A 442,978-nucleotide genomic window follows, 5' to 3' on the forward strand; every position below is an offset into this window, starting at 1 on the left:
GCGATGGCGCTGTCCAGCACCTTGCCAACCGGCACGCTCGCGGCCTGCGGGGCGAAACGCAGGACCGCCTGAGCCTCCGTGGCATCCATGCCACGGATGAGGTCCACCACGCGGCGGGCCTTCATGGGCGTGACGCGGATGTACCGCGCCTGGGCCCTGGCTTCCATGGTTGTCCCTTCGGTGTAAGTCATAGTCGTTTCCACCCCGCGCTTAGCGGCGCTTCGACTTCCGGTCGTCCTTGACGTGGCCGCGGAAGGTGCGAGTCGGCGAGAACTCGCCGAGCTTGTGGCCGACCATCGACTCGGTGACGAACACCGGGACGTGGATCTTGCCGTTGTGCACCGCGATGGTGTGACCCAGCATGGCCGGGACGATCATCGAGCGACGGGACCAGGTCTTGATGACGTTCTTGGTGCCTGCCTCGTTCTGTACGTCCACCTTCTTGATGAGGTGGCCGTCGACGAAGGGCCCCTTCTTGAGACTGCGCGGCATCTAAACCCGCTCCTAGCGCTTCTTGTTCGTCTTGCGGCGGCGGACGATGTACTTGTTGCTCGCCTTCTTGGGAGAACGAGTACGACCCTCCTTCTGACCCCACGGCGAGACCGGGTGACGACCACCGGAGGTCTTGCCTTCACCACCACCGTGCGGGTGGTCAACCGGGTTCATCGCGACACCGCGGACGGTCGGGCGGACGCCCTTCCAGCGCATGCGGCCGGCCTTGCCCCAGTTGATGTTCGACTGCTCGGCGTTGCCGACCTCACCGATCGTCGCGCGGCAGCGCGCGTCGACCAGGCGGATCTCACCCGACGGCATACGAAGGTGGGCCATGGTGCCCTCCTTCGCCAGCAGCTGCACGGAGGCACCCGCGGAACGGGCGAACTTCGCGCCGCCGCCGGGCCGCAGCTCGATGGCGTGGATGGTCGTACCGACCGGGATGTTGCGCAGCGCCAGGTTGTTGCCCGGCTTGATGTCGGCGCCCGGACCGTTCTCGACACGGTCACCCTGCGACAGGCCACGGGGAGCGACGATGTAACGCTTCTCGCCGTCCGCGTAGTGCAGCAGCGCGATGCGCGCGGTGCGGTTGGGGTCGTACTCGATGTGCGCGACCTTGGCCGGCACGCCGTCCTTGTCGTGACGACGGAAGTCGATCACGCGGTAGGCGCGCTTGTGGCCACCACCCTGGTGGCGAACGGTCACACGACCGGCGTTGTTACGGCCGCCCTTGCTGTGCAGGGGGCGGACCAGCGACTTCTCCGGCGTGGACCGCGTGATCTCGACAAAGTCGGCGACGCTGGAGCCACGACGGCCCGGGGTCGTCGGCTTGTACTTGCGGATACCCATTTCTCAGTCCTCGTCCGATTCCGGACGACTCGGCCTCCGTTAGGAGGTCGGGCCGCCGAAGATGTCGATACGGTCGCCCTCGGCGAGGGTCACGATGGCGCGCTTCGTGTCGGCGCGCTTGCCGAAACCGGTCTTGGTGCGCTTGCGCTTACCCTGCCGGTTGATCGTGTTGACCCCGGTGACCTTGACCGAGAAGACCGCTTCCACGGCCTGCTTGATCTGGGTCTTGTTGGAGCCGGGCGCGACGATGAACGTGTACTTGTTCTCGTCGAGCAGCGCGTAGCTCTTCTCGGAGACCACGGGCTTGACGAGAACGTCACGCGGGTCCGAGTACGTCTTGCTGGTAACGGTCGCCTCGCTCATCAGGCGTCGCTCCCTTCGGTCTCAGCGGTCTGGGGGCCAGACACGAAGGACTCGAAAGCGGCCTGGGTGAAGACCACGTCGTCAGAGACGATCACGTCGTACGTGTTGAGCTGGCCCGGCTCCAGGATGTGCACCTGGGGCAGGTTGCGCGCGGACAGCCACGCGGCCTCGTCGGCGCGGTCGACGACCAGGAGCAGGTTCTGGCGCTCCGAGATCTTGCCGAACAGCGTCTTGGCGGCCTTCGTGGAGGCGGCACCCTCGACCACGCCGGTGACGACGTGGATACGGGAGTGACGGGCCCGGTCCGAGAGGGCACCGCGCAGGGCGGCGGCCTTCATCTTCTTCGGGGTCCGCTGCGCGTAGTCACGCGGCTGCGGGCCGTGGACGACGCCACCACCGGCGAACTGCGGGGCGCGGGTCGAACCCTGACGGGCGCGGCCGGTGCCCTTCTGGCGGTAAGGCTTCTTGCCACCACCGCGGACTTCGCCGCGGCGCTTGGTCTTGTGCGTGCCCTGACGGGCAGCCGCCAGCTGAGCGACAACGACCTGGTGGATCAGCGGAACGCTGGTCTTGGCGTCGAAGATCTCCGCGGGGAGGTCGACGGTACCGGCCTTGTCGCCTGCCGGCGAAAGGATGTCAATGGTGCTCATTACCTCAAGCCCCCTTGGCCGCGGTACGGACCAGGACGAGGCCGCCGTTCGGACCGGGGACCGCGCCCTTGATGAGGAGCAGACCCTTCTCCGCGTCAACCGCGTGGATGGTCAGGTTCTGGGTGGTGACGCGCTCGTTACCCATACGGCCCGCCATGCGCATGCCCTTGAAGACACGCCCAGGGGTGGCGCAGCCACCGATGGAACCGGGGGAACGGTGCTTGCGCTGGGTGCCGTGCCCGGCGCCGAGGCCCTTGAAGTTGTGACGCTTCATGACACCGGCGAAGCCCTTGCCCTTGCTCTTGCCCGTGACGTCGACCTTGACGCCGGACTCGAACACCTCGGCAGTGACCTCCTGGCCCAGCGTGTACTCGCTGGCGTCAGGGGTGCGGAGCTCCACCAGGTGGCGGCGCGGGGTGACGTCGGCCTTGGCGAAGTGACCCTTGAGGGGCTTGTTCACCTTGCGCGGGTCGATCTCGCCGAAGGCGATCTGGACCGCTTCGTAGCCGTCGCTGTCGTTGGTGCGAACCTGCGTCACGACGCACGGCCCGGCCTTGACGACGGTCACCGGGACGACCCGGTTGTTCTCGTCCCAGACCTGGGTCATGCCGAGCTTCTCGCCCAGGACGCCCTTGATGTTCTTGCTCATCTCGGCCCGTCCCCTCAGAGCTTGATCTCGATGTCGACGCCCGCCGGGAGGTCGAGGCGCATCAGCGAGTCAACCGTCTTCGGCGTGGGGTCGAGGATGTCGATGAGGCGCTTGTGCGTGCGCATCTCGAAGTGCTCGCGAGAGTCCTTGTACTTGTGCGGCGACTTGATGACGCAGTACACGTTCTTCTCAGTGGGCAGCGGCACCGGGCCCGCGACCGACGCACCAGTGCGGGTCACCGTCTCGACGATCTTCTTCGCCGAGGAGTCGATGACCTCGTGGTCGTAGGCCTTGAGCCGGATGCGGATCTTCTGTCCCGCCATGGCTACTAGTAGTCCTGTCTCTCTGTTTAACGCTCTGGAACCCGGGGGTTCTCTGGACTCCTCCTCCGACCCACGCGGTCGGGCGTGTCGCATCCCCTCTACGAAAATCTCCCGAAGGAGATCCCAACCAAGGGGGTGCGGGCCCTGGGACCGCGGAACCGGGGGCGGAACACCCACCGGGTGCCTGGCCGGCGCCCTGCATTGCTTCCCGGAAGATTCCCGTACGTCCGGCCCAACAGGGCCGACGAGTACTGTGGGACTCGCTTCCGGTCCTCCCGGCGGGAGGCGCGCAGCATTGACACTCAACCGAGCAACCTGGTCAGTGTGCCATACGGGGCGCGGGCCTGGCCAATCGAGTCGGGAATCCTACCCCGCGCGAGCGAGTGCTCAAACGCAGGCGCGCATCCGGCGGAGCCGGGCCCGGTGGCAGAATCCGGCCATGCCGACGAACACCTTGCCGCACTGGACCCTGCGCCCCGCCCTCCCCGAGGACGTCGAGGCCGTCGCCGAGCTGCGGGCGGTCGTCATGCGCCCCGACCTGGAGCGGCTGGGGCGGTACGACGAGCACCGGGTACGGCAGCGGCTGCGGGACGCGTACGTGCCCGCGTACACCTCGGTCCTGGAGACCCCCGACGGCTTCGCGGGGTGCGTCACGCTGCGGCCGGCCGCGGACTGCTGGTGGCTGGAGAACTTCCTCCTCTCCCCCGGGCTCCAGGGCCACGGCATCGGTTCGGCCGTGCTGCGCGGGCTCCTGGACCGTGCGGACGCCGAGCGGATGCCCGTACGGCTGAACGTCCTCCAGGGGAGCGCCGCCCGGCGGCTGTACGAGCGGCACGGGTTCGCGCTGGAGCGGGAGGACCCGGTCGACGTGTTCCTGGTGCGCAAGCCCACACCCTGACCGGGCAACCTCGGTGCCGCGATCCCCGTCTATCCCCCCGCAGGCGCGGCCGACCAGCCGCTGACCTGCGCAGAGAGCCAGGGAGTGCGCAGGACAGGGCGGCCGTTCGCCCGCTGCGGGGGAAGCGGGAGCGGACGGGGTGCGTGGCGTGGTGGATCGATCTGTCCTGTCCCGAATACGGGTGCCCCGGCGCACGCTCCTCCTGACGGCCACCGCGACCGCCGCGCTCGCCGGATGCGCCGTACCGGCTCCGCGGCGCCGGGGTCCGGTGCCGGACCCGGCACCGGGGCTGGCCATAGCGTCCACCCGGCGGGCGCTGATCATGCAGCTGCTGGCCCACCCGGACGACGACCTGTACTTCATGAACCCGGACACCCGGCAGGCCCTGGACGCCGAGACCCCGCTGGTCTGCGTGTACCTGACCGCGGGCGAGGCGGACGGCGTCAACAAGATCCCCGGCGCGCCCCGCCCGGCGCCCGACCGGGCCGCGTACTCCTCCTCCCGCCACCAGGGCCTGCGCCAGGCGTACGCCGAGCTCCTCGGGCTCGACCGCTTCACGCCCTGGGAGAAGTCGGTGCTCCCGCTGCACGGCGGGCACCGGGCCGAGGTGAACGTGCTGGCCGACGGGGCGCGCCGGGTCGAGCTGGTCTTCCTCAACACCGCGATGCACACCGGCCGGGGGCGGCTCGGGCTCCCCAGCCTCTGGCAGGACCGGCGCCTGGTGCTGCGTACCGTCGTGGCCGACAACTCCCCCTTGGACAGGGCCGGTTCATATACGTACGACGGTCTCGTCGACGTCCTCACCGGGCTGCTGGAGCAGTACCGGCCCACCCTCGTGCACACCCTGGACCCCGACCCGGACCTCCAGTTCAGCAGCGAGGGGCAGCGGCGGCGGGACAGTGAGCAGCGCGGGTACTCCGACCACGCCGACCACACCGCGGCCGGCTGCTTCGCCTGGGCTGCGCTGATCCACTGGGTGGCGCGGGCGACGGCGGCCGGGGAGCCCGTGCCCGGGTTCACGGTCTCCTCGTTCCGGGGCTACTACAACCGGCACTGGCCCAAGAACCTGCCGCCCAAGGTGCTGGAGCGGAAGGCCGCCCACCTCGTCCCGTACGGCGGCTCGCCCGACTGGGAGTGCGGCAACCCGTCCGGCTGCGGCGACTACAACGTGGGCGGCGACCGCCCCCTGACCAACCGGAAAGGCTGGGTCCGCTCCACCCACCACCGCTACCCGGGTCCCCGCCCGGCCCTCGCCTCCGGGGCGGACGGCCGGCTCACCGCGTACGGGGTGCTGGGGCTGCGTGCCGTGCGGTGGCGCGAGAGCGCGCCCGGCAGCGGGGTCTGGGACGCGCCGGACGACCTCGGCGGCGGGCCGCTCGCGCCGGTGCTGGGCTCGGCGGTGACGGCGGACGGGCTCCAGCTGCTGTTCGGGCTGCGGTTCGCGGCGCTCGGCGGGCACGGCTCGGACAACGAGCGCGAGATCGTGGTGCTGGAGCAGCGCTCGCCGGACGGCCCCTTCCGCGCGTGGCGGGGGCTCGGCAACCCCGCCACGGGCCCCGACCACGGGCGTCGCATCGGTGTGCCGGTCGCCGTGACCGCGCCGGACGGCCGCGTCCACCTCTTCGTACGGAACGCGGAGAAGGGGCTGAGCACCCGGGTGCGCGACGCGGGGTCCGGGCGCTGGAGCGGGTGGCGTGACCTGGGAGGCGGCGAGGTGCAGGACGGGCTGACCGCGGTGGTGGACGCGGCGGGATGCGTGCACGTGTACGCGGCCGGGCACCATGCCGTGCACCACTGGACCCAGGACGCCCCGGGCCAGGACGTCACCGCCCGTACCCAGCTCACCGAGGCCCCGGTCCCCTCCCACGCGCCGGCCGCCGTCGCCGCGCCGGACGGGTCCCTCGCGCTCTACTACCGGGCCGCGGCCGCCGCCGCGCTCACCGCCGTGACCGGCGCGGACTCCCCCGCCCCCCGCTTCGACGGCTACGGTCCGGTGGCCGCGGCACCTACCCGCCGGGGCCCGGTCCTGCTCGGCCGCGACGCGGAGGGCGCACTCCGCCTCCGTACCGCCGGATCCACCGCCGTACGCTCACGGGGGCCGGTGGCCCTGGACGGCGCCGCGCTCCACCTCGGGGCGGACGGGGCGCCCACCGTCGTGGGGTTCGGGCCGGACGCGGCGCCGTGGATCTGGCGTCCCGGGAGCGCCGACTAGGCGGAGCGGGAACGGCCCCGTGGCGCTACCTAGCGTTCGCCGGGCCATAACGCGGCGTTATGGGAAAGCGTTAGTACCCGGCCGAATGGTTCTTCGACACTCTAGGGCCGTCAACCCCCACAAACACGCCCCTCAGCGTGCTCCCCGAAATGAGGAACCATGCGAATAGCAAGGCTAGTTCCCGCTGCCCTCGCCGCCGCGGCCACCGTCCTCGCTCTTCTCAGCCCCGCCGCCACCGCCGCCCCGCAGCCCCCGCTCCAGGACGCCCCGCCCCCGACCACTCAGATCATCGGCGGCGGCCAGGCGTCCAACGCCCCCTGGGCCGCGCGGCTCTTCTCGCAGGGCAGAGAGACCTGTTCGGCGACGATCATCGCGCCGACCTGGATCCTCACCGCCCGGCACTGTGTCACGGGCGGCGGCCTGTCGTTCCGCATCGGCAGCCTCGACCAGCACAGCGGCGGCGTGGTGGCCAACGGCGTCCAGACGTACAACCACAGCGCGGACATCTCCCTGGTCCGCCTGGACCGCTCCGTGCAGACGACCTACTCCCGCCTCGGCAACCCCGGCTCGGTGAGCGTCGGGCAGAGCGTCCAGGTCTGGGGCTGGGGCGCCACCTCGCAGTGCGGCTCGGAGGCCAACTGCCAGTCCCGCTACCTGAAGGTCGCCAACGTGACGGTGACCGGCGGCTGCGGTGACGCGTACGGCGGCTCGGCGATCTGCGCCCGCCGCGGCAACGGCATCACCGCCGGCGGCGACTCCGGCGGCCCGATGACGGCCAACGGCATCCAGGTCGGCGTGGCCTCCACCAGCGACCGGCAGACCACGACGGCGTACACGAACGTCACCGCGTACCGCTCCTGGATCCAGTCCATCGCGGGCGTCTGACCTGCGCTCACCCCTGGGGGCGGCGGGCACCTGACCGACCCGCCGTCCCTCTCTCAACGTAGGGCCCCCGTACCTCTCCGCCCTGAGGTACCGGGGCCCTACATCCATGTGGGGGGCGTACCCCTGAGTGCTCCGGGCACAGCGAAGGGCCCCGCACCTCGTACGAGGTGCGGGGCCCTTCTTGCGACTCAGTGAGCCACCAGGTCCAAGGACCAAGCAGAAACTACTTGATGATCTTGGTGACCTGGCCGGCGCCCACGGTCCGGCCACCCTCACGGATGGCGAACTTCAGGCCCTCTTCCATGGCGACCGGCTGGATCAGCGCGACGTCCATGAGGGTGTTGTCACCCGGCATGACCATCTCGGTGCCCTCGGGAAGGGTCACAACGCCCGTCACGTCCGTGGTACGGAAGTAGAACTGCGGGCGGTAGTTGTTGAAGAACGGGGTGTGACGGCCACCCTCGTCCTTCGACAGGATGTAGGACTGCGCCTGGAACTCGGTGTGCGGCGTGACCGAACCCGGCTTGATGATGACCTGGCCGCGCTCGACGTCCTCGCGCTTGATGCCACGGAGGAGCAGACCGACGTTCTCACCGGCCTGGCCCTCGTCGAGCAGCTTGCGGAACATCTCGATGCCGGTGACCGTGGTGGTGGTCTTCTCGGTCTTGATACCGACGATGTCGACGGTCTCGTTGACCTTGAGGACACCACGCTCGATGCGGCCGGTGACGACCGTACCGCGACCGGTGATCGTGAAGACGTCCTCGATCGGCATGAGGAACGGCTTCTCGACGTCACGCTCGGGCTGCGGGATGGACTCGTCCACGGCGGCCATCAGGTTCAGGACCGACTGGCCCCACTCCTTGTCGCCCTCGAGAGCCTTGAGCGCCGAGACCTTGACGACGGGAACGTCGTCGCCCGGGAACTCGTACTCGGAGAGGAGCTCACGGACCTCGAGCTCGACGAGCTCCAGGATCTCCTCGTCGTCCACCATGTCGGCCTTGTTCAGGGCGACGACGATGTACGGAACGCCGACCTGGCGGGCCAGGAGCACGTGCTCCTTGGTCTGCGGCATCGGGCCGTCGGTGGCGGCGACGACGAGGATGGCGCCGTCCATCTGCGCCGCACCCGTGATCATGTTCTTGATGTAGTCCGCGTGACCGGGGCAGTCGACGTGCGCGTAGTGACGCGACTCCGTCTGGTACTCGACGTGCGCGATGGAGATGGTGATACCGCGCTGGCGCTCTTCGGGAGCCTTGTCGATCTGGTCGAAGGCCGAGGCCTCGTTCAGGTCCGGGTACGCGTCGTGCAGCACCTTGGTAATGGCGGCCGTGAGGGTCGTCTTACCGTGGTCGATGTGACCGATGGTGCCGATGTTGACGTGGGGCTTAGTCCGCTCGAACTTTGCCTTCGCCACTGGGGTCCTCCTGAGTGGTTCTGTACGCCTTGCTTCATCGGCGCCAGGTGATCTTTGCTGGGGTGCCGGCGCCGGGGGCATACGGCACAGTGCTCGCGCGCTGTGCCGCATGCCCACCAGGCTCCGGTGACAAGCCTAAAGCGTGAGCTCGGGAGAGTTACTCGCCCTTGGCCTTCGCGATGATCTCCTCGGCGACGTTCCGCGGAACCTCGGCGTAGGAGTCGAACTGCATCGAGTAGCTTGCGCGACCCGAGGTCTTGCTGCGGAGGTCTCCGACGTAGCCGAACATCTCCGAGAGGGGCACGAGGCCCTTCACGACGCGAGCGCCGCTGCGCTCCTCCATGGCCTGGATCTGGCCACGGCGGGAGTTGAGGTCGCCGATGACATCGCCCATGTAGTCCTCGGGCGTGGTGACCTCGACGGCCATCATCGGCTCCAGGAGAACGGGAGAGGCCTTGCGGGCACCCTCCTTGAACGCCTGCGAACCGGCGATCTTGAAGGCGAGCTCCGAGGAGTCGACCTCGTGGTAACCACCGTCGAGAAGGGTGACGCGGACGCCGACCATCTCGTAACCGGCCAGGATGCCGAACTGCATGGCTTCCTGGGCACCCGCGTCCACCGAGGGAATGTACTCACGGGGGATGCGGCCACCGGTGACCTTGTTGACGAACTCGTAGGAGGCGTCGCCACCCTCGATGGGCTCGAGGGCGATCTGCACCTTCGCGAACTGGCCGGTACCACCAGTCTGCTTCTTGTGCGTGTAGTCGATGCGCTCGACGGCCTTGCGGATCGTCTCGCGGTACGCGACCTGGGGCTTGCCGACGTTCGCCTCGACGCGGAACTCGCGCTTCATGCGGTCGACGAGCACCTCGAGGTGAAGCTCGCCCATACCACCGATGATGGTCTGGCCGGTCTCCTCGTCGGAGTGCACCTGGAAGGAGGGATCCTCCTCCGAGAGGCGCTGGATGGCGACACCCAGCTTCTCCTGGTCACCCTTGGACTTGGGCTCGATGGCGACCTGGATGACCGGCGCCGGGAAGTCCATGGACTCCAGGATGACCGGGTTCTTGTCGTCACACAGCGTCTCACCGGTGGTGGTCTGCTTCAGGCCCATGACGGCGATGATGTCGCCCGCGCCCACCGACTGGATCTCCTCACGCTTGTTCGCGTGCATGCGGTAGATCTTGCCGATGCGCTCCTTCTTGCCCTTGACGGAGTTCAGCACCGCGGTGCCGGCCTCCAGGCGACCGGAGTAGATCCGGACGAAGGTGAGCTTGCCGAGGTGCGGGTCGCTCGCGATCTTGAACGCCAGGCCGGAGAACGGCTCGTCGTCCGAGGGCTTGCGCTTCACGACGGTCTCGGGGTCCTTGACGTCGTGGCCCTCGATGGCCTCGACGTCCAGGGGGGAAGGCAGGTAGCGGACGACCGCGTCGAGCAGGGGCTGGACGCCCTTGTTCTTGAACGCGGTGCCACAGAACACCGGGGTGACGGTGACGGAGTCGGCGCCACCCTTCGAGGCCAGGGTGATACGGCGGATCGCCTCGTGCAGCTGCTCCTGGGTGGGCTCGTTGCCCTCCAGGTACAGCTCCATCATGGCGTCGTCGTTCTCGGCGACGGCTTCGAGGAGCTTGCCGCGCCACTCGACGGCCGACTCCTGGAGGTTCTCCGGGATGTCGACGATGTTGTACATCTCGCCCTTGGCGGCCTCTTCGGGGTACACGAAGGCCTTCATCGACACGAGGTCGACGACGCCCGTGAAGTCCGCTTCGGCGCCGATGGGGAGCTGCATGACGATCGGGGTCGCGCCGAGGCGGTCCACGATCATCTCGACGCAACGGAAGAAGTCGGCACCGGTGCGGTCGAGCTTGTTGACGAAGCAGATACGCGGAACGCCGTAGCGGTCCGCCTGACGCCAGACGGTCTCGGACTGCGGCTCGACGCCGGCCACACCGTCGAACACGGTGACGGCGCCGTCGAGGACGCGGAGCGAACGCTCCACCTCGACGGTGAAGTCGACGTGACCCGGGGTGTCGATGATGTTGATGGTGTGGTCAACATCGTTGAGCGGCCAGTGACAGGTCGTCGCGGCGGACGTGATCGTGATGCCGCGCTCCTGCTCCTGCTCCATCCAGTCCATCGTGGCAGCGCCGTCGTGGACTTCACCGATCTTGTAGCTCACACCGGTGTAGAAGAGGATCCGCTCAGTGGTGGTCGTCTTCCCCGCGTCGATGTGGGCCATGATCCCAATGTTGCGGACCTTGGCCAGGTCAAGCGAAGTGGTGGCCATAAGGCTCAATCTTCTCTCGGTCTCGATGGGGGTAGCGACTACCAGCGGTAGTGCGCGAAGGCCTTGTTGGACTCGGCCATCTTGTGGGTGTCCTCACGCTTCTTGACCGAAGCGCCGAGGCCGTTGGAGGCGTCGAGCAGTTCGTTCATGAGGCGCTCGGTCATGGTCTTCTCGCGGCGGGCGCGGGAGTAACCGACGAGCCAGCGCAGAGCGAGGGTGGAGGCGCGACCGGGCTTGACCTCGATCGGCACCTGGTAGGTGGCGCCACCGACACGGCGGGACTTGACCTCGAGCGAGGGCTTGACGTTCTCAAGCGCGCGCTTCAGCGTGATGACCGGGTCGTTGCCGGTCTTCTCGCGGAGGCCTTCCATGGCGCCGTAGACGATCCGCTCGGCGGTGGAACGCTTGCCGTCGAGCAGGATCTTGTTGATCAGCGACGTGACAAGAGGAGAGCTGTAGACCGGGTCGATGATGACCGGGCGCTTCGGGGCGGGGCCCTTACGAGGCATTCTTACTTCTCCTTCTTGGCGCCGTAGCGGCTGCGGGCCTGCTTGCGGTTCTTGACACCCTGGGTGTCAAGGGAGCCGCGGATGATCTTGTAACGAACACCCGGCAGGTCCTTCACACGGCCACCACGCACGAGCACGATGGAGTGCTCCTGCAGGTTGTGTCCCTCACCCGGGATGTAGGCCGTGACCTCGATGCCGGAGGTCAGACGCACACGCGCGACCTTACGGAGCGCCGAGTTCGGCTTCTTCGGGGTGGTCGTGAACACACGCGTGCAGACACCGCGACGCTGGGGCGAACCCTCGAGCGCGGGCGTCTTGTTCTTCTCGACCTTGTCCTGCCGGCCCTTCCGGACCAGCTGCTGGATCGTAGGCACTACTTCTCCGGTTTCTGTGTGCCGTTCGTGAAACTAACCTGGAACATCGCCGACCCACGCGGTCGGGTGTGTCGAATACTGCAGGCTCCTGCCCTGGGGGCAGAAGGGGCGCAGATTGCGGTGGCTACGGACGAGCTCGCGATGCGGTTGAGGACACGCACCGGAGCCCAGGCACACCCCAGGCACAAGGCTTGAGCGTACCTACCTCACGCAGCTGGGTCAAAACAAATGCTGTCCACGCCCGCGGGGCGGGCTCCGGACCTCCGGCCACCGATGGCGACGACCACCCGCGTAGTCCTTTCCCGCGCAGCTCAGCGCCCCGGCGGCCCACCGTCCGCCGCCCGGCCGTCAGCAGGGCTTCCAGACCCCGGGAAGGCCGTCCCCGCACACGCCGGAGGGCGGTCACCCCGTACGTATCGGGGTGACCGCCCTCCGGTCGTTCAAGCGACTCGCTTACTGGTTGTACGGACCGTAGTCGTAGTCCTCCAGCGGGACGGCCTGGCCGGAGCCGGTGCCGAACGGCGAGTAGTCGATGTCGTCGTAGCCGACGGCCGAGTACATCGCGGCCTTGGCCTCCTCGGTCGGCTCGACCCGGATGTTGCGGTAGCGGGACAGGCCCGTACCGGCCGGGATGAGCTTACCGATGATGACGTTCTCCTTGAGGCCGATCAGGGAGTCCGACTTGGCGTTGATCGCCGCGTCGGTCAGAACCCTGGTCGTCTCCTGGAAGGACGCCGCCGACAGCCACGACTCGGTGGCGAGCGAGGCCTTGGTGATACCCATCAGCTGCGGACGGCCGGAGGCGGGGTGACCGCCCTCGGTGACCACACGACGGTTCTCGGTCTCGAACTTCGACCGCTCGACCAGCTCGCCCGGAAGCAGCTCCGCGTCGCCGGACTCGATGATCGTCACGCGGCGGAGCATCTGCCGGATGATGATCTCGATGTGCTTGTCGTGGATCGACACGCCCTGCGAGTTGTAGACCTTCTGGACTTCGCCGACCAGGTGGACCTGGACCGCACGCTGGCCGAGGATGCGCAGCACGTCGTGCGGGTTGGTCGCACCCACGGTGAGCTTCTGGCCCACCTCGACCGGGTCGCCCTCGCCCACGAGCAGACGGGCACGCTTCGAGATCGGGAACGCCGTCTCGTCGCTGCCGTCGTCCGGGGTGACGACGAGCTTCTTGGTCTTCTCGGTCTCCTCGATCCGCACGCGGCCCTTGGCCTCGGAGATCGGGGCGACACCCTTCGGCGTACGGGCTTCGAAGAGCTCGACGACTCGGGGCAGACCCTGGGTGATGTCGTCACCGGCCACACCACCGGTGTGGAAGGTACGCATCGTCAGCTGGGTGCCGGGCTCACCGATGGACTGGGCGGCGATGATGCCGACCGCCTCACCGATGTCGACCAGCTTGCCGGTGGCGAGCGAACGTCCGTAGCAGAAGGCACAGGTGCCGACCGCGGACTCACAGGTCAGGACCGAGCGGGTCTTGACCTCCTCGACGCCGGCGCCCACCAGGGCGTCGATCAGGACGTCACCGAGGTCGACGTTGGCAGGCGCGATGACCTTGCCGTCCACCACGACGTCCTCGGCCAGCATGCGGGCGTAGACCGAGGTCTCGACGTCGTCCGTCTTGCGGAGCACGCCGTCGGCGCCCTTGACGGCGATCTTCAGCTTCAGACCGCGCTCGGTGCCGCAGTCCTCCTCGCGGATGATCACGTCCTGCGAGACGTCCACCAGACGACGGGTCAGGTAACCCGAGTCGGCGGTACGCAGGGCGGTGTCCGCCAGACCCTTACGGGCACCGTGCGTGGAGATGAAGTACTCCAGAACGGTGAGGCCCTCACGGAAGGACGCCTTGATCGGACGCGGGATGGTCTCGTTCTTCGCGTTCGACACCAGACCACGCATACCGGCGATCTGCCGCATCTGCATCATGTTTCCTCGGGCACCCGAGTCAACCATCATGAAGATGGGGTTGGTCTTGGGGAAGTTCGCGTTCATCGCCTCGGCGACCTCGTTGGTCGCCTTGGTCCAGATCGCGATGAGCTCCTGCGTGCGCTCGTCCTTGGTGATCAGACCGCGCTCGTACTGCTTCTGGACCTTCTCGTCCTGCTCCTCGTACCCCTTGACGATGGCCTTCTTGGCCTCGGGGACGACGATGTCCGCCACGGAGACGGTCACGCCGGAACGGGTGGCCCAGTGGAAGCCCGCCGCCTTCAGGTTGTCGAGCGTCGCCGCCACGATGACCTTGGGGTAGCGCTCGGCCAGGTCGTTGACGATCTCGGAGAGCTGCTTCTTGCCCACCGAGTAGTCGACGAACGGGTAGTCCTCAGGCAGCAGCTCGTTGAAGAGCGCGCGGCCCAGGCTCGTCCGCAGCCGGAAGGTGTCGCCCGGCTGGTACTCCGGCTCGCCCTCCTCGGCGACCGGCGGCACCCAGCCACGCGGCGGCATGGTGCCGACCGGGAAGCGGATGTCGACGGACGACTGGAGCGCCAGCTCGCCGGCGTCGAACGCCATGATCGCCTCGGCCGTGGAGCCGAACGCGCGGCCCTCGCCCTTGGTGTCACGGAGCTCACCGTCGGTGGTGAGGAAGAACAGCCCCAGCACCATGTCCTGGGTCGGCATGGTGACGGGACGACCGTCGGCCGGCTTCAGGATGTTGTTCGAGGACAGCATCAGGATGCGGGCCTCGGCCTGCGCCTCCGCGGAGAGCGGCAGGTGCACGGCCATCTGGTCACCGTCGAAGTCCGCGTTGAACGCGGTGCAGACGAGCGGGTGGATCTGGATGGCCTTGCCCTCGACCAGCTGCGGCTCGAAGGCCTGGATGCCGAGGCGGTGCAGGGTGGGCGCACGGTTCAGCAGCACCGGGTGCTCGGCGATGACCTCTTCGAGGACGTCGTACACGACGGTGCGGCCACGCTCGACCATGCGCTTGGCCGACTTGATGTTCTGCGCGTGGTTCAGGTCCACCAGGCGCTTCATCACGAACGGCTTGAAGAGCTCCAGCGCCATGGCCTTCGGCAGACCGCACTGGTGCAGCTTGAGCTGCGGACCGACGACGATCACGGAACGCGCGGAGTAGTCCACACGCTTGCCGAGGAGGTTCTGACGGAAGCGTCCCTGCTTGCCCTTGAGCATGTCGGACAGCGACTTCAGCGGACGGTTGCCGGGGCCCGTGACCGGGCGGCCGCGACGGCCGTTGTCGAAGAGCGCGTCGACGGCCTCCTGGAGCATGCGCTTCTCGTTGTTCACGATGATCTCGGGCGCACCGAGGTCGAGAAGGCGCTTCAGGCGGTTGTTGCGGTTGATCACCCGGCGGTACAGGTCGTTCAGGTCGGAGGTCGCGAAGCGGCCACCGTCCAGCTGCACCATCGGACGCAGGTCCGGCGGGATGACCGGCACGCAGTCGAGCACCATGCCCTTGGGCTTGTTGCTGGTCTGCAGGAACGCGGAGACGACCTTGAGGCGCTTGAGCGCACGGGTCTTCTTCTGGCCCTTGCCGGTACGGATGATCTCGCGGAGGCGCTCGGCCTCCTCGTCGAGGTCGAAGGACTCCAGGCGCTTCTGCAGCGCGGCGGCGCCCATGCAGCCGTCGAAGTACGTGCCGAAGCGGTCACGCAGCTCGCGGTAGAGCAGCTCGTCGCCCTCCAGGTCCTGGACCTTGAGGTTCTTGAAGCGGCTCCACACCTCGTCGAGGCGGTCGATCTCGCGCTGCGCACGGTCGCGCAGCTGCTTCATCTCGCGCTCGGCACCTTCGCGCACCTTGCGGCGTACGTCGGCCTTGGCGCCCTCGGCCTCCAGCTCGGCCAGGTCGGTCTCGAGCTTCTTGGCGCGGGCCTCCAGGTCGGAGTCGCGGCGGTTCTCGGTCTGCTGACGCTCGACGGAGACGTGCGCCTCCAGGGACGGCAGGTCGCGGGTACGACGCTCCTCGTCCACGAACGTGATCATGTACGCGGCGAAGTAGATGACCTTTTCCAGGTCCTTCGGCGCGAGGTCCAGCAGGTAGCCGAGGCGCGACGGGACGCCCTTGAAGTACCAGATGTGGGTGACAGGAGCGGCCAGCTCGATGTGGCCCATCCGCTCACGACGCACCTTGGCGCGAGTGACCTCGACGCCGCAGCGCTCACAGATGATGCCCTTGAAGCGGACACGCTTGTACTTGCCGCAGTAGCACTCCCAGTCCCGTGTCGGACCGAAGATCTTCTCGCAGAAGAGTCCGTCCTTTTCGGGCTTGAGCGTGCGGTAGTTGATGGTCTCCGGCTTCTTCACTTCGCCGTGGGACCAGGTCCGGATGTCGTCCGCGGTGGCAAGGCCGATCCGCAGCTCGTCGAAGAAGTTGACGTCGAGCACTTGTCGTCAATCCCTCTTTCGGGGGTTCGAGCCCCCTCGCTCGGAAGCGAGAAAACGGGGCACTTCAGCAATGGTCTGAACGGGTCCGGGGAGAGCCGGCCGGATCACGGGGATCCGGCCGGCGAACCCGTCAGACCTCTTCGACGCTGCTCGGCTCTCGCCGGGACAGGTCGATACCGAGCTCCTCCGCTGCGCGGAAGACGTCCTCGTCCGTGTCGCGCATCTCGATGGACATGCCGTCCGAGGACAGCACCTCCACGTTGAGGCAGAGCGACTGCATTTCCTTGATGAGCACCTTGAAGGACTCGGGGATGCCCGGCTCGGGGATGTTCTCGCCCTTGACGATGGCCTCGTAGACCTTCACGCGGCCGGTCACGTCGTCGGACTTGATCGTCAGCAGCTCCTGGAGGGCGTACGCGGCGCCGTATGCCTCCAGCGCCCACACCTCCATCTCACCGAAGCGCTGTCCACCGAACTGGGCCTTACCACCCAGCGGCTGCTGGGTGATCATGGAGTACGGACCGGTCGAACGCGCGTGCAGCTTGTCGTCGACCAGGTGGTGGAGCTTGAGGATGTACATGAACCCGACCGAGACCGGGTCCGGGAACGGCTCGCCGGAGCGGCCGTCGAACAGCTTGGCCTTGCCGGAGGGCTGGACCAGGCGGTCGCCGTCGCGGTTGGGGATCGTGGCCTCGAAGAGACCGGAGATCTCGTCCTCGCGCGCACCGTCGAAGACGGGCGTGGCGACGTTGGTGCCGGGGGCGACCTGGTCGGCGCCGATGGACTGCAGGCGCTTGGCCCACTCGTCACCGAGGCCGGAGACGTCCCAGCCGCGGCTGGCGAGCCAGCCGAGGTGGATCTCCAGGACCTGTCCCGGGTTCATTCGGGACGGGACACCCAGCGGGTTGAGGATGATGTCGACCGGGGTGCCGTCCTCCAGGAACGGCATGTCCTCGATCGGCAGGATCTTCGAGATGACGCCCTTGTTGCCGTGACGGCCGGCGAGCTTGTCACCATCGGTGATCTTGCGCTTCTGCGCGACGTAGACGCGGACCAGCTGGTTCACGCCCGGCGGCAGCTCGTCGCCCTCTTCGCGGTCGAAGACGCGGACGCCGATGACCTTGCCGATCTCACCGTGCGGCACCTTCAGCGAGGTGTCGCGCACCTCGCGCGCCTTCTCACCGAAGATCGCGCGGAGCAGGCGCTCCTCGGGGGTCAGCTCGGTCTCACCCTTGGGCGTGACCTTGCCGACGAGGATGTCGCCGGCGACGACCTCGGCACCGATACGGATGATGCCGCGCTCGTCGAGGTCGGCGAGGACCTCTTCGGAGACGTTCGGGATGTCCCGGGTGATCTCCTCGGGGCCGAGCTTGGTGTCACGGGCGTCGACCTCGTGCTCCTCGATGTGGATCGAGGAGAGGACGTCGTCCTGGACGAGGCGCTGCGACAGGATGATCGCGTCCTCGTAGTTGTGACCCTCCCACGGCATGAACGCCACGAGCAGGTTCTTGCCGAGGGCCATCTCACCGTTCTCGGTGGCCGGGCCGTCGGCCAGCACCTGGTCGGCGATGATCCGGTCGCCCTCGGAGACGACGACCTTCTGGTTGACCGAGGTGCCCTGGTTGGAGCGCATGAACTTGGCGATGCGGTACGTGGTGTACGTGCCGTCGTCGTTCGTGACGGTGATGTAGTCCGCGGAGACCTCCTGGACCACACCGTCCTTCTCGGCCTTGAGGACGTCACCGGCGTCGGTGGCGCAGCGGTACTCCATGCCGGTGCCCACGAGCGGGGCCTCGGACTTGATGAGCGGCACCGCCTGACGCATCATGTTCGCGCCCATGAGGGCACGGTTGGCGTCGTCGTGCTCCAGGAACGGGATCATCGCGGTGGCGACGGACACCATCTGGCGCGGCGAGACGTCCATGTAGTCGACGTCCCCACCGGGCACGTAGTCGACCTCTCCGCCACGGCGGCGGACCAGGACGCGCGGCTCGGTGAAGCGCAGCTCGTCGTTGAGGATCGCGTTCGCCTGGGCGATGACGAAGCGGTCCTCCTCGTCGGCGGTGATGTAGTCGACGTCGTCGGTGACCTGGCCGTCGACGACCTTGCGGTACGGCGTCTCGATGAAGCCGAACGCGTTGACGCGGCCGTACGAGGCGAGCGAACCGATCAGGCCGATGTTCGGGCCTTCAGGGGTCTCGATCGGACACATGCGCCCGTAGTGGGACGGGTGCACGTCACGGACCTCGAAGCCGGCCCGCTCACGGGAGAGACCACCGGGACCAAGAGCCGACAGACGGCGCTTGTGGGTGAGACCCGACAGCGGGTTGTTCTGGTCCATGAACTGCGACAGCTGGCTGGTGCCGAAGAACTCCTTGATGGAGGCGACGACCGGCCGGATGTTGATCAGGGTCTGCGGCGTGATCGCCTCGACGTCTTGGGTCGTCATGCGCTCACGCACGACGCGCTCCATCCGCGCCAGGCCCGTACGGACCTGGTTCTGGATGAGCTCGCCGACGTTGCGGAGGCGACGGTTGCCGAAGTGGTCGATGTCGTCGGTCTCGACGACGATCTCCCGGCCCGACTCACCGATCGTCTCGGTCTCACCGGCGTGCAGCTTGACCAGGTACTTGATGGTCGCGATGACGTCGTCGGTGGTGAGCACCCCGGCGTCCAGCGGCTCATCGGCGCCGAGCTTCTTGTTCACCTTGTAGCGGCCGACCTTCGCGAGGTCGTAGCGCTTCGGGTTGAAGTAGAGGTTCTCGAGCAGCGTCTGAGCGGCCTCGCGGGTGGGCGGCTCGCCCGGACGCAGCTTGCGGTAGATGTCGAGCAGCGCGTCGTCCTGGCCCTGGGTGTGGTCCTTCTCCAGGGTGGCGCGCATCGACTCGTACTCGCCGAACTCCTCCAGGATCTGCTCGGTGCTCCAGCCGAGAGCCTTGAGGAGGACGGTGACGGACTGCTTGCGCTTGCGGTCGATGCGGACACCGACCATGTCGCGCTTGTCGATCTCCATCTCCAGCCAGGCACCCCGGGACGGGATGATCTTGGCGGAGAAGATGTCCTTGTCGGACGTCTTGTCGATGGAGGAGTCGAAGTAGACACCCGGCGAGCGGACCAGCTGCGACACGACGACACGCTCGGTGCCGTTGATGACGAAGGTGCCCTTGTTGGTCATGAGCGGGAAGTCGCCCATGAAGACCGTCTGGGACTTGATCTCGCCGGTCTCGTTGTTGGTGAACTCGGCCGTGACGAAGAGCGGCGCGGCGAACGTGAAGTCGCGCTCCTTGCACTCGTCGATCGAGTTCTTCGGGGGCTCGAAGCGGTGGTCGCGGAACGTGAGCGACATCGACCCGGAGAAGTCCTCGATCGGTGAGATCTCCTCGAAGATCTCCTCCAGGCCGGACTTGGTGGGGACGTCTTGTCCACTGTCCAGAGCAGCCTCGACGCGAGCCTTCCAGGCGGCGTTGCCGAGGAGCCAGTCAAAGCTCTCGGTCTGCAGCGCGAGGAGGTTCGGAACCTCGAGGGGCTCCTTGATCTTTGCAAAAGAGATGCGCAGCGGGGCGGTGCTGGCACCGTTGTTCGTATTCGCGGTCGAGGCGTTGCGCGAGGCGGCCAAGAGGGGGTCCTTCCGAGGGCTCGGACTCACTACGCGCGTACCGGTCCCGCATTGGACACCCAGACACACCGTCCCGAACGGGCCGAAAGGGCCAGCTCAGCGAGGGTCGGTCATCGATGCTCAAGTGCGGGCATGCCCCTGGTGACGGGCAGGAGGCAGCTAACAGGCAGCGCAAAGGGTCAGTGTAGCCAAGCGGCACACTGATGTCCAGTCGGGGTTCTCAGAGACCCACGTCGCTCTCAACAGCTGTTCTCAACTACCTATGTGTTCAGGCCCTCGCGCGGGGTGCGCGCTTCTTTACTTCCCTCTTCACTCCCGATCCATGCCTCGGATCCGGATCGAAGTGATGACGCGTCCTGAGAATTGCGCGCCTCGTGCCGTTCGTCAAGGCCCACCGGTCCGAACGGGCCTCCAGGGGCTCGCTCCGGCCGCCCCCGGGAAGCCCTCAGGAGGCCCCTGGGCGCCCTGCGGGAGGCGCACGGCGAAGATCACCCTACTCGTCACCGGCGGAAGTTCAAGGCAGCCGCCACGGGTACGCCGAAGGGCGACCACCCGGTTGGGTGATCGCCCTTCGGTGCGGGCGCGTGACGCGCCCGCGGGGAGTCCGCGGACTCCCGGGGTGTTACTTGACCTCGACGGAAGCGCCGGCGGCCTTGAGGGACTCGGCAGCCTTCTCGGCGGCCTCCTTGGCGACCTTCTCGAGGACCGGCTTCGGGGTGCCGTCGACGAGGTCCTTGGCCTCCTTGAGACCCAGCGAGGTCAGCTCACGCACGACCTTGATGACCTGGATCTTCTTCTCGCCGGCACCGGTGAGGATGACGTCGAACTCGTCCTGCTCCTCAGCGGCCTCGGCAACGGCGCCCGGGCCGGCCGGACCGGCGACGGCGACGGCCGCGGCGGCGGTGACGTCGAACTTCTCCTCGAAGGCCTTCACGAACTCGGAGAGCTCGATGAGGGTCATCTCTTCGAACTGCGCGAGCAGGTCGTCCTGGGACAGCTTCGCCATGATAGGCGTCCTTCCACTATTCGGCAGGTGCCGGATGTATATGTCGGCGGGCGTACGTGGAGCCCGCTGGACCGCTGAGCGAAATTACTCGGCGGCCTCGGCGGGAGCCGGAGTACCGGCACCGCCCTGCTCTTCCTTCTTGGCACGAAGAGCTTCCGCGGTGCGGACGAACTTGGAGGGCAGGGCCTGGAAGACCTGCGCCGCCTGCGTCTGCTTGCCCTTGAAAGCACCGGCCAGCTTGGAGAGCAGAACCTCGCGGGACTCGAGGTCCGCGAGCTTCTTGATCTCATCGGCGGACAGCGCCTTACCGTCAAGGACACCGCCCTTGATGATGAGGTTGGGGTTGTCCTTGGCGAAGTCACGAAGACCCTTCGCCGACTCCACCGGGTCACCGGTGACGAAGGCAACCGCCGTCGGACCCGAGAACAGGTCGTCCAGCGTGTCGATCCCGGCCTCGTTGGCCGCAATCTTGGTCAGCGTGTTCTTCACCACGGCGTACTGGGCGTTCTCACCGAGCGAACGACGCAGCGTCTTGAGCTGCGCCACGGTGAGACCCCGGTACTCGGTCAGCACGGCGGCGTTCGAGCTGCGGAACTGGTCCGCGAGCTCGGCTACCGCGGCAGCCTTGTCGGGCCTTGCCATGAGCGTCGGCCTCCTTCCGGGTGATGAGGACCGCTCAGAAGGGGCCGGGAAAGACGAAACGCCCCAGCACAAGTGCCAGGGCGCGGCTCGACCGGACAGAGTCCGGGAGCGGTTCCACAGTCACCTGCGCAGGTCGTCCGATCTAGCGGAACCTTCGGTCACTGTCCCTCTGACGAGAGCGCAGCGACGACCAGCGGTCTTTGGCTTCTTGTGGAGAGTACGCGACCGGGGGCGCGCCGGGCAAATCCGGCGCTGCACACCCCGGTGCGGGAGGTTTAGGCAGAGGTCAGGAGGGCCCTGCCGCCCGCTGCCTCAGGATCTCCTTGAAGTCGACCGTGTCGGCGGCCGGCGGCTTCCGTACGGAGACCTCGGTGCCGTAGTCGCTGTAGAAGACCGTCGAGCTGAACGCCCCGGCCGCCGTCTCACCGCGCTCGGTCTTCTTCAGCGGCAGATCGTCCTCGCCGACCCAGATGTCGACGGTCTGCGTGGTGACGCCGGCCGCGGAGAGCCGCTCCTTGAGGGCGGCGAGCTGCCCGGCGTCCAGAGCGCTGTTCCGCCCGGTCAGCTCCGCCACCTCGACCGTGCCGGAGTAGCGGGTGGCGGGGACGCCCCGTACGTCCTCCTGGCCGGCCTTCCTGACGTCCCCCGCGGCCAGGAGAGCCTTCAGGCCCTGCTCGGGCGTGCTGTTCTGCACCTGCTCCTCCAGGACGTCGCCCGCGGGCCCGCCGAGCTCCGCGAGGTCCTGGTAGGCGTACCGGACCCAGCGCTTGCCCCCGATGGTCGCCGCGAAGGCCTCGCCCATGTCGGCGTAGTACTCGTCCTGGAGATAGCGGGCCCGCACCGATCCGTCGCCGCCGCCCTGCTTCAGGGCCTCGGCCATGGTGCCGCCGGTGTACGTGAGGGTGAGCGAGCCCGTCAGGCCGTCGGCCCAGCCGATGGTCCCCGTCTGCTTCATGGAGACGGTGTCGCCCATCTCGGTGGTGCCCTCGATCCGGGCCGACCGCACGGTGCCGGTCTTCTTCCGGATCTGCTGGAGCGCCGTCACCGAGCCGGCGTCGGCCTCGCCTGCGCCCGTCGGCTTCCCCGCCGTACCGGAGCCACCGCCTCCGCCGCTGCAGGCCGCCACCGACAGCAGGGCCGCCAGGGCGGCTCCCGTACCCACGCGCCGTAACGTGCTCGTCCTCATCCGGCCCGCCCACCCCTCGTCGTGATCCCCGTGAAGTATCTCCTCCGGATACGGGGACGGGCCCCGCACCTCGAAAGGTTGCGGGGCCCGTTCACACAGTGCACGCGTACGACGCGGCTACCGGGTGAGCACGGTGGCTCAGACGGCGGCCGGGTCCTCCTCGACGAGGAGGTTGCGGGTGCGGTTGGCGTCCAGCGGGATGCCGGGGCCCATCGTGGTGGCCAGCGCGGCCTTCTTGATGTAGCGGCCCTTGGCGGCGGACGGCTTCAGACGGAGGACCTCGTCCAGCGCCGCTGCGTAGTTCTCCACCAGCTTGGTCTCGTCGAAGGAGACCTTGCCGATGATGAAGTGCAGGTTGGAGTGCTTGTCGACGCGGAACTCGATCTTTCCGCCCTTGATGTCGGTGACAGCCTTGGCGACATCGGGGGTGACGGTGCCGGTCTTCGGGTTCGGCATCAGACCACGCGGACCGAGCACGCGGCCCAGGCGGCCGACCTTGCCCATGAGGTCCGGGGTGGCGACGACGGCGTCGAAGTCCAGACGGCCCTTCGCCACCTCGTCGATGAGCTCGTCGGCGCCGACGATGTCGGCTCCGGCGGCTTCCGCGGCCGCAGCACGGTCACCGGTCGCGAAGACCAGGACCCGGGCGGTCTTGCCGGTGCCGTGCGGGAGGTTCACGGTGCCGCGGACCATCTGGTCGGCCTTGCGCGGGTCGACACCCAGGCGGAAGGCGACCTCGACGGTGCCGTCGAACTTCGTGGAGGCGGTGTCCTTGGCGAGACGGACGGCCTCGAGCGGGGCGTACAGGCGCTCCCGGTCGATCTTGGCGTCCGCAGCGCGGAGGTTCTTGCTGCGCTTCACTTCTACTCCTGTGGTTTCAGGGTGTGGAGTCGTGGTGCGGACCAGCGCTTGGTCCTACCACTGAGGGCTACGGGGCTGAATCAGCCTTCGACCGTGATGCCCATGGAACGGGCGGTGCCGGCAATGATCTTCGACGCGGCGTCGAGGTCATTGGCGTTCAGGTCGGGGAGCTTCGTCGTGGCGATCTCGCGGACCTGGGCGGCCGTCAGCTTGGCGACCTTGGTCTTGTGCGGCTCGCCGGAGCCCTTGTCCACACCCGCGGCCTTGAGGATCAGCTTGGCGGCCGGCGGAGTCTTGGTGATGAAGGTGAAGGAGCGGTCCTCGTAGACCGTGATCTCCACCGGCACGACCATGCCACGCTGCGACTCGGTCGCGGCGTTGTAGGCCTTGCAGAACTCCATGATGTTGACGCCGTGCTGACCGAGCGCGGGGCCGACCGGCGGGGCCGGGTTCGCCGCACCGGCGTTGATCTGGAGCTTGATAAGCCCCGTGACCTTCTTCTTCTTGGGAGGCATTGCTCTCTCCGGGTCCTATGAGAGTGTTTCGCCGCCGATTCCGGTCATCCGGATGGAGGCATACCGCACAACGATAACGGGTATAGCTGTGCGACCAAAAACCCAGCAGGTCAGAGCGGCCGCGAAGCCCCTCTGACCTGCTGGGTAGGCATGTGTCCAGAAACCGGCGGGAAGCGCTAGTTCTTCTGGATCTGGTCGAAGCTGAGCTCGACCGGGGTCTCGCGGCCGAAGATCTCGACGAGGCCCTTGACCTTCTTCGAGTCGGCGTTGATCTCGTTGATCGTGGCCTGCAGCGTGGCGAACGGGCCGTCGGTGACGGTGACCGAGTCGCCCACCTCGAAGTCCAGCACCTGGACCTCGACCTTGCGGGACGGAGCCGGCTTGCCCTCGGCCTCGGCGGCCTCGCGGGCGGCCTTCTCCTCGGCCTCCGGGGCGAGCATCTTGACGATCTCGTCCAGGGTCAGCGGATACGGGTCGTAGGCGTTGCCCACGAAGCCGGTGACGCCCGGCGTGTTCCGCACGACGCCCCAGGACTCGTTCGTCAGGTCCATGCGCACCAGCACGTAGCCGGGGAGCTTGTTCTGCCGGACGTTCTTGCGCTCGCCGTTCTTGATCTGGACGATTTCCTCTTCAGGCACCTCGGCCTGATAGATGAACTCCTCCACGTTGAGCGAGACGGCGCGCTGCTCCAGGTTGGCCTTCACGCGCTTCTCGTAACCGGCGTACGTGTGGATGACGTACCACTCGCCGGGGAGGGTGCGCAGCTCGTCGCGCAGGGCGGTGACGGGGTCGACGGGGGCGGCCGGCTCGGCCTCTTCCTCGTCTGCCTCGTCGGCGCTCTCGCCGTCGGCCTCGGCCTCGACGGCCTCTTCGGCGACCTCGGCGTCGTCGTCGGCCTCGATCGTCTCGTCGGCGACGGCGTCCGCGGCGGTCTCGGTGGCCTCGGCCTGATCGGCCTTCTCGGAATCAGCAGCCTCAACGATGCCGAGCTCGTCCTTGGCGGACTCGAAGGCGCCAGCCTCGGGCTCGACGGCGTCGTTCAGGTTCGGGTCAGACACGATGGCTGCTTCTTCCTGGATACAAAGGGGTGGAACATGCGGTGGGGGCGCCGGTCGGACGCCTTCCGCCGGCTCAGCCGAAGACGTACTTGATGACCCGCGCGAACCCCATGTCAAGAACGGTAACAAGACCAATCATGACAACGACGAACACAATCACCACAGTGGTGTATGTCGTCAGCTGGCTGCGAGTCGGCCAGACAACCTTACGGAGTTCGGCGACGATCTGGCGGTAGAACAGCGCGAGACGGCCCAGAGGACCCTTCTTGCCGCGCTTGCCGCCCTTCCGAGTCTTCTTACTGGACTCGGGGGATTCATCCTCAGCATCAGGCATGTCGATGGAGCCCACGGCGTCCGTCACGCTTCTCACCTGATTCCGGGTCGTGGCCGTGCCGCGCCCGGTGGAGCCGCACGGCTGTGCAATGAAGTACGTACATGCGCACACATCCTGGCGAAGGAGTGTGTAGCAGGGCCGGAGGGACTTGAACCCCCAACCGCTGGTTTTGGAGACCAGTGCTCTACCAATTGAGCTACGACCCTTGGTGGTTTCCACCAACCTACCGCATCTTTCCCGGTGCCCGGGTGCGGAAACGGTGTGGCTGGTGAAGGCCAACGACAGGTGAGTGTACGTGCTCAGGGCCGCTGCGTCGAACAGACAACTACCGACCGGTCCTGTCCGGTTCCCGTCCGAGTCCTGTCCGGTCCCTGAAACCCGTGTGCCGGCGGGTTTTCCGGTCTGGGAGCATGGGGCCCATGAGCGCTGCAACTTCTCCGTCCGAGCGCCGGGTTTCCGCCCGCATCGGTGCGATCTCCGAGTCCGCGACCCTCGCCGTCGACGCCAAGGCCAAGGCCCTCAAGGCCGCCGGCCGCCCGGTGATCGGCTTCGGTGCCGGCGAGCCCGACTTCCCGACCCCCGGCTACATCGTCGACGCCGCGGTCGAGGCCTGCCGCAACCCGAAGTACCACCGCTACACCCCGGCCGGCGGGCTCCCCGAGCTCAAGGCCGCCATCGCAGAGAAGACGCTGCGGGACTCCGGCTACGAGGTCGACGCCAGCCAGATCCTGGTGACCAACGGCGGCAAGCAGGCCATCTACGAGGCCTTCGCGGCGATCCTCGACCCGGGCGACGAGGTCATCGTCCCCGCCCCGTACTGGACGACCTACCCCGAGTCGATCCGGCTCGCCGGCGGTGTCCCGGTCGAGGTCGTCGCCGACGAGACCACCGGCTACCGGGTCTCGGTCGAGCAGCTGGAGGCCGCGCGCACGGAGAGGACCAAGGTCGTCCTCTTCGTCTCGCCGTCCAACCCGACCGGCGCCGTCTACAGCGAGGCCGACGCCGAGGCGATCGGCCGCTGGGCCGTCGAGCACGGCCTGTGGGTCATGACCGACGAGATCTACGAGCACCTCGTCTACGGCGACGCGACGTTCACCTCGCTCCCGGCGATCGTGCCCGAGCTGCGCGACAAGTGCATCGTCGTCAACGGCGTCGCCAAGACGTACGCGATGACCGGCTGGCGCGTGGGCTGGATCATCGGCCCCAAGGACGTCGTCAAGGCCGCGACCAACCTCCAGTCGCACGCCACCTCCAACGTCTCCAACGTGGCCCAGGTCGCCGCGCTGGCCGCGGTCTCCGGCCCGCTGGACGCCGTCGCGGAGATGCGCACGGCCTTCGACCGCCGCCGCAACCTCATCGTGCGGATGCTCAACGAGATCGACGGCGTGCTCTGCCCGGAGCCCGAGGGCGCGTTCTACGCCTACCCGTCGGTGAAGGGGCTGCTCGGCAAGGAGATCCGCGGCAAGCGCCCGGCCGACTCGGTCGAGCTCGCCGCCCTCATCCTGGACGAGGCCGAGGTCGCCGTCGTCCCGGGCGAGGCCTTCGGCACCCCCGGCTACCTCCGCCTCTCCTACGCGCTGGGCGACGACGACCTCATCGAGGGCGTCTCCCGGCTCCAGAAGCTGCTGGGCGAGGCCAAGGCCTGAGAAGCCCGCGAATTGTGCCCCCGGCCGCCTCGGCCGGGGGCGCTTTTCGTTTCAGGCCCACTCCAAAGAGGAAAGCGGCTTCCGCTCCGGCCCGCCCGTGCGGCAGGATCTTCAAATGGAGCGTGATGTACGTCTGTTGCCCAAGGCCCACCTGCACCTGCACTTCACCGGGTCGATGCGGCCCACCACCCTGCTCGAACTCGCCGACAAGTACGGGGTCCACCTCCCCGACGCACTGACCGGCGGCGAGCCGCCGAAGCTGCGGGCGACCGACGAGCGCGGCTGGTTCCGCTTCCAGCGGCTCTACGACATCGCCCGGTCCTGCCTCCGGTCCCCCGAGGACATCCACCGCCTGGTCCGCGAGAGCGCCCAGGAGGACGTCGCGGACGGCTCGGGCTGGCTGGAGATCCAGGTCGACCCCACCTCGTACGCCCCGCTGCTCGGCGGACTGATCCCGGCCATCGAGATCATCCTTGACGCGGTGGACAGCGCCGCCCGGGACACCGGTCTGGGGATGCGCGTGGTGATCGCCGCGAACCGGATGAAGCACCCGCTGGACGCCCGGACCCTGGCGCGGCTGGCCGTGCGGTACGCGGACCGGGGCGTCGTCGGCTTCGGGCTCTCCAACGACGAGCGGCGCGGGATGGCCCGTGACTTCGACCGGGCCTTCGCCATCGCCCGGGAGGGCGGCCTGCTGGCGGCCCCGCACGGCGGGGAGCTCGCGGGCGCGTCCAGCGTGCGCGACTGCCTGGACGACCTGGACGCCTCACGCATCGGCCACGGGGTCCGGGCGGCCGAGGATCCCCGGCTGCTGGAGCGGCTGGCCGAGCGCCAGGTGACCTGTGAGGTCTGCCCGTCCTCCAATGTGGCGCTCGGCGTCTACGAGAAGGCCGCCGATGTCCCCTTGCGCACTCTGTTCGACGCGGGGGTGCCGATGGCGCTGGGCGCGGACGATCCGCTGCTGTTCGGATCCCGGCTGGCCGCGCAGTACGAGCTGGTCCGCCGCGACCACGGGTTCACCGACGCGGAGCTGGCCGAGCTGGCCCGCCAGTCGGTGCGCGGGTCGGCGGCGCCCGTGGACGTACGGGACAAGCTGCTGTCCGGGATCGACGACTGGCTGGCTAGCTGATTCCGGCCAGCAGGGTGCGGGCGAGCGAGGCGGCGAACGCGTCCAGCGGCTGCGGGGGCGTCCCGCCGGGGAGCGCGTCGTAGGCGAAGGCCCGCTGGGCGCAGGCGCCGAGCAGGAGTGAGGCGGCCGCGTAGGTGTCGGCGTCCGCCCGGACCCGGCCCGCGCGCTGTTCGGCGCGGAGGTACGCGTCGAGCCCCTGGATGGGCAGGTGGGGGCCGGCCCCGAGCTCCCGCAGCCCTTGTTCGTGGCGGCGCTTGAGCTGCGGTTCGGCGTACAGGGAAGCAGCCATGGGGAACGTCTGCTCGTAGAAGAGCGCGGCCTGCCGGGCGACCTCGGTGAGGTTGGCCTCGACGCCGCCCTCCCCCGGGACCAGGCCGTCGAGCAGACCCCCGAGCTTCGGCAGCCGCTCCTTGAGGACGGTCACGAAGAGCTCCTCCTTGCTGGGGAAGTACTTGTAGAGCGCCGCCTCCGAGCAGCCGGCCGCCCGCGCGATCTCCTTGGTGGTGGTCCGGGCGAGGCCGATGGAGCCCATCAGCTCGTGGGCGGCGTCGACGATGCGGACGCGGGCCGGCTTCGGCTCCATGGGGGTTCTCCTGCGGCTTGACGGGTGGATGATCAGTCACTCACCCTAGAGGTGAGTGAACACTCACCCACCTGAGGAGAGCGCATGCGGCTGACGGTGTTCGGAGCGACCGGGGGCGTCGGCCAGGAGGTCGTGGGCCAGGCGCTCGCGGCGGGCCACGAGGTGACGGTCGTGGTCCGCGACCCGGCGAGGCTCCCGAAGACGTTCGACGCCCGGGCGCTGGGCGGGGCCGTACCGCTCGACGACCCGGCGGCCGTGCGTGCGGCGGTGGCGGGGCGGGACGCGGTGCTCTCGGGGCTCGGCTCGCGGAGCCGGAAGGCGCACGGGGTCGCCGAGCGGCTGACCGGGCGGATCACCGACGCGATGGAGGCCGAGGGGGTGCGCCGGCTGGTGGTGGTGAGCGCGGTCCCGGTCGGGCCGGTACCCGCCGGAGAGCCCTTGGTGGACCGGCTGGCACGCAAGGCGATCGGCGCGGTTCTGGCGGACCTGTACGCGGACCTCGCACGGATGGAGGCGGCCCTGGAGCGCAGCGCCACGGACTGGACCTCCGTACGGCCTCCGAAGCTGACGGACGGGCCGTGCACGGGCGTCTACCGCACGGTGGTGGGCGGCGCGCCCGTCAGCAGCCGGTCCATCTCCCGGGCGGATGTGGCGCACGCGATGCTCGGGCTGATCGACGACCCGGCGGCGGTGCGGCAGGGCGTGGGCGTCGCCTACTGAGCCGCCTCATGTCGCCTGCTGAGCTGCCTCATAGGGTCACGCGCACGCTTTACAGGCACGCGCACGCTTTACAGGGCGACGCCGACCGTCACCGGCTCGTTGACCAGGGTGACGCCGAAGGCCGCGTGGACCCCGGCGACGACCTCACGGGCCAGCGCGAGGAGGTCCTCGGTGGTGGCCTCGCCGCGGTTGGTGAGGGCGAGGGTGTGCTTGGTGGAGATCCGGGCCGGGCCGCTGCCATACCCCTTGGTGAAGCCGGCCCGGTCGATCAGCCAGGCCGCCGAGGTCTTGGTGCGGCCGTCCCCGGCGGGAAACGCCGGGGGCGTCACGTCGGGGCCGAGGCGCTCGTGGACCCGCGCCAGGAAGTCCTGGAACGCGGCCTCGTCGAGGATCGGGTTGGTGAAGAAGGAGCCCGCGGACCAGGTGTCGTGGTCGTCCGGGTCCAGCACCATGCCCTTGCCGGCGCGCAGCTTCAGCACGGTCTCCCGGGCGGCGGACGCGGCGACGCGCTCGCCCTGCTCGACGCCCATGGCCCGGGCCGTCTCCGGGTACGCGAGGGGCGCGGAGAGGCCGCCCGCCTCCTCCAGCGCGAAGCGGACCCGGAGCACCACGAAGCGGTCGGGCTCCGCCTTGAAGCGGCTGTGCCGGTACGAGAAGGAGCACCCCGCGTTCGGAAGGGTCACCGTCTCCCGGGTGTGCCGGTCGTAGGCGACGACCTCCGTGATAGTGGAGGACACCTCCTGCCCGTACGCCCCGACGTTCTGGATGGGCGTCGCGCCGGCCGAGCCGGGGATGCCGGCCAGGCACTCGATGCCCGCGAGGCCCGCCTCCACGGTCCGGGCGACGGCATCGGTCCAGACTTCCCCGGCCGCGAGCTCCAGCGACGTACCGGAGAGCGTGAACCCCTTGGTGGCGATCCGCAGCGCCGTGCCGTCGAAGCCCTTGTCGCCGATGACCAGGTTGGAGCCGCCGCCGATGACCAGCAGCGGGGTGCCGCTCGCGTCGGCCTCGGCCACGGCGGCGACCACCTCGGCGTCGGTGGTGGCCGTCAGGAGCCGGGTGGCGGGGCCGCCGAGCCGGAAGGTGGTCAGGGGGGCGAGGGGGGCATCGTGGAGTTCCTGCACGGGGACAAGAGTACGGTCCGTGGCTCCGCCGCTCGGGCGGGGCCACGGACCGTACAGGTATCGCGTGGGGCGTCAGGCGAGCCGTACAGCCGGTGCGTGACCCTCAGGCGAGCCGGACGACGGCGCGGGACATGCCCAGCACCTTCTTGCCGTCGCACACGGCCACCAGGTCCACCCGGACCAGGTTGTCCTCCAGCTTGGCCGCGACCTTGCCGCTGACCTCGATCAGCGCGCCCTTGTCGTCGTTGGGCACGACGACCGGCTTGGTGAACCGCACCCCGTAGTCGACGACCGCGCCCGGGTCACCGGCCCAGTCGGTGACCACGCGGATCGCCTCGGCCATGGTGAACATGCCGTGGGCGATCACATCCGGCAGCCCGACCTCGACCGCGAACTTCTCGTTCCAGTGGATCGGGTTGAAGTCGCCCGACGCACCGGCGTACCGCACGAGCGTCGCCCGCGTCACCGGGAACGACTGCGCGGGCAGCTCCGTACCGACCTCGACCGACCCGTAGGAGACCTTCGCCGTCATCACGCCTCCTCGGCGGCGCGTGCCACCAGCTTCGTGAGCGCCGTGACGACCAGCTCGCCGGCCTCGTCGTGCACATCGCCGCGGATGTCGACGATGTCGTTGCCCGCCATGGACTTGATGGTCTCGATCGTGGAGGTGACCGTCAGCCGGTCCCCCGCCCGCACCGGACGCACGTAGGAGAACTTCTGGTCGCCGTGGACGACCCGGCTGTAGTCCAGGCCCAGCTGCGGGTCCTGGACGACCTCGCCGGCCGCCCGGTAGGTGATGGAGAAGACGAACGTGGGGGGCGCGATCACGTCGGGGTGGCCGAGCGCGCGCGCCGCCTCCACATCGACGTACGCCGGATGGGTGTCACCCACCGCCTCGGCGAACTCGCGGATCTTCTCCCGGCCTACCTCGTACGCCGGGGTGGGCGGATACGTCCGGCCCACGAAGGACTGGTCGAGCGCCATGAGCTCGCTACCTCCTGCTGGAAATGACGAATAAGGGCACGCCCCTGCGCGGGGGGACCACCCCGGACAACGACACGAGGCCGCCCCCAGAGGGGACGGCCTCGTGTACGAGCCTGATTCAGCGCGTTTCGCGGTGCGCGGTGTGCGAGTTGCAGCGCGGGCAGTGCTTCTTCATCTCAAGACGGTCCGGGTTGTTACGCCGGTTCTTCTTGGTGATGTAGTTCCGCTCCTTGCACTCCACGCAGGCCAGCGTGATCTTCGGGCGGACGTCGGTGGCAGCCACGTGAGTGCTCCTTGGACGGACGTTGGACGGATGAACGCATAAAAGGGTAGCCGATCGAAGGACCGACCCAACAATCGGCTACCGTTAGTAGCGGTGACCGGACTTGAACCGGTGACACAGCGATTATGAGCCGCTTGCTCTACCGACTGAGCTACACCGCTTTGATGATGAGTCCCCCCGCCGAAGCGGGGTTTCCCGATCACCAGAGCCCCAATGCGGAATCGAACCGCAGACCTTCTCCTTACCATGGAGACGCTCTACCGACTGAGCTATTGGGGCGAGCGAGGAAGACATTACACGCTCTCCAGCCGATCGCCCAAATCCGTTTCGGCCCCACGCTCCGGCCGCCGGTCGGGGCTCGCCCACACCTCCTGATCAGGCCTTGATCCAGCCCGCGTCCACTTCCGCACGGGCCCCTTCCCCGCGTCGGCGCGGGGGTACCGGTACGACTAATGGGCTCTTCCCGGAAGCCGCCGTGCCACCCGTCGCGGACCCGGTCATGATCGACGGGACCACCTCCAGGCTCGACCGCTCCGCGCGGCCGTGCACCCCTCCCAGGAGCGCGATGCCCGACAGCCGGCCGCGGCGGCCCGACGACAGCGCACCCGACAGCGCCGAAGCGGCCACCACCGACCCCGCCCCCGCCCTCGTCCTGAGCGGCGCCCGCCTGACCGACGGCCGCGCCGTCGACGTACGCCTGAGCGGCAGCCGTATCGAGGCCGTCGGCACCGCGGGCAGCCTCACCGCCCGGGGCCCCCGCATCGACCTGCGCGGCTACCTCCTGCTCCCCGCCCCGGCCGAGCCCCACGCCCACGGCGACACCGCCCTCACCGCCGACGGCGCCGGGCCCGCCTCCGACCACCCCGAGGACATCCAGCGCCGCGCCACCGAGGCCGCCCTCCTCCAGCTCGGCCACGGCGCCACCGCCCTGCGCGCCCACGTCCGCATCGGCGACGTCCAGGGCCTCGCAGCCCTGGAGGCCGTCCTGCAGGCCCGACGGGCCCTGCGCGGCCTGGCCGACCTGACCGCGGTCGCCGTCCCCCGCCTGCTCACCGGCATCGCCGGGGCCGACGGCCTTGCCATGCTCCGCGACGCCGTGAAGATGGGCGCCGCGGTCGTCGGCGGCTGCCCCGACCTGGACCCCGACCCCACCGGCTACACCGCGGCCGTCCTGGATGTCGCCGCCGAACACGGCCGCCCCGTCGACCTGCACACCGACGGCGACGACCCGGCCCGCCTCGCCCGCCTGGCCGCCATGGCCGGGGGCCTGCGCCCCGGGGTCGCCCTCGGCCCCTGCGCCGGCCTCGCCCACCTCCCCCTGGAGACCGCGGGCCGGGCCGCCGACCAGCTGGCCGCCGCCGGGATCACCGTCGTCTGCCTCCCCCAGGGGGGCTGTACGGGCTCAGAACGCCGCACGACCGCCCCCGTACGGCTCCTGCGCTCCGCGGGCGTACGCGTGGCGGCGGGCAGCGGCGCGCTCCGCGACACGGCCAACGCCGTGGGCCGCGGCGACCCGCTGGAGGCGGCGTACCTCCTCGCCTCGCAGCACGGCCTGCGCGCCGAACACGCCTACGCCGCGGTCTCCACCACCGCCCGCGCCGCCCTCGGCCTGCCCGACGTCCGCGTGGAGGCGGGCTTTCCGGCCGAACTCCTCGCCGTACGCGGTGAACAGCTCTCCGCCACGCTCTCCCTCGCCTACAGCCGGATCGTCATCCACCGCGGCCGGATCGTCGCGCGCACCAGCGCCGTACGCGAGTACTGCGACTCCGATCCCGATCCGACCGCCGGCCCCGATCTCCCCCGCCAGGGGCGACCCGACTCCGGTGGCGGGCCGGGGAGCTGAGCACACGGCGGCCGCCGGGCGTACGGTCGGAGGTATGCGCATTGTCATCGCAGGTGGACACGGACAGATCGCACTGCGGCTGGAGCGGCTGCTCGCCGCACGCGGGGATGAAGCCGTCGGGATCATCCGCAACCCCCAACAGAGTCAGGACCTCACCGATATCGGCGCCGAACCCGCCGTGCTGGACCTCGAATCGGCCTCCGTGGAGGAGACCGCGGAGGTGCTGCGCGGGGCCGACGCGGCCGTCTTCGCGGCGGGCGCCGGACCGAACAGCGGCACCGCCCGCAAGGACACCGTCGACCGGGGCGCCGCCGTCCTCTTCGCCGACGCGGCCCAAGCCGCGGGCGTACGCCGGTACATCGTCGTCTCCTCCATGGGCGCCGACCCCGACCACCCCGGCGACGAGGTGTTCGACGTCTACCTGAGGGCGAAGGGCGCGGCGGACGCCGACGTACGCTCCCGCTCCGCGCTCGACTGGACGATCCTGCGCCCCGGGATGCTCACCAACGACGCGGGCAACGGACAGATCCAGCTCGCCGCGAAGACCGGGCGCGGCCCGATCCCGCGCGACGACGTCGCGGCGACGATCCTGGAGCTGCTGGACACCCCGGCGACGGCGGGCCTGACCCTTGAGGTCATCTCGGGGAACGTGCCGGTCACCGTGTCCGTGAAGGACGTCGCGGGCAACTGACGGAGCGGCTGGGCGCGGGCGAAAGCTGCCGGGAACTGCCGGGAACGAGGAAGCCCCCGACCAGAAGGACTGGTCGGGGGCTTCGTTCGCGTGGCGGCGCCAGGGTTCGAACCTGGGTAGGCTGAGCCGGCAGATTTACAGTCTGCTCCCTTTGGCCACTCGGGCACACCGCCTCGAACGACGCGTCGGATCTCCGCTGGTGAGCTCCTTGGCGACGACGTAAACAATACCTGATGGCCAGGGGTGCTCCGCCACCTCATTGATCAGCAGCCGGAGGGTGCGGCGGTGGCTAGGCTTTGCGCTGTATCCCACGCACATTCGACGCAAGGAGCCACACGTCATGGCCGACTCCAGTTTCGACATCGTCTCGAAGGTCGAGCGGCAGGAGGTCGACAACGCCCTCAACCAGGCCGCCAAGGAGATCTCCCAGCGCTACGACTTCAAGGGCACGGGCGCCTCGATCTCGTGGTCCGGCGAGAAGATCCTGATGGAGGCGAACGGCGAGGAGCGGGTCAAGGCGATCCTCGACATCTTCCAGTCCAAGCTGGTCAAGCGGGGCATCTCGCTGAAGTCGCTGGACGCCGGCGAGCCGCAGCTCTCCGGCAAGGAGTACAAGATCTTCGCCACCATCGAGGAGGGCATCTCCCAGGAGAACGCCAAGAAGGTGGCGAAGATCATCCGCGACGAGGGTCCCAAGGGCGTCAAGGCCCAGGTCCAGGGTGACGAGCTGCGCGTCAGCTCGAAGAGCCGGGACGACCTTCAGGCCGTGCAGGCGCTGCTGAAGGAAAAGGACCTCGACTTCGCCATCCAGTACGTGAACTACCGGTAGCCAGTAGGACGACTCGTGAGCGAGAAGGGGCACGCTGTCGGGGGCGATCTCGGCGGGGTGCCTCTCCGCGTTCACGGGGGTGCGCCTGGCTCCCGTGGGCCTCGCTCCTGTGGGCCTTGCTCCTGTGGGCTTGGCTCCGGTGGTCCTGGCTTCGTGTCCGAAAACCGCCGGTGCTGAGAGCGGGGTGCGGAGCAGACTGGCCGGTGCGGGTCCGGGGTCGCCAGGTCCGCGGTCCGTGTCTGTAAGGGAAGTGAGCGGTCGTGACGACGGTGTACACGCGGGTGGCCAGTCCGCTGGGCGAGTTGCTGCTGGTGGGCGAGTCGGACGGGACGGCCGAGGGGCTGCGGCTGGCGTCGCTGTCCGTGCCCGGGCAGAAGGGCGGCGCCGTCGTCCAGGACGGCTGGCTCCGGGCGCCCGAGCTGTTCGCGGGGGTCGTCGCGCAGTTGGAGGCGTACTTCGCGGGGCGGTCGACGCGGTTCGACGTGCCGGTCGCGGAGGGCGTGGGTACGGAGTTCCAGCGGCGCGTCTGGGAGGTGGTCGAGTCCATCCCGTACGGGCGGACCCTGTCGTACGGGGAGGTCGCCGGGCGGGTCGGGGCCTCGGGTGCGGGGGTGCGGGCGGTGGGGACGGCGATCGGACGCAACCCGCTGCTGGTCGTGCGGCCGTGCCACCGGGTGATCGGCGCGGACGGGGCGTTGCGGGGGTACGCGGGTGGCCTGGAGCGCAAGCAGTTGTTGCTGGGGCTGGAGGGGGCCGCGTGCGCTTCGGGTGTGCGGGCCGGCGGCTGAAGGCGGTGTGACGGGTGGTCTCGCGTGGGGTTCCGGCGGCGGGCGGGCTGTTCCCCCGGCCCCGGCAGGTTGTCGCGCCGGGTGCCGTGCACGTACCGGACTGGCTTCCGGTGGAGCGGCGGCGGGAGTTGGTGGCGGCGTGCCGGGAGTGGGCGCGGGGGCCGGTTCCGTTGCGGCGCACGGTGTTGCCGGGCGGTGGCGTGATGTCGGTGCGGACGGTGTGCCTGGGCTGGCACTGGCAGCCGTACCGCTACACCCGTACCGCCGACGATGTGAACGGCGCCCCGGTGGCCCCGCTGCCGCGGTGGCTGGTCGCGCTGGGGCGTGCGGCGGTGGCGGAGGCGTACGAGGACGAGGGCGCGGCGGAGGCGTTCACTCCGGACACCGCGCTGATCAACTTCTACGACGACGCGGCGCGGATGGGCATGCACCAGGACAAGGAGGAGCGCTCGGGCGCTCCTGTCGTGTCGTTGAGCATCGGGGCGACGTGCGTGTTCCGCTTCGGGAACCCTGAGAGTCGCGGGCAGCCCTACACGGACGTGGAGTTGGTCTCCGGGGATCTCTTCGTCTTCGGCGGCCCGTCGCGCTTCGCGTTCCACGGGGTGCCGAAGGTGTACGCCGGATCGGCCGACCCGGATGCGGGGATGCGGGCCGGCCGGCTGAATGTGACGTTGCGGGAGACGGGGCTGAGCTGAAACCGCTGAAACCCGGGAGCGGTCAGCCCTCTGCTTGGTCTTGGAACACAAGACGCAGCGAGCAGGTGTTCGGTTGCTGAGCGGCTGCTGACCAGCTGCTTCCCGGCTCCTAGCGGGCGGCGAACGGCTGGTCCGTGCGGACGATCTCCTTGCCGAAAGGCAGGAGCGAGACCGGGATCAGCTTGAAGTTGGCGATGCCCAGGGGGATGCCGATGATCGTGATGCAGAGGGCGATGCCGGTGGTGATGTGGCCGAGGGCGAGCCACCATCCGGCGAGGACCAGCCAGAGGACGTTGCCGACGCAGGAGGGCGATCCGGCGTCCCGGCGGTCGACGACGGTGTAGCCGAAGGGCCAGAGCGCGTACACCCCGATCCTGAAGGCGGCGAGGCCGAACGGGATGCCGATGATGGTGATGCAGAGCAGAACGCCTGCGAGGAGATAGCCGAGGAACATCCAGAGGCCGCACAGGACGAGCCAGATGATGTTCAGGATGGTGTTCATGGGCGGCGACCTGCCATCTGTTCCAGTCGGGAGATGCGCTCCGCCATCGGCGGATGGGTGGAGAACATCTTGGCCATCCCCTGTCCGGGACGGAAGGGGTTCGCGATCATCATGTGGCTCGCGGTCTCGATCTTGGGCTCCGGGGGCAACGGTAGCTGTTTCGTTCCTGCGTCGAGTTTGCGCAGGGCGCTGGCGAGGGCGAGCGGGTCCCCGGTGAGCTGGGCTCCGGAGGCGTCGGCCTCGTACTCCCGGGAGCGGCTGACGGCGAGCTGGATGACGGAGGCGGCGAGCGGGCCCAGGATCATGATCAGGAGCATGCCCAGCAGACCGGGGCCTTCATCGTCGTTGGAGCGGCCGATGGGGATGAGCCAGGCGAAGTTGACCAGGAACATGACGACGGAGGCGAGGGCTCCGGCGACGGAGGAGATGAGGATGTCCCGGTTGTAGACGTGGCTGAGCTCGTGGCCCAGGACCCCGCGCAGCTCCCGCTCGTCGAGGATCTGGAGGATGCCCTCGGTGCAGCAGACGGCCGCGTTGCGCGGATTACGGCCGGTGGCGAAGGCGTTGGGCGCCTGGGTCGGGGAGATGTACAGGCGGGGCATCGGCTGGCGGGCCGCGGTGGAGAGCTCGCGGACGATCCGGTAGAGCTGTGGCGCCTCGAATTCACTGACGGGGCGGGCCCGCATGGCGCGCAGGGCCAGCTTGTCGCTGTTCCAGTAGGCGTAGGCGTTGGTGCCCACGGCCACGACGAGGGCGATGACGAGGCCCGTACGTCCGAAGAAGCTGCCGATGATGATGATGAGTGCGGACAGGCCCCCGAGGAGTACGGCGGTTTTCAGCCCGTTGTGCCGGCGGTGCACGGTACGCCCTCCAAGTGGTGCAGCAGGGGAACCCTTTGCATGGTGGTGCTCCACTCCCCCAGTGGAGCCTCCCGTACTGGTCAACGCCAGGCGAGGGGAGCTAGTTCCCTTGTGCGTGCGGCCGGAGGGCGGGGCCGTCCCGGCGTGATCCGGCCGGTTCCGGCTCCTGGCCCGTACGGCATGGCACTGGGCCGTACGGGTGGCGGGGCGTGCGTGCGTCAGCGCTCGACGGGCAGGGGGCCAGCGCTATACGGGTAGGAGGCTCAGCGCTGGATGAACAGGGGCTCAGCGCTGGACGGGCAGCTTGGCGAGGGAGACGGCCTCGGGGTCCGGCTCGACCTCGCTGGTGCAGTGCGCGCAGCGGGAGGCGACGGCGGGGATCGCGCTGAAGCAGCGCGGGCAGTCGCGGAGGGCGGCCTTGATGTCGACCTCCTCCTCCTTGGTGAAGCGGTTCTGCACCTTGGCCATGGGGACGACGACGCAGAAGTAGAGGACCGCGGCGGTGATCATGAAGGCGATCGCGGCCGCGAGGAACTTCCCGTACGGGAAGATCGCGCCCCGGACGGCGAACTCCGCCGTGCTGAAGTCTCCGACCGAGCCGGTGGCGAGGCCGATCAGCGGGGTGATGAAGGCGGTGCTGAAGCCGGTGACGACGGCGGTGAAGGCTGCTCCGACGGCGAGGCCGATCGCCATCGAGATGACGTTTCCGCGCAGGATGAAGTCCTTGAACCCGTTCAGCACTGCTCTCTCTCCTCTATGGATTTCGTACGTCTTCGCCGTGTACGTGACGTATGCAGCCACGACCTTGCCCTGTGGCGGCCGCCCTGGGCAAACCGATCTTCCGCCTCCGAAGGGCGTCAGAAGAGGTTGACGGCGGCGAACCTCAGGACCAGTTGCGGGACCCCGGAGAGGAGGATGCCGACGGCCGTGGTGAGGACGATCGCCGTGGTGAGCGGGGCGGGGGCCCGGAATCGGTGCGGTGTTCCGGAGGCAGGTGTTCCGGTGGTCGCGGTCGCGGATTCCGGGCTCCTGAAGAGGATCGCGGTCCACTGGAGGTAGTAGTAGAGGGCGATCACCACGTTGACGGCCATGACGACGGCGAGCCAGCCGAGCCCCGCGTCGACGGCCGCCGAGAAGACGGTGACCTTGGCGAAGAGCCCGATGATGCCGGGCGGCAGTCCGGCCAGGCAGAGCAGGAAGAAGCCGAGCGCGAGGGCGGCGAGGGGGCGGGTGGCGTACAGGGCCCGGTAGTCGGTGATGCGGTTGCCGGGTTCGGTACGGGCGACGAGGGCCGCGACGGCGAAGGCGCCGAGGTTCACGACGGCGTACATGAGGGCGTACGCGACGGTGGAGCCGATCTGTTCGTCGCTGGAGTACGCGGCGGCGGCGATCGGGACGAGCAGATAGCCGGCCTGGGCGACGGAGGACCAGGCGAGGAGCCGGACGGCGCTGCGGGCGCGGTCGGCCTTCTGGCGGAGGGCCGCCACGTTGCCGACGGTCATGGTGAGCGCGGCCAGGACGGCGACGGCGGGCCCCCAGACGTCGGCATAAGAAGGGAACGCGATGACTGTGACGAGGATGAGGCCCGAGAAGCCGACGGTCTTCCCGACGACGGAGAGATAGGCGGCGATCGGGAGGGGGGCGCCCACATAGGTGTCGGGGACCCAGAAGTGGAAGGGGGCCGCGGCGGTCTTGAAGGCGAAGCCGACCAAGGTGAGGACGACACCGGTCTTGGCGAGGGTGTCGAGCACCGGGGGTACGTCGTCCAGGTGGGCGGCGATCTCGGTGAGGTGGAGGGTGCCCGTGGTCGCGTACACGAAGCTGACGCCGAGGAGCATGACGGCGGTGGCGACGACGGAGGAGAGGAAGAACTTGAGCGCGGCCTCGGAGGAGCGCCGGTCACCGCGCTTGATGCCCACCAGGGCGAAGGCGGGCAGCGAGGCGACTTCCAGGGCGACGACGAGGGTGGCGAGGTCGCGGGAGGCGGGCAAAAGGGCCGCGCCCGCCGCGGAGGCGAGGAGCAGGAACCAGTACTCGCCCGCCGGGAGCTTCCGCGTGTCGTCGAGGGAGAGCAGCGCGGTGAGGAACGCCCCTCCCAGAACGAGGGCCTGGATCACCAGGGTGAAGTGGTCGGCGGTGTAGCTGCACGCCTGGGCGCCGGTGGTGACGCAGAAGGTGGAGCGGTCGCCGGCGCGCAGCGGGATGAGGAGGGCGAGGGCGGCGGCGAGCGCGGTGAGGGTTCCGTAGCCGAGGAGCTTCTTGCGGTGCTCGGGGAGGAAGAGGTCGGTGACGAGCACGAGCAGGGCGGCCAGCGCGGTGAGGGTGGGGGGCGCGATGGCGAGCCAGTCGACGGTCTGGACGACGCTGGGGGCGGTGTCGGCCGCCGCGGTGAGGGCGCCCGGGGCGGTGCTGAGGTCCGCGGTCACGACTTGCCTCCTGCGAGGAGCTTCTGCACGGCCGGATCGGTGAGGCCGAGGAGGATCGCGGGCCAGAGTCCGGCGAGGACGGTGAGGGCGGCGAGCGGGGTCCAGGCGGCGGCTTCGTACGTCTGGATGTCGGCGAGCTGCGAGGGGCTTCCGGCAGCCGTGGGCCGCCCGGGGGCGTCCGCCGGGCGCGGGGTCCGGTCGTCGGGCGAGAGCGGGGAGTGGGGCGTGTGCTCGCCCATGCAGACTCGGCGGACCACGATGAGCATGTACGCGGCGGTGAGCAGGGTGCCGAACGCGCCGATGGCCATGAAGGTGCGGAACGCCGGGCGGCTGAGGCCCTCGGCGGGGCTGTAGGCGCCGAACAGGGTGAGCATCTCGCCCCAGAATCCGGCGAGTCCGGGCAGGCCGAGCGAGGCGACCGCGGCGAAGGCCAGCAGGGCGCCGAGGCGGGGGGCCCGGCCGTAGAGGGCGGCTCCGGTGGCGCCGGCGAGGGTGTCGAGGTCGGCGGTGCCGTAGCGGTCCTTGATGGCGCCGACCAGGAAGAACAGCAGGCCGGTGATGAGGCCGTGGGCGATGTTGGCGAAGAGCGCCCCGTTGACCCCGGTGGGGGTCATGGTGGCGATGCCGAGGAGCACGAAGCCCATGTGGCCGACGGAGGAGTACGCGATGAGCCGCTTGAGGTCGCCCTTGGCGCCGTTGCGGGCGAGGGCCAGGCAGGCGAGCGACCCGTAGACGATGCCGACGACGGCGAACGCGGCGAGGTAGGGCGCGAAGGTGCGCATGCCGTCGGGCGCGATGGGGAGCAGGATCCGGACGAATCCGTACGTTCCCATCTTCAGCAGGACGCCCGCGAGGAGGACCGAACCGACGGTGGGCGCGGCGGTGTGGGCGTCGGGGAGCCAGCTGTGCAGCGGCCACATCGGGGTCTTCACGGCGAGCCCGACGCCGATCGCGAGAACGGCGATGACCTGCACGGATGCGGTGAGGCCACGGCCGTTGTCAGTGGCGAGTGCCACCATGTCGAAGGTGCCGCTCTTCAGCCCGATGAGGAGCAGGCCCAGCAGCATGACGACCGAGCCCAGCAGCGTGTAGAGGATGAACTTCCAGGCGGCGGCGCGCCGTTGGTCACCGCCCCAGCGGGCGATGAGGAAGTACATCGGGATGAGGACCATCTCGAAGGCGAGGAAGAAGAGCAGCAGGTCGAGGACGGCGAAGGTGGCGAGGGTGCCGGATTCCAGGACGAGGACGAGGGCGATGAAGGCCTTCGGTGAGGGGCCCGCGGGCAGCTTGAAGTAGCTGTACAGCGCGCAGAGGAAGGTCAGCAGCGCGGTCAGCAGGAGGAGGGGGAGCGAGATGCCGTCGATGCCGAGGTGGATGCGGACGCCGAGCGCCGGGATCCAGCTGATGTCGGTGGTCGCCTGCATCGTGGCGGGCTGGTCGTGGTCGAAGCCGGCGGCCAGGACGATCGCGGCGATGAGCACGGCACCGGTCACGGTCACGCCGTGGCGGAGCACGGCCTGGTCGGGGTTCTTGCCCCTGAGCCCGGGCGGGGCGGGAAGCAGCGCCGCGACGGCGCCGAGGAGCGGGGCGACGACGATGAACGCGAGAAGGAACTGCATCACGGACGGGCTGATATCGATCACGGTCACGACCCCGCGTTGACGTTGGCGAAGACGACGGCGGCGATCGCCAGGACGAGGGAACCGGCGAGCAGGACGCTGAGGTAGGTCTGCACGTTTCCGGTCTGGGCGCGGCGTACGGCGGTGCCGAGGAGGCGCGTGGCGGCGCCCGATCCGTCGACGTAGGTGTCGACGACCGTGCGGTCCAGGAAGCGCACGAGGCGGGCTGCCTGCTGGACGGGCCGGACGAACAGCGCCGTGTACAGGGCGTCGAGGTGGAAGCCGGTGACCGCGTGGCGGTGGAGCGGGCCCAGGAGGAGGCGTCCGGGGTCCGCCGGGTCGGCGGCGTCCGCGATGGTGCCGTAGGCGGCGGTGTGGGACGTCATGGCCTCGGCTTCGACGAGGGCGGGTTCGGCGCCGGGGTGGGCGGCCACGGCACCGATGGGGGTACGGGCGGCGAGCGCCGTGGTGTGGCGCCAGGCGCCGTAGGTGACGAGGCCGCCGACGAGGCCGACGCCGGTGGAGAGGACGGCCGTGGTGAGGGACGGGGTGAGGGCGTGTCCGTCGAACCAGTCGCCGATCACGCCCGCGGTGAGTCCGAACGCGATGGTGGGGACGGCCAGGACCCACAGGACGGAGGTCATGGCGAGCGGCTGGCGGCCGTGGTCGGGGACTTCGGCGCCGCGCCCCTTGAAGGCGAGGAGCCAGAGGCGGGTGGCGTAGGCGGCGGTGAGGACGGCGGCGAGCAGCCCGGCGACGAGGATCGTCCAGCCCGCGGCGGCGGGGGCGACGGTCCGGTCCCCCATGGCGGTGTGCTCGGCGGCGACGAGGACGGCTTCCTTGGAGAAGAAGCCGGCGAACGGCGGGATGGCGGCGAGCGCGAGGAGGGCGACGGTCATCGTCCAGTAGGCGTCGGGGATCCGGCGCGCGAGGCCGCCCATGCGGGACATGGCGGCGAGTGAGTTGGTGCCGGCGGCGTGGATGACGACGCCGGCCGCGAGGAAGAGGACCGCTTTGAACGCACCGTGCGAGATCAGGTGGAAGACGGCCGCGCCACGGTCGCCGACGGCCAGGGCGCCGGACATGTAGCCGAGCTGACCGATCGTCGAGTAGGCGAGGACGCGCTTGATGTCGTCCTGGGCGAGGGCGGCGAGTCCGGAGCCGATCATCGTCACGGCCGCCATCACGGCGAGGACGACCAGGGCCGCGCCGGAGGCGGCGAAGACGGGCAGCAGCCGGGCCACGAAGTAGATCCCGGCGGCGACCATCGTCGCGGCGTGGATGAGCGCGGAGACGGGGGTGGGGCCGGCCATCGCGTCGGGCAGCCAGGTGTGCAGGGGGAACTGGGCGGACTTCCCGGCGACGCCCGCGAGGAGCAGGAGGGCGATGAGGGTGGGGTGGTCCAGGCCGCCGTTGGTGACGGCCGCGAGGATCTTGGTGATCCGGAAGCTGCCGGTGTCAGCGGCCAGGGCGAACAGGCCGATCAGGAAGGGGACGTCACCGAGCTTGGTGACGAGGAACGCCTTCAGGGAGGCGGCGCGGGCTTCGGGCGTCTCCCAGTAGTGGCCGACGAGGAAGTACGAGCAGATGCCCATGATCTCCCAGCCGACCAGGAGCACCATGAGGTCGCCGGAGTAGACGACGAGCAGCATCGCGGAGGTGAAGAGGGAGACCAGCGCCGCGTAGGAGGGGTAGCGGGCGTCGTCGCGGAGGTAGGCCGTGGAGTAGAGCTGTACGCAGGTGGCGACGACGGTGACGAGGACGGCGACCAGTACGGCGAAGCCGTCCAGGTGCAGCGCCAGGTCGATGGGGACGGACCCGGTGGGGGTGAGCTGGGTCGCGGCGTCGATGGCGCGGCCGCCGCCCTGGCGGACGGCGACGAGCACGGCGAGGACGGCCGCTGTGAGCGTCGGCAGGATCGCCAGGGGGCGGACGAAGCCGGGGGCGGGGCGGCCGAGGGCGAGGCCGGCGACGGCTCCGAGGAAGGGGAGGAGCGGGACGAGGGCGGCGAGGGTCGTCGTGGTCACGAGGTGGCCTCTGCGTTCGTGGTGCTCCGTGCTGTTTCGGCGTCGTCGGTCTCGGCGGTGTCGCGGAGCCGGTCGATGTCGGAGGAGCCGCGGTTGCGGTAGACGGCGAGGACGATCGCCAGGCCGATGCCGATCTCGGCGGCGGCGATGGCGATGGTGAAGAGGGTGAGGGCCTGGCCGGAGTGGAGGGTGTCGCGGAGCCAGACGTCGAAGGCGACGAGGTTGAGGTTGACCGCGTTGAGCATCAGCTCGACGGACATCAGCACCAGGATCGCGTTGCGGCGGGCGAGGACGCCGTAGAGGCCGGTGCAGAAGAGGAGGGCGGCGAGTACGGCGGGATAGGCGAGGTGCATCAGCGCTGTCCCTCCTTGCCCTTGCCGCTGTCCTGCTGCCGTCGGGCGGCGGCGCCCAGGGCGGACCGGACCGCCGTGTCCGTGTCGTGCTTGCGGGACAGGACGATGGCGCCGACGAGGGCGGCGAGCAGCAGGACGGAGAGCGCCTCGAAGGGGAGGACCCAGTTCCGGAAGAGGAAGGCTCCGGTGACGGCGGTGGAGCCCTGGGCCGGTCCTTCGAGGTCGATCCAGGTCGTACGGAAGGCGTCCACGACGACCCAGACGAGCGCGGCCGCCGAGGCGAGGGCCACGCCCAGGGCGACCCATCGGTTGCCGGAGTCGGCGTCCGGGGAGCGGCCGATGGGGGCCCGGGTGAGCATCAGGCCGAAGAGAAGGAGGACGACGATGGAACCGACGTAGATCAGTACCTGCACCCAGGCGATGAACTCGGCCGTGAGCAGGAGGTACTCGACGGCCAGTCCGCCGAGCGCCACGACGAGCCAGAGGGCGGCGTGCACCAGCTGCCTGGTCGTGACGGTGATGACGGCGGCGCCGAGGGTGGCGAGGCCGACCAGGACGAACGCGATCTCGACACCGGTCGGGGAGAGGAAGCCGGGGTGGTCGGCGACGGCAGCGGCCAGGGGCGATGCGATGGGATGCGTCACGGGGTTCCTCCCTCCTCGCTCTGCTGGGCTTGCGGGGCCTGTTGGGCCTGCTGGGCTTCCTGGGCCTGCTGGGCCTGCTGGGCCTGCTGGGTGGCGAGTTTGTCGGCCGTCTTCCGGGCGGCGGCGATCTCCTTCGGCTCCTCCGCCCCGGGGTCGAGCGCGGGCGGCTCCGGCACGGTCCACATCCACTCGCGGAGCTTGTCCCGCTCATGGGTGAGCTCGTGGATATCGGTCTCCGCGTACTCGAATTCGGGCGACCAGAAGAGGGCGTCGAAGGGGCAGACCTCGATGCAGATACCGCAGTACATGCAGAGGGAGAAGTCGATGGCGAAGCGGTCGAGGACGTTGCGGCTGCGCTCGCGTCCGCCGGGGGCGGCGGGCGGCACCGTCTCCTTGTGGGAGTCGATGTAGATGCACCAGTCCGGGCACTCACGGGCGCAGAGCATGCAGACCGTGCAGTTCTCCTCGAACAGCCCGATGACGCCCCGGGAGCGGGGCGGGAGTTCGGGCTGGGTGTCGGGGTACTGCGCGGTGACGGTCTTCTTCGTCATCGTGCGCAGGGTGACGGCGAGGCCCTTGGCGAGGCCTGATCCGGGGATCGGGGGCATCAGTTGATCGCCACCTTCACGATGCCGGTGAGCGCGATCTGCGCGAGGGCGAGGGGGACGAGGGTGGTCCAGGCGAGCTTCTGCAACTGGTCCTCACGCAGACGCGGGTAGCTGACGCGCAGCCAGATGACGACGAACGCGAGGAGGGCGGTCTTGAGCAGGGTCCAGAGCCAGCCGAGTCCGTCAGCTCCGAAGGGGCCGTGCCAGCCGCCGAGGAAGAGGACGGTGGTCAGGGCGCAGAGGATGACGATGCCCGCGTACTCGGCGAGGAGGAACAGGGCGAAGCGCAGCCCGGTGTACTCGGTGTACGCGCCGAAGATGATCTCGGAGTCGGCGACCGGCATGTCGAAGGGCGGGCGCTGGAGTTCGGCGAGGCCGGCGACGAAGAAGACCAGGGCTCCGATGATCTGCCACGGCAGCCACCACCACTCGAAGGCGTCCAGGATGCCGGTGAGCGAGACCGTACCGGCCGCCATGGCGACGGAGGCGGCGGCGAGGAGCATCGGCAGCTCGTAGGAGAGGAGCTGCGCGGCGGTGCGGAGGCCGCCGAGGAGCGAGAACTTGTTGGCCGAGGCCCAGCCGGCCATGAGCGAGCCGAGGACGCCGATGCCCATGACGGCCAGGACGAAGAAGATGCCCGCGTCGATGACCTGGCCGACCGCGCCGTCGCCGGGGCCGACGGGGATGGCCACAAGGACGAGGAGGTACGGGAGGAGGGCAACGGCGGGGGCGAGCTGGAAGACGCGGCGGTCGGCGGCGGCCGGGACCACGTCCTCCTTCTGCGCGAACTTCACGCCGTCCGCGACGAGCTGGGCCCAGCCGTGGAAGCCGCCCGCGTACATGGGGCCGAGGCGGCCCTGCATGTGGGCCATCACCTTGTGTTCGGTCTGGCCCACGAGGAGGGGGGCGACCAGGAAGACGACGAAGACGATGGCCAGGCGGAGGGCGACGTCGAGTACGTCGTTCACTCGGGATCGCCTCCGGCGGGGTGGTCGGGGTCGGGGTGGTCGGGGTCGGGCTTGGGCTGGGGCTGGGACTCAGGTTCGGGCTTGGTGGGGTCGGGCGTGGGGCCGCTGCGCGGGGCTTCTCCCCTACCCGCCCCTTCCCGAACCGGGGGCTCCGCCCCCGGACCCTCGCTCCTCAAACGCCGGAGGGGCTCGGAAGGAGTGTCACCGCTCTCCGAAGGCTTCGGGGGATGGGAGGGAGCGTCGCCGCCCTCCACCTCGGGGCCACCCGGTGGGACGCCCGGGTCGTCGAACGCCGGTTGGGCGTCGTGCCAGGGGGCGTCCGTCGCGCGGGCGCGCTGGCTCGCCGAGCCCTGGGACGCCGAGCGGGAGCGGCGCGGCGGGCGCGGTGCGGCAGCCTCCGGGGGCTGCTGCTGGCTCGCCGAGCCGTCGGATGCGGAGCGGGTGCGGCGCGGACGTGCGGCCGGCGGGTGTACGGCCTCCGGCGAGGCCGCGGCCGACGGTCCGGGCGCGGCGCCCCCGGACGCGGAAGTACCGGGCGCCGGGGTGCCGGGCCCCGGCGCCTCCGGCGCGGGAGCCCTGGACTCCGGAGCCCCTGACTCCGGAGCCCCGGATTCCGGAGCCCCCGGACCTGAGGCCTCGGGCGGTCCCGTCTGCGGGCGTTGCGCGGCTGAGCCCTCGGTCGCCGAGCGGGTGCGGCGGGGTGGGCGGTCGGTGGCCGTCGCTGCCGGGCGGGCTGTGCGGCCCGGGCGGGCCGTGGCAGGGGGGAGCTGGCCCTTGAGGGGGCCCCATTCGTTCGGGTCGGGGACGCCGGGCGGAAGCATCGTGCGGCGCTTGGGGCCGCCGTGTTCGGACTCGCCGGGCTCCTTCGCTCCGGGCCAGGCCTTGGCGACCCTCGCGGCCAGGACGAAGTCCTTGCGGAGCGGGTGGCCCTCGAAGCCCTCCGGCAGCAGGAGCGGGGCGAGGCCGGGGTGGTCCTCGAAGGCGACGCCGAACATCTCGTGCGTCTCGCGTTCGTGCCAGGCCGCGCCCGCGTAGACGTCGATGGCGCTGGGCAGGACGGCCGCGTCGTGCGGGACGGTCGTGCGCAGCATCAGCCGGCGGACCGTACCGTCGCCGAGCGCCGCTACGTGCGCGCAGACGCGGAAGCCGGTGCCCGGCTCGTCCACGGCGCTGAGCCAGTCGAAGTAGCTGCAGCCGAGTTCGTCGCGGGCGGTCCGCAGCGCGGCGATCCACTCCGTGGCGGGGACGTCGACGGTGAGCAGGTCGTAGGCCGACTCCGCCGTCGCACCCTCGCCGAACAGCTCCGTGACGGCGTCCGGGAGCCGGTCGTACGGGTGGTGGGCCTGGTGCTGACGCTCACTCACCGCTGCTCCTCCCCCGGTTCCGTTCCCGGAGCCTTCGCCGCCGGTGCCGGTGCGGTGACCAGGCCGCTGCGCAGCGCCGCCGTGGAGGGGACGCCGCCGGAGGGGCCGGGGCCGTCTCCGTACCGCTCCGCCAGGGACTCGCGCGCGATCTTCTCCTGGAGCTTGAGAATGCCCTGGAGCAGCGCCTCGGGCCGGGGCGGGCAGCCGGGTACGTACACATCGACGGGGATGATCTGGTCGACGCCCTTGGTGACGGAGTACGAGTCCCAGTAGGGGCCGCCGCAGTTGGAGCAGGCGCCGAAGGAGATGACGTACTTCGGTTCGGGCATCTGCTCGTAGAGGCGCTTCACCGCCGGGGCCATCTTGTCCGTCACCGTGCCGGAGACGATCATCAGGTCCGCCTGGCGGGGGCCGGGGGCGAAGGGGATCACGCCGAGCCGGATGAAGTCGTGGCGCGCCATGGAGGCGGCAATGAACTCGATGGCGCAGCAGGCCAGTCCGAAGTTGAAGACCCAGAGGCTGTAGCGGCGGCCCCAGTTGAGGACGACCTTCATCGGTTCGGGCGCGAGCCGGGAGAGGACGCCGAGACGCTTCGGTTCCGGGAGGAGCGCCGGTTCGGGGAGGAGCACCGGTTCCGGCCCGGTTGCCGCCTGCGGGCCGGCGGAGGGTTCCGGCTGCTGCCCTGCGGGGGTCGGCCGGCTCGTCAGGCCCATGCGAGGACGCCCTTCTTCCATGCGTAGAGCAGTCCCACGGCGAGGAAGCCGAGGAAGATGAACATTTCCACCAGCGTGGTCGCGCCGTATCCGGGTGCCGCGAAGACCGTGGCCCACGGGAAGAGGAAGATGGAGTCGACGGCGAAGATGACATAGAGGAACGCGTAGACGTAGTAGCGGACCTGGGTGTGGGCCCAGCCCTCCCCGACCGGGTCGACGCCGCACTCGTACGTCAGGAGCTTCTCCGGCGTCGGGACCACCGGCCGCAGAAGCCGTCCCGCCCCGAAGGCGACGGCGACGAACAGGACGCCGACCAGGGCGAGCAGGCCGACCACCGAGTAGCTCTGGAAGTACTCGGAGGCGAGGATGGTCTGTTGGTGGACCGGCACGTACGCCACGTGCGGCACTTCCGGCACGTACGCCACGTCCCTCACGTCCACCCCTTGTTCCTCGTCATCCGGTTGTCGCCCCGAACGTATCCGAGGCCCCTCTGTACGCACGGGAGTCTAGGCCCTGATAAACGCACAGTAAGCAGCCGCGTCGCACACAGGTGGGGTTATCCCTACTTCACGCCACCTACGAGCCCCATGGCGTGCGCGGACACCGCCCGGCAGGCTGGTGCCATGACCATGAGCCCTTCCGTGCCGGCCCCCGACCGGCTGCCGCCCGCCCGCCTCGCCCTCGACCGGTGGACCTGGCGGGAGATCGCGCACCTGCTGGCCGATCTGCCGATGGCCATCGCCGGTTTCGTCTACGCGCTCCTCGTGATCACCGTCGGTGTGGGCCTCTCCGTCACCGTGATCGGACTGCCGGTGCTCGTCAGCGGGTTGCGGGGCGCGCGGTGGCTGGGCCGGGTGGAGCGGGGCCGGGCGCGGTCGTTGCTCGGGGTGCGGATCGAGGAGCCGAGCCCGTTGCCGCGCGGCCGCGGGGACGAGGGGGTCTTCACCTGGCTCTGGTCGGGGCTGAAGGACCCGGTGGGGTGGCGTTCCCTGCTCTACGCGTTCATCCGGCTGCCGTGGGGGGTCCTGACGTTCGCGGTGACGCTGGTGAGCCTGTTCGTGCTGTGGCCGGTCCTCCCGTTCATCGCCCGCGGGCTGACGACGGCCGACCGGGCGATGGTGCGGGGGCTGTTGTCGCCCTCGGACGAGCTGGAGCGGCGGATCGCGGAGCTGGAGTCGGACCGGGGCGTGGTGGTGGACACCGCCGCCGCCGACCTGCGCCGGATCGAGCGGGACCTTCACGACGGCGCGCAGGCCCGGCTTGTCGCCCTCGCGATGGGGTTGGGGCTGGCGAAGGAGAAGCTGACGCACGATCCGGAAGGGGCCGCGCGGATGGTGGAGGAGGCCCATGGCGAGGTGAAGGTCGCCCTTCAGGAGTTGCGTGACCTCGCCCGGGGTATTCATCCCGCTGTCCTCACCGATCGCGGTCTCGACGCCGCCCTCTCCGCCATCGCCTCCCGCTGCACCGTCCCCGTCACGGTGTCGGTGGATCTGCCGCGGCGTCCGGCGGAGGCGATCGAGGGCATCGCCTACTTCACCGTGTCGGAGCTCCTTCAGAACGTCAGCAAGCACAGCGGTGCCCGCTCAGCCTCCGTCACGGTGTGGCGTGCGGCGGACCGGTTGCTGATCCAGGTCACGGACGACGGTTCGGGCGGGGCGCGCATGGACGGCGGTACGGGGATGGCGGGGCTGGCCGAGCGGCTGGGGGCGGTGGACGGGCTGTTCGTCCTGGACTCTCCTGTGGGCGGGCCGACGTCCGTCACCGCCGAGCTGCCCTGGCGCGACCGGGTCCCGGCGGAGAGCCGGGCCTCCTGAGCGCTCCGCCGACGTACGGGGGTGGGGAAAACCCCCGTACGGATACGGAGACCGGCCACATGGTGTCGGAGAGGGCGGCCCAGCACCCTTGAAGGAGCACAGCTCGAAGGACCACGGTCCGCGGCGGACGAACACGGGCGCGGAGCAGGGACGCGGAACACCCCGCCGATCGACAGAAGAAACGGAACGGACGGCACTCATGGCCACGGCATACGGACCGGACACCCGGGACCACAAGGGATCGGGCACACGCGGCCACACAGGTCAGGGCGCCGGGCCCCAGGGGCAGGCCCCGGTGAAGCACTTCCTCCCGGCGGCGCTGCGGGCGCCTCTGGAGGCGCGCAGCTGGCGCGAGCTGCTCTATGTCCTGCTGAGCCTGCCGCTGAGCACGGCGATGTTCGTCTTCGCGATCACCATGACCTCGGTCAGCGCCGGCCTGCTCATCACCTTCATCGGGATCCCGCTGCTGGCCGTCGGCCTGGCCGCCTGCCGGGGGTTCGGGGTGATGGAGCGGGCCCGGGCGCGCGGGCTGCTGAAGATGGACGTGGCGGAGCCCGTGCGGGTGCGGGGGAAGAGCGGCGGCCCGATGTCGTGGATCGGTGCCGTCCTCAAGAGCGGGGTCTCCTGGCGTCACCTTCTTTACGCGCTGCTGCACTTCCCCTGGGCCGTGTTCACGTTCTGCGTGTCGGTGACGTTCTGGACGTACGGCCTGGCGGCGCTGACGTATCCGCTGTGGAAGTGGGTGTTCCCGGTCTTCGTGGGGGCCGACGGCCTCCAGCTGTACGGGGACCGTACCCACGCGGAGTATCTGGATTCGCCCGTCGAGCTGGCGGCGACGAGCGCGGTGGGCCTGGTGCTGGTGCTGGTGTCGCCGTGGATCGTGCGGGGGCTGCTCTCGGTGGACCGGCTGATGGTGTCCGGTCTGCTGGGCCCGTCCGCGCTCTCCGCCCGGGTCACCGAGCTGGAGTCGGACCGGGGCGTGGTGGTGGACACCGCCGCCGCCGACCTGCGCCGGATAGAACGGGACCTCCACGACGGCGCGCAGGCCCGGCTCGTCGCCCTCGCGATGGACCTGGGTCTGGCGAAGGAGAAGTTCACCGACGACCCCGAGGCGGCCGCGCGGATGGTGGACGAGGCCCATGGCGAGGTCAAGGTGGCCCTTCAGGAGCTGCGCGACCTCGCCCGGGGTATCCACCCCGCCGTCCTCACCGACCGCGGTCTCGACGCCGCCCTCTCCGCCATCGCCTCCCGCTGCACCGTCCCCGTCACGGTCGAGGTGGACCTGGACGCCCGGCCCGCGCAGGCCATCGAGGGCATCGCGTACTTCACCGTGTCGGAGCTCTTGCAGAACGTCAGCAAGCACGCGCGGGCGACCCGGGCCACGGTCGATGTGTGGCGGACGTCCGACCGGCTGATGCTCCAGGTCACGGACAACGGGCAGGGCGGGGCTTCCGCCTCGGCCGGCAGCGGTCTGGCCGGGCTGACGGAGCGGCTGGACGCGGTGGACGGGGTTCTGGTGGTGCATTCCCCGGCCGGCGGCCCGACGACGGTCACCGCGGAGCTGCCCTGGCGCGGCTGACCAGCCGCGCAACCGCCCGCGTGACCGCCCACGCAGCCGTGGGCGGCACCGTCGGCGCCCCCTCCCCGGCCCCGCCGCCAGCCCCGTCGTCGGCTCCGCGCCGGGGCGGGGGTTCCGGCTGGGTGGCCGGATCGGGCACGTTATCCACAGGGCCCCCATCCCTGCCCCGGGCCTGGGATGCTGGGGGTGTCGGGCGCGGTGCGCACAGAAGCACGGCGCCTCAGAGACTCAGGACAGCGGGGGACGCAGCGTCGTGCAGCACGTGGAGAACAGAGTGCGGGTAGTCATCGCCGAGGATTCGGTCCTGTTGCGGGAAGGGCTCACCCGCCTGCTCACCGACCTCGGGCACGACGTGGTCGCGGGGGTGGGCGATGCCGAGGCCCTGCTGAAGACCGTGGCCGACCTCGGGGCGGAGCAGGCGCTGCCCGATGTGGTGGTGGCGGATGTGCGGATGCCGCCGACCCACACCGACGAGGGCGTACGGGCGGCGGTGCGGCTGCGGAAGGAGTATCCGGGGATAGGGGTGCTGGTCCTCTCGCAGTATGTGGAGGAGCAGTACGCCACCGAGCTGCTGGCGGGCAGCAGCCGGGGCGTGGGGTACCTCCTCAAGGACCGGGTGGCCGAGGTCCGCGAGTTCGTGGACGCGGTCGTACGGGTGGCGCACGGGGGGACGGCGCTGGACCCGGAGGTGGTGGCGCAGCTGCTGGGCCGCAGCCGCAAGCAGGACGTGCTGACGGGCCTGACGCCGCGCGAGCGGGAGGTCCTGGGTCTGATGGCCGAGGGCCGGACGAACTCGGCGATCGCCCGGCAGCTCGTGGTGAGCGACGGGGCGGTGGAGAAGCACGTCAGCAATATCTTCCAGAAGCTCGGGCTCTCGCCCAGCGACGGCGATCACCGGCGCGTCCTCGCCGTGCTGACCTACCTGAACTCCTAGCAATCTGACACTCTGTCAGCCATCACCAGACCCGCCGGTGAGCGCCGGGTGAGCACCCGGCGTGCACCCTATGGATCTCCCCCGAGGGTGTCCGGCGAACCTCCACCGGGCAGTCCTGGGCGGGAGGACCTAGCACCAAAGACCTACGAGCAGAGCACTTCCATCAGTGATCGGGGGGCTTGAGAAAGATGACAAAACGGGCTAAAAAAGCGTCTCAAAACAGCGTCCACCATATGATCGGCCCCTGGAGGGCGAACCGCACGGACGTAGGGTTGCCTCTGGAGCCGCCGGCTGGCCGGACGGTTCCGAACCGCCGCCCCAAGGGAGGTCCAGTTCAGTGACGAGCCAGGTCAGTAGCGCGGAGAAGGCCGATGAGGCCAACGACGCCGTCCTCGGGGGGCAGCGCGCCCCCCTGTCAGGAACGACGGGAACCACCGAAGGCGACGGGAAAGAGGTCCGCCGCCTGGACCGGGTGATCATCCGTTTCGCGGGTGACTCGGGTGACGGGATGCAGCTCACGGGTGACCGGTTCACCTCTGAGACGGCATCGTTCGGGAACGATCTCTCCACCCTGCCGAACTTCCCCGCCGAGATCCGGGCCCCCGCAGGCACCCTGCCAGGGGTTTCTTCCTTCCAGCTCCACTTTGCCGATCATGACATCCTCACCCCCGGCGACGCACCCAACGTCCTGGTCGCGATGAACCCCGCCGCCCTGAAGGCGAACATCGACGACGTGCCGCGCGGCGCGGAGATCATTGTCAACACCGACGAGTTCACCAAGCGCCCGATGGCGAAGGTGGGGTATGCGACCAATCCGCTGGAGGACGGGTCGCTGGAGGCGTACAACGTCCACCCGGTGCCGCTGACGACGCTGACGATCGAGGCGCTGAAGGAGTTCGGGCTCTCCCGCAAGGAGGCCGAGCGGTCGAAGAACATGTTCGCGCTCGGGCTGCTGTCCTGGATGTACCACCGGCCGACCGAGGGGACGGAGACGTTCCTGCGGCAGAAGTTCGCGAAGAAGCCGCAGATCGCCGAGGCGAACGTGGCCGCCTTCCGGGCCGGGTGGAATTTCGGCGAGACGACCGAGGACTTCGCCGTCAGTTACGAGGTCGCTCCGGCCTCGCAGGCCTTCCCCACCGGCACCTACCGCAACATCTCGGGGAACCTCGCCCTCTCCTACGGCCTGATCGCCGCCGGGCAGCTGGCGGACCTGCCGCTCTACCTGGGCTCGTACCCGATCACCCCGGCCTCGGACATCCTGCACGAGCTGTCCCGCCACAAGAACTTCGGCGTGCGCACCTTCCAGGCGGAGGACGAGATCGCCGGGATCGGGGCGGCGCTGGGCGCGGCGTTCGGCGGTGCGCTGGGCGTGACCACGACCTCGGGGCCGGGTGTGGCGCTGAAGTCGGAGACGATCGGGCTCGCGGTCTCCCTGGAGCTGCCGCTGCTGATCATCGACATCCAGCGCGGCGGGCCCTCCACCGGCCTGCCGACCAAGACCGAGCAGGCCGACCTGCTCCAGGCGATGTACGGCAGGAACGGCGAGGCCCCGGTGCCGATCGTGGCCCCGCAGACCCCGGCCGACTGCTTCGACGCCGCGATCGACGCGGCCCGCATCGCCCTGACGTACCGCACCCCTGTCTTCCTGCTCTCCGACGGCTACCTGGCCAACGGCTCCGAGCCGTGGCGCATCCCGGAGACCGACAGCCTGCCCGACCTCACCACTCCTTTCGCCACCGGCCCGAACCACACCCTGGCCGACGGCACCGAGGTCTTCTGGCCCTACAAGCGCGACCCGCAGACCCTGGCCCGCCCCTGGGCCATCCCCGGCACCCCCGGCCTCGAACACCGCATCGGCGGGATCGAGAAGCAGGACGGCACCGGCAACATCTCCTACGACCCCGCCAACCACGACCTGATGGTCCGCACCCGCCAGGCCAAGGTCGACAACATCGAGGTCCCCGACCTCGTCGTCGACGACCCCGCCGGAGCGGCGACGCTGGTGCTCGGCTGGGGTTCGACGTACGGGCCGATCACCGCCGCCGTCCGCCGGCTCCGCGCCGCCGGACAGCCCATCGCCCAGGCCCACCTCAGACACCTCAACCCCTTCCCGAGGAACCTCGGCGAGGTGCTGAAGAGCTACGACAAGGTCGTCGTCCCGGAGATGAACCTCGGACAGCTCGCGATGCTGCTGCGGGCGAAGTATCTGGTGGACGCCCACAGCTTCAACCAGGTCAACGGAATGCCCTTCAAGGCCGAGCAGCTCGCCACAGCTCTCAAGGAGGCCATCGATGCCTGACACCCAGGAACTGGGGCACAACGAGCTGCTGCAGCTGGTGCCCAAGGCCGAGGCGAAACAGTCCATGAAGGACTTCAAGTCCGACCAGGAGGTGCGCTGGTGCCCCGGCTGCGGTGACTACGCCGTCCTCGCCGCGGTGCAGGGCTTCATGCCGGAGCTGGGGCTGGCCAAGGAGAACATCACCTTCGTCTCCGGCATCGGCTGCTCCTCCCGTTTCCCGTACTACATGAACACCTACGGGATGCACTCCATCCACGGCCGCGCCCCCTCCATCGCCACCGGGCTCGCCACCTCCCGCCGCGACCTGTCGGTCTGGGTCGTCACCGGTGACGGCGACGCGCTCTCCATCGGCGGCAACCACCTCATCCACGCCCTGCGCCGCAACGTCAACCTCAAGATCCTGCTCTTCAACAACCGGATCTACGGGCTGACCAAGGGCCAGTACAGCCCCACCTCCGAGGTCGGCAAGATCACCAAGTCGACGCCGATGGGTTCGCTCGACGCGCCCTTCAACCCGGTGTCCCTCGCCATCGGCGCGGAGGCCTCGTTCGTGGCACGCACGGTCGACTCCGACCGCAAGCACCTCACCAGCGTGCTCCGCGCGGCGGCCGAGCACCCGGGCACGGCACTGGTGGAGATCTACCAGAACTGCAACATCTTCAACGACGGCGCCTTCGAGGTCCTCAAGGACAAGGAGCAGGCCGCCGAGGCCGTCATCCGCCTCGAACACGGGCAGCCGATCCTCTTCGGCGCCGAGGGCACCAAGGGCGTGATCCGCAACCAGGCCACCGGTGACCTGGAGGTCGTCGCCGTCACCGACGAGAACCGTTCCCAGGTCCTCGTCCACGACGCCCACGCCGACTCCCCCACCACGGCGTTCGCGCTGTCCCGCCTCGCCGACGCGGACACCCTGCACCACACCCCCATCGGGGTGCTGCGCAGCGTCCAGCGGCCCGTCTACGACACCCTGATGTCCGACCAGGTCGACGCCGCCGTGGAGCGCGACGGCAAGGGCGACCTCGGCGCACTCCTCACCGGGGCCGACACCTGGACCGTCATCGGCTGACCCGCCGCGGAGTCACGGCCAAGGCCCGGACCCGATCCCCCGACCAGAACGACCGGAACGACCGGAACGACCGGAAATACCGGAACCACCGGAACGACCAGGGGGATCAGGCCCGGGCCTTGTCGTACGCCTCGCGCGCCGCCTGCACCGTGTCCACCTGGCGCTCGGTCCAGCGGGCGAGCGCCCACACCTGTTCGGCGGCCTCGGTGCCGAGCGGGGTGAGCGAGTAGTCCACCCGGGGCGGGATCACCGGCTTCGCGTCCCGGTGGACGAAGCCGTCGCGCTCCAAGGTCTGGAGGGTCTGGGCGAGCATCTTCTCGCTGACCCCGCCGATCGTGCGGCGCAGCTCGCTGAAGCGGTACGAGCGCTCCAGCAGGGCTGCCAGGACGAGGACACCCCAGCGGCTCGTCACATGCTCCAGCACCCCGCGCGACGGGCACATCGGCTGGTTGACGTCCTGGACGGGCTTCGGCAGGCCTTCCAGGCCGACCGGACCGACCGGACCGACCGGTCCCGCAGAGGTCGCTCCCGCATCACACTCACTCACTCCCATGCCAGTACCTTACTTCAAAGTGGGTACTTTCCATTAGTTAGCGCCCGTCCTACGCTCGATCGGGAAAGCACGAAAGCAATCACCGACAGCAGGAGCCCCCCATGAGCATCGTCGTCACCGGAGCCACCGGAGAACTCGGCCGCCTCGTCATCGACGAACTGCTGGCCACGGTCCCGGCCGGCGAGACCGGCGAGATCGTCGCCGTCGTCCGCAACAAGGAGAAGGCCGCCGCACTCGCGGCCCGGGGCGTCGAGCTCCGTATCGCCGACTACGACCGCCCCGAGACCCTCGCCGAGGCATTCCGGGCCGGTGACCGGGTGCTGCTGATCTCCGGCAGCGAGGTGGGCAAGCGGGTCGCGCAGCACTCCGCGATCGTCGAGGCGGCGAAGGCGGCGGGCGTGGCGCAGCTCGCGTACACCGGCATTCTCGGCGGACCCGACGCGGACTTCCTGCTGGCCGACGAGCACAAGGCCACCGAACAGCTGATCCTGGACTCCGGGCTGCCGTACACCTTCCTCCGCAACGGCTGGTACACGGAGAACTACACCGCCAACCTCGCCCCCGTCCTGGAGCACGGCGCGGTCGTCGCCAACGCGGGCGAGGGCAGGATCGCCTCCGCCTCCCGGGCCGACTACGCCGCCGCGGCGGCGGCCGCGGTGACCGGCGAGGGCCACCTCGGCAAGGCCTACGAGCTGAGCGGCGACACCGCCTGGTCGCTCGCGGAGTACGCGGCCCTGCTGTCCGAGGTGACCGGCAAGGAGATCGCGTACAAGGAGGTCCCGGCCGCCGTGCACCAGGAGATCCTGGTCGGCGCGGGCCTGCCCGAGGGGTTCGCCGCGATCCTCACCGACGTGGACGAGGCCATCGCGCGCGGGCGGCTGGCGGGAACGAGCGGCGACCTGGCCCGGCTGACCGGCCGCCCGACGACCCCGCTGGCCACCACCGCACGAGCGGCGCTGGCCGCCGCCTGACCTCCTGCCCACAGGACCCTCACCAGCCCCTCCCCCCACCCATGTCGCACCTGTCATGAGTGTTTACCTGAAACGGCTATGACACGAGGCCCTTCCGGCGTTACCGTCATCCCGTCGGGCAGACGCGCCGGCGCAGGCAGTCCGGGAGGGGCCCGTGAAGGGGAAGAACGAACAGCGGGCAGGCCTGCTGTACGGAGTCGGCGCGTACGGGATGTGGGGCATCGTCCCCCTCTTCTGGCCGCTCCTGAAGCCGTCCGGGGCGATCGAGATCCTCGCCCACCGGATGGTCTGGTCGCTGGCCGTCGTCGGGATCGCGCTGCTCGTCATCCGGCGCTGGGCCTGGATCGGCGAGCTGGCCCGCGACCCGCGCAAGCTGGGCCTCATATCGGTGGCGGCGGCGACCATCACCCTCAACTGGGGCCTCTACATCTGGGCCGTCAACCACGGCCAGGTCGTCGAGGCCTCGCTCGGCTACTTCATCAACCCGCTGGTCACCATCGCCATGGGCGTCCTGCTGCTCGGCGAGCGGCTGCGGCCGGCGCAGTGGATCGCGGTCGCCACCGGCCTGGCCGCCGTACTCGTGCTGGCGATCGGGTACGGGCGGCCGCCGTGGATCTCGCTGGTCCTGGCGTTCTCCTTCGCCACGTACGGCCTGATCAAGAAGAAGGTCAACATGGGCGGCCTGGAGTCGCTGGCCGCCGAGACCGCCGTCCTGTTCCTGCCCGCGCTCGGCTTCCTGCTCTGGCTGACGGCCACCGGCGCGTCGACGTTCACCGCCGGAAACGCGGGGCTGGGCCACGGGGCGCTGCTCGCCGCGACGGGCATCGTCACGGCGGTTCCGCTGATCTGCTTCGGCGCGGCGGCGATCCGGGTGCCGCTCTCGACGCTGGGGCTGCTCCAGTATCTGGCGCCGGTCTTCCAGTTCGTCCTCGGCATCGTCTACTTCCACGAGGAGATGCCGCCCGAGCGGTGGGCCGGGTTCGCGCTGGTCTGGCTGGCCCTGTCCCTGCTGACCTGGGACGCGCTGCGCAACGCCCGCCGCAACCGGGTCCTGGCGGCGAACCTGCTGGCGACCGCGGCGGCGGCCCCGGCACCGGCGACCCCGGAGACCGTGACGCCGGAGACCGTGACGCCGGAGACCGGAGCGCCGGAGACCGCAACCCAACAAAAGATTACCTAGTTGCTTTTATTACTCGGTTGCGATTTTCTTGCCTCTTCGAAATCGTGACCGAGGAGCAGCCATGACCGACGACGTACTCATCGTGGGCGCGGGCCCCACCGGCCTGACCCTGGCCCTCGACCTGGCCCGGCGGGGCGCCGCCGTACGCATCGTGGACAAGTCCCCCGCCCACCCCCGCACCTCGCGCGCCAAGGGCCCCAACCCCCGGTCGCTGGAGATCCTGGCGGACCTGGGGGTGGTGGACGAGGTGCTGGCCGCCGGTTCGGTGCCGCTGCCCATGCGCGTGTACCGCGACCACCGCCCGGTCGCCGAGACCGACCCCTGGGCGGACGCGGCCCCGACACCGGCCACGCGGTTCGACCGGCCGTGGCTGATCGCCCAATGGCGGCTGGAGGAGATCCTGCGCGTCCGGCTGGCGGGTCACGACGTCCACGTCGAGCTGGGCCGCGAGGTCGTGGGCCTGGCGGAGGGGGACGGCGGGCAGTACGTGGACGTGACGTTCGCGGAGGGCCGGGTGGAACGCGCGCGGTATGTCGTCGGGTGCGACGGCGCCCACAGCCCCGTACGCAAACTGCTCGGGATCACCTTCGACGGGACGACCGCCGAGGACCAGGTGATGGTCAGCGGCGATGTGGAGCTGGACCACGAGGACCTGGGGCGGGACCGGTGGCACCAGTGGTTCGACGAGGACGGGGCGGTCATGCTCTGCCCGATTCCCGGTACGCGGACGGGGTGGTGGTTCCAGGCCGGGCCCGAGCGGGACGCGGACGGCCGGCCGCTCGCGCCCACCCTCGACGGCTTCCGGCGGCTCTTCACCCGGCACACCGGCCTGCCGGGCCGCCATCTGACCCGGGCCGAGCTGCTGTCGACGTACCGGGTGAACGTCCGTATGGCCGACCGCTTCCGGGTGGGCCGGGTCCTCCTCGCCGGGGACGCGGCCCATGTGCACGCCATCGCGGGCGGGCTCGGGATGAACACGGGGATCCAGGACGCCTTCAACCTGGGCTGGAAGCTGGGCCAAGTGCTCGCCGGGCAGGCGGACGCGGGGCTGCTGGACACGTACGAGGAGGAGCGGCTGCCCGTCGCCGCCTGGACCCTCGACCTGACCTTCGACCGGCTGCGGGCGACCCTGGAGGCGATCCGCGAACCGGGCGGGCACCTGGGTACCGCGATGACCCCGGAGACGGCGGGACTCGGCATCGGCTACCGGTGGAGCAGCCTGGCGGGAAAGGAAGCGGACACGGAAGCCACCAGCGCGTCCAGCGCCCCGCACCCCGGCGACCGCGCCCCCGACGCCCCCTGCCGGGACGCCGCGACCGGGGAGCACACGCACCTGTACGGCACCTTCGCCGGCCCGCACACCACCGTCCTCGGCTTCGGCCCCGCGAGCGCGGCGGTGCTGCGGGAGGTGGCGGCCACGTACGGAGAGGGGCCCGGGGTCCGCGCCTGCCGCGTGTACGCCGCCCACGAGGACCCCGGCACGGCGGAGCCCGGATCGCTGATCGACGACCAGGGGCATGCGGCAGCCGCGTACGGCATCGGCGCAGGTGGAAGCGGTCTTGTCGCCATCCGGCCCGACCACCATGTGGGGATCGCGGCCCCGGCTGGCGACCCCGGTTCCGTACGGGAGTACCTGCGGCAGCTGCACGGGGCACCCGGCATGGTGGACGCGGTGCGATAAGGCTGATTGAGTGCCCGGATGGGGACTGTCCTGGGCGAGATGAGGAACGTGCGGTGGCACGAGCTGCAGCACGCGTACGGCTCCGCGTCCCAGGTTCCCGGCATGCTGTCGCGGATCGCCTGGGGTGACGGCCCGACCGCCGAGGACGCCCTGAGGGACCTGGACCAGTGGATCGGTGCCCCGGCCGTGTTCGACGCGACGGTGGCCGCGGTGCCGTTCCTGTGGGAGCTGGCGGCGACGGAGACGGTCAAGGACCGGGCGGGCGTGCTGGACCTGCTCGCCACGATCCTCGCCGCCGGCCACGCCCAGCACCCCGAGTGGACGCGCGCGGCACACGAGGCGGTGGCGGAGGGCCGCCCGACGGCTGCCCGGCTGGCCGCGGGCGCCTCGTCGGCCCAGCCCCCGGCCGTACGGGAGGCCGCCGCGCGGCTGCTGGCGGCGACGGACGAGCACGTCTGCGCGGCCTGCCTCCCCCGTACGGACTGAAGTCGGGCTGCGATCACCGGCGGACCACCGGGCGGCCCCAAGTGGCTTACAGCCAAGGAGAGTTCAAGAGTTCGCCAAGACTTGGCCGACGCGAAAGACCGGTAACGACAACGGAGTTACCGTCCGTGCGTGAAAACGACCCCACATGATCAAACCCGGGTGGCCACCAGCCGCCGCGCCCTGCTCCGCGCCTCCGTGGCCACCGCCGCGGTGGCCGCCGGAACCGGCCTCGTCACCGGCGCCTCCCCGGCCGGAGCCACCGCCCTCAGACGTCCTTCCCCCAGACCCGACACCCCCGCCGCCGCGCTGGCGGAGCTCTCGACGGGCAACCGGCGGTGGCGCACCCTGCACCAGCGGCACCCGCACGAGGCGCGCCCGCTGCGCCAGTCGCTGGTCTCCGGCCAGCACCCGTTCGCCCTCATCCTCGGCTGCATCGATTCCCGCGTACCGCCGGAGCTGGTCTTCGACCAGGGGCTCGGCGACCTCATGACCGTGCGCTCGGCCGGCGAGGTCCTCGACGAGGCCGTTCTCGGAAGCATCGCCTACGGCGTCCTGGAGCTCGGCATCCCCCTGGTCGTGGTCCTGGGCCACCAGGCGTGCGGGGCGGTCGCCGCCGCCGTGGAGGCGGAGGAGACGGGGGCGGAGTTGCCCGCCCACATCCAGTACATAGCCGACCAGATCAAGCCCGCGATCGACCACACCCACCACGGCGCCGCACGGGTGGACGCGACGATCGACGCGCAGGTGCGGCTGGTCCGCTCGCGGCTGTCGCGGGAGGCCGATCTCGCCGCCAAGGTGAACGCGGGAAAGCTGGCGATCGTCGGCGCCCGCTACGAACTGAGCACGCAGTTGGTGCACCGGGTGAGGTGACCGGGCGCACCAAGCCCCTCGGGGCAGCTCAGCTCAGTTCGGCCACCACCCGGTCCATGACGCCCTTCCAGTACGTACGCCGCTCCTCCCGCTCCTCCGCGCTCGCCAGCCGCTCCTGGTGGAAGCGGAGCACGGCCCGGCCCTCGCTGCTGCCGGGTGACACGGCGACCTGAACCGTGGACGTGCCGTGGGTGAGGCGGACGCGGTCGCCCGGGCGGTAGCTGCGGATCTCGCCCTCGACCCCGTCCGCCGTACGGTACGGAGCGCCCTTCTCCGTCGGGAGCGGCCCCTCGGCGCGGAGCCAGAGCGCGACGCCCTCCGGTCCGGTGATGAACTCCCATACGGCCTGCGGCGGTTGCTGGATCGTGCGGGAGACACCGATCTCCCAGCCCGCGTCCTGAGTGAGTCCGGTAGGCATGGCACACCCCTTCAGTCAGTGGTCAGCTTCGGTCAGCCAGTCGTCAGCTTCCGTCAGTGGTCAGCCGGGCGCGGTGAGCACGGACCTTGTGGCGGTTTCCGCACCGCTCCATCGAGCACCACCGCCGCCTGCCGGGCCGCGAGGTGTCGACGAACAGCAGGCGGCAGTCGTCGGCGCCGCACGTACGGACCCGGTGGGCGTACGCCCCCGTGAACAGGTCGACGGCGTCCCGCGCGACGGTGGAGAGCAGCGCGGTCCCGGTCGCCCCCGCCGCCCACTCCCGCGCCCCCTCGGCGGTCAGCCGGGCGGTCAGGGGCGGGTGCGCCGCCGCGTCGTTCACGGTGGCGAGGTCGTCCGGCGCGGCCGACAGCCCGGCCACCCGGGCCTCCGCCAGCCGCCAGAGCGCATCGCGCAGGAGGCGCGAGGCCGCCACCTCGGCCGGGCTCACGGCAAGGTCCAGCCCGCCGGGCAGCCGGCTCTCCCCCGCCCAGCGCACCACGTCATCGGGGCCGTGCAGCACCTCGAAGTACGCGAGGGGCCCGGGTCCACCGGTCGGCAGGAGCTCCAGACACAGGGCACCCGGGTCGAACCGGAACGAGCTGCCGTCCGGATGCACCAACAACATCCCGGCCGGCCCCGGCCGTCCCGGCGTGTCCATTGCGCTCGTACTCATGTAACCACTATAAACGGTTTCCATGACACGCACACTGTCCTGGAAGCTCGTCATCGACAGCGCCGACCCGCACGCCCAGGCCGGATTCTGGGCCGAGGCCCTCGGCTACCTGATCGAGGACAACAGCGCCCTGGTCGAGCAGCTGCTCGCCGCCGGAGCCATCCCCGGGCCCATCACCACCCACGCCCACGGCCGCCGCGCCTGGCGCGACCTCGCGGCAGCCCGGCACCCGGACGACCCGTACGACGAGACGAGCGGTACGGGGCTGGGGCGGCGGCTGCTGTTCCAGCGCGTCCCGGAACCGAAGACGGTCAAGAACCGCCTCCACATCGACGTACACACGGCCCCCGGCGAGCGCGACGCGCAGGCGGAACGGCTGGTGGCGCTGGGCGCGCGCATCCTGCGCGCGGTAGACGAGCCGGGCGGGAGCTGGCTCGTACTCGCAGATCCTGAGGGCAACGAGTTCTGCGTGAACTAATAGAGGTCACGCGTGACCTATTAAGACCCCCCTTAAGCCCCTTCCCGACTGCGACCGACCAGGAGAGCACTCTCATGAAGATCCACCTGACCAGCGTCTTCGTCGACGACCAGGAAAAGGCGCTGCGCTTCTACACGGGCGTTCTGGGGTTCGTGACGAAGCACGACGTGCCGATGGGCGGCCCGGACCGCTGGCTGACCGTCGTCTCGCCGGAGGACCCCGACGGCACCGAACTCCTGCTGGAGCCGGACCGCCACCGCGCGGTCGGCCCGTACAAGACGGCCCTCGTCGAGGACGGCATCCCGGCCGCCGCCTTCGCCGTGGACGACGTACGGGCGGAGTTCGACCGGCTGCGGGGGCTCGGGGTGCGGTTCACGCAGGAGCCGCTGGAGATGGGCCCGGTGACGACGGCGATCCTGGACGACACGTGCGGCAACCTGATCCAGATCGCGCAGGCCGGCTAACCGGAAGGCGTCACGCCCGCGCCGCCCTCATCAGCTTCCCCCTCCCTCCCACCCTCGCCGGCACCTTTGCCCCCTCCACCCCCGCCGCCCCGCTCCCGCTCCACCTCCTCCCGCATCCGCTCCGCCATCAGGTCCGCGAGGGGATCGGTCACGTCCCAGGAGTGCGGGGCGGTGTGGCGGTCGAACAGGACGCACACCTCCCGCTCATCGGTGGCCAGCGTGCGCATGACGGCGGGGCACGGGGGCAGTTCGGCGAACCGGAAGCTGCGGCGCATCCCGGTGTCGGTGTCCGTGTCGGTCCAGAACATCCACAGGTCCCGCGAGGCGGCCATCTCGCCCGCCCAGAGCTGTGCGGCGTGCTCGGTCTTCTCGTCGTGCTCGCCCAGTTCGCACAGCAGCATGTCTTCCAGCTCGGGCAGTTCCGGTACTCCGGGCACGGCCGGGGACGGAGTCGGCCCCGGTTCGGCGTTCATGGCGGTGAGCACGACGAGCGTGCCCATCTCGGGGACTTCGGCGAAGGCGGTGCACTGCAACACGGCGATGATCCTTGGTGGTTGAGGAGGGGGAAGGGTTCTCCAGCTACGGGCTACCGGCCACCGGCCACCGGACGGACGACGAGCCCGTACCAGGCCAGGGCGTCGCGGGCGACGAACTCGTACGGCAGCCCGTCCGCGAGCCGCAGCAGCGCGTAGTCGTGCTCGCGCCAGCTGCCCGCCCAGGCGCGGAGTTCGGCCGGTGCGTCGTGCGGAGCGCGGGCGACCGGGTGCAGGGCGCCCGCCGGCACCCAGGGGGCGTACGGGTCGGGGTCCAGCGCGTCCGCGAACCGCCGCGCCTGCCGCCGCAGCCACCGGAGCGCGAGCCGCCGGGTCGGAGCGGTGACCCCGCCGAGCCGTACGGACCTGGCGGCGTCGCCCGCACGGCTCTCGGCGACGTACCAACGGGCGGGCGCCTGGGCGGGGTTCACAGCACTTCTCCCCGGCTGCGGGCGTTGAGGCGAGCGGTACGGGCGCGGAGCTGTTCCATGAGGAGCGCGGGGCGTACGTAGCGGGGCTCCACCTCCCACTCGATGCCGCCGCCCACAGGGCGAAGCGACCAGTAGAAGCCGGCGACCCCCCGGAACTCCCCCACGCGGTCCCCACGGGTGGTGTCCACCAGGAGAGTTCCAGGGTCAGGGACGCGCGGGCACCGCTCGTGATTCGGGCATACGTTCTCGCCGTACACCTATAGCTCCTCTCTGTAGCCATACGACTACCGGGGAGGCTCAGCGTGACCTACCGTCGAAGTGTCTTCAACATGGCGGTTCGGGAGGGCACGTTCGTGTATCGCAAGGAACTGAATGCCGAGGCCAGCCCGCAGGCGGCGTACGGTGCGCGTCTGCGCAAGTTACGGGACGCCCGGGGCTGGACGCAGGACGAGCTGGGCGACAAGTCCGGTTGCAGCGGCAGGCATATCTCGGCGATGGAAACTGGCCGCAAATCCGCAACCCTGCCCTTCTCCCGGAGAGCCGATCAGATCTTCGGCCTGGTCGGCAGCCCCGAGTCCTTCGAGCGCGAATGGCGGGAGATCAAGCACGGCAGTCTGCTGGCGGGATTCCCTGAATTCCTCGGCCTGGAGCGCCGGGCGGCGGAGATCAGGCTGTACGAGGTCGGTGTCATGCCGGGCCTGCTCCAGACCCCGGAGTACGCGACGGTCCTCGCGGAGAGCGCAGTCCGGCGCGGAACCATCACGCCCGAGCAAGCCCAGGAGCGGGTCGCGGTCACCGCACAACGACAGGCGGCCGTCCTCGCTGGCCGGGAGACGATGGTTTTCGCGATGCTGGACGAGAGCTGTCTGCGTCGCCCCATCGGAGGACCGGAGGTCATGAAGTCGCAGTTCGACCGCCTCATCGACTTCGCCGAACTGCCCAACACGATCCTGCAGGTGGTCCCGTTCGACCTGGGAGAACTCCGCCCGTTCGACCTGCCGGTCTACATCCTGACGATGGTGGACCGCTCGATCATGTCGTACGCCGAATCCGCACAACAGGGCTATGTGGAACGGGAAACGACCGGTGTACTGCCCCTGCTCTCGGACTACCATCGGATGCAGGCGGTAGCTCCCTCGCAGGCGGCCTCCGTTGACATCGTCAAGCAGTTGCGAAAGGGCACCCCGTGACAACCGAGACCCCCCGCTGGTTCACGTCCTCGTACAGCAACAACGGCGGCGCGTGCATCGAGGTCGCCACCAACCTGGCCGCCCCGCACGGGATCGTCCCCGTCCGCGACTCCAAGAACGACACCACCACCGGCCCGGTCCTCACCGTCCCCGCCACCGCGTTCACCACGTTCGTCGCGGGCGTCCGCGCCGGGGAGTTCGGCGCGGTCTGAAAAGCCGCCCGGCCGCGCGCAGGCGGCCTGGGCAGGGAAGCCCCACCGCAGGTGTGCGGTGGGGCTTCTTCATGGATACCCTCGCCGCCTGCGTCGAGAAGGCCGTGGACCTCGACGGGGTGCTGGTGATCGCGCACTCCGAGAAGGGAGACGCCGCACCCACGTAGAAGCGGACCTACGGCCACCACCCCGCACCGGTGAGCCATTTGCGGTCCTCCTTCGACCGGGCGACGCGGGATCGACCATCGCATCCGACCCCATCACCGCCACCGGGCCGGCCCTGGCCCCGTTACCGAAGGAGTACCGGCGCGGGCGTCGGACCCTGATTCGCACCGACCCCACCGGCGGCACCCACACCTTCCTCGCCTGGCTCGCACAGCGCGGGAGGCGTAGGTCCCACACCGCGTCGTCGCCGAAGGTGCGGGGTTGACCGAGCGTGATGTTCTCGCGGGCAGCCCCTTTTCTAGGGCCACCACTTCCAGCGCCTTGCCGTTCGCCAAGACAGTGCACCGAACTGCACGACGCCTTCATTTGCCTCGCCAGCAGCCTCTCCTCCTGGAGCCGGCTCAAGAAGGGTCCAACCATGATCGGATTGCGAGCTCCCACAGAGGGCCTGAATCCCGGAAGTGGAGTGGATGACACCATTTACGAACGAGGATTCGGCCAAAATAAACGCAAGGGGCAGATGGTCGATCACTCGCTTGCGCAATGGGAAGACTATGCGAAGTTCGGCGACGAAAATCCTTGCAGGGGCAGGAAGTTGCTACGATCCTTGTGCGTCGTGCTGTCTGAAACTGAGCGTTGTCGAAATGCTCCGCAACGTGATGCCATCCGATCTTGCAAGCACCTGGGGGGGGGGAAATTTCTGCCGGTACGGACGAGGCGTTCGTGCTTGCGCAACGCGGCTTGCCTGACGGCGTGATCCCGAGGTGCCTGTGTACGCGCAATGTCGGGATTCACGAGAAGGAGAGCACGTGAGAATCAAGAAGGCTATCGCTTCCGTCATGCTCGTCGGCTCCGCCCTGATGGTCACCCCCGTGGCCAACGCGGCGATAAGCGACTGCAACAACAACAACATGTGCATGTGGGGCAACAACGACTACCAGTGGATGATCGGCGAGCGAGCCCACGGCAGCGCCACGCTCGTCAATCTGAGCGGCGACAACGACAATGCGATGGACTCCTGGTCCAACGAGTCGGGCACCCACTCGGGCTGTATGTACGGCGCCTTCAACGGCACCGGCGACAGGCAGGGCATGGCCCCGGAAGCCAATGACAACAACGTTTCGCCGCTGAACAGCGACGAGGTCAGCTCGTGGCGAACCAGGTACGGCTGCTAAACCGCTCAGAGAGAGCAGAAGGGCTGACGAAATGACCGGAGCACCGCTCATCCAAACGCGCGACTTGTGTAAAGCCTACCGATCGGCAGTGGAAACGGTGTGGGCTGCACAGGAGGTGAACTTCGCCGCAGGCGCGGGCGAGTTCGTCTGCGTATACGGGGCGAGCGGCTCCGGGAAGTCGACCCTGCTGAACCTGCTGGCCGGCCTGGATGTCGCCGACACCGGTGACATCCAGGTCGCCGGTGTCAACGTCAGTGCGGCGGATGAGGCCCAGCGCGCGCGGCTGCGGTTGGATGCCGTCGGAGTGGTCTTCCAGCACCACCAGTTGGTGGAGGAGTTCACCGCCGCCGAGAACGTTGCGTTGCCGCTGGAGGCGCGCGGGGAAACGTCCTCTGCTGCCCGTGCGGAGGCTGTCGCCCAATTGGCCCGCGTGGGCCTGGCCGGGCTGGAGGACCGACTTCCAGGTCAGCTGTCCGGCGGCCAGCGGCAGCGGGTGGGTATTGCCCGCGCGCTGGCCGGTGACCGCGCCGTGCTCCTGGCGGACGAGCCGACAGGAGCGCTGGATTCGGCCGCCACGAGGGAAATGTTCACGCTGCTGCGGAAGTTGTGCGACGAGGGGGTGCTGGCAGTGGTGTGCTCCCATGACCCCCGCTGCCGGGAGTTCGCCGACTCGGTTTATGAGGTCGTCGACGGCCGCCTGGAACAGCGCTGATGGCGCGGCAGCCGAAGCAGGCTGACAAGGGCAATTCGGTCCTGCCGCAGCCACGGCTCGCGGTACGACTGGCATGGCGGCTGGGCCGGCGCCAGGGCCAATGGATCGGTGCCTCTTCAACGGTGTTCGTGGCGGGTCTGTTCACGATGGCCATGTTCATCGCGTTGTCGACTCTGTCACTCTCAGGTGCTCAGGAGGCCGATCGCGACCTGGGCCGTTTCGGCGCTCTCGCAAGCGCCGAGATGACGATTCCCCCCGGCAGCGAGACGCCGGCCCCGGCCATGGCCCGGGCGGCGCAGCAGGCCGGTGCGAACGAGTCCGCCGCCTTCCTCACCGCGCTCGACGTGCAACTCGCCGTTACTCCGGCACGGAACGTGACGCTGCTGGAGGGGCAGTGGAAGCCCAACCCGTACCCGGACGTGTACGAGTTGACGGCCGGGCGCTGGCCGCAACAGCCGGGCGAGGTCGTTGTGACCGACCCAGCGGATGTCAAAGCCGCAGCGGGCCAGACGCTCACCGTGCTGGGTGACGTTCGGCTCCGCGTGGTGGGCGTCGCGGACAACCACTACGCGAAAACCTCGGCCCTGCTCGCCGCGCCGGGCACATGGAGCAGCCTGGACCGGAAAGTAGCTGAGGGCTATCCCTCCCTGGCCGCGCAGCCGTACCTGCTGTGGACCGGGGGTCCGGAACAAGCCGTCATGGACGCGGTGACAAAGGCGCTCACGTCGTACAGCGATGGCTCCAGCTCGCAGGAGGCCAAGGGCGGACCGGAGCTTCTGCCCGTCCCGCCGACCCTTCGGGCACAGCTGGAGACCAGAGCAGCCGATTACTGGATCGAGAAGTCTCCCGCCGGATACGCCATCCCCGCCGTTCTGGTCCCCATCGGCGCCGTGCTGCTGATGTTCGGGCTCGTCGACCGACGCCTGCGGCGCACCACGGAGACCATGGTGTCCTTGGGGCTGCGACCCGCCACCACGGTAGCGGCCGTGAGCCTGGCCTGCGTGGCATGGTGCCTGGCGGCAGCTACCGCCGGTGCCGCTGCCGGAGCCGCCACCGGCTGGGCCCTACGACCTCTCCTCGCGTACCTGCAAGACCGGCCGGTGGGGGATGTCGAAGGAGTGACAGACGCTGCTGCGCAGCTCCTCGCCCTGGTCGCGGCAACCGGAGTGCTGACCGGCGCGGGGCTGCTTCTGGCCCGCCGGACCCGCAGTGAGCAGCCTCTCCCCACCACCACCTCACCGGCACACCAGCCGCGCGCGAAGAATCCCGGCAAGAAGAGTGTTGCGACGGTTGTCCGCGATGTTCGCCAGCTGGCCGCGCTGGGCGTCTGGTGCGTCTGCGTGGTCTACACGGCGACACGCCTCGACACCCCGTCCGAGGGCATGTTCCTGACCGCCCTGATCACGGCCGCGGTGGTGCTGACGTTGCCGGAGTTCTTCGGATTCGCGACCCGCCTGCTCACGGAGCATGACGCCCGCCGCAGGCTGGCCCGCCGTCAACTGCAGGCCGACCGAAGGCGGGCACAGGCCGCCCTCGCCGTCCTTACTGTGATCATCGGCGCCAGCCTGGGCATGCTCGCCCTTCTCGACACCCTGATCCGCAGCAGTGAGAACACCGTGCAACCGGAGGTTCTGCCCGGCCAGGTACTCCTGGCGCACCGGGCCAGCAGCGCCTTCGCACCACCCGAGCGGATGCTCGCCGTGCTCAAGGAGAGCAAAGTTCTCGAAGGCCTTCCTCAGGTGGAACTCCACCGCCTCTCGAAGGAGACCGTGGACGAGACCGGCCCCGTCCCCAGCACAACTCGCCAAGGCAACGAAGGCGGCATCCTGGCCGTCGACTCACCCGACGACGTTCTCGTTCTGACCGGCCGCCCCCTCACCGCCGACCAGCGGGCGCTGCTCGACCGCGGCGGCCTCCTCGTCTGGGCGGACCGCGACAACGCCCCGCCCCCCGAAGGACAGCCGACCCGACTTGTGGTGGCCGAGGACGACCGCATCCTCACCGAAACCCCTCCCATGCCCGCCAAGCCACTGGAACTGGCACGCACGGGCTGGCGCGCCGGCACGGACGGAATCCTTCTCGTCGACACCGCCCGCCGCCTTGGCCTCCCCATCGCCGCGCGGGGCCCGATCATGGTCGCCGACGCCGACGACGGCCAGGACGCGCGCGTGCAACAGATTCTCCAGGACCACGCGATCGACGCACGCGCCGCCTACATCTATGTCGAGCCAGAACCACCGGTCCCGGATACAGCGCTGTACGTCTCCGCTGCGGCCTTGGCCCTGCTTGCGCTCTTCACCGTCCTCACTGCGCTCCGCGGCCAGACCCGGGCACTGAAGACCTACGTCGACAGCCTCATCGCGCTGGGCATCCCGCCATCCTGGGGCCGCCACATCATCCTCTGGCAGTACGCCCTCCTTCTCGGAACCGCCACTCTCCTCGGGCTCTTCATCGCCATCGTCCCGACCGTGGCTCTGGCCACCCAGATCCCCGACTTCGAGCTCAGCATTCCCTGGGGACAGATGAGCCTGCTCCTCGCCACTCTCGCCCTGGCCTCCGCACTCGCCGCAACCCGATCGACGCTCGCCCTACGCCGGTAGGGGGTAGCAAGTGCCGGGAGCCGCAGCTCCCACGGACACAACCGACCAGCGACGAAAGGGCACGCCGTGACGAAGCCGAACGAGACCGAACCCGAGGCCGAGACCCCCCGCTGGTTCACGTCCTCGTACAGCGAAAACGGCGGCCAGTGCGTCGAGGTCGCCACCAACCTGGCCGCCCCGCACGGGATCGTCCCCGTCCGCGACTCCAAGAACGACACCACCACCGGCCCGGTCCTCACCGTCCCCGCCACCGCCTTCACCACGTTCGTCGCGGGCGTCCGCGCCGGGGAGTTCGGCGGCGCGTGAGCGACGGAGCCCCGGTGCACGGCGACCCACCGCCCCACCTGGACGAACACGCCACCGTCATCGCCGCCGAGGCCGACGACGTCTGGCGCGGGCTGTGCGGCGAGCTGGAGCGGTCCTTCTCTCGGGTGCCCGCCGCCGTCTACGCGCGGCTGGTCGGGGCCGACGACGCCCGGTCGGCAGGGCCGCGTCCGCTCGCCGCGGGGTCGGCGTTCCCCGGGTTCCGGGTGCTCGTCGCCTCGCCGGGGGAGCAGTTGACCCTCCAGGGGCGTCATCGGTTCTCGTCCTACCTGCTGATCTTCCGGCTCGAACCCGACGGGCCGGGCCGCACCCGCCTGCGGGCCGAGAGCCGGGCCGCGTTTCCCGGGCGGGCGGGGCGTGCCTACCGGCTGCTCGTCTTCGGGTCGGGCGGGCACGCGGTTGGTGTGCGGCGGCTGCTGGCGGCGGTTCGGCGTGCGAGCGAGCGCCCGGGCTGAGCCGTTCCCGGCGGCTCTCCCCCGTACGCGTACCGCCTGCCGTCCACGGCCTGCCGGGCCCGCACGCGTACCGCCTACCCGATCCTCCCCTCCCGCGCAAGCGGCCGTCCGGGCCCTTCTAGGCTGTGGCCCATGCCCACGCCACCCGCATATGCCCTCGTCGCCACCGACCTGGACGGCACCCTGCTGCGCCCGGACGACACCGTCAGCGCCCGCTCCCGCGCCGCGCTCGCCCTCGCCGGCTCCGCCGGGGCCCGGCACCTCATCGTCACCGGGCGACCCGTCCCCGGGATACGGGCGCTCCTCGCCGACCTGGCGTACACCGGGCTCGTCGTGTGCGGCCAGGGCACGCAGCTGTACGACGCCGACAGCGCGCGGCTCCTGCGCTCGGTCACCCTGGACCGGGAGGCCGCCGACACCGCGCTCGGCAAGCTGGAGGCGGAGGTCGGGGCGGTGTTCGCGGCCGTGGACCAGGACGGGGTCGACGGCGTCACCCTGATCGAGAACGGCTACCGGATGCCGAATCCGACGCTCCCCGCCCTCCGCGTGGACTCCCGGGACGCGCTGTGGGAGCGGCCGGTCATCAAGGTGCTGGTCCGCCACCCGGAGCTCGGCGACGACGCGCTGGCGGCCGCCGCGCGCGGGGCGGTGGGCGACCTGGCGAGCGTCAGCATGGCGGGGCCCGGCACGGTCGAGCTGGCTCCGTACGGGGTGGACAAGGGCACCGGGATCGCGGCGGCGGCCGAGCTGCTGGGGATCGGGGCGGAGGGGACGGTCGCGTTCGGGGACATGCCCAACGACCTGCCGATGTTCCGCCGTTCCGGCCACCGCGTGGCCATGGGCAACGCGCATCCGGAACTGCGGGCGGCGGCGGACGAAGTGACGTCGACGAACGCGGAGGACGGGGTGGCGGAGGTGCTGGAGCGGCTGTTCGGCTGAGCGGCCGGGCCGGCAGTCGGCCGGGCGGGCGCCCCCCCTCAGCCGCCTAGGGCGCGCCCGGCCTCCACATGGGCCGCTATCCGCGCGATGGTCCGGGCGTTGTCCTCGTACAGGTGCGCCTGCATGCCCAGCGCCCTGGCCGCCTCGACATTGATCACGACGTCGTCCACGAAGAGGCAGTCCTCGGGGCGTACGCCCAAGGCCGCGCAGGCTGCCTCGAAGGCGCGCGGGTCGGGTTTGCTGATGCCGATCTCGTGCGAGTAGACGATCTCGTCCACCAGTTCGTCGAAGCGGTACAGCGCCGTCTCCCGCTCCCGCGCGCCGACGAAGCTGTTGCTCAGGATGCCCAGCCGGCAGCGTCGTCGTATCCCCCGCAGGTAGGCCATGAGCTCCTCGTTCGGGGTACCCAGGTACTCAGCCCACAGGTCCCCCATGAACGCTTCGAGCCGTACCGCGTCGAGCGCCAGGCGTGCCGCCACCTGCTCCCGCACCTCTGGTTCGCCGATGCTGCCGACGCTCCCGGCCTCCCACACGTCACGCAGGCGCTCGTCCACGGTGCCGGGCGCCAAATCCCGCTGTTTTTCCCACCGTTGAACCCAGCCGGTGTCCGGCGTGAGCTCCAGTACGCCCCCGATGTCGAGGATGACGCAGGCTGCCGTCATACGAATCCCCCTCCGCCGCCAGCGTACGGCGCAGTTCCCTCCGATCAGCCCGTCAGTGCGCTCCGCCACCCGGAAGGTCCTGTTCCGTCCACAGCACCTTGCCGTCCGGGCCGTGCCGGGCTCCCCAGTGGGCGGCGAGGCGGGAGACGATGAACAGGCCCCGGCCGCCCTCGTCGACCGTGCGGGCGTGGCGCAGGTGCGGGGAGGCCGTCGAGCCGTCGTGGACCTCGCAGGTGAGGCTGGTGTCCAGCAGGAGGCGCAGGCGCAGCGGCGGGGTTCCGTAGCGGACGGCGTTGGTGACCAGTTCGCTGACGATCAGTTCGGTCGCGTCGACGGTGTCCTCGTCGAGCCCCCAGCCCTGGAGCCGGTCGCGGACGAGCAGGCGCGCGGTGGCGGGGGTGGTGCGTTCCTGGGCAAGGTCCCAGGTGGCGACCCGGTGGTCGGAGACCGTACCCGTACGGGCCAGGAGCAGCGCCGCCCCGGCGGAGCGGGTGTCGTCGGGGAGGGCGTACACGATGTCGTCGCCGAGTTGCTGGAGGCTGCGGCCGGGGCGGGCCAGGGTCCGGGTGATGCGTTCCTCGGCGTGCTCGTCGGCGAGCAGTTCGGCCGTGCAGAACGCGAGGAGGCTGCCCTCCTCCAGGGTGACGGTGGTGGGGGCGAAGAGGGCGCTGTCGTCGGCGAAGAGGCCGGGGCCCTCGGGAGCGTCGACGGTGATCCGCTGTCCGTCGGGGCCGACGATCAGGGGCGCGGGGTGCCCGGCCCGGGCGACCGTGCAGGTCCGGGTGAACGGGTCGTAGACCCCGTACACGCATCCCGCCCGCAGCTCCTCGCCGTGGAGGGAGTCGCTCGGGGGCAGGGCCGCGCGTTCGTGGGCGAGGCGGTCGGCGGTCTCCTTGAGGCGGGCCAGTACCTCCTCCGGCTCCAGGTCGAGGCCGGCGAGTGCCTGGACGACGGTACGGAGCTGGCCCATGGCGATCGCCGACTGGAGCCCCTCCCCCGCGACCCCGCCGACGACGAGTGCCGTACGGGCCCCGGAGAGCGCGATCGTGTCGAACCAGCAGCCGCTGTCCCGGCCGGGGAGGAGCACGTGGGCGGTCTCCACGGCGGCCTGGTGGCGTTCGGCCTGCGGGAGGAGGCGGCGCTGGACGGTGGAGGCGATGACATGCTCGCGCTCGTACCGGCGGGCGTTGTCGATGGCGAGGGCCGCGCGGGTGGCCGCCGTACCGGCCAGGGAGACGTCCTCCTCGTCGAACGGCTCGGCGGCCCCGCAGCGATAGAGGCTGACCAGCCCGAGGACCGCTCCCCGCAAGGTGAGGGGCACGACGATGAGCGAGTGCGCGCCGGTCTCCGCGAGGGCGTGGATGCTTTCCGGGTCGGGGTCGAGCCACGGGGTGTCGGCGGTGAGCGGGACGAGCCGGGGGCGCAGGTCCGTGACGGCGCGTGCGTACGGCGTACGAGGAGGGAGGCGGCGGGTTCCGCCGACCGGGCGGGTCCGGCCCGGCTCGTCGCCCCGGACGGTGTCGCAGCGGCCACTCCCCGCGCAGCGCAGCGAAGTCTCGGGCGGCAGGGGGCCCACGGGCGGGTCGGCCCCGCGCAGGACCTCGTCCACCACCTCGATGACGGCGAGGTCGGCGAAGCCCGGCACCAGCGCGTCGATGAAGGCCCGGCAGGTGGTGGCCACGTCCAGCGACCCGCCGACCGCGTCGCGCACGGCGGCCAGCGCAGTCTCCCGGGCCCGGGCCCGCTCCCGCTCGGTGACGTCGACGACCGCGCTCAGCAGCCCGAGCGCGGGGCCGTCGGGGCCGTCCGGGCCGTCGAGGCGGTAGGCGGAGACCAGGAAGGTCCGGTCGCCGGGGATGCGGCGGAGCCGGCCGCGTACGAGATGCTCGCGTACGGGCCCCTCACCTGCGAGGACACGTTCGAGGAGCTGTTCGGACCCCTGCGGATCGTCGAGCCGGAAGGCCTCGGTGAAGGGGAGCCCGATGTACTCCTCGGTCCCGACGCCCTCGACGAGGGAGTTGGCGCGGACGAGCCTGAGCTGCGGGTCGAGCACGAGGAGGCCTACGGCGGACTGGGCGAAGAGGCTCTTCAGCAGGGCCTCGTCCAGGCCGCCCGGAGGGGTTCCGGACCCGGCCGGGGTCTCGGCGTACGACACGGCTCCACCTGCCCCTCAGGCTCCGGCACACCGCTGCCCCGGAGCACCGGCACGTGCCGGACCAGCATCACCCGGCCCGGCTGGAGCGGCCACCGGGGGAGCGGCGGGGGTGTGACGGGGGCCGTCCACGTCGAGGAACAGCAGCGGCAGGCTCACCGCCTCCCTCCCCGGCCCTCTGCCTCCACTATGACCAGCGTGCCGCTGCTGCCGGGGCGTACCGCGTGGGCGGTGTCCGCCGCCACCACGTACATCTCGCCCGGGCCCACCGTCACCGCCTCGCCGTTCACAGCCAGTTCGAGCGTCCCGTCGAGCACCAGCAGCGCCTCGGGCTCCGCGTGCCATTCCTCCTCCACCGGCAGTTCGTCCATGCGCAGGACCTTCACCGCGGCCGTCCCCACCCGGCCGAGCACCCGCGAACTCCACGCCCGGGGCAGGGCCGTCGCCGCTTCCGACACCTTGACCACGCTCATCGCACACACCTCCCGGCGGACCTCCTCGCAGCTCACGAAAGGGTCCGCGCATCTGGATCAACGGATGCCAGGACGCTATCCGGGGCGGGGCAGTGGGTGGTCGACCGTTCGGCAAAGACTCGCGCCTGGCCCGGGCCTGCCGCTGCGCCATACTGAACCGCCGGAGCACGAGGGGGGCTTACAGCGCATGGAGTCGGAGTACGGGGCGGACGGCCGCAGGCTGCCGGAACGTATCGGCGGGTACGCCGTGGAACGGGAGTTGGGCGCCGGCGGCATGGGCACCGTGTATCTGGCGCGTTCGCGCGGCGGGCGGGCGGTGGCCGTGAAGGTGGCGCGCCCGGAGCTCGCGAGCGACCCGCACTTCCGTGAGCGGTTCCGCGCCGAGGTCGCGGCGGCGCGCAGCGTGGGCGGCTTCCACACCGCCCCCGTGGTGGACGCGGACCCGGCGGCTCCGGCGCCCTGGCTGGCCACGGCGTACGTTCCCGGGCCCACGCTCGCCGCGCTGCTGGAGGCCGAGGGGCCGATGGACGAGGCGCGGCTGCGGCAGCTGGGGGCGGCGCTCGCCGAGGCGCTGGCGGCGATTCACGGCTGCGGGCTGGTCCACCGCGATCTGAAGCCCGGCAACATCATCATGGCCCCGGACGGGCCTCGGGTCCTGGACTTCGGGATCGCGCGGGCCCTGGAATCGACCCGCCTCACGGCCACCGGCACGGCCTTCGGGACGCCGGGGTTCCTGGCGCCCGAGCAGGCGCAGGGCCTGGAGGTCGGGGGCGCGGCCGACGTGTTCGCGCTGGGCGCGGTGCTCGTCGCGGCGGCGGGCGGCAGTGCGTTCGGGGCGGGGACGCCGATGGGCCTGATGTACCGGTCGGTGCACGAGCCGCCGGACCTCGCCGCGGTGCCGGAGGGCCTGCGGCCGGTCCTGACGGCGTGCCTGGCGAAGGAGCCGGACCGGCGGCCCACACCGGCTGAGCTGTTGGACCTGTTCGCACCGGACACCGTCCCGTACCCGGTGCCGTACCCGCCCACCGTGGTGCATTCCCCCGTGGCGCCCCCCTTGGTGGCGGCACCCCAGCCTCCGCCTCCGCCGCCTTCGTACGCGCCGTCCAACGCCCTCCTGCCGCACCAGGCCCCGACGGAGACCGCGTTGACGGTCGACGCACGGGGCCAGGGGCCGGGCCATGGACCGGGCGAGGGACCGGGCGACGCCGACCTGACGTTCGTGGCGGTCGGCCCGGGGAGTTCCCTCCTCGTCGACTCGGGGGGCGTCACCCTCGGCCCGGCGGGCGCGGAGGAGCAGTACACCTGGGCCGAGATCCGCACCGTCTGGTACGCGGCCGAGGGCCCCAAGCACCTCAGGGTCGTCGTCCATCCGCACCACGGCGCGCCCTATCCCTGCCTGCTCGCGGCCCGCAAGCGGGCCCGTCTCCAGGAGTGGCTGGAGGATCTGCCGCTGATCCTGGAGTGCTTCACGTAGACCGAGCGCCCCCCTGGAAGCTGTCAGCCGGCGGTCTCGCGTACGGCGTCCTCGATCAGATCGACCACGGCTTGCGGCTGGGAGGCCAGGGAGGCGTGGCTCGCGTCGAGCTCGACGGTCCGGCGGGGGTTCATCCGCTGGGCCATGCGGCGTTCGTTGTCGGGGTGGATCATGCGGTCCTGGGTGGAGACCTGGTACCAGGTGGGCTTGTTCCGCCAGGCCGGGGCGGTGACGTTGTCGCCGAAGGTGGAGCCGAGCGGCGCCTTCTGGGTGACGGCCATGACCAGGGCCTCGTCGGCGGACAGGTCCTGGCAGAAGCTCTCGCGGAACTTGTCCTGCGCGATCCAGAGGTAGCCGTCGGAGTCGGGGGCGATGTTGTCGAAGGCGGCGGGCGGGTTCTCCTGGCTGATCTGCCCCGGGCTCTCGCCGGCGTCGGGGGCGAAGGCGGCGATGTAGACGAGGGCGGTGACGTCGGGCAGGTCGCCGGCCTCGGTGATGACGGCGCCGCCGTAGGAGTGGCCGACCAGGACGACGGGACCGTCGACCTGCTTGACCATCTTGCGGGTGCGCTCGGCGTCGTCGGCGAGCGAGGTGAGGGGGTTCTCGACGGCTCGGATCCGGTCGTACCCGCGCTTGTTCAGTTCGGTGATGACGTTCGCCCAGTGGGCGGCGCCACCCCAGAAACCATGGACGAGGACGATGGTGGGCTTGTCGGACATGATGCTCTTCCTCCCGGGGATGGTCACTGGGAGGAAGTCTTGTGCGCTGCGGCCGGGGCGGCACGGCACGGAGGCCGAAAGAGTGCCGTGCCGTCACGGTCGGTGACTCGGTCAGATGCCGAGGGTGGTGAAGAGGCGGCACCGGAAGGGCTTGGACCCTTCGGGGTCGAGACGGTTCAGGACGAGTTGGGCGACGTTCGGGTCGATCGCCAGGCCGAGATGGCCGGCGAAGTCCAGCCCGCACTTGTCCTGGAGCACGATGTTCGTCACGTTGGGCGCGGGGGCGAGCAGTCCGCTGGTGTACGGGGTGACCACCGTGTCGTAGCGGGTGACGATGGTGGTGTACGTCGGCCCGGGTACGGCGACGGGACCGTCGTTGAGCTTGGCGAGGAAGGCCGAGCCCGGCAGATAGTCCGTGCAGGCCCCGCAGCCCACACCGGTCAGCAGGCCCTGGAGCTTCAGCGCCTCGGCGAGAGTCGCGAGGCCGTTGAGGGTGGTGCCCTTGAAGTTGGAGCCGAAGCCGACGAAGTCGTCGACCTTCGCGGCGCCGCCGAGGTGCTTCATGTAGTAGGCGGGGACGGTGGTGCCCTCGGAGTGGCCGACGATGTCGACCTTCGAAGCTCCTGTCGCGGCGCGCACGCGGTCGACGAACGCGCTCAGTTCGGCGGCGCTGTCGGCCATCGGCGCGAGCCCGCCGGCGAGGCCGCCGAGCAGGGTCTTGCCGTACGTCTGCGAGTAGACGCAGTAGCCGTTCGCGCGGAGCGTCGGCGCCAGCGTCAGGAAGTTGTCCCAGTGGTTGGCGCCCATGCCGTGGACGAGCACCACGGGCTCGGGGTGTGCGGCGCTGGGGCGGCAGGACCAGTTGTTCCATCCCGAGGACGGGGCTGTGCCGGCCGGAGCTGTTCCGGCCGAGGCCGGCTCGGCCGAGGCCGTCGTCGTGAGGGTGGTCGAGGCGAGGACGGACAGCAGAAGGACCGTCAGGAACGTGCGGAGCTTTGCCATGCGGGCGACTCCCTGTTCGCGGTGGGGTTACCCGGAAGTAGAGCACGGGGCATTGTTAGGAACAAGGCATCGTTTCCAAAAAAGATGCGCGGTTCCGGACCCGGTGCCGGGAGGGCACGCCGGGGGCCTGGGAACAGGTGTGGCGGGGGCCTGGGAAAGGTGTGGCGGGGGCCTGGGCGCAGGTGTGGCGGGCCGTCAGGAAGTGGCGAGTCCCGCGCTGATGACGGTGTAGAAGCGGTCGAGTCCGGCCTGCAGGGCCGCGCGGTCGTCGGGTCGCGCGGTGTCACCGTCCAGGAGCCAGTCGGCGATGATGTCGAAGAGACCGCCGATCAGCCCCATGGCCACCACATGCGCGTGCGGGGCGACCGGGAGGCCGAGGCGCTGCCAGACGGTCTCGACGAAGGACGCCGCCCACCGGCGGTTGGTGCGGCGGTGCACCTCCGCCAGCGGGGTGACGGCACGGCCCTCGCCGAACGTCACCCGCGCCACACGTACGTCGTCCACGAAGGCGTCCGCGAAGTGTCGGATCAGCCGCCGCGCCGCCTCGGTCGCGTCCTCGTCGTCGCCCAGCGCGTCCAGCGCGGCGGTCAGCCGGCCGGTCACGTCCACGACGATCCGGTCCAGCAGCGCCAGGTACAGGTTCTCCTTGCCGGTGAACACTTCGTAGAAGCTCTTCGTCCCGACGTAGGCCCGCTTGCAGATCTGCTCGATCGAGGTGTCCTGGTACCCCTGCGCGGAGAACAGCTCCAGCGCCGCGTCCAGCAGGTCCTCACGGCGCCTCGCGCGCCGCTCCTCGGCGTCCAGACCTCGGATCCGCCGGCCTCCCGGGCCCTTGCCGTTCACCTCTGCGCCGACCACCAGCCCAACATACAGGGGGCCTCCGACAGGACAGCTCCTAGTACCCCGGCGCCCCCAGCGCGCGCAGCACATGGGCCACGAGGGCGGCGATCGTCTCCTCGTCGTGGACCGGTTTACGCAGGAGGTGGCGGTAGTAGAGGGGGCCGTACAGCATCTCCACGGCCAGCGGGAGGTTCGCGCCGGGCGGGATCTGGCCCTGGTCCTGGGCGCTGCGCAGCCGGGCCACCGCCTGCTCCACGCGCGGGTCGACCAGCTGGTCCTTCAACGCCTGCGCGAGGACGTCGTCGCGGTGGAGCTCGGAGAGGATGCCCGCGTAGGCCGGGCCGAAGGGCGGCACGGTGAGCAGCTTCACCGCGCCCGCCAGGTGGGCGCGCAGATCCGCGCCGATGTCACCGGTGTCCACGAACGGCGTGGCATCCACCAGCGCGTCCGTGAACGCCTCCAGCAGCACCGCCCCTTTTGAAGGCCACCAGCGGTAGATCGTCTTCTTGCTGACACCGGCGCGGGCCGCGATGGCCTCCACCGTGACGTGCCCGTACCCCTTCTCCGTGCAGAGGTCGAGCGCGGCCTGCAGCGTCGCGCGGCGTGATCTCTCGCTGCGGCGCAGGCTACTGGGCGGTGTGATCATTCGGTGAGCATAGGGGGGTTTCAGCCATTCCTTATTGACAGGTAGTCGTCATAGGCCGAACAATACCCAAGCGGAAACGGAACGTACCGTGTCGTGTCGTTCCCACCCTCCGCACCGTTCGTGCCGTTCGTGCCGCGACGAGCCGATCGGGGGACGGCTCGCCCGGCCGACGGCATGGACGACCGTCCACCGATCCGATCCGGCCACCGGACGACCGCTCCCGGTCCCGCCATCGGACCACCGCCCTGCCCGGCTCAGGCCGTGATGTCCTTCGCCGTGAAGCGGGCCCAGGCCGCCGAGCCGAACACCGCCGCGTACAGGCCTTGGAGTTGGAAGTTCTTGGTGAGCTCCTCCCAGTGGACCGGCTCGCGCAGGACGTCCGCGAACGACATCCAGTAGTGCGGGAACAGGTAGGGGTGGATGCCGCTCAGCTGCGGGATGCTGTCCAGGATCTGCACCGTGATCAGCAGCCCGACCGTCGCCGCCATCGCCCCGATCCCGCTGTCCGTCAGCGTCGAGACGAACAGGCCGAGCGCGGCGAACCCGACCAGGGAGGCCGCGACGACCGCCGCCGTCAGCCCGGCCCGCACCAGGCCCTCGCCGAAGCTGATCCGGGTGCCGGAGATCGTCGTGACCTCCCCCACGGGAAAGAGCAGCGCCCCGACCGCCAGCGCCGAGGCCGCCACCACGAAGGTCGCGACCAGGCAGAAGGTGAGGACCGAGGCGTATTTGGCCAGAAGTAGCCGGGTCCGGCCGGCCGGTGCGACCAACAGATAGCGCAGCGTCCCCCCGCTCGCCTCGCCCGCGATCGCGTCGCCCGCGACCACGCCGACGGCCATCGGGAGGAAGACCGGGAGCGTGGCCGCGAGGGCGGCGAAGACCAGGAAGAGCCCGTTGTTGGTGACCTGCGTCAGGAACGCCGGGCCTCCCCCGTCCGGCCCGCCCCCGGACCCCGATCCGCCCCCGCCCGTCTCGATGCGGACCGCGATCCCGATGAGTACGGGGACGGCGGCGAGCACCGCGAGGAGCGCGTAGGTGCGGTGGCGGCGGAGGGTGGTGGTGACCTCGGAGCGGAGGATTCCGAGGGTCCAGAGGGGGTTACGGGGGCTGCCAGGGTTACGGGGGCGGGGCCCGGTGTTCTCCGGAGCCGTGGGGGCCTCAGCCTGCGACATCGAATCCCTCTCCCGTGAGTGCCACGAACGCGTCCTCCAGCGACCCGCCCTCGATCCCGAACGACCGCACCCGCACCCCGCCGCCCACCAGCGCCGCGTTGAGATCCGCGAGGTCCACCGTGGCGGGCGGGGCGTCGGCGGTCAGCCGGTCGCCGTCCACGCTCAGGCCTCCGAGGCCGTGCTCCTTGAGGATGCGGGCGGCGTCGGCGGGGTCGGGGGTGGTGACCGCGAGCCTGCCGCGGGCGCTCGCGGCGAGTTCGGCGACCGGGCCCTGGGCCAGCAGCCGGCCACGGGCCATCACCGCCGCGTGCGTGCAGACCTGTTCGATCTCGTCCAGCAGGTGCGAGGAGAGGAACACCGTGGTCCCCTCGGCCGCCAGCTCCCGGACCAGGGAGCGGATCTCGCGCATGCCCTGCGGGTCGAGGCCGTTGGTCGGCTCGTCCAGGACGAGCAGGCGGCGGGGCCGGAGCAGGGCGGCGGCGAGCCCGAGGCGCTGTTTCATGCCGAGGGAGTACACCTTCGCCTTCTTGGCCGAGGCGGCGGCGAGGCCGACCCGGTCCAGGGCGTGGTCGATACGGGCCCGGCGGGTGCGCGGGTCGGCGGTGGGGTCGGCCCGGTCATACCGCAGGAGGTTGTCGCGGCCGCTCAGGTAGCCGTACAGCGCGGGCCCCTCGATCAGCGCGCCGACCTCCGGGAGGACCGTACGGGCGGCCCGGGGCATGGGGCGGCCGAGGACCGTGGCCGTGCCGGAGGTGGGGTCGATGAGGCCCATGAGCATCCGGATGGTGGTGGTCTTGCCGGAGCCGTTGGGGCCGAGGAAGCCGAAGACGCTGCCGCCGGGGACGGTGAGGCCGAGGCCGTCGACGGCGAGCCGGCCGCCCCGGAAGCGCTTGGTGAGGCCGCGGGTCTCGATGACGGGGGCGGTGGTGGACCGGGCCGCGTCCGTCGGGGCTGTCGCCGTGTCCGCGCCCTCAGCCGCCGCTGTCTCCGTCATGCCGGTCGCACCTCTCAGCACATGCGGGGGCCGGACCGCCCCGCCGCGCGGGTGCGCGACGGGGCGGAACGACCGGGTTGGTTCCCGTGAGCCCTACTTGGCGCCCAGGTGTCCCGTAGGCCCTACTTGGCGCCGTCGGCCGCCCGTACCAGCGCGTCCTTCGTCACCGCTCCGACATATACCTTGCCGTCGTCCGTCAGCAGCGCGTTGACGAGGCGGGTCTTGAAGACCGTGCCCGAGCCGAACTTCCCGGTGACCTTGTCGCCGAGCGCGTCCAGGAAGCCCTGGGCCTCGGCCGGGACATCGCCCGAGCCCGCCGTGGGCAGGCCCTTGCCGCCGGGGATCTCGATGGCGGCGATCGACGTCCAGCCCTTGCCGAGGACGTTGACGCCCTCGGCGCTCTCCAGCCCCTCCAGGCCGGGGATCTGGCCGGAGAGCTGGTCCGGGAGCGCCTTCTGCGCCTTGCCGTGCTCGTCCTTGCCGGTCTCCAGCTCGTCGGCCTCCGTCACCTTGGCGCCCTTGGGCGGGGTGAAGTCGAACGACGAGGCGGCGGGCTTCGCGAAGTCCACCTTGGTGAAGCCCGCGTCGACCACGGCCTTGCCGCCGGCCGCCGCCGCCAGCGTGAACTTCAGCGGTACGCCGTTCTCCGCGTCCACCGCGATCCGGATCGAACCGACCGTCGAGCCTTCCTGCTTCGGCTTGATGACCAGCTGGTACGCGTCGCGGCCCGCGACCTGCGCGGTGCCGTCCACGGTGACCGACGTGGTGTCGCCGACCGCCGCGAGCGCCTGCTCGGCGAAGTCCTTCGGGGTGGCGGGGACGCCCTTGGGAGCCTTCGGGGCCTCCTTCTCGGCGCCCGAGGCGCCCGCGCCCTCGGGTGCCTCGGCGTGGTAGACCTCGTCGGACTCCGAGTCGTACGCCCAGACCTCGCCCCTGTTGTGGACGACGCTGTACTCGGAGGCCTTGCCGAGGATGGAGAGCCGCTGCTTCTCCGGGCCGTCGACGGCCACCCGGAGCGTGTGCGTGCCGGACGTCAGCTCCATGAGCTTGTCCTCCGGCGCGGCGGCGCCGCCGTCCTTGCCCTCGCCGTCCGCGCCCGGCAGGAACGATCCCGCGAGGCCGTCGAGGGGCAGACCGAGGTCCGTGCTGATCTTGAACGTGCCGGAGAGCTGCTCCTCGTCGGAAGCGGCGATCTTCTCGATGAGTTCCTGTGCGCTGATCTTCGGCAGGTCCGGGTCGCCGGCGTTCGCGAGTGCCGGGACGAGCCCGATGGTCGCGGCCGCCACCCCCGCGACCGCGACGGGGACGATGTAGCGCGCCGCCTTCCGGCGGCCCACGACAGTGCCCGTGGCCTCGCCGATGGTCTCCGCGCTGTCGTTCGGTGCCATGTGTGCCCTACCTCCGTGGTCGGCGGCTTCCGTCCGGTTGCTCGTCCACTCCCTGCCGCCATTCTCACCCGATGTGGTCAGGAGTGGTTGGTATCCATCTGACCAAATCGGGCGGTCTGAAGCGTCAGCCCCCGGGATCAACCTGACTACTGCTCCGGTATGACAACCGGACGGGGCGCATCAGCCATCCCGTAGGGGTAGGGCCCCGGGAGGCCTACTGGGTGACGCGTCGTCAACCAGGGGAACGCGCCGCGCGTGAACCAGGGGAAGGCACCGTACGTACGCTCAGCCCGCGCGGTGCACCACGGCGTCGCACAGCTCTTCCAGCGCGGACTTCGCGTACCCCTCGGGCAGCGGCGCCAGCGTGGCGCGCGCCTCCTGGGCGTAGCGGACGGTGTCCTGGCGGGCCTGCTCCAGCGCCGGGTGGGCGCGCAGTCGGCGCAGCGCCTCGGCGAGGGTGTCGTCGTCGCCGAGGTCGCCGTCGATCAGCTCGACGAGCTCCAGGTCGTCGGGCTTGCCGTCCTCCGCGGCCTGGGCGCGCAGCCGCAGCACCGGCAGGGTGGGGATGCCTTCGCGCAGGTCGGTGCCGGGGGTCTTGCCGGACTCGTGGGAGTCCGAGGCGATGTCGAGGACGTCGTCGGCGAGCTGAAAGGCGATGCCGAGCCGCTCCCCGTACTGCGTGAGGATGTCCACGGTCCGCTCGTCGGCGCCGGCCATCAGCGCGCCGAACCGGCCGGAGACGGCGACCAGCGAGCCGGTCTTGCCGCTGAGCACGTCCAGGTAGTGGTCGACCGGGTCGCGGCCGTCGCGCGGACCCGCGGTCTCCAGGATCTGGCCGGTGACCAGCCGCTCGAACGCCTCGGCCTGGATGCGTACAGCCTCGGGGCCGAGGTCGGCAAGGATGTGGGAGGCGCGGGCGAAGAGGAAGTCGCCGGTGAGGACGGCCACCGAGTTGCCCCAGCGGGTGTTGGCGCTCTCCACCCCGCGGCGTACGTCGGCCTCGTCCATCACGTCGTCGTGGTACAGCGTGGCCAGGTGGGTCAGCTCGACGACGACGGCCGCGGGGACGACACCCGGCGCGTCGGGGTCACCGAACTGTGACGCGAGCATGACCAGCAAGGGGCGGAACCGCTTGCCCCCGGCCCGCACCAGGTGCTGGGCGGCCTCCGTGATGAAGGGCACATCGCTCTTGGTGGCTTCGAGCAGCCCCGCTTCGACAGCGGCCAGGCCCGTCTGGACGTCGGCCTCAAGAGCCTGGTCCCGCACGTGCAGTCCGAACGGCCCGACGACGGTCACGAGGGCATCTCCTGTCTGCTGACGATCACACTCATTGTCGATGTGTCGCTGGATCCCAAATCGACTTCAGCGTATCCGGTCTCCTGTGGATCACCGTGGGCGGCTTCCCACCACCGCCGGTATGTTCGGGATCAGCTCATACGATCAGGAGTCTCCGCTTTGTCCCACACCGCTGCCGACACCGAGCCGGACCGGCCCCCGCCCGAGGACGACCGCGCCTTCTTCGGCCAGCCACGGGGTCTGATGACCCTGTCGGGCCTGGAGGTCTGGGAGCGGTTCTCGTTCCTCGGCATGCAGGCGATCCTGGTGCTGTTCTTCGCCGACACCGTCGCCGGCGGCGGCATGGGCATGGACCCCGGAACCGCCGCGTCCGTGTCCGCCGCGTACGGAACCCTCGTCTACCTGGTCTCCGTGGCCGGCGGCTGGCTGGCCGACCGGATCCTCGGCTCGTACCGGGCCGTGCTGTACGGCGGCATCCTCATCGCCTGCGGCCACTACGCCATGGCCGTGCCCACCGACGCGATGACCTGGGTCGGGCTCGGGCTGATCAGCGCCGGGACGGGGCTCCTCAAGCCGAACGTGGCCTCGATGGTCGGCAAGCTCTACCGCACCGACGACGAGCGCCGTGACGCCGGCTTCGCGCTCTACTACATGGGCATCAACATCGGCGCCTTCGCCGGACCGCTGATCACCGGCTGGCTCGGCGACCACGCGAGCTGGCACTGGGGCTTCTCGGCCGCCGCGATCGGCATGACCCTCGGCCTGATCCAGTACGTGGCGGGCCGCCGTCACCTGGTCGGACGCAAGGAGGGCGCCGAATTCGCGCTCGCCCCGGCGGCCATGCGCCGCGCGGTGCGGCTGATCATCGGCGGGGCCGTCGTGGTCGCCGTCCTCGCGACCGCCCTGGCGCTGGCGGGGTGGCTCACCATCGACCGGTTCGTGGACGTGCTCACGGTCATCTCGGTCATCGCGCCGATCACGTACTTCGTGGTGATGTTCCGCAGCCCGCGGGTCACCGCCGAGGAGCGCGGCAGGCTGCGGCCGTACGTCGTGCTCTTCCTGGGGTCCGTCGTCTTCAACTTCATCCTCTTCCAGGCGTACTCCACGATGATCCTGCTGGCCTCGACCAACGCCCGCACGGAGATCCTCGGCTTCACCTTCCCGGCCAGCTGGTACGCCTCCGCGCTCGGCGCCTTCGAGGTCGCGCTCGCGCCCGTCGTGGCCGCCACCTGGGTCCGGATGGGCCGCCGCCAGCCGCACGCCTCCAACAAGATCGCCTTCGGTGTGATCCTCGGCGGGCTGTCGTTCCTGCTGATGGTCCTGCCCACCTCCGGGCACGCCGACGACACCTTCCGGATGGCCGCCTGGTGGATCGTCGGCTCCTATCTGCTGCTCGGGCTCGGTGACGTGCTGCTGGAGACCTCCGGCCTCTCGGCCAGCAGCAAGCTCGCCCCGAAGGCGTTCGCCAGCCAGACGATGGCCCTGTGGTTCCTGTCCCTCGCCGTCGCCAACGGCATCCAGGCGCAGGTCGTGAAGTTGTACGGCGAGGTCTCCACCCCCGCCTACTTCGGGGTCAACGGCGCGATCGCCGTGGCGGCGGGCGTCGCGATGATCGCCGCCGCGCCCTGGCTGAAGCGCACGATGCATCCCGTCCACTGAGCCGTATGCCCCCGAGCACCCCGTCCACCAGCCCCCAGCAGCCCCGCAGAGGCGTCCCCCGTCCCCCACCGAGGTGACCCATGAACATCACGACCGAGTTCCCGTACGAGACGACCCGCGAGGACGTCTACATCCCGCTGCCCGGCGGGACCCGGCTCTACGCCCGGATCTGGCGGCCCCTGACCGACGAACCGGTCCCCGCGCTGCTGGAGTACCTGCCCTACCGGCTCGGCGACTGGACCGCCCCGCGCGACTGGCAGCGCCACCCCTGGTACGCGGGCCACGGCTACGCCTCCGTACGGGTCGACGTCCGGGGCCACGGCAACAGCGAGGGGCTGCCGGGCGACGAGTACGACGCGCAGGAGCTCACCGACGGGGTCGCCGTCATCCACTGGCTGGCCCAGCAGGAGTGGTGCTCGGGCCGGGTCGGGATGTTCGGCATCTCCTGGGGCGGCTTCAACTCGCTCCAGATCGCCGCGCTCGCCCCCGAGCCGCTGAAGGCGATCGTCACCGTCTGCTCGGCCGACGACCGCTACGACAACGACGTCCACTACATGGGCGGCTCCGTCCTCGCCGTCGACATGCACGCCTGGGCCGCCACCATGCTCGCCTTCGTCTCCCGCCCGCCGGACCCGGCGCAGATCGGCGACGACTGGAAGGAGATGTGGCTGAAGCGGCTGGAGGCCGTCGAGCCGCCCATCCACACCTGGCTGGCCCACCAGAGCCGCGACGCCTACTGGAAGCACGGCAGCGTCTGCGAGGACTACGGGGCGATCAAGGCGAACGTCCTCGCGGTCGGCGGCTGGCACGACCCGTACCGGGACACCGTCCTGCGCCTGGTCGAGCACCTCGACCCCGGGCAGGTGCGCGGGATCATCGGCCCGTGGTCGCACCAGTACCCGGACCGGGGGCTGCCGCCCGGGCCCGCGATCGGCTTCCTCCAGGAGACGCTGCGCTGGTGGGACCAGCACCTGAAGGGCAAGGAGACGGGCGTGATGCGGGAGCCGCTGCTGCGGTCCTGGATCAGCGGCTCGCACCCGCCGGCCACGGTGTACGAGACGCTGCCCGGGCGCTGGGTCGGGGACGCCTCCTGGCCCTCGGAGAACATCTCCCCGGTGGCGTACGCGCTCCAGGGCGGTGAGCGGATCGTCGCCTCGCCGCAGCAGACCGGCCTGGACGCGGGGCGCTTCTTCCCGTTCGGCAACGAGGCGGACCTGCCGCCGGACCAGCGCGACGAGGACGCGAAGTCGGTGTCGTTCGAGTTCCCGGTGGAGGAGGCGCCGATCGAGATCCTCGGCCGGCCCCGGGTGAAGCTCCGCCTCCGGATGGACGTCCCGCGCGGCCAGGCCATCGCCCGGCTCTGCGACGTGGCGCCCGACGGCTCCTCCACCCTGGTCACCCGGGGCGTCCTCAACCTCGCCGCCCGGCACGGCCGCGACCGCACCGACGACTGGACGCCCGGCGATACCGAGGACGTGGTCTTCGACCTCAACGGCATCGGCCACACCTTCCCGCCCGGCCACCGCATCCGGCTCGCGGTCTCCTCCTCGTACTGGCCCTGGATCTGGCCGCAGGCCGGCTCGGCCGGGTTCACGCTCGACGCGGACGGCAGCTTCGTCGAACTGCCGGTGCGCCGCCACACCGAGGACCCGGCGATCACCTTCGGCGAACCGGAACAGGCCGAACCGCTCGGCGTGGTCTACCCGGTCACCCTGGAGGAGCCGCGCCCGGAACGGCTCGTCGTCCGTGACGTCGCCAAGGGCGAGTGGCGGCTGGAGGTCGACCCGCGCTACGGCGGTACGCGGGTCTACCCCGACGGCCTGGAATTCACCGAGGACGCCCTGGAGACGTACACGATCCAGCAGGACGACCCGCTCTCCGCGCGCACCCGCTCCGACTGGCGGATCCGGCTGCACCGGCCGGAGATGTCCTGGGACGTGGAGGTCGAGACGCGCTCGGAGATCGCCGCCGACGACAACGACTTCATCACCTCGAACGAGGTGATCTGCAAGGACGGCGGCGAGGTCGTCTTCCACCGCACCTGGGAGAAGCGCATTCCGCGCACGGCGGGCTGAGAGCGGGCGGTGTGTTACGTGGTCGGGTCCCCCGGATTTCCGGGGGACCCTTCGAACTTTCCGGGCAATACGCACAGTTGGTGATAGTCGGGGATAGTCGGGGCACTGCCGTGGGGTAGAACCTCCGACGTAACGTGTCCTCCACACGACCTGGAAAGCGAGGCAGCAACACATGCCCGAGCAGAGCAGCCCGCTCGACCTGCCCGAGGGCGACCCCTTCGGCCCGCACAACCTCCCCTACGGTGTGTTCTCCACCCCCGACCACCCCGAGGACCGCCGGGTCGGCGTCCGCATCGGCAACCACGTGCTGGACGCCGGCGCCGCCGCCCACGCGCTCGGCTCCCCGTACGCCGGGCTGCTGGCCCAGCCGAGCCTGACGCCGCTGCTCGCGGCGGGCCGCACCGCCTGGCGGGACGTGCGCCGCGCGCTCACCGCCTGGCTGACGGTCCCGGGCCACCGCGCGGACATCGAGCCGCTGCTGCACCCGGTCGACGCGGTCACCCTGCACCTGCCGTACGAGGTCGCGGACTACGTCGACTTCTACGCCAGCGAGCACCACGCCACCAACGTCGGGCAGATCTTCCGGCCGGACGGCGACGCGCTCACCCCCAACTGGAAGCACCTGCCGATCGGTTACCACGGGCGCTCCGGCACCGTCGTGGTCTCCGGCACGGACGTGGTGCGGCCCAGCGGGCAGCGCAAGGCGCCCACCGACCCGGCGCCGGTCTTCGGGCCCTCGGTGAAGCTGGACATCGAGGCCGAGGTCGGCTTCGTCGTCGGCGTCCCCTCCGCCCACGGCACCCCGGTCCCGCTCGCCGACTTCCGCGAGCACGTCTTCGGGCTCTCGCTGCTCAACGACTGGTCGGCGCGCGACCTCCAGGCCTGGGAGTACGTGCCGCTGGGCCCGTTCCTCGGCAAGTCCTTCGCCACCTCCGTAGCGGCGTGGGTCACCCCGCTGGAGGCCCTGGACGCGGCCCGCACCGCCCCGCCGACCCGGGACGTTCCGCTCCTCCCCTACCTCGACGACGCGAACGAGGAGGAGCACGGAGGCTTCGACATCCGGATCACGGTCGAGATCAACGGCCAGGTCGTCGCCGAGCCGCCGTTCGCCTCGATGTACTGGACGGCCGCCCAGCAGCTCGCCCACATGACGGTCAACGGCGCGTCGCTGCGGACCGGGGACCTGTACGGCTCCGGCACGGTCAGCGGCCCCGAGACCACCCAGCGCGGCTCCCTCCTGGAGCTCACCTGGAACGGCCGCGACGCGCTGGAAGTCCCCGAGGGCAAGCGGACGTTCCTGGAGGACGGCGACACGGTCACGCTGACCGCCTGGGCCCCCGGCCCGCACGGCACCCGCGTGGGCCTCGGCGATGTGACCGGCAGGATCGTCACGGCACCATGAACGCTTCCGCCCCCGCACTGACGCTCCCCGAGGAGCTGATCCTGCTCACCCTGAACCCGGGGAGCGGCAAGCCGTTGTGCACGGCCGCCTCCCTGGCGTACGGAACGGCCGGCGCCGCCCTCGCGGAGCTGGAGCTCCAGGGGCGCATACGCGAGGAGCGCGGACGGGTCCAGGTGGTGAACCCGCTGGACCCGGCCGACCCGCTCCTCGCCGCCCTGCTGCGGACCCTGCCCCAGGCCAAGGGCCGCCGCTCAGGCATGCGCGCCCGGCACTGGGTGGACAACTTCGACAAGCACGTACGGGACGCCTGCCTGGACTCCCTGGTCGAACGCTCCGTGCTCTCCCGGGAGACCCGCCGCTTCCTCGGCCTGTTCCCGTCCCACCGCCACTTCCCCGTCCTGCCGGACCTCGTACCGGGCGTCCGCAGGCGGTTCACCCTGGCCGAGACGGCGGGCTACCCGGACCACCGCGACCGCCTCCTGGCCGCCCTGGTCTCCGCGATCGGCCTGGCCGGCGAACTGACCCGCAACGGCCGCCCCGGCCGCACGGCGATGAAGGTCCTGCGCCGCTCCGAGTGGACGGCGTCGGCCGTCCACCACAACGTCAAGCGGAACCAGTCCGACGGGGGCGACGGCGATTGGGTCGACGGCGGGGACGGGGGTGGCTGCGGCGGGGGCGGTGACTGAGGGGGCGGCGGGGTCGGTCAGCGGTGCGTGATGCGGTCACACGTTCGGGGGAGCCTTATCCGGTTTCCGGCGGATACGCTGGTCAGGCCCGCGAGACTCCTCCCCATGGGAGCAATGATGAGCATCGAACCCGAGGCCTCCGAGCCGCGGTGGGCGGTCCCGCCCGAGGGCGGCTGGACCGCCGATGACCTGGACACACTCCCGAATCTGCCTCCGCACACGGAGCTGATCGACGGGAGCCTCGTTTTCGTGAGTCCGCAGACCCTGTTCCATTCACGGGCGGTCGACTTCTTCAACTGGCAGCTGCAGTCGCTGGCCCCGCCTGAGCTGGAGGTCGTGCGCGAGTTCACCATCGACATCGACCGCTACAACCGTCCCGAACCGGACGTGATCGTCATCGACGGTGACGTCATCCGGGATGCGAACCAGACCCGGTTCCCCGCCGAGTCGGTGCGCCTCGCCATCGAGGTCGTCTCCCCCGAGTCCCGGTCCCGCGACCGGGAGACCAAGCCCGTGAAGTACGCCCGCGCGACGATCCCCCACTACTGGCGGGTGGAGAACCACGACGGGCGGGCCGTCGTGTACGTCTTCGAGCGGGAGCCGGCCACCGGGGCGTACACCTCGACGGGGATCTTCCATGACCGGATGAAGGTGTCGGTGCCGTTCCCCGTCGACCTGGACCTCACGGCGATCACGGCCCGACGCCGGGCGGCGGGCCCGGAGTAGGTCCCGCCGCCGCCCTGGCCGCGTCTCACTCGTACTCGGGCGGCTCCTCGTCCCAGGCGAACTCGGGGTCGCTGTGCTGCGGGGCTGCGGGGGCTGCGGGGGCCTTCGTGCGGGCCGGGGCCGGGGCCGTCGCGCGGGGTGTGGGGGTCGTCGGGGCGGGAGCCTCCGGAGCGGCCGCCGCCCCGGGGGACGTCTCCGCCAGGACCTCCAGGACGCCCTCCCCGTACGTCGCGAGCTTCTTCTCGCCCAGGCCGCTGATCCCGCCCAGCTCCGCGAGCGAGGACGGGTGCAGGGTCGCGATCTCCCGCAGCGTCGCGTCGTGGAAGATCACGTACGCCGGGACGCCCTGCTCCTTGGCCGTCGCGCCGCGCCAGGCGCGCAGCGCCTCGAAGACCGGGACCGCGGAGGCGGGGAGGTCGGCCGCGGCCGCCTTGCCCTTGGCGGACCTGGAGCCGCCGGCCGAGGACGACGAGCGGGTCGTGGGCTTCTTCGGCTCCTTGCGGAGCAGCACCTCCCGCTCCCGGCCGAGCACCGTGGCGCTGTCGTCGGTGAGGACCAGCGTGCCGTACTCCCCCTCGACCGCGAGCAGGCCCTGCGCCAGCAGCTGGCGGACCACGCCGCGCCACTCCGCCTCGGCCAGCTCCTCGCCGATGCCGAAGACGGAGAGCTGGTCGTGGTCGAACTGGATGACCTTGGCGGTCTTGCGGCCGAGCAGGATGTCGATGATCTGGCCCGCGCCGAACTTCTGGTTCCGCTCGCGCTTGAGGCGGACCACCGTGGAGAGCAGCTTCTGCGAGACGACCGTGCCGTCCCAGGTCTCCGGCGGGGTCAGGCAGGTGTCGCAGTTGCCGCAGTTGGCGGCCGTGGGCTCCTGGCCGAAGTAGGTCAGCAGCTGGGACCGGCGGCACTGGACCGTCTCGCAGAGCGCCAGCATCGAGTCCAGGTGGGCGGCGGCCCGGCGGCGGTGGGCCTCGTCGCCCTCGCCGCCCTGGATGAGCTTGCGCTGCTGGACGACGTCCTGGAGTCCGTACGCCATCCAGGCCGTCGACGGCTCCCCGTCCCGGCCCGCGCGGCCGGTCTCCTGGTAGTACCCCTCGACGGACTTCGGGAGGTCCAGGTGGGCGACGAAGCGGACGTCCGGCTTGTCGATGCCCATGCCGAAGGCGATGGTCGCGACGACGACGAGGCCCTCCTCGCGGAGGAAGCGCGCCTGGTGGGTGGCGCGGGTCGAGGCGTCCAGGCCCGCGTGGTACGGCACGGCGTTGATGCCGTTGCGGGTCAGATACTCCGCGATCTTCTCCGTGGAGGCGCGCGAGAGGCAGTAGACGATGCCCGCGTCCCCCTCGTGCTCCTCCTTGAGGAAGGTGAGCAGCTGCTTCTTCGGGTCGGACTTCGGAACGATCCGGTACTGGATGTTGGGCCGGTCGAAGCTGGCGACGAAGTGCTTCGCCTCCGGCATGCCCAGCCGGCGGGTGATCTCCTGGTGCGTGGCGTCGGTGGCGGTCGCCGTCAGGGCGATGCGCGGGACGTCGGGCCAGCGCTCACCGAGCACGGACAGGGCAAGGTAGTCCGGGCGGAAGTCGTGGCCCCACTGGGCGACGCAGTGCGCCTCGTCGATCGCGAAGACGGAGATCTCGCCCCGGGCCAGCAGCGAGAGCGTGGAGTCCAGCCGCAGCCGCTCCGGCGCCAGGTAGAGCAGGTCCAGCTCGCCCGCGAGGAACTGCGCCTCCATCGAGCGGCGCTCGTCGAAGTCCTGCGTGGAGTTCATGAAGCCGGCCCGCACACCGAGCGCGCGCAGGGCGTCGACCTGGTCCTGCATGAGAGCGATCAGCGGGGAGACCACGACCCCGGTACCGCGCCTGACCAGGGACGGGATCTGGTAGCAGAGGGACTTTCCGCCACCGGTCGGCATGAGCACGACGGCGTCCCCGCCGGACACCACATGCTCGATGACCGCGCCCTGCTCGCCGCGGAACGCGTCGTATCCGAAGACTCGGTGCAGCGTCCGCTGCGCCTCGGTCTCGGAGAGGTCCGCGGTGTCGGTCCCGTTGCCGGTCACCGTCCCGGTCACATCCATGGTCACGCTTCCCAATGCTCTGTACCCCGTCTGCTCTCCGTCCCCGACCACGATAGGCGGCTCCTACGACAACGCCGGACGGTCTGTGGATAAAGACCGTCCGGCGCTGTTCGCTGTGCGTTCCGCCTACCGCACGAAGACCCCCGCCTGGCCCGCGAGGTCCAGGAAGAACTGCGGGGCCAGGCCCAGCACCAGCGTGACCGCCACACCCACCGCGATCGTCGTCATCGTCAGCGGGGACGGGACGGCGACCGTGGGGCCGTCCGCCTTCGGCTCGCTGAAGAACATCAGGACGATCACGCGGATGTAGAAGAAGGCCGCGATCGCCGACGAGATCACACCGACCACGACCAGCGCGCCCGCGCCGCTCTCCGCCGCCGCCTTGAAGACGGCGAACTTGCCGGAGAAGCCCGAGGTGAGCGGGATCCCGGCGAAGGCCAGCAGGAACACCGCGAAGACCGCCGCGGTCAGCGGTGAGCGGCGGCCGAGCCCGGCCCACTTCGACAGGTGCGTGGCCTCGCCGCCCGCGTCCCGTACCAGCGTGACCACGGCGAACGCGCCGACCGTCACGAAGGAGTACGCGCCCAGGTAGAAGAGGACCGAGGAGACCCCCTCCGGGCTGGTCGCGATGACACCGGCCAGGATGAAGCCCGCGTGCGCGATCGAGGAGTAGGCCAGCAGCCGCTTGATGTCGGTCTGGGTGATCGCGACGATCGCCCCGCCCAGCATCGTGATGATGGCCACCGCCCACAGCACCGGCCGCAGGTCCCAGGTGAGCCCGGGGAGGACCACGTACAGCAGGCGCAGCAGCGCGCCGAACGCGGCGACCTTGGTGGCGGCCGCCATGAAGCCGGTGACCGGGGTCGGGGCGCCCTGGTAGACATCCGGGGTCCACATGTGGAACGGGACGGCGCCGACCTTGAAGAGCAGGCCGACCAGGATCAGCGCGCCGCCGATGAGCAGCAGCGCGTCGTTGCCCATGGTGCCGGCGAGGGCGGGGTCGATCTCCAGGACCGAGCCGTCGACGACGTTGGCGATGGTGGCGTACGAGAGGGAGCCCGCGTAGCCGTAGAGGAGGGCGATCCCGAAGAGCAGGAACGCCGAGGAGAACGCGCCGAGCAGGAAGTACTTCACGGCCGCCTCCTGCGACATCAGCCGCTTGCGGCGGGCGACGGCGCAGAGGAGGTAGAGCGGGAGCGAGAAGACTTCCAGCGCGATGAAGAGGGTCAGCAGGTCGTTGGCGGCGGGGAAGACGAGCATGCCCGCCACCGAGAACAGGACCAGCGGGAAGACCTCGGTGGTGGTGAAGCCCGCGCGGACGGCGGCCTTCTCGGCGTCGCTGCCGGGGACCGTACCGGCCTGGGCGGCGAAGGAGTCGACCCGGTTGCCGTGGGCCGTGGGGTCGAGCCGCCGTTCGGCGAAGGTGAAGACGGCCACCACGGAGACCAGGAGAATGGTCCCCTGGAGGAACAGGGTGGGGCCGTCGATCGCGATGGCGCCCATGGCCGCGATCTGGGCCTTCGTGGTGGCGTACCCGCCGGCCGCGAGTGAGACCACGGCGGCGAACGCGGCGGCCAGCGCCACCACGGTCAGCAGGAGCTGGGCGTGGTAGCGGGCCTTACGCGGGACGAAGGCCTCGACCAGGATGCCCAGGACGGCGCCGATCACGATGATCAGGACCGGCGCGAGCTGGGCGTACTCGATCGTGGGCGCCGTGAAGCGGTCCCCCGGGGCTGCGGATGTCACCCCGCTCGCCGTCGTCCACAGGCTGTGGACAGCTGTTGCGCTCACTTGGCGGCCTCCACCTCGGGCTGGGGGTCCTTCTTCTGTACGTCGGACATGGTGTGCTGGACCGCCGGGTTGACGACCTCGGTGAGCGGCTTCGGGAAGACGCCCAGGAGGAGCAGGAGCGCGATCAGCGGTACGGCGACCACCAGCTCACGCGCCTTGAGGTCGGGCATGGTGCGGACCGACTCGGCGACCGGGCCGGTCATCGTCCGCTGGTAGAGGACGAGGACGTAGATCGCGGCGAGCACGATGCCGGAGGTGGCGATGATCCCGGCCACCGGGTAGGCGCTGAACGTCCCGACGAGGACCAGGAACTCGCTGACGAACGGGGCGAGCCCCGGCAGCGACAGCGTCGCCAGACCGCCGATGAGGAAGGTGCCCGCCAGCACGGGGGCGACCTTCTGCACCCCGCCGTAGTCCGCGATGAGCCGCGAGCCGCGCCGGGTGATGAGGAATCCGGCGACCAGCAGCAGCGCGGCGGTGGAGATGCCGTGGTTGACCATGTAGAGCGTGGCGCCCGACTGGCCTTGGCTGGTCATCGCGAAGATGCCGAGGATGATGAAGCCGAAGTGCGAGATCGAGGCGTAGGCGATGAGCCGCTTGATGTCGCGCTGGCCGACCGCGAGCAGCGCTCCGTAGACGATGGAGACGAGCGCCAGGGCGATGACGACCGGGGTCGCCCACTTGCTGGCCTCCGGGAAGAGCCCGAGGCAGAAGCGGAGCATCGCGAAGGTGCCGACCTTGTCGACGATCGCGGTGATGAGGACGGCGACCGGTGCGGTCGCCTCGCCCATCGCGTTGGGCAGCCAGGTGTGCAGCGGCCAGAGCGGGGCCTTGATCGCGAAGGCGAGGAAGAACCCGAGGAAGAGCCACCGCTCGGTGGAGGTCGCCATCTCCAGGGTGCCGTCGGCCCGGGCCGCCGCGATCTCGGAGAGCGAGAAGCTGCCCGCGACCACGTACAGCCCGATGACGGCGGCCAGCATGATCAGGCCGCCGGCCAGGTTGTAGAGGAGGAACTTGACCGCCGCGTACGAGCGTTGCTTCGCGGCGTTCTCGTCGCTGCCCGTGTGGGCCCGGTCCCCGAAGCCGCCGATGAGGAAGTACATCGGGATGAGCATGGCTTCGAACAGGATGTAGAAGAGGAAGACGTCGGTCGCGAGGAACGACAGGATCACCATGGCCTCGACCATGAGGATCAGCGCGAAGAAGCCCTGGGTGGGGCGCCAGCGCGAGGACTTCGTCTCCAGAGGATCGGCGTCGTGCCAGCCGGCCACGATGACGAACGGGATCAGCAGCGCGGTGAGCCCGAGGAGGGCCACCCCGATGCCGTCCACGCCCAGTTCGTACCGGACGCCGAAGTCGGCGATCCAGGCCTTGGACTCGGTGAGTTGGTAGCGGTCGCCGCCCGGCTCGAAGCGGGCGAAGACGATGCCCGCCAGGACGAGCGTGCCCAGCGAGAAGAACAGCGCGACCCACTTGGCCACGGTGCGCTGTGCGGCGGGGACGGCGGCGGTGGCGATGGCTCCGATGGCCGGGAGCGCCGCCGTCGCGGTCAGGAGGGGAAAGGACATGTGATCAGACCGCCCTCATCAGCAGGGTCGCGGCGATGACGACCGCCGCACCGCCGAACATCGAGACCGCGTAGGAGCGGGCGTAGCCGTTCTGCAGCTTGCGCAGCCGGCCGGAGAGCCCGCCGACCGAGGCGGCAGTGCCGTTGACGACGCCGTCGACCAGGGAGTGGTCGACGTAGACGAGCGAGCGGGTGAGGTGCTCGCCGCCGCGGACCAGGACCACGTGGTTGAAGTCGTCCTGGAGCAGGTCGCGGCGGGCCGCCCGGGTGAGCAGCGAGCCGCGCGGGGCCACGGCCGGCACCGGCTTGCGCCCGTACATCCCCCAGGCGATCGCGACGCCGATGACCAGGGCCACCACGGTGGCTCCGGTGACGGTGGCCACGCTCAGCGGGGAGTGCCCGTGGTCGTAACCGGTGACCGGCTCCAGCCAGTTGACGAAGCGGTCACCGATGGCGAAGAAGCCACCGGCGAAGACCGATCCGACGGCCAGCACGATCATCGGGATCGTCATGGACTTCGGGGACTCGTGCGGGTGCGGCTCACGGCCCTCCGCGTCGGGCTGCCAGCGCTTCTCGCCGAAGAAGGTCATCAGCATCACGCGCGTCATGTAGAACGCGGTGATCGCGGCGCCCAGCAGGGCGACGGAGCCGAGGATCCAGCCCTCGGTGCCGCCCTTGGCGAAGGCCGCCTCGATGATCTTGTCCTTGGAGAAGAAGCCGGACAGGCCCGGGAAGCCGATGATGGCGAGATAGCCGAGGCCGAAGGTGATGAAGGTGACTGGCATGTACTTCCGCAGGCCGCCGTACTTGCGCATGTCGACCTCGTCGTTCATGCCGTGCATCACCGAACCGGCCCCGAGGAAGAGCCCGGCCTTGAAGAAGCCGTGCGTCACCAGGTGCATGATCGCGAAGATGTAGCCGATCGGGCCGAGGCCCGCGGCGAGGATCATGTAGCCGATCTGCGACATCGTGGAGCCCGCGAGCGCCTTCTTGATGTCGTCCTTGGCGCAACCGACGATGGCACCGAAGATCAGCGTCACCGCGCCGACGATGGCGACGACCAGCTGGGCGTCCGGAGCACCGTTGAAGATGGCGCCGGAGCGGACGATCAGATAGACACCGGCGGTGACCATGGTCGCGGCGTGGATGAGGGCGGAGACCGGGGTCGGGCCCTCCATCGCGTCACCGAGCCAGGACTGGAGCGGCACCTGGGCCGACTTGCCGCACGCGGCGAGCAGCAGCATCAGGCCGATCGCCGTCAGCTTGCCCTCGCTCGTCTCACCGGTCGCCTCCAGCACCGGCCCGAAGGCGAAGGAGCCGAAGGTGGTGAACATCAGCATGATGGCGATCGAAAGACCCACGTCACCGACGCGGTTGACCAGGAACGCCTTCTTCGCGGCGGTGGCCGCGCTGGGCTTGTGCTGCCAGAAGCCGATGAGCAGGTACGACGCCAGACCGACGCCCTCCCACCCGACGTACAGCAGCAGGTAGTTGTCGGCGATGACCAGGATCAGCATCGCCGCGAGGAACAGGTTGAGATAGCCGAAGAAGCGGCGCCTGCGCTCGTCGTGCTCCATGTAGCCGATGGAGTAGATGTGGATCAGCGTGCCCACACCGGTGATGAGCAGGACGAACGTCATCGACAGCTGGTCGAGCTGGAAGGCGATGTCGGCCTGGAAGCCTTCCACCGGAATCCAGCTGAACAGGTGCTGGTGCAGGGCCCGGTCCTCGGCGCCCTTCCCCAGCATGTCGGCGAAGAGGACGACGCCGATGACGAACGAGGCGGCGGCGAGGACGGTGCCGAGCCAGTGCCCGGCCTTGTCCAGCCGTCGGCCGCCGCAGAGCAGGACCGCCGCTCCGAGCAGGGGCGCCGCGACGAGCAGCGCGATCAGGTTCTCCACGATTCCGGTCCCCTTACAGCTTCATCAGGCTGGCGTCGTCGACCGAGGCCGAGTGGCGGGAGCGGAACAACGACACGATGATCGCGAGCCCGACGACGACTTCCGCGGCGGCGACGACCATCACGAAGAACGCGACGATCTGTCCGTCGAGGTTTCCGTGCATCCGGGAGAACGTGACGAGCGCCAGGTTGCACGCGTTGAGCATCAGCTCGACGCACATGAACAGCACGATCACGTTCCGCCGGATCAGCACCCCGGAGGCGCCGATCGCGAACAGCAGGGCCGCGAGGTAGAGATAGTTGACCGGGTTCACTTGGCGGCCTCCGAATTCTCCGCCGCGGATGCGGGGTTGGCCCCGCGCGCCACGGCGTCCGCGTCCTCACGTCCGAGCCGCTCGCCGGAGCGCTGCTCCAGCGCCTTGAGATCGGCGAGGGCCTCCTGGGAGACATCGCGGATCTGGCCCCGGTCGCGCAGCGTCTTCATGACGGTCAGGTCGGACGGGGTGCCGTCCGGCAGCAGACCGGCGATGTCCACCGCGTTGTGCCGGGCGTAGACACCGGGGGCGGGCAGCGGCGGGAGGTGCTTGCCCTCGCGGACCCGCTGCTCGGACATCTCCCGCTGGGTCTTGGCCCGTTCGGTGCGCTCGCGGTGCGTGAGCACCATCGCCCCGACGGTCGCGGTGATCAGCAGGGCGCCGGTGATCTCGAAGGCGAAGACGTACTTCGTGAAGATGAGGTTGGCCAGGCCCTCGACGTTGCCGCCGTGCAGGGCGTTGGCGGCGCCGAGCCCGTTGAAGGAGGACAGCGACGCGTTGCCGATGCCCCCGATCAGCAGGATGCCGAAGCCCAGCCCGCAGCCGACGGCCAGCCAGCGCTGCCCCTTGAGGGTCTCCTTGAGGGAGTCCGCCGCGGTGACGCCGACGAGCATCACGACGAAGAGGAACAGCATCATGATCGCGCCGGTGTAGACGATGATCTGGACGATGCCGAGGAAATAGGCGCCGTTGGCGAGGTAGAAGACGGCCAGGACGACCATGGTCCCGGCCAGCGCCAGGGCACTGTGCACCGACTTCTTCAGCAGGATCGTGGAGAAGGCGCCGATCACGGCGACGGTCCCCAGGATCCAGAACTGGACGGCCTCACCGGTCGAGGTGGTGGCGGCCGCGGCGATCGCGTTCATGCGCCCGCCCCCCCGCCCTGCTGTGCGCCGGCGGATTCCGCGGACTCGTCGGGCTTCGGCTCGCCCTTGGAGAGCGCCGGCTGCGGCACCGTACCCGGAGCGGCCTCGGTGACCAGGCCCCGGTAGTAGTCCTGTTCGTCCATGCCCGGGAAGATCGCGTGCGGGCTGTCGACCATGCCTTCCTCCAGCCCCGCGAGCAGCTCGTCCTTGGTGTAGATGAGGCTCTCGCGGGTGGTGTTGGCGAGCTCGAACTCGTTCGTCATCGTCAGCGCCCGGGTGGGGCAGGCCTCGATGCAGAGTCCGCAGAGGATGCAGCGCGCGTAGTTGATCTGGTAGACGCGGCCGTAGCGCTCGCCCGGGGAGTAGCGCTCCTCCTCGGTGTTGTCCGCGCCCTCCACGTAGATGGCGTCCGCCGGACACGCCCAGGCGCACAGCTCGCAGCCGACGCACTTCTCCAGGCCGTCCGGGTGGCGGTTGAGCTGGTGGCGGCCGTGGAAGCGGGGCGCCGTCACCTTCGGCGTCTCCGGATACTGCTCGGTGAGCCGCTTCTTGAACATGGCCTTGAAGGTCACGCCGAAGCCGGCCACGGGGTTCTGGAACTTCTCCGCCGCCGCTCCCGATTCGCCCGAGGACCCAGCGGATCCCGATGAGCCCGTGAGCTCTGGTTTCTCAGACACCGCCGGCCTCCTTTCCGTCACTCGCGTTTCCGTCACTCTGAGTATCGGGCCCACCACTGACAACGAGCTCCCGCTCGCGCCTCGGTACGCGCCTGGGCACCGGCGGCAGGCTCTGTCCGGGCAGCGGTGGCACCGGGAATCCGCCCGCCATCGGGTCGAACGCGGGCTCCGGTCCGGCCTCCGCCTCCTGGGCCCTGACCCTGCGGTCGCGGAACATGTCCACGACCAGGGAGATCAGCAGGATGGCGAGTACCGCCCCGCCGACGTACAGCACGATCCGGGAGAAGTCGTAGCCCTCGTTCCGCAGCGCGCGGACGGTGGCGACGAGCATCAGCCAGCCCACCGAGACCGGGATCAGGACCTTCCAGCCGAGCTTCATCAGCTGGTCGTAGCGAACGCGTGGCAGCGTGCCGCGCAGCCAGATGAAGAAGAAGATCAGCGCCTGGAGCTTCAGGAAGAACCAGAGCATCGGCCACCAGCCGTGGTTCGCCCCCTCCCAGAACGCGGAGATCGGGTACGGGGCCCGCCAGCCGCCGAGGAACAGCGTCACCGCGATCATCGACACGGTCACCATGTGGATGTACTCGGCGAGCATGAACATCGCGAACTTGATGGAGCTGTACTCGGTGTTGAAGCCGCCGACCAGGTCGCCCTCGGACTCCGGCATGTCGAACGGGGCCCGGCTGGCCTCCCCGACCATCGTCACCATGTAGATGAGGAAGGACATCGGCAGCAGGATGATGTACCACCGGTCGCCCTGTGCCTCCACGATGGTGGAGGTGGACATCGAGCCGGAGTAGAGGAAGACCGAGGCGAACGCGGCACCCATGGCGATCTCGTAACTGATCATCTGGGCGCACGAGCGGATCCCGCCGAGCAGCGGGTACGTGGAGCCCGAGGACCAGCCGCCGAGCACGAACCCGTACACCCCGACCGCGCCGACGGCGAGGATGTAGAGCGCGGCGATCGGCAGGTCGGTGAGCTGCATCGTCGTACGGGTGCCGAAGATCGAGACCTCGTTGCCCGCGGGTCCGAAGGGGATGACCGCGACCGCCATGAAGGCGGGGATCGCCGCGAGGATCGGCGCGAGGACATAGACCGCCTTGTCCGCGCGCTTGACGATGACGTCTTCCTTCAGCATCAGTTTGACGCCGTCGGCGAGCGATTGGAGCAGTCCCCAGGGGCCGTGCCGGTTGGGGCCGATGCGCAGCTGCATCCAGGCGACGACCTTGCGCTCCCACACGATGGAGAAGAGCACGATCAGCATCAGGAACGCGAAGCAGAAGACCGCCTTGACCAGCACCAGCCACCAGGGGTCGGTGCCGAACATCGAGAGATCCTCGGCGGCGATGACGGCACCCTGGGGTGCCGTGGTGAGTGCGGTGAGGCCCATCACGCTCGTACCTCCGACGGTTCTACGGGGGCGCCCGGTGCGGCGGCGGGGCCGATCCGGACCAGGCCACCGGGGTTGGCGCCGGTGTCGGCGGGGATGCCGCGTCCCACCGAGTTCAGCGGCACCCAGACCACGCGGTCCGGCATGGCGGTGACCTGGAGGGGCAGTTCGACGGTGCCGACGGGGCCGGTGACGGCGAGCAGGTCGCCGTCCTTGACGCCGGTCTCGGCCGCCGTGGTGGCGGAGAGCCGGGCGAGCGCGGCGTGCCGGGTTCCGGCGAGCGCGGTGTCGCCCTCCTGGAGCCGGCCGAGGTCGAGCAGCATCCGGTGGCCCGCGAGGACCGCCTCGCCGTCGCCGGGCCGGGGCAGCGGCTGCGCCGGCTCGCGCGGGTCGTCCGCGTGGCCGCCCTCCCAGCCGCCGAGCCGGTCCAGCTCGCGGCGGGCGGCGGTCAGGTCCGGCAGCGCGAAGTGCACGTCCATGGCGTCGGCCAGCATGTGCAGGACACGGGAGTCGACCGGCGAGAGCGTACGGGGCATCTGCTCCGGCTTCAGCGCGGCCTGGAACATCCGGGCCCGGCCCTCCCAGTTGAGGAAGGTGCCGGACTTCTCCGCGACGGCGGCGACCGGGAAGACCACGTCAGCCCGGGCGGTGACCTCACTCGGCCGCAGCTCCAGCGAGACCAGGAACCCGACCTCGTCCAGCGCCTTCAGCGCCCGCGCCGGGTCCGGCAGGTCCTCCACACCGACCCCGGCGACGAGCAGCGCGCCCAGTTCACCGGTGGCCGCGGCCTCGATGATCTGGCCGGTGTCGCGGCCGTGGCGGGAGGGCAGTTCGGCGACGCGCCAGACGGCGGCCACCTCGTCCCGGGCCCGCGGGTCGGTGGCCGGGCGGCCGCCGGGCAGCAGGGTGGGGAGCGCGCCCGTCTCGACCGCGCCCCGGTCGCCCGCCCGGCGCGGAATCCACACCAGGCGTGCGCCGGTCGCGGCAGCCGTACGAATCGCGGCGGAGAGTGCGCCGGGCACCCCCGCGAGCCGCTCCCCGACGATGATCAGGGAGTGCTCACCGCGCAACGCCTCGGCGGCGGCGGCCCCTTCGGCCTCCAGGCCGACCCCGCCCGCGAGCGCGTCCAGCCACTCGGTCTCGGTGCCGGGGGCGGCGGGCAGCAGCGTGCCGCCCGCCTTCACCAGGCCGCGCGTGGCGTGCGAGGCGAGGGCGAAGGTCTTCTGGCCGCTCTTGCGATGGGCCTTGCGGAGCCGGAGGAAGACGCCCGGGGCCTCCTCCTCGGACTCGAACCCGACGAGCAGGACCGCGGGGGCCTTCTCCAGCGCGGTGTACGTGACCCCTTCGCCGTCCAGGTCCCGGCCGCGTCCGGCGACGCGGGCGGCCAGGAAGTCGGCCTCCTCGGCGCTGTGGACCCGGGAGCGGAAGTCGATGTCGTTGGTGTCGAGGGCGACCCGGGCGAACTTGCTGTACGCGTAGGAGTCCTCGACGGTCAGCCGGCCGCCGGTCAGGACGCCCGCGCGCCCCCGGGCGGCGAGGAGACCGGCCGCCGCGGCTTCCAGCGCCTCGGGCCAGCTCGCCGGCTCCAGGACACCATCGGCGTTGCGGACCAGCGGGGTGGTGAGCCGGTCGCGCTGCTGGGCGTAGCGGAAGCCGAACCTCCCCTTGTCGCAGATCCACTCCTCGTTGACCTCGGGCTCGTTGGCCGCGAGGCGCCGCATGACCTTGCCGCGCCGGTGGTCGGTGCGCATCCCGCAGCCGCCGGAACACTGCTCGCACACCGAGGGGGTGGAGACCAGGTCGAAGGGGCGGGAGCGGAAGCGGTACGCCGCCGAGGTCAGCGCGCCGACCGGGCAGATCTGGATGGTGTTGCCGGAGAAGTACGACTCGAAGGGGTCGCCCTCACCGGTGCCGACCTGCTGGAGGGCGCCGCGCTCGATCAGCTCGATCATCGGGTCGCCCGCCACCTGGTTGGAGAACCGGGTGCAGCGCGCGCAGAGCACGCACCGCTCACGGTCCAGCAGCACCTGGGTGGAGATCGGGACGGGCTTCTCGAAGGTCCGCTTCTTGCCGTCGAAGCGGGAGTCGGCGCCGCCGTGCGACATCGCCTGGTTCTGCAGCGGGCACTCGCCGCCCTTGTCGCAGACCGGGCAGTCCAGCGGGTGGTTGATCAGCAGCAGCTCCATCACGCCCTTCTGCGCCTTCTCGGCGACAGGAGAGGTGATCTGCGACTTGACGACCATGCCGTCGGTGCAGGTGATGGTGCAGGAGGCCATCGGCTTGCGCTGGCCCTCGACCTCGACGATGCACTGGCGGCAGGCGCCGGCCGGGTCGAGGAGCGGGTGGTCGCAGAAGCGCGGGATCTCGATGCCGAGGAGTTCGGCGGCCCGGATGACCAGGGTCCCCTTGGGGACGCTGATCTCGATGCCGTCGATGGTCAGCGTGACCAGGTCCTCGGGCGGGATGGCCGCCTCGCCGCCCCCGGAGGGCGCACTCGTGGTGACTGTCATGCGTTCACCCCCCGGTGAGCGTTCTTGCCGTCAGCGTTCTTGTCGTCGGCCCAGGCCGTGGATTTCGCGGGATCGAAGGGGCAGCCCTTGCCCGTGATGTGCTGTTCGTACTCCTCGCGGAAGTACTTGAGCGAGGAGAAGATCGGTGAGGCGGCGCCGTCGCCGAGCGCGCAGAACGACTTGCCGTTGATGTTGTCGGCGATGTCGTTCAGCTTGTCCAGGTCGGCCATCTCGCCCTTGCCCGCCTCGATGTCACGGAGCAACTGGACCAGCCAGTACGTCCCTTCGCGGCAGGGCGTGCACTTGCCGCAGGACTCGTGGGCGTAGAACTCGGTCCAGCGGGTGACCGCCCGCACCACGCAGGTCGTCTCGTCGAAGCACTGGAGCGCCTTGGTGCCGAGCATGGACCCGGCGGCGCCGACGCCCTCGTAGTCGAGGGGGACGTCGAGGTGCTCGTCGGTGAACATCGGGGTGGAGGAGCCGCCCGGGGTCCAGAACTTGAGCCGGTGACCGGCCCGCATCCCGCCGCTCATGTCGAGGAGCTGACGGAGCGTGATGCCGAGCGGGGCCTCGTACTGGCCGGGGCTGGTGACATGGCCGCTGAGCGAGTAGAGCGTGAAGCCCGGGGACTTCTCGCTGCCCATCGACTTGAACCAGTCCTTGCCCTTGTTCAGGATCGCGGGAACCGAGGCGATGGACTCGACGTTGTTCACCACAGTGGGGCAGGCGTACAGACCGGCGACCGCGGGGAAAGGGGGTCGCAGCCGGGGCTGGCCACGCCGTCCTTCGAGAGAGTCGAGCAGCGCGGTTTCCTCACCACAGATGTACGCGCCGGCACCTGCGTGCACCGTGAGTTCCAGATCGAGTCCTGAACCCAGGATGTTCGTCCCCAGATAACCCGCCTCGTACGCCTCTCGTACGGCCTCGTGCAGTCGTCGCAGCACGGGGACGACCTCACCGCGCAGATAGATGAACGCGTGCGACGAACGGATCGCGTAACAGGCGATCACGATGCCCTCGATGAGGCTATGCGGGTTCGCGAAGAGGAGCGGGATGTCCTTGCAGGTCCCCGGCTCCGATTCGTCGGCGTTGACAACTAGATAGTGCGGTTTTCCATCGCCCTGCGGGATGAACTGCCACTTCATCCCGGTGGGGAAGCCGGCGCCACCGCGTCCGCGCAGACCGGAGTCCTTGACGTACGCGATGAGGTCGTCGGGCGACATGGCGAGCGCCTTGCGCAGCCCCTCGTACCCGTCGTGGCGGCGGTAGGTCTCCAGGGTCCAGGACTCGGGCTGGTCCCAGAAGGAGGAGAGGACGGGGGCGAGCAGCTTCTCGGGGCTCGTCCCGTTGTGGTCGATCTCGGCGGCCAAGGTCATCACTCCCCCTCCTCGGCGGTGGGCCCGGCCGGGTGCTCCGGGTCGGAGGCCGAGGTCTGCTGCGGTGCGTCGTGCGAGCTGAGGCGCTCGGTCGGCGACGGATCGTGGACCTGTGCGTCGTGCGGCTGCGCGTCGTGCGACGGCGCGTCCTCGCGCTGCCCGCCCCCCGGCTGTCCGTCGCGCGGGGCGACGACCCGGGCCTTCGGCAGGGCCTCGCCCTTGGCGAGCTTGAGCCCGATCAGGGAGGCGGGGCCCGCGCCGCCGGTGGCCTCGACGGCGCCGGGGCGCTCGTCGGGGAAGCCGGCCAGGATGCGGGCGGTCTCCTTGTAGGAGCAGAGCGGGGCGCCCCGGGTGGGCTCGACGGTCCGCCCGGCGATCAGGTCGTCGACGAGCTGCGTGGCGCTCTCGGGCGTCTGGTTGTCGAAGAACTCCCAGTTCACCATCACCACGGGCGCGAAGTCGCAGGCGGCGTTGCACTCGATGTGTTCGAGGGTGACCTTGCCGTCGTCGGTCGTCTCGTTGTTGCCGACGCCGAGGTGCTCCTTGAGCGTGTCGAAGATGGCGTCGCCGCCCATGACCGCGCACAGGGTGTTGGTGCAGACCCCTACCTGGTAATCACCACTGGGCTTGCGGCGGTACATGGAGTAGAAGGTGGCGACGGCCGTGACCTCGGCGGTGGTGAGGTCGAGGGTCTCGGCGCAGAAGGCCATCCCCGTACGGGAGACGTACCCCTCCTCGGACTGGACGAGGTGGAGCAGCGGCAGCAGGGCGGAGCGGCTTCCCGGGTAGCGGGCGATCACCTCCTTCGCGTCCGCGTCGAGCCGGGCGCGCACGTCGGCCGGGTAGGCGGGGGCGGGGAGCTGCGGCATCCCCAGACTGACCTCTTGGTTTGCGGTCACCGGTCGACGCCTCCCATCACGGGGTCGATGGACGCGACGGCGACGATCACGTCGGCGACCTGGCCGCCCTCGCACATCGCCGCCATGGCTTGCAGATTGGTGAAGGACGGGTCGCGGAAGTGGACCCGGTAGGGGCGGGTGCCGCCGTCGGAGACGACGTGGACGCCGAGTTCGCCCTTGGGGGACTCGACGGCGGTGTACGTCTGCCCGGCGGGGACCCGGAAGCCTTCGGTCACCAGCTTGAAGTGGTGGATCAGGGCTTCCATGGAGGTGCCCATGATGTTCCTGATGTGGTCGAGCGAGTTGCCGAGTCCGTCCGCGCCGAGGGCGAGCTGGGCGGGCCAGGCGATCTTCTTGTCCGCGACCATGACCGGGCCCGGCTCCAGGCGCTCCAGGCACTGTTCGATGATCCGGAGCGACTCGCGCATCTCGTCCATGCGGATCAGGAAGCGCCCGTAGGAGTCGCAGGTGTCGGTGGTCGGCACCTCGAAGTCGTAGGTCTCGTAGCCGCAGTAGGGGTCGCTCTTGCGCAGGTCGTGCGGGAGCCCGGCGGAGCGCAGGACCGGGCCGGTGGCGCCGAGCGCCATGCAGCCGGTGAGGTCGAGGTAGCCGACGTCCTTCATGCGGGCCTTGAAGATGGGGTTGCCGGTGGCGAGCTTGTCGTACTCCGGCAGGTTCTTCTTCATGGTCTTGATGAACTCGCGCAGCGCGTCGACCGCGCCCGGGGGCAGGTCCTGGGCGAGGCCGCCGGGGCGGACGAACGCGTGGTTCATCCTCAGGCCGGTGATCAGCTCGAAGAGGTCGAGGACCAGTTCACGGTCGCGGAAGCCGTAGATCATGATCGTGGTCGCGCCCAGCTCCATACCGCCGGTGGCGATGCAGACCAGGTGCGAGGAGATCCGGTTGAGCTCCATCAGGAGCACGCGCAGGACCGTGGCCCGGTCGGGGATCTGGTCCTCGATGCCGAGGAGCTTCTCGACCCCCAGGCAGTACGCCGTCTCGTTGAAGAACGGCGTCAGGTAGTCCATGCGCGTGACGAAGGTGGTGCCCTGGGTCCAGTTGCGGAATTCGAGGTTCTTCTCGATCCCGGTGTGGAGGTAGCCGATGCCGCAGCGGGCCTCGGTGACGGTCTCGCCGTCGATCTCCAGGATCAGCCGCAGCACGCCGTGCGTGGACGGGTGCTGGGGACCCATGTTGACGATGATGCGTTCGTCGTCGGACTTGGCGGCGGATTCGACGACCTCGTCCCAGTCGCCGCCGGTGACTGTATATACAGTCCCCTCGGTCGTGGCACGGGCATCCGAGAGGGGCGTCCCGGAGGGACTCGATGAGGGGCGGTGGCCGGGAGACGGGTGGGCGTGGGGAGTGGTCATCAGGAGTACGACCTCCGCTGGTCCGGAGCCGGGATCTGGGCGCCCTTGTACTCGACGGCGATGCCGCCGAGCGGGTAGTCCTTGCGCTGCGGGAAGCCCTGCCAGTCGTCCGGCATCATGATCCGGGTCAGGGCCGGGTGCCCGTCGAAGATGAGCCCGAAGAAGTCGTACGCCTCGCGCTCGTGCCAGTCGTTGGTCGGATAGACCTCGACGAGGGACGGGATGTGCGGGTCGCTGTCCGGGGCGGAGACCTCCAGCCGGATGATCCGGCCGTGGGTGAGGGACCGCAGGTGGTAGACGGCGTGCAGCTCGCGTCCCTTGTCCCCGAGGAAGTGGACGCCACTGACGCCCGTACAGAGCTCGAAGCGCAGGGCGGGGTCGTCGCGCAGGGTGCGGGCGACCTGGACCAGGTGCTCGCGGGCGATGTGGAAGGTGAGCTCGTCGCGGTCGACGACGGTGCGCTCGATGGCGTTCTCGGGGAGCAGGTCCTGCTCCTCCAGGGCCCCTTCGAGCTCGTCGGCCACCTCGTCGAACCACCCGCCGTACGGCCGGGAGGAGGCCCCCGGCAGGGTGATGGTGCGGATGAGGCCGCCGTAGCCGGAGGTGTCGCCGCCGTTGTTGGCACCGAACATCCCCTTGCGTACGCGGATGACCTCGCCGCCGGTGTCGCGCGGGGCGGGTACGGAGTTGCCGTTCTGCCCCTCGCCGTGGGTGTGGTCGCTCACCGCAGGAGCCCCTTCATCTCGATCAGGGGCAGCGCCTTGAGGGCCGCTTCCTCCGCCTCGCGGGCGGCTTCCTCCGCGTTGACCCCGAGCTTGCCGTCCTGGATCTTCTGGTGGAGCTTCAGGATGGCGTCCAGCAGCATCTCGGGACGCGGTGGGCATCCCGGCAAATAGATATCGACCGGGACAATGTGATCAACACCCTGCACAATGGCGTAATTGTTGAACATTCCGCCCGATGATGCGCAAACCCCCATGGAGATGACCCACTTGGGGTTCGGCATCTGGTCGTAGACCTGCCGCAGGACGGGCGCCATCTTCTGGCTCACCCGTCCCGCGACGATCATCAGGTCCGCCTGGCGCGGCGATCCGCGGAAGACCTCCATCCCGAACCGGGCCAGGTCGTAGCGGCCCGCACCGGTCGTCATCATCTCGATGGCGCAGCAGGCGAGGCCGAACGTGGCCGGGAAGACGGAGGACTTCCGCACCCAGCCGGCGGCCTGTTCGACCGTGGTCAGCACAAAGCCGCTAGGCAGCTTCTCTTCGAGTCCCATGTGTGCCCCTCAGCCCCTCAGTCCCATTCCAGGCCGCCGCGACGCCAGACATACGCATAGGCGACGAAGACGGTGAGCACGAAGAGCAGCATCTCCACGAGCCCGAAGATCCCCAGGGCGTCGAAGGAGACCGCCCAGGGATAGAGGAAGACGATCTCGATGTCGAAGACGATGAAAAGCATCGCCGTCAGGTAGTACTTGATGGGAAAGCGGCCGCCTCCGGCCGGTGTCGGCGTGGGTTCGATACCGCACTCGTACGCTTCGAGCTTTGCCCGGTTGTACCGCCTGGGGCCGATAAGCGTGGCCATGACCACGGAGAAGATCGCAAACCCTGCCCCCAGGGCGCCGAGCACGAGGATGGGCGCGTAGGCATTCACGCTCCTCGCTCCTTCCAGTCGTCCTTGACCGTTGGACCGCATCGGGCGACCGGCTCGCCACCTCACCAAGATCGTGCACATGTGAGGCAGTTCACAAGCCCGACTGCCCCGCATCCTATGCCCGTCGCCCTGTGATCTGCGACACGGGGTACGTCACCGTCTTTGTGATCTCCACCACCTGACGAAGGATCATGAAGTCGTATGAGCGGTGATCTTCGTACGCGAAGCGGCGAAGTGATCACGAGACGTGACATTCAGCGGTGTTACCGCTGGTCAAAGACGTGTGGCGCTATCAATGGACAGCCACTACAAGCAAATTGGCGATGGACGGCCACCGGGTGATAAGGGCGACGCCCGCCCCTCACCCGCACGAGGGCCGGCGTGGACCGAAGAGGGTGCGTGCACGCGTTCACGAACTTCCCGGGACCGCACGCGGGCGACCGCCCGGCCGCCTCCGGCCACCTCCGGCCGTCGGAGCGGAGCGGACCTCGGTCGCGTGCGCGAGGGTTGCCTGTCACCGGAACCCCACACTGTGACCTGCGCCACTCGGCCCGCCGTGCGGGAAAACCGGGCTTGGCCATCGGTGTGAACGGATGGTAAGCGGCGGGCAATTCGGGCGTATTACCGAAAGGCAGTGATCACGGCCCTGATCACGCATGCCCGTTTTGCCCGTTACGGCGTCAATAAAGGCGCACGGAAAGCGGATTCACAGATTCCGAACGTAACTGTGTCGCAACACACGTTTCTTGATGGGACCCCTACAGCCCTGATAGCGCTAGTACCCATGTCCCACACCGCTCACATACCCAGCCACCGGAAGCCCCGCCAGCGCGCCTCGAAGTCGGCGCTGCGAGCTGGAGTTGCCGGTGGCGTCCTCAGCACCATCGCGGTCGCGGGTGCCGCGGGTCCGGCCCAGGCCGAACCGGTGACCCAGACGATCGAGATGCCCACCATCACCTCCGGGCTCTCCACCGCCGTCGCCGCCTCGGCACAGGCCACGCAGCAGGTCGCCCTGGACCTGGAGACGCAGGCCCGCGAGGACGCCGCGGCCGAGAGCGCCGCGAAGAAGGCCAAGAAGGCCAAGGCCGAGGCCGTCCGCAAGGCCGAGGCCGAGAAGAAGGCCGAAGCCGCCGCCAAGGCCCGGGCCGAGGCGGAGGCCGAGGAGCGTGCCGAGCGCGCCTCCCGTACCGCCGAGCGCACGACGCTCAGCGCCCCCTCCAGCTCCTCCTCGGACAACTCGGCCTCCGCGTCCGCCTCCTCGTCCGCCCCGTCCTCCTCGTCGAACGCCACGGGCTCCGCCGCGGCCATCGTCGCGTTCGCCAAGGCCCAGGTCGGCGACGCGTACATCTCCGGCGGCACCGGCCCCAACGCGTGGGACTGCTCGGGCCTGGTGCAGGCCGCGTACCGCACGGTGGGCATCGACCTCCCGCGCGTCTCGCAGTCGCAGTCGACCGCCGGCACCCAGGTCTCCCTGGACAACCTCCAGCCCGGCGACATCCTGTACTGGGGCGGCGCGGGCAGCGCGTACCACGTCGCGATCTACGTGGGCGACGGCCAGTTCGTCGGCGCGCAGAACTCCAGCACCGGCACGGTGCAGCGCTCCATGGACTACGACCGGCCCTCCGGCGCGGTCCGCGTTCTCTGATTCACAAGCGGTCCGGGGACACCGGACCGCGCACGGCTGAGGGCCGCCGCTCCCCCGCTCGGGAGTGGCGGCCCTCAGCCGTGGTTGCACCACGTGGGTGTCATTCCGTCACCCGCACGCCGGACACCGCGACGGCCGCCCGCCGCGCCCCCGTGACGACCAGGGCCAGCCCCATCAGCGCCGCGCTCACCCAGACCGGCGCCCGGTGGCCGAGCCCCGCGTCGAGGGCCAGGCCGCCCGCCCACGGGCCCACCGCCGCCCCCAGGTTGAACGCGGCCGTGGCGGAGGCCCCGGCGAGCGTCGGGGCTCCGGCGGCCTGCCCGAGGAGCCGGGTGATCAGGGCCGTGCCCGTACCGAAGGCGAGCAGGCCCAGCAGCGGGATCAGGACGAGCACGGCGACCGGGCGGCCCGCCGTCAGGGCCAGGGCGCTCCAGCCGAGGGCCAGGGCGACCATGCCGTACGCGACGAGGGCCGTGGCCCGGCGGTCCGCGTACCGCCCCGCCACGGTGACGCCGAGGAACGCCCCCGCCCCGAAGAGCGCGAGCGCGGCGGGCACCCAAGCCGAGGAGAGACCCGACTCGCGGGTGAGGAGCGGTTCCAGGTAGGAGAACGCGCAGAAGGTGGCGCCCTGGACCAGGGCCATCGTGAGCAGGGTGGGGCGGAGGCGCGGGCCGGTGAGGACGCGGAGTTCGTCCCGTACGCGGAGTTCATTCCGTACGGGGGCGGCTTCCCCGTCACCCCGTACGCCGCCCGGAAGGGACCGCAGGATCGCGGCGAACGCCGGCAGCGAGACCAGCGCGACCGCCCAGAAGCCCGCGTTGGCGAGGGCCCCGACGAAGCGGGTGGCGAGGAGGACCCCGTAACTCGGGGTCAGCGCACCCGCGATGTGGACGGCGACGAACACCGCGAGGAAGAACAGCAGGGCCCGCCGCCGGGGCCAGGTGCGGCCGGCCAGCGCCATGAGGGGCGCGCCGAGGACCATGCCCACGGCGAAGGCGGAGGTGAGGAGGCCGGCGGCGGCGAGGGAGACGCCGAGGTCGGCGGCGATGGACGAGACGAGCCCGGAGAGCATGAACTCGGAGGTGCCCTGGGCGAAGACCGCGAGCCCGAGGACGTAGACAGCGAATGGCATGGGTGCAGACCCCTTGGACGGAACCGTCGGTGGACAGACGAACCGAGGTGCGGGGGATGCGGGCCGCGCGGGGCCGCCGGAGGGCCGGCGGGGTGACGCGGGGGAGTGCCCGGACCGGTCTCTCTCCGGCCTGGGGCACGAACCCGGCGTACGGCGGTGCTTCAGCGCGTACGCGGGGTGGGAACGGCCCGTCCCCGCGGTGATCCGGCGGGGGCGGTGCCGTGGCGAGGGCGGCCGGTGACCCGTGGGGTCATCCGGCGACGCTCAGCGGCAGTTCGCCCACCGGCGCACCGGTGGGCGGAGTCTGTCGGACTCGGGGCTCTGCATGGGGCGAGGCTACCGGACCGTCAACGGTCAGCGGCGGCGCTGGCGGCGGTTGGCCCGCTCCGGCTCCCGCGCGGAGGTGGTGGGCGCGGGCAGCGCGTCGTACGCGGCGTCCAGCTCCTCGTCGTCCTCGTCGGGGGAGGTCAGGCCCGCGGCGAAGTGGGGCTCCAGGAAGAGGCCGTGGTGCTGGGGCGGGGTGATGGCCTTGGCGCCCGGTTCCGGGCGTGCGGACTTCCGGGGCAGGTAGGCGGTCGTCATGGCTGTCTGTCCTTGGGTCGAGCAGCGCTGTATCGGCTTGTCCCCCGTACCCCGTTGATCTGCGTTCGATGTGTGCGTGGGGCGGGGAAGAGCGTCGTACGCGCCGCGTGCCGCCGCTCGGGGCGAGGGCGGGCACCAGCCGGTCCGGGGCTGCCGGTTACCGGGGGTGGCGCGCAAATCATCGCACACGATCATGCGGAGGGCCGGGGATTAAGTCCCGGCGCGGGCCGGGCCGGGGCTCAGAGCACCACGCGGAAGTGCGTCGTCAGGCGCCGGTCCTCGCCCAGGACGTGGAACGCGATCCCCGGGGGCTGGTCGCGGTCGGCCGGCCGGTCCCCCTCCCAGGGCATGCGCAGGGTCCACGTCACGGCGGGCCCGACGATGAGCGGGCGGCCGGCGAAGGTGGAGGCAGCGGCCGTGTGGGCGTGGCCGGTGAGGACAGCGACGACCCGCGGGTGGGCGTCCAGGAGGGCGGCGAGGCGCTCCGGCTCCTCCAGCCGCCCGGCGTCGGGCAGCGGGTGGTGGAGCTCGACGGGCGGCTGGTGGAAGGCGATCAGCGCGGGGACGCCGTCCGGGAGAGCGCCGAGGGTGGAGTCGATCCAGGCGAGGGTCTCGGCGTCGAGGCGGCCCTCGTCGCGGCCGGGGATGGTGGAGTCGCACATGAGGATCGCGGTTCCGGCGATGTGGTGGACCCGGTTGACGGGCGTGGCGGCCGGGGGCTCGCCGAGGAACGCCTTGCGGTAGGCGGGGCGGGCGTCGTGGTTGCCGGGGCAGGCCAGGACGGGGAAGGGGGCGGTCAGGATGCGGGCCGCCTCCTCGTACTCCGCCTCCGTCGCGTGGTCGGCGATGTCCCCGGTGACCAGCAGGGCGTCGACCGGGCGGGGCAGGGCCCGCAGGTACTCCATGACGCGGGTCGCCCTGCGCGTCGCGCGTTCACTGCCGTCCAGGTGCAGATCGCTGATCTGAGCGAGCAACATGTCGGACCACCCCCCGTGCCTAATGTCATCCATGAACTTTGCCGTTAGGACTCTAAAGTGGGAAGCGGACAGAGTTCAAGGGGCCGTCGACGACCGGTCGGGGGCGGCGAAGGGGGGCGAGGCGGTGGCACAGCGGCCCGTCATGGAGCTGGCGAGCACCATCCACCACGACGGGGACGGTGGCGTCGCCGACGACCTGGAGACGGTCCGGGGGACGACGCGGTGGATCCAGCAGCAGACCGGGCTGCCGGGCGCCGGGGGGATCGTCGCCGACGAGGAGCTCCGGGACCGGATCGTCGGCGTACGAAGGTCCGTGCGGGCCTTGTTCGCGCGGGTGGTCAGCCCGGCCCCGCCCAGCCCGGCGGACGCCCACCGTCTGATGCCGGCCGACGAGGCCCTGGCCCGCCTCAACGCGGCCGCCGCCCGGGAGCTCGTCGCCCCGCAGCTGGAGTGGCCCGCCGAAGGGGCCCCCGCGGCGCGGCTGTTGTCGGCCGAGGACGATCCGCGCGTACGGCTGGTCGCGGCGCTGGCGCGCGATGCCGTGGACTTCCTGAGCGGGCCGGAGCGCGAGCAGCTGCGGGCCTGCCACGCGCCGCGCTGCGTCCGGTACTTCATCAAGAGCCACGGCCGCCAGGAGTGGTGCAGGCCGTCCTGCGGCAACCGGGCCCGGGTGGCCCGCCACTACGAGCGCACGCGGGGCACGGCGACGGGCGAGGGGCCCGCGCCTCGGTGACGTACGCCGTCACTCGCCACGGCGGTCTGCGTGGCGGCCTTCCTGCGGGGGTGCCGGTGGCCAGGATGCCGGGGCCGCTGGTGCTGACGACCCTGATCGTCACCTGGGGGCCGCCGGGGTGGCTGGTGCTCGGGGCGCCGTTCCTCGGCGCGGGGGCCGCCATGGGACCGGCGGTGCGGTGGGCGGAACGCAGCCGCCCGACCGACCGCACCGGCCATGGCGTCCGTCAGGCCTTCGGGGCCACCTTCGACAGCCCGTTGATGATGCGGTCCATCGCGTCGCCGCCCTGCGGGTCGGTCAGGTTGGCCAGCATCTTGAGGGTGAACTTCATCAGCAGCGGGTGGGTCAGGCCGCGCTGGGTGGCGACCTTCATGACCTTCGGGTTGCCGATCAGCTTCACGAAGGCCCGGCCCATCGTGTAGTAGCCGCCGTAGGTCTCCTTGAGCACCTTCGGGTAGTTGTTCAGGGCCAGTTCGCGCTGGGCGGGGGTGGCGCGGGCGTGGGCCTGGACGATGACGTCGGCGGCGATCTGGCCCGACTCCATGGCGTACGCGATGCCTTCGCCGTTGAACGGGTTGACCATGCCGCCCGCGTCGCCGACGAGCAGGAGGCCCTTGGTGTAGTGCGGCTGGCGGTTGAAGGCCATGGGGAGGGCGGCGCCCCGGATGGGGATCGTCATGTTCTCCGGGGTGTAGCCCCACTCCTCGGGCATGGAGGCGCACCAGGCCTTGAGCACCTCGCGCCAGTCCAGCTCCTTGAAGGCGGAGGAGGAGTTGAGGATGCCGAGGCCCACGTTGGAGGTGCCGTCGCCCATGCCGAAGATCCAGCCGTACCCGGGCAGCAGCCGGTCCTCGGCGCCCCGGCGGTCCCACAGCTCCAGCCAGGACTCCAGGTAGTCGTCGTCGTGGCGGGGCGAGGTGAAGTACGTACGCACGGCGACGCCCATCGGGCGGTCCTCGCGGCGGTGCAGCCCCATCGCGAGGGAGAGCCGGGTGGAGTTGCCGTCGGCGGCGACGACGAGCGGGGCGTGGAAGGTGATCGGGGTCTTCTCCTCGCCGACCCTCGCCTCGACGCCGGTGATGCGGCCGGTGCGCTCGTCGCGGATCGGGGCGCCGACGTTGCAGCGCTCGTAGAGGCGGGCGCCCGCCTTCTGCGCCTGGCGGGCCAGCTGTTCGTCGAAGTCGTCGCGTTTACGGACCAGTCCGTAGTCCGGGTAGGAGGCGAGATCCGGCCAGTCCAGCTGGAGCCGGACGCCGCCGCCGATGATGCGCAGGCCCTTGTTGCGGAGCCAGCCTGCCTCCTCGGAGATGTCGATCCCCATGGAGACGAGCTGTTTCGTGGCGCGCGGCGTGAGGCCGTCGCCGCAGACCTTCTCGCGGGGGAACGCCGTCTTTTCCAGCAGCAGGACGTCGAGTCCGGCCTTGGCGAGGTAGTACGCGGTCGTGGAGCCGGCTGGGCCCGCTCCGACGACGATGACGTCCGCGCTGTGCTCGGAGAGGGGCTCGGTCACGGTCGGATCTCCCGAAGACTCGAATTCGCGTGCCGCGCGGCACATGTCCCGTGCAGTCTATGGGGGCCTGCAGAACAACCCTCCGAAGGGCTCCCTCATGTCGATAGCACCTGTTCCGCCGCCCACCGCTCCGGCGCCCGCCGTACGCCTGCGCGTACCGACCGACGAGGACGCGCTGTTCTGGCACCGGATCTTCGACGACCCCGAGGTCATGGAGTTCTTCGGCGGCCGGAGAGCGGACTTCTCCGTGTACGAGGAACTCACCGCCCGTCAGCGCCGCCATGACGCGGAGCTCGGCTACTGCCTGTGGACCGTCACCGACGAGGACGGCACCGTGCTCGGCTTCACCGGGGCGCAGCCGTGGCCGCACAGCCACTACGGGCCGGTCGGCGCCATCGAGATCGGCTGGCGGCTGGGGCGCTCCGCCTGGGGGCACGGGTACGCCACCGCCGCCGCCCGCACCACGCTGGAGCGGCTGCGGGCGGCCGGGGTGCCGGACGTCGTCGCGATGATCGACTCCCGTAACGGCCGGTCCATCGCGGTGGCGGAACGGCTCGGGATGCGGCTCGCGGAGACCTTCACCACCCCGCGCCCCGGACAGGAGGCGCGCTGCTACCGGCTGGAGCTGTAGCGGTCCGGATGGATCAGGCGCGGGTGGCCCGGTGCAGGGCCACCACGCCGCCGGTGAGGTTGCGCCACGCCACCTTCGACCAGCCCGCCTTCTGAAGGAGTGCGGCGAGGCCGGGCTGGTCGGGCCAGGCGCGGATGGACTCGGCGAGATAGACGTACGCGTCCGGGTTGGAGGAGACGGCCCGCGCGGTGGGCGGCAGCGCGCGCATCAGGTACTCGGTGTACACCGTGCGGAACGGGGCCCAGGTCGGCTGCGAGAACTCGCAGATCACGACCTTGCCGCCCGGCTTCGTCACCCGGTACAGCTCGCGCAGCGCGGTCTCGGTGTCCTGGATGTTGCGCAGCCCGAAGGAGATCGTGACGGCGTCGAAGACCTCGTCCTTGAACGGCAGCTTCATCCCGTCGCCCGCCGTGAACGGCATCCACGGGTGGCGCCGCTTGCCGACCTCCAGCATGCCCAGCGAGAAGTCGCACGGCACGACGTCGGCACCGGCCTGGGCGAAGGGCTGCGAGGAGGTCGCGGTGCCCGCCGCCAGGTCGAGGATCTTCTGCGCGGGGCGGGCGTCGACCGCCGCCGCGACCGCCTTGCGCCACTGCCGGGCCTGGCCCAGCGAGATCACGTCGTTGGTCAGGTCGTAGTTGGCCGCCACACCGTCGAACATCGAGGCGACTTCGTGCGGCTGCTTGTCCAGGGAGGCTCGGGTCACCCTTCCATTCAAGCAGCCCGCCCGTACGGATCAGTGGGGGCGGTCCCCCGCGATCGCGACCCGCTCGGCGACCCGGCGGTGCGGGGCGTAGTCGTTGACCGCGTAGTGCTGGGTGGCCCGGTTGTCCCAGAACGCGACATCGCCCGCCCGCCAGCTGTACCGCACCTGGAACTCCGGCGCGTGCGCCTGCTGGAACAGCAGGCGCAGGAGGCGGTCGCTCTCCTCCTGCGCGAAGCCCACGATCCGGGTGGTGAAGGAAGCGTTCACGAAGATCGTCCGGCGGCCGGTGACCGGGTGGCGCCGCACCACCGGGTGCTCGACCGGCGGGAACCGGTCCTGGTGCGGAGCCAGCCGCTCCGGCGGGTAGAAGCGCGAGAACCCGGGGATGAAGTCGTGCACCGCCCGCGCCCCCTCGATGCGCTCCTTCACCTCCTCGGGCAGGTTGTCGTACGCCGCCGCCATGTCCGCCCACATCGTGTCCCCGCCCACCGGCGGTACCTCGCGCAGCTGGAGGACCGCGCCGAGCGCCGGGCGCTCGCGGAAGGTGACGTCGGCGTGCCAGACGTTCTCGAAGGTGGGGACGGCCGAGCGGTCCAGGCGGGCCACCTCCGGGTCGTCGCCCGTCGCGAGCAGCGGGTTGGTCTCCAGCTCGCCCCAGTGCCCGGCGAAGGCACGCTGCTGGAGTGAGGTGAGGTGCTGCTCCCGGAAGAACAGCACCTTCCACTCCAGCAGCGCCCGGTCCAGCTCTCCCCTCAGCTCAGGGCCGAGCGGGCGGGACAGGTCGACGCCGTGGATCTCGGCGCCGATCACCCGGCCGCGCGGCACCAGCTCGAAGAGCTCGTACGGCCGGTCCGTCCACCCCTCCGGGACCCGGCGCAGCACGCGCGGGCCCTCGTACAGCCCGTCGGCGGGGATGCGGTGGTCGCGCAGGGCAGGGGCGGTCGTGGTGGTGGTCATGGTTCTCCTCCTCCGGAAGGGGCGTGACGTCAGCGGGCCGCGTCGCGTACCGCCGTACCGATCTCGGCGCGCAGCGCGGCGTACTCCGGCAGCCCGCGCAGCTCGTCGGGGCCGGTGCCGGTGCGCGGCAGGCCGATCGGGATGTCCAGGGCGACCCGGCCCGGCCGGGCGCTGAGCACGACCGTGCGGGTGCCGAGGAAGACCGCCTCGTCCACGCTGTGGGTGACGAAGACCGACGTGGTCCCCGTCTCGGCGGAGACCGTGCGCAGGTCCTCCTGGAGCCGCTCCCGGGTCAGCGCGTCGAGCGCGGCGAACGGTTCGTCGAGCAGCAGCAGCCGCTTGCCGCCCGCCAGGGCGCGGGCGATGGCCACCCGCTGCTGCTGGCCGCCGGAGATCTGCCAGATGCGGCGGCCCGCGGTGTCCGCGAGGCCGACGCGCTCGAGCAACTCGGCGGTCCGCTCGGCCCGTTCGGGCCGGGGCACGCCCGCGTACTTCAGCGCCAGGCCGACGTTGTCGCCGACCGTGCGCCACGGGAAGAGGCGGGGCTGCTGGAAGACGATGCCCGCCTGGTTGCCGGGCTCGGGGCGCTCGCCGAACACCTCGACCTCGCCGGACGAGGCCCGCTCGAAGCCCGCGATAAGGCGGAGCAGGGTGCTCTTGCCGCAGCCGGAGGGGCCGACGAGGACCAGGAACTCCCCGGCCGGGATCTCCAGGGAGACCGGCCCGAGAGCCGTCACGCTGTCCGTGCCCCGGCCTCGCCCTCCGTAGGTGTGCTCGACGTCGCGTACGGAGACGACGGGGCCGGAGTCGCGCTGCTGAGGAACCTTCGCGGTGTCCGTGTCAGGGAGAGACGGCATCGGTGAGCCCCTCCACGTAGATGGACTTCCGCAGCTTGTCGAGGTCGGGCGCGGAGTCGATCTGCTTCTGGTCGACGAGGAACTGCGCCGCGCTGTGCAGGTTGTCCGCGAGACCGCCGACCTTGCCGGGGGTCCCGAGCCACTTGGCGTCGGCCTGTTCGGCCGGCTTGAGGAAGATGCCCTGCTTGATCTGGGCGCCGGCCTCGGCCGGGCTGATCCCGAGCTGCTTGCCGACGGCTGCGGAGGCCGCGTCGGGGTCGTCGTGGATCAGGTCGAGCGCCTGGGCCTGCGCCTTGCGCCAGGCGGGCAGCACGTCGGGGTGGGCCTTGAGGAAGCTGGTGGAGGCGACCCCGAGGTCGAGGGTGGGCTTGCCCGCGGCGGCGAGTTCGCGGCTGGAGACGAGGACCTTGCCGGTCTTCTTCAGCTCCTCCAGGGTCGGCAGCCAGACGTACGTGGCGTCGATGTCGCCGCGAGTCCAGGCGGCCAAAATGTCCTGCGGCTCCAGGTCGAGGAGCTGCACCTTCGAGGCGTCCACCCCGGCCTGGTCGAGGGCGGCGAGCAGGCTGTAGTGCGAGGTGGAGCTGAACGGGGTGGCGACCTTCTTGCCCTCCAGGTCCTTCACGGAGGAGACCTTGGAGCCGTTACGGGCGACCAGCGCCTCGTTCTCCCCGGCCACGTCCAGCACCCAGGTGACCTGGTACGGGATGTTCAGCGGCTCGGAGAGACCCCGGGCGACCGGGCTGGAGCCGATGGCCGCGAGGTCCACGGAACCGGCCACGAAAGCGGTGTTGATGCTGGCGCCCGAGTCGAACTTGGTCCACTTGACCTTGTATCCGGGGAGCGCCTTCTCCAGCCAGCCCTTCTCCTTGACGATCAGGTCGCCGCTGGGAAAGGCCTGGTAGGCGATGCGTATCGTCTTGTCGCCGTCCTTGCCCCCGTCGCCGGAACCGCCCTCACCGCAGGCCGTCACCACCAGCAGGGCTCCGAGAGCGGCGGCGATCGAGGAGAGGCGGAGCCAACCGCGTGTTCCGGCCATGTGTGTTTCCTTCGTACGGAGGTGGATGCGAACAGGGAGTGGTGGAGGGGCGGTCTACGCGTGGCGTCGCCACGGGGCGAGCCGGTCCGACAGGACCCGCAGCCCGGCGTCGATGAGCAGGCCGGAGATGCCGATGGCGAAGAGGCCGAGGACGACGGTGTCCGACTGGTTGTAGCGCTGGGCGTCCCGGATCAGGCCGCCGATGCCCGGCAGCCCGTTGACCGTCTCGGCGGCGACCACCGAGGAGTACGCGATGCCGAAGGCGAGGCGGACGCCGACGAGGATCTCCGGCAGCGCGGACGGCAGGACCACCGAGGTCACGACCTGCCCGCGCTTGGCCCCGATCGCCCGGGCCGCCTCGACCAGGGCGGTCGGCGCGGACGCCACGGCGGAGGCGGTGGCCACGGCGACCGGCGGCATGGCGGCGATGGCGAGCAGCCAGAGCTTGGGCGCCTCGTCGATGCCGAACCAGATGATCAGCAGGCTGAAGTAGGCGAGTGGCGGGAGGGTGCGCAGGAAGGCCACGGCGGGCTCCAGCACCACCCGTACCCACGGCAGCGTCCCCATGAGGACGCCGACGACGAGTCCCGCGACGACGCCCGCACCGGCCCCGATGAAGATGCGGCGCAGGCTGATGCCGAGGTGCTCGATCAGGGTGTGGCCCTGGTAGCCGCGCACCCCGTCGTGCGTGCCGGAGGTCTCCAGCAGCGCACGCCATACGGCGGCGGGCGAGGGGACCAGCACCGGTGACCAGAGCTGGAGCACGATCACCAGCTGCCAGAGCGCGAGGAGGGCGGCGAGCGCGACGAGGCGGAGCCCGACGCGGCGCCAGCGCGCACCGCGCTCCGGCCGGCGGCCCGTAGGCCCGGGGGCAGGGGCGGCGGCGTCGGCGGCCCGTTTCCGTACGGAAGTGGGCGTGGTCATGGAGGGCTCCGGGGACAAGGGCAGGGCAGGCCACCGGGCTTGATGACAAGCCGGGAGCGGACGACCGCCGGGAGGCAAGGAGGGTGGGCCCGCCGAAAGCCGTCCGGCGGGTGTGCACACGGAAAGAGCGGGCGCGAAGACGTCAGCGCGTCAACGTGTCAGGGCATCACTGAGGATGCCGCGGCAGGGCTTCAACAACAGGAAGCGCTGGACACGCGGCAGAGATCGATGTGGAGGCACTCCACCAGAAAACGATCGACTGTCACGGCAGTTGTTCTAGCACAGGCGCTCCACGGGACACCAGATTCGTACCGAGGAATGAGACGTTCCGTCCCGCCGTCCGGTCTCCGCAACTGATCACCTTCCGCCTTCAACCTTTTCGGCACCCGCGAACTCTGTAAGGGGTGGAACGAGGAGAGGGAGAGCGGATGCCGGCAGGGGCGGAGCCCGAGGGGGCGGCGGACGGCGGGAGCGTCGCCGCGTTCGAGGCGTACGCGCGGGACGGCCAGCGGCGGCTGTACCGGACGGCCTACCTGCTCTGCGGGAACGTGGAGGGGGCCAAGGACCTGACGCAGACGACCCTGGCCAAGCTGTTCCAGCACTGGCGCCGGGCGAGCCGGGCGGACAACCTCGACGCCTACGCCAAGACCGTCCTGGTCCGTACGTATGTGGCGGAACGGCGGCGTTCCGTACGGGACTTGCTCGCCCACCGGTCCAACCCTCCGCGCCCGCAGGCCGATCCGGCCTCGGGTGTCGATCTCCGCGTCACACTGCTCGCCCTGCTCGACGAACTCCCGCCCCGGGCACGGGCGATGGTGGTCCTGCGGTACTGGGACGATCTGAGCGTGGAGTCGGTGGCCTCGTTGCTGCGGTGCAGCGAGTCCACGGTGAAGAGCCAGTGTTCGCGTTCACTCGTCCGGCTGCGCGCCCGCATGGGCGATGCCCGGCTCTACTCCACCGGAAGCTGAGGGCCGGTCATGACTTCTGAATCCCGCGCCGGTTCACCCGAGGAAGAGATCTTCCGGGACGCGCTCCACCGGACCGCCGACGCCCTGCCCCCGCTGCCCGACCTGGTGCCCGACGCCGTACGGGAAGGGGAGCGGCGACGGGTCCGGAGCCGGGGGCTCGCGGTGGCGGGGACCTTCGTCGCGGTGACCGCGGTGACGCTGGGCCTCGCCCTGCTGGGACCCTTGCTGCGGCAGACACCCGGCACCGAACCCGCCGCCCCTGCCCCGGGCCCTTCCATCACCCGGCCCACACCCGCCCTCTCCCCCGACCCGACGGAGCCCGTAACCGGCATGCCGATACCCGCACCCTCGTCGCCGCCCACGGCCACGCCTCCCCCTTCCCCCTCGTCCTCGTCCTCCCCCTCCCCCTCGTCCTCGTCCTCGTTCCCGCTCTGGTCGCCGCCGCCGTCGCCTCCCTCCACCACGCCCCCGGCCGCGCACACCGCCACGCCGTATCCCGGGGCGACCTCATGACGGGCCGTCGCGGCTCGGGCACGCTGCCGCGCGACGAACCGGCCCGCGACGCCGAGACGTTCCGGCTGCGCGCCCTCCCCGGGGACCGTGCGGGGACCGGAGGCCCGGGACGCGCGGGGGCGGAGGGCCGGTCGGGGAGCCGGTCCCCGTCCCGGTCCGGGAACCGGTCGCAGTCCCGATCCGGGAACCGGTCGCAGTCCCGATCGCAGTCCCGCTCCCGTGAGCGGCGAAGACGCCGGAACCGGCGCCGGACGGCGGGCCTGGCCGTGCTCGCCCTGGCGGCCGTGGCCCTGGTGGCCCTCCTCGTCGACCGGCCCTGGCAGAACGGGGACCCGTCCGTCACCGCCGACGCGGGGCCCACGACCGGGACCGGTGACGACAACGCCGAGACCCCCGTCGCCCCGGCCCCGCCACCCCCGACGCCCTCCGCCGCACCGCCCTCGCCCGCCCCCTCCCCCTCTCCCCCGGCCGACGACGACCGCCCGCCCAAGGCCTCCGACGTGCCCGCCTCCGGCCCCGGCACGTTCACCGTCGCCCGCGCGGGCGTCACGAAGTCCGGCAAGGGCGAGCCCTACCGGGTCGAGGTGGAGGACGGCATCGGCGTCGACCCCGACCGGGCCGCCGAAGAGATCGCCACGATCCTGGCCCACCCGCGCGGCTGGAGCCACGGCGGCGAGCGCTCGTTCCGCCAAGTCACCGACAAGTCGGCCGGGTTGGTGGTGAAGATTGGCACCGCGGCGACCACCGACCGGCTCTGCGGTGCCTACGGGCTGAAGACCCGCGGCGAGGTCAACTGCCGTGGCGGCGAACAGGTGATGGTCAACCTGAAGCGCTGGCAGCTGGGTTCACCGCAGTTCGACGGGCCCGTCGCCGAGTACCGGGCCCTGATCATCAACCACGAGGTCGGCCACTGGCTGGGGCGCGGCCACGAGACCTGCCCGGGGAAGGGACGCCCCGCGCCCGCGATGATGCAGCAGATCGACGGGCTGAAGGGGTGCGTCGCCAACGCCTGGCCGTACGACGCCAAGGGACACTATCTGGGCGGCCCGAAGGTGCCCTAGGGCCTGTCGTCAAACTGCCGCCTGGGGTGGGGCTCAGCGGGCGCGGTGCACGAGCCGACCCGCGAGCACCGTCGCCACGCAGTGGACCGTCCCGCCCGCGCGCAGCGCCGCCTCGTCGGCCACGTCGAAGACGGCGAGGTCCGCGCGGCCGCCCACGGTCAGCGGGCCGTGGGCGGTGGCGGCCAGGTCGCCGCCCGAAACCGCGAAAGGATCCAGGTCCGGCGGGCCGTCTCCCGGTCGCCCTGGGACCTGGACCAGCCCCGACCGGGCGACCGCCGTCCGCAGCGCCGGCTCGTCCGCCCCGAACGGGCCCACCACATGCGTGGTCCCGTGCCGCAGCATCCGCTGGAGCCCGCGCCGTACGCTGCCGGCCCGCCGGGCCGTGTCCATCGTCGCCGCGACCCGCTCGAACTCCTCGCCCCACAGCGGCAGTTCACCCAGCTCGTCGGCCTCGCCCGGGTCCGGGTGGTAGCAGCGGGTGAGCAGCTCCCGGGCCCGGTCCTGACGGAGTCCGGGCGTGAGGAGTCCGGGCCAGCGGCGGACCCGGGCCGTCGGATGGGCGGCCACGACCTCCTCGTACGGCCCGATGGCGGCGATCCGGTCGCCGTCCACGGCCACCGCACCACCACCGGAACCCCCGGCAACGGCCGCCGCGCCGACCGGAAGGACCAGCGGCGCGGCGTGAATCGTCAGCACAGGAGAGGGCCTCTCGTTTGGATCAGGCCGGATCAGGGAGCGGGGTCCGGCGCGTGCAGCTGCAAGGCGGAGGATTGAGGCATGGCGGAGCCATGGTGATTGACGACAACGCCGCAGATGCGCGTGCCGGGGCACGCGAGCCCGGCCTGATCCAAACGAGAGGCCCTCAGTTGGCGTTGAGGAGCTTGAGCTCCGGGTGGGCCGTGCCGCCCGCGATCGCGGTGGAGGAGATGTGCGAGACCACACGCTCGTCGACCGGGTCGTTCGCCGGGTCGTCGTGCACGACGAGGTGCTCGTACGTGGTGGCGCGCTGTGCCGGGACCCGGTCCGCCTTGCGGATCAGGTCGATGATCTCCAGCCGGTTGGACCGGTGCTTGGCTCCGGCCGAGGAGACGACGTTCTCCTCCAGCATGATCGAGCCGAGGTCGTCGGCGCCGTAGTGCAGCGAGAGCTGGCCGACCTCCTTGCCCGTGGTCAGCCAGGAGCCCTGGATGTGGGCGACGTTGTCGAGGAAGAGCCGGGCGATGGAGATCATCCGGAGGTACTCGAAGAGCGTGGCCTGCGTGCGGCCCTTCAGCTTGTTGTTCTCCGGCTGGTAGGTGTACGGGATGAAGGCGCGGAAGCCGCCCGAACGGTCCTGGACGTCCCGGATCATCCGCAGGTGCTCGATCCGCTCGGCGTTGGTCTCGCCGGTGCCCATGAGCATGGTGGAGGTGGACTCGACACCGAGGCCGTGCGCGATCTCCATGATCTCCAGCCACCGCTCACCCGACTCCTTGAGCGGGGCGATGGCGGTGCGCGGCCGGGCGGGCAGCAGCTCGGCGCCCGCGCCCGCGAAGGAGTCGAGACCGGCGGCGTGGATGCGGCTGATGGCCTCCTCGGCGGAGACCTTCGAGATCCGGGCCATGTGCTCGATCTCGGAGGCGCCGAGGGAGTGGATGACCAGCTGCGGGTACGCCTTCTTGATCGCGGAGAAGTGCTCCTCGTAGTACTCCACGCCGAAGTCCGGGTGGTGGCCGCCCTGGAACATGATCTGGGTGCCGCCGAGCTCGACGGTCTCCGCGCAGCGGCGCAGGATGTCCTCGATGTCCCGGGTCCAGCCCTTGGCCTTGTCCTTGGGGGGCGCGTAGAAGGCGCAGAACTTGCAGGCCGTCACACACACGTTGGTGTAGTTGATGTTGCGCTCGATGATGTACGTCGCGATGTGCTCCGTACCGGCGTAACGGCGTCGGCGTACGGCGTCGGCGGCCGCCCCCAGCGCGTGCAGCGGCGCCGAGCGGTAGAGGTCGAGCGCCTCCTCCGGGGTGATCCGACCGCCCTCGGCGGCTCGGTCGAGGACGGGCTGAAGGTCGGCCTTCTCGGTCACCGGGCTGTCACCTTTCGGCGGTTTTTTGAGGATCCTCGGACCGATCCAGCGTACGCCAGCCCCGTGCGCCGTCAGCGGCCGGACCGGGTGAGGTCGCCGTACGGAAGGCCCGCGGCGCGCTCCTTCGACCGGTAGCCGAGCGTTCCGTCGGCGGCGAGGCGGAAGACCAGGTCGGCCTCGGTGGTGGTGCACAGGCCCGGGGTGCTGGGGCGGTCCGGGTCGGTGCGCTCGCGGACCTTCAGCTCCTCGGCCGTGCCGGAGGTGAGGGTGCCGACGCTGTTGCAGGTGACGGTGATACCGAGCTGGGAGATGGTCGTGGACATCCGGACGACCTGGGTCCCCTTCTTCCCCTCGGTGAAGACCGCGGTGAGCGTGCCGTGCGGCTGGCCGCTCGTCTGCTCGGTGAGCGGGCCCTCCCAGGTGCCGACGAACGCCTTCGGCACCTCGTCCACCGGGGCCTCGCCCGCATCGGTGGGGGCCTCGGAGGACGTGGGTTCCGGCTCCTTCGACGCGGTGGCCGTGGCGGTGGGGGACGGCCGGGCGGCCGCCGAGTCGTTCTCCTTGCGGCGGTCGGCGTCGCCGCCCGGGAAGAGGCCGTCGAGCAGGCCCGAGCCGAGGGCGACGACCACGAACGAGCCCGCCACGGCCAGTGCCACGGTGCAGCTCACCCGGCGGCTCCGGCGCGCCCCGGCACCCGTATCCGCGCCCGTCCCTGTGTCCGCGCCGCCCGTGGCGGTCTGCGAGTCGGCGGTGACGGTGACGGAGAACCGGGGGTCGTGGGCCCGCTGCCCGGGGAACCCGCCGGTCGCGGTGCCGGGCGGGCCGTCCGGTACGTGGGCGAGGGGCGGGCCGAAGACGCCCGGCAAGCCGGAGCCGGAGCCTGTACGAGGGTCGGGGCCGGATCCCGTACGGGAATCGGAGCCCGTACGCGAATCGGAGCCCGTACGGGAATCGGCGTCCGGGCCCTCGTGTGCGTCGGCGCCCGCCCCGAACCCCGCCCCCAGTGACGCGTTGCTGAACGGCACCGGGCCCGAGCCCACCGGCGCGTCCTGCGGTTCCAGGTCCAGCAGCGCCACCGCCGAGCGGCTGACCTCCCCCACCAGCCGGCCCGGCAGCCACCCCGCCGCCACCATCGCCGCCGCCCCGCCCGGAGCCAGCGTGCGGGCGAGGTCGGCCGGGGCGGGCCGCGCGTCCGGGTCCTTGGCCAGGCACCCGGCGACCACCTCGCGCAGCTCGCCCTCCAGGTCGCCCAGCTCCGGCTCCTCGTGCACCACCTTGTAGAGGAGTACGGCGGAGGAGTCGCCGGAGAAGGGGGCGGCGCCGGTCGCCGCGTACGCCAGGACCGCGCCCAGCGAGAAGACGTCCGCCGCACCGGAGATGTCCCGGCCGCGGATCTGCTCGGGCGCCATGTAGCCGGGCGAGCCGACGGAGACGCCGGTGGAGGTGAGCGAGACGGTCGCGCCGAGGGCCCGGGCGATGCCGAAGTCGATGAGGCGGGGGCCGTCCAGGGCGAGCAGCACGTTGGAGGGCTTCACATCGCGGTGGACGATGCCCTGGCCGTGGACGACGTGGAGGGCCTCGGCGAGCCCGGCGCCCAGGGTGCGTACCGCGTGCTCGGGCAGCGGCCCGTGTTCGGTGATCGCCTGGGAGAGCGGGGGACCTGCGACGTAACCGGTGGCGACCCACGGCACCGGGGCGTCCGGGTCCGCGTCCAGGACGGGGGCGGTCCACTGCGCGCCGATGCGCCGCGCCGACTCCACCTCGCGCCGGAACCGGGCGCGGAACTGCTCGTCCAGGGCGAAGTGGGGGTGGACCACTTTCACCGCGACCGTACGGCCGCCGGCGCTGCGCCCGAGATAGACCCGGCCCATGCCGCCCGCACCGAGCCGGCCGAGCAGCCGGTAGGAACCGATGGTGTGCGGTTCGCCCGCTTCCAGCGGCTGCATATGGCCTCCCCCTGTGAACCCTGAACCGTGTGAACCCTGAACCGTGTGAACCTGCGGCTGGTGAACCTGTGGCTGAGAGAGTCCTGCGGTCGGTCCGGACTCGGACCGAAGCCTAGGGGGCGCCACCGGCGCGGTCACCGGGAAACGGCCGGACCATTCCCCCTTCTCCGGGCAGGAGGGGATGATTTCGCCCCGGGGAAAGGCGCGAATGCGTTGTTGGGCCGCCCCTCACCCAATTCCCCTGCCCCGGAACCGGAAAGGGAATTCACCCATTCAAGCGCTCAACCGCTCAGCCGCCGAGCAGCTCCACCCGTACATCCGCCGGGTACCCGGTGTCCGCCCCGGTCCGGCGGGCGAACTCGCGGACGCCGGCCAGTTGCTCCGGGCCGAAGCGGAAGTCCAGGGTCGTGAAGTACCGCTCCAGCACCTCCGCGTCGAAGGCCTCCCAGCGGGCCGCCTGCTCCGCGACCTTGGTGACCTCCTCCAGGGAGAGGTCCCGGGAGGCCAGGAACGCCTGGTGCACCTTGGCCGCCGTCTCGGGATGCGCGGCCAGGAAGTCCTTGCGGGCCGCCCAGACGGCGAAGACGAACGGCAGCCCCGTCCACTCCTTCCACATCTGGCCCAGGTCGTGGACCTGGAGCCCGAGGCGGGGGGCGTCGTGCAGGTTGGCGCGCAGGGCGGCGTCGCCGATCAGCACCGCCGCGTCCGCCTCCTGCATCATCAGCCCGAGGTCGGGCGGGCAGGTGTAGTAGTCGGGCCGGACCCCGTACCGCTCGGCCAGCAGCAGCTGGGCCAGGCGTACGGAGGTGCGCGAGGTGGAACCGAGCGCGACCCGGGCCCGGTCGAGCTGCTCCAGCGGGAGCTGGGAGACGATCACACAGGACATCACGGGCCCGTCGCAGCCGACCGCGATGTCCGGGAAGGCGACCAGGTCGTCGGCGTTGCGCAGGTACTCCACGAGGGTGACCGGGCCGATGTCCAGGTCCCCCCTGACCAGCTGCTCGCTGAGCCTCTCCGGGGTGTCCTTCGAGAGCTCCAGGTCGAGCAGGGTCCCCGTACGCGCCAGGCCCCAGTAGAGCGGCAGGCAGTTCAGGAACTGGATGTGGCCGACGCGGGGGCGGCTGCGACGGTCGTCGCCCTCACCGGCCGGGGCGTCACTGGCTGAGACGGTTGAATTGTCCACATCGCGAGGCTAGACCCGCCTCCGGCGCCCGGCACCACCGGGGCGCCCCGCGGTACTCCCCGGCGCTCGCCCGGCACTCCCCCGGCGCTCCCCCGATGCTCCTCCAGCAGGCCAATCAAACGTTCGGGTGAAGTGATCTTTCCCTCTACCGCTCTCCGGAGACTGCGTGCTAGGCTCGCTCGCAAGTTGCAGTTTGGTTTCCCTTGCAGTACAGAGCCTGCGGAGCATGTAACCCGCAGGCTTTTGTAGTTTTCAGACTTGTTTGCAGGTTCTGGAGCAGGGCAACCCTTTGGCCCAAGGAGGGCTTATGGCTACCGGAACCGTCAAGTGGTTCAACGCTGAAAAGGGCTTCGGCTTCATCGCCCAGGACGGCGGCGGCCCGGATGTCTTCGTTCACTACTCCGCGATCAACGCGTCCGGGTTCCGCTCCCTCGAGGAGAACCAGGTCGTGAACTTCGACGTCACTCAGGGACCCAAGGGTCCGCAGGCTGAGAACGTCACCCCGGCCTAGTTGCCCGGGTCGGCCGATCGCGGCCGTACATAGCAGTACCCAAGGAGCCCCGCTCCCCCGCTTCGGCGGAGGAGCGGGGCTCCTGCCTGTTTCCGGGGCTCCTGCCTGTTTCCGGGGCTGCCTGTTTCCGGGACGCGCCGGACCGGTACCGGTACCCCTTGACCTTCACCCCGTGTGAAGCCGTGCAGTGGGAGCCATCATGTTCACCATCGGAGACTTCGCCCGGTACGGGCGGGTGTCGCGCCGGATGCTGCGTCACTACGACGCCATCGGGCTGCTGCGCCCGGACCGCACCGACCCCGCCACCGGCTACCGCTTCTACGGCGCCGCCCAGCTCGCCCGGCTCAACCGGATCATCGCGCTCAAGGACCTCGGCTTCACGCTCCAGCAGGTGCGGGACGTCCTGGACGAGCGGGTGGGCCCGGAGGAGCTGCGGGGGATGCTGCGGCTGCGCCGGGCGGAGCTGGCGGAGGCGGTGGCGGCCGCGACGGCGCGGCTGGCCCAGGTCGAGGCGAGGCTCCGGTCGATCGAGAGCGAGGGGCACATGCCTGCCGACGACGTTGTGATCAAGACCGTTCCCGCGGTCCGGGTGGCCGAGCTGACCGGGCTCGCCGCGAGCTACGAGCCGCAGGACATCGGGCCGGTGATCGGTCCGCTGTACGAGGAGCTCTTCCCGCTCCTGGAGGGCGCCGGCGTCCGGCCGGCCGGTCCCGGGATCGCCTGGTACGAGGACGCCCCGCACGGCTCCCCCGAGGGCGGCGGCGCGGTCGTCGTGCACGCGGGGGTGACGGTGTCGGCCCCGGTGGGCCCGGTCGGTGGGACCGGGGTACGGGTCGTGGAGCTGCCCCCGTTCGAGGCGGCGACGATCGTGCACCGGGGCGCGATGGACGACGTGCTGCCGGCCGCGCAGACCCTGGCCCGGTGGCTGGACGCGAACGGCTACCGCTCCACGGGGTACGCCCGCGAGGTCAACCTGGAGTGCCCGCCGGACCGGAGCCAGTGGGTGACGGAGCTCCAGGAGCCGGTGGCCAAGGCCTGACGACCGGGAGACAAGGGGGTGCGCCACAGTGCGGCGCACCCCCCGTACACACGTGCCCTTCTACGCCCCCGCCCAGAGCCCGTCCTCCGTCAGCCCCAGCAGGTCGATCGCGTTGCCGCGCACGATCCGGTCCACGACGTCCGGGGCGAGGTGGCCCATCTGCGCCTCGCCGACCTCGCGGGACCTGGGCCAGGTGGAGTCGGAGTGCGGGTAGTCCGTCTCGTACAGGACGTTGCCGACGCCGATCGCGTCCAGGTTCTTCAGCCCGAAGGCGTCGTCGAAGAAGCAGCCGTAGACGTGGTCCGCGAACAGCTCGGACGGCGGGCGGTGGACCTTGTCGGCGACGCCGCCCCAGGCGCGGTTCTCCTCCCAGACGACGTCGGCGCGTTCCAGGATGTACGGAATCCAGCCGATCTGGCCCTCCGCGTACATGATCTTCAGGCCCGGGAAGCGCTCGAACTTGCCGCTCATCAGCCAGTCGACCATCGAGAAGCAGCAGTTGGCGAAGGTGATGGTGGAGCCGACGGCGGGCGGGGCGTCGGCGGAGGTGGACGGCATCTTCGACGAGGAGCCGATGTGCATGGCGATGACGGTCCCGGTCTCGTCGCAGGCCGCGAGGAACGGATCCCAGTCGTCCGTATGTATGGACGGAAGCCCGAGATGGGGAGGTATCTCGGAGAACGCGACCGCGCGCACGCCCCGGGCCGCGTTGCGCCGGACCTCGGCGGCGGCGAGCTCCGCGTCCCAGAGCGGGACGAGGGTGAGCGGGATGAGGCGGCCGTGCGCCTCGGGGCCGCACCACTCCTCCACCATCCAGTCGTTGTACGCGCGCACCCCGAGGAGCCCCAGATCGCGGTCCTTCGCCTCGGTGAACGTCTGGCCGCAGAAGCGCGGGAAGGTCGGGAAGCAGAGGGCGGACTGGACGTGGTTGACGTCCATGTCGGCGAGCCGGTCCGGGACCGAGAAGGAGCCCGGGCGCATCTGCTCGTAGGTGATGATCTCCAGCTTGATCTCGTCCCTGTCGTAGCCGACGGCCGTGTCCAGGCGGGTGAGCGGCCGGTGCAGGTCCTCGTAGACCCACCAGTCGCCGACCGGCCCGTCGTCCCCCTTCGCCCCCATCACGGGCGCGAACTTTCCGCCCATGAAGGTCATTTCCTTCAGCGGTGCGCGGACGATGCGCGGGCCGGAGTCCGCGTACCGGGACGGGAGCCGGTCCCGCCAGACATGAGCGGGCTCCACCGTGTGGTCGTCCACCGAGATGATCTTCGGGAAGGTCTCCATGCGTTCCACGGTAGCGCCGATCTGACGAACCGTCAGCTGGCGTGCACGCAGGAGACGGGGATTCGGTTCCCGAATCGTTGTCGAGGGCTTGTGCAGAGCGTCACCCACTGCTGACGCGCCCGCCCGCGACAAGGCAGACTGTTGAGCGCGATACCAGCGGTACCGAGCAATCCGGATGTACACCGCACATCGACGCACGGGCGGACGACAACCGGCTGAGAGCGGGCGGACCTTCGGAGACGGGCACCACCGGCAGGACCCGCCGACGGGTCCGGGCCGGCAGGCGAGCAGGACAGGGGGCATCAATGGACCGTGATCACGGGCCACGCGTGCGCGTACCGGAGCAGCGCGCTCCGGAGGAACCGGGGGCCGCCGACTCCCTCAGGTTCACCGTCCTGGGCCCCGTACGGGCATGGCGCGGGGCCGAGGCGCTCCCGTCCGGCTCCCCCCAGCAGCGCGCGCTGCTCGCCGCCCTGCTCCTGCGCGAGGGCCGGACGGCCACGGCGAACGAGCTGATCGACGCGTTCTGGGGCGAGGACCCGCCGTCGCAGGCGAAGGCCACGATCCGTACGTACGCCTCACGGCTCCGTAAGATCCTGGGCCAGGAGACGGTGGTCAGCGAGTCCGGCGGGTACGCGCTCCGGATCGGCCGGGGCGCGCTCGACCTGACCCTGGCGCAGGATCTGGCCGCCGAGGCGGAGAAGGCCCGCGCGAGCGGTGACCGCTGCCAGGCCCGCACGCTGATCAACAAGGTGCTGGGGCTGTGGGACGGCGAGGCGCTGGCCTCGGTGCCGGGGCCGTACGCGGAGAACCAGCGGACCAGGCTGGAGGAGTGGCGCCTCCAGCTCACCGAGGCCCGGCTCGATCTGGACCTGGAGGTGGGCAGCCATGCGGAGGCCGTCTCCGAGCTGACCGCGCTCACCGCCGCCCACCCGCTGCGCGAACGCCTGCGCGAGCTGCTGATGGTGGCGCTGTACCGCAGCGGGCGGCAGGCGGAGGCGCTGGCCGTGTACGCGGACACCCGACGGCTCCTCGCCGAGGAGCTGGGCGTCGACCCGCGCCCCGAGCTGGCCCAGCTCCAGCAGCGCATCCTGCGGGCCGACGAGGAGCTGGCCCGCCCGGCGGACGAGCCGGCCCCGGCGCCGGCGCCCGTGAAGCCCGCACAGCTTCCGGCGACGGTGCCCGACTTCACGGGACGCGACTCCTTCGTACGGGATCTGGGCGCCCAACTGGCGACCGCCGAGGGGTCGGTGATGGCGGTCTCCGCGCTGGCCGGGATCGGCGGGGTCGGCAAGACCACCCTGGCCGTGCACGTCGCCCACCAGGCCCGCCCGCACTTCCCCGACGGGCAGCTCTACGTCGACCTCCAGGGCGCGGGCGCGCGGGCGGCCGAGCCGGAGACGGTCCTCGGCTCGTTCCTGCGGGCGCTCGGCACCGCGGACTCGGCGATTCCGGACACGTTGGACGAGCGGGCCGCGCTCTACCGCTCGACGCTGGACGGCCGCCGCATCCTCGTCCTCCTCGACAACGCCCACGACGCGGCCCAGATCCGCCCGCTGCTGCCCGGGACGCCGGGGTGCGCGGCGCTGGTGACGAGCCGGGTGCGGATGGTGGACCTGGCCGGGGCGCACCTGGTGGACCTGGACGTGATGGCGCCGGACGAGGCGCTCCAGCTCTTCACGAGGATCGTCGGCGCGGAACGGGTCGGCGCGGAACGGGAAGCGGCCCTGGACGTGGTGGCCGCCTGCGGTTTCCTCCCCCTCGCCATCCGCATCGCCGCCTCCCGGCTGGCCGCCCGCCGCACCTGGACGGTCTCCGTCCTCGCCGGCAAGCTGGCCGACGAGCGCCGCCGCCTCGACGAGCTCCAGGCGGGCGACCTCGCGGTGAAGGCCACCTTCGAACTCGGCTACGGCCAGCTGGAACCGGCCCAGGCCCGCGCCTTCCGCCTCCTCGGCCTCGCGGACGGCCCGGACATCTCGCTCGCCGCCGCGGCGGCCCTGCTGAACCTGGAGCCGCACACGGCGGAGGACCTCCTGGAGGCGCTGGTCGACACCTCCCTCCTGGAGTCGGCCGCGCCGGGCCGCTACCGCTACCACGACCTCGTACGCCTCTACGCGCGTGCGTGCGCGGAGCGCGACGAACAGCCGCCGGTGGAACGGGAGCTGGCGCTGTCGCGGCTGCTGGACTTCTACCTGGCGACGGCGGCGGGGGTGTACGCGCTGGAGCGGCCGGGGGAACGGGTCCTGGACCACTTCACCCGGACCGCGTACCCGGGACTGGTGTTCCCCCACCGGGACACCGCTCTCGACTGGCTGTTCACGGAATCGAGCGGACTTTTGGCCTGCGCCCGCCAGTCGGCCGCCATCGGGATGCCCAAGCGCGCCTCGGACCTCCTCATGGCCGTGGTCGACCTCGGGGAGTCCGGTGCGAACTCGCACCAGTTCGCCACCGCCGCCAAGGCCGTGAGCGACGCCGCCCGCGCCGCCGGCGAGGCGCAGGCCGAGGCCAGGGCCCGCACGATGCTGTCGCACGTGCACAGCGTCTCGGGACGGTTCGCCGAGGCCGACCAGGAGGCCAGCCGGGCCCTCGCCCTGGGGCAGCGGGCCGAGGACCCGGTCTCGCTGGGTCAGGCGCCCAACCAGCGGGGCATCATCGCCCTGTACGAGAACCGGCACGAGGACGCCGAGGCCCATCTGACCCAGGCCATGGCCGCGTTCCGGGCCGACGGGAACAAGCCCGGGGAGGCGGCCGCCCTGTGCAACCTCTCCCGGGTCCACCTGGCCACCGGCCGGACCACCAGCGCGGTGCACCTCGCCCAGCAGGGCGTCGCCATCTACGAGGGCGACGCCACGGACCTGGCGCTGCGGCTGGCCAACGGGAAGTACGCTCTGGGTCTTGCGCTCATCGGCAGCGAGCAGATGCCCCGGGCCCGCGACGCCCTCCTGGAGGCGCTCCAGATCTTCCGGGAGAGCCGGCAGCAGCTCTGGCACGGGATGACGCTCTTCCGGCTGGCGGAGCTGCACCTCGCCGAGCAGGACGGGGCCCAGGCCGCCGCCCACGCGGAGCAGGCGCTGGCCGTGCTCCGCGGCATCGGCGGGGACTGGCGCCGCGCAGGCGTCCTGGCCGTGCTCGGCCGTGGCCTGACGGCCATAGGGCAGCGGGACCGGGCCCAGGTCTGCTGGAGCGAGGCGCTGGCCATCTTCGAGGAGCTGCGCTCGCCGGAGGCGGCGTCGGTGCGCGCTCTGCTGAACCCGGCGGGTGTGAGCTGACGCCTCGGGCCGCGCTTCGGGCCACGCCTCGGGCCGCGTTCATCATTCGTTTATCGCCGACCGACAGTCTCTGACTCATCGATCCGTCGCGTCGGGGGGCAGACGGATCGGCTTGCGGCCTCACCACTATGGTGAACGGCCCTGGAGGGCCTGCCCGGCAGTCCACGGGGGAACAGCCGGGCAGGCCCCGCCCGATCATCACGTCACCATTTTCAGGAGTTGACTGACATGGCCGCCAACAAGGACAACCTCAAGCCCAACGGGGACGCCCACGCCACGGGCGAGGACATCACCACGCAGGACGCGCACGCCACCACCAAGCCCGTGACGAAGCTCGGCGACGCCCACGCCACGGGCGAGCCGGCGGGCAAGCTGGGCGACGCCCACGCCACGAGCGAGCCCATCAAGTAGACCTTCACGACGGGGATACGGGGGTACGGGGGGGTACGTACGGGGGAGCGGCCGCGGCGGCGTGGAGGGGGAGCCGTCGCGGCTGTCGTACGCAGAGGGGCCCGAGCCTGGGGATGGGCTCGGGCCCTTCGGGCGTGCGGGGAATGAGGGCGGGCGGGGCTACAGGGCCCGGACCTGCACCCGGGGGGCGCACAGCTTGGTGAGGTCGTCGGCGTCGGAGGTGAAGACGACGGCAGGGCCCCGCTGCCGGTTCGCGATCGCGGCGAGGATCGCGTCCAAGGCGTACTTATGGCCGTGCAGGCCGGTCTCCCGCAGCAGCAGAATCGCCTCGTCCGCGATCCCCTTGCTGACGGGTTCGACCACTACGCCGGACATCGCCCAGTCCCACACCGGGCGCCGGATCTTGCTGTGGTAGGCCTCGACCAGGGTCGTCGAGCTGGTCACCACACGGATACCCGCCCGGTGGGCGCCCTTGAGACGGCTCTTCATCCCGGCGTCGCCGAGGGCCGCCCGCGAGAGGGCCTCGCAGTCCAGTACGTACGAGATCTCGGGCATCAGGCAGCCGCCGCGTTCCGGCGCTCGGCCCCGGCCGGTGCCCGGCCGGCCGCCTGGTCCGCGAACCACTGCTCGATCTCGCGCCGCTCGGCCTCGGCGGCGGCCAGGTCCGCGTCGGTGACGGGGCCGTACTCACCCTCCAGGCGCTCCACCAGCTCCCCCAGCCGGTCATGCTCGCGCTGACGCTCTATGGCCCGCGTGACATACGCGCTGAAGGCCCCCGGGCCGACCTCCGCCCGGATCTCCTCCGCCAGCTCCTCCGGCAGGGTGACCGTGTATTTCTTGGTTGCCATACTTACGACCATACCGCCGGTTCACGGCGTCGGCCCCGGCCCGTTCACCCCACCCGGCGAAGTCGAACAAACGTCCGCTACCCCCGCCCCCGCAGCTCCCCCTTCACCACCTTGCCGCTCGCGTTGCGCGGGAGCTCCGGGACGAACTCCACCGCCCTCGGCACCTTGAAGTTCGCCATCTCGCGGCGGGACCAGGCGATCAGGTCGTCCGCCGTCAGCGTGGCGCCCCGGCGGCGGACCGCGTACGCCTTGCCGACCTCGCCGAGGCGGGGGTCGGGGACGCCGACGACCGCCACGTCGGCGATGTCCGGGTGGAGGCCGAGGAGCTGTTCGATCTCGGCCGGGTAGGCGTTGAAGCCGCCCACGATGAACATGTCCTTGATCCGGTCCGTGATCCGCAGGTTGCCCGCCGCGTCCAGGACGCCCACGTCCCCGGTGCGGAGCCAGCCGTCCGGGGTGAGCGCGTCGGCCGTGGTCTCCGGGTCCTCGAAGTAGCCGCTCATCACGGTGAAGCCCCGGACCTGGATCTCGCCGGGCTCCCCGGGGCCGCCCAGGACGCGGACCTCGGTGCCGGGGATCGCGCGGCCGGACGTGGTGGCCACGGTCTCCGGCGCGTCGCCCCGGCGGCACATCGTGACGATGCCGCTCGCCTCGGAGAGGCCGTACGCCGTGAGGACCGTAGCGATGTGCAGCTCGCCACGCAGCCGCTCCACCAGGCGCAGGGGGACCACCGCCGCGCCCGTCACCACCAGGCGCAGGGCGGTCAGGTCGTGGGCGTCGCGGGCCGGGTGGTCCAGGAGGGACTGGTGGAGGGTGGGCGGCCCGGGCAGGACGGAGATACGTTCCGCCGCGATGTTCGCCAGCACCGTGTCCACGTTGAACACCGGCTGCGGGACCATCGTGGCCCCCCGCATCAGGCAGGCGATGATCCCGGCCTTGTAGCCGAAGGTGTGGAAGAAGGGGTTGACGATGAGATAGCGGTCGCCTTCGCGCAGGCCCGCCAGCTCGCTCCAGATCTCGTACGCGCGCAGCGTCTGCGCATGCGTGATCACCGCACCCTTGGGGGCGCCCGTGGTGCCCGAGGTGTAGATGATGTCGGAGGGGTCCGAGGGGCGGATGGCGGCCGCCCGTTCCCGTACGGCGGCGGCCTGCACCCCCTCCCCCGCCGCCAGGAACTCCGGCCAGCTCGTGTAGTCCTCCGGGGCCGTCTCCGCCAGCACCACCACCCGCTCCAGGTTCGGCAGCTTCACCTCCGACCGGCGCAGGGACGCCACGTACGACGTCCCCAGGAACGTGCCGGTGACGAAAAGCAGCCTGGCCCGGCTGCGGCGCAGGATGTGGGCGGCCTCCGTCCCCTTGAAGCGGGTGTTCAGGGGGACCAGCAGCGCGCCCGCGCTCACCGCCCCGAGCGCGGCGACGATCCAGTCCAGCGTGTTCGGGGCCCAGATCGCGACCCGGTCGCCCCGCTCCACCCCGGCGGCCAGGCACGCGGCGGCGGAGCGCTCCACCCGGTCACCGAGTTCGGCGTACGTGAGGCGGGTGCGGCCCTCGACCACCGCCTCCGCCGGGCCGTACCGCCGCGCCGCCTCCCGTACCAGCCCGGGGATGGAGCCCCACTCCTCGTCGCCTCGCATCACGCGCCCGCCTTCCTGCCGCCGCCGCACTAGCTGACTATCCGTCAGATTAACGGTAGCCTCTGCCGCTGTCAGCAGGCGCGGGAGTGCGGGAGGTTGGCGGATGGCGACACTCAAGGACGCGACGGCGATAGCCGGGATCGGGCAGACGGCGTTCGCGAAACGGCTCCCGGAGTCCGAGAAGACCCTCGCCTGCCGGGCGATCCTGGCCGCCCTCGACGACGCGGGCATCGCACCCTCGGAGGTCGACGGCTTCGCCTCGTACACGATGGAGGAGACCGACGAGGTGGAGGTCGCCAAGGCGATCGGCGCCGGGGACGTCACCTTCTTCAGCAAGGTGGGGTACGGGGGCGGCGGCTCCTGCGCCACCCTCGGCCATCTCGCCGGCGCCATCGCCACCGGCCAGGCGAGCGTCGGGGTGGCCTGGCGGTCACGGAAACGCGGGTCCGGGCCCCGCCCCTGGAAGAACACCGCCGTCCAGCTGCCGACCCCCGCCCAGTGGACCCGCCCCTACGGGCTTCTCCGCCCCGCCGACGAGATCGGGATGCTGGCCCGGCGCTATATGCACGAGTACGGGGCCACCCGCGACCACCTCTTCAACGTCGCCCTCGCCTGCCGCAACCGGGCCAACCAGAACCCGGCCGCGATCATGTACGACCGCCCGCTGACCCGCGAGATGTACATGACCTCCCGCTGGATCAGCGAACCCCTCTGCCTCTTCGACAACTGCCTCGAAACGGACGGGGCGTTGGCCTGTGTCATCGTCTCCGCCGAGCGGGCCCGCGACTGCCGGCAGAAGCCGGTGTATCTGCACTCCGTCGCCCAGGGGCTGCCCGCCCAGCACCACGGGATGGTCAACTACTGGAACGACGACCCGCTCACCGGACCCGCCTGGACAGCCGCCCGACAGCTGTGGAAGCAGGCCGACTTCGGGCCGGACGATGTCCATGTGGCCCAGATCTACGACGCGTTCACCCCGCTCGTCCCGCTCTCCCTGGAGGGGTACGGCTTCTGCGGGCGCGGCGAGGGCGGCGCGTTCACCGAGGGCGGGGCGCTGGAAAGCGGCGGGCGGCTGCCGATCAACACCGGGGGCGGCGGGCTGAGCGAGGCGTACGTCCACGGGTTCAACCTCATCACCGAGGGCGTCAAGCAACTGCGCGGCACCTCCACCGCCCAGGTGCCGGACGCCGCGACCTGCCTGGTCACGGCGGGCGAGGGCGTACCGACATCGGCCGTTCTGCTGCGGAACTGAGGAGTTGAGGACATGGGCGTGAACGAATCCCTGCTGCTTCCCGTCACCGACGAGGACGGTGCGCCCTTCTGGGAGTACGCCGCCCGCGGCGAGCTGCGCGTCCAATCCTGCGCCGCCCCCGCCTGTGGCGAACTGCGCTTCCCGCCTCGGCCCTGCTGCCCGCACTGCGGCTCCTTCGACAGCGCGTGGCGGGCGATGAGCGGGCGCGGCCGGCTCTGGTCGTACGTGATCCCGCACCCCCCGCTGCTCCCCGCCTACGCCGAACAGGCCCCGTACAACGCCGTGTTGGTGGAGCTGGTGGAGGCCCCGCACATCCGTCTTGCCGGGAACGTCGTCGCCTCCGCCGACGCGCCGCTGAACTCGGTGGACCCGGGGCGGCTGCGGATCGGGGCGCCGGTGCGGGCGGTGTTCTGCCCGGTGGGACCCGACGGCTTCACGCTCGTCCGCTGGCTGCTGGAGCGGTGAGCGATGACCCTGCGCATCGAGCGGGACCGGGAGCGCGGGGTCGCGCTCGTGGTCCTGGACCGGCCTGAGAAGCTCAACGCCATCGACCTGGAGACGGCCGGGGAACTCGCTTCGCTCTGGCGGGAGTTGCGGTACGACGAGTCGGTGCGGGCCGTGGTCCTGACCGGGGCCGGCACCCGCGCCTTCTGCACCGGGATCGACCGGGGCGTGGAGGTCCCGCAGCCGCCGTCCCCGTACGCCATCGATGATCCCCTCCTGCGGATCGGGCCCAAGGCGAACGACCTGTGGAAGCCGGTGGTCGCGGCCGTGGAGGGGATGGCGTGCGGCGGGGCGTTCTATCTGCTGGGCGAGGCGGAGTTCGTCGTCGCCTCGCGTGAGGCGACCTTCTTCGACCCGCACACGACGTACGGAATGGTCTCGGCGTACGAGGCGATCGCGATGGCCCAGCGGATGCCGTTCGGGGAGGTGGCCCGGATGGCCCTGATGGGCACCGCGGAACGGGTGAGCGCCGAGCGGGCGTACGCGGTCGGGCTGGTGAGTGAGGTGACGGAGCCGGGCGGCGCGGTGGCGGCAGCGCTGCGGGCGGCGGCGGTGATCGCCGGGTACCCGACGGAGGCGGTGCAGGGCACGGTGCGGGCGGTGTGGTCGGCGAAGGAGGCGGCCAGGACCCAGGCGATGGCCCAGGCCCCGGCGCTGATCTCCCTGGGCAACCTGCCCCCGGACCGGCAGGCGGAGCTGTTCGGGGCGCGGGGCGGGGGCGGGGAGCCTCGGGTGCGGTGAGCGGGTGATGCGGGTGTGCGGGTGTGCGGGTGTGCGGGTGTGCGGGTGTGCGGGTGATCGTGCGGTCAGACCGCCTTGGCGGTCACTTCGCAGCGCTTGACCTTGGACACCTGGCCGGGGCTGTCCATCCGTACGGTGAGGGTGTCCTCCTCGCCGACGTTGAGGATCGTGGTGGCCTCGGCCGTGTCCACGGTCCTGCCGCGGGCGTCGACGAACCGCACGTCGATCTCGTACGCCTGCGTGCCCGGGTAGTTCGAACGCACCTCGAGCAGCGACGAGGTGACCGCCTTGCGCTTGCCCTTGCGCGGGGCGGCACAGCGGATGACCCGGACGTCGAGGGCTTCGTCGGACGCGGTGGGCGTCGGGGTCGAGTAGGAGCCGGACGAGCCGGAGGACGAGGAGTCGTCGTAGTCGTCGTCGCTGTAGTCGGTGTGGCGGTAACCGCTGTTGCTCTTCTTGGAGTTGGAGCAGCCGCCGCCCGAACTGCTGCCCTTGCTCTTGCTGCCCTTGCCGCCGCTGGTGGACGTCGAGAACCCGGTGAGCGCGAGCACCACCACGACCAGGACCGCCGCGAGCTTCATCTGTCGCCGCATCATGGATGCAGCCCCCCTTGTTGTCGTTTCCCGTGTGTTGTCGTTCCTCGTGCTGCCGTCCCTCAGCATGACGGATGGCCTCGGCATGTAGGTCATGGCCCTGTCACGGTCCGGTCATGGTCTGCGGGACGGGGCATCCTCACGGCGGTCGGCGGCGTCCGCGTGGCGGGGGTGATCGTCCGGGCGTAGCGTCGGCCGTGTGGGGGGTGTTCGCCGTACGCCGTTGGAGGCTGACGATGATCCGCAACATCCTCGGCTCACTCGTCGCCCTCGCCGGGGCGGCTTCCGCCGTGCTGAGCCCGTTCCGCGACTGGTACGACGGGCGGGCGGGGCAGGACTACCGGGTGCGGGACCTCTTCGAGGGCATCACCGCCACGGAGTCGGGGGTGCTGGTCTCGATCCTGCTGCCGTTCCTGTTCGCTGCGCTGCTGGTGATCGCGGGGGTGGTGCTCCGGTCGCGGATCGCGGTCGCGCTCGCGGGGCTGGTGGTGCTGGGCTTCACGATCCTGTGGATGGTCCGCCAAGGGCAGGCGGCGGGGTCGCTGACGGTGGGTGGGGACGGGGCGGGGTTGCAGGTGGGGGTGGTGAACGCGTTGGCGGGCGGGGTGCTGATGCTGATCGGGGCGTTGCTGATGCGGGGGCGGGGGCGGGGGGCGGCTCGGGCTCGGGCCCGCCGGGAGCGGGAGCCGGAGCCGGTGGAGCCGTATGGCGCGCCGCCGGCGGACCAGGTGGACATGTGGCCGCCGACGCAGGAGCCGGGGATGTCGACGAACACGTCGCCGTGGCCGGAGCCGGAGGTGGACCCGTACACGGGGCCCGACCCCCATGACCCCCGTACGCGGTCGTATCCGCAGGCCCCGCCGCCGGGCCGGGCCGGGGATCCTCGGGATCCGGTGCATCCGCCGCAGCGGCCGCCGGAGGCGTGACGGTCCCCGCGCCGAGGGTTCCGTCCTCAAACGCCGGACGGGCTGAGTTGGCTCAGGTGCGGGCCCTGTTGCCTGTCCCTGTGCCCTTCAGGGCGTCCAAGGCGTACACGCAGCGGTCCTTGCTGCATGCGTACACCACCCCCGCCTGCGCCACCGGCGAGCCCGTGATCTCGCCGCCCGTGGCCAGCTTCCAGCGGAGCTGGCCGCCTGCCGCGTCCAGCGTGTACAGCACGTGGTCCGCCGAGCCGAAGTGGACCCGGCCGTCCGCCACGACCGGGGCGCCCACCACGTCGCCGCCCGCGGCGAAGCGCCACTTCGGGGTGCCGGTGACCGCGTCCAGGGTGTAGAGCGCGCTGCCGCTGCCCACGTGGACGTTGCCCACGGCGACGAGGACCGGTTCCAGGGAGGCCCGGGCCTCCGTGGCGATGCGCCAGCGGTCCTTGCCGGTCGTCGCGTCGAGCGCGTACACAGTGCCGAGGTAGTCCGCGAAGTAGACCCCGCCCCCCGTCACCGCCGGGCCCGGCGCGAACGCGGGCGGGGACAGGAAGACCGCCGGGGACTCGAAGTGCCACCGCACCCGGCCGGAGACGGTGTCCACGGCCAGCACCCGGGTGCCCGCCGCGATGTAGACGTAGCCGTCGGGGGCCGGGGTCACCCGGACCGGGACGCCGCCGCAGGAGGCCGCGTCACCGATCGGGTACGACCAGCGCTCAAGCCCCGTACGGGCGTCCAGCGCGCGCAGCCGGGCGTCCTGCCAGACGTAGACCGTGCCGTCGTGGATGACCGGCGCGGCCTCCGCCGTCTCGAAGTCGCTCTGGGCCCCGGTGATCTCCCACAGCTTGTCGCCGTTGGACGCCTCCCACCCCTGGACGCCGCCGCCCCGGGTCGCGGTCAGCACCGTGCCCCGGTCGGCCTTGAGCGCGTACACCCAGGCGTCCGTCTGGACCCGCCACTGCTCGGCTCCGCCCGCCGCGTCCAGCGCGTACAGGGACGGGCCGTCCGAGGCGTGGATGCGGCCGCCCTCCACGGCCATCGCCCACGCCACGTCCCGGGTCTTGAACTGGCGGCGCCCGTTGCCGACGTCCAGCGCGTGGATCTCGAAGGACGTGACGTACAGCAGGTCACCGGAGACGACCGGCGTCCCCCACACGTCGTTGGACATGCGGAAGCGCCACGGCCGCCAGCGGTCGGGGGCCGCGGGTGCGGTGTCCGGGGCCGGTCCAGGAGCCGGGACGGCCGGTACGGGTGCCGTGGGCGCCGTGGGCGTCCCGGCCGCGCCGCTCAGGCCCGCGGGCGGGCGGACCCAGCCCGTCGCGGCGGCCGGATGCGCGGCGGCGGCCCCCCGGACCTCCCCCGCGCGCGGCCCGGGCCCGATCGGCGCCTTCGCCCCGGGCAGGTGGACGGGTCCGCTGTCGGGGGCCGGGGGCGAGGAGGAGAGCGGGGACGGCGGGCGCAGGTCGTTCCCGCCGCGCCACTCGGGTCCACGATCGGGAACGCGGTCCGGCGCGCGCTCCGGGGCGCGAGGGGGCTGCGGAGGGCGCGGCGGGGGCGGGGAAGGCGCGGGCGGGGCGGTGCGGCCGCCTCCCCGGCGCCGCTCGATCATGGCGGTGGCCGATGTCGGCAGCCAGGCCGACGCCGTACCGCTGTCGTCGCTGCCGGAGGCGAAGAGGTGCGGGGCGAGCTGGGCCTGGAGGTCGGCGGGGCTGGGCCGCTGGGTGGCGTCCGTCTGCATGCAGGACTCGATGAGCGGCCGCAGGTCGTCCGGCAGCCCCTCCAGGTCGGGCCCCTCGCGCAGCAGCATGAACACCGTCTCGACCGGGTTGGCCCCGTGGTAGGGGGCGTGGCCGGTGGCGGCGAAGACGAGCGTGGAGCCCAGCGAGAAGATGTCGCTGGCCCCGGTGACGCTGCGGGAGTCCCGGGCCTGCTCGGGCGACATGTACGCGGGCGTGCCGACGGCCACGTTCGTCATGGTCAGGCGGGTGTTGGAGACACCGGAGGCGATGCCGAAGTCGATGACGCGCGGGCCGTCCTCGACGACGAGCACGTTGGAGGGCTTCAGGTCGCGGTGGACGAGCCCGGCCCCGTGGATGGACTGGAGGGCCTCGGCGATCCCGGCGGCCAGCCACCGTACGGCCTGGGTCGGCATCGGACCGCACTCGTTGACGATCTCTTCGAGCGAGGGCGCGGGCACATAGGCGGTGGCCAGCCACGGCACGGCGGCGCGGGGGTCGGCGTCGACCACGGCGGCGGTGTAGAAGCCGCTGACCGCGCGGGCGGCCTCGACCTCGCGCGTGAAGCGGACCCGGAAGAGCTGGTCCTCGGCGAGCTCGGTCCGCACCGTCTTGATCGCCACCCGCCGGCCCGACGCCGACCGGGCGAGATAGACCAGCCCCATGCCGCCGGCCCCGAGCCGTCCCAGCACCTCGAACGGGCCGATCCGTCTCGGGTCGTGCTGCGTCAGCTGCTCCATCACGTGCCTGCCACCTCCCCGTACGGACCTCAGGAACGAAGCCCGCGAATTACCGCCCGTTACCGCCCGGTGCGATTTCCGGCCTGCGCAGCGTCTCACCGCTGGGCGCCACCTGGCGGTGCGCACCCTGATTCTTCCTGGCTCGGGCCCCGGTTGCGAACCCGGGGGCGGAAGTGGGTGTCTCATGTCACTTCGGCCGATTCTCGCCCACACCGGTACGCGCCGGGTGCATGCCGGGTACATGCCGGTACGCGGCAGGGTCAGGGAAGCAGCTCGCTCGGCTGGAGCACGGCGAAGAGGGCGCCCTGGTCGTCGACGAGGGCCGCCATCCGTCCGTACGGGATGTCGAAGGGCGGCGCGGAGACGCGGCCGCCGAGCTGGACGGCGAGTTCGGCCGCCGCGTCGCAGTCGGCGACGGTGAAGTAGGTGAGGAAGTAGCTGGGCAGCTCGGCGGGGAACGCGTCCGTGATGACGCTGCGGCCGCCGACGGCGGTGTCCGGGCCGGGTTCTTCGCCCTCGGGCGACCACATCCGGAAGTCGACCAGCGCCTCGGTGTCGCCGGAGACGTCGTTGCCCGCCTCGTCCAGGTCGGTGCCCCGGAAGCCGAAGACCTTCTCGTAGAAGGGGTCCACCTTCTCCGGCTGCCGGGTGTGGACCTCGGTCCAGCAGAAGGAGCCGGGCTCGTTCTGCTTCTCGAACCCTTCGCGCTCCTCCGGCTGCCAGAGGCCGAAGACGGCGCCCCCGGGGTCGGCCGCCTGGGCCACGATCCCGGCCTGCCCGGCCCGTACGGGGTCGGTGATGATCTGGCCGCCGTGTTCGCGGATCGCGGCGACGGTGGCCCGGATGTCGTCGGTGGCGAAGTAGACGCCCCAGGCCGTCGGCATCCGCCCGTCCTTCTTGGCGGCGAGCGCGGCGACGAGCCGGCCGCCGCTCAGGGCGTCCGCGAAGGGCATGCCGTCGCCCGCGCGGAAGGTCCAGCCGAAGAGTCCGCCGTAGAAGCGCTTGCCCGCTTCGAGGTCGGAGAGCTGCACGTCCACCCAGCACGGCGCCGAATGCGCGAATGCGGCCATGGGGCCCGGTCCTTCCGTCGCGGTTCCGTCGCGGTTCCGTCGCAGTGATGCCCGTCACAGTCAACGTAACGTCACGCCCGGTCCGGCGCGCCCCGGCGGACGCCGAACGACCCCATAGGGAACATTTGATCGGATAATGAAGGCGTGGTCACCATGTGGACGAAAGTTGTCCACCGAAGTTGTCCACAGGCTGTTGATAACACTATTGCCGGAGGGCATGAACAGGCCCCGCGGCCGGCAACCGGGCCCCGGAACAGGACCTCGTGCGCCACCTCGTACGCCACCTCGTACGCACCGCCGCCGCATCGGCCGAAAATGATCGCCTCCGGCCCCCCGCACCCCGCAGTTCCTGCGGCGTTCCCCATTTGCAGTCGGCCGAATCGCGCTCCCATCGGCCCTCGGTAAGCTGACGGCATGACAGGACAAGTACGTACCGTCGACGGCCGCGTGGCCGGTCGACGCGGTCAGGCGACGCGGCAGAAGCTGCTCGACTGCCTCAGCGAGATGCTCAGCTCCTCGCCGTACCGGGACGTCAAAGTCATCGACGTCGCCCGGAAGGCCGGGACTTCACCCGCGACTTTCTACCAGTACTTCCCCGATGTGGAAGGCGCCGTCCTCGAAATCGCCGAGGAGGTCGCCAAGGAGGGCGCCGGACTGACCGAACTGGTCGCCGGACGCCCGTGGGTCGGCAAGGCCGGCTGGCAGACGGCCGAGGAACTCGTCGAGGGATTCCTCGACTTCTGGCGCCGCAACGACGCGATCCTCCGCGTGATCGACCTCGGCGCGGCCGAAGGGGACAAGCGGTTCTACAAGATCCGCATGAAGATCCTGAACTCGGTCACCAACTCCCTCACCGATTCGGTGAAGGAGCTCCAGGCCAAGGGCAAGGTCGACAAGGACATCAGCGCCGCCGCGATGGCGGGCTCCCTGGTCGCGATGCTGGCCGCGGTCGCCTCGCACCAGAAGGGGTTCACCACCTGGGGTGTGAAGCAGGCCGAACTGCGCCCGAACCTGGCGCTGTTGGTGCACCTGGGCATCACCGGCAAGAAGCCCACCAAGTAGCCGACCCGGTACGCCCCAGCGGTACGCCCTGCCTGCACGTCCTACCTGCATGTCCTACCGGCACGTCCTGTCTCACCGACGGCGGACCACCACGCACTCTGCCGGTGGTCCGCCGTCGGTGTTCCCGGACACCCACGGCGGACGGGCCCGGCGAACGGACCCGGCGGACGGCGAACGGCGGACTACCGCCGATCCAGCCGGAACAGCCGGATCTGCCGCTCCACCCGCGCCTGGTACGCCGCGTACGGCGGCCAGAAAGTCAGCGCCACCCGCCACACCTCCTCCCGCTCCGCCCCCTCCAGCAGCCGCGCCCGCACCGGAATGTCCCGGCCCCGCCAGCTGATGACGGCCTCCTCCGGGCGGGCCAGCAGATTCGCGGTCCAGGCCGGATGCCCCGTACGGCCGAAGTTGCTGCCGACGAGGATCCAGGTGCTCTCGGACTCCCCCTCCGGCATACAGGCCAGCGGGGTCACCCGGAGCCGCCCGCTGCGCGCCCCCGGCACCGCCAGGACGAGCCCCGGCAGCATCCGGGCGCTGGGCAGCACCTTGCCCCGGGTGAGCCGGTGGACGGTGCGGTCCAGGACGGGGACGACGTGCGGGGCGATCCGGGCGAAGGCGCGGGTCGAGGAGACCTTCTGGATCAGCCGAGCACCACGCATACCGGTTCCGGTCATCGGACGGCCACCCCGTGCACCAGGCCGTCCGGCGTGACGTTCCCGAACAGCCCGGCCTGCCCCGCCGCATGGTCGCGCAGCCGGTGTACGGGCCCGAAGAGCAGCTCATCGCCCGCCGCCCGCTTCACGTACAGATGCGCCTCGTGCTCCCAGGTGAAGCCGATACCGCCGTGCAGCTGTACGGCCTCACCGGCCACGGTCCGGGCCGCCTCCAGCGCCTGGGCCAGCGCGAGCGGCCCGGCCGCCGGGTCCCAGGCGGCGTGGTACGCGGCGGAGCGGGCCGCCTCCACCCGTACGTACAGGTCGGCGAGGCGGTGTTTGACGGCCTGGAACGACCCGATGGCCCGGCCGAACTGCTCGCGCTCCTTCACGTACGCCACGGTCCGCTCCAGCGCGCCCGCCGCCGCCCCGACCGCCTCGGCGGCGAGATGGGCGGCGGCGGTGCGCCCGGTGGCGGCGAGCGCACCGCAGACGTCGCTGGCCGCCTCGTCCTCCCCCAGGAGCTCGGCCGGGGTGTCGCGCAGTTCGACGCGGGCGAGGGGGCGGGTCTCGTCCATGGAGGTCAGGCGGGTACGGGTGAGCCCTTCGGCCTCGGCGCGGGCGAGGAAGAGGAGCGTCCGGCTCCGCGGATAGCCGCCGGTGTGGGCGGCGACCAGGAGGAGCCCGGCGCTGTGCCCGTCGAGCACCCGGTCGGCCTCCCCGTAGAGCCGCCAGCCACCATCGCCGAGTCGGGCCTGAACACCACCGGCCCGCCCGCCGCCCGCCCAGCCTCCGGTGCGGTTGTCGGCGGTGAGGCCGAGGGCGGCGGCCATCGACCCGCCGGGGACGGCGAGGGCGGCGGTGAGGGCCCCATCGGCGATCCGGGGCAGCAGGCCGGCGCGCTGTGCCTGGGTGCCGAGGGCGGCGATCAGGGGCGCGGCGAGTACGGCGGTGGCGAGCAGCGGGGAGGGCAGCAGGGCGCGGCCGGTCTCCTCGCAGGCGAGGGCGAGCTCGGTGGCGGTGCAGCCGGCCCCGCCGTACTCCTCGGGCAGCGCGAGCCCCGGCAGCCCGAGCTCCTGGGCGAGCCGGCGCCACAGGGCCCGGTCGTGGCCCTCGGCGGTGCGTACGGCGGCGCGGACCTCGCCGGGTCCGCTGTGCTTGGCGAGCAGGTCGCGCAGGGTGCGGCGGATCTCGTCCTGTTCCGCGGTGAAGGCGGCGTCCATCGTCGGGCTCCTCCCCTCAGGAACCGGCGGCCCCTGATCTGACGGTGCGTCATATTAGGTGCGGGGAACGGCAATTCCCAGCCTCCCGTACGCGCACGGAGGTACGGAAGTCGCGCGCACGACCCGGTTGCGGCCACCCGTACCTGATGTACCGTCAGATTCATGTCTGCTTCCTTCTCCCGCCTCCCCCGCAAGGTCGCTGTCGTCGGCGTCTCCCTCGCGGACTGCGGACGGGTCGACGACGCAACCCCGTACGCCCTGCACGCCCAGGCGGCCCGGCGTGCGCTGGCCGATTCCGGCCTGGACCGCTCGGTGGTCGACGGCTTCGCCTCCGCCGGGCTCGGGACGCTGGCCCCGGTGGAGGTCGCGGAGTATCTGGGGCTGCGGCCCACCTGGGTCGACTCCACGGCGGTGGGCGGCGCCACCTGGGAGGTGATGGCCGCCCACGCGGCGGACGCGATCGCGGCGGGCCGGGCGAAAGCCGTACTCCTCGTCTACGGGTCGACGGCCCGGGCCGACATCAAGGCGGGCCGCCGCACGTCGAACCTGTCGTTCGGGGCGCGGGGACCGCTCCAGTTCGAGGTCCCGTACGGGCACTCGCTGATCGCCAAGTACGCGATGGCCGCCCGCCGCCACATGCACGCATACGGCACGAAGCTGGAGCAGCTCGCCGAGGTGGCGGTGACGGCCCGGGCGAACGCGGCGGCGAACCCGGAGGCGATGTTCCGGGACCCCATCACGGTCGACGAGGTCCTCTCCGGCCCGATGATCGCGGACCCGTTCACCAAGCTGCACTGCTGCATCCGCAGCGACGGGGGGTGCGCGGTGCTGCTGGCGGCCGAGGAGTACGTACCGGACACGGCAAAGGCGCCGGTATGGATCCTGGGCACAGGTGAGTCCGCCTCCCACTCCTCCATGTCGGAGTGGGAGGACTTCACGGTCTCGCCGGCCGCCGTCTCGGGCCGCCTGGCCTTCGAACGGGCCGGGGTACGCCCCTCGGACATCGACCTGGCGGAGATATACGACGCGTTCACGTACATGACGCTGGTGACGCTGGAGGACCTGGGGTTCTGCGCGAAGGGGGAGGGCGGCGCGTTCGTGGAGAAGGGCCGCACGGGCCTGCGCGGCGAGCTCCCGGTGAACACGGACGGCGGCGGCCTCTCCGCCTGCCACCCCGGGATGCGCGGCCTGTTCCTGCTGGTGGAGGCGGTACGCCAGTTACGCGGCGAGGCCGGCGCCCGCCAGGTCCACAAGGCAGGCGGCCGCCTCCCTGAGCTGGCGGTGGCGTCGGGGACGGGCGGCTGGTTCTGCTCGTCGGGGACGGTGGTGCTGGGGCGGGGGTGAGGGGGGCTTCAGGGGACGGGGCCCGACGGACCCGCAACGGCTGGGGATCAGGCCGACCCGCAACGGCTGGGGATCAGGTGGAATGGCCCCATGAGCGAAGCCGCCGCACCCGCCCCGCGCCCCTTCTCCGCCCTCCTGCACGCCCAGCGCGTCTGGGACACCGAGCTGCCGGACTTCGACCCGGCCACCGCCCCGCCAGCGCCCCTCCCCCTCTTCCACGCGTGGTTCGCCGACGCCGTGGCGGCCGGGCAGCCCGAGCCGCACGCGATGACGCTGGCCACGGCGGACGCAGACGGCCTCCCCGACGTACGCACCCTGCTCCTCCACGGCGCCGACGAGCGCGGCTTCCACTTCGCCTCGCACGCCACCAGCGCCAAGGGCCACCAGCTCGCCGCCCGCCCGTACGCCGCGCTCGGCTTCTACTGGCCGAGCCTGGGGCGCCAGGTACGGGTGCGGGGCCCCGTCGTCCGCTGCACCCCGGCCGAGAGCCACGCCGACCTGCACGCCCGGTCCACCGGAGCCCTCGCCGCCGCCCTGACCGGCACACAGAGCGAGGTCGTGGAGTCCGTGGCGGCCCTGCACCGGGCGGCCGACGCGGCCTGGGAGCGGGCCCAGGCGGAACCGGACACCGAGGCTCCGACCTGGACCCGGTACGTGGTCGAGCCGGCCGAGGTGGAGTTCTTCCAGGGCGATGCCCGGCGCCGCCACATCCGGCTCCGCTACCGCCGTATGGAGGCCCCCACGGAGGCCCGCGCGGCAAGCGGCTCACAGACCGGCCCGGAGACCGGCGGCTGGACCCGCGAGCTGCTCTGGCCCTGAGGAACATCCGTACCAGCTCGTGGGCCGGCCGGCCGGAGCCGCCCATCGTGCGGCCCCCGGTCGGCCGTTCTGGTCCTAAGCGCTGGTCAGTACCTTTCGTACGCCGTCGGTGACGCCCTGCAGATCACCGGTCGGGTTCACCCACTGATGCAGGTCGTGCTCGGTCAGGATGACCGGCCCGGTCTCGGCGACGGTGACGGCGAAGTTGAACTGGCGGGTGGTGGTACCCCGGCTGTTCTCGTAGTCGAAGTGCCCGAGGTACCGGTCCACGGAGGAGACGGTAAGGCCGGTTTCCTCCTGCGTCTCCCGCCGGGCCGCGTCCAGGAGGCTCTCCCCCGCGTCCACGTGCCCGGAGGGGATCTCCCACAGGCCGCCCATGAAGTCGTCCGGCTTGCGGCGGACCAGGAGGATGCGGTCGGCGTCGGCGACGACGGCCGCAGCCACGAAGGTGGTGATGCCCTCGGCTTCGGCCTCCTCCGTCAGGGTTCGGGCGAGGTCGGAGGTCACGGTCACAGAAGCTCCTTGTGGTGTTCGCTGACCTTCCTGGCCGCACTGACGTACTGGTCGGCCAGTTTCAGATCCTGTTCACGGTGCCAGACGGGCAGCTTGATCGTGTGCAGGTGAGCCTTCTCAGCGATGGGGAAGTCGCCGGGCCGGTAGCGGCTGCGGACGGCCGGGTAGCCGGGGAAGAGGTGGGAGGGGTGCTGGTAGAGCGGGAGCTGGTTCAGAGGGCGGGTGGAGCCGGGCAGGTCGAACTCGGTCGCACCTTCCGCTACGAGGGCCTCATGGAACCGGTCGAGGGAGAGGCCGCTCAGCCGGTCGGGCCGGTAGGTGACGGTCAACGCGTACCAGGACGACTTCACCCCTTCGGGCAAGGGGGTGAATTCCAGCCCGGGTATCCGGCCGAGCCCTCGAATCAGGTGGGCGGCAATCTCCTCGCGGCCGGCGAGGCAGGCATCCAGGCGGGCGAGCTGGTCGTGGGCAAGGGCTGCGGCCAAGGGGTGGATACGGAGCTTGAGGCCGGCTCCGGTGACCGCGTACCGCGCGAGCGGATGGTCTTCCGGGATCTCGTTCCTGGCCCGCTTGTTGTAGTGCGCGAACGTCAGGATCCGGTAGTAGGTGTCGGCATCGTCGGTGAGGACGAAGCCGCCCTCACCGCCGGACAGAGGCTTGGGGCCGTTGAGGGAAAAGGCCCCGGCCAGGCCGAACGTGCCGACCTTCTGCCCACCGTGGCTGGCCCCGTGGGCGTGCGAGCCGTCCTCCAGCAGGTCGAGGCCGCGGTCTCTGGCCAGCGCGGTGAGGTCGGCCATGTCGGCGGGCTTGCCCCACAGGTGGGTGACCATGATGGCGCGGGTGCACGGGGTGATCAGCTCGGCCACCCGGGCGGGATCGATGTTGCCGTCCGGGAGCGTCTCGCACAGAACCGGGACCGCGCCGAGCTGGAACAGCGGCGAAGCGGTGGCGTGGAAGGTCCAGGCGGGAACGATGACCTCGTTGCCCGGTTGGACGCGGGCGGCCCAGTAGGCGGCGTGCAGGGCGGCGGTGCCGGAGCTGGTGGTGATCGCGTACCGTGCGCCGAAGTAGTCCTGGAGGGCTTCTTCCAGGTCCGCGACGATCCCGGACCGGCCGGGGAGGGAGATGGCCGAGTCCAGCTGGGCCAGTACCTTCGCGCGGGTGATGTCGTCGATCGGGGGCCAGGTGAAGTGAGGGCCGCCGGTGGTGACGGCCGGGGCGCCCCCGAGGAGGGCGAGGGGACTGGTCACAGCATCTCCTTGGGGTCGATGTAGCGGCCCGCGGCTTTGGACTCGTAGCAGGATGCGATGAACGCGGCGTGCGCCAGGTGCTGTTCGGGGCCGGATACGTTGGGGCGTTCTCCGTCCAGGACCCGGCAGAAGTAGTCGATCTGTGCGGTGGCGACGCTGGGGGCGCACGGGCGGGTCAGCTCCTCCACGACCGTGCCGTCCAGGGCGAGCCGCTGGACCGATCCCTTCGTCAGCACCACCGAGCCGCCCGTCCCGACGACCCGCAGGGACTCCGTCTTCGGCGCCATCCACCGCGACAGGACGAGCGATCCGTACAGGCCGGAGTCGTAGCCGAGCTGAACGACGGCGGTGTCCTCAGCGTCGTACCGGCCCTCGGGAAGGGCGGTGGCGGAGAACTCCGCGATGACCCGGCTGGGCAGGCCGAAGTACCACAGCAGCAGGTCGATCAGGTGGTAGCCCATGTCAAGGATGCAGCCGCCACCGGCCTGCCCGAGGTCCCCGCGCCATCCGGCGCCGGGGTCGGGCGTGTGGAACGAGTAGTGCCCGCCGACCAGGAACGCGGTCCCGATCTGGTCCAGCATCCCGGCCACGCTGGTGTAGATCGGGTTGAACCGGCGCTGGAGCGTCACCATCAGCTCCACCCGCCCGTCCTGGCAGATCCCGGTCAGTTCTCGTGCCTCCTCGACGGAGGTGGCGAACGGCTTCTCCTTGAGGACGTGGACGCCGGCGGCGGCGCACTCCTCGATCACCGCGCGTCCGACGTGGTGGGGGACGGCGACGATCACGAAGTCCGGGGCCGTCTCGGCCAGAAGGTCACTTGTCCGGGTGAACCCGGGAACTCCCAGGGTGTCCGCTCGCTCGTGCAGGATGTCCGGGTTGTTGTCGCATACCGCGACGAGTTCGGCCCGGCTGGAGCCGAACAGGCCGGGCAGGTGATCTTCGGCGGCCTGGCGGCCCAGGCCGATGATCGCAGCGCGTCGTCTCATGCTCATTCGCCTTCCACTCAGGGGAGGAGCGCGTTCTGCTTCGCGAGGAACGTGTCGAGGAATGACGAGTACAGCGCCAACTCAGCGTCCAGCCATAGATGTCAGCTGTAGTCCCGGGGTTGTCCCGTCGGTACGCCCGGTAGCCTGGCGGTCACCGTCAATGATGGGATCACTCCCGTGGACGACCCGATCCGGCACCCTCTCGCCTACGCCCGCGTCCTACGCGGCTGGTCCCAGAGCGAACTCGCAGCGCGCTTGCACCGCGCTGCCGCGATGCGCCCCGAGGGTCTCCGCTCGGGCACCGATAAGGCGGCCATCAGCAGGTGGGAGAACGGCCGCAAGACGCCGAGCATCGAATCTCAGCTCCTGATCGCGGACGCCTTCGACGTTCCCGTCTCCGACCTGGAGCGGTACCCGTGGCCCCACTGGCTCCCGGGCCGGGACGACCCGGCGCCGCTCGGGGCGGCGTACACCGTCCAAGCACTTCGAGACGCACAGAGGGCCGCGATGAACCGCGAACGCCGTACCTTCCTGACCTACAGCGCGCTCGCCCTTGCCGGGTTGGCCTCCCAATGGGCCACGCTCGAACCCGACCGCCTCACCACCGCACTCGGTGGACGCCGCGTCGATGACGAGCTCGTGGACTGGCTGGAGGACACCAGCACCCAACTGACCGCCCTGCCTACCGAGCAGCGCCAGCACACCATCAAGCTGATGGACGCCCACCTGACCACCGTGACCGACCTCCTCGAAGGCGCCCGCTACAGCGAGGCCACCGGCCGCCGGATGCACCGCCTGGCGGCCTCCCTCTCCAGCACGTGTGGCTGGTACCGCTTCGACCAGGGCGAGCACTACGCGGCCGGAAAGCTGTGGAACGCGGCTCTCACGAACGCGCACACCGCCCGCGACCGGGACCTCGGGGCCGGGGTCCTGTCCGACTTCGCCTATCAGTCGATCTGGCTCGGCCGGCCTGAATCCGCGGTGGCCCCCCTGAGCCAGGCCTTGATCCACACGCGGCACCCCACCGCCCGCTCGCTCCTGCACCTGCGCAGGGCACGAGCTCACGCCGCGCTCGGGGCCGCTGCCGACTGCCACCGCGACCTCGCCGCCGCCGAGACCGCCCTGCTGACCGACGCGGCCGACCCGGCCCCGGTCTGGTGCCGGTGGATGGGCACGGCTGATCTGGCCGTGGATTCCGGCCAGTGCCTCCTGGACCTCGGCCGCACCGAAGAGGCACGAGCCCGTATCGACGAGGGTCTGGCTCTGCTTCCACGCGCCCGGGACAAGACGCGTGGCGTCTTCCGCACCTATGAGGCACGCAGCCTCCTTCAGGCCCGCGAAGTCGAACGGGCACTCGTCGTCAGCACCGAGTCACTCGACCTCGCCACCCGCATCGGTGCCGACCGATGCGTCACCCTGGTCCGCGAACTGGCCCCCGCCTTCACGCCCTACCGGAAGGTAGAAGGCGTCCCAGCATTCCTCGATCGGCTCCGGACCGCCTGAGGCGGCCCCGCCGCCGCCCCACCTGCCCCCTTAACCCGGTTTCAACAAGAAGGGGGCACTATGGGAGGAAGGCGAGTCGCTGGAGGTACCGATGCCACGAGCCCGTTCCCGCTACGCCCCCGACCGGGGCCTGACCGGCCGCATGGTCACCACCATGTTCCTGATCGGTCTGCTCTACGTCGTCTTCGTGGGCGTGCTCCTCGCGGCCCTGCGCGGTTCCTGGCCGATCATCCTGATCATCACGGGCGGCCTGTTCATCGCCCAGTTCTGGTTCAGCGACCGCATCGCGGCGTACGGCATGGGCGCCCGCGAGGTCACCCCCGAACAGGCCCCCGAGCTGCACGGCACCATCGACCGCATCTGCGCGCTGGCGGACATGCCGAAGCCCAAGGTGGCCATCGCCGAGAGTGACGTACCGAACGCGTTCGCCACCGGCCGCAGCGAGAAGACCGCCCTCGTCTGCGCGACCACCGGCCTCCTGCGCAGACTGGAGCCGGAGGAGCTGGAGGGCGTCCTCGCCCACGAGATGTCGCACGTCGCCCACCGGGACGTCGCCGTCATGACGATCGCCTCGTTCCTCGGCGTTCTGGCGGGCATCATCACCCGCATCGCGCTCTGGGGCGGCTTCGCGCGCAGCCGTCCCGGCAACGACCCGGCCGGCATCCTGCTCCTGCTCATCCCGCTGATCAGCGCCGTCGTGTACGCGATCAGCTTCCTGCTGACCCGGCTGCTCTCCCGCTACCGCGAGCTCTCCGCCGACCGCGCCGCCGCGCTCCTCACCGGCCGGCCCTCCGCCCTCGCGTCGGCCCTGACGAAGGTCAGCGGGCAGATGGCCCGCATCCCGACCGAGGACCTTCGAAAGGCGGAGCCGTACAACGCGTTCTACTTCATGCCCGCGTTCTCCGCGAAGGAGTCCCTGGGCCGGCTGTTCTCCTCGCACCCGACGCTGGAACAGCGCCTGGACCAGCTGTCCCGTATCTCCACCGACCTGTCCCGATAAGAGCCTTCAAGGAGTCACGCCCGTGGGCCTGCTCGACGCCATCCTCGGCCGCAGCAAACCCGTCCGCCCCGACCTCGACCAGCTCTTCGCCGTCCCCTCGGCCGCTCTCACCCTCCAGGCCGCCACCGGGTTCACGCCGACCGGCCTGGGCTCGGTCTGCTTCGCGGGCGTGGAAGGCGGCGGTTTCGCGCGCCTCCAGGAGGACGTACGGGAGCTGCTCGACGCGGACACCGAGCGGGGCGGCATCCCGGTGGAGTTCAGCCGGGACCCGTACGGCTACACCTGGCTGCTCGCCAGCCACCCGGCCGACGACACGGCGAGCCTGGTCAACGACCTGCACGCGGTGAACACCCTGCTCCAGGAAGGCGGCTTCGGCCCGCACCTGCTGTGCTCGCTGATCGGCTTCCGGGACGCGGAGGGCGCCGACGGTGCCGACGGTGCCGACGCCGCCGAGGGGCGGTCGCTGGCGCTGGTCTACCTCTACAAGCGCGGCACGTTCTACCCGTTCGCCCCGCTGCCCGGCGACGCCGAGAAGCGGGACAACCAGCTGGAGCTCCAGGTACGGGGCGCCCTCGGCGACGACCTCCGGGTGGAGAAGGACCTGTCCCGGTGGTTCCCGGTGTGGGGGGCGCCGGGGCTGTGATCCGGTATCCGCAGCACACCGTGCAGCTTGCCATGCTGCATATTCTGCAGCACACTATGCAGCATGGCGAATCCGAAGGTCCGCAAGAGCGTCCCCCTCAGCCAGGAAGATCAGGCCCACATCGAACGCCTCCGGACGACGGGCTCGCCGGAACACGAGGCGCTTGAACAGATGGCGGGCATAAGGCTGCCCGACGACGCGTCGGAAGCCGAGACTCTTCATGCCCTTCTGACCGCTGGACGCATCGCGGTGACCGAGCACGCCATGCTCACCGGCTATGCCGCTCTGGCCGCCGCCCAGGACGAGGAAGACACGTCCACGCGCCGGGCAATGCGCGCTCGCAGCGCCCGGCTGGAGGACTGACCTCCTATGGGCAATGCACTCACCCCCATCAGGGGACGGGTCTACATGGCCGACATCGGCAGTGGGCGCAAACCCTGGCTCGTCGTCTCCAACAATGCTCGCAACCGAGCATTGCAGGACTGCCTGGCGGTCCGGCTCACCACCAGCACGAAACCCGAGTTGCCGACCATCATCGAGCTCGGGTCGGCGGACCCTCTCGTGGGACGCGTGCTCTGCGATGACGTAGCCCTGCTGTACCGCACAGACTTGGAAGAGGATCGCGGCGCGCTATCCCCGCAGACCATGATGAAGGTGTCGGCAGGGCTGCGCGCCGCACTCGCGCTGTAGACCACCGGGGCCGAGGTCAGCCGTTGACGGTGGTGGTGACCGTGGCGTGGTCCAGGAACGCGGTCCAGGCGGCCGGGGCGACGGCGAAGGTGGGGCCGTCGGTGACCTTGGAGTCGCGGATGTGGACGGTGTGGGGGCAAGTGGCGACCTCTACGCAGGCGCCACCCTCGTTGTTGCTGTAGCTGGACTTCCGCCAGTCGTAGGCGACCTCGATGCAGGCTTCGCCCGTATTGCCGCTGTAGCTGGACTTGAACCAGGTCAGTCCGGGTCCGTGGTTCACAGTTGTCTCACCTTCGTCTCGATGATCTCCGCCGACTTCCAGGGGTTGTGCGCCTGGGCCCGCAGGATGCCGAAGAGGTCGAGCTGGTCGCTCACCTGCTCCGGCCTCGAGATCAACCTATCGCCGCCCTGCCCCTCCGCGAAGAGCAGATTGCGGCCTTCCGCCGTGGACATCAACTGCATGGGTCCGTTCAATCCCGCGTGCGTGTGTTGGTCCGACGGCATCAGCGGGTCAGCACCGCCTGCCGTTCCAGTCGCGCTTCGACGAGCCGCACTACCTCGGGCTCGGAGTACGCCGGTACGTGCGACCGGAACAGCGCGTACGCGTACGCCTCCGTCTGGAGCAGGCCCGGGATCAGCATGGTCTCGTAGGCGCTGATGACCCGCGCGAGCCGTTCCAGCCGCGCCCAGTCCAGGAACTTCGGCGGGTACTTCTCCTCGTCCACCAGCTCGCAGCACGCCTCCAGCGCCCCGTCCGCCCCGAACAGCCGCTCGGCGTCCATCAGCAGATCGCGCGCGGAATGCGTTCCGCCCGTTCGACCGCGCCCATCAGGGATTCCGAGATCAGCAGCACATCCGCCGCCGTCTTCTGCGTGTGTCCGGCCCGCACCCGGTGGATACGGATCAGATCTCCCACGAGCCGCAGTCCGTGCGTCGGCTCACTACTCGTCCCCACAGCCATCCCGCCCTCCTCACATCGCATCGATGTGGACCGTGTCCTGCTGGTCACGCTACGCAGTCGGCGGAATGCTCGTAGCCATGACGAGCAAGAAACACCCCGAATGGGTACCGGCCGCCGGGCACCAACTCCACCTCACCGGGATTCACTTCGACGCCATCCGGCTCCGGGGCATCCGGGGCGAGGCCGTGCTCCAGCATCTCGCCACGCTCACCGAGGGCGAGCCGGGGCCCGTGGTGCGGGAGATGGCGGGGGCGCGGTGGACGTACTTCCTGATTCCACCGGGCGCGAGTGAAGGGTACGACTGGCCGCCGGGCGTGAAGTGCTTCGGGCCGGCCACGCGGGACGAGTGGGTGGGCATCCCGGCCCCGGACGGCAACACGTATCCGCTGAGCTGGCGGTGCGGGGCGCCGGAGGAGGACGAGTTCGTGGATCCGGAGCTGCTGCACGGGCTGGTGATGGCCCAGCTGGCTCCGGCGACCCACGAGGAGTGAGCGGGTTCAGCGGCCGGGCCGGAAGACCGGTACGGCCTCTCCCGCCTCCCGGAACGTGACCGTCAGCCCCATACCGATGCGGAGGTCGCCGTGCGCGCACTCCACGACCTCCGTCATCATCCGCGGCCCCTCGGCGAGGTCGACGACAGCGGCCACGTACGGGACGCGGTCCCCGAAGGGCGGCAGGTCGTTGCGGTGGACGACCGACCACGTGTAGAGCGTCGCCCGACCGCTCGCGCGCTCCCACCCCACGTCCTCGCTCCAGCAGTACGGGCAGATTTCGCGCGGGTAGTGATGCGCCCGCCCGCACCCGCCGCACCGCCGGATCAGCAGCCGCCCCTCCCCCGCCGCGTCCCAGTAGGGGCGGGTGAAGGCGTCCGGCTCCGGGAGGTCGAAGCGCGGGCCCGGCGCCGGCCGGTCCGCGCTCACAGGAACAGCCCGAACGCCGCGTCCAGCGACCACGTCTGCCAGGCCATCGCGAACAGGGCCACCAGCGAGATCAGGGCCATCATCGCGTTCTGCCCCTGCTCGGCCCAGTCGTGGATCATCAGGACCAGGTAGAGCAGGTTGAGAAGGAGGCCGGCGATCAGGGCGATCGGGGTGAGGAAGCCCGTCACCAGGCCCAGTCCGAGGGCGAGTTCGGCGTAGACGACTACGTACGCGATCGCCTTCGGGCGCGGTTCCACGACCCGCCGGAAGCCGGTGCGCACCACACCCCACCGGTGCTTGCCCGCGACGTCCGCCGCCCAGGCGATCCCCGTGCCCCGCTCGAACCAGCCCTTCCTGTCCTTGTGCCGCCAGCTCTCCAGCCACCACAGGCCGAGGCCTATACGGAGGACGGCGAGCCATTCCGCACCGCTGAGCCAGATCGTCTGCATCGGGCAGCTCCTCCGGACGTCTAGAATCTGACGGTACGTCAGTTCAGCGGATGCGGGCCGCCCCGCGCAAGGGGTCTGCACGGACCGGCGCGCCTCCTAGCGCCGCTGCCTGCGCCCCAGCAGCCACGCCAGGTAGACCCCGCCCAGCGCGCCCGTCACCACCCCTACCGGCAGCGGGCCCGCCGTCGGCAGGGTGACGGCCACCAGGTCGGAGGCGGAGAGCAGCAGGGCGCCCATCGCGGCGGCGGGCAGCAGCCCCGTTCCCGTACCGCGGCTGAGGCGGCGGGCCAGCTGCGGTGCGCAGAGCGCCACGAACACGATCGGGCCGGCCACCGAGACCGCCACCGCGCTGAGCCCCACCGCGATCAGGAGCACCATCGCCCGGGTGCGGCCCGCGTCGACGCCCAGGCCGCCCGCCGCCTCGTCGCCCATCTCCAGCAGGTCCAGGCGGCGGACCAGCGGAAGAGCGAGCAGGAGCAGGGCCGCCAGGGCGAGGAGGGCCGGGAGGATCTGGTGGCGTTCCGTGGAGCCGAGGCTGCCGATCAGCCAGAGCTGGGCCGACTGGGCGTGGTCCAGGGCGGCCCGGGTCAGCAGGTACGCGTTGACCGAGGCCAGCAGTGAACCGACCGCGATCCCGGCGAGGATGAGCCGGTTACCCCGGAACGAGCCGCGTCGGGCGAGGAGTTGCACGATGAGCGCCGTGGCCAGGCCACCTCCTGCCGCGCCCACCGCCACGTACGCCGGGTTCCCGTGCAGCAGGACCAGCAACGCACCTGTCGCCGCACCGGAGTTGAAGCCCACGATGTCCGGGCTGCCGAGCGGGTTCCGGGAGAGCTGCTGGAACAGCGCCCCGGCCGCGCCCAGCGCCGCGCCGACGACGAGCCCGAGCGCCACCCGGGGCAGCCGCAGCTCCAGCACCACGAACGCGGCCTGCTCCGAGCCCGCGCCGAACAGGGCGCCGAGCACTTCGGCGGGCGGTACGAGGCCGTCCCGGGTGAGCGCGAGGGCGCCGCTGCCCGCCGCGAGGAGGGCCAGGAGGAGGGTGACGGCGAGGGGGCGGGGGCGCAGGCGGAGGGAGAGGCCACCGGGGGCGAGGCGGAGGGTCCGGCGGGCGGGGCCCCGGCCGCGTACGGTCATGGGCTTGCCGAGAGCGCTCATGCCGTCGCCACCGCCTTCCGCGAGGCGGACCGCCGCCTGTTGCGGCCGATCAGCCAGATCAGTACCGGCGCTCCCACGAACGCCGTCACGATGCCCACCTGGATCTCGGCGGGCCGCGCGATGACCCGGCCCACGATGTCCGCGACGAGCAGCAGGCCCGCGCCGATGAGGACCGCGTACGGCATCAGGCGGCGGTGGTCGGGGCCGGTGAGGAGGCGGGCCACGTGCGGGGCGACCAGGCCGATGAAGCCGACCGGGCCGATGGCGGCGGTGGCGGCGCCGCTGAGGAGCACCGTGGCGAGCGTGCCGAGCAGGCGTACGCGTCCGGGGGCGACGCCCAGCGCCCGGCCCGCCTCGTCGCCCAGCGCGAACGCGTTGAGGGCGGGCGCGACGGTGAGCGCCAGCACCGCACCGGCCAGGAGGAACGGCAACACCTCCCACAACACCGGGAGTTCGCGGCCGGAGAGGGTGCCGACGGACCAGATGCGCAGGGTCCCGTACGCGTCCGCGTCCAGCACCCCCAGCCCGCTGACCACCGCGCCGAGCACGGCCGTGACGGCCACCCCGGCGAGCACGAGCCCTTCGGGGGTGCCGCGGCCCGCACCCCGTCCGCCGAGCAGGTACACCACGACCACCGCGACCGCCGCCCCGAGCAGCGCCCACCAGACGACGGCCTGGAGCGAGCGCGTACCGAGCAACACGGTCGCGGCGACGACGGCGCAGGCGGCCCCGGTGTTGACGCCGAGGATGCCGGGGTCGGCCAGGGGGTTACGGGTCATGCCCTGCATCACCGCCCCGGCCAGGCCGAGCGCCGCTCCGGCGGTGACGGCGAGGAGCGTGCGCGGCACCCGGACCTCGCGGACCAGCGAGGCGTGCGGGGCGTCCGGGTCGAACAGTGCGGCCAGCACCTCGGCCGGGGGCACGGGCTGCGCGCCCACGGCGAGGCCGCCGGCCACGGCGAGGGCCAGGAGGACCAGCCCCGCCGTGAGCCCGGCGGCGTACCGTACGCGTACGGCGGATTTCTTGGGGACCACCGTCAGCCGAAGGCCTTCTCGATCTTGTCGATCAGGTTGCCCGCGCTGTAGTAGTCCAGCCGGAAGGTGTCGAGGCCCAGGTCGTACACGCGCTTGTCCTTGACGGCGGCCAGGTCCTTCCAGACCGGGCGCGCGGTGGCGGCGGTGATCTCCTCGGGGGTGTGGCTGACGAAGAGGAGCGAGCTGTCCTTCGCGGTGTCGGCGACCTTCTCCTGGCTGAACTCGGCGAAGTCCGAACGGCCGCCCTGCGTCTGGCCCTTGCCGGCCGGCGGTTCGAGGACGGTGAAGCCGAGCGAGGTGAGGAGCCGGCCCTGGGCGGACTCGGGGGTGAAGACGGTCATCGCGGACTGGTTGTCACGGACGAGCGCGGCGGACTGCTTCGGCACGGCGATGGCGGCCTTGACCTCGCCGACCCGCTTCTCGTGGGCGGCGACGACCTCGGTCGCACGCTTCTCCAGGCCGAGGTCCTTGCCGAGGCGGGCGGTGAGGTCCTGCCAGGAGACGTCGTCGTGGCGGTAGAGGAGGGTGGGGGCGACGACGGAGAGCTTGTCGTAGAACTTCTCGGCGTTCTCCGCGCCGGAGGAGGCGCCGATGATGAGGTCCGGCTTCAGTGCCAGCACTTTCTCCACGTCGGGCTCGAAGCCCTGGTAGGCGACCTTGACGCTGTTCTTGGCGGCGGCGTCGGACCACTGGGTGAAGAAGCCCTGCTTGTCGGTGATGACCGAGGGCGGGGTGGCCTGGGAGGCGATGACCGGGGCGTCGAGCGCGAGCAGGTGGCCGGTCATGGTGACGCTGACCGAGACGATGCGCTTCGGCTGGGCGGGCACCTTCTCCGTCGTACCGGCGTCGTGCTTCACGGAGCGGGTGGTGGCGGCCGCCTTGTCGCCGCCCTTGTCGCCCTTGGTGCTCGCGTCGGCCGCATCGCTTCCGCCGCCACCGCAGGCGGTGAGCGCGAGGAGCCCGGCGACGACGACCGCCGCCCCCTTGAACCGAGCCCGGAGCTGTCTGCCGTTCATGTACGTCCCACCCCTTCGACCGCCGGGCGGGCGCGCGGCACTGCACCGCGCGAGGGCCCCCCGATGGTCACCTCACAACAATCGAAGCAAGGTTAGCCTTACCTTAGATGGGGCGAGGGGTGCGAAGGGGCGGCAATCACCGCATCCCGCCCCCCGTGATCAATTCGCAATCGTTTCCCACCTTGACCGAGACCCATCAACAGAGCGGGCGATTACGCTCCGAACCATGCCCAACAGCCCTTCCCCCACAGGCCGTACCGACGCCGTCGCCCTCACCGACCGTACGGACGACCGGCCCGTCTACGTCATCGGCGGCGGGCCCGGCGGCCTCGCCGCCGCTGCCGCGCTCCGCGACCGGGGCGTACGGGCGGTGGTCCTGGAGAAGGCGGACCGGGTCGGCGCCTCCTGGCGCGGCCACTACGACCGGCTGCACCTGCACACCACGCGGCGCTGGTCGGCGCTGCCGGGGCTGAAGATGCCGCGCAGGTTCGGCCGCTGGGTGGGCCGGGACGACGTGGTGCGGTACCTGGAGAAGTACACCGAGCACCATGAGCTGGAAGTCGTCACGGGCGTCGAGGTGAACCGGATCGACCCGGCCCCCGACGGCTCCGGCGACTGGCAGCTCACCGCGACCGGCGGCCGGGTCCTGCGGGGCCGCGCGGTCGTCATCGCCACGGGCTTCAACCACACCCCGCGCATCCCGCAGTGGCCGGGCCGCGACACGTTCACCGGGGAGCTGCTGCACGCGGCGGAGTACCGGAACCCGGCCCCGTACGCCGACAAGGACGTCCTGGTGGTCGGCATCGGCAACACGGGGGCCGAGATCGCGGCGGACCTCGCGGAAGGCGGGGCCTCCCAGGTGCGGATCGCGGTGCGCACCGCCCCGCACATCGTGCGCCGCTCCACGGCGGGGTGGCCGGCCCAGGCGACCGGCATCCTGGTCCGCCGGCTGCCGGTGCGGCTGGTGGACCGGGCGGGGGCCGTGATGGCGCGGATCGCCGTACCGGACCTGTCGGCGCAGGGGCTGCCGCGGCCGGGGACGGGCCTGTACTCGCGGGTGCGGGAGGGCGCGATCCCGGTCCAGGACGTGGGGTTGATCGACGCGGTGAAGAACGGCACGGTGACCCCCGTGGCGACCGTCGCCTCCTTCGACAAGGACGCGGTGGTCCTGGCCGACGGCACCCGCCTCACCCCGGACGCCGTGATCGCGGCGACCGGCTACACCCGTGCCCTGGAGCCGCTGGTGGGCCACCTGGACGTGCTGGACGCGCGGGGCCGCCCGGTCACCCACGGGGGCCGCACCCCGAAGCAGGCCCCGGGGCTCTACTTCACCGGCTTCACGAATCCGATCAGCGGGATGCTGCGCGAGATGGCCCTGGACGCGGGGAAGATCGCCAAGAGGGTGGCGCGGGCGCACTGAGGTCCGGCGGCCGCCGCTGCGGAAGGCCCGTCGGCCGCCACTGCGGGAGACCCCGCGGCCGCCGCTACGGAAGGTCCTCCAGCCGCTCCATGTTGGCCTCGCCCCACTCGCCGAGCGGGGTGAGCGCGGTGATGAGCGAACGGCCGAACTCCGTCAGCGAGTACTCCACCTTCGGCGGCACCTGCTGGTGCACCTCGCGGTGCACCAGGCCGCTCGCCTCCAGTTCGCGCAGCTGGAGGATCAGCATGCGCTCACTGATCCCGGCCACGGTCCGGCGCAACTCGCCGAAACGCAGGGGGCCTTCGTCGAGCCAGAACAGAATCAGGCCCTTCCACTTCCCTCCCATGACATCGATGGCGGCATCCAGTCCGCAGGTGTAACTCCGCTTCGGCATCTGCCCTCCCTGAAGGCTCACCACTGACAGAACTGTGGGTACCGAACAGAATTGTAGGTACTTGCGGAAGATTCAGTGCCCTCGCAGCATGGAACAGCCGGCGCGCAGGGAGCCCACGACTCCCCTGCCTGCGCCTGCCCTTCACTCCCTCTCGCTGACGCAGGAGCACCCCATGACCGAGCACTCCATGACCGAGCACCCCCGCACGCCCGTGACCGTCATCGGACTGGGCTCGATGGGCCGCGCGCTGGCCGAGGCGTACATCAAGACCGGGCATCCGACCACCGTCTGGAACAGGACCCCGTCGAAGGGCACGCCCCTGGTGGCGCTCGGGGCCCGGCAGGCGCGGAGGGTCGACGAGGCCGTGGCGGCGAGCCCTCTGGTCATCGCCTGTCTGACCACGTTCGAGTCCACCGTCGAGGCGCTGGGACCGGCCGCCACGACGATCGGGGGGCGCACCCTGGTGACCCTGAACAGCGGGTCGCCGGCCGGGGCCCGGGCGATGGCCGACTGGGCGCTCGGGCACGGCGCGCGGTACCTCGGCGGGGCGGTCAAGAACGTTCCGTCCGCCGTGGGCGCCGAGGACACCCTGCTGTACTACGGCGGCGACCGGGGTGTCTTCGACGAGCACGCGGCCACCCTGCGGGTGCTGGGCGGCGACACCGTACACCTCGGCGACGACCCCGATCTCGCCGCGCTGTACGAGATGGCGGTGGGCGGCACGCTGCTGCCCGCGCTCGTCGGCTTCTTCCAGGGTGCGGCGGCGCTCCGGGCGCGCGGGCTCGACGCCGCCTCGATGGTGCGGTTCGGGGTCAAGTGGTTCGAGATGATCGGAGCACTCCTTCCGGTCTTCGCCGGGGAGATCGACCGGGGCGACTACGGTGATCCCGCGTCCTCGGTGGATCTGTTCCTCGCCGGAGCGGCCCACGACGTGGCGTTCGCCGAGGAGGCGGGGCTCGACGTGGGGTGGCACCGGCCGTTCCACGACCTGCTGCGGCGGGCCGTCGACGCCGGTCATGGGGGCCACAGCATCTCGGCCCTGACCGAGGTGCTCAGGAGCCCGGCGCACCCGGCGTAGATCAGTACGAGGTGACCCTCGCGCAGTACGGGGGTGGGGCCGGGTGAGCAGTCCGGACAGTCCGGAGCACGGGCCGTCTACAGTCCGGAGCACGGGGCGTCTGTAGTCCGGAGCACGGCGCGACTGTGCCTATCGTGGCGCCATGGACGTGTTCGACGAGCTGTTGCGGGGCGTGCGGGGCAAGGGTGCGGTGTTCGGGCGGTCGGTGCTGTGGCCGCCGTACTCCCTGCGATTCACGGACGGGGCCTACCTGACCCTGTGCCTGCCGATGCGGGGGGCCGGGTGGCTCGTGCCGGAGGGCGGCGAACCGCTGCGGCTGGCCGCCGGGGCGGCCGCGATCGTCCGGGGTCCGGCCCCGTTCACCTTCACCGACGACCCGGCGGGCGGTACGGGGGCGGGGGTACGGGAGGTGCGCTGGGGCGCCGACCCGGCGCCCGCGCCCGAACTGGCCGCCGTCCCCGGCCCGGGGGCCGAACTGGACGGTCCCACCGTGCTGTTGGCCGCCGCCTACGACGTACAGGCGCAGGTTCCCCAGCGGTTGCTGCGGGCCCTCCCGCCGGCGCTCGTCGTGCCCGACGAGGAGGACTGCGGGCCGCTGCGCGACTACCTGGCCGCCCAGATCGGCGGCGCGCGGCCCGGGTACCAGATCGTGCTGGACCGGCTGCTGGACTGGCTGCTCGTGTGCACCCTGCGGGACTGGTTCGACCGCCCGGAGGCCGAGCCGCCGGGGTGGTACGGGGCCCTGGCCGACGAGGTCGCGGGACCCGCGCTGCGGGCGATGCACGAGGAACCGGCGCACCCCTGGACGACGGCCGAGCTGGCGGCCCGGGCCGGGGTCTCGCGGACCACGCTGGCGAAGCGCTTCACGGAGCTGGTCGGCGACGGCCCGGTGGCGTACCTGACCGAGTGGCGCATGGCCCTCGCCGCCGACCTGCTGACCCGTCCGGAGCTGACGGTGGCGGCGGTGGCCCGGCGGGTCGGCTACGCGGACGCGTTCGGCTTCAGCGCGGCGTTCAAACGGCTCCGGGGCGAGAGCCCGAGCGCGTTCCGCCGGGAGGCCACGGCGGGCGGGCGGGCACCTCTCCCCACCTCCTTGACGTCAACTTAACTTGAGGTTCTACGTTGAGCCCATCAGCCGACGACCCCAAGGAGAGCCCGTCATGACGCTCCGTCAGCTCACCGACGCCGAACTCGCCGCCCAGCCCGCCGCCTACTGGACCGGCGTGGCCTACGAGGCGCTCATCGCCTTCATCCGGGAGCGGCAGGCCGAACTCGGTTTCACCCAGCCCCAGTTCTGGCTGCTACGCAACCTGTCGGCGAACGACCTCTCCCCCGACGGCCGGGGCCTGACCGTCCCCGAGCTCCAGCAGGCCATGAGCACCTACATCCGGTTCGAGGACGACCTGGCGGCCGAGTCGGAGGTGCTGGTGGAGCGTGGCTGGCTCACCCGGGACGAGGACGGACGGCTGTGGATCACCGAGGCGGGGGAGGAGGCCCGGGCCGGGCTCAAGCGGCACGCCCCGGGCATCCGTGCCCGCGTCCACCAGGGCATCGACGACGCCGATTACGTCACCGCCCTCAAGGTGCTCCGGCAGATGATCCGCAACACGGGTGGTGAAGCGGACACCCTCTAGGCGGTCCCGCCGCCGCTCAGCCCCAGACGCCCGCCGCCGCCGCGTCCCGGAAGACGTCGGCGACGTCGCGCGGGGGGCGGCCCAGGGCGCGGCGGACGCCGTCCTTCAGCGGGGCCTCCCGGCTCGTGCGGATCGGGTCCAGGCCGCCCGTCCAGAGCTCGATGTCCGTCTCCGACATGCCCTGCTCGACCAGCCCCTTCCGGAAGTCCGCCGGGTCGACCGGGACGTAGGAGGCGCGCGGGCCGCCGGTCGCCTTCGCGATCTCGTCCAGGGCCTCGGCGACGCTCAGCGCGCGGGGGCCCGACAGCTCGTAGACCTCGCCGTCGTGGCCGTCCTCGGTGAGCGCCGCCACCGCCACCGCCGCGATGTCGTCGGTGTCGATGTACGCCGCCTTGCCGTCCCCGACCGGGAGGACCAGTTCGCCGGCGCGTACGCCGTCGACGAAGGCGCCCTCGGTGAAGTTCTGGGTGAACCAGCCGGGGCGCAGGATCGTCCAGGCCGGACCGGCGGAGCGCACGGCCTCCTCGCCCTGGAAGTGCGGGCCCCGGTTGAGGAGGGTGTCGCCGAAGTAGCCCGGCTCGTCCACGCCCCGCGCCGAGAGCAGCACGATCCGCCGCACCCCGGCCGCCACGGCCTGCTCGACGAAGGCGGGCGTCGGGGACGGCACGGTGTCCAGCGGGACGATGTAGACGGCGGCGGCCCCCTCCAGGGCGGGCGCCCAGGTGGCCGGGTCCTCCCAGTCGAACGGGGTCTCACCGGACCGGGAGGCCGCCCGGGTCTCCACCCCCAGCTCGCGGAGGCGGGCCACCACGCGGCGGCCGGTCTTGCCGGTGCCGCCGGTCACCAGGACCGGGGACAGGGGCCGAGGGGCGGGCTGTCCCGGTGTTGCGTCTGCTGTCGTTGTCATGGATCAAGCCTTGCCCGGCTCCCCCTGTCCCGCCATGGTTCAGCGTCCGGGAGGGATGTCCGACCGTCCGGCCGGCCGCCCGGAAACACCTGAGGCCCGGGAGAAACGTCTGAGGCCCGGATCCAGGGGATCCGGGCCTCAGACGTATTCCATCAGTAGCGGGGACAGGATTTGAACCTGCGACCTCTGGGTTATGAGCCCAGCGAGCTACCGAGCTGCTCCACCCCGCGTCGGTGAACCCAACCCTACGCCACTTCGCACCCCGCCGTGACCAGCGGCAAGCCGCCGCCCGGGGCCGCCCGGAGGCCGCCCGGAGCCTTTGCCTGCACGACCATTCCTGACGGGCCGTCAGTTCAGTAACCTGACAGAGCGTCAGCCAACCGCATGACCATCGCGCAGGACCATCGAGCAGGAGTGGCGGAACGATGCTTGGATCGACTCACGGCACCCTCACCACCGACTTCCGCGCCCGGGTGGTGGCCTGCGGCGAGGAGCCGCACGCCTCCGTCGTCAGCCTGCCCACCGCCACCCGGCAGGGCGGGCTCGATGTCAGCGGCCGGCCGCTGCACCTGGCCGTGCCCGACCTGGACCGCTTCTTCCGGCCGCGCTCCGTGGCCGTCGTCGGCGCCTCCGACACCGAGGGGCGCCCCAACACCGGCATCACCCGGCAGCTCATCGCCTGGGCCGAGCGCGTCGGGGCGCGGCTGCACCCCGTGCACCCGGCCCGGGACGCCGTCTTCGGGCGGCCCTGCGTCCCCTCGGTCGCCGCCCTGCCCGAACCCGTCGACCTGGCGGTCCTGCTGGTCGCCGACCCGCTCCCGGTGATCGAGGAGCTGGCGGAGGCCAAGGTCCCCTTCGCCGTGGCCTTCGCCTCCGGGTTCGCCGAGACCGGGGAGGCGGGCGCGGTGGCACAGGCCCGGCTGGCGGCGGCCGTGGAGCGGTCCGGCGTACGGCTGCTCGGGCCGAACACCAACCTGAACGCCTTCGAGGAGTTCCGGGACGACCTGGAGGGCCCCGCCATCGCCCTCATCACCCAGTCCGGTCACCAGGGCCGCCCCGTCTACGCCCTCCAGGAGCTGGGCATCCGGCTCTCGCACTGGGCGCCCACGGGCAACGAGGCCGATCTGGAGACCGCCGACTTCCTCGCGTACTTCGCGCAGCGACCCGAGGTGGGGGCCATCGCCTGTTACGTGGAGGGTCTCAAGGACGGCCGCTCCTTCCTGCTCGCCGCCGACCGGGCCGCCCGCGCGGGGGTGCCGGTGGTGGCGGTGAAGGTGGGGCGCACGGAGGCAGGGGCCGAGGCCGCCGCCTCGCACACCGGGAAGCTGACCGGGGCGGACCAGGTGGTGGACGCGGCGATGCGGCAGTTCGGGGTGGTCCGGGTGGACGGCCTCGACGAACTCCAGGACACCGCAGCCCTGTTGGCCCGGGCCCGGCCGCCGCAGGCCGAGGGCGTCGCCGTGTACTCCATCTCCGGCGGCACCGGCGCCCACTTCGCCGACCTGGCCACGGCCGCCGGGCTCGTCCTGCCTGCCCTCTCCCCCGCCAAGCAGGACGAGCTGCACACGTGGATACCCGGCTACCTCAACGTGGCCAACCCCATCGACAACGGCGGCCACCCGGTGGGCGACCACCGCGGCCGGAAGATCATCGACGCGGTCCTCGCCGATCCCTCCGTGGGGGTCCTGATCTGTCCGATCACCGGCCCGTTCCCGCCCATGAGCGACCGCCTCGCCCAGGACCTCGTGGACGCGGCCGAGGCCACCGACAAGCTGGTCTGCGTGATCTGGGGCTCCCCCGTGGGTACCGAGGACGCCTACCGCACCACGCTCCTCGGCTCGTCCCGCGTCGCCACCTTCCGTACGTTCTCCAACTGCGTCACCGCCGTGAAGGCCTACCTGGACCACCACCGCTTCGCCTCCGGCTACCGCTCCCCCTTCGACGAGGCCCCCCGCACCCCCTCCCCCTCCTTCCGCAAGGCGCGGGGCCTGATGCGCCCGGGGCAGCAGCTCAGCGAGCACGCGGCGAAGCAACTCCTGCGCGCGTACGGGATCCGGGTGCCGCGCGAGCAGCTGGTGACGAGCGCGGCGGGCGCCGTCCGGGCGGCCGGGCCGGTCGGCTACCCCGTCGTGATGAAGGCCTCCGGGCCCCACCTCGCCCACAAGACGGAGCTGGGCCTGGTGAAGGTGGGCCTCACCTCAGCCAGCCAAGTGCGCGATGCGTACCGCGAGTTGACCGACATCGCCCGCTTCGAATCCGTCGACCTGGACGGCATCCTGGTCTGCCAGATGATCGACCGGGGCGTCGAGATGATGGTCGGCGTCACCCACGACGCCCTCTTCGGACCGACCGTCACGGTCGGGCTCGGCGGGGTCCTGGTGGAGGTGCTGCACGACACGGCGGTACGGGTGCCCCCCTTCGGCGAGAAGGAGGCGCGGGACATGCTCGGCGAGCTGCGCGGCCGGGCCCTGCTGGCGGGCGTACGCGGCGGGGCGCCCGTCGATGTGGACGCGCTGGTGGAGGTGGTGCTGCGGGTGCAGCGCATGGCCCTGGAGCTGGGCGACGACCTGACCGAGCTGGACATCAACCCGCTGGTGGTGCTGGGGCGCGGGCAGGGCGCGGTGGCGCTGGACGCGCTGGCGGTGTGCCGGTGAGCGCGGAGCCACTGCCGGAAGCGCCCGCCTCCGTCGCGTCCACCGAACCACTGCCCGAAACCCCCGCCTCCGCCGAGTCCACCGTCCTCCACCGCATCACCCCCGACGGCGTCTCCTGGATCACCCTCAACCGGCCCGAGGCCATGAACGCCGTCACCTGGGAGCAGCGTGAGCGGGTCATCGCCCTGCTCGCCGACGCCTCCGCCGACCCCGCCGTACGGGCCGTCGTGCTCACCGCCACCGGGCGCGGCTTCTGCGCGGGTGCCGACCTGCGCGGCGCCCCGGCCCAGGCCCGCGAGCGGGTCCCCGGGGATGTCGCCCGGACCATCCGGCTCGGCGCGCAACGGCTCATCGCCGCCGTGCTGGACTGCGAGAAGCCGGTGATCGCCGCCGTGAACGGGACCGCCGCCGGGATCGGCGCGCATCTGGCGTTCGCCTGCGATCTGGTCCTGGCGGCCGACACGGCACGGTTCATCGAGGTCTTCGTACGCCGTGGACTCGTCCCGGACGGCGGCGGCGCCTATCTGCTGCCCCGGCTGGTGGGGCCGCAGCGAGCGAAGGAGCTGATGTTCTTCGGGGACGCCCTGACGGCGGCGGACGCGGAACGGATGGGGCTGGTCAACCGGGCGGTTCCGGAAGCGGAGTTGGCCGGTCTCGCCGCCGCGTGGGCCGGGCGGCTGGCCGGCGGGCCCACCCGGGCCATCGCGCTGACCAAGCAGCTCGTGAACGACTCGTTCACCGCCGACCGGGCCACGGCGTTCGCGGCGGAGGCGGCCGCCCAGGAGATCAACATGACGACGCGGGACGCGAACGAGGGGGTCGCCTCGTTCGTGGAGCGGCGGACTCCGGAGTACCGGGGGCACTAGGGATGGCCGGCCGTCGGCGGGTTGAAGCGGGAGTAGGCGGGCGCGGACCAGCGCAGCGGGGAGGCCGACGCCACTTCCCGTACGGCGGTGATCGCGAACTCCACCAGCCGCTGCGCCCCGGGAGTCCGGGCCGCCTCCTCCTCGTCCCACACCGTGCGGGCCGAGCCGGTCAGGTGCAGGGAGGTGCCGGTCTCCCAGCCGGGGACGAAGAGACCGGCGGCCGGGTTGAGTTCGAGGTTGCCGAGGGTGAGGAACATGGCGTTGCCCGCGTAGTCGGGCCAGCGCAGGAGCCGGGGCGAGAGCACCTGGACGAAGCCGGGGTTGCCGCCCCGGTGCGAGGCGTCGGCGTCACCCCGGTCGGAGGCGGTGGCGACGAAGAAGGTGTCGGCGGCCCGGAGCGTCCGCTGCTGCGCGGGGCTCAGCTCCGTACTGTCGACGGCCTTACGGGGCAGCGGAGTTGAGGCAGCCGGGTGGTGGTGGTCGCGTTTCTGGATGTACTTGGGGCAGTTGGAGATGACCTGGTCGAGCTCGACGCGCAGCCCGTCGCCGTCGCGGACCGCCCGGCCGTTCATCCGCATCCGGCGCCGGGTGGCCGGTTCGATGCCGATCAGGCCGACGGGGACGGGCCCGGAGCCCGATCCGCTTCCGGCCCCGGTCAGGAGTGGGGCCAGCGGGTCCTCCGGTGGGGGCAGCGCCCCGATCCTCAGGGTGTGCGGCCCGGGCACGGTCAGGAAGCCCGGCTCCCCGGTGAGCTGGGTCGCCCAGATCCGGCCCCGCTCGTCCGTGGCCCCCGCCACCAGGTGGGGCTGCCGGGCGAGGAAGGCCACCGCCACGTCGGGGACGGTGTTGCCGATGGCGCCCCGCGCCTGTCCGGCCCGACGGGCGAAGCCCGCCCGTTCCTGCACGGCCCTCTCGCCGCGGTGGTAGCCGCCCATGGTTCTGCCTTTCGCCGGGAGTGCAAGCGGTCGTCCCTGGCTGCGCCTAGAAGAAACCGCAGGTGGGAGCGTTGGAGGTCGGAGCGTCGGCCGGGTCGGCCCCGGTGGAGGCGTAGATCTCCAGGCGGATGCCGTCGGGGTCGGTGAAGAAGATGCCGCCCGAGGTGCCGGTCTCCCCGTGCGGCACGACCCCGTCGTAGGCGAACGTGGCGCCGAGCGAGCGCAGCACCTCCTCGGTGGCCCGGATCTCCTCGACGGTGTCGACCTGGAAGGAGAGGTGGTGCAGGCCGGGCAGCGCGGGGGCGAACGTGCCCTCGCTCTGCTGCCACAGGGTCACCACGAGCCGGGAGTCCCGCCCGAGGAAGGCCCAGCGGCGGTCGCCGTCCTTGCCCTCGCCCAACAGCTCGAAGTCGAAGACCTCGCGGTAGAAGGCGATCGAACGGTCCAGGTCGGTGACGTTGAGGCCGATGTGGCCGGTCTGCAGGTTCTTCGCCTTGCTCATGGATCGGTCCCCACGCTTTCGGTCGGGGCCGCGAGGCCACCTCGCAACCAGTAAAACCGAATTTAAAGGTTAGAACCGGGACCGTCAACCGGTGAAATCCCCTTGTCCGGTTAGAATGGAGAGCACACCTGGGGACGCACCTAGGCGCACTCCTCGCGACGGAAGGACCCGCACCCGTGCCGAACCCCCCGGGGCCCGACCCCCGGCCGCTGACCGGCGAACCGCTCGCGCTGGACCTGCTCAACACCCGCTGGATCGGCGCGGAGGGCCCGCGCGACCTGCTGGAATCCGAAGACGGCCTGGCGATCTGGCTGAACAGCGAGCCGGTACGCACCCACACGGCCGCCCTCGCCCTGCCCGTCGGCCGCGCCACCCTGGACCGGCTGCTGGAGACCCGTACGGCGCTCGAAGCGCTGGCCGCGTCCGCCGCCCGGCGGGAGCAGGCCGCGCCCGCCACCGCCGCGGCGCTCAACGAGGTGCTCTCCCACGGGCGCATCCGCCGCACCCTGGGGGCCGACGGGCTGCCGGAGTCGGCGGTGGAGCTGGACGAGGCGGCCTGGGGGCCCGCCTGGTACGCGGCCGACAACTGGCTCCACCTGGTGGCCGACCGGCCCGACCGCATCCGCCCGTGCGCCAACGACGCGTGCGTCCTGCACTTCTACGACACCTCCAAGAACGGGACCCGCCGCTGGTGCTCGATGGCCGGCTGCGGCAACCGCGCGAAGGCGCAACGCCACTACGCGCGCCGCGCCGGCGCGTGAAGCGGGCACATCCGCCGCACGCGGGTTCACATCTGACGATGCGTCAGCTCTAATGGCCGGGTGATGGGACACGCAGGCATGGCCGCCACCGCCGTCCGGTACCTCAGGTCCGTCGGCGCCGCCACGACAGCAGAGCAGCCGCCGGCGCCGCTGGAGGCGCTGCCCCGGCCCGACCTCAGGGCCGTCCGGGACGACGAGCGGCTCCCGGTCGACCCGGGCGAATTCCGGCGCGTACTGGGCCACTTCGCCAGTGGCGTCACCGTGGTCACCGCGCGCGACGCGGACGGGCCGGCCGGCTTCGCCTGCCAGTCCTTCGCCTCGCTCTCGCTGGACCCGCCGCTGGTCGCCTTCATGGTCGCCCGTACGTCGACGACCTGGCCGCGCATCGCCCGCGCCGGGGCCTTCTGCGTCAACATCCTGGGGGCCGGGCAGGGCGCGCTCTGCCGGGGGTTCGCGGTGAGCGGGGCGGACAAGTTCGCGGGGGTCGCGTACGAGGACGCCCCGGCGACCGGGTCACCACTGCTCGACTCCGTACCGGCCTGGGTGGACTGCCGCGTCCACGCCGTCCACACCGGCGGGGACCACCTCATCGTGGTCGGCAGGGTGGAGGCGCTGGGGGCGGCGGCGGAGGGCGAGCCGCTGCTGTTCCACCGGGGCGTGTTCGGCCGGTTCAGCTGCTAGCGGCCCCCGAAGCCGCTCTCGCCCGCCGGATCACCAGCGACATCAGCGCGGCCACCGCGCACAGCGCCCCCGACGCATACCAGACCACGTCGTAACTGCCGAAGACGTCCCGCGCGACCCCGCCGAGGAACGCCACGACCGCCGCGCCCACCTGGTGCGAGGCCAGCACCCAGCCGAAGACGATCGCGCTGTCCTCGCCGTACTGCTCCCGGCAGAGCGCCAGCGTCGGCGGGACCGTGGCGACCCAGTCGAGGCCGTAGAACACGATGAAGAAGACCATCGGCGGCCGCACGTCGGGCGCCATCAGCATCGGGAGGAAGAGCAGGGAGATCCCGCGCAGCGCGTAGTAGACGGCGAGCAGGCGGCGGGCGTCGAAACGGTCGGTGAGCCAGCCCGAGAAGATCGTCCCGATGACGTCGAAAACCCCGATCACCGCGAGCAGCGAGGCGGCGGCCGTGATCGGCATGCCGTGGTCGTGGGCGGAGGGGACGAAGTGGGTGCGGATCAGGCCGTTGGTGGAGGCCCCGCAAATCGCGAAGGTGCCCGCCAGCAGCCAGAACGGGCCGGTGCGCGCGGCCTTGAACAGCACCGACACCGTGCGGCGCGCGGCGCCCCGGGCGGGGGCGGGCTTCGCGACGTACACACCGCCGTACGGGGCGAGCCCCACATCGGCCGGGTGGTCGCGCATCAGGAGCCAGACGAACGGGACGACGACCAGGGCCGCCAGGGCGACGGTGACGGAGGCGGGCCGCCAGCCGTGCTCGTCGACGATCCAGGCGCAGAGCGGGAGGAAGACGAGCTGCCCGGAGGCGCCGGCCGCGGTGAGGATGCCGGTGACCAGGCCCCGGCGGGCGACGAACCAGCGGTTGGTGACGGTCGCGGCGAACGCCAGCGCCATGGACCCGGTGCCGAGGCCGACGAGCAGCCCCCAGTAGATCATCAGCTGCCAGGAGGCCGTCATCCAGACACTGGCGAGCGCCCCGGCCGCCACCAGGGTCAGCGCGGCCGCCACGACCCGCCGGATGCCGAACCGGTCCATCAGCGCGGCGGCGAACGGCGCGGTCAGGCCGTACAGCGCCATGTCGATGGAGACCGCGAGCCCGATCTCCCCGCGCGACCACCCGAATTCGGTGTGGAGCGGGTCGATGAGCAGGCCGGGCAGGGAGTTGAAGGCCGCGCCGCCGATGATCGTCACGAAGGTGACGGCGGCGACGATCCACGCCCGGTGGACGCGGGGGCGGCGAGGGCGCGCCTGCCGCCGGTCGTCGTCCCGGGCGGCGCTTTCGATGGTCTCGGTCACGTGGACCAGCATCTTGGCCTGCGCGTTCGCCCACGAGTGGCCGGGAGGACATGGTTCGCAGGAATCGGGCCACCCGTGCGCAACGCTCAGCCCCCAGCCGCAGCCCGGCGCCCGAGTCCGGTGCCCCCTGCACGTACCATCGCCGTCGGTCAGCGCGCGCGGCCGTCCGGCCGGGCGCCTCGTACGCAGCGCAACGGATCCGGGGGATCTCATGCAGTGGGTCGCACGTCAGCAGTTCCATCGCACATCGACGTCGATGCAGACCTGGGGGGCCGTTCTGCTGCTCGCCGCCTGCGCGTTGTGGGTGCGGCTGGCGTTCGTGCTGGTGGAGCAGTCGGACGCGTCCTGCTACGGGGAGACCCAGAACTGCGACCTGATCGAGGCCTGGCCCGGGCAGCTGACGCTCCTGGCGATCTCGGCTCCGGTCTCGGTGCTGGGCGTGGCACTGTTCGTGGCCGGGACGGTCCGCCGGCAGGCCACCGCCCACGTCCTGGAGATCATCGAGATGCAGCGGGCCGAGGCGCGGCAGAGGAAGTCGGCCTAGCGCGCCTCCGGGCCCCCGCGCGATCGCCCCAGGCCGCCGCCGCGTACGAGAACAGGTCCGCGCTCGGCGGCAGGGCCCTCACCCGAGCCCCCTCCTCTTCAGCTGCCGGATCGGCCGGGCCACCAGCAGCACCGCCACCACCCCCATGTTGACCACGGCCGCCACCACCAGCAGCTCCGGTGCGCCCACCGCCTCGGCGACCGGGCCGGCCAGGGCGCGGCCCGCCGCGACCATCAGGAGCGAACCGGCCACATCGTAGGCGTGCAGCCGGTTCAGGGCCTCCGGCGGGACGTGCGTCTGCACGGTGGTGGACCACATGACCAGCCAGAAGGCGGCTCCCGCCCCCGCCGCCAACTGCCCGGCCGCCAGCACCGGCAGCGGCATCCCGAGGGCCAGCACCACCAGGCTCACCGCAACCAGGGGCAGCGCGATCGCGCCCGCCGCGAGCGGGTGGGAGGGCCGCAGCCGCAGAGCCATGAGCCCGCCGACGACGCTGCCCGCCCCGTTGACCGCCATCAGCATGCCGTACGCCCCCGAGCCGTGGGCCTCGGTCACCAGGACGGCGGTGAGCGGGAGGATCGGGCCGAGGACCGCGAAGCCGTAGACGGTCCAGACGGCGATCACGCCCCAGAGCCAGGAGCGGGCGCGGAACTCCCGCCAGCCGTCGACGAGTTCGGCGGTGAACGTGCCGCGTACCGCGTCGTCGTGCGGGGCGGGGGCCAGGCGCATCAGGAAGAGGCAGGCGCCGGAGACGGCGAAGGTGGCCGCGTTCGCCGCGTACACGGCCCCGGCGCTCGCGAGGCCGACGAGCACGCCCGCGAAGGCCGGGCCCGCCATGGTCATCAGCGCCTCGGAGACCCGCAGGACGGCGTTGGCGCGCTGGACGTCGGTGGAGACCCGGGGCACGGTCGAGGCGACGCCGGGCTGGAAGAGCGCGGCGCCGATGCCCGCGACGGAGCTGAGGACGTAGACCGACCAGAGCGGCGGGTTGCCCAGCGCGAACGTGACGGCCAGCACCGAGGCGCCGACCAGCCGCAGCACGTCCGCGATGATCATCATGCGGCGCGGGGTGAACCGGTCCGCGAGCACCCCGCCGAACAGGACGAACACCGCCAGTGGCCCCATCCAGGCGGCCAGCGCGAACCCGACGGACGAGGCGGGACGGCCCGCGCCCAGCAACCCGGCGGTGAGGGCGACGGGGATCATGCCGTCGCCGAAGAGCGCGACCGTACGGGCCACGAAGAAGTAGCGGAAGTTACGGTTCCAGAGCCCGCCGGAACCGCCGGGGCCACGGCTGCCGATCGAGGTCAGGGGCAGGGGCGGGAGCGGGGGCGAGGGCGGGCGGGTGTCACGCGAGGCGTCGGGAATGGACGCGGTCTCTGTCGGCTTCTCCATCACGTCGCTAACCTGTACCAGCCCATGGTCTATACCAGCCAGTGAGTTTCAGCCGGTAAGCATTCCGGTTCCGGCGGGTTCCGCCGAGCCCACCGAGCCCGCCGGCGCGTTTCGAGGAGGCCCGCCATGCCGCACCGCGTCGCCGTCCTGGCCCTGGACGGACTGCTCCCCTTCGAGCTGGGCATCCCCGCCCGGATCTTCGGCCGCTCCCTGGACCCCGCACCGGGCAACAAGGGCGGGAAGCTGTACGAGGTCGTGACCTGCTCCATCCGCCCGCCGGGGCCCGTCCGGACCGACTCCGACTACGCGATCCTGGTGGAGCACGGCCCCGAGGCGCTCGCCACCGCCGACACCGTGGTCATCCCCGCCTCCTACGAACTGGGCCCGGTCTTCGAGGAGGGCAGGCTCACCGAGGAGCTGGCCGCCGCCCTCGCGCTGGTCCGGCCGGGCACCCGTATGGTCTCCATCTGCACCGGCAGCTACGTCCTGGCCGCCGCCGGATACCTGGACGGCCGCCCGGCCACCACGCACTGGTCCTCCGCCGACCACTTCCAGCGGCTCTTCCCGCAGGTCCGCGTCGACCCGGACGTCCTGTTCATCGACGACGGCGACGTCCTCACCTCGGCCGGGGTCGCCGCCGGGATCGACCTCTGCCTCCACCTCGTACGCCGCGACCACGGCTCCGCCGTCGCCAACGAGATCGCCCGGCGCACGGTCGTCCCTCCACACCGGGACGGCGGGCAGGCCCAGTACATCCACCGCCCCGTTCCCGAACCGCAGTTCGCGACCACCACCGCGGCCCGCGCATGGGCGCTGGGGCGGCTGGACCGGCCGATCCTGCTGCGGGACATGGCGCGGCAGGAGTCGATGAGCGTACGGACCTTCACCCGCCGGTTCCGGGAGGAGGTGGGGATCAGCCCCGGCCAGTGGCTGACCCAGCAGCGGGTGGAGCGAGCACGCCATCTGCTGGAGTCCTCGGACCTGTCGATCGACCAGGTGGCCCGCGACGCGGGTTTCGGCACGGCGACCTCCCTGCGCCAGCACCTCCAAGCGGCGCTGGGCGTGCCGCCGACGGTGTACCGCCGCACCTTCCGCCGGGCCTCGGCGGACACTCCGTAGGCAGGGCTGTTACGCGCTCCGCTGCCGCAGCAGGTCGTCCAGCTCGGCCGCGAAGAGCTGCGCCGGGTCGAAGCGCATGCCGGTGAAGTGCCCGGCGAGCTCCAGGGACAGGACGCCGTGCATCCGGGTCCAGAAGTTCATGGCCAGGTGCAGGCCGGCGGGCGGGGCGGGGTGGTCACCGGCCCAGTCCCGGTGTTCGGCGAGGTGGGCGGCGAACGGGTCAGCCGGGACTTCCCGCGTGAGCGCCGCGCAGGCGTCGAGCAGGGTCGCCATGATCTCGGAGGAGATGGCGGTGGTGTCGTCGGGCGCGTGGTAGCCGGGGACCGGGGTGCCGTACAGGAGGAAGTACCGGTGCGGGTCCTCCAGCGCCCAGCCGCGCAGCGCGTGCGCCAGGCCTGACAGGTCGGCGCCACCAGCGGCGGCCGTACGCAGGGTGTCGGCGAGGCTGCGGTAGCCGTCCCGGATGAGCTCGGTGATCAGCTCGTCGCGGCCGGCGAAGTAGCGGTAGAGCGCGGGGCCGCTCACACCCATCTGCTTGGCGATCGCGTTGAGGGAGAGCGCGGAGGCACCGGCCGTGGCGATCTGCTCCCAGGCGTGGCCCTTGATCTCCCTACGGACCTGGGCGCGGTAACGCTCGCGCGGGGTCGCGGCGTCGGACGTGGCGCCGGACGTGGCGCCGGACTTTACGTCGGGCTTCGCCATGGTGTGTCCCCTTCCCCGACCGGCCATGAGGCTACGTACTCAAAGTTTCGTTAGAAGCTATCACGAAACCTGTTGACCCTTCAGTTCGTGATGCGTTACAACTTCTAACGAACACACGAGGTTCTAGCTCCAGTCGAAGGAGACGCCCATGTCCCGCACCCGCACGCGCGCCGCCGCGCTCTTCACCGTCCCGCTCGTCGTCGCCGGGGTCCTGGCCACCACCACCGCTGCCGCCGCGCACGCCGGAGCCACCACCCCGCGCCCCGGCCCGTCCCTCACCTGCCAGGGCAAGGGCGTCGACGCGAGGGCCCTGGTACGGGCCCGGGCCGAGACCGTCATCGACGCGTCGCCGGCCACCGTCTGGAAGCTCCAGACGGACGTGGAGCACTGGCCGGACTGGCAGGCCCACGTCACGGGCGTGGACCGCCTCGACCACGGGCGCTTCCGCCCCGGTTCGGCGTTCCGGTGGACGACCCCGATCCCGCCGAACCCGGCGACTCCCGCCACCAGCCTGGACATCACGTCCACCGTCAAGCAGCTGAAGCCCAACTCCTGCATCCGTTGGACCGGTCCGGCCGTCGGCGAGGGGCTGCACATCGACGGCGTCCACGTCTGGAACTTCACGAAGGTCCGGGGCGGGGTCCTCGTGCGGACCGAGGAGACCCACACCGGGGAGCAGGTCGACGCGAACGTCCCCTACGCGACCGAGATCCTCCAGCAGGGGCTGGACGCGTGGCTGGCCGATCTGAAGACGGCCGCCGAGGCCCGGTCCTGCCCCCGCCGCTGACTCAGAAGACCAGCACCCCCCGCGCCACCCGCCCGTGGTGGGCGTCGTCGGCCGCCTTGGCGAAGTCCTCCACCGGGTAGGTCTCGGTGACCAGTTCGTCCAGCAGCAGCCGGCCCTCCCGGTACAGGTCCGCGTACAGGGCGATGTCGCGCTGCGGCCGCGAGGAGCCGTAGCGGCAGCCGAGGATCGACTTGTCCAGGTACATCGAGGAGACGGTGAACGACGCCTCGGCGCTCGCCGCCGGTACGCCGAGCAGGACGGCCTGGCCATGCCGGTCCAGCAGGTCGATCGCCTGCCGGATCAGCTCGGTTCGGCCGACGCACTCGAAGGCGTGGTCGGCACCGTCGGGGAGGATGTCGCGCACCCCCTCGGCGCTCGTCAGGAAGTGCGTGGCGCCGAACTGCCGGGCCACCATCTCCTTCGCCGGGTTGCTGTCGACGGCGACGACGGTGAGCGCACCGGCCAGCCGGGCGCCCTGGAGCACGTTGAGGCCGATGCCGCCGGTGCCGATGACCACGACGGTGTCGCCCCGGTCGACCTTCGCCCGGTTCAGGACAGCCCCGACGCCGGTGAGGACCCCGCAGCCGATCAGGGCGGCGGAGGTGAGGGGGAGGTCGGCGGGGATGCGTACCGCCTGCACGGCGCGGACCAACGTACGTTCGGCGAAAGCGGAGTTGGAGGCGAACTGGAACAGCTTCTCGCCCCCGCGCGAGAACGGCCGCCCGGGCCGCCCGATCGCCTTCCGGCACATGGTCGGCCTGCCCCGGTCGCACTCCGCGCAGGCCCCGCAGTTGGCGAGGGTGGACAGGGCGACATGATCACCCGGCCGTACGTGGCTGACGCCGGGGCCGACGGCCTCCACCACGCCCGCGCCCTCGTGGCCGAGCACGACGGGGACGGGGAAGGGGATCGTGCCGTCGATGACGGACAGGTCGCTGTGGCAGAGACCGGCGGCGGCCACCGCGACGAGCACCTCGCCGGGGCCGGGGTCGCGTATCTCCAGGTCGTCGACGACCTCGGTCCGTGTGCCGTCGAAGACGACGCCTCTCATCTCGGCTCCCTCGGTAGGCCGAGCACCCGCTCGGCGATGATGTTCCGCTGGATCTCGTCGGAGCCGCCGTAGATGGTGTCGGCCCGGGTGAAGAGGAACAGGTGCTGTGCGGGGCTGAGTTCGTACGGGTGCTCCGGCGACCAGGGCTGTGGGCCGACGGCCCCCGCCTCACCCCTCACCTCCACCGCCAGCTCGCCGAGCCGCTGGTGCCAGCCGCCCCAGAGGAGCTTGGCCACGCTGGGGGCGCCCGGGTCGCCGGGGGTGCCGAGGGTGCGGAGGGCGTGGCGGCGCATGGTGACGAGCTCGGCCCACTGGCGTACGAGCCGGGCTCGGAGCACCGGGTCCTCGGCGGCCCCGGTCGCCCGAGCGGCGGCGATCACCTGATCCAACTCCTGGGCGAAACCGATCTGTTGGGCGAGGGTCGAGACGCCGCGCTCCAGGGCGAGCAGCCCCATGGCGACGGCCCATCCGTTGCCCTCGCCGCCGACCGCCTCGGCGGCCCGGGCCCCGTCGAAGAAGACCTCGTTGAACTCGCTGGTCCCCGTGATCTGGCGGATCGGCCGCACCTCGATCCTGCCCGGCTGGTCCATCTCCACGAGGAGGAAGGAGAGCCCGTGGTGGCGGGTGGAGCCGGGCTCGGTGCGGGCGAGGACGAAGCACCAGTCGGCGTCCCTCGCGAGGGAGGTCCAGATCTTCTGGCCGGTGACGGTGTAGCCGCCGGTGGTGGTGTCAGGGGTGGCGGTGGTCCGGATGCCGGCGAGGTCGGACCCGGCGCCCGGCTCGCTGTACCCCTGGCACCAGAGGGTCTCACCGCGGGCGATGGGGGGCAGGTGGCGGCGCCGCTGCTCCTCGGTGCCGTACGCGATGAGGGTGGGGGCGAGGAGGTTCTCGCCGATGTGGCCCATGCGGGGTGGGGCGGTGGAGCGGGCGTACTCCTCGGCCCAGATGACCTGGTGGGTGAGGGGGGCGGGGCGGTTGCCGTAGCCCGCGCCGGCGCCGTCCTCCGGCCAGCCGATGCCGATCCACCCCGCCTGACCCAGCTCGCGTTCCCACGCGCGGGGGTCGGGGGTGGGGGTGTCGGCGAGGTGGCTGTCCAGCCAGGCGCGTACCTCGGTACGAAAGTCCATGAGTGCCTCCTGTTCCTGGGGGCTCCGCCCCCAGACCCCCGGTCCTCAAACGCCGGACGGGCTTGGTTTTCCAGCCCCTCCGGCGTTTGAGGAGCGGGGGTTCGGGGGCGGAGCCTCCGAGGGCGGTCACTGGTTCGGCCGCGCCCCCGTGCGCGCCGCCGCCGCCATCTCCTCCACCCGCGCCAGCATCGGCATCGGGTCCGTCCCCACCGTCCCCGGGAGGAACTCCGCGATCCGTTCCGGGGTCCACGGCACCCCCTCCGCGTACCCCGCCCGCAGCTCCCTCGGCTGGGCCCAGACCGCGATCTTGGGGCCCGCGATCGTGTACACCTGGCCGGTGATCTTCTCCGCCCGCGCCCGCTCGCTCAGCAGGTAGACCACCAGCGCCGCCACATCCTCCGGCTCCCCGATCTCGGAGAGCTCCATCGGCACCCCGGCCGACATCCGGGTCCGGGCCACCGGAGCGACCGCGTTGGCCGTCACCCCGTACCGGTGCAGACCCAGCGCCGCGCTGCGGACCAGCGAGATGATCCCGCCCTTCGCGGCGCTGTAGTTGGCCTGGGACACGCTCCCCTGGTGGTTGCCGCTGGTGAAGCCGATCAGCGTGCCCCCGCCCTCCTGCTTCCGCATCACCGCCGAGGCGGCCCGGAAGACCGTGAACGTGCCCTTCAGGTGCGTCGCGAGGACCGGGTCCCACTCCTCCTCGGACATGTTGAACAGCATCCGCTCCCGCAGGATCCCGGCCACGCACACGACCCCGTCGAGCCGCCCGTACTCCGCCAGCGCCGTGTCCACGATCCGCTGCCCGCCCGCCATCGTGGAGATGTCGTCGGCCACCGCGACCGCCTGCCCGCCCGCCTCCTCGATCTCCTTGACGACCGACCGGGCGATCTCGCTGGTGGGCTCGGACCCCTCCACCGAGACGCCGTAGTCGTTGACGACGACCCGCGCCCCCTCCGCCGCCGCCGCGAGCGCGACCGCCCGTCCGATGCCCCGGCCGGCCCCCGTGACGGCGACCACCTTGCCTGCCAAGAAGTTCCCCATGCCCGGCCCCTTCCCGCGGTTTCTGACGGACCGTTAGATTTTACGGGCAGTCAGATGCTCCGGCACAAGACCCAGGAGGTCCCCATGTCCCTGCCGGCCGAGTTCCACGAGCTCGCCAAGCGCGTGAACAACTGGGGGCGCTGGGGCGAGGCCGACGAGCGCGGGACGCTCAACCTGATCACCGACGCCGTCGTACGGGAGGCCGTCGCCGCCGTCCGGAGCGGTCACCGGATACCGCTCGCGCTGCCGCTCCGGCACGGCGGCGTGCAGAGCGGGTTCATCCCGGGGCGGATCGACCCGCTGCACACGATGGTCCAGATCAACCAGGAGATGTTCGGCCCGGGGACCGTCGCCACCAGCGACGACACCGTCACCATGGGGCTCCAGGCAGCCACCCACTGGGACGCCCTGACCCACGCCTCGCACGGCGGCCGGATCTACAACGGGCGGCCTGCCGACACCATCACGGCGCACGCCGGCGCGCAGTTCTCGTCGATCGCCGCCGTGGAGCACGTCGTGTCACGGGGCGTGCTGCTCGATGTCGCGCGCGCCCGGGGCGTGGACCGGCTGGCCGACGCGCACGCCGTCACGCCGGAGGACCTGGACGCGGCGGAGGAGTTCGGGGGCGTACGCGTACGGGCCGGGGACGTCGTCCTCGTACGGACAGGGCAGGTGCAGGTCGTCCTGGCCGGGGACCGGCACGCGTACGGCTATCCGTCGCCCGGCCTGTCCGTGCGCACGCCCGAGTGGTTCCACGCCCGGGACGTGGCGGCGGTCGCCAACGACACCCTGACCTTCGAGATCATCCCGCCGGAGATCGAGGGCCTGTGGCTGCCCGTGCACGCGCTCCACCTCGTCGAGATGGGGATGCTCCAGGGCCAGAACTGGGACCTGGAGGCGCTCTCCACCGCCTGCGCGGAGGAGCGGCGGTACGCCTTCCTGCTCACCGCCGCACCGGAGCCGTTCACCGGGGCCACCGGATCCCCGGTCGCCCCGGTCGCGGTGCTGTGATCCCGTAAGCCCCGGTGAGTACGGACGCTCAGGCCAGGCCGGGCGCGTTCGTGAAGACGCAGGAGGGCGGTTCGCACACCTCGCCGCCCTGCACGACGACCCTCGGCGGGGCGTCCTGGACCACCGCGGCCGGAGCGCCCCGGTCCACCTCGCACCAGATCTGCTTCCCGGCGCCCTCCGGCTGCCAGCCCCAGCGGTCCGCGAGGCCGTCCACCAGCTCCAGGCCCCGGCCGTTGGTGTCCTCGCCCTCCGCATGGCGCTGGAGCGGCGGGCGGTCGCTGGCGTCGGCGACCTCCACCCGCACGGTCCCGGACCCGCCGCCGCCCCCGCCGAACAGCATCCGCAGCACAGCCGGGCAGCCCGTGTGGACGACCGCGTTGGTGACCAGCTCCGAGATCAGCAGGATGAGCGTCTCCGCGAGCGGCTCGTCATCCCCTATCCCGGAACCGACCAGACGCGACCGCGCCCATCTACGGGCCCGCCCCACCTCTGCGGGATCCGGACCGACCTCCAGCTGAACCTGAAGCACCTGCACCGCTCACACCATCCGAACCGGCGGACACATCGCCTCGCGCCTCCTCAGGGTCACGGAACGTGATTCCCTTACGCGACAGCATGGTTGACGTACAGTCACCGCAACAAGCGCTTCGGGCATATTCCAGCGCGAAGGAGTACGCGTGGTGCATACTGTGCGACGCACGCTGCGGGGAGTCGAACAGGAGCGCGCAGAGACCGCGAGAAACGCTCTTCGGGCAGGCCCGGCACATCTCCGGCAAGAGCCCTCGCCCCGGACCGGAGCCGCCGCACAGGCCGCCCCCGGGTCGCCCGGTTCCAGAACCACTCGCATCCCACGGAGCGTACCCGAGCCCGGCGCCGACTCCACCCGGTGACGAATCACGCAAAGGACACAACCCGGTATCGACGCCGACCGGCTGCACTGAGTCACGCTCCACCCCCTGCTTCGCCCGGCACGTCAACCGAGTGCCGCTGAACCGCTGTACAGCGGCCGTACGGGGTCCAGATCAGCGGCCAGGACCTCCTCCGCCTCGGCCGCCGTGAGCCACCGGGCCGCCCGGAGCCAGGCCCGTTTCAGGTGGAGGTGAACATCTGCCTCCCAGGTGAAGCCCATACCGCCGTGGATCTGGAGGCAGTCCCGCGCGTTGCGGACGGCCGCCTCATCGGCCAGCAGCTTGGCCGCCGCGATCTCCACCGGGTCGCCGGTCACCGCGGCCGCGTACACGGCGCTACGGGCCGGTTCGGTGCGGGCGAGCATGTCGGCGCAGAGGTGTTTGACCGCCTGGAACGAACCGATGAGCGAACCGAACTGTTCGCGCGAACGGGCGTGTTGAACGGCCATTTCGGTGGTGCGCGCGGCGCTCCCGAGCTGTTCGGCAGCGCTGAGAAGCGCCCCTTCGCGGCGGAGTGCGCCGGGGTACGCCTCCGAGGCCCCCGCAAGCCCCGTGGTGCGGTGCAGCCGGGTCAGGGGATCCATCGACCGTACGGGAACGGCGCCCGCAACGAATGCCTCCAGCTCCTCCCCCGTAAGCACCTCCGGCCCCTGCCCCGCGCCTCCCCCCACCAGCACCGCGTCCGCACCCCCCAGGTCCGCCACCGGCCGGCCGCCCCCCTCCGCGACCGTCACCACCGCCTCCCCCTCCGCGGCCCCCTTCACCAGCCCCGCCGCCAGATGCGTCGCCACCAGGGGCCCGGGCAGCAGGGCCCGGCCCGCCTCCTCGAAGAGCAGGACCGCCTCCGGCAGCCCGAGCCCCACCCCGCCCGCCTCCTCCGGCAGCCGCAGCGCGAAGAACCCGGCGGCGCCCAGCTCCCGCCACAGCCCCCGGTCCACCCCGCGATCCCGGTCCACCCCGCCGCCCCGCTCCACCGCCGCCCGCATCCGGTCCCGGTCGAACACCGCGCCGAGCAGGTCGCGCATCCCGGACCGCAGGGCCCGCTGGTCGTCCGAGAGCTGGAAGTCCATGGCGGGTCAGCGCCCCTTCGGGAGGCCGAGGATGCGCTCGGCGACGATGTTGCGCTGGATCTGCGAGGTGCCGGCGGCGATCGTGTACGAGAGGGAGGAGAGCCGGTCCAGGGCCCATTCCCGGTCCAGATCGAAGGCGTCGACGCCGCCCAGGACCTCCGCCGCCGCCTCGTACAGCTCCTGCCGGACCCCGGAGTAGCGCAGTTTGAAGACCGAGCCGCCGATGCCGGGCACCCCGCCCGTCCGCTCGGACTCGCTCACGTTCGCCTGCGTCAGCCGCCACAGCGCCCGGAATTCGGCGTTCAGGCGGCCCAGGCGACGACGCAGCACCGGGTCGTCCCATCGCCCGTTGCGGCGGGCCTCGGCGGCCAGGGCGTCCAGGGTGCGGCGGCAGGCGACGACCTCGCCGACGAAGGCCGTACCGCGCTCGAAGGAGAGGGTGACCATGGTGACCCGCCAGCCGTCGTTCTCGGCGCCGACCCGGTTCCGTACCGGCACCCGGACCTCGTCCAGGAACACCTCCGCGAACTCCGTCGACCCGGCCAGCGTCCGCAGCGGCCGGACCGTGATCCCGGGCGCGTCCATGGGCATCGCCAGCCAGCTGATCCCCCGGTGCTTCGGCGCCCCCGGGTCCGTCCGCACCAGCAGCTCGCACCAGTCGGCCACCTCCGCGTGCGAGGTCCAGATCTTCTGGCCGCTCACCACGTAGTCGTCCCCGTCGCGCACCGCCCGCGTCCGCAGCGCCGCCAGGTCCGAGCCCGCGTCCGGCTCGCTGAACCCCTGGCACCAGATCTCGTCGCCGCGCAGCACCGGGGGCAGCCAGCGGGCCCGCTGCTCGGCCGTCCCCTCGGCGGCGATCGTCGGCCCGGCGTGCAGCAGCCCGACGAAGTTCGCCCCGACGTAGGGGGCTCCGGCCTTCTCCGTCTCCTCCAGGAAGATCAGGTGTTGCGTCGGGGTGGCGCCCTGCCCGCCCGCGTCCTCGGGCCAGTGCAGGCCCGCGTACCCGGCGTCGTACAGCATCCGCTGCCACGCCGTGTCGTACGCCCGGCGCGCGGGCCAGTCGTCCGGCGAGGGCTTCGGCGGCAGCCCGGGGAGGACACCGGCCAGCCACTCCCTCAGCCGGCCCCGGAACTCCTCCTCGGCCTCCGTGTACGCGAGATCCACCGCCGGGCCCCTACCGGTCCAGGTCCAGGTCCAGGCCGAGCATCCGGATCGCGTTGCCGCGCATCAGCTTGTACACCGTCTCGTCGTCCAGGCCCTTGACGTGGTCGAGCGCGACCTCCTTGGTGTGCGGGAAGGTCGAGTCCACATGCGGGTAGTCGGTCTCGAAGGTGGCGTTGTCGCGGCCGACGACGTCGAGCGCGGAGATGCCGTGCTTGTCGCGGAAGAAGCAGCAGAACATCTGCCGGTAGTAGTACGTGGACGGCGGCTCGGGGATCAGATCGCGCACCCCGCCCCACGCCCGGTGCTCCTCCCACACGTCGTCGGCGCGCTCCAGGGCGTACGGGATCCACCCCATCTGGCCCTCGCTGTACGCCAGTTTGAGCGTCGGGAACTTCACCAGCACCCCGCTGAAGAGGAAGTCCATCATCGAGGCCATCGCGTTGTTGAAGGAGAGCGAGGCCTGCACGGCGGGCGGGGCATCGGGAGACGCGGCGGGCATCTGGGAGCTGGAGCCGATGTGCATGTTGACGACGGTGCCGGTCTCCTGGCAGACGGCGAAGAACGGGTCCCAGTAGCCGGTGTGGATGGACGGCAGTCCCAGGTAGGTCGGAATCTCGGAGAAGGTGACCGCCCGGACGCCCCGCGCCGCGTTCCGCTTGATCTCCGCGACGGCCAGGTCGATGTCCCAGAGCGGGATGATGCAGAGCGGGATGAGGCGTCCGCCGCTGTCACCGCACCACTCCTCCACCATCCAGTCGTTGTAGGCGCGCACGCAGGCGAGGGCCACCTCCTTGTCGTGTGCCTCGGCGAAGGTCTGGCCGCAGAAACGCGGGAAGGTCGGGAAGCAGAGCGAGGCCTCGACGTGGTTGAGGTCCATGTCCTTGAGGCGCTCGGCCGGGTCCCAGCAGCCGGGGCGCATCTCGGCCCGCGTGATGCCCTCCAGGGTCATGTCGTCACGGTCGAAGCCGACGGCGGCGATGTTCCGCTTGTACGGGAACTTCAGGTCCTCGTAGATCCACCAGTCCGTCGGCGGCCCGTCCGGGTCCATCGTGATGACGTACTTCCCGCCCGTGTACGCCAGCTCCCCGATGCCCGCCGTCAGCGGCTGCGGACCGCGCTCGCGGTACTTCGCGGGCAGCCAGGTGGAGAAGAGGTGCGCGGGCTCGATCACATGGTCGTCGACGCTGACGATCCGAGGCAGTTCCGTGTCCGTCATGGTGGGTCCGTCCCCTCCGGCGCGCACCCCGACGATCTCCGGGCGCTTTTCTGATGGTCCGTCAGATGTGCTTGCGGCCATCAGGCTAGCCCCGCACCCCTGGACCGACAAGGCGCGGAGCCCTACGCTCTCGTCACTATCTGACTGGCCGTCAGTTCGGAGGGACCCCTGTGACCGCCGTGAACGACGTGACCTCGACCGCCCACGCGCTGGGCGCCTCCCGCACCTTCTGGGAGCTGATCGAAGCCCGCGCCGCCCTCACCCCCGACCGCCCGGTCCTGCTCCAGGGCGACCGGTCCCTGACCTTCGGGGAGCTGCGGGACCGGGCGGAGCGGGTGGCCGCCGGGCTGTACGGGATGGGCGTGCGGGCGGGGACCGTCGTTGCCTGGCAGCTGCCGACCCGGCTGGAGACGGCCCTGCTCTCCTTCGCCCTGGCCCGGCTCGGGGCCGTACAGACGCCGGTCATCCCGTTCTACCGGGACCGTGAAGTGCGGTTCGCGCTACGGGAGTCGGGGGCCGCGTTCTTCGCCGTGCCGGGGGTGTGGCGCGGCTTCGACCACACCGCGATGGCCGAGCGGATCGCGGCCGAACTCCCGGACCCGCCGCAGGTCTTCGAGGCGTACGAGGACCACGGCCTCCCGGACGGCGATCCGGCCGTGCTGCCGCCTGCACCTCTTTCAGGAGAAGAGGTCCGCTGGATCTACTGGACCTCCGGCACCACCTCCGACCCCAAGGGCGTCCTGCACACCGACCGCTCCCTGATCGCCGGCGGCTCCTGCCTCGCGCACGCGCTGAAGCTGACCGCGGACGATGTGGGGTCGATGGCGTTCCCGTACGCGCATGTCGCCGGGCCCGACTACACGGTCATGCTGCTGCTGTACGGGTTCCCGGCGGTGATGTTCGAGCAGTTCGCGCTGCCGGAGGCCCTGGACGAGTACCGCAGGCACGGGGTGACCGTGGCGGGCGGGTCGACGGCGTTCTACGCGATGTTCCTGGCCGAGCAGCGCAAGGCCCCGGGCACCCCGCTCATCCCCTCGCTCCGGCTGCTGGCGGGCGGAGGGGCGCCGAAGCCGCCGGAGGTGTACCACGCCGTGGTGCGGGAGATGGGGGTCCAGCTCACCCACGGGTACGGGATGACCGAGGTCCCGATGATCACGATGGGGGCGCCGGACGACACGACGGAGAACCTCGCCACGACGGAGGGCCGGCCTCCCGCGGGCATGGAGATCCGGATCACCGACGAGCAGGGCAAGCCGCTCCCGTGCGGCGTGGAGGGCGAGGTACGGCTGCGCGGGGAGGCGGTCTGCCGGGGGTATCTGGACGCCTCCGCCACGGCAGCGGCCTTCGACGGGGACGGGTTCCTGATCACCGGGGATCTCGGCCGGGTCCAGGAGAGCGGGCACCTCACGCTCACCGGGCGGCTGAAGGACATCATCATCCGCAAGGGCGAGAACATCTCCGCCAAGGAGATCGAGGACCTGCTCCACACCCACCCCGCCGTCGCCGACACGGCGGTCATCGGGCTCCCGGACGTCGAGCGCGGCGAACGCGTCTGCGCGGTGGTGGAGCGGGTGCCGGGCGTCCCGGCACCGACCCTGCCCGAACTGGCCGCCCATCTGCGGGGCGCCGGGCTCTCCGTCCACAAGGTGCCGGAGCAACTGGAGGTGTTGGACGCCCTCCCCCGCAACGAGACGCTGCGCAAGGTGCTCAAATACCGGCTGCGGGAGCGGTTCGGCGGGGGTGCCTGAAGGGGGCGGGCTACGGGGGCGGCGCGCCACCCCCGTACGGCGTCGGGCGGTTACGTGGCGTCGGGCTCGATCACCGTGAAGTACACGGCGAGCGCGGACACGACATCGCTCTCGGCGATCAGCCCGTCCCGGTCGGTGTCCAGGCTCTGGGCCGCGATGCCCGCGATCTCCGGGCTGGCCCCGAGCACCTTCAGCGCCCGCTCCACCGAGGCCACCGAGGCCCGGCCGCCGTTGTTCTCGCTGTCGGCCACCGCGATCGCCGCCCGCAGGAAGGGGCGGGCGATCTCCGCGAACCGCTCGGGATTGTCCCGCAGCCGCTTCACCGCCCCGCCGACGAACTCCTCGCGGGTGACGCGCTGGTCCCCGTCGACGTCGGCGATGCCCGCCATGCCCTGCCAGAAGGCCTCGGCCCCGGTGTAGAGGGCCTGGCCCTTGTCGCAGCGGGCCGTCGTACCGAACTCGGTGAGCAGGCGGGCGGCTGCGGCGTTGAAATCGGCGCGATCGATGGTGCCGTTGCCGTCCTGGTCGAAGGCGGCGAAGCGGTGCGCGATCTTTCGCTCGTACTCTGCGCTGTCCATGCGGGGAGCGTACGTCGCCCGGAGCCTTCACGTGTCACTGAGCGACGCCTCCTGTGTGACAACCTCGCTTCAGTACCGAACGCTTTCGGCCGGTCACCCACCGCTTGACGAAGTGGTCAGGCCATCAGCGGTTCGCACGCCTCGTCGACCGCCGACACCGTGTCCGGGTAGACGTCGAAGAGTCGGCGCACCCCCAGTGCCCCCAGCACCTTGTTGACGTGGGAGCCGTCCTCGGCGCCCCGGGCCGGGAGGATAAGCCGCAGCCGGCCGCCGCAGGACTTCATCAGGCGGCGCGAGGCGATCAGCACACCCACCCCGCTGGAATCGCAGAAGAACACCTCGGACAGGTCGAGCACCACATCGTGCTGCCCGTCCGCCACCGCTTCGTGGACGGACTGACGCACGACGGGTGAGCTCACGAGATCGAGTTCACCGCGTATCCGCAGCACGGTCCAGTCGCCCTGCTCGGTCTCGTCCACCTTCAGCGTCACGCGACTGGACCTCTCGTTCCGGGGCTCCCGGCAATCCGGAAGTTTCCGTTCCTCCTCGCGGCTGCCCAACCGCCCGTCCATGAAACACCGCTCCCACCCCCGGGGCCCAGGGGGTTTCCGGTGGAAATGATCACTTCGGCCGGTTTCCCCTGCTCAGGGAAGCCGGGGCGTCGAGAACGGCCGAAAGAGATCGGTACGGTCGAGGGCTTCCTTACATCGGACAGTTGCGGCAAAGGCAGGTGCGGAGCCCGCGCGGGCGACTACATTCGGACATCGAGGGCAGAGGCCGGAACACGGAGCTGGGCACAGGGCCGGGGGCTGGGGGTTTCATGGCGAAGGACGCACCGCCCCGCTGGGACCGCAGGATGCAGCAGAGGCTGGCCCGCGGTGAGGCGGCGGCGCTCGGCGAGCTGTACGACCGGTTCGCCGCGCTCGTCCACAGCCAGGCGCACCGGATGCTCGACGACGAGGACGCCGCCGGCCTGGTGACCCGCGAGGTCTTCGCCCAGGTCTGGGAGGACCCCGAGGCGTACGACCCGAAGCAGGGCTCGATGCGCTCCTGGGTGGCCCGGCTCACCCACCGCCAGTCCGTGCAGCGGCTGCGGCGGGCGGCCGCCGTCGCCTACGCGGAGGAGCACGGCGAGGGTGCCGTGCCGGACCCGGAGGAGCTGGAGCGGCGGGTGCGCAGCGCCACCTCGGCGGCCCGGGCCGACTACATCGTCTCCTCGATGCCCGCCTCCCTGCGGAAGGCGCTGGAGCTGGCGTACACCCAGCGCCGGGACTACCGGCAGACCGCGGCCGACCTCGGGGTCACCGAGGACGAGGCCCGCCGCCGGCTCCGGCTGGGGCTCCAACTGCTGTCCACGGCCAACACCCGGCCGCTCGAAGGGTCCTCACCACCCGGTTACGGACGCGTCCGGTGAGCGGCGACGGGCGCGAGGGCGGCCGGCGCGACGACGAGGTGCGGGGAGCGCGCCGCATACCGGGCCCGCGCGGCGCGGTGGACGACCTCGACCTGGAGACGGTGGAGCGGCCGGTGCTGCCGCCGCCGGGAGGCTCCGCGCCGGACAAGTCGGTGCCGGAGCAGGGAGTTCCGGAGGAGGGTGCCGCTGCGCCCGAGGTGGGCGCGGCGGACGAGGCCGAGGCCGACGAGGGCGTACCTGAGCCGGATGAACCGTACGAGCCGGAGGAACGGGAGGAGCCCGAGGAACGGGACCGGCCCGAGGAGCCGGACGAGGCCGGGCCGGCCGCCGAGCCGCCCCACGCCGTGACCGCCGACGCCACCGCCTCCGCTTCCGCCCCGGTCCTCTCCCACCGGGTCCTCAAGGCCCTTCTCGGCGCCTGGGCGCTCTCCGCCTGCTCGGCCGAGGAGACCGCCGCCGTCGAGGACCACCTCACCGTGTGCGCGCCCTGTGCGGACGAGGCGCTGCGGCTGCGGGACGCGGTGGGGCTGCTGCACACCGACGGGTCGCTGGACCTGGATCCGGCCCTGCGGACCCGGGTGCTGGACGGCTGCCTGGGGCGCCGCCCGGCCCGCGTCCCGATTCCGGAGTGGGCCACCGCGTACGACGCCGAGACCGCCCGGCTCGACGCACTGCTCCGCGACATCGGGGACTCCGACTGGCACGCGCCGGTGCGGCTCCAGTGGTTCGAGGACGAGCGCGCGGTCACCCGCCGGACCACGGTCGCCGGGGTGATCGGCCACCTGATGGCCGTCGACGGGCTGCTCTCCGCCGCGCTGGGCCTGGACGACCCGCTCGCCGGGACCGGGGCCGTCGGCGGAACCGGGGCCCTCGGTACGGCCGAGGTGAACGCCGGCGCCGAGGTGCCGCTCTCACCGACCCGGCGCACCGAGACGTACTGGGCGGCCACCTACCCGCCCGCCACCCGGGCCGTCCGTGAGCCCTGGCGGGCCCTCACCCACGAGCTGATCCGTACGGCGTCGCTGGCCGGGCGGAACGTGGCCGAGCGCTCCGTCTCGTACGGGGAGTTCGCCCTGCCGCTCCAGGACGCGCTGCTGGACCGGGCCTTCGAGTGCTGGGTGCACGGCACGGACATCGCGGAGGCGGTGGACTACCCGTACAAGCCGCCGTCCGCCGCCCATCTGCACCGGATGATCGACCTGGCCGCCCGGATGCTCCCGGCCGCCCTCGCGGGGCGGCGCGGCGCCGGGCTCGCCGGACCGGCCAGGGAGCTGGTGGCGCCCGGGGCGCCGGGCCGCTCGGTCCATCTGGAGGTCGAGGGGCACGGCGGCGGTGACTGGTACATCGCGCTGGACTCACCGGCCGCCGTCGGCTCACCCGACCGCGCGGTGGCGCAGGTGGCCCTGGACGGGGTGGAGTTCTGCCAGCTGGTCGCGGGCCACATCTCGCCGGTCGAAGCGGCGGCGGGCCAGGAGGGCGACCGCGAGGCCATCCGCGACGTCCTGTTCGCGTCGGCCTCGCTCAGCAGGCTGTAGGCCACGCGCGGCCGACCGGGGCGACTGTGTCCGCGGCCCCGCACCGGCTCCGGGCTCGTACGCTTGCGCGATGCCTCAGAATTCCGGCCCCCAGGGCCCCTCAGAACCGCTGACGACAGAACCGCTGACCACCGACGCGGTGACGCGCATCGTGCTGCGCCCGATCGCCAGCCCGCTGCCGCTGGGCTTCTTCGCCCTCGGCATGGGCAGTGCGGTCCTGTCCTCCCTCCAGCTCGGCTGGGTGCCGGCCGCGCAGAGCAGCATCCTGCTGCTCCTCGTCCTCATCTTCGTCGTCCCGCTCCAGCTCATCGGCGGGCTCTTCGCCTTCCTCGCCCGGGACGCGGGCGCCGGTACGGCGCTGCTCCTGCTCGGTGCCGCCTGGGCCGGGACGAGCGTGACCTCCCTGGACTCCGCGCCCGGCAAGCCGGTGGTGGCCCAGGCCGTCTTCCTGCTGGCGCTCGTCCCGTTCGTGCTGGCGCTCGCCGGGGCGGCGGCGCAGTCGAAGCCCCTGTTCGCCGTCCTGCTCACCCTCACCGCGGTGCGCTTCGCCCTGACGGGCCTCTACGAGGCGGGGCTCGGGAACACCCTCCAGGTCGCCGCGGGCTGGGCCGGTCTCGGCATCGGCGTCTTCGCGCTCTACGGCGGCCTGGCCCTCCTGGTCGAGGACGGCAAACAGCGCACCGTGCTGCCGCTCTTCCGCCGCGGCAAGGCCCGCGAGTCCATCGAGGGCGACCTGCGCGAACAGCTCACCGAGGCCCAGCAGGAGGCGGGCGTCCGCCACCAGCTCTGAGCCAGGGACTAGTTGAAGATCACCGTGCGGCGGCCGTTGAGCAGGATGCGCCGCTCCGCGTGCCACTTCACCGCGCGCGCCAGCGCCTGGCACTCCACGTCCCGGCCGATCGCGACGAGCTGGTCGGGGGTCACGTCGTGGCCGACGCGCTCCACCTCCTGCTCGATGATCGGGCCCTCGTCGAGGTCGGCGGTGACGTAGTGCGCGGTGGCGCCGATCAGCTTCACGCCCCGGGCGTGCGCCTGGTGGTACGGCTTGGCGCCCTTGAAGCTCGGCAGGAACGAGTGGTGGATGTTGATGATCCGGCCGCTCAGCTGCTTGCACAGGTCGTCGGAGAGCACCTGCATGTAGCGGGCGAGGACGACCAGCTCCACGTCCTCCTCGCGGACCAGCTCCAGCAGCTGCGCCTCGGCCTCCGGCTTGTTGTCCTTCGTCACCGGGAGGTGCCGGAAGGGGATGCCGTACGAGGCGGTGAGCTCGGCGAACTCCGTGTGGTTGGAGACGACCGCCGCGATCTCGACGGGCAGCGCCCCCGTACGGGAACGGAACAGCAGGTCGTTGAGGCAGTGGCCGAACTTGCTGACCATCAGCACGATCCGCATCCGCTCCGCGGCCCGGTGGATCTGCCACTCCATCCGGAAGGCCTCCCCGATGGCGGCGAAGCTGGCGCGCAGCTTGTCGACCGTCACGGTGGAGTCCGCCGAGAAGTGCACCCGCATGAAGAACAGACCCGTGTCGTGGTCCCCGAACTGCTGGCTGTCCTCGATGTTGCAGCCGGTCATGAAGAGATAGCTGGAGACGGCGTGCACGATGCCCTGTTTGTCGGGGCAGGAGAGCGTGAGGACGTACTGCTCGGGCAGCGCGGTGTCCGAGACGGCCTGGGGGGCGGTGGGCTGCGGTGCGGTCATCCTCGTAGGGTGCCACAGCCGCCCGAGGTCAGGGGCTCGTGCTCACCATGCGGCCCCGGCGCTCACGCGGCTCTGGTCATGATGCGGATGACGTCCAGCGAGCGCGGCGGGATGTCCGGGTCCTCGGCGTCGTTGGTGGCGAGCATCACATGTGCCTCGCGCGCCGCGCGGACCGCCTCCGGCCAGCCGTGGTGCTCCAGATAGGCGGAGACGGGGGCGTCCGCGCCGACCTGGTGCATGATCCGCAGCACCCGCAGCGCGGCGGTGTCGACGGCGGCCGCCTCGGCGGAGTCCCTGAATATGGTGCCGACGTACTTCTCGGCGGACCAGTTGTCGAGCCAGGTGTCCTCGACCAGGCGGTACACGGCGTCGGTGACGTCCCCGTACCCCTCCCGGCCGGCGAGCCAGCACTCGTGGTGGAAGACGGGGTCGGAGAGCATGTGCAGCGCCGAGCGCACGTTGGTGCGCCAGCGCCACCACGGCATGTCAGTGAGCGGCATGACGCCCATGGTGGAGGAGCGACGGCCGCGACGGGAAGAGTTCTCCGAACCTTGCTGCACGGTGCTCGATCGTACGTTCCTCTCCGCCGGGCCCGCGCGGGCCCCCGTAATTCACCTGGACGTCACCGAGCGTTGAACACGGCACACCATGGCGTTACCCCGGGGGCGGGAGCGTTGCTGAACATGACCGGACGGAGACGCACCGCCTACCCCCGCCCCTTCCAGTTCGTCATCGGCACGGCGGTGGCCGGTGCGCTGCTGCTGTCCGGCTGTGGCGTGCTCCCCGGGGGCTCGGGGGGCTCCGGGGAGCCCGTCACCGTGATGACCTGGGCGCCCGACCAGGTGGACGACGCCGACGCGGTGACCATGCCGGGCGTCCCCGCGATGGCGAAGACGTACGCCCGCTGGATCAACGAGCAGGGCGGCATCGACGGGCGCGAGCTGCGGGTGATCACCTGCGACGAGCGCGACACCGCGGCGGGCGCCGAGCGGTGCGCCCGGCAGGCCGTCGACCGGGAGGTGGCCGCCGTCGTCGGCTCGTACAGCCGGCACGGGCAGAGCGCCATCCCGGTGCTGGAGTCCGGCGGCATCCCGTACATCGGCGGTTACGGCGCCTCCGACGAGGAGTTCCGCAGCTACCTCTCGTACCCGGTCAACGGCGGCCAGTCGGCGCTCCTGGCGGGCCACGGCCGGCAGCTGGCGGGCGGCTGCGAGCGGGTGTCGCTGGTGCGGCCCGACTCGCTCGGCGGCGCCCGGATGCCGCAGCTCCTCAACACCGGGCTGCTGGCCGCCCAGCGGCCCGAGTCCACCGACATCCTGGCCCCGGAGAACGCCACCTCCTACGACGAGCAGGCGGGCCGGGCCCTGAAGCGGCGGGCGGGCGGCGACTGTGTCGCGGCCGTGCTCGGAGCCCGTACGGAGACCTTCTTCGACTCCTTCCGGCGGCTGGAGCCGGAAGGTGAGCGGGTCAGGATCTCCTCCGTGCTCGGCAGCGTCAGCCAGCCGCTCATCGACCGCACGGGCGGCCGCACGAGCCCGTTCGAGGGGGCCTACGTCACCGGCTGGTACCCGGACGCGGGCGACGCCCGCTGGAACGGGATGCGCGAGGTGATCCGGGAGCACGCCTTCGGGGACAACAGCATCGACCCGGACGACACGGGCGTGCAGACCACCTGGATCGCCTACACCGTGCTGAAGGCGGTCGTCGAGGCGATCGACGACGACACCGTCACCGCCAACAAGGTCACCTCCACCCTCAACCGGGGCACCGAGGTCGACACGGGCGGCCTGACCCCGGTGCTCCGCTGGCGCTTCAAGGACCTGCTCGGCACCTCGCCCTACCCGCGCATCGTCAACGCGGACGTGACGTTCCAGGTGGTCCGCGAGGGGCGGCTCACCGCCCAGAAGCAGGGCTTCGTGGATGTCACGGAGGCCCTGTCGGATGCCCGGCGGGCGGTCGGCTGACCACAACCGCCCGTCCGGAGCCTCCTACGGCCCGGTACCAGTCCGGTCCAGTCTGGTCCGGTCAGAGCTCGACCGGGGTGTGCTTGGTCAGGCCGTACTTCCCGGCGATGGCGTTCCACAGCCGGGAGGCCTCCTGCTTGGCCTTGGTCGCGTCGCCGCTCTGCTTGTTGCCCCGGGCCGTCTCGTTGGTCGACCGGGCCTGGCCGCCCTTGCAGACGCTCTTGCTCTTCTTCGCCTGCCGGGCCCAGGTGGCGTAGTGCTCGTCGGCCGCGGCGGAGGCCTTCCACGCCCTGGTGAGCGAGGAGTTCAGCGCCTCGTGCTGCGGCAGCTGGTCCAGAGTGAGCCCCTCCAGCCGGGTCACCAGGTCGCGGCGCTGCTGGGCGGCGCCCTTGAGGTCGGTGTTCGCCTGGTCCAGGTCCTTGCAGGCCCTGATCTTCTCGACCGCGCTGATCACCGCCGCACGGCTGTTGTTGCTGTCGGCGAGCAGCTTGTCCAGCGCCTCGGCCTGCGGCTTCGCGGGGTCGGCCGCCGCCTCCGTGGTGGGAGCGGTGGTGGCCGGTGAACTCTGCGAGGCCACGGGCTGCTTGTCGTCCTTGGCCTGGTCGTCGCCGCCGCTGAGCAGGGCGCCCGCGCCGAGCCCGATGACCGCGCAGCCGACGACGACCGCGGCGATGAGGGGGATGTGGGCGGAGCGCTTGCGGGGGGCCTCGCCGCCGCCGTCGTCGTACGGGGGCGGCGACTGGCTGCCCGGGCCGGGGTACCCGTAGCCGTGCTGGGGCTGCGGCTGGGACGGGGCCTGGGGCGGCTGCTGCTGGTGTTGCTGGTGTTGCTGGTTGTACTGCTGGTGCGGCATCTGCTGGGTGGCGCCCGCGGGCCCCTCCGCACGGAACAGGTTGTCGAACTCCGCCGGCGGCTGCCGGTCGTCCGGCGCACCGGGCGCGCCCGGCCTGATCCCGTACGGGGCTCCGCCGGGCACCGGCGGTATGTACTGCGTGGCGTCCGCGTCGCCGCCGCCGCTGGGGACGGGAGCGATGTACTGCGTGGCGTCGGCGTCACCGCCGGGGACGCCCTGACCGGCCCCGTGACCGGCTTCCGGCGGCAACGGCTGCGCGTACGGCTGGGGCTGGTGGGACTGCTGGGGCTGGTACTGCTGCGACGGGTACTGCTGGTGCTGCTGCTGGTACGGGTCGGAGTGCTGGGGCTGTTGCGGCTGCTGAGACTGCTGGTACGCCCCCGCCCCGCCCTGACCGTACGAGAGGTCGTATCCCGGCGCCTGCCCCTGGCTCTGGCCGTACGGCTGCTGGCCCTGCCCCTGGCCCTGCGCGGGCGGCAACGGCTGTGCCTGCTGCTGCGGGTACCCGTACGCTCCCGGCGCCTGGGCGCCCGGCTGCGCCGGGGCGTCGGACTGCGGCCCCCAGGGCTGGCCCCACGGCTGCCCGCCCGCGGGGACCGCCTGGCCGGCCGGCTGTCCGCCCTGGTCGGCCTGGCCGCCCGTGGGTGCCCCCGGGATCCAGGGGGCACCGCCGTCGGCGGGCAGCACGACACCTTCGTGCGCGGGCCGTCCGGCGGGGAGCTGTTGCTCGCCGCCCTGTCCGCCCTGTCCGCTCTGCGTCACCGGGACTCCTACGTGTGAACCAACGGAATCGTCGGCTCACGCTATCGGGTGGTCGTCCGCCTCCGCCAAGCGCGTGGTCCCCCTCACCACCCCTTCACAGGCCGGGTAACACCCAGCGCCCGCGCAACGCTGTTAACGGCCGCGCCGGCCCTCACGCCGCCTGGAGCTCCAGCCGCTCGCCGAACTCCCGGACCGCGGGCTCCTGCCCGTACGGCGCCAACCGCTGCTGGAGATCGTCGAGATATTCGGCGCCCCGGCTGGAGCGCACCGTCCCGAGCAGCTCCATCGCCCGCGTCCCCGTGTGGCAGGCGCGCTCCACCTCGCGCTGCTGCACCTGGGCCGAGGCGAGCAGGACGAGCCCGATGCCCCGGCGCCTGGCCCGGGTCTCCGGCAGGGCGGCCAGCGCCTCCTTGGCCCGCTTGGCGGCCTCCGGCGCCTGGTTCAGGTCCCGGTGGCAGTGGGCCAGCTCGTCCGCGAGGTACCCGTGGTCGAAGTGGGCGATCCAGTCCGGGTCGTCGCCGCTCTCCGGATCCGCCTGCTCCAGCGCGGCGACCGCCCGCCCCATGACGACCTGGCAGGTCCGGGCGTCCCCGAGCAGCGCGTGGCCCCGGGACTCCGCCGCGTAGAACATCGCCTGGGCGCGGGGGGTGACCCGGCCCCGGGCCCCTTCCTGTGCGGCGCGGGCGAGTTGGGCGATCTCGCGCGGGTTGCCGAGCTGGGCGGCGAGGTGGCTCATCGACGCGGCGAGCACATAGCCGCCGTACGCGCGGTCCCCGGCGGCCTGGGCGAGGCGCAGCGCCTGGATGTAGTAGCGCTGGGCGAGGCCGGGCTGACCGGTGTCGACCGCCATGTAGCCGCCGAGTTCGGTGAGGCGGGCGACGGCGGCGAACAGCTCGCGGCCGACCTGTTCGCGGTACGCCCCCGAAAGCAGGCCGGAGACCACGCTGTTGAGGTAGTGCACGAGGACCGGTCGGACATGGCCGCTGCCGAAGCGGTGGTCGAGATCGGTGAGGGCGGTCGTCATCGCCTGCACCGCCGCCACGTCCGCCATCCCGACGCGGGCCCCGGCGATCCGTTCGACCTGGGGGTCCTTGCCGGAGATCAGCCAGTCTCGGCTGGGCTCGACGAGGGCGGAGGCGGCGACGGCGGAGCCGGTGAGCAGATCGCGGCGGCCGACGTCGCTGCGCCAGAGCTCGCAGACCTGCTCGATCGCCCCGGCGACGGTCGGCGCGTACTGGAGGCCCACGCCGGAGGCCAGGTTCTTGCCGTTGGCCATGCCGATCTCGTCGATCGTGACCGTACGGCCCAGCTTGCGGCCGATCGCCTCGGCGATGATGCCCGGGGCCCGGCCCCGGGGTTGCTGTCCGCGCAGCCAGCGGGCCACGGACGTCTTGTCGTACCGCAGATCGAGGCCGCGCTCGGCCCCGACCATGTTGACGCGGCGCGCGAGGCCCGCGTTGGAACAGGCGGCTTCCTGGATGAGCGTCTGGAGCCGTTCGTTGGGCTGGCGGGCTACGAGAGGCCTTGCTGCCATATTTCCCCCTGGAACAGTCTGAAAATACCCGGATACGCAGATACACGGATACACGGTGATCGATGGAAGGATCACTGCCCGTCACCCGCACAAGAAATGCGCATATTCCATCGGCATTCGGTACGGGCATGGCGAGTTGCCCGGCCCTGCTGGGCTCTACCCGTCCTCCGCTCCACGGCTTCACGCGCGCCCCCGTCCGTGCACCGATGCGCCCCGCGTGCGGAATCGATGCACCGTGACCGGCTCGCGCGCGCCCGTAACCCCGAGTGAGGCTGGGAGTTGAGCTGGGCGTGGAAGAGCCCATCGGAGTCACGGAAGCCGCACAGGTCCCTCAGCAGCGGGGCGAGCACCTGCTCGACGCCGCGGTGCGGTACGCGGAAGAGCGCCACTGGGACGTGTTCCCCGGCACCTGGCTGGAGGCGGTGGAGGGCAGGGAGCGCTGCTCCTGCGGCGCGGCGGCCTGCCCGCTGCCCGGCGCCCACGCGGACCGGCCCGACTGGGCGGGCCAGGCGACCGGCAGCGGGGCGGCGGCCCGGCGCATGTGGTCGAAGCAGCCGCGCGCCTCGGTGCTCCTGCCGACCGGCCGCACCTTCGACGCGCTGGAGGTCCCGGAGTCGGCGGGGTTCCTGGCGCTGGCCCGGATGGAGCGGATGGACCTCACGCTCGGGCCGGTCACCTGCACCCCGGACCGCCGGATGCTCTTCTTCGTGCTGCCGGGCGGTGCGGGCAAGGCCTCCGAACTGGTGCGCGCGCTCGGCTGGAACGCGGAGGCGATCGACCTGACCGGCCGCGGCGAGGGCCACTACATCGCCGCGCCGCCCACCCGGGTCGGTGGCCGCGGGGCCGTGCAGTGGGCCCGTAAGCCCACCCACGTCAACCGGTGGCTGCCCGATGTGGACGAGCTGATCAGCCCGCTGGCGTACGCCTGCGCCCGCGAGGCGGCGGACGCCCGCACCCGCGCTTCCTAGGGGCGGGCAGGGCCGGGAGGGGTCTTTCGTAGGGTGGTCCCCATCTAGCGGGGATATCGAAAGGCTGTGCCATGCCGGACCAGGCAGATGCACGTGACATGACAGGCGCAGACGTGACGGCGGGCGGGGCGCGGACCGCGCCCCCCGCCGTGCGTGTACAGGGGCTGTGGAAGCGGTTCGGGGAACAGGTCGCCGTCTCGGGGATCGATCTGGAGCTGCCGGCCGGAAAGTTCATCGGTCTGGTGGGGCCCAACGGGGCGGGCAAGACGACGACGCTCTCCATGGTCACCGGGCTGATGCGGCCCGACATGGGGAAGATCGAGGTCGCGGGCCACGACGTGTGGACGGACCCGGTCGCCGTGAAGTCCCGGATCGGGGTGCTGCCCGAGGGACTGCGGCTGTTCGAGCGGCTGTCTGGGCGCGAACTGCTGGCTTACAACGGGCGGTTGCGCGGGCTGCCGGGCGACGAGGTCGACAAGCGGGCCGCCCAGCTCCTCGACGTACTGGATCTCGCGGGCTCGCAGCACAAGCTGGTCGTCGACTACTCGACCGGTATGCGGAAGAAGATCGGGCTCGCCGCCGCCCTCCTGCACAACCCCGAAGTGCTCTTCCTGGACGAGCCGTTCGAGGGCGTCGACCCGGTCTCGGCCCAGACGATCCGGGGGGTGCTGGAGCGCTACACCCGGTCCGGGGCGACCGTGGTCTTCTCCAGCCATGTGATGGAGCTCGTCGAGTCGCTCTGCGACTGGGTGGCCGTGATGGCGGCGGGCCGCATCAAGGCGCAGGGCACGCTGGAAGAGGTACGCGGCGACGCCCCGTCGTTGCAGAACGCTTTCCTCGAACTGGTCGGCGCGGGCGGCCGGGACACCAGCGGCGACTCGCTCGACTGGCTGGGCGGCACCCGATGAGCGTGCTGGACGCCCCCGTCACCGCCGCCGCCCCGGCCGCGCCGACGACAGGCCTGACCCCCATCTTCGTACGGCTCAAGCTGACGCTCCTGCGCAACGGGCTGCGGCAGTCGTCCGGGCGCAAGGCGGCGTACATCGCCTCCCTCGTCTTCACGCTGATGCTGGCGGCGGGCCAGGTCCTCGGGCTCGTCCTGCTGCGCGGGAACGCCCAGGCCGGCACGGTCGTGGTGCTGCTGACGGCCGTCGTGGCGCTCGGCTGGGCGGTGCTGCCGCTCTTCTTCCCCAGCGGCGACGACACCCTCGACCCGACCCGGCTGGTGATGCTGCCGCTGCGGCCGCAGCCGCTGGTCCGGGCGCTGCTGGTCTCCTCGATGATCGGCATCGGGCCGCTGTTCACCCTTTGCCTGGCGGTCGGCTCGGTCCTCGCGCTGGCGCACGGACCGGCGGGTGTGCTGTTCGCGGTGGTCGCGGTCCCGCTGACGCTGCTGCTGTGCGTGGCGCTGTCGCGGGCCGTCGCCACCGCCAACGTACGGCTGCTCAACTCCCGCAAGGGCCGCGACCTGGCGGTGCTGAGCGGGCTGGTGATCGCGGTGGGCATCCAGTTCGTCAACTTCGGCGCCCAGCGGCTCGGCGAGGCCGGCGGGCTTTCCACGCTGGAGCCGGCCGGGAACGTGGCCCGCTGGCTGCCCGGTGCCTCGGCGATAGCGGCGGTGGACGCGGCGTCGCGGGGGTCGTACGGGGTAGCGGCCGCGCAACTGCTGGTCACGGTGGCGGCCCTGGTGGCGCTGGTGTGGCTGTGGCAGCGGGGGCTGGTGAAGCTGATGACCGCGCCGGACGGGTCGACCCTGACGGCCGCCGCGGAACCGACCCGCAAGGAGTCCGGCCGCACGGGTCTCTCCGCGCTGCTGCCGGAGGGCCGTACGGCCACGGTCGTGCACCGCAGCCTGCTCTACATCGCCCGGGACCCCAAGACCAAGGCGGCCTGGGTGACGGCGCTGGCGATCGGCGCGATCGTGCCGCTGATCAACGCGTTGCAGGGCACCGGCTCGATCTACTTCGCCTGCTTCGCCGCCGGGATGCTCGGCATGCAGATGTACAACCAGTTCGGCCAGGACACCTCCGCCTTCTGGATGGTCGCCCTGACGATCTCCTCCACCCGGGACGCGTACGTCGAACTGCGGGCGCGGGCGCTGGCCCTGCTGCTGATCACGCTCCCGTACACGGTGGTGGTCTGCGTGGCGACGGCGGCGCTGCTCGGCAGCTGGCAGGCGCTGCCGGGGGTGCTGGGCATCTCCTTCGCCCTACTGGGCGCGATGCTGGCGATCGGGGCGGTGGCCTCGGCGCAGTTCCCGTACTCGATCCCGCAGGAGGGCGCGTTCAAGAACGTGGCCCCCGGGCAGGGCGGGCTGGCGTGGATCTCGATCCTCGGCGGCATGCTGGCCGCGCCGGTGCTGGCCGGACCGGTGATCGGGCTGACGGTGTGGCTGCACGTCGCGGACCACCAGGACGCGCTGTGGCTGGTGATCCCGGCGGGCGCGGTGTTCGGGGCGCTCCTCGGGTGGGCGGGGCTGCGCATCGCGGCACCGCGCACGGCGAACCGGCTGCCGGAGATCCTGACGGCGGTCAGCAAGGGCTGAGCACTGCCCGGCGCGGTGCTTACGGGGCGACCGGCTCCCGGTCGCCCCGGGTGTCCTCCGTGAGCTGTTCCAGGAACGGCTCCACGGCCGCCCGCCACCCCTCCGGCCGGTCGTAGTGGACGAGGTGTCCGGCGTCCGCCACCTCCGCGTACTGGCCGCGGGGCAGGACGCGCACCATCTCCTGCGCCTCGGCCCGCCCCAGCTCCCCGTCGAGCCCGCGCAGCACCAGGGCGGGGCACCGCACCTGGGCCAGCTCCTCCCAGTGCGCGTCGTAGACCCAGGTGGCGCGGGAGCGGAGCATCTGGCTGCGGGAGAAGACCGGGCGCCAGCCGTCCTCCGTCTCCGCCATCACCTCGGCGAAGAACGCGCCGCGCGAGGGGTTCGGCCGCTCCACCCAGGGGTCGTCCTCGCCGAACCACTTCCGTACGTCGGCGAGGGTGGCGAAGGGCAGCGGCCAGGACGCGAACCAGTCGCTCCACTCGCGCTGCGAGGCCGCCCCGAGGGCGGAGGCCCGCATATCGCAGATGACGACGGCCCGGACCAGGTCGGGGCGCTTGGCGGCGAGCTGCCAGCCGGTGAGCGCTCCCATGGCGTGGCCGACGACGGTGACGGGCCCGAGGTCGAGCTGTTCGATCGCGGCCTCGGCGTCGGCGACGTACGCGTCGCGGGTGTACGGGCCGTCGGCCGGCTTGGCGCTGCGGCCGTGGCCGCGCTGGTCGAGACCGACCGCGCGGTACCGCTCGGAGAGCCAGCGGGCGGTGGGCGCCCAGTGGGAGGCCCGGCCCATCAGCCCGTGCAGCAGTAAGACCCCGGGGGCCCGGTCCGCACCGGCGCTGTCCGCCCCCGCGCTGTCCGATCCCGCACGCTCCTTGGGCGGATCCGCGAACTCCCACGCCGCGAGGCGTACGCCGTCGGATCCGGTCACATCGATGCGCCGCACCATGGTCCTGGCACCCCCTTCTGGTCCTCGATCACCGCGTGGTGGCGTCGCCAGACTATCGAACTCTTATTCGAAAACAGGGATCCGCCGCTCAACACCCCACGTTCGAGTGACATGCGACGAGGATTGCCGTCGGCCGCCCTGGGGAGATCTCCAACGGGAGGCGGACCGCTCGGGGACAGGGGTCCGTGGGGAACGACCTTGAGAGCTCGGGGCTCCAGGTCGACCAAGGGGAGGACCGACCCCGGCGCCTTCGGGCGCCGGGGTCGACCCTTGTCCACCTTCGTGTCCACCTGGTTCACGACAACGATGGCAGAGCACGGAGCGGCCGCCGCCAGACCATCCCTGACCAGGGCATCTCGGACCATGGCAGCCACCGATCGGCGTGCATGCCGGTAAGACGGGCGCATTCCCTGCTCCCTCCCCGACCGTGCCCGACCGCATCCGGCCCGGCACCCTCAGGTCATATGCCTGGCCTCAGCCTGGCACGCGATCGCCCCGCGCGCTGCGATTCCGCCCGAACCAGCCCGGCCGCACCCACTCCAGCCCGTCCGGGCCAACTCCCAGCCCGTCCGGCGTTTGAGGACGGAACCCTGGCGGTGGTGACCGGCGCCCCGACCGGGCCCCGGGGATGCGGGCCAAAGACGCCAACGGCGTCAGCGCTTGGCCACGAACACGTGCGAAGCAACCTCAGAGTCCAGCTCCGCCGCCTCCCCGCTGGACCCGACCAGCACCCCGCCCGGCGACTCCGTCACGCTGACCACGGACCCGGGCTGAACCCCGGCCCGCCGCAGCGTGTACATCAGCTGGGCGTCCGTCTGGATCGGCTCCCCGATCCGTCGCACGACCACGGTCTTGCCCTCCGCGCCCGGGTCGAGCTCGGCCAGGCTCACCATGGAGGCGTCCAGGAACGGGTCGGCCTCCGCCTTCTCGCCCAGCTCTTCCAGGCCCGGGATCGGATTCCCGTACGGAGACTCCGTCGGGTGCCGCAGCAGCTCCAGCACCCGCCGCTCCACGGCCTCGCTCATCACGTGCTCCCAGCGACAGGCCTCGGCGTGGACCTGCTCCCACTCCAGGCCGATCACGTCGACCAGCAGGCACTCGGCGAGCCGGTGCTTGCGCATGACGCGGGTGGCCAGGCGGCGGCCCTCCTCGGTCAGCTCCAGATGGCGGTCCCCCGCGACCTGGACCAGCCCGTCGCGCTCCATGCGAGCCACCGTCTGGCTGACGGTCGGACCGCTCTGGTCCAGCCGTTCAGCGATACGGGCGCGCATGGGGACCACGCCTTCCTCTTCCAGTTCGAGGATGGTGCGGAGATACATCTCCGTGGTGTCGATCAGTCCGGACATTCGTGCCCCTCGATGCTGTGACTAGAAAACGTCGTGCGATGGCCCTGCACCAATTCTGACGCATAGCACGGACAACCGTGCCGCCCCGGCCCAAGACCGTCCGCCGGAGGCCGCCGGGCGCTATTGACAGGCCACTGGTCCAGACCGCAACGTGATCCGCGGCACAGCCATTCCCGTCCTGCCGAAACCCCTCGAAAGGCTCTCCTCGATGAGCGACAGCAAGCTGGCCGGTCAGTTCTTCGATGCGGCGATCGGCCTGCTCCAGCGGGTACGGGACGAGGAGGCGGGCAACATCGCCGCCGCCGGGACCGCCATCGCGGACACCGTCGAGGCGGGCGGCCGGCTCTTCGCGTACGGCGCCGGGCACTCCTCCCTCGCCGCCCAGGACGTCGTCTACCGGGCGGGCGGACTGGCCCTGATGAACCTGCTCACGGTGCCCGGCACCACCGGCGTGGACGTCATGCCGGCCACCCTCGGCTCCGCCCTGGAGCGGGTGGACGGCCTGGCCTCGGCGGTCCTGGACTCCAGCCCCGCGACCGCGGGCGACGTGCTCGTGATCATCTCGCTGTCCGGCCGCAACGCGCTTCCGGTCGAGATGGCCCAGAACGCTCGGGCCCTCGGGCTGAAGGTCATCGGCGTCACCTCGGTCGCGTACGCGGAGAACACCCGCTCCCGGCACACCTCGGGCGGCTTCCTGCGCGACCACTGCGACATCGTCCTCGACAGCAAGATCGCGATCGGCGACGCGGAGCTGAGCGCCCCCGGCATCGAGGCCCCCTTCGCCCCCGCCTCCACCGTCGTGACCAGCGCGATCATGCAGTCGATGATGGCGGCGGCATCCGAAGCGCTGGTGGCCCGGGGCATCGAGCCGCCGCTCCTGCGCTCGGGGAACGTCGACGGCGGCCACGACTGGAACGGCCGGGTCATGACGGAGTACCGCGAGCGGATCTTCTACCGCCACTGAGTTCCGTACTACGCACAGGTCGGCAGCGTCACCCGGGCCGTCAGCCCGCCGCCCGGGTTCGCCGTGGCGCCGACGTCCCCGCCGTGCGCCCGGGCGACCGACGCCACGATGGAGAGCCCGAGCCCCGCGCCCTCGCCCGGCGCGTGGCGGCGGGCCTGCGCGCGGCGGAACGGTTCGAACAGCAGCGGCACGGCCGCCGGGTCCACCAGGGGCCCGGTGTTGGCGACCTCCAGGCCGCCCGGGCCGACCCGGACCCGTACCGTCCCGCCCGGATGGTTGTGGCGCAGCGCGTTGGCGACCAGGTTGTGCACCAGGTGGTCCAGGAGGACCGGGTCGCCCTGGACGCTCACCGGCCGGGCCTCCACGTCGACGGTGACGGCCCGCTCCTGAGCCTCCGCCGCCAGCGCCTCGGTGACCGTGGCGGTGGTGGCGTCCAGGCCGACCCGTTCGCGCCGCCGCAGCCCCTCGTCGGAGACCGCGAGGAGGAGCAGGCCCTCGATGAGCTGCTCGCTGTTGTCGGCGGTGTCGATGAGCTTGTCCCGGATCCAGGCGACCTTCTCGGGCGGCGGATCGTCGGCGAGCCCGATCTCGGCGGCGGCCCGCTGCACGGCGAGCGGAGTGCGCAGTTCGTGGGCGGCGTTGGCGGCGAACCGCTGTCGGGCGGCGACCAGTTGCTCGATCCGGTCGAGCATCCCGTCGAAGGTGTCGGCCAGCTCCTTGAGCTCGCCGGGCGGGGCCTGGAGCGCGATCCGCTCGTGGAGGTTGGAGCCGGAGAGCCGGCGGGCCCGGGCGGTGATGACCCCGACGGGCCGCAGCACCCGGCCCGCCATCCACCAGGCCAGCGCGACGGAGAGCGCCGAGTAGACGGCGAGGGAGATCCCGGAGACGGTGAGGAGCCGGCTGAGCGCGGCGTCCCCGGCGGCGGTGGAGACCTTCCGCGCGACGGCGTACTGGCCGGGCTGGATGACGGTGGTCTGCGCCCAGTCGGAGGAGGGCAGCGCGGGGGCGGAGGCCTCGTTCAGCTGGTAGGTGGGGACGGCGGGGGCCACCGCGGTCATGACGCTGCTGTAGAGCCCGTCGCTGACGAGTACGTAGACGAGCCCCATGAGCAGGACTCCGGCCAGCACCAGCAGCCCGCCGTAGAGCGCGGTGAGCCGCGCGCGCTCGTTGTTCACCGGGCGTCACCGGTCCCGCCACCCGCCACGGGTCGGTCGCCGATGCGGTACCCGGCGCCCGGCACGGTCTCGATCACGGGTGGCGCCCCCAGTTTCGTACGGAGCTTGGAGAGGGTGACCCGGACCGCGTTGGTGCGGTAGCTGGTGTCCTCCTCCCACACCTCCTCGATCAGGTCGTCGCCGCTGACGACGGCGCCCTCGGCCCGCAGGAGGGTTTCCAGCACGGCGAACTCCTTGCGGGAGAGAGAAAGGAAGCGCCCGTCGCGGCAGACCTGGCGGCGGGCGGTGTCGAGCGTCAGCCCGGCCCGTTCCAGGACCGGCGGCAGGGCGGGGCGGGAGCGGCGGCCGAGGGCGAGGACCCGGGCGAGGAGTTCGTCGTACGCGAACGGCTTGGTCAGGTAGTCGTCGGCACCGAGCCCGAGGCCGGCCACCCGGTCCCGTACGGTCCCCGAGGCGGTGAGCATCAGGATCCGGGTCAGCAGGCGGGCGCCGACGACCCGGCGGCACACCTCGTCGCCGTGCAGCCCGGGCAGGTCGCGGTCGAGGATCATCACGTCGTACGCGCCGAACCGGAGCTTCTCCAGCGCGGTCGGCCCGTCGGGGGCGATGTCCACCGCGACGGCGTCACGGCGCAGCCCCTCGGCGATCATCCCCGCCAGGAACTCCTCGTCCTCCACCACCAGCACGCGCATGGGTTCTGTGTACCCGAAAGCGATGTTTCGCCGGTGTAAGCACCGGCGCTGAGAGAAACGAAACCGGCTCCTCGCCCACGCTCGGGCCGTCCCTGCCCAACGTCCCGAGGAGCCCTTCATGACCGCTCTCACCGCACGGCGGCGCACTGTCGCCGCCGCCTGTCTGCTCGCCACGACCGTCGTCCTGTCCGCCACGGCCTGTTCGGGCGACGGCGGCGGGACCAAGAGCGATGGATCTTCTTCCGGGGCCAAGAAGACGGAGGAGGACCAGGCGCTGGAGCACCGCAAGTGCCTCCGTGAGCAGGGCCTGGACATCCCCGAGCCGAAGCCGGGCGAGAACGGCATGGGCGTGACGATCGACGGCGGGTCCAAGAGTCAGAAGGAGATGGAGAAGGCGTTCAAGGCCTGCCAGGACAAGGCGGTCGGCGGCGGGCCCAAGGAGCTGAGCCAGGCGGAGAAGGACAAGATGGTCGCCTTCGCCCGGTGCATGCGGAAGAACGGCTTCGACATGCCCGATCCGAAGTTCGACGGCGGGATGGCCCAGGCGATGCCCGCGCTGAAGGGCTCGGAGATGAAGAAGTTCGAGAAGGCGAACAAGGCGTGCGAGAGCGTGGGCCGATGAGGCGCGGACGGGCCGTCGCGGCGGTGGCGGCGGTGCTCGCCGTGACGGCCGGGACCATCGCCGTGACCCAGTTCGGCGTCGGCAGTGGCGGTGGCGGCGGTACGGAGTCGGCGGGCGCGAAGAACACCGGGCTGCCGCCGGCCACCGCCCCGGTCGAGCGCGGCGACCTGCGCGACAGCGCCCAGGCGGACGGAACGCTCGGCTACGACAGACAGCGCAAGATCAACGCGGCCGCGGCGGGCACCCTGACCTGGACCCCGCGCACCGGCTCGACGATCGAGCGGAACGAGCGGCTGTACGAGGTCGACGGCCGGGCGGTCCGGCTGATGTACGGGGCCGGGCCCATGTACCGGACTCTGAAGGCGGGCGACGAGGGCCGGGACGTCGAGCAGCTGGAACGTAACCTCGCCGCCCTCGGCTACACCGGCTTCACCCCGGACACCGAGTACACCGAGCTGACCGCGGCGGCCGTCAAGCGCTGGCAGAAGGCGCACGGCAGCAAGCAGACGGGCACAGTCGGCCCGCAGGACATCGCGTTCGCCCCCGGGAAGGTCCGGATCAAGGGCGTGGCGGCGGCCGTCGGCGATCTGGCCCAGCCGGGCGCCCCGCTCCTCACAACGACCGGCAGCGAGCGCATCGTCACCTTCGAACTGGACGTGGCGGAGAGCCGGCTGGCCAAGGCGGGCACCAAGGTCGACGTCGATCTGCCGGACGGCACGAGCGCGGCCGGCACGGTCTCCTCGGTCGGCCGGACGGCGAAGCCCGGCAAGGACCCGCAGGACACCGGCCCCAAGGTGACGCTGACCGTCTCCTTCGACAAGCCGGACAAGGTCGACGGCTTCGACCAGTCGCCGGTCACGGTGAACCTCACCGGCGAGACGCGCAAGGACGTCCTGACCGTCCCGGTGAACGCGCTCCTGGCGCTGCCGGGCGGCGGCTTCGGCGTGGAGGTCGTACGGAACGGCACCGCCCGCGAGGTGAAGGTGGAGCTCGGGATGTTCGCGGAGGGCCGGGTCGAGGTATCGGGCGGCGGACTGAGCGAGGGCATGAAGGTCGGGGTGCCGAAGATATGAGCGGCGCCGAGGATACGGGTGACGGTACGAACGCAGTCGAGGACGGGCACAGGGACGGGAACGGGGACGGGGCCACGGTCGTCGGCCTCCGGGGCGTCACCAAGGAGTACGCGGGCGGGGTCACCGCCCTGCGCGGGGTGGACCTCACCGTGCGGGAGGGCGAACTCCTCGCCATCGTCGGCCCGTCCGGCTCCGGCAAGTCCACGCTGCTGCACATCGTCGGCACCCTGGACCGCCCCACCGCCGGCACCGTCCACATCGCGGGCCACGACGTGGCGGCCCTGACCGACCGCCGCCTCTCCGCCCTGCGCGCCCAGCACGTGGGCTTCGTCTTCCAGGCGTTCCACCTGGTCCCGGGCGTCTCGGCCCGCGACAACGTGGCGGAGGGCCTGCTCTACTCCGGCCTCCCCCGCTCCGTACGCCGCCGCAAGGCCGCCGAGGCGTTGGACCGGGTCGGGCTGGCGGACCGCCTGGACCACAAGCCGCACCAGCTCTCGGGCGGCCAGAAGCAGCGGGTCGCCATCGCCCGGGCGGTGGTGGGCGAACCCGCGCTCCTGCTGGCCGACGAACCGACGGGGGCGCTCGACTCGGCGTCGGGAGCGGCGGTGATGGAGCTGCTGCGGGACCTGAACCGGGAGGGGGCGACGATCGCGGTGATCACGCACGACACGGAGATCGCGGGGAGCCTGCCGCGCGAGGTGCGGATCAGGGACGGCGAGGTGGTGGCGGACGTACGGAACGTTCCGGCTCCGATGCCGCCCCTGGGGACAGGGGCAGGGCGGTGAGCCGGGGCGCGGCCCGCAGTCGCCTCAGGGCGGCCCGCCTGGGCCCCCGGGACATCCTCCACGTCGGCTCGTCGGGCCTCCGCAGCCGCCCCATGCGGGTGGTCCTCTCCGCCCTGGGCATCGCCATCGGCATCGCGACGATGATCGCGGTGGTCGGCATCTCCGCCTCCAGCCAGGCCCAACTCCTCCGGGAACTGGACAAGTTGGGCACCAACCTCCTGGTGGCCTCGCCCGGCGACTCGATGTTCGCCGGGGAGGAGGTACATCTCCCGGAGGGCTCGGTGGGGATGGTCGGCCGGATCAAGGGCGTCCAGGAGGTGGGCGCCACCGCCGACCTGGACGCGACCGTACGCCGCACCGAGAAGATCGACGAGGACGATACGGGCGGGATCGGGGTCAAGGCGACGACGGCCGACCTGCTGCGCGTCCTGCGCGGCGAGGTCACCGAGGGCAGCTGGCTCAACGCGGCGACCGGCCGCTACCCCTCGGTCGTGCTCGGCCATGTCTCGGCCGAACGCCTCGGCATCACCAAGCCAGGGCAGCAAGTATGGATAGGCGACCGCTACTTCACGGTCACCGGCATCCTCGCCCCGCTCCCCCTGGCCCCCGAGATCGAACGCTCCGCCCTGGTCGGCTGGGAGGGTGCGAAGCGTCTGCTGGGCTTCGCGGGCCACCCGACGTCGATCTACGAGCGGTCGGACGACGCGGCGGTGCAGGACGTACGGAAGGTCATGGCGGCGACGGTCGACCCGCAGAACCCGCAGAACGTGAAGGTCACCGACCCGTCCTCGGCACTCCGCGCGAAGGCGGCGACGGAGGGGGCGTTCAGCACCTTGCTGCTGGGCCTGGGCGGTATCGCGCTGCTGGTCGGGGGCGTAGGAGTGGCCAACACCATGATCATCTCGGTCCTGGAGCGCCGGTACGAGATCGGCCTGCGCCGCTCGCTGGGCGCGACCCGGGGCCAGATCAGGATCCAGTTCGTCACGGAGTCCCTGATGCTGTCGGGCCTGGGCGGCCTGGCGGGGGTGGCGCTGGGCGCGGCGGCGACGGGGGTGTACGCGCACACGGGCGGACTGCCGTGGGTCGTCCCGCTCTGGGCGGTGGCCGGGGGCTTCGGCGCCACGCTGGTGATCGGCACGGTGGCGGGCCTCTACCCGGCGGTGCGGGCATCCCGGCTCTCCCCGACGCTGGCGCTGCACGCGGCGTGAGGGGGGGGAACCCCGGGGGTGGGGCCGGGGGGCAGTGGGGCCCGGGGGGCGGGGCAGTGGGGCCGGGAACCCCCGGCGGGCGCTACTCCCCCGCCCCCACCACCCGCGCCAGATCCACGGCCCCCGCGACCCGGGCCGCCACCGTCTCCGCGTACGCCGTGTCCGGGCGCTCGAAGGCGGTCCGGTTGGCCGCGCGCAGGAATGTCAGCACGCCCAGCGTCCGCCCCCGGCTCCGGAGCACCGTGCACAGGGCGTGGGCGGCGTCGCGGGGCCAGCGGCGCTCGGCGGCCCAGGCGGCGGCCGCGTCCGCGGCCTCCCCGGCGCCCGCACTCGTACGGACCGAGCCCGTCCGCTCGACGGCCTGGAGGGCCGGGTGCCCGGGCCCGTAACGGACCGGGATCGCCCCGCCCGCGACCAGCAGGCACGGCCCGGGCGCGTCCGGGGGGGTGGCGGCCGTCCGCACCAGGCGCTCGCCCTCCATCACCTCGCCCGCCGTCGGGCCGTCCGCCGTCAGGTCGAGGAGGACGTGGTCGGCGAACCCGGCCAGCGCGAAGTCGAGCAGGGACGTCACCGCCTCCATGGGGTCCTCGCACTCGGAGGCCGTACGCACCGCCCGGTGCAGCTGGCTCGTCCGGAACCGCAGCCGGTCCGCCTCCTGCTGGGCGAGCTTGGTGGCGGTGACGTCCCGGAAGAGCCACCCCACCCCGAGCGGAACCGGCTCCTCCGCCAGCGGTGAGGCGAGCCGCAGGAACCCGCTGCGCCAGCACCGCCGCCGCTCGCCCTCCGCCGTACGCAGTGTCACCCAGAACTCGGCCGGGGCGCCCGGCGCGCCTTCGGCTAGCACGTGTTGCAGGGCCGCCTCCAGCTCCTCGACCCCCTGGACCACCAGCTCACCGAGCGGCCGGCCGAGGAGGGTGGTGCGGCCGCCGCCGAGCGCCCGGGAGGCGTACGCGTTGACCACGGTCGGGCGGAGGTCGACGTCGACGAGCACCACACCCCATGACGCGTCCTCAAGGAGCGCCTCGCTCAGCGCGATGGCCCGCTCCAGGTCGATCTGGGCGTGCACCTCGCTGAACGCGCAGTACACCCCGGCCGGCTTGCCGTCGGCGCCCAGCACCCGGGCGGACTGGGTCCGCACGAGCACCCGGCTGCCGTCCTTGCGCAGCAGCGCGAACTCGTGGACCTGGCGTCCGGGCGCGTCCATGGCGGCCATCAGCCGCCCCTGCACCTCGTGCGCGTCGGCCCGGCGCACCGCCCACCCGGCGAAGCCCGTACGCCCCACGGCCTCCTGCGCGGACCAGCCGAGGATGCGCTCGGCCTCGCGGTTCCAGTGGGTGACCACGCCGCCCGCGTCGAAGGCGCAGAGGGCGGCGTCCATGCCGTCGAGGAGGGCGGCGAGCAGCTCGGCCCCGGAGTCGGCCGGCGGTTCGGGACACATGGGCTCACCCGCGCTCTCCGGGCTCTCCGCGCTCTCCGGGCCGTCCCCCGGCACGCCCCCGGCGCCCTCCTCCGGCGGACCGCCCGCGCCCTCGTCGGGTCCGAGCGCGTCGGCGAGCCCGCTGCTCCTGGAAGCACCCACTCCGTACCCCCCGCAGAACGCAGAACGTGTCGGCCGTTTCCCCGCGCGTCACCGCGCGTATTGCTGCACGTCAGACCATTCAACTCGAACGTGACCCAGCGCACACCCCCCTTCGCCAAATAAATGGGTTGAAGGGCCGCCGGGGCCGCTCGTAGGCTTCTCAGCACACAGGAAAGGAGGTGTTCCGGAAGTGATTTCTCTTCGGACTCGTGAGGTGGCTGCGGGCTGACGCCCGTTGTCACGCACTTTTCGCAGTGCATGGCCGGACGCCGGCCAATACCCAGCAGTCACCGACCCGCAGGCTCGCCGGTAAGTCCGGCCGGCTCCTCTGTGCACGGAGGACCCAGAGCCTGCGGGTTTCTGCGTTTTCCGGGTGTTTACGCAGGTGGCAGCCGCAGGCGTGGCCCTACGGGCAGAGCCGCTCCACCCTCCAGGACCCGGAACCGTCCTCCCTGACGTACCGCAGCCGGTCGTGCAGCCGGTTCCCGTGCCCCTGCCAGAACTCGATGGTCTCCGGGACGACACGGAAGCCGCCCCAGTCCGGCGGGGCGGGCACCTTCTCGCCCTCCGGATAGCGCGCGGCCAGCTCCTCGTACCGCTCGATGAGCTCCTCGCGGGAGGAGATCACGGTCGACTGGTCGCTGGCCCAGGCGCCGAGCTGCGAGCCGTGCGGCCGGGTACGGAAGTAGCCGACGGTCTCCTCGCGGGAGACCCGGGAGGCGGTGCCGGTGACGATCACCTGGCGGGCCATCGGGTGCCAGGGGAAGAGCAGCGAGACGTACGGGTTCGCGGCCAGCTCGCGGCCCTTGCGGGAGCCGTAGTTCGTGAAGAAGACGAAGCCCCGGTCGTCGTACTGCTTCAGCAGGACCGTACGCGAGGAGGGGCGGCCGTCCGGGGTGGCGGTGGAGACGACCATGGCGTTGGGCTCGTGGAGCACCCCGCCCACGGCGACCTGGCGGAACCACCGGGCGAACTGGTCCATCGGGTCGGGGCTGAGGTCGGACTCGGTGAAATCCTCGGAGCGGTACTGCTCGCGCATGGCCGCGGGATCGGTGGTGGAATCGGTGGTGGGATCAGTGGTGGGATCGTCGGGGAGGGGTCCCGAAGAACCTTCTGGTGTGGGCACGAGCCCATCCTGCCGCAGCGGCGCAGTGTGCCCGGCGGGGAGGACCGGTAACCACGCACCGCCGAAATGGGGTCCTGTGCCGGATGTCACGCTTCCCCGCTCCGTGGGAACCCGCCAATATCTTGGGGCGGGCCATGTAGAGGGCCTCCGGGGCACTCACGCACGGAGGAACCGGGGCCACAGGGCCGTCGCCCATCCGCCGCCGAACTGAGGGAGCCGCCTGATGTCCGACTTCGTACCCGGTCTTGAGGGAGTCGTCGCGTTCGAAACGGAGATCGCCGAACCGGACAAGGAAGGTGGTTCGCTCCGCTACCGCGGGGTCGACATCGAGGATCTGGTCGGTCACGTCTCCTTCGGCAATGTCTGGGGCCTGCTGGTGGACGGGGCGTTCAACCCCGGGCTGCCGCCGGCCGAGCCGTTCCCGATCCCGGTGCACTCGGGTGACATCCGGGTCGACGTGCAGTCCGCGCTGGCGATGCTCGCCCCCGTCTGGGGCCTGAAGCCGCTCCTGGACATCGACGAGGCGACGGCCCGTGACGACCTGGCGCGGGCGGCGGTGATGGCGCTGTCGTACGTGGCCCAGTCGGCCCGCGGCCAGGGCCTGCCGATGGTGCCGCAGAGCGAGATCGACAAGGCGCACTCGGTGGTCGAGCGGTTCATGATCCGCTGGCGCGGCGAGCCGGACCCGAAGCACGTCAAGGCGGTGGACGCGTACTGGACGTCGGCGGCCGAGCACGGCATGAACGCCTCGACGTTCACGGCCCGGGTCATCGCGTCGACGGGCGCGGATGTCGCGGCCGCGCTGTCCGGCGCGGTGGGCGCGATGTCGGGCCCGCTGCACGGCGGCGCCCCATCCCGGGTCCTCGGCATGATCGAGGAGATCGAGCGTACGGGCGACGCCACGGCGTATGTGAAGGGCGCCCTGGACCGGGGCGAGCGCCTGATGGGCTTCGGCCACCGCGTCTACCGCGCGGAGGACCCGCGCGCCCGCGTGCTGCGCCGCACGGCTCGCGAACTCGCCGCCCCGCGCTTCGAGGTGGCGGAGGCGCTGGAGAAGGCGGCCCTGGAGGAGCTGCACGCGCGGCGCCCGGACCGCGTCCTGGCGACGAACGTGGAGTTCTGGGCGGCCATCGTGCTGGACTTCGCGGAGGTCCCGGCGCACATGTTCACGTCGATGTTCACGTGTGCCCGTACGGCGGGCTGGTCGGCGCACATCCTGGAGCAGAAGCGCACGGGCCGCCTGGTCCGCCCGTCGGCGACGTACGTCGGCCCCGGCACGCGGAACCCGCGCGAGATCGAGGGATACGCGGACATCGCGGACCTGGCGGGGTAAGGCCCCCGGGGGACGCGGGGCGCAGGGATGTTGGATGTGCCGGTACGGGGTACTCGTACCGGCACATCTGAGGCGCACCTCTTGCGCGTCCCCGACCGAGGAGGCCCACGGTGACCACTCCCCGACCGACCCTGACGCTGTCCAGCACGGTGATCGAAGCCCCGGACGCGGCGGAGCTGGCGGACTTCTACCGCCGCCTGCTGGGGTGGGAGCCGGTGCAGGAGGAGCCCGACTGGGTGAAGCTCCTGCCACCCGGCGGCGGCTCGGGCCTGAGCTTCCAGACCTCGAAGCCGTACGTGCCCCCGGTCTGGCCCGCCTCCCTCACCTCGGAGGGCGACCAGCTGATGATGCTGCACCTGGACTTCGAGGTGACGGACCTGGAGGCGGGGGTGGCCCACGCGGTGGCGGAGGGCGCGACACCGGCGGAGTTCCAGCCGCAGCACGACGTACGGGTGCTGTTCGACCCGGTGGGCCACCCGTTCTGCCTGTTCGTCCGCGACCAGGTCCTCGGCGAGACCCCGGCGATCAGCCCCGAGTGGGTCGCGGAGCAGGCCCGGGACATCAGGACGCAGGACCCGCGGGCGTCGGAGGCGGTGACACCGGACCGCCGGGAGGTGGCGGGTGCGGGGGAGGAGCCGGGGTCCGGGGACGCGGTTCCGGCCTAGTTGACCTGGTTGACCTAGCTGAAAGGAACGGCGTCCTTCGGCGCGATGTGCCAGTTGGTGACGACCGGCTTGTCGACGGTGATGGTGCCGACCTTGAGGGAGACGGGGTTGGCGTCCTCGTTGCCGACGGCGACGATGATGCTGTCGAGCTCCTTGCCGCCGTCGGTGTTGGTGGTCTTGGGGTTGACCCCCGCGTAGGCGACGGTCCCCCCGCTGAGCGTGATCTGCTTGCTGACGGCCTGCTCGACGGGCCCGGCCTCGGTGCCGTCGGACCCGAAGGCGACGGTGGGCAGGGCGGCCGGCAGGACACAGGTGATCCCGGACTTGGCCTTCGCCATGACGAGGATGTAGCCAGCGGCCTGGCTCTCGGAACGGGTGCTCCAGGAGAGGTCGTTGGCGCCACAGACCTGGCCGACCTTGGAACCGTCGCTGCCGCTGCCGCTGCCGTTGCCGCTTCCGGCGGAGGGGGAGGCGGTGGGTTCGTCGGAGGCGCCGCTGGTCGGGGCGTCCGAGGCGGCGTCCGACGGACCGTCCGAGGCGGCGTCCTCGGATGCGGAGGGGGAGGCAGAGGGGCTGCCCGCGTCGGCCGAGGGGGAACTGCTCTGCGCGGCCCCGCTGTCCACAGTGCCGTCCGTGTCCTGGCACGCGGTCATCAGCAGGGCTCCGCCCACAAGGGCGGCGGAGGCGAGGAGGGCCGAGCGACGGTTGCGGTTCCGGTGGCCGAACATGGAGATCCCCTAGGTATTGGTCGACGGTCCGAGGCACAAGCGCTGTCCGGCTCCCCGTTCGGGCTCCGGAACACCCACTAGGAGGGCGCGTTGATCCCCGGGGATCCCGGCGTCTCCGTTCCCGGACACCGCTGTCACACGCCGGTTACATGATCACGGAGCGACCAGGATCCGCCGGCCCCGACCGCCATAACAGACCTGCCTCAAGGCCCGAGCGGCATTAGGTTCCCTGTATGGATGCGCACGAGACAGCAGAGGTCCACCACTCCCCCTCATCGTGGCAACAGCCGTGCCCGCAACCCGCATCGGCTGAGCGCACGACCTTGGTGGAGGACATAGCGGAACGCGTCCTGGCGCTCTCCCCCGGCCGCCTGCTCATCGGCATAGACGGCTTCACAGCAGCGGGAAAGACGAGCTTCGGCCACGAACTGGCGCAGCGGGTAACGAAGTCGGGCCGCCCGGCACTCCGAGCCACCCTCGACGACTTCAAGAACCCGTGGAAAGACCGCCACTTGTACGACAGGGAGTCCGGCGAGGGCTACTACCGGAACGCGTACGCGTACGAAACGGCCAAGCACCTCCTCCTGGACCCCACCCGCTCCCCGGAGGCCACGTCCTGCGCCCTCTGCTCCATAGACCCGCTGACGCAGGAGGACCACGCGGCACAGACGACCCCGCTCGCCGAGGTGGACCCGCTGCCGAGGATGGACGCGGTGGTGGACAACAGGGACTTCGCGAGGCCGAAGCTGCTCACCTCGTGATGTGATCGACCTCTTGGAGGCAGCCGCATGAATCTGACGAACCACCAGGAGACGACCGTCACGGTCACCGCCGTAGCCCCGGTCGGCACCCAGGTCCACGCGGACGGGACCAGCGGTTTCATCGACCAGGCGAAGCACCCGTCCTGGTGGTCCCCGGACGTGCCACCTCCCCGGGTGGGCGACCGGTTGCATGCCGTGGTCCTGGACGGCTCCCGAACCCCGCCGAGGTTGAGCGCGCTACGGGAGGACATCGAGATCGCACGGGTTTTACGGTCGGGTGGGTAACGGGGCAAGGTTCGGGAAGGAATACGGCCGGAGGGTTTCCGGCAGGGCCTCGGAAAGGAACGGGAGGGCTTGCCCGATTCTGAAGAAGTGATGGAAAACGAGCCCCTGGCCATATAAACCCGCAGGTCATGAAGTGCGGTCCCGGCGTGTGCGGGGGTGGTCCGGTGGGCCACTGCTGCGGCAGATCGGCGTACTGGTGGTCCCCGCGTGTGCGGGGGTGGTCCCGCGGTCGGCCAGATGCTGAAGAACGGCTTGGCGTGCTCCCCGCGTGCGGGGGTGGTCCCTGGACGCGGGTGTCATCGTCAAGGTCGGCGAAGTGGTCCCCGCGCGCGGGGATGGTCCGCCAGGCATCGGCGTACCACTCGTCCTGCCCCACAGCCGGGCACCGAGCACCGAGCACACGTAACGCCGCCCTCGTCCGGCTCGTTGTCGCGTGAGGCGAGAGACACGGGTGGTCGACGCCCGTGAAAGCCCAGGAGGCTCGGGAAACATGATCGAAGAGGGCGGCGGCCCCCGGGGATGCCCGGCGTCACGGGAGGAGCCTCGGGAAAAGCCGCCCGTCGCGCACTCCCGAACGCTGCGATTCTGGCTCGACCCGGCGAACATCGCGGTGCGCCTCGGCCAGGCAGGCCCCGTCACCAGGACGAAGGCCGGGCCGGCGGTCGCCTTCCAGGTCAACGACCCGTCGCTGATCCGTAAAGTCGGCTGCGGGGAGGACATCTTCCAGGCGTGGAGCGCGGACCCGTGCCTTCGGGACTTCACCGGGAACGGTTTCGCCGGATCCGAGGGCCAGCCCCACCGGGACCGGCGCGCGCTGATGAAACCGGCGCTCGCGGCACCCCGTCTGACGGCTCTGGGACCAGCCGTACGGGACAGCGCCGAGGGCCTGCTCGCCAGGCTTCCCTCCGACCGCCCCGTCGACATCCCCGTCGAGATGAGCCGCATCGTGGCGGGACTCGTCATCGAGACCGTACTGAAGAGCAGCATCTCCCCGGACACACTGGCCGCTCTCGCGCGAGCACGTTCCGTGCTGTCCGCAGGGGTGTTCTGGACGTACGCGCTGTCGCCGTGGCCCTGGGTGCCCACGCCGAGGGGCCGCGCCTTCCGCCGCGCCTTGGGGACGCTGAACGAGGCCACCCGGGAGGTGTACGAAGGCCACCAGCCGGACGGGGACGGCAACGACGTCGTCTCCCTGCTCAAACGCTCGTCCGACAACCGGCCGGACGAGGCGCTGCACGACCTGCGGGCGCTGCTGTTCGCCGGCATCGAGGCCACGGCCTCGACACTCGCCTGGGCCTGCTACGAGTTGGGCCGCCACCCCGACCACCAGGCGGCCATCCGGACCGAGGCCGACGCCGTCCTGGGCACCGACGCCCCGGCCGATGCGGTCCGACCCGACCTGATGCCCCGTACCACCGGCTTCATCAGGGAGGTCACGCGACTGCACGGCATCCCGTTCCTGGTACGCAGACCCCGCCACGCGACGAACGTGGGCGAGCAGCCGGTCCCCGCCGGCGCGCTGGTGACCCTGCCCTTGGGCGCACTGCGTCGTGACCCTGCCCGGTACGCGCGGCCTGAGGAGTTCGACCCGCTGCGCTGGTCGCCCGAGGCCCACCCTCAGCTCTCCCCAGCCGCCCTGCTCCCCTACGGACTCGGCCCACGCTATTGCCCCGGCGCCGCAGCCTCGGAGATCCTGACGCCCGTCGCGCTGGCGAGCCTGGTCCGCTCACGGACACTCCGTACGACGCCGCCCGGCAGGACCATCCGCGTCAGCCTGGAACTCACCCCCATGCCCAAGGGCCTGACCATGCTGGCCACACCCCGCGAGCCACACCCGCCTACTCCTGGCCCGGCACAGGGCGAGCAAGCCGACCCCACCCGCCGGCCCTGAGCACAGGCCAGCCCCTGACGACCAGCACGCTCCCCCGCGCACCGCTCGCCCGCCCCTCGGACGGCCTCACGGCAGGCTCCAGCAGCACGTCGACCGCATGGCCCACGACGCTTGGACCCGGCGCGCACCCCTGCTGCCCCGCGCGTGCGGGGGTGGTCGGGGCACAAATATGGCTCCCGGCAGGCGGTGACGGCGGCGCCCCATTCCTCCTCGTCGAGTATCCGCCCGTCGTTCGGTCTTTTCTGTGGGCGTGAGATCGTCTGGTCGTGACAGAGATGTCGAATGAGCTGGAGGCAGCCTTGGCTCAGGCGTCGTCTCCTTCGTGGACACAACGTGCTCGTGCCGGGCGTGGCCTCGCTTCATTCGCTGATGTTTCCGAGGCCGCAGAAGCATTGGTGGAGCTGCTGCTGGACGTCGAGGACACGGCGGTGACCCGGCAGACGGCAGAGGCTTTGACTCGAGTGGGATCGCTGCCCGCCATGAGGCTTATCGCCATCGCGCTTGCCCAGGCTGACGACCATCGGGCGGACTGGCTGCAGACCGGGGTACATGACGCGCTCGTGGGACCGAGCGGTGCGCCGGACGTCACGGCGGTCTGCGAGAGGCTAGCTCAGGACCCGGAAGAAGCTGTCCGTCGAGGGGCCGCAGATCTCCTGCCATGGGCAGACGACCCAAGGTACTGACCTGCGTCGGCCTTCCCGTGAACTGGTTCATGGAGCCGTCGTCCGGAGGACTCGGGGTTCGCGGAAGGTGCCGCCCCTGAGCTGGCGAATACGACCCTGATGCGTCGGCGTGCGAGACGAAGGCAGTGCGGTGCTTCGGCTGCCCGGGCGGTGCGGCCGGTGGATCCCTTACACGGCTGAGAAGGGAAAGCCGCGGTTGATCGTGCCGGTGTAGCCACGCACGGTCGTGGGCGCAGCCAGCGTCGAGATAATGAGGACTGACGACTTTCGAACGGGGACCGCTGGGAGATATGCCTGTTTCTCAAGAAGTAAGCCAAAACGCACCCCCGGCCACCTAAACCCGCAGGTCACGAACTGTGGTCCCCGCGCGTGCGGGGGTGGTCCACCGGCCGCAACAACCGGGGAGCCACCGTCACGGTGGTCCCCGCGCGTGCGGGGGTGGTCCCGGTAGCAGCCGGCCCCCGCCCAGACCGCCGAGTGGTCCCCGCGCGTGCGGGGGTGGTCCGGGGAACTCCGCTGGCCAGGCGCTGGAGGTGATGTGGTCCCCGCGCGTGCGGGGGTGGTCCCGGCGGTCTTCACCGTCCAGTTGCCCGCCCGCCGTGGTCCCCGCGCGTGCGGGGGTGGTCCCCGGGCCGGGCTCACGGGGATGATCGGCTTCGAGTGGTCCCCGCGCGTGCGGGGGTGGTCCCGTACCGCTGTCCCAGCGCAGCGTCGTCGTCGGGTGGTCCCCGCGCGTGCGGGGGTGCTCCCCCACGTGCACCCGGATCGAGCAGGGCCACTCCTCGCCCCTGTTGGACACCCTGGCCCGTATTTGCCGACGCCATCGGCCTTGAGCTCTCCACGGCTCGTCGGGCAGAGCCCCGGCCACACAGCCAGGGCGCCACCTCACACCGGCAGGGTCCCCGGCGACGGCGGGCTCGGCAACGGTGGCCCGCCCCCATGCCGGCCCTGCTCGATCCGGCGAATCGTCACGCCGTAGACGCCGTACGGGGGAACAGATCGACGCGGCAGGGGTAGTCCCCCTCCGCGCACTCGCCGCAGAGCAGGTCCCGGCCGGTCTCCGTGCATCGGGCCACGGTCACGGGCGCGATCCAGCACGCCTCGCAGGTGCGCACGTCTGTCGTGGACAGGGTGATGGTCCGCTGGCACCGCCCGGGCGGTGCCAGCAGTCGGGTATTGGTTGTAAGCAAGGTGGCGCCTCCGTCCAGGTGGATGGGTGGTGTTCCGCCCCTGTCACTGTTTTCCAGGGAATAGAACAGCCGGGCGGGGATATCAACGCAGGTGCCGGGCCTTGGCCAAACGGTCCTCGCGGGTCTCCTGAAGCCAGATCAGGTCAGCGAGGATGGGGTCCTCGGCCGGGACAGAGCCCTGCTCGGTCGACTCGGTCTGCTCATCGCCGGTGGTGCCCGTCACCGGCGGGCCTCCCGCCACGCCCGCCCCAGCCGGGTAGCAGTCGAGCAGAGGCCTCCGGCCGCCCGACAGGCGGAGCAGGCCGTAGTGTGCCCGAGGAGCGTGCGGTAGGCGCTGTCCGGCTCGGCACGCCCGATCGCCGCCTTCAACATGCCGCTCACTGCGCCGGCTCCGGGCACCCGGGGCACTCGCAGGCAGGGAACCGGTGCGTTTCCTCGGGCTGTTCGAGGGGCACCACCTCGGCCTCCGGGCGCACGACGCTGGTGACCCCGTCGCCGTTCACCTTGTACACCTTGATCGTCATAGCCATAGCTCTCTCCGCGTCGCTTGCGGTATTCGTCGCCATCACAGCGTCGTCCTGCGCACGCAACTGCGGGATGCCCCGCGGGGGTTACCGAGGCGGCAATACACTCGTTGGCGCTCCAGTAAGGCGCCTGCGCGTGCATAGGATCGCAACGGAAGTCAGCCCATGGATGCCACCACCCCCGGCCTGCTCACCTCGGACGTGCTCGACAGAGCAGATGTCCGGGCAGCGCTCATCGAGCACGACTTCGCAGCCGTCTTCACCCTGATCAAGAAGTGGGGCGGCCTCTCCCAGAACCGCATCGCGTCCGCCTGCCAGCTCACCCCCGGCAAGGTGTCCACGATCATCAACGGAAGCCAGCGCGTCACTTCGTTCGACGTTGTCTGCCGGATCGCCGACGGTCTCCGCATCCCGGGCGTCCTGCTCGGGCTCGCACCACGGCCCTGGGAGGGCGAACACCACCCAGCACAGCAGAACCGACCAGAAGCCTCAGGTGACCGGCCCGACACAGACGAGATCCCGTGGCGGCCCGACGCGACCGTGGACCTCGCCGCCCACCTGACCAGGAGTGATCTCTTGATGGACCGAAGGGGCCTCACCCGCTCCCTCGCCGGTGCCGCAGTAACCGGCGCTGCACTCCTCGACAGCCTCGAAGGGTGGCTCGTCCCCGCCGTCAACGTCCCGCGGCAACACCGCCCGGGCCAACTCGGGATGCGAGAAGTCGAGGAACTGGAGACCACCGCACGGGCCTTTCGCCAGTGGGACCACCAGTACGGCGGTGGCCTCCGAAGAAAGGCAGTCCTCGGCCAACTCGCGGAAGTCTCCGGCGCCCTGGACGACCACCAGGCCCCGGCCGTGACGGACCGGCTGTACCGCGTCATGGCGCAGCTGGCCGGCACCGCGGCCACCATGGCTTGGGACTCCGGCCTGCACCGGCGCGCGCAGGACTACTACCGCCTCGCCCTCCGCGCCGCCCACGCCGGAGGCGACGTCGTCTTCGGAGCAAACGTGCTGGCAGGAATGGCGCGGCAAATGCTCTACCGCGACCGGGCCGACGACGCGCTCCAGCTGATCCACCTTGCCCAGGAAGGTGCCCGCGACGTGATCGGCCCCCGGGCCCGCGCCATGCTCCACACCCGCGAAGCCTGGGCCTACGCCGCACAAGGGCGCATCGCCGGATTCCACCGGGCCACGGCCAAGGCGGCCGAGGACCTCGCAAGCGCCGGTACTGACAGCGACGAGCCCTACTGGATCGCCTACTTCGACGAGGCGGAACTCGCGGGGGTCACCGGGGGCCGACTCCTCGACCTCGCCCGCAGCGACCCGTGCCGACACGCTGCCCAGGCAGCAGAGGCCATTCGGACTGCCCTGTCGTCCCGAGGGGCAGAAGCCGGGCGCTCCCACGCGCTCGACCGCATCGGCCTGGCCGAATGTCAGTTCCTCGCCGGAGACGTTCGAGCGGCCGCCACCGAAACGGTCCTGGCCGTGCAGGCCGCGCGAGGCACACAGTCGGGGCGTGTCCGTACTCAGCTTGGGCAGCTGTACCCCTACACCGTGGGACACAGCGCGTCGCGTCCAGTGCGCGAGGCACGCGATAGTATCCGCGACCTGCTGTCGAGCTGAGGAACGGGCGCATGACGACACTTGCCGTGACCGGGCACATGGACCTGACCGACGAGAGCGTGCCCCTGGTACGGGCCGCGCTGCGCGAGCTGCTCGCCCAGTACAGCGAAGACCTGACCGGCGTCTCCTGCATCGCCGCCGGGTCGGACAGCCTCTTCGCGGAAGAAGTCACCGCCATCGGCGGCCGCCTCGTCGCAGTGATCCCCTCCCAGGACTACCGCGCGGCGAGGGTGAAGCCCGACCACGCCGCCGTCTTCGACCGCCTGGTCGAGGCCGCCGTGGACGTTGTGACTCTGCCGCACACAACAGCGAACAGGGCTGCCTATGAGGCAGCGAATGCCGAGCTGTTGCGTCGCGCTGACCGCCTCGTTGCGGTCTGGGACGGCACGCCTCCGTCGGGCAAGGGGGGAGGCACCGCCGACACCGTCGAACAGGCCCAGCAGGCAGGGCTGGCCGTTGACGTGGTCTGGCCCGCTGGTGCCGCTCGTCGCAGGTAGCCCCCGGTACGCACGCAAGCCTCCCGCCGCTGGCCGGCGCGGGGGGTTCCCCGCGCGTGCGGGGGTGGTCCCCCGGACCCGATCCCGAATGCAACCCTCTTGATGTGGTCCTCGCGCGTTCGGGGGTGGTCCGAGCGGTACGCGTCGATCTTCACCGAGGGCTGGGTGGTCCCCGCGCGTGCGGGGGTGTTCCCCGAGCGAGCAGAGACGGGCGGCCTCGGCGTCGGTGGTCCCCGCGCGTGCGGGGGTGTTCCCTCCCTTGCCATAGAGGGGGCTTGCCAGCTCATGTGGTCCCCGCGCGTGCGGGGGTGTTCCGCCCACGGGGCGCACCTCTTCACACCACCAGGCCCCGTGGTCCCCGCGCGTGCGGGGGTGTTCCTCCTGATGAGTGGACTGCATGCCTGGACGTACGGTGGTCCCCGCGCGTGCGGGGGTTCCCAACGGCGTGCACGACACCTTCGGCGGCGACCGGTGGTCCCCGCGCGTGCGGGGGTGGTCCCAGGCCCAGCCGGGCGACGGAAGAGCGGGCCCGGTGGTCCCCGCGCGTGCGGGGGTGCTCCCGGCATCCGCGCCGACCAGGGCCTCGTGGCAGGTTGGTCCCCGCGCGTGCGGGAGTGCTGCGCTCTGGGTTGGTCTTGCTCAGCGGCCTCTGCGCCCGCCAGAGACGGGCAGGCAGGCGGGCGTGCCCGGCGCTTGGGGCTTGGGCTTGGGGCTTGGGGCTTGAGCTTCGGGCGACGAGCTTCGGGGCGGTCTGTTCGCTCTTTCGGGGGTACGCGGGAGGGGCCTGGCCCGAAGCTCGGGTCCCGGGACGCGGGTGTCGGGATGCGAGGTTCGGGGTTCGAGCGCCTTCTTTAACTGGCGGGTGAGATTGGGGGGTTAGGGGAAACCTCCCCTACCTCCCTGACCCGTAACGGCGAGCAAGTATGACTAATCGTGACAGCTTGCGGCGGAGCGTCACGAGTGCTTACGGTTCGAGAACTAAACGACCCCGGAACGGTGTTGGAAGCACCAGGCCGGGGTCTGACCGCAAGATCGTCACCATAGAAAGCCGATCCCGTGGCTACACAGCACACTAGCTCCGCCCTGCCCGCCCCCGCACGCTCCGCCCCGTACCCGATGGCGAAGCCCGGCTACGGCAAACGCTCCACACCCGGCCAACCTGAGCGCACGCCGCACGACTTCGGCGCTCTCCCTGTGCGCGAGCGATACGTCGCCGCCTTCGTCGACCACCTCCCCGAGGGCGCGGCGATGAGCGTCAAGGAGCTGGCCAAGCAACTCCCGCTCTACGGACAGCAAGCCATCAGCAGCGCCCTGACCGCCCTGTCCGTCGCCGGACACCTGCGGCGCGTACGGTGCTCCGTCGGCGCCGGCGACGAGATGCGGTGGGTCTTCCGCACCTTCTGGTCCCGCACCGCCCACGACAACGAGTGGTGGACCACCTACCTCACCACCCAGAACACCAAGCAGGCCGCTGCCCCCGACAGCGCTCCCCCGCCGCCCTGGGTCCCGGACGAGGAACCCCCACCCGCACCGGAGGACCCTGGTACGGAACAGGGCACCGAATCCACCGCCGTACCGCAGCAACGCTCCCCGGTTCAGGCGCCCGACGCAGAGACCGCGCCCCCTGCCCCGGACACGCCTCCCCGCTCCGAAGCCGGTCCCTCCCCCGCCTACCTCGCTCTGGCCCGCCTCGGCCACGAGGACCGGCGCCTGCCCCTCTCCGCCGGCGACTGCGCAGCACTGGAGCCCCTGGCGGCGGAGTGGCTCGCCCGGGGCGTCAGCGTCGACTACCTGATCAGCGCCCTCACCGCAGGACTCCCCGCCCAGGTCGACAGCCCCCTCGGCTTCATCCGCAAACGCCTCACCGACAAGATCCCGCCCCGGATCCCCACCGGGGGCAGCGCCTCACCCGGCGTCCCCGGCTCCGCGCCAGCCCGCCGCATCCTCATGGAGTGCACCGACTGCGGCCGCCCCGGCCAACCGGAAGCCCTCCCCGACGGCCTCTGCCGCCCCTGCCGCACCACCCACCAACCCAACACCGACCAGACCTCCGTCGACCCCAACGATGCCGCCGACATCGAGGCCCGCATGGCCAACCTCCGAGACCTGCTCAGAACCGTCTGAGGTCGGCAGTGACGGATCAGCTCCCGCCCCTCCGCCAGCCAGCAGAACCACTCGGCGTAGTCGTTGTCGGCCTACCTGCTCCAGCTTCTGGTTGGCGAAACGGCCTTGCTGCCCCGGAGGAAGCGGCCGAGCACGCACGGGGAATCGCCGCACGCGGACAGGTCACCGCCGACGTCGTATGCCGTGTCCTGGCCGAACTGCGTGAGGCGCGTTCGTGAAGGTGCGGGTCCTCGACGCCTCCGCGCTCGTGGCGTTCCTCATAGGCCGTGCTGCTCAAGGAGGCTGGTGAGCCGGGTGCGTCCCGGACTTCGGCGTCAAGCAGCGTCGTTCCCCGTACGGGCCGCGCCTCCCGCCTGCGACAGTGCAGCCGCGTGGTGTCCAGCTCGCTGCGTGGCCCCTTGGCGCCTATGCCAGTCTGTGATCGCTATGCGCACACTGACGGATTGCCGTTCCACCCGGAGGACAGAGCCGTGCCCGACCGGCCTGAGATCGTCTGCATCTGTGGCTCCACCCGGTTCGTGAACGAGATGAGCGCGGCCAATCGTGATCTGACCTTCGCGGGTGCCATCGTCCTCGCGCCAGGCGTCTTCCTGCGCGCCGAGGATCGCGAAGCAGGCGGGTCGATCACCGCCGCGCAGAAGACCGCGCTCGACGCCCTCCACCTGCGCAAGATCGACCTGGCCGACCGGGTTCTGGTCGTCAATCCGGGCGGCTATATCGGCGAGTCCACGAGCAGGGAGATCGCGTACGCCCGCGCCACCGGCAAGCCGGTCTCGTTCACCGATCCCTCATGACCGATCCCGGTCACCCCAGGGGCCGTCCGGCAGCAGGGCACCGAGCACGGCAAGCAACTGGGGCGGCTCAACCGGGTCTGGCAGCGAGCTCAGGTCCGACCACTCGATCCAGGCGTACGTGTCCAAGTTGACCTGCTCGTCAGGGAGCAGGCCGGTCCGCACCAGCGATGGTTGCTCGTCGGCGAATCGCGCCGTAAAGAAATGCTCCGTCCCGATGTACCGCTTGCCGTTCCACTGAACATCTCGGTCGACCGGCACAGACCGATCAAGCACCGCAGCCGGATCCAGCCCGGTTTCCTCGGCCAGTTCTCGTCGTGCCGCCGCCAGAGGTGTCTCGCCTGGCTCGATACCGCCACCGGGTGGCTCCCAGAGCCATGTCCCGTCGAACGGGTCACGCCAGCGCAGAAGAAGCAGGCGATGAGCAGCGTCCAGACAGATGACCCGGGCGGCGGGCCGGTGTGTTGTGTCCACCCGTCTGACGCTATGCGGTGGTCAAGAAATCGTTCAGGACCGGGGGTGCGTTGACTGATATCTCAACATGCCTGAGGAGCTGATCGGTTAAGCATGAGGTAGACGCCAGCCGTTGCTGCCGATCTTTAGGATTCGGGCATGGTCACCTCATCCGTTAACTCCGGCTCACGCAGCTTCGTCGATGGCCAGGCACTCGGGATGCTCCTTGCCACCGCCGCGGCCATGGCCGTCATCTGGCTCGCCACCCGGGCCTGGCGGCGCGGCCCGGAGCCAACCGGTGCGGTCGACGCCGAGCAAGCCAGCGCCCTTGCCATACGTCGCGGCAACATCGTCCGCGGTGTACTGCTGGTCGCCGCCGCCGCGGGACTGGTGTGGGTCTTCACCTACAAGGGGTATGGGCCTGCCGCAGAGGCCGCCCCCGTTGGCCGAGAGGCTGTGGCCCAGTCGCCCTCCGCCTCGGCAGGGACTCCGGAGGCCACGCGTGTCATCGACGCCGCCCCGCGCGTCGGTGAGTACCGGCTGCATACCGGCACGGAAGCCGCCGAGTACGAGCAGCTGGCTCCCGGAAGGCCGGAGTCGGGTGAACGATGGTTCTACGACGGCCCTGGGGAGGGGTCCGTGGGCGCTCTGCTCCAGATCAAGGCCGTCAAAAGAGGCACGGGGCTCGACGGGGCCACAGGCTCGAAAGCCATGAGCGACGAACTGCGCGCCTTCTTCACCGGGGCGCGGGCGACCGAGGTCACCGCATTCGAAGCGGGACCCTGGGGTGGCCAGTTGAGTTGCGGCCTGGCGCAGTCAGACGCCGGACGCCACGTCGTGTGCGCTTGGGTCGATTCCCTTACGCGGGGCCAGCTCGGGCTGATGGACGAGGCGAGTCTCTTCGGGGGTGCAGAGATCGCCCTGCAGTTCCGCAGCGCCTCGGAGAAGCGGACCTGAGGGGGCCGGTGAGCACTCGGAAGTGCCCGGGTTTCCTGGGGCTTTGCTGCACGGTGACTGACCTGCGGGGCAATCAGGGGCCTGCCTGACTGGTGGCCTCCTTTCGGAAGAATGACGGGGTGATCGAAGAGACGACCGATGTTGGCGCGGCCATCGCCGGCGAGTTGCAGCTGCTGGACCCCAACGTGCGTGCGTCACGGTCACTCGCCGAGCGGCTGCTCGACCCGGACTTCATCGACGTCGGAGCTTCGGGACGGCGGTGGCGGACGGCCCGCTCATTGAGTCGTCCGGCATGACCGGAGTCGTCCTGGCGCCCGGCCTGGTGCATCTGACCTACGAGACCGTTCTCGGCGGCAACCGGGCCCGCCGGAGCTCGCTTTGGCGCAGGAAGCCTGGCGAGACGGCGTGGCGGATGTACTACCACCAGGCGACGCCCGTTCCAGCTGGGGAGGGGCAGAATGAGTCTTGAGATGCACGGCTTGCGGCGGAGGCCAATCGCACCACAGGGGGGATATGTCCGCTTCTCGAGAAGTGAGTAAAAACAGCCCAACGGCCGCGTAAACCCGCAGGTCGCGAACTGTGGTCCCCGCGCGTGCGGGGGTGGTCCCCTGGGCCTGCCGGTCATCCACCCCGCAGTGCAGTGGTCCCCGCGCGTGCGGGGGTGGTCCCGTGGCCAGCGCCAAGGTGTCCCGGAAGTGCGGGTGGTCCCCGCGCGTGCGGGGGTGGTCCCGCCGGTCCAGGCCGACGAGAAGACGGAGACGCGTGGTCCCCGCGCGTGCGGGGGTGGTCCCAAGACGGTCGCGTCGGCCGGGGCCGGAGGCATGTGGTCCCCGCGCGTGCGGGGGTGGTCCCATCTGGTCCACCGAGGGCCGAGCTGACGGATGGTGGTCCCCGCGCGTGCGGGGGTGGTCCCGCGGCGTCGGTCAGGTCGTAGTGGACGTGGGCGTGGTCCCCGCGCGTGCGGAGGTGGTCCCGTCCCGCTCGCGGTCGGGGACCTCGGCGGCATGTGGTCCCCGCGCGTGCGGGGGTGGTCCCCGGAGGGAAGCGTGATCCCGCCGCGCTGGTACGCGGTCCCCGCGCGTGCGGGGGTGGTCCCAGAGCTCGGAAGGCGAGCGAGAAGGGCTGGCGGTGGTCCCCGCGCGTGCGGAGGTGGTCCCATCTTGGCGGCGTAGGTGGGCTGCATGATCTGGTGGTCCCCGCGCGTGCGGGGGTGTTCCCTACGTGAAGGCCACCTGCGGGTGCAGCCCGGCGTGGTCCCCGCGCGTGCGGGGGTGTTCCCTTGTCGATGCCCTCCTTGGTGAAAAGGTTCGGGTGGTCCCCGCACATGCGGGGTTGCTTCTCCGCCTGTGGCGCCCACGCCCTCGTCAAATACAACTAGGGCACGGTCTTCGCCACGAAGCAGGTCACGGTGGCGATCGAAGGTACGTGCGCCAGGGCCCGTGACGCGGGTGGGCCCGTCTGCGCACTCGGGGGGGAAGGGCAGGGCGTATGCGGAACGCGGCGTCGGTGGCGGTGAGGAAAGCGGAGGAAGGGGCAGGAGCGGTCGGCTCCTTGGGTCCTCGTGCTGCCTCGGGATCAGCGATATCGGGCTTGGCCGGTCCAGGCTCGCGGGCTCCGTGGCGACCGGGCGGCGTGGGCAAGGTGCTTCTCTCCCTGCTCGTCGTCGCCTCGTTGGGCGGGTGCTCGGGTCAGCAGGGCAACAGGTGCACCCTCATCGGCATGGACTCGGGCGTCTCCGTCGTCTGGCGGCCGGCCGACTTCAAGGGGTCCGGCGGAGCGACCATCCGGGTCTGTGTGGACGGATCCTGCGACGAGCGCGCGTCCGGCGACCCCAGCGATCCGATCGGGATGGCGTCGGTGCGGCTTCCGCAGGACATCGGGGGCAAGACGCTGCCGGTCGAGCTGACCGTGACCCCGGTGAAGGGCGGCGGCGTGGTCACGGACACCGCGCAGGCCAAGCTGACCGAGGAACGGCCCAACGGGCCGAACTGCGAACCCGTGGCCTGGGTCGCCTCCTTCCGTGCCGACCCGGTCAAGGGGCTCGTCTCGGCGGAGGGCTTCTCCCTCCAGGGGAATCAGCCGTAGTCGTACGGCAGCATGCTCACGGACCCGGCGGTACCGCCCCCGTCCGCAGGCCCAGGCGGTCGTGCGGGTCCGCGATCTCCGTCGGGTGGGCGGCCAGCAGGCGGCCCGCCACCGGGAGGGGCATGCGGATCACCACCGGGGTCGGGAGGGTCAGGTCGCGTTGCGCCACCTGGGTGTTGGACGTGCGTACGCGGTCCGTCACGCGGGCCACCACCCGTACGTCCAGGGTGAATTGGATCAGGACCGAGGCGAATTTCGGCTTGTGCAGCGGCATCGAGCCCGCCGCGTTCGTTGCCGCGCCGGTGGCCGAGCCCGAGCCGCCCGTGTTGCCCATCAGCTGGTTGAGGCGGAACTCGTCGGCGTTGAGGACTCCGGCGCCCACGAGGCCTCGGGCCTGTCTGCTCTGTTCGGCCGCGCTCTGGCCGTCCGTCTGGGTGGGGCGAGAGGCGCCCAGGTCGCTCTGGGCCGCCGTTTCGAACGTCATCTTGTCTCCGGTTCCCAGGACCCGGCCCGCTCGTAGCCGTGCGTGCACCGAGGCCTGTAGGTCCTGGCCCTTCGCCCCGCTCGCGTGCACCGGGGGCAGCTCCGCGCCGGCGTTGGTGAGCAGGGGCAGGGCCGCGATCAGCCACTCGGTGGAGACCGCCTCGCCCAGCGTGTACGCGGCGGCCTGGCCCTTCTCGCGGAAGCGGTCGCCGCCGCCTGCCGCTCGTATCGTCGCGTTCACCAACTCCCTTACGCGTGCGGCACCCTGGAAGCCGTTCGCCTGGGCCTCCATCGGGAGCGGGACTCCGGCCGCACGCCATGTGCCCAGCCCCGCCTGGCCGCTGGTCGGGGCGCCCGGGGCGGGGCGTGGGGCGCGGCGTGGGGTGGTCACCCGGCGCAGGGCTGTCAGGTCGCTCTCCAGGATGCGGTGGACGAGTGACGTGCGGCCCGAGCCCGCCATCGCCAAGCGGCGTTCCCCCTGGTGGAGTTCGAGGCTCGCCACGATCGGCACCCGTACCTTCGCCGACTTCGCCGTCTTCGCCTCCGCCACCGTCTTCATGCCCAGCTGGCCGCGTGCCGCCCCGCCCCTGCGGCGTCCGGATCCCGACCCGAGGCCGAGGCCGGCCGCCCCGCCGACGCTCTTCAACTGGCCCACCCCGCCCTCCGGTTTGCCGGAGCCCGCGAGGATGCCCTCCACTCCGGTGCTCTCGCCCTCGTCGTGCGAGGTGGCCTCCTGGGCGGCCGCCGAGGTGATGTACTCCATGTCCCGGCCGTCGTCCGCCGCGCCCTCCCGGACTCCGTCGCCGCTGCGGACCACCTTGAACACCGCCCAGTACGGCGTCCTCCGGCCGTCCAGCAGCTCCACCGTGACCCCGCCGTCCATGGCGCTCGCCAGCAGGCCGGCCGAGCCGTCCCGGTCCAGGACCCGCAGTAGGCGCTGCACGTTGTCGTTACGGTCCCGGAGCTGCTGGCGGGGCAGGAGATCGTCGGCCAGGTCCTGGCGGCCGGTGGCCGCGAGATTGCCGCGCAGGCCGTCCAGCAGGGGGACGAAGTCCGGCAGGTCCTCGATCATGCCGAAGCCCAGCGGGAGGTCGCGGGAGAGTCCCGGGCCCGGGCGGGAAGCCCCACCACCGGTGGCGCCGACACCATCCCTCGCCGGGGTCTGCGTGCCGCCTCCCGAGCCCTCCGCCCGGCTGGTCGTGGGCCCGTTCTCCGGCCGCGGCCTCTCCAGCTTCAGCGCCTTCCGCGCCGACTCCGGCAGGTCCACCCCCGCCGACCGCAACTGCTCCGCCGTCAGCCACACCGCCGCCGCGCCCGGCAGGGTCCGGGCCGAGCCCGCCACGTACGGGCCGCCGCCCGTCACCTTGACCTCCGCCACCATCGTGACCAGCAGATCGCACCGGACCAGGTACAGCGGGGCCTTCTTCGGTGTGTGGGCGTTGCGCTCCACCGTTCCCGAGACCGTGGCCGCCTCCGTGTCGCCCGTACTCGTCGACCACGACGCCGACAGGCCCTCGCCCACCCGCCATTCCGGGCCGTTCTGTACGAGGGTGGCCCCGGCCTGGACCGTGGTGGAGGTGCCCTCCCCCTGCTGTACGCCCGCCTGGTGGCCGCCCAGGATGAACGTCTCCGTGCCGGGGCCCGACGCCTCGTGCACCAACTGGGGTGAGGAGAGAGCCAGTCGGGTGCCTACGGCTCCGTTCAAGGCCGCCAGGCGGCGCGGGTAGCGCAGGTTCTTCACCACCCAGCCCGACGATGCCGCCTGCCGCAGCGACGCCGTGATCGCTCGCGGGCTGAACCGCTCCTCCACCGCCAGCCTCGGCGCCAGACCTTCCGTCCCCAGCGCCTCGTCCCGGCGGCCCGCCTCGCCCCGCGCGGCGGCCCGGGACAGCAGCGCCAGGGCGAGGTCGCGCACCGGCTGCCCGTCGCCGATCGTCTCCACCAGCTGCCAGTCCCGTACCAGTTGACCGGCGGTCGGGTCGGGGGCAGGGGCCAGACCAGCCAGGTCGCCTATGCCCGCCGCGCCCGTCACCGGACGCTCCGGGCCGGGGGCCTGGTCGGCGCCCGCGTCCAGCCGCGCCTTCTCGTCCGGGCCGACGGTGAACTCGGACGGCGTCAGCAGCCGTACGTCCTGCTCCTCCATGTGCAGCCCGGACAGCAGCCTGGCCTCCGGCGCGTCCCGGCCCGGGCCTCCCGGGGTGACCGCACGGGCCAGCTTGCGCTGCCGCGAGGTCATGGTGACGTCCACGTTCAGCCGCAGCGCCGCCCCGAACGCGCTCGCCTTGTCGGAGCCGTTGGTGAGGACGTCGGTACGGGTCGTGGGGCCGGCCTGGTTACGGCGCGTGCCGGATCTCTGCCGCTCGTAACGGGCCTGGCCGGTCAGGACGCCCGGGATCAGCCGTGCCTGGGCCAGCACCATGCCGCCGATCGAGCGCGAACTGCTGCGGCCCGTCTGCGCGTTGGCCGACACCCCCGCATGAGCGCGTACCAACCAGTCGTCTATCTCACCCAGATGGTGCGCCTCGCCCATCGTTCCGTGCACCCGCAGCTGTACGTCGTGGGCGTGCATCGCGGTCTTGCGGCGCAGCCGGACCCGGATGCCCGTGGACAACAACTGGTCTTTGTTCACCCGCAGGTTGGCCTCGGAGAGGGCGGCCATCAGCTCGCGGTCGTTGGCGCGCTGCGCCTCGGCCTCCTCGCGGCTGAGGTCGGCGGGCGGAGGCGTGGCGCCGAAGGCGGGCAGGTAGCCGGTCAGTCGGGGGTCGGTGGCGAACAGCTCCCGTACGGCCTTCATCATGGGAGCCGTGTCAAGGCGGCCCAGCGTCACGCTCGAACCCGTCGCGCCGAAGGGCAGGTAGCGTTCCTCCGCCCCGGCCTCCGGCTGCTTGATGAACTCGCCCGCCTCCACCCCCGGCGGCAGCGGCAGCCCCAACTCCTGCGCCTCGTCCGCCCGCAAGCTGATCCAGACCCGCAGCGCGTGCGTGGCCACCCGTGCCTCCGGGCGCAGGATCGCCCGGACCGACCGGGGCCCTGTGCCCTCCACGGTGAACTGCACCGTCCCCCGGTACAGCACCTTCTCGCCCCGCACCTCCGCCCCCTGCCGGCTGGAGACGGTCTGCTCGTTCACGCTGAACCGGGCCTTGCGGGCCGCGGCCACCGGCATCGCCGTGGCCCGCACCACCGCCGCGTTGGCCGCGGCCCCGACACCGATCGCCGGGCCGATCCCGCCCGCGACGGAGCGTCCCTTGCCCGCCGACTCGGTGGCCGTGTGCTGCGCCTGCTGGTGGGTACGCAGCTGGGTCTTCCCGGTGCCCCACGCGGGGGTCAGTCCGGTGACGACGGCCCGCATGCGGTAACTGCCCGCGCTACTACCGTCCTTGGAGTACAGGTCGTCCCCGGTGACGCCGTCGCCGCCCAGCAGCCGGGGCAGGTCCTCCAGCACGGTCGGGGTGGCCGTCGCCTCGTACAGCCGGGAGCGGCCGGGGGCGCCGGGCGCGGTCACCGAGGGGTGCAGTACGGAGGCGACCGCGTCGAACAACCCGCCGCCGCCCTCGTGCGGCCCTGCGGTGTCGGAGACGGCGAGCGGGGCCAGCGAGTCCGCCAGTGCGACCCGCCGGGCCAGGTCGGCGTCCACCGGTCTCTCCTGCCCCCCGGTGCCGGAGGAGGGCAGGGGTTCGGTGCCCGCCGGGATCAGGTGCTCGGTGGGCACCCGCTGGGTGAGGCCTCCCGTCCCCCGGAAGACCTGCTCGTCCCCGCCCTCCTGGCGCCGTACCCGTACGACGTACACCACCCGGCGCGCCACCTCCACCGAGCCCGAGTCGCTGCGCAGCACGCGGGGTTCGGCCACCCCGCGCTGGGAGCGGGAGTCCCGCGAGGACTGCCAGGGCTGTACGCCCCCCGTCGCCGCGGCACCCAGCCACAGCCCGGGAGCGACCGGGGCGAGCCCGAACGCCGTGCCGCCCGCGCCCGTGCTGGAGGAGTTGCCGACCGTGCTGCTCGCGGTGGTCCCGCTGTTGTGCTGGACGTCGACCTTGGTGTCCTTGCCCTCGGCGTCGTCCACTGCGGCGAGCGGCGCGCCGCCCGGGTCCGGCGGGGCGATCGCGAGGGTGGCGGCCGGGTGGAACGTGGGCGGCCGGTCGTCGGGCGCGGGCTCGATGCTCACCGTGACGTCGAACCCGTCACCACCTGGTCCGCCTTGCCCTTCCCGTCCGCCCTGCCCCTCCCGTCCGCCCTGTCCTCTCTCCGCGCCCTCCACCGCGAACGCGCGCCCCCGGCCGAAGAACGACTCCGGGCGCCCGGCCAGTTCGGCCGCGATCCCCGCCACCGTGCCTCCGCCGTGCCCGACCACGGCCGCGACCGCGCTGCCCACGAACTCCTGCCCGGTCAGCCCGTACGCCGTCGAGAGCCCGCCCGCCTCCAACTCCATCAGGTACGGGGGCAGGACGAGCCCCTGTTCGGCGCGCTCGTCGATGGCGGGAAGCCGGTTCGCGGGGCGCTTCCCACGGCGCACCGCCCGCGCCGTGGCCTCGTTGCCCAGCGTCTGCTGCATACCCTGGAGGGAGCCGGGGCCGCCCCTGAGGGCCCCCCGCCCGGCCGGGCGGAGCACCGACATGCGGGCGGCCTCCCCGGCTTCTTGGGACGCCCCCCTCGCACGCGCGCTCGCGCCGTCGCTCCCTGACCCCCGCTGCTGCCTGCGCACAGCGTCAACGTAGCCAGCGGCCGAGCCCTCCACGCCCGATCCGAGGGCCTCGCGGCCATTCGCCGCCGACTCCACATCCGTACGTCAGCTGCCGTACATCCGAACGTCCGTGCCCAGACCGGTCGGCCTCACCCCAGCCCCTCCTCCACCAGCGCCGCCCACTGCGCCACCACCCGCGCGCGCCGGGCGGTGTCGTCGGTGAGGAGGTTGGCGAGGCCCAGGCCGCGTGCCATGTCCAGCAGCCCCTGGACCGTCTCGCGGGCGCCGGGGCGGGACTCGTCGGCGCCCAGGAGTTCGACGGCGATGCGGTGGGTCTCGCGGCCCACCCGCGCCTCCAGCTCCGTCACGCGCGGCCGCAACTGGTCCTCGTTCGACGCGGCGACCCACAGCTGGAGCGCGGCCCGGAACAGCGGGCCCGTGTACAGGTCCACCAGCGCCGCGACCACCTCCGCCCGCCCCTGCACGGGGAGCGCGCGCAGAGCGGCCGAGCGCTCCTCGGCCACGTACTCCACCGCCCCCGTGAACAGGTCCTCGCGGGTCGGGAAGTGGTGCTGGGCCGCGCCCCGCGAGACCCCGGCCCGCTCGGCGACGACGGAGACGGTGGAGCCCGCCCAGCCGTGTTCGGCCAGGCAGGCCACCGCCGCCTCCAGGAGCCGCTGCCGGGTCGCCCGGCTGCGGTCCTGCTTCGGCGCGTGCGCAGCCCGAGAAACGGAGGAGGAAGAGGTCACCGCACCCATGCCGGGTCCCGTCGTTCGAGGAAGGCCGTCATCCCCTCCCTCGCCTCGTCGGAGGCGAACAACGCGGCGGATCGGGCGATGAGGTCTTCGGCGTACTGGTCGAAGCTCCTCAGCACCGTAGCCGTGACCAGCTCCTTCGATGCGGCCAGCCCCTGCGGTGACGCCCGCCGCAGCCCGTCCAGGACCGGGGCGAGGGCCTTGTCCAGGTCCACATCACCGGCGGCCACCGTGATGAGCCCGATCCGCGCCGCCTCCGCCGCGTCGAACCGCTCCCCCGTGAGGTAGTAGCGGTTCGCCGCCGTACGGTCCACGCGCGGCAGCAGCGTCAGCGAGATGACCGCCGGGGCCAGCCCCAGCCGCGACTCCGTGAGCGCGAAGGACGACGCCTCGCCCGCCACCGCGATGTCGCACGCGGCCAGCAGGCCGAGGCCTCCGGCCCGGACATGCCCGTCGACCCGGGCCACCACCGGCTTCGGCAGCGCCACGATGTCCCGCATCAGGCCCACGAACGCCTCCGGGTCCGGCGGCGCCTTCAGATCCGCCCCCGCGCAGAACGTCGACCCGGTGTGGGCCAGCACCACCGCCCGTACGGTGTCGTCGGCGGCGCAGGCCGTCAAGGAATCCCGCAACTCCGCCACCAGCTGCGCCGAGAGCGCGTTGCGGTTGGCCGGGGAGTCCAGGGTCAGGGTGGCGATGCCCCGTTCCCGGGATGTGGCGATCAGCGTCACTGTTCCTCCGCCCGTGCGATCAGGGTCACTGTTCCTCCGTCTTCTCCGTCTTCTCCCGGTCGCGCAGCTCGCGCCGGAGGATCTTGCCGGACGCCGCCCGGGGTACGGCCCCGATGAACTCGGCCTGCCGCACCTTCTTGTACGGGGAGACCCGCTCGGCGACGTACGCCATCACGTCGTCCTCCGTCAGCCCCTCCGCCGCCGGGCCCCGGACCAGGAACGCCTTCGGGACCTCGTTGCCCTCGGCGTCGTACACCCCGATCACCGCCGCGTCCGCCACCTGCTCATGGGTCAGCAGCAGAGCCTCCAGCTCGGCGGGCGCCACCTGGTACCCCTTGTACTTGATCAGCTCCTTGACCCGGTCGACGACGTACAGCCAGCCGTCCTCGTCGGTCCGGCCGACGTCCCCCGTGTGCACCCACCCGTCCGCGTCGATCATGTCGGCGGTGGCGTCCGGGCGGCCCAGGTAGCCCTTCATCACCTGCGGCCCGCGGATCAGGATCTCGCCGTCGGTCCCCGGCTCCGCGTCCCGCGCCGGGTCCTCCAGCGACACGATCCGCATCTCGGTGTTGGGCAGCAGCTTGCCCACCGTGCCCGGCGGCGGCTGCTCCACGGAGAGCGGCACCACATGCGTCCCCGGCGACAGCTCCGTCATCCCGTACGCCTGCCGTACCAGCGGCAGCCCCAGCCGGGTCGAACACGCCTCCGCCAGCTCGGCGTCGAGCGGGGCGGCGGCGCTGACGATGTACCGCAGCGACGACAGGTCGTACTCCCCCACCAGCGGGTGCTTCGCCAGCGCCAGCACGATCGGCGGGGCCACGTACAGGCCGGTGATGCGGTGGGTCTGGATGGCCTCCAGGAACTGCGCCAGGTCGAAGCGGGGGAGGACGACGACGGTGGAGCCGCAGCGGAGGGGCGCGTTCATGAGGGCGGTGAGGCCGTAGATGTGGAAAAAGGGCAATACCGCGAGAATGCGGTCGCCCTCCCCCATCGGGATGAACGGTTTCAGCTGCTCCAGATTCGTCCCGATCGACCGGTGCGTCAGCATCACGCCCTTGGGCGTGCCCGTCGTGCCGGAGCTGTACGGGAGCGCCGCCACGTCCTCGCCGGGGTCGATGGCGACGGACGGTTCGGGGGCGGTGGAGGAGAGCATGTCCAGGATGGAGGTGTGGCCCTCCGAGGCCGGCGCCTGGTCGCAGACGTAGATCTCCTGGACGCCGCCGGTCAGTTCGGCCGCCCGGCGGGCCGTCTCCAGGAGCGGGGAGACGGTGACGATCCACTTCGCGCCGCTGTCGGCCAGTTGCTTGGCGAACTCCTCGGCCGTCGCGAGCGGGTGGACCGTCGTGACGGAGGCGCCGGCGCGGGTCGCGCCGTAGAAGACCGCCGGGTACGCGATGGTGTTCGGGCTGTGCAGGGCGAGCACATCGCCCTTCCTGAGCCCGGCCTCGGCAAGGGCGGCGGCGATCCGCCGGTGGAAGCCGTCGAGTTGGGCATACGTGAGGGACATGCCGTTCGTCCCGTCGATCAGGGCGACCGTGTCACCGAACCCGGCCGCCTCGCCGAGGACCGCTTCGTGGATGGGTACGTCGAGGGCCGGTACGTCTGTGTACTCGCTGCGGAACACCATGGCAGTCAACCCCTGTCGTCGCGGTGGCCCGCGCCGCCCGGGCGGGACGGACGCGGGGACGCCGTGCGGGTGTGGAGAGTCAGAATCGCCCCTGCGGGTGGGAAAGGGGGAGAGGTCGGACGGGCTTCCTTCCCTACGGGCTCCAGTACGACCTCTACGGGCTCCAGTACGACCCCTGCGGGCTCTAGTACGACTTCGGCAGGCCCAGGGACTGGTGCGAGACGTAGTTCAGGATCATCTCCCGGCTGACCGGCGCGATCCGGGCCACCCGGGACGCGGTGATCAGGGAGGCGAGCCCGTATTCGCGGGTCAGGCCGTTGCCGCCGAGGGTGTGCACCGCCTGGTCGACGGCCTTCACGCAGGCCTCGCCGGCCGCGTACTTCGCCATGTTCGCCGCCTCGCCCGCCCCGATGTCGTCGCCGTCGTCGTAGAGCCGGGCGGCCTTCTGCATCATCAGCCGCGACAGCTCCAGGTCGATGTGCGCGGTGGCGAGCGGGTGGGCAATGGCCTGGTGGGCGCCGATCGGGGCCTTCCAGACCTGACGCGTACGGGCGTACTCGACGGCCTTGCCGAGCGCGAACCGGCCCATCCCGATGCCGAACGCGGCCGTCATGATCCGCTCGGGGTTCAGCCCGGCGAAGAGCTGGAGCAGACCCGCGTCCTCGTCGCCGACCAGCGCGTCGGCGGGCAGCCGTACGTCGTCGAGGACCAGCTCGAACTGCTTCTCGGGGGCGTGGAGTTCCATGTCGATCTGGTTCCGGCCGAAGCCCTCGGCGTCGCGCGGGACGATGAAGAGGCAGGGCTTGAGCTTGCCGGACCGGGCGTCCTCCGTGCGGCCGACGATCAACGTGGCGTCGGCTATGTCCACACCCGACACGAAGACCTTGCGGCCGGTGAGGACCCAGTCGGCGTCCGGTCCCGTGCCGTCGCGGCGGGCGGTGGTGGTGATGCGGTGGGAGTTGGAGCCGGCGTCCGGTTCGGTGATCCCGAAGGCCATGGTGAGGGTGCCGTCGGCGAGGCCCGGCAGCCACTTCCGCTTCTGTTCGTCGGTGCCGAAGCGAGCGATGACCGTGCCGCAGATCGCGGGCGACACGATCATCATGAGGAGCGGTGAGCCGGCAGCCCCCAACTCCTCCAATACGATGGAGAGTTCGGCCATGCCGCCGCCCCCGCCTCCGTACTCCTCGGGCAGGTTCACCCCGAGGTAGCCGAGCTTCGCCGCCTCCGCCCACAGCTCGTCGGTGTGGGAGCCCTCGCGGATGACGGTGGTCATGTAGTCGCGCCCGTAGCGCTTTCCGAGGGCGGCGACGGCGGCGCGGAGCGCCTGGTGCTCTTCGGTTTCGAGGACGGCGGTACGGACGGTGCTCATGCGGTCTCCTCCGGTACGGATGCGGGTACGGGGGTGGCGTCCAGGTCCTCCTGGACCACGGCGAGCAGGGCACCCACCTCGACCTGGTCGCCGGGGGCGGCGTGCAGGGCGGTGAGGGTGCCGGAGGCGGGGGCGAGGATGCGGTGCTCCATCTTCATCGCCTCCAGCCAGATCAACGGCTGCCCCGCCTCGACCGCGGCCCCGGCCGTCAGGCCCTCCGCGAGGCGGACGACGGTGCCGGGCATGGGGGCGAGGAGGGAGCCGGGGTCGGTCTGGGTTGCGGGGTCGGTGAAGCGGGGCAGGGCGGTGAAGGTGTACGAGGCTCCGGCGGTGTCCACGTAGAGGCGGTCGCGGTCGCGCCTCAGATGGAAGTGCCGGGTCAAGCCGTCGAGTTCGAGGGTGACCCGGTCCGGGGTGGCGGTCAGGACCCGGATGCCGGGGGCGTCGTACGGTTCCGGGGTGCCGGTGCGCGGGGTGCGGTAGGCGATCTCGTGCTCGGTGCCGTCCGGTTCGCTGCGGTAGCGCTTGAGCTGGGGCTGCGAGGGGACGTTGCGCCAGGCGCCGAAGCGGGTCGGAGTGGGAGTGGGGGTGGGGCCTGGGGTGGTCGTGGCGCGTACGGCTTCCGCGAGGGCGGCGGCGAGCGCGGCGGTGGCGGGGTCACCGGCTCCGGGGGTGGTCAGGTCGGCCAGGTGCCGGTCGTAGAAGCCGGTGTCGAGGCGGGCCGCCACGAAGTCCGGGTGGCGCAACGACCGTACGAGCAAGGCACGGTTGGTGACCGGGCCGTGGATACGGGCGCGCTCCAGGGCTCCGGTAAGCAGCCGTACCGCCTCGGTGCGGGTCGGGGCGTGGGCGATGACCTTGGCGAGCATCGGGTCGTAGTGGACGCCGATGGTGTCGCCGCCGACGTATCCCGTGTCCAGGCGCAGGCCAGGCCCCTCCGGCACCTCCAGCGTGAGCAGTGCTCCGGTCTGCGGCTGCCAGTCACGCGCGGGGTCCTCGGCGTAGAGCCGGGCCTCGACGGCGTGGCCCGACGCCGACGGGGGCGCCGGGGCGGGCAGCGGCTCCCCCTCCGCCACCCGCAGTTGCAGCGCGACCAGGTCCACCCCGAACACGGCCTCCGTCACCGGGTGTTCGACCTGGAGGCGGGTGTTCATCTCCAGGAAGTACGGCCGCCCCTCCGCCGAGACCAGGAACTCCACGGTCCCCGCGCCCCGGTACCCGACCGCCCGCGCCGCCGCCACCGCCGCGTCGTGCAGCCGGGTGCGCAGGCCCTCCTCCAGGCCGGGCGCCGGGGCCTCCTCGATGACCTTCTGATGGCGGCGCTGGAGCGAGCAGTCCCGGGTTCCGAGCGCCCACACGGTGTCGTACGCGTCCGCCATGACCTGGACCTCGACGTGCCGGCCCCGCTCCACGTACGGCTCGGCGAACACCTCGCCGTCCCCGAAGGCGGACGCGGCTTCGGCAGCGGCGGCCAGCAACTCGCCCGGCAGGGACGCAAGTTCGCGGACGATGCGCATACCGCGACCGCCCCCGCCCGACGCGGCCTTCAGCAGCAACGGCAGGTCGGCGGCGCCCGCCGTCGCCGGGTCCACCGGGGCCAGCAGCGGCACCCCGGCCCCCGCCATCAGCTCCTTGGCCCGGGTCTTGGACGCCATCAGCTCGATGGCCTTGACCGGCGGGCCCACCCACGTCAGCCCCGCGTCCTGCACGGCGGCAGCGAACGCGGCGTTCTCGGAGAGGAAGCCGTAGCCGGGGTGCACGGCGTCCACCCCGGCGGCCAGCGCGGCGGCCACCACGAGGTCACCGCGCAGATAGGTGTCGGCGGGGGCGGAGCCCGGCAGGCGTACGGCGAGGTCGGCCTCGCGTACGTGGAGGGCGTCGGCGTCCGCGTCGGAGTACACGGCGACCGTGGTGATGCCCAGGTCACGGCAGGTGCGGAAGATCCGGCAGGCGATCTCGCCCCGGTTGGCGACGAGCAGCGTGGCAATGGTCATCTGGGCCTCACATCCGGAAGACGCCGAAGCCGCCACGGGCGCCCTCGACCGGTGCGGTGTGGATCGCGGACAGGCACATCCCGAGCACGGTCCGGGTGTCGCGCGGGTCGATCACCCCGTCGTCGTACAGCCGCCCGGACAGGAACATCGGCAGCGACTCCGCCTCGATCTGCTGCTCCACCATCGCGCGCAGCCCGGCGTCGGCCTCGTCGTCGTACGGCATCCCCTTCGCGGCGGCCGACGCGCGGGCCACGATGGAGAGGACCCCCGCGAGCTGCTGCGGCCCCATGACGGCGGACTTGCTGCTCGGCCAGGCGAAGAGGAAGCGCGGATCGTAGGCGCGCCCGCACATCCCGTAGTGCCCGGCCCCGTACGAGGCGCCCATGAGGACCGACAGATGCGGGACCCGGGAGTTGGCGACGGCGTTGATCATCATCGCGCCGTGCTTGATGATGCCGCCCTGCTCGTACTCCTTGCCGACCATGTAGCCGGTGGTGTTGTGGAGGAAGAGCAGCGGAATGTCCCGCTGATTGGCCAGTTGGATGAACTGGGCGGCCTTCTGCGACTCCTCGCTGAACAGCACGCCCTGCGCGTTGGCGAGGATCCCCACCGGATACCCGTGCAGCCGCGCCCACCCCGTGACCAGGCTCGTCCCGTACAGCGGCTTGAACGCGTCGAAGTCCGAGCCGTCGACCAGCCGGGCGATCACCTCGCGCGGGTCGAAGGGCACCTTCAGGTCGCCCGGCACGATCCCGAGCAGCTCGTCCTCGTCGTACTTCGGCGGCTCGGCGGGGCCCGGATCGGCGTACGCCTTGCGCCAGTTGAAGCGGGCGACGATGCGCCGGGCCTGCCGGATCGCGTCCTGCTCGTCGACGGCGAAGTGGTCGGCGAGGCCCGACGTACGGGCGTGCATCTCGGCCCCGCCGAGGGACTCGTCGTCGCTCTCCTCGCCGGTCGCCATCTTCACCAGGGGCGGTCCGCCGAGGAAGACCTTGGACCGTTCCCGGATCATCACGGCGTGGTCGGACATCCCGGGGACGTACGCGCCTCCGGCGGTCGAGTTGCCGAACACCACGGCCACGGTGGGGATTCCGGCCGCCGAGAGCCGGGTGATGTCCCGGAAGAGCGCCCCGCCCGGGATGAAGATCTCCTTCTGGGAGGGCAGATCGGCGCCGCCCGACTCGACCAGGCTGATGCACGGGAGCCGGTTGGCGAAGGCGATCTCGTTGGCGCGCAGGGCCTTCTTCAGCGTCCACGGGTTCGAGGCCCCGCCGCGTACGGTCGGGTCGTTGGCGGTGATCAGGCACTCGACGCCCTCCACCACCCCGATGCCCGTGATGAGCGAGGCGCCCACCGCGTAGTCGCTGCCCCAGGCGGCCAGCGGCGACAGCTCCAGGAACGGGGTGTCGGGGTCGACCAGCAGCTCGATCCGCTCCCGCGCCGGGAGCTTGCCGCGCCCCCGGTGCCGGGCCACGTACTTCTCGCCGCCGCCCACGAGCGCCTTGGCGTGCTCGGCCTCCAGCTCGGTGAGCTTGGCGAGCAGGGTGGCTCGATTCGCCGCGTATTCGGGGCTGCTGGTGTCGAGCCCGGTGGGCAGGACGGTCATACGGACACCTCCGGTCCATCGATGCCTTCGAGCAGGGCCACGGGGATCGGCAGCCGACGCGACCGAAGCCACTCCCCCACCGCCTTGGCCTGCGGGTCGAACCGGGCCTGCGCGGCGACGCCCTCCCCGAGGAGGCCGTGGACGGTGAAGTTCAGGGCGCGCAGGTTGGGCAGGACATGGCGTACGACGGTCAGTTCGGCGGTCTCCGGGAGGAGTTGGCGGAACCGCTCGACGGTCAGCTCGTGGGCCAGCCACCGCCAGGCGTCGTCATCGCGCACCCAGACACCCACGTTGGCGTCGCCCCCCTTGTCACCGCTGCGGGCGCCCGCGATGAGCCCGAGGGGGGCGTTGCGGGTGGGGCCGGAGGGGTACGGGGCGGGGAGCGGCGGTTCGTCGACGTCCGCCAACTCGCGCGTCATCGAAGGGTGTTCTGCGATCTCCCGGCGGCCGTCCGGCAGTACGGCTGTGTGCTCGACCTCCCCGGCCGGTACGTGGACCGCCTCGAAGACCCCGTAAGGCGCGCCCTTTCCGGGTGGGGCGGTGACGTGGAAGCCCGGGTAGCTGCCGAGGGCCAGTTCGACGGCGGCCCCGGAGACGGCCCGGCCCACCGCTTCGGCGTCCTGGTCGCGGACGACGAGCCGGAGCAGGGCGCTGGCCCGCTCCTCGGTGTCGGCGTCGGGGTGGTCGGTGCGGGCCAGCTCCCAGCGGACATCTGCGGGCGGGCGGGCGCCGCCCCGCTCCAGCGCGTCGGCGAACTGCTCCTTCACGAGCACCGCCTTGGCCTCGATGCCCAGGCCCGTGAGGACGAACACCACCTCGTTGCGCCAACCGCCGATCCGGGTGAGCCCGGCCTTGAGCGTGGGCGGCGGGGCCTCGCCGCGTACCCCGTCGATACGGACCCGGTCCGGGCCGTCGGGCGTGAGCCGTACGGTGTCGAGGCGGGCGGTGACGTCGGGGCCGGCGTACCGGGCTCCCCCGGTCTCGTACAGGAGCTGGGCGGTGACCGTCCCGAGGTCGACGACGCCCCCCGTACCGTCGTGCTTGGTGATCACGGAGGACCCGTCGGCGCGTATCTCGGCGAGGGGGAAGCCGGGGCGGCGCACGTCGTGCTCCCCGAAGAAGGCGTAGTTCCCGCCGGTCGCCTGCGTACCGCACTCCAGCACATGCCCGGCGACCACGGCCCCCGCGAGCGCGTCCAGGTCGTCCGGGCCCCAGCCGAAGTGGGCGGCGGCCGGGCCGGTGACGAGGGCCGCGTCGGTGACCCGGCCGGTGACGACGATGTCGGCCCCGGCCCGCAGGCAGGCGGCGATCCCGGCGCCGCCGAGGTAGGCGTTGGCGGTGAGGAAGCCGTCGGGCACGGGCAGGCTGTCGCCCTCGACGTGGGCGACGGCGACCGGGACCCCGACCTTGGCTGCCAACTTCCTTACTGCGTCGGCCAGTCCGGCGGGGTTGAGGCCGCCGGCGTTGGTGACGATCTTCACCCCACGCTCGTGGGCGAGGCCGAGGCCTTCTTCGAGCTGGCGCAGGAAGGTGGTGGCGTACCCCTTCTCGGGGTCCTTGAGGCGGCTGCGGCCGAGGATGAGCATGGTCAGCTCGGCGAGGTAGTCGCCGGTGAGGACGTCGAGGGGGCCGCCGGTGAGCATCTCGCGGACGGCGTCGAAGCGGTCGCCGTAGAAGCCGGAGGCGTTGCCGATGCGGAGGGGGGCGGGGGCGTCGTTCATCGGAGCCCGTCCCGCTCCGCGCGCGGCAGGCGGCCCGGTCCGGGGGGCCCGGCGAAGGCCTGGGCGATGGAGAGCCACTGGTCGGCCTCGCGCCCCTCGGCGGTGACGGCGAGGTCGGTGCGGTGGGCGCGCTGGGTGACCAGGAGGCAGAAGTCGAGGAGCGGGCCGGTGACGCGCTGGGCGGCACCCTCGGGGCCGTACGCGATCAACTCACCTTCCGGTGTGTGCAGTTCGACGCGGAACTCCTCGCTGGGCGCGGTGATGCCCCGTACCGCGTAGGCGTAGTTCCGGGCCCGTACGCCGATCCGCGCGACGTGCCGCAGCCGGGCGGTGGGGCTCCGGGTGGCCCCGAGGGCGTCGGCGATGTCCTGGCCGTGGGCCCAGGTCTCCATGAGCCGGGCGGTCGCCATGGACGCGACGCTCATCGGCGGCCCGTACCAGGGGATCCGGGTCCCGGCGGGGGCGTCCCGCAGCACCTTGTCGAGCCGCTGCCGCCCGTCCCGCCACCGGGAGAGCAGGGCATCCGGGGCGTGGGCGGCGACCAGGGCCTCGGCGGCCTGGTCGACGAAGGCCTCGGGGGCGGCAAGCGCCTTGGCCACCTCGTCGCCGAACCGGTCCGGCTCGGTGGCCGCCAGCAGCGCGACCTCGTCGGTCCAGGCGAGGTGGGCGATCTGGTGGGCGACGGTCCAGCCCTCGGCGGGGGTCGGGCCACGCCATCGGTCCGGCTCCAACGTGCTTACCAGCGCGTCGAGTTCGTCGCTCTCCTCGCGCAGATCGTCGACCACCGCTGCGACATCGGACACGTGCGCTCCCCTCGGGACCGGGTGTGGTGCCCAGGAGCATGGCAGCGGACCAGGAAACAATCAAGCACGCTTGCATGATTTTCTGCCCCGACGGCCACCACCGAGGGCGGCTTGAGGACTCCCCGGGGGCTTCCGGAACCCTCGGGGGGTGTCAGCGCCCCGCCGGCTCCGGGAAGGCCGCCATCGCCACGTCGACCATCCGCTCCAGCGCTTCCCGCCCCACCCCGTCGCAGGCCTGCTGGTTCATCCCCTGGACGACGGCCGCGTAGAAGACGGCCAGACCCTCGGCGTCGGTGCCGTCGGGCAGCAGGCCCGCGTCGATGTCGGTCTGGACGCGGGCGGCGAACAGGGCCTTGGTCGCTTCCCGCATCGCCCGCAGTTCGCTCTTCACGTCGTCGGAGCCGGGGCCCCCGTTGGTCGCGGCGGTGATGACGAGGCAGCCCGGCGGGTGGCTCGGGTCGGTGTAGTCGGCGGCCATGCGCTTGAGCGCGCGAGCGAGGGCGGTCCGGGCGTCCGGACCCTCCAGCGACACGGAGCCGTAGGTGCGGGAGTACAACTCCACGGCTTCGGAGAACAGTTGGCGCTTGTCCCCGAACGCGGCGTAGAGGCTGGGCGGGTTGATCCCCATCGCCTTGGTGAGCGAGGAGACCGACGTGGACTCGTACCCGTACGTCCAGAACTCCCGCAGCGCGACAGCGAGGGCGGCGTCCCGGTCGAAGGCGCGGCGGGGGCGGCGGGCCCGGGGCGCAGGCGGGGGCTGGGGTCGGGCGGGGGTCGGGTCGCTGCTCACCCCACCACTCTACGCCAGCTGTAGCGATCGCTAAGGGAGCGGTGCTACGGTCCGGGATGCGGCCAGCTTTAGCGATCGCTACAGCAGCCGCACTCACCGGCCATGCCACCCGACCCCCACCCACCAGGGACCCCGCCATGACGAGCACCCACGAAACCGCCCCGCCCTCCACCACGCCCCTCGCCGCACCCCTCGCCCGCACCGTGCGCGGCTCCGGCCCCGGGCTGCTGCTCGCGCACGGGGCCGGAGGCGGGATCGAGGCCAACTACGGCCCGATCCTGGACGGCCTCGCCGCCCGGCACACCGTCGTCGGGGTCGACTACCCGGGGGCCGGCGACTCGCCCCGCTCCCTCACCCCGCTGGACGTCGACGCTCTGGCGGACGAGCTGGTGGCGGCGGCCGATGCGGAGGGGGTCGGGCGGTTCGCCGTCAGCGGGTACTCCCTGGGCGGCCCGGTCGCGATCCGGGTCGCCGCCCGCCATCCGGAGCGGGTCGACGCGCTGGTGCTGAGCGCGACGTTCGCGTACGCCGACACGCGGACGGACCTGGTCGCCTCGGTGTGGCGGCAGCTCCTGGCGGCGGACGACCCGCGCCTGCTCGGCGAGTTCGTCCAGCTGATGGCCCTGGGCGAAGGAGCCCTCAACACCCTCACGCCCGACGAGGTACGGGCCGCCGCCGAGCTGATCACGGCGACCGTGCCGCCGGGGACCGGCGATCAGGTGGAGCTGGTCCGGCGGATCGACGTACGGGAGGATCTCGCCGCGATCACCGTGCCCGCCCTGGTGATCGTCACGACGGCCGACCCGCTCGTCTCGCCCACCCTGCAACGCGCCCTGGCCGCCGGGCTGCCCGGATCCGAGACGGCCGAACTCCCCACGGGCCACCTGCCGTTCGCCGAACGCCCGCAGGAGTGGCTGGCGCTGATCACCGGCTTTCTGGCACGCCACCGGGAGGGCAGGGTGGCCTAAGCCCCCCGACGCATCCTCCGGCGGACCAACGGGAGCGCTCAGTCCCCCGACGGACCCTCCGACGCCCCCCTCACCCCGGCCGCGTCCAGCGCCGGGGCGAGGAGGGCGAAGGCCCGGTCCGTCAGGGCGGCAGGGTCCTCGGCGCCGCCGCTGTCGCTCCAGCGCCGCAGCACGGTGTCGAAGGCGGCGAGGGCGGCACCGGCGGCGAGACGGGGGTAGAGGTCCGCCTCCGGGTCGAGTCCCTGGCGGCGGGCCGCCTCCGCCGCGAGGTCGTCGCGCCACTGCCCCTGGCGCTCCAGGAAGCGGGCGCGCAGGGCGGGGGTGCGCAGGATCAGCTGGACGACGCGCAGGGCCCGGCCGGAGTGGTCGACGCCGTCGGCGCAGGCCGCCATGGCGACCCAGACGGCGTGCCGGAGCGCCACGGAGGGGGGCTCGTCGGCGGGGCGGGCGGCGAGCTCGGCACACATGCCGGTGCCCATGTCGGCCAGGAACTGGACGACCACGTCCTCCTTGGACGCGAAGTAGCGGAAGAACGTCCGCTTGGAGACTCCGGCGGTGGCCACGATCTCGTCGACGGTGACCGCGTCGAACCCCTCCACCGCCATCAACTGGAGTGCCGCTTCGGTCAGTTCGGTCGAGACGAGCTGACGTTTGCGCTCGGCCATGGTCACTTCGGGGCGGGGGCTCACGCCGACCATCGTAGCGCCATGTCACTGTCGACACCTAGTGCCACTCTGATACCGAGTAACTCCTTGACACTTGATGCCACTCGCGACAACGTATGCCGCATGACTGAGAACCCCACGCCGAAGCAGCCCTGGACCGTCGAGCGGATCCCCGACCAGAGCCGCGTCGCGGTCGTCACCGGGGCCAACAGCGGCCTCGGCCTGGCGACCGCGCGTGCTCTCGCCCGCCGGGGCGGGCGCGTGGTCCTCGCCGTACGCGACAAGGAGAAGGGCCGCCGGGCCGTCGCGGACATCGCCGCCGGGCAGCCGGGCGCGAAGCTGGAGGTGAGGCGGCTGGACCTGGCCGACCTCGAATCCGTACGGGAGTTCTCCGACGCCCTGCACGCCGACCGCCCCCGGCTGGACCTGCTGGTCAACAACGCCGGGGTGATGGCGCCGCCGCGCTCGTCCGGCGCGCAGGGGCACGAGTTGCAGTTCGCCGCCAACCACCTCGGCCACTTCGCGCTCACCGGGTTACTGCTGGACCTGCTGGAGCAGGGGCAGGACCCCCGTGTCACCACGGTGACCTCGGTCAACCACCGTAAGGCGCGCCTCGACTTCGACAACCTGAACGGCGAACGCGGCTACAGGCCGATGGTCTTCTACGACCGGTCCAAGCTGGCCAACGCCGTGTTCGGGCACGAGCTGCACCGACGGCTGACGGCGTCCGGCAGTCCGGTCCGCAGTGTGCTCGCGCACCCCGGCTACACCGCGACCCGTCTCCAGACGAGCGCGCCGACGGGCCTGGTGAAGCTGCTGTTCGGCCGCGTCCTGCTCCCCCTCGCCCAGCGCCCCGAGGCCGGCGCGCTCCCGCAGCTGTACGCGGCGACCGCCCCGGGCGTACGCGGCGGCGAGCTCATCGGCCCGGACGGCCGCGGGGAGCTGCGCGGCGGCCCGACCCGGGTGCCGCTCGCCCCGGCGGCCGCCGATGCGGAGACCGGGCGGCGGCTGTGGGAGGTGTCGGAGGAGCTGACCGATGTCCGCTTCCCGTTCCCGGCACCGGCGTGAGGCCTGAGGGCCGGGGCCGGGACCGGGGGCCGGGGGCCGGGGGGACGTGTCCGATTCCCGTGCCCGCCGCCCGCCCGATACCGGCCGCCGCTGCTAACCTCCGCCGATGACTGCCGAACCGCACCTGGTGAACCCGCACTTCGACGGCGACCGGCTCGTCCTGGAGGAGCGCCACGACGGCGGATCTCTCCGCTACGCCTTCCCCGATACGACGACACCGCCCCCGGGCCCGCTGCACGCGCTCTCGCTGGACGAGGCCCTGCACGCGCGCCTCTGGCCGGCCGGCACGGCGGAGGCCGTCCTGCGGGCGTGGGCGGAAGGGTCCGGCCCGTGCGGGGCGGTGGAGGTCCCGGTGCACGATCCGGCCGCCGTCCCTCCCGTACGGGTCCGGGCCGGGGCGATCGTGATCCGCGACGGGCACATGCTGCTCATCCACTTCCGGGAACCGGACGAGGGCGGCCCGCACTTCGAGATCCCGGGCGGCGGGGTGGAGCCGGGCGAGACGCCCGAGGAGGCCGCCGTACGGGAGCTCCGCGAGGAGACCGGTCTCCACGGGAGCGTCGGGCGCGAGGTGGCGCGGGTCTGGAAGGAGGGCCGGCACGAGCACTACTTCCTCATGGCGGCCGAGGGACACCTCGGGGCCCCCGAGACGCTGGACACCTACGGCGGCGCCCCCGTCTGGATCCCCGTGGCGGAGCTGCCCACCACCCCGCTGTGGCCGCGCCGGCTGTCCTGGCGGATCGAGCACTGGCACCGGACGGGGTGGCCCGCACACCCGGCCGAGCTGGCCGACTCCATCACCGACCTCCAGGCGCACTGCACCTGGTGACCCCACGCTGGAATCTCCCGCCCCTCCGTCGGACGGGCGGTATTTTGCAGCACCATGAGAGAGACCGCAGTCGGCCTTCCGGAAGAACCGGAAGGGCGACCGGACGCGGAGCCGCCGAAGCGCAGCCGAGAGCTGCCGGTCTTCGACAGCGGGCGTCCCCTCGCACCCCCTGAGATGGACGCGTCGGTGTACGAACACATCAAGAAACGGGCCGCACGCCGTTGATCACCGCCGCCGACAGCTGAGGCCTCGCCCCTCACCCCTTCTTCCGCTTCTTCCGCGCCCCCGTCTGACTGCGTACCGCGCCCATGCTCGCCCCGATGACCAGCGCGATGGCCAGGGCGTCCGTCGTGGACAGGGCCTGGTTGAGGATGAGGAAGCCCGCCGTGGCCGCGATCGCCGGTTCCAGGCTCATCATCACCGCGAAGGTGGAGGCGGGCAGGCGGCGCAGGGCCATGAGTTCCAGGGTGTACGGGAGCACCGAGCTCAGGACCGCCACCGCCGCGCCGAGCGCCAGCGTGGACGGGACCGTGAGCTTCGCGCCGGACTCCCAGATGCCGAGCGGCAGCGAGAGGACCGCCGCCACCACCATCGCCAGGGCCAGCCCGTCCGCCTGCGGGAAGCGGCGGCCGGTGCGGGCGCTGAACACGATGTACGCCGCCCACATCGCCCCGGCCCCCAGCGCGTACGCCGCCCCCACCGGGTCCAGGCGATCGAAGCCCCCGCCGCCCAGCAGGACCACGCCGACCAGGGCGAGCCCGGCCCACACCACGTTGATCAGGCGGCGCGAGGCGAAGACGGAGAGCGCGAGCGGGCCGAGCACCTCCAGGGTGACGGCGATACCGAGCGGGATACGGTCCAGCGCCTGGTAGAAGAGCGTGTTCATACCGCCCATCGCGACGCCGAAGGCGACCACCGTGCCCCAGTCCGCGCGCGAGTGGCCGCGCAGCTTCGGCCGGCACACCACCAGCAGGATCAGCGCGGCCGCAGCCAGCCGGAGCGTGACGACGCCCAGCGCGCCCGCCTTCGGCATCAGCAGCGCCGCGACGGCCGAGCCGAACTGGACGGACAGGCCGCCCGCCACCACCAGCACGATCGGCACCAGCGCCGCGCCACGCCCGGGACCGGGACCGGGACCGGGGTCCTTCGGGCCGGCCGTGTCCAGGGCGGGGACCGCCTCGGGGACGGCGACGGCTGCGGCGGCGGCCGGCTCCGAAGCGCTGGGCTGGACGTTCACGGGCGGCCTTCCGAAGGTACGAGGAGTGGGCGGGCGTCATATCCCACGCCCACCCACGGTAGAGATCCGCGCGCCTCCCGTGAAATGAGTTCTGGGCTCCCGTTATGCTCCGGACGCATGAGCAACCCGGAGGGCGCGGAAACCGCAGGCGAACCAGGGTCCCCGTCGCACCTGGACCGCCCCGCCCCCGCACGCCCGGACCGCCCCGCACGCGACGCCGCAACCCCCGCACCCCCCACCCGCGCCGTCGAGCTCCGTCACCTCCGGGCCTTCCTCGCCGTCGCCGACGAGGGCAACGTCACCCGGGCCGCCGCGCACCTCGGCCTCACCCAGCCCGCCGTCTCCCGCACCCTCGCCGCCCTGGAGCGCCACCTGGGCATCCGGCTCGTCGACCGCTCCACCCACCACCTCTCCCTCACCCCCGAGGGAGTCGCCTTCCGGGACAAGGCCGCCGCAGCGGTCGCCGCCTTCGACGAGGCGCTCGACACCGGGCGGCTGCGCCACTGGCCCCTGCGGCTCGGGCACGCCTGGTCGGCCTTCGGCCCGTACACCACACCGCTCCTGCGGGGCTGGCAGGAGCGGTATCCGGCCACCCCGCTGGAGCTGCTCCGGATCGACGACCGCACCGCCGGGCTCACCCGGGGCGAAGTCGACGCGGCCCTGCTGCGCGGGCCGGTGGAGGCGCCGGGGCTCGTCACCGAGGTGCTGTTCACCGAGGCCCGGGTGGCGGCGGTGACCGCGGACGGCCCGCTCGCTTCGGTGACGTCGCTGCGCCTCGCCGACCTCGCGGGCGGCCCCGTCGTCCTCAACACCGTCTCCGGCACCACGACCCCCGCGCTGTGGCCGCCGGAGGCCCGGCCCGCCGCCACGCTCACCGTCGCCAACACCGACGACTGGCTGACCGCCATCGCCGCCGGGCGCGGCAGCGGCGTCTCGGCCGCCTCCACGGCCGCCATGCACCCGCACCCGGGCGTCGCCTACGTCCCGCTCGACGACGCCCCGGGCATCCCGGTCCTCCTCGCCCGCCGCGACGGCCCGGGCCACCCGGCCCTCCCGAAGCTGGCCGCGCTGGCCCGGGAGATCGTCGCGCGGCACTCCGTGCACCAGGCCCCGGCACGACGGCCGCACCAGGCCTGACGGTGAGGCCACGCGGTCTCGTGGGCGCTGACGATGTGGCGCCGCGGGCGCTGACTCCGCCGTCAGCGGGGCAGGGGCTGCACCAGGGCGTCGCGGTACCAGTCCGCCGGACGATCGACCTTACGGACGGTACGGGCGTCGAGCGCGACGGCGGCGGAACTCGTCCCCAGCGTTCCGTCCGGGTGCCAGGTGCCGACGACGGTCACCCAGGTGTCGGCGGGCAGGGTCTCGCCACCGTGGATCCGTACTTTGACCGCCTGGGCGTCCGCCGAGCAGCAATTGATCAGAAGCCGGGTCAGGTCCCAGCCCTCACCCCGTTCGACGGGCGTGACGAAGCCGGTCATCTCGATGGTGCGTCCCTTGACGGCCTGTTCGGGGTCCTGGCGGACGCGCGTGGTGAAGTCGCCGAGGGTCAGTGGGAGGGGCGAGATCGCGGGGAGTGGTTCGAAGTCATCCTGCTGTACGGCGACCGGCTTGGAGGTCTGCCGGGACGCGGTGTAGGCGCCGAGGGCCGGCGGGGCGTAAAGGAGCATGCTCAGCGCGGGCAGGAGGAGCAGCCAGGCCGCCCGGGGCACACCGGAGTGGTCGTGACGGTGGCCGTCGTGGTCCTCGTCCGTTGCCTGCTCACCCCTGTCCCGAGGTGCGCCCGGCCTGCGCTGCGACCAGGCGTCGGCCACGCCGAGCAGGAGCAGCAGGACCCCCGACGCGATCAGCATCGGACGCATCCACTCCTTGACGTACCGCAGGTAGAGGTCGGTGAGGAGGGCGATGTGCAGCAGGCCGGTGCCGCTGAGGACGAGCAGGATCGCCTGCGGGAAGCGCTTCACAGCAGTATTCCTCCGACGAGCGTGCCGCACAGGATGGCGACGACGGTCGTCGCGGCGGAGAAGCGGATCGCGAAGGCCCGGCCGAACGTGCCCGCCTGGAGCGCGATCAGCTTGAGGTCGACCATCGGCCCGACCACCATGAACACCAGCCGCGCGACGGGCGAGAAGCCGGTGAGCGAGGCCGCGAGGAAGGCGTCGGCCTCCGAGCACACCGACAGCAGGATGGCGAGCCCGGCGAGGAACAGCACCGACAGCCAGGGCGAGTCGGAGAACGTGTCGAGTACGGATTGGGGGACGGCGACGTTGAAGGTGGCGGCGGCCATGGCCCCGACGACGACGAAACCGGCCGCGTGCAGGAAGTCGTGCTGGAAGCCGAGCCGGAACTCCGTCCAGCGGCTGTGCCCCGGCTGGTGTCCGGTGTGGCGCACGGTCGGCCGCAGCCACTTCTCCCGGCCCAGTGCGAGCCACAGCCAGCCCATCACGACGGCCGTGGCGAGCGAGGCGAGCAGCCGGGCCACCACCATGGACGGGTCGCCGGGGAAGGCGATGGCCGTCGTGGTCAGGACGACCGGGTTGACCGCCGGAGCCGACAGCAGGAAGGCGAAGGCCGCGGCCGGCGTGACACCCCGGCCGATCAGGCTGCTGGCGACGGGGATCGACGCGCATTCGCAGCCGGGCAGGACGACCCCGGCCGCCCCGGCCACCGGGACGGCGAGCGCGGGCCTGCGGGGCAGCGCACGGTCGAACACCCTCGCCGGTACGAACGCGTTGATGGCGCCGGACAGAGCCGTTCCCAGCAGCAGGAACGGCAACGCCTGAACGGAGATGGACAGGCAGACGTTCCGCCATGCCTGCACGGCCGGTGCGTCGCCCCACAGGCCGATGACGACGACCAGGGTCCCGGGAAGCACCGCCGCGCCCAGGAGAAGCAGGGGCGTGAAGAGGGGCGAGCGGCGGAGCTGGGGCTCGTCCTCGGCGGCCACGGATGCGACTTCGTCCGCCGTGGCCCCGCACGGAATCCCTGACCGTTGACCTGCGCTGTGCATGCCGCTCCGATTGTCCGATGCTCGGACCGAAAGATACCTCCCGCCGGCCCGGCCCCCAGCGCGCCGCCGACGCCGCTGCGGGGCCGCGTGCGCCGGCCGGTGCTGCTGGGAGCCGGGGCGACGGCGGACAGCAGGCTCACCTCACCTGCCCGGCGATCGTCCGCGCGCAGACCAGCGCTTCGGTACGGGTGGTTTCGACCTCGACGTCGTAGACCACGCCCCGGTGGACGAGCTCCGCCTGTGCCGCGGCCATCCCCACGACCCGGTCGCCCCGGGCGATCTCCCGCCCCGCCGCGACCTCGCTCTCGCACCGGACGCCGACCCACAACACCCCGAGCCCGTCCAGCCGTTCACGCCACCGCCGCTGGCCCGCCGCCCCGCTGAGGAACACCTCGTCGACGATGATCCGGGCGCCCGCGCGGGCCATCGCGGCGACCCCCTCGGTCCAGGCGTCCTCCAGCTGCCGGAACTCCGGCCCGACGCTCACCCCGCCGTCCGGGCCGAACGCGATCCCGGCGTCCGAGGCCTGGAGGGCGGCGGGCATCGCGTCGACCATCGTGTCGGTCCCCAGCGCGAGCCACGGGTCCGGCAGGACGGCCTGCAGACACCGGACGATCCCCGACTTGCCGGAGCTGGAACCGCCGTTGAGCACGATCACTTGAGTCTTCACGCCCGTCACCCGAGTCTTGACGCGCGTCACCTGAGCCTTCACGCGCGTCACCGTACAAGCGCCCGCAGGCGCGGGAAACGCATTTCAGCGGCCGCCTCCCTCCTCCCTGTCCAGCCCCTCCCTGTCCAGCCCCTCCGCGATCACCTCCGCCAGATGCCGTGCCCGCCGCCCGGCCAGCTGGTCCAGCTGCGTACGGCAGGAGAACCCGTCCGCCAGCACCTCCGCCCCCGGCTCCGCTCCCCGTACCGCAGGCAGCAGTTGCTCCTCCGCACATGCGACGGACACCTCCCAGTGCCCCTTCTCGAAGCCGAAGTTCCCGGCCAGCCCGCAGCACCCGCCGCTCAGCTCACCGGTCAGCCCCATCCGCTCCCGCAGCCGCCGCTCCGCCGCGTCCCCGAGGACCGCGTGCTGGTGGCAGTGGGTCTGGCCGACGGCCGGGCGGTCCAGGCGTGGCGGGGTCCAGTCGGGGGCGTACTCCTCCAGGTACTGCGCCAAGGTCCTTACAGAGGCGGCGAGTTCATGGGACCGAGGGTCATCGGGGAGGAGTTCGGGCAGGTCCGTACGGAGGGTGGCGGCGCAGCTCGGTTCGAGGACGACGAGCGGGTGGCCGGGGAGCAGGCCGATCCGGTCCAGGGTGCGGCGCATCACCGCGCGGGCCCGGTCCAGCTGCCCCGTCGATACGTACGTGAGGCCGCAGCACACCCCGCTCGGCGGCGGCAGCACCGTACGCCCCGTCGCCTCCTCCAGCACCCGGACCGCCGCCCGTCCCACCTGCGGGGACAGGTGCTCGGTGAAGGTGTCCGCCCACACCTGCACCACCCGGCTGGACGAGACGATGTGCGTCCCCTTGCCCTGGCGTCCGCGCAGCCAGCGGCTGTACGTCTCCGTCGCCAGCTCCGGGATCGCCCGCTCGGGTGCGATCCCCGCCAGCCGCTTCGCGAGGCCCGCCAGGGGGCGCACCCGCGCCAGGGCGTTGAGGAGACCGGCGAACGGACGCGCCAGGCGCAGCCACCGCGGGAGGCGGCCCAGCGCGTAGTGCGCGGCGGGGCGGAGGCGGCCCTGGTAGTGGTGGTGCAGAAACTCCGCCTTGTACGTGGCCATGTCGACGCCCACCGGGCAGTCGCTGCGGCACCCCTTGCAGGAGAGGCAGAGGTCGAGCGCGTCCCGGACCTCCGTGCTGCGCCAGCCGTCCGTGATCACCTCGCCCGCGAGCATCTCGTGCAGCAGCCGGGCCCTCCCCCGCGTCGAGTGCGCCTCCTCGCCGGTCACCCGGTAGGACGGGCACATCACGCCCGCGCCGGGAGCCGTCTCCGTACGGCACTTGGCGACGCCGACGCACCGCCGTACCGCCCCCGCGAAGTCGCCGCCGTCCTGCGGGTAGCCGAACTCCACATCCACCGGGCGTCCCGGCCCCGGCAGGACGGCGAAGCGGAGGTTCTCGTCGAGGCGGGCCGGGCGGGCGAGCATGCCCGGGTTCAGGCCGCCGTCCGGGTCCCACAGGTCCTTGAACCGGCCGAAGAGGCCGACGAGTTCGTCCCCGTACATCCGGGGCAGCAGCTCCGCGCGCGCCTGCCCGTCGCCGTGCTCGCCGCTCAGGGAGCCGCCGTGCGCGACGACGAGGTCCGCCAGCTCCTCGGAGAAGCGGCGGAACCTCGACACACCCGCCGGTGTCAGGAGGTCGAAGTCGATGCGTACGTGGATGCAGCCGTCGCCGAAGTGGCCGTACGGCGTTCCGCGCAGGCCGTGTTGAGCGAGCAGGGCGCGGAAGTCGCGGAGGTAGGGGCCGAGCCGGGCGGGCGGCACCGCGCAGTCCTCCCAGCCGGGCCAGGCCTCGGTGCCGTCGGGCATCCGGGTCGAGGTCCCGGCGGCGTCCTCGCGGATGCGCCACAGGGCCCGCTGCCCGGCCGGGTCGGTGACGACGGCCGCGTCCACCGCGTCGGCCGCCCGCAGGATGCGCTCGGCGTGCGCACGCGCCTCTGGCGGGGTGGCGCCGCCCGTCTCCACGAAGAGCCAGGCGGCCCCGCGCGGCAGCAGTCCGGCCGGTTCGCGTACGAGGTCGGCGGCCATGCCCTCGACGGTGAGCGGGCGGTGCGGGAGGAGGCCCGGGGCCGCCTCGGCCGCCGCCGATTCGTCGGCGTACCCGAGGACGGCCAGGGCGCGGGCGCGCGGGGCCTCGACCAGGCGGACGGTCGCCTCGGTGACCACGGCGAGGGTGCCTTCGCTGCCGCAGAACGCCCGTACGGGGTCGGGGCCGCCCGGGTGTTCGGGGAGCAGGGCGTCGAGGGCGTAGCCGGAGATGCGGCGCGGGAGGTCGGGGTAGCCGGTGCGGAGGAGGGCGAGGTGGGCGTCGATCAGTTCGCGTACACCGTGGGGGCCCAGGACCCTCCCCTGCTCCAGCCGCAGCGCCTCACCCCCGTACCGCACCACCTCCAGCGCCCGCACGTTGTCCGCCGTGGTGCCCCAGGCCACCGAGTGCGCGCCGCAGGAGTTGTTGCCGATCATGCCGCCGAGGGTGCAGCGGCTGTGCGTGGACGGGTCGGGGCCGAAGGTCAGGCCGTGCGGGGCGGCGGCGGCCCGCAGGTCGTCCAGGATCACCCCGGGCTGGACGGTGGCGGTGCGGGCGGCCGGGTCCAGGGCGAGGATCGAGCGCAGGTGGCGGGTGAGGTCCAGGACGAGGCCGGTGCCGGTGGCCTGGCCCGCGATGGACGTGCCGCCGCCGCGCGGCACGACGGGGACCCCGTACTCCTGGCAGACCGTCAGCGCCGCCGCGATGTCGTCGGCGTCGCGCGGGGCGAGGACTCCGAGGGGGACGCGGCGGTAGTTGGAGGCGTCCATCGTCATCAGGGCCCGGGCGGTGGGGCCGAAGTCGGCCTCGCCGCGCACGGCGGAGCGGAGCGCGGCGGTGAACCCGTCAGGGGCCTCGGCGGCCGGGCGACGGTGCGGGCGATACGGCGGGCGATGCTGTTCGGCCATGGCTTCAGGATGCCGTCGGTACAGATGAACTCTTGGGATGCGGACGGATAAAAACCCGCAAGCCACACAAAAAAGCCCACAAGATCTTCCCAAACAGACCGTCAAGTCTCCTATAGTGACCAAGACTTGAGCAGGAACTATCAGCTCCAGTTGTGCATGATCGCCCGCTCCCGTGGTGAACTGTCCGGATTTAACCGGTGCAGTTTCGCCCGTTCCGCACCGTCCGCCACCGAGGACTCCGATTGCGCCCCTCATTCAGGCCCACCGCACTCGCCCTGCTGATCTCGGCAGCCGTCACCGGCGCGCTGACCCTGTGGGCCGTGGCCGCGGCCCCCGATGCGGTACGGACCCCGCTGGCCTGGGGCGCGGGCGCGGCCGCCGTGCTGCTGAGCGTCTGCGTGGCCGTCACCGTCCACACCCTGGGGACCGCGCGCACGCTGCGCTCCCTGCGGGCCGCCGACTCCCAGCGGTTCACCTCCGAGACCTCGCGCCTGGTCTCCGCCTCCGCGGCCGAGGCCCAGCGCTTCACCGCGGAGACCGCCAGGATCAAGGCCGCCGCCTCCGCCGAGACCGCCCGGGTCGCCACCGAGGCCCGCGCCGAGGTCGAGCGGATCGGCGCGGAGGCCGCCGCCGAGCGGTCCCGCCTCTCGGTGACCGTCGACCGGCTCACCGCCCGCGCCACCCGCGCCGAGACCGAGCGGTCCGCCGCCGTCGCGGCCTGCGCCAACGCGGCCGGGCGGATGCAGGCCCTGGCCACCAGCATGCTGGCCGACCTGCGGGAGATGGAGCACCGGCACACGGACGAGTCCGTGCTCGGGGACCTGCTCTACCTGGACCACCGCACCGCCCAGGCGGGCCGGCTCGCTGACTCCATCGCCGTACTGACCGGGGCGCGTTCCGGGCGGCGCTGGGCCAAGCCGATCGTCATGGAGTCGATCCTGCGCGGCGCGATGGGCCGGATCGGCAGCTACCAGCGCGTCCGCCTCCACTCCACCAGCGATGTCGCGATCGCCGGGCACGCGGCCGAGGGCGTCATGCACGCACTCGCCGAACTCCTCGACAACGCGGCCAACTTCTCGCCGCCCACCGCCGAGGTCCACGTCTACGTGGAGGAGGTCCCGGCGGGCATCGTCATCACCGTCGAGGACAGCGGCCTGGTCATGAGCGAGGTGCAGCTGCGCCGGGCGGAGAAGGCCGTCTCCGCCGACCACCAGGACCTCACCAACCTCTCCGGCACCCGGCTCGGTCTCGCCGTCGTCGGCCGGCTGGCCCGTAAGCACGGCCTGACCGTCTCCTTCCGGCCCTCCGCCCGGGGCGGCACCGGCGCGCTGATGATGCTCCCGCAGGACCTCATCTCCCGCGCCACCGCACCGGCCCCGGGCCCGGCGTCCGCGCTCCCCGAGGCCACCACCACCACCGCCCCCGAGCCGGAGCCCTCGCACGCCTCGGCCGAAGGCACGGGCACCTCCGACGCCGCGCCCACGGCCCGGTCCACCGCCGACGGCGGGACCGAGTCGGCTCCGGCCCAGGAGCCGGCGCCCGCGGAGTCGGAGTCCGAGTCCACCGGCACCGTCCCCGCGTTCGGCGAGAGCGGCCTGCCCAAGCGCCGCCGCGGCCGCACGCTGGCCGCCGCCGAAGCCCGTACCGGCCACGCCACCCCCGGCGGAGCCGACACCCCCCGGGCCCGTACCACCGACCCGAAGGTCCAGGCCGCGCGCTTCAGCACCTTCAGCCGGGCCGTACGTGCCAACTCCCCGCACCCGGAAGGCAACACCCGATGACCGCGACCACCGACGAGAAGCTCAACTGGCTGCTGGAGGGGCTGCTCGACCGCACCCCCGGCACCCGCCACGCCCTCGTCCTGTCCCGCGACGGCCTCAAGCTGTGCCGCACCCCCGAGCTCTCGGTCGACCAGGCCGACCAGCTGGCCGCGATCTCCGCCGGGATCCAGAGCCTGTCGCACGGCGCGTCCATCGAGTTCGGTGACGGCACCGGCGGCGTGCGCTCCGCGATGGCCGAGTTCTACGGCGGTGTGCTGTTCATCGTCGAGGCGGGAGCCGGCGCCCACCTCGCCGTCGTCGCCGACGAGGACTCCGACGTCGGCCTGGTCGGCCACAACATGAGCGAGCTCGTCGAACAGCTCGGCGAACACCTCGTCGCCCCGCCGCGCACCCCCGTGGCAGAGAGCTCGGCCGTATGACGACGGCGCCCCGGCCCCGCCCGGGCCGCGACGACGATCCGGACCGGCTGTACACCCTCACCGGGGGACGCAGCCGCTCCGACTCGGCCGCCTTCGACCTGGTGACCCTCGTCGTCGCCGAGTGCGACCCGGCCCCCGGCATGCAGTCGGAGCACGTCGCGATCCTGCGGATGTGCCAGGGCCCCACCGCCGTCGTCGAGATCGCCGCGAGCCTGAACCTGCCGGTCAGCATCGTCCGCATCATGCTGTGCGACCTGCTGGACACCGGCCGGATCAGCGCCCGCCACCCCCGTACCGCCCGTGTCGCGGACCGGCTCCCCGACCCCGACATCCTGGAACAGGTGCTCGTTGGACTCCGCAACCTCTGACCGCGCCACCCTGAGCGACACCGCGGACAACGGACTCAAGATCGTTGTCGTGGGCGGCTTCGGGGTCGGCAAGACCACCATGGTCCGATCCGTGAGCGAGATCCGTCCGCTCAACACGGAGGAGACGATGACCCGCGCGGGCGAGGCCGTCGACCACCTCGACGGCGTACAGGCCAAGACGTCCACCACCGTGGCGTTCGACTTCGGCCGCATCACGCTCGACGCCCGCTCGGTGCTGTACCTCTTCGGCGCGCCCGGACAGGAGCGGTTCTGGTTCCTGTGGGACCGGCTGTTCTCCGGCACGCTCGGCGCGGTCGTCCTGGTGGACACCCGCCGGCTCGCCGACTCCTGGTACGCCATCGACCGCCTGGAGCACCACGGCACGCCGTTCATCGTGGCGTGCAACGACTTCGGCGGCCCGCTCCACAGCGAGCAGCAGATCCGCGAGGCGCTGGACCTCTCGGACGACGTGCCGCTGGTGGAGTGCGACGCCCGGGACCGGTCCTCCAGCAAGTACGTGCTCATCACGCTCGTCGAGCACCTCGCCGCGCTCTCCGCCGCCCGCCTGCGCGCCGCCGAGGCGGCCGTACCCGAAGCGGCCGCCGACGCCGCGGCGCTGGCGGCGGCCGCCCCGACCCCGGAGCCCGCCCCGTGACCACGAGCACCTCCGGCACGCCCGGCACCGCCCCCGGCTGCCCCGTCAGCCACGGGTCCGTCCCCCTGTCCGGGCCCCGCTTCCAGAGCGACCCCGTCCAGCTCTACCGGGACATGCGGCGCGACCACGGCGCCGTCGCCCCGGTCGTGCTGGACGGCGACGTGCCCGCCTGGCTCGTCCTCGGCTACCGCGAGCTGCACCAGGTCACCGGCGACCCGGTCCTCTTCAGCCGGGACTCCGACCTGTGGAACCAGTGGGACCGCATCCCCGACGACTGGCCGCTGCTGCCGATGATCGGCCGCAAGCAGCCCTCGATCCTCTACACGGTCGGCGAGCGCCACAGCGTCCGCGCGATGATGATCAGCAACGCGCTGGAGGGCGTCGACCCGTTCTCCCTGAAGCGGTACGCGGAGGAGTTCGCGGACGAGCTGATCGACCGGTTCTGTACCAAGGGCACGGTCGACATCATCGCGGAATACGCCAAGCTGCTCCCCGCCCTGGTCCTGGCCAGGATCTACGGCTTCTCCGACGAGGAGGCGTACCCCCTGGTCGGCGCGATCAACGACATGATCGACGGCCGGGAGCGGGCGCTCGCCGGGCAGCAGCACCTGGCGACCTCGATGTTCCAGCTGCTGGCCGACAAGCACGCTGAGCCCGGCGACGACGTCGCCAGCCGGATGATCGCGGACGCCGGCGGGTTCACCGACGAGGAGGTCGCCCAGGACCTCATGGTGATGATGGCGGCCGGGCACCAGCCGACCGCCGACTGGATGGGCAACTCGCTGCGCCTGATGCTCACCGACGACCGGTTCGCCGCCTCGCTCTCCGGCGGCCGCCACAGCGTCGCCGAGGCGATGAACGAGGTCCTCTGGGAGGACACCCCCACGCAGAACGTGGCGGGTCGCTGGGCCGCCCGCGACACCCACCTCGGCGGCCGCCACATCCGCGCCGGGGACCTGCTGCTCCTCGGCATCGCCGCCGCCAACGGCGACCCGCAGGTGCGGACCCACGCCTCGGCGCTGACCGGCGGAAACAACGCCTTCCTCTCCTTCGGCCACGGCGAGCACCGCTGCCCGTTCCCGGCCCAGGAGACCGCCGAGGTCATCGCCCGTACCGGCATCGAGGTCCTGCTGGACCGGCTGCCGGACGTGGACCTCGCCGTCCCCGCCGAGCAGCTCACCCGCCGCCCGTCGCCCTGGCTTCGCGGCCTCACCGACCTGCCGGTGCTCTTCACGCCCACCCCTGCCCTAGGGGGTGTCTGACAATTCCGCGCGGGCGGGCGACGCCCGGCACGGCACCTCGCGGCGTTGCCGAAAAGCCCTAGTAGCTCCGCTACGAGGACTCTCCGGCGCCTTGCGATGCACCGCACCTGACGCCGCCCGCTGATCCGCGCCGAATTGTCAGACACCCCCTAGACAGACCCACAAGCCACGGAGGCCCCGCATGACCCGCATCGCGCTCGACCCCTTCGTCAGAGACCTCGACGGCGAGAGCGCCGCGCTGCGGGCCGCCGGTCCGCTGGCCGAGGTGGAGCTGCCGGGCGGTGTACACGTGTACGCGGTCACCCGCCACGCGGAGGCCCGCGCGCTGCTCACCGACAGCCGGGTGGTCAAGGACATCAACGTCTGGGGCGCCTGGCAGCGCGGCGAGATACCGATGGACTGGCCGCTGATCGGCCTGGCCAACCCGGGCCGCTCGATGCTGACGGTCGACGGGGCCGACCACCGCCGACTCCGTACGCTGGTGGCGCAGGCGCTCACGGTCCGCCGGGTGGAGCGGCTGCGGGAGGGCATCGAGGCCCTCACGAACGCGAGCCTGGAAAAGCTGGCGGCGCTGCCCGCCGACCAGCCGGTCGACCTCAAGGCGGAGTTCGCGTACCCCCTCCCCATGAACGTCATCAGCGAGCTGATGGGCGTGGACGCGGCGGACCACCCGCGGCTCAAGGAGCTGTTCGAGAAGTTCTTCTCGACGCAGACGCCGCCGGAGGAGGTCCCGCAGATGATGGCGGACCTGGGCGCGCTCTTCACGAAGATCGTCGACGACAAGCGGGCGAACCCGGGCGACGACCTGACCAGCGCCCTGATCGCGGCCTCCGAGGACGGTGACCACCTCACCGACGAGGAGATCGTCAACACGCTGCAACTGATCATCGCCGCCGGACATGAGACCACGATCAGCCTGATCGTCAACGTGGTCGAGGCGCTCCAGACCCACCCGGAGCAGCGCAAGAAGGTCCTCGACGGCGAGATCGGCTGGGACGGCGTGATCGAGGAGACGCTGCGCTGGAACACCCCGACCTCGCACGTCCTGATCCGTTTCGCGACGGAGGACATCGAGGTCGGCGACAAGATCCTGCCGAAGGGCGAGGGCCTGATCATCTCGTTCGGCGCGCTGGGCCGGGACGAGGAACAGTACGGCCCGACGGCGGGCGAGTTCGACGCCACCCGCACCCCGAACCGCCACATCGCCTTCGGCCACGGCCCGCACGTCTGCCCGGGCGCGGCGCTCTCCCGCCTGGAGGCGGGCATCGCGCTCCCCGCCCTCTACGAGCGGTTCCCGGAGCTGGAGCTGGCGGTCCCGGCCGCCGAGCTGCGCAACAAGCCGATCGTGACGCAGAACGACCTGTACGAGCTGCCGGTGGAGCTGGGCTGCCCGTTCGGCCACGACGCGTAGAGGTTCCCCGCCACGCGGGTCCACGGGGCGGAGCGCACGTCTCATCGGACGGACACGGTTGCGGAGCCGTGCCACCGAGGGACTACTCTCCGTCCCGTGGCCGACATCCAGATTCCCGCTGACATCAAGCCCGCAGACGGACGCTTCGGCGCCGGTCCTTCCAAGGTGCGGACGGAGGCGCTCGACGCGCTGGCCGCCACCGGCACCTCTCTCCTCGGTACGTCCCACCGCCAGGCCCCGGTCAAGAACCTGGTCGGCGAGGTACGCGACGGCGTGCGCGCGCTCTTCTCCCTCCCCGAGGGTTACGAGGTCATCCTCGGCAACGGCGGCTCCACCGCCTTCTGGGACATCGCGACGCACGGTCTGATCGAGACGAAGTCCCAGCACCTGAACTTCGGTGAATTCTCCTCCAAGTTCGCCAAGGCCGCGAAGCTCGCGCCCTGGCTGTCCGACCCCACCGTCATCGCCTCCGACCCGGGCACCCACCCGGACCCGCAGGCCGAGGCGGGCGTCGACGTCTACGCCTTCACGCACAACGAGACCTCGACGGGTGTCGCGGCGCCCATCAAGCGCGTCGCGGGCGCCGACGAGGGCGCGCTCGTCCTGGTGGACGCCACCTCCGGTGCGGGCGGCCTCCCGGTCGACATCACCGAGTCCGACGTCTACTACTTCGCCCCGCAGAAGTCCTTCGCCTCGGACGGCGGCCTCTGGATCGGCGTGTTCTCCCCGGCCGCCCTGGAGCGCGCCGCCCGGATCCACGCCTCGGGCCGGCACATCCCGGAGTTCTTCTCGCTCCCGACGGCGATCGACAACTCCCTGAAGAACCAGACGTACAACACCCCGGCGCTGTCCACCCTCTTCCTGCTGAACGAGCAGCTGAAGTGGATGAACGCCCAGGGCGGCCTGGACTTCACGACGGGCCGCACGGCGGCGTCCTCCGGCCACCTCTACGGCTGGGCCGACGAGTCGAAGTACGCGACCCCGTTCGTCACGGACCCGGCGAAGCGCTCGCAGGTCATCGGCACGATCGACTTCTCGGACGAGATCGACGCGGCGGCCGTCGCCAAGGTGCTGCGCGCCAACGGCATCGTGGACACCGAGCCGTACCGCAAGCTGGGCCGCAACCAGCTGCGCGTGGCGATGTTCCCCGCGATCGACCCGGCGGACGTGCAGGCGCTGACGGCGTGCATCGACTACGTCATCGAGAAGCTGTAGCCCTTCGGTTCTCCGCTGTACGGGGACGGCCCGGCACCCACGTGGGTGCCGGGCCGTTTCTGCTTCACTCGACCGGGTGGCATATGCCAGAAGCGCGGTTCTCGGCTGCGCGGCCCTACGATGATGGTCTCGACACCAGCCCATTCCAGGAGGCCCGCAATGTCTGCAGCAGCAGTCGAGCACCCCTGTGACGATGAGCCGGAAACGCTGCTGGAAACGGCCAACCGTCTCATGGAACAGCTTCCGGGGCATCGCGTCGAGATCATCGGAGGCCTCGTCACCGTGGCACCACCCCCGGACGGCCCGCATGCCAAAGCCCTGACCACACTCATGGTCCCCTTCCTCTCCGCCGGTCTGCACGGCGAGGAGTCGAATGTCCTGCAGGGCATCGGCCTCTGGCTACCCAGTGGCCCCGAGGACTACGTGATCCCCGACCTGGCGATCGTGGACGCCGATTTCGACGAGCACCTGATCGAAAACAACTGCTACGACCCCGCCTGCTTCCGCCTGGTCCTGGAGGTCACCTCCGGGAATTACCAGACCGACCTGCGCCACAAGGTCACCGCCTACGCCCAGGCCAAGATCCCGGTGTACGTGATCGTCGACCGCAAGCACGGCCGGCTCCACGTCCTGACCGAACCGCTGCCCGGCGGCTACGACCGCCACGAGGTGTACGCCCCCGGCCAGGAGGCCCCGCTGCCCGCCTCCATCGGCGTCGAACTCTCCCTGGACGTAGACGAGATCGTGCGCGCGGGCCGCCCGAAACGCTGAGCCCGAAACGCTGAGGACGGGAACGGGGGCGCGCCGCTAGGGTGCGGCCCATGAGTTCACCCGAGCCTCCCGTGCCCCGCGCCCCCCACGTCCCGTACACCGGGGGCGAGAAGGAGAGCCTCCACACCAGCCTGGACCTGCACCGTGACGCGGTGCTGTGGAAACTGGAGGGGCTGGACGACGAGCAGGTACGGCGGCCGATGACGCCGACCGGGACCAATCTGCTCGGGCTGGTCAAGCATCTGGCGGCCGTGGAGTACGGCTGGTTCTGCTCGACGTTCGGCCGGGAGACCGAGCCGTTCTGGTTCGACCCGGCGACCGAGGACATGGCGGCCGGGCCCGGCGAGACGACCGCCGACATCCTCGCCTTCTACGCCCGCGCCCGCGCCGCCGCCGACGCCGCGATCCGGGAGACGGACCTGGGGACGACGGGTACCGCGTGGGACGGGCGGGTCGTGTCGATGCGGTGGGTGCTCATCCACATGCTGGAGGACACGATCCGGCACGCCGGCCACATGGACATCGTGCGCGAACTGATCGACGGCGCGGTGGGCCGCTACTCGGGCGTGGAGTGACCGAGCCCCGTCGTCACTCCCCCCGGCCCGTCCTCACTCCCCCGGTGCCGCCGCCAGCACCGCGCGCAGGGCGGCTATCCCCGCCAGCCACTCCTTCTCCGCCCCGGCATCGGCCCACAGGTCCAGGGGCTCCGCGTTCGCGCCGGTGAGGCGGTCCAGGGCACGGACCGCCAGCGGGCGCAGGTCGGCCGGGAGCGGCGGGATCGGGTCCTTGGGGCCGTACGCGGTGGTGACGGGCTCGCCGCCAGGGCACTGCGCGGCGACCAGGGCGGCCGCCGCCACCGCCTCCTCGCCGCTGTCGAGATAGTCCTGCGGCACGGTCCCGGCGGCGGCGGTCAGGACGGCCCGGAGCACGTCCGCCTTCTTCTCCGGCTCGGCGTCGTCCACCCTCCCGCCGAAGTCCGCCGCGGTGTCGTTGTCGAAGTGACCGATGTCCCAGGCGCCCATGGGGTCCCCCTCCAGTGCTCCGCAGTGGTCCGCAGTGATCTGCGTGTTCTGCGCCGATGTCCCCATCCTCACAGCCACCACTGACAATCGGCCGGGGCCCGGGCTCCGGGCCCCGAGCCCGGGCTCACCTCACCCGAGAGCCTCCGCCCCGGGAACCGCCACCGTCCGAACCGTCCTCGTCCTCATCGTCGTCGTCCGGGATGTGCACGTCGAAGACGTTGATGTTGATCTCGACGACCTTCAGTCCGGTCATCGTCTCCACGGCGTCGATGACGTGCGTACGGATCCGGTCGGCCAGCTCATGGATCGGGACGCCGTACTCCACCTCGACGTCGACGTCGATCGCCGTCTCCTTCTCGCCCACCTCGACCTTCACGGTCCGTCCGCTGCTCGACGATCCGGAGACCCGGCCCGTCACGGCACCCAGTGCCTTCGAGGCACCCTTGCCCACGGAATGAACGCCGTCGGTCTCACGGATCGCGATGCCCGCGATGGTGGCCACGACGCCGTCGGCGATCGTGGTCCTGCCGCGTACGCCGTTTCCTTCGCTTCCGCCGCTCGTCGATGGGTTTCCGCTCCCAGGTTCGATGTCGACCATGTCGCTCCGCCTCACAGAGAGTGGTTGCCACGGGTGCTCCTCCCACCCGCGTGGGCCCCCTCATCCACTCTCCGCCCGCCTGCGGCCATCCGCCATTCGAGGTACCGGACCTCAGCCGCGGGGCAGCAGCGTCCCGAGCGGGCCGAGGTCCAGATTGAGGTCCTCCGGCCGCACCCCGTGCTGGTCGCAGAGCTCCTTCATCCGCTGGTCGAGCAGCATGAGCGTGGTCCCGATCTCCTCGACCTGCTCATCGCTGAGGTCGCCCTGTTCGACCCGGCGGATCGCCTGGCGCTCCATCAGCTGCCGCAACAGCTCCACCACGGTCAGCACCAGGGCCACCAGGTCCCGCCCCATCTGCTCGGAGTCCAGATCGACCCGCGAACCCGGGCCCCGGACCGAGGAGTCGCCGCTCGGGCCCGTCACAGCGGGCCGCCGTCGGCCCAGGGCGCCGGAACCCGCTCGCTGACCGACGACAGCAGGGCGTGCAGCGACACCCGTACGAGAGGTACGTCGGCGATGGCGATCACCAGGTCCCCGCTGACGACGACCCCGGTCGCCAGCACCCGGTCCAGCAGGTCCACCAGCGGCACCCCGATGGGCCCGCTCAGGGGCTCCGGGCTGTCCCAGGGCACCACCGCGCGCTCCGCGTCCACGTCCACCGGCTACACCTCCCCGACGAAGGAGTAGGGCACCCAGGGCCCGGTCAGCTCGATCCGCGTCCCGGTCCGCTCGCCCAAAGCCCGTACCAGCGCGGCCAGTTCCTCCGCGCGCTGCTCGGCCACGAGGTACGTCGCGTTGAGCACGTGCACCCGGCCGTCGCCCCCCGGTACAGCCGCGTGCGTACGGAGTCGGCGCGACGCGGTCGCCAGCGCCCGGAGTTCGGCGTCCACCGATTCCGCGACGGACAGGGCCTGCTCCCGGCGCCGCTCCCGGCGCTCCTGGACCCCGCGCTTGCGGTTCAGGTAGGCGAGCCCGGCACCGGGAGCGGGAGCCTCGCGCCCGCCGCTTCCCACGGGGGCGGGCTCCCGCTCCTCCTGGGCGGCCGGGGGCTCGGGCTCGTACACCTTCACGCCCCACTCGGCGTGGTGCGCGATCCGCTTCAGCACGCCGTGGAAGCGGTGCGCCTCGTCGTCGAGGGCGCGGCGGGCCCGGTCGTCGTCGTGGTAGAGCGTGGCGAGGGGCAGCGGTACGGCGGGCCCGTGGACGGCCGCGGCGGACACGACCTCGTGGTGGGCCCGCGCGTACCGCTCGATCTCCTGCGGGTCCGAGAGCCGCGACTGCCACACCTCGTCCGTGAAGTCGGCGGCCGGGACCGTCTGGACCACGGCGGTCAGCGGCCCGGAGGGCAGCAGCCGGACCGCCGCGCCGCCGGGCATCCCGCCCAGGCCGGTGACGTCCGCCGTGTTCACGGCACGGGTGCCCCGGCAGACGGCGAACACGTAGGTGACACCGGTGTCCGGAGCCCGGTCCCGGGGTGCGGGGTGCGTCATCTCTGCCCGGTCTCCTTGCTGTTGTCCGTGTCATCCCGGCCGGTGTTCCGGTACGGGACCGGGGCGCCGGTCTCGTCCGTGGCCGGTTCGAGGGCCTGGAGGCGCTCCCGCAGCCGGCGGTTCTCGTCCTCCAGGGCGTCGCGTTTCGCCCGGGAGCTGAGGGCCGGATCGGTCTCCCACCAGTCGATGCCCGCCTTCTTCGCGGTGTCGACGGAGGCCACGAAGAGGCGGAGCCGGATGGTGAGGAGTTCGATGTCGAGGAGGTCGATCTTGATGTCCCCGGCGATGACGATGCCCTTGTCCAGGACACGTTCGAGGATGTCGGCGAGGTTGGTGGTGGACTGGGGGCCGTTGGCCGGCGGGCTCCCCTGGCGGAAGTCGAGGTCGGTCACCGCGCGGCCTCCGACCGGCGCCTGCGGCTCGCGCGCTTCGGAGCGGGCGGCTCCTCCGGCTCCTCTTCTTCCTCTTCCTCTTCGGGCTCCTCGTCCTCGTCTTCGTCTTCTACGTCTTCGTCTTCCTCTTCTTCCTCAGGCTCCTCGTCCTCCTCTTCGTATGCGTCCTCCGGGTCCTCGTCCTCCTCTTCGTCCTCGCCGTCCTCGTAGTCCTCTTCCTCTTCGGGCTCCTCGTCCTCAGCTTCCTCTTCGCCGTACTCCTCGTCCTCGCCCTCCCCGTCCTCGGCCTCCTCCGCCTCGGCCTCCTCGCGTTCGACGGCCTCCTCGTGGGTGACCACGACCTCGCCGTCGCGGATCTCACCGCGCCACCCCTCGGGCTCCTCCTCGGTGAGGGTCACGTACCGGTGGAAGTGCTTGAAGTCCAGCCGTACGCGGCGGCCCTGGGCGCGCCAGAGGTTGCCCGTCTTCTCGAAGAACCCGGACGGGTAGTACTCCACGACCAGCACGATCCGCGTCAGGTTCGGGGCCAGCTCGTGGAAGCTGATGGCGCCGCGGGTGCTGCCCTTGGCGCCCTCGGACGTCCAGACGATCCGGTCGTCCGGCACCTGTTCCTGCACCGTGGCCTTGAAGCTGCGGGTGGAGGGGCCGACCTTGACCTTCCAGTCGGTCTCCTCGTCCTCGCCCTTCGAGACGCTCTGGACGCCCTTCATGAAGCCGCTGAACTCGTCGTACTGCGTCCATGCGTCGTACGCCGTGCGCAGCGGCACGCCGACGTCCATGACCTCGATGATGTTCATGAACTTTCCGCCGCCGGCCTTGCGGTTGCCCTTCCCGCCCCCGCCGTCGCCGCCACCGCCACCGCCGAAGAGGCCCTTCGCCTTGTCCACCACCGCGTCCTTGGCGCCCTTGGCCTTCTCCGATGCGAAGGCCTTGGCCGGGGATTCGCCCTGGAGCACGCGCGAGGCGATGGAGGGGAGCGAGCCGCCGTTCTCGGCGCTGTCGGTCAACTGGCCGGTCAGGTCCTTGAGTTTGCCGCCCGCCTTGTCGGCGAGCTGCTGGACCTGGGCGCTGGCGAACTTCGACAGTTCCTCTTTGATGCGGTCGACGCCCGACTCCGCCGGAGCCTCGGATGCGTCCTTGTCCGTCGTTGCCATGGCTGACTACCTCCGGCGGTCGGCGCGCTTGGATGATGACCGCTTCGATGCCGCTGCCTTCTTCGGGGCAGACTTCTTCGCTGCCGTCTTCTTCGCGGGAGCGGACTTCTTCGCGGGGGATTTCTTGGCGGTGGGCTTCTTGGCCGCCGATGTGCCGGACGCCGACTTCTTGGCTGCCGACTTCTTGGCCGGGGCGGACTTCTTCGCTGCCGTCTTCTTCGCTGGCGTCTTCTTGGCGGGAGCGGACTTCTTGGCTGCGGTCTTCTTCGCCGGGGTCTGCTTGGCCGGAGCCTTCTTCGCCGGGGCCTTCTTTGCGGGGGCGGACTTCTTCTCGGCCGACCGCCTGGCCGGAGCGGCCTTCTTCTCGGCCGACTTCTTGGCCGGGGCCTCCTCTTCTTCCTCCTCTTCCTCCTCCTCTTCGAACTCCTCGTCCTCTTCCGGCTCCTCCTCTTCCTCCTCGGGCTCCTCCTCTTCCTCCTCGGGCTCCTCTTCCTCTTCCTCTTCCTCTTCCTCTTCCTCGTCCTCGTACGCGCCTTCCGGCTCCTCGTCGTACTCTTCGTCCGCCTCTTCGTCCGCCTCGTCGTCCGGCGCCGCGGTGAGCCGGGCCGTCCGGTCGCCGATGGCGTCCGCCAGGTTGGCCATGGAGCGGTTGGCGGCGGCCGTCACCGCCTGGCGGCCCGCTTCGAGGACCTCGCCCCGCAACTGCTCCTGCAGTTCGGCCACTTGCGGGACCTCGCCGAGTCGGCGCATCCCCTCGGCTGCGAGCTGACGGGGTTCGAGTCCGAACCGGCGCCCGGCCAGATAGGTCGCGACGCTCAGGGCCAGCCGGCCCTTCTTCGTCCGGCCCAGCACGTATCCACCCACCACGGCGGCTGCGAGCGCCACCTTCGCCTGGTCATCCATGCCTGTCACCTTCTGTCGTCGGTGTCCGGCCGGTCTGCGCGGCGTACAGCCGGTCGAGCAGCCTCTCCTCTTCCGCTTCGAATTCCTCCAGCCCGATGTGCCCCTCGTCGAGCTCGTGGTTGAGGGCCGCGAGCTGCGCGCGGATCACGCCGGGGTCGTAGAGCTCGCGTTCGGCGGCGTCCTGCAACCGCTCCGCGACCCACACCACGCCCCGGGCGGGCGCGAGGGGGAGCAGCAGCACTCCGGAGATCAGCCCCATGGTCAGCCTCCACCGACCGGTGCGGGCGCGCTCCGGCCCCCGGCATCAGTTCCGGCCCCGGCCCCGACGAAGCTGTAGCAGGGCAGCGGTCCGGCAACGCGGAGGTCGACGTGGTCGCGGTGGGCCGCGGCGAAACGCTCGGCGGTCGCACGAAACCGGTCGCTGTCGGCCTGTGCCACGAGGAAGGACACGTTGAGCGCGCAGCCGGGCACCTCGGGGCCCCCGGCCGTCGCGCGGGCCATCGGCGCCAGGTCCCGCAGCGCACGCCGGCCCGCCTCGCCCGCCCGGCGCGCCAGGGCGGAGGCGACGGCTTCGCCCAGGCGCACATTGGCCTCGTAGCCGGGGCGCCTGCGGGTTGCCTCGCGCAGCCGCCGTACGGTCGCGTCCCCGGCCACCAGCGCGGCGAGGGAGTCGTGGGCGGGCAGCGCCTTGAGGTTCATCTCGATGTGTCCGGCGACCCGGTCCAGGGCGGCGAGGTGGCCCGCCTCCGCCGCGGCCAGCTGGGCGCGCAGGGCGTCCTCGTCCGGCGCGACCATGCCGAAGCGCATCGGCAGCACGGGCCCGCTCGCCGCCAGCTGCGTCAGGAGATCCTGGTGGGCCAGCAGGTCGCGGCGCCGGGCGCGCAACTGTGCGGGGGCGGCGCTGACCACCGCGGCCACCGGGCCCGGGCCGACGGCCCGCAGCGGGGCGGGCGGGCTGCCCACGCCCCCGGACTTCCGGGGCAGCGGCGTTCCGGTCCGGACGACCGCGTACACGTACAGCCCCGGCCCTTCGACGGTTCCCGGCCCCTCGGCGCACACGTCAGGCCTCCGCTCGGCGGCGACGGCTCGCGGAGCCGCCACTGCTGCTGACGGGGGCCCGCCGCTTCTTCGGACGCGCGGGCCTCTCCTCGGCCTCCGCCTCGTCCTCGTCGTACTCGTCGCCGTATGCGTCGTCCTCGTCGGAGCCGCCGGCCCCGACCGCCTTACGTACGGTGTCGCCGACCGACTCCGCGGCCTTGCGCACCTTCCGCTTGCCGACGGAGCGCGCGGCGGAGCCGCCGAACAGCTCGGGGACGGTGGAGCTGCTGGGGTCACGTTCGAGGTCGAGGCGGTTGCAGGCTTCCGCGAAGCGGAGGTAGGTGTCCACGCTGGCCACGACTATGCGTGCGTCGATCTTCAGGATCTCGATACCGACCAGGGAGACCCGTACGAATACGTCGATCACCATGCCCCGGTCGAGGATGAGTTCCAGCACGTCGTAGAGCGAGCCGGAGCGAGGTGGGCACGGAGCGACACCGTCGACGTACGTCGTGGTCGTCATGGGGGGGTCCTTCCAGCTGTCGGACGGAGTCGGGCGGGTCACTCGTCGGCGGCACCGCGCCGGTAGCGGCGGACCCGGGTGTACTCCAGGAGTTCGCAGGACCGGTCGAGCTGCACCTCGTACGAGGCGAGGAGACTGGTCGTGTCCGGGATGCGGGGCACTTCGAGAACGTCCACGACGACGGCCCAGCCGTCGTCGGAGCGCCGGATCGCGGAGACGCCCTCGGCCGGGTGACTGATCAGCGCTTCCAGGCTCCGACAGGCGGCGCGGGCGGCGTGCTCGGGCCCCTTCCTGGCCGGGGGCTTCTTTTTCGTCCCCGTGGAGGAGCGCTCGGCGCGCGCTGAACGTTGGTCTGCCATGGTGACCAGTCTGGTCAATGTGGGGCACTCCGCATCTCGGGAGAGCCAGTGGTGCGACGGCCTCCGCCGGAGGTCCGGCCGGGGATGTGCGGGGTCAGGCCTCCCGCGGCCGCCGCGCCAGGACGAACCCCTGCGGCGCCCGCTCCGGGAACGGCCCCTCCGTCTCCCGCTCCCGCCACACCCGGGACACCACCTCCAGGCCCGCCTCCCGCAGCAGCGCGGCCACCCGCTCCGGCTGCCGCCGGTGGAAGACGAGCGAGACCTCCTCGCCCAGCGCCTCCGTCATCCGCAGCGGCTCGTCACCCACCTGGAAGCCGAGCTGTACGGGGGCACCGGGGGCCAGCACGCGGTGGAACTCGGCGAAGACGCGCGGGAGTTCCTCGTCCGGGACGTGGATGGTGGAGTACCAGGCGAGGAGGCCGCCGAGCGACCCGTCCGGGAGGTCGAGGCCGAGCATCGAGCCCTCCTCGAACCGCAGCCCGGGGTGCTCCTGCCGGGCCACCGCGAGCATCTGCGGCGAGAGGTCGATCCCGAACACGTCGAGCCTGAGGCCCAGTTCCCTCAGGTGCGCGGTGACCCGGCCCGTCCCGCAACCGACATCGGCCACGGGCAGGCCGCCACCGCCCGCCGCCGCGAGTTCCGCGAAGACGGCCAGCACGCCGCGCTCCAACGGCTTGGCCGCCAGCTCGCCGCGCGAGAAATCGGCGTAGGCGGGGGCGATGGCGTCGTACGAGTCCCGGGTGGTGCGCTGGAAGTCGGCGGACGGGCCGGAGGCGGTCATGGGCGACACTCTAGGCGTCACCTCCCCCGGCCCCGGTGTCAGACCATCGGTTCGCCGCTGACCGTCTCCTCGGGCGGGACGAGGTCCTGGACGACGTCCCAGTGCTCGACGATGCGGCCGTTCTCCAGCCGGAAGACGTCGACGACGGCGACGGGGCCCGGCGCCCAGCCGTGCACGACGCTGTGGGTGAAGACGAGGTCACCCTGTGCCGCGATCCGCTGCGGCTCCCACCGGAAGCCCCGCAGATCCGGCACCACGGCACGGAGGGTGTCCAGGCCGCTGGGCATCCCGGGACTGTGCTGGACGTAGGGCTCGGCCCAGTACCGGTCGAGCGCCGTGAAATCCTTCTCGCCGAAGAGCTCCCGCATGGCGGTGAGGACGGTCGCGGTGTTGTCCCGGGCCCGGTCCGCCTCGGGGTGTCGGGTCACAGTCATCTCTCCTGACTCCTCGATGGTTTGACTCCTCGATGGTTCTGACGGGCCGGGGTCCTTACCCGCCGCCCTCATACGGAAGGGGGCCGGGGCCCCTCCCCGCCGTCCGTTCGCTCGTACCGCAGCGCGCCCGAGGGGCAGCGCCGCACCACCTCCACCACGCGATCGGCGTCGGCACCGTCGGGCCGGATCCACGGGCGCCGGCCGGTGTCGAACACCTCCGGCAGACCGCGGACGCACTCGGCGGCGTGCCGGCAGCGGCCGGCCTCGAAGGTCACGGTGACCGACCGCCCCTCGTACGACCGCCTGTCCGTCCGCTCGCTCATTCCGGGCCTCCGTTCAGTCACTGACACTGCTGCGGGACTGGTAGAGCAGGTCCTGGTACTCGGGGTGCCGAGCGATCCATCCCGCGAAGAACGGGCAGGTGGGCAGCACCCTCAGCTTCGCCGCACGCGCCTCGTCGAGGGCGGTGCGGGCCAAGGCCGACCCGACGCCCTTGCCCTCGTACCGGGGCGAGACCTCGGTGTGCAGGAACGCGATCAGTTCCGTCGTACGGAGGTAGTCCGCGAAGCCCGCGACCTCGGACTCCCCCTCGATCCGCGCCTCGTACCGCTTGGCCTCGGGAACGTCCTTCACTGCGACTGCCATGTGTCCTGACCTCTTCTCTCCGTTCGTGCGCACCGGCCCGGTCCGGGTGGTGCGTCCTCGTCCCCCGTCGTACCCGCCCGGGGTCAGGCGGCGCTTGTGGACCGCCCGGCGGCGAGGAGCTGCATCTCCCAGGCGAAGGCCACCCCGGAGGCGCCGCCGTGCTGGGCCTGGACCTCGGCGGCCGCCGGCACCGTCTCCTCGCGGGCCCAGTCGCGCTGCCACTCGCCCAGGACGGCCATCCAGGTGATCGGGACGACGCCCGCCTGGACCATGCGGCGCACCGCCATGTCGTGGGCCTCGGCCGACACACCCCCCGAGGCGTCGGTGACGGCGTAGACGTCGAAGCCCTCACCGGCCGCCTGTATGGCGGGCATGGCCAGGCAGATCTCGGTCCAGAGCCCGGCGAGGATCAGCTTCTTCCGCCCGGTCGCCTTGACGGCGTCGACGACGCGCTGGTCCTGCCAGGTGTTGATGAAGGTCCGGTCGATCGGCTTCTGCTCCGGGAACACGTCCTGGATGCCCTGGATGAGCAGGCCACCACGCTCCTCCAGGACGGTCGTCAGGATGGTCGGGACGCCGAAGGCCTTGGCGGCCTTGGCGAGTCCGACCACGTTGTTGACGACCATCGTCGGCTCATGGCTGTTCAGGTTGGCGAACTGGAACGGCTGGTGGTCGATCAGCACCAGGACGCTCTCCTCGGGCGTCAGCAGTGCGTCGAGTCCGGCCTTGTTCGGGGTGCTGACGGTGCTCACGGTGCTCATGGGGGTGTCCCTTCTGGAGCCGTACGCCATGTAGTTGACGTGTCACCCACACTAGGCAGGAGGTGGTTGACGCGTCAACTAGTCCTGATGGCAACTACGCTGCCTCCATGGACGCACCGCCTCGCTGGCTGACCCCGGAACAGCAGGCCGCCTGGGACAGCTTCATCCGCATGCAGGAGAAGCTCATCGGTCGGCTCTCCCGCCAGGTCCAGGCAGACTCCCGCATGTCCCCCGCCGACTACATCGTGCTGGCCAAGCTCACCGAGGCCGGCGGGCGGATGCGCCTCACGGACCTGGCCAAGCTGGTGGAGTGGGAGAAGAGCCGCATGTCCCACCAGGTGGGGCGGATGGCGAAGCGCGGACTTGTGGCCAAGGAGGACTGCCCCGACGACGGCCGCGGAGCGTTCATCGTCGCCACCCCGGCGGGCCGCGAGGCCATCGAGGAGGCCGCGCCCGTGCACGTCGAACACGTCCGGCGGCTGTTCGTCGACGCCCTCACCCCGGAGGAGCTGGACACCCTCGCCCGCATCTCCGACCGCGTCCTCGCCCACATGGAGAAGCAGCCCGACTGAGACCGGCCGACGGAGACCGGCCGGGACGGTGACCGGCCGCGGCGGTGGTCGCCGCGGCCGGTCACGCCCGCTGTCAGCGGCTCAGCAGCCGGAACCGCCGTACCGCCAGCGGCAGGAAGACCAGCGTGATCACCACCGGCCACACCACGGCCATCAGCAGGGCGTGCTCCTCCACCCAGGTACCGCCGCCCGCCACCGGGTTGCCGAACAGCTCGCGGGTGGCGGTCGCGGTCGAGGAGAGCGGGTTCCAGGCGGCGACCGTGCCCAGCCAGCCCGGCATCAGGGACGGGGCGACGAAGGTGCTGGAGATCATCGTGAGCGGGAAGGCGACCGCGTACAGCCCGCCCGCCGCCTCCGGCGTCGGAACCAGCAGGCCCAGCCAGACGCCCACCCAGATCAGGCTGAACCGCAGCAGCAGGAGCAGCCCGAACGCCCCGAGGGCGGGCATCACCCCGCCGCCCGCGCGCCAGCCGATCAGCAGCGCGGTGACGGCCAGGATGGTCAGCTCGGCGGCCGCCACCACCAGGTCGGCCACCCCGCGTCCGGAGGCGAAGGCGGACGGGGCCATCGGCATGGAACGGAAGCGGTCGACGACCCCCTGTCCGGCGTCGGTGACGACGGCCACGGCGGTGTTCATGAAGCCCATGGCCATGGTCATCGCGAACATGCCGGGCATCAGGAACTCCCGGTAGTCGCCGCCGCCCGGCACCTTCATGGCACTGCCGAAGACGTACCCGTACAGCAGGACGGACAGGATCGGGAAGCCGAGCTGCCAGACGATGGCGGAGGGGTGGCGCTGGTAGTGGGTGAGGGTGCGGCGGGTGATGTTCCAGCAGTCGGAGACCGCCCAGTAGGCGAGGCCGTGTCCGCGTGACGCCTCGGTCACCGTGCGGCCCGGTGCGGTGACGGTCATGCCGCTGCCACCTCGCGTACGGCCTGCGCGTCTTCGGCAGGTGTGTCGTCGGCGGGCGTTCGGTCGGCGCCCGCGCCGTGGCCCGTCAGCCGCAGGAACACGTCGTCCAGGCTGGGCCGGCGCAGCCCGATGTCCTCCACCGCGATCCGGTCGTCCTGGAGGGTCCGGGCCACCTCGGTCAGGGCGGCCACCCGGTCGGCGACCTGGGCGTGTACCCGGCGGTTGGTGTCGTCGGTGAGGACCAGCCCGCCCCCGGCGACCCGTTCGACGGCCCGCGCCACCGCGGCCAGGTCTCCCGGGTCGGCGGCGACGACCTCGATCCGGTCGCCGCCGACGCGGTTCTTCAGCGCGTCGGGGGTGTCGTCGGCGATGGCCCGCCCCCGGTCGATGACGGTGATGTGCGAGGCGAGCTTGTCGGCCTCGTCCAGGTACTGCGTGGTGAGCAGTACGGTCGTGCCGCCCGCCACCAGGGCCCGGATCGCGTCCCAGACCTCGCCCCGGCCTCGCGGGTCGAGCCCGGTCGTGGGCTCGTCCAGGAAGAGCACGTCGGGCGAGAGGATCATCGAGGAGGCGAGGTCGAGCCGGCGCCGCATGCCGCCGCTGTACTCCCCGGCGCTCCGGTCGGCGGCCTCCACCAGGTCGAACCGCTCCAGCAGCTCTCCGGCGCGCTGCCGGGCCCCGCGGTTGCCCAGGTGGAAGAGGCGCCCGAACATCTCCAGGTTCTGCCGCCCGGTGAGGCCCTCGTCGACGGCGGCGTACTGACCGGCGAGCCCGATCCTGCTCCGTACGCGGCGGGGCTCGCGCCCCACATCGATCCCGGCCACCTCGGCCCGGCCCCCGTCGTATCGCAGGAGGGTCGCGAGGACCCGTACGGCGGTGGTCTTCCCGGCCCCGTTGGGCCCGAGCAGGCCGTGGACGGTGCCGGGGCGGACGGCGAGGTCGAACCCGTCGAGCGCCCGCTTCTCCACCCCGCCCCTCCCCTTCGCCCGGTACCGCTTGACGAGCCCTTCGGCGAGCACCGCGTACCTCGGCCCGGTTTCCGACATGCACCTAGACGTAGAAATAGGCATGGACATGGCATAACCCCCTTGCTTCTCCGACCAACCCGGAAGCGAACTGAGTACACCGTACCCCAAACCGAGTACGCTGTACGTTGATACGAGTACGGTGTACCCAAATCGCCTCCGGCGCACTACGCTGCCCCCATGGCGAAAGACGGATCGACAGGATCGACAGCGGCGGCGACGACGGACGGCACCACCCCCGGGAGCGGCGACATCGCGCGCAGCCTGGAGCTCCTGTGGGGCACCGGGGACCGCCCCAGCCGCGGCCCCAAACCCGGCCTCACGCTGGACCGGATCGTCACGGCCGCCATCGCCGTCGCGGACGCGGAAGGGCTGGCCGCCGTCTCCATGCGCCGGCTCTCCACCGAGCTCGGCACGGGCACGATGTCGCTCTACCGGTACATCCCCGGCAAGGCCGAACTCCTGGACCTGATGCTCGACCGGGTGCTGGGCGAGCCCCTGCCCGACGAGCCCGGCCGCCCCGCCGCCGACCACCCCGTCCCCGACGACTGGCGGGCGGCGATCAACCGCATGGCCACGACCTACCTGGACAACCTGCGCCGCCACCCCTGGCTGCTGAAGATCAACCAGGCCCGCACGGTGCTCGGCCCCAGCGCCCTGCGCGGCCTGGAGCTCTCGCTCACCGGACTGCGCTCGATGGGGCTGCGCGACCCCGAACTGATCGGCGTGATCATCACGGTCAACAGCTTCGTGGAGGGCCTCGCCCGCACCCAGGGGGACGCGGAGGAGGCGGTGGCGCAGACCGGGCTGAGCGACGAGGAGTTCTGGGACAGCCAGCGCCCCTACCTGGAGCGGGCCATGCTCAGCGGCGCGTACCCGATGATGGCGAGCATGTCGGAGGACACCTTCAGCGCCGACTTCGACCACTTCGTGTTCGGGCTGGAGCGGCTGATCGCCGGTTTCGAGGTGCTGGTCGCGGAGCGGCAGAAGGCGGGCGGCTCGGCCGGCTGAACGACGTACCGGGCAGGACAACGACGTACCGGGCGTGACCGGACATGACAGGGCGCCCGGTGCGTGCCCCAATGGATATATGGACGCCAGCCGGGAGCTAGCCCCGTTCGTGAAGCAGTACGCCGTCCTGCTGAGCACGCACCGCCAGGACGGCACGTCGGTCGGCACGCCCGTGAACATCGCCGTCGAGGGCGATCACGCCTTCATCCGTACGTTCTCCTCGGCCTGGAAGGTCGAGCGGATGCGTAACCACCCGAAGGTGGAGCTCGCCCCGTGCACGGTCCGGGGCAGACCCACGGGACCGGAGATCAGCGCCCACGCACGGCTGCTGCGGCCGGGCACGAAGGAGAACACGCACGCGGCACGGATGCTGTCGCGGAAGTACCCGATCGTGCAGGGCGTACTCGTCCCGCTGGCGCACCGGCTGAAGCGGGACAGGACGCTGCACTACGAGGTGTGGCCGGTGGTGAACGGCGACTGAGGGTTCGAGGGGGGCGCCACGGGCCTATCCCCTCACCCCTGCCCCCGCTTCCGCCGGAGCGCGAACCACAGGGCCCCCACCCCGACGATGATCACCGCACCGAGCCCCACACTGCCCTTGCCGTCACCGTCCTGACCGTCACCCGCCCCGGAGGAGGAAGTTCCACTCCCGGAACTCCCGGAACTCCCGGAACTCCCGGAACTCCCGGAGGGCTTCCCCTTCTCCTCGCCGCCCCCCGACGGCTTGGCGCCCCCTTCGATCTCGACCCGCACGACCCCGCTGCCCGCCCCCTCGGAGCCGAACATCAGGGCCGATCCGTCCGCCGTGTACGTCACCGACTCCGCCTGCCGCTGGAACGGTGCGGCGACCGACCGGCTTTCCCCGAGGCGGCCGTCCTCGAAGTCGTACACGCGGGCGCTGAAGTACGAGCGCAGCACCAGCGAGCCCCCGTCGGGCGAGAAGGCCCCGTCCGTCACCCACGGCACCTCGCCGACCCGCCGGAAGGTGTTCGTGGCACCGGTGGTGAGCTTCGCGGGCCCTTCGTAGAGCCCGCCGCCGTCCTCGTTCTTGGAGGCGATGTAGACGCGCCCGGTCGTGGGGTGGACCATCAGCGCCTCGGCGTTGCGGGCCCCGTCGGCGTACTTCACGTCGTACTGGGTGGCGGTGACGGTGGCGTCGCGGAGGACCTTGGGCTCGGGAAAGCGATAGATCCATACGTGGGACCAGGTGCCGTCCAGGTTGTCCCCGATGTCACCGACGTAGATGTCCCCGTCGGGCCCGATCGAAATGCCCTCCACATCCCGCGGCTCCCCCACGCCCCGCATGGTGATGGTCGCGACGGTCTTCCCGGTGCGGGAGTCGACGGCGAAGACGTAGGGGCCGTCGTCGCTGTCGTTGTGCGTCCAGTAGACGCCGGGGTGCAGACGGCTGGCGGCGAGGCCGCTGGACTCGGTGATACGGGAGTCCTCGATCGTGAAGTCACGGTCGGGGTCCCCGTCGGCGGCGACGGCGGGGCAGGCGGCCCCCAGGAGCAGCAGCAGGGCTGCGGCGGGAACGGCGGGAACGGCGAGACGTGCCGGGCGGCTCGGATACGGACGCATGGCCCAAGTGTCCACGGTCGCGGCCCTGTCCAAGGCCCGGCCCCGCCCACAGCCCCGGCCCCGTCCACCGCAGGGCCCCGCCCCCCGTCCACCGCGAGGCCCGCCCCCACCGTGTCCATCGTCACGTCGCAGGCCACAGCCGTGATCGGCCATGATGACGCCATGCGTTTTCTCCCGGTCGGCGACTCCATGACCATCGGCGCCACCGGCGACTTCACCTGGCGCTACCGCCTGTGGCAGCACCTTGAGGCGGTCTGCACGACTCCGTACGAGATCGTCGGGCCGCGCACGACGCTGTACGACCCCGAGGCGAACGCCCCGCTCTCCGACGCGTACGCCGACCCGTCCTTCCCGCCCGACGCGCGCAGGCACCTGGCGGGCTGGGGCGAGGGGTGGCTGCACATGGCGCCGGCGATCGCGGACGCGGTGCGCGCGGCGGAGGCGGACGTGCTGCTGGTCTCGCTGGGCCTGATAGACCTCGGGTTCTACACGGACGCCGAGCAGACGGCGGCCAACGCCCGCGCGTTCATCGAGGCGGCCCGCACGGCCAACCCGCAGATCCGGATGGTGCTGCTCCCGGTGATACCGAACGTCCGGGCCGAGTCGGACGCCCCCTTCGCCGCCTCCTGCGCCCGCTTCAACGAACTCCTCGCCAAGGCCGTGGCCGACCTGGACACCCCCGTCTCCCCACTCCTCCTGGCCTCGCGCCCGCCGGGCTACGACATCCACACGGACACGTACGACGGCACCCACCCCGGCCCGACCGGCGAACACCTCCTCGCCGCCGCCTTCGCCGACGCGATGCACCAGGCCTGGGGTCTGGGCGGTCCGTACGCGCGGCAGCAGGCGACACCGCAACCGCAACCGGCCTGAGCGGCGGCCCGTAGGTGAACGGCCCACGCGCCGCGCGCATGCAGATCTACGCGGCCGAGGGCACCACCGACCGGGACCGCGTCTTCATCGTGCGCTGCGTCGGAGGCATCGTCCGCGTCGGCCGGACGTTCGTCCCCGACCGGAGCGACGCAACCCTCCCCGCAGACCTACGGGTCACCCTGACCGGCATCGAGCGGTACCGGCGGAGCGTCGGGTCCTTCGATCCGCCCCGCACCGCCCGGTCACCCTCACCGGCCCGTCGGCCGACGCGCTGGTCCGCGGATCGGTCATCGTGGAGGCGTCGGACCGACCGGCTGGGACCCCAGCATCGTCAGTGCCAGTTGGGTCAGTTCGCCGGAGACCTCCTCCGGGCGGGCCCGGCGGCAGCGGCGGGTGTGGTGGGCCATCAGTTCGTGGACCGTGCCGACCATCACCATGACGTCGACCCGGTGGTCCCGGTCCTCCGCCTCGCCCCGCTCCACCGCCCGCTCCGCCTCCCCCGTGAGGAACTCCGTCCACAGCGCGCGCCAGAGCTTGCAGTGCTCGTCCACCACCGCGCTCACGCCCAGCACCTCGACGAAGGTCACCCGTGCCTCGCGCGGGTCCCGGGTGACGGACTCCACGTACGCGTCGAAGAGGCGCCGGACCCTCTCCGCGATCGAGCACTCGTCCATCCCCTCGGAGAGCAGGGCGGCCTCCATGGCCCGCAGGCCGGTGGTGGTGACCCGGTTGTGCAGGGCGATGAGCAGCCCCTCCCGTGTCCCGTACTCCTGCCGGAGCACCTCGGGCGTGACCCCGGCCGCCTCGCAGAGGTCCGCCTCCGAGGTCTCCCGGTAGCCGACGACCCCGTACAGCTCCCGTGCGGCGTTCAGCAGTTGTTCCCTCGCCTGGGTACGGGCCTGGTCACCGGGCCCCGTCCGCTGAACCGCCCAGCCATCAGCCACCGGTCCTCCTTCAGCGCAAGGTGCGGGAGAGGGCCTCGGCACCTCTGCACGAACCGCCGCCCCATTGTGCGCGCCCGGAGCGCCGCCGGGGTGCCACGCCACACCCGTACGGGCGAATGACCGCACGCGGAAACGCTTCTTCTCGGCGCGTCGATCGGTGCGTCGATCGGTGCGTCGATCGGTGCGCTGGGAAGTGGGAGTGCGACGGGCTGTCAGCCCTGCTCCTCCGCGTACGCGAACGCCTCCCGGTGCTCGTCGACGCTCTCGACGCCGTCGCGCGCCCGCAGGGCCAGGTCGCGGGCCAGGCGCCGGGCCAGCTCGCGCAGCCCGTCGTCCGGCGTGACCCCCTCGACGTACTCCAGCAGGCCTGCCAACGCGTCCAGTTCACCGGTGTGGAGCGCCACGTCGACGATCTCCTGGTCCGCCGCCGTGAGCGCTTCCACGGCGCGCCGCCGGAAGGCCGTGCTCCGCAGGCGGGCGACGGCCTGGTCCTCCCCGGCCCACGCCCACGGCTCCGCACCGCCGTCCACCGTGCCGAAGGCTTCGAGTCGCCGGAGCAGGATGTCCGGCTCGCTGTGCGGCGCGCGGTAGAAGGGCCGCTCGGCGCTTCCCGCCTCGCGCGGGTCCAGCCGCACCTCGGAGAGGAACGCGGCGACACGTACCGGCTCGGGCGTCAGCCCGCTCCCCATCCAGCGGGCGGAGTCCAGCAGCGAACGACCGGAACCCTCGGGGATGTGGAAGAAGCACCACCCCGAGACGCCGCACCACAGCAGCCCCGTCTCCCCGCCGTTGCCCAGCAACGTCCGGCTGAACGCGGGCGTGAACTCCACGCTCCCCTCGACGTCCCCCTCGAAGTCGTCCTGGCTCGGGTCGTGCACATCCCCGTACGCCGAGACGGAGACGACCGGGATCTCCTCGGCCAGCAGCACCTCCGCGACGGCCGCCATGTATCCGCCTATGACCGCTTCGAGGGCGCCCCGCAGCTGGGGCGAGCAGTCTTCGGCATTGGCGTACGTCACGGCGGTTCTCCCAGGTCGGTCCCGGAGGCGGATCCGCCTCCTTACCGCCGTTGCCCGCATCACGCCTGTTCACACGGGGTCGGCTTGACCCTGACGTACGGGGCAGGGGTTAGCGTCCCCGCACCCGCCGCGCGAAAGCCGGTGAGCCGGTGAGCCGGAAAGCCGGTGAGCCAGAGAGCTGGTGAGCCGGAGAGCCGGTGAGCCGACAGGCCCGAGCCCAGGAGATTCAGCATGTCCATCACCCCGCCCCTCCCCCGTACCGCCCGCGAAGTCCGTCTGGTCTCCGCTCCCCCAGGACTGCCCACACCCGCCGACTTCGCCGTCGTCGAAGCGCCCCTCCCCACCCCCGGAGCGGGCCAAGTCCTCGTCCGGAACCGCTACTTCCTGGTCTTCCCCGGTCTGCGTACCCTCATCGGCGGAGAGGTCGACGGCGTGCCGCTCCCCGCGCTGAGCAGCGGCGACGCGCTGTTCGGGCCTGCCGTCGGGGAGGTCGTCGCGGCGGGGGACGGCAGTCCGCTGCGACCCGGCGACACCGTCACCCACCTTCAGGGGTGGCGGGACCACGCCGTGGTGGACGCCGCCCACTGCACGCCCGTCGGGGACACGCTGCCCGATCCGGTCGCCCACCTCTCCCAGGGGTCCTCCGCGTACGGGGCCCTCACCCGGCTCGCCCCCGTCCGTACCGGCGACACCGTCCTGGTCACCGGCGCCGCCGGAGCCGTGGGCACCCTCGCCGGTCCGGTCGCCCGGCTGCTGGGCGCCGGGCGGGTGATCGGCACCACCAGGTCGCCCGAGAAGGCCGGGCGGCTCACCGCCGAACTCGGTTACGACGCCGTCCTCCTGGGAGACCGGGGAGGCGAGGGAGACTTGGCAGGCCCCCGAGCCTCCTTCGCCGCTCAGCTCGCCGAGGCCGCGCCCGACGGCATCGACGTCCTGCTCGACACCGTCGGCGGCGAACAGCTCGCGGCGGCCGTCGGCGCGGCCCGGCACGGGGCCCGTTTCGCCCTGGTCGGGGCGTTGGACGGGCAGTTGTCGGCGCGGCGGGCGGGCGGCAGCGCGCCCGTGGAGATCGACTCGTTCCGGATCGTCGTCAAGGGCCTCTCGCTGCGCGGCTACAGCGGTACGGACCACCCCGACGTCGAGGAGGAGTGGAACGGGCGGTTCGGGGCGTGGCTGCGGTCAGGCGAGATCACCTTCCCGCACGCCCGGGTCACGGGCATCGATCGGGCGCCGCAGGCGTTGCAGGAGTTGTTCGAAGGGCGGCACTTCGGGGCCGTCGTCGTGGAGTTGTAGCGGCCGACGGCTCGGCGGGGTGGGACGGGGTGGGCAGGGGTGGGCTTCGATGCGGATCGGTGAGGCGGCAGCGGCGGCGGGGTGCACCCCCAGGGCGCTGCGGCTGTACGAACAGCGCGGGCTCCTCCCGCCGCCCGCCCGCACCGCCTCGGGCCAGCGCGACTACCGGCCCGCCGAGGTCGCCAGGCTCCGGGTCATCCGCGAGCTGCTCGGCTCCGGGTTCACCATCGAGGACCTGCGATCCCTGGCGGACCGCCTCCACCTCCTGACCGAGGGCCCGCCGCCCCGGTGCGGGTCCCCCGACGCCCCGGCGGGCTCCGGTGCGGGGGTCGTCGGCCGGCGGCTCGCCCTGCTCGACGCCGAGATCGCCCGCCTCACCCGCCTCCGCGAGGAGCTGGCCCGCCGGGTGTTCGGGGAGCCGTAGCGGGCCCGCCCACCGGCTCCACCGACTCCACCGGCTCCACAGGCTCCACCCGCGCCAGCCACCCCGTCAGCAGCCGCTCCAGCTCCTCCGCCTCCCGCGGGTCCAGCGCGTCCAGCAGGTTCCGCTCGTTGCGCATGTGCTCGGTGAACGCCCGGTCGATCAGGGACCGGCCCGCCGGGGTCAGCGCCACCACCCGGCCCCGGCCGTCCGCCGCCGAGCGGCGCCGGGTCACCAGGCCGGCGCGCTGGAGGCGGTCGATCCGCTTGGTCATCGCGCCCGTGGTGACCATCGTGTGCGCGGCCAGCTCGCCCGGTGCCCGCTCGAAGGGCTCCCCGGCCCGGCGCAGCGCGGCCAGGACGTCGAACTCGCCCTCCGACAGGCCATGGGTCCGGTAGACGACGTCGAGGCGGGCGGTCAGGAGGTGGCCCAGGCGGTGCAGCCGGCCGATGACCGCCTGCGGGGACACGTCCACGTCCGGGCGCTCTCGCGCCCATTCGGCCTGGATACGGGCCACATGGTCGGGACCCGTGCGCCCCGGCCCCTCCCCCTCGTCCGAGCCCTCCGGAGCCGGATCCCGAAAATTACCTTCCATGGAAGGCATAATAGCTTCCATGGAAGGTAACCTGAAATGGTCGCTGGTCACGGCGGTGGCCCCCGTGGCCTGGGGCACGACGTACTTCGTCACGCGCGAGTATCTGCCCGAGAGTCACCCGCTGTACGGGGCCGCCTTCCGGGCCGTGCCCGCCGGGCTGCTCCTCCTGGCCGTCTGCCGGAAGCTGCCGCACGGGAGCTGGTGGTGGAAGTCCCTGGTGCTCGGCGCCCTGAACATGAGCGGCTTCTTCGCGCTCGTCTACGTGGCGGCGCAGCGCCTCCCCACCAGCCTGGCGTCGATCATCATGGCCCTCGCACCCCTGTTCATGATGATGCTGGCCTGGCCGCTGGTCGGTGAGCGGCCCGGCTGGAAGCACCTCGCCGGGGCCATGACCGGTGTCGGCGGTGTCTGCCTGATGGTGTTCACGGCCGCCGGTTCGGTGGACGCGATCGGCGTGCTCGCCTCGGTCGGGGCCATGGCGATGTCCTCGTACGGGTATGTCCTGGCCAAGCGGTGGAGCGGCGGGGTGGACGTACTCGCCGCCACCAGCTGGCAGTTGCTCGGCGGCGGGCTGCTGCTCGTACCGTGCGCGGCCCTCGTGGAGGGCGCGCCGCCCGCGCTGGACGGGCCCGCACTCCTCGGGTTCGGCTACCTCGCCGTGGTGGCCACGGGCATCGCGTTCGCCGCCTGGTTCCTGGGGCTGAAGCACCTGCCGGCGGGGACGGTCGGCCTGCTGGGGCTGCTCAACCCCGTGACGGGCGTGCTGCTGGGGCTCCTCCTCGCCGGCGAGAGCCTCTCGGGCCGGCAGGTCCTCGGTCTCGTACTCACGCTGTGCGGAGTCGTACTCGGCCAGCGCGCCGCCCGAACCCCCGCACCACCGCCGGAGGCCCCCGAGCCCGCCGAGCCAGCCGAGCCCTCCGAGCCCCCTGGCCCCACCGAGCGCCCCTCCCGCATCACCCCGTCACCGTGAAAACGGCCCGCATCACCCCGTCACCGTGAAGACCGCCCGCATCACCCCTTCACCGCGAACTCCGCCCGTAGCAGCGCCTCGTCCCGCGACGACGGCCCCACCAGCAGCTCGAAGCGCCCCGGCTCCACCACGCGCCGCCCCTGCGCGTCCACCAACGTGCAGGCGGCGACGGGCAGTTCGATCGACACCTGGCGGGACTCCCCGACCGCCAAGGCCACCTGCTCGTACGCCTTCAGCTCCTTCTCCGCCCAGGTCACGGATGTCACCGTGTCGCTCACGTACACCTGGAGGGTCTCCAGCGCGGGCCGGGCACCGGAGTTGGTGAGCGTCACCCGGGCGCGTACGGTCTCCGTCGGTTCGACGACCGCCGTCAGCAGCTCCAGATCCGTGTACTCCACGGTCGTGTAGCTCAGGCCCTCCCCGAACGCGAACGCCGGGCTCTGCGTGAGGTCCGCGTACCGCGTGCCGTGCTGGCCGCGCACCTGGTTGTAGTACGTCGGCTGCTGCCCCGCGTGCCGGGCGAAGGAGAGCGGGAGCCGGCCGGTCGGCTCGATCAAGCCGAGGAGCAGCTCCGCCACCGCCGTACCGCCGAGCATCCCCGGGTTGGCCGCGTACACGATCGCCGCCGCACCGAGCGCGGACGGCGGCAGCACCAGCGGCTTGGAGCTGATGACCACGACGACCAGCGGCTTGCCGGTCGCCGCCAGCGCGTCGATCAACGCAACCTGGTCGCCGACGAGTTCGAGGGTGGCGGTCGACTTGCCCTCGCCGATCAGCTCGATCCGGTCACCGACGACGGCGACCACGTGATCGGCGGCCTCGGCGGCGGCGACGGCCTCGGCGATGAGCGCCGGGTCGGGCTCGGCCGGGACGACGACCTCGGGGCGCGGCTGCCCGTCGGGGAAGAACTCGCCCTCCGGGTCGGGCCCGACGTCCAGGATGCGGGCGCCGGGCGCGTACGTCACGGTCCAGTCGGCGGGGACCCGGTCCCGGAAGCCGTCGAGGACGGTACGGATCATGGCGCGCGGCTGCCCGTCGGGGAGCCAGTCCGCCTGCCCCGAGGAGCCCGCCCAGTCGCCCAACTGGGTCTGCGCGTCATGGGCGTTGGGGCCGACGACGGCAACCGTACGGGGGCCGGAGCCCGTGGTCCGGGCCCGTCCGCCGCCGTGCGCGGTGAGGCTGCCCGGGTCCTCCGCCTCCAGGCCGCCCGCCAGCGGCAGCGTGCCGTCGTTGGTCAGGAGCACCAGCGAGCGCCGGGCGGCCTCCAGGTTGAGCTCGGCGTGCGCGGCGCTGCCGATGAACTCGGCCTGCCGGGCGGCGTCGGGGTGGCGAGGATTCTCGAAGAGCCCCAACTCGAACTTGAGCGTCAGGATGCGGCGTACGGCGGCGTCGATCTCCGCCTCGGTGAGCGTGCCCTCCGCCACCGCCTCCTGGGCGCCGTCGAAGAACTTCGAAGTCGTCATCACCATGTCGTTGCCCGCGCGGACCGCCGCCGCCGACGCCTGCGCGTAGTCGGCGTAGATCTGCTGCTCCCACACCATGCGGCCGACGTTGTCCCAGTCCGTGACCAGCGTGCCGGTGTAGCCCCACTCGCCGCGCAGCACCTCGCCGAGCAGCCAGTCGTTGACGGTGATCGGCACGCCGTCCATGGACTGGTAGCCGAGCATGAACGTCCGGCAGCCCTCCTTGGCGACCCGCTCGAACGGCGGGAGGAACCACGAGCGCAGCTTGCGCCGGGAGATGTCCGCCTCGCTGGCGTCGCGGCCGCCCTGGGTCTCGGAGTACCCGGCGAAGTGCTTGGCGCAGGCCAGGATCGCGGTCGGGTCGGTGAGCCCCTCGCCCTGGTAGCCGCGCACCATGGCCGATCCCAACTCACCGATGAGGAAGGGATCTTCGCCGAAGGTCTCGCTCACCCGGCCCCACCGCAGGTCGCGGGTGATGCAGAGGACCGGCGAGAACGTCCAGTGCACCCCGGTCGCCGCGACCTCCACCGCCGTCGCCCGCGCGATCCGCTCCACCAGGTCCGTGTCCCAGGTGGCCGCCATGCCGAGCTGCGTCGGGTAGATCGTCGCGCCCTCCCAGAAGGAGTGGCCGTGGATGCAGTCCTCCGCCACGAGCAGCGGGATGCGCAGCCGGGTCTTCTCGGTGAGGGCGGCCGCCTCCAGCACCCGCTCGGGCGAGGCGTGCAGGATCGACCCGGCGTGCAGCTCCTCCACGAGGTGCCGCACGCCCTCCTTGGCGTTGAGCTGGAGCATCTGGCCGACCTTCTCGGGCAGCGTCATGCGGCCCAGGAGATCGGCGACCCGGTCCGCGACGGGGAGCGCGGGGTCGAGGTACGGCGGCAGGAGGCCCACAGGAGTTCCTTTCACGACGGCACTCCGCAGTACCGTACGCTCAATACCGACCGCTTGGTAAGTATTCAACCTTGTGAGAATCTGGGGCGGAGCTCGGGCGGAGCTCGGGCGGAGCTCCGGGGGAACGAGAGAGGCGTCCGATGACAGCGGGTGAATGCGCGTGACCCCGGGAACGCGGCGCGGCTACGCCAAGGGCCGGGCCAAGCGGATCGAGATCCTCGACCAGGCGATGACCCTGTTCGGCGAGGCCGGCTACCGGGGTGCCTCGCTGCGCGTCATCGCCACCCGCTGCGGCATCTCGCACCCGGGCCTCCTGCACCACTTCCCGACGAAGGAGGCGCTGCTCCTCGCGGTGCTCCAGCGCCGCGACGACGTGGACGACGAGTGGCTGGCCCTGGGCGTCACCCGGGGCGTCGACCATCTGCGCCGGCTGGTGGACCTCGCCGAGCTGAACGCCAAGCGGCGCGGGATCGTCGAGCTGTTCTCGGTGGTCGCGGCGGAGGCCACCGCCCCCGACCACCCGGCGCACGCGTACTTCGAGGCCCGCTACCGTACGTCCGTCGCCAACACCGAACGCGCCTACGCCCAGGCCCGGGAGGCGGGCGCGCTGCGCGACGACGTCGAACCGGCTTCCGCCGCGCAGCAGTTGATCGCCCTCATGGACGGCCTGCAGATCCAGTGGCTGATCAGCGACTGCACGACGGACATGGCGGGCGTCCTGCGGGCCCACATCCGGGCCCAGTTGACCGTGGAGTTCTGAGGGCCGTTCCTCACGGCGGTACGGCTACCAGTCGTCGCCCACGTCGAAGTTCGCGGTGACCAGGTCGCCGTGCTTCGTCTCGGCGAGGATGAAGTACGCGCCCAGGGAGCACAGATCCCGGTAGAGGCCGGCCGAGAGTTCCCACGTGGCCACCTTCTCGGACCGCGACCGGATGATCAGCCAGGCGGGGACCTTGTCGAAGGGGTGGCCCTCCTCCGGATCGCTCATCTGGAGGGAGACGCTGCGCTCGTCGCTCTCGTACCAGTAGGTGTAGCCCCCGGTCGGGTCCGCGGCGTCCCGGATCAGGTCGAAGGTGAGAGAGAGCACCGCCTCCACATCCCTCCGCAGTCGCTCGGCGAAGACGGCGCTGTCCCAGGGGGCGGGCTCGCCGCCGATATCGGCCGGGCCGACGTTGAGGTAGAAATCCTTGCTGGAACCCTCGTGCTGCTCGAAGGCTTCCAGGAGGGCCGAGTCGTCCACCAGATGGTCCCTTGTTCCGTTCCGTTCGTTCCTCTCTGCACACCTTCCGGGTACGCGCAGATGCCCCAGGCTGTCATGAGCCCCTGGCCCCCGCCTACCCGCCCAGGAACTCCGCGCACCGCAGCGGCCCCAGCGTGGGCCCCTCCCCCGGCCGTACGGTCACCTCCACGCCGTCGGCCCGAACCTCCGCCTCGCGGACGGACTGGAAGCTCGCCAGCGTACACACCAGCTGCCCGGTGGCCTGGTCGCGTTCCGCCGCCCAGTACGGGCCCTCCAGCCGCACCGTGACGCGGGGCCCGTCGCCGGTCACCGCGTAACCGCTGACGCCCTGGATCAGGGTGGTCAGCCCCTCGCGCTGCTCGGCGGAGGACGGCCCCTGGGAGAGCAGCTTCATCGCGGCGTCGAGGTTGCTCACGTCCCGGTCGATGAGGGGCACCGCGCGCAGGCCGCTGCCGGACGCGAAGTACAGCCGGGCCCCGCGCGTCAGCCCCGACGCGGGCTCCCCCGCGTCTATGACCCCGGTCGGCCGCACCCCGACGCCGCACCCGGCGAGCAAGGCCCCCAGAACGCCGAGTACGGCGAGCACGACGGCCCCTCGCTGAACCCTCACTCGCCCTCCTCCCCCGTACGCAGCGGCAGCCGCAGCGTGAACACCGCGCCACCGAGCGGCTGTTGGCCAACCTCAATCGTGCCGCCGTGCAGCCGCGCGTTCTCCAGCGCGATCGCCATCCCGAGCCCGCTGCCCTGCCCACCGCTGTCGCCACTATCGCCGCTATCGGCCCTGTCGCCGGTGTCGGTGTCGGTGCTCCGCGTGCGGGCCACGTCTGCCTTGTAGAACCGGTCGAAGACCCGCTCCCGCGCCTCGGGAGCCAGCCCGGGCCCATGGTCCGCGACCTCCAGCACCACCCACTCACCCCCGTCACCCGACTCACCCCCGTCGCCCCGCTCACCCCCGTCGGCCACCGCGAGGGTCACCGTCACCGGCGGCGCCCCGTGCCGCAGCGCGTTGCCCACCAGGTTCGCCACGATCACGTCGACGCGCCGCCGGTCTACCACCGCCCGTACGCCTTCCCGGAGTTCGGCGGTCACCCGGTCCGTCCAGCCGCGCAGGGCGAGCGACGCCCGTACGGTGTCGGCGAGGTCCGTCACGGACGCGTTCAGCCGTACCGCCTTGGCGTCGAAGCGGGAGATCTCCATCAGGTCGTCGACCAGCCGGGAGAGCCGGGCGGTCTCGGCGCCGACGGTCCGGGCCGCGCGCGCCGCGTCCGGGGGCAACTGGTCGGCGTCCTCCTCCAGTACGGTCGCCACCATCGTCATCGCGGCCAGGGGCGTACGGAGTTCGTGCGACACGTCCGCCACGAACCGGCGCGCCTTCGCCTCCTGCGCCCGCAACTCCGTGTCGGACGCCTGGAGTGCGTCGGCGGTCTCGTTGAACGTCCTTGCCAGGTCGGCGAGTTCGTCGTGACCCCGGACCGCTACCCGGCTGCCCAGGTCCCCGGTGGCGAGTTCACGGGTGGCGCGGCCCAGTTTCCGTACCGGCCGCAGGACCGTCCCCGCGGCCAGCAGCGCCAGTACGGCGGCCAGCACCACCACCGGCACGATGCCCGCCCGCACGGAGTCCAACAGGGCTGCGGTGTCGTCGCGTTCGGCGCGCAGAGCGGTGATGGCGAAGACCTCCAGGCCCGACGTGCGCCGGTCCCCGTCGGCGTACGTCACGGGCAGGCCGACGACCAGGTACGGCTCGCCCCGCCACTCCACCCGCTGGAACCGGGCCCCGCTCCCCGCGCGCACGGCCGCCCGCAGCTCGGCGGTGATCCGGCCCTCCGTCTCGGCGAGGGTGTCGGAGGTGGCGGACAGGTCCTGGTAGCGGACGACCACGATCCGGGCGCCGATCCCCTCGGAGACCTTCGAGGCGAACCGGGCGAGGGTGCGCTCGTCGGGCGGCAGGTCGACATCGGCGGCGACCACGCCGACCCGCTCGCGGAGGTCGTTCACGGCGGTGTTCTGGGTGCGCTGGAGGACGGCGGTGCGGGCGTCCCGGTAGGCGAGGGCGGTGGCCGTGACCGCGCTGATGAGGGCGACGACCACGAAGGTGACGACGAGCCGGACCCGCAGCCCGCCGACGAGCCGCCGGGACCCCTGTCCGAAGCTGCGCCGCCGGGACCCGTATCCGAGGGAGCGGCGGCTCCTCGACGAACGGCTCCTCAACGAACGGCGCCTCACAGCGGCCCGAACCGGTATCCGAAGCCCCGCACGGTCTGCACGTACCGCGGCCGCGCCGGCACCTCCTCGATCTTCGCCCGTAGCCGCCCCACCGCCGCGTCCACCAGCCGCGAGTCCCCCAGGAACGTGTGGTCCCACACCGACGCGAGGAGCTGCTCCCGGGTGAAGACCCGCCCCGGCGAGGCCGACAGCTCCAGCAGCAGCCGCAGTTCCGTGGGCGGCAGCGGGACCGGCGTACCGTCCCGGGTCACGGTCAGCCCGGCCCGGTCGATCACCAGCCCGGCGAGGTCGGTCAGGTCGGTGGGACCGGCGTCGCCCGCCTGCCGCAGGGACGGCTCCGCCCGCCGGAGCGCGGCCCGGATGCGGGCCTCCAGGACGGGCGCGGTGACCGGCTTGACCACGTAGTCGTCGGCGCCCGCCTCCAGCCCGGTCACGATGTCCTGGTCGTCGCCGCGCGCGGTGAGCATGATGACGGGCAGGACCGCCGTACGGGCCCGGATGCGGCGGCACACCTCGAAGCCGTCCATGCCGGGGAGCATGAGGTCCAGTACGGCCAGCTCGACGCGCGCCCCCTGCGCCCCGGCCAGCAGCGCGAGGGCCTCTTCGCCGGTGGCGGCGGTGTCGACGCCGTACCCGTGCCGGCGCAGCACGAGCTCCATCCCGTCCCGTACGGACGCGTCGTCCTCGATGAGCAGCACATGCGGCATGGGGCCGATTATGGGCCTGCCGGGGCCGTGCACGCCCACTGCCCCAGGGGGCGGAGCCGCAGGTCGGGGCATTGTTACGTTCCCATCATGTGGCCATGGACGGGCCATCATCTGCGGCGGCCAGCGTGAGCGTCATGAGCTTCCCCACCACCGGAATCACCACGACCACCACCGGCAGGGCCACCACCGCCACGGCCCGGCTCCGCCTGGCCGCCTTCGTGGCCGTACCGGTCCTCGCCCTCTCCGTCGCCTGCGTCGGGGGCGACGACACGACCGGAACCAAGAGCCACGACGCGATCGCCGACGTACCGGCGGCGACCGACACACCCACGACCGCCACCACCGCCACCACCTCCGGGAGCACCCCGGCCACCCCGAGCGCCCAGCCCGCCGGCAAGAGCGCCTTCTACGACGCCCAGATGACCTTCGTCCGGTGCATGCGCGCCAAGGGCGGCTACAAGGACTACCCCGACCCCAAGCTCAGCGGCCACCTCGACTGGTCGAAGGTGAACGAGCTCGGCTCCCAGCCCGGCCGCAACCAGGGCATCAAGGCCGGAAAGAACAACGTCTGCGTGGCCGAGCTCCAGGCGGTCATGGCGGTCGAGCCCGAACGCGACCAGCAGAAGTCCTACGAGTCGATGCTCGCGCACGCCCAGTGCATGCGGGACAACGGCGTCAGCCGGTTCACCAACCCGGTGATGTCCGGGGGCAACGCGATGCCCGGCGGCGACCCGAACCCGGCCTCCCCGGTCATCGACACCGACTCACCGGCGTACAAGCAGGCGCGCGAGGTGTGCGCGCCGAAGCTGCTCGACGGCCTGGACGGCATGCAGTGAGGCGCTCCACAGTGAAGCGCTCCACAGTGGAGCGCTCCAACGTGAAGCGCTCCACCACCGCCCTCCTCACGCTCGGCACGGTGACCGCCGCCGTCGCCGGGGGCGTCCTGTTCCTCGGCTCCGGCGGCGGGGCGGGGGCCTCCGGCAAGGGCGGCGAGGGCGGCGAGGGCCTGCCGCCCGCCACCGCGACCGTCCAACGCACCGACCTCGTCCGGTCCACGACCGTCGACGGCCGCCTCGACTTCGCCCAGCGGCGGGTCGTCAAGGCGGCGGTCGAGGGCACCGTCACGGTGGCGGCCGCCGAGGGCGAGACCGTCCACAGAGGCGAGGCGCTGTACGAGCTGAACGACAAGCCGGTCACGCTCCTCTACGGCCCGGTCCCGATGTTCCGCGAGATGAAGGTGGGCGACCGGGGCAGCGACGTACTCCAACTGGAGTGCAACCTGCGGGACTTGGGTTACGGATTCGGGCTGTACGTCGACACGGAGTACGGCAGGGACACCGAGGCGGCCGTCAAGCGGTGGCAGAAACACCTCAACCGCGCGACCACCGGCAGGGTCGGCAAGGGCGACGTCGTCTTCCAGCCGGACCGGGTCAAGGTGGTCTCCGCCGACGCGGCCCTCGCCGACCAGGTCGGCCCGGACGGGCCCGTCCTGACGATCGCCTCCACCAGGCCCGTCGTGCGGGCGGAGCTGGAGCAGTCCGACGGCGCCCTCACCGCGCTCGGGACCAAGGTCGAGGTGACCCTGCCGAGCGGGAGGACGGTGAGGGGGAAGGTCGCGGGGACGGTACGCCCCGAGGAGGACGGCTCCGAGGGTGCGGCCCAGGAGGGCATCACCGTGGAGGTCGTTCTCGACGGCGGCGCACGTACCGCTTCCGGGGAGGACGCCAGGGCGGCGGCGAGCGTGACGTTCGTCAGCGAGGCCCGCAAGGGGGTCCTCGCGGTGCCGGTGGAGGCGGTGGTCGCGCTGCGCGGGGAGAACGGAGGTTACGGGCTCCAGATCGTACGGGGCACCTCGTCGACGATGGTCCGGGTGGAGACGGGCATGACGGCGGACGGGCAGATCGAGGTCAGCGGGGCCGGGCTGCGGGAGGGCATGAAGGCCGGGGTGGCGAAGCCGTGAAGCCGCACTCGGCAGGACCATCCCCCGTCATCGAGCTCCGGGACGCCACGAAGTCCTACCCCGGCGGCGTCCACGCCCTGCGCGCGGTGAACCTCACCGTCCACGCGGGCGAACTCCTCGCCGTCGTCGGTCCGTCGGGCTCAGGCAAGTCCACGATGCTCAACGTCATGGGCACCCTGGACAAGCCCACGACCGGCACCGTCGAGGTCGCCGGCTACGACGTGTCCGCGCTCTCCGACGCCCGCCTCTCCGCCCTGCGCGCCCGCCATATCGGCTTCGTCTTCCAGCACTTCCACCTGGCGCCGGGCCGCGACGCGGTGGACAACGTGTCCGACGGGCTGCTCTATGCGGGCGTCCCCCTGAGGGAGCGCCGGCGGCGGGCGCGGGAGGCGCTGGCGCAGGTGCGGCTGGCCCACCGGGCGTCCCACACGCCCGACCAGCTCTCCGGCGGCGAGAAGCAGCGGGTCGCCATCGCCCGCGCCCTGGTCGGGGCGCCCGGCCTCCTGCTTGCGGACGAACCGACCGGGGCCCTGGACACGGCGTCCGGGGCGATCGTCATGGAGCTGCTGCACGAGCTGAACGCGTCCGGCACCACCGTCTGCGTGATCACCCACGACCACGAGATCGCGGACGCGCTGCCGCGCCGGGTCCGCTTCAAGGACGGCGAGATCGTGTCGGACACGCGCTCCACCGAGCCGACCGCACCCACGGAGGAGGTCACCGCATGAAGCAGGACCTCAGGAGACAGCATCTGGGAAGGCAGGCCCTCAGGCCCGCCCGCCTCTCCCCCCGGGACATCCTCCGCGTCGGTGCGGTCGGCCTGCGGGCCCGTCGGACCCGGGTCGTGCTCTCCGCGCTCGGGATCGCCATCGGCATCGCGACCATGGTGGCGGTCGTCGGCCTCTCCGAGTCGAGCCGCGCGGACCTCCTGGCCCGGCTCGACCGCCTCGGCACCAACCTCCTCACCGCGGAGGCGGGCGAGGACGCGACGGGCCGCCCGGTCCAGCTGCCCCGCAGCGCGGTCGCGATGGTGGAGCGGATCGGCCCGGTCCAACACGCCACGGCCACGGCCGACGTGGAGGCCCGCATCCGCCGCAGCGACCTGGTCCCCGAGGAGCGCACGGCCGGGGTCACCACGCAGGCGGCCCGCACCGACCTGCTCTCCACGCTCGGCGGCGAGGTCGCCCGGGGCACCTGGCTGACCCCGGCCGGGGAGCACCTGCCGACCACCGTCCTCGGGTCGGTGGCGGCGGACCGCCTCGGCATCACCCGTACCGGCGAGACGATCATGATGAACGAGACCCGCGTGGTCGTCGTCGGCATCCTCAGGCCCATCGAACTCGTCCCCACCCTGGACCGGGTGGCCCTGGTCGGATTCCCGGCGGCCGAACGCTACTTCGGCTTCGACGGCCACCCCACCACCATCTTCGAGCGCTCGACGGACGCGTCGGTCGAGGACGTACGGGCGGTCCTGGCCCGCACGATCAGCCCCGGCAACGCGGGGAGCGTGAAGGTCTCCCGCCCCTCGGACGCCTTGGCCGCCAAGGCCGCCACCGACAAGGGCCTGACGACCCTGATGCTCGGCCTGGGTGCGGTGGCGCTGCTGGTCGGCGGGGTGGGGGTGGCCAACACGATGGTCATCTCCGTGCTGGAGCGCCGCCAGGAGATCGGCCTGCGCCGCTCCCTGGGCGCGACCCGCAACGCGATCCGGCTCCAGTTCCTGACCGAGTCGCTGCTGCTGTCGGCGCTGGGCGGGGCGGGCGGGGCGCTGCTGGGGGCGGCCGCGACGTACGGCTTCGCACGGGCGCAGGGGTGGACGGCGGTGGTCCCGCCCTGGTCCCTGGCGGGCGGTCTGGCGGCCACGCTGCTGATCGGCGTGGTGGCAGGCCTCTACCCGGCGATCCGCGCGTCCCGCCTGCACCCGACGGTAGCGCTCAACGCAACGTAATCACGCAAGGTAATCCGCGGGCCTGCAGGGACTCACCCGCTCAACCCCCCGCTTCTTCGCGAGCCACGCCACCCCCAGGCAGTACAGCGGGGCGAAGACGAACTCGACGACCATCGCCTGCCAGGGGGCGTCGGCCGCCGTCTCGGTGGAGGCGAGTTCGCCGAAGCCGGCGGCGAGGCCGAAGGCGAGCAGGTTGTTGGCGACGTGGAGGGTGATCACCGCCTCCAGGCCCCCGGTGCGGATGACCAGCCAGCCCCACCACAGCGCCGAGTAGAGGAGCAGGACGAACCCGGTGAGTTCGCCGAACCCGTGGGCCAGGGCGAACAGGAGCGAGGCGAGTACGACGGCGGGCCAGGGCGAGCGCACGGCACGCCCGATCACCTGGACCAGCCAGCCCCGGAAGACGTACTCCTCGGCCGCCGCCTGGAACGGCACCAGCGCCACCAGCACGGCCAGGCTCACGAGAAAGGCGGTCCAGCCGGGAAAGCCGCCCCCGGTCAGCTCGGCGGACTCGTCCCCCCAGGTCCACGCGAACAGCACGCCGAACTGGACGATGATCACGGGAAAGGCGACTGCGGCGCACAGCCCGAGCCACTTCCACCGCAGCCGGCCCAGGACCGAGGAGACGGTACCGGCCGGTCGCCTGCCCAGATAGCGCGCGCCCCACAGGACGATCGGTATCCCGATCGCGATGCCGACGAGCTGGAGGGCCATGTCGGCGACCGGGTCCTCGAAGAACACCTCGCTCTCCGCCGACGAGGGCCCCGCGTCCAGCACAGCGGCGAGCACGGCCCCGATCCCGGAGATGACCAGGATGCCCACGATGACCAGGAGCAGGACGAGCGACAGCTCCCCGAGCCACGCGAACCTGCCGCCCTGCCCGTTGCGCCCCTGCTGGTCGTACCGCGCCCCGGCCTCGGCCCGCACGGGCCCGCGGGGCGGAACGGGCCCCTGCGGCGGCCACCCCGGCCCGCCCCCCTGCGGCGGCCACCCAGGCCCGGACGCCTGCGGCCACCCGGCTCCGGACCCCTGCGGCCAGACGGGCCCACCGGCTGGAGGCGTGGCCGGAGGCGTGGTCGAGGGCGCGGGCGGGTCCCAGGGCGAAGGCGGTATATCAGGATTCACACAAGGATCTTGCTGGCGCCCAGCCCCCAAGGTCAATGCGCCACCCGCCCAGCGCCCCCGGCACCGCCGCCCCGCCGTGCGGACTGTTCGGCTCGCGTTCGAGGATCACACGCGCGGCACGGACGTCGACGGGGTCGCGGCCGGCGAGCATCATCGCCTGGAAACGAACCACGACCGACGGGCGCCTCACGCGACGGCCGGGCAGCCTCGATGGTGAGGCAGGAGCGGGTGCCCTGGGCGAGCCGACGATGGATCTTCTGCTCGTTGCAGGTCACCACCTGTTGCGGGGCCCACTGAGACGTTTCTCGGTCGGGCAGGTTGCCGAGCGAGTTCGTACGGTCATGTCTGTCCACTTCAGCTTGCATCGAACGACCAGATGAGGCCGACCTCCTCACGGGACACCGCGACGAGGCCGAAATCCCAGACGTATTGCGTCATCGGCCAGCAACCGGTGACCCGTTCGTAGAAGTCGGGGCGATCGCCGCCGCCGTGGCCGGTGTTCGTGAAGAACTGCGAACCCTCCGGGAAGCGCGACAGGATCACCCGCGCGTGCTCCTCCATGAGCGTCCTGCGATCGGTGAAGCCGTACTGCCGTGACACGTCCATGGCGTCCGTCGCCAGCATGACGAGCAGCCGTACGACGGCGGAACGCGGAATCTCGAACAGCCGGTTCCGCCATTGTGCGGCCCCGGTCTCGTCCGTCGGTGGCCCCCGGAACGGAAAAGCGGGGTCCTCCTCCAATTCCTCGTCCCCTTGCTCGGGATCCCTACCGCGCCAGCCGCGGGGATCAGCTACCTCCCGGTGCATCACCGCGACCACGTCGGGCAGCCAGTCCTCGTGAGCACGCGGACCTACCGCGATGAAGGAATACCGATTGCGGTACATATCCACAGCCGTCGCCCATGCATCGGCGTCCAGGCCCGTCGACGGACCGTTCTGCCGTGGGCGCTCAATTCCGCCGTTCATCCGAGGTCCTCCTGAATGCACGGAGCAAGGGGCTGACTTGCCTGGCGATTCTCGGCATAGGAACCCTGCAAAGAACAGACATCACTGATCTGAGCGACCAGGACATCCCTCCCCGGAGCGGAGCGGACCGTACGTCACGGTCCGCTCCGGGCGCCGTAAACAGCCCGAGTGCCTCTCACTTCCGCCAGAACAAGTGGTGCGTCACCCCGCTCGCGCTGGGCACGGCCTCCAGGTGGAACCGGTCGAGCAGCTCGTCGGGCGAGTCCCAGAGCCGTAGCCCGGTCCCGAGTTTCACCGGGGAGACCACCACGTGCAGGGTGTCGACGAGGTCGGCGTCGAGGAACTCCCGGATGGTGGTGACCCCGCCGCCGAGCCGTACATCCTTGCCCTGGGCCGCCTCCCGCGCCTGCGCGAGGACGTCGGCCGGGTCGCCGCCGACGAAGTGGAACGTGGTGTCGGAGAGCGTGAACGACGGGCGCTCGTGGTGGGTCATGACGAACACCGGCGTACGGAACGGAGGCTCGTCGCCCCACCAGCCGCGCCAGGTGTCATCGGGCCAGGGCCCGCGCTGGGGGCCGAACTTGTTCCGGCCCATGATCTCGGCGCCGATGTTGCGGTCGAAGTCCCGCGTGAAGTAGTCGTCCAGCCCCCGGCTCCCCCCGGGGTCCGTACGCATCGGCCAGCTCGCCGTGGCGCCGGCCCAGGAGAACAGCCGCTCCGGCTCGACATGGCCGAAGGGCCTCTCCAAGGTCTGGTCCTCACCGGCCGCGATGCCGTCACTGGAGACGGTGAAGTTCTGGACTCTCAGCAGCTGAGCCATGGGTTCCTCCTGCGTGCTCGACGACGACACCCGTAGTGAACGCCGCATCGGGGAACAGGCCGGCGGTGACACGCACACGAGCGAGTTCTCCCGGCGCGGTCCGATCGGCCGCCGAAGCGTTCACGACATCGATGCTGCCACCCACCACTGACAACAGGCCCGTCACCGTGCCGCGCCGGGGCCGGACCTCGTGGTTCACCCCTTCCGGCCCAGCGAGCCGACGAAGCGGTCCAGCCGGGAGACGGCCTGCCGCAGCACCTCCACCGACCCCGCGGGGTCGTCCGGGAGTTCCAGGCCGTGATCCGCCGAGGGCACTTCCAGGACGTCAGGCCCTAGACCCCAGGCGGCACAGAGCCCAAGGCCCAGCCGACACACCCTCCGTAACGGATCGTCAGGCCACAGCCAGCCGCTCCACCCTCCGCCCGGTGTCCTCCGAGGGCAGCCGCCCCGCCCGGGTCAGGGTCGCCAGCCCGTGCAGGGCCGCCCAGAACACCTCGGTCTCGGCCCGACCTGAGATGAGTCGGGCGAGCGACTCCGTAGGCCGGCACAGCCCATCGAGAAGAGGACTGGTGACCACGAACCAGTGGATACTGACGCGGCCCTTCTCCTTCTCCAGAATCAGTGGCGCCCCATCCCGGTAGATGTGGCGAAGATACCGGCGGCGGATGGGCGCACCCGCTACCAGCAGCAGAGGCGAGGCGAGGCGACAAGAAGGGCTGACGGAACCAGAACTCTCGCTGCGGCGAGCTTCGCCTGCTCCTCGTATCGCATGCGCCGAGTGTGGCGATCCTCGGCATCACTTGTCAGCCTGCTGACCACCGATCGCCTCAGGCCGCCAGCGGGGCGCCTCGTCGTCCGGAGTCTCCGGACTGGCGAAGTGGAACGGGACCGACAGACGCGCGGCCAGGGCTCGGCCGCTCCTGTCGGCGACCGCCGCCGACGGGTGGAGCGATCCCGGAGCCCTCTCCTCACCGAGATACCGCACGGCCGTGCCCCAGTAGATGGTGGCCAGGGACCGCTCGCCAACAGGGTCATCGGTGATCGCCATCAGGTGCACGAACCAGTCGTGAACGGTGTCCCCGTCCCACACCGCCTCGATCGCCACGACGCGGCCCGGGCAGCCTGCGGCGCGGGCGGCCAGGGACTCCACGTCGAGAGGGCTGTCGGGGGTACGGGCGACCCGGTCGCCGTGGTGGAGGTAGCGGTCATGGACGACGAGCTGAGCCTCATGGAGCCCCAGACCGCGCGCACGGCCGGCTTCGAGGACGATACGGATCGCCTGCATACGGGAGTCCTGGAGCACGTATCCGTCGACCTGCCGGCGAATGCCGGCCGGCAGCAGCTCCCACCACTGGTACGTATCCGCGCTTGCCACCCGGCATCCGCCCCTCGCTCGACCAGCTCCGCACATCGCCGCTGTACGGCGGCAGTCAATGTACGCAGCCGCAGTCCGCCCACCCCATCCGGCCCACCTGGCTGCCTATCCTGGCGGACATGACTGCCCAGCATCCGGAGCCCTCCCCGCGCCCTGCCGCCCTGCCAGGAGGCCTCCGGGCCTCCCACGACGACCGGGAGGCGGTGGTGGAGCAGCTGCGTGATGCGGCGGCCGAGGGGCGTATCGATCTCGATGAGCTGGACGCGCGGCTGGAGCAGGCGCTGACGTCCAAGACCTACAACGAGCTGGCCGCCCTGACCGCCGACCTGCCGAGCGGGCAATCCCCTGCGAGCCGGTCGCCGCTGGTGGTCACGGGTGGCACCTTCGGCGCTTCTCGGGGCCCCGAGCGCTGGGAGGTTCCCGGCCATGTGATCGCTCGCGGCGGCGTCGGCGGCGTGAAGCTCGACTTCACCCGGGTCGAGTGCCGGCTCACGGAGGTCGCGGTGGAGGCGTACGGGGAGGTATCCGGCGTCACGATCGTCATCCCCGACGCCTGGGCCGTAGACACCAGCGGTATGGACCCCGGGTTCGGCGGCCTGACGGACAAGACCACACCCGACCGGCTCCCAGGAACTCCCCTGATCCGGCTCACCGGCTCCGGCGGCGCGGGAGGCGTGGTCATCCGCCATCCCAACCGCCGGGAACGACGCAAGCTGGACAGCAACTCGCTGAAGTCCTAGGCCCGACGATCGGCGCCAGGCCCTGGCCCTGCCTCCTCGGAGAGCGGAGGCCCGACATCCTCGTAGGGCATCGCTCCCCGTTCCTCCGAGGCCGTACGGCTGCGTACCGCCGGGGCCGTACGGCTGCGTACCACCGAGGCCGTACAGCTGCCCGCGCCGCCGGGGCCAGTGCCGATGTGCCTTCTCCGCCGCCCGTACGCGCTCCGGCGGGGTTCTGCTCATGTACCAGCCGTCCACCCGGGGCCCGACGGAGTCGGCCGGCCAGCCCGCCAGGTCCACCGCGGCCTGGTAGACGGCATCGCCGAACGCCACGATCGACCGGTGCGGGTCGGCGCTCTCGCCCAGCCTGTGCCACGGCAGGAGCACCAGACCGGCGTCGGGGTGCCAGGCCGCGCCCTCCACACCCCAGGACCGGCCTTCGAGCCCGTCCGGCGCCGGCCAGATGTAGGCGTACATCCCTGCCTGCGGTGTCGAGGCGTCCCCGAAGGCGAAGCCCACCGCCATGTACGCCGGGAGCTGGGCGTTCCGCTGGAAGGCCGGCCGGCCGGGCGGCGGCTCCGTGGGCCGCGTGCTGTGCCGCGTCGCCGACAGGTCGAAGCCGCCCCACATCACGCCGACCCGGGGATGGTTCCTGCGGAAGGGGGCCTGCCACGCCTCCAGCCCGCCGGCGGCGATGTTCCAGGCTTCCCACATCAGCCGCGCCGCGCGGGGGTCCCAGGTGCGCTCGGCGCGGTCGCTCTGGAAGGTCGGCGCGCAGTCCGGGATCTCGCAGACCAGTGTCGTAGGCGGCCGGTCCACGCCCAACTCGGCTGCCGCATCACAGAATTCCTCGAAGAACGAGGGGACGGACCCCACCGGCAACGGTCTCCCGCTTCTCATGGAGGCACCCGCTCGCCACCAACTCGGTCTTGGCCTTCTGGTACCGCCGCCCGGTGAAGTGAAGGTCTCGGGCATGCTCGCTGAGGGCCTCGCCGAACAGGGGCAGCATCCACTCGTCGGGCGCCAGGCGCAGCGCGCCATGCTCCTCGGCGAGCTGCCGGGCTCTCGTGGTCTTCCCGGCCCCGGGCAGGCCGACCATCAGAAACAACGTGGTCACGCCCAGATCGTGTCGGTAAGTCCGGACGGACCACCACCGCATTCCGGGCTGACCTCGGCCTGGGCTCCGGCCCGGACGGTGCCGATCCGAAATTCTCTGCGCGGATCCCGGCACCTTGCGATCATGCCGCCACGGGATCACGCAGGGGGTGCACCGATCGGGTCGCATCGGGGGCAGGGAGCGAAGAGATGCAGGTACACGTCCGTCCGTACGAGGCGCGGGACCTCGACCCGATAGTCGATCTCTCACTCCGCGCCTGGGTGCCCGTCTACGAGAGCTTCGCCAGAGTGCTGGGGCCGGAGGTCTTCCAGCGGCAGTACCCGGACTGGCGTACGTCCCAGCGGGATGAGGTTGCAGCGGCCTGTACCGAGGGCAAAGCGCATGTCTGGGTCGCTGAGTCCGGGGCGAAGGTCGTCGGGTTCGTCGCCGTGGTGCTGGAACCCGAAGGCGGGTCGGGAGCCGTCGAGTTGCTGGCGGTCGACCCCGCCTGCCAGGGCCAGGAGGTCGGTACGATGCTGACGGAGTTCGCGACCACCTGGATGACGGAGGCCGGGGTGACACTGGCCTCCATCTGGACCGACGGAGACCCGGGCCACGCACCCGCCCGCAGAACGTACGAGAAGGCCGGATACACGGCGTTGCCCCTGGTCCGCTACTACAAGGCCCTGTAGGCACCGCTCCCGACCACGCGCGGGCAGATTTCGGTGCACAGGGGTCGTCCGGTGGTGTTCGCTCAGGCGAAGCCGAGCCCCAGGAAGTACGGCGCAAGGACCAGCACCACCGACACGGACCAGTACATGGACGGCGGCCCTTCGGCGAACAACTTGCGCCGTATCCACAGGTTGGTCAGGGCCCAGATGGCACCGAGGCAGCCCACCGCCGGGACGACGAAGATCAGCCACAACAGCATCCCGTCGTCCTCGTTGGGGTTCCGCTGGGTCCATCCCAGCTCCGCCAGTGGCCCGTTGGACAGGAAGTACCAGGTCAGGAAGATCGGCACCAGTGCCGGGATCCCCAGCAACAGGTTCACCACCACCGGCGCGAAGGACTTCCACAACCGCGCCTTCTTCACGGGACCTCCGGGTTCAGCGGCTCGGCCGAGCCTGTTGTGGTTCTCCAGCACGTTGTACAGCACGTCGTACAGGCCGTTGTACAGGCCGATCAGCTCGGGAGGGAACCGGCGGCCGCGCTGCGCAGTGCTGCGAGTCCACTGACCACCTGTCGGCCGTCAGCGATGAGACGCGCGCTCTTCTCGCCGGCAGGCGGGTCGGCTGACCAGGCCCCGGGGGAAGGAAGGGGCCTCGACGAGAGAAGGGGCCTCGACGAGGTAGGCGCCGTCAGTCCTCCGTCAACGGCAGGCACTCGGCGAGCAGGTCGAGGACGTCGCGCCAGGCTCGTTGCGCGTGCCGGGGGTGGTGGCCGACGCCGGGGACCGTGGGGTGGTCGACCGGCGGGTGGTGGAAGGCATGCAAGGCGCCGCCGTAGACCGTGAGGCGCCAGTCGACGCCCGCGGCCTGCATCTCGGCGGTGAACGCGTCCCGTTGCACGGGCGGCATGATCGGGTCCTCCGACCCGACCCCGGCCCAGACCGGGCAGCGGATGCGCGCCGCCTCGCCTGGTCGGCCCGTGGTCGTCGCGTTGACCGTCCCGATCGCGCGCAGGCCGACGCCGGCGCGCCCGAGTTCCAGCCCGACGGCGCCCCCGGTTCCGTAGCCGACGGCGGCGATCCGGGCGGGGTCGGTCCGCGGTTCGGCGCGCAGCACGTCGAGCGCCGCCTGCCCGATACCGCGCATCCGGTCGGGGTCGGCGAGCAGCGGCAGGCAACGGGCCAGCATCTCCTCGGGATCACCCAGGTAGTGCCCGCCGTTGAGGTCGAAGGCCAGCGCCACGTAACCCAGTTCGGCGAGAGCGTCGGCCCGGCAGCGCTCGACGTCGCTGAGCCCCATGCCCTCCGGTCCGAGCAGCACCGCAGGGCGGCGGCCGACACCTGCCGGGAGCGCGAGGTGCCCGATCATCGTCAAGCCGTCGGCCGGGTATGCCACCGTACGCATCGATATGGTCGCATTCGTCACCGTCGCCGTCGTCGCCGTCATGACATTCGTCGCATTCGTCGTCATGCGGCTGGACTGTAGTGATCGTCGAGCCCGGTCCAGCTGGTGTTCTGCCGTGGGCAGAGCGAAGAGTGATCAGGTGCCGTCACGGCCGAGTGATCGGCCGGGCCGTGCCCAGGTGGTGTGATCAGGGGCGACCATGACCGTCACGGCTGACGCCCGACCGATGCCACACCGACGCGCCTGTCAGGCCGGTGGTGTGAGGCTGATGAGGACGGTGATCTGCTTTCCGTCCGGAAGAACGGTGACCGCGACGTGCCGCGCGAGGCGGCAGACCAGCGGCCAGCCGAACCCGCCGACCTGGCCTTTCAGCCGGTTTCTGGGATCGGTGGTCACCGGCGGGCACGTACTGGCGTCCGCGACATTCAGGATCAGTCCGCCGCCGGTGATCCACAGGTCGAAGGCGGTGAGTCCGTCGCCGTGCCGGATCGCGTTGGTGACGAGCTCCGAAGTCACCAACAGCGCGTCCGCCAGCACCCGCGCACCGGCTTCCTCGTCCTGCGGATCCGGAGCGCCAAGAGCCATCCGTTCACGTACGAGGGTACGCGCGTCGGCCGCCGTCGCGGGCAGGCCGACGCCCGGCCCCGGCAGAGGGGCCGCCTGGGCCTGATGCGGGTCACCCCCCGCACGGGCATCGGTTCCGGCACAGTCATCGGTCATCGCACATCACCTGCCCTACCCTCCTGCCGGCACACCCCGCTCATCCCCGTGCCGGGGCATACGGCGCTCCGGGCGGAATTCCGGACTCCGACCGCCATGGAAAGGAAAGGGCAGAGCCTGCCCGGGGGCGGGCATACGGACAGGAACCACGCGGGGCACGGCCCGTTCCCACTCGACAATCAGATGACGTTGCACCCGGCCGTGAGGCCGGCCTGGCTTGTGGCGGCTGATGTGGGGGACGGTGGAGAGACAAGAGACCGAGTCGGCGCGACCCTGTGCCGACTCTTTGGGAGCCGGACGTTGCCCCCATCCCGGGCATCCGGCCCCGCCCTAGCCGTACAGAGCCCCGCACGCGGGGCTCTGTACGTCTTCGGGCTCGGCAACCCCCAGAAGGGGGGCGCACACCATGTACGTCACGACTGAACTGCACGGCCGCGGCGCCACACTCACCCCGCGCGGCGACATCGACTTCGAGGCCCTGGATCAGCTCCGGCCCTGCCTCACCGGCCTCCCCGACACCGTGGCCGAGGCCACCTGGGACCTGCACGCCGTCACGTTCATGGACATCGCCGGACTCCACCTCATCAGTACACCGACCGCCCCCGCGCAGGTGACCCTGACCAACCTGACACCGCCGGTCACCCACCTGCTGGAAGTGGCCACGGCCACCTTCCCGGACCGGGGATGGGACCGGCACCTGCCTGCCCCGGTGGGCCGAGGGGCCGTGCGTACAACGGTCTGAGCCGGACAGGTGCCGACCGGCAGGCATGACGGGACGCACCAGGCGCTGCTGACATGAAATCAACATTCCGGGGCATTGGTCTGGACCACTTCGAAGTGAGGAGGCACCCCCATGCCCTGGAGATCCCAGGCCCGTGTCCACGTGCGCCGAGTACAGGGCGCGCTGGTGGTCACCGCTTGTGGTGACTTCGACGCCGATGAGCAGGACCTGCTGCCCGCCGCCTGGAACGAGGCCGACGAACAGGCCCTGCCCGTCACCGTCCTGGACCTGTCCGGCGTCACCTTCGGGGACAGCTCCTTCCTCGACACCCTGCTCCGCGCCCGTCTGGCGCACCACGCCGCCGACCGGCGCCTTGTCCTCGTGGGCCCCCTCCAGCCGAGCGTCATCACCCTGCTGACCGTCACCCGGGTACTGGAGCACTTCGACATCGCCGACAGTCTGGACCAAGCCCTCGGCGGCGAACCCCTCCCCGACGGGAACGCGACGGTGTAGGCACCGGCAACGGCTCCTCCGGCGCGACGAAGCCCACCGGAGGAGCCGGGCCCCGGGGTGCCGGCCACGATGGCGCCACCGCTGCGGTCCCGTTCGCCGACGGCCACCTCACCGCCGCCCCCGTTCCACCCCCACGGCGCAGTACAGCAGGAGGCTCCGGCAGGACAGTGTCCTGCCGGAGCCTCGCTGGTAGCTCTACTTCACGCCCTTCTTCGCGAACTGGAGCTTCACAGGCTGCTGGGTGTAGCCCTTGTACGTAACGGCCTTGGCGGTCGCCCCGAACGCCTGCCTCCCCTGGTCCCCGGACTTGGGCTGGACGGCCGTGAAGCCGGGCTCCAGAGTCCAGGAACGCCCCTCATCGGCCGGTGCGGCCGGCACAGCGAGGGCGGAGGGGACGATGGCACCGGAAACGGCGGCCACGGTGGCACGAATACGCATGAGTCCCCAACCGGGGGGGTCCCGGGGCAGAGCCCCGCAGGACCCGAGTGATCCAGGAGCCGATTGGCTCACCAGAACAGACAGGCGAATGTGGCCAGTGGCTGTACGCGCGCCATGCTGAACTGAGAGTGCTCCGGCAAGCAGGCCCAGGCTCCGTCCGGCGGCCGCAGACCACCAGGCCGAGTTGTGTGCATCGGTGCGGACCGTGGCCCGAGCCGACGAGCTCCAGGCTCTGTGGCGTGGTGACGTGGTGGGGTCGCTGCCGGGTCACCGGGTCATCGGGTCATCGGGTGAGCGCGGCGAGATAGGCGTCCAGGGACTGAACATCCCCCGGAAGGTGTTCGAGGAGGTTCCACCAGCGGATTGCCGCGATCTCCTCAGTGGGCTCGAAGGTCCGGGTCTCCGCGCAGGATCCCGCGTACAGGGCGAGATACTCGGTTCGGCGGTCGGGCGCCAGCACGAACCGCGCGTAGCCGATGAACCGCATCCGTTCGTCAGGCTGGTGCCCGGTCTCCTCCAGCAGCTCGCGCGCGGCTGCCTGTCGGGGGGTTTCGTTCTCTTCGATGCTCCCCCCTGGAAGCTCCCAGGACTGACGGTGCCGATCGAGGACCATGAGGACCCGACCGGCTCTCCACAAGGCCACCAGGGCCGCCGACAGCGGGGCGTCCCGCGGCGGCTCTGCCTCGCCGCCCCGTGCGAAAGACATCAAGGAGTTGCCACGGCCATCGTCTGCAAGCGGTTCATCGGCGGTGCAGGCCACGCTCGGACTCTTCCCCGAGCGCCTGCGCCAGAAGCCCTCCGGACGAGTGCGGGCGGGTGGAGATGCGGGCTGCCCCCTCCGGGGCGAAGATCGGGAGTACGGGCAGCAGCCCCGCGGCCCCGTTCCCGCTCGGTTCGATACCGCTGGGCCGGAAGTGGGCGGTGCAGGTGACGGGTAAGCGACAACGGCTGGAAGAGTCCGGGCCCATGGGCGACTACACGGACCTCCCCGGCGTCAGGACCTGGTACGAGGCTGAGGGGACCGGCGACCCGCTGGTACTCCTGCACGGTGGCTTCTGCGCCGCCGCCACCTGGGGAGCGCAGCGTGCGGATCTTGCCGCCGCCTACCGCGTCCTTCTCCCGGAGCGACGTGCGCACGGGCACACTCCGGACGTGGAGGGTCCTCTGACCTATCAGGACATGGCCGACGACATGGCGGCCTTCGTGGAGAAGATCGCCGGCGGGCCGGCTCACCTGGTCGGGTGGAGTGATGGTGGCGTAGTCGCCCTGCTCCTTTCGCTCACCCGGCCGGAACTGGTCCGCAAGGTCGTGGTCATCGGCGCCAACTTTCTCCCCGGCCCTGAGTGTTTCGTCAAACCGGAGATGCTGGACACGATGACGGCCGACGGGGACGACCTGGACTTCTTTCGTCAGATGTACGAGGCCGTGACGCCCGACGGCTCAGGTCATTGGCCGGTGGTGGCTCGGAAGATCATCGAGATGTGGCGCACCCAGCCGACGATTTCCACCGCCGACCTCGCGCGGATCTCAGCGCCGACCCTCGTCATGGTCGGGGACGACGACATGATGACGCTGGAGCACACGAACGCCCTGTACTCCGGGCTGCCTCAAGGCAGCCTGGCCGTCGTCCCCGGCGCCTCTCACCTGGTCCCGTTGGAGAAGCCCGGGCTGGTCAACCGGCTGATCCTGGACCACCTCGCTCAGGACTCCGTGGAGACGATGATGCCCGTCAGGCGCGGGCCCTCCCAGCAGAGCCTCTGACGACGGCTGGTGGCTCCACCCGTGCCCCGGTCTTTAGGCTGGATGGCGTTGGGGGCGCCCGGCTTCCGCGCCCCAGCACCCCCTGCCGCCGCGTCCCGCTGGAGGTTCCCCGATGATCACTTGGCGTCGGCTCACCGAGGACGACTTCCCGCTGCTGATCTCCTGGCTGGAGCAGCCGCACGTGGCCCGGTGGTGGAACCACGAGACCTCGGTCGAGGCCGTACGACGGGACTTCGGGCCCGCCGTCAGGGGGGAGGAGCCCTCGGAGGCGTTGCTCGCCCACCTCGACGGCACTCCGATGGGGCTGCTCCAGCGGTGCCGGATGGCCGACTATCCCGAGTATCTGGTGGAGGTCGCCACCCTCGTCGAGGTCCCTTCCGGGGCCATGACCATGGACTATCTGATCGGTGAGCCGCAGCTCGTCGGCCGGGGGCTCGGGCCGCGGATGATCGGGTCGGCCCTCCAGGCGATCTGGGACGAGCATCCCGACGCCCCGTGCGTTCTCGTGCCCGTGTCGGCGGCCAACCGGGCCTCCTGGCGGGCCCTGGAGAAGGCCGGGTTCCTGCGGGTCGCCGAGGGCGAGCTGGAGCCGGACAACCCCGTCGACGGGCGGGCCCACTACCTCTACCGGGTCGATCGGCCCTGACCCCGAGGCCCCGACCGGGCCTGATGTCCCGGCCGGGCCTGCCGTGCCAGCGCCAGCACGCTCAAGCCGAACATCAGGACGCCGAGGGGGACGTGGACCGAGGAGATGTGCGCGATGCCCACCGCGACCTGCGCCGAGGCGAGGGCCAGGAAGCCGGTCGCGTACCAGATCTGCCGGGGCGGGCCGCCGCCCCGCTTCCAGGCCAGCACCGCCGCGAGGACGTACAGCATCGACGCCCCGTACATCACCCGCGCCCCGACGTCGTGCAGCACTTCCCCGTACGCCGTGGTGAACAGGAGTCCGGCGGAGACCGCCTGGATGAAGATGGTCAGGGTCTGCAGAGCGGTCGCGATCTGCAGGAACGAGCAGCGGTGCGGTGCCGCCGCGTTCGTCGTTGTCGTCGCCTGGGTGGCCATGCCACGGTCCCCTTTTCCGCTTTTCCGCCCCCGCCCGGGGAGCAGTGGATCGATAAGGTCTCACCAGCCCGACGACATGGGCGTACGAAAGGTAAGGCGGGGGGATGGCCGAGCATGGGGGAAGCTGGGGCGGGCGCCGGGGCGATAGCCGCTGAGCGGCGGCAACTCATCAATGTCGCCTACCGGTTGCTCGGGTCACTGGCCGAGGCCGAGGACGCCGTACAGGAGGCCTACGCGCGCTGGTACGCGTTGCCGCGCGGCCGGCGGGACGAGGTCCGCTCCCCCGGTGCCTGGCTGACGACGGTGACCGGCCGCATCTGTCTCGACGTGCTCGGCTCGGCGCGGGCCCGGCGGGAGCGGTATGTCGGCGCGTGGCTGCCCGAGCCGGTGCCCGACCGCGCCGAGTGGGGGTTCGCACGGGAAGAGGGTGCCACGGACCCCGCCCACCAGGTGGTCCTGGACGAGTCGGTGACCATGGCCTTCCTCGTCGTACTGGAGTCGATGACGCCCGCCGAGCGGGTGGCGTTCGTCCTGCACGACGTCTTCCGCTACCCCTTCGCCGAGATCGCCGACGTCCTCGGCCGGGCCCCCGCGGCCTGCAAACAGCTCGCGGCCTCCGCCCGGCGGCGGGCGCGCGGTTCGCGGGCTCCGGCAGCGGGAGCCGGGCAGGCCGAAGCCGTGCGGCGGGTCAAGGAGGCGTGGGAGAGCAAGGACATCGCCGCCCTCGTCGACCTCCTCGACCCGGCCGCCGTGATGACCGCCGACGGCGGAGGGCTGGTCGGTACGGTCCTGCGGCCGGTCGAGGGCGGCGCGCGCATCGCCCAGTACATGGTCGCCATCGCCGACAAGGCCCCGGGGCTGGAGCTTCTGGAGCGGTCGGTCAACGGGGTGCCGGGGCTGGTGGCCCGGCGGGACGGCTCGGTGATGACCGTGGCCTCGTTCGAGCTCGCCGACGACGGCCGGGTCGCCCGGATCTGGGTGGTTCGCAACCCGGAGAAGCTGGGGCCGTGGCTGCGGGCCGGGTGAGTGTGCGTTCGAGGAGCACTCTTCAAGGGCGGGCCATTGCCCTCAGGCCGGGGCCTGGCCCGTCTCGAAGCGGCTGATGCGGTCGCCGGTGACCGTGAAGGACCAGCGCGTCCGCATCGTGCCCCATGTGTCGTTGGTGTAGTCGACGACGAGGGTACGGCCGTCGTCCGAGGCGTCGACAACATTCATGCGGCCGTTCGCCCTCGGGGAGAAGATCTCCTTCTCCGTCCAGGCGGCCAGATCCCGTTCGCTGCCGTCGTCGGACATCGTGGCGTCCTCCGTGAGGACGGCGGTGAAGGCGCTCTCGTCCCCCGCGTTGACGGCGGCGACGAACCTCTCCACCACTGGGTCGCTGATCGATGTGGCCATGGTGTTCCTCCTGAGTACTTCCCGAGCTGGGTCCACAGGGCTCACCCGGGGGGGTGCTGTCGAGGCCGAGTCTCTGTCGACGGGCCCATCACCGCATGTCGAACCCGGCCTGTCTCGCGTAACGCCTGCCGTCCACTACTCCGTTCGGGGAGGATGAGGGAGCACGAGTGCGTACAGGAGCACGAGTGCGTACAAAGGAAACGGGGTGGCACGCGGTGGTACAGACCGGATGAACCAATGGTTGGCCGCACGCGGCGTTCACTACCTGTTCCTGCTCTTCTCGGCGGTGCTCGGTGTATCCGTGGCTGTGGTTTCGGTGTGGGCCGACGGTACGGAGGGACGCGAGAAACTCGGCCTGGCGTTCTTCGCCGGCGCCTCGGCCTTCGGGGTGGTCGTGATCACCCACCTGGAGAAGGGGCTCGTCGAGAAGAGCCGGAAGCGGGCGGAGGAGCGGGCCATCCGCGCGGAGGCGGACATGGCCCAGTTGTATTCGACGACGCTGCTCCCGCTGAGCAGGACGCTCAAGGAGCTGACCACCCTCTACACGGCGGCGGCCCCGCTGCCCCCGGCCCCGCCCGCCCAGACCCTCGCCGACCTCGATCAGCACCGCAAGGAGGTGCTCACACGCGTCCTGACGAGCGCGGTCGACCTCACCGCTCCCCCCATCGGCCCGGCGTACATCCCGCGCGCCCGGTGCACCTTCTACCTCTACGACCCGGTCGCGGACACCTTCACCAAGGAGGCCGACCACCCCGGGAACCGGCCGCCCCGCCAGGTCATCGACCCCGTGGGCGCCGCCCATATGAAGAACGAGATCCTCGGCGGCAGCGGAAAGCCGTTCCGGATCGACGGGACGCAGGTGACTCAGTCCTACCTGATCCCGCCGGGTACGGGGTACGAGGCGGTCATAGCCGTACCCGTCATCCACGGGGCGCGGAAGATCGGCGTCCTGGCCGTGGACGCGCCCGCGTTCTCCGACTTCATCGACGCGCACGTTTCCCTCATGCAGTCCCTGGCCAACGTGCTTGCCGCGGCCTACGCGCTCAGGTAAGGAGGCCGTCCCGTGGCGGGTCTGAACAGATGGCGCAGACGCACGCGCGAGCCGGAGGACCCCTACCCCCCTATGCCGAGGCACATCGAGGGTGTTCCCGAGGATGCGATGGAAATCCTGCGGCACCGTGAGTACGCCCGGCGCCGAGCACTCGACCAGGCCCGTTCCCGGATCCAGGCCGAACTGGCCCGACCCCGTGAACGCGCCCTGTCCCACCTGACCGTCTCCACAGTGGCGGCGGGAGTGTTCGGCTCCATCGCCCTGGCCTTCGTCCTCATGGGGTTCGGCTGGTGGGTCCTGGCCCCGGTGGGCCTGGTGCTCCCGGCGCTGTTCACCGGAGTGTACTTCGGGCTCGAGGCCCGCCGGGCCCCCCGCGAAGGAATCGTCACGCCGCCGCGCCCCCCGGGAAATCTCCCGCCCGGCTGAGGAAGACGTCCCGTTCCCGGCACGTCGTGTGCGCGGGCCACAGCGCGTGGACCGGTACGTGGACCGGCGGGTCCAGGTCGACGACGTACGCCGCACCGCCCGCCGCCGGTCCCGGGGGCGTGGTGACGAAGGCGAGGCGGCCCGTCGCGGTGACGGCGGTGATGGGCGGCGTGCCCTGCACCGGGTTCCGCTGGGTGTCGGGTTCCACGCCCGCCTGGCGGCACAGGCCGACCAGGAGGTCCGTGTACGCGGACGAGCCGGACTCGCCCCACACCGTGAGCGGCTCCCCGCGCAGGTCGGCCAGGGCCACCGCGGGGCGCGCGGCGAGCGGGTGGCCGGCGGGGACGGCGACGCGGAGGCGGTGTTCGGCGATCCGGGCGCGGGTGAGGCCGGTGTCGGCGGGCATGGACCGGCTGAGCCCCAGGTCGCAGGCGCCCGTGAGGAGTTGGTCGCGCAGCTCGTCGGGGAAGAGCTGGCGCACCTGGGCCTGGATGCCCTGCTCCTCCGTACGGGCCCGGGTCAGCAGCTCCACCACCTCCTCCGCCGTGACCGCCGGGGTGTGGCCGATGCGCAGGTGCCCGGCCTGGCCCCGGCCGATGCGCCGGGCGCGCTCCAGGGCGGCGTGGGCCTGGGCCTGGAGCGCGCGGGCGTCGTCGATGAGGGCCTGCCCGGCGGGGGTGGGGGTGACGTGCTGGTGGCCCCGGTCCAGGAGCTGGACGCCGACGTACCGCTCAAGGGTGCGGATCGAGGTGCTCAGCGCCTGCTGGCTGAGGTGCAGCCGCTCGGCCGCCCGGGTGAACCCGCCCTCCTCGGCGACGGCGACGAGATGTTCCAGCTTGTGCAGGTCCAGAGTCACGCGGTCCCTTCCCTCCCGTATGCCTGAAGACGGCCTCCCGTACGTCCGAACAGGGGGTCAGCGGACCGTGTAGCCGCCGTTGGCGAAGATCGTCTGGCCGGTGATCCAGCCGCCCTCGGTGACCAGGAACTTCACCAGCGGCGCGATGTCCTCGATCTCCGTCAGCCGCCCGCCCATCGCCTGCGACTTGTGGAACTCCACGCGCTCCGGCGTCTCCTGCGGGTAGAAGAACGGCGTGTCCATCGGCCCCGGGGCCACATTGTTCACGGCGATCCCGCGCGGGGCGAACTCCTTGGCCGCCGCCCGGGTGAAGTGCTCCAGCGGGGCCTTGGCGCCCGCGTAGGTGGCGTACCCGTCGGTGAAGGCGGCGAGCAGGGAGGTCACCAGGCTGACGATGCGGCCACCGTCGTTGAGCCGGGCGCCGGCCTCCTGGAGGAAGAAGTACGCTGCCTTGGAGTTGATCGCGAACATGCGGTCGTACTCCTCCTCGGTCGTCTCCCCGATCGGCTTGCGGAGCACCATGCCGGTGGTGTTCACGGCCACGTCCACCCCGCCGAAGGCGTCGAGCGCCTGGTCGAAGAGGCTGCGGACGCCCTCGACGCGGGTCAGGTCCTCCCGTACGACGAGGGCCTGGGCGCCCGTGCCGCGTACCGCCTCCGCCGTCTTCTCGGCATCGGCTGCCGTGTTCTCGCCGTGGTAGTGCACGACCACGTTGGCCCCGGCCTCGGCCAGGGTCCGGCTGATGAGGCCGCCGAGGTTCTTGGCCCCTCCGGCGACGACCGCGGTCTTCCCGTTCAGCAGCTGCTGCTCGCTCATGGTGACGGTCCCTCTCTCCGGCCGCATCTGTCGGTATGCGGCGTTGGTGGGCGTTCGGTGCAGTTTCCGTCGTCCACGCTAGGAGCGCCCCCGGGGCCGGGGGAAACACAAAGATCGCGTCGGCCCACCAGGAAGATGGGTCACCGCAGGTCAGCGGTGGCGTGAAGGGGCCGGAGCGGCGGCCGGGAAAGTCGTTGACGTACGCGTACGGGTCACGAAGGATCGGCCCGTGACGATCAACGAACAGCCCTCGGCCTCGCACGAGCAGGCGGCCCCGGAACCGGCCACGGCACAGGCCGCCGCACCGGCCCGCCCGGTCGCCCTCATCACCGGGGTCGGGCGCTCCATCGGGATCGGCGCGGGCATCGCCCGGCAGCTCGCGGCCTCCGGCTGGGACATCGCCTTCACCTACTGGACGCCGTACGACCGGCGCATGGAGTGGGGCGCCGAGGACGGCGCCGCCGCGTCCATCGCGCGGGAGCTGGAGGCGGCCGGAGCCCGTACGGCGGCGATCGAGGCGGACCTGACCGGCCCCGACGCCCCCATCCGCATCTTCGACGAGGCGGAGCAGCGCCTCGGCCCGGTCACCGCGCTCGTCCTCTCGCACGCGGAGTCGGTGGACTCGGGGCTCCTGGACACCACCGTGGAGGCGTTCGACCGGCACTTCGCCGTGAACACGCGGGCCAGCTGGCTGCTGATCCGCGAGTACGGGCTCCGCTTCCGCGGCGAGCCCGGCAGCAAGCCCGGCGAGCCGGGTGCGGGCACGGGTGCGGGCGCGGGCACCGGCACGGGCGCGGGCCGCATCGTCGCGCTCACCAGCGACCACACCGTGGGCAACCTGCCCTACGGCGCGAGCAAGGGCGCCCTGGACCGCATCACCCTGGCCGCCGCCCACGAACTGGCCCACCTCGGGGTGACCGCCAACGTCGTCAACCCCGGCCCGGTGGACACCGGTTGGATGAACGACGAGCTGCGCGAAGCCCTCACCCAGGGCACCCCGCTGGGCCGCCTCGGCACTCCGCAGGACACCGCACACCTGGTGGACTTCCTGTGCTCGCCACAAGGCCAGTGGGTCAACGGGCAGTTGCTGAAGAGCAACGGCGGCGCGGCGCCCTGAGCGCGCCCGGGAACGCCATGCCCCGCAACCCTGTCGAGTCCTGCCGGAACGTCTACTGTTTGCCTGGTCCGTGTAGTGCACAGGGGGTCGCATGCAAGGCGAAGACAGGTCCGGAGCCGGGTACGGGGGCGGCGGCCCGGCGGACGACGAATCCTCCCCGGAACACGGCCACGGCCACGACGGCCGCCCGCAGGTGGTGATCGAAGGCCGCTACGAGCTGCTGGAGCCGATCGGCAGCGGCGGCATGGGCGAGGTGTGGCGGGCCCACGACCGGCGGCTGCGCCGCTTCGTCGCCGTGAAGGGTCTGCTCGACCGGAACGCGATGACCGCCGGAACCCAGGCCGCCGCGATGCAGCGGGCCCGCCGGGAGGCGGAGGCGATCGCCAAGATCGAGCACCCGAACGTGGTGACCGTCCACGACCAGGTCGAGACCGACAACCAGGTCTGGATCGTCATGAAGCTCCTCGAAGCCAGGTCCCTGGCGGACCTGTTGCGGTCCGAGCGGGTGCTTGCCGTCCCCAGGGCGGCGGACATCGGCCTCCAGATCCTCCAGGGCCTGCGGGCGGTGCACGCGGCCTCGGTCGTCCACCGCGATGTGAAGCCGGCCAACGTGCTGGTGCGGGAGGACGGGACGGCGATCCTGGTCGACTTCGGGATCGCCACGTTCGAGGGTGCCGCCCAGGTGACCCGGTCCGGCAGCGTGATCGGCACGCCCCCGTACCTGGCGCCCGAACTCTTCACGCCCGGCTCCCCCGGCCCCGCCCCCGCCTCCGACCTGTGGGCATTGGGCATCACGCTGTACGAGATGGTCGAGGGCAGGGTCCCGTTCGCCGGCGGCGAGGTGTGGGAGGTCCAGGAGAACATCCGGCAGTCCCCCGACCCTGCCCTCCGGTACGCCGGACCGCTCGCCCCGGTGATCCAGGGCCTCCTCTTCCCGGACCCGCACGAACGCCTGGACGCGGCGGCGGCGGAGGCGATGCTGCGGGAGGTGCTGGGCGCCCCGCTCGCCCGGAACACCACCGTGCCCGGCGCGGCGACCCACCCACCGACGGCGGTGACCGAACCGGCGCCCGACCGCGAGCCTCCCGGCCCACCCGTCGCGGCGCCCCGGGCGGCCGACGACCACCTGGCGCGGCGCCGCCCCTGGCTGAAGGCGGCGACGGCGGTGCTGTGCCTGGCCCTGCTGGGTACGGCGGGCTGGCTGGTCGCGCAGGGCGTCGGCGACGACAGCACGGGCAAGAGCGGCACCACGACCGCGGGTTCGGGCGGCCAGGGCGGCGGCAGCACCGGGACGGAGAAGTGGAAGGCCGCCAACCCCCTCCTCAAGATCGGCGTCAAGGACGACCAGCCGGGCCTGAGCAAGTACGACAGAAAGACGAAGACGTACGCCGGTTACGACATCGACCTGGCCTACGCAATCGCCGGGCACCTGGGGTACGACCGGGACGAGGTCGCCTTCACCACGGTCCCGACCGACTACCGGAGCACCGCCCTCCGGACGAAGGGCGTGGACCTCGTCATCGCCTCGTACAGCATCACGCCCGAACGCAAGAGCGCGTCACCCGGCGGGGACAGCGTCGACTTCGCGGGCCCGTACTACGAGGCGAGCCGGAGCTTCCTGGTCCGCCAGAAGTCCAGCAAGTACACGATCGACGACTCCAGCGACCTGCGCCGCCTGGGCGTCGAGGTGTGCACGGCGAGGGATTCGACGTACGAGACGGAGCTGCCGAAACGGGGCTTCACGATGACGGAGTCGCAGCCCAACACCTACCAGGACTGCCTGGACAAGCTGCTGGACGTGACGTCGGACGTCTACGCGGTGGCCTCGGACGACATCATCCTCGCGGGCTACGCGAAGGCGAACCCGGGCAAGGTGCGGCGCCTGGAGAACATCCAGGGCGCGGAGGGCTACGGCGTGGCGATGCGCCCCGGCTCCACGGGCCTGAAGCGCGAGGTGTGCTCGGCGCTGCGGAAGATCCTGGGCGGCAAGGTCTGGGAGGACATGTACGAGAAGAACCTGGCGGCCCTGATGGACAGCAGGACCCCGCCGGGACGGCCGGACCTGACGGAGTGCGAGGGGTACTGAGCCCTTCGGGCGTCCGGGACCTCACCGCTCCGGAAACCGCTCCCCGCACCGGCTGCAGAAGACCGGCGCGGGGTCCTCGGAGAGCCGCCCGCACTCCGGACAGACCCGGTCCAGCATGCAGGGCCCTTCGCCACCCTCGTACGCGGACTCCGCGCTCGGCGCCTTGATGGCGAGCCCGGGCCGTCGGCGGTGGACGGTGAGATACGTGAGCCCGCCCGCCCCCGCGACCAGGGCGCGGCGGGAAGTCCGGGGCAGCCAGAGCACGGTGCGCGGACGCAGGTCCAGCTCCCCGCCCGCCGTCCGCACGAGCCCCCCGCCCTCCAGCACGACCAGGAGCACATCGAGCACGTCCTCCTGATGCTCCCCGACCTCAGCACCGCCCGGCAGACGCACGAGATTGGCGTCCAGCTCCCTCCCCGGCTCGGCGAGATGCCACAACGCCCCGCGCTCGCCGGGGTCGGCGGAGGCGAGGATGTCGTCCAGTACGGCGAGGACCCGGGGAGTCGCGTTCACGGCGGCAAGGGTACGCCGCTGCCGTAGGGTGGCCCGCTCACCAGAAGGAGGCACGGGCATGCACCGCGGACCCGACGAGCTGTACCCGCCGATCGAGCCGTACGACAGCGGCATGCTGGACGTCGGTGACGGCAACCTCGTGTACTGGGAGGTGTGCGGGAACCCGGACGGCAAGCCGGCCCTCGTGGTCCACGGCGGGCCCGGGTCCGGGTGTACGCCGCGTGCCCGGCAGTACTTCGACCCGGAGCGCTACCGCGTCGTCCTCTTCGACCAGCGGGGCTGCGGCCGCTCGACCCCGCACGCGAGCGACCCGGCGACCGGCCTGCGGCACAACACCACGCACCACCTCATCGCCGACATGGAACGCCTGCGGGAGCACCTCTCCATCGACAACTGGCTTCTGTACGGGGGTTCCTGGGGCTCCACGCTGATCCTGGCGTACGCGCAGGCACACCCGGAGCGGGTCACGGAGGCCGTCATCGCCGCGGTCACCACGACCCGGCGCAGCGAGATCGACTGGCTCTACCGGGGCGCGGGCCAGATCTTCCCCGAGGCCTGGCACACCTTCCGCGAGGCGGTCCCCGAAGCCACGGACGCCGGCGAGGTGATCGCCGCCTATGCCCGCCGGATGGAGAGCCCCGACCCGGATGTGCGGGAGCGGGCCACCGCCGCCTGGTGCGCGTGGGAAGACGCGGTCCTCTCCCTGGAGACGAACCCGGGCCCGGCCCCGTACAGCAGCCGCCCGGGCCCTGCCCAGCAGGCGCTCGTCCGGATCTGCTCCCACTACTTCTCCCACGGCGCCTGGCTGCGGGAGAACCAGCTCATCGACGAGGCCCACCGCCTGGCCGGCATCCCCGCCGTCCTCATCCACGGCCGCTTCGACCTCGGCGGGCCCCTGATCACCGCCTGGGAGCTCGACCGGGCCTGGCCGGAGGCCGAGTTGACCGTCATCGACGATGCGGGACACCTGGGCGGGCCCGCGACCCGGCGGGCGGTGCTGGCGGCGCTGGACCGGTTCGCGACGTAGCCGGGACCGGGCGATCGGCCGCCGCCCCACCCAGGGTGGCGGCGGCCGATCGACTCACGACACGAGGCGCATCACCGGACGCATCACCGGGCTCGTCACCGGGCGCATCACCGGGCTCGTCACCAGGCGAAGGCCTCCGGCGACGGGCCCGGGCCCGGGAAGATCTCGTCCAGGCCGGTCAGGACCGCCTCCGGGAGTTCCAGCTCCAGGGCGCGCAGGGCGCTTTCCAGCTGCTCGGCGGTGCGCGGGCCGACGATCGGGCCCGTGATGCCGGGGCGGGTCAGCAGCCAGGCCAGGGCCGCTTCACCGGGCTCCAGGCCGTGCTTCTCCAGCAGGTCCTCGTACGCCTGGATCTGGGCGCGGACCGTGCTGTTGGCCAGGGCGTCGGCCGAGCGGCCCGAGGCGCGGCGGCCGTCCTTGGCCTCCCTCTTGATGACGCCGCCCAGCAGACCGCCCTGGAGCGGGGACCAGGGGATGACGCCGACGCCGTAGTCCTGCGCGGCCGGGATGACCTCCATCTCGGCGCGGCGCTCGGCGAGGTTGTAGAGGCACTGCTCGCTGACGAGGCCGAGCGAACCGCGCCGGGTCGCCTGCTCGTTGGCCTGGGCGATCTTGTAGCCGGGGAAGTTCGAGGAGCCCGCGTACAGGATCTTGCCCTGCTGGACCAGGACGTCGATGGCCTGCCAGATCTCCTCGAACGGGGTGTTCCGGTCGATGTGGTGGAACTGGTAGACGTCGATGTGGTCCGTCTGGAGCCGCTTGAGCGAGGCGTCGACCGCCCGCCGGATGTTCACGGCGGAGAGCTTGTCGTGGTTGGGCCAGGCATCGCCCTCGGGAGCCATGTTCCCGTACATCTTGGTGGCCAGGACCACCTTGTCGCGCCGGCCGCCGCCCTGGGCGAACCAGGTGCCGAGGATCTCCTCGGTGCGCCCCTTGTTCTCACCCCAGCCGTAGACGTTGGCCGTGTCGAAGAAGTTCAGGCCCGCGCCGAGCGCGGCGTCCATGATCGCGTGGCTGTCCGACTCGTTGGTCTGCGGGCCGAAATTCATCGTCCCCAGCACGAGTCGGCTGACCTTGAGTCCGGTGCGTCCGAGCTGTGTGTACTTCATGACGCCCCAGCCAACTCCTTCGAGTCCACTCCAGGCAAGCATGTGCCGACGGAGAGTTCTCGGCCGTCGGTCGTCCTCAGCGGCCGCCCTCCAGCGTGTTCACCAGCGTGCGCAGCAGCCGGTTGAGCTCCTCGCAGTCCTCCGCGTCCAGCTCGGCGAGCATCCTGCGCTCGTTGCGCACATGGCCCTCCACAGTGCTGTCGACGAGCGCCCGCCCGGCGTCGGTGAGCGTGACGTGCAGGCTGCGCCGGTCGCCGGGCACCGCTTCCCGGGCCACCAGGCCGCGGGCGGCCAGCCGGTCGATCCGGTTGGTCAGCGCGGCGGAGCTGACCATGACGTTGGCGGCGAGCTCCTTGGGGGTGAGCGGGCGGTCGCTGCGGCGGAGGGTGGCGAGGACGTCGAACTCCCAGCGCTCCATGCCGTGTTCGGCGAAGTAGCGGCCGACCTCCTTGTCCACGAGCCGGGTCAGCCGCAGGAGCCTGCCCACCGCGCCCATGGCCTCCAGATCCAGATCGGACCGCAGGGCGGCCCACTGGTCCAGGAAATCGTCGACCGAGTCGCGCATGCGGGCCCCACTTCGTTCATCTCCCGGCCTCATCCGCACCGGACGCTCTGGATGCTCTGGACGTTCTGCACGCTCCGGATGCTCTGGACGCTCCAGATACTTCCACGTCGAACTGTTTGACGTCAGCCTACTCGCTGCCCTACTTTTCCCTTCCATGAGAGATAGTTCGACGTCGAATGATTCGCTGAGATGACCGACCGACGCCTGGTCAGGATCTCCCTGCTCACCGCCCTCGCCCCCGCCGTCTGGGGCTCCACCTACCTGGTCACCACCGAGTTCCTGCCGCCCGACCGGCCCCTGCTCGCCTCCACCCTGCGCGCCCTGCCCGCCGGGCTGATCCTGCTCCTGCTGACCCGCGTCCTGCCCCGGGGCATCTGGTGGGTGCGGGCGACCGTGCTCGGCGTCCTCAACATCGGCGCCTTCTTCTACTTCCTCTTCCTCGCCGCCTACCACCTGCCGGGCGGGGTGGCGGCCCTCGTGATGACCGTCCAGCCGATGATCGTGCTGCTCCTCGGGGCCGTCCTGCTCGGCGCCCGGATACGCCTCCTGCACATCGGCGCCTGCGCACTCGCCGCCGCGGGCGTCGCGCTGCTGGTCCTCCAGCCGCAGGCCGGCCTGGACGGCGTCGGCGTGCTGGCGGGGCTCCTGGGGGCCGCGTGCATGGCGTCGGGCATCGTGCTGACCAAGCGCTGGGGACGCCCCGAAGGGGTCTCACTGCTGGCCTTCACCGGCTGGCAGCTCACCGTCGGCGGCCTGGTCCTGCTCCCCGTCACGCTGCTCGGCGAACCGCTCCCGGAACGCCTGACCTGGACCAACGTCGGCGGCTTCGCCTACCTGGGCATCATCGGGGCGCTGCTCGCGTACGTCGTCTGGTTCAACGGCATAGCGCGGCTGCCCGCCCTCGCCGCCTCGTTCCTGTCGTTCGCGTCGCCCCTGTGCGCCACGGTCCTGGGCTACCTCTTCATGGGGCAGACCCTGGGGCCGCTCCAGCTCCTGGGCGCGGCGGGGGTCGTCGGCGCGGTGGTGCTGGCTCAGCGCGGCGCGGGGGAACCGCCCGGTACGCCGCCGGGCACGCCGCCCGCCTCAGGCGCCGAAGGCGGCCGCCACGGCGACGACGAGGAACATGAGCACGAGCACGGCCGCCATGATGCGGTTTCTGGTCTTGGGGTCCACCCTTCGAGCCTAACCGCACCCCCCACCGTCCCCGCGCCCAGGCCCGTACCACCTCCCGGGCCCGGGTCGGCGTAAGCAAGTCCGGGCGTGTCCGAACACCCGGGCCTATCGTTGTCCTACGCGGCTGCCCGCACGCCCGTGCGGCAGCGGGGAGGAGCGGCACGATGACCGTCGTAGACACCGACAGGATCGACATGGCCGACATCAGCGACGAGCTGACTCTGGACGAGATGTTCGAGTGGCTTGAGCCCACCCCCGAGGGATTCAAGGTCGAGATCGTCGAGGGGACCGTTCACATGTCGCCGCAGCGGGACACGCATTGGCGGATCATTCTGGCCATCATCAAGCAGCTGCTGCCCCGGTTCGCGGAGGACCGGCTGCTTTCGGACGTACGCATCGACTTCGGCGAAGGCAACGGCTTCGCCCCGGACCTGATCAAGCTTTTCGACAAGGCGGCCAAGAACAGCCATGGCCGCTGGCTCCCCGAGCATGCCGAGTTCGTGGCCGAGGTCATCTCCAAGGGCACGGCCGCAGCCGACTACGGGCCCAAGAAGGACGCCTACGCGGCCGCCGGCGTCCCCGTGTTCCTCATCGTCGACCCGTACGTGGGGCGCTGCCTCCTCCACTCGGAGCCGAAGGACGGCGGCTACCACAAGAAGCTCGTCGTCGACTTCGGCCTCGACGTCGATCTCACCGGCACCTCCATGGACCTGGTCCTGAAGACCGACGCCTTCCCCCGCGACTGACCCGGACACACGCCCGGACACACGAAAGGCGCCCTCCCACGATCGCTCCGGGGGAGGGCGCCTTTCGCGTGTCTCTACGCGGCCGTCGCCAGCTGCTCGCGCGGTACGAAGCGGACGTGCGGCCGGCCCGGGCGGAGGTCGACCTTCAGGCGGAGGCCGCCGACGCGGGCGAGGGCGAAGCCGACGGCCAGGGCGGCGATCACCGAGATCGCGCCGCCGGACGCGAAGCCGATGCGTGCGCCGTACGTGTCGCTGATCCAGCCGACGATCGGGGCGCCCACCGGCGTACCCCCGGCGAAGACCATCATGTACAGGCTCATCACCCGGCCCCGCATCTCGGGGTCGGCGGCCATCTGGACGCTCGTGTTCGCGGTGATGTTCGTCGTCAGGCCGAGCATGCCGATCGGGACCAGCAGGATCGAGAAGAGCCAGACGTTCGGGGAGAGCGAGGCGGCGATCTCCAGCAGCCCGAACGCCGTGCCCGCCGCCACCAGCATCCGCAGCCGCGTGGAGCGGCGGCGGGCCGAGAGCAGCGCGCCGGCCAGCGAACCGGCGGCCATCAGGATGTTGAAGAACGAGTACATACCCGCGCCGCCGTCGAAGATCTCGTCGGCGTAGGCGGTCAGCCAGATCGGGAAGTTGAAGCCGAACGTGCCGACGAAGCCGACCAGGACGATCGGCCAGATCAGCTCGGGGCGGCCCCGGACGTAACTCAGTCCTTCGCGCAGCTGGCCCTTGGCGCGGCGGACCCGTACCGAGGCGTGCAGTTCGCTCGTCCGCATCATCAGCAGGCCGATGAGCGGGGCCAGGAAGGAGAGGCCGTTGAGCAGGAACGCCCAGCCGCTGCCGACCGTGGTGATCAGGACACCCGCGACGGCGGGGCCGATGAGCCGGGCGGACTGGAAGTTCGCCGAGTTCAGGCTGACCGCGTTGCGGAGCTGCGCGGGGCCGACCATCTCGGAGACGAACGACTGACGGGCCGGGTTGTCGACGACGGTCACCATGCCGAGGAGGAAGGCGACCAGATAGACGTGCCAGACCTCGACGACGCCGGAGAGGGTCAGGACGGCCAGCGCGATACCGCACAGGCCGAGCATGGCCTGGCTGACGAGCAGGATCTGCCGCTTCGGGAGGCGGTCGGCGATGACGCCGCCGTACAGGCCGAAGAGCAGCATCGGAAGGAACTGGAGGGCCGTGGTGATGCCTACGGCCGTCGCGGAACCCGTCAGGCTCAGGACGAGCCAGTCCTGCGTGATGCGGGACATCCAGGTACCGGTGTTGGAGATCACGGCGCCCGTGGCGAACAGGCGGTAGTTACGGATCTTCAGCGACGAGAAGGTCCCGCCGGTCGTGCTCTCGTGGGTGGAAGTCGGTGCGGGGGCGGAGTCTGCTCCGGATCCCGTACTCAAAAGGGTTCATCTCCTCAGGCGTCTGCGGCGTGCGGTCCGACGAGGACGTGACGACGGGCGCTCCGGCGGTGATCATCCGGGGCCGGCGGTGTGCCGGTCCCGGCTGCGATCGCCTTCCCCGGACCGGCTGTCTCATCCGGTACGGGGACGGCGTCACCGCCGTCGCGCCCGCGGGGTCACAGGTGGGCGAGCTTCTCCAGCACGGGCGCGGCGGCCCGCAGCGTCTCCCACTCGTCCTCGTCCAGGCCCTCGGCGAGCTGGGCCAGCCAGGCGTTCCGCTTGGTGCGGCTCTCCGCGAGCATGGCCTCGGCCTGCTCGGTCTGGCTGACCATCTTCTGCCGACGGTCATCGGGGTGCGGTTCCAGCCTGACGAGTCCCTTCGCTTCCAGCAGCGCGACGATGCGGGTCATCGACGGAGGCTGCACGTGCTCCTTGCGGGCCAGCTCGCCGGGGGTGGCCGAGCCGCAGCGGGCAAGGGTGCCGAGCACCGACATCTCGGTCGGGCTCAGCGATTCGTCGACACGCTGGTGCTTCAGGCGCCGGCCCAGCAGCATCACGGCGGAGCGGAGGGAGCTCACGGCGGCGGCACTGTCGCCACCGTGGATCAGGTCAGGCATGTTTGTTAGCGTAACTCATTACCCAAACTAAATACCACTCGATGGTACGCGCGCGAGAAACAGCTCACCCGAACGAGTGAGTCGGGAGCGGAAAGTGACGCGAAAAGCGCCCCCGGGCGGCGACCCTGCTCGGTATGGGATCGACAGTACTCAGCCTGCGGATAGACGGTGAGCTGCTCGACCGGCTCCGGGAGCACGCCGCCAAACGCGGAATGAGCGTCCAGGACTATGTGGTCCGGACGCTCATTCGCGACGACTTCGACGAACGCTTCAAGGCGGCCGTCGACGAGACGGAGAAGTTCTACGGGCCGACGGGCCCGAAGGTGACCGGAGACCCGATCACGTGAGGCCGAGCGCCGGCATCGCGTAGTAGAAGACGAAGACCGCCGACACCACGTACATCGCGATCGGGACCTCACGGCCCCGGCCCGCCGCCAGCCGCAGCACGGAGAAGGCGATGAAGCCGATGCCGATGCCGTTGGTGATCGAGTACGTGAACGGCATCATCACCATCGCCAGGAACGCCGGGACCGCGAGCGTGTAGTCGCTCCAGTCGATGTCCCGTACGGACCCCGCGATGATCAGGAAGCCGACCGCCAGCAGGGCGGGCGTGGCCGCCTGCGACGGGACCATGGTCGCCAGCGGTGTGAGGAAGAGCGCCACCGAGAAGAGCAGACCGGTCACCACGCTCGCCAGTCCGGTGCGGGCGCCCTCGCCGACGCCCGCGGTGGACTCCACGAAGCAGGTGGTGGCGGAGGCGGAGGTCGCCCCGCCCGAGGCGACCGCGATGCCGTCCACCAGCAGCACCTTGTTGATGCCGGGGAAGTTGCCGTTCTCGTCCATCAGCTTGGCCTCGTCGCCGACGCCCAGGATGGTGCCCATCGCGTCGAAGAAGCAGGACAGCAGCACGGTGAAGACGAAGAGGATGCCGGTCAGCAGACCGACCTTCCCGAAGCCGCCGAAGAGGCTGACCTCACCCAGCAGACCGAAGTCCGGCGCGGAGACCGGGTTGCCCGGCCACGCGGGCGTCGTCAGGCCCCAGGCGCCCTCGGGCAGCCCGGCCACGGCGTCGATGACCAGGGCGACCACCGTCATGGCGATGATCGAGATCAGGATCGCGCCGGGCACCTTGCGCACGATCAGCGCCAGCGTGAGCAGCGCACCGAGCACGAAGACCAGGATGGGCCAGCCGGTGAGGTGGCCGTCGCCGCCGAGCTGGAGCGGCACGGTGGTCATGGCGGCGTCCGGGATGCGCGAGACGAAGCCGGAGTCGACCAGGCCGATCAGCAGGATGAAGAGGCCGATGCCGATCGCGATGCCCTTGCGGAGCGAGCGCGGTACGGCGTTCATCACGCGTTCCCGCAGCCCGGTCGCGACCAGCAGCATGACCACGATGCCCGCGAGGACGACCATGCCCATCGCGTCCGGCCAGCTCATCCGGGGGGCGAGCTGGAGGGCGACGACGGTGTTGACGCCCAGCCCGGCCGCGAGCGCGATCGGCACGTTGCCGATGACGCCCATCAGGAGCGTGGAGAAGGCGGCGGAGAGGACGGTGGCGGTGACCAGCTGACCGTTGTCGAGCTGGTTGCCGTACATGTCCTTCGCGCTGCCCAGGATGATCGGGTTGAGCACGATGATGTACGCCATCGCGAAGAACGTGGCGAACCCGCCGCGGAGTTCGCGCCCGACGGTCGACCCCCGCTCGGAGATCTTGAAGAACCGGTCCACGCCGCCCGTGGGCTGCGGTGCCGAGGGCTGCGGGGGGTCGACCGGAGCGGTGGCCGAGGGGGGCATGGGTGACCTCAGTCGTACGTAGAGGAGTGGGGCAGAGGAGTGGGGCAGAGGAGTGGGGGCAAAGGGGCAAAAGGTGATCGAAATTGGATGTTCAGACGAACAAATCGAGCCAGCCCAAAGCAGATTCAGTATGAATATATAAGGCGAAGATCGCCATCTCCGCGCGTAGACCCGCGTGGCGCCTCGGGTCCACCGGCCCGCGCACCCCCGATCGGGTGGGCCCATACACTGAACGCATGGAGAAGTGGACACCGAAGCACGAGGCGCCCGAGCCCCTGGAGGGCCCCGTCGTCTCCACCGTCGTCGGCGGCACGATCCTGTGGTTCGTCCTCTTCCTCGCCCAGCTCCCCTTCTACGGCTGGTTCGCCGACCGCGGGCACACCTGGTGGGTGTGGACCCCGCTGGCCGGAGCCGGACTCGGGCTGATCGGCATCTGGTACGTCCGCGGGCGCGACGCCGCCCTCAAGCGGCACGCGGCCCAGGCGGAGGCCAAGGCCGCTGCGGGAGCCGAAGCGGCGGACGGCGCGCTGGGCACGAGCACCCGGGCCGACCGGACCGCCTGAGGCTGCCGGTGAGTCTTCGGTAGCCCTCCCGTACGGGGACCTCGCCGCCCCCCGTACAACCACGGGACCGACTTGCTCCTCCCCTGGTCGGATCTTCGGCCCCCCGGCGGGTGATCCGCCCCGCACGCCCGTACCGTCTAACCCATGACGCAGCGGGCACTCGATTCCTCCGGGGAGCAGACCCCCGGACCCTCCCGGCCGGCCATGATCGACGCGGGGGCGGAGCTCGACCCCGTGCACCCCATGGACCTGCCACCTTCGGCTCACGACGCCACCGGCCTCACCACCGCGGAGGTCGCCGAGCGGGTGGCGCGGGGCGAGGTCAACGACGTGCCCGTGCGGTCCTCGCGCTCGGTCACCGAGATCGTCCGCGCCAACGTCTTCACCCGGTTCAACCTGATCATCGGCGTGCTCTGGGTGATCATGCTGTTCGTCGCGCCGATCCAGGACAGCCTCTTCGGCTTCGTGATCGTCGCCAACACCGGCATCGGCATCATCCAGGAGTGGCGGGCCAAGAAGACCCTGGACAGCCTCGCGGTGATCGGCGAGGCGAAGCCGACCGTCCGCCGGGACGGGAAGGCCGCCGAGATCTCCACCCACGAGATCGTCCTCGGGGACGTGGTGGAGCTGGGCCCGGGCGACAAGGTCGTCGTGGACGGCACGGTCGCCGAGGCCGACAGCCTGGAGGTCGACGAGTCGCTGCTGACCGGTGAGGCCGACCCGGTCCTCAAGCGGCCCGGCGACCCGGTGATGTCCGGCAGCTTCGTCGTCGCGGGCGGCGGGGCGTTCACCGCGACCAAGGTGGGGCGTGAGGCGTACGCCGCCCAGCTCGCCGAGGAGGCGTCGCGCTTCACGCTCGTCCACTCGGAGCTGCGCAGCGGCATCAGCACCATCCTGAAGTACGTCACCTGGATGATGGTCCCGACGGCGATCGGGCTGATCATCAGCCAGCTCGTCGTGAAGGACAACAACTTCAAGGACTCCGTCGCCCGGACCGTCGGCGGCATCGTCCCGATGATCCCCGAGGGCCTGGTCCTGCTGACCTCCGTCGCCTTCGCCATCGGCGTGGTACGCCTGGGCCGCAAGCAGTGCCTGGTGCAGGAGCTGCCCGCCATCGAGGGGCTCGCCCGGGTCGACGTGGTCTGCCTGGACAAGACCGGCACCCTCACCGAGGGCGGCATGGACGTCACGGAGGTCCGGCCGCTCAACGGGAGCGACGAGGCGTACGTCCACCAGGTGCTGCGCTCGCTCGGCTCCTCCGACCCCCGCCCCAACGCCAGCCTCCAGGCGATCATCGACGCGTACCCGGCAGGCGACAAGGGCGGCAAGGGGGCCGAGGGCGACCAGGGTGCCGAGGCCGGCTGGGCGGTCACCGACGCCCTGCCCTTCTCCTCCGCCCGCAAGTACAGCGGCGCGGCCTTCACCGAGACCGACGGCACCTCCTCCGCCTGGCTCCTCGGCGCCCCCGACGTGCTGCTCCCCGAGGGCGACCCCACCCTCGACGAGATCGAGCACCTCAACCAGCAGGGCCTGCGCGTGCTGCTGCTGGCCCGGGTGCCGAGCGGCGAGCTGGACGCCCCGGACGCGGCGGAGGGCGACGTGCCCACCGCCCTGGTCGTCCTGGAGCAGCGGCTCCGGCCGGACGCGTCGGAGACCCTCAAGTACTTCGCCCAGCAGAACGTGGCCACCAAGGTCATCTCCGGCGACAACGCGGTCTCCGTCGGCGCGGTCGCCGGGAAGCTGGGCCTCGCGGGCGCCGAGAACACCCTCGACGCCCGCAAGATGCCCACCGACCCGGACGGCATGGCCACGGCCATGGAGCAGAACGCGGTCTTCGGCCGGGTCACCCCGCAGCAGAAGCGGGACATGGTGGCGGCCCTCCAGTCGCGCGGCCACACGGTCGCGATGACGGGCGACGGCGTCAACGACGTCCTGGCCCTCAAGGACGCCGACATCGGGGTCTCCATGGGCTCCGGCTCCGAGGCGACGCGGGCCGTGGCGCAGATCGTGCTCCTGAACAACAGCTTCGCGACGCTGCCGTCCGTCGTCGCCGAGGGCCGCCGGGTGATCGGCAACATCACCCGCGTCGCGACCCTCTTCCTCACCAAGACGGTCTACTCGGTGCTGCTGGCGATCCTGGTGGTCTGCACCCAGGTGGAGTACCCGTTCCTGCCGAGGCACCTGACGCTGCTGTCCACGCTGACCATCGGCGTCCCCGCGTTCTTCCTGGCCCTCGCGCCGAACAAGGAGCGCGCCCAGCCCCACTTCGTACGCCGGGTCATGCGGTACGCGATCCCCTCGGGCGTCATCGCGGCGACGGCCACCTTCACCACGTACCTGGTGGCCCGCCACCACTACGCCGGGCCGGGCGCCCTGGAGGCGGAGACGAGCGCGGCGACGCTGACGCTGTTCCTGACCTCGATGTGGGTCCTGGCGATCATCGCCCGCCCGTACACCTGGTGGCGGATCGCCCTGGTGGCGGCGATGGGGCTCGGCTTCCTCATCGTGCTCGTGGTGCCGTGGCTCCAGGACTTCTTCGCCCTGAAGCTGGTCGGGACGACGATGCCGTGGACGGCGGTCGGCATCGCGGTGGCGGCGGCCGCGCTGCTGGAGTTCAGCTGGCGTCTGGTGGGCCGGCGCTTCGGCGCATAAGGGCAGCACGCAGCACGCAGGAAGCAGGAAGCAGGAAGCAGGAAGCCCCCGGGAGGCCGATGACCTCCCGGGGGCTTCCTCGTGTCCGCTCGCGTACTACTTCACGTCGACGAAGTCACCGGTGGACGAGACCGCCGGGGTGCTCGCCGTGCCGGCGAAGCTGTAGCGCCAGTAACCGTCGGCCGAGGCCTTGACGGTGGTCTTCAGGGTGCCGGTGGAGCTGCCCTTGACGGTCTTGACCGTCGTCCAGCTCTTGGCGCCCTTCTTCAGGAACTGGAGCTTCACCGGCTGGCTGCCGTAGCCGTGGTACTTGAACGTCTCCCAGTTGGCCCGCTCCAGCTTGCCGGTGACCGTGAGGGTCTTGCCCTTCTTCACGGGCTCGGGAGCCGCGTTGACCGAGAGGCGGGAGGCGCGCTGGAGCTTGAAGGACTTGGCCTTCTCCGTCCAGACGTAGTCGCCGTCGTTGGCGTCCACCCACGCGTCGACGTACCAGGTGCCGGCGACACCGTTCAGGTAGGCGAGGTCGACCTTCGGGTCGACGACGAACTTCGCCGTGCAGGTGTTGCCCGAGCACTTGGTGTCGCTCGTCGACAGGAATCCGAACGAGGGTCCGAAGAGGCGGATTTCGGCCTTCTCGATGCCCGAGTTGTCCTTGGCCTGGACGGTGACGGAGAACTTCTTCACGGCGGACGTGCCGATGACGACGTTCTTACCGCCGTTGACCGTCACCTTCGTGATGGCGGTGTCCCCGTAGCGGCCGTCCGCCTGCGCGGAGGGGGCGGCCAGGACGGACAGGGCCAGGGCGCCGACGACGGTGGCCGTCGCGGCGGTGGTGCGTATACGCATGTGTTCCCCGAGAAGTACGGGACCGGCCCGCGGCGCGCAATGAGCCCGACCGGTCTGTCAGTTGTTCACTCGACAGAACAGACCCGTACCTCACGTGAAGGGTTGTACACAATCATGAAGATCCCATGAAGTCGCGTTCTCCGTCGACGCCCCTCAGTCGAACCAGCGGTCCCGCGCCAGCTCCTCCGTGCGCGACGGGTCCTCCAGCAGGGCCGCGACCTCGAAGCGGCGGGGCCACTGGCCCGCCGCCCAGGCCAGCCCGGCCGCCACGCCCTCCAGGGTGGACGCGTGGACGACCCCGTCCCGGGTGCGGCGCCAGTCCAGCTCGACGCCGCCCGCGCGGAGTTCGGAGTGCTCGATGTACGTGTCCGGGGTGGCCGGGCCGAGCAGGACACGGACGGACTCCGGTACGCGGTGCTCCTCGCCCTCACTGGTCACCCCCGCCTCGACACTCTCGCCGAGCCGCCGCACCTGGAGGAGGTCGGCCAGCTCGGCGGCCCGGGCCGGGGCCACGGGGAGCAGCGGCAGCCCCTCCGTCAGCGGCAGCACGTCCGGGGCGTCCGCGATCACGGCGTCGGCCGCGTCGACCACGGCCACCTCCCCGTCGACCACCGCCCGCAGCTCGTCCGGCAACGTGACCTGCTCCGGGTCGAGTTCGGCGAGCGCCGTGTAGAGCGCGTGCAGCTGTACGGGGGTGACGGGCCGGTCCTCGTCGGCGAGCCGCCCCAGCAGCTCGGCCGCACCACCCGGCTCGTCCAGGAGGGCGGCGACCGAGGTACGCACCCCGAGGGCCCGCAACACCTGGACGTCGTCGAAGCCGGTGGCGTCCACCGCGTCGTACAGCCCGGCCAGGACCGGGTCACCGCCGGCCGACCGCAGCCCGGCGGGGCGGCGGCCGTCCAGTACGGGGTGGTCGCGCAGCCACCACGCGGTGTACGGGCGCACGGACTGCGTCGTCCCGTCCGGCAGCAGCACCCGCACCGGCTGCGTCAGCGCGTCCCGCAACGGCGGCTGCGCCAGCATCGCGAGCGCCTGCGGCCAGGCGTCGTCGTCCACCAGGTCCAGATCCCGTACGGCGACGATCTCGGTGGCGACCGGCGGCACGGGCGTCTCGGGCAGCTGGTCGAGGAGGTCCTCGCACCACACGTCGACGGCGTCCAGCAGCCCGGCGTCGTCGGGTTCGGCGAAGTCGCTGTCGCGGGGCTCCAGTTCGTCCGGGTCGAGCACGACGTCGGTGGCCCGGACGAGGGCGAAGGTGGCGAGCACCCCGCAGGCGGTGAGCGGCGCCTCACCCCAGCGCTCGGCCAGCTCCTCGTCCACGAGAGCCAGCTCCCCCTCCCGCATGATCTGCGCGAACGGGCTGCCGGGGAGTACGAGTTCACCGGCGGGCACGGGCTCACCCTCCTCGTCGGGGAGGGCGAGCGCACCGAGCCAGGGCTCGTCGCCGGGGGTGAGTTCGGCGTCCCGTACGAGGGTGAGGACGGTCTCCGCCAGCTCGTCGCCGTCGAGCGCGTCCTCGTCCCAGATCTCCCCCGCGTCCAGCGATCCGGCGACCGCCGCCCGCACTTGAGGGGTCGTCAGCACGGCCCGGGGCGTGGCGGGCAGGGCGCCGAGCTTCTCCAGGAGCGGGTGGGCGGCGTCCGGGTGGGCGACCTTGAGGCCGAGCCGGGAGAGGCGGGCGAGCACAGGGCCGGTGAGGGCGTCCGGGAGGGGCAGCAGCACCTGGCGGGGGCCGATGGTGGTGCGCGGCGGGCGGCCCGCCTGCTCGTCCTCCGGGTCACCCGCGAGCGGGACGGGGAGACCGGTGAGTCGGTCGGGGTCGATGCCCGCGAGGCTGTCGTAGAGGCGGTGCCACCAGGCGGGGTCGCGTTCCAGACCGGCGAGGCGGTCGATGGCCTCGGTCAGGGGGACGCGGGCGACGCCGAGGGTACGGAGCTCGGGGCGGCGCTCCAGTCCTGCGGGCAGCAGACAGGGCAGCACCTCGGCGAGGACCCGTACGGTCTCGGCTCCGACGCCTTCGACCACCTCGGCCTCGACGGGGCGGAGGGCGGTGGTGGCGGGGGCCCTGTTCTCCGTACGGTCCCAGTCGTCCGCCCAGCGGTCCTCGGCCTCAGAGGCGTCCCTGGGCGCGGCGGGCTCCAGGAACGCGACCCTGGGCAGCCGGGCCAGGATCGCGCCGCGCAGGGCCCCGTCGATCCCGCCCTTGCCGAGCGGGCCGGGGACCAGGTCGATGGTGCCGGTCGACACGGGCTGCCAGGCGCCGAGCAGCTCCGCGTACGCGTCGGCCGCCCGCTCCACCAGGAAGTCCGTGAGCGGCCCCGGCGCGGGGTGCCTGCGGGCGGTGTCCAGGGGGAGGGAGGCGATGAGGAGGGCGGGGATGCCGAGGGGCTCGTCGGTGGGGGTGGGGGCGTGGACGACCGGGGCCGTACGGGGTTTGAGCGGGGCCCCGGACTCGTCCACCGGGACCGCCCAGGTGACCGACCAGTGGGGGCGCAGCCGCTCCTCGACCGGGCGGTCGGCGAGGAGGGCGGGCTCGACCGGGCCGTGGTGGAAGACGGTGCGCCAGCGGTTCAGGCCGTGCGCGGTGTCGTCGATGTGCGTGTACGGGCCGTGGGCCGAGCGGCTCAGGGTCCGTACGCCGTCCGGGGCCTCGATGACGACCTCGTCCAGGCCGGGCAGGGTGAGGAGCAGCGCGTCGTCCACGGCGGCCAGCAGCCGGGCGGCCAGGTCCTCGGCGGTGCCGTCGCGCAGCGGCAGCACGACGACGGTGTCGTACCCGTCGGGGGCGGTGCCCTCGGCGGGCAGCGGGAGGCGCAGGAGGGGTACGTGGCCGTCGCGGCGGCGCAGCTCGTCGCCGAGGCCGGGGGAGCCGACGGCCGCGTTCCGGGCCAGCTCGCGGGCCTCGGCCAGGGACCAGCGGACGCCTCCGTGGCGGCCGAGCACGGCGGGCTCGTCGCTGACCGCGAGGACGGCGGCGAACCCGACGCCGAACCGGCCGACCGCGGACTCGTGGCCCTCGCGCTTGGCGGAGGCGCGGAGGGTGGAGAGCGACTCGACGCCGGTCGCGTCCAGGGGGGCGCCGGTGTTGGCGGCGGCGAGGACGCAGCGCCCGTCGGGGTCGCCGGGGGCGGCGGGGTGCAGGGTGAGGCGGAGCCTGCCGGGGACGCCCGCGCGGGCGGCGGCGTCGGCGGCGTTCTGGGCCAGCTCGACGACGAGGCGGTCGCGGTAGCCGCCGAGGGCGAGGTCCTCCTCGGCGTTGGCGTCCTCCCGGAAGCGGGCGGGGCCGGCGCCCCAGGCGTCGAGCACGCCGCGCCGCAGCCGTGCCGTCCCGAACGGATCGGCCCCCTCGGTCGCATTCATGCTCACGCTGTCGACTCCGTCCGCGGTGGGTGGTGGCCGGCCCTGTCCCTGCCGCCCAGTGTGCGCCCGAAGGTACCGTGCACCCGACCCGGACCCCCAGCCAACCCAAGCCCGTCCGGGCCTGCGCCCCAGCCCGAGCGGGGCCCACCCCCCAGCCCGTCCGGCGTTTGAGGACGGAACCGTCGACGGGGTGCCGGGTGCCTCTGCGGGGGTACTGGGCCCCAGGGCCCTGTTCCTGTGCCGCCCACCCAGCCAAGGGTTCCGTCCTCAAACGCCGGACGGGCTGGAGGGGGTCACCGCCCCACGGGCTGAAAACGCCGCCCCACGGGCTGAAAGGTGGCACGCCCCCTACGAGTGGCCCAGGTCCTCCGACGCGCCGTCGGCCTCGGACGGGACCGAGCCGCCGTCGCGCGCGGGACGGAGCGCGTACTCGTCCACCCGCATCGTGTCCAGCGCATGATCCGCCGGCCGCACAGGCGCCGGCATCACCGCCGCCTCCGAGTGCCCCCCACACCCGTACGCCAGCGACACCACATGCCCGTCCGCCGGGCTGATCTCGTTCGCGCACACCCCGAACGCCTGCTTCAGCGACCCCGCCATCGGGATCAGGAACGCACAGCTCACACACGTCGCCGGCGCCGCCTGCGCCATCGGCGTCTTCGGGCCGAACGCCTCGTCCCAGCGGTCGGCCGCCTCGTACAGCCCGTACCGCGACAGCACCCGCGCCCGCCGCGTACCCAGCTCGTCGGCGACCGCGGCGATGGAGCCGCGGCTGATCGCCACCGGCCGGTCCGTCAGCTCCGCGTCCTCCGCGTCGACGAGCTCGGCCAGCTCGTCGGAGACGACCGAGTTCGGCGGCGGCTCGTCCTCGCCCGTCCAGCCGGGCTCCAGGCGCGGGTCCTCCGCCTCCGTGGGCAGCAGGTCGCCGGGGCCCAGGTCTCCCGGGCGGAGCCGCTCGCTCCACGGCACCCACTCCGGCGCCAGGAGCGCGTCGGCCCCCGGCAGCAGCACCGTTTCGTCCAGGGTGACGTTCTTCGCGCGGGAGGCCCGCGCCACGGTCACCGCCCAGCGCCAGCCCCGGTAGCCGGGCTCCTTGGACTCGAAGTAATGCGTGACGACGCGGTCCCCCTCGGAGACCACACCGGCATGCTCACCGACCACGCCGGGCGCGGCGGCTTCCTCCGCCGCCGCGCGCGCGAGGTCGACCGCCTCGGCGCACAGGCGGTCGGGAACGGGGGTACGGGCGGTACGGGCCGTACGGCTTCGCGTCGTCGCAGCACTCACAGGTCTTCGCTTCTCTCCATACGCCAGTCTCACGAGCGCGCCAGCTGCTGCACGATTGCCGTTTTCGGCCAGACAGTTGCGGGCGGAGCGGACCTGGGGGCCGCGTCGACGTCCACACCCGTTGTGCCTGCCTCGGGCGCGCCTTCTGCCACCCATTCTGCGGGATCGCGGAGAGGCGCGCGGCCAAGAACAACCGCCGGTGGCGCGTTACGCACGCTACCCTCTCCGCCGCTCCGCGCCCACCTGCCCGTCCCAAACGTGCCGTATCCGTCTCTCCGACATCCGGCCACCGCCGCTCCGGAGGGCTTGCGCGACCCGGCCCAGCGGTGCACCCGCCCAAGCCCGCCGCCACTGGTCCGACAGGGCGTCACGCGCGCGTCCGCAACCGATCACCGTTCATACCGGCCAGGGTTGGGGCACTATGACGGGGTGACTGCCGCCAGGTCGCACGACGGTCCCGGCCCGCTCCGCAGGGCGGGACGGGCGACAGGTCGTGCCCTGCGCACCCCGTTCACCGGGACGGCGCGCGGAATCCGCAAGGCGACGCACGCCCACGGAGCCGGGGAATCCGGCCTCGGCAAACTCATCGAGCTGCACGCGGTGAACGGCGCGGGTGACGTCATGATCACCGTCGCCCTCGCCTCCACGGTCTTCTTCTCCGTCCCGACGGACGAGGCGCGCGGGCGGGTCGCGCTCTACCTCGCGATCACCATGGCCCCCTTCACCCTGCTCGCCCCGGTGATCGGCCCGCTGCTGGACCGGCTGCCGCACGGCCGCCGGGCCGCGATGGCGGGCGCGATGCTGGCCCGCGCGCTGCTGGCCATCACCATGTCGGGCGCGGTCGCCACCGGCGGCTTGGAGCTGTACCCGGCGGCGCTGGGGGTGCTGGTCTCGTCGAAGGCGTACGGGGTGGTGCGCAGCGCGGTCGTGCCACGACTGCTGCCACCGAAGTTCTCCCTGGTCAAAGCCAACTCCCGGGTCACCCTGGCCGGGCTCCTGGCCACGGGGGTGGCGGCCCCGATCGGGGCCGGCCTCCAGACCATCGGCTCCGCCTGGCCGCTCTACGGCGCATGCGCGATCTTCATCGTGGGCACCTTCCTCGCCTTCACGATGCCGCCGAAGGTCGACTCCGCCAAGGGCGAGCGCCGGGCCCGCCTGATCGACCCGCAGGACCACCCCCACCTCCCGCAGCCCGTACGGCGTCCCGCCGACCGAAAGCAGCAGCGCACCAAGAGGGGCAACGGGGAGAAACCGGCCAAGGAGCGCCCGCCCGGGCTGCGGTCCGTCGGCGGGTCGGTGCTCCACGGCCTCCAGGCGAACGCCGCCCACCGGGCCCTCTCCGGCTTCCTCATCTTCTTCCTGGCGTTCCTGCTGCGCGAGCACCCGATGGCCGGCCAGAGCGCGGCGGTCTCGCTCGCCATCGTCGGCGTGTCGGCCGGGGCCGGGAACGCCTGCGGTACGGCGGTGGGCGCGTGGCTCCGGGCGCGCGGGCCCGAGGTGATCGTCGCGACGGTGCTGACGCTCGCGCTCGGCACGGCGGTCCTCGCGGCGGTCTTCTTCTCCACGGCGGCGGTCGCCGCGCTCGGCGCGGTCGCCGGGTTCACCCAGGCCCTCTCCAAGCTGTCGCTGGACGCGATGATCCAGCGGGACGTCCCCGAGGAGGTCCGCACCTCCGCCTTCGCCCGGTCCGAGACGTTGCTCCAGATGGCGTGGGTGGTCGGCGGCGGCATCGGGATCGCGCTGCCGCTCAACGCGGTGCTCGGCATGTCGGTCGCCGCGGGCATCCTCGCCCTCGGCGCGGCCGCCTCCGTACGGGGTCTCCTGGGCGCCGCACGGCGCGGCACGCCGCACCCCCGCGTGGCGTGAGCGGAGGCGACCGATAGCCTTCGGCCCATGACCGTTGCGTTCTTCTCCGGTAAGGGCCGTCGAATCGGCGTCGCTCTTGGTGCCGTGTCCGCGGGACTCCTTGTCCTGTCCGCCTGCGACAAGCCGACGCCGCTCGCCACCGTGACGGTCGGCACGACCTCGGTGAACTCCGAGGCGGCCTGCTACAACGACGGCGAGGCGATCAAGGAATCGCTGATCCAGGGCTGCCTCAACAAGAAGCCCGAGAAGACCCTTGAGGTCGCGATGGACGACAAGGTCCGCTTCGGCGTCGACCCCGAGATCGCCGAGAAGGGCTGGACGCTCTTCATCAACGGCCAGCAGGCCGAGCAGGAGCCGTTCAAGAAGACGTACCGGACGATCCCCGGCAGCGCCTTCTTCGCCAGCCAGACGGGCGAGCCCGCCACCAAGACGAACGTCTCCATCGTGGAGACCAACGGCAAGAAGCTCACCGGCATCTGGCAGTTCGAGCTCAAGAAGACGTCCTGACCGACGCCCCGACCGACGTCCCGGCCGTCGTCCCCCGTCCCCCGTCCCTCCTGAGGCCCTGAGGCTCTCCCTGTGCGTGTGCTCGTCGTGACCGCTGTCCCGGTGGAACGGGACGCGGTCACGCGTGCGTTCGGGGGTACGCCGGAGGTCCTCGCCGTGCCGGGGGCGGAGCTGCACCGCAGCGGGGCGTTCGACGTCCTGGCGGGCGGTGCGGGCCCTGCGGCCGCCGCTGCTGCGGCGGCGTTCGCCCTGGCGTCCTCGGCCTCACACCTGTACGGACTCGTCGTCTCCGCCGGGATCGGCGGCGGGTTCGCCCCCGTCGCCCCCCTCGGCTCCCTCGTCGTGGCGAGCGACATCGTCGGGGCCGATCTGGGCGCCGAGACCCCGGACGGGTTCCTGCCCGTCACCGCGCTCGGCTTCGGCCGGGACCGCTTCGTCCCCCCGCCCGCGCTCGTACGGGAGGTGGCAGCGGCCACCGGCGCCGCGCCCGGCCCCGTCCTCACCGTCTCCACCGTCACCGGCACCGCCGCCCGCACCGCCGCCCTGCTCGCCGCGCACCCGGGTGCGCTGGCCGAGGCGATGGAGGGGTTCGGGGTCGCGGAGGCGGCCGAGCGGGCCGGGGTGCCCGTACTGGAGCTGCGCGCCGTCTCGAACACCATCGGCCCCCGCGACCGGGCCGCCTGGCGCATCGGCGACGCGCTGGCCGCGCTCACGGAGGCGTTCGGGAAGAGCGCACCCGTACTGGAAGGTTGGAACCGGCATGACCACTGACACACACCCGGGCCCGGCCTCGGCCGGGACCCCGATCGAGATCGCCTTCTCGCCCTGCCCCAACGACACGTTCGTCTTCGACGCCTGGGCCCACGGCCGGGTCCCCGGCGCGCCCGAGCTGGACGTGACCTTCGCGGACATCGACATCACCAACGGCATGGCCGAGCGCGGCGAGCTGGACGTCCTGAAGGTGTCGTACGCGGTCCTGCCCTGGGTCCTGGACGAGTACGCGCTCCTGCCGTGCGGCGGGGCGCTGGGCCGGGGCTGCGGCCCGCTCGTCCTCACCAAGGAGCTGGGCCTCGACCTGACCGGCCGGACGGTCGCGGTGCCGAGCGAGCGCTCGACGGCGTACCTGCTGTTCCGGCTCTGGGCGGCGGAGATGGTCCCGGGCGGGGTCGGCGAGGTCGTCGTCATGCCGTTCGACGCGATCATGCCGGCGGTCCGGGACGGCAAGGTGGACGCCGGTCTCGTCATCCACGAGGCCCGCTTCACGTACCGGAACTTCGGGCTCCACAACCTGGCCGACATGGGACGCCACTGGGAGGACACCACCGGACTCCCGATCCCCCTCGGCGCGATCATCGCCAAGCGCTCCCTCGGCGAGGAGACCCTGCGCCGCCTGGCCGACTCGGTCCGCAGCTCGGTCCGGCTGGCCTGGGACCACCCGGAGGTGTCCCGGCCGTACGTCCAGGAGCACGCCCAGGAGATGGACCCGGCCGTCGCCGACCAGCACATCGGCCTGTACGTGAACGAGTTCACCGCCGACCTGGGCGAGGACGGCTACGCAGCGATCCGCGGCCTGCTCACCCGCGCCGCGGCCGAGGGACTCGTACCGCCCCTCGGCCCGGACGCGCTGGCGTTCCCCTGAGTGTTCGACATCGTCGCTCAGGGCCGCTCTCCGGGCTGGCCCCGAACCTCAGTAACCCGAATGCGTCGTCGAACATAGACTCGGACGCTCGAAGCATGATGCAGAGCAACGAGCTATGGGAGTACGAGGATGGGGCTTGAAGAAGCCGGAGCTGAGTCGGTCGGCAGGCACGGCGACGGATCATCTACGCCCATGAAGCTCAGCGGGATCCCGGAAGACGACCGCGCTCCCGCCGCTCAAGCCCCCGGAAACCGCCCTGACCTGGCATCGACGCCGGCCCAGAAGCGCGCCGCGGCAAACACCATCTCGACGGAACTTCAGCCGAACACCAAGAAGGCGGGCAACCGGCCCGACGAGTCGATGACCACCGCGATCAGCACCTTCTCCGGCTGGGCGACGGGCAAGGGGCTGAAGACGGTGCACACCACCTGGGAGAGCCAAGTCAAGACACTCCTGGGACGTCTGGACTCGGAGAAGAGGGCACTCGGTTCGGCGGCGAGCATCTTGCTCACCACGGACGTCGAACGAGGCACGAGCATCAAGAGCATCCCGTCGAGCCTCAACTCGTACTGACACCGCCCGAGCTCCGCACCACTTGATGTGCCCAGGCACTCCGGGGGACAACCAGCATGCTGACGTACTACGAGATCATGACCACCAGCCTCGGCGGGCTGAACTCCGCCGCCGACAAGTGGGACGAGACGGCCGAGGAGTTCGGCAAGATCGAGAAGCGCTACCGCGACAGCGTGCAGAAGATCACTCTGGACGACAGATGGCGCGGTGACAGCTCCGTGCGAGCACAGATCAAGTTCGCCTCAACGCGCTACGAGTACCAGGCCGCTCAGACCCAGGCGAAGGCCACCGCCACTCTCCTGCGCAACGCACACGAGCAATTCGTCGAACTCGTGAAGCAGTTGCAAACTGCCCGCACTGACGCGATCCGGGCGGGAATGAAGGTCTCGGAGCAGGGCAATGTCGCATTCGACTACAGCGCGCTCACCGAAGCTGAGCACGCCGCGACCCGCAACGATCCCGATTACGCGGCAAGCATCCGCACCAGCGTGCAGTCCTGGGCTGACCACATCCAGGCCTGCGTCAAAGCCGTCGACGACGCCGACAGGGACCTCAAGAAGGACTTGGAGGCTGTGGTCAAGGACGGTAAGGACGGCAGGAACGACTCGACGCCCGGTACCGGATTCAACGCCGGCGCTGAGGCGGTGGCGAAGGCCGACGGGCAGCAGAAACAGGACCGTCTCGATCTCGCCTGGCTGGAGAAGCGAGACAACGAGACCCTCGACGACTACATCAAGCGCCTGCAACGCGACGGCATGACGCGGCTGACCGGCAACGCCGAGTTGGCGAAGCTGGTGTCGCAGGTGTCGAACGGCGCCATCACAGCGGGCGCGTTCGCCGGTGCCCTCACGGCGTCCGGTCTGTACTCCTACAAGCTGGTGAAAGCTTTGAAAGGCGCGGAGATCCATGCTCCGGGCACGCTCATCACCCGTGCCGTCAACACCCGTCTTGCGGGCGCGCTTCCCGGAAGCATGCTCAGCCGTGTCCCACCGGGCATGGTCACGGCGCTGACGGGGTCGGACGAGGCCGCCATGCTGGGCGGCTCATGCGCAACGGCTCCTTTTTCATGCCTACGGCGTCCGAGGCCAATCTGGCCCGGGTGGCCTCGCAGGGCGGCTTGGCCAATGCCGCGAAGGCGGCCGGCTGGATTCGCGGCGCAGGCGTGGTCGGAGGCGTCGCGTCCACCGCGTACGGCATCGCCAACCTCGCCACGTACGACGCCGACATGATCAAGGAAAACCCCTCAAAGTTCGCGACCGACCTCACGGGCACCGCGTTCAGCGCGTCGATGACCGCTCTGACCGTGGCACCCAACCCGGTGACGCTCGGTCTGGCGGTCGGCACCGGACTGGCCTACGGAGGCGCGCTGATCTGGGACAACCACGAGGCCATCGGGAAGGGCCTCTCGGAGGCCGGGGACTGGATCGGTGACCGGGCCTCGGATGTCAAGGACGGCCTCACCGACGGGGCGAAGAAGCTGGGCAGCGCCCTCAATCCGTTCGACTGAAGGAGACCGATGCATAGCACCACGGCCCCGTTCACGCTGGAGTCCTGGAAGGAGGGCCGCACCCACGAGCGGCGAGCGGGCTTCCGCGGCACGACGCCAGAGTTCGGCGACATCGTCCTGACCGCCCCGCTGCCCAGGAAGACCACCCCCGGCAGTATCGTCTCCGAGGTACGCGGCCCTTCGATCCCCACAGCGACGTTCGAGACCCGCGGCATCCACACCGAAGCCGCGGACCTTCCGACGCTCAACCGGTCGACGCTACGGGTCGGCGACTCCCAGGTGTACCTGGAGCGCAACCGCTTCGGGGTGACGCACCGAGGACGCGCGCTGCACTTCAGGTACGGCGGCGACCGCTACCGCCTGTGGGCGGTGAACCGGAAGCAGTTTGTACTGATTCGTGAGGCCGACGACGAGGACCCCGGCGTCACCCTCACGGCGAAGCAGTCCGGACTCGGCGCTGGCCGGAGGCTGGCCGTACGCACGACGGGCCGAGCCGTTGCCGCGGACATCGCGCTCGTCACGCTCTTCGCCGGTGTCGACCGCGCGCCGCTGACCCGCGGCGGCGCGGTGCGGTCGGCCCTGGGGAGGTCCACCAGGCTCTTCGCGGAGAGCCAGTACTGACATACGCCCCCGGCACGCCCAGGTACCCCGACGTCCGACGACCCATCCGACCAGTAAGCGAGTCTCCTCCCCCATGCCTTCCTACGACATCACCCGGCCACGTTTCCGGCTCGCCGACGAACACATCATCGCTCTCACCGAGTTGGCAACCGGCCAGCCAGCTCCCGAGGAGTACGGCACGGCCCGCGAGGAACTCCACCGGTGCGGCCTGCTCAGCGGGTCCGACACCTTGTCCGTGCTGCTGGTGCCCATGATGAAGGCGCTCATCAACCCGGTGGTGGTCGTTTCCCTGGAGGCCACGGGCCGCCAGGGCACCCTGAATCACGGGCTGATCATCGGGCAGGATCAGGTAGTAGCACACCAGTCCTGGCCAGGGGAGAAGGAGGCCGAGTACACGCTGGTCGAGCCGAAGATGATGGTCTGGGCCATCGCGAACATGGTCGGCCTCCATCACTCGGCCATCGTGACCGAAGGGGGCCCGGCCCTCGTGGAGACGACCATGGAGACGTTGCAAGAGGGGATCGCAAGCCTGACGGCCGTCCCCGCGGCCGCCTCCGGCGAGCAGGAGCGGGAGCACATCCGCGGCGCCCTGGAGTCGACCGGGAGCCTGGAGGGAGCGTCACTCGTCCGCTTCGCGGAGATGATCGGCGAACTGCGGTCGAGCTGGCGGCTGACGGCGGCCTGGCGTGGCCGCGACGGCAGTGAGGACGGTGTCATGGCCCGCAGCTTCGCCGTCTGGGACTGCGGCCCACTGGGTTACTGGCATCGTGAGCTGCCCGCCGAACCGGTGGCGCCGGGGCAGATCGGCTCCGAAAGCCCGGTGCGTCTGGTCCGGACCGACGCGAAGCGGATCTGGAAAATGGTCACGGACGTGCTGCCGGCCGAGGGGGAGATCAGGCAGGCGGGGCTCTAGCGAAACCACCCGGGGCGCACCCTTACAGTGTGATGAAGATGCAAGGGTGGAAGATCCCGTTCCTGCGGGATCTTCCACTCCCCTGCGGACTCGTCTACACGTCCAGCTGGTCCGCGACCGCGCGCAGCAGGCCCGCGATCTTGGCGCCGGCGGCCTTGTCCGGGTAGCGGCCGCGCTCCAGCTGGGGCGTGATGTTCTCCAGGACCGTCGTCAGGTCCTGCACGATCGACGCCAGCTCGTCCGGCTTGCGGCGCTGGGCGGCCGCGACGGACGGGGTGGGGTCGAGGACCACCACGGACAGGGCCTGGTCACCGCGCTGGCCCGCGACCACGCCGAACTCCACACGCTGGCCGGGCTTGAGGGCCTCGACCCCGGCAGGCAGTACCGACGAGTGCACGAAGACGTCGCCGCCGTCGTCGCGGGAGAGAAAGCCGAAGCCCTTCTCGCTGTTGAACCACTTCACCTTGCCGGTGGGCACGTCTGTCCCCGTCCTCGTACGTGTCGATGTGCGGAAAGAGCCGTGCTCGACCTCGGGCACGGCTCCGGATAGCAGGAGAGCGGGTCACCGTGACCCGCTTGGTCCCAGGCTAATGGCCCTGCGTCCGGTGACAAGACGTCGCCGGAGTGTTCCTCCGGGCAGGGAACTACCCTGGTGGGGTGACCACTACTCCTTCAGGCGCCGGCGACCGGCTCGTATCGATCGGCGCGATCGTCTTCTTCATCGGCGCACTGGCCACTCTGGTGACGGTCGCCCCGCTCTTCCTCGGCACGGAGCCGTTCCCTCCGATCGCGTACGGGGTCAGCATGTTCATGGGCCTCGGCTTCCTGATCGCCGGAGCGGGCGTCGTGCGCTCGGTCTGGCTCAGCTCGCCCAAGCGGGCCGCGAGCCGCACCTGAGGTCCCTTGGATCTTTCGTCCGGATCACGTCGGTCGTCCGGCTCACACCGGTCCGGCGAAGTGGCTAGGCTCCCTCGTGTGAAGCACGCAGGGCATGCCCTCTCGCCGCCTCCCCCAGCCTGTAGCGTTCCGGGCCGGGCGACGGCGCACGTCGACGACCTCCTCGTACAGATCGCCCACGGCAGCCGCGAGGCGCTCGGTGAGCTGTACGACCTGCTCGCCCCGCTCCTGCTGGAGCTGCTGCGCTCCCGGCTGCCGGAGGGCACGGACGCCCGGTCGGCCCTCGTCGAGGGGTTCAGCGAGGTCTGGCGGCAGGCGCCCTCGTACGCGCCCGGGCCGCACGGCCTCGACTGGGTGATCGACCGGGTGACCGACGCGGGGTAAGGCATAGGGCCCGGGGGTTCTCAGGCCGCCTTGCGGGCCGCCTCGAACGTCCGCAGCCAGGCCGGGAACTCCGTCAGGTCCGCCAGCACCACGTCCGCGCCCGCCGCCCGCAGCTCCCGCTCGTCGCACGGGCCCGTCGTCACGGCGACCGACAGCGCCCCGGCGACGCGCGCCCCGCGGACGTCCCCCACGTGGTCGCCCACGTACACCTGCGCCCCGTGCTCCCGCAGCGCCTCGCCCTTGGCCTCCGCCCAGAGCCAGCCGATCACCGAGTCCGGCTCGATCCCGAGGTGGGCCAGGTGCAGCTTGGCGTTCGGCTCGTACTTCGCCGTCACCACGATCGCCCGGCCGCCGAGCGCCCGTACCCCGGCGATCGACTCCCGCGCCCCGGCGAGGGCCGTGCTCGGCGCTATCGCGTGGTCGGGGTAGAGCTCCCGGTAGCGGTCACCGGCGGCGGCCACCTGCTCGGCCGGGAACCAGTGCGCCAGCTCCTCCTCCAGCGGCGGGCCGATCCGGCTGACGACCAGTTCCTCGTCGATGGGCACCCCGGTCTCGGTGGACAGCGCCCGGTAGGTGGCGGCGATACCGGCCCGGGAGTCGACGAGGGTCATGTCGAGGTCGAAGCCGACCGTGAGGGGGGCTGTGTGCGGGGCGGGGAGGGGGCTCGAAGCCGTGGAAGCCATGGGGACCATTGTGCCGACCCGCCCGGTGGGTCCGTCGGGCCCGCCCACCGCCGTCCTCGGTGAAACCCCCGCCACCTAGACTGAGCCCGCACTTAGCCAAGCCTTAGTAACTCTGGTAACCCTGCCGATTGGTTCAGATGTCAGCGCCCGCGCCAGCACCGGCACCGGCCGTCGCGCCCCCGATACCCCGCGCACCCCGCCTCTCCCGGCGCGCGGCCGCCACCGCCGCCGCCGCCGTCGCGCTGCTACTGGCCATCCTGCTGAGCCTCGCGGTCGGGGCGCGGTCCATCCCGCCGGGCGAGGTGTTCGACGCCCTGCTGCACGGCGGGGACTCCGACGCCGCCGAGGTGATCCGCTCGATGCGGGTGCCGCGCACGCTCATCGGGCTCATGGTCGGCGCGGCGCTGGCCCTCGCGGGCACGGTGCTCCAGGGCATCACCCGTAACCCCATCGCCGACCCCGGCATCCTCGGCATCAGCCAGGGGGCGTCGGTGGCCGTGGTGCTGGCCATCGCGTTCGCCGGGGTGCACACGCTGACCGGGTACGTCTGGTTCGCCTTCGCCGGGGCCGCCGTCGCCTCGGTCGCCGTGTACGCCATCGCGTCGAGGGGGCGCGGCGGGGCGACGCCCGTGAAGCTCGCGCTCGGCGGGGCCGCGATCAACGCGCTGCTGGTGTCGGTGACGATGGGGGTCCTCACGACGAAGGCGTCCGCGCTGGACGAGTTCCGCTTCTGGCAGGTCGGTTCGATCGCGGGGCGGGAGGCGGACGTCGTCCAGCAGGTGTGGCCGTTCCTCCTCGTCGGCGTCGTCCTCGTGCTCTCCGTCGCCCGCGGCCTGGACGCGCTCGCGCTCGGCGAGGACGTGGCGAAGGGGCTCGGGCAGAACGTCGCGGCGGTCCGGATCACCGGAGGGATCGGGGCGACCGTGCTGACCGGGGTCGGGGTGGCCGCCGCCGGGCCGATCGCGTTCATCGGGCTCGCCGTCCCGCACATCGCCCGCGCGGTCGTCGGCAACGACCACCGCTGGGTGCTGCCGATGGCCGCGCTGATCGGGCCGGTGATGCTGCTCGTGTCGGACGTCGTCGGCCGGATCGTGTTCCCGCCGAGCGAGGTTCCGGCGGGTGTGATGACCGCGCTGATCGGGGTGCCGTTCCTCGTCGCCCTCGTACGCCGGAAGGCGGTGCCCGCGTGAGCGAGAGCCTCGTACGGGTCCGGCCCGCCGGGTACTCCGTCGTGAAAGCCGGGCCGCGTGGCCGGTTCCTGCTGCACCGGCGGTCGTCCGTCGTCGCGGCCGCCCTCGTCGTGCTGCTGGCCGCCGTCTGCGTCGCGTACCTCTGTGTCGGCGAGAGCTTCGTCGCGGCCGGCGAGGTCGTGAGGGTGCTCCTCGGGCAGCCGTCCTCCGCCGAGCTGGTCGTGGGCACGCTGCGGCTGCCGCGCATGGCCGTCGGGCTGCTGGTGGGCGCGGCCTTCGGGATCGCGGGGGCGCTGATCCAGACCGTCGCCCGCAACCCGCTCGCCAGCCCCGACATCATCGGCATCAGCCAGGGCGCGAGCGCGCTCACCGTCGGGGCGATGACCTTCGGGATCACCTCGTACACGTTCCTGCCCTACCTCTCCGTCATCGGCGGCATCGCGGCCGCCGCCCTCGTGTACGTCTTCGCCTGGCGCGGCGGGCTGCACGCCACCCGCTTCGTCCTCATCGGCATCGGCTTCGCCGTCGCGCTGCGGTCGGTGACCACGCTGTTCCTGACCAAGGGCGACTACCTGGTCGCGCAGCAGGCGCAGATCTGGATGACCGGTTCGCTGAACGGGCGCGGCTGGCCGGAGGCCGCCCCGCTCGCCTGGACGCTGCTGCTCCTGCTGCCCGCCGTCGCGTGGGCGGCCCGCGCGCAGCGCACCGTCGCGATGGACGACGACACGGCCACCGCGCTGGGCGTGCGCCTGGGGCGCGTACGGCTCGGACTCGTCGCCCTCGGCGTGGTCCTGGCCTCCGTGGCGACGGGCACGGCGGGTCCGGTGGACTTCGTGGCGCTGCTCGCGCCGCAGATCGCCCGCCGGATGACCCGTACCGCGCAGATCCCGCTGGTCTCCTCGGCGCTGCTGGGCGCGGTGATCGTCGTCCTGGGCGATCTGCTCGCCCGCAGGCTGTTCTCGCCCACCGAACTGCCGGTGGGCGTCCTCACGGCGGCGGTCGGCGCCCCGTACCTGATCTGGCTGATCATCCGCGGTAACCGAAGCCGCAGTGGAGGCACCGCATGAGCCCGAGCCCGACGACCGGAGCCGCTCAGCACGGGAGCAGGCTCTCCGCCCGCGCCCTGACCCTCGCGTACGAGGACCGCACCGTCGTCCACGAGCTGGACCTCGCCGTGCCCGACGGGCAGGTCACCGTCATCGTCGGCCCGAACGCCTGCGGCAAGTCCACCACCCTGCGCGCGCTCGGCCGGCTGCTGAAGCCGCGCGGCGGGGCGGTACTGCTGGACGGTACGGAGCTGGCGCGGATACCGACCAGGCGCATCGCCCAGTCCATCGGGCTGCTCCCGCAGACCCCGGTGGCCCCCGAGGCGATCACCGTCTCCGACCTCGTCGCCCGGGGCCGTCAGCCGCACCAGAGCTGGTGGCAGCAGTGGTCGGACGCGGACGAGCGTGCGGTGACCGACGCCATGGCCCGTACGGATGTGACGGCGCTGGCCGACCGGTCGGTGGACGAGCTGTCGGGCGGGCAGCGCCAGCGGGTGTGGATCGCGATGGCGCTCGCGCAGGAGACGGACCTGCTGCTGCTCGACGAGCCGACGACCTATCTGGACATCGCGCACCAGGTGGAAGTCCTGGACCTGGTACGCCAGTTGGCGTCCCCTGCCGCCGACGGCACCCGTGGCCGTACCGTCGTCACCGTGCTGCACGACCTCAACCAGGCGGCCCGGTACGCCGATCACCTGGTCGCCATGAAGGAGGGCCGGATCGTCGCCGAGGGCCGGCCGGGGGACGTCGTCACCGCCGGGCTCGTCCGCGAGGTCTTCGGCCTGGAGGCGGTGATCGTCCCGGACCCGGTGACGGGTTCGCCGCTCGTCGTCCCGGGCGCCCCCTGGACCCCGTCCCCCGCTCCTCCTGTCTCCGCTCCTCCTGCCTCCGTCCCGACTCCCGGAAAGGCCCTCTGAGCCATGACAGCCAAGACCCTCAGCCACCGCTCCCGCCTGCTCGCCGCCGCGTCCCTGACCGTGGCGGCCGCGCTGGCGCTGTCCGCGTGCGGCTTCTCGTCCGATTCGGGCTCCGCGTCCGGCTCCTCCGGCTCCGACGACGCCTCCGCCGGCGCTCCCCGTACGGTGAAGACCGCGATGGGCGACGTGAAGGTCCCGGCCGCCCCTCAGCGGGTCGTCGTCCTGGACACCGCCGAACTCGACTCGGTCCTCACCCTCGGCGTGAAGCCGGTCGGCGCGACCCACGCGGACGTGGACTCCGGCTTCCTGAACTACCTGCCGAAGGACCAGGTCGCGGGCATCACGGACGTGGGCCAGATGATGACCCCGAACCTGGAGGCCATCGCCGGTCTCAAGCCCGACCTCATCCTCACCAGCAAGATCCGGCACGGCGACAAGTACGCCGAGCTGTCGAAGATCGCGCCGACCGTGATGACGGAGAACACCGGCTACCCCTGGAAGGAGAACTTCCAGGTCCACGCGGAGGCCCTGAACAAGCAGGCCGAGGCGAAGATGGTCACCGACGACTACGCCCGGCACGTGGCCGACGTGACGAAGGCGCTCGGCGGCAAGGAGAAGGCCGGGGCGACCGAGGTCAACATGGTCCGGTTCGTCGAAGGCGCCGACATCCGCATCTACGGCAAGAAGAACTACATCGCCACGATCCTCGCCGACGTCGGCCTCGGCCGCCCGGCCATCACGGACCAGGCGAAGGACGGGTTCAGCTACGACGTCAGCCCCGAGAAGATCGACCTCGCGGACGCGGACGCGGTCTTCCACTCGACGTACGGCGACCCGAAGAAGTCCAAGGAGACCCAGACCACCGGCAGCGGCCTGTGGAAGAACATGGACGCCGTGAAGAACGGCAAGGTCTTCGCGGTCGACGACCAGCTGTGGATCCAGGGCATCGGCTACACGGCGGCCGACAAGATCCTGCACGAGCTCCGGACGAACCTGAAGTAGCCCATCACCCTCGCCTCCGCGCCCGCCACACCAGGTAGAGCGCGGAGGCGACGGCCGCGATGCGGACGACCACCGGCCAGGCGCCCATCAGCACATCGCGCAGGCCACCGTCCGCGATGGGCTCGCCCCACCGCCCGTCCAGCCGCCCCCACACCCAGACGAGCGCCCCGGCGACGACGACGCCCGGCAGCCCCAGGGCCGCCCACTTCGCCTCCGTACGGGAGAGGGTCCGGGAGCCGTACGCGATGAGCCAGCCGCCCGCGAGCGGGATCCAGGAACCGGTGACCACACCGGCGATCAGCAGCACGGCGGCCAGGAGCAGCAGCGGGTGGGCGAAGCCGCCACGGGGGGCCGGGGCGGCGGCGACCACGGGTTCGGCGACGGCGACGACCGGCTTGCGGCGCCGGGGCCTGGGGATGCGGAGCGCGCGGCGGCGGGGTGCCGTTGGCGCTGCGGTGTCGGCCTCGCCGCCTTCCGGGCCCTCTTCCTCCGCCGCCTCCTCTGCCTCCTTGTCCGCGGCCTCGGGCTTCACGGGCCGCCTGCCGAGGAGCTCGGGGGCCTCGATGCCGCCGAAGAACCCGGGGATGGCGGTCCCCGCGTCGAAGGGCCCGGGCTCCAGGCGCCACCAGTCCTCCCCGCCGCTGCTCTGCTCGTCGGGGCCGAGGACGTGAGGGGCGGAGGGGTGGGGCCAGGGGGTGGTGTCGGCGGGGGTGGTGGGCTTGGTGAGGTCCAGGTCCGTACGGGGGTGGTCTCCGGGGCCGGGTCCTGTACGGGGGGTGGGACCGGAGGCAGGATCGGTGGCGGCCGCCGGCTCGTCCGAATTGCCGGGCGAGCCCAGCCCCCTCGGCTCCTTCGGGCCCTTGCGGAGGAAGCCGGTCCGGGGCCCCGGGACCGCCGCGCCGTCCCCCGTACGCGCCGACGGCAGCGGCACCGAACCGTCCCCCGACTCCGCTGCCGCGCTGACCAGTTCGGCCGGGCTCCCGAGCCTGCCGATGATCCGCCGCACGGCCGCCGGGGAGTCCGCGCCCTCGCTCGCGCGGCGGCGGTCGATCTCGCCCCGCAGCGTCGAGACGAGCCGCATCCGGGCGCCCGACGACAGCTGTTGCTGCTGGGCCAGGTCACCGACCCGGCTCAGGTAGTCGTAGACGAGCTGGTCGCTCTCGATCCCCACGCCGTGCATCCCCTCTTGCCGCCCTGCCCCGACGGTAGCGTTTCAGGGGCTAACGTGGGACGGATGGGGACGACCACACCACCGCGCACGCTCGCCGAAGCCCTGCGCGCCCGGGGCGACGAATCGCTGGCCGGGCTGCTGCGTGCCCGCCCCGACCTCCTCAACCCGGTGCCGAACGACATCACGCAGCTCGCCACCAGGGCCGGGACCCGGGCCTCGGTGGTGCGCGCGCTGGAGCACCTGGACCGGTTCGCGCTCCAGACCGCCGAGGCGCTGGCGGTGGCCCCGGACCCGGCCCCGTACGACACACTGCTCTCCCTCCTCACCGGCGACGGGCTGGACGACGGCGAGCAGCGCGACGACGTGGGGGCGGCGGTCACCGCCGCGCTGCCGGGCGCGCTGGCGACGCTGCGCGAACAGGCCCTGGTCTGGGGCGAGGACGAACGGCTGCGGCTGGTGCGTACGGCCCGCGAGCTGCTCGCCCCGTCCCCGCAGCACCCCTCCCCCACGGGCCTGGGGCCCACGGTCGCGGAGGCGACGGCCGGGATGTCGCCGGGCCGGCTCCAGGAGATCCTGGTGGCGTCCGGGCTCCCCGCCACGCACGACCCGGTCTCGGCGGTGGCGGCGCTGTCCTCCCTCTTCACCGACCGGACGCGGATGGCGGAGCTGCTGGACACGGCCCCGGTGGAGGCGCTGTCGGTGCTGGACCGGCTGGTGTGGGGCCCGCCGTACGGAGAGGTCACCCCGAACCCCACTCCCCCCGTGAAGTGGCTGCGCGACCGGGGCCTGCTGCTCCCGGTCTCGACGCGCACGGTGGTCCTGCCGCGCGAGGCGGCGCTCCATCTGCGCGCCGGGCGCGCCCACCGCGTACCGGAACCGGTCCCCCCGGTCGTCGCGGCGGCCGCCGAACGCGATCCACAGGCTGTGGACAGAGCGGCGGCCGGCCAGGCGTTCACGGCACTCTCGACCGTCGAGGAGCTGCTGAAGCTCTGGAACGGCGGCGGCCCGGCCATCCTGCGCGCGGGCGGCCTGAGCGTGCGGGAGCTGAAACGGGTGGCGGCCGCGCTGGAGGTCACCGAGCCGATCGCCGCGTTCTGGGTCGAACTCGCCTACGCGGCCGGGCTGCTGGCCAGCGACGGCGAGAGCGACGAGCGGTACGCGCCGACGCCCGCGTACGACGAGTGGCTCGACCTCCCCGCCCAGGACCGCTGGACCCACCTCGCCACCGCCTGGCTCCCGGCCACCCGGGTCCCCGGCCTGGTCGGCGGCCAGGACGCGAAGGGCCGGGCCCTGTCCGCACTCGGCCCCGAGCTGGACCGCTCGGCGTCCCCCGACGTACGCCGCAGGGTCCTCTCCCTCTTCGCCGAACTGCCACCGGGCACCGCGCCGGACCCGGAGACACTGCTGCGACGACTGCGCTGGGAACGCCCGTTGCGCGGCTCCGCGCCCTCCGCGGAGGGCACCGACCTCCGCTCCCGCCTAGCTCTCTGGACCCTGAACGAGGCGGAGCTGCTGGGCATCACGGGCCGGGGCGCGCTCTCCGCGCAGGCCCGCGCACTCCTGGACGAGGGAGAGGAGGCGGCGGCAACCCTCCTCGCCCCTCTCCTCCCCGAACCCCTGGACCACGTCCTGCTCCAGGCGGACCTGACGGCGGTGGCCCCGGGCCCCCTGGAACGCCCCCTGGCGGAAACCCTCTCGGTCCTGGCGGACGTGGAATCGAAGGGCGGGGCGACGGTCTACCGCTTCACGCCCGGCTCGGTCCGCCGCGCACTGGACGCCGGGCAGGCGGCGGCCGACCTGCACGCGTTCCTGGCCGCGCACAGCCGTACGCCGGTGCCGCAGCCGCTGAGTTACCTGATCGACGACGTGGCCCGCCGCCACGGCCACCTGCGGATCGGGGCCGCCTCCGCGTACGTACGCTGCGACGACGAGGCGGTGCTCAACGAGATCCTGGCCGACCGCCGCTCCACCGGCCTGCGCCTGCGCCGCCTGGCCCCCACGGTCCTGGCCTCCCAGGCCGACCCCGGCTCGCTCCTGGAGGCGCTCCGCGAGATGGGCTACGCCCCCGCCGCCGAATCCGCCGAGGGCGACGTCCTGATCACCCGAGCCGGCGCCCGCCGCACCCCACCCCGCACGCCCCCCACTCCCGTCCCGGAAGGCCCCCCGACGCCGGACGAAACCCTCCTGGGCGCGGCGGTCCGGGCCATCCGCGCCGGCGACACAGCGGCCACGGTGGTCCGCAAGGAGCCGGCCGAGGGCGCTACAGGCACGCACGCCTCCGGCTCCCTCCCCCGCACCACCTCCGCGGAGACCCTGGCCACGGTCCAGGCGGCCGCGATGACGGGCACCGCGGTCTGGATCGGCTACGTCAACGCGGAGGGCGCGGCCAGCCAGCGCGTGATCGCCCCGGTCCGCGTGGAGGGCGGCTTCGTCACGGCGTACGACCACACGGCCGACGAGGTCCGCACGTTCGCACTGCACCGGATCACGGGGGTGGCGGAGCTGGCGGAGGACGGGACGTAAGGCCAGGGGCAGGGGTCCCTGCCCGGCTCGCCCCCGCGCTCGCTTCCGGTGTGCTCAAGGGAAGCTCAGAGGATGACGTTCCTGGTTGTCGCGGGTCGTCCCGCATGACATGTTCGCCGTACGCGTCCAGTCGATGCACCGATGGACCGATCCACCGATCCACCGAGGAGATGACGATGATCGGAACTCTGACCGTCGGCGAGCAGATCATGATGGCGATCGTCGTGGTGGCCGTCCTCGGTCTCGCCGTACTCGGCGTCAGGCGGAGCAAGCGCTCCGGGCAGTCCGGCGAGGCCGAGTAGCAGCCGCGTACGGAGATGACTTCCGCCGACCGGGTCCCCGAACCGGTGTCGCCTGAACCGGTGTCGCCTGAACCGGTGTCACCTGAACCGGTATCACCCGCACCGCCCGCCGCCCCCATGCCGCCGCTGCTCACGCAGTCCTGGCTGGATCTGGCGTTCCTGCACTGGGCGGCCGATCCGGCGGATGTGGCGCCGCTGTTGCCGGCGGGGACCGTGCCGGACACCTTCGACGGGGTGACCTACGTGGGGCTCGTCGCGTTCCGGATGCACCGGGTGGGGTGGCTCGGGCTGCCGGGCATCCCCTACCTGGGGACCTTTCCCGAGACCAATGTGCGGCTGTACTCGGTCGATGAGCGCGGGCGGCGCGGTGTCGTCTTCCGGTCCCTCGACGCCTCGCGGCTGATCCCTGTTCTCGTGGCGCGGGCCGCGGTGCGGCTGCCGTACGTGTGGGCCCGGATGGGCATCGAGCGCTCCGGCGACACCCTCACGTACACGAGCACCCGGCGGTGGCCCGGGCCGCGCGGTGCGCGGAGCAGGATCGTGCTGCGGGCAGGGGAGGCGATCGGCGAACCCACGCCCCTGGAGCACTTCCTGACCGCCCGTTGGGCCCTGCACAGCTCGCTCTTCGGGCGGACCGCGTATCTGCCCAACGTCCATCCGCAGTGGCCGCTGCACCGGGCGGAGCTGCTGGAGTGCGACGAGGACCTGGTGGCGGCCGGAGGGCTGCCCGCGCCGGTCGGGGAGCCGGTGAGCGTGCTGTACTCGCCGGGCGTACCCGTGCGCTTCGGTCCGCAGCGGCGCGGGGCCGGCCCCGGGCGCATGGTCCAGCAGTAGAAAGAACGCTCTAGCGGGGGGAGTATTCTCTCCCTCATGGAAGAGTTGCCGGTCGACACCGCGCGGGAGCAGGAAGCCCCCTCCGAGCCCCTCGTCGGCACGCGCGAGCGGATCGTCCGGGCCGCCTCGCAGCTGATGCAGCGACACGGCTACGACGGCACGGGGATCAAGCAGATCTCCGTCACGGCGAACGCCACAGCCGGCTCGGTCTACCACTTCTTCCCCGGCGGGAAGCAGGAGTTGGCCGTCGCGGTGATCCGCAGCGGTGAGCAGGAGTTCATCGACGAGCTGGACGCCGTCATGCGGGCCGAGAGCGATCCGGCCGAAGCCCTCAGAATCTTCACCGCCCTGCTGGCCGACGGGCTGCACGCCTCGGGATGGCACAGCGGCTGCCCCGTGGCCGCGACCGCCCTCGGTGCCAGCAGCCGCCTCCCGGACATCCAGGTGGCGGCCGCCGAAGCACTGTCCCACTGGCACGAGGTGGTCTTCGAGCGGCTCAAGGAAGCCGGCATCGACGAGGAAGAGGCGCGGGGGCTCGCCCACACCGTGATCAGCACTCTGGAGGGCGCCGAACTCGCCGCCCAGCTCTCCCAGAGCAGGGAGCCGCTGGACCTGGCGGGAAAGCACCTGGCGAGGCTGGTCGAAGGGGCACGGGGAGCCACGCACCGCCCCTGATCCTGATGCTGATCAGGAGCCGGGCTTCCGGAACGTCTCGATCAGGCTCGTGAAGCTGTCCTCGGCGTGCCCGGCCGCCATGCCCCGCTCGAAGACCGCGAGGACCGCCTCGACCAGCGAGGGATCGACCCCCGCGTCCTTGGACGTCTGCACCACGTGGTCGACGCTGGCGACGCCCATGGAGAGCCGGTCGACATCGCCCGGGTGCTCCCCCGCGTCGATGCGCGGGCTGTAGAAGCCGAAGAAGTCGGGCATGGTGGCCATCGTGTCCGAGAGGTGGGGCACCAGCTCCGCGGCCTTGATCCCGTGCGCGTCGGCCACCGCGAGGGCGTGCAGGAACGCCAGCGAGGTCGTCCAGAAGACGCCCAGCTGGAGCTGGTAGTAGAGCGCCGCCAGCCCCGGGTCCTCGCCCCGGTAGTCGGTCCTGGTGAGGACTTCCAGGACCTCCCGGCTGCTCTCGAAGACACTTCTCGGGCCGCTGTAGAAGGTGAAGGACTCCTCCTTCCCGATACCGTCGGGCGGAGCCTGCACACCGCCCGTGAGGTACTGCGCGCCGTGACCGGCGGCCCAGGCGGCCGCCTCGCGCGCCTTGTCCGGCGTGTCCGAGCTGAGGTTGACGAGCGTCTTTCCGGCCAGCGCGCCCGTGGCCGGCCCGAGGATGGCGTACATCGCGTCGTAGTCCGTCAGGCTCAGGACGACGATCTCGCCGGCCGCCACGGCCCCGGCCGGATCGTCGGCCAGCACGGCCCCCTTCGCCACCAGGTCGTCCGCCCGGCTCCTGGTCCGGTTCCACACGGTCACGGGGTGACCGCTGTCGAGGAACGTCGTGACCATCGCGCGCCCCATCGGGCCCAGCCCGATGACGGTGACTGACTTCTTCTGCATCATCACTCCGTGAGACTAAATCGATCGTTCTATTTGGCGTTCAGGCTAGCACCGTACTAGAAAGAACGCTCTACTCAGACGAAATTCCTCCTCTGCTCCGCCCCACCCGTCCCGCCCCGCGATGCGGCACACTGGACGTTTGGCCGCATCCGTGGCCGCACCCCGCAGAAAGGGCCGAAGCGCGTGACCGGACCCCTCATCGTCCAGAGCGACAAGACGCTGCTCCTGGAGGTCGACCACGAGCTGGCGGACGCCTGCCGCCGGGTCATCGCACCCTTCGCGGAGCTGGAGCGTGCGCCCGAGCACATCCACACGTACCGGGTCACCCCGCTCGGGCTGTGGAACGCCCGCGCCGCCGGGCACGACGCCGAGCAGGTCGTCGACGCCCTGGTGGAGTACTCCCGCTACCCCGTGCCGCACGCGCTCCTGGTCGACATCGCCGAGACGATGGCGCGGTACGGGCGGCTCACCCTCTCCAAGCACCCGGTGCACGGGCTCGTCCTCACCACCACCGACCGGCCCGTGCTGGAGGAGATCCTGCGGTCGAAGAAGGTGCAGCCGCTCGTCGGCGCCCGGATCGACCCGGACACCGTGGCCGTGCACCCCTCCGAGCGCGGGCAGATCAAGCAGACCCTGCTGAAGCTCGGGTGGCCCGCCGAGGACCTTGCCGGGTACGTGGACGGCGAGGCGCATCCGATCGAGCTGGCCGAGGACGGCTGGGCCCTGCGGCCGTATCAGCGGCAGGCCGTCGAGGGGTTCTGGCACGGTGGGTCAGGAGTGGTTGTCCTGCCTTGTGGGGCCGGGAAGACGCTGGTGGGTGCTGGTGCCATGGCCGAGGCCAAAGCCACCACCCTCATCCTCGTCACCAACACCGTCTCCGCCCGGCAGTGGAAGCACGAGCTGGTGAAGCGGACCTCCCTCACCGAGGACGAGATCGGCGAGTACAGCGGGACGAAGAAGGAGATCCGGCCGGTCACCATCGCCACTTACCAGGTGCTGACCACCCGCAGGAAGGGCATCTACCCGCACCTCGAACTCTTCGACTCCCGCGACTGGGGGCTCGTCGTCTACGACGAGGTGCATCTGCTGCCGGCACCCGTCTTCAAGTTCACCGCCGACCTCCAGGCCCGGCGGCGGCTGGGGCTGACCGCCACCCTCGTACGGGAGGACGGGCGCGAGTCCGACGTCTTCTCGCTCATCGGGCCCAAGCGGTTCGACGCCCCGTGGAAGGAGATCGAGGCGCAGGGCTACATCGCGCCCGCCGACTGCGTGGAGGTACGGGTCAACCTCACCGACTCCGAGCGGCTCGCGTACGCCACCGCCGAGGCGGAGGAGAAGTACCGGTTCTGCGCCACCACCGCCACCAAGCGGAAGGTGACCGAGGCGCTCGTACGCAAGCACCGGGGCGAGCAGACCCTCGTCATCGGGCAGTACATCGATCAGCTGGATGAGCTGGGGGAACATCTCGACGCCCCGGTCATCAAGGGCGAGACCAGCAACGCCCAGCGCGAGAAGCTCTTCGGCGCGTTCCGGAACGGGGAGATCAGCGTCCTCGTCGTCTCCAAGGTCGCCAACTTCTCCATCGACCTGCCGGAGGCCACCGTCGCCATCCAGGTCTCCGGGACCTTCGGGTCGCGGCAGGAGGAGGCGCAGCGGCTCGGGCGCGTCCTGCGGCCGAAGGCCGACGGGCACGAGGCGCGGTTCTACTCGGTCGTCGCGCGCGACACCATCGACCAGGACTTCGCGGCGCACCGCCAGCGGTTCCTGGCCGAGCAGGGGTACGCGTACCGGATCGTCGACGCGGACGAGCTGCTGGCCGGGAACTGAGGGAGCGAAGACGTACGCGAGGGGGCGCGGGGACACACCGGATCCGCGCGGGACACACCGGATACAGTCGGGCCCATGTCCCCTCGCCCTCCTGACCTCGCGGGATTCGGGGCGTGGCCGCGTGAGCCCGGCACCGTGATGCGCCGGGCCTCGGCGGTTCCGGCGGGGGCCGCGGCACCGTTCGTGATCATCTCCGAGTCCCACGTACCCGGCGTCCCGACCGAGTGGGAGCCGCACACCCACCCCCTGCACGAACTGGTCTGGGTGCGCGGCGGCACCCTGATGTCCCGGGTGGCGGACCAGGTGTTCACCGTCTCCGAGGGGCAGGGCCTGTGGATGCCCGCCGGGGTGGTGCACGGGGGGCGGCTGACCGCCGGGGTCGAGTTCTACGACGCCTTCTTCGCGCCCGAGCGGACGCCCGTCGCCTTCGACGGGCCGACCGCCGTCGAGATGACCCCGCTGCTGGAGTCGTTGCTGACCCATCTGGCCCGTACGGACCTCGATGCCGGGGCCCGGGCGCGGGCGGAGTCCGTCGTGTTCGACGTACTGCTGCCCTCGGAGCGCCCGTTCTCGCTCCGGCTGCCCGGCGACGACCGGATCGACACCATCGCCGAGGCCCTGCTGGAGGACCCCGCCGACTCCCGGTCGCTGGAGGAGTGGGCGCGAAAGCTCGGGACCAGCGACCGTACGGTCACGCGGGCGTTCCGCCACTCCACGGGGCTGTCCTTCACTCAGTGGCGGCAGACGCTCCGGGTCCACCGGGCGTTGACGCTGCTCTCCGAGGGGTGGGAGGTGCAGAGCGTCGGCGAGGAGCTCGGCTATGCGCAGCCCAGCACCTTCATCGCCGCGTTCCGGCGGGTGGTGGGGACGACGCCGGGGGCGTTCTTCAGTACGGCCACGGGGGCGGAGTTCCGTTCGGCCGCCGAGCGCGGCTCCCGAGCCGGCCGGCGCGACGCCTCAGGTGTCCGGAACGCCGTATCCGGTGTCTCCAGCTCCTGATTGCCGACACGGCAGGCGGAATATAGCCTTCCAGGAGTTAGGTAACCCTTAGTTGTTGCCCGCCACGTGTGGTCGTCGTCGGGCTCGAAGAGCGCGTGGGCCGGTCGGCGGCGCGCGGCGCCCAGGGTGCCGTGCGCCCCCACCCCTCCGACCCGACCGGACGCCCCATGTTCCCCAGCCATCCCCCGCCCTCGGCCGCCCTCAACGGGCGCCGGCTGGTGCTGCGGTACGGAAAGACGCCCGTCGTGCACGGTGTCTCGCTGTCCCTGGAGCCCGGCCGCGCGACCGCCCTGGTCGGCCCGAACGGCAGCGGCAAGTCCACACTGCTGCGCTCGCTCGCCCGGCTCCACCAGGTGGACGACGGCACGGTGACGCTCGGCGGCGGCCCCGGAGGCCCCGTCGGCCCCGGCGGCGCTCCCGAGCGGGTCGTCTCCCTGCTCAGCGCACGGGAGTTCGCCCGGGAGGTCACCCTCTTCTCCCAGTCGCGGCCCGCGCCGCAAGGCCTGACGGTGGCGGAGGTCGTGGCCTTCGGCCGCCACCCCTACCGGCGCGGCTTCTCCGGCCTCTCCGCCGAGGACCGGGCCGCGATCGCGTACGCCATGGATGCCACCGGCGTACGGGACATGGCCGCCCGGGCCGCCGGGGAGCTCTCCGGCGGCGAGATGCAGCGCGTGTGGCTCGCGGCCTGCCTGGCCCAGAACACCGGCGTCGTGCTGCTGGACGAGCCGACCAACCACCTGGACCTGCGCTACCAGATCGAGACGCTCGACCTGGTGCGCGACCTCGTCCAGGACCACGGCATCGCCGTCGGCATCGTGCTCCACGACCTCGACCACGCCGCCCGGGTCGCCGACACCCTCGTCCTCATGCGCTCCGGCCGCGTCCACGCCGCCGGTCCGCCCGCCGACGTCCTGACCGCGCAGAACATCCGCGAGGTCTACGACATCCGCGTCGAGGCGGGCGTCGACCCGCGCACGGGCCGGGTCCGTATCGACCCCGTCGGACGCCATCCCGCCCCGAACACCCCGACCACTTCCCCGACATGCAGTGACAGAGAAGAGGACCCCTCATGATCCGCGCCCGCCGTCTCCTGGCGTCAGCCGCCACCGGGCTCGCCGTCGCCCTCGCCACCACGGCCTGCGGCACGACCGACGTCAAGGCGCCCGAGGCCGGCGCCGCCGCCTCCCCGGCCTCCAAGGACTGTGCCGGGGACACCACCGCGACCTCGACCGAGCCGGTCACCCTCACCGACAGCCTCGGCCGGAAGGTGGAGCTGGACAAGCCCGCCCGGCGCATCGCCGTCCTGGAGTGGCAGCAGGTCGAGGACGCCCTCACGCTCTGCGTCACGCCCGTCGCGGTCTCCGACGCGAAGGGGTACCGGACCTGGGTCAGCGCGGAGAAGCTCCCCCAGGGGGTGACGGACATCGGGACCCGCGAGGAGCCCGACCTCGACACCCTCGCCGCCGCCAAGCCGGACCTCGTCGTCGTGGAGGCGTTCGACGCCAAGGACGAGACCCTCGTCGCGCTGGAGAAGCGCGGCATACCGGTCATGGCCACGCGTGGCGCCAATCCCGAGGACCCCATCGGCAACGTGCGGGACGTGTTCAACCTCATCGGTGAGGCGACCGGGCGGACCGAGCGGGCGAAGCAGGTGATCGGCGAGTTCGACGGCCGCCTCGCGGAGGCCAAGAAGCAGGTGGCGGACGCCGATCTGCCGACGAAGGACTTCCTGTTCTTCGACGGCTGGCTCCAGGGCGGCAACCTCACGGTCCGCCCGTACGGCGAGGCCGCCCTGTTCACCGCGATCGGCGAGGAGCTGGGCATGAAGGCCGCCTGGACCGACGACATCAACAAGGCGTACGGGGACGGCGGCGTCGACCCGTCCTACGGCCTGGCGCAGACCGACGTCGAAGGGCTGACCGCCGTCGGCAAGGCCAACCTCTTCTACGCCAACGACGAAGGCGCCGGAGGCTACGTCAAGGCCCTCCAGAAGAACCCGGTCTGGAAGTCGCTCCCCGCCGTGAAGGAAGGCCGCGCGCACAGCTTCCCCGCGCGCGTCTGGGGCGCCGGCGGGCCGCGCTCGTGCGAGCAGGCGATCGACGCGTACGTCGATGTCCTGACCAAGAAGTGAGCGTTCGAGCCGAAGCCGCCGTACCCGGCGGCGGCCGCCTCGCCGGGGCCGCCGTCCTCGGCCTCCTCGCCGTCTCCATCGTGCTGGTGGGCCTCTGGCATCTGACCCAGGGGACCTCCGGCGCGGGGATGTGGGACCTGATCCGATACGCCGCCGGGGCGCGGGAGGACGTCGGCGGGGTGCCGGTCGGGGACATCGTGGCCGGTTCTCGGCTGCCCCGGCTGCTCGCGGGGGTGGCCGTCGGCTTCGCCCTCGGGGCGGCCGGGGCGCTGCTCCAGTCCGTCACCCGTAACGCCCTCGCATCCCCCGACACCCTCGCGGTCACCGCCGGGGCGTACTTCACGCTCTCGGCCGTCGCCGCCTTCGGGCTCACCGTGCCGCTCTGGGCCTCCGGTGCCGTCGCCTTCGCGGGCGGGCTGCTCGCGGCGGCGCTCGTGCTCGCCCTCACGGGCCGTACGGCGGGCACCTCCGGCACCCGTCTCGTCCTCGCCGGATCGGCGACGGCGATGGCGCTGGACGCGGCGACCGCGATGCTGCTGATCCTCTTCGACCGGAACACCACCGGCCTCTTCGCCTGGGGCAGCGGCTCCCTCGCGCAGCTCAACATCGACGCGTCGATGCGCGCGATCCCGCTGGTGGCCGTGGTGCTGTGCGTCGCCCTCGCGCTCTCCCGGAAGCTGGACGTGCTCGGCCTGGGCGAGGACACCGCGTCCTCGCTCGGCGTGCCGATCCGGGCGACCCGGACGGTCGCGGTGCTCTGCGCCGTACTCCTGACCAGCACGGCGGTGACCCTCGCGGGCCCGATCGCGTTCGTCGGGCTCGGCGCCCCGGTCCTGGCCCGGCTGGTCGCCGTACGCGTCCGGGCCCTGCACCGGCACGCCCTGCTCATCCCCGGGGCCGGGCTGCTCGGCGCGCTCCTCGTCCTGCTCGCGGACGCGTCGCTGCGCGCGGTGCTGGGCGCCGAGGGGGCCGCCTCCGTCCCCACGGGCATCCCGACCGCGCTGCTGGGCGCCGTCGTCATCGTGGTCCTCGCGCTCCGCCTCCGGGATGCGGGACCGGTCCGGCAGCCCCCGCAGGCCCGCGCCGCCACCCGGTCGCGCCGGTCGTTCCTCCTCGTGGTGGGCGGCGCGGTGGTGCTGCTGGCCGGGGCCGTGCTCGTCGGGATCCTGGCGGGGAGCCTCTGGCTGCGTACGGGGGACCTCGTCCTCTGGGTGCAGGGCACCGCGCCCGACCTGATCGGGCGCGCACTCGACGACCGGATGCCCCGGGTGGCCGCCGCCGTGCTCGCGGGCGCGGCGCTCGGACTTGCCGGGTGCGCGGTGCAGAGCGCGGTACGCAACCCGCTCGCCGAGCCGGGCGTGCTCGGCATCACGGCGGGGGCCGGGCTCGGTGCGGTGGCCGTCGTGACATCGGACCTGCCCGGCGGCCGGCCGCTGCTCATCGCCGCCGCCGTCGCCACCGGGCTCGCCACGTTCGCGCTGATCGCGCTGCTGGCCTGGCGCGGCGGCTTCCTGCCCGACCGGTTCGTGCTGATCGGCATCGGCTGCGGGTACGGGCTCAGCGCCGTCTCCACCTTCCTCCTGCTGCGCGCCGACCCGTGGAACACGCCCCGCATCCTCACCTGGCTCTCCGGTACGACGTATGGGCGCACGCTCCCCGACGTCGTACCGGTCGCGGTGGCCCTGCTGATCGCGCTGCCGCTGCTGCTCTCGATGCGCCGTCAGCTCGACCTGCTCGCCGTCGACGAGGACACCCCGCGCATCCTCGGCGTCAGCCCGGCCCGCACCCGCTTCGCCTCGCTCACCATCGCCGCGGTCCTCGCCGCGCTCGGCGTGATCGCGATCGGTGTCGTCGGCTTCGTCGGGCTCGTCGCCCCGCACCTCGCCCGGTCCCTGGTCGGCGCCCGGCACGGCCGCGCGATCCCGGTCGCCATGCTCATCGGCGGGGTGCTGGTCTGCGTGGCCGACACCCTGGGCCGCACGCTCATCGCGCCCGCCCAGATCCCCGCCGGGCTCATGGTCGCCCTGGTCGGCGCCCCGTACTTCGTCTGGCTGCTCCGGAGGTCCCGCGCATGACGTCGACGTACACGGTCGTTCCGTACGAGCCCGGCGCCTGGCCGGAGCCGCTGCGGCGGACCGCCCCGCCCGAGGTGCTGGAGCGCTGGGGCGCCGTCGACCGCTCCCCGCACGCTCCGCGCCTGGTGGTCGCACCCGGCGGCGGTGGCGCCGCGCTGCTGACGGCACGCCCCGGGACCGCCTACGTGAAGATCGTGGACGCGGTCGGGGACGTACCGGCGGCGGTCGGAGCGGTCCTCTCGTACGCGTACGAGCAGGGCCTCGCGCAGGTCAAGTGGGAGGGGTGGACGGCGGGCCCCGAGGACGCGGCGGCGGCCGGCTTCGCCCGGCTGCGGCTGCCGCTCACGCACGGGCAGGAGGCGGAGGGGCCCGGGGCCGGATATGTGCGCTGGCTGTACGAGGGTGGTGGGGACGGGGTCGCCGAGCCGCCGCCGTACTACCGGCAGAGCACCCACTTCACCTGCGGCGCCGTCACCGCGCTGGCCGCGCAGGCGCACGCGGGCGTGGAGGCGGTGGAGTCGCTCGACCGGGAGGCGGAGCTGACGCTGTGGCGGGACGCGACCAACTTCGCCGCGTGCGAGCCGGTGGGACTGGGCGTCGCGGTCCGCCGCCGGTGGCCGTCGTCGCCGGTGGAGGTGTACCTCGACACGGACGGGCCCGTCCTTCTCGACCACCTCTCCGGGGACGAGCGGGAGTGGCGGGCCGTGCTCCAGCGGGCGTCACGGGCGGAGGCCGGGCGGCTCGGGGTCCCGGTCGAGGCGCGGCGGCTGTCGGTGGCCGAGGTCCGGGACGCGGTCGGCCGACGGGAGCATGTGCTGCTGCTCGTGTCGCTGGCCACGATGCAGGGGTTCGACGTACCGCACTGGGTGCTGTGCCACGGGGCCGTACCGGGTGCGGTGGTGGTGGACGATCCGTGGTTCACCACGGCTGCGGGAGAGAGCTGGGTGGACGCCCATCTGCTGCCCGTTCCCGACGGGTCGCTCGACGCGATGTCGCTGGTCGGTCAGGAGCGGAGCCGGGACTTCCGGGGCGCGGTGCGCATCGGGGGAGAGACTCGCTGAGGAACCGGCGTACAACGGTGGCTTCAGTGGCCCCGGCGTACGCCCGCGCCCTCCGCGTACTCCCCCAGGACGACCACGCTGAACGCCGCCGTCACGAACACCTTCACGGCGCGCAGCGCGTCGCCGACGCGATGGGGTCGGTGGTGACCGGTGACCGCGGTCGCGCCGTGCGCGGGGCCGGTCCTGCGGGGGTTCAGGGTGGTTGTGCTCATGTATCCATGGTGCTCCCGTCACCCGTTCGGCCGCGTCGGCCCGCAGAGGGAACCTGGGCGCCGGACGCGTAGCTCTCCAGTACCGCTCGGGCCGCGCACATCCCCTACGGGTACCCCTGGCCCCTCCTCCCCGAGGGGAGCCGGAAATCCGTTTCGCCGCCACCGCGACCTGTGGCTACAATCGCCGGTCTGCCCGCCTCCCGCGCCGTATCGACGGCCCCGGGAGCGCCGCCGACCGGACGGAAACCGGCCGACACACGCGAACGAACCTTCCGAGCGGACCCCCGACGGCTCCAGTGCCGACCAACGCCACCGGAGCACGACACGGGTCCGCCGTCCTGCGCTGAAGAGTCGCTGAAGAGCCGGAGGCAACACCGTGCCCGCGCACGTAGCAGAAAGCGATTCCACCACCGACCCCGCCGACCCCCTGGCGCACGAACGCGCCCATCTCGCCGCGTCCCGCGCCGCCCTGCGCGCGATGCGCGAGGACGTCCAAGCCCTCGACATCCGCGATGTCACGGCGAACTGGGTCAACGCCGCCGTGCTCCAGTCCCAGATCGACGACCGCATCAAGGCGCTCGCCGACCTCTCCCACACCCCCCTGTTCTTCGGCCGCCTGGACTATCTCCACGCCGTCGGCGGCGAGTTCGCCGAGGGGGCGGAGGGCGAGCGGTTCTACATCGGGCGCCGCCACGTCCACGACGCCGCCGGGGACCCGATGGTCATCGACTGGCGGGCCCCGGTCTCCCAGCCGTACTACCAGGCGTCCCCCAAGAACCCCCAGGACGTCGGGCTCCGCCGCCGCTTCGGGTACACGGCCGGCGAGCTCACCGCGTACGAGGACGAGCACCTCACCGACCCCGCCGAGGTCGCCCACACCAGCCGTCTCCTCCAGGCGGAGATCGAGCGGCCCCGCGTCGGCCCGATGCGCGACATCGTCGCCACCATCCAGCCCGAGCAGGACGAGATCGTACGGAGCGGCCTCGGCGGCACCGTCTGCGTCCAGGGCGGCCCCGGCACCGGGAAGACCGCCGTCGGCCTCCATCGCGTGGCGTTCCTGCTGTACGCGCACCGCGAGCGCCTCGCCCGGACCGGCACCCTCGTCATCGGGCCGAACCGGTCCTTCCTCCACTACATCGAGCAGGTCCTGCCCGCCCTCGGTGAGCTGGAGGTCAAGCAGGCCACCGTCGACGACCTGGTGACGGCGGACGTGGAGGTCAGAGGAGCCGACGACGCGGCCGCCGCCGTCGTCAAGGGCGACGCCCGGATGGCCGAGGTGCTGCGCCGGGCCATCCGCTCGCACGTCACCACCCCCACCGAACCCGTCGTCGTGGTGCGCGGGTCGCGGCGCTGGCGGGTGCCCGCGTACGAGATCGAGGAGATGGTCGAGGAACTGCTCGCCCGGGACATGCGGTACGGCTCCGCCCACGAGGCCCTGCCGCAGCGGATCGCGCACGCCGTCCTCGTACGGATGGAGGAGGCGGGTGAGGCCCCCGACGACCGGGTGCAGAACACCGTGGCCCGCAACCCGGCGGTCAAGGCGGCCGTGAAGGCGATCTGGCCCGCCGTCGACCCGGCAAAGCTGGTGCTGCGGCTGCTGGCCGACCCGGAGTTCCTGGCCGTCCACGCGGAGGGGCTGCTGAGCGAGGACGAGCAGAAGCTGATCCTCTGGGCGAAGCCCGCCCGGAGCGTGAAGTCGGCCCGGTGGTCGGCGGCGGACGCGGTGCTCATCGACGAGGCCCGTGACCTGGTGGCCCGTACGCACTCGCTCGGCCATGTCGTGGTCGACGAGGCGCAGGACCTCTCCCCCATGCAGTACCGGGCGGTGGGACGGCGATGCTCGACCGGTTCGGCGACCGTGCTCGGGGACCTCGCGCAGGGGACGACGCCGTGGTCCACCGAGAGCTGGGACGAGGCGCTGTTCCACCTGGGGAAGGCCGACGCGGTGGTGGAGGAGCTGACGGCCGGCTTCCGTGTGCCGCGCGAGGTGATCGCGTACGCCTCCCGGCTGCTGCCCGCGATCTCGCCGGGGCTCGCGGCGGTGGAGTCGGTGCGGGAGTCGCCGGGTTCGCTGGTGGTACGAGCCGTTCCCGGGGCCGATGACCTGGACGCGGCCGTGGTCGCCGCCTGCGAGGAGTCGCTGCGCCACGAGGGGTCCATCGGGCTGATCGCCGCCGACGCCCGGATTCCGGCGCTGGGCGCGGCGCTGGAGGCGGCGGGCCACGCGTATCTCTCCCCCGGTGAGGAGACCACCGCCGCATCGCGGCTGACGCTGGTGCCCGCGTCGCTGGCGAAGGGCCTGGAGTACGACTACGTGGTGCTGGACGAGCCGGCGGCCGTGGTGGACGGCGAGCCGGACGAGCGGACCGGGCTGCGGCGGCTGTACGTCGCGCTGACCCGTGCGGTGTCGGGGCTGACGGTGGTGCACGCGGCGGCGTTGCCGGAGGCGCTGGGGTAGTCCCCCGTCCCCGGGGGGAGGGGCGGGGCCTGTCGCGGCGCCCGCCCCGTGCCTCCTGGATGAGGACCTCCTGGATCAGGGCCTCCTGGATCAGGGCCTCCTGGATCAGGCGTCGAGCGCCTCGCGCCACTCCCGTACCGCCGCCGCGTCCACCGGTGCCGACCAGCCGGCCGGACGGGCCGCGCCGCCGATGTGGAAGGCGTCGATGCCCGCCGCCCGTAGCTGCGGCAGGTGGTGGAGCTGGAGGCCGCCGCCCACCAGGATCTGCGGCTCGTACCCCGGCTGCCCGGTGCGGGCGGCCTCGGCGAGGAGCGTCGGGATGCCGGCGTCGACCCCGTCCGGCGAACCCGCCGTGAGGTACGTGTCCAGGCCGGGCAGGTCCGCGAGCTGCTTGCGCAGGGCGTCGCGGTCGGCGGCCCGGTCGATCGCGCGGTGGTACGTCCACCGGGCGCCGTCCAGCTCGGCGACGATCCGCTCGACGGCCACGAGGTCGGCGTGACCGTCCTCGTCGAGGAAGCCGAGCACGTACTCGTCGGCGCCCGCCCTCCGCATCTCGCGGGCCTTGTCCACCAGCACCTCGACGTCACCCGCGGCGAAGCCGTCCGCCACCCTGAGCATCACGCGCAGCGGGATGTCCACGGCCGACCGGATCGCCGCGAAGGTCTCCCGTGACGGGGTCAGGCCGTCCGCGGCCATGTCGGTGACCAGTTCGAGGCGGTCTGCACCACCTGCCTGGGCGGCGACCGCGTCCTCCGCGTCGAGAGCGATCACCTCCAGGACTGCACGGTTGCTCATGGGTCCCCATTCCTCCGATACGCAGCTGAACGCAGCTATAGGTCTAGTCCAATGGCCAGCCTACGGGGCGGCCGAGTGGCCGCGCAGCCCTCCATCTGAACGCATGATCGCGGAGATGCGCGAGCCCGCCCGGCAGATGCCCCCCGGCGCGCCTTGCGCTTCATAGGGGTGGGGGGTATATATGGGGAGAGGGAAGAGATACCCCCCAGGGGTATCAGAGATCGCTGCCAGGAGGACCCCATGCCTACTCACTCCGCCACCGCCTCGGCCACCACCCCGGCCACCGGCACCGGCACCGTCGAGCTCGCCATCGGTGGCATGACCTGCGCCTCCTGCGCGGCCCGCATCGAGAAGAAGCTCAACCGGATGGACGGCGTGGAGGCGACCGTCAACTACGCCACCGAGAAGGCGAAGGTCACGTACCGGGGCGAGGACGTCTCCGTACAGGACCTGATCTCGACCGTCGAGGCCACCGGCTACACCGCCCAGGAACCACCGCCGCCGGAGGAGGCGAAGAGGGGTGGGACGGCGGAGACGGAAGAACCCGACCGCGAACTCACCGCCCTCCGCCAACGCCTGGTCACCGCACTCGTCCTCGCCGTCCCGGTGATCGCGATGGCGATGATCCCGGCCCTCCAGTTCGACAACTGGCAGTGGCTCTCCCTGACCCTCGCCGCCCCCGTCGTCACCTACGCCGGCTGGCCCTTCCACCGCGCTGCCTGGACCAACCTCAAGCACGGCGCGGCGACGATGGACACGCTGATCTCGGTCGGCACGTCGGCGGCGTTCCTGTGGTCGGTGTGGGCGCTGTTCTTCGGTACGGCGGGCATGACCGGGATGACCCACCCGTTCGAGCTGACCATCGCGCGCAGCGACGGCGCCGGGAACATCTACCTCGAAGCCGCCGCCGGGGTGACCGCCTTCATCCTCGCCGGGCGCTGGTTCGAGGCCCGCTCCAAGCGGAAGGCCGGGGCCGCGCTCCGGGCGCTCATGGAGCTGGGCGCGAAGGAGGTCACCGTCCTGCGCGGGGGACGCGAGGTGACCGTACCGACCGCCGAACTCCAGGTCGGGGACCGCTTCGTGGTCCGCCCCGGGGAGAAGATCGCGACGGACGGGAAGGTCGCCGAAGGCAGCTCGGCCGTCGACGCCTCGATGCTGACCGGCGAGTCCGTCCCCGTGGAAGTCGCCGTAGGCGACTCCGTCACCGGCGCCACCATCAACGCCGGCGGCCGCCTCGTCGTCGAAGCCACCCGCATCGGCTCCGACACCCAACTCGCCCGCATGGCCCGCCTCGTCGAAGACGCCCAGAACGGCAAGGCAGCGGCTCAGCGGCTCGCCGACCGCATCTCCGCCGTCTTCGTGCCCATCGTCATCGCGCTGTCCCTGGGCACGCTCGGCTTCTGGCTCGGCAGCGGCGCCGGTCTCACGGCGGCCTTTACTGCCGCCGTGGCGGTCCTGATCATCGCCTGCCCCTGCGCCCTCGGCCTCGCGACCCCGACCGCGCTCATGGTCGGCACGGGACGTGGAGCCCAGCTCGGCATCCTCATCAAGGGCCCCGAAGTCCTCGAAACCACCCGCCGCGTCGACACCATCGTCCTCGACAAGACGGGGACGGTGACGACCGGAAAGATGACCCTGCTCGCAGTCCACACGGCTCAGGGCACGGACGAGACGGATGTGCTGCGGCTGGCGGGTGCGGTGGAGCACTCCTCCGAGCACCCCATCGCGCAGGCGGTGGCAGCGGGTGCCGTCGATCGCCTCGGCGACGGAGCCGCCCTCCCCACGCCCGAGGACTTCGCCAACGTCCCCGGGCTCGGCGTCCAGGGTGTGGTGGACGGACACGCCGTCCTCGTGGGCCGGGAGCAGCTGCTGGCCGAGTGGGAGATCCGACTGCCGGACGGTCTGGCCCGGGCCAAGGCCGAGCCCGAGCGCGCCGGGCGCACCGCGATCGCGGTCGCGTGGGACGGCGAGGCGCGGGCGGTCCTGGAGGTGGCGGACGCGGTGAAGGACACCAGCGCCGAGGCCATCGAGCGGCTGCGCGCCCTGGGGCTCACCCCGATCCTCCTCACCGGGGACAACCGGGCCGTCGCGGAGGCGGTGGCGGCCGAGGTCGGCATCGGTGCCGGTGACGTGTACGCGGAGGTCATGCCCGAGGACAAGGTGGACGTCGTCCAGCGCCTCCAGGCCGAGGGCCGGAGCGTCGCGATGGTCGGCGACGGGGTCAACGACGCCGCCGCCCTCGCCCAGGCCGACCTGGGTCTGGCCATGGGTACGGGCACGGATGCCGCGATCGAGGCCGGTGACCTCACTCTCGTACGGGGAGACCTGCGGGTCGCGGCGGATGCCATCCGGCTCTCGCGCCGCACGCTCTCCACGATCCGGACGAACCTGTTCTGGGCCTTCGCCTACAACGTGGGCGCACTGCCGCTGGCCGCGGCGGGGCTGCTCAGCCCGATGATCGCCGGGGCCGCGATGGCGTTCTCGTCGGTGTTCGTGGTCGGCAACTCGTTGCGGCTGCGGGGCTTCAAAGGGGCGTGAGGGTTCGTACGGGCTTGGCTCACGCTCGTACGGGCTTCGCTCACGCTCGCACGGAGAACCGCAACCGCGTTCCCGGAACCGCCTGCGCCGCCCCGGCGAGGGCGGTCTCCGGTACGACGCCGACGACCGGGTAGCCGCCGGTCGTCGGGTGGTCGTTGAGGAAGACGACGGGCCGGCCGTCCGGGGGCACCTGGACCGCCCCCAGCACCATGCCCTCGCTGGGCAGTTCGCCGTCGCGGGCCCGCTCCAGGGCGGGGCCTTCGGTGCGGAGGCCGATGCGGTTGCTGTGCGGGGAGACCCGGTAGACGGCGGTGGTGAGCGTGCGCAGGGCGGCGGCCGTGAACCACGCGTGGCGCGGGCCGAGGTGGAGGGGCAGCACCAGCTCGGCGGGGGCGCCGGGCCAGGGGGTGGGGCCTTGCGGTGGCCCGGCGGCCGGTTCGGCGCCCAGGGGCAGCGTGTCACCGTCGCTCAGGGGGGCCGGGCCCAGCCCGGAGAGGAGATCGGCGGAGCGGCTGCCCAGCACCGGTTCCGGCTCCAGGCCGCCGGCGAACGCCAGATAGCCGCGTACGCCGTCGAGCGCGGGGCCCACGTCCAGCACCGCTCCCGCCGGGACCCGGACGGGCGCGCCCCACGCCACGGGGTGCCCGTCGACGGTCACCCGGCTCCCCGCACCGCCGACGACGGCCACCACGGTCCGGTCGGGGCGGACGGCGCACCCGGTGACGGTGGTCTCCAGGAGGGCGGCGCCCGGCGGGTTGCCCAGGAGCCGGTTGGCCAGCCGGGCGGCGGGCGCGTCGAGGGCACCGGCCCGCCCGACGCCGAGATGCGCCCAGCCGGGCCGGCCGGCGTCCTGGACGGTGGTGAGGGCGCCGGCTCGGACGACGTGGAGGAGCCCGCCCCGTACGGGGGTCACGAGCCCGTCTCCGTACGAGGCAGGGGTACGGCTCCGGGTTCAGCGGCCACGAACCGCACCCGGGTCCCCGGCCCCAGCAGCGCCGCCGGTTCCCTGCCCGGGTCCCACAGGGCCGCCGCCGGGTCCACCATCCGCCCGATGAGCTGCCAGCCGCCGGGCGAGGGGCGCGGGTAGACCCCGGTGTACGGCCCGGCGAGGGCCAGCGCCCCGGCCGGAACCCTCGTACGCGGGGTCGTGCGCCGGGGCACATGCAGCCGCTCGGGCAGCCCGGTGAGGTACCCGAACCCGGGCGCGAACCCGCAGAAGGCCACCCGGAACGCGGTACGGGAGTGGAGCCCGGGCACCTCGTCGGCGCCGACGCCCCAGAGCGCGGCGACCCCCGCCAGGTCGGGTCCGTCGTAGACGACGGGGATCTCGACCGCTTCGCGCTCCTCGTGGCGCAGGGGCGGCAGGGTCCAGGAGACGAGTTCGCGCGCGAGCCGGTCGCGGGCGGTGGGAATGCGCCCACCACGGCGCGGCTGGCCGTCGATGCCGTCGATGCCGTCGATGCCGTCGAGCAGGACGGTCCGGGCGCCGGGGACGATCTCGCGTACGCCGGGCAGTGCGCCCTGCTCGCGCCGGCGGAGGAGCTCGGCGTGGAAGGCCTCGGCGTGGTCGCCGTCGGCGAGTTCGACGAGGAGGGCGTGCGCCCCGGCAGGCAGCACACGGACTTCGCGCTCCTCCCGCTCCTTGCCCGCCTCAAGCTCCTCGCGCACCTCTCGCACCTGGCGCGCCTGCGTACCGTCGTGCCCCTGACCGCCGTCCCCCCGGCTCACGTGAACGCCTCCACCCGCACGCCCGCGTCCTCCAGCGCCGCCCGCACCCGGCGCGCGAGGGCGGCAGCGCCCGGGGTGTCGCCGTGGACGCAGAGCGAGCGCGCCTCGACGGGTATCCGGCTGCCGTCCACCGCGGTGACCGCCCGGTCGAGCGCCATGCCGACCCCGCGGCGTACGACGTCATCGGCGTCGTGCACCACCGCGCCCGCCTCGCCGCGCGGGACCAGCGTGCCCCGCGCGGTGTACGCCCGGTCGGCGAAGGCCTCCTCCACGGCGGGCAGCCCGGCGGCGGAGGCATGGGCGAGCAGGTGGGAGCCGGGCAGCCCGAGGACGGCGAGGCCCCCGCCCGCGAGCCGGACGCCCGCGACGACGGCGGCGGCCTGCTCCTCGTCGTGGACGGTCCGGTTGTAGAGGGCGCCGTGCGGTTTGACGTACGAGACGGTGGAGCCGGCCGCTTCGGCGAACACCCGCAGGGCACCGATCTGGTAGGCGACCTCGGCGGCCAGCTCGTCGGCCGGCACGTCCATCGACCGCCGCCCGAACCCGGCCAGATCCCGGTAGGAGACCTGGGCCCCGATCCGTACACCGCCTGCGGCCGCCGCATCGCAGACCCGCCGCATGACGGAGGCGTCGCCCGCGTGGAAACCGCACGCCACGTTGGCGCTGGTGACACAGGCGAGAAGCGCTTCGTCGTCGGTCAGGGTCCAGCGGCCGAAGCCCTCGCCCAGATCCGCGTTCAGGTCCATCTTCACGAGAGCGCACGCTATTGACTGCGCTCGGGGGCGACAAGGGCCGGTCCGAGGGGCGGAAGGCCGGACCTTCCCTCTCGGCTCCTCAGTCCTCCAGCTTCGGCGGCCGGTCGAAGAGGTGCAGATCGCCCTCGCGTACGCCGTGCAGCTCGTACCGTGTGCCGACCAGCGGCCGGTTCGCGTACAGGCGGATCAGGGTGGGCCCGTCACCGTGGTACCGGCCGGCGGGTCGGCCTTCGGGGGACGGGACACCGAGCGGGCGCGGCGCTCCCCAGCCCTCCCCCTCCCCCTCCCCCTCCACGTCCGCGACGATCTGCGGCATCTCCTTCCAGTACGCCACGCCCTCCAGCAGGCCCAGGGCGTACGCCAGTCCGCGCCCCGCGTACGCCCCGTCGAGGCCCCACGCCTCGCGGACGTCCCCCGCGTGCACCCACTCGCCGAGCGCGACCCCGTCCAGCTTCCCGCCCGCGGCGGCGATCACCGGACCGGCCTCGGTCATTCCGCGCTCCAGCTCGTCGAGGAGGGCGGGCAGCGGCAGCCCGGCCCGCTCCTCGATGTCCCGCTCGTTGGACTCGGGCGAGAACACCCCTTCCTCCAGCCGGTCCTCGACCACCCGGGTCAGCGCGGCGGCGCAGTGCGCGAGGACATGGCGGACGGTCCAGCCGGGGCACGCGGTGCGCAGGACGAAGGCGGACTCGGGGGTGGCGCGCAGGAGCGGGAGGAGGGCGTCGCGCTCGGTGCGCAGGAGCAGGCCGGGGAGTTCGGGATCGCGTACGGGAGCAGAAGTCATGGCCCTCAGCCAACCGCAGGGAGGTCGCCGGTCGCGGCGGGATGCCGGAATCCGTACGGAGGCGCCTCGCATCCGGACGGGGGGCGCCTGGCATCCGTACGGGGCGGCCCAGCCTCTAGGGTCGTCCCATGACGGACAGCCCGCGCCCCCGCGACCCCCGTACCGCCCTGGTCGACCGCTGGCGGGACACGCTCCTCGCCGCACGCTCGGGAGCGCCCGGCCGCGGGGCGGGCACCGGTCCCGACGCCGGTCCCGACGCCGGCCCCGACCCGCTGCCGTACGCCGAGAACCTCCTGGCCCGCTGGGACGAGCCGCAGCGGCGGTACCACACCACCGCCCACCTGACGGCGGTCCTGGACCGGATCGACACCCTCGCCGGGTACGCCGCCGATGTGCACGCGGTGCGGCTGGCCGCCTGGTTCCACGACGCCGTCTACCGGCCCGACCGTACGGAGAACGAGGAGCGCAGCGCCGCCCTCGCCGAGCGCGCGCTGCCCGAGGCGGGGGTGGGCGAGGCGGTGACGGCGGAGGTCGCGCGGCTGGTCCGGCTCACCGTGGCACACGACCCGGCCGCCGGGGACCGGAACGGCGAGGTGCTGTGCGACGCGGACCTGGCGGTGCTGGCGGGGAACCCGCAGGAGTACGCGGCGTACGCGGCGCAGGTACGGGAGGAGTACGGATTCGTGCCGGACGAGGCGTTCCGGGACGGGCGGGCCGGCGTACTGCGGCAACTCCTCGCGCTGCCGCAGCTGTTCCGTACGCCGCACGGGGCGGCCGAGTGGGAGGCGCGGGCCCGGCACAATCTGGCGACCGAGCTGGAGTTGCTGGGGTCGTCGCGCGATCCGGAGTGATCGTCCCAACCGCAGTGATCGGCAGATGTTCCGGTTCCTTCACGGAGTTGTTCCGGTCACGCCCTGGCGCGGCCACCTGGGCAAGGAGTACCGGCAGCCGAGGCCGGTCGCGGTGGACGGGACCGGCTCCACCCTCTACGGGGCGACCGACCTGGACGAGAAGGGCGGCATCCACGCCTTCGACGCGAGGACGGGCGCCCTGCGCCGGACGTTCGACGACCGGTCCGGCGACCACCACGCCTGGCTGGTCGCGACCGACGGCACGCGCGTGTTCGCCCTGCACGGCACGGAGCTGCACCCCCTGCCCGCCGCGTAACGACTGTCCACATACCGAGAGCCGGGAATGCGGCTACGTTCTCCGGTGTTGGGACGAGTCATGCCCGACTCCAGCTCCCGCCGCCGCACGCCCATGCCGCTCGCCGTATACATCCTCGGCCTCTCGGTCTTCGCCCTCGGCACCAGCGAGTTCATGCTGTCGGGTCTGCTGCCCCCGATCGCCGACGACATGAACGTCTCGATCCCGCAGGCCGGCCTCCTCATATCCGCCTTCGCGATCGGCATGGTGGTCGGCGCCCCGCTGCTCGCCGTGGCCACGCTTCGGCTGCCGCGCCGGACGACCCTGATCGCGCTGATCTCGGTCTTCGGCCTCGGGCAGGTGGCCGGTGCGCTGGCGCCGACGTACGAGGTGCTCTTCGCCTCCCGGGTGGTGAGCGCGCTCGCCTGCGCGGGATTCTGGGCGGTCGGGGCGGCGGTGGCCATCGCGATGGTCCCGGTGAACCAGCGGGCCCGGGCGATGGCCGTGATGATCGGCGGTCTCTCGATCGCCAATGTGCTGGGCGTGCCGATGGGGGCATTCCTCGGCGAGCACCTCGGCTGGCGGTCGGCGTTCTGGGCGGTGGGGGTGGCGTCGGCGGTGGCGCTGGTGGGGGTCGTCACCCGCATCCCGTACATCCCGCTGCCGGAGAAGAAGCCGCAGCTGCGGCAGGAGCTGGCGATCTACCGGGACCGGCAGGTCTGGCTGGCGATCGTGATCACCGCCCTCGCGGCGGGCGGGGTGTTCTGCGCGTTCAGCTATCTGGCGCCGCTGCTGACAGATGTGGCGGGCCTGGACTCGGGCTGGGTGCCGTGGATCCTGGGCCTCTTCGGGCTCGGCGCGCTGATCGGTACGACGATCGGCGGCCGGGTCGCGGACGCGCACCTCTTCGGGGTGCTGCTCAGCGGGATCACGGCGTCCACGGTGTTCCTGGCGGCACTGGCGCTGTTCGCCTCCAGCCAGGTCGCGGTGGTCGCGCTGGCGTTCCTGCTGGGCCTGTCGGCGTTCTTCACGGCCCCGGCCCTGAACGCCCGGATGTTCAACGTGGCGGGCGCGGCCCCGACGCTGGCGGGTGCCACGACGACGGCCGCGTTCAACCTGGGCAACACGAGCGGCCCGTGGCTGGGCGGCACGGTGATCGACGCGGACTTCGGCTTCGCCGCCACGGCGTGGGCGGGCGCGGCGATGACGGTCCTGGCCCTGGCGGCGGTGGCGGTGTCGCTGCGGCTCCAGCGGAGCGAGGGCGGCGTCTCGCGTACGCGGCTGATCGCGAAGAGCGCGGCCGCCGGTATCGGGAGTGCGTCGGGCACGGACCGCGCTGTGCCGGCACCGGGGGCGACCGGGCCGGCGGCACCGGCGGACCGCGTGCGGTCGCCGGGCGCGTGACGCCGTGACCACCACCGTGGCGAGAGACGCCCACCCCTGCCGTCCGCCATGTCCGCGACCTGGCCCGCTACGCCGATACCCGTGGCGTGGCCGTCTTCTCCTGGGCCCTGTCCAGCGGATCACGGGCCCCCCTTTCGCCGCAGCGATCGCCGGGGGCGCCGACGGTGCCGGAGACCGGCCCTCGCGAGCCGGGCCGGGACGACGATTGCGAACCCGTCACTGCCGTCCGAGGGTTCACTCGTTCCGTTCTCGCACCGATTCCATACGGGACCGCAGAACCTTCTGAATCTCCCGCCACGCGCTCTCGAATCCGGTCACCGCCTCCCTCTCCAGCCGAGAGGCCGTCTCCTCGAAGGAGATGCCGAGGGCGTCCAGGTCCCGCAGGGCGGCACGAGCGTCGGACACGTCCGCCCCGAGCGGTTCGCCGGGAACCGCGCCGTGGTCGTCGACCGCCAGCAGCGTCTCCTCCGGCATGGTGTTGATGCTCCCGGGAAGCGCGAGGTTGGTGACGTAGCGGGTGTCGGAATACTGATCGTCCTTGGTCGACGTGGAGGCCCAGAGCAGTCTCTGGGCACCGACGCCGGGATGGTCGCGAGCGATGGCCTCCCACCTGCCGCCGGTGTGCAGTTCGCTGTGGGCGTCCTGTGCGAGATGGGCGTGCGAGAGGGCGATGCGGCCGCGCAGGGCGGCGGCTTCGGGTGTGTCGACGGAGTCCAGTTCCTGGTCGACGGCGTCGTCCAGTCGGGCGAGGTAGAAGGAGGCGACGGACCGGATCGCCGTGAGGTCCCGGCCCTGCTCCTGGGCCCGTTCCAACCCTGCCACGTACGCCTCGGCGGCCTGGCGGTACCGGTCCAGGGAGAAGATGACGGTGACGTTCACGGGGATGCCGCGCGACACCAGCTCGGTGACCGCGAGAAGTCCGGCGTCTGTGGCCGGCACCTTCATCATGACGTTCTGCCTGCCGACCATCCAGTGGAGCAGGCTCGCCTCCGCCACAGTCGCGTCGGTGTCGTCGGCGTAGAACGGGTTCACCTCCAGGGAGACCCAGCCGTCGTGGCCGCTCGTCGCCCTGTGGATCGGTGCCAGCAGGTCAGCGGCGTCCCGGACGTCCATGCAGGTGAGCACGCGCAGGGCATCCGCTGTGGAGAAGTCCGAGCGCGCGAGCATACCGACCGTGCTGTCGTACCCCTCCCCGTCATCCAGTGCCTTCTTGAAGATGGACGGGTTGGTGGTCACGCCGACGACGTGCCGGTCGTCGATCAGTCGTCGCAGATCTCCGCTGTCGAGACGGGAGCGGCTGATGTCGTCCAGGTAGAGGGAAACACCGCGTCCGCTCAGTTCCTTCAGTGCGCCGTTCGTCATCGGTTCTCCTTCGTGGCTGGTGGCTGTTCGGACCGCGCGGAGGATGCTCCGGACTGCGCGGCCTCTTGCGGAGGGAGACTGGCAGGACGTCAGCTACGCGGCTGCGCCGCCTGCCAGGCCAGGTGCCCCGCCGAGACGGCGTCGGCCAGTGCGCGCGCAGCCGTCTCCTGGTCGTCCGCGGAGAATATGACCTTGGCCGAGGCGACACCGGCGCAGCCCATTTCGAGCGCTTGGCAGGCGTCCGCCGCGGTTCCGATACCCGCGCCCGCCAGGACGGGCACGTCGACGCGGTCGAGGATGAGGCGGAACTTGAGAGGGTTGGCGATGCCCTGTCCGGACCCTGCCGGTGATCCCTGGGGCATCAGGCCGGCGCAGCCGATCCGAGCCAGTTCCACCGCGAGCCCCGGGTCGTCGGGGATGAGCGGGAACACCTCGAAGCCGTCGCTCACCAGGCGTTCGGCCGCCTGCAGCAGGTGAGCCGGGTTGGGCACGTTGTACTCGGGGTCCTGGGTGATGATCAGTTTCACCCACGGACGGTCGACGAGGGCCGCGCCGTGGTGCGCGGCGCGGACGGCGTCGTCCGCGTCGGCGGCGTCGACGGTGTTGGGGAGCACATGGACACCGTGCTCCTGCAGGACCTCGTGGGTGTCGGACGCCGCTGCGCCGACGTCGGTGGAGACCTTGATCGTGGCCGACTGGATCGCGCCCGCCTCCAGGATCGCTCCGAGATGCTCCAGCGGTGCGTCCTCGGGTATGGCGAGCATGAGACGGGAGGTCAGTTCGGTGGAGCCGAGTTGCCAGGTGCCCCGGGGCTGGTTCTGCTCCATGTCAGCCTCCCGGGGTCAGAACAGCCAGCCGGACATTGGTGCCCGCCACCAGTGGGGCCGCCCACTGTTCTTGCGGAAGGACCTCACCGTCCACGGACACGGAGACCTCGTCACGATCGACACCGTGGTCGCGGCAGATCTCGGTGACCAGGAGGTCGAGCGTGGATGTTCCGAGGAGATCGCGGTCGACGTCGTTGACGACCACGCGCACGGTGGCGGAGTTCTCGTCCGTCTCATCGGGACCACCGGGTACGGATGTGGTGGCGCCGAAGTCGTTCAGCGCGTCGGACAGCGGCCGATTCGCTGCCAGCTGTGATTCGAGGCCAGTGATCTCCCAGGTCACCAGCCCTTCGGCGAACAGGGGTTCGTCCTCCAGGTAGGCGCGTACCTCGGCCTCGTCGTCGCTCGCGGCGATGACGAAACCGCCGGTGCGGGGTTCGCGCCTGCCGCCGAAGATGAAGTGGTTCTCGGCGAAGTGGTGTTCGACCCAGCGACGGTGTCGCGGGAGAGCTTCGTCGATCGCCTTGGTCGGCACGGTGTAGGTGTTGAGCAGGAGAAACATCGTGTACCTCCGGTTCGGTGCTGCTGTGGTTTGTTCAGTTACGTGACGTGCTGGTCCGCGGTCGGGCGTTGCGCGGTTGCGAGCGCGTCGCCTGCGGTGGCCGCCGGACTGCGCCCGGTCCCTAGTGAGGGACCGTGACCACGATCTTGCCGATCTGGGAGTTCTGCTCCATGTACCGGTGGGCGTCGGCGATGTCGGCGAGATCGAAGGTCGTGTCGATGGTCGGTCTGACGGCGCCGGTGGCGAGTCCGGCGTTGACGAAGGCCACGCCCCTCGCGAGGCGTGCGGGGTCGGTGGTGATCTCGAAGACCGCGTAGGTGCGCGTGCTCAGAGCCGGGAAGCTCGTGGCGTTCGGGAGGGGGGTGGGCCGGGGGTCGAGCGCCCCGTAGACCAGGAGCCGCCCACCGGGGCTGACCGCTTCGGCCAGGGCATCGACACCCGGGCCCGCGACGGGGTCGAGGACCGCCCGCACTCCCGCGCCTTCGGTGATGTCCTCGACACGGGCACGCAGGTCCTCCTCGCCGGTGACGATGACGTGGGCCGCTCCGGCTTCGAGAAGGCGTTCCCTCTTGCTGGGGGTGCGGGTCGTGGCGATGGGGACAGCTCCGATGCGCTGTGCGGTCCGGATAGCGGCTAGCCCCACGCTGCCGGAGGCGGCGGTGATGAGGACGTGGTCGCCGGGTCGGGTGCGGTGCTCCTCGACGAGGGCGCCATAGGCCGTGAGGTGAGCCATCCACACGGCGGCGGCCTTCTCGGGGGCGAGGTCCGGGGGGCGGACGACGACGGCGGCGGCGGGGACCAGGACGTGGTCGCCGTAGGTGCCGTACTCGGTCTGCAGGAAGGTGGGGAGCACGCTGACGGGGTCACCGACGGCGAACCCGGAGACGTGGTCACCGACGGCCTCGACCTTGCCCGCCGCCTCGTATCCGAGGCCGGAGGGGTGCGTGGGCGGGTAGAAGTAGCTGCCTTCCCGGTACATGACCTCGGCCCGGTTGAGGCCGATGGCATCCACCTCTACCAGCAACTCGCCCGGGCCTGGTGCACCGACGTCGATCTCCCTCAGTTCCAGTACCTCCGGTCCGCCGGGATCGTCGAACTGCACAACCTTCGCCATCGTCTTCTCCTTGGTCTCCATGGGTTCGTTCGTGGGTTCCGGTGCGGTCCGCGCGCGAACCGTCGGTCACCGAGGTGCCGGTTCACCCGCTTCACGGCCGGGCGCCCCGGCCAGAAGCTCAGCTGTGACTTCGTGCAGCATGTGGGGGTCCTGGGCGGCCCGGCCGACGGCGACCCCGTCCCATGCGGCCGCGGCGCGCAGGGCGGTGTAGGTGCCGGGAGTGACGGCACCGCCGTACAGGAACCGGGTCGCCTGCCGGGAGAGCACGGCGTGCAGGGCGCGGAGAACGGCGGCCGCGTGACCGGGCTCGGCCCCGTGGTCGTTCCCGATGGCCCAGGCGGGCTCGTAGAGAACGAGGGCCGGCCGGTCCGGGTCGATCCGGCCGAGGGCCGACTGTGCTTGTCGGGCGACACGGGAGGCTGCGGCCTCGGTGGGGACGTGGCGTTCCTCGCCCACGCAGACCAGCGGAGTCATGCCCGCTCCGGCGACCGCGGCGGCCTTTCGGGCGACGAGGGTGTCGTCCTCGTGGAAGAGGCGGCGGCGTTCGGCGTGGCCGAGCATGACGTGGCCGCAGTCAAGTTCGGCGAGCAGGCCGGCCGAGACCTCGCCCGTGCCGTCGCCGTCGCCGTGCCAACAGTTCTGGGCGCCTGTCGAGACGCCGCTGTCCGTCAGGTGCTGGACGGTGCCGGGGATGAGGGGATAGGGGACGCAGGCGACGAACGACAGGCGGGCCAGGGCGGACGCCTGGGGCAGGATGACTTCGTCGAGCCATCGGGTGGTCCGGTCACGACCCATGTTCATCTTGGTGCTGGTGAGACTGATCGGAACGGTGGTCGCGGGCATGTATGCGCTCCAGGTGCCGTGGATTGGCCGGCCCTCGGGTGGGGGCCCGGCGGTCGTGGGGGGTGGAGGGCTGGAGGAGTTCGGCCAGGTCGTCGACGACGATGTCGGGACCGGGTTCGAGCAGGTCCTCCCGCCGACCGCACCGGTCGATGGCCACGATCCATCCGAAGCGGCCTCTCACGGCTGCTTCGATGCCGGTCGGACCGTCCTCGAACACCGCGGCCTCGCCGGGGGCGACCCGTAGTTCGGACGCGGCCTCGTCGTAGGAGTCGGGAGCCGGTTTTCCTCGCAGGCGGCGCTCCCGGGCCGTGTGACCGTCGATGCGCGTGTCGAAGAGGTGGCCGGCACCGCACGCTCCGATGACCTGCGCGCAGTGGGAACTCGCGGAGACGAGTGCTGTGCTCATTCCGGCACGGCGGGAGGCTCGGACGAAGCGGAGGGTGCCCGGATAGACCTCGATGAGCTCGTCGGCCAGGCTACGGGTGAGCAGTTCGTCCTTGCGGTTGGCGAGAGCGTGCTCGCTGCCCTGGCCGGGCAGGTCATGGCTGTCGCCCGGTGGCAGAGTGATGTCGCGGGAGACCAGCAGGTGGTGCACGGCCTCGTGGCGGGGCATCCCGTCCACGTGCCGCATGTAGTCGCCGAGGCTGAAAGGGCGTCCCGCTTCTCCTTCGTACTCGCGGAGGAACGGGTCGAAGGTTCTCTTCCAGGCCTGCCGGTGCTGCACATCGGTCTTGGTGATCACGCCGTCCAAGTCGAAGAGGCAGGCCCTGATGCCGTCGGGCAGCCGCGGGGCGGATGCGCCGTGCGGCATGATCCGGCTGCTCCGGACTGTGTTCATGCTGTCGTGGCTCCCTTCGTCGGCGCCGTACGTGCGTCCAGCGCGGCGGCCACCGCGCCGAGGTGGATGCCGTAGCGGGGGTCCTGGTCGGGGTGGACGTCCACGGCGCTTGCCAGGGTGCGGAAGCGCTGGGCTTCCGGGTGGTCGATCCGGCCGAGTACACGGGCGTGGACCGGCGGGCTGAGGGTCGATCCGTGGACCGTGCGAGGCAGGTAGTGGTCGACGGTGTCCCGCCAGTTGTCGGCGGTGAGCCGGTATCCCAGGTGAGCGAACCGGGCGGAGAGTTCGGCGGTGTCGAAGAAGTAGCCGAGCATCAGGACATCTGCTTGTTTGGCCACCTGGTAGTTGTTGGGGTGGTCGTGCTCGTCGGCGAGGATGCGGTCCAGGCGTTGCAGGTTCCCGTAGCGATGCCGGTAGGCGCTCCAGTCGAGCGGTGCCAGGTCCTCCCAACCGGAGAACTGGCTGATCACGCCTCGGTGGAAAGGCACGTGGAGGCGGCGGGAGATCTCGTCCCAGTGGGCCGGTTCGTCCGGCGACAGCTTCAGGAGTTCGGCGAGTTCCTCCCGGCGGGCGCCGGGCAGGTGCCGCCACAGGGTGCACGCGCGGCTGAGGACCCAGGAGGCGGTGACGTTGGTGTAGGCGTTGTCGCGCAGTCCTGGACGGCCCGCCCCGGGGTAGGCGTCGTGGAATTCGTCGGGGCCCATGACGCCGTCGATGTGGTAGCGGTGGTCGGTGGGGTCGTGGCGGGCGGAGTCCGCCCAGAAGCGGGCGATCTGCAGGTTCATCTCCGCGCCGCGCCCGTGCGCGTAGGCGGTGTCGCCGGAGGCGCGGACGTACAGATGGACCGAGAGGACGACGGCGGAACCTATATGGCGCTGCAGAGCGCTGTTGTCCGGTTCCCAGCCCCTGTTCGGGGAGTTCATGACGAAGGGGACGGTCGTCTCGGTGCCGTCCTGGCCGCTCTGCCACGGGTAGAGGGCTCCGCGCAGACCGTGAGCGGCGGCGGCACGACAGGCCGCGGGAAGGCGTCGGTGGCGGTAGTCGAGTGCCGCGCGGGCCGTGTGGGGGAAGTGGCGGGCCAGCCAGGGCATGACGAAGACTTCGTCCCAGAAGGTCCTGCCCCGGTATTCCTCGCCGTGGAGCCCGCGGGAGGCGATGCCCGTGTCGAGGTGCCGGGTGTGGGGGGAGCAGCTCTGCAGGAGGTGAAAGAGGTGCAGGCGGCGCAAGGCGCATGAGGAGGGCTGGGGCGGCGGGCCGGCGGTGCGCGCGGAGGGCGCGGAGGGCGCCGATTCGTCCGTCTGCTTCCACAGGAGGTGCCATGCGCGGCGGTGTTCGGCGACGAGCCGGGCCGGCGGCGGCGCATCCCGGAGGCTGCGCAGGGCGACGTGGCGCAGACCGTCCTGGGTGAGGTGGGAGGAGGTGTGCAGGGAGATCGTCTTGTCCGCGGTGAGGGTCGTCCCCGGCTTCAGGTCGACGTCGTGCCGCATCGCGATGCGGCCCGGCGTCCTCACCAGGCGGCGGGTGACGGGGTGGCCGTGCCCGGTCGCGCGGAGGCGGGTGCCGGCTGCCAGGGCGATGGCGATGTTGCTTCCGGTGGTCTGCGTGGTCAGCCACAGCGGACCGGAGCCGGTCCGTCCGGTTTCGGTGGCGGTGAGGTGCCGACCGCTGAGGTGTCCGTAGCGTTCGACCTGGCGGTTGGCGACCGTGGCGTCGAGGGCTGTCTCGATCTGAAGGGTGCCGTGCCAGTTCTCGCTGCTGACTCGTAGCCGTAGCAGTGCCAGGTGGGGCCGGGTCATGTGCACCAGGCGGATTTCCTGGACCAGGGTCCTGCGGCCTTCGGCGTCGGTGAGCCGCATGGTGCGGCGCAGGAAACCGGAGCGCATCAGCAGCGTCTGGTGATAGTTGTCCACAATCGCCGTGTCCGGGGAGAGCCACGGACCGGGTGGGGTGTCCGGGGGCAGGATGCGGAGCCGGAGGGGCAGCCAGTTGGGGAGGTTGACCCGCTCCTCCACACGGACCCGATGGCCGTCCACGGTCTCTTCGATGTGGTCGAAGCAGCCCGCCAGGTAGGTGCCCGGGTAGTGGCCGGAGGTGGCCGTGGGGACGGCCGCCGAGCAGGCGCCCCGGGTGCCGAAGACACCGTTCCCGAGGGTCAGCAGCGTTTCTCGACGTCCCTCGTCGGCAGGGTCGTAATCGGTGTAGTTCCAGGTCCAGTCAGGGGAGGGGTGCACGTTCGGCCTCCCCTCGCACGGGCGGGTCCGCGAGTATCTCCTCGATCACGGTCCTGCGTACGGCGGCGTCGATCCCGGCCCTTCCCAGAGCGAGGCCGTCAAGGCGGGTGCCCTGCCGCATCGCCTTCCACGTGCCGGCGGCGACAGCGCCTCCGTACAGGATTCGGACGGGGCCGGGGCGGCCGGTGGAGAGGACCTCCAGCGCTCGCTCCACGACGGCGACGTGGTCCGCGTCGGCGGCCCTGCGTTCCCGCGACGCCCACAGCGGTTCGTACAGAACGACCAGGGGCGCGGCGGCGGGCAGTTGTCCCAGGACGGGCCGGACTTGGGTGGTGACTCTCTCGGCTGCGTCCGCCGGGGCGATCCGGTCGGTCTCACCGGTGCACAGCACGGGGGTGAGTCCTGCCTCGGCGGCACGGGTGGCTTTCCGGGCCGCTGTGTGGTCGTCCTCACCCAGTGCCTGGCGACGCTGGTGGTGGCCGATCATGACGTACGAGCAGCCGGACTCGGCGAGGTGGGACGCCGGCGTCTCCCCGGTGATGCCTTCGGCTTCGGCTGCACAGTCCTGGCTCCCGTACGCGATGCCGCTTCCGCGCAATGCGTCACGGGTGGCGGACACCATCAGCGCGGGAACCAGCACGAAGAACCCGGCAGGGGCGAGAACGTCGGCCTGGTCCCTCAGATCTGCGAGCCAGCCGGGGAAGTCACACGGCGCAATCACCGTTTTGGTGTTGGTTCCGGACAGCGGCTCAGGCGGGTGGAGCGAGGGCGGGGGCGGGGCGGGGTTCCTGGTCACGGGAGCAGTCCTCGGCGTTCGTCGTCGGGTCCGGTGAGGCCAGACAGGAAGGTGTCGAGCCCCGCGGGGTCGGTGTAGGCGTGCGAGCGGATCCCCAGGGCTTCCGCGGCGTCGGTGTTCGCCGGCTTGTCGTCGATGAACGCCGTCTCTGACGCCGTCGTCCCCAGGATTCCTAGGGCGTAGGAGTAAAGACGTTCGTCGGGCTTCAGGATCTGGATGTCGCAGCTGTAGATCTGGGCTTCGAAGTCGGCGGAGACGGGTGCCCGCCGTAGGGCGGCCGCGAGGTCGGCGGGTGCGTTGGAGAGGATGGCCGTGCGGATGCCCCGGTCCTTGAGTGCCCGTGCCGCGGCGGTGGTCGTGTCGCGGGTGTGGAGCCAGTAGCCGATGTCGTCGGCCCACAGCTGCTGGATGCGCTCCTGGTCCCAGTCGACCCCGGCCGAGTGGCCGACCCGCTGCCAGTAGGTGGCGGCTTCGATGCCGTGGTCGTAGGCGTCGCGTTCCGACCAGTAGGCAGGCCAGAAGTGGTCGGGAGGGATGCCGAGATGCGCTTCCATCGCCGACCGGTCGCCACCGTCCGGCCCTGCGGCGACGACGCCGGCGAAGTCGAAGAGGACGCACCGTGTCACCTCGGTGGTGGGAATCCGATGATCAGGCATGACAAGTTCGCTCGCTTCCTGGATCTTGAGTACGGCCGAGAGGGTCAGCCGTCACCGAAGTCGGCGTCGAAACGGCCTGACGGTGTGATTGCGGTGAGTCGTCGCACCTCGGCCAGCGCTTCCGGAGCGGCGAGGAGCCGGTCGTAGCCGGCGTCCTCCCATTCGACGGAGACGGGGCCCCGGTATCCGATGGCGTTGAGCACGCGGACGCATGCCTCGAAGTCGATGTCGCCATGCCCCACCGATACGAAGTCCCAGCCGCGGCGGGGATCGGCCCACGGGAGGTGGGAACCGAGCACGCCGTTGCGGCCGTCGGCGCGCAGCTTCGTGTCTTTGAAGTCGACGTGGTAGAGGCGTTCGCGGAAGTCGTAGAGGAAGCCGGACGGGTCGATTCCCTGCCAGACGAGATGACTGGGATCAAAGTTGATGCCGAACGCGGGCCGGTGTCCGATGGCATCGAGGGCACGCCGCGTCGTCCAGTAGTCGTAGGCGATCTCCGTCGGATGCACTTCGAGCGCGAAACGCACGCCCACCTCGTCGAACACGTCGAGAATCGGATGCCATCGGCGGGCGAAGTCACGGAAGCCGTCAGCCACGAACTGCTCATCGACGGGCGGGAACATCCCCAGTGCGTGCCAGATGGAGGACCCCGTGAACCCCACGACGGTGTCGGCTCCCAGGACGGCGGCCGCTCGGGCCGTCGCCTCGATCTCTCGTGCCGCTCGTCGGCGGACTCCCTCGGGCTCGCCGTCCCCCCAGACCCGGTCGGGGAGGATGCCGCGGTGGCGCTCATCAATCGGGTCGCCCACCGCCTGACCCACCAGGTGGGCGCCCACCGTGAAGACGCGCAGCCCGTACCGGTCGAGGGTGGCCTTCAGCTCCGGCAGGTAGTCCGGGTCACCGGCGGCCCGCCCGATGTCGAGGTGGCGGGGACAGGCGGCGATCTCCAGCCCGTCGTAGCCCCAGCCCGCGGCTGTGGCGCAGAGCTCTTCCAGCGGCATGTCAGCCCACTGCTGGGTGAAGAGGGTGACGGGCCGGTGTGCTGTCCGCATGATCGTCACTCCAGGTTGGTGTGCCGGTCGAACATCGCTCCCTCGTCCACCTGATCGGTGTGTTGGAGGGAGAGCACGACGCAGTCGAAGAACAGGTAGGCGCCCTGCTCGAACAGCGTTCCGACGAACTGGGCGGAACGGTCCTCCTCGTGGTCCGCGCTGTACTCCCTCAGCGGCACGACCAGGTCGGCGAGGCGCGCGGCCTCCGACTCCGGATGGGACGTGACAGCGATGATGCGCGCACCTGCCTGCCTGGCACTCTCCGTCAGCTGAACGACGGTCGGAGTGCTGCCCGACCCGGAGCAGGTGACCACCAGGTCGTCCGATCCCACCGCGGGAGCCGTCACCTCGTCCGCGCAGTGCGCCTGGTAGCCCAAGTGCATCAGGCGCATGGCGAAACCCTCGACGGACAGGCCGGACCGGCCCGCGCCCAGGACGTACACCCGTGCCGCCCGGTGGATCTCCTCGGCAAAGCGTTCCACCAAGGCTTCGTCCACGGAGGCAAGGAGAGCGTCGAGTTCCCGCAGCACGGTGCGGCGCGCGGAGTCGAAGGCCGTCCGGAGATCTGCTGCTTGTCCTCTGGTTTGCGAAGTCATCTTTTCGGGCATTGGTCCGGGCTTCACCATGGCCGTTCTATCTCCAGACATGAGAAAGAGGGCTCGTCGGCCGAGCGCTAAGTGGTGCCGATGCCGCGGCTGCTACCAGCGGAATCTGTCAGGCACGACTCCCAGGCTCCCCCGCTTCCGACGACGGGGCAAATCGAAACAGGCTGCGGAATCAAGTCATCAACATCATCGGCGGAGCAACGGCACCGATTCTGAACCTGGTTGGCACGGCATTTCCGACGGGCCGAAATGTCCCTCGCCACTGAAAGCCCAGAACACCCCACGAGGTGCATTGCCGTTCGGCCCCGCGGGTGTCAGGCCATCTGCGATGGCTCCGATGCCCGTTCCGTACGGGGAACGCATCGGCAGCAGCGATCGGCCCCGTCACCCGCCGCGCGATGTGATGTACCGGGCCTGGAATGCGACCAGCGAGGTCTGTGCGCGAGCGCCATCGCAGGCCGGAGCCCGGACACCTGAACGACGCACCGGTGCCATGGGTGAATGCCGATCAACTCGTTGGATTGTTCAGCGAGTTCATCGGTCCGTACGACGACGTCCGTATGCTCGATCCACTCATCCGGCAAGCCGGCGGACGAGCTTCACCTCGTTCTCCTCGGTGAGTCTCTCAAAGGAGCGCGAAATGACCGGTCAGCGCATCCACGCACCCGACCACGTGCCCCATGGCGCGAAAGGGGAGAACCGCACCCCCGGAACAACGAAACTCCATTCCTCCAGGCGGAAGTTGATGGAGCGTTCGCACGGTGTACGCGCGTCGCGGGCGCAGCTCGATCGACAAGCCCTGGTGCGAACTACTGGAGTCTCAGCGCCTGCACGCTCATGCACCGGTCGCCGAGGAGGCCCCCTCCCGGTCGCGGGCCTCTCCCCCGTCGGGGATGTCCAGGACGGTTTCCCCGCTGACCGTTTCGGCGGGGCTGTCCTGTCCCTTGTGACCCTGGCGTACGGTGCGGTCCAGATGGGTCACCAGCTCGCTCGGCCTTGAGCGGTAGCTACCCGCGATACGCAGCCGGTACGCGCCCAGGGCGTGGGCGGCCCGCTACCCCGGCGCCGCGCGCCCCTTCGGCCGCCGGAGCCCGGCGGCGGTGAGGCGGCGCACCAGCTCCTTCGAGCCGATCTCCCGCGCCCCGGCGCGTACCGCGTCCGCGTAATACGCCTCCGGTACGTCGTAGTGGTCGCGCTCGAAGGCGCGTGGCGGGCAGCCGATCGCGGCGGCGAAGGTGTGCAGCTCCTCGAACGACTCGTCGCTGACGAGGTGCGACCAGAGGCGGCCGTGTCCGGGCCAGGTGGGCGGGTCGATGTAGAGGGTCACCGCCGCAGTACCTCGCCCAGCGCCCCCACCGGCGCGACGGCCACGGCCGCCTTCGTGCACACCCAGTGCGGGTCGGGCCCCAGCTCCGGTTCGACGTCCAGCGCGTGCGGCTCGTCCTCGGTGCAGGCGGGGCACAGCGGCCACCGCCCGTACTTCTCCAGCAGGGCGTCCTGCACGTCCTGGGCGACCAGCCCGGCGACGAACTCCGCACCCTCGGGCCACTGCTCGACCCACCACCGGCGGTGCGTCACGGCGTCCTCGACGAGCGAGACGACATCGGCCTCGGCGACATCGCCCGCGACGAGATCGGCCATGACCAGCGCGCGGGCGGTGTGCAGCGCCTGCTCCAGGGGGTTCAGCTCCATGCCTCCATTGTGCGCCCGCGTGCGCGCGAGGCGGCGCCAGAGGCACAGACCACAGAGCCACCGGGAGGGGTTGACGGGTCCCCGGGTTGAAAATATCTTTCACCTGTGACCCAAGACGTGAAGGAAATTTTCAGCGGCGACTCCCCGCCCGCCCCTGCGGCCCTCGCCGCCAAGGTGCGGACGCTCGCGCCCTCCATGACCCGCTCCATGCAGCTGGTCGCCGAAGCCGTCGCGGGCGACCCGGCCGGATGTGCCGCCCTCACCGTCACCGGTCTCGCCGAGCGCACCGGCACCAGCGAGGCGACCGTCGTCCGCACCGCCCGCCTCCTCGGCTACCCCGGCTACCGGGACCTGCGCCTCGCGCTGGCCGGGCTCGCCGCGCACCAGGAGTCGGGGCGGTCGCCCGCCGTCACGGCGGACATCGCGGTGGACGACCCGATCGCCGAGGTGGTCGCCAAGCTCGCCTTCGACGAGCAGCAGACCCTCGCGGACACCGCCGCCGGGCTGGACACCGTACAGCTGGGCGCCGCCGTGGCCGCCGCGTCGACCGCCCGCCGCATCGACATCTACGGCGTGGGCGCCTCCTCCCTCGTCGGTCAGGACCTGGCGCAGAAGCTGCTCCGGATCGGCCTGATAGCCCACGCCCACACCGACCCGCACCTCGCGGTGACCAACGCCGTGCAGCTGCGCGCCGGCGATGTGGCGATAGCGATCACGCACTCGGGCTCGACCGGTGACGTCATCGAGCCGCTGCGGGTCGCGTTCGACCGGGGGGCGACGACGGTGGCGATCACCGGGCGGCCCGACGGGCCCGTATCGCAGTACGCGGACCATGTGCTGACCACGTCCACCGCGCGCGAGAGCGAGCTGCGCCCCGCCGCCATGTCGAGCCGGACGAGCCAGCTGCTCGTCGTGGACTGCCTGTTCATAGGCGTGGCCCAGCGGACGTACGAGACGGCCGCGCCCGCCCTCGCCGCCTCCTACGAGGCACTGGCGCACCGCCACAGCCCACGCTCCACCCGCTGACCCCGCACGACCCGTACGAGCACGAGCACGAGAACAAGCACGAGAAAGCAGAGCCGCCCTCCATGACCTCCACCACCGACGCCACCGGCACCACCGGCACCACCGACGCCTCCGGCGCCGACAGCTACGGCGAGCTCCGCGCCCAGCTGGCCACGCTCACCACCGAGGCGTTCCGCCCCGAGCTCGCCGAGATCGACCGGCTGCCCACGGCCGAGATCGCGCGGATCATGAACGGCGAGGACGCCACCGTCCCCGCCGCCGTCGCCGAGCGGCTGCCGCAGATCGCCGCCGCGATCGACGCCGCCGCCGAGCGCATGGCCCGCGGCGGCCGGCTGATCTACGCGGGCGCGGGCACGGCGGGCCGGCTCGGGGTGCTGGACGCCAGCGAGTGCCCGCCCACCTTCAACACCGACCCGGCCGAGGTGGTCGGCCTGATCGCGGGCGGCCCGTCCGCGATGGTGAAGGCGGTGGAAGGGGCCGAGGACAGCAAGGAGCTGGCCGCGTCCGACCTGGACGCGCTGAAGCTGACGGCCGACGACACGGTGGTCGGCATCTCCGCCTCCGGCCGTACGCCGTACGCGATCGGCGCGGTCGAGCACGCGCGGGACCAGGGCGCCCTCACCATCGGCCTCTCCTGCAACGCGGACTCGGCGCTCGCCGCAGCGGCCGAGCACGGCCTGGAGATCGTCACCGGCCCCGAGCTGCTCACCGGCTCGACCCGGCTGAAGGCGGGCACGGCACAGAAGCTCGTCCTCAACATGATCTCGACGATCACCATGATCCGGCTCGGCAAGACGTACGGGAATCTCATGGTCGACGTCCGCGCCTCCAACGAGAAGCTCCGGGCCCGCTCCCGGCACATCGTCTCCCTCGCCACCGGCGCGTCCGACACCGAGATCGAGGCCGCGCTCGCCGCCACCGACGGCGAGGTCAAGAACGCGATCCTGGTCGTCCTCGGCCAGGTCGACGGCCCCACCGCCGCCCGGCTCCTGAGCGAGTCGGACGGGCACCTGCGCGCCGCCCTCGCGGCCGTACGCACCACCTGACCCACCCCCCGGGCCCCCCACGCCCCGCATAGCAAGGCACCTCGCACCATGGCCACAGAAGACAAGAACCGCGCCACCGCCGCCGCGATCCTCCCGCTCGTGGGCGGCGCCGCGAACGTCAGTTCCATCGCCCACTGCATGACCCGGCTCCGCCTCGGTCTGCACGACCGGTCCATCGTCGACGACGAGGCGCTGAAGGCCCTGCCCGCCGTGATGGGCGTGGTCGAGGACGACACGTACCAGATCGTGCTGGGTCCGGGCACGGTCGCGCGGGTGACGCCGGAGTTCGAGCAACTGGTGGAGGAGGGCCGCGAGGCCGCACCCGCACCGGTCACCGTCTCCGCGGACGATCTGGCGGCTCAGGGCGCGGCGATCAAGGCCCAGCAGAAGGCGAAGAACGCCACCCCGTTCAAGCTGTTCCTGCGCAAGATCGCCAACATCTTCGTGCCGCTGATCCCGGCGCTCATCGGCTGCGGCATCATCGCGGGCCTCAACGGGCTGCTGGTGAACCTGGGCTGGCTGCCGGCCGTGACGCCCGCGCTGGCGGCGATGGCGTCCGGTTTCATGGCGCTGATCGCGGTGTTCGTGGGCTACAACACGGCGAAGGAGTTCGGCGGTACGCCGATCCTGGGCGGTGCGGTCGCGGCGATCATCGTCTTCCCGGGCGTCGCGAACATCGACGCCTTCGGCCAGACCCTCTCGCCCGGCCAGGGCGGCGTGCTCGGCGCACTGGGGGCGGCGGTCCTCGCCGTGTACGTGGAGAAGTGGTGCCGCCGGTGGGTGCCGGAGGCACTGGACGTACTGGTCACCCCGACCCTCACGGTCCTGCTCTCCGGCCTGGCGACGATCTTCGGCCTGATGTACGTGGCCGGGGAGATCTCCTCCGCGATCGGTACGTTCGCCGACTGGCTGCTCTCCAACGGCGGCGCGGGCGCGGGCTTCGTCCTCGGCGGCCTGTTCCTCCCCCTCGTCATGCTGGGCCTGCACCAGGCGCTGATCCCGATCCACACGACCCTCATCGAGCAGCAGGGCTACACGGTCCTGCTCCCGATCCTGGCGATGGCGGGCGCGGGCCAGGTCGGCGCGGCGATGGCGGTCTACTTCCGCCTCCCCCGCAACGAGTCGATCCGCCGCACCATCAAGTCGGCCCTCCCGGCGGGCCTGCTGGGCGTCGGCGAACCCCTGATCTACGGCGTCTCGCTGCCCCTGGGCCGCCCCTTCATCACGGCGTGCGTGGGCGGGGCGTTCGGCGGCGGTTTCGTCGGCCTGTTCAACCAGCTCGGCGACACCGTCGGCTCGACCGCCATCGGCCCCTCCGGCTGGGCCCTGTTCCCCCTCCTGGACGGCAACCACGGCCTGGGCTCGACGATCGCGATCTACGGGGCGGGCCTGCTGGTCGGCTACGTGGCGGGCTTCCTGGCCACGTACTTCTTCGGCTTCAGCAAGGACCTGCTGACCGAGTTCAACGTCTCCCAGGACCCGGCCCCGTCGACGGTCGCAGCAACGGGCGGCCCGCATCCGTCCCCGAACGCGGACGGGGACACCGACCGGGCGAACGGCCCCGGCCCCACGGACTCTGCGGGCCCCGACTCCCCGGAGAAGGCGCCGGCGCGGGTCTGACAGCCCGGGTCCGACGGCCCGCAGGGTGGCGCGGCCTGAGAACTACGCCTCAGGTCCCGCGCCACCCCCGTCTCCTGCCCGATACGCCCCGCGGCCCCCGCTGGCTAGCGTCGTCCCCATGCGTATAGGACTGCTCGGCACCGGAAATGTCGCCCGCGCCCTGGCCCACGGCTGGCGCGCCGCAGGACACGACGTCCTCCTCGGCTCACGCCACCCGAAGGAGCGCACCGACCTCGGCCCTCTTCCCGTCGCCACCCTCAACGAGACGGCCGCGCACGCGGAGGTGCTCGTCAACGCGACGCCGGGGGGTGTCTCCGTGGAGCTGCTGCACTCCATCGGGGCCCCGGCGCTGGCCGGGATTCCGCTGATCGACATCGGGGTCGGCCTCTCAGACGACTTCACCCAGCTCACGCACCCCAACAGCAGCCTGGGCGAGCTGATCCAGGAGGCCTTCCCCCTGACCCCCGTCGTCAAGACGCTCTGCACGATGGACTCCACCACCATGACCGCCCCGGGCGACCTGACCGAACCGGGCACGGTCTTCCTCTCCGGCGACGACCCCGAGGCCAAGCGGATCACCGGGCTGCTGCTCACCGACCTCGGCTGGCCGGCCTCCTCGCAGCTGGACATCGGCTCCATCACCACCGCACGCGGCCAGGAGCACTTCGCGTTCCTGTTCATGGGGATCGCGGGCGGGGTGGGCTCGCACACCTTCAACATCAAGGTGGTGACGCGCCCGCAGGCGGCAGCTTGACGACAGCTCCTAGGAGGTCGCCGCCCCCGGGAACTCCCCCGTCGGGATGGACACGTCGAAGGGTTCCGGGAGGGCCAGCGGTTTGCCGAACGGCGCCGCGTCCGTGTGCTTGAACGTGCCGTCGTCGTTCGGCTCCGTGAACAGCGTGGACATCGGGCCGCGGGTGTCGAAGCGGTCGATCAGCAGGTACATCGGAACGCCCGCGCGAGCGTAGGCGCGGTACTTCTTGGTCCGGTCCTCACGCGCGTTGCCCCTCGACGTGATCTCGACGACGAGCAGCGCCTCGGCGGCGTCGAGCGGGTCGGTCGTCTCCGGATCGGCAGCAGCGAGCAGCTCGGTCGGCATGACCACGAGATGGGGAACGTACAGCTTGCCGCACTGTGTCACGTGGACGCCGAGGGTCTGGTAAATCCCCAGGTGGCCAGGGAGCGTCGCGTAGAGCCTGCGCTGCACCTGGGCGGCGATGGCGTGGTGGTGCGCGGGTGGCGGCGGCTCCAGAACGATGCGCCTCTCGTCGATCTCGGCGCGCCATCCTCCGGGCACGTCCAGCTCACGCCATGTCTGCAGCAGGTAGCCCCACGGCCACGCACCGGGTGGGTGGCCGTGCTCGGCGGACGCTGCGGTCATCGCGGGCTCCTTCTTCCGTGCCTCGGCGTGAGGGTCAGAGCGAGAAGGGTAGAGCGAAGGGCATCGAGGCCGTACGCCGCTATGACCGGCGTCCCACGAACGAGTGCCCACGCACAGGATCGCTCGCCCGCCCCGTGATCCCTCCCACGGCATGAATTCAGGCCCGCCGGTCATACTGGCCGAGGACGGAGCACAAGGCCTCATACGGAAACCGGAGGGCGGGGGACATGGTCGACGACACCTGGTCCAGTGCGCTGCACCGGCTCTGGCAGGCCGCTTCGCGGGCCGAGGAGGTCGCGGCGCTGGCGGACGACGTGTACGCGCCGCTCCTCGCCACCCCGGGGGTCCACCACGTGGTGGGCACGCGGTGGGACGAGAAGCACGTCCTGCGGTACATGCGTGCGCTGAGCGCAGGGAGCGACACCCCGGTGATCGTCGCCACCACGCGGTCGATGCCCGGGGCGGCCGTACGGGAGCCGGGCGGCGCACCCGTGGTGACCCGGTCCGCCGTGGACGGGATGGACGGCTCGGTGTGGCCGGAGGCGGACTTCCTGCGGCAGGCGCCCGGGGCCTCCGTCGTGGCCTGCACCTTCCGGCTGGACCAGCGCGGCTGGGCGGCGCTGGCCCTCGCCGTGGACGGAACGGCGGACCTGAGCGTCGTCGAGAACCGGCTGACACAGGCCGTCGACGTCATCGTCGCCTGCCACACCGGCATCCTCCAGCGTGGCCGCGAGGCCCGCCGCGCCTCCGACGACGCGCTGCTCGCCGAGGCCTCGCTCCAGATGGACTCGTCCCTGGACGTGGAGGACACCCTGCGCCGGGTGGCCCGGATCGCCGTACCGGCCGTCGCCGACGGCGCCCTCGTCCACCTGCTGCGCAGCGAAGGGCCGGAGTTCGTCGCCGCCACGCATGTCGCCGTCCAGCAGCAGCGCGCCCTGGAGGAAGCCGGCCGCCACGACCCGTGGCTGGCCGCGCTGCTCGCGCGCCGGGGCGAGGACGAGGACACGGTGTTCCTGAGCGGCGCAGCGCTGGAGGGCTCACCCTTCGCCGAGTCCGTCAGTGCGGACGGTGGCGCGAATGCCGCCGCCGCCGACGCGAGACCGGCCGGGGACGGCCCCCACCCCACCGTCGTCAGCATCAGCACCCTCCGCGCCCGGGGCCGCGTCGTCGGCAGCATCACCTTCGTCTACCAGCGGCCCGAGGCCCGGCTGCCGGACAGCGCCTTCCTCCGCAGCCTCGCCACCCGCGCCGCGCTCGCCATCGACAACGCCCTGCTCTACGAGCTCCGCCGCACCGCCGTCCTCTCGCTCCAGGAGCACCTGCTCCCCTCGCAGCTCCCCGAGAGCGTCCAGTGGGACCTGTCGGCGAGTTACGCGGTCGGCGACCCCATGCTCGACGTGGGCGGCGACTTCTACGACGCCGTACCCCGGCCCGACGGATCCATCGCCCTGCTGATCGGCGACGTCTGCGGACGCGGCGCCGAGGCGGCGGCCCTCACCGGCCTGGCCCGCCACACCCTGCGCACCCTGCTGGAGGAGGGCAACGACCCGGGCACCGCCCTCAGCCGGCTCAACCGGGCCCTGCGCCAGGAGCGGGCGAGCCGCTTCCTCACCGCGGTCGTCGCCACGCTGACGCCCCGGCCCGACGGCACGGCACTGCTCAGCACGTGCAGCGCGGGGCACCCCCCGCCCCTGGTGCTCCGCAGCGACGGCACGGTCTCCGAAGTGCGCTCCGGCGGCCTGCTCCTCGGTGTCCTGGACGACGTCTCGTACGACAGCCACGAGGAACTGATCGCCCCGGACGACACCCTGGTGCTGTTCACCGACGGGCTCACCGAGTCCCGTGAGGCGGGCGGTGCCTTCTTCGAGAGCGTTCTGCCCGCGCGGCTCTCCGCCCTGCGCGGTTCCGGCGCCGCACACATCGCGGAGAGCCTGGCGCAGCAGGCCGAGACGTTCCGCGACTCCGGGCAGGACGACATCGCCCTGCTCGTGGCCCGCTGGACCGGCGTACAGCCCGGCACGGACCTCCTCCCCCACGACCTCCAGCTCGAACAGGCGGCCTTGCGATGACCACACCGACCGGCGGACAGACAGGCCCTCGATGAACAGCGACGGACTGATCCTCGTCGTGGAGGACTCGGAGGAGGACACCGAGGCCATCCAGCGCGCCCTGTCCCGCTCCCACCCCTCCCTGCACGTGGAGTTCGCCCCGCGCAGCGACGCCGTGGTGCCGCGCCTCCTCGACCCGGCCGCCCCCACGCCGGACCTGGTGCTGCTCGACCTCAACATGCCGGGCATGAACGGTCTGACGCTCCTGTCGAACCTGCGCGCGCAGCCCGCGTGCGCGTCGCTGACCGTGGTGGTCTTCACCTCCTCCACCTCCTCGGCGGAGGAGGACGCGTGCTACGCGGCGGGCGCCGACAGCTACATCTACAAGCCCGTCAACTTCGAGCTGTTCCAGACGGTTCTGCGCGGCGCCGTCGACTTCTGGATGGCGCAGAAGGCGTAGACCCTAGGGGGTGTCCGTGGCGCCCAGCGTGAACCACACCGCCGTCCCCGGCCCACCACCCGGTGCCGCCACCGGGCTCTCCAGCCACAGCCGCCCCCCGTGCCGCTCCACGATCCGCTTGACCACGGCGAGGCCCACGCCCGAGCCGCCGCCCCGCTCCTCGCGCCGGTGCAGCCGGCGGAACAGCTGGAGGACGTCCTCCTGCTGGCCCGGCGGGATGCCGATGCCGTTGTCCCGTACGACGACGGCGACCGCCTCACCGCCACCCGGCTCCGCCACCGGCACCGCCTCCACCCAGACCCGCCGCTCCCCCGTCCCCTCGTCCGCCGCGTACTTGGCCGCGTTCACGAACAGGTTCTCCAGCACCTCGCGCAGCCGCTCCCGGTCCGCCCTCACCCGGGGCAGCGGGGCCGGGCGGACCACCGTCACACCCTGCTCCGCCAGCCGGCCCCCGGCCACGAGCAGCGCGTCGTCCACCACCTCCTCCAGCGACAACTCCTCCCGCTTCAGACCCACTTGGCCCAGGCGCGAGAAGTGCAGCAGGGAGTCCAGCAGCCCGTCCATGCGCTCCGCGAGCCGGCGCACCGTGGTCAGGCGTCGCAGCGAGGTGTCGTCCAGTACGGCACCGGCGTCCTCGACGATGAACGCGGCCGCGTTCGAGATCCCCCGCAGCGGCTCCTTCAGGTCGTGGGCCGCCGCGTGCGCGAAGGAGTCCAGGTCCTCGTTGGTCCGGGCGAGCTCGGTGTTCCGCGCCTCCAGCTCCGCCATCTGCCGGCTGAGCAGGCCGGACATCTCCCGCCACAGCTCCCCGGCCACGACGCGCTGCGCGGGGCTCCACGGCGTGCTCCGTCCGCGTACGGTCGCCCGGTGGACGGCGGCGGAACCGCGCGGGGTCAGCCGCTCCCCGCCCGGCCCCGTCCGCACCGGGCGCGCCGGATCGGCCGCCCACTCCCGGGGCGCGGGCTGCTCACGGCGCCACCACGCCAGCAGGTCGCCGGCCCGGTTGAACGGGAGGAAGAGCAGGCCCGCCGGCACCCCCTGCGCCTCCGCCTCCGCGGCGTCGAGCCCCAGCGCCTCCGGCACCCGGTCGCTGCTCCACACCTCGCCCACCGGACCCGCGCCCGCCAGCCGCTCCAGCAGCCCGGGGAGCGCGGCGGGGACCGGGTCACCCGTCGCCGTCACCTCCGTACCCCGTACGAGCAACACGCCGTCCGCGAGCAGGAGTTCGGCCATTCCGGAGCCAGGTCGCAGCAACGCGTCCGGCTCCTGCGAGCTGAGCCGGGCCAGCAGCGCGGCAAGCGCCCGCCGGCGCCCGGACAGCTCGTCCGCCTGCTCGCGCTCGGCGACGGCCGCCAATTGCAGGGACAGCGCGATCCCGAAGAACTCGCAGGCCGCCCGTACTTCAGGGGTCAGCCGGCGCGGCTCGTCGCCGTGGCAGGCGATCAGCCCCCACAACTCGCCGTCCCGCAGCAGCGATACGGACATGGACGAGGCCACGCCGATGTTGCGCAGGTACTCCAGGTGGTAGCCGGAGACGGTACGGAGTATCGAGCCCGACAGGTCCAGCGGCTCCCCGGTCCCCTCCCGCAGCTCCGGCAGCAGCCCCACCGTCGCGTCGTCCACGTCCCCGATGACCCGGATCCAGTTGCGGGCGTAGAGGCGGCGGGCCTGCGGCGGGATGTCGCTGGCCGGGAACCACAGCCCCAGCCACGGCTCCCGCCCCTCGTTACGCACCTCCGCGATGACCTGGCCGGGCCCTTCGGCGCCGTCGAACCGGTACGCCACCACCCGGTCGTACCCGGTGAGCGCCTGGACCTCCCGTACGGCGGCCGCACAGCACTCGGTGACGTTGGTGGCGCCCTGGAGCCGGTGCAGGGCGCGCCGCACCCGGGGATAGAAGTTCTGGAACACGAACGGCCCTTCCGCGGCCCGTGGTTCGAACTCCAGCACCAGCAGCTCGGCGACCCGGTGGACGGTCACGTCGAAGAGCCGCACCCGCCCGTCGTCCGACTCCAGCGAGAGGGACAGCACACCGGAGGCGGCGGGCCCGTCCGGCGTCCCCTCTCCGGCGCCTGCCGTCTCCGTGCTCTCCCGCGCCAGCGCCCACTGCTCGTCCCCGACGAGCTCCGTGACCGGTCGCCCCACCAGCTCCCCGGCCGCCCGGCCCAGCACGTCGCCCGCGTTCCGGCTCACCGTGTCCACGACGGCGTCGTGCAGCCGGGCGGCGACCAGGGCCCCGTACGACTGGACGCCGCCGAGCAGGTGGATCGGCTCCCGCACGCACTGGGAGAGGTCGAACTCCTGGCTCACACCCGCCTCGGCCGCCACCGCTTTCGGGGAGAGCCACCCTCGTACGTCGTCGGATCCCCGTACGTCGTCGGATCCCCGTACGTCGTCGGATCCCCGTACGTCGTCGGGCCCTTGCACGGCGTCGGACCCTCGTACGTCGTCGGACCCTCGTACGTCACCGGATCTGCCCACCTCGTCGGATCCCCGCACTTCGTCGGACACTGCCTTCTCTCCGTCCCGCCGCCCGTCGCCCCGCTCGCGTCTTCCTACCACCCGGCGCCTCAGGTCCCGCAGTGGGCGAGAACCGCGCGCGGCATGGTCCGGGTGATCTCGTCGCCGAGCCGCTCGAACTCCCGCCGCAGGAACGGGTCGGCGAGCCGGGCGATGCCCTTGAAGCGGATGTGCGCGTGGTAGGTGATCCGGGTCGCGCCCGCACCTTCGGCGCGGAACGTGAGGTCGTCGGTGGAGTCCGCCGTCTTGTTGGTGCCGACGAAGACCAGCCGGTCCGGCTCCTTCACCTTCAGCCGGTACGTGAGCTCAGTGCGCCGCCCCCGGAACTCGGAGACGTTGTGCCAGGTGGCTCCCTGGACGACGGGGGCACCGGCCGGGCCGTCGGTCCGGTCGCACTCCTGCGTCCCCGGGTCCCACTCCTTCGCCCGGGAGAAATCGGCGAGATACGCGACGACCCGGTCCAGCGGGCACGCGACGGTGAACGAACGCCTGACGTCGACCACGATGACTCCTCGGCTCCTCGTACAGATCACATGGGCCCCTGCGCCTGCCCGCTCCCATCCTCGCGCACACCCCCTCACCAGGCACTTTCTGCAGGTGAAGAAAGACTAAGATTCATGGGTTCCGGTGGCGCATAGGAAAAGCGATGCCGGGAACGCGAATAACCGGCGGACCCATCAATGAATTCATCGAGGATGAGCTGAATTGACCTTCGCGAAAGGGGCCACAATGAGCGAATCCCTGTGGGGCTACCAGCCGGCGAGCGGTCACACCGCGGGCATCGACCTCTCCGGATACACGGTGGAGGCGACCGACGGCAGCATCGGAAAGGTCGACAAGCACTCCGACGAGGCCGGCTCCGCCTATCTGCTCGTCGACACCGGGATCTGGATCTTCGGCAAGGACGTCCTGCTCCCGGCGGGTACGGTCCGGCGCATCGACACCGAGGACCGCAAGGTCTACGTGGACCTCACCAAGGAGCAGGTCAAGGACTCGCCGGAGTTCGACCGCCACCGGCAGACCGAGGACCCGGGCTACCACGCACAGATCTCCGCGTACTACATGGCTTTCCGCATCATGTGATCCGCATCCGCGTACGCCGCCCCCGTCGGCGCGGCGTACGCCCCTGAACGGCGGCGGGCCCGACCCCGAGGAGGGGTCGGCCCCGCCGCCTCCTTGTGCGGCCACACCCTCAACGCGGCAGCTGTCCCTTCCGATTGATCTCCGTCACCCGGGCCCGCAGCGCCACACCCGGCGGGGCCGGCCGCAGGGCGTCCGGCGGACAGGACCACTCCGGCCCGCCGCCCGGCGGCCGCAACCGCACGTCATCCCCGGCCCGGCCCGTCACCCGGCCGACGCGCCCGTCCCGGCCGTCCACCGCGAACGACCCCGGCTCGGGCGTACACCGCTCAGGTGCGTCACCGGCCGGCCGGTCACCCGCCGGCCCGTCACCGGCCCGCCCCTCACCCATCAGCCCCTCACCTGTCATGACCGCTCTCCTTCTCCGCCAGCACCTCGCACAGCCGCAACGCGGTGTCGATGTTGCAGCGGCCCAGGTCGACCAGGGGCGTCGGTTCGTTGCCCGCGCACGAGACGGGGTCGACCCGCAGCGAAGGCAGCGTCACGCCCAGCCCGGCGAGCCCTGCCTTCAGCTGTTCCACCGCGTCCTCCGCAGCCCGCACCTTCTCCGCCGCCACCCGGCGCCGCTCCGTCGCTTCCATGCCGCACACCTTCCACTCCGGGCAGGCGCAATGCCTACCCAACGTGTCCAACGCGCGGCGGGCCCCAAGGAGGCGGTGCTCCGGCGACCGGCCTCGCGACCGGTCTCGCAACCGGTCTGGCAACCGGTCTGGCAACGGTCTTCGGCGGGCGGTCAGCCGAGGCGGGAGAAGTACCCCCAGCCACCGGTGCCGACGGTCACCCCGCCGGTCTCCGCGAACGGTGTGCCACCCGGGTGGAAGACCAGGTCAGCGGCCGATGTAGTGGACCAGAGGTCGGCGTGGCCGTCGCTGTCGGCGTCACCGAGGGAGAGTGCCAGGGGACGGGAGGCGCGGGGAAGGCTGCCGAGCGCGGTGGGGGCGCCCAGGGCCTTCGTACCGCTGTCGTAGCTGTACTGCTGGACGTTCCCGGCGCCGTCCCGGGCCCAGACCTCCGCCTTTCCGTCACCGTTGGTGTCACCGGGGGTGAGGACCTCGTGGTCCTTCCACTCCGCCGCGCCGATCCGTGCGGCGCTGAACGACAGCCAGCCGCCGTCCGCCGCGACCCGCCCCCGGTGGAGCCAGAGGCCGGTGGCGCTGGTGGCCAGGACGTCGGGGCCGCCGTCGCCGTCGATGTCGCCCGCCGCCACCGGGGAGGCGTGCGCCCAGCCGGTCTCGGACACCTTCATCACGACGCCCGCTTCGAGGTCGCCCGTGCCCGTGTTCCGGTGGAGCAGCAGCTGATCGCCCTTGCGGGCGACCACGTCCTCGTCGCCGTCGCCGTCCCAGTCCCCGCGGTGGCTGACCACCGCGCCGTTCCACTCGGGCCCGCTGCCGATCACGCGCGGGGAGCCGAAGGTGCCCCGGCCGGTCCCCGGGTACAGCCGGAGCGTGTCGTCCTTGCGGACGGCGAGCAGGTCGGGGCAGAGGTCGCCGGTCAGGTCGCCCGGGACCCGCACGGCGGTCCGCGCCAGCGGCTTCGCCTCCGCCCACACCAGCTTGTGGTCCTCGCCCGGCGTCAGGTCGATGTCGGCGGTCCTGGCCCGCAGCTCCGTGAAGTCCCGGCTGCCGAAGAAGGCGTGGTCGTACTTGAGCCGGTACGTGAACGGGGCCGCCGCCGCCCAGGCGGTCGGGGCGTTGCGCCCGGCGTCCGCCTCGGCGAACGGGCCCGTGCCGCACAGCCCGGTCCGCATCGGCGCGAGCGCGGTGTGGCTGGGTACGGCGTTGAAGTCGCCCGTGATCAGGGCGGGCGCACCCGCCGCCCACCGCTCCATGTTCGCCAGCACCACCGGGGTCCCGTTCGACGGCAGCGAGGTGGCCAGGTGGGTGCCGCAGGCCAGCGTGGTCCGCCCGCCGACCGGCCCCTTGAGGCAGAGCATCCACCGCTGCTGCGGGACGGAGGTCTCGGCGGGGTTGGCGAGGGCGCGGTACGCGGTGAAGTCCGCGGCCGCCCCCTTGACGAACAGCGCCTGCCCGAACGTCGTCGAGCTGCCGCCCCACCGCCCGCACCCGGCGGGCTCCTGCTCACCGGCCCAGTGCGCGGTGTAGCCGTCGAGCACCTTGCGCAGGGCCTCGTACTGGCCGGTGCACATCTCCTGCAGCGCGATCACATCGGCGGGCCCGCCCTCGGCCTCCATCCGCGACCGGAACTTCTCCGCCCAGGTGTCGGCGCTGTCCACGGTGTTCTGGCAGGTGTGCGCGCCGCACGCGTTGTACGAGACGGTGCGCACCGGAGGCGGTGGTGCCGGGTCGGCCGCCACCTGCTGGCCGCTCCCCGCGACCCCCACCGCTCCCACCGCCCCCACGAGCACGGCCATACCGACGGCCAACCGGACCGCCACGCCTTCGCGGAGTCTGCGTAGTGCTCTCAAGTCCCCACCCCTTCGCCTTTCAACCCTTCGATGTGATGATCATGTGAAGTATGGGCCGTCGTCGCAGAACGTCCGCCTCCGCACCGCATCCCCACCTCAATGGAAGCGCTCTCAACCCCGTGCCCGCCCCGGCGCTAGGCTGTAGACGATCCGGCGACGGCACAGATGTCAGGCCCCAGGCCAGCACCACCCCGCGTGCCGCCGCCCCCGTCGACGAGGAGCGACCGCCTTGCCCGAGCAGTCCCCCGGGTCCCGGCCCACCCTGGAAGCCGTCGCGGCGCGTGCGGGGGTCTCCCGGGCCACCGCCTCGCGGGTCGTCAACGGCGGTGACGGAGTCCGCAAACCGCTGGTCGACAAGGTGCTCCAGGCGGTCGACGAGCTCGGCTACATCCCCAACCACGCGGCCCGGACCCTGGTCACCCGGCGGACCGGCGCGGTGGCCGTCGTCATCGCCGAGCCGGAGATACGGATCTTCTCGGACCCCTTCTTCTCCCAGCAGATCCGGGGCATCAGCAAGGAGCTGACCGCCCACGACACCCAGCTCGTCCTGCTGCTGGTGGAGGGGCCCGGCGACTTCGACCGGATCGCGCGCTATCTCTCCGGCGGCCACGTGGACGGCGCACTCGCCTTCTCCCTCCACACCGACGACCCGCTGCCCGCGATCACCCGGCGGGCGGGGATCCCGACGGTGTACGGGGGCCGGCCCAGCTGGACCGCCGACCCCGGTGACCAGGCCGTTCCATACGTGGACGCCGACAACCGGGGCGGGGCGCGGGTCGCCGTGCAGTATCTGCGGGACCTCGGGCGGGAGCGGATCGCGCACATCGGCGGTCCGCCCGACCAGACCTCCGCGATGGACCGCCTCGACGGCTACCGGGACGTCCTCATCGACGTGGACCGGACGCTCGTCGCCGAGGGCGGGTTCACCGTGGAGAGCGGCGCGCGGGCCATGGCGGAGCTGCTGGAGCGGCGGCCCGACCTCGACGCCGTCTTCGTCGCCAACGACCTGATGGCCTCGGGTGCGCTGCGGGTCCTGCGGGAGCGCGGGATCGCGGTGCCGGAGCAGGTGGCGATCGTCGGGTTCGACGACATGGACGGGGTGGCCGAGGAGACCGACCCGCCGCTGACCACCGTCAACCAGGACATCGAGGGCCAGGGCCGGCTGATGGCCCGGCTGCTGCTGCGCGGCCTGGACCGCGACCGTACGGGGAACGGCTCGGCGCCCGACTCGGTGATCACGCCGACGACGCTGGTACGGCGCGCCTCCGCGTAGCACCGGAGGCAGGAGAACCGGGCGCATGAGTACGGCGGGCCTCCGCCCTGAGGAGCCGGAGACCCGCCGCATCGATCGTGCCCGTACATCAGCGTCCTACACGTACGGGGTCATGCGCCTTGCTGGCCTACTGGTACGGAATCCGCAGCACCGCCGCGTCCGTGCCCGTCTGGACCTGGGACGTGCCGTTGCCCAGCGCGTTCCAGATCTCCAGGCGGACCGTGCCGCCCTTCAGCTCGCCCAGGCTGCCGGTGGTCGCCTGTGCGCCGACCGCCTGCGTGTACTCCTCCCACCCGTTGACCGGGTCGGTGGCGAAGTAGCGGAAGGTCTCGGTGCGGTCGAAGCTGCCGTCGCCGGTCAGGTCGTAGCTGACCCTGACCTGCGGGGCGAGCCCGACCTTGGTGCCCGCGTCGACCCGGAGGCGGAACGCGGTGGCGGCCCCGGCGGAGACCTTGCCGTTGACCTTCTTGATCTCGTAGACGGTCGGGCGGTACGGGGTGCCGTCCCGGTTCACGCCGTCGGCGGAGGCGATGGTGTCGGCGCCCGCCGGGTCGGTGGTGGCGGTGGTGAGGACGCCACCGGTCTTGAGGCGGAAGGTGTTGCCGGTGGAGGGGTTGCCCGGGTCGGGGTCCGGGTCCGGGTCGGGGTCCGGGTTCCCGCCGCCGGGGCCCGTGCTGACGGCCTGCGAACGGGCCGGTACGGAGAGGGTCTTGCCGTCGGAGAAGGTCACCGTGCGGGTCGCGGTGCCGTGGTTGTGGGCGGTGTAGGTGCGGGTGCCGTTCTTGGAGAAGACGGCGGAGGTCGGGATGTCACCGGTGACCGTCATGTCCGGGGCGCCAACCGTGTTCAGGGTGTTGATCCAGTGGTAGGTGTGCGCCTTGGACTCACCCTGCTCCGGCTCGTAATTCCCGTTCACCCCGTCCCACTTGGCCTTCGCCGACGTCGGGTCGGAGAGGGCCTCGAACTCCCAGAGCAGGTCGCGCCACTCCTGGGCCGGGCCGCCGTTCTCGCGCTCCATCTCGGCGATGTTCCGCTTGATGGCCGCCTTTTCGCGGGCCAGGTGGAGCGAACCACCCGTCACCGGAAGGACGTTGATGCCGTGGATCTCCTCCGGGTTCGCCGTCCACCAGGTGGAGTAGGAGGCGCCGCTGCCCCAGACCATGCCGACCGTGCCGTACTTGTACGAGGCGGGGAAGACGGTGTCGTTGGCGTCGAACCAGTACTGGGTGATCGCCTCGGACTCGGTGGTCAGCAGGTAACTGCCGAGGTCACGGAGGGAGTTGTCGCCCATGGCCGAACCCCACAGCACCAGTCCGGCGCTGAGGTTGATGGACTCGGACGAGGACTCCTGGTTGTTGCCGGCCGCGAAGCCCTGGTGGCCGGAGGCCCAGCTGTGGCCCGCGTAGACGTCGAAGCCGCGCAGGAAGGGGTACGCCGAGTCGGTGCGGCTCGGGTTGGCGGTGTCGCGGATCAGGTGCTTGACCATCGTGCCCCAGGCCGAGTCGGCCGCCCAGGCCTGGTCGTACTGGGCGATGATCGCCGCCGCGTACACGTAGTAGCTGTAGTGGAAGTGGTGGTCGTTGAGCTCGGTGTCGCTGCCGTACGAGGCCGGGTACCCGGTGAGGGTCTTCCAGTCCTTGTCGTAGCTGAACTCACTGGCACCGCCCGCCGTGAACCACTCCTGGAGGCGGCCCTTCATCAGGCCGAGGAGCTTGTCGCGGACGGCGGTCTGGCCGATCTGGTCGGCGACGGGCACCAGTTGGGCCAGCTTGCCGAGCGCCTTGCCGGTCCAGTAGGTGTCTGTGGCCCCCGAGAACGGGTCGGAGGCGTTGGCGACCTCGTTGAGGTAGCCGGTCAGCCGGGCCCGGTCGACGCCGCCCGAGACGGGCAGGGCGGGCACCACGCCCTGGTTCTTCTGGCTGGTGGTGAAGGTGGCGGACTCGCGCACCTTCATCGTGCCGCGCGGTGAGACGTACGTGTACGGGGTCAGCGCGTCGCTCGTGTGCAGCCACTGGTGGCGGTAGAGCGCCTGGAGCGTGCCGCGCTCGGTGCCCTCGCGGGCCTCCGTGGTCAGGGAGTAGGTCGCCCGGACGTTGCCGCCCGTCGTCTGCCAGGCCACCTGGGAGCCGGTGACGAAGCTGAACGCGTACTTGCGGTAGGTCGCGAGCGCGTCCGTGGACGGCAGCACGGCGAGCGAGAAGTAGTCCTTGGAGCCCAGCCCGGCGGTGATCGTGGTGCCGGAGATGTTCCAGTCGGCGCCGGTCGGGGCGAAGAGGGCGTAGTGGTGCCCGGCGACCGTGATGCCGACGACGTTGCCCTGGTCGGAGAAGACCGTGGGCGTGGAGGCGGTCGTGATGCGGGCGTCGCCGCCGGACCCCTTGGCGTACACGAACGGCAGGCCGTGGCCGATGGTGGCCCGGAAGGTGCGGGAGCCGTCCGCCCAGTACGGGGTGACCGTCCAGTCGGACCAGGCGTCGGCCTTGGTGTCGGGCGAGTTCAGGCCGGTCAGGCCGACGGTGAGGTCGGCCTTGTGGGCGTACTCGTACTGCCGTCCGTCGCCGACGATCGCGGGCGTGGTCGGGTAGCCGACCTCCAGGCCGGAGGCCTTGGCCTGGTACGTGAGCGGGTGCCCGTACATGGGGGTGGAGTACGGGTTGTCGCCGTAGCGCTGGAAGGCGAGCGAGGACCACCAGTCGTTGGTCGGGACCGGCTTGCTGCGGGCAGCGGTCGTCAGCTTGGGCGTGACGGGGGCGCCGGTGTTGGTGGTCGGGCCCTGGGTGCCGGCGGGGCGGGAGTCGGTGTAGCTGCCGGCGCCGGCGGGGATGGTGGCGGCGGCCGCGGGGGTGGCGGCGGGCCCCAGCGTGACGGCGGCCAGGGCCACGGCCAGCAGCGTGGCCGCTGCGGGTCTGGCACCGGTACGGGAGGCGAGTCTGGAGAGGGAGGCTTGCACGAGCAGCACCTCGATCATGGTCATCATGGGGGGCGGGAGCGCCTTCGAGAGCGCTCTCAAGTGCCAAGGAACGTAAAACTCCTGAAACCTGGGTGTCAAGAGAAGGCACACAGAAGCCAGTTGGGCAGCGGCCGGACGTAACACCAAGCTGTTATGCGTTCGAGTCTTGACGGGGCCGGGGTGGTGGGAGACGCTCCAGACGCAGGTTTTGAGAGCGCTCTCAAAGCGCTCGGTTCATCCCGAAGCCAAGGGAGGCTTCCCATGCCCATCGCCCGAGCCGCCAAGAGAGCCACCGTCCGCCTCGGCGCGGTCGTCCTCGCCGGGGCGCTCCTCGCCGCCTGTGGATCCGGATCCGGCGACTCGTCGGACACCTCCGACAGCGCGGGCGGGAAGATCACGCTCACGGTCGACCTGTTCGGATCGTTCGGCTTCAAGGAGGCCGGACTCTACGACGAGTACCAGAAGCTCCACCCGAACGTGACGATCAAGCAGAGCGACACCCAGGACGAGGCGGACTACTGGAAGTCGCTCCAGACCCGCCTCGCGGGCGGCGGCGGTCTCGCGGACGTGCAAGGGGTGGAGGTGGGCCGCATCGCGTCGGTCACCCAGCAGCAGTCCGACAAGTTCCAGGACCTGAAGGAGTTCGGCGCCGACAAGCTCAAGGGCGAGTTCGCCGAGGCCAAGTGGTCGGCGGCGACCACGAAGGACGGCAAGGTCCTCGGCCTCGGCACGGACGTCGGCCCCGAGGCGATGTGCTACCGCACCGACCTCTTCAAGAAGGCCGGCCTCCCCACCGACCGCGAGGAGCTCGCGAAGAAGTGGTCCACGTGGGACGGCTACCTGGAGCTCGGCAAGGAGTACAAGAAGAAGGCCCCCGCCAAGAGCGCCTGGCTGGACAGCATCGGCTCGCTCTACGGGATCATGATCGGCCAGGAGGAGGAGCGGTACTACGACGCCTCCGGTGAGCTGATCTACGAGAAGAACCCGGCGGTGAAGACGGCCTGGGACACCTCCGTGAAGGCGGCCGAGGCGGACCTGAGCGCCAAGCTCGACCAGTGGTCCCCGCAGTGGAACCAGGCGTTCGCGGCCGGTTCGTTCGCCACGATCCCGTGCCCGGCCTGGATGCTCGGCTACATCAAGGGCCAGGCCGGTGACGGCGGCCAGGGCAAGTGGGACATCGCCAAGCTCCCCGGCGGAGCCGGCAACTGGGGTGGCTCGTACCTCTCCATCCCGCGGGCGGCCAAGCACAAGGAGGAGGCGTACAAGCTGATCGAGTGGCTGACCGCCCCCGAGCAGCAGGCGAAGGTCTTCCAGAAGCAGGGCAACTTCCCGTCCTCGACGGGCGCCATCGAGAAGATCGCGGACGCCAAGGACGACTACTTCTCGGGCGCCCCGATCGGCCAGATCTTCGGTGACGCGGCCAAGGAGTCCCCGGTGCAGGTGCTGGGTGTGCACGACCAGAACGTGATGCAGCAGCTGACGAACGCGCTGAGCGAGGTCGAGCGCAAGGGCGTCTCGTCGGACAAGGCGTGGGAGACGGCGAAGAAGGGCGTGGCGAACGTGATCGGCTGAGCCGACGCGCTGCCTCTCCGCTCTTCCCCGGGGCCGGTCACGGCCTGCCCCTCTCCCCCTTCATTCCTGGGGCCGGTCCACCGGTGCGCACCACGGTGAACCGGCCCCACCCCCGTACCCCTGCTCCGGGTTTCTCCACCCCCGACCCCCGAAGGGCCGCATCGTGTCCCTCACCGCCACCGCGAAGGCCGGGCCCCGCAGCCCCGCCTCCACCGGACCCGGGCCCGACGACGGTCGGGCAGCCACGCTCCGGCGTACCTGGCGCAAGGCGTCCCCGTACGCCTACATCGCCCCCTTCTTCACCCTCTTCCTCGCCTTCGGCCTCTTCCCGCTCCTCTACACGGCGTTCGTCTCCCTCTACCGGGTCGAGCTCCAGACGAGCGGCGAGATGGAGTGGCGGGGCATCGCCAACTACACGGCGCTCTTCACCGACGAGTACTTCTGGATCTCGCTGCGCAACACGTTCACGATCGGCGTGCTGTCGACGGTCCCGCAGCTGGCGATGGCGCTCGGTCTCGCCCACCTGCTCAACTACAAGCTCCGCGGCCGCACCTTCATCCGGACGGCGATCCTGCTGCCGTACGCGACGTCCGTCGCCGCCGCCACCCTCGTCTTCGCGCAGCTCTTCGGCCGTGACTTCGGGTTGATCAACTACGTGATCGGGCTGGTCGGTTTCGACCCGGTGGACTGGCAGACGGGCACGGTCGCCTCGCAGATCGCGGTGTCGACGATCGTGATCTGGCGGTGGACGGGGTACAACGCGCTGATCTACCTGGCGGGCATGCAGTCGATCCCGCACGAGCTGTACGAGGCGGCGGAGATGGACGGGGCGTCGCGCTGGCGCCAGTTCATCCACGTCACGCTCCCCGGTCTGCGCCCCACGATCATCTTCACGGTCATCATCTCGACCATCGGGGCCACTCAACTCTTCGGTGAACCGCTGCTGTTCGAGGGTTCGATCTCCGGCGGCATCTCGCACCAGTACCAGACCCTCGGCCTGTACATGTACGAGCAGGGCTGGGGCTTCTTCCACCTGGGCCGGGCCGCGGCCATCGCCTGGGTGATGTTCGTCCTGATCGTGGTGCTCGTCGGGGTCAACGCCCTGATCGCGCGCCGCCGCGCACGCAAGGAGGCCGGCCGATGACCGCGCTCGCCGCACCGCCGACGGCCCCGGAGACGGGCCGCCCGCCGCAGGACCCGCCGGGAAAGCGGGTACGGAAGGGGGGCGCGGGCCGGACGATGAAGGGCGGCTGGCTCTCGTACGTCATCCTCGGCTTCGCCCTGCTCATCTCGGCGTTCCCCTTCTACTGGACGATCGTCGCGGCCAGCCGCTCCAACGCGGACCTGGCACAGGTCCCGCCGAGCCTGCTGCCGGGCCCGAACCTGATCAAGAACTTCGAGCAGGTCCTCGAAGAGGCGGACATCGGCAAGGCGCTGCTGAACTCGCTGATCGTGTCGTCGTCGATCACGCTCGGCACGGTGCTCTGCTGCACGCTGGCCGGCTTCGCCTTCGCCAAGCTGAAGTTCAAGGGCCGGAACGCGCTGCTGACGCTGACGATCGGGACGATGATGATCCCGCCGCAGCTCGGCGTGATCCCGCTCTTCATGCTGATCGCGGAACTCCAGTGGGTGAACCAGCTCCAGGCGGTGATCCTGCCCGGCCTGGTGTCGGCCTTCGGTGTGTTCTTCATGCGCCAGTACCTGGTGCAGTCGCTGCCGGACGAGCTGATCGAGGCGGCCCGCGTCGACGGTGCCTCCACGGCCCGCATCTTCTGGTCGATCGTGATCCCGATCGCGCGGCCGGGGATGGCGGTGCTGGGGATGCTGACGTTCATGACGGCGTGGAACGACTTCTTCTGGCCGATCATCGCGCTGTCCTCGCAGGAGCCGACCGTGCAGGTCGCGCTGCGGCAGCTCGGCGGCGGCTACGTCAACGACCAGTCGGTGATCATGGCCGGCACGCTGCTCGGCACGCTGCCGGTGCTGATCGTCTTCGGCCTGCTGGGCCGTCAGATCGTCGGCGGCATCATGCAGGGCGCGGTGAAGGGCTGACCCGCGCCCGCATCCCCCTGTCCCTCCCTCCTCCCCTCACTTCTGGAGTGTCCGTCCTATGACAGCTCTCGATGCCCGCCCGGCGACCTCCACAGGCGCCCGCCCGGGAACCTCCCCCGGCACCCGCCCCGAGACCGGCACGGAACTCCGCTTCCCCGCCGGATTCCGGTGGGGCACGGCCACCGCCGCGTACCAGATCGAGGGCGGGGCCACCGAGGACGGCCGTACGCCCTCCATCTGGGACACCTTCAGCCGCACCCCCGGCAAGGTCCGCAACGGCGACACCGGGGACATCGCCGCCGACCACCTGCACCGGATGCCGGACGACGTGAAGCTGATGCAGGAGCTCGGCGTCACCGACTACCGGTTCTCCGTCTCCTGGCCCCGGGTCCAGCCGACGGGCCGGGGCCCGGCGGTGGAGCGCGGCCTGGACTTCTACCGCCGGCTGGTGGACGAGCTGCTGGGCGCCGGCATCAGACCGGTCGCAACGCTCTACCACTGGGACCTGCCGCAGGAGTTGGAGGACGCGGGCGGCTGGCCGGAGCGGGACACGGCGCACCGGTTCGCGGAGTACGCGGGCCTGGTGGCCGGGGCGCTGGGCGACCGGGTGTCGACGTGGACGACGCTCAACGAGCCCTGGTGCGGGGCGTTCCTCGGGTACGGGAACGGGGTCCACGCCCCCGGCCGCACCAGCGACCTCGCCGCACTGCGCGCCGCGCACCACTTCAACCTGGCGCACGGCGGCGCGACCCGGGTCCTGCGCGACCGCCTCCCGTCCACGGCCGAGGTCTCCCTGACCCTGAACCTGCACGCGCTGCGCCCGCTGACCGACACTGACGCGGACCGGGACGCGGTGCGCCGGATCGACGCGGTGGCGAACCGGATCTTCCTGGACCCGGTCTTCCACGGGCGGCTGCCGGAGGACCTGGTGGCGGACACGGCGGCGGTGACGGACTGGTCGTTCGTGAAGGACGGCGACCTGGAGGTCACTTCGACCCCGATCGACTCGCTGGGCATCAACTACTACTCGCCGAGCGTGGTTTCGGCGGGCAGCTCCGAGTCCCCCTCCCCCTGGGCGGGCGCCGAGCAGCACGTGGCGTTCACCCCGGCGGAGGGCCCGCGCACGGCGATGGACTGGCCGGTGGACGCGAACGGCCTGTACGAACTGCTGACCCGCCTGCGCGACGAACTCCCGGGCCTCCCGCTGCTGGTGACCGAGAACGGGGCGGCGTACGACGACTACGCGGACCCGGAGGGCCAGGTGCACGACCCGGAGCGGGTGGCGTACCTGGACGCGCACCTGGGGGCCGTACACCGGGCGATCGAGGAGGGGGTGGACGTACGCGGGTACTTCCTGTGGTCGCTGCTGGACAACTTCGAGTGGGCGTACGGCTACAGCAAGCGGTTCGGCATCGTGCACGTGGACTTCGCGTCGCAGCGGCGGACGGTGAAGGACAGTGCGCGGTGGTACGCGGGGGTGATCGCGCGGGGCGGGCTGGAGCGGTGACGGCCTGAGCGGCTGGGACGGCGAGGAGGGGACAAGGGCTCGGGGCACACGCTCCGGGCCCTTTCGCATGCCTGGCGCCGGTTACGGGGAACGGGCGCGGCGACGGAGGCGCCAGCGGCCGACACCCGGTGCCCGATGCATCCAGGAATGGACCGGAGCACTTTCGGCCGTCTGAACCACCGCGCCCGCCCACCGGACCGGCGGGCGGGGAGACCGGCCCCCGCATTTTCCCCATACGAAGCCCCTGCCCACCGTACGATCCGCGCGCCACGCACCTCCGCCCGCAGCCCCGGTGCAACATGGCGCGAATGTGCCGTCCCCCGTGGGCGCCGAGAGGCAAGACCCTTGACGACCTCCCGACCCCCGTCCGTATGGTCTAGACCAAGCAGCGGGAGCGGGCGGCCGGCCACGTCGATCACGTACCGGCCCCGCCCCCACCCCAGGGCCTCCCCCCTCCCCCCTGCGAGATGACCGAGGTTGCCCGCCGAGCAGCGCGGGCCGTCCGTGCACGTTTTCCCACCCCCACAGACACATCGGGAGATCGCACATGAGCAGCAGCACCGTAGAGCCGACCCTGCCCCCGCCCGACCGCAACCCCGAACCCCCGCCCCGCGAGGCCCGCTTCGCCCGGACTCAGCACGACCCCGGCGCCGGCCGAAGGCCTCTGCGCCGGCTGACCGGCGTGGCCGACCTGGCCGGTCTGGTCGACGCGCACGCCCTGGCCCTGCTGAGGGCGACGGTCGGCATCGTCTTCGTCGGCTTCGGCGTACTGAAACTGTTCCCCTCGGCCAGCCCGGCGGAGCAGCTGGCGGTCGACGCGGCGACGAAGATGACCCTGGGCCTGGTGCCGGAGACGGTGCTGTTGCTGTCCCTCGCGGCGCTGGAGACGGCGATCGGGATCGGTCTGATCGTCGGCCGCCGCCTGCTGCGCCCCGCGCTCGTCGCGTTCTTCCTCCACATGGGCGGCGTGTTCTCGACCCTCGTCCTCCTCCCCGACGCGATGTGGCAGCCGCACTCCCCCGCTCCGACCATGGAGGGGCAGTACGTCGTCAAGAACGTGGTCCTGGTGGCGGTGTGCCTGGTGGTGGCCGCGAACGAATGGGGGCGGCGGCCCCGGCCACGACGGCGTACGGCCTAGTTGTTGCGCGCCTGGAGAGCCTGGACGGCGCGGACGAGGGCACGGACCAGGATGTCCCGGCTGGCCTTCGCCGTATCCACGACCCCGGTGTCCACCCCCTTGAGCGGGTCCTTCCTGGCCGCCCTGTCGATGGCCTTGGCCCCGATCGGGTTCGCGGGGAGGGGCGTGGGCAGGTTGGACAGGCTCTCCACCGTGAGCCCGGCGAAGACGAGGTCCACCAGGGCCCGGGACACGGCCGCATCCGTGATGCCGTACGCCCTCTCGACCCGCTTCGTCCACTCCTGGGGCCGGGCGTGGGTCTGGGCGAGCGCGAAGAGCTGCTGGATGGTGTCGTCGGTGACCGGCGCGCCCGTGGGATGCGGCCCGACGTTCTGGCCAACGCGGCTCATGTCGGTGGAGATGGCGAACCGCGGGTCGAAGTCGCCCGCCACACCGCCGAACCGCTTCTGGGACAGCGAGTCCATGAGGTGCTGGCCCTCCTCCGCCCCGCTGCCGAAGGTGACGCCGGGCTCCAGGTCGTCGTAGTCCTCGTGCACCTTCACGAAGGTGCTGGGTTCGGGGTAGTAGACCAGGTTGGGTTCCACCTGGGCCATGGCCTTGCGGACGGCGAGGTCCACCTGGCTCGCGTGCCAGATCAGGATGTCGTTGTCGCCGGTCCTGCTGCCGACGGGCGAGGTGTAGCCGCCGCTGAACACGTCCAGCTCGCCTGATTCCAGGCGCTCGGCGGCAGCCGAGAACAGGGGCCCCGCTTCCGTGTCGAAGGAGGCGGTGTCGGAGTCGCTGGTGTGCAGATAGACGTGCTGCCGCCCGGCCCCGCGCAGCCCGGCGATCATGGCGGTGGTCTCCGGGGAGCGCATGATCCGGTCCCTGATCTCGCCGTACGGGATGGTCCGCTGGTTCGTCTCCTGGGCGTCGGTGGCGTGATTGGCCCAGGTGAACCCGATGACCGCGACCCGGAACCTGTTCGCGCCCCAGGCACCGAGGAAGGCGGCGGTCTTCTGGTTCAGCAGGGCCTGTGCGGCGGCCGCCTCCTGCTGGTTCCGGACCCGGATGTTGACGCCGATGACCAGCGCGAAGCGGTCGGCCGGCGCCGTACCTCCGGCGAAGCCCTCCTCGTACTTCTGCGCGACGTCCATGAGGTTCAGGCTCTGGCTGAGGACGACGGGAACGATGGCGACGGTGCCCACGCCCTCGGGCTCGGCACCGGCCACGGCCTGCCCGAAGGCTCCGGTGGTACCGCCGCCGTTCAGAGCGCTGAGCTCGGCGGCCCGCTGCACGGCCGCGACGCCGGAGGCCGGTGCGGACGCCCGCGCCCGCTGAACCGGTGCGGCCGCCTCGGGTACGGCGCTCCGCATGACCCGGGTCGCGTTGGCCTCGGCCTCGCGCTCGAAGCGGTCGGAGGGGTCGGAGACCTTGAGACCGGCCGAGTTGACGGTCCCGGCGACAGGCCCGGAACGCTGCTGGATGACGTGGGTCAGCTCATGGGCCAGGGTGTGCCGGTCCCCTCCCCCGTCACCGATGACGACGTGACTGCCGCTGGTGTAGGCACGGGCACCGACCTCGGCGGCGGAGGCCCGGGCCGCGCTGTCGTTGTGGATCCGTACGTCGGAGAAGTCGGCCCCGAGCCGGGCCTCCATGTCACCGCGGGTGGCGTCGTCGAGAGGCCGCCCAGGCGTACGCAGCACGTCATGCACGGCGGACCGCTGCACGACACCGCCCCCGCACCCCACACCGTGCCGATGCCCTTCCTGCCCCTCGGCCTGCCGCAGCATCTGGACGACGGCCGCATTGCCGACGGAGGCCTGCAGCTCCATGAGGCCGTACGGCGCCGACGCCCCGCCTTCCACCGCAGCAGCGCGGGAGGGGGTACGGGTGGCGGATTCGGCCCGCACGGTTCGGTCGTTCTCCTGGGCGTGCACAGCGGGCCTTCCCTGCGTAGAGGTAGCAATCCTTCCTGGATACGCGGTGATCGCCCGCGGGGCCAGGAGCCTGAGGGCAGACAGGGGTGCCCGGACGGGCAGGAGGGGGTGACCGCACCCGTACGCCCGCAATCCCCCACACGAAGGACCCAGACCCACAGGAGTGATCGAACGCAGCATCACGGCACGGACTGCTCAACGGCACCAAGGAAACGACCCGCCTACGCGAACTCCCGTTCCAGATATCGCCCGCCGCCACCCGTGACGGCGACAGGAAGACCTCCGTTACCCGATCACCTGTCCGCATCCGGCCACGAGGGGCACCCATGCATCGCTTACGCCGTCCTGCCCGTGTTCACCTTGCGTTCGAAATTCCCGCCGCCGGGACCCGACCGGGGACGAGGCGAGCGGCATGACCGAATCGACCGGCCCGGGCGAACCGCCCACCGGCATCCCGGCCCAGCGCACCGAGCCACTCCCGTCCCCGCCCGCCACCGTCGCGGCCGGCCCCCAGGACGACAACCTCACGGATGAGATGGAGGAGGCGTACTGGTCGGTCCACGACGGTGCGGCGGCCGACGCCACCGTGACCCAGGTCCTCACCCGCCTCCCCCGGATCACCGCTCTGATCAGCCGCCTCGCCTGGCAGGCCGACCGGCGCGCCACGCTCGGCGTCATCGTGTGCCAGCTGGCCTCCGCGGCGATGAGCGCGCTCGGCCTGATCGCCGGAATCGCGGTGCTCCAGCACCTGTTCGCGCAGGGCCCCACCCCCGACCGCGTACGGGCAGCGCTTCCGCAACTCCTGCTGGTGGTAGGCCTCCTGGGAGCCCGAGCGGCGCTCGAAGCGGCGGTCGCGGTCGCCCAGGCCCGCGTCACCCCGAAGATCCGCACGGCCCTGGAGTGCGAGTTCCTGCACCTCACCGCGCACGTACGGCTGGAGGCGGTCGAGGACGCCGGCTGGCACGACGAGGTCCACCGCGCCAACGACCGCGGGCTCTTCTACGCACGCCAGATCGTGGGCCAGGTAGTCTCCTTGGCCTCCGCCGCACTCGCCCTGGTGGGAACGGCAGGCGTACTCAGCGTGCTCCACCCGCTCCTCCTCCCCCTGCTCCTCCTGTCCGTCCTGCCGGTCGGCTTCGCGGCGGTACGCAGTGCACGCGCACGGTTCGCCTCGTTCAAGCGGTGGAACGCGCTGCAACGGCGCGTACGGGTCTTCTCCTGGCTCCTGCTGGATGTCGACGCGGCGGCCGAACTCCGCTCGGACACTGCCCAGGGCGCCCTCCTGGACGAACACCGCCGTCTGACCCTCAAGATCGCGGAGGAGGACACCCGGCTGGGGGTGCACGCGGCCGTGCTGAACCTGGCGGGCCGGACGGTCGGCGGCCTCGGCACCGGCATCACGTACGCCGCTCTGGCCGCCATGCTGATCGCCGGATGGCTCCCGCTCGCCGCCGGAGCCGGCGCGGTCCTCGCGATCCAGTCGGGCCAGGTGGCACTGACCCGCCTGGTCGAGGTCGCGCACCTGGTGTACGAGCACGCGCTATGGGTCTCCGACCTCCTCACTGTCCAGGAGCGAAGCCGCCAACTCCTGCCAAAACAGGCATCGTTGCAGGCTCCCTCCACCGTCGGCCGGATCACGCTGGACGACGTCCACTTCACGTACCCCGGCAAGGAGACGGCGGCTCTCAACGGGATCAGCATGACCCTGACCGCCGGCCAGAAGATCGCCTTCGTCGGCCTCAACGGCTCGGGCAAATCGACCTGCGCCAAGCTGCTGGCCGGACTGTACGAGCCGGAGCGCGGCAGCGTCCGCTGGGACGACACCGACGTACGGGAGATGGACGCCCAGTCCCTGCACCGGCAGGTCGCCTGCGTCCTCCAGGAACCGGTCCGCTTCCCCTTCAGCGCCCTGTCCAACATCACCGCCGCCACCGGCACCCTCACCGAGGCCGACCCCGCCCGCACCCTGGCCGCGGCCCGGGCCTCCGGCGCCGACGCGGTGATCGCCTCACTCCCCGACACCTGGGAAACGCTCCTCTCGAAGCGCTTCAAGGGTGGCCAGCAGCTGTCGGGCGGCCAGTGGGCGAAGATCGCGGTGGCCCGCGGCCTGTACAAGAACGCCCCGCTGCTCCTCCTGGACGAGCCGACGGCCAGCATGGACCCACCGTCCGAACACGCCGTCTACGAAGCGGTGTTGCGGGGCCGCCTGCGCGAGGACCAGATCACGGTCCTGATCTCGCACCGCCTGGCCAGCGTGGTCGACTGCGACACGATCTACGTCTTCGACGGGGGCCGCATCACGGAGTCGGGCTCGCACGAGGAGCTGATGGCGGTGAAGGGCGGCACGTACGCGGGGATGTTCACGCTGCAGGCGGGCGGCTACCGGGCGAGGGCTCCGCTCCCGGCGGAGGACTGACGCGGCCCGCTGCCGGCCCCCGTGTGTACGGGGGCCGGTGGCGGGCACGGTGGGGGCCCCGGGGCACCTGATGGCCGGGGGCGATGGCCCCCACCGCTCCCCGGCCCCGGGGCACCTGATGGCCGGGGGCGATGGCCCCCACCGCTCCCAGAGGCCCACTTCCGCGAGGCCCCCCTACCTACTCGGCCCCGCCCTCCACCACCCGGATCACGTGCTTGCCGCGCACCCCTCCCGCCTCCAGCGCACGGTGGGCGGCCGCGATGTCCGCGAGCGAATGAACCGTGTCGACGACGGGACGCAGGTCCCCGCGTTCCACGTACGCGGTCAGCTCGGCGAACAGGTCATGCTTCGGGTTGCCGCTGAAGAAGCGCACCCGCCGACCCCCATGGACGGCTGAGCCCAGGATGTAGCCGAGACCCCTGACCGGGTGCTGGATGTCGAACGCGATGGAGACCAGGCGGCCACCCGGCGCCAACAGACGTCTCAGGGCACGGTGTTGAATCCCGACCGTGTCCATGATGACGTCATACGGACCCAGCTCCGACAGCTCCACCGAGCGATGATCCAGCACCTCGTCAGCTCCCAACTCCCGCACGAAATCGAGGTTCTTCGCCCCCGCGAGACCGGTGACATGGCCCCCCAGGATCTTCCCGACCTGAACCGCGACGCTGCCGACACCACCGGAGGCCCCCCGGACGAGGAGCCGCTCACCTGCCCGGAGCCGGGCCTTGTCGCGCAGGGCTGTGAGGGAGGTGGTGCCCCCGGCGGGGAGCGAGGCGGCCTCGGTCAGGGTGACGTTCTCGGGGGCGTACGCGATCTGGCGCGGGCGGACGGACACGTACTCGGCCGCACTGCCGAAGCCGCCCCGCCCGCGCGGCAGGATGCCCCACACCCGGTCGCCCACGCTCAGCCCGGTGACGGAGGGGCCCACCTCGGCGACCTCACCGGCGAAGTCGATCCCGGTCCGCTGGGGAAACCGGCGCCCGGTGACGAGCCGGACCTTCCCGGCACGCCCGTACAGCTCACCGCCGTTGACGCTGGCCGCATGGACCCGCACGAGCACCTCACCCGGTCCACGTACGGGGACCGGGATCCGCCCCTCGTAGAGGACCTCGGGCGGTCCGTAGCTGTCGTAGAGCGCCGCGCGCATGTCGTCCATGGTGGTCCGCCGTCCTGTGCCTGTTCCTCGGTACGTCGTGCTCCCAACCAGGCTAAACAGCTAAACGGAGAAACCCCTCCACTTACCCTAAAGTGAGAGACATGCCTGCTCAGCCCTCTCACAACCCGCCAGCCGTACGCGCCGACGCCCTGCGCGCAGACGCCCGGGAGAACCGCGACCGCATCCTGCGCGCGGCCCGCGAGGCGTACGCGCTCCACGGGATCGACGTACCGATCAGCGCGATCGCCCGGCGGGCCGGGGTCGGGGTGGCAACGCTCTACCGCCGCTTCCCCACCCGCGCCTCCCTGATCACGGAGGCATTCGCCGAGCAGCTCGCCGAGTGCGCGGGCGCGCTCGACGAGGCGCTGGAAGACCCGGACCCGTGGCGCGCGTTCTGCTCGGTGTTCACGAAGGTCTGCGCGATGCAGGCCGCCGACCGGGGCTTCACCCACGCATTCCTGGCCCGCTTCCCGGACGAGGCGAGTTACGCCGAGGAGCGCGACCGGGCGGAGGAAGGCCTGGCCCTGCTGGTACGGCGGGCCAAGGAGGCGGGAGCCCTGCGCCCGGACTTCGACGTCTCGGACGTGGTGCTGGCCCTGCTGGCGAACAGCGGGGTGGTGAACGGCGCGCAAGCGGAATCCGCGGCCGCGTCCCGCCGACTGGTGGGCTACCTGCTGGAATCGTTCCGGGCCAGGCCCGACGTCGAACAGCTCCCGCCGCCTGCGAGGCTGGAGCTGGACCGGCTGGGCGGGGCGGGCTGAGGGGCGGCAGAACACCAGCCCCCATAAGACTCACTCCAACAGGCCAAATCCCTTACTTGACACAGCCCTTGACCCGATCGCCACTGGTAGGTTGGCCTGCTCAGCCAGAAGAGGGGGACAGCGTGGGCAGACCCTGGGAAGCCGATCCTGAAACTGGTTTCAAGAGACGTCTCGGAAAATCGGCACAAGAGCTGGGCGCAACCAGCACCGGACCCGAATGCCCTGATATCTGGGAGCTCCAGAACGGCGACATCGCCGTGATCGGACGCGACCTGACCGATTCCCTGGGGACTCGACTGCCCGACGGGGTCTCCATCAGTCACGACGAGCGGCTCGTGGTCATTCCCCGAAGGATGCTCATCGCAGCGAAGGCAGACATCCCCCATGCCTGAGGACGCCCATGTTTGAGTGCTTCCGCAGCGGCGCCGGCGAGGTCCTCAGCAGGGACGCCTACCTGGCCGACTTCCGCCGCGTCCACGCGAGCGACATCCGCCTGCTTGCCAAGATCGAGCGTGGCCAGACCTTCCAGGAGCCAGGGTCTCCCAGCTGGGAAGCCTTTGCCGCCGGCGACTGGTCCGGGGCTCTGCGCCTGATGGAGGACGAGCGGGAATCGACCGCCGCCTACTTCCGGGACGCATCGGAGCGTGGACTGGTGTTCCGCAGGGTTCGTGTCGTCGAATTCCCCGTCTCTCCGTACCTGCAGTGGGAGATGAACGTGCTGCGGCTCAGGTCGGAGCTGGGCGAGCGAATCCATGTTCTGAACGCCGGAGAGATCGCCGACCTGGAGCGTGACGCAGAGGTACCCGAGGTGGTCATCCTCGGAGATTCGGTCATGTACGCCGTGATCTACGACGCCGACCAAAAGGGCGCAGGGGCACGCCGGTTCACCGACCGAGGCCAGGTCCGCAGGACGACCGAGGAATTCGAGGTCCTGTACGCCAGGGGCGAGGAGTTCTCGGATTTCTTCGACCGGGAGATCGCCCCGCTCGGGCCGCCGACCGTCCACCGTCCGTCGTCCGTCACCCACTGACGATGCGCATGCGACCTCGGCAGACCTCGGTAGACCTTGGCAGACATCGCATGCCTCGCGAACGAAGAAGCAAGCGTCATGGATAGGGAGCGTGCCTCATGACTCCGGAGCTGGCCGCACTCGCACAGAGCGCCGGCGTGACCCTCGTCGGCCTCATGGCGACCGACGCCTGGGAACGCACCAGGGACGGGGTCGTCGCCCTCTGGCAGCGAGCCCGGCCCGAGCGCGCCGACGCGGTGGCCGCCGAACTCGGCAACACCCGCGAGGACTTGGCCTCGCACGAGACCGCCGAGGGCGAACTCGCCGCCGAGTGGCAGGGCCGGATCCGGCGGCTGCTGATCGACCGGCCCGAGGTCGCGGTGGAGCTTCAGAGACTGCTCGACGAACTGACGCCCGATACCGGCCCCTCGGCGGTCCCCGTCTCCCAAAGTGCCACTGCCAGCGGGCACTCCAGGGTCTATCAGGCCGGCCGCGACCTGCACATCACCGACCGGTGAACGGATCGACCGAGGGACGGGCGGAAGACAACGGCCGGGTCTATCAGAGCCATGGGGATCAGCACATCACCGAGCACCACCATCACGGCTCCCCGGGCCACCCCCAGGGGTCCGCACCCGACTCCGTGAGGCGGCCGGCGGTCGGACGGGCTCCGGTGGTACTGCGCGACCGACTGGACCTGATGACGCGCCTGCGTACGGCGCTGGAGGACGGGGGCGCCGATCAGGTCTTCGTACTCCACGGCCTGGGCGGATGCGGCAAGACAGCCGTCGCCTCGGAGGTCTTTCGCATCGCGACGGCCGAAGGGGGCCGGGTCGGCCTCTGGGTGAACGCTCCCGACCTGGCCTCGTTGCGCGCGGGCATGCTCGCCGTAGCCGCCGATCGCGGCGCGAGCGAGGGCGAGCTCACCGCCGCCCGCAACGGGTTGCGCGCGGCCGCAGACCTCGTATGGGAGCGACTGGACCGGTCCGGCCAACCGTGGTTGCTGGTGATCGACAACGCCGATGACCCGGCCATCCTGCGCGAAGGCAACTGGCTGCGCACCAGCCCGGGCGGCATCACCCTGGTCACCACCCGGCAGGTCGCCTCCCACTGGTGGCCCGGGGCGACACTCCACCACGTCGGCGTGTTGCCCCGGGAGGACGCGGCCCAGGTGCTCTGCGATCTCGCACCGGAGAGTGGCACCCCGGAGGAAGCGGCGGAGGTCGCCGACCGGCTGGGCCGGCTGCCCCTGGCGCTCACCCTCGCGGGCGGCTATCTCGCCCACCAGGTGATCAGTCCATGGAGCATGGCGGAGTACGGACGTGCCCTGGAGCGGGGCAATGAGAATGAGGTGGATCCCATCGAACTCCTGGACCGAGGGGCCGCGTACAGCGGTGCAGATCCGTCCCGCCATCTCGCCAGCACCACCTGGGAACTGTCGCTGAACGCACTGCGCGCCCAAGGACTCCCGCAAGCCACAGCGCTGGTCCGGTTACTCGGTTGCTGGTCCCACGACCCGCTCCCCCTCCATCTGCTGACAGGACCGGGCATCGATGCGGTGCTGCCACGGGAGCGGGTGGAGTTGGCCCTCCGTGGCCTGCTCGACCACTCCCTCACCCGCCTGCTCCCCGGCCCGCCCCGCTGTCTGCGGACCCATGGGGTGCTGCTGGAGAGCATCGCCCGGGGCACCCCGGCCGATCAGCATGACGCACTGGTGAGCACGGCCGCAGAGCTGCTCATGGCCGTCCTGCCGGATGTGTCGCGCCCGTGGGCCCTCGAAGACCCGCCCCTCACTCCGTACGTACCGCACGCCCTGGCGTTGCTGCGCCGGGCGACCCAGTGGGCCGGGGTAGGCCGGGCCACCCTGACGCGCGTGCTGGAGTGCGCCTTGCGGCTGGCGGTCGCCCTCCACAGGGCCGGAGACTACGCGTCCGCCCTGTCGGTGGCCCAGGATGCCGTGGCACGCGGGACGCACGCGCTGGAGGCGGACCACCCCGCGGTTATCGCCATCCGCCAGCGTGCGGGGCGGTCCCTCTACCGGCTCGGGCGGTACGAGGAGGCGGAGGCGGCCCATCGTCTCGCCCTGGCGGACTGCACAGCCGTGTTCGGGGCGGATGCCGTCGAAACGCTGGAGAGCTGTATGGGGTTGTCCTCGGTGCTCGCCTGGGTTCACGATCGGAAGGATGAGGCGGCCGCACTGGTACGGCGTGCGGTCGACGGCCGGACCGCCGCGCTCGGCGCCGCCCATCCCTCGACGCTCATCGCACGGACCTACCTGCTGGAATTCACCGCAGGCCCGGAGCAGGATCCGGCCATCGGAACCGCGTTGCTGTCGGACTGCCACAGAGCGGTCGGCCCCGGCCACCCCCTCTCCCTGGACGCCGAGTTGAACTTCGGCTTCGCTTTGATCGCCGCCGGCCGGCAGGCCCGGGCCCTGCCTCACGTCCGTAACGCGGTCGCGGGTTTCGGGCACGCGTACGGACTCGACCATCCGAAGACCCTCGCCGCCCGTTCCCTGGAGCAGAGTTCTCGGGGAGCTCGGCCGGATCGAGGAGGCGGTGGCACACGCGCGACTGGTCGCGGACGCGCGGACGCACGTACTGGGGGCCGAACACCCCTGGACTCGGTGGTCGCTGGAACGCCTCGGGGAGTGGCAGCACGCCCGGGAGGTACAGATGTCAGGCGATGCGAGCCCGGCGGAGTAGAGCGGCACGGTGCGGGGTGGGCCGCTGTCAGGAGCCCAACGGCGTGCACGCCTTGGCCACGGGCTCCCTCACCCGCACGTCCAGCGCCAGGTTCAGCTCGTCCACGAGGTCGATGGCGTCGTCCACTTCCAGGCGGAGGTACGCCGGACCCTGCGCGCCGCCGTTGAAGGTGATCAGCAGCGGCAGGTCGAAGTACGTGTCCTGCCTCTGTACGTCGATGACGCGCATGACGGGGCGGTCGGGGATGCGCTCGGCCCGCCAGCTGCACTCGGGGTCGTACTTCGGTAGTGCGCTCATGGCTCTCACCTTCCGTGAAGACTTCGGATCTTTCTGTCACGAGCATCGGCGTTGCTGGCTACGCTCGGAAGGGGGTCTCTGTAGCCCTATCCCTCCAGGACACAGGGGAGTTGGAATGCCCAAACGCGCGTCCGATTCGGGCGGAGAGGCGTCCGCGCGCAAGATGCTGCACGAGACGCTGAGGCGGCTGCGGGACCGGTCCGGGCTGACGCTGGAGGAGCTGCACGACGAGACGACGTACGACCGGTCGTACCTGCACAAGCTGGAGACGGGGGCGCGCCTGGGCTCTCTGGAGGTCATGGCGGCACTCGACAAGGTCTACGGCACGGGCGAGCAGTTGCAGCAGCTCTGGGAGCTGGCCCGGGACGACGCCTTCGGCAGCCGGTACCAGCGGTTCATGCGGCTGGAGCGGGAAGCGACGGTTCAGTACAAGTACGCGAGCAGCACCATTCCGGGACTGCTCCAGACGAAGGCGTACGCGACGGAGGTACTGGAGCAGGCGCGCCCCCGGGAAGCGGCGGCGCTGCAAGAGGATGTCGACGCCCGTATGAGTCGTCAGTCCATCCTGGAGGGTGAGGACGCCCCGTACTTCCGCGCGCTGCTCGACGAAGCGGTGTTCCGCCGGGCGGCTTCCCAGCCCGCCGTCTGGCTGGAACAGTTGGAGGCCCTGTTGGAGTGGCAGAAGCGGCCGAACGTGACGCTTCAATTGCTGCCGTTCTCGGCAGGGCTGCACGATTTGATGGGTGGTTCACTGACCGTCCTGTGGCTGGCCAACGGCAAGGCGGTGGCCTACCTGGAGGGCAGCAAGTCCGGGGAACTGGTTGAGGACTCAGGCCGCGTCGAGGAGCTGCGGTTGTCCTACGATTTGCAGCGAGACAAGGCGCTCTCTCCGGAGCAGACAACCGAGTTCATCCAGCAGTTGGTCAAGGAGATCCGATCATGCCTTCCCGCCGAGCCGACCTGACTTCCGCGAGCTGGCGGAAGTCCTCGTACAGCAACTCCGACGGCGGCGACTGCGTCGAGGTGTCCGACGACCTTCCGGGCGTTGTCCCGGTGCGCGACTCGAAGCAGCCGGAAGGGCCGGCCGTCGTCTTCGGTACCACCGCCTGGACGGCGTTCGTCAACGACGTCCGCTGAGCACCGCCGCCACTCCGAAGGCCCCGAGAGGTACGTGAGTTCCCGTGGTCCCCGCGTGGGCGGGGGTGGTCCATGCTTCGAAGGCGTCGCAGGCGTTCACTTCTCATGGTCCCGTGCGGGGCTGGTCCCGAGGCCGCCAAGTTCAAGGCGGAGTTTACGATCTGCCCTCGCGCGTGCGGGGATGCTCCCATCTGGTTCTGCGCAAGATGCTGGAGCTGGTGTGGTCCCCGCGCGCGGGGGTGGCCCCCTGTTCGGCATCATCGCCGTGGTCGGGGCTCTGTGTTCCCCGCGTGGGTGCGGGGGTGGTCCCGGGATGAACTTGACGCGCCGCCAGAGCCCGTCGCGATCCCCGCGCAAGCGGGGATGGCCCCATCGCGTCGACCTCGCTGAGTCGCCGGCTGGCCCACCGGCCGAGGAACAGCGCAGCTGTCCCGCCGGGTCGACTAGGCCGTGCCCCCTGAAATGATGAGACGGACCGGCCGTCCATAGCGGCAGGTGGCCGCGGTGAGGCCCGTCACCCCGCCCACCGCCCCGTAAGAAACGCCAGGGCCACCAGCGCACTCACCGGCACCGTCACGCACAGGTACACCGTCCTGAACCACGGGCGGCGCAGGCTCAGGGCCGCCAGGCCGATCCACAGGGGCCACCACAGCAGCGTGGCGCGGGGGATGGACACGTACCAGTACGACGTTCCCAGCGCCCACAGGCTCAGCGCGACGTACACCGCCTCCGGCCAGCGGCGACGCCGTACCAGCAGCGCGACCAGGGCCAGGCCCACCAGCATCGCCGCCAACTCCGCCTGGAACATCGCCGCGTAGCCGGTCGTGTGTACGCCTTCGAACGCCGCGTTCCACGTGTTGCTCCACGCCTCCCACGGGGCGTGGAAGTCCCGGTACCAGCCCCGCTCCTGTGCGTGCTTCCACGCCATCCAGTCGCCCGTGTGGGCGTGCAGAAACCAGCTGTACGCCAGTGGCGGCAGCGCGGGCAGTGCCAGCCAGGGCGCCCCGCGCCAGCCTTTGCCCGACCAGGCCGAGAGCACGAACAGCACCGCGATCGCAGCCGCCAGGAACAGGCCGCTCACGCGCACCGTCGTCGCCAGGGCCGTCAGCGTGCACGCCAGCGCCCAACGGTGGCGCTGGGCGGCCAGCCAGGCCGGGAGCGCGAACGCCAGGAACAGCGCCTCCGTGTAGCCGACCGCCAGGAAGACCGCGCACGGGGAGAGCAGGAAGAACAGGGCCGTGCGCCGGCCGTCGGTGTCCTCGGGTACGTATGAGCGGGCTATGCGGGACAGCGCCAGTACGGCCACGGCTCCCGCTGCCAGTGAGATCAGCAGGCCCGCCGCCGTCCAGCTCGGGACGATGACGTGCACCGCCCGGAGGAGCAGCGGGAATCCGGGGAAGAACGCCTCCCTGTTGTCCCAACCATCCATCCATGGGCCTGTGTCGGCCGGGAAGTAGCCGTCGCGCGCTATGTGGAGGTAGTGGTTCGCGTCCCACTGCTGGAACGGTGCGAGGACTGGACCTGCCTCCCGTATGTCCGAGCCCCGGGGGAAGAGCCAGCGGGCGCCGTGGGCCGTGATCCACACGGATATTCGGGTCAGCAGGTAGAGCCAGAGCACCCGGCGGTCGGCGGGGCTCAGCCAGGCGACCGCCCGGTCGAATCCTGCCGCGCGAAGCGCGCGTGGCGCAGGCCGGGGGTGGTGCGGTACGGGCTTCTCGGCCGGCCGGAACTCATGCGTTACGGGCCGGGGCTCGGGGCCCCTCGGCCGTGGCGGGGCAGGCCTGAGCCCCGGGGGCAACGTAGACACTCAAGCACCTTTCGGGCACGTCTGGGCGTGCGAGATCGCCCGGTGGAGACGCCGGGGCATGGGAGGGCAGGGCGAGGGCGCGGAGTCAGCCGCCCGCCATCACGGCATCGACGTCGCCCCCAGCGTCGATGTAGACGTTGATGTCGATGTCGATGTCGACGAAGCACTCGTCGGCGCCTCCGTCGTCGGCGGGCCCCCCGGAGCGGTCGTCCCCGTGACGGCACCCTCCGACCCCGGCACCGTATTGCTCGGCGTGGGCGGCTCCGTCGGCGTCCCCGCAGGGGGCGGCGGTGCCGGGGACGGGTAGCTGGGGGACGGGCTCGTCGCCGGAGGTGCGGGCTTCGGTGTGACCGGGAGCAGGCCGATCGCCGCCGCGCCGCCCCCGCCGATGACCAGGCACACCCCCACCGCGACCGCGGCCATCCGGCGCCGCTGGGCCCGCATGCCCCGTTCGGTGATGTACGTGGCCGGCTCCGGGACCACGCGGCCCTGCCCGAAGTCCCCGGCCTGCCGGAACAGGGACCGCAACGGATCCTGCGAGCCCCGGGACGCCTCCGGGCCCGACCGGTCCCGTGGTTCAGACATCAGGAGCCTCCTCCATGCGGGGGTCCTGCAGACGGTGGGCGAGCGCCGCCCGTCCGCGGACCAGATGCGTCTTGATCGTGCTGGCGGAAAGCCCGGTCTCCCCGGCGATCTGCTCCACCGTGAGGTCGCACAGGTAGTGCAGGGTCAACGTCCGCCGCTGCTGGGCGGGCAGCTCCCGGAGCGCGTCGACCAGCACCACGTGGTCCGGGTCCGGCGGCGCGACGTGTTCCGCCGCACCGCTCCCCCGGCCCCACGCGTCCGCCGAACGCCGCCGGAAGCGCCAGCGGCTCACCGCCAGGCGCCACGCGACCGTACGGATCCACGCCTCGGGCTGCCCGTCCCGCTCCAGCCGGCCGCGCCGGACCCACGCCTTGACGAAGGCCTCCTGCACGACGTCCTGCGCCTCCTGGAGGTCCCCCGTCATCACGTACAGCTGGCCTGTGAGACGCGCGACCGCCTGGGCGTAGAACTCTTCGAACTCCTCGACGGTCAAAAGTTGCTCCCGGATCTTTCGCTTCACCGGGTATACGCCTGCCGCCGGGCATCCGGTCTACAGCCCCGGCGGTCCATCGGAGTGATCGTCGTCACGTGACCCGGCACGGACTGCATCGAGGGCCGGCGGCCATCGCCGTCAGCCGGTCACACCGGGTGCGGCAGATCCATGAGCGCGAGCCGGGCGGGGTCGATCAGTGCGGTGATCCCGGTGATACGGCCGTCGGCGACGGTGAAGGCGAGGAGGGAGAGCGGGGTGCCGTCCTCGCTCCAGGAGATGACGCCTGGCCGTCCGTTCACGGTCACCGTGTGTCCTCGTGCCGCGCTGCCGGCCACCCTGGCGCGGGTGGCGACTTCGGTGGCCCCGAGCGTCACGAACCGGCCGTTCGGGGAGTGGACGGTGAACTTCACCTCAGGGTGGAGCACCTGCAGCAGCTGCTCGAACCGGCCGTCCCGTGCGGCGGCCAAGAAGGCTTGCACGACCTCGCGTTGCCGCCGCCGGGCGCTCGCCGGGTGCTGGGCGGCCCGGACCTTCCTGCGCGCGCGGCTGGTGAGCATCTTGGTCGCGTCGGCGGACTTGCCGAGGATCGCGCCTGTCTCCCCGTGAGGTACGGCGAACACATCGTGCAGGACGAACGCCAGCCGTTCGTCCGGGCGCAGCGAGTCGAGGACCGTGAGGAGTGCGAGGCCGATCGAGTCCCCGAGCGCCACGAGGTCTTCCGGATCCGGGTTCCTGTCGATCGTCACGGCCAGATCGGCCAGATCGATGAAATCGATGAAATCGCCCTGGCGGGCCAGGTCGGTCAGCCGGTCGTCAAGAGGCACCGTCCGGCGCGTGCGGCCCGAGCGCAGGAGATCGAGGCTGATGCGGCCGACCACGGTGGTCAGCCAGCCGCCGAGATTGTCGATGGCCCCGGCATCCTGCCGGGACAGCCGCAGCCACGCCTCCTGGACCGCGTCGTCCGCGTCGGCGTGCGAGCCGAGCACACGGTAGGCGACCGCGGTGAGCCGGGCGCGGTGCTCCTCGAAGGCCTCGGTGATCGGATCCGCCGGGTGGGCGCCGGACATGGTGTTACCTCCCTGGAAGCTGCTCCGTCATAGGGGTGACGGGCACCAGCCCCGCAACGTAACCCTGGCCGAAGGAGAGCCCCGCCATGCAGAACCGACTGAAGAACAAGAACACCGGCAGCCCCGATGTGTGGAAGGGGATCGGGCACCTCCAGAAGGCGATCACCGCCGGGGGCGTAGACCCCCGGCTGCTCGCCTTGGTCCACCTGCGCGCCAGCCAGATCAACGGCTGCTCGCCGTGCGTCTACGCCAGTGTCGCCGGAGGGAAGAAGGCCGGTGAGACCGACGAGCGGCTGCACAACGTGGCGGCGTGGCGCGAGGCGCCGTTCTACACCGATGCGGAACGCGCGGCTCTGGCGCTGACCGAGGCCGCCACCCGGCTGCAGGACGGTGCCGAGGGAGTGACCGACGCGATCTGGGAGGAAGCCAACGCCCATTTCACCGAGGAGCAGATCGGCGCGATCAACCTGGAGATCGCGCTGACCAACTTCTTCAACCGGATCAACCGCACCATCAAGGAACCGGCCGGACAGACCTGGGGCTGAAGCCGACCCGCCGCCCGGCCCCGCCCGGATCCGGCCGGCTTTTCCCGGAGCTCAAGCCGCGAGATCCGAGCGTTCTTTACGGTGATGGGGTGGATGGGTCACTTTTCCCACCCACCCACCCTGCGACTGAAGTTGACCGTTTGCGACCGACTTGCCACGCACGGTCACCTCGATTTAGCGTGCGGAGCACGAGACCGGAAAAAGCGACCCCTGCTGGTGCTGACAACACCGAACAGGGGTCTGACCAACGAAGATCGAACTACCCTAAGGCGATCCCCATGGCTGCCAGCCACCCTAATACCGCCTCCTGCCCGCCGCACGAGGCCCCGCCCACGCACCCACCCACGCACCCGCCCGCGACCCCGCACCCGATGGCCAAACCCGGCTACGGCAAGCGCTCCGCACCCGGCGAACGACCGCGCGGCGAACGCGACTTCGCCCACCTGCTCCCCCGTGACGCCGCCGTCGCCGCGTACATCGACCGGCTGCCCGACGGCTCCGACATCTCCGTGAAGACGCTGGCCAAGCACCTCCCGTACGGGCAGTGCGCGCTGAGCACCACCCTCAACCGGCTCCAGGACGCCGGGCATCTGCGGCGCGGCAGCGAGTGCGTGATCACCGACGAGGTGATGTTCTGGGTGACCCGGACCTTCTTCTCCCGCACCGCACGCGAGCACGAGTGGTGGAACGCCTACATCCGGGGCGACGTCCCGCCGGACCGGCCCCAACGGCCCACCCGCTCCCGGGCGTTCATCCTGCTCGCCGCCCTCGGCCGTACGGCTCCGGCGCTGTCCCTCTCCGCCGCCGACTGCGTACGGCTGGAACCACAGGTCAGCGAGTGGTTGGCGCGGGGTGCGACGGAGGCCGAACTGCTCCACGCCCTCACCGCGGGCCTCCCGTCCCCCGTCCACTGCGCCGCCCGCCTCGTCGAGCGCCGCCTGACCGACAAGCTGCCGCCGGAGCGGGTCCTGCCAGGGCCCCGGACCGTTCTCCGCACCCTGGAGTGCGGGGAGTGCGGAGTCCCGGGCAGCCCGGAGGCGCTCCTCGGGGGCCTCTGCCGACCGTGCCGGGGGCCATCCCCGGAGCCCCCGATCGGCCCGCCGGGAGCCGTGCAGCCGCCTGGGGTACGGGAGCGGATGAGCGCGGTCCGGGCGGGGCTGGTTCCCCGATCCGAGAGGACATACCGATGACCGTGCAGCTCATCCGCAGATTCGGCAGGGCACGATGGAGGGGAGGAGGCGACGCCATGACCCCCAGCACCGCCGATCACGCACCGCGCGCCCAGATGTCCGTCGAGGAGTTCGAGCAGCTCGCTCGGACGTCACCCGAGACCGTGACGCTTGAGCTCATCAACGGAAAGCTAGAGGTCAAGCCCGTGCCGGACGGGGATCACGACGAGATCATCATGTGGGTCGCGATGCAGTGCATGCAGCAGCAGCCGGAGCTGCGGCTGTACCGCGAGCGCGGGCTGCGGATCGGGGGATACCGCAATGGCCGTGCCCGACCGGACGGCACCCTCGCCCGAGCGGGCCGGTTCGCCGGCGACGGCGAGTGGTCGAGTCCGGACCACATCCTCATGACCGTCGAAGTCACCTCACACGATCACGACACCGACAGGCGCGACCGTACGGAGAAACGCGACGCGTACGCCGCCGCAAGCATCCCGGTCTATCTCCTCATCGACCGCGACCACGACACTCTCGTCGTGTACAGCGAGCCGGAAAAGGGCCGCTACCGGCGGCGGACGACATACGGGTACGGCGATACGGTGCCTCTTCCCGACCCGGTCGACATCACCCTGGAGAGCGAGGAGCTCAAGAACTACGCCCGCTGACCGCTCACCGCACCTTCTCCTCCACCTCCGCCGCCAGCTGCGTCGTCGCCAGCTCCCGGTACAGGTCGTCCGACGCGATCAGCTCCTCGTGCGTACCCGCCGTGCGGACGCGGCCCTCCTCCAGGACCACGATGCGGTCGGCGTGGCGGACGGTGGACAGGCGGTGGGCGATGACCAACACCGTTGTCTGCTGGGCCAGTTCGAGGATGACGTCGCGCAGCGCCTGCTCGTTGACCGCGTCCAGTTGCGAGGTCACCTCGTCGAGGAGAAGCAGGCGGGGGCGGCGCAGCAGGGCGCGGGCGATGGCGATGCGCTGGCGTTCGCCGCCGGAGAGGGTGACGCCGCGGTGCCCGACCGCCGTGTCCAGGCCGTCGGGCAGGCGGGCTACCAGGGCGTCCAGGCGGGTCCGGGCCACCGCGGCCGCCAGCCGGGCCTCCGGGGCGTCGGGGGCCGCGAAGAGCAGGTTCTCCCTCAGCGTCCCGGCCAGGACGGGGGCGTCCTGCTCCACGTACGCGAGCGAGGCCCGCAGCTCCGTCAGCGGCCAGTCCCGGATGTCCCGGCCGTCCACGGTGATCGTGCCGCCGTCGTGGTCGTAGAACCGTTCCAGCAGGCTGAACACCGTCGACTTCCCCGCCCCCGAGGGGCCCACCAGCGCCACCATCCCGCCGGCCGGGACCTCGAACGTGACGCCCTTGTGGGCGGGGGCGCGCTCGTCCCCGTACCCGAAGGTCACGTCCTGGAAGGTGACCCGCAGCGGGCCGCCGCCTTCCTCCTTCAACCCGCCGAAGTCCTCGGCCGGTTCGCCCGGCAGTGACTCCACCTCGTCGATCCTGCGTACGGCGGCCAACCCGCTCTGCAGGCCAGTCCAGCCCTCGACCAGGCCGCCGATCGGGCCCATCAGGTAGAAGAGGTAGAGCAGGAACGCGATCAGGGAGGAGATGTCGAGCGAGCCTGACGCCACCCGGGCCCCGCCCACTCCCAGCACGGCCAGGAAGGCCAGTTGGATCGACATCATCATCGTGACGTCGGAGACCGAGGACCACTTCGCCACCGAGACGCCCCGGTCGTGCGCGTGCCGTGCCGCCTCCGCGACCGCCGCCGTCTCGCGCTCCTCGGCGCCGCTCGCCTTGACCGTACGGAACGCCTGGAGCACCCGGTCCAGCGCCGCGCCCATCGCTCCCACCGACTCCTGTGCGCGGAGCTGCGCGCGCTGAATGCGCGGCATGAGCAGAGCAGTTACGGCTCCGATACCGACGATCACCACCAGCGTCACGCCCAGCAGCGCGACGTCCATGTACGCCATGAACGCGACCGTTCCCAGCAGCATCAGCACGCTGTTGAACGACTCGACCAGGCCGCTGGAGAGGACCGTTCGGAGGAGGGTCGTGTCGCTGGTGACGCGGGACTGGAGGTCGCCGGGGGTCAGACGGTCCACCGCCGGGACCTTCAACCGCATGATGCGACCAACGAGTTGGTCGCGGGCGCGGAGGACGACGCCCTCTCCCGTACGGGCCATGAGGTAACGGCCGTACGCGGAGAGGCAGGCGCCCGCGAGGACCAGTGCGGTGAGCGCGATGAGCGGGGTCACCGGTGAGCGGTCGGCGGCGAACGCGTCCACCGCGTACTTCGCCATCAGCGGCATCGCCAGGCCGGCCGCGGAACCGGTGAGGGAGAGCAGGCCCGCGCGGATGAGTACGCCTCGGTGGGGGCGGACCCGGGTCAGGAGGAGGCGGAGGGGTGACGGGCCGGGCGTGGTCGCTTCGGAGGGCGGTCCGCTCCCCACAGGCACCCCAGGTGTACCGGACACTCCAGGCCCCTCAGGGCGCCTGTCCGCCCCCGTCGTCGTCCCCGCCACCGCGCTCACCCGGAACCCCCTCGCGTACCGTCACCACCATCAAAGGACGCAGATCGGCCGACTCCGCCTGCTCGCCGACCGTGCGGCCCTCCGCCTCCACCCAAGCATGCGGCGAGAATGGCGGTGCAGTCCGGACCCCCGCGCACCAGTCGGGCCAGCTCCCCGACATCCGGCACGCCAGCGCGATGGCCACCGAACGGGGCAGGCAGCCGTAACGGCCCGCGCAGCGGCGGCTGGTGGCGGTGACCGCCTCGTACATCTCCAGCGTCTCTTCGTACGTCGCCGGGCGCGCACCCTTGGCGCAGCGGGTCAGCACCCGGCGTAGGCGGCCCGGTTTGAAGCGGGCCAGGACGAACGCGGCGGCGATCGCGGCGCGCAGCCGTACGCCTCCCGGCCCGGCGCCCCGCCGCGGCATCGTCATCTCGGTGGTCATGGGCGCAGGATCTTCGCCTCGACGAGCTGACGGGTCAGCTGGGCGACGTCCGACTCCGCCTCGGCGCGCTCCACGTCGAACTCGGCCACGATGCGTTCGACGGCCACCTCGGGGGCCTGCCCGGCGGCGAGCGTCTCCACGACGATGACGCTCGTGTCGTTCAACTGCCAGTAGCTGCCGTCCTTTTCGTCGAGGAGCACACCTCCGTACTCGGTCGTCGTGACGGCTATGCCTTTTCTGAGCTTCATCGCGATGCCTCGCTGGTCGTGGGGGTCCGGTCGGGTGGGGTCCAGGCGTTCTCGGCCGTACGCAGCCAGGTCTCCCCGGCCACCGTGGAGCTGATGGAGTGCTCGACCAGGACCGGCGAGAAAGGTTCGGCGGCCAGTCGGAGGAGGTGGCGGGCGTCCACCAGGCCGTGGTCGGCCAGGCGTGAGTCCGTCCACAAGTCGGCCAGGTCCGGGGCGTGTGCGCGGAGTCCCTGGTGTTCGTCGGAGGACATGTGGTCCTTCGTCGTACGGGCCAGCAGCGCGTCCGGCACCACCCCGCGCATCGCCTCGACGAGCAGCGGCTTGTAGCGCCACGGGCTGATCCGCTCCGCCAGGCGTACGGCGAGGGTCGCCTCCAGGACCCGGTCGTCGTAGAAGGGCGCGGCGACCGGCAGCCCGATCGTCATGCCGATGTCCTCCATCGCCTGGAAGTGGCGTGCCCCCATCCGTACCGCGTCGATGTCCACATGCCGCCCCCGCCACAGGTCGATCGGCTCGGCCTGCCCGGCGGCCGCCCGGAACTCCCCGGTGATCAGGGCGTTCGCGTGGTCCGTGAACCACGGGCGCAAGGACTGGCGCACGCCCCAGGAGAGGAGCGGGGTGCGGGTGACCGGCTGGGGTTCGGTGGTGACCGCGCCCGCGAGCCAGCGGGGGAAGCTGGAGCGGTCCAGCAGGGCCTTCAGGGTGGGGAGGAGGGGCCAGCCGAGCTGGTGGCGCAGGCCGCTGAGGTGGTTCCAGGCGGTGAGCGGGTTGCCGTGGAAGAGGTCCTGGTAGGCGTGGGGCAGGCCGAGGAAGAGTTCGTCGCCGCCGTAGCCGGTGAGGTGGTAGCGGGAGCCGGTGGCGCGGGCGCGGCTGAGGAGCAGGTGCGCGCGGGCGCGGCCGGGGGCCACGGGGAGCGGTTCGTCGTTGAGCTCGGCGGAGGTGGCGGCCAAGTCGGCGTAGAAGTAGGGGGCTTGGTCGGCGGGGATGATGTGGTGGGCCAGGGCGGGGGTGTCCGTATGCCCGCCGCGTGCCGCCTCCACCGCCCGCCGCGCCCACGTCTCGTCCTCGCTGTAACGGTCTCGGGCCGCCACGGTGAGCAGCGACAGCTCCGCCGGGGCGGTCGCGCGGGCGGCGAAGGTGAGGGTGGTGGAGTCCAGGCCGCCGGAGAGCTCGCAGCTGATCCGGTCCAGGCCGCCGATATGCGCTCGTACGGAGGCGGCGACGGCGTCCCCGAGTCTTCGGGCGCCCTCCGCCAGGGAGAGTTCCGGCGGCGGGGGCTCCCACCAGCGGTACTCACGAGGGCCGGGGGCGGCGGCCGTGCCCGGTGCTGCGGCGGGCAGGGCCAGTCCGTACCCGGCCCCGGTCTCGTGCACGCCCCGCCACAGGACGCGCCGGCTCAGGGGGTGCGGCAGGAAGTCCAGCATGCGCAGGGCGAGCGCGCCGTCGTCCAGGGGTGCGCCGGTCAGGTGCGCGAGGACGGCCGGGCGGTCGGAGGCGATGGTTCCGGCCTCGGCGTGCCGGGCGTGGTAGATCCGGCGCAGGCCGGAGGCGGTGCCCCGGATCCAGGTCGCACCGGAGAGGTGCGCGATGACGTGGTGGAGGCCGGGGAGCCGGGCGAGGCGGCGTTCCAGCCCGGCCCGGTCGCGGGCGCCCTCCAGGAGGCCGGCGAGCACGGCCTCGGGGACCTGGTCGGGGCCGATGAGCACGAGGGCGTCGTCGCCCCGGCGGAGGTGGCTGACCTTGCGGACCAGGGGGCGGGCGACGACCCAGGGGCGGCCGGAGGGGTGGGCGACGGTGACGGTGCCGCCCGCCCCTCCTGCGGTCCGGGTGGTGTCCGGTACGGGAAGCTGCCCGGCCACCGCGTGGCCCGCCACGCTGTCCGGCAGGACGACTAAGTAGTCACGCAGCAGGCCGGGCATCTTCACCTTTCGGAAGTTCTCACACCGTGCACAGGGAGCCGGTCGGCGGATCAGATGATGCGCCGGACCCAGTACTCCTTGTACGAGCCGTAGAAGTAACCGGCGGTCTTCTTCGAAAAGTCGCCCTGCTTGAACAGCGACGGCTTCACGTAAGCCTTCTTCTGCTGCTTCATGACACCTTCCCTTCTGTGCGGTTGACGACCGTTATGCCCAACTGACGTCTGCATAACTGGAGTTATTTATGCGACAGGTGTTCACCAGGTGAACACCAGGGCCATCATGTCCCGCCGCCGGGCCGGTACGCGTGATTCCGGTCCACCGGGTGAAGTTGGCCGGATGGCGCGAGCGAAGAGGGCGGGCGCCGCGGCCCTCGGCCGTACCGCAGGGCACCGACCGGTCGGCATGTGCAGTCGCACACCGACGCGGCACGCAGGAGCAGTGGACTGGACCAATGGCTGTACGCGGCGACCGGCCCGGGCAGTGAGCTGCCAGGAGATCGAACCGGCGGCGGCGGAACGAGGAGACCAGGCCGTACGCCCGCTCCTGGGTTCCGTAGCGGCCCTATCCCACCGGCAGCGCGTGCGCCACCGGGATCACCGAAATCGATCGAACACGCGTTGCCGTACAGGACCGGACACGGCAAGTAGCCATTCGGCCATGCCCGACCGCTCGTTCGGGTCCATCAGGGCCTCTCGGCCTCCCTCGACGCCCCCGCCGGCGCCTCTCAACGCCCCCGCCGGCGCCCCTCAGCGGCCCCGACGCCCCGCCTCGCGGATCCGGTAGCCGCCCCAGGCCGCCGTTCCGGCGCCCAGCAGCAGCGGGATCATGCCGTAGCCGACGACCGTCGACGAGTGGGCGAACCACCGTCCACCGCCGGACACCTGCGTCGCGGTGATCGTCTCGGGGTCGTTCCTTCCGTCGTGGTCCGCGAAGAGGATCCGGGTGCGCTCGATCCTGGCCGACTCGGGCATGCCGTCCACATGGACGCGCAGAGCCTCGTCGGCGACCCGCTTGCGCTCCGCCTCGTTGGCGCGCTGCTGGGCGGGGGTCTCGCCGAAGCAGTGCCAGACCGTCTGCCCCTTCTCCGTACGCGTGTCCCGGCAGTCGATCCGGCCGAAGGTCTCCACCCGCATGCCGAGCAGGCCGGAGAGGCCCGTGCCGGTCACCACGATGAACAGCCCCGCCACGAACAGCACGGCCCCGCCCACGACGAGCGAGGCCCCCTTGAGCCGCCCTCCGCCCCTTCTCCCCGCAGCGCTCACGCTCATGCCCGCCCCGCCCCCGTATCCGTACGACCGCCCTCGCGGTGGCCACGACCGCCCCCGCAGTGTCCCCGCACACCCCGGACACGCCACAGGGGCGGCACCTCCGTGACGGAGGTGCCGCCCCTGTGGGACGTGCGGGGAGCTTCGACCGGTTCCGAAGGAGCCGATCAGAAGTCCATGTCACCGCCCGGCATGCCACCCGGGGCGGCCGCGCCGGCCTTCTCGGGCTTGTCGGCGATGACGGCCTCGGTGGTGAGGAACAGCGCGGCGATGGAGGCGGCGTTCTGCAGAGCGGAACGCGTGACCTTCGCCGGGTCGATGATGCCCTCGGCGATCATGTCCACGTACTCGCCGGACGCGGCGTTGAGGCCGTGACCGATCGGCAGGTTGCGGACCTTCTCGACGACGACGCCACCCTCGAGACCACCGTTGACGGCGATCTGCTTGAGCGGGGCCTCCAGCGCGAGCTTCACGGCGTTGGCGCCGGTCGCCTCGTCGCCCGTGAGGTCGAGCTTGTCGAAGACGGCCGAGGCCTGGAGCAGAGCCACGCCACCACCGGCGACGATGCCCTCCTCGACGGCGGCCTTGGCGTTGCGCACCGCGTCCTCGATGCGGTGCTTGCGCTCCTTGAGCTCCACCTCGGTGGCGGCGCCGGCCTTGATGACGGCCACGCCGCCGGCCAGCTTCGCGAGGCGCTCCTGGAGCTTCTCGCGGTCGTAGTCCGAGTCGGAGTTCTCGATCTCGGCGCGGATCTGCTTGACGCGACCCTGCACCTGCTCGCTGTCACCGGCACCGTCGACGATCGTGGTCTCGTCCTTGGTGATGACGACCTTGCGGGCGCGGCCGAGCAGGTCCAGGCCGGCGTTCTCCAGCTTGAGACCGACCTCCTCGGAGATCACGGTGCCACCGGTGAGGATGGCGATGTCCGCGAGCATGGCCTTGCGGCGGTCGCCGAAGCCCGGGGCCTTGACGGCGACGGACTTGAACGTGCCCTTGATCTTGTTGACGACCAGGGTGGAGAGCGCCTCGCCCTCGACATCCTCGGCGATGATCAGCAGGGGCTTGCCCGACTGCATGACCTTCTCCAGCAGCGGGATCAGGTCCTTGACGCTGGCGATCTTCGAGTTGACGATCAGGATGTACGGGTCGTCGAGCGACGCCTCCATACGCTCCATGTCGGTCGCGAAGTAGGCCGAGATGTAGCCCTTGTCGAAGCGCATACCCTCGGTGAGCTCAAGCTCCAGACCGAAGGTCTGGGACTCCTCGACGGTGATGACGCCTTCCTTGCCGACCTTGTCCATCGCCTCGGCGATCTTGGCGCCGATCTCGGTGTCGGCGGCGGAGATGGAGGCGGTCGAAGCGATCTGCTCCTTGGTCTCCACGTCCTTGGCCTGCTCCAGCAGAGCGGCGGAGACGGCCTCGACGGCCTTCTCGATGCCCCGCTTGAGGGCCATCGGGTTGGCGCCCGCGGCGACGTTGCGCAGACCCTCGCGGACGAGAGCCTGGGCGAGAACGGTGGCGGTGGTCGTACCGTCGCCGGCGACGTCGTCCGTCTTCTTGGCGACCTCCTTGACCAGCTCCGCACCGATCTTCTCGTACGGGTCCTCGAGCTCGATCTCCTTGGCGATGGAAACACCATCGTTGGTGATCGTGGGCGCGCCCCACTTCTTCTCGAGGACGACGTTACGGCCCTTGGGGCCGAGGGTGACCTTGACGGCGTCGGCGAGCTGGTTCATCCCGCGCTCGAGACCGCGCCGTGCCTCCTCGTCGAACGCGATGATCTTGGCCATGTGAAGTGGTCCTCCCGGACAGGGGTGGATTCTCCGGACCGAGAGGCGCCCGCGACGGACGGCCTGCGTGCGTGGTGGTTCCTTGCCCCACCGCGCCTGCGGGCCTCACCGGCCCGGTCCAAGTTTCTGTCACTCTCACCTGGAGAGTGCTAACGCCAATGATTAGCACTCGACCCCCGAGAGTGCAAGCGCCTCAGGCCAGGGCCCGCCATGTGGTCAGGCCGCCCGTCCGGCCATCCGTCCGCCCGGTCCCGGCGCGCACGAAGGGCCCGATCCCCTGGATCACTCCGGGGTCGGGCCCTGCGTGCGTGAGTAGTGGTGATGCCGGACGGCCGCGCCGGACTCAGCCGACAGCGAGCTTGACCATGTCGGCCTGGGGCCCCTTCTGGCCCTGCGAGATCTCGAATTCAACTCGCTGACCCTCTTCGAGGGTGCGGTACCCGTCCATCTGGATCGCGCTGTAGTGGACGAAAACATCCGCACCACCGTCGACCGCGATGAAGCCGTACCCCTTCTCCGCGTTGAACCACTTGACG

General features: G+C 71.6%; 436 protein-coding genes, 5 tRNA genes, 9 pseudogenes and 2 CRISPR repeat arrays (2 of these 452 cut by a window edge). Of the genes and pseudogenes, 196 read left to right on the plus strand and 254 right to left on the minus strand.

The features are described 5' to 3' along the window. The 7 genes in view from rplV to rpsJ are tightly spaced (at most 43 nt apart) and all read right to left on the minus strand, a layout consistent with a single transcriptional unit that may run on beyond the window. Positions 1-167 carry the 5' portion of a 50S ribosomal protein L22 gene (rplV, locus tag R2B67_RS13450; protein WP_004571827.1) on the minus strand. Its footprint begins 181 nt before the window's first position, so only the first 167 of its 348 coding nucleotides appear in the window; its start codon is at positions 165-167; the stop codon falls past the left edge of the window. A 43-nt stretch (positions 168-210) separates the two neighbouring features. Further along, the gene (gene rpsS, locus R2B67_RS13455; protein ID WP_003966956.1) at positions 211-492 is read right to left on the minus strand and encodes a 30S ribosomal protein S19; all 282 of its coding nucleotides are present in this window, start codon (positions 490-492) and stop codon (positions 211-213) included. Between the two features lie 12 nt (positions 493-504). Continuing rightward, positions 505-1,341: a 50S ribosomal protein L2 gene (rplB, locus tag R2B67_RS13460; protein WP_018510594.1), complete on the minus strand. Its 837-nt coding sequence runs from the start codon at positions 1,339-1,341 to the stop codon at positions 505-507. 39 nt (positions 1,342-1,380) lie between these two features. Next, positions 1,381-1,704 carry a 50S ribosomal protein L23 gene (gene rplW, locus R2B67_RS13465; RefSeq protein WP_014154589.1) on the minus strand — a complete coding sequence of 108 codons (324 nt, stop codon included), beginning with the start codon at positions 1,702-1,704 and terminating at the stop codon, positions 1,381-1,383. After that, positions 1,704-2,354: a 50S ribosomal protein L4 gene (gene rplD, locus R2B67_RS13470; RefSeq protein ID WP_018510595.1), complete on the minus strand. Its 651-nt coding sequence runs from the start codon at positions 2,352-2,354 to the stop codon at positions 1,704-1,706. Before rplD ends, rplW begins: the two co-directional genes overlap by 1 nt. A 4-nt stretch (positions 2,355-2,358) precedes the next feature. Next, positions 2,359-3,003 (minus strand): 50S ribosomal protein L3, encoded by a 645-nt coding sequence (rplC, locus tag R2B67_RS13475; protein ID WP_003966960.1) that lies wholly within the window; start codon positions 3,001-3,003, stop codon positions 2,359-2,361. 14 nt (positions 3,004-3,017) lie between these two features. Continuing rightward, positions 3,018-3,326 (minus strand): 30S ribosomal protein S10, encoded by a 309-nt coding sequence (gene rpsJ / locus R2B67_RS13480; protein WP_003948644.1) that lies wholly within the window; start codon positions 3,324-3,326, stop codon positions 3,018-3,020. Positions 3,327-3,765: 439 nt separating this feature from the next. Between rpsJ and R2B67_RS13485 the strand changes: the two genes are divergently transcribed. From R2B67_RS13485 to R2B67_RS13495, 3 genes are all read left to right on the plus strand, one after another. Next, entirely contained in the window at positions 3,766-4,224 is a 459-nt protein-coding gene (locus R2B67_RS13485) for a GNAT family N-acetyltransferase (protein ID WP_237327495.1), read from the plus strand. Between the two features lie 181 nt (positions 4,225-4,405). After that, positions 4,406-6,436 carry a PIG-L family deacetylase gene (locus R2B67_RS13490; RefSeq protein ID WP_317824844.1) on the plus strand — a complete coding sequence of 677 codons (2,031 nt, stop codon included), beginning with the start codon at positions 4,406-4,408 and terminating at the stop codon, positions 6,434-6,436. A gap of 159 nt (positions 6,437-6,595) precedes the next feature. Then, positions 6,596-7,321, plus strand: a complete 726-nt coding sequence (locus tag R2B67_RS13495) for a S1 family peptidase (protein ID WP_030561908.1) — start codon at positions 6,596-6,598, stop codon at positions 7,319-7,321. Positions 7,322-7,544: 223 nt separating this feature from the next. Here the strand turns inward: R2B67_RS13495 and tuf are convergent, their stop codons facing one another. From tuf to R2B67_RS13565, 14 genes are all read right to left on the minus strand, one after another. Then, the gene (tuf, locus tag R2B67_RS13500) at positions 7,545-8,738 is read right to left on the minus strand and encodes an elongation factor Tu (protein WP_018490814.1); all 1,194 of its coding nucleotides are present in this window, start codon (positions 8,736-8,738) and stop codon (positions 7,545-7,547) included. 157 nt (positions 8,739-8,895) lie between these two features. Then, entirely contained in the window at positions 8,896-11,025 is a 2,130-nt protein-coding gene (gene fusA, locus R2B67_RS13505) for an elongation factor G (protein ID WP_109979167.1), read from the minus strand. Between the two features lie 38 nt (positions 11,026-11,063). Beyond that, positions 11,064-11,534, minus strand: a complete 471-nt coding sequence (gene rpsG, locus R2B67_RS13510) for a 30S ribosomal protein S7 (RefSeq protein ID WP_003966970.1) — start codon at positions 11,532-11,534, stop codon at positions 11,064-11,066. Between the two features lie 2 nt (positions 11,535-11,536). Then, the gene (rpsL, locus tag R2B67_RS13515) at positions 11,537-11,908 is read right to left on the minus strand and encodes a 30S ribosomal protein S12 (RefSeq protein WP_003948652.1); all 372 of its coding nucleotides are present in this window, start codon (positions 11,906-11,908) and stop codon (positions 11,537-11,539) included. Positions 11,909-12,361: 453 nt separating this feature from the next. After that, positions 12,362-16,261, minus strand: coding sequence for a DNA-directed RNA polymerase subunit beta' (locus tag R2B67_RS13520; protein ID WP_317818102.1), 3,900 nt, complete (start codon positions 16,259-16,261; stop codon positions 12,362-12,364). 130 nt (positions 16,262-16,391) lie between these two features. After that, complete coding sequence (gene rpoB / locus R2B67_RS13525) at positions 16,392-19,877, minus strand: DNA-directed RNA polymerase subunit beta (protein ID WP_317818103.1); 3,486 nt, start codon at positions 19,875-19,877, stop codon at positions 16,392-16,394. A 622-nt stretch (positions 19,878-20,499) separates the two neighbouring features. Then, the gene (rplL, locus tag R2B67_RS13530) at positions 20,500-20,883 is read right to left on the minus strand and encodes a 50S ribosomal protein L7/L12 (protein ID WP_010058811.1); all 384 of its coding nucleotides are present in this window, start codon (positions 20,881-20,883) and stop codon (positions 20,500-20,502) included. An 84-nt stretch (positions 20,884-20,967) separates the two neighbouring features. Continuing rightward, entirely contained in the window at positions 20,968-21,525 is a 558-nt protein-coding gene (gene rplJ / locus R2B67_RS13535) for a 50S ribosomal protein L10 (RefSeq protein ID WP_018510603.1), read from the minus strand. A 286-nt stretch (positions 21,526-21,811) separates the two neighbouring features. Next, positions 21,812-22,711: an SCO4651 family lipoprotein gene (locus R2B67_RS13540; RefSeq protein ID WP_317818104.1), complete on the minus strand. Its 900-nt coding sequence runs from the start codon at positions 22,709-22,711 to the stop codon at positions 21,812-21,814. A gap of 138 nt (positions 22,712-22,849) precedes the next feature. Then, positions 22,850-23,572 (minus strand): 50S ribosomal protein L1, encoded by a 723-nt coding sequence (gene rplA / locus R2B67_RS13545; RefSeq protein ID WP_018510604.1) that lies wholly within the window; start codon positions 23,570-23,572, stop codon positions 22,850-22,852. 80 nt (positions 23,573-23,652) lie between these two features. Next, positions 23,653-24,087 (minus strand): 50S ribosomal protein L11, encoded by a 435-nt coding sequence (gene rplK / locus R2B67_RS13550; protein ID WP_010058817.1) that lies wholly within the window; start codon positions 24,085-24,087, stop codon positions 23,653-23,655. 176 nt (positions 24,088-24,263) lie between these two features. Then, on the minus strand, positions 24,264-25,145 hold the full coding sequence (nusG, locus tag R2B67_RS13555) for a transcription termination/antitermination protein NusG (RefSeq protein ID WP_317818105.1): 882 nt from the start codon (positions 25,143-25,145) through the stop codon (positions 24,264-24,266). Positions 25,146-25,218: 73 nt separating this feature from the next. After that, positions 25,219-25,506, minus strand: coding sequence for a preprotein translocase subunit SecE (secE, locus tag R2B67_RS13560; protein WP_018510606.1), 288 nt, complete (start codon positions 25,504-25,506; stop codon positions 25,219-25,221). 106 nt (positions 25,507-25,612) lie between these two features. Next, positions 25,613-25,685 (minus strand) — tRNA-Trp (locus R2B67_RS13565). 213 nt (positions 25,686-25,898) lie between these two features. On the opposite strand from R2B67_RS13565, the gene R2B67_RS13570 reads away from it, so the two are divergent. Continuing rightward, positions 25,899-27,125 carry a pyridoxal phosphate-dependent aminotransferase gene (locus R2B67_RS13570; RefSeq protein WP_018510607.1) on the plus strand — a complete coding sequence of 409 codons (1,227 nt, stop codon included), beginning with the start codon at positions 25,899-25,901 and terminating at the stop codon, positions 27,123-27,125. Between the two features lie 115 nt (positions 27,126-27,240). Further along, positions 27,241-28,254 carry an adenosine deaminase gene (locus R2B67_RS13575; RefSeq protein ID WP_018510608.1) on the plus strand — a complete coding sequence of 338 codons (1,014 nt, stop codon included), beginning with the start codon at positions 27,241-27,243 and terminating at the stop codon, positions 28,252-28,254. Here R2B67_RS13575 and R2B67_RS13580 read toward each other — a convergent pair. Continuing rightward, on the minus strand, positions 28,247-28,837 hold the full coding sequence (locus R2B67_RS13580) for a TetR/AcrR family transcriptional regulator (RefSeq protein WP_018510609.1): 591 nt from the start codon (positions 28,835-28,837) through the stop codon (positions 28,247-28,249). The genes R2B67_RS13575 and R2B67_RS13580 overlap by 8 nt on opposite strands. Positions 28,838-28,921: 84 nt before the next feature. On the opposite strand from R2B67_RS13580, the gene R2B67_RS13585 reads away from it, so the two are divergent. Further along, a complete protein-coding gene (locus R2B67_RS13585) occupies positions 28,922-29,557 on the plus strand; it encodes an NAD(P)-dependent oxidoreductase (RefSeq protein ID WP_317818108.1) in 636 nt (211 codons plus the stop codon). A gap of 68 nt (positions 29,558-29,625) precedes the next feature. On the opposite strand, the gene R2B67_RS13590 is transcribed toward R2B67_RS13585, so the two are convergent. From R2B67_RS13590 to R2B67_RS13615, 6 genes are all read right to left on the minus strand, one after another. Further along, positions 29,626-30,681 carry a UDP-N-acetylmuramate dehydrogenase gene (locus R2B67_RS13590; protein WP_317818109.1) on the minus strand — a complete coding sequence of 352 codons (1,056 nt, stop codon included), beginning with the start codon at positions 30,679-30,681 and terminating at the stop codon, positions 29,626-29,628. A gap of 103 nt (positions 30,682-30,784) precedes the next feature. Further along, positions 30,785-31,213, minus strand: coding sequence for a MaoC family dehydratase (locus R2B67_RS13595; RefSeq protein ID WP_030561935.1), 429 nt, complete (start codon positions 31,211-31,213; stop codon positions 30,785-30,787). Further along, positions 31,213-31,665: a MaoC family dehydratase N-terminal domain-containing protein gene (locus tag R2B67_RS13600; protein WP_018510613.1), complete on the minus strand. Its 453-nt coding sequence runs from the start codon at positions 31,663-31,665 to the stop codon at positions 31,213-31,215. The genes R2B67_RS13595 and R2B67_RS13600 overlap by 1 nt, the downstream gene beginning before the upstream one ends. 118 nt (positions 31,666-31,783) lie before the next feature. Beyond that, positions 31,784-31,948: a 50S ribosomal protein L33 gene (rpmG, locus tag R2B67_RS13605; protein WP_003956487.1), complete on the minus strand. Its 165-nt coding sequence runs from the start codon at positions 31,946-31,948 to the stop codon at positions 31,784-31,786. A gap of 88 nt (positions 31,949-32,036) precedes the next feature. After that, positions 32,037-32,109 (minus strand) — tRNA-Met (locus tag R2B67_RS13610). Positions 32,110-32,154: 45 nt separating this feature from the next. Further along, positions 32,155-32,227, minus strand: a tRNA-Thr gene (locus R2B67_RS13615). 286 nt (positions 32,228-32,513) lie between these two features. On the opposite strand from R2B67_RS13615, the gene R2B67_RS13620 reads away from it, so the two are divergent. Next, positions 32,514-33,791 (plus strand): amidohydrolase family protein, encoded by a 1,278-nt coding sequence (locus tag R2B67_RS13620; protein ID WP_317818117.1) that lies wholly within the window; start codon positions 32,514-32,516, stop codon positions 33,789-33,791. A gap of 34 nt (positions 33,792-33,825) precedes the next feature. Then, positions 33,826-34,482: an SDR family oxidoreductase gene (locus R2B67_RS13625; RefSeq protein WP_237327470.1), complete on the plus strand. Its 657-nt coding sequence runs from the start codon at positions 33,826-33,828 to the stop codon at positions 34,480-34,482. 91 nt (positions 34,483-34,573) lie between these two features. On the opposite strand, the gene R2B67_RS13630 is transcribed toward R2B67_RS13625, so the two are convergent. Further along, positions 34,574-34,655 (minus strand) — tRNA-Tyr (locus R2B67_RS13630). A 167-nt stretch (positions 34,656-34,822) separates the two neighbouring features. Here R2B67_RS13630 and R2B67_RS13635 point away from each other — a divergent pair. The 3 genes from R2B67_RS13635 (at position 34,823) to R2B67_RS13645 (ending at position 36,794) form a co-directional block, all read left to right on the plus strand. After that, the gene (locus tag R2B67_RS13635) at positions 34,823-35,311 is read left to right on the plus strand and encodes a YajQ family cyclic di-GMP-binding protein (RefSeq protein WP_018510616.1); all 489 of its coding nucleotides are present in this window, start codon (positions 34,823-34,825) and stop codon (positions 35,309-35,311) included. Between the two features lie 260 nt (positions 35,312-35,571). Further along, the gene (locus R2B67_RS13640; protein WP_317818120.1) at positions 35,572-36,099 is read left to right on the plus strand and encodes a methylated-DNA--[protein]-cysteine S-methyltransferase; all 528 of its coding nucleotides are present in this window, start codon (positions 35,572-35,574) and stop codon (positions 36,097-36,099) included. 14 nt (positions 36,100-36,113) lie between these two features. Then, positions 36,114-36,794: an alpha-ketoglutarate-dependent dioxygenase AlkB family protein gene (locus R2B67_RS13645; RefSeq protein WP_317818122.1), complete on the plus strand. Its 681-nt coding sequence runs from the start codon at positions 36,114-36,116 to the stop codon at positions 36,792-36,794. Between the two features lie 109 nt (positions 36,795-36,903). Here the strand turns inward: R2B67_RS13645 and R2B67_RS13650 are convergent, their stop codons facing one another. The 13 genes from R2B67_RS13650 to R2B67_RS13710 form a co-directional block, all read right to left on the minus strand. Next, positions 36,904-37,296: a YccF domain-containing protein gene (locus tag R2B67_RS13650; RefSeq protein ID WP_018510620.1), complete on the minus strand. Its 393-nt coding sequence runs from the start codon at positions 37,294-37,296 to the stop codon at positions 36,904-36,906. Further along, positions 37,293-38,156: a zinc metalloprotease HtpX gene (gene htpX, locus R2B67_RS13655; protein ID WP_317818123.1), complete on the minus strand. Its 864-nt coding sequence runs from the start codon at positions 38,154-38,156 to the stop codon at positions 37,293-37,295. Before htpX (R2B67_RS13655) ends, R2B67_RS13650 begins: the two co-directional genes overlap by 4 nt. Positions 38,157-38,441: 285 nt before the next feature. Next, positions 38,442-38,897 carry a large conductance mechanosensitive channel protein MscL gene (gene mscL, locus R2B67_RS13660; RefSeq protein WP_317818124.1) on the minus strand — a complete coding sequence of 152 codons (456 nt, stop codon included), beginning with the start codon at positions 38,895-38,897 and terminating at the stop codon, positions 38,442-38,444. A gap of 116 nt (positions 38,898-39,013) precedes the next feature. Continuing rightward, positions 39,014-40,582 carry an NADH-quinone oxidoreductase subunit N gene (locus R2B67_RS13665; protein ID WP_317818125.1) on the minus strand — a complete coding sequence of 523 codons (1,569 nt, stop codon included), beginning with the start codon at positions 40,580-40,582 and terminating at the stop codon, positions 39,014-39,016. After that, positions 40,579-42,231: a complex I subunit 4 family protein gene (locus tag R2B67_RS13670; protein ID WP_317818126.1), complete on the minus strand. Its 1,653-nt coding sequence runs from the start codon at positions 42,229-42,231 to the stop codon at positions 40,579-40,581. Before R2B67_RS13670 ends, R2B67_RS13665 begins: the two co-directional genes overlap by 4 nt. Then, a complete protein-coding gene (locus tag R2B67_RS13675; protein WP_317818127.1) occupies positions 42,228-44,228 on the minus strand; it encodes an NADH-quinone oxidoreductase subunit 5 family protein in 2,001 nt (666 codons plus the stop codon). The genes R2B67_RS13670 and R2B67_RS13675 overlap by 4 nt, the downstream gene beginning before the upstream one ends. Continuing rightward, complete coding sequence (gene nuoK / locus R2B67_RS13680; RefSeq protein ID WP_109979154.1) at positions 44,225-44,581, minus strand: NADH-quinone oxidoreductase subunit NuoK; 357 nt, start codon at positions 44,579-44,581, stop codon at positions 44,225-44,227. The genes R2B67_RS13675 and nuoK (R2B67_RS13680) overlap by 4 nt, the downstream gene beginning before the upstream one ends. Next, positions 44,581-45,225, minus strand: a complete 645-nt coding sequence (locus tag R2B67_RS13685) for an NADH-quinone oxidoreductase subunit J family protein (protein WP_317818128.1) — start codon at positions 45,223-45,225, stop codon at positions 44,581-44,583. Before R2B67_RS13685 ends, nuoK (R2B67_RS13680) begins: the two co-directional genes overlap by 1 nt. After that, on the minus strand, positions 45,222-45,833 hold the full coding sequence (locus R2B67_RS13690; RefSeq protein WP_317818130.1) for a NuoI/complex I 23 kDa subunit family protein: 612 nt from the start codon (positions 45,831-45,833) through the stop codon (positions 45,222-45,224). Before R2B67_RS13690 ends, R2B67_RS13685 begins: the two co-directional genes overlap by 4 nt. Further along, positions 45,833-46,801 (minus strand): complex I subunit 1/NuoH family protein, encoded by a 969-nt coding sequence (locus tag R2B67_RS13695; RefSeq protein ID WP_018510629.1) that lies wholly within the window; start codon positions 46,799-46,801, stop codon positions 45,833-45,835. Before R2B67_RS13695 ends, R2B67_RS13690 begins: the two co-directional genes overlap by 1 nt. Beyond that, a complete protein-coding gene (locus R2B67_RS13700; RefSeq protein WP_317818133.1) occupies positions 46,798-48,165 on the minus strand; it encodes an NADH-quinone oxidoreductase subunit C in 1,368 nt (455 codons plus the stop codon). Before R2B67_RS13700 ends, R2B67_RS13695 begins: the two co-directional genes overlap by 4 nt. After that, entirely contained in the window at positions 48,162-48,878 is a 717-nt protein-coding gene (locus R2B67_RS13705; protein ID WP_317818134.1) for an NADH-quinone oxidoreductase subunit B, read from the minus strand. Before R2B67_RS13705 ends, R2B67_RS13700 begins: the two co-directional genes overlap by 4 nt. Beyond that, positions 48,869-49,318: an NADH-quinone oxidoreductase subunit A gene (locus tag R2B67_RS13710; RefSeq protein ID WP_381073338.1), complete on the minus strand. Its 450-nt coding sequence runs from the start codon at positions 49,316-49,318 to the stop codon at positions 48,869-48,871. The genes R2B67_RS13705 and R2B67_RS13710 overlap by 10 nt, the downstream gene beginning before the upstream one ends. Before the next feature lie 183 nt (positions 49,319-49,501). Here R2B67_RS13710 and R2B67_RS13715 point away from each other — a divergent pair, with 183 nt between their 5' ends. The 5 genes from R2B67_RS13715 to R2B67_RS13735 all read left to right on the plus strand — a co-directional run bounded on the left by R2B67_RS13715 (position 49,502) and on the right by R2B67_RS13735 (position 56,570). Then, positions 49,502-50,692 carry a sensor histidine kinase AbrC1 gene (locus R2B67_RS13715; RefSeq protein WP_317818136.1) on the plus strand — a complete coding sequence of 397 codons (1,191 nt, stop codon included), beginning with the start codon at positions 49,502-49,504 and terminating at the stop codon, positions 50,690-50,692. Between the two features lie 199 nt (positions 50,693-50,891). Then, positions 50,892-52,271: a sensor histidine kinase AbrC2 gene (locus R2B67_RS13720; RefSeq protein ID WP_317818138.1), complete on the plus strand. Its 1,380-nt coding sequence runs from the start codon at positions 50,892-50,894 to the stop codon at positions 52,269-52,271. A gap of 274 nt (positions 52,272-52,545) precedes the next feature. Continuing rightward, entirely contained in the window at positions 52,546-53,205 is a 660-nt protein-coding gene (locus tag R2B67_RS13725) for a response regulator AbrC3 (RefSeq protein WP_018510635.1), read from the plus strand. A 337-nt stretch (positions 53,206-53,542) separates the two neighbouring features. Continuing rightward, positions 53,543-55,504: a 2-oxoacid:acceptor oxidoreductase subunit alpha gene (locus R2B67_RS13730; protein WP_018510636.1), complete on the plus strand. Its 1,962-nt coding sequence runs from the start codon at positions 53,543-53,545 to the stop codon at positions 55,502-55,504. Beyond that, complete coding sequence (locus R2B67_RS13735) at positions 55,497-56,570, plus strand: 2-oxoacid:ferredoxin oxidoreductase subunit beta (protein WP_317818140.1); 1,074 nt, start codon at positions 55,497-55,499, stop codon at positions 56,568-56,570. The genes R2B67_RS13730 and R2B67_RS13735 overlap by 8 nt, the downstream gene beginning before the upstream one ends. 106 nt (positions 56,571-56,676) lie before the next feature. On the opposite strand, the gene R2B67_RS13740 is transcribed toward R2B67_RS13735, so the two are convergent. Then, a complete protein-coding gene (locus R2B67_RS13740; RefSeq protein WP_106435278.1) occupies positions 56,677-57,012 on the minus strand; it encodes a winged helix-turn-helix transcriptional regulator in 336 nt (111 codons plus the stop codon). A 212-nt stretch (positions 57,013-57,224) separates the two neighbouring features. Here R2B67_RS13740 and R2B67_RS13745 point away from each other — a divergent pair, with 212 nt between their 5' ends. From R2B67_RS13745 to R2B67_RS13765, 5 genes are all read left to right on the plus strand, one after another. Then, positions 57,225-58,094 carry an SDR family oxidoreductase gene (locus R2B67_RS13745; RefSeq protein WP_317818142.1) on the plus strand — a complete coding sequence of 290 codons (870 nt, stop codon included), beginning with the start codon at positions 57,225-57,227 and terminating at the stop codon, positions 58,092-58,094. A gap of 154 nt (positions 58,095-58,248) precedes the next feature. Continuing rightward, a complete protein-coding gene (gene rarD / locus R2B67_RS13750) occupies positions 58,249-59,274 on the plus strand; it encodes an EamA family transporter RarD (protein WP_317818143.1) in 1,026 nt (341 codons plus the stop codon). 61 nt (positions 59,275-59,335) lie between these two features. Further along, the gene (locus R2B67_RS13755) at positions 59,336-60,955 is read left to right on the plus strand and encodes an FAD-dependent oxidoreductase (protein ID WP_317818144.1); all 1,620 of its coding nucleotides are present in this window, start codon (positions 59,336-59,338) and stop codon (positions 60,953-60,955) included. 18 nt (positions 60,956-60,973) lie between these two features. After that, the gene (locus R2B67_RS13760; RefSeq protein WP_317818145.1) at positions 60,974-61,441 is read left to right on the plus strand and encodes a hypothetical protein; all 468 of its coding nucleotides are present in this window, start codon (positions 60,974-60,976) and stop codon (positions 61,439-61,441) included. Positions 61,442-61,570: 129 nt separating this feature from the next. Then, the gene (locus tag R2B67_RS13765; protein ID WP_317818147.1) at positions 61,571-62,311 is read left to right on the plus strand and encodes a carbonic anhydrase; all 741 of its coding nucleotides are present in this window, start codon (positions 61,571-61,573) and stop codon (positions 62,309-62,311) included. Between the two features lie 28 nt (positions 62,312-62,339). Here R2B67_RS13765 and R2B67_RS13770 read toward each other — a convergent pair whose 3' ends face one another. Together R2B67_RS13770 and R2B67_RS13775 are read right to left on the minus strand one after the other, a co-directional pair. Continuing rightward, entirely contained in the window at positions 62,340-62,729 is a 390-nt protein-coding gene (locus R2B67_RS13770) for an SRPBCC domain-containing protein (protein WP_317818148.1), read from the minus strand. A gap of 43 nt (positions 62,730-62,772) precedes the next feature. Next, on the minus strand, positions 62,773-63,402 hold the full coding sequence (locus tag R2B67_RS13775) for a CGNR zinc finger domain-containing protein (protein WP_317818150.1): 630 nt from the start codon (positions 63,400-63,402) through the stop codon (positions 62,773-62,775). A 22-nt stretch (positions 63,403-63,424) separates the two neighbouring features. On the opposite strand from R2B67_RS13775, the gene R2B67_RS13780 reads away from it, so the two are divergent. Both R2B67_RS13780 and R2B67_RS13785 read left to right on the plus strand, forming a co-directional pair. Next, positions 63,425-63,880: a VOC family protein gene (locus R2B67_RS13780; protein WP_317818151.1), complete on the plus strand. Its 456-nt coding sequence runs from the start codon at positions 63,425-63,427 to the stop codon at positions 63,878-63,880. A 74-nt stretch (positions 63,881-63,954) separates the two neighbouring features. Next, positions 63,955-64,344 carry a VOC family protein gene (locus tag R2B67_RS13785; protein ID WP_317818152.1) on the plus strand — a complete coding sequence of 130 codons (390 nt, stop codon included), beginning with the start codon at positions 63,955-63,957 and terminating at the stop codon, positions 64,342-64,344. Here the strand turns inward: R2B67_RS13785 and R2B67_RS13790 are convergent. From R2B67_RS13790 to R2B67_RS13800, 3 genes are read right to left on the minus strand one after another with little or no spacing between them, the layout of a single operon-like run. Continuing rightward, positions 64,341-64,880 (minus strand): hypothetical protein, encoded by a 540-nt coding sequence (locus tag R2B67_RS13790; protein ID WP_317818153.1) that lies wholly within the window; start codon positions 64,878-64,880, stop codon positions 64,341-64,343. The two genes, R2B67_RS13785 and R2B67_RS13790, sit on opposite strands and share 4 nt — an antisense overlap. 50 nt (positions 64,881-64,930) lie before the next feature. Next, positions 64,931-65,308 carry a hypothetical protein gene (locus R2B67_RS13795; protein WP_317818154.1) on the minus strand — a complete coding sequence of 126 codons (378 nt, stop codon included), beginning with the start codon at positions 65,306-65,308 and terminating at the stop codon, positions 64,931-64,933. Then, entirely contained in the window at positions 65,305-65,565 is a 261-nt protein-coding gene (locus R2B67_RS13800; protein ID WP_109979140.1) for a hypothetical protein, read from the minus strand. Before R2B67_RS13800 ends, R2B67_RS13795 begins: the two co-directional genes overlap by 4 nt. Before the next feature lie 72 nt (positions 65,566-65,637). On the opposite strand from R2B67_RS13800, the gene R2B67_RS13805 reads away from it, so the two are divergent. From R2B67_RS13805 to R2B67_RS13845, 9 genes and pseudogenes are all read left to right on the plus strand, one after another. Further along, complete coding sequence (locus R2B67_RS13805) at positions 65,638-66,498, plus strand: helix-turn-helix domain-containing protein (protein WP_317824846.1); 861 nt, start codon at positions 65,638-65,640, stop codon at positions 66,496-66,498. Further along, positions 66,495-66,710, plus strand: coding sequence for a DUF397 domain-containing protein (locus R2B67_RS13810; RefSeq protein ID WP_317818157.1), 216 nt, complete (start codon positions 66,495-66,497; stop codon positions 66,708-66,710). The genes R2B67_RS13805 and R2B67_RS13810 overlap by 4 nt, the downstream gene beginning before the upstream one ends. A gap of 104 nt (positions 66,711-66,814) precedes the next feature. Next, positions 66,815-67,092: pseudogene (locus R2B67_RS13815) on the plus strand (IS1380 family transposase); the annotation flags it as partial. Between the two features lie 592 nt (positions 67,093-67,684). Next, on the plus strand, positions 67,685-68,050 hold the full coding sequence (locus R2B67_RS13820; protein WP_317818159.1) for a peptidase inhibitor family I36 protein: 366 nt from the start codon (positions 67,685-67,687) through the stop codon (positions 68,048-68,050). Between the two features lie 31 nt (positions 68,051-68,081). Beyond that, a complete protein-coding gene (locus R2B67_RS13825; RefSeq protein WP_317818160.1) occupies positions 68,082-68,762 on the plus strand; it encodes an ABC transporter ATP-binding protein in 681 nt (226 codons plus the stop codon). Next, positions 68,762-71,362, plus strand: a complete 2,601-nt coding sequence (locus R2B67_RS13830; protein ID WP_317818162.1) for a hypothetical protein — start codon at positions 68,762-68,764, stop codon at positions 71,360-71,362. The genes R2B67_RS13825 and R2B67_RS13830 overlap by 1 nt, the downstream gene beginning before the upstream one ends. Positions 71,363-71,428: 66 nt before the next feature. After that, a complete protein-coding gene (locus R2B67_RS13835; protein ID WP_317818163.1) occupies positions 71,429-71,668 on the plus strand; it encodes a DUF397 domain-containing protein in 240 nt (79 codons plus the stop codon). After that, entirely contained in the window at positions 71,665-72,141 is a 477-nt protein-coding gene (locus tag R2B67_RS13840; protein WP_317818164.1) for a hypothetical protein, read from the plus strand. Before R2B67_RS13835 ends, R2B67_RS13840 begins: the two co-directional genes overlap by 4 nt. A 132-nt stretch (positions 72,142-72,273) precedes the next feature. Then, complete coding sequence (locus R2B67_RS13845; protein WP_317818166.1) at positions 72,274-73,080, plus strand: HAD family hydrolase; 807 nt, start codon at positions 72,274-72,276, stop codon at positions 73,078-73,080. A gap of 38 nt (positions 73,081-73,118) precedes the next feature. On the opposite strand, the gene R2B67_RS13850 is transcribed toward R2B67_RS13845, so the two are convergent. The 3 genes from R2B67_RS13850 to R2B67_RS13860 all read right to left on the minus strand — a co-directional run bounded on the left by R2B67_RS13850 (position 73,119) and on the right by R2B67_RS13860 (position 76,367). Beyond that, positions 73,119-73,742, minus strand: coding sequence for an HAD family hydrolase (locus R2B67_RS13850; RefSeq protein ID WP_317818167.1), 624 nt, complete (start codon positions 73,740-73,742; stop codon positions 73,119-73,121). Positions 73,743-73,794: 52 nt separating this feature from the next. Further along, complete coding sequence (locus tag R2B67_RS13855) at positions 73,795-75,897, minus strand: ATP-binding SpoIIE family protein phosphatase (protein WP_317818169.1); 2,103 nt, start codon at positions 75,895-75,897, stop codon at positions 73,795-73,797. A 152-nt stretch (positions 75,898-76,049) separates the two neighbouring features. Next, positions 76,050-76,367 (minus strand): cupin domain-containing protein, encoded by a 318-nt coding sequence (locus R2B67_RS13860; protein ID WP_317818170.1) that lies wholly within the window; start codon positions 76,365-76,367, stop codon positions 76,050-76,052. A 187-nt stretch (positions 76,368-76,554) separates the two neighbouring features. On the opposite strand from R2B67_RS13860, the gene R2B67_RS13865 reads away from it, so the two are divergent. Beyond that, positions 76,555-77,841 (plus strand): serine/threonine-protein kinase, encoded by a 1,287-nt coding sequence (locus R2B67_RS13865; RefSeq protein WP_317818172.1) that lies wholly within the window; start codon positions 76,555-76,557, stop codon positions 77,839-77,841. 23 nt (positions 77,842-77,864) lie between these two features. On the opposite strand, the gene R2B67_RS13870 is transcribed toward R2B67_RS13865, so the two are convergent. From R2B67_RS13870 to R2B67_RS13905, 8 genes are all read right to left on the minus strand, one after another. Further along, positions 77,865-78,560 carry an alpha/beta hydrolase gene (locus R2B67_RS13870; RefSeq protein ID WP_030562033.1) on the minus strand — a complete coding sequence of 232 codons (696 nt, stop codon included), beginning with the start codon at positions 78,558-78,560 and terminating at the stop codon, positions 77,865-77,867. Between the two features lie 111 nt (positions 78,561-78,671). Then, positions 78,672-79,562 (minus strand): lipase family alpha/beta hydrolase, encoded by an 891-nt coding sequence (locus R2B67_RS13875; protein WP_109979125.1) that lies wholly within the window; start codon positions 79,560-79,562, stop codon positions 78,672-78,674. Positions 79,563-79,757: 195 nt separating this feature from the next. Then, a complete protein-coding gene (locus tag R2B67_RS13880; RefSeq protein ID WP_317818175.1) occupies positions 79,758-80,420 on the minus strand; it encodes a TetR/AcrR family transcriptional regulator in 663 nt (220 codons plus the stop codon). A 37-nt stretch (positions 80,421-80,457) separates the two neighbouring features. Next, a complete protein-coding gene (locus R2B67_RS13885) occupies positions 80,458-81,048 on the minus strand; it encodes a TetR/AcrR family transcriptional regulator (RefSeq protein WP_018510668.1) in 591 nt (196 codons plus the stop codon). A gap of 254 nt (positions 81,049-81,302) precedes the next feature. Further along, complete coding sequence (locus R2B67_RS13890) at positions 81,303-82,220, minus strand: ABC transporter permease (protein ID WP_317818177.1); 918 nt, start codon at positions 82,218-82,220, stop codon at positions 81,303-81,305. Further along, positions 82,207-83,214: an ABC transporter ATP-binding protein gene (locus R2B67_RS13895; RefSeq protein ID WP_317818178.1), complete on the minus strand. Its 1,008-nt coding sequence runs from the start codon at positions 83,212-83,214 to the stop codon at positions 82,207-82,209. Before R2B67_RS13895 ends, R2B67_RS13890 begins: the two co-directional genes overlap by 14 nt. A 122-nt stretch (positions 83,215-83,336) precedes the next feature. Continuing rightward, entirely contained in the window at positions 83,337-84,602 is a 1,266-nt protein-coding gene (locus R2B67_RS13900) for a LolA family protein (RefSeq protein WP_317818179.1), read from the minus strand. Positions 84,603-84,887: 285 nt separating this feature from the next. Then, complete coding sequence (locus R2B67_RS13905; RefSeq protein ID WP_030562047.1) at positions 84,888-85,898, minus strand: polyprenyl synthetase family protein; 1,011 nt, start codon at positions 85,896-85,898, stop codon at positions 84,888-84,890. 159 nt (positions 85,899-86,057) lie between these two features. Here R2B67_RS13905 and R2B67_RS13910 point away from each other — a divergent pair, with 159 nt between their 5' ends. The 5 genes from R2B67_RS13910 to R2B67_RS13930 all read left to right on the plus strand — a co-directional run bounded on the left by R2B67_RS13910 (position 86,058) and on the right by R2B67_RS13930 (position 92,446). After that, the gene (locus R2B67_RS13910; RefSeq protein WP_317818181.1) at positions 86,058-87,557 is read left to right on the plus strand and encodes a peptide MFS transporter; all 1,500 of its coding nucleotides are present in this window, start codon (positions 86,058-86,060) and stop codon (positions 87,555-87,557) included. Between the two features lie 80 nt (positions 87,558-87,637). Then, the gene (locus tag R2B67_RS13915; protein ID WP_317818183.1) at positions 87,638-89,632 is read left to right on the plus strand and encodes a CocE/NonD family hydrolase; all 1,995 of its coding nucleotides are present in this window, start codon (positions 87,638-87,640) and stop codon (positions 89,630-89,632) included. 172 nt (positions 89,633-89,804) lie between these two features. Continuing rightward, positions 89,805-91,034 (plus strand): fumarylacetoacetase, encoded by a 1,230-nt coding sequence (fahA, locus tag R2B67_RS13920; RefSeq protein ID WP_317818184.1) that lies wholly within the window; start codon positions 89,805-89,807, stop codon positions 91,032-91,034. Then, a complete protein-coding gene (locus R2B67_RS13925) occupies positions 91,031-91,720 on the plus strand; it encodes a GOLPH3/VPS74 family protein (protein ID WP_317818188.1) in 690 nt (229 codons plus the stop codon). The genes fahA and R2B67_RS13925 overlap by 4 nt, the downstream gene beginning before the upstream one ends. Positions 91,721-91,837: 117 nt before the next feature. Further along, complete coding sequence (locus R2B67_RS13930; RefSeq protein WP_317818190.1) at positions 91,838-92,446, plus strand: Uma2 family endonuclease; 609 nt, start codon at positions 91,838-91,840, stop codon at positions 92,444-92,446. Between the two features lie 25 nt (positions 92,447-92,471). Here the strand turns inward: R2B67_RS13930 and recQ are convergent, their stop codons facing one another. The 15 genes from recQ to R2B67_RS14005 all read right to left on the minus strand — a co-directional run bounded on the left by recQ (position 92,472) and on the right by R2B67_RS14005 (position 110,842). Next, complete coding sequence (gene recQ / locus R2B67_RS13935) at positions 92,472-94,523, minus strand: DNA helicase RecQ (RefSeq protein ID WP_317824847.1); 2,052 nt, start codon at positions 94,521-94,523, stop codon at positions 92,472-92,474. A 126-nt stretch (positions 94,524-94,649) separates the two neighbouring features. Beyond that, entirely contained in the window at positions 94,650-96,314 is a 1,665-nt protein-coding gene (gene nuoN, locus R2B67_RS13940; protein ID WP_317818192.1) for an NADH-quinone oxidoreductase subunit NuoN, read from the minus strand. Beyond that, positions 96,311-97,882, minus strand: coding sequence for an NADH-quinone oxidoreductase subunit M (locus R2B67_RS13945; RefSeq protein WP_317818193.1), 1,572 nt, complete (start codon positions 97,880-97,882; stop codon positions 96,311-96,313). Before R2B67_RS13945 ends, nuoN begins: the two co-directional genes overlap by 4 nt. 4 nt (positions 97,883-97,886) lie before the next feature. After that, positions 97,887-99,782 (minus strand): NADH-quinone oxidoreductase subunit L, encoded by a 1,896-nt coding sequence (nuoL, locus tag R2B67_RS13950; protein ID WP_317818195.1) that lies wholly within the window; start codon positions 99,780-99,782, stop codon positions 97,887-97,889. A 13-nt stretch (positions 99,783-99,795) separates the two neighbouring features. Continuing rightward, a complete protein-coding gene (nuoK, locus tag R2B67_RS13955) occupies positions 99,796-100,095 on the minus strand; it encodes an NADH-quinone oxidoreductase subunit NuoK (protein WP_018510682.1) in 300 nt (99 codons plus the stop codon). After that, on the minus strand, positions 100,092-100,961 hold the full coding sequence (locus R2B67_RS13960; RefSeq protein WP_317818198.1) for an NADH-quinone oxidoreductase subunit J: 870 nt from the start codon (positions 100,959-100,961) through the stop codon (positions 100,092-100,094). Before R2B67_RS13960 ends, nuoK (R2B67_RS13955) begins: the two co-directional genes overlap by 4 nt. Further along, complete coding sequence (gene nuoI / locus R2B67_RS13965) at positions 100,958-101,638, minus strand: NADH-quinone oxidoreductase subunit NuoI (RefSeq protein ID WP_317818199.1); 681 nt, start codon at positions 101,636-101,638, stop codon at positions 100,958-100,960. The genes R2B67_RS13960 and nuoI overlap by 4 nt, the downstream gene beginning before the upstream one ends. After that, positions 101,631-103,031, minus strand: a complete 1,401-nt coding sequence (nuoH, locus tag R2B67_RS13970; RefSeq protein ID WP_237327404.1) for an NADH-quinone oxidoreductase subunit NuoH — start codon at positions 103,029-103,031, stop codon at positions 101,631-101,633. The genes nuoI and nuoH overlap by 8 nt, the downstream gene beginning before the upstream one ends. Further along, on the minus strand, positions 103,031-105,541 hold the full coding sequence (locus R2B67_RS13975) for an NADH-quinone oxidoreductase subunit G (protein ID WP_317818202.1): 2,511 nt from the start codon (positions 105,539-105,541) through the stop codon (positions 103,031-103,033). Before R2B67_RS13975 ends, nuoH begins: the two co-directional genes overlap by 1 nt. Next, positions 105,538-106,920 (minus strand): NADH-quinone oxidoreductase subunit NuoF, encoded by a 1,383-nt coding sequence (gene nuoF / locus R2B67_RS13980; protein ID WP_317818204.1) that lies wholly within the window; start codon positions 106,918-106,920, stop codon positions 105,538-105,540. Before nuoF ends, R2B67_RS13975 begins: the two co-directional genes overlap by 4 nt. Beyond that, a complete protein-coding gene (gene nuoE, locus R2B67_RS13985) occupies positions 106,917-107,786 on the minus strand; it encodes an NADH-quinone oxidoreductase subunit NuoE (protein WP_018510688.1) in 870 nt (289 codons plus the stop codon). Before nuoE ends, nuoF begins: the two co-directional genes overlap by 4 nt. Positions 107,787-107,812: 26 nt before the next feature. Continuing rightward, entirely contained in the window at positions 107,813-109,189 is a 1,377-nt protein-coding gene (locus R2B67_RS13990) for an NADH-quinone oxidoreductase subunit D (RefSeq protein WP_317818205.1), read from the minus strand. Next, complete coding sequence (locus R2B67_RS13995) at positions 109,189-109,914, minus strand: NADH-quinone oxidoreductase subunit C (RefSeq protein WP_109979109.1); 726 nt, start codon at positions 109,912-109,914, stop codon at positions 109,189-109,191. The genes R2B67_RS13990 and R2B67_RS13995 overlap by 1 nt, the downstream gene beginning before the upstream one ends. Beyond that, a complete protein-coding gene (locus R2B67_RS14000) occupies positions 109,911-110,465 on the minus strand; it encodes a NuoB/complex I 20 kDa subunit family protein (RefSeq protein ID WP_018490715.1) in 555 nt (184 codons plus the stop codon). The genes R2B67_RS13995 and R2B67_RS14000 overlap by 4 nt, the downstream gene beginning before the upstream one ends. 17 nt (positions 110,466-110,482) lie before the next feature. Then, complete coding sequence (locus R2B67_RS14005; RefSeq protein ID WP_018490714.1) at positions 110,483-110,842, minus strand: NADH-quinone oxidoreductase subunit A; 360 nt, start codon at positions 110,840-110,842, stop codon at positions 110,483-110,485. A 784-nt stretch (positions 110,843-111,626) separates the two neighbouring features. Between R2B67_RS14005 and R2B67_RS14010 the strand changes: the two genes are divergently transcribed. Then, entirely contained in the window at positions 111,627-112,487 is an 861-nt protein-coding gene (locus R2B67_RS14010; RefSeq protein WP_317818207.1) for a C40 family peptidase, read from the plus strand. 100 nt (positions 112,488-112,587) lie between these two features. Here R2B67_RS14010 and R2B67_RS14015 read toward each other — a convergent pair whose 3' ends face one another. From R2B67_RS14015 to R2B67_RS14025, 3 genes are all read right to left on the minus strand, one after another. After that, positions 112,588-113,619 (minus strand): MFS transporter, encoded by a 1,032-nt coding sequence (locus tag R2B67_RS14015; RefSeq protein ID WP_317818209.1) that lies wholly within the window; start codon positions 113,617-113,619, stop codon positions 112,588-112,590. A gap of 354 nt (positions 113,620-113,973) precedes the next feature. Then, positions 113,974-114,201: a hypothetical protein gene (locus R2B67_RS14020; protein WP_237327398.1), complete on the minus strand. Its 228-nt coding sequence runs from the start codon at positions 114,199-114,201 to the stop codon at positions 113,974-113,976. A gap of 239 nt (positions 114,202-114,440) precedes the next feature. Then, positions 114,441-115,178, minus strand: a complete 738-nt coding sequence (locus R2B67_RS14025) for a metallophosphoesterase (protein ID WP_317818210.1) — start codon at positions 115,176-115,178, stop codon at positions 114,441-114,443. A gap of 142 nt (positions 115,179-115,320) precedes the next feature. Here R2B67_RS14025 and R2B67_RS14030 point away from each other — a divergent pair, with 142 nt between their 5' ends. After that, on the plus strand, positions 115,321-115,911 hold the full coding sequence (locus R2B67_RS14030; RefSeq protein ID WP_237329541.1) for a CGNR zinc finger domain-containing protein: 591 nt from the start codon (positions 115,321-115,323) through the stop codon (positions 115,909-115,911). 226 nt (positions 115,912-116,137) lie between these two features. Here R2B67_RS14030 and R2B67_RS14035 read toward each other — a convergent pair whose 3' ends face one another. Next, positions 116,138-117,421: a geranylgeranyl reductase family protein gene (locus tag R2B67_RS14035; RefSeq protein ID WP_317818211.1), complete on the minus strand. Its 1,284-nt coding sequence runs from the start codon at positions 117,419-117,421 to the stop codon at positions 116,138-116,140. 97 nt (positions 117,422-117,518) lie between these two features. Here R2B67_RS14035 and R2B67_RS14040 point away from each other — a divergent pair, with 97 nt between their 5' ends. Continuing rightward, positions 117,519-118,052: a GNAT family N-acetyltransferase gene (locus tag R2B67_RS14040; RefSeq protein WP_317818212.1), complete on the plus strand. Its 534-nt coding sequence runs from the start codon at positions 117,519-117,521 to the stop codon at positions 118,050-118,052. A gap of 13 nt (positions 118,053-118,065) precedes the next feature. Here R2B67_RS14040 and R2B67_RS14045 read toward each other — a convergent pair whose 3' ends face one another. Genes R2B67_RS14045 through R2B67_RS14065 form a run of 5 tightly spaced genes read right to left on the minus strand, consistent with a single transcriptional unit; the run spans position 118,066 to position 122,532 of the window. Beyond that, positions 118,066-118,758 carry a demethylmenaquinone methyltransferase gene (locus tag R2B67_RS14045; protein ID WP_317818214.1) on the minus strand — a complete coding sequence of 231 codons (693 nt, stop codon included), beginning with the start codon at positions 118,756-118,758 and terminating at the stop codon, positions 118,066-118,068. 30 nt (positions 118,759-118,788) lie between these two features. Next, positions 118,789-119,715, minus strand: coding sequence for a TauD/TfdA dioxygenase family protein (locus tag R2B67_RS14050; RefSeq protein WP_317818215.1), 927 nt, complete (start codon positions 119,713-119,715; stop codon positions 118,789-118,791). A 29-nt stretch (positions 119,716-119,744) separates the two neighbouring features. Next, a complete protein-coding gene (locus R2B67_RS14055) occupies positions 119,745-120,572 on the minus strand; it encodes an ABC transporter ATP-binding protein (RefSeq protein WP_317818216.1) in 828 nt (275 codons plus the stop codon). Beyond that, a complete protein-coding gene (locus R2B67_RS14060; RefSeq protein WP_317818217.1) occupies positions 120,556-121,608 on the minus strand; it encodes a taurine ABC transporter substrate-binding protein in 1,053 nt (350 codons plus the stop codon). Before R2B67_RS14060 ends, R2B67_RS14055 begins: the two co-directional genes overlap by 17 nt. Positions 121,609-121,662: 54 nt before the next feature. After that, the gene (locus tag R2B67_RS14065; RefSeq protein WP_018510703.1) at positions 121,663-122,532 is read right to left on the minus strand and encodes an ABC transporter permease; all 870 of its coding nucleotides are present in this window, start codon (positions 122,530-122,532) and stop codon (positions 121,663-121,665) included. A gap of 428 nt (positions 122,533-122,960) precedes the next feature. On the opposite strand from R2B67_RS14065, the gene R2B67_RS14070 reads away from it, so the two are divergent. The 3 genes from R2B67_RS14070 to R2B67_RS14080 are packed head-to-tail and all read left to right on the plus strand — an operon-like array spanning position 122,961 to position 125,074. Continuing rightward, a complete protein-coding gene (locus R2B67_RS14070) occupies positions 122,961-123,500 on the plus strand; it encodes a SigE family RNA polymerase sigma factor (RefSeq protein WP_164237415.1) in 540 nt (179 codons plus the stop codon). 9 nt (positions 123,501-123,509) lie between these two features. Further along, complete coding sequence (locus R2B67_RS14075) at positions 123,510-124,013, plus strand: hypothetical protein (protein WP_317818219.1); 504 nt, start codon at positions 123,510-123,512, stop codon at positions 124,011-124,013. Beyond that, the gene (locus tag R2B67_RS14080) at positions 124,010-125,074 is read left to right on the plus strand and encodes a DUF3152 domain-containing protein (protein WP_317818220.1); all 1,065 of its coding nucleotides are present in this window, start codon (positions 124,010-124,012) and stop codon (positions 125,072-125,074) included. The genes R2B67_RS14075 and R2B67_RS14080 overlap by 4 nt, the downstream gene beginning before the upstream one ends. A 33-nt stretch (positions 125,075-125,107) precedes the next feature. Here R2B67_RS14080 and R2B67_RS14085 read toward each other — a convergent pair whose 3' ends face one another. From R2B67_RS14085 to R2B67_RS14100, 4 genes are all read right to left on the minus strand, one after another. Next, positions 125,108-125,770 carry an imidazolonepropionase-like domain-containing protein gene (locus tag R2B67_RS14085; RefSeq protein WP_317818221.1) on the minus strand — a complete coding sequence of 221 codons (663 nt, stop codon included), beginning with the start codon at positions 125,768-125,770 and terminating at the stop codon, positions 125,108-125,110. A gap of 166 nt (positions 125,771-125,936) precedes the next feature. Continuing rightward, positions 125,937-127,136: a cyclic dehypoxanthinyl futalosine synthase gene (mqnC, locus tag R2B67_RS14090; protein WP_317818222.1), complete on the minus strand. Its 1,200-nt coding sequence runs from the start codon at positions 127,134-127,136 to the stop codon at positions 125,937-125,939. 71 nt (positions 127,137-127,207) lie between these two features. Then, positions 127,208-129,082 (minus strand): serine/threonine-protein kinase, encoded by a 1,875-nt coding sequence (locus R2B67_RS14095; protein ID WP_317818223.1) that lies wholly within the window; start codon positions 129,080-129,082, stop codon positions 127,208-127,210. 289 nt (positions 129,083-129,371) lie between these two features. Next, positions 129,372-130,265, minus strand: a complete 894-nt coding sequence (locus tag R2B67_RS14100; RefSeq protein WP_018510709.1) for a menaquinone biosynthetic enzyme MqnA/MqnD family protein — start codon at positions 130,263-130,265, stop codon at positions 129,372-129,374. Between the two features lie 307 nt (positions 130,266-130,572). On the opposite strand from R2B67_RS14100, the gene R2B67_RS14105 reads away from it, so the two are divergent. Both R2B67_RS14105 and R2B67_RS14110 read left to right on the plus strand, forming a co-directional pair. Then, positions 130,573-130,776, plus strand: a complete 204-nt coding sequence (locus R2B67_RS14105) for a cold-shock protein (protein ID WP_003967102.1) — start codon at positions 130,573-130,575, stop codon at positions 130,774-130,776. 199 nt (positions 130,777-130,975) lie between these two features. Further along, the gene (locus R2B67_RS14110) at positions 130,976-131,815 is read left to right on the plus strand and encodes a MerR family transcriptional regulator (RefSeq protein ID WP_317818227.1); all 840 of its coding nucleotides are present in this window, start codon (positions 130,976-130,978) and stop codon (positions 131,813-131,815) included. Positions 131,816-131,875: 60 nt separating this feature from the next. Here the strand turns inward: R2B67_RS14110 and R2B67_RS14115 are convergent, their stop codons facing one another. Further along, positions 131,876-133,096 (minus strand): amidohydrolase family protein, encoded by a 1,221-nt coding sequence (locus R2B67_RS14115; RefSeq protein ID WP_317818228.1) that lies wholly within the window; start codon positions 133,094-133,096, stop codon positions 131,876-131,878. A gap of 305 nt (positions 133,097-133,401) precedes the next feature. Here R2B67_RS14115 and R2B67_RS14120 point away from each other — a divergent pair, with 305 nt between their 5' ends. Together R2B67_RS14120 and R2B67_RS14125 are read left to right on the plus strand one after the other, a co-directional pair. Then, a complete protein-coding gene (locus R2B67_RS14120; protein ID WP_317818229.1) occupies positions 133,402-136,365 on the plus strand; it encodes an SARP-family global regulator AfsR in 2,964 nt (987 codons plus the stop codon). A 228-nt stretch (positions 136,366-136,593) separates the two neighbouring features. Then, the gene (locus R2B67_RS14125; RefSeq protein ID WP_018510713.1) at positions 136,594-136,776 is read left to right on the plus strand and encodes a hypothetical protein; all 183 of its coding nucleotides are present in this window, start codon (positions 136,594-136,596) and stop codon (positions 136,774-136,776) included. Positions 136,777-136,935: 159 nt separating this feature from the next. On the opposite strand, the gene R2B67_RS14130 is transcribed toward R2B67_RS14125, so the two are convergent. The 3 genes from R2B67_RS14130 to R2B67_RS14140 form a co-directional block, all read right to left on the minus strand. Beyond that, the gene (locus R2B67_RS14130) at positions 136,936-137,331 is read right to left on the minus strand and encodes a PIN domain-containing protein (RefSeq protein ID WP_317818230.1); all 396 of its coding nucleotides are present in this window, start codon (positions 137,329-137,331) and stop codon (positions 136,936-136,938) included. Continuing rightward, a complete protein-coding gene (locus tag R2B67_RS14135) occupies positions 137,331-137,624 on the minus strand; it encodes a hypothetical protein (protein ID WP_317818231.1) in 294 nt (97 codons plus the stop codon). The genes R2B67_RS14130 and R2B67_RS14135 overlap by 1 nt, the downstream gene beginning before the upstream one ends. Positions 137,625-137,701: 77 nt before the next feature. After that, positions 137,702-139,258 (minus strand): FadD3 family acyl-CoA ligase, encoded by a 1,557-nt coding sequence (locus R2B67_RS14140; protein ID WP_317818232.1) that lies wholly within the window; start codon positions 139,256-139,258, stop codon positions 137,702-137,704. A 103-nt stretch (positions 139,259-139,361) separates the two neighbouring features. On the opposite strand from R2B67_RS14140, the gene R2B67_RS14145 reads away from it, so the two are divergent. The 3 genes from R2B67_RS14145 to R2B67_RS14155 are packed head-to-tail and all read left to right on the plus strand — an operon-like array spanning position 139,362 to position 141,755. After that, positions 139,362-140,510, plus strand: coding sequence for a lipid-transfer protein (locus R2B67_RS14145; protein ID WP_317818233.1), 1,149 nt, complete (start codon positions 139,362-139,364; stop codon positions 140,508-140,510). 12 nt (positions 140,511-140,522) lie between these two features. Continuing rightward, a complete protein-coding gene (locus tag R2B67_RS14150; protein WP_317818234.1) occupies positions 140,523-140,975 on the plus strand; it encodes a Zn-ribbon domain-containing OB-fold protein in 453 nt (150 codons plus the stop codon). A gap of 3 nt (positions 140,976-140,978) precedes the next feature. After that, on the plus strand, positions 140,979-141,755 hold the full coding sequence (locus tag R2B67_RS14155; RefSeq protein ID WP_317818235.1) for an enoyl-CoA hydratase/isomerase family protein: 777 nt from the start codon (positions 140,979-140,981) through the stop codon (positions 141,753-141,755). Positions 141,756-141,820: 65 nt separating this feature from the next. On the opposite strand, the gene R2B67_RS14160 is transcribed toward R2B67_RS14155, so the two are convergent. Further along, a complete protein-coding gene (locus tag R2B67_RS14160) occupies positions 141,821-142,351 on the minus strand; it encodes a hypothetical protein (protein WP_317818236.1) in 531 nt (176 codons plus the stop codon). Between the two features lie 233 nt (positions 142,352-142,584). On the opposite strand from R2B67_RS14160, the gene R2B67_RS14165 reads away from it, so the two are divergent. Next, on the plus strand, positions 142,585-143,274 hold the full coding sequence (locus R2B67_RS14165; protein WP_317818237.1) for a hypothetical protein: 690 nt from the start codon (positions 142,585-142,587) through the stop codon (positions 143,272-143,274). Between the two features lie 52 nt (positions 143,275-143,326). Here R2B67_RS14165 and R2B67_RS14170 read toward each other — a convergent pair whose 3' ends face one another. Further along, entirely contained in the window at positions 143,327-145,744 is a 2,418-nt protein-coding gene (locus tag R2B67_RS14170; RefSeq protein WP_317818238.1) for a protein serine/threonine kinase AfsK, read from the minus strand. Between the two features lie 260 nt (positions 145,745-146,004). Then, positions 146,005-146,814 carry a VOC family protein gene (locus R2B67_RS14175; protein ID WP_317818240.1) on the minus strand — a complete coding sequence of 270 codons (810 nt, stop codon included), beginning with the start codon at positions 146,812-146,814 and terminating at the stop codon, positions 146,005-146,007. 414 nt (positions 146,815-147,228) lie between these two features. On the opposite strand from R2B67_RS14175, the gene R2B67_RS14180 reads away from it, so the two are divergent. Next, positions 147,229-147,876 carry a TetR family transcriptional regulator gene (locus R2B67_RS14180; protein WP_026241229.1) on the plus strand — a complete coding sequence of 216 codons (648 nt, stop codon included), beginning with the start codon at positions 147,229-147,231 and terminating at the stop codon, positions 147,874-147,876. Between the two features lie 182 nt (positions 147,877-148,058). Here the strand turns inward: R2B67_RS14180 and R2B67_RS14185 are convergent, their stop codons facing one another. Next, positions 148,059-148,550 carry a nitroreductase family deazaflavin-dependent oxidoreductase gene (locus R2B67_RS14185; RefSeq protein WP_317818244.1) on the minus strand — a complete coding sequence of 164 codons (492 nt, stop codon included), beginning with the start codon at positions 148,548-148,550 and terminating at the stop codon, positions 148,059-148,061. Further along, complete coding sequence (locus R2B67_RS14190) at positions 148,547-149,752, minus strand: acyl-CoA dehydrogenase family protein (RefSeq protein ID WP_317818246.1); 1,206 nt, start codon at positions 149,750-149,752, stop codon at positions 148,547-148,549. Before R2B67_RS14190 ends, R2B67_RS14185 begins: the two co-directional genes overlap by 4 nt. A 162-nt stretch (positions 149,753-149,914) precedes the next feature. On the opposite strand from R2B67_RS14190, the gene R2B67_RS14195 reads away from it, so the two are divergent. After that, positions 149,915-151,096, plus strand: coding sequence for a thiolase C-terminal domain-containing protein (locus R2B67_RS14195; protein WP_317818248.1), 1,182 nt, complete (start codon positions 149,915-149,917; stop codon positions 151,094-151,096). Between the two features lie 90 nt (positions 151,097-151,186). Then, positions 151,187-151,915, plus strand: coding sequence for a pyridoxine/pyridoxamine 5'-phosphate oxidase (locus R2B67_RS14200; RefSeq protein ID WP_317818249.1), 729 nt, complete (start codon positions 151,187-151,189; stop codon positions 151,913-151,915). 75 nt (positions 151,916-151,990) lie between these two features. On the opposite strand, the gene R2B67_RS14205 is transcribed toward R2B67_RS14200, so the two are convergent. The 3 genes from R2B67_RS14205 to R2B67_RS14215 are packed head-to-tail and all read right to left on the minus strand — an operon-like array spanning position 151,991 to position 154,664. Further along, a complete protein-coding gene (locus R2B67_RS14205; RefSeq protein WP_317818250.1) occupies positions 151,991-152,428 on the minus strand; it encodes an NUDIX hydrolase in 438 nt (145 codons plus the stop codon). Then, positions 152,425-153,678, minus strand: coding sequence for a DegT/DnrJ/EryC1/StrS family aminotransferase (locus R2B67_RS14210; RefSeq protein WP_317818251.1), 1,254 nt, complete (start codon positions 153,676-153,678; stop codon positions 152,425-152,427). Before R2B67_RS14210 ends, R2B67_RS14205 begins: the two co-directional genes overlap by 4 nt. Further along, entirely contained in the window at positions 153,675-154,664 is a 990-nt protein-coding gene (locus tag R2B67_RS14215; protein WP_317818253.1) for a Gfo/Idh/MocA family protein, read from the minus strand. The genes R2B67_RS14210 and R2B67_RS14215 overlap by 4 nt, the downstream gene beginning before the upstream one ends. A gap of 177 nt (positions 154,665-154,841) precedes the next feature. Here R2B67_RS14215 and R2B67_RS14220 point away from each other — a divergent pair, with 177 nt between their 5' ends. From R2B67_RS14220 to R2B67_RS14240, 5 genes are all read left to right on the plus strand, one after another. Continuing rightward, positions 154,842-156,167, plus strand: coding sequence for an NsdA family TPR-like regulatory protein (locus tag R2B67_RS14220; RefSeq protein ID WP_317818255.1), 1,326 nt, complete (start codon positions 154,842-154,844; stop codon positions 156,165-156,167). 91 nt (positions 156,168-156,258) lie between these two features. Then, a complete protein-coding gene (htpX, locus tag R2B67_RS14225) occupies positions 156,259-157,167 on the plus strand; it encodes a zinc metalloprotease HtpX (RefSeq protein WP_018510731.1) in 909 nt (302 codons plus the stop codon). A gap of 22 nt (positions 157,168-157,189) precedes the next feature. Next, entirely contained in the window at positions 157,190-157,810 is a 621-nt protein-coding gene (pspAB, locus tag R2B67_RS14230; protein WP_317818257.1) for a PspA-associated protein PspAB, read from the plus strand. Positions 157,811-157,873: 63 nt separating this feature from the next. Beyond that, complete coding sequence (locus R2B67_RS14235; protein ID WP_317818259.1) at positions 157,874-158,173, plus strand: hypothetical protein; 300 nt, start codon at positions 157,874-157,876, stop codon at positions 158,171-158,173. 6 nt (positions 158,174-158,179) lie between these two features. Continuing rightward, positions 158,180-158,500: a type II toxin-antitoxin system PemK/MazF family toxin gene (locus tag R2B67_RS14240; protein ID WP_317818260.1), complete on the plus strand. Its 321-nt coding sequence runs from the start codon at positions 158,180-158,182 to the stop codon at positions 158,498-158,500. A 16-nt stretch (positions 158,501-158,516) separates the two neighbouring features. On the opposite strand, the gene R2B67_RS14245 is transcribed toward R2B67_RS14240, so the two are convergent. The 3 genes and pseudogenes from R2B67_RS14245 to R2B67_RS14255 all read right to left on the minus strand — a co-directional run bounded on the left by R2B67_RS14245 (position 158,517) and on the right by R2B67_RS14255 (position 159,461). Continuing rightward, the gene (locus R2B67_RS14245; protein WP_317818262.1) at positions 158,517-158,780 is read right to left on the minus strand and encodes a DUF397 domain-containing protein; all 264 of its coding nucleotides are present in this window, start codon (positions 158,778-158,780) and stop codon (positions 158,517-158,519) included. Continuing rightward, positions 158,777-159,282: pseudogene (locus R2B67_RS14250) on the minus strand (Scr1 family TA system antitoxin-like transcriptional regulator). Before R2B67_RS14250 ends, R2B67_RS14245 begins: the two are co-directional and overlap by 4 nt. Then, entirely contained in the window at positions 159,282-159,461 is a 180-nt protein-coding gene (locus R2B67_RS14255; RefSeq protein WP_317818263.1) for a helix-turn-helix domain-containing protein, read from the minus strand. The pseudogene R2B67_RS14250 and the gene R2B67_RS14255 overlap by 1 nt, the downstream one beginning before the upstream one ends. Positions 159,462-159,538: 77 nt before the next feature. Between R2B67_RS14255 and R2B67_RS14260 the strand changes: the two genes are divergently transcribed. Continuing rightward, complete coding sequence (locus R2B67_RS14260; protein ID WP_317818265.1) at positions 159,539-159,952, plus strand: hypothetical protein; 414 nt, start codon at positions 159,539-159,541, stop codon at positions 159,950-159,952. 6 nt (positions 159,953-159,958) lie between these two features. On the opposite strand, the gene R2B67_RS14265 is transcribed toward R2B67_RS14260, so the two are convergent. The 5 genes from R2B67_RS14265 to fepB form a co-directional block, all read right to left on the minus strand. After that, complete coding sequence (locus tag R2B67_RS14265) at positions 159,959-160,381, minus strand: Zn-ribbon domain-containing OB-fold protein (RefSeq protein WP_317818266.1); 423 nt, start codon at positions 160,379-160,381, stop codon at positions 159,959-159,961. Next, positions 160,378-160,830 (minus strand): DoxX family protein, encoded by a 453-nt coding sequence (locus tag R2B67_RS14270; RefSeq protein ID WP_128847207.1) that lies wholly within the window; start codon positions 160,828-160,830, stop codon positions 160,378-160,380. Before R2B67_RS14270 ends, R2B67_RS14265 begins: the two co-directional genes overlap by 4 nt. 96 nt (positions 160,831-160,926) lie before the next feature. Then, the gene (locus tag R2B67_RS14275) at positions 160,927-161,988 is read right to left on the minus strand and encodes a FecCD family ABC transporter permease (RefSeq protein WP_317818268.1); all 1,062 of its coding nucleotides are present in this window, start codon (positions 161,986-161,988) and stop codon (positions 160,927-160,929) included. Further along, positions 161,985-163,022, minus strand: coding sequence for a FecCD family ABC transporter permease (locus tag R2B67_RS14280; RefSeq protein WP_317818269.1), 1,038 nt, complete (start codon positions 163,020-163,022; stop codon positions 161,985-161,987). The genes R2B67_RS14275 and R2B67_RS14280 overlap by 4 nt, the downstream gene beginning before the upstream one ends. 2 nt (positions 163,023-163,024) lie before the next feature. Next, entirely contained in the window at positions 163,025-164,038 is a 1,014-nt protein-coding gene (fepB, locus tag R2B67_RS14285) for a Fe2+-enterobactin ABC transporter substrate-binding protein (RefSeq protein WP_317818271.1), read from the minus strand. Positions 164,039-164,264: 226 nt separating this feature from the next. On the opposite strand from fepB, the gene R2B67_RS14290 reads away from it, so the two are divergent. Next, positions 164,265-165,458 (plus strand): flavin-containing monooxygenase, encoded by a 1,194-nt coding sequence (locus tag R2B67_RS14290; protein WP_317818272.1) that lies wholly within the window; start codon positions 164,265-164,267, stop codon positions 165,456-165,458. Positions 165,459-165,522: 64 nt separating this feature from the next. On the opposite strand, the gene R2B67_RS14295 is transcribed toward R2B67_RS14290, so the two are convergent. Next, a complete protein-coding gene (locus tag R2B67_RS14295) occupies positions 165,523-165,852 on the minus strand; it encodes a winged helix-turn-helix transcriptional regulator (protein ID WP_317818274.1) in 330 nt (109 codons plus the stop codon). A 187-nt stretch (positions 165,853-166,039) separates the two neighbouring features. Here R2B67_RS14295 and R2B67_RS14300 point away from each other — a divergent pair, with 187 nt between their 5' ends. From R2B67_RS14300 to R2B67_RS14310, 3 genes are all read left to right on the plus strand, one after another. Further along, on the plus strand, positions 166,040-166,930 hold the full coding sequence (locus R2B67_RS14300; protein ID WP_317824848.1) for an NAD(P)-dependent oxidoreductase: 891 nt from the start codon (positions 166,040-166,042) through the stop codon (positions 166,928-166,930). Positions 166,931-167,072: 142 nt separating this feature from the next. Continuing rightward, positions 167,073-168,038, plus strand: a complete 966-nt coding sequence (locus R2B67_RS14305) for an AraC family transcriptional regulator (protein ID WP_317818275.1) — start codon at positions 167,073-167,075, stop codon at positions 168,036-168,038. A 52-nt stretch (positions 168,039-168,090) separates the two neighbouring features. Beyond that, a complete protein-coding gene (locus R2B67_RS14310; RefSeq protein WP_317818276.1) occupies positions 168,091-168,564 on the plus strand; it encodes a MarR family winged helix-turn-helix transcriptional regulator in 474 nt (157 codons plus the stop codon). Between the two features lie 16 nt (positions 168,565-168,580). On the opposite strand, the gene R2B67_RS14315 is transcribed toward R2B67_RS14310, so the two are convergent. Continuing rightward, positions 168,581-169,471, minus strand: coding sequence for an NAD(P)H-binding protein (locus tag R2B67_RS14315; RefSeq protein ID WP_317818278.1), 891 nt, complete (start codon positions 169,469-169,471; stop codon positions 168,581-168,583). A gap of 156 nt (positions 169,472-169,627) precedes the next feature. Beyond that, a tRNA-Met gene (locus tag R2B67_RS14320) sits at positions 169,628-169,701 on the minus strand. Positions 169,702-169,896: 195 nt separating this feature from the next. Between R2B67_RS14320 and R2B67_RS14325 the strand changes: the two genes are divergently transcribed. Together R2B67_RS14325 and R2B67_RS14330 are read left to right on the plus strand one after the other, a co-directional pair. Continuing rightward, positions 169,897-172,125 (plus strand): acetate--CoA ligase family protein, encoded by a 2,229-nt coding sequence (locus R2B67_RS14325; RefSeq protein ID WP_317818280.1) that lies wholly within the window; start codon positions 169,897-169,899, stop codon positions 172,123-172,125. Beyond that, the gene (locus tag R2B67_RS14330; RefSeq protein WP_381073387.1) at positions 172,116-172,991 is read left to right on the plus strand and encodes an enoyl-CoA hydratase/isomerase family protein; all 876 of its coding nucleotides are present in this window, start codon (positions 172,116-172,118) and stop codon (positions 172,989-172,991) included. Before R2B67_RS14325 ends, R2B67_RS14330 begins: the two co-directional genes overlap by 10 nt. On the opposite strand, the gene R2B67_RS14335 is transcribed toward R2B67_RS14330, so the two are convergent. Both R2B67_RS14335 and R2B67_RS14340 read right to left on the minus strand, forming a co-directional pair. Further along, positions 172,988-173,926, minus strand: a complete 939-nt coding sequence (locus tag R2B67_RS14335) for a pyridoxamine 5'-phosphate oxidase family protein (RefSeq protein WP_317818282.1) — start codon at positions 173,924-173,926, stop codon at positions 172,988-172,990. The genes R2B67_RS14330 and R2B67_RS14335 overlap by 4 nt on opposite strands. Before the next feature lie 46 nt (positions 173,927-173,972). After that, positions 173,973-174,428 (minus strand): VOC family protein, encoded by a 456-nt coding sequence (locus R2B67_RS14340; protein ID WP_164237697.1) that lies wholly within the window; start codon positions 174,426-174,428, stop codon positions 173,973-173,975. Between the two features lie 176 nt (positions 174,429-174,604). Between R2B67_RS14340 and R2B67_RS14345 the strand changes: the two genes are divergently transcribed. Further along, the gene (locus R2B67_RS14345; protein ID WP_317818284.1) at positions 174,605-175,189 is read left to right on the plus strand and encodes a CGNR zinc finger domain-containing protein; all 585 of its coding nucleotides are present in this window, start codon (positions 174,605-174,607) and stop codon (positions 175,187-175,189) included. 78 nt (positions 175,190-175,267) lie between these two features. Continuing rightward, entirely contained in the window at positions 175,268-175,870 is a 603-nt protein-coding gene (locus tag R2B67_RS14350) for a flavin reductase family protein (protein WP_317818285.1), read from the plus strand. Here the strand turns inward: R2B67_RS14350 and R2B67_RS14355 are convergent. Next, positions 175,860-177,182 carry an MFS transporter gene (locus R2B67_RS14355; protein ID WP_317818287.1) on the minus strand — a complete coding sequence of 441 codons (1,323 nt, stop codon included), beginning with the start codon at positions 177,180-177,182 and terminating at the stop codon, positions 175,860-175,862. The two genes, R2B67_RS14350 and R2B67_RS14355, sit on opposite strands and share 11 nt — an antisense overlap. A gap of 244 nt (positions 177,183-177,426) precedes the next feature. On the opposite strand from R2B67_RS14355, the gene R2B67_RS14360 reads away from it, so the two are divergent. Continuing rightward, a complete protein-coding gene (locus R2B67_RS14360; protein ID WP_317818289.1) occupies positions 177,427-177,714 on the plus strand; it encodes a hypothetical protein in 288 nt (95 codons plus the stop codon). 78 nt (positions 177,715-177,792) lie between these two features. Here R2B67_RS14360 and R2B67_RS14365 read toward each other — a convergent pair whose 3' ends face one another. Beyond that, positions 177,793-179,109 (minus strand): MFS transporter, encoded by a 1,317-nt coding sequence (locus R2B67_RS14365; RefSeq protein ID WP_317818290.1) that lies wholly within the window; start codon positions 179,107-179,109, stop codon positions 177,793-177,795. A gap of 126 nt (positions 179,110-179,235) precedes the next feature. Between R2B67_RS14365 and R2B67_RS14370 the strand changes: the two genes are divergently transcribed. Continuing rightward, positions 179,236-180,228 carry a GlxA family transcriptional regulator gene (locus tag R2B67_RS14370; RefSeq protein ID WP_018510755.1) on the plus strand — a complete coding sequence of 331 codons (993 nt, stop codon included), beginning with the start codon at positions 179,236-179,238 and terminating at the stop codon, positions 180,226-180,228. Between the two features lie 9 nt (positions 180,229-180,237). Here R2B67_RS14370 and R2B67_RS14375 read toward each other — a convergent pair whose 3' ends face one another. After that, positions 180,238-180,930 (minus strand): TetR/AcrR family transcriptional regulator, encoded by a 693-nt coding sequence (locus R2B67_RS14375; RefSeq protein WP_317818292.1) that lies wholly within the window; start codon positions 180,928-180,930, stop codon positions 180,238-180,240. 148 nt (positions 180,931-181,078) lie between these two features. Between R2B67_RS14375 and R2B67_RS14380 the strand changes: the two genes are divergently transcribed. Then, on the plus strand, positions 181,079-181,717 hold the full coding sequence (locus R2B67_RS14380) for an SRPBCC family protein (protein ID WP_317818293.1): 639 nt from the start codon (positions 181,079-181,081) through the stop codon (positions 181,715-181,717). Position 181,718: 1 nt separating this feature from the next. Here R2B67_RS14380 and R2B67_RS14385 read toward each other — a convergent pair whose 3' ends face one another. From R2B67_RS14385 to R2B67_RS14395, 3 genes are all read right to left on the minus strand, one after another. Continuing rightward, on the minus strand, positions 181,719-182,768 hold the full coding sequence (locus tag R2B67_RS14385; protein WP_317818294.1) for a Zn-dependent alcohol dehydrogenase: 1,050 nt from the start codon (positions 182,766-182,768) through the stop codon (positions 181,719-181,721). After that, positions 182,765-183,895, minus strand: a complete 1,131-nt coding sequence (locus R2B67_RS14390; protein WP_317818295.1) for an acyl-CoA dehydrogenase family protein — start codon at positions 183,893-183,895, stop codon at positions 182,765-182,767. Before R2B67_RS14390 ends, R2B67_RS14385 begins: the two co-directional genes overlap by 4 nt. A 126-nt stretch (positions 183,896-184,021) precedes the next feature. After that, positions 184,022-184,939: an SDR family oxidoreductase gene (locus R2B67_RS14395; protein ID WP_317818296.1), complete on the minus strand. Its 918-nt coding sequence runs from the start codon at positions 184,937-184,939 to the stop codon at positions 184,022-184,024. A gap of 84 nt (positions 184,940-185,023) precedes the next feature. Here R2B67_RS14395 and R2B67_RS14400 point away from each other — a divergent pair, with 84 nt between their 5' ends. Continuing rightward, positions 185,024-185,950: a cyclase family protein gene (locus R2B67_RS14400; RefSeq protein ID WP_317818297.1), complete on the plus strand. Its 927-nt coding sequence runs from the start codon at positions 185,024-185,026 to the stop codon at positions 185,948-185,950. A 28-nt stretch (positions 185,951-185,978) separates the two neighbouring features. Here R2B67_RS14400 and R2B67_RS14405 read toward each other — a convergent pair whose 3' ends face one another. The 4 genes from R2B67_RS14405 to R2B67_RS14420 form a co-directional block, all read right to left on the minus strand. Further along, the gene (locus tag R2B67_RS14405; protein ID WP_161263528.1) at positions 185,979-186,485 is read right to left on the minus strand and encodes an ATP-binding protein; all 507 of its coding nucleotides are present in this window, start codon (positions 186,483-186,485) and stop codon (positions 185,979-185,981) included. A gap of 438 nt (positions 186,486-186,923) precedes the next feature. After that, a complete protein-coding gene (locus tag R2B67_RS14410) occupies positions 186,924-187,928 on the minus strand; it encodes an acyl-CoA dehydrogenase family protein (RefSeq protein WP_317818299.1) in 1,005 nt (334 codons plus the stop codon). A gap of 6 nt (positions 187,929-187,934) precedes the next feature. Further along, the gene (locus tag R2B67_RS14415; protein WP_317818301.1) at positions 187,935-189,092 is read right to left on the minus strand and encodes an acyl-CoA dehydrogenase; all 1,158 of its coding nucleotides are present in this window, start codon (positions 189,090-189,092) and stop codon (positions 187,935-187,937) included. A 10-nt stretch (positions 189,093-189,102) separates the two neighbouring features. Continuing rightward, a complete protein-coding gene (locus R2B67_RS14420; RefSeq protein WP_317818302.1) occupies positions 189,103-190,308 on the minus strand; it encodes an amidohydrolase family protein in 1,206 nt (401 codons plus the stop codon). A 170-nt stretch (positions 190,309-190,478) separates the two neighbouring features. Here R2B67_RS14420 and R2B67_RS14425 point away from each other — a divergent pair, with 170 nt between their 5' ends. Next, positions 190,479-192,056, plus strand: a complete 1,578-nt coding sequence (locus R2B67_RS14425) for a class I adenylate-forming enzyme family protein (RefSeq protein ID WP_317818303.1) — start codon at positions 190,479-190,481, stop codon at positions 192,054-192,056. A 50-nt stretch (positions 192,057-192,106) separates the two neighbouring features. Here R2B67_RS14425 and R2B67_RS14430 read toward each other — a convergent pair whose 3' ends face one another. Further along, positions 192,107-192,634 (minus strand): EF-hand domain-containing protein, encoded by a 528-nt coding sequence (locus R2B67_RS14430; protein ID WP_018510767.1) that lies wholly within the window; start codon positions 192,632-192,634, stop codon positions 192,107-192,109. A 116-nt stretch (positions 192,635-192,750) separates the two neighbouring features. Beyond that, entirely contained in the window at positions 192,751-193,125 is a 375-nt protein-coding gene (locus tag R2B67_RS14435) for an STAS domain-containing protein (RefSeq protein ID WP_317818304.1), read from the minus strand. Positions 193,126-193,454: 329 nt separating this feature from the next. Here R2B67_RS14435 and R2B67_RS14440 point away from each other — a divergent pair, with 329 nt between their 5' ends. The 3 genes from R2B67_RS14440 (at position 193,455) to R2B67_RS14450 (ending at position 196,373) form a co-directional block, all read left to right on the plus strand. Then, complete coding sequence (locus tag R2B67_RS14440; protein ID WP_317818305.1) at positions 193,455-194,048, plus strand: RNA polymerase sigma factor; 594 nt, start codon at positions 193,455-193,457, stop codon at positions 194,046-194,048. Continuing rightward, positions 194,045-195,583 (plus strand): zf-HC2 domain-containing protein, encoded by a 1,539-nt coding sequence (locus R2B67_RS14445; protein WP_317818306.1) that lies wholly within the window; start codon positions 194,045-194,047, stop codon positions 195,581-195,583. The genes R2B67_RS14440 and R2B67_RS14445 overlap by 4 nt, the downstream gene beginning before the upstream one ends. A 70-nt stretch (positions 195,584-195,653) precedes the next feature. After that, a complete protein-coding gene (locus R2B67_RS14450; protein ID WP_317818307.1) occupies positions 195,654-196,373 on the plus strand; it encodes a GPR1/FUN34/YaaH family transporter in 720 nt (239 codons plus the stop codon). A gap of 8 nt (positions 196,374-196,381) precedes the next feature. On the opposite strand, the gene purU is transcribed toward R2B67_RS14450, so the two are convergent. Both purU and R2B67_RS14460 read right to left on the minus strand, forming a co-directional pair. Next, complete coding sequence (gene purU, locus R2B67_RS14455; RefSeq protein WP_317818308.1) at positions 196,382-197,281, minus strand: formyltetrahydrofolate deformylase; 900 nt, start codon at positions 197,279-197,281, stop codon at positions 196,382-196,384. A gap of 62 nt (positions 197,282-197,343) precedes the next feature. Then, positions 197,344-197,790, minus strand: a complete 447-nt coding sequence (locus R2B67_RS14460) for an SCO4402 family protein (protein WP_018510773.1) — start codon at positions 197,788-197,790, stop codon at positions 197,344-197,346. Positions 197,791-197,964: 174 nt separating this feature from the next. On the opposite strand from R2B67_RS14460, the gene R2B67_RS14465 reads away from it, so the two are divergent. Further along, positions 197,965-199,245 (plus strand): ABC transporter substrate-binding protein, encoded by a 1,281-nt coding sequence (locus R2B67_RS14465; RefSeq protein ID WP_317818309.1) that lies wholly within the window; start codon positions 197,965-197,967, stop codon positions 199,243-199,245. 61 nt (positions 199,246-199,306) lie between these two features. Here R2B67_RS14465 and R2B67_RS14470 read toward each other — a convergent pair whose 3' ends face one another. Together R2B67_RS14470 and R2B67_RS14475 are read right to left on the minus strand one after the other, a co-directional pair. Beyond that, positions 199,307-200,860: a hypothetical protein gene (locus R2B67_RS14470; RefSeq protein WP_317818310.1), complete on the minus strand. Its 1,554-nt coding sequence runs from the start codon at positions 200,858-200,860 to the stop codon at positions 199,307-199,309. A 151-nt stretch (positions 200,861-201,011) separates the two neighbouring features. Beyond that, the gene (locus R2B67_RS14475; protein ID WP_317818311.1) at positions 201,012-202,394 is read right to left on the minus strand and encodes an NsdA family TPR-like regulatory protein; all 1,383 of its coding nucleotides are present in this window, start codon (positions 202,392-202,394) and stop codon (positions 201,012-201,014) included. A gap of 290 nt (positions 202,395-202,684) precedes the next feature. Between R2B67_RS14475 and R2B67_RS14480 the strand changes: the two genes are divergently transcribed. The 3 genes from R2B67_RS14480 (at position 202,685) to R2B67_RS14490 (ending at position 205,907) form a co-directional block, all read left to right on the plus strand. Further along, positions 202,685-203,362 (plus strand): bifunctional DNA primase/polymerase, encoded by a 678-nt coding sequence (locus R2B67_RS14480; protein WP_202591462.1) that lies wholly within the window; start codon positions 202,685-202,687, stop codon positions 203,360-203,362. Between the two features lie 71 nt (positions 203,363-203,433). Continuing rightward, positions 203,434-204,270, plus strand: a complete 837-nt coding sequence (locus R2B67_RS14485) for an ABC transporter ATP-binding protein (protein WP_317818313.1) — start codon at positions 203,434-203,436, stop codon at positions 204,268-204,270. Continuing rightward, on the plus strand, positions 204,267-205,907 hold the full coding sequence (locus R2B67_RS14490; RefSeq protein WP_317818314.1) for a transporter: 1,641 nt from the start codon (positions 204,267-204,269) through the stop codon (positions 205,905-205,907). Before R2B67_RS14485 ends, R2B67_RS14490 begins: the two co-directional genes overlap by 4 nt. Positions 205,908-205,926: 19 nt before the next feature. Here R2B67_RS14490 and R2B67_RS14495 read toward each other — a convergent pair whose 3' ends face one another. Together R2B67_RS14495 and R2B67_RS14500 are read right to left on the minus strand one after the other, a co-directional pair. Beyond that, positions 205,927-206,850 (minus strand): alpha/beta fold hydrolase, encoded by a 924-nt coding sequence (locus R2B67_RS14495; protein WP_317818315.1) that lies wholly within the window; start codon positions 206,848-206,850, stop codon positions 205,927-205,929. Between the two features lie 653 nt (positions 206,851-207,503). Continuing rightward, the gene (locus R2B67_RS14500) at positions 207,504-208,196 is read right to left on the minus strand and encodes an iron-dependent transcriptional repressor DtxR (RefSeq protein ID WP_007454123.1); all 693 of its coding nucleotides are present in this window, start codon (positions 208,194-208,196) and stop codon (positions 207,504-207,506) included. A gap of 208 nt (positions 208,197-208,404) precedes the next feature. On the opposite strand from R2B67_RS14500, the gene R2B67_RS14505 reads away from it, so the two are divergent. Then, positions 208,405-209,160: an SIS domain-containing protein gene (locus tag R2B67_RS14505; RefSeq protein ID WP_317818317.1), complete on the plus strand. Its 756-nt coding sequence runs from the start codon at positions 208,405-208,407 to the stop codon at positions 209,158-209,160. Positions 209,161-209,168: 8 nt separating this feature from the next. Here R2B67_RS14505 and R2B67_RS14510 read toward each other — a convergent pair whose 3' ends face one another. Continuing rightward, a complete protein-coding gene (locus R2B67_RS14510; protein WP_317818318.1) occupies positions 209,169-210,335 on the minus strand; it encodes a sensor histidine kinase in 1,167 nt (388 codons plus the stop codon). Next, positions 210,332-211,027, minus strand: a complete 696-nt coding sequence (locus R2B67_RS14515) for a response regulator transcription factor (RefSeq protein WP_237327327.1) — start codon at positions 211,025-211,027, stop codon at positions 210,332-210,334. The genes R2B67_RS14510 and R2B67_RS14515 overlap by 4 nt, the downstream gene beginning before the upstream one ends. A 118-nt stretch (positions 211,028-211,145) precedes the next feature. On the opposite strand from R2B67_RS14515, the gene R2B67_RS14520 reads away from it, so the two are divergent. From R2B67_RS14520 to R2B67_RS14535, 4 genes are read left to right on the plus strand one after another with little or no spacing between them, the layout of a single operon-like run. Further along, on the plus strand, positions 211,146-211,649 hold the full coding sequence (locus R2B67_RS14520; RefSeq protein ID WP_317818319.1) for a hypothetical protein: 504 nt from the start codon (positions 211,146-211,148) through the stop codon (positions 211,647-211,649). Then, positions 211,646-212,722, plus strand: coding sequence for an efflux RND transporter periplasmic adaptor subunit (locus R2B67_RS14525; RefSeq protein ID WP_317818321.1), 1,077 nt, complete (start codon positions 211,646-211,648; stop codon positions 212,720-212,722). Before R2B67_RS14520 ends, R2B67_RS14525 begins: the two co-directional genes overlap by 4 nt. Continuing rightward, the gene (locus R2B67_RS14530) at positions 212,719-213,507 is read left to right on the plus strand and encodes an ABC transporter ATP-binding protein (RefSeq protein ID WP_317818322.1); all 789 of its coding nucleotides are present in this window, start codon (positions 212,719-212,721) and stop codon (positions 213,505-213,507) included. Before R2B67_RS14525 ends, R2B67_RS14530 begins: the two co-directional genes overlap by 4 nt. Beyond that, a complete protein-coding gene (locus R2B67_RS14535; RefSeq protein ID WP_317818323.1) occupies positions 213,504-214,715 on the plus strand; it encodes an ABC transporter permease in 1,212 nt (403 codons plus the stop codon). Before R2B67_RS14530 ends, R2B67_RS14535 begins: the two co-directional genes overlap by 4 nt. Positions 214,716-214,797: 82 nt before the next feature. Here the strand turns inward: R2B67_RS14535 and R2B67_RS14540 are convergent, their stop codons facing one another. Both R2B67_RS14540 and pdxH read right to left on the minus strand, forming a co-directional pair. Continuing rightward, positions 214,798-216,294 (minus strand): PAS domain-containing protein, encoded by a 1,497-nt coding sequence (locus tag R2B67_RS14540; protein WP_317818325.1) that lies wholly within the window; start codon positions 216,292-216,294, stop codon positions 214,798-214,800. Between the two features lie 406 nt (positions 216,295-216,700). Continuing rightward, positions 216,701-217,333 carry a pyridoxamine 5'-phosphate oxidase gene (gene pdxH, locus R2B67_RS14545; protein ID WP_018510789.1) on the minus strand — a complete coding sequence of 211 codons (633 nt, stop codon included), beginning with the start codon at positions 217,331-217,333 and terminating at the stop codon, positions 216,701-216,703. Between the two features lie 310 nt (positions 217,334-217,643). On the opposite strand from pdxH, the gene R2B67_RS14550 reads away from it, so the two are divergent. Next, positions 217,644-218,753, plus strand: coding sequence for a citrate synthase 2 (locus R2B67_RS14550; protein ID WP_018510790.1), 1,110 nt, complete (start codon positions 217,644-217,646; stop codon positions 218,751-218,753). A gap of 110 nt (positions 218,754-218,863) precedes the next feature. Then, complete coding sequence (locus R2B67_RS14555; protein ID WP_317818330.1) at positions 218,864-219,418, plus strand: VOC family protein; 555 nt, start codon at positions 218,864-218,866, stop codon at positions 219,416-219,418. A gap of 14 nt (positions 219,419-219,432) precedes the next feature. On the opposite strand, the gene R2B67_RS14560 is transcribed toward R2B67_RS14555, so the two are convergent. Next, positions 219,433-220,146, minus strand: a complete 714-nt coding sequence (locus R2B67_RS14560) for a DUF4232 domain-containing protein (RefSeq protein ID WP_317818333.1) — start codon at positions 220,144-220,146, stop codon at positions 219,433-219,435. A 326-nt stretch (positions 220,147-220,472) separates the two neighbouring features. Here R2B67_RS14560 and R2B67_RS14565 point away from each other — a divergent pair, with 326 nt between their 5' ends. From R2B67_RS14565 to R2B67_RS14575, 3 genes are all read left to right on the plus strand, one after another. Further along, complete coding sequence (locus tag R2B67_RS14565) at positions 220,473-220,907, plus strand: nucleoside/nucleotide kinase family protein (RefSeq protein ID WP_317824850.1); 435 nt, start codon at positions 220,473-220,475, stop codon at positions 220,905-220,907. Between the two features lie 775 nt (positions 220,908-221,682). Beyond that, positions 221,683-223,083: a cytochrome P450 gene (locus tag R2B67_RS14570; protein WP_317818337.1), complete on the plus strand. Its 1,401-nt coding sequence runs from the start codon at positions 221,683-221,685 to the stop codon at positions 223,081-223,083. A gap of 395 nt (positions 223,084-223,478) precedes the next feature. Beyond that, positions 223,479-223,766, plus strand: a complete 288-nt coding sequence (locus R2B67_RS14575) for a hypothetical protein (protein WP_381073410.1) — start codon at positions 223,479-223,481, stop codon at positions 223,764-223,766. Positions 223,767-224,122: 356 nt separating this feature from the next. Beyond that, a CRISPR array of direct repeats spans positions 224,123-224,516; the repeat unit is 29 nt; unit sequence GTGGTCCCCGCGCGTGCGGGGGTGGTCCC. Positions 224,517-224,651: 135 nt separating this feature from the next. On the opposite strand, the pseudogene R2B67_RS14580 reads toward R2B67_RS14575, so the two are convergent. The 3 genes and pseudogenes from R2B67_RS14580 to R2B67_RS14590 all read right to left on the minus strand — a co-directional run bounded on the left by R2B67_RS14580 (position 224,652) and on the right by R2B67_RS14590 (position 225,486). Beyond that, positions 224,652-224,902: pseudogene (locus R2B67_RS14580) on the minus strand (hypothetical protein). 136 nt (positions 224,903-225,038) lie between these two features. Further along, positions 225,039-225,179, minus strand: coding sequence for a hypothetical protein (locus tag R2B67_RS14585; RefSeq protein WP_317818339.1), 141 nt, complete (start codon positions 225,177-225,179; stop codon positions 225,039-225,041). Positions 225,180-225,333: 154 nt separating this feature from the next. Beyond that, a complete protein-coding gene (locus tag R2B67_RS14590; protein ID WP_237327316.1) occupies positions 225,334-225,486 on the minus strand; it encodes a hypothetical protein in 153 nt (50 codons plus the stop codon). Between the two features lie 159 nt (positions 225,487-225,645). Here R2B67_RS14590 and R2B67_RS14595 point away from each other — a divergent pair, with 159 nt between their 5' ends. The 4 genes from R2B67_RS14595 (at position 225,646) to R2B67_RS14610 (ending at position 230,518) form a co-directional block, all read left to right on the plus strand. Next, entirely contained in the window at positions 225,646-227,103 is a 1,458-nt protein-coding gene (locus tag R2B67_RS14595) for an NsdA family TPR-like regulatory protein (protein WP_317818343.1), read from the plus strand. Between the two features lie 11 nt (positions 227,104-227,114). Then, entirely contained in the window at positions 227,115-227,600 is a 486-nt protein-coding gene (locus R2B67_RS14600) for a hypothetical protein (RefSeq protein WP_237327314.1), read from the plus strand. A 1,056-nt stretch (positions 227,601-228,656) separates the two neighbouring features. Further along, a complete protein-coding gene (locus R2B67_RS14605; RefSeq protein WP_317818347.1) occupies positions 228,657-229,724 on the plus strand; it encodes a MarR family transcriptional regulator in 1,068 nt (355 codons plus the stop codon). 470 nt (positions 229,725-230,194) lie between these two features. Next, positions 230,195-230,518 (plus strand): hypothetical protein, encoded by a 324-nt coding sequence (locus R2B67_RS14610; RefSeq protein ID WP_317818351.1) that lies wholly within the window; start codon positions 230,195-230,197, stop codon positions 230,516-230,518. Here the strand turns inward: R2B67_RS14610 and R2B67_RS14615 are convergent. Then, complete coding sequence (locus R2B67_RS14615; RefSeq protein ID WP_317818354.1) at positions 230,513-230,989, minus strand: NUDIX hydrolase; 477 nt, start codon at positions 230,987-230,989, stop codon at positions 230,513-230,515. The two genes, R2B67_RS14610 and R2B67_RS14615, sit on opposite strands and share 6 nt — an antisense overlap. A 138-nt stretch (positions 230,990-231,127) precedes the next feature. Between R2B67_RS14615 and R2B67_RS14620 the strand changes: the two genes are divergently transcribed. From R2B67_RS14620 to R2B67_RS14630, 3 genes and pseudogenes are all read left to right on the plus strand, one after another. Beyond that, on the plus strand, positions 231,128-231,925 hold the full coding sequence (locus R2B67_RS14620; RefSeq protein ID WP_317818359.1) for a hypothetical protein: 798 nt from the start codon (positions 231,128-231,130) through the stop codon (positions 231,923-231,925). 119 nt (positions 231,926-232,044) lie between these two features. After that, positions 232,045-232,394 (plus strand): annotated as a pseudogene (locus R2B67_RS14625) (nuclear transport factor 2 family protein). Between the two features lie 110 nt (positions 232,395-232,504). Further along, positions 232,505-233,204: direct repeats of the CRISPR family, unit length 29 nt; unit sequence GTGGTCCCCGCGCGTGCGGGGGTGGTCCC. 353 nt (positions 233,205-233,557) lie between these two features. Further along, complete coding sequence (locus tag R2B67_RS14630) at positions 233,558-234,010, plus strand: hypothetical protein (protein WP_317818366.1); 453 nt, start codon at positions 233,558-233,560, stop codon at positions 234,008-234,010. Between the two features lie 16 nt (positions 234,011-234,026). Here the strand turns inward: R2B67_RS14630 and R2B67_RS14635 are convergent, their stop codons facing one another. The 10 genes from R2B67_RS14635 to R2B67_RS14680 form a co-directional block, all read right to left on the minus strand. Beyond that, positions 234,027-239,042: a hypothetical protein gene (locus R2B67_RS14635; protein ID WP_317818370.1), complete on the minus strand. Its 5,016-nt coding sequence runs from the start codon at positions 239,040-239,042 to the stop codon at positions 234,027-234,029. A gap of 278 nt (positions 239,043-239,320) precedes the next feature. Next, on the minus strand, positions 239,321-239,929 hold the full coding sequence (locus R2B67_RS14640; RefSeq protein WP_237327307.1) for a TetR/AcrR family transcriptional regulator: 609 nt from the start codon (positions 239,927-239,929) through the stop codon (positions 239,321-239,323). Then, a complete protein-coding gene (locus R2B67_RS14645) occupies positions 239,917-240,657 on the minus strand; it encodes an enoyl-CoA hydratase family protein (RefSeq protein ID WP_317818379.1) in 741 nt (246 codons plus the stop codon). The genes R2B67_RS14640 and R2B67_RS14645 overlap by 13 nt, the downstream gene beginning before the upstream one ends. Before the next feature lie 25 nt (positions 240,658-240,682). Next, complete coding sequence (locus R2B67_RS14650; protein WP_317818383.1) at positions 240,683-242,284, minus strand: 4-coumarate--CoA ligase family protein; 1,602 nt, start codon at positions 242,282-242,284, stop codon at positions 240,683-240,685. 184 nt (positions 242,285-242,468) lie between these two features. After that, positions 242,469-243,653 carry an acyl-CoA dehydrogenase family protein gene (locus R2B67_RS14655; RefSeq protein WP_317818385.1) on the minus strand — a complete coding sequence of 395 codons (1,185 nt, stop codon included), beginning with the start codon at positions 243,651-243,653 and terminating at the stop codon, positions 242,469-242,471. Then, on the minus strand, positions 243,650-245,647 hold the full coding sequence (locus R2B67_RS14660; RefSeq protein ID WP_317818387.1) for an ATP-binding protein: 1,998 nt from the start codon (positions 245,645-245,647) through the stop codon (positions 243,650-243,652). Before R2B67_RS14660 ends, R2B67_RS14655 begins: the two co-directional genes overlap by 4 nt. A 7-nt stretch (positions 245,648-245,654) precedes the next feature. Further along, positions 245,655-247,253, minus strand: coding sequence for an acyl-CoA carboxylase subunit beta (locus R2B67_RS14665; protein ID WP_317818388.1), 1,599 nt, complete (start codon positions 247,251-247,253; stop codon positions 245,655-245,657). Beyond that, positions 247,250-248,974, minus strand: a complete 1,725-nt coding sequence (locus R2B67_RS14670; RefSeq protein WP_317818390.1) for an acyclic terpene utilization AtuA family protein — start codon at positions 248,972-248,974, stop codon at positions 247,250-247,252. The genes R2B67_RS14665 and R2B67_RS14670 overlap by 4 nt, the downstream gene beginning before the upstream one ends. Then, positions 248,971-249,777: a TIGR03084 family metal-binding protein gene (locus R2B67_RS14675; RefSeq protein WP_317818391.1), complete on the minus strand. Its 807-nt coding sequence runs from the start codon at positions 249,775-249,777 to the stop codon at positions 248,971-248,973. The genes R2B67_RS14670 and R2B67_RS14675 overlap by 4 nt, the downstream gene beginning before the upstream one ends. Positions 249,778-249,928: 151 nt before the next feature. Beyond that, positions 249,929-250,567, minus strand: coding sequence for a TetR/AcrR family transcriptional regulator (locus tag R2B67_RS14680; protein ID WP_317818392.1), 639 nt, complete (start codon positions 250,565-250,567; stop codon positions 249,929-249,931). Between the two features lie 137 nt (positions 250,568-250,704). Here R2B67_RS14680 and R2B67_RS14685 point away from each other — a divergent pair, with 137 nt between their 5' ends. Then, positions 250,705-251,535 carry an alpha/beta fold hydrolase gene (locus R2B67_RS14685; RefSeq protein WP_317818394.1) on the plus strand — a complete coding sequence of 277 codons (831 nt, stop codon included), beginning with the start codon at positions 250,705-250,707 and terminating at the stop codon, positions 251,533-251,535. A 38-nt stretch (positions 251,536-251,573) separates the two neighbouring features. Here the strand turns inward: R2B67_RS14685 and R2B67_RS14690 are convergent, their stop codons facing one another. Then, positions 251,574-252,233, minus strand: a complete 660-nt coding sequence (locus tag R2B67_RS14690; protein WP_317818396.1) for an acyl-CoA-like ligand-binding transcription factor — start codon at positions 252,231-252,233, stop codon at positions 251,574-251,576. A 90-nt stretch (positions 252,234-252,323) separates the two neighbouring features. Here R2B67_RS14690 and R2B67_RS14695 point away from each other — a divergent pair, with 90 nt between their 5' ends. The 3 genes from R2B67_RS14695 (at position 252,324) to R2B67_RS36005 (ending at position 254,322) form a co-directional block, all read left to right on the plus strand. Next, positions 252,324-253,268: an oxidoreductase gene (locus tag R2B67_RS14695; RefSeq protein WP_317818397.1), complete on the plus strand. Its 945-nt coding sequence runs from the start codon at positions 252,324-252,326 to the stop codon at positions 253,266-253,268. A gap of 106 nt (positions 253,269-253,374) precedes the next feature. Beyond that, positions 253,375-254,097, plus strand: a complete 723-nt coding sequence (locus R2B67_RS14700) for an NUDIX domain-containing protein (RefSeq protein ID WP_317818398.1) — start codon at positions 253,375-253,377, stop codon at positions 254,095-254,097. A 54-nt stretch (positions 254,098-254,151) separates the two neighbouring features. Then, positions 254,152-254,322 (plus strand): CopG family transcriptional regulator, encoded by a 171-nt coding sequence (locus tag R2B67_RS36005; protein ID WP_381073424.1) that lies wholly within the window; start codon positions 254,152-254,154, stop codon positions 254,320-254,322. Positions 254,323-254,353: 31 nt separating this feature from the next. On the opposite strand, the gene R2B67_RS14705 is transcribed toward R2B67_RS36005, so the two are convergent. Beyond that, positions 254,354-255,334, minus strand: a complete 981-nt coding sequence (locus R2B67_RS14705; protein WP_317818399.1) for an EamA family transporter — start codon at positions 255,332-255,334, stop codon at positions 254,354-254,356. A 117-nt stretch (positions 255,335-255,451) separates the two neighbouring features. On the opposite strand from R2B67_RS14705, the gene R2B67_RS14710 reads away from it, so the two are divergent. Then, positions 255,452-256,471 (plus strand): LysR family transcriptional regulator, encoded by a 1,020-nt coding sequence (locus R2B67_RS14710; protein WP_317818400.1) that lies wholly within the window; start codon positions 255,452-255,454, stop codon positions 256,469-256,471. Between the two features lie 62 nt (positions 256,472-256,533). On the opposite strand, the gene R2B67_RS14715 is transcribed toward R2B67_RS14710, so the two are convergent. From R2B67_RS14715 to R2B67_RS14730, 4 genes are all read right to left on the minus strand, one after another. Next, positions 256,534-257,298: a TIGR03943 family putative permease subunit gene (locus R2B67_RS14715; protein WP_317818401.1), complete on the minus strand. Its 765-nt coding sequence runs from the start codon at positions 257,296-257,298 to the stop codon at positions 256,534-256,536. Further along, complete coding sequence (locus tag R2B67_RS14720; RefSeq protein WP_018510826.1) at positions 257,295-258,281, minus strand: permease; 987 nt, start codon at positions 258,279-258,281, stop codon at positions 257,295-257,297. The genes R2B67_RS14715 and R2B67_RS14720 overlap by 4 nt, the downstream gene beginning before the upstream one ends. Positions 258,282-258,480: 199 nt before the next feature. Beyond that, a complete protein-coding gene (gene cpt, locus R2B67_RS14725) occupies positions 258,481-259,002 on the minus strand; it encodes a chloramphenicol phosphotransferase CPT (protein WP_317824852.1) in 522 nt (173 codons plus the stop codon). A gap of 96 nt (positions 259,003-259,098) precedes the next feature. Then, a complete protein-coding gene (locus tag R2B67_RS14730; RefSeq protein WP_381073428.1) occupies positions 259,099-261,987 on the minus strand; it encodes an FAD-binding and (Fe-S)-binding domain-containing protein in 2,889 nt (962 codons plus the stop codon). 242 nt (positions 261,988-262,229) lie between these two features. On the opposite strand from R2B67_RS14730, the gene R2B67_RS14735 reads away from it, so the two are divergent. From R2B67_RS14735 to R2B67_RS14775, 9 genes are all read left to right on the plus strand, one after another. Further along, complete coding sequence (locus tag R2B67_RS14735) at positions 262,230-263,768, plus strand: ATP-binding protein (RefSeq protein WP_317818404.1); 1,539 nt, start codon at positions 262,230-262,232, stop codon at positions 263,766-263,768. Next, positions 263,765-264,187, plus strand: a complete 423-nt coding sequence (locus R2B67_RS14740; RefSeq protein WP_053559945.1) for a roadblock/LC7 domain-containing protein — start codon at positions 263,765-263,767, stop codon at positions 264,185-264,187. Before R2B67_RS14735 ends, R2B67_RS14740 begins: the two co-directional genes overlap by 4 nt. Next, positions 264,184-264,555 carry a DUF742 domain-containing protein gene (locus tag R2B67_RS14745; protein WP_007449967.1) on the plus strand — a complete coding sequence of 124 codons (372 nt, stop codon included), beginning with the start codon at positions 264,184-264,186 and terminating at the stop codon, positions 264,553-264,555. Before R2B67_RS14740 ends, R2B67_RS14745 begins: the two co-directional genes overlap by 4 nt. Next, positions 264,536-265,210, plus strand: a complete 675-nt coding sequence (locus R2B67_RS14750) for a GTP-binding protein (protein ID WP_018510831.1) — start codon at positions 264,536-264,538, stop codon at positions 265,208-265,210. Before R2B67_RS14745 ends, R2B67_RS14750 begins: the two co-directional genes overlap by 20 nt. Further along, positions 265,207-266,472, plus strand: a complete 1,266-nt coding sequence (locus R2B67_RS14755; protein WP_317818405.1) for a cytochrome P450 — start codon at positions 265,207-265,209, stop codon at positions 266,470-266,472. Before R2B67_RS14750 ends, R2B67_RS14755 begins: the two co-directional genes overlap by 4 nt. A gap of 181 nt (positions 266,473-266,653) precedes the next feature. Beyond that, positions 266,654-267,883 (plus strand): cytochrome P450 family protein, encoded by a 1,230-nt coding sequence (locus R2B67_RS14760; RefSeq protein ID WP_317818406.1) that lies wholly within the window; start codon positions 266,654-266,656, stop codon positions 267,881-267,883. Between the two features lie 96 nt (positions 267,884-267,979). Further along, positions 267,980-269,098: a phosphoserine transaminase gene (gene serC, locus R2B67_RS14765; protein WP_317818407.1), complete on the plus strand. Its 1,119-nt coding sequence runs from the start codon at positions 267,980-267,982 to the stop codon at positions 269,096-269,098. Between the two features lie 159 nt (positions 269,099-269,257). Further along, a complete protein-coding gene (locus R2B67_RS14770) occupies positions 269,258-269,869 on the plus strand; it encodes a Uma2 family endonuclease (RefSeq protein ID WP_317818408.1) in 612 nt (203 codons plus the stop codon). A gap of 50 nt (positions 269,870-269,919) precedes the next feature. Next, entirely contained in the window at positions 269,920-270,444 is a 525-nt protein-coding gene (locus R2B67_RS14775) for a DinB family protein (RefSeq protein WP_317818409.1), read from the plus strand. A 33-nt stretch (positions 270,445-270,477) separates the two neighbouring features. On the opposite strand, the gene R2B67_RS14780 is transcribed toward R2B67_RS14775, so the two are convergent. The 17 genes from R2B67_RS14780 to R2B67_RS14860 form a co-directional block, all read right to left on the minus strand. After that, entirely contained in the window at positions 270,478-270,891 is a 414-nt protein-coding gene (locus tag R2B67_RS14780) for a DUF4259 domain-containing protein (protein ID WP_317818410.1), read from the minus strand. A gap of 124 nt (positions 270,892-271,015) precedes the next feature. Then, entirely contained in the window at positions 271,016-271,489 is a 474-nt protein-coding gene (locus R2B67_RS14785) for an Asp23/Gls24 family envelope stress response protein (RefSeq protein ID WP_317818411.1), read from the minus strand. A 111-nt stretch (positions 271,490-271,600) separates the two neighbouring features. Then, positions 271,601-271,912 (minus strand): gas vesicle protein K, encoded by a 312-nt coding sequence (locus tag R2B67_RS14790; RefSeq protein ID WP_317818412.1) that lies wholly within the window; start codon positions 271,910-271,912, stop codon positions 271,601-271,603. Further along, a complete protein-coding gene (locus tag R2B67_RS14795; protein ID WP_239697354.1) occupies positions 271,909-272,121 on the minus strand; it encodes a gas vesicle protein in 213 nt (70 codons plus the stop codon). Before R2B67_RS14795 ends, R2B67_RS14790 begins: the two co-directional genes overlap by 4 nt. A 30-nt stretch (positions 272,122-272,151) precedes the next feature. Further along, positions 272,152-272,979 (minus strand): GvpL/GvpF family gas vesicle protein, encoded by an 828-nt coding sequence (locus R2B67_RS14800; protein WP_317818413.1) that lies wholly within the window; start codon positions 272,977-272,979, stop codon positions 272,152-272,154. Continuing rightward, entirely contained in the window at positions 272,976-273,371 is a 396-nt protein-coding gene (locus tag R2B67_RS14805; protein WP_317818418.1) for a gas vesicle protein, read from the minus strand. Before R2B67_RS14805 ends, R2B67_RS14800 begins: the two co-directional genes overlap by 4 nt. Beyond that, entirely contained in the window at positions 273,368-274,525 is a 1,158-nt protein-coding gene (locus tag R2B67_RS14810) for an SRPBCC family protein (protein WP_317818419.1), read from the minus strand. Before R2B67_RS14810 ends, R2B67_RS14805 begins: the two co-directional genes overlap by 4 nt. A 6-nt stretch (positions 274,526-274,531) precedes the next feature. Next, a complete protein-coding gene (locus R2B67_RS14815) occupies positions 274,532-275,428 on the minus strand; it encodes a histone H1-like repetitive region-containing protein (RefSeq protein WP_317818420.1) in 897 nt (298 codons plus the stop codon). Continuing rightward, positions 275,421-275,687, minus strand: a complete 267-nt coding sequence (locus tag R2B67_RS14820) for a gas vesicle protein GvpG (protein WP_018510845.1) — start codon at positions 275,685-275,687, stop codon at positions 275,421-275,423. The genes R2B67_RS14815 and R2B67_RS14820 overlap by 8 nt, the downstream gene beginning before the upstream one ends. A 2-nt stretch (positions 275,688-275,689) precedes the next feature. After that, on the minus strand, positions 275,690-276,487 hold the full coding sequence (locus tag R2B67_RS14825; protein WP_317818422.1) for a GvpL/GvpF family gas vesicle protein: 798 nt from the start codon (positions 276,485-276,487) through the stop codon (positions 275,690-275,692). Between the two features lies 1 nt (position 276,488). After that, complete coding sequence (gene gvpJ / locus R2B67_RS14830) at positions 276,489-276,989, minus strand: gas vesicle protein GvpJ (RefSeq protein WP_317818425.1); 501 nt, start codon at positions 276,987-276,989, stop codon at positions 276,489-276,491. Positions 276,990-277,027: 38 nt separating this feature from the next. Then, the gene (locus tag R2B67_RS14835) at positions 277,028-277,348 is read right to left on the minus strand and encodes a gas vesicle protein GvpO (RefSeq protein WP_317818430.1); all 321 of its coding nucleotides are present in this window, start codon (positions 277,346-277,348) and stop codon (positions 277,028-277,030) included. A 94-nt stretch (positions 277,349-277,442) separates the two neighbouring features. Continuing rightward, entirely contained in the window at positions 277,443-278,129 is a 687-nt protein-coding gene (locus R2B67_RS14840; RefSeq protein ID WP_317818434.1) for a class I SAM-dependent methyltransferase, read from the minus strand. A gap of 38 nt (positions 278,130-278,167) precedes the next feature. Then, the gene (locus tag R2B67_RS14845; RefSeq protein WP_317818437.1) at positions 278,168-278,563 is read right to left on the minus strand and encodes a nuclear transport factor 2 family protein; all 396 of its coding nucleotides are present in this window, start codon (positions 278,561-278,563) and stop codon (positions 278,168-278,170) included. 68 nt (positions 278,564-278,631) lie between these two features. Then, positions 278,632-278,886 carry a (4Fe-4S)-binding protein gene (locus R2B67_RS14850; protein WP_109978983.1) on the minus strand — a complete coding sequence of 85 codons (255 nt, stop codon included), beginning with the start codon at positions 278,884-278,886 and terminating at the stop codon, positions 278,632-278,634. A gap of 13 nt (positions 278,887-278,899) precedes the next feature. Continuing rightward, positions 278,900-279,208, minus strand: coding sequence for a GNAT family N-acetyltransferase (locus tag R2B67_RS14855; RefSeq protein WP_237327284.1), 309 nt, complete (start codon positions 279,206-279,208; stop codon positions 278,900-278,902). Positions 279,209-279,291: 83 nt separating this feature from the next. Beyond that, the gene (locus tag R2B67_RS14860; RefSeq protein ID WP_109978982.1) at positions 279,292-279,969 is read right to left on the minus strand and encodes a hydrolase; all 678 of its coding nucleotides are present in this window, start codon (positions 279,967-279,969) and stop codon (positions 279,292-279,294) included. 107 nt (positions 279,970-280,076) lie between these two features. Between R2B67_RS14860 and R2B67_RS14865 the strand changes: the two genes are divergently transcribed. Then, positions 280,077-280,541 (plus strand): MarR family winged helix-turn-helix transcriptional regulator, encoded by a 465-nt coding sequence (locus tag R2B67_RS14865; protein ID WP_109978981.1) that lies wholly within the window; start codon positions 280,077-280,079, stop codon positions 280,539-280,541. Positions 280,542-280,614: 73 nt separating this feature from the next. Here R2B67_RS14865 and R2B67_RS14870 read toward each other — a convergent pair whose 3' ends face one another. Together R2B67_RS14870 and R2B67_RS14875 are read right to left on the minus strand one after the other, a co-directional pair. After that, positions 280,615-281,454, minus strand: coding sequence for an ABC transporter permease (locus R2B67_RS14870; RefSeq protein ID WP_317818445.1), 840 nt, complete (start codon positions 281,452-281,454; stop codon positions 280,615-280,617). Next, positions 281,451-282,500 carry an efflux ABC transporter ATPase subunit, DrrA-related gene (locus R2B67_RS14875; protein ID WP_317818448.1) on the minus strand — a complete coding sequence of 350 codons (1,050 nt, stop codon included), beginning with the start codon at positions 282,498-282,500 and terminating at the stop codon, positions 281,451-281,453. The genes R2B67_RS14870 and R2B67_RS14875 overlap by 4 nt, the downstream gene beginning before the upstream one ends. 159 nt (positions 282,501-282,659) lie before the next feature. On the opposite strand from R2B67_RS14875, the gene R2B67_RS14880 reads away from it, so the two are divergent. Next, positions 282,660-283,490, plus strand: a complete 831-nt coding sequence (locus R2B67_RS14880; protein ID WP_237327280.1) for a TetR/AcrR family transcriptional regulator — start codon at positions 282,660-282,662, stop codon at positions 283,488-283,490. Positions 283,491-283,569: 79 nt separating this feature from the next. Further along, positions 283,570-283,971: a PPOX class F420-dependent oxidoreductase gene (locus R2B67_RS14885; protein WP_018510858.1), complete on the plus strand. Its 402-nt coding sequence runs from the start codon at positions 283,570-283,572 to the stop codon at positions 283,969-283,971. A 32-nt stretch (positions 283,972-284,003) separates the two neighbouring features. On the opposite strand, the gene R2B67_RS14890 is transcribed toward R2B67_RS14885, so the two are convergent. Beyond that, positions 284,004-285,071, minus strand: a complete 1,068-nt coding sequence (locus R2B67_RS14890) for an SdiA-regulated/phytase-like domain-containing protein (RefSeq protein WP_317818456.1) — start codon at positions 285,069-285,071, stop codon at positions 284,004-284,006. 162 nt (positions 285,072-285,233) lie between these two features. Here R2B67_RS14890 and R2B67_RS14895 point away from each other — a divergent pair, with 162 nt between their 5' ends. After that, positions 285,234-285,944 (plus strand): GDSL-type esterase/lipase family protein, encoded by a 711-nt coding sequence (locus tag R2B67_RS14895; RefSeq protein ID WP_317818461.1) that lies wholly within the window; start codon positions 285,234-285,236, stop codon positions 285,942-285,944. A gap of 287 nt (positions 285,945-286,231) precedes the next feature. On the opposite strand, the gene R2B67_RS14900 is transcribed toward R2B67_RS14895, so the two are convergent. Together R2B67_RS14900 and R2B67_RS14905 are read right to left on the minus strand one after the other, a co-directional pair. Next, the gene (locus R2B67_RS14900) at positions 286,232-286,888 is read right to left on the minus strand and encodes a TetR/AcrR family transcriptional regulator (protein ID WP_317818464.1); all 657 of its coding nucleotides are present in this window, start codon (positions 286,886-286,888) and stop codon (positions 286,232-286,234) included. A 212-nt stretch (positions 286,889-287,100) separates the two neighbouring features. After that, complete coding sequence (locus R2B67_RS14905) at positions 287,101-287,907, minus strand: hypothetical protein (RefSeq protein WP_317818468.1); 807 nt, start codon at positions 287,905-287,907, stop codon at positions 287,101-287,103. 237 nt (positions 287,908-288,144) lie between these two features. On the opposite strand from R2B67_RS14905, the gene R2B67_RS14910 reads away from it, so the two are divergent. Together R2B67_RS14910 and R2B67_RS14915 are read left to right on the plus strand one after the other, a co-directional pair. Beyond that, positions 288,145-289,200 (plus strand): MDR family NADP-dependent oxidoreductase, encoded by a 1,056-nt coding sequence (locus R2B67_RS14910; protein WP_317824854.1) that lies wholly within the window; start codon positions 288,145-288,147, stop codon positions 289,198-289,200. A gap of 49 nt (positions 289,201-289,249) precedes the next feature. After that, on the plus strand, positions 289,250-289,624 hold the full coding sequence (locus R2B67_RS14915; RefSeq protein WP_030567094.1) for a MerR family transcriptional regulator: 375 nt from the start codon (positions 289,250-289,252) through the stop codon (positions 289,622-289,624). Here R2B67_RS14915 and R2B67_RS14920 read toward each other — a convergent pair. Next, entirely contained in the window at positions 289,575-290,138 is a 564-nt protein-coding gene (locus R2B67_RS14920; protein ID WP_317824855.1) for a MarR family winged helix-turn-helix transcriptional regulator, read from the minus strand. The genes R2B67_RS14915 and R2B67_RS14920 overlap by 50 nt on opposite strands. 97 nt (positions 290,139-290,235) lie before the next feature. Between R2B67_RS14920 and R2B67_RS14925 the strand changes: the two genes are divergently transcribed. After that, on the plus strand, positions 290,236-291,186 hold the full coding sequence (locus R2B67_RS14925) for a DMT family transporter (RefSeq protein ID WP_317818470.1): 951 nt from the start codon (positions 290,236-290,238) through the stop codon (positions 291,184-291,186). A gap of 41 nt (positions 291,187-291,227) precedes the next feature. Here the strand turns inward: R2B67_RS14925 and R2B67_RS14930 are convergent, their stop codons facing one another. Next, entirely contained in the window at positions 291,228-293,540 is a 2,313-nt protein-coding gene (locus tag R2B67_RS14930) for an exo-beta-d-1,3/1,6-glucosidase (RefSeq protein ID WP_317824856.1), read from the minus strand. Between the two features lie 160 nt (positions 293,541-293,700). Between R2B67_RS14930 and R2B67_RS14935 the strand changes: the two genes are divergently transcribed. Continuing rightward, positions 293,701-294,300: a TetR/AcrR family transcriptional regulator gene (locus R2B67_RS14935; RefSeq protein ID WP_317818473.1), complete on the plus strand. Its 600-nt coding sequence runs from the start codon at positions 293,701-293,703 to the stop codon at positions 294,298-294,300. 24 nt (positions 294,301-294,324) lie between these two features. Here the strand turns inward: R2B67_RS14935 and R2B67_RS14940 are convergent, their stop codons facing one another. The 4 genes from R2B67_RS14940 to R2B67_RS14955 all read right to left on the minus strand — a co-directional run bounded on the left by R2B67_RS14940 (position 294,325) and on the right by R2B67_RS14955 (position 297,710). After that, positions 294,325-294,780 carry a hypothetical protein gene (locus tag R2B67_RS14940; protein ID WP_317818478.1) on the minus strand — a complete coding sequence of 152 codons (456 nt, stop codon included), beginning with the start codon at positions 294,778-294,780 and terminating at the stop codon, positions 294,325-294,327. A gap of 94 nt (positions 294,781-294,874) precedes the next feature. Further along, a complete protein-coding gene (locus R2B67_RS14945; RefSeq protein WP_317818481.1) occupies positions 294,875-295,390 on the minus strand; it encodes a GerMN domain-containing protein in 516 nt (171 codons plus the stop codon). Next, positions 295,387-296,895 carry an ATP-binding protein gene (locus tag R2B67_RS14950; RefSeq protein WP_317824857.1) on the minus strand — a complete coding sequence of 503 codons (1,509 nt, stop codon included), beginning with the start codon at positions 296,893-296,895 and terminating at the stop codon, positions 295,387-295,389. The genes R2B67_RS14945 and R2B67_RS14950 overlap by 4 nt, the downstream gene beginning before the upstream one ends. Before the next feature lie 104 nt (positions 296,896-296,999). Next, positions 297,000-297,710 (minus strand): response regulator, encoded by a 711-nt coding sequence (locus R2B67_RS14955; protein ID WP_317818484.1) that lies wholly within the window; start codon positions 297,708-297,710, stop codon positions 297,000-297,002. Positions 297,711-297,844: 134 nt separating this feature from the next. Between R2B67_RS14955 and R2B67_RS14960 the strand changes: the two genes are divergently transcribed. The 4 genes from R2B67_RS14960 to R2B67_RS14975 are packed head-to-tail and all read left to right on the plus strand — an operon-like array spanning position 297,845 to position 301,618. Continuing rightward, complete coding sequence (locus tag R2B67_RS14960; RefSeq protein ID WP_317818485.1) at positions 297,845-298,546, plus strand: hypothetical protein; 702 nt, start codon at positions 297,845-297,847, stop codon at positions 298,544-298,546. Positions 298,547-298,587: 41 nt separating this feature from the next. Next, positions 298,588-299,670, plus strand: a complete 1,083-nt coding sequence (locus tag R2B67_RS14965; RefSeq protein ID WP_317824858.1) for a peptidoglycan-binding protein — start codon at positions 298,588-298,590, stop codon at positions 299,668-299,670. After that, complete coding sequence (locus tag R2B67_RS14970) at positions 299,667-300,398, plus strand: ABC transporter ATP-binding protein (protein ID WP_317818486.1); 732 nt, start codon at positions 299,667-299,669, stop codon at positions 300,396-300,398. Before R2B67_RS14965 ends, R2B67_RS14970 begins: the two co-directional genes overlap by 4 nt. Next, complete coding sequence (locus R2B67_RS14975) at positions 300,395-301,618, plus strand: ABC transporter permease (protein ID WP_317818490.1); 1,224 nt, start codon at positions 300,395-300,397, stop codon at positions 301,616-301,618. Before R2B67_RS14970 ends, R2B67_RS14975 begins: the two co-directional genes overlap by 4 nt. On the opposite strand, the gene R2B67_RS14980 is transcribed toward R2B67_RS14975, so the two are convergent. The 6 genes and pseudogenes from R2B67_RS14980 to R2B67_RS15005 all read right to left on the minus strand — a co-directional run bounded on the left by R2B67_RS14980 (position 301,619) and on the right by R2B67_RS15005 (position 305,904). Continuing rightward, entirely contained in the window at positions 301,619-302,545 is a 927-nt protein-coding gene (locus R2B67_RS14980) for a CPBP family intramembrane glutamic endopeptidase (protein ID WP_317818491.1), read from the minus strand. Positions 302,546-302,732: 187 nt separating this feature from the next. Then, positions 302,733-303,086, minus strand: a pseudogene (locus R2B67_RS14985) (RNase A-like domain-containing protein). A gap of 11 nt (positions 303,087-303,097) precedes the next feature. Then, positions 303,098-303,709: a hypothetical protein gene (locus tag R2B67_RS14990; RefSeq protein WP_317818493.1), complete on the minus strand. Its 612-nt coding sequence runs from the start codon at positions 303,707-303,709 to the stop codon at positions 303,098-303,100. 175 nt (positions 303,710-303,884) lie between these two features. Further along, positions 303,885-304,529, minus strand: coding sequence for a dihydrofolate reductase family protein (locus R2B67_RS14995; RefSeq protein ID WP_317818495.1), 645 nt, complete (start codon positions 304,527-304,529; stop codon positions 303,885-303,887). A 391-nt stretch (positions 304,530-304,920) separates the two neighbouring features. Then, positions 304,921-305,106 (minus strand): hypothetical protein, encoded by a 186-nt coding sequence (locus R2B67_RS36010; protein ID WP_381073448.1) that lies wholly within the window; start codon positions 305,104-305,106, stop codon positions 304,921-304,923. Between the two features lie 219 nt (positions 305,107-305,325). Then, positions 305,326-305,904 carry a hypothetical protein gene (locus tag R2B67_RS15005; protein ID WP_317818496.1) on the minus strand — a complete coding sequence of 193 codons (579 nt, stop codon included), beginning with the start codon at positions 305,902-305,904 and terminating at the stop codon, positions 305,326-305,328. Between the two features lie 119 nt (positions 305,905-306,023). Here R2B67_RS15005 and R2B67_RS15010 point away from each other — a divergent pair, with 119 nt between their 5' ends. Continuing rightward, a complete protein-coding gene (locus R2B67_RS15010) occupies positions 306,024-306,644 on the plus strand; it encodes a DUF1707 SHOCT-like domain-containing protein (RefSeq protein WP_317818499.1) in 621 nt (206 codons plus the stop codon). Between the two features lie 309 nt (positions 306,645-306,953). Here the strand turns inward: R2B67_RS15010 and R2B67_RS15015 are convergent. Further along, a pseudogene (locus R2B67_RS15015) lies at positions 306,954-307,523 on the minus strand (DUF5996 family protein); the annotation flags it as partial. After that, positions 307,462-307,740 carry a P-loop nucleotide/nucleoside kinase family protein gene (locus R2B67_RS36015; RefSeq protein ID WP_381073450.1) on the minus strand — a complete coding sequence of 93 codons (279 nt, stop codon included), beginning with the start codon at positions 307,738-307,740 and terminating at the stop codon, positions 307,462-307,464. The gene R2B67_RS36015 and the pseudogene R2B67_RS15015, both read right to left, overlap by 62 nt. Before the next feature lie 188 nt (positions 307,741-307,928). Between R2B67_RS36015 and R2B67_RS15025 the strand changes: the two genes are divergently transcribed. Next, entirely contained in the window at positions 307,929-308,411 is a 483-nt protein-coding gene (locus tag R2B67_RS15025; protein ID WP_317818500.1) for a GNAT family N-acetyltransferase, read from the plus strand. A gap of 62 nt (positions 308,412-308,473) precedes the next feature. On the opposite strand, the gene R2B67_RS15030 is transcribed toward R2B67_RS15025, so the two are convergent. The 3 genes from R2B67_RS15030 to R2B67_RS15040 form a co-directional block, all read right to left on the minus strand. Continuing rightward, positions 308,474-308,812, minus strand: a complete 339-nt coding sequence (locus tag R2B67_RS15030; protein WP_317818502.1) for a hypothetical protein — start codon at positions 308,810-308,812, stop codon at positions 308,474-308,476. A 265-nt stretch (positions 308,813-309,077) separates the two neighbouring features. Further along, on the minus strand, positions 309,078-309,857 hold the full coding sequence (locus tag R2B67_RS15035; RefSeq protein WP_317818503.1) for a dienelactone hydrolase family protein: 780 nt from the start codon (positions 309,855-309,857) through the stop codon (positions 309,078-309,080). Between the two features lie 180 nt (positions 309,858-310,037). Next, complete coding sequence (locus R2B67_RS15040; protein ID WP_317818504.1) at positions 310,038-310,376, minus strand: ATP-binding protein; 339 nt, start codon at positions 310,374-310,376, stop codon at positions 310,038-310,040. A gap of 541 nt (positions 310,377-310,917) precedes the next feature. Here R2B67_RS15040 and R2B67_RS15045 point away from each other — a divergent pair. Further along, positions 310,918-311,253 (plus strand): STAS domain-containing protein, encoded by a 336-nt coding sequence (locus R2B67_RS15045; protein WP_317818505.1) that lies wholly within the window; start codon positions 310,918-310,920, stop codon positions 311,251-311,253. 111 nt (positions 311,254-311,364) lie between these two features. Further along, positions 311,365-311,745, plus strand: a complete 381-nt coding sequence (locus R2B67_RS15050; protein WP_018510903.1) for an STAS domain-containing protein — start codon at positions 311,365-311,367, stop codon at positions 311,743-311,745. Positions 311,746-311,940: 195 nt separating this feature from the next. Here the strand turns inward: R2B67_RS15050 and R2B67_RS36020 are convergent, their stop codons facing one another. Both R2B67_RS36020 and R2B67_RS15060 read right to left on the minus strand, forming a co-directional pair. Continuing rightward, a complete protein-coding gene (locus R2B67_RS36020) occupies positions 311,941-312,183 on the minus strand; it encodes a hypothetical protein (protein ID WP_381073455.1) in 243 nt (80 codons plus the stop codon). A 283-nt stretch (positions 312,184-312,466) separates the two neighbouring features. Further along, a complete protein-coding gene (locus tag R2B67_RS15060) occupies positions 312,467-312,943 on the minus strand; it encodes an NUDIX hydrolase (protein WP_317818507.1) in 477 nt (158 codons plus the stop codon). A 206-nt stretch (positions 312,944-313,149) separates the two neighbouring features. Here R2B67_RS15060 and R2B67_RS15065 point away from each other — a divergent pair, with 206 nt between their 5' ends. Both R2B67_RS15065 and R2B67_RS15070 read left to right on the plus strand, forming a co-directional pair. After that, positions 313,150-313,944: an alpha/beta fold hydrolase gene (locus R2B67_RS15065; RefSeq protein WP_317818508.1), complete on the plus strand. Its 795-nt coding sequence runs from the start codon at positions 313,150-313,152 to the stop codon at positions 313,942-313,944. Positions 313,945-314,056: 112 nt separating this feature from the next. Beyond that, positions 314,057-314,590: a GNAT family N-acetyltransferase gene (locus R2B67_RS15070; RefSeq protein ID WP_317818510.1), complete on the plus strand. Its 534-nt coding sequence runs from the start codon at positions 314,057-314,059 to the stop codon at positions 314,588-314,590. On the opposite strand, the gene R2B67_RS15075 is transcribed toward R2B67_RS15070, so the two are convergent. Continuing rightward, positions 314,569-315,006: a hypothetical protein gene (locus tag R2B67_RS15075; RefSeq protein ID WP_317818511.1), complete on the minus strand. Its 438-nt coding sequence runs from the start codon at positions 315,004-315,006 to the stop codon at positions 314,569-314,571. The genes R2B67_RS15070 and R2B67_RS15075 overlap by 22 nt on opposite strands. Positions 315,007-315,120: 114 nt before the next feature. On the opposite strand from R2B67_RS15075, the gene sigJ reads away from it, so the two are divergent. Further along, positions 315,121-316,032: an RNA polymerase sigma factor SigJ gene (gene sigJ / locus R2B67_RS15080; protein WP_317818512.1), complete on the plus strand. Its 912-nt coding sequence runs from the start codon at positions 315,121-315,123 to the stop codon at positions 316,030-316,032. A gap of 42 nt (positions 316,033-316,074) precedes the next feature. Here sigJ and R2B67_RS15085 read toward each other — a convergent pair whose 3' ends face one another. Continuing rightward, positions 316,075-316,401, minus strand: coding sequence for a nuclear transport factor 2-like protein (locus R2B67_RS15085; RefSeq protein WP_317818514.1), 327 nt, complete (start codon positions 316,399-316,401; stop codon positions 316,075-316,077). A gap of 229 nt (positions 316,402-316,630) precedes the next feature. Between R2B67_RS15085 and R2B67_RS15090 the strand changes: the two genes are divergently transcribed. Together R2B67_RS15090 and R2B67_RS15095 are read left to right on the plus strand one after the other, a co-directional pair. Then, on the plus strand, positions 316,631-317,452 hold the full coding sequence (locus R2B67_RS15090; RefSeq protein ID WP_317818516.1) for a GAF domain-containing protein: 822 nt from the start codon (positions 316,631-316,633) through the stop codon (positions 317,450-317,452). A 108-nt stretch (positions 317,453-317,560) separates the two neighbouring features. Continuing rightward, the gene (locus R2B67_RS15095) at positions 317,561-317,878 is read left to right on the plus strand and encodes a hypothetical protein (RefSeq protein ID WP_317818518.1); all 318 of its coding nucleotides are present in this window, start codon (positions 317,561-317,563) and stop codon (positions 317,876-317,878) included. Here the strand turns inward: R2B67_RS15095 and R2B67_RS15100 are convergent. Then, the gene (locus R2B67_RS15100; RefSeq protein WP_317818520.1) at positions 317,838-318,734 is read right to left on the minus strand and encodes a LysR family transcriptional regulator; all 897 of its coding nucleotides are present in this window, start codon (positions 318,732-318,734) and stop codon (positions 317,838-317,840) included. The genes R2B67_RS15095 and R2B67_RS15100 overlap by 41 nt on opposite strands. A gap of 57 nt (positions 318,735-318,791) precedes the next feature. Beyond that, positions 318,792-319,550, minus strand: coding sequence for an SDR family oxidoreductase (locus R2B67_RS15105; RefSeq protein WP_237327239.1), 759 nt, complete (start codon positions 319,548-319,550; stop codon positions 318,792-318,794). Positions 319,551-319,785: 235 nt separating this feature from the next. On the opposite strand from R2B67_RS15105, the gene R2B67_RS15110 reads away from it, so the two are divergent. Both R2B67_RS15110 and R2B67_RS15115 read left to right on the plus strand, forming a co-directional pair. Then, positions 319,786-320,667 (plus strand): SDR family oxidoreductase, encoded by an 882-nt coding sequence (locus tag R2B67_RS15110; RefSeq protein WP_381073525.1) that lies wholly within the window; start codon positions 319,786-319,788, stop codon positions 320,665-320,667. Between the two features lie 91 nt (positions 320,668-320,758). Next, positions 320,759-322,753, plus strand: coding sequence for a serine/threonine-protein kinase (locus tag R2B67_RS15115; protein ID WP_317818523.1), 1,995 nt, complete (start codon positions 320,759-320,761; stop codon positions 322,751-322,753). Between the two features lie 21 nt (positions 322,754-322,774). Here the strand turns inward: R2B67_RS15115 and R2B67_RS15120 are convergent, their stop codons facing one another. Then, positions 322,775-323,266, minus strand: a complete 492-nt coding sequence (locus R2B67_RS15120) for a hypothetical protein (RefSeq protein ID WP_317818525.1) — start codon at positions 323,264-323,266, stop codon at positions 322,775-322,777. Positions 323,267-323,324: 58 nt separating this feature from the next. Between R2B67_RS15120 and pip the strand changes: the two genes are divergently transcribed. Then, complete coding sequence (pip, locus tag R2B67_RS15125; protein WP_317818527.1) at positions 323,325-324,293, plus strand: prolyl aminopeptidase; 969 nt, start codon at positions 323,325-323,327, stop codon at positions 324,291-324,293. A gap of 119 nt (positions 324,294-324,412) precedes the next feature. On the opposite strand, the gene R2B67_RS15130 is transcribed toward pip, so the two are convergent. Together R2B67_RS15130 and R2B67_RS15135 are read right to left on the minus strand one after the other, a co-directional pair. Further along, positions 324,413-325,402, minus strand: a complete 990-nt coding sequence (locus tag R2B67_RS15130) for an aldo/keto reductase (RefSeq protein ID WP_317818529.1) — start codon at positions 325,400-325,402, stop codon at positions 324,413-324,415. A 76-nt stretch (positions 325,403-325,478) separates the two neighbouring features. Then, on the minus strand, positions 325,479-325,967 hold the full coding sequence (locus R2B67_RS15135) for a MarR family winged helix-turn-helix transcriptional regulator (RefSeq protein ID WP_018510919.1): 489 nt from the start codon (positions 325,965-325,967) through the stop codon (positions 325,479-325,481). A 189-nt stretch (positions 325,968-326,156) separates the two neighbouring features. Between R2B67_RS15135 and R2B67_RS15140 the strand changes: the two genes are divergently transcribed. After that, the gene (locus tag R2B67_RS15140) at positions 326,157-327,215 is read left to right on the plus strand and encodes an EamA family transporter (RefSeq protein ID WP_237327235.1); all 1,059 of its coding nucleotides are present in this window, start codon (positions 326,157-326,159) and stop codon (positions 327,213-327,215) included. A gap of 89 nt (positions 327,216-327,304) precedes the next feature. After that, positions 327,305-327,886: a Uma2 family endonuclease gene (locus R2B67_RS15145; RefSeq protein ID WP_317818533.1), complete on the plus strand. Its 582-nt coding sequence runs from the start codon at positions 327,305-327,307 to the stop codon at positions 327,884-327,886. 74 nt (positions 327,887-327,960) lie between these two features. On the opposite strand, the gene R2B67_RS15150 is transcribed toward R2B67_RS15145, so the two are convergent. Together R2B67_RS15150 and R2B67_RS15155 are read right to left on the minus strand one after the other, a co-directional pair. Then, positions 327,961-329,295, minus strand: a complete 1,335-nt coding sequence (locus R2B67_RS15150) for an MFS transporter (RefSeq protein WP_317818535.1) — start codon at positions 329,293-329,295, stop codon at positions 327,961-327,963. A gap of 176 nt (positions 329,296-329,471) precedes the next feature. Further along, entirely contained in the window at positions 329,472-329,912 is a 441-nt protein-coding gene (locus R2B67_RS15155; protein ID WP_317818537.1) for a MarR family winged helix-turn-helix transcriptional regulator, read from the minus strand. Between the two features lie 134 nt (positions 329,913-330,046). Between R2B67_RS15155 and R2B67_RS15160 the strand changes: the two genes are divergently transcribed. Beyond that, complete coding sequence (locus R2B67_RS15160; protein ID WP_317818539.1) at positions 330,047-330,259, plus strand: ribbon-helix-helix protein, CopG family; 213 nt, start codon at positions 330,047-330,049, stop codon at positions 330,257-330,259. Here the strand turns inward: R2B67_RS15160 and R2B67_RS15165 are convergent. Next, positions 330,252-331,706 (minus strand): NCS2 family permease, encoded by a 1,455-nt coding sequence (locus R2B67_RS15165; protein WP_317818541.1) that lies wholly within the window; start codon positions 331,704-331,706, stop codon positions 330,252-330,254. The two genes, R2B67_RS15160 and R2B67_RS15165, sit on opposite strands and share 8 nt — an antisense overlap. Before the next feature lie 236 nt (positions 331,707-331,942). On the opposite strand from R2B67_RS15165, the gene R2B67_RS15170 reads away from it, so the two are divergent. Next, entirely contained in the window at positions 331,943-332,269 is a 327-nt protein-coding gene (locus R2B67_RS15170; protein WP_202591426.1) for a DUF2530 domain-containing protein, read from the plus strand. 144 nt (positions 332,270-332,413) lie between these two features. After that, the gene (locus R2B67_RS15175) at positions 332,414-334,921 is read left to right on the plus strand and encodes an HAD-IC family P-type ATPase (RefSeq protein WP_317818545.1); all 2,508 of its coding nucleotides are present in this window, start codon (positions 332,414-332,416) and stop codon (positions 334,919-334,921) included. Positions 334,922-335,017: 96 nt separating this feature from the next. Here the strand turns inward: R2B67_RS15175 and R2B67_RS15180 are convergent, their stop codons facing one another. The 3 genes from R2B67_RS15180 to R2B67_RS15190 form a co-directional block, all read right to left on the minus strand. Beyond that, the gene (locus tag R2B67_RS15180) at positions 335,018-335,767 is read right to left on the minus strand and encodes a calcium-binding protein (protein ID WP_317818547.1); all 750 of its coding nucleotides are present in this window, start codon (positions 335,765-335,767) and stop codon (positions 335,018-335,020) included. A 153-nt stretch (positions 335,768-335,920) separates the two neighbouring features. After that, complete coding sequence (locus R2B67_RS15185; protein ID WP_317824860.1) at positions 335,921-339,127, minus strand: sacsin N-terminal ATP-binding-like domain-containing protein; 3,207 nt, start codon at positions 339,125-339,127, stop codon at positions 335,921-335,923. A 348-nt stretch (positions 339,128-339,475) separates the two neighbouring features. Next, positions 339,476-340,411, minus strand: coding sequence for a DUF3027 domain-containing protein (locus R2B67_RS15190; protein WP_237327227.1), 936 nt, complete (start codon positions 340,409-340,411; stop codon positions 339,476-339,478). 429 nt (positions 340,412-340,840) lie between these two features. Between R2B67_RS15190 and R2B67_RS15195 the strand changes: the two genes are divergently transcribed. From R2B67_RS15195 to R2B67_RS15235, 9 genes are all read left to right on the plus strand, one after another. Then, the gene (locus R2B67_RS15195; protein WP_317818550.1) at positions 340,841-342,277 is read left to right on the plus strand and encodes an MFS transporter; all 1,437 of its coding nucleotides are present in this window, start codon (positions 340,841-340,843) and stop codon (positions 342,275-342,277) included. Positions 342,278-342,304: 27 nt separating this feature from the next. After that, positions 342,305-342,784 carry a hypothetical protein gene (locus R2B67_RS15200; RefSeq protein ID WP_030566981.1) on the plus strand — a complete coding sequence of 160 codons (480 nt, stop codon included), beginning with the start codon at positions 342,305-342,307 and terminating at the stop codon, positions 342,782-342,784. A gap of 72 nt (positions 342,785-342,856) precedes the next feature. Beyond that, positions 342,857-343,555 (plus strand): futalosine hydrolase, encoded by a 699-nt coding sequence (locus tag R2B67_RS15205; protein ID WP_317818553.1) that lies wholly within the window; start codon positions 342,857-342,859, stop codon positions 343,553-343,555. Continuing rightward, positions 343,545-344,423, plus strand: coding sequence for a 1,4-dihydroxy-6-naphtoate synthase (locus R2B67_RS15210; RefSeq protein ID WP_317818555.1), 879 nt, complete (start codon positions 343,545-343,547; stop codon positions 344,421-344,423). The genes R2B67_RS15205 and R2B67_RS15210 overlap by 11 nt, the downstream gene beginning before the upstream one ends. 192 nt (positions 344,424-344,615) lie before the next feature. Beyond that, the gene (locus tag R2B67_RS15215) at positions 344,616-344,996 is read left to right on the plus strand and encodes a hypothetical protein (protein WP_317818557.1); all 381 of its coding nucleotides are present in this window, start codon (positions 344,616-344,618) and stop codon (positions 344,994-344,996) included. Positions 344,997-345,052: 56 nt separating this feature from the next. Then, positions 345,053-346,225 carry a hypothetical protein gene (locus R2B67_RS15220; protein WP_317818560.1) on the plus strand — a complete coding sequence of 391 codons (1,173 nt, stop codon included), beginning with the start codon at positions 345,053-345,055 and terminating at the stop codon, positions 346,223-346,225. Beyond that, entirely contained in the window at positions 346,222-346,503 is a 282-nt protein-coding gene (locus R2B67_RS15225) for a hypothetical protein (RefSeq protein ID WP_317818562.1), read from the plus strand. Before R2B67_RS15220 ends, R2B67_RS15225 begins: the two co-directional genes overlap by 4 nt. A gap of 9 nt (positions 346,504-346,512) precedes the next feature. Continuing rightward, on the plus strand, positions 346,513-347,124 hold the full coding sequence (locus R2B67_RS15230) for a hypothetical protein (RefSeq protein ID WP_317818564.1): 612 nt from the start codon (positions 346,513-346,515) through the stop codon (positions 347,122-347,124). A gap of 73 nt (positions 347,125-347,197) precedes the next feature. Further along, positions 347,198-348,037 carry a histidine kinase gene (locus R2B67_RS15235; protein WP_317818566.1) on the plus strand — a complete coding sequence of 280 codons (840 nt, stop codon included), beginning with the start codon at positions 347,198-347,200 and terminating at the stop codon, positions 348,035-348,037. Positions 348,038-348,131: 94 nt separating this feature from the next. Here the strand turns inward: R2B67_RS15235 and R2B67_RS15240 are convergent, their stop codons facing one another. After that, entirely contained in the window at positions 348,132-348,515 is a 384-nt protein-coding gene (locus tag R2B67_RS15240; RefSeq protein ID WP_003967295.1) for a cold-shock protein, read from the minus strand. A 179-nt stretch (positions 348,516-348,694) separates the two neighbouring features. On the opposite strand from R2B67_RS15240, the gene R2B67_RS15245 reads away from it, so the two are divergent. Beyond that, positions 348,695-348,934, plus strand: coding sequence for a hypothetical protein (locus R2B67_RS15245; RefSeq protein WP_317818569.1), 240 nt, complete (start codon positions 348,695-348,697; stop codon positions 348,932-348,934). Between the two features lie 78 nt (positions 348,935-349,012). Beyond that, positions 349,013-349,318, plus strand: a complete 306-nt coding sequence (locus R2B67_RS15250; protein ID WP_317818570.1) for a hypothetical protein — start codon at positions 349,013-349,015, stop codon at positions 349,316-349,318. A gap of 20 nt (positions 349,319-349,338) precedes the next feature. Here the strand turns inward: R2B67_RS15250 and R2B67_RS15255 are convergent, their stop codons facing one another. After that, complete coding sequence (locus R2B67_RS15255) at positions 349,339-350,001, minus strand: HAD family hydrolase (RefSeq protein WP_317818571.1); 663 nt, start codon at positions 349,999-350,001, stop codon at positions 349,339-349,341. Between the two features lie 137 nt (positions 350,002-350,138). Between R2B67_RS15255 and R2B67_RS15260 the strand changes: the two genes are divergently transcribed. Genes R2B67_RS15260 through R2B67_RS15275 form a run of 4 tightly spaced genes read left to right on the plus strand, consistent with a single transcriptional unit; the run spans position 350,139 to position 354,156 of the window. After that, complete coding sequence (locus R2B67_RS15260; protein WP_317818572.1) at positions 350,139-351,191, plus strand: FecCD family ABC transporter permease; 1,053 nt, start codon at positions 350,139-350,141, stop codon at positions 351,189-351,191. Beyond that, a complete protein-coding gene (locus R2B67_RS15265; RefSeq protein WP_317818574.1) occupies positions 351,188-352,258 on the plus strand; it encodes a FecCD family ABC transporter permease in 1,071 nt (356 codons plus the stop codon). Before R2B67_RS15260 ends, R2B67_RS15265 begins: the two co-directional genes overlap by 4 nt. Continuing rightward, the gene (locus R2B67_RS15270; RefSeq protein ID WP_237327218.1) at positions 352,255-353,154 is read left to right on the plus strand and encodes an ABC transporter ATP-binding protein; all 900 of its coding nucleotides are present in this window, start codon (positions 352,255-352,257) and stop codon (positions 353,152-353,154) included. Before R2B67_RS15265 ends, R2B67_RS15270 begins: the two co-directional genes overlap by 4 nt. Positions 353,155-353,157: 3 nt before the next feature. Next, positions 353,158-354,156, plus strand: coding sequence for an ABC transporter substrate-binding protein (locus R2B67_RS15275; protein ID WP_317818577.1), 999 nt, complete (start codon positions 353,158-353,160; stop codon positions 354,154-354,156). A 4-nt stretch (positions 354,157-354,160) separates the two neighbouring features. Here the strand turns inward: R2B67_RS15275 and R2B67_RS15280 are convergent, their stop codons facing one another. Then, complete coding sequence (locus R2B67_RS15280) at positions 354,161-355,336, minus strand: hypothetical protein (RefSeq protein WP_317818579.1); 1,176 nt, start codon at positions 355,334-355,336, stop codon at positions 354,161-354,163. Positions 355,337-355,390: 54 nt separating this feature from the next. Here R2B67_RS15280 and R2B67_RS15285 point away from each other — a divergent pair, with 54 nt between their 5' ends. The 4 genes from R2B67_RS15285 (at position 355,391) to R2B67_RS15300 (ending at position 359,661) form a co-directional block, all read left to right on the plus strand. Further along, on the plus strand, positions 355,391-357,850 hold the full coding sequence (locus tag R2B67_RS15285) for a helicase-associated domain-containing protein (RefSeq protein ID WP_317818585.1): 2,460 nt from the start codon (positions 355,391-355,393) through the stop codon (positions 357,848-357,850). Positions 357,851-358,026: 176 nt separating this feature from the next. Continuing rightward, positions 358,027-358,152 (plus strand): hypothetical protein, encoded by a 126-nt coding sequence (locus tag R2B67_RS15290; RefSeq protein WP_317818587.1) that lies wholly within the window; start codon positions 358,027-358,029, stop codon positions 358,150-358,152. Positions 358,153-358,269: 117 nt separating this feature from the next. Next, positions 358,270-358,986, plus strand: a complete 717-nt coding sequence (locus R2B67_RS15295) for a YqjF family protein (RefSeq protein WP_317824861.1) — start codon at positions 358,270-358,272, stop codon at positions 358,984-358,986. Positions 358,987-359,022: 36 nt separating this feature from the next. Continuing rightward, positions 359,023-359,661 carry a TetR/AcrR family transcriptional regulator gene (locus tag R2B67_RS15300; RefSeq protein WP_317818589.1) on the plus strand — a complete coding sequence of 213 codons (639 nt, stop codon included), beginning with the start codon at positions 359,023-359,025 and terminating at the stop codon, positions 359,659-359,661. Between the two features lie 12 nt (positions 359,662-359,673). Here R2B67_RS15300 and R2B67_RS15305 read toward each other — a convergent pair whose 3' ends face one another. Then, complete coding sequence (locus R2B67_RS15305; protein WP_381073475.1) at positions 359,674-360,549, minus strand: NAD(P)-dependent oxidoreductase; 876 nt, start codon at positions 360,547-360,549, stop codon at positions 359,674-359,676. A gap of 180 nt (positions 360,550-360,729) precedes the next feature. Between R2B67_RS15305 and R2B67_RS15310 the strand changes: the two genes are divergently transcribed. The 6 genes from R2B67_RS15310 to R2B67_RS15335 all read left to right on the plus strand — a co-directional run bounded on the left by R2B67_RS15310 (position 360,730) and on the right by R2B67_RS15335 (position 368,639). Further along, on the plus strand, positions 360,730-362,373 hold the full coding sequence (locus R2B67_RS15310) for a DNA repair helicase XPB (protein ID WP_317818593.1): 1,644 nt from the start codon (positions 360,730-360,732) through the stop codon (positions 362,371-362,373). A 138-nt stretch (positions 362,374-362,511) separates the two neighbouring features. After that, positions 362,512-363,372, plus strand: a complete 861-nt coding sequence (locus R2B67_RS15315) for a helix-turn-helix domain-containing protein (RefSeq protein WP_317824862.1) — start codon at positions 362,512-362,514, stop codon at positions 363,370-363,372. Positions 363,373-363,539: 167 nt separating this feature from the next. Further along, the gene (locus R2B67_RS15320) at positions 363,540-364,445 is read left to right on the plus strand and encodes an ABC transporter ATP-binding protein (protein ID WP_317824863.1); all 906 of its coding nucleotides are present in this window, start codon (positions 363,540-363,542) and stop codon (positions 364,443-364,445) included. Next, positions 364,442-365,503 (plus strand): ABC transporter substrate-binding protein, encoded by a 1,062-nt coding sequence (locus tag R2B67_RS15325; RefSeq protein ID WP_317818599.1) that lies wholly within the window; start codon positions 364,442-364,444, stop codon positions 365,501-365,503. The genes R2B67_RS15320 and R2B67_RS15325 overlap by 4 nt, the downstream gene beginning before the upstream one ends. After that, positions 365,500-367,578, plus strand: coding sequence for an iron ABC transporter permease (locus tag R2B67_RS15330; protein ID WP_317818607.1), 2,079 nt, complete (start codon positions 365,500-365,502; stop codon positions 367,576-367,578). The genes R2B67_RS15325 and R2B67_RS15330 overlap by 4 nt, the downstream gene beginning before the upstream one ends. After that, positions 367,575-368,639 (plus strand): peptidase C39 family protein, encoded by a 1,065-nt coding sequence (locus R2B67_RS15335; protein ID WP_317818616.1) that lies wholly within the window; start codon positions 367,575-367,577, stop codon positions 368,637-368,639. Before R2B67_RS15330 ends, R2B67_RS15335 begins: the two co-directional genes overlap by 4 nt. Before the next feature lie 23 nt (positions 368,640-368,662). On the opposite strand, the gene R2B67_RS15340 is transcribed toward R2B67_RS15335, so the two are convergent. Beyond that, positions 368,663-368,851, minus strand: a complete 189-nt coding sequence (locus tag R2B67_RS15340; RefSeq protein ID WP_237327211.1) for a hypothetical protein — start codon at positions 368,849-368,851, stop codon at positions 368,663-368,665. A 376-nt stretch (positions 368,852-369,227) separates the two neighbouring features. Between R2B67_RS15340 and R2B67_RS15345 the strand changes: the two genes are divergently transcribed. Beyond that, entirely contained in the window at positions 369,228-371,309 is a 2,082-nt protein-coding gene (locus R2B67_RS15345) for a HelD family protein (RefSeq protein WP_317818619.1), read from the plus strand. A gap of 105 nt (positions 371,310-371,414) precedes the next feature. On the opposite strand, the gene R2B67_RS15350 is transcribed toward R2B67_RS15345, so the two are convergent. Further along, positions 371,415-372,104, minus strand: a complete 690-nt coding sequence (locus R2B67_RS15350; RefSeq protein ID WP_317818621.1) for a copper homeostasis protein CutC — start codon at positions 372,102-372,104, stop codon at positions 371,415-371,417. A gap of 240 nt (positions 372,105-372,344) precedes the next feature. On the opposite strand from R2B67_RS15350, the gene R2B67_RS15355 reads away from it, so the two are divergent. Continuing rightward, positions 372,345-374,642, plus strand: coding sequence for a heavy metal translocating P-type ATPase (locus R2B67_RS15355; RefSeq protein WP_317818623.1), 2,298 nt, complete (start codon positions 372,345-372,347; stop codon positions 374,640-374,642). 40 nt (positions 374,643-374,682) lie between these two features. On the opposite strand, the gene R2B67_RS15360 is transcribed toward R2B67_RS15355, so the two are convergent. The 4 genes from R2B67_RS15360 to R2B67_RS15375 form a co-directional block, all read right to left on the minus strand. After that, positions 374,683-375,555: a 5-oxoprolinase subunit C family protein gene (locus R2B67_RS15360; protein ID WP_317818625.1), complete on the minus strand. Its 873-nt coding sequence runs from the start codon at positions 375,553-375,555 to the stop codon at positions 374,683-374,685. After that, entirely contained in the window at positions 375,552-376,310 is a 759-nt protein-coding gene (locus R2B67_RS15365; RefSeq protein ID WP_317824864.1) for a 5-oxoprolinase subunit B family protein, read from the minus strand. Before R2B67_RS15365 ends, R2B67_RS15360 begins: the two co-directional genes overlap by 4 nt. A 56-nt stretch (positions 376,311-376,366) precedes the next feature. Next, positions 376,367-377,116 carry a LamB/YcsF family protein gene (locus tag R2B67_RS15370; protein WP_237329526.1) on the minus strand — a complete coding sequence of 250 codons (750 nt, stop codon included), beginning with the start codon at positions 377,114-377,116 and terminating at the stop codon, positions 376,367-376,369. Positions 377,117-377,204: 88 nt separating this feature from the next. Next, the gene (locus tag R2B67_RS15375) at positions 377,205-377,909 is read right to left on the minus strand and encodes a maleylpyruvate isomerase family mycothiol-dependent enzyme (protein WP_317818627.1); all 705 of its coding nucleotides are present in this window, start codon (positions 377,907-377,909) and stop codon (positions 377,205-377,207) included. A gap of 128 nt (positions 377,910-378,037) precedes the next feature. Between R2B67_RS15375 and R2B67_RS15380 the strand changes: the two genes are divergently transcribed. From R2B67_RS15380 to R2B67_RS15390, 3 genes and pseudogenes are all read left to right on the plus strand, one after another. After that, positions 378,038-378,760 carry an HD domain-containing protein gene (locus R2B67_RS15380; protein ID WP_317818629.1) on the plus strand — a complete coding sequence of 241 codons (723 nt, stop codon included), beginning with the start codon at positions 378,038-378,040 and terminating at the stop codon, positions 378,758-378,760. A gap of 124 nt (positions 378,761-378,884) precedes the next feature. Continuing rightward, positions 378,885-379,076, plus strand: a pseudogene (locus R2B67_RS15385) (PQQ-binding-like beta-propeller repeat protein); the annotation flags it as partial. A 93-nt stretch (positions 379,077-379,169) separates the two neighbouring features. Further along, positions 379,170-380,459, plus strand: coding sequence for a Cmx/CmrA family chloramphenicol efflux MFS transporter (locus R2B67_RS15390; protein ID WP_317824865.1), 1,290 nt, complete (start codon positions 379,170-379,172; stop codon positions 380,457-380,459). Between the two features lie 234 nt (positions 380,460-380,693). On the opposite strand, the gene tal is transcribed toward R2B67_RS15390, so the two are convergent. From tal to R2B67_RS15460, 14 genes are all read right to left on the minus strand, one after another. Beyond that, positions 380,694-381,821 (minus strand): transaldolase, encoded by a 1,128-nt coding sequence (tal, locus tag R2B67_RS15395; protein ID WP_317818632.1) that lies wholly within the window; start codon positions 381,819-381,821, stop codon positions 380,694-380,696. Positions 381,822-381,910: 89 nt separating this feature from the next. After that, the gene (locus R2B67_RS15400) at positions 381,911-382,648 is read right to left on the minus strand and encodes a beta/alpha barrel domain-containing protein (protein ID WP_317818634.1); all 738 of its coding nucleotides are present in this window, start codon (positions 382,646-382,648) and stop codon (positions 381,911-381,913) included. A gap of 1 nt (position 382,649) precedes the next feature. Then, positions 382,650-383,210 (minus strand): YciI family protein, encoded by a 561-nt coding sequence (locus R2B67_RS15405; RefSeq protein ID WP_317818636.1) that lies wholly within the window; start codon positions 383,208-383,210, stop codon positions 382,650-382,652. Between the two features lie 121 nt (positions 383,211-383,331). Then, a complete protein-coding gene (locus R2B67_RS15410) occupies positions 383,332-384,345 on the minus strand; it encodes a zinc-dependent alcohol dehydrogenase family protein (protein ID WP_317818638.1) in 1,014 nt (337 codons plus the stop codon). 45 nt (positions 384,346-384,390) lie between these two features. Further along, entirely contained in the window at positions 384,391-385,119 is a 729-nt protein-coding gene (locus tag R2B67_RS15415) for a triose-phosphate isomerase (protein ID WP_317824866.1), read from the minus strand. Then, positions 385,109-386,005 carry an HAD family hydrolase gene (locus tag R2B67_RS15420; RefSeq protein ID WP_317818640.1) on the minus strand — a complete coding sequence of 299 codons (897 nt, stop codon included), beginning with the start codon at positions 386,003-386,005 and terminating at the stop codon, positions 385,109-385,111. Before R2B67_RS15420 ends, R2B67_RS15415 begins: the two co-directional genes overlap by 11 nt. Beyond that, on the minus strand, positions 386,002-388,236 hold the full coding sequence (locus tag R2B67_RS15425) for a glycoside hydrolase family 65 protein (protein WP_317818642.1): 2,235 nt from the start codon (positions 388,234-388,236) through the stop codon (positions 386,002-386,004). Before R2B67_RS15425 ends, R2B67_RS15420 begins: the two co-directional genes overlap by 4 nt. Continuing rightward, a complete protein-coding gene (locus tag R2B67_RS15430) occupies positions 388,220-389,032 on the minus strand; it encodes a triose-phosphate isomerase (protein WP_317818645.1) in 813 nt (270 codons plus the stop codon). Before R2B67_RS15430 ends, R2B67_RS15425 begins: the two co-directional genes overlap by 17 nt. Further along, complete coding sequence (locus R2B67_RS15435) at positions 389,029-389,688, minus strand: HAD-IA family hydrolase (RefSeq protein ID WP_317818647.1); 660 nt, start codon at positions 389,686-389,688, stop codon at positions 389,029-389,031. Before R2B67_RS15435 ends, R2B67_RS15430 begins: the two co-directional genes overlap by 4 nt. A 44-nt stretch (positions 389,689-389,732) precedes the next feature. Next, complete coding sequence (locus tag R2B67_RS15440) at positions 389,733-390,740, minus strand: sugar phosphate isomerase/epimerase family protein (RefSeq protein WP_317818649.1); 1,008 nt, start codon at positions 390,738-390,740, stop codon at positions 389,733-389,735. Between the two features lie 5 nt (positions 390,741-390,745). After that, positions 390,746-391,336 (minus strand): 6-phospho-3-hexuloisomerase, encoded by a 591-nt coding sequence (hxlB, locus tag R2B67_RS15445; protein ID WP_317818651.1) that lies wholly within the window; start codon positions 391,334-391,336, stop codon positions 390,746-390,748. A gap of 844 nt (positions 391,337-392,180) precedes the next feature. Continuing rightward, the gene (locus R2B67_RS15450) at positions 392,181-392,327 is read right to left on the minus strand and encodes a hypothetical protein (protein WP_317818653.1); all 147 of its coding nucleotides are present in this window, start codon (positions 392,325-392,327) and stop codon (positions 392,181-392,183) included. Positions 392,328-392,399: 72 nt separating this feature from the next. Then, positions 392,400-392,672, minus strand: coding sequence for a DUF4031 domain-containing protein (locus R2B67_RS15455; protein WP_317818655.1), 273 nt, complete (start codon positions 392,670-392,672; stop codon positions 392,400-392,402). Continuing rightward, positions 392,669-393,037, minus strand: a complete 369-nt coding sequence (locus R2B67_RS15460; RefSeq protein ID WP_018510974.1) for a DUF8819 family protein — start codon at positions 393,035-393,037, stop codon at positions 392,669-392,671. The genes R2B67_RS15455 and R2B67_RS15460 overlap by 4 nt, the downstream gene beginning before the upstream one ends. Before the next feature lie 105 nt (positions 393,038-393,142). On the opposite strand from R2B67_RS15460, the gene R2B67_RS15465 reads away from it, so the two are divergent. The 4 genes from R2B67_RS15465 to R2B67_RS15480 all read left to right on the plus strand — a co-directional run bounded on the left by R2B67_RS15465 (position 393,143) and on the right by R2B67_RS15480 (position 397,483). Further along, complete coding sequence (locus R2B67_RS15465) at positions 393,143-394,063, plus strand: MurR/RpiR family transcriptional regulator (RefSeq protein ID WP_109978901.1); 921 nt, start codon at positions 393,143-393,145, stop codon at positions 394,061-394,063. Positions 394,064-394,125: 62 nt separating this feature from the next. Further along, positions 394,126-395,109 carry an N-acetylmuramic acid 6-phosphate etherase gene (gene murQ, locus R2B67_RS15470; RefSeq protein WP_317818659.1) on the plus strand — a complete coding sequence of 328 codons (984 nt, stop codon included), beginning with the start codon at positions 394,126-394,128 and terminating at the stop codon, positions 395,107-395,109. A gap of 48 nt (positions 395,110-395,157) precedes the next feature. Next, entirely contained in the window at positions 395,158-396,729 is a 1,572-nt protein-coding gene (locus tag R2B67_RS15475) for a PTS transporter subunit EIIC (protein ID WP_317818661.1), read from the plus strand. Between the two features lie 118 nt (positions 396,730-396,847). After that, positions 396,848-397,483 (plus strand): NADPH-dependent F420 reductase, encoded by a 636-nt coding sequence (locus tag R2B67_RS15480; RefSeq protein WP_317818663.1) that lies wholly within the window; start codon positions 396,848-396,850, stop codon positions 397,481-397,483. A gap of 9 nt (positions 397,484-397,492) precedes the next feature. Here the strand turns inward: R2B67_RS15480 and R2B67_RS15485 are convergent, their stop codons facing one another. After that, complete coding sequence (locus R2B67_RS15485; RefSeq protein WP_317818665.1) at positions 397,493-398,110, minus strand: Uma2 family endonuclease; 618 nt, start codon at positions 398,108-398,110, stop codon at positions 397,493-397,495. A gap of 227 nt (positions 398,111-398,337) precedes the next feature. Here R2B67_RS15485 and R2B67_RS15490 point away from each other — a divergent pair, with 227 nt between their 5' ends. Both R2B67_RS15490 and R2B67_RS15495 read left to right on the plus strand, forming a co-directional pair. Further along, positions 398,338-400,179 carry a PP2C family protein-serine/threonine phosphatase gene (locus R2B67_RS15490; RefSeq protein ID WP_317818667.1) on the plus strand — a complete coding sequence of 614 codons (1,842 nt, stop codon included), beginning with the start codon at positions 398,338-398,340 and terminating at the stop codon, positions 400,177-400,179. Positions 400,180-400,210: 31 nt separating this feature from the next. Beyond that, positions 400,211-400,618, plus strand: a complete 408-nt coding sequence (locus R2B67_RS15495) for a response regulator (RefSeq protein WP_109978893.1) — start codon at positions 400,211-400,213, stop codon at positions 400,616-400,618. Positions 400,619-400,621: 3 nt separating this feature from the next. On the opposite strand, the gene R2B67_RS15500 is transcribed toward R2B67_RS15495, so the two are convergent. Together R2B67_RS15500 and R2B67_RS15505 are read right to left on the minus strand one after the other, a co-directional pair. After that, the gene (locus tag R2B67_RS15500; protein ID WP_381073534.1) at positions 400,622-402,928 is read right to left on the minus strand and encodes an ATP-binding protein; all 2,307 of its coding nucleotides are present in this window, start codon (positions 402,926-402,928) and stop codon (positions 400,622-400,624) included. A 260-nt stretch (positions 402,929-403,188) separates the two neighbouring features. Beyond that, positions 403,189-403,641: an SRPBCC family protein gene (locus R2B67_RS15505; protein WP_317818671.1), complete on the minus strand. Its 453-nt coding sequence runs from the start codon at positions 403,639-403,641 to the stop codon at positions 403,189-403,191. A 226-nt stretch (positions 403,642-403,867) separates the two neighbouring features. On the opposite strand from R2B67_RS15505, the gene R2B67_RS15510 reads away from it, so the two are divergent. Further along, positions 403,868-404,221: a PRC-barrel domain-containing protein gene (locus R2B67_RS15510; RefSeq protein WP_317818673.1), complete on the plus strand. Its 354-nt coding sequence runs from the start codon at positions 403,868-403,870 to the stop codon at positions 404,219-404,221. Between the two features lie 109 nt (positions 404,222-404,330). Here R2B67_RS15510 and R2B67_RS15515 read toward each other — a convergent pair whose 3' ends face one another. The 3 genes from R2B67_RS15515 to R2B67_RS15525 form a co-directional block, all read right to left on the minus strand. Then, complete coding sequence (locus tag R2B67_RS15515; protein ID WP_317824868.1) at positions 404,331-404,609, minus strand: hypothetical protein; 279 nt, start codon at positions 404,607-404,609, stop codon at positions 404,331-404,333. A gap of 7 nt (positions 404,610-404,616) precedes the next feature. Next, positions 404,617-404,859 (minus strand): hypothetical protein, encoded by a 243-nt coding sequence (locus R2B67_RS15520; RefSeq protein ID WP_317818675.1) that lies wholly within the window; start codon positions 404,857-404,859, stop codon positions 404,617-404,619. A gap of 152 nt (positions 404,860-405,011) precedes the next feature. Beyond that, on the minus strand, positions 405,012-406,706 hold the full coding sequence (locus R2B67_RS15525) for an FG-GAP-like repeat-containing protein (protein ID WP_317818677.1): 1,695 nt from the start codon (positions 406,704-406,706) through the stop codon (positions 405,012-405,014). A 229-nt stretch (positions 406,707-406,935) separates the two neighbouring features. On the opposite strand from R2B67_RS15525, the gene R2B67_RS15530 reads away from it, so the two are divergent. After that, positions 406,936-407,979: a LacI family DNA-binding transcriptional regulator gene (locus tag R2B67_RS15530; protein WP_317818679.1), complete on the plus strand. Its 1,044-nt coding sequence runs from the start codon at positions 406,936-406,938 to the stop codon at positions 407,977-407,979. A 127-nt stretch (positions 407,980-408,106) separates the two neighbouring features. Here R2B67_RS15530 and R2B67_RS15535 read toward each other — a convergent pair whose 3' ends face one another. Then, a complete protein-coding gene (locus tag R2B67_RS15535) occupies positions 408,107-410,947 on the minus strand; it encodes a glycosyl hydrolase (protein WP_317824869.1) in 2,841 nt (946 codons plus the stop codon). A 243-nt stretch (positions 410,948-411,190) separates the two neighbouring features. Here R2B67_RS15535 and R2B67_RS15540 point away from each other — a divergent pair, with 243 nt between their 5' ends. From R2B67_RS15540 to R2B67_RS15560, 5 genes are all read left to right on the plus strand, one after another. After that, positions 411,191-412,501 carry an ABC transporter substrate-binding protein gene (locus R2B67_RS15540; RefSeq protein WP_018510993.1) on the plus strand — a complete coding sequence of 437 codons (1,311 nt, stop codon included), beginning with the start codon at positions 411,191-411,193 and terminating at the stop codon, positions 412,499-412,501. 163 nt (positions 412,502-412,664) lie between these two features. Next, the gene (locus tag R2B67_RS15545) at positions 412,665-413,645 is read left to right on the plus strand and encodes a carbohydrate ABC transporter permease (RefSeq protein ID WP_317818683.1); all 981 of its coding nucleotides are present in this window, start codon (positions 412,665-412,667) and stop codon (positions 413,643-413,645) included. Continuing rightward, positions 413,642-414,553 (plus strand): carbohydrate ABC transporter permease, encoded by a 912-nt coding sequence (locus R2B67_RS15550; protein ID WP_317818686.1) that lies wholly within the window; start codon positions 413,642-413,644, stop codon positions 414,551-414,553. Before R2B67_RS15545 ends, R2B67_RS15550 begins: the two co-directional genes overlap by 4 nt. 58 nt (positions 414,554-414,611) lie before the next feature. Then, positions 414,612-416,060: a GH1 family beta-glucosidase gene (locus R2B67_RS15555; RefSeq protein WP_317818688.1), complete on the plus strand. Its 1,449-nt coding sequence runs from the start codon at positions 414,612-414,614 to the stop codon at positions 416,058-416,060. A 547-nt stretch (positions 416,061-416,607) separates the two neighbouring features. Continuing rightward, positions 416,608-417,198 carry a DUF417 family protein gene (locus R2B67_RS15560; RefSeq protein ID WP_317818690.1) on the plus strand — a complete coding sequence of 197 codons (591 nt, stop codon included), beginning with the start codon at positions 416,608-416,610 and terminating at the stop codon, positions 417,196-417,198. Between the two features lie 1,265 nt (positions 417,199-418,463). Here R2B67_RS15560 and R2B67_RS36180 read toward each other — a convergent pair. Next, positions 418,464-419,117: pseudogene (locus R2B67_RS36180) on the minus strand (eCIS core domain-containing protein); the annotation flags it as partial. Between the two features lie 412 nt (positions 419,118-419,529). On the opposite strand from R2B67_RS36180, the gene R2B67_RS15570 reads away from it, so the two are divergent. Next, positions 419,530-421,533, plus strand: a complete 2,004-nt coding sequence (locus R2B67_RS15570; protein ID WP_317818695.1) for an ATP-binding cassette domain-containing protein — start codon at positions 419,530-419,532, stop codon at positions 421,531-421,533. 178 nt (positions 421,534-421,711) lie between these two features. Here R2B67_RS15570 and R2B67_RS15575 read toward each other — a convergent pair whose 3' ends face one another. Beyond that, positions 421,712-422,692 (minus strand): NAD(P)-dependent alcohol dehydrogenase, encoded by a 981-nt coding sequence (locus tag R2B67_RS15575; protein ID WP_317818697.1) that lies wholly within the window; start codon positions 422,690-422,692, stop codon positions 421,712-421,714. Between the two features lie 101 nt (positions 422,693-422,793). Here R2B67_RS15575 and R2B67_RS15580 point away from each other — a divergent pair, with 101 nt between their 5' ends. The 5 genes and pseudogenes from R2B67_RS15580 to R2B67_RS15600 all read left to right on the plus strand — a co-directional run bounded on the left by R2B67_RS15580 (position 422,794) and on the right by R2B67_RS15600 (position 427,167). Continuing rightward, entirely contained in the window at positions 422,794-423,453 is a 660-nt protein-coding gene (locus tag R2B67_RS15580; RefSeq protein WP_317818699.1) for a TetR/AcrR family transcriptional regulator, read from the plus strand. Positions 423,454-423,575: 122 nt separating this feature from the next. Beyond that, positions 423,576-423,845, plus strand: a complete 270-nt coding sequence (locus R2B67_RS15585; protein WP_317818701.1) for a hypothetical protein — start codon at positions 423,576-423,578, stop codon at positions 423,843-423,845. 8 nt (positions 423,846-423,853) lie between these two features. Next, on the plus strand, positions 423,854-424,483 hold the full coding sequence (locus tag R2B67_RS15590) for a DUF6879 family protein (protein ID WP_317818703.1): 630 nt from the start codon (positions 423,854-423,856) through the stop codon (positions 424,481-424,483). A 98-nt stretch (positions 424,484-424,581) separates the two neighbouring features. After that, positions 424,582-424,980, plus strand: coding sequence for a hypothetical protein (locus R2B67_RS15595; RefSeq protein ID WP_317818705.1), 399 nt, complete (start codon positions 424,582-424,584; stop codon positions 424,978-424,980). Further along, positions 424,977-427,167 (plus strand): annotated as a pseudogene (locus tag R2B67_RS15600) (tetratricopeptide repeat protein). Before R2B67_RS15595 ends, R2B67_RS15600 begins: the two are co-directional and overlap by 4 nt. Before the next feature lie 27 nt (positions 427,168-427,194). Here R2B67_RS15600 and R2B67_RS36025 read toward each other — a convergent pair. Further along, on the minus strand, positions 427,195-427,464 hold the full coding sequence (locus R2B67_RS36025) for a hypothetical protein (RefSeq protein ID WP_324795304.1): 270 nt from the start codon (positions 427,462-427,464) through the stop codon (positions 427,195-427,197). Between the two features lie 115 nt (positions 427,465-427,579). On the opposite strand from R2B67_RS36025, the gene R2B67_RS15605 reads away from it, so the two are divergent. Together R2B67_RS15605 and R2B67_RS15610 are read left to right on the plus strand one after the other, a co-directional pair. Continuing rightward, complete coding sequence (locus R2B67_RS15605) at positions 427,580-428,428, plus strand: helix-turn-helix domain-containing protein (RefSeq protein WP_317818709.1); 849 nt, start codon at positions 427,580-427,582, stop codon at positions 428,426-428,428. Continuing rightward, positions 428,404-428,601, plus strand: a complete 198-nt coding sequence (locus R2B67_RS15610; protein WP_317818711.1) for a DUF397 domain-containing protein — start codon at positions 428,404-428,406, stop codon at positions 428,599-428,601. The genes R2B67_RS15605 and R2B67_RS15610 overlap by 25 nt, the downstream gene beginning before the upstream one ends. A 514-nt stretch (positions 428,602-429,115) precedes the next feature. On the opposite strand, the gene R2B67_RS15615 is transcribed toward R2B67_RS15610, so the two are convergent. Continuing rightward, on the minus strand, positions 429,116-430,408 hold the full coding sequence (locus R2B67_RS15615; RefSeq protein ID WP_317818713.1) for a mannosyltransferase family protein: 1,293 nt from the start codon (positions 430,406-430,408) through the stop codon (positions 429,116-429,118). A 58-nt stretch (positions 430,409-430,466) separates the two neighbouring features. Between R2B67_RS15615 and R2B67_RS15620 the strand changes: the two genes are divergently transcribed. Next, complete coding sequence (locus R2B67_RS15620; protein ID WP_317818715.1) at positions 430,467-430,715, plus strand: hypothetical protein; 249 nt, start codon at positions 430,467-430,469, stop codon at positions 430,713-430,715. Between the two features lie 270 nt (positions 430,716-430,985). Here the strand turns inward: R2B67_RS15620 and R2B67_RS15625 are convergent, their stop codons facing one another. After that, entirely contained in the window at positions 430,986-431,486 is a 501-nt protein-coding gene (locus R2B67_RS15625; RefSeq protein WP_317824870.1) for a SigE family RNA polymerase sigma factor, read from the minus strand. A gap of 146 nt (positions 431,487-431,632) precedes the next feature. Continuing rightward, complete coding sequence (locus R2B67_RS15630; protein ID WP_317818717.1) at positions 431,633-432,553, minus strand: sigma-70 family RNA polymerase sigma factor; 921 nt, start codon at positions 432,551-432,553, stop codon at positions 431,633-431,635. 86 nt (positions 432,554-432,639) lie between these two features. On the opposite strand from R2B67_RS15630, the gene R2B67_RS15635 reads away from it, so the two are divergent. The 3 genes from R2B67_RS15635 to R2B67_RS15645 all read left to right on the plus strand — a co-directional run bounded on the left by R2B67_RS15635 (position 432,640) and on the right by R2B67_RS15645 (position 434,932). Continuing rightward, on the plus strand, positions 432,640-433,098 hold the full coding sequence (locus R2B67_RS15635; protein ID WP_317818719.1) for a carboxymuconolactone decarboxylase family protein: 459 nt from the start codon (positions 432,640-432,642) through the stop codon (positions 433,096-433,098). Between the two features lie 371 nt (positions 433,099-433,469). Beyond that, on the plus strand, positions 433,470-434,288 hold the full coding sequence (locus R2B67_RS15640) for a hypothetical protein (protein ID WP_317818721.1): 819 nt from the start codon (positions 433,470-433,472) through the stop codon (positions 434,286-434,288). A 56-nt stretch (positions 434,289-434,344) separates the two neighbouring features. Beyond that, positions 434,345-434,932 carry a Uma2 family endonuclease gene (locus tag R2B67_RS15645; protein WP_317824871.1) on the plus strand — a complete coding sequence of 196 codons (588 nt, stop codon included), beginning with the start codon at positions 434,345-434,347 and terminating at the stop codon, positions 434,930-434,932. A gap of 4 nt (positions 434,933-434,936) precedes the next feature. On the opposite strand, the gene R2B67_RS15650 is transcribed toward R2B67_RS15645, so the two are convergent. The 8 genes from R2B67_RS15650 to R2B67_RS15685 all read right to left on the minus strand — a co-directional run. Continuing rightward, entirely contained in the window at positions 434,937-436,739 is a 1,803-nt protein-coding gene (locus R2B67_RS15650; RefSeq protein WP_317818723.1) for an ABC transporter ATP-binding protein, read from the minus strand. A gap of 10 nt (positions 436,740-436,749) precedes the next feature. Beyond that, on the minus strand, positions 436,750-437,220 hold the full coding sequence (locus R2B67_RS15655) for a lasso peptide biosynthesis B2 protein (RefSeq protein ID WP_237327164.1): 471 nt from the start codon (positions 437,218-437,220) through the stop codon (positions 436,750-436,752). Continuing rightward, entirely contained in the window at positions 437,217-437,468 is a 252-nt protein-coding gene (locus tag R2B67_RS15660) for a lasso peptide biosynthesis PqqD family chaperone (RefSeq protein WP_317818725.1), read from the minus strand. Before R2B67_RS15660 ends, R2B67_RS15655 begins: the two co-directional genes overlap by 4 nt. Beyond that, positions 437,465-439,387 (minus strand): asparagine synthase-related protein, encoded by a 1,923-nt coding sequence (locus R2B67_RS15665; protein WP_317824872.1) that lies wholly within the window; start codon positions 439,385-439,387, stop codon positions 437,465-437,467. The genes R2B67_RS15660 and R2B67_RS15665 overlap by 4 nt, the downstream gene beginning before the upstream one ends. 50 nt (positions 439,388-439,437) lie before the next feature. After that, entirely contained in the window at positions 439,438-439,560 is a 123-nt protein-coding gene (locus R2B67_RS15670; RefSeq protein WP_018511015.1) for a keywimysin-related RiPP, read from the minus strand. A gap of 573 nt (positions 439,561-440,133) precedes the next feature. Continuing rightward, positions 440,134-440,655 carry a hypothetical protein gene (locus tag R2B67_RS15675; protein ID WP_317818732.1) on the minus strand — a complete coding sequence of 174 codons (522 nt, stop codon included), beginning with the start codon at positions 440,653-440,655 and terminating at the stop codon, positions 440,134-440,136. A 164-nt stretch (positions 440,656-440,819) separates the two neighbouring features. Continuing rightward, complete coding sequence (gene groL, locus R2B67_RS15680; RefSeq protein WP_093694016.1) at positions 440,820-442,442, minus strand: chaperonin GroEL; 1,623 nt, start codon at positions 442,440-442,442, stop codon at positions 440,820-440,822. Between the two features lie 343 nt (positions 442,443-442,785). Continuing rightward, positions 442,786-442,978 carry the 3' portion of a cold-shock protein gene (locus R2B67_RS15685; protein WP_003967346.1) on the minus strand. Its footprint extends 14 nt past the window's final position, so only the last 193 of its 207 coding nucleotides appear in the window; its start codon lies off the right edge, out of view; its stop codon occupies positions 442,786-442,788.

The organism is Streptomyces cyaneofuscatus (assembly GCF_033109485.1).
Classification (GTDB): Bacteria; Actinomycetota; Actinomycetes; order Streptomycetales; family Streptomycetaceae; genus Streptomyces; species Streptomyces cyaneofuscatus.

Excerpts from the sequence above, each read along its gene's own strand:
- R2B67_RS15170 (WP_202591426.1), top strand. The coding sequence starts at position 331,943 with ATGGAGAAGTGGACACCGAAGCACGAGGCGCCCGAGCCCCTGGAGGGC.
- R2B67_RS14685 (WP_317818394.1), top strand. The coding sequence starts at position 250,705 with ATGACGAGCACCCACGAAACCGCCCCGCCCTCCACCACGCCCCTCGCC.
- R2B67_RS15095 (WP_317818518.1), top strand. The coding sequence starts at position 317,561 with ATGGAAATCCTGCGGCACCGTGAGTACGCCCGGCGCCGAGCACTCGAC.
- R2B67_RS14870 (WP_317818445.1), bottom strand. The coding sequence starts at position 281,454 with ATGACCGTCACCGCACCGGGCCGCACGGTGACCGAGGCGTCACGCGGA.
- R2B67_RS13825 (WP_317818160.1), top strand. The coding sequence starts at position 68,082 with ATGACCGGAGCACCGCTCATCCAAACGCGCGACTTGTGTAAAGCCTAC.
- R2B67_RS15660 (WP_317818725.1), bottom strand. The coding sequence starts at position 437,468 with ATGAAGCTCAGAAAAGGCATAGCCGTCACGACGACCGAGTACGGAGGT.
- R2B67_RS14235 (WP_317818259.1), top strand. The coding sequence starts at position 157,874 with ATGGCGAATCCGAAGGTCCGCAAGAGCGTCCCCCTCAGCCAGGAAGAT.
- R2B67_RS14515 (WP_237327327.1), bottom strand. The coding sequence starts at position 211,027 with ATGCGCGTGCTGGTGGTGGAGGACGAGGAGTTCCTGGCGGGGATGATC.
- R2B67_RS15570 (WP_317818695.1), top strand. The coding sequence starts at position 419,530 with ATGACCGAATCGACCGGCCCGGGCGAACCGCCCACCGGCATCCCGGCC.
- nuoH (WP_237327404.1), bottom strand. The coding sequence starts at position 103,031 with ATGGGCCTCACCGCACTCACCACGGCACCCCAGGGTGCCGTCATCGCC.
- R2B67_RS15560 (WP_317818690.1), top strand. The coding sequence starts at position 416,608 with ATGAGCAGCAGCACCGTAGAGCCGACCCTGCCCCCGCCCGACCGCAAC.
- R2B67_RS14040 (WP_317818212.1), top strand. The coding sequence starts at position 117,519 with ATGTCGATAGCACCTGTTCCGCCGCCCACCGCTCCGGCGCCCGCCGTA.
- R2B67_RS14390 (WP_317818295.1), bottom strand. The coding sequence starts at position 183,895 with ATGGACTTTCGTACCGAGGTACGCGCCTGGCTGGACAGCCACCTCGCC.
- R2B67_RS15350 (WP_317818621.1), bottom strand. The coding sequence starts at position 372,104 with ATGAGCAACCGTGCAGTCCTGGAGGTGATCGCTCTCGACGCGGAGGAC.
- R2B67_RS15420 (WP_317818640.1), bottom strand. The coding sequence starts at position 386,005 with ATGAACACAGTCCGGAGCAGCCGGATCATGCCGCACGGCGCATCCGCC.
- pip (WP_317818527.1), top strand. The coding sequence starts at position 323,325 with ATGCACCGCGGACCCGACGAGCTGTACCCGCCGATCGAGCCGTACGAC.
- R2B67_RS14310 (WP_317818276.1), top strand. The coding sequence starts at position 168,091 with ATGACGCTCCGTCAGCTCACCGACGCCGAACTCGCCGCCCAGCCCGCC.
- R2B67_RS13960 (WP_317818198.1), bottom strand. The coding sequence starts at position 100,961 with ATGAACGCGATCGCCGCGGCCGCCACCACCTCGACCGGTGAGGCCGTC.
- fusA (WP_109979167.1), bottom strand. The coding sequence starts at position 11,025 with ATGGCCACCACTTCGCTTGACCTGGCCAAGGTCCGCAACATTGGGATC.
- R2B67_RS15180 (WP_317818547.1), bottom strand. The coding sequence starts at position 335,767 with ATGCGTATACGCACCACCGCCGCGACGGCCACCGTCGTCGGCGCCCTG.
- R2B67_RS13780 (WP_317818151.1), top strand. The coding sequence starts at position 63,425 with ATGACACGCACACTGTCCTGGAAGCTCGTCATCGACAGCGCCGACCCG.
- R2B67_RS14145 (WP_317818233.1), top strand. The coding sequence starts at position 139,362 with ATGGCGACACTCAAGGACGCGACGGCGATAGCCGGGATCGGGCAGACG.
- R2B67_RS13830 (WP_317818162.1), top strand. The coding sequence starts at position 68,762 with ATGGCGCGGCAGCCGAAGCAGGCTGACAAGGGCAATTCGGTCCTGCCG.
- R2B67_RS14490 (WP_317818314.1), top strand. The coding sequence starts at position 204,267 with ATGAGCGTGCTGGACGCCCCCGTCACCGCCGCCGCCCCGGCCGCGCCG.
- R2B67_RS15460 (WP_018510974.1), bottom strand. The coding sequence starts at position 393,037 with ATGGAGCTGAACCCCCTGGAGCAGGCGCTGCACACCGCCCGCGCGCTG.
- R2B67_RS13775 (WP_317818150.1), bottom strand. The coding sequence starts at position 63,402 with ATGAGTACGAGCGCAATGGACACGCCGGGACGGCCGGGGCCGGCCGGG.
- R2B67_RS15305 (WP_381073475.1), bottom strand. The coding sequence starts at position 360,549 with ATGATGCAGAAGAAGTCAGTCACCGTCATCGGGCTGGGCCCGATGGGG.
- R2B67_RS14440 (WP_317818305.1), top strand. The coding sequence starts at position 193,455 with ATGGCGAAGGACGCACCGCCCCGCTGGGACCGCAGGATGCAGCAGAGG.
- R2B67_RS14780 (WP_317818410.1), bottom strand. The coding sequence starts at position 270,891 with ATGGGCGCCTGGGACATCGGTCACTTCGACAACGACACCGCGGCGGAC.
- R2B67_RS15200 (WP_030566981.1), top strand. The coding sequence starts at position 342,305 with ATGACCGTTGCGTTCTTCTCCGGTAAGGGCCGTCGAATCGGCGTCGCT.
- R2B67_RS14160 (WP_317818236.1), bottom strand. The coding sequence starts at position 142,351 with ATGATGCGGCGACAGATGAAGCTCGCGGCGGTCCTGGTCGTGGTGGTG.
- R2B67_RS14360 (WP_317818289.1), top strand. The coding sequence starts at position 177,427 with ATGCAGACCTGGGGGGCCGTTCTGCTGCTCGCCGCCTGCGCGTTGTGG.
- R2B67_RS15040 (WP_317818504.1), bottom strand. The coding sequence starts at position 310,376 with ATGGCTCTTGGCGCTCCGGATCCGCAGGACGAGGAAGCCGGTGCGCGG.
- R2B67_RS13755 (WP_317818144.1), top strand. The coding sequence starts at position 59,336 with ATGACCGACGACGTACTCATCGTGGGCGCGGGCCCCACCGGCCTGACC.
- R2B67_RS14385 (WP_317818294.1), bottom strand. The coding sequence starts at position 182,768 with ATGAGAGGCGTCGTCTTCGACGGCACACGGACCGAGGTCGTCGACGAC.
- R2B67_RS15495 (WP_109978893.1), top strand. The coding sequence starts at position 400,211 with ATGAACAGCGACGGACTGATCCTCGTCGTGGAGGACTCGGAGGAGGAC.
- R2B67_RS14450 (WP_317818307.1), top strand. The coding sequence starts at position 195,654 with ATGCCTCAGAATTCCGGCCCCCAGGGCCCCTCAGAACCGCTGACGACA.
- R2B67_RS36025 (WP_324795304.1), bottom strand. The coding sequence starts at position 427,464 with ATGAGCGCACTACCGAAGTACGACCCCGAGTGCAGCTGGCGGGCCGAG.
- R2B67_RS14150 (WP_317818234.1), top strand. The coding sequence starts at position 140,523 with ATGGGCGTGAACGAATCCCTGCTGCTTCCCGTCACCGACGAGGACGGT.
- R2B67_RS14505 (WP_317818317.1), top strand. The coding sequence starts at position 208,405 with ATGAGCGACAGCAAGCTGGCCGGTCAGTTCTTCGATGCGGCGATCGGC.
- R2B67_RS15045 (WP_317818505.1), top strand. The coding sequence starts at position 310,918 with ATGTACGTCACGACTGAACTGCACGGCCGCGGCGCCACACTCACCCCG.
- R2B67_RS13870 (WP_030562033.1), bottom strand. The coding sequence starts at position 78,560 with ATGTCCGACAAGCCCACCATCGTCCTCGTCCATGGTTTCTGGGGTGGC.
- R2B67_RS14810 (WP_317818419.1), bottom strand. The coding sequence starts at position 274,525 with ATGGCAACGACGGACAAGGACGCATCCGAGGCTCCGGCGGAGTCGGGC.
- R2B67_RS14775 (WP_317818409.1), top strand. The coding sequence starts at position 269,920 with ATGAGTTCACCCGAGCCTCCCGTGCCCCGCGCCCCCCACGTCCCGTAC.
- R2B67_RS14500 (WP_007454123.1), bottom strand. The coding sequence starts at position 208,196 with ATGTCCGGACTGATCGACACCACGGAGATGTATCTCCGCACCATCCTC.
- R2B67_RS14025 (WP_317818210.1), bottom strand. The coding sequence starts at position 115,178 with ATGTTGCTCGCTCAGATCAGCGATCTGCACCTGGACGGCAGTGAACGC.
- R2B67_RS15520 (WP_317818675.1), bottom strand. The coding sequence starts at position 404,859 with ATGGAAGCGACGGAGCGGCGCCGGGTGGCGGCGGAGAAGGTGCGGGCT.
- R2B67_RS14170 (WP_317818238.1), bottom strand. The coding sequence starts at position 145,744 with ATGGAGCAGCTGACGCAGCACGACCCGAGACGGATCGGCCCGTTCGAG.
- R2B67_RS15590 (WP_317818703.1), top strand. The coding sequence starts at position 423,854 with ATGTTTGAGTGCTTCCGCAGCGGCGCCGGCGAGGTCCTCAGCAGGGAC.
- R2B67_RS15620 (WP_317818715.1), top strand. The coding sequence starts at position 430,467 with ATGGGAGGGCAGGGCGAGGGCGCGGAGTCAGCCGCCCGCCATCACGGC.
- R2B67_RS14095 (WP_317818223.1), bottom strand. The coding sequence starts at position 129,082 with ATGCAGCCGCTGGAAGCGGGCGAACCGCACACCATCGGTTCCTACCGG.
- R2B67_RS15405 (WP_317818636.1), bottom strand. The coding sequence starts at position 383,210 with ATGTTTCTCCTGCTCAACACCTACACCGTGCCGACCAAGGCGATCGAC.
- R2B67_RS15535 (WP_317824869.1), bottom strand. The coding sequence starts at position 410,947 with ATGATCGAGGTGCTGCTCGTGCAAGCCTCCCTCTCCAGACTCGCCTCC.
- pdxH (WP_018510789.1), bottom strand. The coding sequence starts at position 217,333 with ATGCGCGAGCAGTACCGCTCCGAGGATTTCACCGAGTCCGACCTCAGC.
- R2B67_RS14270 (WP_128847207.1), bottom strand. The coding sequence starts at position 160,830 with ATGCAGACGATCTGGCTCAGCGGTGCGGAATGGCTCGCCGTCCTCCGT.
- R2B67_RS15645 (WP_317824871.1), top strand. The coding sequence starts at position 434,345 with ATGACCCCCAGCACCGCCGATCACGCACCGCGCGCCCAGATGTCCGTC.
- rplD (WP_018510595.1), bottom strand. The coding sequence starts at position 2,354 with ATGAGCACCATTGACATCCTTTCGCCGGCAGGCGACAAGGCCGGTACC.
- R2B67_RS14260 (WP_317818265.1), top strand. The coding sequence starts at position 159,539 with ATGACGAGCAAGAAACACCCCGAATGGGTACCGGCCGCCGGGCACCAA.
- R2B67_RS15025 (WP_317818500.1), top strand. The coding sequence starts at position 307,929 with ATGCAGGTACACGTCCGTCCGTACGAGGCGCGGGACCTCGACCCGATA.
- R2B67_RS14485 (WP_317818313.1), top strand. The coding sequence starts at position 203,434 with ATGCCGGACCAGGCAGATGCACGTGACATGACAGGCGCAGACGTGACG.
- R2B67_RS13575 (WP_018510608.1), top strand. The coding sequence starts at position 27,241 with ATGGAGCGTGATGTACGTCTGTTGCCCAAGGCCCACCTGCACCTGCAC.
- R2B67_RS14665 (WP_317818388.1), bottom strand. The coding sequence starts at position 247,253 with ATGACCGTCCTGCCCACCGGGCTCGACACCAGCAGCCCCGAATACGCG.
- R2B67_RS15135 (WP_018510919.1), bottom strand. The coding sequence starts at position 325,967 with ATGCGCGACTCGGTCGACGATTTCCTGGACCAGTGGGCCGCCCTGCGG.
- R2B67_RS14530 (WP_317818322.1), top strand. The coding sequence starts at position 212,719 with ATGAGCGGCGCCGAGGATACGGGTGACGGTACGAACGCAGTCGAGGAC.
- R2B67_RS13890 (WP_317818177.1), bottom strand. The coding sequence starts at position 82,220 with ATGTCGCAGGCTGAGGCCCCCACGGCTCCGGAGAACACCGGGCCCCGC.
- R2B67_RS13990 (WP_317818205.1), bottom strand. The coding sequence starts at position 109,189 with ATGACCACTCCCCACGCCCACCCGTCTCCCGGCCACCGCCCCTCATCG.
- R2B67_RS15270 (WP_237327218.1), top strand. The coding sequence starts at position 352,255 with ATGAGCCCGAGCCCGACGACCGGAGCCGCTCAGCACGGGAGCAGGCTC.
- R2B67_RS15370 (WP_237329526.1), bottom strand. The coding sequence starts at position 377,116 with ATGGACCTGAACGCGGATCTGGGCGAGGGCTTCGGCCGCTGGACCCTG.
- R2B67_RS14620 (WP_317818359.1), top strand. The coding sequence starts at position 231,128 with ATGGTCACCTCATCCGTTAACTCCGGCTCACGCAGCTTCGTCGATGGC.
- R2B67_RS14400 (WP_317818297.1), top strand. The coding sequence starts at position 185,024 with ATGTCCCTGCCGGCCGAGTTCCACGAGCTCGCCAAGCGCGTGAACAAC.
- R2B67_RS13865 (WP_317818172.1), top strand. The coding sequence starts at position 76,555 with ATGGAGTCGGAGTACGGGGCGGACGGCCGCAGGCTGCCGGAACGTATC.
- R2B67_RS14050 (WP_317818215.1), bottom strand. The coding sequence starts at position 119,715 with ATGACCACCACCACGACCGCCCCTGCCCTGCGCGACCACCGCATCCCC.
- R2B67_RS15300 (WP_317818589.1), top strand. The coding sequence starts at position 359,023 with ATGGAAGAGTTGCCGGTCGACACCGCGCGGGAGCAGGAAGCCCCCTCC.
- rplJ (WP_018510603.1), bottom strand. The coding sequence starts at position 21,525 with ATGGCAAGGCCCGACAAGGCTGCCGCGGTAGCCGAGCTCGCGGACCAG.
- rplB (WP_018510594.1), bottom strand. The coding sequence starts at position 1,341 with ATGGGTATCCGCAAGTACAAGCCGACGACCCCGGGCCGTCGTGGCTCC.
- R2B67_RS14550 (WP_018510790.1), top strand. The coding sequence starts at position 217,644 with ATGTCCGACTTCGTACCCGGTCTTGAGGGAGTCGTCGCGTTCGAAACG.
- rplC (WP_003966960.1), bottom strand. The coding sequence starts at position 3,003 with ATGAGCAAGAACATCAAGGGCGTCCTGGGCGAGAAGCTCGGCATGACC.
- R2B67_RS14125 (WP_018510713.1), top strand. The coding sequence starts at position 136,594 with ATGGCCGCCAACAAGGACAACCTCAAGCCCAACGGGGACGCCCACGCC.
- R2B67_RS15035 (WP_317818503.1), bottom strand. The coding sequence starts at position 309,857 with ATGACGACGAATGCGACGAATGTCATGACGGCGACGACGGCGACGGTG.
- R2B67_RS15670 (WP_018511015.1), bottom strand. The coding sequence starts at position 439,560 with ATGAAGCAGCAGAAGAAGGCTTACGTGAAGCCGTCGCTGTTCAAGCAG.
- R2B67_RS15320 (WP_317824863.1), top strand. The coding sequence starts at position 363,540 with ATGTTCCCCAGCCATCCCCCGCCCTCGGCCGCCCTCAACGGGCGCCGG.
- R2B67_RS14600 (WP_237327314.1), top strand. The coding sequence starts at position 227,115 with ATGACGACACTTGCCGTGACCGGGCACATGGACCTGACCGACGAGAGC.
- R2B67_RS14315 (WP_317818278.1), bottom strand. The coding sequence starts at position 169,471 with ATGACAACGACAGCAGACGCAACACCGGGACAGCCCGCCCCTCGGCCC.
- R2B67_RS14745 (WP_007449967.1), top strand. The coding sequence starts at position 264,184 with ATGACGACGGCGCCCCGGCCCCGCCCGGGCCGCGACGACGATCCGGAC.
- R2B67_RS14495 (WP_317818315.1), bottom strand. The coding sequence starts at position 206,850 with ATGGTGCGGCGCATCGATGTGACCGGATCCGACGGCGTACGCCTCGCG.
- R2B67_RS14785 (WP_317818411.1), bottom strand. The coding sequence starts at position 271,489 with ATGGTCGACATCGAACCTGGGAGCGGAAACCCATCGACGAGCGGCGGA.
- R2B67_RS15140 (WP_237327235.1), top strand. The coding sequence starts at position 326,157 with ATGACCGACCGACGCCTGGTCAGGATCTCCCTGCTCACCGCCCTCGCC.
- R2B67_RS15325 (WP_317818599.1), top strand. The coding sequence starts at position 364,442 with ATGATCCGCGCCCGCCGTCTCCTGGCGTCAGCCGCCACCGGGCTCGCC.
- R2B67_RS15485 (WP_317818665.1), bottom strand. The coding sequence starts at position 398,110 with ATGACCGCAGCGTCCGCCGAGCACGGCCACCCACCCGGTGCGTGGCCG.
- R2B67_RS14295 (WP_317818274.1), bottom strand. The coding sequence starts at position 165,852 with ATGCCGAAGCGGAGTTACACCTGCGGACTGGATGCCGCCATCGATGTC.
- R2B67_RS14275 (WP_317818268.1), bottom strand. The coding sequence starts at position 161,988 with ATGAGCGCTCTCGGCAAGCCCATGACCGTACGCGGCCGGGGCCCCGCC.
- R2B67_RS14000 (WP_018490715.1), bottom strand. The coding sequence starts at position 110,465 with ATGGGACTCGAAGAGAAGCTGCCTAGCGGCTTTGTGCTGACCACGGTC.
- purU (WP_317818308.1), bottom strand. The coding sequence starts at position 197,281 with ATGACCGCACCGCAGCCCACCGCCCCCCAGGCCGTCTCGGACACCGCG.
- R2B67_RS15090 (WP_317818516.1), top strand. The coding sequence starts at position 316,631 with ATGAACCAATGGTTGGCCGCACGCGGCGTTCACTACCTGTTCCTGCTC.
- R2B67_RS13975 (WP_317818202.1), bottom strand. The coding sequence starts at position 105,541 with ATGACAGTCACCACGAGTGCGCCCTCCGGGGGCGGCGAGGCGGCCATC.
- R2B67_RS15145 (WP_317818533.1), top strand. The coding sequence starts at position 327,305 with ATGACCGTCGTAGACACCGACAGGATCGACATGGCCGACATCAGCGAC.
- R2B67_RS14815 (WP_317818420.1), bottom strand. The coding sequence starts at position 275,428 with ATGGATGACCAGGCGAAGGTGGCGCTCGCAGCCGCCGTGGTGGGTGGA.
- R2B67_RS14255 (WP_317818263.1), bottom strand. The coding sequence starts at position 159,461 with ATGGCTGTGGGGACGAGTAGTGAGCCGACGCACGGACTGCGGCTCGTG.
- R2B67_RS14430 (WP_018510767.1), bottom strand. The coding sequence starts at position 192,634 with ATGGACAGCGCAGAGTACGAGCGAAAGATCGCGCACCGCTTCGCCGCC.
- R2B67_RS14120 (WP_317818229.1), top strand. The coding sequence starts at position 133,402 with ATGGACCGTGATCACGGGCCACGCGTGCGCGTACCGGAGCAGCGCGCT.
- R2B67_RS14590 (WP_237327316.1), bottom strand. The coding sequence starts at position 225,486 with ATGGCTATGACGATCAAGGTGTACAAGGTGAACGGCGACGGGGTCACC.
- R2B67_RS14110 (WP_317818227.1), top strand. The coding sequence starts at position 130,976 with ATGTTCACCATCGGAGACTTCGCCCGGTACGGGCGGGTGTCGCGCCGG.
- R2B67_RS14730 (WP_381073428.1), bottom strand. The coding sequence starts at position 261,987 with ATGGCCGAACAGCATCGCCCGCCGTATCGCCCGCACCGTCGCCCGGCC.
- gvpJ (WP_317818425.1), bottom strand. The coding sequence starts at position 276,989 with ATGACGACCACGACGTACGTCGACGGTGTCGCTCCGTGCCCACCTCGC.
- R2B67_RS13495 (WP_030561908.1), top strand. The coding sequence starts at position 6,596 with ATGCGAATAGCAAGGCTAGTTCCCGCTGCCCTCGCCGCCGCGGCCACC.
- R2B67_RS14525 (WP_317818321.1), top strand. The coding sequence starts at position 211,646 with ATGAGGCGCGGACGGGCCGTCGCGGCGGTGGCGGCGGTGCTCGCCGTG.
- R2B67_RS14960 (WP_317818485.1), top strand. The coding sequence starts at position 297,845 with ATGAGCTTCCCCACCACCGGAATCACCACGACCACCACCGGCAGGGCC.
- R2B67_RS14915 (WP_030567094.1), top strand. The coding sequence starts at position 289,250 with ATGCGGATCGGTGAGGCGGCAGCGGCGGCGGGGTGCACCCCCAGGGCG.
- R2B67_RS15475 (WP_317818661.1), top strand. The coding sequence starts at position 395,158 with ATGGCCACAGAAGACAAGAACCGCGCCACCGCCGCCGCGATCCTCCCG.
- R2B67_RS15225 (WP_317818562.1), top strand. The coding sequence starts at position 346,222 with ATGATCAAGGAAAACCCCTCAAAGTTCGCGACCGACCTCACGGGCACC.
- R2B67_RS14365 (WP_317818290.1), bottom strand. The coding sequence starts at position 179,109 with ATGGAGAAGCCGACAGAGACCGCGTCCATTCCCGACGCCTCGCGTGAC.
- R2B67_RS14165 (WP_317818237.1), top strand. The coding sequence starts at position 142,585 with ATGATCCGCAACATCCTCGGCTCACTCGTCGCCCTCGCCGGGGCGGCT.
- R2B67_RS14065 (WP_018510703.1), bottom strand. The coding sequence starts at position 122,532 with ATGACCACGCCCACTTCCGTACGGAAACGGGCCGCCGACGCCGCCGCC.
- R2B67_RS13715 (WP_317818136.1), top strand. The coding sequence starts at position 49,502 with ATGACCATGAGCCCTTCCGTGCCGGCCCCCGACCGGCTGCCGCCCGCC.
- R2B67_RS14740 (WP_053559945.1), top strand. The coding sequence starts at position 263,765 with ATGACCGCGACCACCGACGAGAAGCTCAACTGGCTGCTGGAGGGGCTG.
- rpsS (WP_003966956.1), bottom strand. The coding sequence starts at position 492 with ATGCCGCGCAGTCTCAAGAAGGGGCCCTTCGTCGACGGCCACCTCATC.
- R2B67_RS15355 (WP_317818623.1), top strand. The coding sequence starts at position 372,345 with ATGCCTACTCACTCCGCCACCGCCTCGGCCACCACCCCGGCCACCGGC.
- R2B67_RS14175 (WP_317818240.1), bottom strand. The coding sequence starts at position 146,814 with ATGGCCGCATTCGCGCATTCGGCGCCGTGCTGGGTGGACGTGCAGCTC.
- R2B67_RS14875 (WP_317818448.1), bottom strand. The coding sequence starts at position 282,500 with ATGTCGGAAACCGGGCCGAGGTACGCGGTGCTCGCCGAAGGGCTCGTC.
- R2B67_RS13580 (WP_018510609.1), bottom strand. The coding sequence starts at position 28,837 with ATGGAGCCGAAGCCGGCCCGCGTCCGCATCGTCGACGCCGCCCACGAG.
- rpsG (WP_003966970.1), bottom strand. The coding sequence starts at position 11,534 with ATGCCTCGTAAGGGCCCCGCCCCGAAGCGCCCGGTCATCATCGACCCG.
- R2B67_RS14135 (WP_317818231.1), bottom strand. The coding sequence starts at position 137,624 with ATGGCAACCAAGAAATACACGGTCACCCTGCCGGAGGAGCTGGCGGAG.
- R2B67_RS15675 (WP_317818732.1), bottom strand. The coding sequence starts at position 440,655 with ATGAGCGTGAGCGCTGCGGGGAGAAGGGGCGGAGGGCGGCTCAAGGGG.
- rplL (WP_010058811.1), bottom strand. The coding sequence starts at position 20,883 with ATGGCGAAGCTGTCCCAGGACGACCTGCTCGCGCAGTTCGAAGAGATG.
- groL (WP_093694016.1), bottom strand. The coding sequence starts at position 442,442 with ATGGCCAAGATCATCGCGTTCGACGAGGAGGCACGGCGCGGTCTCGAG.
- R2B67_RS14850 (WP_109978983.1), bottom strand. The coding sequence starts at position 278,886 with ATGAGCGAGCGGACGGACAGGCGGTCGTACGAGGGGCGGTCGGTCACC.
- R2B67_RS14650 (WP_317818383.1), bottom strand. The coding sequence starts at position 242,284 with ATGGTGTTCCGCAGCGAGTACACAGACGTACCGGCCCTCGACGTACCC.
- R2B67_RS14635 (WP_317818370.1), bottom strand. The coding sequence starts at position 239,042 with ATGCAGCAGACGCTGGGCAACGAGGCCACGGCGCGGGCGGTGCGCCGT.
- R2B67_RS14290 (WP_317818272.1), top strand. The coding sequence starts at position 164,265 with ATGCCCAACAGCCCTTCCCCCACAGGCCGTACCGACGCCGTCGCCCTC.
- R2B67_RS15185 (WP_317824860.1), bottom strand. The coding sequence starts at position 339,127 with ATGAATGCGACCGAGGGGGCCGATCCGTTCGGGACGGCACGGCTGCGG.
- R2B67_RS15220 (WP_317818560.1), top strand. The coding sequence starts at position 345,053 with ATGCTGACGTACTACGAGATCATGACCACCAGCCTCGGCGGGCTGAAC.
- R2B67_RS15410 (WP_317818638.1), bottom strand. The coding sequence starts at position 384,345 with ATGGAGACCAAGGAGAAGACGATGGCGAAGGTTGTGCAGTTCGACGAT.
- R2B67_RS15295 (WP_317824861.1), top strand. The coding sequence starts at position 358,270 with ATGCCGCCGCTGCTCACGCAGTCCTGGCTGGATCTGGCGTTCCTGCAC.
- R2B67_RS15230 (WP_317818564.1), top strand. The coding sequence starts at position 346,513 with ATGCATAGCACCACGGCCCCGTTCACGCTGGAGTCCTGGAAGGAGGGC.
- R2B67_RS14595 (WP_317818343.1), top strand. The coding sequence starts at position 225,646 with ATGGATGCCACCACCCCCGGCCTGCTCACCTCGGACGTGCTCGACAGA.
- R2B67_RS14375 (WP_317818292.1), bottom strand. The coding sequence starts at position 180,930 with ATGGCGAAGCCCGACGTAAAGTCCGGCGCCACGTCCGGCGCCACGTCC.
- R2B67_RS13895 (WP_317818178.1), bottom strand. The coding sequence starts at position 83,214 with ATGACGGAGACAGCGGCGGCTGAGGGCGCGGACACGGCGACAGCCCCG.
- R2B67_RS14140 (WP_317818232.1), bottom strand. The coding sequence starts at position 139,258 with ATGCGAGGCGACGAGGAGTGGGGCTCCATCCCCGGGCTGGTACGGGAG.
- R2B67_RS13805 (WP_317824846.1), top strand. The coding sequence starts at position 65,638 with ATGGCGGTTCGGGAGGGCACGTTCGTGTATCGCAAGGAACTGAATGCC.
- R2B67_RS15275 (WP_317818577.1), top strand. The coding sequence starts at position 353,158 with ATGACAGCCAAGACCCTCAGCCACCGCTCCCGCCTGCTCGCCGCCGCG.
- R2B67_RS13760 (WP_317818145.1), top strand. The coding sequence starts at position 60,974 with ATGGGGACTGTCCTGGGCGAGATGAGGAACGTGCGGTGGCACGAGCTG.
- R2B67_RS13650 (WP_018510620.1), bottom strand. The coding sequence starts at position 37,296 with ATGAACACCATCCTGAACATCATCTGGCTCGTCCTGTGCGGCCTCTGG.
- R2B67_RS15435 (WP_317818647.1), bottom strand. The coding sequence starts at position 389,688 with ATGCCTGATCATCGGATTCCCACCACCGAGGTGACACGGTGCGTCCTC.
- R2B67_RS15580 (WP_317818699.1), top strand. The coding sequence starts at position 422,794 with ATGCCTGCTCAGCCCTCTCACAACCCGCCAGCCGTACGCGCCGACGCC.
- R2B67_RS15540 (WP_018510993.1), top strand. The coding sequence starts at position 411,191 with ATGCCCATCGCCCGAGCCGCCAAGAGAGCCACCGTCCGCCTCGGCGCG.
- R2B67_RS14560 (WP_317818333.1), bottom strand. The coding sequence starts at position 220,146 with ATGTTCGGCCACCGGAACCGCAACCGTCGCTCGGCCCTCCTCGCCTCC.
- R2B67_RS15510 (WP_317818673.1), top strand. The coding sequence starts at position 403,868 with ATGAGCGAATCCCTGTGGGGCTACCAGCCGGCGAGCGGTCACACCGCG.
- R2B67_RS15235 (WP_317818566.1), top strand. The coding sequence starts at position 347,198 with ATGCCTTCCTACGACATCACCCGGCCACGTTTCCGGCTCGCCGACGAA.
- R2B67_RS15595 (WP_317818705.1), top strand. The coding sequence starts at position 424,582 with ATGACTCCGGAGCTGGCCGCACTCGCACAGAGCGCCGGCGTGACCCTC.
- R2B67_RS14155 (WP_317818235.1), top strand. The coding sequence starts at position 140,979 with ATGACCCTGCGCATCGAGCGGGACCGGGAGCGCGGGGTCGCGCTCGTG.
- hxlB (WP_317818651.1), bottom strand. The coding sequence starts at position 391,336 with ATGACTTCGCAAACCAGAGGACAAGCAGCAGATCTCCGGACGGCCTTC.
- R2B67_RS15515 (WP_317824868.1), bottom strand. The coding sequence starts at position 404,609 with ATGGGTGAGGGGCGGGCCGGTGACGGGCCGGCGGGTGACCGGCCGGCC.
- R2B67_RS14520 (WP_317818319.1), top strand. The coding sequence starts at position 211,146 with ATGACCGCTCTCACCGCACGGCGGCGCACTGTCGCCGCCGCCTGTCTG.
- R2B67_RS14420 (WP_317818302.1), bottom strand. The coding sequence starts at position 190,308 with ATGACGGACACGGAACTGCCTCGGATCGTCAGCGTCGACGACCATGTG.
- R2B67_RS14570 (WP_317818337.1), top strand. The coding sequence starts at position 221,683 with ATGATCGAAGAGGGCGGCGGCCCCCGGGGATGCCCGGCGTCACGGGAG.
- R2B67_RS14030 (WP_237329541.1), top strand. The coding sequence starts at position 115,321 with ATGGAGCTGGCGAGCACCATCCACCACGACGGGGACGGTGGCGTCGCC.
- R2B67_RS14660 (WP_317818387.1), bottom strand. The coding sequence starts at position 245,647 with ATGACCATTGCCACGCTGCTCGTCGCCAACCGGGGCGAGATCGCCTGC.
- R2B67_RS14760 (WP_317818406.1), top strand. The coding sequence starts at position 266,654 with ATGACCCGCATCGCGCTCGACCCCTTCGTCAGAGACCTCGACGGCGAG.
- murQ (WP_317818659.1), top strand. The coding sequence starts at position 394,126 with ATGACCTCCACCACCGACGCCACCGGCACCACCGGCACCACCGACGCC.
- R2B67_RS15290 (WP_317818587.1), top strand. The coding sequence starts at position 358,027 with ATGATCGGAACTCTGACCGTCGGCGAGCAGATCATGATGGCGATCGTC.
- htpX (WP_018510731.1), top strand. The coding sequence starts at position 156,259 with ATGCCACGAGCCCGTTCCCGCTACGCCCCCGACCGGGGCCTGACCGGC.
- R2B67_RS14105 (WP_003967102.1), top strand. The coding sequence starts at position 130,573 with ATGGCTACCGGAACCGTCAAGTGGTTCAACGCTGAAAAGGGCTTCGGC.
- R2B67_RS13860 (WP_317818170.1), bottom strand. The coding sequence starts at position 76,367 with ATGAGCGTGGTCAAGGTGTCGGAAGCGGCGACGGCCCTGCCCCGGGCG.
- R2B67_RS15130 (WP_317818529.1), bottom strand. The coding sequence starts at position 325,402 with ATGAAGTACACACAGCTCGGACGCACCGGACTCAAGGTCAGCCGACTC.
- R2B67_RS15255 (WP_317818571.1), bottom strand. The coding sequence starts at position 350,001 with ATGGCTTCCACGGCTTCGAGCCCCCTCCCCGCCCCGCACACAGCCCCC.
- R2B67_RS13925 (WP_317818188.1), top strand. The coding sequence starts at position 91,031 with ATGAACGCTTCCGCCCCCGCACTGACGCTCCCCGAGGAGCTGATCCTG.
- R2B67_RS14845 (WP_317818437.1), bottom strand. The coding sequence starts at position 278,563 with ATGACTGTGACCCGACACCCCGAGGCGGACCGGGCCCGGGACAACACC.
- R2B67_RS14890 (WP_317818456.1), bottom strand. The coding sequence starts at position 285,071 with ATGCGTCCGTATCCGAGCCGCCCGGCACGTCTCGCCGTTCCCGCCGTT.
- nuoE (WP_018510688.1), bottom strand. The coding sequence starts at position 107,786 with ATGCCGCAGCTCCCCGCCCCCGCCTACCCGGCCGACGTGCGCGCCCGG.
- R2B67_RS15075 (WP_317818511.1), bottom strand. The coding sequence starts at position 315,006 with ATGGCCACCCAGGCGACGACAACGACGAACGCGGCGGCACCGCACCGC.
- R2B67_RS13850 (WP_317818167.1), bottom strand. The coding sequence starts at position 73,742 with ATGACGGCAGCCTGCGTCATCCTCGACATCGGGGGCGTACTGGAGCTC.
- R2B67_RS15105 (WP_237327239.1), bottom strand. The coding sequence starts at position 319,550 with ATGAGCGAGCAGCAGCTGCTGAACGGGAAGACCGCGGTCGTCGCCGGA.
- R2B67_RS15215 (WP_317818557.1), top strand. The coding sequence starts at position 344,616 with ATGAAGCTCAGCGGGATCCCGGAAGACGACCGCGCTCCCGCCGCTCAA.
- R2B67_RS14130 (WP_317818230.1), bottom strand. The coding sequence starts at position 137,331 with ATGCCCGAGATCTCGTACGTACTGGACTGCGAGGCCCTCTCGCGGGCG.
- R2B67_RS14325 (WP_317818280.1), top strand. The coding sequence starts at position 169,897 with ATGCTTGGATCGACTCACGGCACCCTCACCACCGACTTCCGCGCCCGG.
- R2B67_RS15335 (WP_317818616.1), top strand. The coding sequence starts at position 367,575 with ATGACGTCGACGTACACGGTCGTTCCGTACGAGCCCGGCGCCTGGCCG.
- R2B67_RS15415 (WP_317824866.1), bottom strand. The coding sequence starts at position 385,119 with ATGGGTCGTGACCGGACCACCCGATGGCTCGACGAAGTCATCCTGCCC.
- R2B67_RS14840 (WP_317818434.1), bottom strand. The coding sequence starts at position 278,129 with ATGACCGCCTCCGGCCCGTCCGCCGACTTCCAGCGCACCACCCGGGAC.
- R2B67_RS14990 (WP_317818493.1), bottom strand. The coding sequence starts at position 303,709 with ATGAACGGCGGAATTGAGCGCCCACGGCAGAACGGTCCGTCGACGGGC.
- R2B67_RS13770 (WP_317818148.1), bottom strand. The coding sequence starts at position 62,729 with ATGCCTACCGGACTCACTCAGGACGCGGGCTGGGAGATCGGTGTCTCC.
- R2B67_RS14770 (WP_317818408.1), top strand. The coding sequence starts at position 269,258 with ATGTCTGCAGCAGCAGTCGAGCACCCCTGTGACGATGAGCCGGAAACG.
- R2B67_RS13745 (WP_317818142.1), top strand. The coding sequence starts at position 57,225 with ATGAGCATCGTCGTCACCGGAGCCACCGGAGAACTCGGCCGCCTCGTC.
- R2B67_RS15400 (WP_317818634.1), bottom strand. The coding sequence starts at position 382,648 with ATGGAGCAGAACCAGCCCCGGGGCACCTGGCAACTCGGCTCCACCGAA.
- R2B67_RS13740 (WP_106435278.1), bottom strand. The coding sequence starts at position 57,012 with ATGTGCCCGTCGCGCGGGGTGCTGGAGCATGTGACGAGCCGCTGGGGT.
- R2B67_RS15575 (WP_317818697.1), bottom strand. The coding sequence starts at position 422,692 with ATGGACGACATGCGCGCGGCGCTCTACGACAGCTACGGACCGCCCGAG.
- R2B67_RS14335 (WP_317818282.1), bottom strand. The coding sequence starts at position 173,926 with ATGGGCGGCTACCACCGCGGCGAGAGGGCCGTGCAGGAACGGGCGGGC.
- R2B67_RS14820 (WP_018510845.1), bottom strand. The coding sequence starts at position 275,687 with ATGGGGCTGATCTCCGGAGTGCTGCTGCTCCCCCTCGCGCCCGCCCGG.
- R2B67_RS15490 (WP_317818667.1), top strand. The coding sequence starts at position 398,338 with ATGGTCGACGACACCTGGTCCAGTGCGCTGCACCGGCTCTGGCAGGCC.
- R2B67_RS15390 (WP_317824865.1), top strand. The coding sequence starts at position 379,170 with ATGCCGCTCGCCGTATACATCCTCGGCCTCTCGGTCTTCGCCCTCGGC.
- R2B67_RS14070 (WP_164237415.1), top strand. The coding sequence starts at position 122,961 with ATGCCGGCAGGGGCGGAGCCCGAGGGGGCGGCGGACGGCGGGAGCGTC.
- R2B67_RS15640 (WP_317818721.1), top strand. The coding sequence starts at position 433,470 with ATGGCCAAACCCGGCTACGGCAAGCGCTCCGCACCCGGCGAACGACCG.
- R2B67_RS14395 (WP_317818296.1), bottom strand. The coding sequence starts at position 184,939 with ATGGGGAACTTCTTGGCAGGCAAGGTGGTCGCCGTCACGGGGGCCGGC.
- R2B67_RS13885 (WP_018510668.1), bottom strand. The coding sequence starts at position 81,048 with ATGATCACACCGCCCAGTAGCCTGCGCCGCAGCGAGAGATCACGCCGC.
- R2B67_RS15340 (WP_237327211.1), bottom strand. The coding sequence starts at position 368,851 with ATGAGCACAACCACCCTGAACCCCCGCAGGACCGGCCCCGCGCACGGC.
- R2B67_RS14955 (WP_317818484.1), bottom strand. The coding sequence starts at position 297,710 with ATGCCGCATGTGCTGCTCATCGAGGACGACGCGTCCGTACGGGACGGG.
- R2B67_RS14655 (WP_317818385.1), bottom strand. The coding sequence starts at position 243,653 with ATGAGCACCGTCCGTACCGCCGTCCTCGAAACCGAAGAGCACCAGGCG.
- R2B67_RS14410 (WP_317818299.1), bottom strand. The coding sequence starts at position 187,928 with ATGGACTTCCAGCTCTCGGACGACCAGCGGGCCCTGCGGTCCGGGATG.
- sigJ (WP_317818512.1), top strand. The coding sequence starts at position 315,121 with ATGGGGGAAGCTGGGGCGGGCGCCGGGGCGATAGCCGCTGAGCGGCGG.
- R2B67_RS14975 (WP_317818490.1), top strand. The coding sequence starts at position 300,395 with ATGAAGCAGGACCTCAGGAGACAGCATCTGGGAAGGCAGGCCCTCAGG.
- R2B67_RS15380 (WP_317818629.1), top strand. The coding sequence starts at position 378,038 with ATGACGGACAGCCCGCGCCCCCGCGACCCCCGTACCGCCCTGGTCGAC.
- R2B67_RS14995 (WP_317818495.1), bottom strand. The coding sequence starts at position 304,529 with ATGGCTCAGCTGCTGAGAGTCCAGAACTTCACCGTCTCCAGTGACGGC.
- rpsJ (WP_003948644.1), bottom strand. The coding sequence starts at position 3,326 with ATGGCGGGACAGAAGATCCGCATCCGGCTCAAGGCCTACGACCACGAG.
- R2B67_RS13585 (WP_317818108.1), top strand. The coding sequence starts at position 28,922 with ATGCGGCTGACGGTGTTCGGAGCGACCGGGGGCGTCGGCCAGGAGGTC.
- R2B67_RS14895 (WP_317818461.1), top strand. The coding sequence starts at position 285,234 with ATGCGTTTTCTCCCGGTCGGCGACTCCATGACCATCGGCGCCACCGGC.
- R2B67_RS14880 (WP_237327280.1), top strand. The coding sequence starts at position 282,660 with ATGGCGAAAGACGGATCGACAGGATCGACAGCGGCGGCGACGACGGAC.
- R2B67_RS15550 (WP_317818686.1), top strand. The coding sequence starts at position 413,642 with ATGACCGCGCTCGCCGCACCGCCGACGGCCCCGGAGACGGGCCGCCCG.
- R2B67_RS15630 (WP_317818717.1), bottom strand. The coding sequence starts at position 432,553 with ATGTCCGGCGCCCACCCGGCGGATCCGATCACCGAGGCCTTCGAGGAG.
- R2B67_RS36020 (WP_381073455.1), bottom strand. The coding sequence starts at position 312,183 with ATGCGTATTCGTGCCACCGTGGCCGCCGTTTCCGGTGCCATCGTCCCC.
- R2B67_RS14690 (WP_317818396.1), bottom strand. The coding sequence starts at position 252,233 with ATGGTCGGCGTGAGCCCCCGCCCCGAAGTGACCATGGCCGAGCGCAAA.
- R2B67_RS14835 (WP_317818430.1), bottom strand. The coding sequence starts at position 277,348 with ATGGCAGACCAACGTTCAGCGCGCGCCGAGCGCTCCTCCACGGGGACG.
- R2B67_RS14460 (WP_018510773.1), bottom strand. The coding sequence starts at position 197,790 with ATGGGCGTCATGCCGCTCACTGACATGCCGTGGTGGCGCTGGCGCACC.
- R2B67_RS13625 (WP_237327470.1), top strand. The coding sequence starts at position 33,826 with ATGCGCATTGTCATCGCAGGTGGACACGGACAGATCGCACTGCGGCTG.
- R2B67_RS13485 (WP_237327495.1), top strand. The coding sequence starts at position 3,766 with ATGCCGACGAACACCTTGCCGCACTGGACCCTGCGCCCCGCCCTCCCC.
- R2B67_RS14380 (WP_317818293.1), top strand. The coding sequence starts at position 181,079 with ATGTCCCGCACCCGCACGCGCGCCGCCGCGCTCTTCACCGTCCCGCTC.
- rplW (WP_014154589.1), bottom strand. The coding sequence starts at position 1,704 with ATGAGCGAGGCGACCGTTACCAGCAAGACGTACTCGGACCCGCGTGAC.
- R2B67_RS13875 (WP_109979125.1), bottom strand. The coding sequence starts at position 79,562 with ATGGCAAAGCTCCGCACGTTCCTGACGGTCCTTCTGCTGTCCGTCCTC.
- R2B67_RS14215 (WP_317818253.1), bottom strand. The coding sequence starts at position 154,664 with ATGAGACGACGCGCTGCGATCATCGGCCTGGGCCGCCAGGCCGCCGAA.
- R2B67_RS15260 (WP_317818572.1), top strand. The coding sequence starts at position 350,139 with ATGTCAGCGCCCGCGCCAGCACCGGCACCGGCCGTCGCGCCCCCGATA.
- R2B67_RS14115 (WP_317818228.1), bottom strand. The coding sequence starts at position 133,096 with ATGGAGACCTTCCCGAAGATCATCTCGGTGGACGACCACACGGTGGAG.
- R2B67_RS15010 (WP_317818499.1), top strand. The coding sequence starts at position 306,024 with ATGACTGCCCAGCATCCGGAGCCCTCCCCGCGCCCTGCCGCCCTGCCA.
- R2B67_RS14195 (WP_317818248.1), top strand. The coding sequence starts at position 149,915 with ATGTCTGCTTCCTTCTCCCGCCTCCCCCGCAAGGTCGCTGTCGTCGGC.
- tal (WP_317818632.1), bottom strand. The coding sequence starts at position 381,821 with ATGACGAACGGCGCACTGAAGGAACTGAGCGGACGCGGTGTTTCCCTC.
- R2B67_RS13945 (WP_317818193.1), bottom strand. The coding sequence starts at position 97,882 with ATGTCCTTTCCCCTCCTGACCGCGACGGCGGCGCTCCCGGCCATCGGA.
- R2B67_RS15175 (WP_317818545.1), top strand. The coding sequence starts at position 332,414 with ATGACGCAGCGGGCACTCGATTCCTCCGGGGAGCAGACCCCCGGACCC.
- R2B67_RS14300 (WP_317824848.1), top strand. The coding sequence starts at position 166,040 with ATGACCGAGCACCCCCGCACGCCCGTGACCGTCATCGGACTGGGCTCG.
- R2B67_RS15165 (WP_317818541.1), bottom strand. The coding sequence starts at position 331,706 with ATGCCCCCCTCGGCCACCGCTCCGGTCGACCCCCCGCAGCCCTCGGCA.
- fepB (WP_317818271.1), bottom strand. The coding sequence starts at position 164,038 with ATGAACGGCAGACAGCTCCGGGCTCGGTTCAAGGGGGCGGCGGTCGTC.
- R2B67_RS15555 (WP_317818688.1), top strand. The coding sequence starts at position 414,612 with ATGACAGCTCTCGATGCCCGCCCGGCGACCTCCACAGGCGCCCGCCCG.
- R2B67_RS13600 (WP_018510613.1), bottom strand. The coding sequence starts at position 31,665 with ATGGCGCTCGACCAGTCCTTCGTGGGCCGGACGTATCCGCCCACCCCG.
- R2B67_RS15315 (WP_317824862.1), top strand. The coding sequence starts at position 362,512 with ATGCGCCGGGCCTCGGCGGTTCCGGCGGGGGCCGCGGCACCGTTCGTG.
- R2B67_RS15655 (WP_237327164.1), bottom strand. The coding sequence starts at position 437,220 with ATGACCACCGAGATGACGATGCCGCGGCGGGGCGCCGGGCCGGGAGGC.
- R2B67_RS14185 (WP_317818244.1), bottom strand. The coding sequence starts at position 148,550 with ATGACCGGAACCGGTATGCGTGGTGCTCGGCTGATCCAGAAGGTCTCC.
- R2B67_RS15070 (WP_317818510.1), top strand. The coding sequence starts at position 314,057 with ATGATCACTTGGCGTCGGCTCACCGAGGACGACTTCCCGCTGCTGATC.
- R2B67_RS13705 (WP_317818134.1), bottom strand. The coding sequence starts at position 48,878 with ATGGGCCTGACGAGCCGGCCGACCCCCGCAGGGCAGCAGCCGGAACCC.
- fahA (WP_317818184.1), top strand. The coding sequence starts at position 89,805 with ATGCCCGAGCAGAGCAGCCCGCTCGACCTGCCCGAGGGCGACCCCTTC.
- R2B67_RS15280 (WP_317818579.1), bottom strand. The coding sequence starts at position 355,336 with ATGCACGGCGTGGGGATCGAGAGCGACCAGCTCGTCTACGACTACCTG.
- R2B67_RS13900 (WP_317818179.1), bottom strand. The coding sequence starts at position 84,602 with ATGGCACCGAACGACAGCGCGGAGACCATCGGCGAGGCCACGGGCACT.
- R2B67_RS15050 (WP_018510903.1), top strand. The coding sequence starts at position 311,365 with ATGCCCTGGAGATCCCAGGCCCGTGTCCACGTGCGCCGAGTACAGGGC.
- R2B67_RS15375 (WP_317818627.1), bottom strand. The coding sequence starts at position 377,909 with ATGACTTCTGCTCCCGTACGCGATCCCGAACTCCCCGGCCTGCTCCTG.
- R2B67_RS14860 (WP_109978982.1), bottom strand. The coding sequence starts at position 279,969 with ATGAGCACCGTGAGCACCGTCAGCACCCCGAACAAGGCCGGACTCGAC.
- R2B67_RS13540 (WP_317818104.1), bottom strand. The coding sequence starts at position 22,711 with ATGAGGACGAGCACGTTACGGCGCGTGGGTACGGGAGCCGCCCTGGCG.
- R2B67_RS14710 (WP_317818400.1), top strand. The coding sequence starts at position 255,452 with ATGAGCAACCCGGAGGGCGCGGAAACCGCAGGCGAACCAGGGTCCCCG.
- R2B67_RS15665 (WP_317824872.1), bottom strand. The coding sequence starts at position 439,387 with ATGCCCGGCCTGCTGCGTGACTACTTAGTCGTCCTGCCGGACAGCGTG.
- R2B67_RS14240 (WP_317818260.1), top strand. The coding sequence starts at position 158,180 with ATGGGCAATGCACTCACCCCCATCAGGGGACGGGTCTACATGGCCGAC.
- R2B67_RS14080 (WP_317818220.1), top strand. The coding sequence starts at position 124,010 with ATGACGGGCCGTCGCGGCTCGGGCACGCTGCCGCGCGACGAACCGGCC.
- R2B67_RS13690 (WP_317818130.1), bottom strand. The coding sequence starts at position 45,833 with ATGCCCCCGATCCCCGGATCAGGCCTCGCCAAGGGCCTCGCCGTCACC.
- R2B67_RS15085 (WP_317818514.1), bottom strand. The coding sequence starts at position 316,401 with ATGGCCACATCGATCAGCGACCCAGTGGTGGAGAGGTTCGTCGCCGCC.
- R2B67_RS14075 (WP_317818219.1), top strand. The coding sequence starts at position 123,510 with ATGACTTCTGAATCCCGCGCCGGTTCACCCGAGGAAGAGATCTTCCGG.
- R2B67_RS15605 (WP_317818709.1), top strand. The coding sequence starts at position 427,580 with ATGCCCAAACGCGCGTCCGATTCGGGCGGAGAGGCGTCCGCGCGCAAG.
- R2B67_RS14015 (WP_317818209.1), bottom strand. The coding sequence starts at position 113,619 with ATGCCATTCGCTGTCTACGTCCTCGGGCTCGCGGTCTTCGCCCAGGGC.
- R2B67_RS15610 (WP_317818711.1), top strand. The coding sequence starts at position 428,404 with ATGCCTTCCCGCCGAGCCGACCTGACTTCCGCGAGCTGGCGGAAGTCC.
- R2B67_RS15285 (WP_317818585.1), top strand. The coding sequence starts at position 355,391 with ATGGGGACGACCACACCACCGCGCACGCTCGCCGAAGCCCTGCGCGCC.
- R2B67_RS15480 (WP_317818663.1), top strand. The coding sequence starts at position 396,848 with ATGCGTATAGGACTGCTCGGCACCGGAAATGTCGCCCGCGCCCTGGCC.
- R2B67_RS14350 (WP_317818285.1), top strand. The coding sequence starts at position 175,268 with ATGGCCGCCACCGCCGTCCGGTACCTCAGGTCCGTCGGCGCCGCCACG.
- R2B67_RS13735 (WP_317818140.1), top strand. The coding sequence starts at position 55,497 with ATGCCTGACACCCAGGAACTGGGGCACAACGAGCTGCTGCAGCTGGTG.
- R2B67_RS13845 (WP_317818166.1), top strand. The coding sequence starts at position 72,274 with ATGCCCACGCCACCCGCATATGCCCTCGTCGCCACCGACCTGGACGGC.
- R2B67_RS14200 (WP_317818249.1), top strand. The coding sequence starts at position 151,187 with ATGAGCGAAGCCGCCGCACCCGCCCCGCGCCCCTTCTCCGCCCTCCTG.
- R2B67_RS13915 (WP_317818183.1), top strand. The coding sequence starts at position 87,638 with ATGAACATCACGACCGAGTTCCCGTACGAGACGACCCGCGAGGACGTC.
- R2B67_RS13635 (WP_018510616.1), top strand. The coding sequence starts at position 34,823 with ATGGCCGACTCCAGTTTCGACATCGTCTCGAAGGTCGAGCGGCAGGAG.
- R2B67_RS14695 (WP_317818397.1), top strand. The coding sequence starts at position 252,324 with ATGACTGAGAACCCCACGCCGAAGCAGCCCTGGACCGTCGAGCGGATC.
- R2B67_RS15210 (WP_317818555.1), top strand. The coding sequence starts at position 343,545 with ATGACCACTGACACACACCCGGGCCCGGCCTCGGCCGGGACCCCGATC.
- R2B67_RS14475 (WP_317818311.1), bottom strand. The coding sequence starts at position 202,394 with ATGGCAGCAAGGCCTCTCGTAGCCCGCCAGCCCAACGAACGGCTCCAG.
- R2B67_RS15635 (WP_317818719.1), top strand. The coding sequence starts at position 432,640 with ATGCAGAACCGACTGAAGAACAAGAACACCGGCAGCCCCGATGTGTGG.
- recQ (WP_317824847.1), bottom strand. The coding sequence starts at position 94,523 with ATGGATGTGACCGGGACGGTGACCGGCAACGGGACCGACACCGCGGAC.
- R2B67_RS14465 (WP_317818309.1), top strand. The coding sequence starts at position 197,965 with ATGACCGGACGGAGACGCACCGCCTACCCCCGCCCCTTCCAGTTCGTC.
- R2B67_RS14640 (WP_237327307.1), bottom strand. The coding sequence starts at position 239,929 with ATGGGTGCGGTGACCTCTTCCTCCTCCGTTTCTCGGGCTGCGCACGCG.
- R2B67_RS13930 (WP_317818190.1), top strand. The coding sequence starts at position 91,838 with ATGAGCATCGAACCCGAGGCCTCCGAGCCGCGGTGGGCGGTCCCGCCC.
- R2B67_RS14340 (WP_164237697.1), bottom strand. The coding sequence starts at position 174,428 with ATGAGCAAGGCGAAGAACCTGCAGACCGGCCACATCGGCCTCAACGTC.
- R2B67_RS14060 (WP_317818217.1), bottom strand. The coding sequence starts at position 121,608 with ATGGCCGGAACACGCGGTTGGCTCCGCCTCTCCTCGATCGCCGCCGCT.
- R2B67_RS14800 (WP_317818413.1), bottom strand. The coding sequence starts at position 272,979 with ATGACGCACCCCGCACCCCGGGACCGGGCTCCGGACACCGGTGTCACC.
- R2B67_RS14010 (WP_317818207.1), top strand. The coding sequence starts at position 111,627 with ATGTCCCACACCGCTCACATACCCAGCCACCGGAAGCCCCGCCAGCGC.
- R2B67_RS14370 (WP_018510755.1), top strand. The coding sequence starts at position 179,236 with ATGCCGCACCGCGTCGCCGTCCTGGCCCTGGACGGACTGCTCCCCTTC.
- R2B67_RS14885 (WP_018510858.1), top strand. The coding sequence starts at position 283,570 with ATGGACGCCAGCCGGGAGCTAGCCCCGTTCGTGAAGCAGTACGCCGTC.
- R2B67_RS14865 (WP_109978981.1), top strand. The coding sequence starts at position 280,077 with ATGGACGCACCGCCTCGCTGGCTGACCCCGGAACAGCAGGCCGCCTGG.
- R2B67_RS14020 (WP_237327398.1), bottom strand. The coding sequence starts at position 114,201 with ATGACGACCGCCTACCTGCCCCGGAAGTCCGCACGCCCGGAACCGGGC.
- R2B67_RS14855 (WP_237327284.1), bottom strand. The coding sequence starts at position 279,208 with ATGGCAGTCGCAGTGAAGGACGTTCCCGAGGCCAAGCGGTACGAGGCG.
- R2B67_RS15440 (WP_317818649.1), bottom strand. The coding sequence starts at position 390,740 with ATGCGGACAGCACACCGGCCCGTCACCCTCTTCACCCAGCAGTGGGCT.
- R2B67_RS14355 (WP_317818287.1), bottom strand. The coding sequence starts at position 177,182 with ATGCTGGTCCACGTGACCGAGACCATCGAAAGCGCCGCCCGGGACGAC.
- rplK (WP_010058817.1), bottom strand. The coding sequence starts at position 24,087 with ATGCCTCCCAAGAAGAAGAAGGTCACGGGGCTTATCAAGCTCCAGATC.
- R2B67_RS15160 (WP_317818539.1), top strand. The coding sequence starts at position 330,047 with ATGGGATCGACAGTACTCAGCCTGCGGATAGACGGTGAGCTGCTCGAC.
- R2B67_RS14670 (WP_317818390.1), bottom strand. The coding sequence starts at position 248,974 with ATGAACGACGCCCCCGCCCCCCTCCGCATCGGCAACGCCTCCGGCTTC.
- R2B67_RS13785 (WP_317818152.1), top strand. The coding sequence starts at position 63,955 with ATGAAGATCCACCTGACCAGCGTCTTCGTCGACGACCAGGAAAAGGCG.
- R2B67_RS36005 (WP_381073424.1), top strand. The coding sequence starts at position 254,152 with ATGAGAGAGACCGCAGTCGGCCTTCCGGAAGAACCGGAAGGGCGACCG.
- R2B67_RS14180 (WP_026241229.1), top strand. The coding sequence starts at position 147,229 with ATGACAGGACAAGTACGTACCGTCGACGGCCGCGTGGCCGGTCGACGC.
- R2B67_RS14305 (WP_317818275.1), top strand. The coding sequence starts at position 167,073 with ATGGACGTGTTCGACGAGCTGTTGCGGGGCGTGCGGGGCAAGGGTGCG.
- R2B67_RS14055 (WP_317818216.1), bottom strand. The coding sequence starts at position 120,572 with ATGCCGTCTCTCCCTGACACGGACACCGCGAAGGTTCCTCAGCAGCGC.
- R2B67_RS13720 (WP_317818138.1), top strand. The coding sequence starts at position 50,892 with ATGGCCACGGCATACGGACCGGACACCCGGGACCACAAGGGATCGGGC.
- R2B67_RS14190 (WP_317818246.1), bottom strand. The coding sequence starts at position 149,752 with ATGGACGCCGCCTTCACCGCGGAACAGGACGAGATCCGCCGCACCCTG.
- R2B67_RS13620 (WP_317818117.1), top strand. The coding sequence starts at position 32,514 with ATGCCCGACAGCCGGCCGCGGCGGCCCGACGACAGCGCACCCGACAGC.
- R2B67_RS14925 (WP_317818470.1), top strand. The coding sequence starts at position 290,236 with ATGGAAGGTAACCTGAAATGGTCGCTGGTCACGGCGGTGGCCCCCGTG.
- R2B67_RS15065 (WP_317818508.1), top strand. The coding sequence starts at position 313,150 with ATGGGCGACTACACGGACCTCCCCGGCGTCAGGACCTGGTACGAGGCT.
- nuoK (WP_109979154.1), bottom strand. The coding sequence starts at position 44,581 with ATGCACCTCGCCTATCCCGCCGTACTCGCCGCCCTCCTCTTCTGCACC.
- R2B67_RS15155 (WP_317818537.1), bottom strand. The coding sequence starts at position 329,912 with ATGCCTGACCTGATCCACGGTGGCGACAGTGCCGCCGCCGTGAGCTCC.
- R2B67_RS13570 (WP_018510607.1), top strand. The coding sequence starts at position 25,899 with ATGAGCGCTGCAACTTCTCCGTCCGAGCGCCGGGTTTCCGCCCGCATC.
- R2B67_RS13595 (WP_030561935.1), bottom strand. The coding sequence starts at position 31,213 with ATGACGGCGAAGGTCTCCTACGGGTCGGTCGAGGTCGGTACGGAGCTG.
- R2B67_RS15115 (WP_317818523.1), top strand. The coding sequence starts at position 320,759 with ATGCAAGGCGAAGACAGGTCCGGAGCCGGGTACGGGGGCGGCGGCCCG.
- R2B67_RS14700 (WP_317818398.1), top strand. The coding sequence starts at position 253,375 with ATGACTGCCGAACCGCACCTGGTGAACCCGCACTTCGACGGCGACCGG.